Here is a 449281-nt window from a genome sequence, read left to right on the forward strand (position 1 = left end):
TCGTCATGATCTCGCTTCGGTGCAGCGGATGGGCACAGAATCGCATGGGTGGGGAGTGGGGGGATAGATCGGCGCAAGATTCTCGCAACGCCTTGCCCAGCCTCGTGATTGTGGCTCCGCTCACCCCCACCCATCCCCCCGTCAGAGGGAGAGGTGCCGCATCGAGTTCGTGGCGCGATCGAGTTCCAACTCACCGGCCGTCATCCCGGTGGGAAGGCGAGGTCGAGACGAAACCGGTGCGGGTGCGTGGGAGCGGGAATTGCCCACGACGGCCCCGCTCTTGGAATTCTCCCCCGCAAGGGGAGAGATGGGGCCGGTGGGTGGGCTGGCGGCTCTAGTTCGGCATCTCCGGCTGCTGCCATGACAAGCCCATTTCGGCCCGCACCTCGATGCTGCCGAAGCGGGCCATGGCGTCGCGGCCGGCGATCTTCACCGCCTCCTGCAGGTCGCGGGCCTCGATCACCAGGACGCCGCCCAGGTGCTCCTTGCTCTCGATATAGGGACCATCGGTGGTCGAGACGTTGCCGCCGCGGGAACGGACGATCCTAGCGGTCTCCGGCTCCTTGAGGGCAAGATCGATAACGAAGTGGCCGCTGGCCTTCAGCGCGACGTTGGTTTCCTGGTTCTGCCGATCCATGGCGGCAAGTTCCTCGGGTGTCGCGGCGTCGATCAGCGATCGGTCGATGTGGACGAGGCAGACGTAGCGCATTGGGTTCTCCTTCCAGCGTTCCCGGTTGGTCGACGGGGCCGCAGCAGAATCGACATGAGGCGCGCAAAAGAGCCCGGCTCGGTCAGGGCTTGTTTTGCCGGGCGATCAGTTCGGTCTCCATTGCCTCCTGGATGGCGACGGCATCGGTCAGGATGGCACGTACCGCCTCGAGCTCGGCCAGCGAGTATTTGGCGAGGTTCTTCGCACCGGCTTCGCCCAGCGGCAGGTAGGCTTCGCGGGTCACTCGGTGCGCCTCTTCAGCCGCCTCGATCCAGACCTTGCGGCGATCGGTGGGGTCGGGGATGCGGCGGACGAAGCCGCGCTTTTCCAGCCGGTCGATCAGCGAGGTCACCGCCGCCGGGGTCAGCCGGATCTCGCGGGCGATGGCGCTTGCCGTCTGCCGCCCGAGCCAGAGGAAGCTGAGGCACAGGCGTTCCGAGGTGTTCAGCCCGTAAATCTCGCCCACCGTCTCATCATATTTCTGCGTCGCATCCTGCCAGCGCATGACGATGCGGCCGATGGCGTCGATGAGGGCGCCCTTGTCCTGGGTTGACATATTTTGTTCGATCATCTAATTGTTAGATTGTCTAATCATACGACGGATGTAGCAAATGTCCATGATCACGCATCGCGCTGCAAGCGCAAATACGAACCGGCTCAGCGTAGCGATCGCCGGGGCCGGGATTGGCGGGCTGGCCTTGGCGCTGGCCCTCGAGCGGGCCGGCTTGGACCCGGTGGTGTTCGAGAAGAAATCCGAGCAGCAGCTGCGCACCGAGGGCGTGTTTCTTACCCTCGCACCCAACGGCATCAATGCGCTGCGCGTGCTCGGTTTCGCCGGGGAGATCGCGAAGCAGGGGCTGGTGACCCAGGGGCTCGCCATCTTCAACGAGCGCGGCAAGCAGCTGGGGCTGATGGATTACCGGTGCCACAACCGGGATTTCGGTGCGCCGTCGATCACCATTTCCCGCGGCGCGCTGAGCAGCGTGCTGCTCGACGCGGTGCAGCGGGCCGGGATCGAGCTCAGGCTCGAGCAGGGCATCGAGGAAGTCGCCGAAAGCGCCGACATGGTGTCGGTGCGCGCGACCGGGGGCGTCGAGGCCTTCGACGTTCTGGTCGCCTGCGATGGTTTGCGCTCGCGGGTGCGGCGGGTGGTTTTCCCGGATATGCCGGCGCCGCGCTATAGCGGGCTGATTGGCACCGGTGGCGTGATCGACGTGCCCGATGTGCCTGATACGGGCGGGCTGATGAACATGACGTTCGGCAAGCGCGCGTTCTTCGGCTACCTCAAGCTTCCCGGCGAGCCGGTGCTGTGGTTCAACACCTATCCCGCGCCCGAAAGCGAAGTCGGGCCGATTGCCGACCCGGTGGCCTATGCAAGGCTTGTCGCGGCGATGCACGCGGACGATCCGCTCGACAACCGGCGGATCCTCGAGGCGGTGGGCGCGATCGAGCGGAACTACCCGATCTACGACATGCCAGAGCTCGACCGCTGGTCGACCAACCGCGTGGTGCTGATGGGCGATGCGGCCCATGCGGTGGCGCCGCATTCCGGCCAGGGCGCTTCGATGGCGATCGAGGATGCACTGGTGCTGGCGGCTTGCCTCGAGAAGGCCGGCGAGCCCGCCGCCGCGTTCCGCCGGTTCCACGATCTGAGGCATGACCGCACCCAGACGGCGATCGACATCGGACGACAGACTGGCTCGCAGAAGCACGCGCAGAGCTGGCTGGCGCTTCGCATCCGCGACCTCGTGCTGCCGATCCTGCTGCCGCTCGGGGTCAAGGCGCAGGAGCGGATGTTCCGCTTCCGCATCGACCGCGATCCGCTCGCCCAACCCGCTCAATAGGAGAACATCATGGCCAACCGTCCACCGCTCACGCCCGAAGAAGAATGGCGCTACGCGCAGACTGCGCTCAGCTGGCATGGCTGGGGCTCGCCGATCGGGCTCGGCATCGGGCTCGTCTGCCTCGGCATCGCGACACTGCTCGGGCGCTTCGCGATCCTAGGCTTCTAGCGAACGGGGCGCCTCGATGGGGCGCCCCGCTTGTCTTCACGCTTCGACCGCGACGGGCGCCGGAGCAGGCGCCCTGCCCTCGCCCGGCTGCTGCGGCGGCTTGATCCTGAGGAACGGCACGAGGATCACCACCAGGGAGAACGATACGATCTGATAGACGATGGCCGGCCCTGCAGCTTCGGCGAAGGCGGCGTGCGGGGGGAGCCCGGCGGCGAAGCCCAGCGAGAGCTGCGAGAAGAAGATCTGCCCGACCAGCGCCACACCGATGGCGCCGCCGACCTGCTGGAAGGCCTGCAGCGCGCCCGAGCCGGCACCGGCATCGCGCGGCGGCACGCCCGATAGCACCGACTGGAACAGGCCGGAGAAGCCGAGGCCGAGACCGAGGCCGGCCAGCAGCAGCGGCGGAAGGAAGGTCCAGTGGTCGACCGAGTCGCCAAGGCCGCGGATGATTAAGTCGAGCCAACCGATCCCGAGCACCAGCATCGCCGCGCCGAGGGCCAGCCGGGTGCGCAGGTAGCGCTGGCCGAGGCGGCCGATAAACAGCGAGATGGCAAGCACGCCGACCGAGAACGGGGTGTTGGTGAGGCCGGACATCAGGGGGGTGAAGTTGTAGCCGGATTGCAGCAGCAGCGAGATCACCATGAACATCGCCGGGATGCCCGAGGCGAAGATGGTGGTGATGAGCAGGCCCAGCAGATAGTTGGGATTGCTGATCAGGCTGAAATTCAGCAGCTGCGGCAGATCGAGGCTAGCCCGGTGGCGCTCCCAGATGACGAAGAGGCCGGTGAACAACAGGCCAACGCCCATCAGCCCCCACAGCCATGTCGGCCAGCCGAGGGTGTGGCCCTCGACCAGCGCATAGACTATGGCGACGGTGGCCGCGCCGAACAGCGCAATGCCGACGAAATCGTTCTTCAGCGTCGGATGGCCTGGCGTGCGCGGGATGAGGTACCAGCCGGCGACGACGGCGAGGATGCCGAACGGGATGTTGACGAGGAAGATCGGCCGCCAGTCTAGGCCAGCAAAATTGGCGCCGATCAGCAGCCCACCGACGATCGGGCCGGCGACGGCGGCAAGGCCGGCGCTGAGGCCGAACAGGGAGAAGGCCTGGCCCTTCTCCTCGGGCGGGAAGGTGACCTGGGCGATGGCGAGGACCTGCGGGGTCATCGCTGCGCCGGCGAGGCCCTGCAGCACGCGGGCAACGATCAGCCACTCGATCGACGGCGCAAGGCCGCAGAAGGCGGAGGCCAGCGTGAAGGCGGCGACGCCGATGAGGAACATGCGGGTGCGGCCGACGATGTCGCCGAGCCGCCCGAACGGCAGGAGGCCCAGCGCGAAGGCGAGCACATAGGCGGCGATGACCCATTCGATCTGGCTGGGATCGGCGCCGAGGTTCTGCTGCAGGCTGGGCAGCGCGACGTTCACTATGGTGACGTCGATGAGATTCATGAAGCTGGCGAGCAGCAGGACGGCAAGCGCCACCCAGCGGCGCGGGTCGGCATCGGCCTTGGATTGCGGCACGTGGAATTGCGAAGACATGGCTAGTTCCTGGTCTCTGGCGTTTGGTGGCGAACGGCACGGCGCAACTCGGCGCATAGCCGTTCGAAATACTGGGGGGTGGTATCGGGGCCGCGGCCGAAGCCGACCAATGCTCCGATGAACATGCTCGAGGCCGCCTCGGGGTCGAGGTCGGGCCGGAAGGTGCCGTCGGCGAGGCCGGCGACGAAAATGGCGGCAACCATCTGGTGCCATTTGTAGAGGATCGGCTGCATGGCGGCGTGGATCACGGCGTCGCGCCGGGCCCGCTCCATCAGTTCCGACATCACCGCGAGCGTCTCGCGCTGCTCGTAGAACATCTCGCGGAAGTCGAAGAATTCGTGCTCCAATCGCTCGCCAGGCGACAGGTGGGCACGCGGACGGAGCAACGACTGGGCCCGGAAATCGTCGCGCATGGTGTCGGCGACGAGCCCGATCAGCGCCTCCTTGGTGGGCACATGATAGTGCAGGGTCGCGACATTGATGCCGACACGCGCGGCGATATCGCGGGTCCTGAGGCCCTCGAAGCCTTTCTCGACGATGAGATCGCGCGCCGCTGCCGCGATGGCGCGGCGGCGATCGTCGGTGGTCTCGCGCTTGCTGGTCGGGCTGGTGAGGGTCATCGGATTTCCTGGATCGCCGACAATGTCGCGCCAAACGTCGGTATTTCGACACTTGGCTTCCGGCGAGGCCAGGCACATACACCCCGGAAATCTTTCAATCAAGTGATTGATTGATCAAATCTGGAAGACCGGGGCCGTGGCGGTGCACAGCCCTGCAATCAGCGCGGGGTGAAAGTTCGCGGCTTATCTGCCATATTGGTGGGATGAACGATCTTACTCCTCCGCCCCGTTCGCTCTCCCACGTCACCGACTGGGTGTTCGACCTCGACAACACGCTCTACCCGCGCGAGTGCAACCTGTTCGCGCAGATCGACATGCTGATCTCCCACTATATGGTCGGGGTGACGCAGCTGCCGTTCGAGGAGGCGCGGGCGCTGCAGAAGGCCTACTACCGCGACTACGGCACGACGCTTAACGGGCTGATGCAGCTGCACGAGGTCGACCCGGACCACTTCCTCAACACGGTGCATGCGATCGACTATTCGCCGGTCGCGGCGCACCCCGACCTCGTTGACGCGATCCGTGCGCTGCCGGGGCGGAAGTTCATTCTCACCAATGGCGATGTCGGGCACGCGAGGGCGGTGCTGAACCGGCTGGGCAATGCCGACGGGCTGTTCGAGGACATCTTCGACATCCGCGCCATGAGCTACCGGCCGAAGCCGCTGCCCGAGGCCTATGACGCGTTCTTCCGCAAGCATGGGATCGACGCGCGGCGGGCGGCGATGTTCGACGATCTCGAGAAGAACCTCGTGGTGCCGCACGATACCGGCATGACGACAGTGCAGGTGATCGCCGGCGAGGCGTTTGCGCATGAGCAGGTGGAGGCGTGGGAGCTGGAACGCACCGGCGGGGCGCATGTGCACCATATGACGGCGGATCTGGCCGGATTCCTCAGAAAGCTGCCATGAGCTGGTACGAGCAAGCCGGCGTCATCCTCTTCACCGAGGATTTCGAGCGCTGCCTCGCCTTCTATCGCGACCTCCTCGAGCTGCCGGTGATGTTCACCACGGCGAGCGTGGCGGCGCTGAAGTTCGGCGATGGCTACATCATGGTCGAGGGCGGCGGGGTAGCTGCAGCGACGGGAAAGTCACGCGCCCAGAGCCCGGTGACGCTACGCTTCAACGTCGCCGACGTGGATGCGGCGGCCGATCAGCTGCGCGCCAAGGGCATCGCGGTCGAGGTGAGCCACTGGGACTGGGGCATCATCGGCGGCTTCGTCGATCCGGACGGCAACCGGTGCGAGTTGCGCAACCACTTCGACGGCACGTTCGCACCGAAGCGCTAGCCGGTCGCCAGCGTCACTTCGGGCAGATTGTAGTGCTCGCGGATGACGTTCCAGCCGTCCTCGGCACTATCGACGACGGTGAAGAGCTTCGGGTCGTCGGGGGCGATGGTGCCGGCTTCTGCGAGCGCCTCGAAGTTGATCACCTTGTTCCAGAACTCCTTGCCGAACAGCAGTAGCGGGATCCGGTCCATGCGGCCGGTCTGGATCAGGGTGAGCGTCTCGAAGAACTCATCGAGCGTGCCGAAGCCGCCGGGGAAGATGGCGACGGCGCGGGCGCGCAGCAGGAAGTGGATCTTGCGGGTCGCGAAATAGTGGAAATTGAAGCAGAGGTCGGGGGTGATGTAGGCGTTCGGCGCCTGCTCGTGCGGCAAGACGATGTTGAGGCCGATGGTCGGCGCGCCGACATCGCCGGCGCCGCGATTGCCGGCCTCCATGACGCCAGGGCCGCCGCCGGTCACCACCACGTAATCGCGGAAGTTCAGCGCGCGCGAGGTGAGCGAAGCGTATTGGGCGAAACGCCGCGCCTCGTCGTAGTAGCGCGAGGCAATCTCGAGGTTCTTTTTCTGGGTCTCGTTGCGGGCGGCCCAGGCGGGCTTGCCCGGCTCGGGGATGCGGGCGCCGCCGAACAGCACGACGGTCGAGCGGATGCCGTGCTCGCGCAGGCGGAACTCGGTCTTCAAGTACTCCAACTGGAAGCGGATGCCGCGGGTATCCTCCGAGGTCATGAACTCGTCGTCGGAGAAGGCAAGGCGGAAGGCGGCGGATTCGGTTTGCGGCGTCGACGGCGCGCGTTTGGCCGCATCCAGGTCTTCGACCGAGGTGCGAAGCGGGGTGTGAGCGCGTGTGGCCATTCTGGCAGTCTCCGAAACTAGGCGATGACCTTGTCATGGCCGGGGTTAAGGATCGTTGACAGGCGAACCGAGCCGGATAATGTCCGGCGCGCCTTCCTGCCACCCGATCCGAAAGCCCTTTCCATGTCGCATGCCGATCTCGCCCAGACCATCGATGCCGCCTGGGAGGCGCGCACCGAGATCAGCTCCAGCACGCAGGGCGCCGTCCGCGAGGCCGTGGAGACTGCCCTCGAGCTGCTCGACAGCGGCAAAGCGCGCGTCGCCGAGAAGTCTGCTGACGGCTGGACGGTGAACCAGTGGCTGAAGAAGGCGGTGCTCTTGAGCTTCCGGCTCAACGACAACGCCGTGATCCAGGGCCCCGGCGGCACCACCTGGTGGGACAAGGTGCCATCGAAGTTCGAGGGCTGGGGCGAGAACCGCTTCCGGGAGGCCGGCTTCCGTGCCGTGCCTGGCTCGATCGTGCGGCGCGGCTCGCATATCGGACGCGGCGTCGTGCTGATGCCGAGCTTCGTCAATATCGGCGCGTTCGTCGACGAGAACTCGATGGTTGATGGCTGGGCCACGGTCGGCTCGTGCGCGCAGATCGGCAAGAACGTGCACCTCAGCGGCGGCGTCGGCATTGGCGGCGTGCTCGAGCCGATGCAGGCCGGCCCGACCATCATCGAGGACAACTGCTTCATCGGCGCCCGCTCCGAGGTGGTCGAGGGCGTCGTGGTCGGCGAGGGCTCAGTGCTGTCGATGGGCGTCTATATCGGCTCCTCGACCAAGATCGTCGACCGGGCGACCGGCGAAATCCATGTCGGCAAGGTACCGCCCTACTCCGTGGTGGTGTCGGGCAACTTGCCCGGCAAGCCGCTGCCCAACGGCAACCCCGGCCCCAGCCTCTATTGCGCGGTGATCGTGAAGACAGTGGACGCACAGACGCGGTCGAAGACCGGCATCAACGAGCTGCTCAGGGACTGAGGTGTTGCTGGCTAGTCCGCACCGACTCTACTAGGCTCGCGCCTGCGGCATGAGGGCGCCGCGGGAAGCCATAGAGGGAATAATGGACTTTCAGTATCTCTACACCAAGACCGAGGGTCGGATTTCGCGCAAGAGCTGGTGGATCGGCGCGATCGTGCTGGCGGTTGCCAACATCGTCATCTCGATGCTCATCCTGCCGCTGGTGGGCCTGGGCGGCCCCAACATGGCCGCGATCATGGCCAACACCACCGATCCCGCGCAGATCGCGACCATTGCCACCGGAGTGATCCAGGCCTCGGCATGGGGCAGCCTCGTGGTGTTCCTGATCTTCGCCTATCCGGCCTATTGCCTGTCGGTGAAGCGCCGGCACGACAAGAACAATGCCGGGCGCGACGTACTGATCTACTTCGGCGTCACGGTCGTGCTGCTGCTGATCCAGGCACTGGGTCTCGGTTACACGATGACCGATATCCAGGGCGTGGCGGTACCGATGCCCAGCATGCTGTTTTCGGTGATCGGCGCGGCGGTTGGCATTTTCGGCATCTACATGCTGGTTGTCCTCGGGTTCCTCAAGGGCACCGACGGCAGCAATGACTACGGCCCCGATCCGCTGACCAGCGGCGCGGCTGCAACCGCGTAACCAGAACGACGGACGGGACATGCCCGCATCACTCGGGATCGATCCCGTCCAACTTCTCGCCGAGCTGATCCGGCAACCTTCGGTCACCCCAGAGCTTGCCGGGGCATTCGATGTGCTTGAGGCGGCCCTGACGCCGCTCGGGTTCAGCTGCCAGCGCCTGCGTTTCGAGGGTGATGGCTCATATCCGGTCGACAACCTGTTCGCGACGCGCGGCAGCGGCGGCAGGCACCTGCTGTTCGCCGGGCACACTGACGTGGTGCCGCCGGGTGATACTGCGGCGTGGCGGCATCCTCCGTTTGCTGCCGAGATCATCGACGGAACGATCTACGGCCGCGGCTCGGCGGACATGAAGTCGGGGATCGCGGCGTTCGTTGCTGCGCTGTCCCGCGTGCCCGAAGCGGGCCACATCTCGCTCGCCATCACCAATGACGAGGAAGCCGACTCGGTCAACGGCACCGACAAGCTGATGGCCTGGGCGGAGGCACAGGGCCACCGGTTCGATTTCGCCATTGTCGGCGAGCCGAGCGCTACCGCGCGGGTGGGCGACAGCATCAAGGTGGGGCGGCGCGGGTCGCTCAACGGACAAATCCGGGTGACCGGGACGCAGGGGCATGTTGCCTACCCGGACAAGGCCAACAATCCGCTGCCGGTGGCGGCGCTGCTGATCGGCGCGCTGACCGGCAAGCTCGATGACGGCACCGAGCATTTTCCGCCGTCGAACCTCGAATTCACCTCGGCCGACGTGGGCAACGAGACGACCAACGTCATCCCGGCTTCGGTGCTGCTGCGCTTCAACGTGCGCTACAACGACCGCTGGACGCCCGAGAGCCTGATCGAGGCGATCAACGAGGTGATCGGCAACCAGGATGCGCGCGGCTGCGCGGTGGAATTCACCGTGGCAGGGCGGCCATCGCGCTCGTTCCTGTCGCCGCTCGGGGGTGGGGTGGAGACGCTGATCGAGACGATTGCGCGGCGCACCGGCATCCCGCCGGAGCTCTCGACCGGGGGCGGCACATCGGACGCGCGGTTCATCGCCGAATACTGCCCGGTCGTGGAGTTCGGGCTGCCCGGTCCGACCATGCATAAGGTGGACGAGAACGTGCGGGTCGCCGATGTCGAGGAGCTGACGGCGGTCTACGCCGCGTTCATTGCCGACTATCTGGGAGCCAAGTGATGGCCAACGGTTTCTACCGCGCCATCGACGTGGTGAGCCGGGCAGTGTTCGGTAAGGCCCCAGCCCCTGGCGACGCTGCGGCGAGCGTGACCTGGACGCATGCGGTGACCGGCATCGTCGTGCTGGCGGTCCTGCAGGCCGCGATCCTCGTGGTTCCCTTTGCCGGCATGCTACCTGAGGCGCTGCGGGTCGTAGTCGACTTCGCTGCCGTGGCGCTGATCATGCTGGCGGTGCCGTTCGTGGTGCTCGGCGGAGCGGCGCTGCTGCTGAACAAGCGCGAGAAGCTGCCGGCGCTCTTCCTGTTCCTCGCACTGGTGCTGGCGATAAGCCAGATCGTCGGGCTGGTGCTCGGCGCGCTCGGCGTCAGCTCGGGCACGGCGCTGATCGGCATCCTCGCCTTCTTCACCGCACGGGCGTCGAAAAGCCTGCTCGGGGTCGGCTGGGGTGGGGCGATCTTGATCGGCGCGCTGGTCGCGGTCGGCACATTCGCCGCGAGCTTCCTGTTCCTGGCCTTGCCGACCGGGCAGGCGATGCTGGCGGCGCCATGAACGCTTTCGGCGAGCTGTGGCGCGCCATCATCGGCTGGCTCGACCTGCTGACGGCGCGTCCGGGGGCGGCGGAGAAGTTCAATCTTACGGGCCTCGGCCTCGTCAACGCGGCCGGCTGCTATTTCGCGGTGGTGATGCTGCTGATTGCCGCCGAGAGTACGCTGAGCGGCTTTCCCGGTTGGGGGCTGATCGCCATCAGCCTCGCGGTGAATGCGGGGCGGCTCGCGACCGTCTGGGCGGTCATCTGGATCACTGCGCGGCTGCTCTCGGCGCCGGCCGTCGCCATGGCGGTGCCGAGCACCTATGCGATGGCGTTCATCCTGGCGCTGTCGCTGCCCCTCGCCTATTTCGGCGGGCCGAACCTGATCGTTGCGACGCTCGGGGTCACCGGCTTCATGCAGTATCGGGTGGCGCGCGAAATCGGCAAACTGCGGATCGGCATTTCCGTGGCGTTTGCCATTCTTTCGGTCGCCGCGCTTGTCGCCGTCCGAGTCGGGCTCTACATGCTGACCTCCGGTATGCAGGGAATTGGCTAGTGCCCGAACGCAACAACGAGATCTGGGATGAGGTGAGCTCGGCCGCGCGCGGCGTCGCGGGGCTGGTCATCGGCAATCGCCAGTCGGGCAGGTATTTCGATTTCTCGACGCGCGGCCTGGTCGGCAGCTTCATTGCCTTCCTCACCGTCACGCTGATTACCGCTGCGCTGCCGCTGCTGCTGGGGGTGCCAGGCGCCAAGGGATCGGTGTTCCGGGCAGTGATGACGGTCATCATCCTGTTCGGCTTCCAGATTGCCTTCTCGGCCATCTTGCTGCGCCAGCTGAGGCGCCTCGATGGCCTTGTGCCTTATCTGGTTGCCGACAACTGGGCGTCGTTCTTCCTCACGCTCGCCAGCACGCTGCTCAGCCTGTTCGGCATCGGCGGCGAGTTCCTGCTGATTGCCGTCGGCATCGTGGTGATCGTCATCGAGATCAACATCGCGCGCCTGATCGTCACGCTGTCGGCGTGGCAGATTGCCATGTTCCTCGTGGCGCAGCTGGTCGGGGTCAGCATCGCACTGCTGATCGTCGGCGTGGTGTTCCCGCTGTCGCCGGAACAGCTGGCCGAACTCAACGCCGCGGCGGCTAGTAGTCGACCCTAGTGAGATAGAGCCCGTCGGGCGGGGCCAGCGGGCCGCAGCGGGCGCGATCGCGGGCGTCGAGCGCGGCGCGAAAATCGCGCGGGCTCCACTTGCCGTCGCCCACCAGCTTCAACGAACCCACCATCGAGCGCACCTGGCTGTGGAGGAAGCTCCGCGCCTTGGCGGTGACGACGATCGTGTCGGACTGGCGCGACACGGTGAAGATATCGAGGGTGCGATCGGGCGACTTCGCCTGGCACTCGGCGGCGCGGAAGGTGGTGAAGTCGTGCTTGCCGAGGATCAGTTGGGCGGCCTCGTGCATACGGTCGGCATCGAGCTGCACGGGCACGTGCCAGACACGGCCGGCACCGAGGCCGGGGCGGGCGCGGCGGTTGAGGATGCGGTACTCGTAGTGCCGGGCGATGGCGGAGAAGCGGGCCTCGAAGCTCTCGTCGACGAGATCAGCGGTGAGGATCGCCACCGGGTGCGGCTTGGTGTGGTAGTTCAGGGCTTCGCGGACCTTGAACGGGTCCCAGTCGCGCTCGAGGTCGAAATGCACGACCTGGCCGAGGGCATGGACGCCGGCATCGGTGCGGCCGGCAGCCTGGGTGACGACGCTCTCGCCGGAAAAGCGCTCGATGGCTTCTTCGAGCAGTTGCTGCACCGACAGATCGTGCGCCTGCCGCTGCCAGCCGCAGAAGGGGCGGCCGTCATATTCGATGCTGAGGCGGTAGCGGGGCATTAGCCCGCCCGTTCCGGCAGCGCCCCGGCTCCGCGCAGGAACGTGGCGGCATCCATCGCGCCCTTGCCCTCGCGCTGCACCGCGGTCAGCTTCACGGCACCGCTGCCACAGGCGATGGTAAGATCGGGAAGGATTGTGCCGGGCGCGCCGAAGCCTGGGATCAGGGTCGAGCGCAGCGCCTTGATGCGGGTCGGCGTGCCGTTGAGCTCGAGTTCGAACCAGGCGCCGGGGAATGGCGAGAGGCCGCGGATCAGGTTGTGGACCTCAGCCGCCGGCTTGCCCCAATCGATGCGGGCTTCGGCCTTGTCGATCTTGGCGGCGTAGGTGACGCCTTCTTCGGGCTGCGGGGTGAAGTGCAGGCTGCCGCGTTCGAGTGCCGCCAGCGCCCGGCCCATCAGGTCGGCGCCGACCAGCATCATCTTGTCGTGCAGCTCGCCCGAGGTCATGTCGGGGCCGATGGGCATTTCCTCGATCAGGCCGACGGCGCCGGTATCGAGGCCCTCGTCCATCTGCATCACCATGATGCCGGTGCGCGGGTCGCCGGCCATCACGGCACGCTGGATCGGCGCGGCGCCGCGCCAGCGCGGCAAGAGCGAGCCGTGGAGGTTGAGGCAGCCGAGACGCGGCGCTTCGAGGATCGGCTTGGGCAGGATCAGGCCGTACGCGACGACCACCGCGACATCGGCATCGAGCGAGGCAAACACCTCCTGCTCGGGCGCCTGCTTGAGGCTGCGCGGGGTGAAGACCGGGATACCGAAACCCTCCGCCGCCTCGTGCACCGGCGACTTGCGTTCGGCCTGGCCGCGACCGGCGGGTTTTGGCGCGCGGGTGTAGACCGCGACGACTTCGTGGCCGGTCGAGACGATCTCGGTGAGGGTAGGCACGGCGAATTCCGGCGTGCCCATGAAGATGATTTTCATATGTTCCGGTCTCTCGGTGGTCGCCTTCTCCCCTTGCGGGAGAAGGTGGCGCGCAGCGCCGGATGAGGGGTCCCGCGAAACGAAGTGTAGCGCGATCCGAGCGAAGCGAGGAGCGACCCAGCGCGCGGAGAGAGACCCCTCATCCGCCCTTCGGGCACCTTCTCCCACAAGGGGAGAAGGCGATCGCCTCACGTAAGGTGCTAACCGGCCTTCTTGGCCAGGCGCTCGGCTTTCTGGAACTTCTTCAGCACGCGGTCGCGCTTCAGGCGGCTGAGGTAATCGATGTAGAGCACGCCATCGAGGTGATCGAGCTCGTGCTGCACGCAGATCGCGAGGCGGTCCTTGGCGTCGAGTTCAACCTCCTTGCCGTCGAGATCGGTGTAGCGAACGGTGACCTCGGCCGGGCGCTCGACGTCGTAGTAGAGCTCGGGGATGGACAGGCACCCCTCCTCCGTCGTCACGGTCTCGTCCGAGTATTTCAGGATCTCGGGGTTGATCATGACCAGCGGGGCCGGCGTCTCGTCTTCCTTGGCGAGGTCCATCACCACGATGCGCTTCAGCTCGCCGATCTGCGGCGCGGCGAGGCCGATGCCCGGCGCGTCGTACATGGTGTCGAGCATGTCCTTGGCGAGTTGCTTGATGCCATCGTCGATCTTCTCGATCGGCTCTGCAATGGCGCGCAGGCGCTCGTCGGGCAGGATCAGGATGGGGCGCTTGGCCATGAACGTTCGGTCCTTCATCGGGGGTTGCCGCTGAATATGGTATTTCCCGGGCGCCGGTCAACGGCCAGCCGGTTTACGCTTCGTCAACGATAATTGGGGCGAACGTGAACAATGCGGGAACAACTCGGTCGAATCGTGTAGGCTGCCGCGATGGATCGTGTGCTCTTCGTCATCGCCGACTATCCCGTCACGCTCGAGATCGCCGCGTTTGCGGCGGCAGGACTGTTCGCGGCGCTATTGATCGCCCTCCTGGTGGTGATGGTGCGGCAGTCGCGCATCCGCACCGAGGAAGCGCAGCAGCGGGCCGATGAGGCGGCCGCGGCGCAGCTCAAGGCGCAGGAGACCGAGCGTTATATCGCCGACATGCTGCGGGTACAGTCGGAGATGACCGGCCGGATGCAGACGATGAGCGAGATCTTCGGCTCGCGCACCTCCGACCTCGCCCGCCTCGTCAATGATCGACTCGACAGCCAGGGCCAGCGCATCGGCGCGGCAATGCAGGAAGGCAACGCGAAGACCAACGAGAGCCTTGCAAAGCTCCAGGAGCGGCTGGCGGTGATCGACCGGGCGCAATCCAACATCACGCAGCTCAGCCAGAACGTGGTGTCGCTGCAGTCGATCCTCGCCAACAAGCAGACGCGCGGGGCGTTCGGCCAGGGCCGGATGGAAGCGATCATCGGGGATGGGCTGGCCCAGAATGCATATGCGTTCCAGGCGACGCTCTCGAACGGCAGCCGGCCGGACGCACTGGTCTACATGCCCAACGGTGCGCCATCGCTGGTGATCGACGCCAAGTTTCCGCTCGAGAGCTGGCAAGGCTTTTCAGGCGCCGGTGAAGGCGAGGACCCGCGGTTTGCGGCGAGCCGGTTCCGCAACGACATGGGCGTCCACATCAAGGCGATCTCTGAGAAGTACCTGATCGCCGGGGAGACCGCCGACACGGCGTTCCTGTTCGTGCCGTCGGAATCGATCTTCGCGGACCTGCACGAGCATTTCGAGGATGTGGTGCAGCGCGCGCTCAAGGCCCGCATCGTCATCGTCTCGCCGTCGATCCTGATGCTGTCGATCCAGGTGGTGCAGGCGCTGCTGCGCGACGTGAAGATGCGCGAAGAGGCGTATCGCATCCAGACCGAGGTGCGGGCGCTGCTCACCGATGTCGGCCGGCTGGACGAGCGGGTGCGGAAGCTGCAGACGCATTTCACCCAGGCCGCCGGGGATATCGGCGACATCGTTACGTCGTCGTCGAAGATCGTGAAGCGCGGCGAGCGCATCGAGGCGATGGAGTTCGACGAGGCGCGGCCGGAGCAGCGTCTCGCTGGAGAGTAGTGAATCACTCGGGCAGGTGGGGGTCAGCCGGCCCTGATGCTGAAAGACTAGCTGGCGAGCACGTGCATCGGCGCCGGCAGGATGCTGTCGAGCAGCTTGGTGCGCCCCTCGGTGACGGCTGCAAAGGTGCGGATGTCCTCGGGTCGGCTCAAGAGGTAGCCCTGCGCGGTCTGGCAGACCTCACCCCTGAGGAAGGCCAGTTCCTCGGCCCGTTCGACGCCCTCGGCGACCACCGGAACGTTGAGCCCGCTGCCGAGCCCCAGCACGGCGCGCACGATGGCGGCCGACTGGTGGTTGTTGTCGACCGAGCGGATGAACGACTGATCGACCTTGATCTTCGAGAACGGGAAGGCGCGGAGGTTGGCCAGCGAGGAGTAGCCGGTGCCGAAATCGTCCATGGCGATGCGGACGCCGAGCGCCCGGATCTGCCGGAGCGTAGTCACCGCCCGCATCATATCGCGGATCAGCGCCGTCTCGGTGATCTCGATCTCGAGCCGCGAGGGCGGGAGGCCGGTCTGGATCAGCACCTCGTGCATGGTCTGCGCGAAGCTGGCCGAATGCACCTGCACCGCCGAGACATTGACGGCAATCGACAGCGGTGACTTCCAGCGTGCAGCCTCGTTGCAGGCGGTGCGGAGCACCCATTCGCCGATCTGCAGGATCAACCCGCTCTCCTCGGCGACCGGCACGAACACCGACGGCGGGATCTCGCCGCGTTCGGGGTGCTGCCAGCGCACCAGCGCCTCGAAGCCGGTAACTTCGCCGGACTGGATATCGACCTGCGGCTGATAGACGAGGCGCAGCTGGTTGCGCGACACGGCGTGGCGCAGGTCGTGCTCCAGCAGCCGGCGATCGCGCACTTCGGCGCCCATGGCATTTTCGAAGAAGCGGTAGATACCGCGACCGTCCTGCTTGGCGCGATAGAGCGCGGTGTCGGCGTGCGTCATCAGCTGTTCGGCGGTATCGGCGTTGTCGGGGAACAGCGCGATGCCGACCGAGGCCGAAATCAGTGCCCCGCTCGACGACTGATCGTTGGTCCGGCGGAACGCATCGAGCATCTGCTCGGCGATGCGGCCGGCGCGGGCCGGCGTGCCGATATCGCCCAACAGCACGGCGAACTCGTCGCCACCGAGCCGCGCCGCGTCGCCCTGGCCCTCGATGGCCCCGAGCAAGGCCTGGCCGACGCGCTGCAGCAGCGAGTCGCCTGCGGCGTGGCCGAAGAGGTCATTGACCTCCTTGAAGCGGTCGAGATCGAGGCACAGCACGGCAAACGTCTGGCCGTGGCGGCGGGCGTGGCTGATCTCGTCCTCGAGCTTGCGCGAGAAGCTCACGCGGTTGGGCAGCCCGGTCAGCGGGTCGTTGTGGGCGAGGAAACGGATATGCTGCTCGGCCTGCTTGCGGGCCGACAGATCGCGGATGGCGATCGCCTGGTGCGGCTGGCCGGCGAAATCGACCTGCCGCAGGATCACCTCCGCAGGCACGACTCCGAAGCCGGTCTTGAGATCGGTCTCGATGGCGATATTGGGGCGCTCGAGCAGCATGGAGCAGACGGCGGAGCCGAGGAACTCCGACAGTTGCCGGCCGCTCACGTCCACCTGCGGCAGGTCGACCAGGGCCAGGAAGCTCTGGTTGGCAGTGACGATCTCGCCGTCGCGGGCCACCAGCAGGCCCTCCACCGCGGCGTCGGCAAGGCCACGCATTCGATCGCTTTCGGCAGCGGTGCGGCGACGATCGAGCAGATCGAGATAGGTCCCGCCCAATGCGAACAGCAGGATCATCACCGAGACCACCGCGACCACCAGCGAGAGCCATTGCGGCGTCTGGTCGGCGGCGGAAACCACGGGGAAGCAGTTCTCTAGGCCCGCGGCGCCCATGGCGGTGAAGTGCATGGCGCAGATTGCCACCGTCATCAACCCGGTCGAGCCGAGCCGCCAGCGCAGCGTGTCGCGCTCGGTGCCGACCCACAACGAGGCCGCGCCCAGGCTCATGCCGAGGAGCAGCGACGTGGTGACCAGCGTCGGATCCCAGACGATGTGGCCGCCCAGCAGCACGGACGCCATGCCGACATAGTGCATGCCGGCGATGCCGATGCCGACGATGGCGCCACCCAGTATGGTATCGGAGCGGCGCGTGCCGATGGTTGCGAACCATAGGCCACCACCGACGATGGTGATGGCGCAGAGCAGCGAAACCAGCGTCAGCGGCAGGTCGTAGCCCACCGGCATGCCGGCCGAGAACGACAGCATGGCGACGAAGTGCGTCGCCCAGACGCCGAAGCCCACCGATACGGCGGCAACGGCAAGCCATGCCTTCTGCATCGGACCGACGGTGCGCCGGGCGTGATTGAGCAGCGTGATACCGGCAAAAGCGGAGAGAGCACATACGAGTGCCGCCAGGGCCACCAGGCGGAGGTCGTGATGCTCGAAAAGCGTAGACAATATGATCTGCAAGATGGCGCGTCCTTCTGGAGGCAGTGCCACTGCTTTCGGCCCGCGGTGGTGAAGAGAGTATTGCCCCGCTCGATACGACTTGTGCTTAACCGCCTGCCCTCTCGATACGGCGTAAATGGAGGCTTAAGATGTTCGGCTGAACCCGCCAGTGGGTGCGTGCGTTAAGGTCCAAAGGGAGTATGACCGATGAGCGCCAACAACCACTTCCGCGGCCTGATCGCGGAGGACACACCAGCCGGCAATGACGGCGATACCCCAGGATTCGCCCAGCCGGTGAGCCAGGCCGAGCTCGAGGAACTGCTCTATGGCGACGATTGGCCCGCGGTCGAACGGCTGGCGCGGCTGAGATCGATCCGGGCCGAGCTCGCCGATCTCGAAGCCCCTGATTTCGGCGACGACGACCCGCGCAGCATGATCGGCGCCATCGACGAGGCGATCGCCCAGCTCAGCAGCCTCGATGGGGAGGGCATGGACCCTACCTCGATCGATCACGACGCGACGGCGCATCGCGAGACCCTGTCACCCGATTCAGACGAACTCGACGCGATCGAGGCGGCCGACGAGGCGTCGTTCTCGGAAGACGAGGAGGGGCCGATCGACAAGAACGAGTGGATCGACGGCGACGGACTGGATACCGACAAGAAGCACTAGAGCGCAGTACGCGCCTTCAGCGCCTGGCTGAGCGTGCCCTCATCGAGATAATCGAGCTCGCCGCCGACCGGCACGCCATGGGCCAGCCGGGTGATCTTCACGCCGCTAGGGGCGAGGCGATCGGTGATGTAGTGCGCGGTGGTCTGGCCTTCGACCGTGGCATTCACCGCCAGCACGATTTCACTGAATTCAGGGGCACGGCGGAGCAGCGCATCGATCGATAGGTCGTCCGGCCCGACGCCATCGAGCGGCGAGAGCACGCCGCCAAGGACATGGTATTTCACCTGCCCTACCCCGGCGCGCTCCAGCGCCCAGAGGTCAGCGACGTCCTCGACCACGATCAGCAGCCCGCTGTCGCGGCGCGGGTCGGCACAGATGTGGCAGGGCGAGCGGGTATCGACATTGCCGCAGACCTCGCAGACGGTCACCGCCTGGACGGCGCGATCGAGCGCCGCCGACAGCGGGATCATCAGCTGTTCCTTCTTCTTGATCAGTTGCAGCACCGCGCGCCGGGCCGAGCGCGGCCCAAGCCCCGGCAGGCGCGCCAGCAGCAGGATCAGCTGTTCGATTTCGGGTCCGCCGTTGGCCATGTCTATTCGGATTCCTGCAATCGCTGCTGGCGAAGCTTGTTCAACTTGTGCAGCCGGCTTTCGTAGGTCCGGCGGAAGTATGCATTGTCGGGAGCGGTGCTCTGGCGAGACTTGACGCGCAGAATCTCATCGTCGAGTTCCTTTAGCGCGAGCTGCTCAAAGTCCTCTTCCTTGGGAAAGTCCGCCCGCCGCACCACCCTGGACTCAGAACGGGAACTTCATGCCCGGAGGCAGCGGCAAACCGGCCGTCATCTCCTGCATCTTGGCGTTCATTTCGGTCTCGGCCTTGGACTTCGCATCATTGTGGGCGGCAAGGATCAGGTCCTCGAGCACCGAGACGTCGTCTTCCTTGAACAGGCTGGGGTCGATCTTCAGGCCGCGCATCTCGCCTTTGCCGGTGAGCGTCACGGTGACCAGACCGCCGCCGGAGCGGCCTTCGATGGTCATCTCGGCGACCTTGTTCTGGAACTCCTCCATCCGTCCCTTCATCTCCTGGGCGGCCTTCATCATTCCCATCAGGTCTTTCATTCGTCGTCTTCCTCATCGCTGTCGCGGATGGCATCCGCGTAGGCTTCGATCGGTACCTGTTCCTGCTTGACGGTGACCCGCACGGTGGCGCCCGGGAACGTCTCGAGGATGGCCTGCACCAAGGGATCCTGGTGGGCCTCCTGGCGCACAGCTTCCTGCCGCTCCTCGCGCTGCTCGCGCAGGGTGGGCACGTGCTGTGCGTCGGTCTTCAGCGTGATCATCCACTGCCGGTTGGTCCACAGCTTCAGCTTGGCGGACAGCAACTGGATGATGCCGGGATCGGCATTGGGGACGAGCGCCACCTCGAGCCGCGCATCGCCGATGGACACCGGGCGCAGCGAGCTTTCGAGCGCGTGCTTGACGATCAGGTCGCGCTTCTCGCCTGCGAGCGCCACGAGATCGGCATAGCTGCGCGGATTGGCGAAGACCTGGGCCTGCGGCGTGGATTGCGGGATGGACTGCTGCGGCGGCGCGGCTTCGAAGCGCGGCSCCACTTCCGGCTGGTACTGTCGGGCCGCCGACGGGCCACCACCGCTGCCGCCATTGCCACGGGCCACTGGGGCGGTCTGCGGCTGGCTGGGTGTGGGCAGGTTGCCGAGCTTGGCGATCAACTCGTCCGGCGTCGGCAGGTCGGAGGCATAGGCGAGGCGGACCAGCACCATTTCGGCGGCCTGCAGGGCGTTGCCGGCCTGCTGCACCTCGTCGTAGCCCTTGAACAGGATCTGCCAGGTGCGCGACAGCGCCCGCATGCCGAGCTTTGTCGCCAGCTGCGCGCCGCGAGTGCGCTCGTCCGGGGTCAGCGACACGTCGTCGGCGGCGGCCGGGACGATCTTGATGCGGGTGACGAGGTGGGTGAAGTCGCAGAGGTCGGCGACAATGGTCTGCGGGTCAGCGCCGGCATCGTAGAGCTCGCGCAGGTTACCCAGCGCATCGCCGATGCGACCGGCCATCAGCGCCTCGAACAGATCGATGGTGCGGGCGCGGTCGCCCAGCCCGAGCATGGCCTTGACCGTCGCGGTGGTGACCTTGCCGTCGCCGTGGCTGATCGCCTGGTCGAGCAGAGACTGGTTGTCGCGCACCGAGCCTTCGCCGGCGCGGACGATCATCGCCAGCGCCTCGGGCTCGTAGTCGATCTTTTCGCGAGCGAGGAGGTCGATGAGGTGCGCGGTCATCGTCTCGGGCGGCACGCGGCGAAGGTCGAAGCGCATGCAGCGCGAGAGGATGGTCACCGGGACTTTCCGGATCTCGGTGGTGGCGAAGATGAACTTCACATAGGGCGGCGGCTCTTCGAGCGTTTTCAGCAGGCCGTTGAAGGCCGCGGTCGAGAGCATGTGCACTTCGTCGATGATGTAGACCTTGTAGGGCGCCGAAACCGGGCCGTACTTCACCGAGTCGATGATCTCGCGGATGTCGTTGATGCCGGTGTTCGAGGCGGCGTCCATCTCCACCACGTCGACATGGCGGCCTTCGATGATGGCGCGGTCGTGGATGCCTTCCTTCTCGAAATCCAGGGTTGGATGGCGGCCGGTCTCGTCCTCGTAGTTGAAGGCGCGGGCGAGGATGCGGGCGGTGGTGGTTTTGCCCACGCCGCGGACGCCGGTGAGGATGAAGGCGTGGTGGATGCGGCCGGACTTGAAGGCGTTCCTGAGGGTCTGGACCATGGCGTCCTGACCGATCAGCCCGGCAAAGCTCAGCGGCCGGTACTTTCGTGCCAGCACCAGATAGGGCGACTTCGCCGCGTTGGCGGCGGGCGCAGGTGGGTCGTCGGGGAACATTCCGTCAGCCATGGCAGAGCATATAGCGAGCGCGGGCGCGGATCGCAAAAGTTCATGCCGCGAAAGCGGAGCGGCCGGTCAGAAAGATGTGGGAAGTAGGAGGCTGGCAACGACCCGTGAAGGTCTCGTTGGGGCTGCTACCTTCCGGTCCTGACCCGGTTGGCGAGGAACACGTCCGCGCCAACCTCCCGATCCGCTATATGGCGCGACATTGCGGCGATGGCAAGATGCAACTCCCCGGCGCTCGGCGGCGTTAGTTGGGCGAGTTTGAGAGCTTGGAGGCGGCCATGATCGCCCGAGGGAGTAGTGACGAAGCCGAGGCCCGGCACCACATCGCGCTGTGGCAGGGGATGATCGGGCACTGGAACACCATTGCCGACGAGTATCGCGACGCGGCACGCGGCAGGGCGCAGGCCAGTCCGCACCTGCTTCGCGAAGCCGATCGCACGCGCCGGCGCATCCGCGATGCGCTCGATCACTGCGAGCGGCTGATCGACAACCTGGCTCCCGGCCACGAGATGCGGCCCGACCTGTTTCAGATCGAAGGAGCGCTGGAAGCGCTGAGCGAGAGCATCGCGATCTCGGCCGAGCAGATGGGGCCGAGGATCGAGGCGAGCAAGAACATCGCTGGGCTGAAGTACCTGCTGAGCGAGTTGAAGCGGGATGCGGGGCTGGGGGCTTAGGCTTGGCCCTCGACTTGGCCCTGCCTCTCACCTACCCCATCGGCCGTCATCCCGGCCCGTGGGTTGGATGATCACGTGCAGGCAACCGTCCCACCCTGAACGCATCCCTCAGACCTTGTTAACAAACTGGGGCGCATTCTAATGACTTCACGAGCCCCAAGGAGGCTTGTCATGTTGAAGTCAGTCCGCGTTCCACACGAACTTATCGCGCTCAGCCAGATGCAGCGCGCCGCTACCCGCGAAATTGGTGCCCCGCTCTACCTGCCGGCGTTCCAGCACCAGATCCTCGAGGCCGAAGCCCGTCGCGAGGAAGATAAGTCCGACGATCTCGACTGGGGTGTCGAGGCTGGCGGCCTCACCATCGGCGCCGACGAGGACGACGACTTCTACTGAGCCGACAAGCTCGAGGCGAGCTTGCTAGGTCGCGGACGCGGCCTTGTAGACGCCCAGTACGTGGAAGTGGTCGGTGAAGAACCGCAGCTCCTCGAAGGCGAGCTGCACCGAACGATCCGACGGATGTCCCTCGATATCGGCGTAGAACTGCGTGGCAGTGAACGAGCCGTCGAGCATGTAGCTTTCGAGCTTAGTCATGTTGACGCCGTTGGTGGCAAAGCCGCCCATCGCCTTGTAAAGCGCTGCCGGCACGTTGCGGACGCGGAACACGAAGGTGGTCTTCACCTTACCCGCTTCGGGCGCCGGCTCCTCGGCCTTTTTCGAAATCACTAGGAAACGCGTCGTGTTGTGAGCGGCATCCTCGATGTTCTGTGCCAGCACGTCGAGCCCATAAACCTCGGCAGCGAACAGCGAAGCGATGGCGCCCACCGACTTGTCGCCCCTTTCGGCGATTTCGCGCGCGGAACCGGCGGTATCGACGCCGTTGATGGTCTTCAGCTTGTGCTTGGCTATGAACTTCCGGCACTGGCCGAGCGCCACCGAGAGCGACTGCACCGACTTGATGTCGGCGAGAGTCGAACCGGGCACGCCGAGCAGGTTCATCTCGACGCGGAGGAAATGCTCGCCGGTAATGAACAGCCCGCTCTTGGGGAGCAGGTGATAGATGTCGGTGATGCGGCCGTAGAGCGAGTTTTCCACGGGCACCACGCCGAAATCTGCGTCGCCGTTCTGCACGGCAGAGATGGTGTCCTCGAAGGTGGTGCAGGGCAGCGCTTCGTCGCTCGGAAACAGCGCATGTGCCGCCGCGTGGCTGAAGGCGCCGGGCTCACCCTGGAACGCGATCTTTCTGGACATGTACTGGAACTCCCAAACGAACGGCGCGCCTTAATGCGACCCGGTGCGAGCCAAGTCAATGTTGAGGAGAGCCCTCCTCTTTCCACTATTGTCGCAGTGCGTGTTACCCCGTTGCGCCATGGGGAGGGACAGACTATCTTCCGCCCGCGTCGGGACAGGGCTTGAAGCGCCGGGGTTGGCTAGCTATGGCCTATCGCTGTTCCGCCGTTCATCAAACCGGCGTCAAAGGCTAAAGATACCCCCGATGGATTCGTTCGAACTCAACAAGATCATTGGCGCCATTCTCGGCACCCTGCTGTTCGTCATGGGCGTAGGGTTCCTGGCCGAGGCCGTTTATCACCCGATCGAAGATCGTGGGCCGGGCCTCACGCTAGCCGAGGCGGAAGTCGCCGGCGAGCATGGTGGCGGCGCCGCCGAGCCGGCTGCTCCGGAAGTGCCGCTCGGCACGCTGCTGGCCAGCGCGGATGCCGCTGCGGGCCAGGCGTCCACGAAGAAGTGCGCCAGCTGCCACAACTTCGGCGAAGGCGAATCGAACAAGACCGGCCCGCTGCTCTACGGTGTCGTCGGTCGCCCGATCGGCAGCCACGAGGGCTTTGCCTATTCGGCCGGTATGGAAGAGCACAAGGCCAAGGGCGACGTGTGGTCGTACGAGAACCTCAACGCCTTCATCACCTCGCCAAAGACCTTCACGCCCGGCACGAAGATGAGCTTCGCCGGCGTCAAGGATCCGGCCGAGCGCGCCAATATCCTCGCCTACCTGCAGACGTTGTCGCCGTCGCCCGTGCCGTTCCCGGTCGCCGAAGCCGCTCCGGCTGCGGCTCCGGCCGATGCCGCCGCTGCTCCCGCCGCGGAAGCTGCTCCTGCCGATGCCGCTGCTGCGCCGGCCGCGGAAGCTGCACCGGCCGCTGAGGCTCCGGCCGCGACGACCGAACCGGCAGCGCCGGCCGCTCAGTGAGCCTGGCTCACGGCAACTGATTTTCCGAGCCGCGCCCCTGGTGCGGCTCGTTCGTTTTGGGGAGACCACCGATGACCTTGCTGCTGCACCTCGCCGATTTCAACGAGCGGCGCTGGGCCGATGGCTTTGCCGCCGCCCTGCCCGGCCGCAAGGTGGTGACCCGGGCCGACAGCTATGACCCCGATGAGATCGAGTACATCTTCATTTGGAAGCCGAAGCCTGATGCGTTCGAAGGGCTGCACAAGCTCAAGGCCATCCTGTCGCTGGGCGCCGGCGTCGATGCGCTGCTACGCAATCCGTCGCGGCCCAAGGACGTGCCGATCGCCCGGTTCATGGACGAAGACCTGACGCAGCGAATGAGCGACTATGTCGTCTCGCAGGTCACCATGCACCAGAGGCTGATGACCCGCTTCAAGCGCGACCAGGCGGCCCGGCAGTGGCGCCAGCTCTATCCGGCGCCGGCCTGGGACGCGACGGTCGGCGTCATGGGGCTGGGCCAGCTCGGGCTCGACGCGATCCGGCACCTCAAGGTGTTCGGCTACAAGCTGCGCGGCTGGAGCCGGTCGCCCAAGCAGGTCGAGGGCGTCGAGGCGTTCTCCGGGCCGGGGCAGTTCGAGGCGTTCCTCTCGGGCACCGATATTCTCGTCAACCTGCTGCCGCTGACCGCCGAGACGCAGGGCATCCTCAACTATGAGACGTTCTCGAAGCTGAAGCGCGGCGGCATCGACAACGAGGGGCCGGTGGTGATCAACGCGGCGCGCGGTGGGCACCAGAGGGAAGCCGATATCGTCAGGGCGCTCAACGATGGCACGCTGAAGGCGGCGAGCCTCGACGTGTTCGAGGTGGAGCCGCTGCCGCAGGACAGCCCGTTGTGGGGGATGGACAATGTCTACATCACCCCGCACATCGCCGCCGCCTCGAGCGAGCGCACGGGTGTCGCGTATTTCTCGAAGGTGATCCGGGATCACGAGGCGGGGTTGCCGCTGCCGAACGTGATCGACTTCAGCCGGGGATACTAGAGCTTCAGCTCCCAGTACTCGCCGACGAGGTCCTTGCCGAAGCTGTGGTGGGGCTTGCTCTCGGTGAGGGTGAAGCCAGCGGCAGTGTAGAGCTTGCGGGCCGCAGCGAGGTTCGACTGGGTCCAGAGCCGGATTTTCGAATAGCGCTTGTCGCGGGCGAAGCGGACCACCTGGTCGACCAGCAGCTTGCCGACGCCGAGGCCGCGGGCTTCGGGTTCGACATAGAGCAGGCGCAGTTGAGCCGCGCCCTGCCCGGCATCGACGACGAACACCGAGCCGATGACCCTGCCATCGCGCTCGGCGATCCAGCAGCCTTCGGTCGTCGGATCGAAGTCCTGCAGGAACTTGCCGCCGATCTCCGCCGCCAGCGCCTCGTAGCTGCCGTCCCAGCCGAACTCCTCGGCATAGAGACGCGACTGGCGGGCGACGACGTGGGCGACGTCGCCGATATGGTGGGGCCTGAGGACGATGGAGGCAGCGCCGTCCTCCTGATCGAGAATGCGAACGATGGTCTGCATGGCGGAGACCAGTTCCTGCCGCTCGGCCTCCGACAGCGGCGCGACCAAGTCAGCGATGGCGCGATCGGCGGCGGCTTCGACATCGGCCGCGGCCCGGTCGCCTTCGGCAGTCAACGCGAGTTCACTGCGGCGCCGGTCCCGGGTGCCGGGTGAGCTGGCAATCAGCCCGGCGGCGACGAACTTGTAGACCATGCGGCTCATGTAGGCCGGATCGACGCCCATAGCCCGGGCCAGCGTGGCACTGTTCGAATGGCCCGCCGCGTCGAGCTCGTAGAGGAGGCGGCTCTCCGCCGGGCTGTAGTCGGTCTTCGAATAGTGCTCGTCGAACAGCCCCAGCCAGCGCGCAAAGGCGCGGTTGAAGCGGCGAATCTCGGCGATCTGCGTCTCATCCATGATGGATGAGATTGGCGCCGATATCGTTGATCTTGTCAACTATACCGTTGTTTCAGGTAACCGTACACGGCGCGGATGCCCTGGTCGGTGCCGCCGAACGGGCGACCCGGTTTGGCTTCGGGCGCCCAGCCGTAGATGTCGAGATGCGCCCAGGCCTTGGCTTGTTTGACGAAGCGCTTGAGGAACAGCGCGGCGGTGATCGAGCCGGCGAAGGCGCTGGCACCGGCATTGTTCACGTCGGCGATCTTGGAGCTGATCATCGTATCGTAGGCGGCCCAGAGCGGCATCTGCCACAGCGGGTCGTCGGATGTGGCACCGGCGGCGATGATGTCGCGGGCCAGCACGTCGTCGGTGGCATAGAGCGGCGGCAGGTCGGGGCCGAGGGCGCTGCGGGCAGCGCCGGTGAGGGTCGCCATGTCGACGATCAGATCGGGTGCCTCCTCGTCGGCGAGCGCCAATGCGTCGCCGAGAATGAGCCGGCCCTCGGCATCGGTGTTGCCGATCTCGACGGTTGAACCGTTGCGGGCGCGCAGCACGTCGCCGGGGCGGAAGGCCGGACCGGAGATGGCGTTCTCGACGATCGGGATCAGCACGCGCAGCCGGACGCGGAGCCCGGCGTCGATGATGGCGTGAGCGAGGCCCAGCACGTTGGCCGCGCCGCCCATGTCCTTCTTCATCAGCAGCATGCCGGCCGATGGCTTGATGTCGAGCCCGCCGGTATCGAAGGTGACGCCCTTGCCCACCAGCGTGATCTTGGGGTCCTTGGCCTTACCCCAGGTGAACTCGACCAGCCGTGGCGCCTCGGCGGCGGCGCGGCCGACGGCGTGGATCATCGGAAAGTTCTGCTTCAGCAGATCGTCGCCGGCGATCACCTTGATGTCGAGCTTTTGCCGCTTGCAGAAGGCGCGGATTTCCTTCTCGAACGCGTCAGGGCCGAGATCATTGGCCGGCGCGTTGATCAGGTCGCGGGCCAGATAAGCCGCATCCGCCAGCCGTGCCACCTCGGCTGCATCGGCGCCCTCGACGGCATCGAGCGACACGGGGTCGCGCGCCTTGCGGTAGCGCTCGAAGCGATAGGCGCCGAGGCGAAACGCCAGGGCGGCGAGGGTGGGATCGCCGAAGTTGCCGGCGAGCCGGTAATGGCCGGGCTCGAGCGCCGCCGCGGCCAGCCCCAGGGTCAGCGCCGGGCGGCCGGTGGCTTCACCGAGGCCGAAGAGATGGCCGGCAAGCGCGCCGTCACTGCCCGGAAGCGCCAGCAGGCGGCCGCGCTGGCCGGTGAAGCCATTTGCCTTGGCCCATTTGGCCTCGGCGGGCGTCAGGCTCGGGGGGAGCGCGCCCTGCTCCACGGCAATGAGCGGCAGCGACTTCGACTTGGCCATTGGGCAATCCGTTGCAAGAGGCGGGACAGGGTGGATTTACGCCCCGCCAAAGAGCGTGGCAACGGTTCGAAAGCGTACCTTAACCCCGTATTAGGGTTAATCAATTATTGCTGCTCTGGGGCTCGGGAACTGCAAATCGCATGGCCCAGAGGAAGTGTTTCGTGTTGTTGCGTCTTGTCCGGACTGATCTGAAACCGTTGCGCGCCCTGCTCCTCGTGAGCGTGGCTGCCCTGGCGCTCTCCGCCTGCGCCACCAACCCCATGACCACCGGCAGCATCGGCGACGCCGATTTCACCGGCCAACCGATGGACCAGAAGCAGGCCGCGCTGGCGCAGTTAGCCGCGCATTACAAGAAATCGCCCAACGACAAGGCGACGATCGTCTATTACGCGGCCGCGTTGCGCGCCAATGGCCAGAACGACCAGGCCGTGGCGGTGCTCGAGACCGGTGTCGCCCGCTTCAAGGACGATCCGGATGTCCTGATCGGATATGGCAAGGCGCTATCGGCGGCCGGCCGGTTCGACCAGGCGCTCAACGTCATCGACCGGGCGATCAACCCGACCTCGCCGGATTGGAATGCGCTGTTGGTCAAGGGCGCCATCCTCGACCAGAGCGGGCGCAACAACGAAGCGCGGGTGGCCTATGGCCAAGCGCTGAAGATCGCCCCCGACCAGGCGTCGCTGCATGCCAATCTCGGGCTCTCCTACGCCATGACCAACGAGCTCGACAAAGCCGAGTCGGAACTGCGCATGGCGGTGAAGATGCGCGGCGCCAACAGCCAGGTGCGACAGAACCTGGCGCTGGTGGTCGGGCTGCAGGGGCGGTTCGACGAGAGCCGCGCGCTGTTCTCGGCGGAACTCCCTGCGGATCAGGTCGAGGCCAATATGGAGTACATCCGGGCCCTGCTGACGCAGCAGAACCGCTGGGACCTGATCAAGGGCGCCGGCTGACGCCACGCCCGCTATCGTCGGAAATGACAAAGGGCGCCGCTGGGGCGCCCTTTGTCATTGTGGCTGCTGACCGAGATCAGTTGCCGCCGCTGATGTAGCTGTTGGAGAAGACGCGGATCATGGCCGGCGACAGGATGACGATGAACAGCACCGGCAGGAAGAACACGATCAGCGGCACGGTAAGCTTGGGCGGCAGGGCGGCGGCTTTCTTTTCCGCCTCCATCATACGGGTCTCGCGGCCTTCTTCGGCCATGACGCGCAGCGCCGAGCCGACCGAGGTACCATGGCGCTCGGCCTGGATCAGCGCCTGCATCACCGATTTCACGTTGTCGAGCCCGGTACGGCGACCGAGATTCTCGTAGGCGCGGGTGCGATCCTCTAGAAAGGCGAGTTCGGCGGTGGTCAGCGTCATCTCTTCGGCAAGCTCGATGCTCTGGGCACCGATTTCCTTGGCGACGCGCTTGAGCGAATGCTCCACCGACATGCCGGCCTCGACGCAGAGCAACACCAGATCGAGCGCATCCGGCCACGAGCGCCTGATCGATTGCTGCCGCTTGATGGTCTTGTTCTTGAGCAGGAGGCTTGGCAGGTAGGCGCCGATCAGGGCGACGAACAGCGCGTAGACCGCGTTCATCCACAGCGGCTTGTCGGCGAAGACCGTCAGCGCCATGTAGGCGAAGGCAAGGACGAACAGCACCACCGGCGTGACGAAGCGCAGGAACAGGAAGGTGGTCATCGCCGACTGGCCGCGATAGCCGGCGCGCGCCAGCTGCTCGGCAGTGTTCTCGTTCATGAACGCCTTCTCGAGGGAGAAGCGCTCGACGATGTTCTTCATGTAGTCGCGGCCAGCGGCCTGGCGGATGGTGCGGGTCTGCGGGTCGCTGCCAGCGCCGGTGCCGCGCAGGCGGGCCATTTCCTCGGCCCGCATCTTCTCGCGCTCAAGCGCGACACGCTTGATGCGCTGGCGCATCTGCGAGTTGCCACCGAAGAAGGTGGCGCCGACGGAAAAGACCACCGCGGCGGCAGCGACTGCGGCGAGCACTGCCACCAGGAACTGGGTGTTGGTCAGCGTTGCGACGAGGTTGTCCATCGCTGGCCCCTAGATATCGAACTGGATCATACGGTTCATGATGAACCCGCCAAGGAACATCATGACCGCGGCGATGCCGAGCATCACGTTGCCGATCGGCGTCTGGATCAGCGGCAACAGGTAGCTGGGCGTAGTCAGCGAAACGAGGACCGCGACGATGATCGGCAGCGAGCCGATGATGCCGGCGGAAGCCTTGGCTTCCGAGGACATGGCCTTGACCTTCTGCTTCATCTTCTTGCGGTTGCGCAGCACGCGCGCCAGGTTGCCCAACGCTTCCGACAGGTTGCCGCCGGCCTGGGCCTGAACCGTGATGACGACCACGAAGAAGTTGACCTCTGGCAGCGGCACGCGATCGTAAAGCGTGACGACAGCTTCCTGGATGGTCTTGCCGAGCGACTGCTGATCCAGCACCCGCTGGAAGTCCGACTTGATCGGCTCCTTGGCTTCCTTGGCCACGAGCCGCATCGAGTCATTGAGCGGCAGACCGGATTTCACGCCGCGGACGATGGCTTCCACGGCGTTGGGCAGCTCATCGAGAAAGGCGTTCTGGTACTTCTTGCGTCGCCGCCCCAGGTACATCCGCGGCAGCAGGTAGCCCGCGGCAATGGAGAATATGACGCAGTAGATCAGCTCGAGCTGCAGCACGAAGCAGAGCACGAAGATGATCACGCCGAAGATCACCGAATTGCGGATGAAGGCGCCGCGCTTGAGCTTCATGCCGGCCTGATAAAGGCGATCCTGAAGCGGTATGCGCTTCTTGCGCTTTTCCAGCACCGCGGTCTGCGCCCGCAGCGTCTGCTGGATTTCCTTGCGGCGCGTGTCGCGGTTGCGCGCCACGTCGGCGTTGCGCCGGTTGGCCTGGATGTCGCCCTGCATCGCCTTGATGCGTTTTCCCGCCCGCCCGCTGTTGCCGAACAGGGCCGGCGCCAGCGCAAAGCCGGCAGCGCCTACGCAGACGGCAGCGAGAAGGGCGAGAATGATCGGAGTCATCGTTGGGCCTTATGCACCGAGGATCTCGTGCTGTTCGACGTTGGATTTCTCCAGCGCTTCGACCAGGTTGGCTTCCTCGTTGAAGTAGCGGGCGCGTTCGGTGAACTGCGGCTTGGTGATGCCGGTCGAGCGGTGGCGACCCATCAGGTTGCCGTTCGAGTCTTCGCCCAGGATGTCGTAGAGGAACACGTCCTGGGTGACGATGACGTCGCCTTCCATGCCCAACACCTCGGAGATGTGGGTGATGCGGCGCGAGCCGTCGCGAAGACGGGCAGCCTGCACCACGACGTCAATCGAGGAGACGATCATCTCGCGAATGGTGCGGCTGGGCAGCGAGTAGCCGCCCATGGTGATCATCGATTCGAGACGCGAGAGGGCCTCGCGCGGGCTGTTGGAGTGGAGCGTGCCCATCGAGCCGTCGTGGCCGGTGTTCATCGCCTGCAGCAGGTCGAACGCCTCGGGTCCGCGCACTTCACCCACGATGATGCGCTCGGGGCGCATACGCAGGCAGTTCTTGACCAGATCACGCATGGTGATCTCGCCCTCGCCCTCGAGGTTGGGCGGGCGGGTTTCGAGGCGCACCACGTGCGGCTGCTGCAGCTGCAGTTCGGCCGAGTCCTCGCAGGTGATGACGCGCTCGTCCTTCTCGATGAAGCCGGTGAGGCAGTTGAGCAGCGTCGTCTTGCCCGAACCGGTACCGCCGGAGATCAGGATGTTGGCGCGCACGCGGCCGAGGATGCGCAGTACCTCGGCGCCCTCGGGCGAGATCGAGCCGTATTTGACCAGCTGCTGGAGGGTCAGCTTGTCCTTCTTGAACTTACGAATGGTGAGCGCGGCGCCGTCGATGGCGAGCGGCGGGGCGATGACGTTGACGCGCGAGCCGTCGGGCAAGCGCGCGTCGCAGATCGGCGAGCTTTCATCGACGCGGCGGCCGACCTGGCTGACGATACGCTGGCAGACGTTCATCAGGTGGGCGTCGTCGCGGAAGCGCACGTTGGTGAGCTTCACCTTGCCGGCGACCTCAATGTAGCACTTCTGGCTGCCGTTCACCATGATGTCGGCGATGTCGTCGCGGGCCAGCAGCGGCTCGAGCGGGCCGTAGCCGAGCACGTCGTTACAGATGTCCTCGAGCAGGTCTTCCTGCTCGGAGATCGACATGATGATCGACTTGAGCGCGATGATTTCGGCGACGATGTCGCGAATTTCCTCGCGCGCCGACTCCTGCTCCATGGTGGCGAGCTGGCTGAGGTCGATCGAGTCGATCAGCGCGTTGAAGATCGCCGACTTGGTCTGGAAGTACTCCTTGTCGCGCGCCACGGCCTCGGGGCTACGAACATCGAGCACGCCGCCATCGTCCCCGCCGCCGCCACGCTTGGCGGTGTCGGCCGGGCGTGCGACTTCCTGTCTCTGCGCTGCCGGAACAAGCGGAGCTATCGCCGGGCGCGGCGGCTGCGCGGCGCCGGGAGTGTTGCCACCGAAACTGGTACGCTTGCCGAACATCTAGACTGCCTCTCAGGCGCGCTTCTTCATAAAGGACGGGAGCTTAATGCCCGGCTTCTTCGAGGCACTTTTTTCGGGAGCGTTGCGACCGGTGACGTGCATCCCGATGAAGCGGAACACCTCGTTGGCGCGGTTGTTGGCTGACACTTCGGCGATCATCTGGCCGTTGTTGGCAGCCGTGCCGAAGGTTGCCGCATCGAAGGCGAGCTGGCCGAGCAACCGACATTCCACCGACGCCGCAAACTCGTTCGCCGCGATCTCCGGACGCCGCGGCATGCCCACCTTGTTGATGACGAGCAGGGGTTCGCTCTCGGCGGGGCGCAGCGCCTTGATGGTGTCTGAAAGGTTCTTGGCGTTGCGGAGGTTAGCCAGATCGGGCTCGGCGACGATGATCACCTCATCGATGGTGGCGATGGTGTGCCGAACCCAGGCGCTCCAGATATGGGGGATGTCGAGCACCACGATGGGCGTCGACTTCTGACTCAGCTCGATGACCTGCTCGAACTCGCGCTCGTCGAAGTCGAACACGCGGTCGAGCACCACCGGAGCGGTGAGCAGATTGACGTGGTTGGCCGCCTTGCTGGAGAGCCGGTCCAGCATCGTCTGGTCCATCTTCTGGTTGTTGCCGATGGCGTCGGCGATGCCGTGCGGCGGATCCTGGTTGAAGTTCAACCCGGCGGTGCCGAAGGCGAAGTCCATATCGAGGATCAGCGTGTCCTGCCGCAGGGCCTGGCTAATGGCCCAGGCCACGTTGTGCGAGACGGTAGAGCCGCCGGCGCCGCCCTTGGCGGAGATGAAGCCGATGGTCCGGCCGATCGGCGCGGCGCCTTCGGCCGCAAACAGCTCGCTGATCGCCGAGACGATCGACTGCGCCGAAGCGGGGAGCACGATGTACTCCGATACGCCCGAGCGGATCAGCTCGCGGTAGAGCAGCACGTCGTTGACGTGGCCCAGGACGATGAGCCGGGTGGACGCGTCGCAAACTTCTGCAAGGCGCTCGAGGGCACCGGGAATCTCGTCGGGCTGCAGCGAGGTCTCGACGATGATCAGGTTCGGCGTCGGGTTCGACTTGTAGGTCTCGATCGCACCCTCGAGGCCGCCATTATGCGTGGTCAGCGCCACCTTCGACATACGGCGATCATGCACAGCCGACTCGACCAGCTGGGCGGTCTGGGAGTGTTCGCAGAAGGCCTGGATGGTGATGCGCGGGATCAGCCGCGCGCCCGTTGCCACCTCGAGGGCGGGCTCATCGGCCGACTTGGCGTTATCGCGGGAGAGGAAACTCATGACTACAGCACTCCATCAATCCAGCAGGAAACCGACGGACCCGTCGTAGCTGCCGCGGGTGCCCGCGGGGCCGACGCCGTACATCGTTTCGATATGTCCGAGGAAGATCGCCTCGGCGTCGTTGGCAAACTCCAGCCGGTCGGTCGGCAACACCGGCTTATGGTCGCTGCCCTTGGCGAGATAGGGGGTCACGAGGATCACCAGTTCGCTCTGCGAGCGGATGAAATCGCGCGACCGGAACAAGGCGCCGAGGATCGGTATGTCTCCGAGGCCGGGCAGCCGGTGGATCTGGGTGCGGGTCTGGTCCTGGATCAGGCCGCCGATCGCCAGCGTCTGGCCGGCACCGATCTCGACGGTGGTCTTGGCCTGGCGCTTCTTGATGCCGGGAAGCGACGAGCTGCCGACGGTGATGCTGCCCTCGGCGCTCAGTTCGCTGCTCGAGGTATCGACCACGAGGCCGATATTGCCGTTGGATTTGATGGTCGGCGTGAAGCTGAGACTGATACCGAAGTCCTTGTAGCCAATCGAGACCTCGCCGTCCGAGACGCTGGTCGGGATGGGGAACTCGCCGCCCGCGGTAAAGTCGGCCTGCTGGCCGGAGATGGCGGTGAGCAGAGGTTCGGCGAGGGTACGGGCCGCGCCGCGCTGCTCCATTGCACGGATCTGCGCGTCGATGCTGAAGCCGCCTGCCTTGACGCCGAGTTCGACGCCGTTGTCGCTGAACAGGTTCGAGGCGCCGCCGAGCGGCTGTTCGCTGACGAAGCTGGTGGTCAACCCGCCGCTCGAAAAGCTGCCGGACAGATCGATGCCGAACTGCTTGGCAAGGCTGCGGTTCACTTCGGCAACCGTGACCTTCAGCATGACCTGCTGCGGACCATCGATGGTGATGACGCTGGTGACATTTTCCGGGGCGCCGGCAAACTGCGCCGCGATCGCCAGCGCCTTGTCGGCGTCGTCGGCACTGCCAGCGGTACCGGACAGAACAATGCGGTTGGTGGTGTTGCCGTCGCCGTCGATGAGAGCCACCGACTCCACCTGAATGTCCGAATTGGGCATGACGTTGGTGTAGGTCGCCCGCAGCGCCGCGGCGACGTTGGAGCCACCGGCGCTATTGTTGCTGCCCGTCGTGCTCACGTCGAGGACCACGATGGTCCGGCCTGCGGCATCGAGGAAGAAGATGTTGGTATCGCCCGAACCAACCGCCTGCAGCACCGCCCTGCGCTTCGAACGCAGGAGCGCGTTGGCGACGCTGGGCTGCGAGACGATGACTTCCTGCACGTCGACCGGCAGGTCGATGATCATCGACTTGTTCAGGTTCATGCTGACCGGCTGGGTGGAGCCGAAGGAGTTGGCACTGACCCGAAGATGGGTGGCGTCGGCGGCGTGGGCCTGTCCGAAGCCGAGCGGGGCGAGACCCAGGGCGGCGCCGACAACGGCCGCCGCCGCCATCATGCGCAGCGTGTTGGCCAGGAGGCCGCGAGGTTGGCGGGCAGTGATAGCCGGAGACATCACGTAATCCTCACGCATCATTGGGCCTGCTCTTCTGAGTTGACCTGTGTCTCGTCGAAGGCGGCATCGGCAACCACGCCTGGGCTGGAACTGCTTGGCATGACGTCCGTGCCGACGCCAAAGCGGATCATGCGGATGGCGCGGCTGGTCTCGTTGCCGGTCGTGTCATCCTGCGTCTGGGCGAAATCTGCGATCGAGCGCAGGACCACCGACAGGGAACCGATCTTGGCGGCATTGATGATCAGCTCGCCCTGCGCCGGAGTGAGTTCGAGGGTCGCGATGGTACCGCCCTGGAACACGTCGGCGCGCGGATTCTCGGGGTCGGCCTTCTCGCCGGTCGTGCCGGCCTCGCCGAGGCGGGTGCCGATGGCGAGGACTTTCACGTTGGCGAGAATGGTCTGGCTGATGCTGCCGCGGCTCATCACGACATCGACGCGATCGTTGGGAAGCACGAAACCGCCGGCGGCCGCGTCGGCGCTGACTGGTACCGACACTCCTCGCATGCCCTTAGTCAGGACGGCGGAGAGGTAGCCCTGGTTGGAATGGACAAGCTTCTTTTCGATGATGGGCTCGCCGGGGAAGAACTCGAACCGGGCCACCGCATCCAGCATCTTGGTCGGCGCATCGGGCAGCACGGCCTCGCTGATGTACTCGGGGCGAACCGCGAATTCCGGCCAGGCCTGCCATTCGATGGTTTCGGCGGTGAGGCGCTGCCCGACGCCGATTGGCGCCTTGGCGACGAGAACCTTGGCCTTCTTTTCTTCGATGACCTGGGTGGGGCCCTCCACAACAACCTGCTGCGGGGCCGTGCCGCGCGTGGCGAGGAAGGCGGCAAGGCCTCCTGCCAAGAGGGCCACCACCAGCAGGATGATACGCGAGACTCCCATTGCCCAAACTCCACGCGACTGGGCCCGAAAGAGCCCGGCTACACTTGCACTCGACTATCGGGCCAAAGGGTCAAAGTTTGGTTAATCGATGCTTGTCAATTACGGTTAACAGCCCGTATCTCAAAGACTTCAGCCGAGAAGGTGCAGAAAGATCGCGCTGCTCGGAAAGACCAGAAGGCCAGCAGCAGCGAGCGCTATGCCGTAGGGCACCCCGGTCTTGCTGTCATGCAGCCGATCGATCCACGCCACCTGCTTCAGTTGCGGCGGCAGCGGCCAGCGGCGCACGCTGAGCAACAACAGGGTCAAGGCGCCGCCGAGAAGCGAGGCATAGACGAGGTAGGGCAGTATGGAGCCGAAGCCGAACCACAGCGTGGTTGCCGCGATCAGCTTGGCGTCGCCTCCGCCGATCCATCCCAGCGCGAAAAAGCCGAACGAGAATGCCAATACCGCGATGGCGGCCACCACGTGCATGCCGATCGTCTGCAGCGAGAAACCGGCCAGCAGGGCCAGGACGAAGAACCCGCCTACCAGCAGCAGCACCAGGCGATTGGAGATCCGCATCGTCAACAGATCCGAGGAGGCCGCATAGGCCATCAGCAGCGGAAACACGAGCATGGCGGGGAAGGCGATGAATGTGGGCATGAGGGCCGGCTGTTGCGGTGGGCCGGGGCTTCGGTCCTGACCGCAGTCTTGGCGCATCGTGGTTAAGAAAGCTGAAATGCAAAGGGGACCCTGTCGGGTCCCCTCCGAACTCGTAGCCCCCGGGAGGCTATTATTCCGGGATTTCGACCGTATCCAGCTTGCTGGAGATGCCGGTGAACAGAGTGGAAAGGCTACCGCCGAGGGCGGTGGCAGCAACGATGATACCGACGGCGATGAGCGCGGCAATCAGGCCGTATTCGATCGCGGTAGCGCCGGACTCGTCATTCACGAAACGAGCGACAGTGTTCATTTTTTGGCTCCTTGCACACGTCATTCAGTGACAGCATCAAGTGATGCGTCAGCACCGTTCGACACGTCACACATCGAACATGGCCTTAGGCTATGTCGCCACGTCTTGAAATTGAGTTAATAGCGAGGCCCCAAGAGGCCCGGATTGCAAGGGTTTCCAGCATACTAAGCAGATCGTTAAAGCAGTCGCGGCAATTGTTCCAATCATCCACACAGTAATGACCGCACAAGCACGTCGACCCCTGGCCCCGACAATTGCCGCCGAGGCGTCCTGCGCAGGCCCGGCGCCGCATTTGCGAATTGTTCACCATTCCGCGCAACACTCTGTTTGCGTTCTAGTACCGTTTCCCAAGGGTCCGCCATGTCGTTTCGTTCCAGCTTTGCCGCCCTTGTCATTGCCACAGGGCTGTTGGCGCCCGCGGTCGCCGTGGCGGAGAGCGCGCCGGTGAGCGTCAAGGTGAACATGGCCCGGATCCTCAGGATCAACGCGCCTGCCGCCACGGTGATCATCGGCAACCCAGCCATTGCAGACGCAGCGATCCAGGATTCACAGACGCTGGTGCTGACCGGCAAGAGCTACGGGCAGACCAATCTCATCGTGCTCGACGCGCAGGGCAACCCGATTGCCGACACGATGATCGAAGTGGTGCAGGAGCAGGCGGGCCTCGTTACCGTGTACCTCGGCGACAAGCGGACCAGCCTCGCTTGCGAGCCGGTGTGCCAGCCGATCATCATGCTGGGCGACGACTCCAGCTTCACCGGCGAGACCATTGGCGCGGCCAACGCGATCGAGTCCGCGGCGAACTAACCGGCGGTTAACCACGCCACCGCATCGCAAGCAAATGCGAGCCAGACACTAACCAATCACTAGGTACGAACCGCTAGGTTCCGGTCGCGAACGGAATCCAGTGGCCGAATGTCCAAACGCTCCAGATGGCTGAGAAAGCTCATGTCGCCGGCGATCCGCCGGGGGCGTGCGTTCGGCCGCGACGAGCGCGGCGTGACGGCGATCGAGTTCGCATTCCTCGCCCTGCCCTTCTTCACCATCGTCGCCGCAATCCTCGAGAGCTCGCTGATCTTTCTTGCCGGGCAGATCCTCGATAGCGCCGTGCAGGACTCCTCGAGGCTGATCCGGACCGGCCAGGCGCAAAACAGTACGCCGGCCTATAACAGGGAGGCGTTCCGGGAAGCGATCTGCGATGGGCTGTACGAGATGTTCGATTGCGCCGAGGCGGACGGCAAGCTGCGCATCAACGTCACCGTGATCGACGACTTTTCGGACGTTACGATCGGCTATCCGCTCAAGACCGGCGAGGACTGCGACGAGGACGAGTGCGACTGGACCCTCGCCGACGACTACGACCCCGGCGAAGGCGGGTCGGTGGTGCTGGTGCGGGCCTACTACAAGTGGCCCACCGTCGTTCGCCTGCCTGGATTCAACTGGCAGACCCTGCCGGACGGTACGCGTCTGCTTGGTGCGTCACGCGTGTTCCGCAATGAGCCGTTCGTATGCGGCACCTGCACGTGACCCTGGGCCTCATTGCGAGATTTCGTCGGGACGTCGAGGGGATCGCGGCCGTCGAGTTCGCGCTGATCCTGCCGCTACTGCTTGGCCTCTACCTTGGGGCGATTGAGACAGCGACGCTTTATACTGTCGACCATAAGGTCGCCACAGTCGCCAGCACCGTTGCGGACCTGGTGTCTCGAGAGAAAGCCGACATCAAGGAATCGACGCTGGACAACTATTTCGAGGCCGCGGCGAGTATCATGCAGCCCTATTCGACCACCGGCCTCGTGCAGACGGTTTCACTGCTGAACATCGACGCGGACGGCGTTGCCAAGGTCTCATGGAGCGCCGCCAGCGGCACCGCGGAAGGACGCGAGGTGGACAGCGTCTATCCGCTTGATGCCACTGCAAAAATCAACATTCTGGCGCGCGAGGCGAGCGGCTGGCTGGTGGTGTCCGAGATCGAGTACCCGCACCAGCCGATCGTGGGGCTCGTGATCACCGATACGATCGACATTCGGCATGTCGAGTACTTCCTGCCCCGTTTCGGCACCGAGATCGAGTTCGAGGCCGGCCTGTAGCTTGCCGCCGGTCAGCGGGCGTGGCATAGGCCGGGCACGTTCCATGACGAGGCCAGCCGATGCAAGATACCCTGATCCCCGTGTTCGACCTCGGCGGGGTGTTCGTCGACTGGAACCCCATGTACCTGTTCCGCAAGCTCTTTCCGACCGAGGAAGAGGCGCAGTGGTTCTGGGACAACATCTGCACCAAGGACTGGAACCTAGAGTTCGACGCCGGCGATATCTTCGCCGAGGGCGTCGCCGAGCTGATCACCCGCTACCCGCGCTACTGGCGCGAGATCCAGGCGTTCGACCTGCGCTGGAAAGAGACCGTCGGGGAATTCATCCAGGGCACGATCGACATCCATGACGAGCTGATCGCAGCGGAGATCCCCACCTTCGCCATCACCAACTTCTCGTGGGAGAAGTGGGTGAGTTGCCTCGGCGAATGGCCGTTCCTCGAAAAGTTCGACGGCGTCGTGGTCTCCGGCCTCGAAGGGCTGGTGAAGCCCGACCCCCGCCTCTACCGCGTGTTCTGCGAACGCTACGGCATGGCGCCCGAGATGTGCGTCTTCATCGACGACAGCGAGCCCAATGTGGTCTCGGCCCGCAAGTTCGGGATGAACGCCATCCACTTCACCGGCGACACGAAGGCGCTGCGGAAAGAACTGATCGGGCTCGGCCTGCCGCTGAAGAAGAGCTGAGGCTCGCACAAGCGGCCGACCGGCAGAAGTTCACGAGCTAGCGCCGGACTCTTACCAGCCTAGCGGGCGTCTAAGGCATCGATTTCCAAGCGATTTCGTCGGCGTAGCACGGGTGATTTTGTGCCGTCCCGGACGAGCGCAGCTAGGACGCCGCGCGTCGCGCGCCCCGTCCGGAGCGCGACCAGCGCGTGAGGATCTACTTCGTGCCGTACATGCGGTCGCCGGCGTCGCCGAGGCCGGGGATGATGTAGCCCTTCTCGTTGAGATGGCTGTCGATGGCGGCCGTGAAGATCGGCACGTCCGGGTGGGCGGTGGAGAACTTCTCGATGCCTTCGGGGGCGGCCAGCAGGCAGAGGAAGCGGATGTTGTTGGCGCCGCGCTCTTTCAGCTTATCGACTGCAGCAATTGACGAATTGGCGGTGGCCAGCATCGGATCGACGACAATGATCAGGCGGTTGTCGAGCTCCGACGGAGCCTTGAAGTAGTACTCGACCGGCTGCAGCGTCTCGTGGTCGCGGTAGATGCCGATATGGGCGACGCGGGCGGCGGGCACGAGGTCCAGCATGCCATCGAGCAAGCCGTTGCCGGCGCGCAAAATCGAAGCGAAAACAAGCTTCTTGCCCTTGATGGTGGGGGCATCCATCTTGGTCATCGGCGTCTCGATCTCGACCATTTCGAGTTCGAGATCGCGCGTCACCTCGTAGCACATGAGGTGAGCTATCTCCCTCAACAGCCGGCGGAACCCCGCGATCGAGGTATCCTTGTCGCGCATGATCGTGAGCTTGTGCTGGATCAGCGGGTGATCGACGACCGTTACGCCACGCATGGAGGCCTCGTGAGCTAGAGGAAGGATTTGCCGTGCGGTCCGGGCACGAGGCCGAGCCAGCGGGCGATGCTTTCTCCTATATCCGCGAAGGTCGGCCGAATGCCAATGGTTCCGGGAGGAAAGTCTCGGGAAAAGCACAGGATTGGCACCTGCTCGCGAGTGTGGTCTGAACCACGCCAAGTGGGATCGTTTCCGTGGTCAGCCGTGAGTATCAGTAGATCATCCTGCCGGAGCTCGGAAATGAGTTCGGGCAGCCTTTGGTCAAAGGCTTCAAGGGCTTGCGCATAGCCGGGGACATCGCGGCGGTGGCCGAAATCCTGGTCGAAGTCGACGAAGTTGACCATGATGAATGCGCCGTTCTCGGCCATCTCCATGGCCTCGAGGGTGCGGTCGAACAGGGCCATGTTGCCGGTGGCCTTGATCTTGTGGCTGACGCCGTGGCCGGCGTAGATGTCGGAGATCTTGCCGATGGCGAAGACCTGCCGGCCGGCCTCCTTGGCGCGATCGAGCAGAGTCGGCTCGGGCGGGGCGATGGCGAAGTCGCGGCGGTTGCCGGTGCGCTTGAAATCATTGGCATTTTCGCCGACGAACGGCCTGGCGATGACCCGGCCGATGTTCAATGGCGCGGTGAGCTCGAACGCGGTCTTGCAGAGCTCGTAGAGCCGCTCGAGGCCGAAATGGGTCTCGTGCGCAGCGATCTGGAAGACGCTGTCGATCGAGGTGTAGCAGATCGGCTTGCCGGTGCGGATCGACTCCTCGCCGAGTTCGGCGATGATGGTGGTGCCGGAGGCGTGCTTGTTGCCTAGGATGCCGGGAATACCTGATTTTTCAATCAGTTGCGCAATCAGCTCGGGGGGAAAAGTCGGCTCGGTGAGGGGGAAGTAACCCCACTCGAACGGCACCGGCACGCCGGCGATCTCCCAGTGTCCGGACGGGGTGTCCTTGCCCTTGCTGACCTCGCGGCCAACACCCCAGCGGCCGCCCTTGGGCTGGTCGGTGAGGCCACGCGGGATCTCGCCGGTGGAGAGCTTTGCCGCGGCTCCGAGGCCGAGGGCGTCCAGATTCGGCAGCGATATCTGATAGTTGGCGGCGATGTGGCCGAGCGTGTTGGAGCCGACGTCGCCGTAATCGGCTGCGTCGGGGGCGCCGCCGATGCCGAAACTGTCGAGGATGCAGAGGATGGCGCGGGGCATGGATCAGGCCTCCGTAGGCGGGACGTAGTCGGCGATCAGCGGGTGATTTGGGGCCGGCCCGTCACTGATGGCGTAGGCGGCGAGGAAGCGTTGGGTCGCATCTACTGCCATATCTTCGGTGCGTGCATGAACGCGGCACAACACAGTATGAACGTCAATTTTGGCCCCAAGACCAAGGATTTGGTCGAAACCGACGGCAAAATCGATGCTGTCGGTGGGGAGCCGGCGACCACCGCCGAGGGCGACGACACCCATGCCGACACTCCGGGTGTCGATGCCGGTGATGGTGCCGGCGGCGGGAGCGAAGATATCACGCACGATGGGCGCCGGGGACAGATGCGCATCCATCCGTTCGACAAAGTCGGCGGGGCCGCCGAGCAGCGTTACCATGCGCGAGAAGTGTTCGGTTGCCTTGCCGCTGGTGAGCGCGGTTTCGACCGCTGCTGCCGTATCGCCGGCGTAGCCGCTGAGCTGCAGGGCGGCGGCGCAAAGATCGAGGGTGACTTCGCGGAGGCGGGCGTCCTGATGCTTGCCGGTAAGGAAGTCGACGGCGTTGCGGATTTCCAGCGCGTTACCGGCGGCGGAGGCGAGCGGCTCGTTCATGTCGGTGATCAGGGCCGCAGTACGAAGGCCGGCGCCGTTGGCAACCGAGACCAGGCTTTCGGCAAGGGCGCGGGATTTCTCCAGCGTCGACATGAAGGCGCCGGAGCCGGTCTTGACGTCGAGGATCAGGGCGCTGAGGCCGGCCGCGAGCTTCTTCGACAGGATCGAGGCGGTGATCAGCGGGATCGATTCGACGGTGCCGGTGACGTCGCGGATGGCGTAGAGCACCTTGTCGGCTGGGGCGAGATCGGCGGTCTGGCCGATGATGGCGCAGCCGGCTTCGCGCACAACTTTGCGGAACAGGTCGTTGTCCGGGCTGGTGGTGTAACCGGGGATGGAATCGAACTTGTCGAGCGTGCCGCCGGTATGGCCGAGGCCGCGGCCGGAGATCATCGGCACGTAGACGCCGCAGGCGGCGAGGATCGGCGCCAGCATCAGCGAGGTGTTGTCCCCTACCCCGCCGGTCGAGTGCTTATCGACCGCCGGGCCATCGAGATCGGACCAATCGAGCACGGTGCCGCTGTCGCGCATCGCCTCGGTGAGCGCGACACGCTCCGAAGTGGCCATGTCGCGGAAGAACACCGCCATGGCGAAGGCGGCGGCCTGGGCGTGGGATACGGTGCCGTTGGTGAGGCCGGCGATGAAGCTGGAGATCTCGCCGGCAGTGAGGGCGAGACCATCACGCTTGCGGATAATGGTTTCTTGCGGGAGCACGGTCATGGCCGCTTTCTTGCGCTCTGGCCGCCGGAAACTCAAGCGACGACAGGCACATCGCTACCGGGTGAGGCCCTTGTGGTACTGCACTGGCGTCGCCCCCAGCACGGTGCGGAAATCGGTGATGAAATGCTGCTGGCTGCTATAGCCGAGATCGTAGGCGATGCCGACCCAATCGGGTTCGTCGCTGGCGCGGATCTCAGCTGCGGCGGCCAGCAGGCGTTTGCGCTGCAGCAGCCATTTGAGGCCGATGCCGAGATGGTCGCGGAAGGCCTGCTGTAGCCAGCGCTCGCTGCGGCCGAAGGCTTCGGCTACCGCTGCGACGGTGGTGAGGGTGCCGTTGGTTTCGACGGCGGCAATGATGGCATTGATCTCCTCTAGCGCCTCGTCGGCGGTGGGGGCGGCGGCACGAATGCGCTCGAGCAGCGCGGCGACAGCCTTGTCGTCATCGTGGGCGAGGATGGCGGCGACGCCTCTGGCATCGGCCCAGGGGAAGACCGAGGTCAGCGGCACCACCTTGTCCTGGAGGTCAGCCATTTCGCCTGCCCAGAACGCGTGGAAGCCACCGGGGCGGAAGCGGACGCCGATGATGCGGCCGCTGCCGGCGGCGGAATAGGTGCGCTTGCCGCGGAAGGTGCCCTGGATGCCGGATTCCTGCGCCGAGAAGAATAGATCGACATAGGGCCGGTGCATCACCTCGTCGGAATCGTAGGGGCCGAGCGCGCTGTCCCAGCGGATGATCCAGAAATGCTCGATGAAGCGGGCGAGATCGGGGGGCGGCGGCACAGTGCGGAATTTGACGTGCCGATCGAAGCCCGCCGGATCGAGGCGGCCGCGCGGATCGTATGGAGGTTCCCCGGGCTCGCGCGGCTCGCTGGGCGCTGCGGGTTTCTGAAATACAGGCCTCGGAGCATCGGTCATTGTCGGGTCATCAACTCAACGAGGAAGGTTACGACGATGAACAACAAGCACTTTCTGCGCGGCATGGCCACGGTCAGCTTCTTTGCCGACGATATGACCGCGGCCCGCGATTGGTATACCGAGCTGTTCGGCGTCGAGGCCTATTTCCAGATGCCGAGCCGCGAGGCTCCGGCCTATGTGGAGTTCCGGATCGGCGACAGCGAGGACGAATTCGGCATCATCGACCGCCGCTATGCGCCGGCAGCGATGCAGCCGGGACCGGGCGGCGCGATCCTCCTGTGGCATGTCGACGACATCGAGGCGGCGTTCGCGCGGCTGAAGGAGATGGGCGCCAAAGAGTACGACCCGATCACCAAGCGCGGCGAGACCGGGTTCGTGACGGCGTCGGTGGTCGACCCGTTCGGCAACGTACTGGGGATCATGTACAACCCGCACTACGTAGAGACGGTGGCCGGGCACGCGGCCTGACGCCGCGATGCCGGCGGCGTCAACGCGGCATTCATCCGGAAGGGATTACGGTGTAGCATGCGGCCAGTTAGGCGGCCGTGGTAGACGCCATGCTAGAGCCCCATCCGATCGAGACGTATATCGAGAAGCCGGTCACCGAGGTCTATCGGTTCCTGGCTGCGCCGCGGAACTATCCGCGCTGGGCGGCGGTAGAGGAGGCGTCGTTCAAGCAGATCGGGCCGCTCGAATGGTCTGGTGAGACCGAGTTCGGGCCCCGCATCGTGCGGTTCAGCCCACCCAATGGCGAGGGCATCCTCGACCATGCCGTCTACAAGGCGGGCGAGGAGCCGGTGATGATGCCGATGCGAGTTGTCGCCGATGGCAACCGGACGCTGGTGACCTTCACGTTCTACCGGCGGCCGGGAATGGATGACGAGCAACTGGCATCGGCGCTGGAGTGGATCCGAGCGGACTTTACAGCGCTCAAGTCGATGCTCGAGGTTTGAGGGGGCGGGCGGGTACTTCCGCTGGGTGTAGTCTGACCCCCACCCCTGTCCCCTCCCCCTAAGAATGGGGAGGGAGACGCTGTGGCACCCTTACGCCCCGTACGGGATCCAGACGTTCTTCACTTGCGTGGCCCGCCTCAGGAAGTAGTCGCCTTCGAACTTCGCCTTGTCGCTCAGGTCGTAGTAGAGGCCGCGGCTGGTCCAGGTTTGTTTGACGTTGCCGGCGCTGGCCTTTTCAACCATGGCGGAGGTTTCGGCGTCGCCGGCGAACCAGATGGCGTCGATGCCGTCGTGTTCGGCGAGGGTCTTGGCCAGGACCTTGCTCTCGCCGGTGACGATGTTGATGACGCCCGAGGGAACATCAGAGGTTTCGATGACCTGGTAGAGATCGGTGACCGAGAGCGGCGAGCGTTCCGAGGGGACCAGCACTACGGTATTGCCCATGGCGAGGGCCGGGGCGATGAGCGCGATGGAGCCGAGCAGCGGTCGCGACGGCGGGGCGAGGATGGCCATGGCGCCGATGGCTTCGACCATGGCGGTGGCGATCATGCGCTGCGGCGGGTTGTGCACGGCGCCGTCGTATTTGTCGGCCCAGCCGGCGAAGGCGAAGAGGCGCTCGACGCTGGCCTCGACCTCGGCGGTGCCGTCCTCGCCGGTCTGCGCCTTGATGCGGGCGGCGAATTCCTCGGCGCGGTATTCGAGGTTTTCGGCGAGGAAATAGAGGATCTGGGCGCGGGTGTGGGCGGCCGTGGTGGACCAGCCGAGGGCGGCGCGGGCGGCTTCGACGGCGTTGCGGATGTCCTTGCGGTTGCCGTCGCCGACTTCGCCGACGAGGGTGCCGGTGGGGCCGTAGACGGGGCGGGAGTAGCCGGAATCCGGGCGAGCCTGCTTGCCGCCGATGTACATCTTGGCGGTCTGGTCAATGTCGGCGCTGTCGTCGAGCGGGTTGGCGGCCTTGGCGGGCGCTGCCTTGGCTGCGGCGAAGGGCTTGAGCTCCTTCTCCCAGGCCGGCTTCAGGTACGAGGCCATGCCTTCCTTGCCGCCTTCGCGGCCGAAGCCGGATTCCTTGTAGCCGCCGAAGCCGACGGCGGCGTCGAAATTATTGGTGCCGTTGATCCAGATGACACCGGCCTTGAGCTTGGGCGCGATATCGAGGGCGAGGTTGATGTTCTCGCTCCAGATGGTGGCGGCGAGGCCGTATTTGGTGTTGTTGGCGAGCGCCACGGCCTCTTCCGGGGTGCGGAAGCTCATGGCGACCAGCACCGGGCCGAAGATTTCCTCGGCGGCGACGGTGTTGGCGGGCGAGACGTTGGTGATCAGCGCAGGGCGGAGGAAGCAGCCGCCGCCGGGGGGCAGATCGATATCCGGCTCGTAGAGCTGGCCGCCTTCGGCGACGCCCTTCTTCACCAGGTCGCGGACGCGTTCGACCTGCACCTGGGCGACCAGCGCGCCGATGTCGACGGCCTTGTCGAGCGGGTCGCCGACGCGGAGGGTCGACATGCGCTTCTTCAGCTTGTCGATGAAGCGCTCTTCGATGCTCTCCTGCACGAGTAGGCGCGAGCCGGCGCAGCAGACCTGGCCCTGGTTGAACCAGATGGCGTCGACGAGGCCCTCGATGGCGCTATCGATATCGGCGTCGTCGAAGACGATGTATGGCGACTTGCCGCCGAGTTCGAGCGAGATGCCCTTGCCGGAGCCGGCGGTGGCGCGGCGGATGATCTTGCCGACCTCGGTCGAGCCGGTGAAGGCGATCTTGTCGATGTCGGGGTGGTTGGTGATGGCGGCGCCGGTGTCGCCCTCACCGGTGACGATGTTGACAACGCCCTTGGGGAGCTTGGCCTTCTCGCAGATCTCGGCGAACAGCAGCGCGGTGAGCGAGGTGAACTCGGCGGGCTTGAGGATGACCGTGTTACCGGCAGCGAGCGCCGGGGCGATCTTCCAGGCGAGCATCAGCAGCGGGAAGTTCCACGGGATGATCTGGCCGCAGACGCCATAGGGGACGTGATCTGGGAACTCGCGCTCGAGGTGCTGGGCCCAGCCGGCGTGATGGTAGAAATGGCGGGCTACGAGCGGGATATCGACGTCGCGGCTCTCGCGGATCGGCTTGCCGTTGTCCATGGTTTCGAGCACGGCGAAGAGGCGGGAGTGCTTCTGGATCAGCCGGGCGATGGCATAGAGGTACTTGCCGCGCTGGTAGCCCGAGAGGGCGGCCCAGGGTTTTGCGGCGGCCCGGGCGGCTTTCACCGCGGCGTTGACATCCTCGGCGGTGCCGTCGGTGATCTGGGCGAGGACCTTGCCGTTGGCGGGATTTTCGCTGGCAAAAGTCTTGCCGGGCTTGGTCCAGGCGCCGTTGATGAAATGGCCGAACTTGTTGTCGTGGGCGGCGAGCCAGGCGAGGGCGACATCCGGGGATTCCGGCGCGGGGCCGTAGTCGAGGGAGGTGAAGATTTCGGCGATTTTGTTCATTTTGTTGTTCCCTCGGGAGCGTTCGCGGCCATCTCGAGCATATGTTTCAGGTGGCCCAATTTCATCTTCTGGTCTCTCGTAAGTGGATCAGACAGAAACACTGTGGGGTCCGTTATGAAGTCCCCGGCGAAGATGACCCAATCCCCTACTTCAAACCCAATGCCGCAATCTCCACCACTGCCCTGCATGGCCTCGTAGGTCTGACCGAGTTGACCTTTGATCGGCGTTTCAACACTGAGAAAGACCCGATCTTCCCACCCGGGCTTTCTATTTGGCATTATCGCCGTCACGTGTCCGATGAAGACGACAGGCGCCACGTCGATTTGCGATTCCCAAGTCGGGTCTGGAAACGGCGAGTCCATCTGGCATGCCAGAGGGTTGCCTAGTAGAGCCAGCCAAAGCGCTGCCCCGAGTCCTATGGTGCGTATCATCTTGTCCCTACCCCGCGAAGGGAACGGTCACACCATCGGCATGCGGTAGTCAGCGGCGTAGTGGCCGGTGAGTGTGTGTTCGAGCTGGCGCTCGATGTCGGTGAGCAGCGAGCTGGCGCCGAAGCGGAACAGGTGGGGCTGGAGCCAGTGGGTGCCGAGCTCTTCCTTCATCAGGGCCATGTAGTCGAGCGAGAGCTTCGCCGTGGCGATGCCGCCGGCGGGCTTGTAGCCGATCTCGATGCCGGTTTCCTCGTGGAACCAGCGGATCATGCGGACCATGCTGAGCGAGGTCGGGAGGTTGGCGTTGACCTTTTCCTTGCCGGTCGAGGTCTTGATGAAATCGGCGCCGGCCAGCATGCAGACCAGCGAGGCCTTGGCGACATTAGTCTGCGTCGCCAGTTCGCCGGTGCCGAGGATGGTCTTGATGTGGGCGTCGCCGCAGGCTTTGCGCATGGCGCGGATTTCGTCGTAGAGCGCCTGCCAGTCGCCGCGCAACACCATGCCGCGCTCGATGACGATGTCGATTTCCTTGGCTCCATCGGCGACCGAGGCCTCGATCTCCGCGAGGCGAGTCGAGAGCGGGGCGAGGCCGTGCGGGAAGGCGGTGGAGACCGCCGCGACGTTGATGTTGGTGCCTTCCAGCGCGGCGACGGCGGTCTTGACGAAGCTGTGGTAGACGCAGACGGCGGCGGGCTGGACGTTGAGGTCGCTAACGCCGAAGCCATCGAGGATATCCTGGCGCACCGGGTGGCGGGCCTTGGCGCAGAGGCGCTCGACGCGGCCGGGCGTGTCGTCGGAATTGAGCGTCGTCAGGTCCATCAGGGTGATGGCCTTGAGCAGCCAGGCGGCCTGCCAGTCCTTCTTCACGGTCCGGCGGGCGGGCAGCGTCGACGCGCGGCGTTCGAGTGCCGAGCGGTTCATGCGGACGCGTTCGACCCAGTCGAGATCGAGCGGAAAGCCGGGATTGCGGCGATGGGTGCCAACAGGCGAGACAGTGAGGTCTTTCGACTTGGCCGCGGCAGGCTTCGTTCCGGCTGGCTGATCGACGACGCGAAGTTCCATGAGGTGGCCTCCTTGCCGCATCGGGTTAGCCCCTTTTTGCGGCACTTTGCTGACTGCCATTATCGGCCCAAAAACTCGGGGCCGAAAGAGTGCGGGAGCAGTTGGGCGATGGTCTGCTCGAGCGGGGCGCCGTCTATGCCGTGAGAGACGACGACCACATCTAGATCGGCGAACTCGCGGATGCGCTGGCGGCAGCCGCCGCAGGGGGTCACGGGGGTTGCGCCTGGGCCGGTGACGTAGACGCGCTTGATGCGGTGCGCACCGCCGGCGATCATGGCCGCGATGGCGGAGGCCTCGGCACAATTACCGATGGGGTAAGCGGCGTTCTCGACGTTGCAGCCGGAATAGATTTTGCCGTCGTCAGCAAGGATGGCGACCCCGACCTGGAATTTCGAGTACGGCGCGTAGGCCTTGGCACGAATGGCCACGGCGGCGGCGAAAAGCTCGGCGTCGGTGACGGCCATGCTAGCGCTCCTTGGTGTAGGCGACGCCGCCGGCCTTGGGACCGACCGCCTTGCCGATGAAGCCGGCGAGGACGACGACGGTCAGCACGTAGGGCAGCGCCTGGATGGCCTGCACCGGGATGTGGATGCCGAACAGCTCGGCGTTCTGCAGGCGTATCTGCAGCGCATCGAGGAAGCCGAAGAGCAGGCAGGTGAACATGGCGGGCACCGGCTTCCACTTGGCGAAGATCAGCGCGGCGAGTGCGATGAAGCCCTTGCCGGCAGTCATGTTGTTGCCGAAGCCGGAGCCTTGCGCGATCGAGAAGAAGGCACCAGCAAAGCCGCAGAGCAGCCCGGTGATCAGCACGGCCTGGTAGCGGAGCTTCACCACCGAGATGCCGGCGGTGTCGACCGCCTTGGGGTTCTCGCCGACGGCGCGGAGGCGCAGGCCGAAACGGGTGCGGTAAAGCACGAACCAGGTGATCGGTACGGCGAGGAAGGCGATGTAGACGAGGAGGTTATGGCCCGAGATCAGCTCGGAATAGATCTGGCCGATGACCGGGACGTTGGCGAGTTCGGCGGCAAACGGCAGATCGATATTGCCGAAGCGGCCGCCGGGCGACAGCGGCGGGGTGCGGCCGCCCTGGGCAAACCACTGGATGCCGAGGAAGGTGGTGAGGCCGGCGGCCAGCATGTTGATGGCGACGCCGGCGATGAGCTGGTTGCCTTTGAGCGTGATGGCCGCGAGACCCTGAAGGGCGGCGGTGGTGAGCGAAACGGCAAGGCCGGCGAGGAGGCCGAGCCAGACATTGCCGGTGACGGCGGCCACGGCGGCGGCACCGAAGGCGGCGGCGAGCATCTTGCCCTCAAGCCCGATATCGAAAATGCCGGCGCGCTCGGAATAGAGCCCGGCAAGACAGGCGAGCAGTAGCGGCGTCGACAGGCGGATGGTGGCGTCGAGCGTCGAGAGGACGAGTGCGAGATCCATCTCAGCTCTCCTTGCCGACGGTGTTGCGCACCACAGCCTCGGCCTTCTGTGCCGGCGTGAACAGCGCGAAGACGCGCTGCAGGCCGGGGCGGAACATGCCCTCCATGGCGCCGGTGAAGAGGATCACCAAGGCCTGGATGACGACCACCATTTCCTTGGACAGGCCGGGGATGACGTATTGCAACTCGTTGCCGCCCTGGTAGAGGGCGCCGAACAGCAGGGCGGCGAAGGCGATGCCGACTGGGTGATTGCGACCCATCAGCGCCACGGCGATGCCGACGAAACCGGCGTCGGCGACATAGTCGAGCACGAGCCGGTACTGCACGCCAACCACCTGGTTGACCGCCACCATGCCGGCGAGCGCGCCCGACAGCGTCATGACGATCATGATGATGCGCGAGTTGGAGATGCCGGCGTAGGTCGAGGCGGTGGGGTTGTGGCCGAGTGCGCGCATGGCGAAGCCGAAGCGCGTGTGCCAGATCAGCACGTAGACACCGATGAGGCAGAGAACGGCCAGCACCAGGGTGAAATTGACGTCGGTGTTCTTGAACCACGGGATGAAGGTGCCGAACTTCGGCATGCGCCCTTCGACGGCGATCATCGCCGATTCCGGCGCCATGATGCCGGCGGGCTTCAGCACGTTGACCACCATGTAGACCATGATCGCCGAGGCGATGAAGTTGAACATGATGGTGGTGATGACGACGTGACTGCCGCGCTTGGCCTGCAGGTAGCCTGGAATGAAGGCCCAGAGGCCGCCGACGGCGCCGCCTGCGAGGATGGCGGCCGGGAAGGTCAGCCACCAAGGCAGCGCCTGCATGGCGAGCGCCACGACGATAACGCCGAGGCCGGCGATATAGGCCTGGCCGTTACCGCCGATGTTGAACAGGCCGGCATGGGCGGCGACCGCCACGGCAAGGCCGGTGAAGATGAAGTTGGTCGAGTAGTAGAGCGTGTAGCCGAAATTGTAGCCGTTGCCGAAGGCACCGTTGACGATGGCCTCCAGCGCCGCCAGCGGATTCTGGCCGATGGCAAACACGACTATGCCGGAGACGATGAAGGCCAGCGCCAGGTTGATCACCGGCAGCAGGAGGATATCGGCCCAGCGGGGCAAGGGTTTCAGAACCGCGCTCATGAAGTCGATCCCTCGCCCGCTGCGCGCGGAGTCGAATCGTCGGCCGCGGCGCGCGCCTGGGGGGCGGCCGCCTGCTTGTCGCCGATGCCGGCCATCATCAGGCCGAGTTCGCGTTCGGTGGCGGTGGCCGGGTCAGCTTCGCCCACAATGTGGCCGTCAAACATCACGAGGATGCGGTCGGATAGCGAGCGGATCTCGTCGAGTTCGACCGAGACGAGGAGGATCGCCTTGCCGGCATCGCGCATCTTGATGATCTGGTTGTGGATGAACTCGATGGCGCCGATGTCGACGCCGCGGGTCGGCTGGCCGACGATGAGCACATCCGGGTTGCGCTCCATCTCGCGGGCGAGGACGATCTTCTGCTGGTTGCCGCCGGAGAAGTTGGCGGTCTTCAGCCGCTCGTTGGCCGGGCGGATATCGAACTTCTTGATGCGCTCGCGCGATTGGGCGCGGGCGGCATCGAGGTCGAGGATGAAGCCTTTGCCGTAGGCCTTGTCGTCCTGGTAGCCGAGGATGGCGTTCTCCCATTCCTCGAAGGCAGTGATCAGGCCCATGCGCTGCCGGTCTTCCGGCACGTGGGCAAGGCCGGCCTGGCGCGCGCGATGCGCACCGTCATCGCCCTCGAGCGACAGCGGCGTGCCCTTGAGGCGCACGATGCCGGCGGTCTGGTCGCGCATGCCGGAGACCGACTCGAGCAATTCGGACTGGCCATTGCCGGCGACGCCGGCGATGCCGACGATCTCGCCGGCGCGGACGGTGAAGCTCACATCCTTGACGCGGGTGACGCCGAGGTCGTCCTTGACCACGAGGTGCTCGACGCCGAGCAGCACTTCACCCGGATTGGCGGGGCCCTTTTCGACGCGCAGCAGCACGCGGCGGCCGACCATCAGCTCGGCGAGTTGTTCGGGATTGGTATCGGAGGTCTTGAGCGTCTCGACGATGGCGCCCTGGCGCATGACCGAGACATAGTCGGTGATGGCCATGATCTCGCGCAGCTTGTGCGTGATCAGGATGATGGTCTTGCCCTGGTCGCGCAGCTCGCGCAGCACGCGGAACAGGTCGTCGGCCTCGGACGGGGTGAGCACGCCCGTCGGCTCGTCGAGGATCAGCACGTCGGCGCCGCGATAGAGGGCCTTCAGGATTTCGACGCGCTGCTGGGTGCCCACCGAGACATCCTCGATGATCGCATCAGGATTGACGTCGAGGCGGTACTCCTTGGCGAGGCGGGTCAGTTCCTTGCGGGCGCGCTCGAGGCTGGGGCCGAGCAGCGCATTGTCCTCGGCGCCGAGCACGACGTTTTCGAGGATGGAGAAATTGTCGACCAGCATGAAGTGCTGGTGGACCATGCCGATGCCGAGCGCCAAAGCGTGGCGGCTGTCGGTGATGGCGTGGGGGGTGCCGTTGACGCGGATCTCGCCGCTATCGGCGTGGTAGAAGCCGTAGAGGATCGACATCAGCGTCGACTTGCCGGCGCCGTTTTCGCCGACGATGCCGTGGACCGAGCCGCGGCGGATCGACAGGTCGATGTCCTTGTTGGCGTGGACCGGCCCGAACCGCTTGTTGATCTTGATCAGCTCGATGGCGAAATCGGAGGCGGCCAAAGACGCAACGGCCCTTTCGGGCCGCTGCGCTGATTGATCACCCATGGGGGTGCCAGGTTCGACCAAGGGTCAGACGCCCGGGCAGGTCGAGTCAGTGGTGTAGTCGTGCACCTTGATCTCGCCCGACTGGATCTTGGCCGAGAAGTCGTCGACCTTGGTCTTGATGTCGTCGGTGATCAGCGCCTTGTTGTTGTCGTCGAGCGCATAACCGACGCCGTTCTGGGCGAGGCCCATGACGGTGATGCCGGGCTTGAAGGTAGCATCGTCGCCGGCTTCCTTCATCGCGGTGGTGACGGCGACGTCGACGCGCTTCAGCATCGAGGTCAGGACCGAACCGGGGTGCAGGTAGTTCTGGTTGCTGTCGACGCCGATCGAGAGCTTGCCCGCGTCGGCTGCAGCCTGCAGCACGCCGAGGCCTGAACCGCCGGCGGCGGCGAAGACGACGTCGGCACCGGCATCGAACTGGGCCTTGGTCAGTTCACCGGCGGTGACCGGATCGTTCCAGGCGGCCGGGGTGGTGCCGGTGTAGTTTTCGATCAGCTTGACGTCGGCCTTGGCGGCCTTCGCGCCCTGAGCATAGCCGCAGTAGAACTTGTGGATGATCGGCACGTCCATGCCGCCCACGAAGCCCACGGTGCCGGTGGTCGACTTCAGCGCCGCGATGGCGCCGACGAGGAACGAGCCGGTGTGCTCGTCGAAGATGATCGACTGCACGTTCGGCGCATCGACGACGGCATCGATCACGACGAAATTTGTGTCGGGGAATTCAGCGGCGACGGTGCCAAGCGCGGTGCCCCACGAGAAGCCGGCCATGACGATCGGGTTGGCACCCTGCGAAGCGAAGCGGCGGAGAGCCTGCTCGCGCTGCGCGTCGTCCTTCAGCTCGAGATCGACGTAAGAACCACCGGTTTCCTTCTTCCAGGCTTCGGCGCCGTTGAAGGCCGCTTCGTTGAAGGATTTGTCGAACTTACCACCCAGATCGTAGATGATCGCCGGATCGGCAAGGGCAGCACCGGCTGCGAGAACCGACATCGCCACGCCCGCGGCGAGCGCACTGATGCGCTTCGAAAAAAAGTTCATGGATCAGTCTCCCTGTGTCGCGTCCGGCAACGGCACATGCCGCCCTGACAGCCCGGCGCGTTGGGAAGGAATACAATCCTGCAAACCGACGCTCTGCAAGAGGGGGCTGTGCAGATTTTGACCAAGTGGGCAAAATTCGTGATGCGAGGGTTTACGCGCGGGCCCGACGGCGGCTGTGCGGCTCTGTGTTGGGCCAATAACATCCCACCGACGTCATTCCCGCGAAGGCGGGAACCTAGTGAGATGCTGCAACGCCACCGGAAGTTGAAAGACCGCACCGGGTCCCCGCCTTCGCGGGGATGACGCCGGTGGGTGGGGAGCTCAGGGGAGCATCACGCGGTGATCGGCTTTACCTCTACCCCCATCGCCTCGCCAAACCGTTCGAAGAAGCCGTCGATGACTTTTTGGGCGGAGGAGCCGATGAGGGCCTTGCCGAACTTCATGATGCCGCCGTCGGCGCCGCCATTGGCGACAAAGACCAGCTGGGTGTCGTGGCCGGCGTCGGTGAGGACGATGTCGGCGGCGGCTTCGGCCTTGCCGAGGAGGCCGCCGCGGCCCTTGCCGGCGAGGGTGTAGCGTTCGGCCGGGATGATGTCGCGGAGTTCCAGGTCGCCAGAAAAGACGGGCTGCATGAGGCCGAGATTGACCTCGATCTCGAGCTCCAGCGTGGTCTCGCCGGTCCAGTCGATGCGGCGGCAGCCGGGGATAGTGGCCTTCAGCACCTGGGTGTCGTTCAGCGCCTTCCAGACGGCCTGCCGTGGCGCCGAAACGAGGTACTTGCCGCCGAATTCCATGCCGTCATTCCCTCGTACCGATGCTGTAATACTTAGCTAGCGCGCGATGCCTGAAGCCACAACCGCGGCACCACTGCAACGGTTGCCGCAATCTTGGTGCAAGGCCCTTTTCGTGAGGCTTTTAAGCACCATATCGCGCAAAATAGGCGGTGCCGATATAAGCAACATTGGCAACTGACGCCGGGAACGTGAATCATGTCACCTCAAGGTGACCGATAGAGGGAACGCATCCAAATGGCCACTGAAGTGATGGAAAAGCCCCTGCAGTATCTCGACAAGGCGATGGGAGCGATCAAGCAGCTCGGCATTTGGCCTGAGCAGTCCGCCGAACAGCCGATCACCGGGCTGTTGAACGAGATTACCGACCTCGACGAGAACAAGGTCATCCTCATCGGCCGCACGCTGACGCAGGCGAGCGCCTTCAACGAGGTGGTGCGCAGCCAAGTCGCGGCGATGAATGTCGGCGAGCGCTACGAGGACATCACCAACGGCTTCAACTCCATCCGCGACGACGCCAAGGGGCTGGTGGACCAGCTCGACGACGGCAAGCTCGACCTGATGGAGCGCGTTTCCAACGTCTGGATGAAGGTCAGCCGTGGCGATATCGCCACCCGTTTCGACAAGATCCGCGACACCTATCTCGACGTCTCCAAGGAGACCAAGAACCAGGTCGACCGCGAGCACACCATTCTCGAGGCGTATCGCGATTTCCGCGGCGCGCTGAAGCAGGCCGAAGTGATGGCGCTCGAACTGCTCGATATCGCCACCAAGAAGCTCGACGAGAGGAAAGCTACGCTGAGCGCCTCGAGCGATGCACTCGCAGCGTTCACCACCGGTACGCCGGCGGACCGGGCGAAGCTCGAAATGGACCGCGACGAGAAGCTGCGCGACCTGCAGAATGAGGAGCGCCGCTACCAGATCGCCAAGGACCTCTCGGACAACCTCACCATCTCCTACTCGACGTCGGAAGTGGTGATGGCGCGGCTGATGCAGACGACGCAGGCCAAGGAGCGGGTATACCAGCAGGCGATTTCGTTCTTTTCGACCAACGAGACGGTGTTCACGGCGCTGTCGGCCTCGTTCACGGGCCTGTTCGGCTTGCATGAATCGACCGAAACGCTGAACGCCATGAAGGAAGGCATGTCCAAGAGCCTCGAGACGCTCTCGGAGATCGGCGACCGGGTTGGCGAGGCGGCGGTGAAGGCCGGCTACGGCCCGACGATCCGCGCCGATGCGGTCAAGAAGCTGGTCGACTCGGTGGTGACGTTCCAGGAGAAATCGCGGGTCATCATCAACGAGATGCGCGACCAGGCAACCAAGAATTCGGCCGAAATCCGCGATGCCGTGGAAGACGGCAAACGCCGCCTGGCGCAACTCGCGGCCGACGGCAACGCGCTGTTGCTCGAAACCAAGAACTAGGTCGGGGAACCGCAGGCTCGCAGCAGATGAGCACGACTACGGCGACCGCCGAGAAGGCCCCGCTCGACGAAGTGATGCTGGCGATGGACGTGGTCGACACGCTCCGTCACCGACAGGACCTCGTCGAGCGCGAACTCGCGGGCGATGCCCGCGAGAAGCAACTGATCGAGAAGCTGCGCGAGATCTATCACCAGCAGGGCATCGAGGTGACCGACGCGGTGCTCGCCGAGGGGGTGAAGGCGCTCGACGAGAGCCGCTTCGTCTACACGCCGCCCAAGCCGAGCCTCGGGGTGAGCCTCGCCAAGCTCTATGTCGGGCGGAAGAAATGGGGGCCGGCGGCGCTGGCCATCACGCTGATCCTGGTGATCGGGCTCGGCGGCTATTTCTTCGCCTACAAGCCCTACCAGCAGGCGCAGATCGAGGGTGCGCGGATCGAGCTCAGCGAGAAGCTGCCGGCTGAGATGGATGTGCTGTACCAGGCGATCTTCGACGAGACCAAGGTGCAGCAGGCGGTCGGCGAGGCCGAGGAGATGCGCGCCCGCGGCAAGACCGCGGCGGCCGAGGGCAACCGGACCGGCGCCGAGCAGGCGATCGCCTCGCTCACCGGGCTGCGCGACCAAATCCGGCAGGCATACCAGCTCAAGATCGTCAACCGGCCCGACCAGAAGACCGGGTTCTGGACCTTCCCCGAGATCAACACGGCGGCGACCAACTACTATGTGGTGGTCGAGGCGATCGGCGATGACGGCAAGCCGCTGACGCTGCCGATCACCAACGAGGAGAACGGCCAGACCGAGAATGTCGCAATCTGGGGCGTGCGGGTGCCGGAGAGCACCTATCGCGCGGTGGAGAGCGACAAGAAGGATGACGGCATCCTGCAGCGCAACGTGCTGGGGTTGAAGGAGTATGGGTTCTTGGAGCCGGATTACGTGATGCCGGTTCTGGGCGGGGCAGTAACGCGGTGGTAGCGCCATGAGCCTTTCCGGACCCGAGGCCCTGCGTTCGCTGGACGAGGCGCTGCGCGACATCCGCCGCGAGGAGGATGAGATCGCCAAGCGCCTGGCGCGCTCGGCCGAACTCGTCACCAAGTTCAAGGAAACCGAGAGCGAACTGCTCAGGCAGCTGGCCGAGGTGCGGCTCGACCCGTCGGTGCAGGCGGCGCTGACCGGGCGGCTGAGCCAGGCCGAGGTGAAGGCACGTGAATTGCTGAGCAAGCACGGCGCCGACCTCGATGCGGCGGAGGGCGAACTCAAGGGGCTCGATGCGCAGATCGCGGCGCTGGCCAAAGAACGCACCGAGCAGGCCGCGGCGGCCGAGAAGGCGCAGGGCGAGTTGAAGGTGCTGGCCGACAAGGTGTCGGTCGAGGCCGTGAAGAACCCTGAATATGCCGAGAAGCGCAAGGCGGCCGAGCAACTGGCGCAGGTGGCCGGCGAGAGCATCCGCAAGACGGAGCAGGCGGAAGCCGATCGCGAGCAGAAGGGGCGACCGTATCGCGACGACCCTCTGTTCATGTACCTGTGGGAACGCGGCTTCGGCACCAAGAACTACCGCGAGAACAACCTCATCCAGTATTTCGATAGCCTGATCGCGCGGCTGGTCGGGTTCCCCGAGGCGCGGGTGAACTTCGCCATGCTGAACGAAATCCCGCTGCGGCTGCGCGAGCATGCCGAGCGGCAGCAGCAGATCGCGCAGGCGGCAGTGGACGAGGTCACCCGGCTCGAGAAGGCGGCGGTGGATGCGGCCGGCGGCAAGCCGACGCGCGAGCTGCTGGAGAAGGCACAAGCGCGGATCGCGGCCATCGACCAGGAGATGGTGGCGGCCGAGGACAAGCGCGACGAACAGGCGCGCGAGCAGCGCGAACTGGCGCAGGGGAGCGACCCGGCGTTCAGCTCGGCAGTGAGCGGGCTGGCGGAGGCGCTGGGCCGCGAGGACATCAAGACGCTGCTGGCGGAGGCGCGCGCCACCGAGACCGGGCAGGACGACACGATCGTCAAGCAGATCGACGAGACCCGGCAGCGCGCCAGCGAGGAAGACGGCGACAGCCGCGAGCAGAAGAGCCGGCTGAAGACGCTGGCGGCGCGGCGGCGCGAGCTCGAGGACATCCAGTACGAGTTCAAGAAGCAGAATTTCGACAACCCACGCTCGACCTTCCGCGAGGACAAGCTGGTCGGGGACCTGCTCAACGATTTCCTGCGCGGCGGCATTACTGCCGCAGACTACTGGGGCCAGTGGCGGCGGAGCCAGAACTGGACGGGCGGCGTCGAGCCACGGCAACAGCAGCAGGACTCGCCGTGGGGCGGCAATAGCGGCGGCTTCCAGTGGCCGGATTCGAGCTTTGGCGGCGGGCCTTCGGGCGGACGCCGGGATGGTGGGTTCGGTGGGGGCTGGGGTCGCCTGCCAACGGGCGGTGGCGGGTTTGGCGGCGGCGGCTCGAGCGGTGGCGGCGGCGGGTTCTCGCGGCCGCGCACGGGCTCCAGCGGCAACCGGACGACCGGCGGGTTCAAGACCGGCGGCGGGTTTTAGGCGGGCTGGAGACGTCCGCTCGTGGCCAGATGGCGAGCGCTTTGTCGCGCCCTGGGTTTCACATCTCGTGCTGACCGACACGCACAACCAGCATAGCGATCACCTGCTGCCGTTTGCCCTACCCCGAGTGACCGGCGCAGGCTGGGATGTCCTTGATAGGGGCGCCGGTGAGAACCGTGGACAGGGGCTGGTTGCTGAGGAGCGGGGCGAGGCCGGTGGCGCCAGGGAGGGCGATGAGGGCGGAGACGGTGGTCTTGGCGGGATCGATCGCTTCGGTTCGGCAGAACTTTGGCGACAGCGAAACGGAGAGGGTGTTGTTGCCCTGTGGCAGGGTTTTTGCCCAGGCCTGGGCTTCGCGGATCGCCTGCTTGTCGGGGTCAGAAAAGCCGAACAGGTAGTAGTTGCGCTCGCCGCTGGGGGGCGGCAGCGTGCCGGCGAGTTCGGCGGCGTCGGCGGCGACCAGGGTCGCCTTGATGTGGCGCTCACCGCTGGCCTGGGTGGTGATGTCGAAGCTGAGCGTGGAGCCGCCCGGGACCGGCTCGAGGGCCGGGGGCAGATCGAAGGCGAGGAGCAGGGTGGCGACGTCGTCGTTGAGATAGTCGAGGCCGCGGAGCTTGCTGGCGGTGCCGATGGGGATGGAGGAGCAGGCGGCGAGTGCGGTGGCGGCCAGGATGACGGCGATGCGGGTGGTCCGGCGGATCAAGTTCCCCTCCCCTGCCCCAGTGAAGGAGCGTCGACCGATGCGTACGAGATTCCCGGGCTTGGGGGAATGGCGGAGACGGGTTCCCGCCCTGCATCATGGCTCCCCCATTCTTCCGGCCGGAGAGGCCGCTTCCTGCGTGGTGGTACTTAAGGGCGCCGACTAATCCCCGCGATTTCGGCCAGCCCTATCCTCTCCCTCGAACAGGGCAAGGGACAGGTTCATGGAAGACAGCAAGCGTCGGGCGCGAAACGTCGAGCGGCTCAAGCAGCTTTATCCGGCATTCGCGGCTCGCCTGCAGCGGGTGATCGAGACGCTGGAGGCGGCAGGACTCCGGCCGCGCATCCAGGACGCGTGGCGTTCGCAGGAGGATCAGCTCAAGGCGTTCAACGCGGGCCACTCGAAGCTGAAATACGGGTTCCACAATGTCACCGGCAAGGACGGGACGCCCGAGGCGCTGGCGGTGGACCTGCTCGATGACGACAACCCGCTCAACTCGCGCAAATCCTACCTGCTGCAGCTGGCAGCGGCGGCGCGGGCGGCCGGCGTAACGACCGGCGTCCGCTGGGGCGTGCCCCAGCATCTGCTCGGAGGACTGGAACAGGCGATCGAAAACGCCGACTGGGATGCCAACGTGAAGATCGGCTGGGACCCGACACATGTCGAGCCCGTGGGGATCAGGGTTTCCGAGGCGCGCGCCGGCAAGCGGCCGAACTAGCCGAAGACGCTGGCGCCGCGATCCGCCGTGCCCACCAGGGCGCGGAAGCCGGCGAAGAGTTCGCGGCCCATGCCATAGTGCTCGCGGCGGAGATCCTCGGTCGCGGGGGTGCGGGAGAGGAATTCGCGTTCGTCGCCGATGAAGGTCAACGTGCCTTCGTTGGCGTCGAGGCGGATCAGGTCGCCGTCGCGGATCTTGGCGATGGCGCCGCCGTCGCTGGCTTCGGGCGTCATGTGGATGGCAGCGGGGATCTTGCCGGAGGCACCGGACATGCGGCCGTCGGTGACCAGCGCAACCTTGTGGCCGCGGTCCTGCAGGATGCCGAGCTGCGGGGTGAGCTTGTGGAGCTCGGGCATGCCGACGGACTTGGGGCCTTGGAACCGAACCACGGCGATGACGTCGCCGTTGAGCTCGCCGTTCTTGAAGGCGGCCTGCATGCCCTCCTGGGTGTGGAAGACGCGGGCCTTCGCTTCGACGACGCGGTTCTCGGGCTTCACGGCCGAGACCTTGATCACCGACTTGCCGAGGTTGCCCGAGAGCACCTTGAGGCCGCCATTGGCGGAGAAGGCGTCCTTCACCGGCGCGAGCACCTTGGGGTCGCCGGAGACGGCCGGCGAGGGCTCGAAGGCGAGCTTGTCCTCGATCAGCTTGGCTTCGACGGTGTAACCCGAGAGGCCCTGGCCCCACACGGTCTTGACGTCTTCGTGCAGGTACCCGGCTTCGAGCAGTTCGCGGATCAAAAAGCCCATGCCGCCGGCGGCGTGGAAGTGGTTCACGTCGGCGATGCCGTTGGGATAGACGCGGGCGAGTAGCGGGACGGCGCCGGAAAGCTCCGACATATCCTCCCAGGTCACCTTGAGGCCGGCCGCGGCGGCGATGGCGACGAGGTGCATGGTGTGGTTGGTGGAACCACCTGTCGCAAGCAGCCCGACGAGGCCGTTGACAATGGCCTTCTCGTCGACGACGTGGCCGATCGGGGTGTAGTCGTTGCCCTCGGCGGTGAGCGACAGGGCGCGCTTGGTGGCTTCGCGGGTCAGCGCATCGCGCAACGGAGTGTTGGGATTGACGAAGCTGGCGCCCGGCAAATGCAGGCCCATGATCTCCATCAGCATCTGGTTGGAGTTGGCGGTGCCGTAGAAGGTGCAGGTGCCGGGCGAGTGGTAGGACTTGGCCTCGCTCTCGAGCAGTTCGGCGCGGCCGACCTTGCCCTCGGCATAGAGCTGGCGGACCTTGGCCTTCTCGTCGTTGGAGATGCCGGTGGGCATCGGGCCGGCGGGGACGAACACGGCGGGGAGGTGCCCGAAGGTCAGCGCGCCGATCATCAGGCCGGGGACGATCTTGTCGCAGATGCCGAGATAGACGGCGGCATCGAACATGTTGTGGCTGAGCGCGATGGCGGTCGACATGGCGATGACGTCGCGGCTGAACAGGCTGAGGTCCATGCCCGCCTGGCCCTGGGTGACGCCGTCGCACATGGCGGGGACGCCGCCGGCGACCTGCGCGGTCTGGCCGATGGAGCGGGCTGCGTCCTTGATGATGTCGGGATAGGTTGCGTAGGGCTGATGGGCGCTCAGCATGTCGTTGTAGGAGGTGACGATGCCGAGGTTCAGCGCCTTCGACCCGGCGAGCTTTGCCTTGTCCGACGGCGAGCAGGCGGCGAAGCCGTGGGCGAGGTTGCCGCACGCGAGCACCGAGCGGTTGACGCCCTGGCCGCGCGCGGCGTCGATGCGCTCGAGATATTCGCGGCGTGAGCCGGCACTCCGGGCCGCGATGCGGTCGGTGACTTCCTGGACGATCTTGACGACGGACATCTCATGCTCCTTGGGGGAGCCCTAGCAGTCTCTAGGGGCTCCAGAAGATAGTCAGCGGTGTCTGGCTTTGTCTGAGAATAGACCTGATCGGCATGTCCTCAACGGGACCTTCCGCCGCAGCCTGCTCCAGCGTCGCCAGCTTTTCCTCCCCCTCGATATGCAGATAGAGCCCCGACGCGTCGAGAAGGCGCTTCAGGACCAGCGTCACCCGGGGCTCCCCTGCCCCAGGCGCCCGGATGGCGAGGGCCGGCCCCTCGCCGGTCAGCGCCGCAGCGAGGTTGTCGCCGCCGGGAAAGAACGATGCAGTGTGGCCGTCATTGCCCATGCCGAGGATCACCGCGTCGAACGGCGTCGGCAGGGCGTTGATGGCGATGTTGGTGCGGGCGATGGCCGGGCCGTCCGGCTCGTCGCCGCCGGAATAGAGCGGCACGAAATGCGCCGACGCGGCCGGCCCCTGCAGCAGCTTCTCGTTGACCAAGAGCGCGTTGGAGCGGTTGCTGGTCTCGTCCACCCAGCGCTCATCGACCAGGGTGACGGTGACCCTCGACCAGTCGATGTCCTTCCGCCGCCCGAGCACCGAGAAGAACCGCGCCGGGGTCGAGCCGCCGGAGACGGCGAGCACGGCCTGCCCGCGCGCCTCGATGCCGTCGTTCAGGTGCTCAGCGACGGTTTCGGCAAGCGCCAGCGCCAGGTCTTCCTTGGTGCCGAAGCTGCGCCGGGTTGCGTTCAATGGCCTTCCTCGTGCCAGGTGCGGCCGTCACGTTCGATCAGTGCGATCGCGCCGGTGGGGCCCCAGGTGCCGGCAGTATAGGTCTGCGGAGCGTCGCTTGCGAGGTCCCAGCCATTGCGGATCGGATCAATCCAGCTCCAGGCCGCCTCGAGCTCGTCGCGGCGCATGAACAGCGTCTGCGACCCGCGGATGACGTCGAGCAGCAGGCGTTCGTAGGCCTCGGGCGTGCGCTCCTGGAAGGCCTCGGCGAAGCTCAGGTTGAGCGGCACCTCCCGCAGGCGCATGCCGCCCGGGCCGGGATCCTTGATCATCAGGAACAGTTTTACGCCTTCATCGGGCTGGATGCGGATCACGAGCCGGTTGGGCTTGGGTGCGCCCTGGGCGTGATCGAACATCGAGTGCGGAATGTTGCGGAACTGGATGACGATCTCGGACGCGCGCGAGACCAGCCGCTTGCCGGTGCGGATGTAGAACGGCACGCCGGACCAGCGCCAGTTCTCGATCTCGGCCTTGATGGCAACGAAGGTCTCGGTGCGCGAGCCCTTCTTCTCCTCGGGCAGTTCGTCCTGGTAGCTGGCGACGGCGGAGCCGTCGACGCTGCCGCCACGATACTGCCCGCGCACGGTGACGCGGCCGACATCGGCGCCGGCAACCGGCTTCAGCGAGCGCAGCACCTTCAGCTTTTCGTCGCGCAGCGCGTTGGCGGCGTCGGAGGCCGGGGGCTCCATGGCGACGAGGCAGAGCAGCTGGATGATGTGGTTCTGCACCATGTCACGCAGCGCGCCGGACTCGTCGTAGTAGCCGCGGGTGCCCGCGCCAACCGACTCGGCGACGGTGATCTGCACGTGGTCGATGTGGGCGGAGTTCCAGATCGGCTCGAACAGGATGTTGGCGAAGCGCAGCGCCAAGAGGTTCTGCACCGTCTCTTTGCCGAGGTAGTGGTCGATCCGGTAGACCTGATCTTCCTTGAAGATCTTGGACACTTCGTCGTTGATCTCGATCGACGAGTCGAGGTCGTGGCCGAGGGGCTTTTCGATCACCACGCGAGCGTCGCGGCGGTAATAGCCCTTCTTGAGGATGTACTCGCAGGTCGGCCCGAACAAGTCTGGTGCGATGGCGAGGTAGAAGGCACGGACGACCTTCGGGTCGTCACGCAGGTTCTTCGACAGATCGCCCCAGTGGGCTTCGTCGGTGACGTCGTTGGGGACGTAGGAGAAGGCACCGATGAAGCGATCGATGGTCTTCTTGTCCTGGTAGTCCTTCTCGACGAAGGCTTCGATGGACTCGCGGGCGAGCTTCTGGAACTCGGCATCGGTCAGCTTGGTGCGCGACACGCCGATGATGCGGCTGTGTTCGTCGAACTGGCCATCCTTGAAGCGATGGTAGAGCGCCGGGATGAGCTTGCGCTTGGTGAGGTCGCCCGTTGCGCCGAACACCACATAATCGAAGGGCTGGACCGGGATGATACGGCTGGACACGCTCTTCAGGCTCCTATCGAGATAGTTCATGGCAACTCAGGCGAAGTTCTGCTTGGCAAGGATGACGGCGCCGTGAAGCGGCTCGTCGACGGGGCGGACGATGAAATCGCCGTGGCGCTCGATCATCAGCGGATAGAGCCGGGTACCGAAGCCACCGACGGCGGCCATCCGGGTGACGCCGCGCGCCTTGAACCAGCGGACATAGGTGTCGATGTAGCTCAGCTCGAGCTCCATCAGCTCCTTGGCCACCGGGTCGCCCTGCTCATAGTAGTCGAAAAACATCGGGATCAATGCCCCGAATTCGGCCGGGGCGCGGCCTAGCAGCGTCGAGGGCGCACCGTCGCCGGCGGGCATGGGGCCGCGCGGATCCTGCGGGAACGACCAATCCATCACCGCGTCGATACTACCGCCGAGCTTCGCAATCACGGCTTCGGTGAGCGGTGACCCGGAGACGAGGCCATCGGTGGCTTCCACGGCGCGCCGCACCAGTTCGCGGCCGAGGATGGCGCCGGACATCTGATCGCCGATCTGGAAGCCCCAGCCGCCGCATTGGTGGCGCTGGCCATTGACGATGGCCATAGCGGCGGAGCCGGTGCCGACGATGATCACCGCGCCATCGGCGCCGCCATGGGCGCCGGCACGGGCGATATCGATGTCGTCGTAAACCTTGACGTTGGCGAAGGGCCACGGGCGCTGCTCGAAGGCCTCGCGCGCCGACGGCAGGCGGCCACCCGCCATGCCGAAGCAGGCATAGGTGTTGGCGGCTTCGGCAATGTCGACGCCGGCCTTCTTGAACACCTCTTTGGTGCCGTCGGTGATGGAGCGGAAAGCCGGCTCGCCGGCTTCGATCTGCAGGTTCGAACGACCACCGGCGGCGTCGGCGAGGGTCTCGAGATTCTCGTTGGCGAGGCGAATACGGCAGTTGGTGCCACCACCATCCACCCCGAGATAGTACCTAGGCACCGAACGCGCACTCCCTGCCACGATTGTTGGCTTGCCGACCCAGGAGCCCCCCGAGTCCGGCGCGGACCTTAATGCCAAAGGTTTTCAGACGAAAGTAGAATAAGCATGGGAGCGCGACTGGAAAGGCCGCTTGCCGCATGGCTCGCATGCGGACAAAAGTCCGGCGCTGATGGATCGAAGCGTCGGAAACGCGCATTCCTTCATGCGGCGCGAAGGTCGAGGAGGCGAGAAATGGGTCATGTGCTGGTGCTGGGCGGGGCGCGCTCGGGCAAGACCGGATTTGCCGAACGGCTGGCGATGCGGGTGGGAGAGCGGCCAGCCTATCTCGCTACGGCCGAGGCGCTGGACGCAGAGATGCGCGACCGGGTGCAGAGCCACCAGCAGCAGCGCGCGCAGGCGTTTGCCACGATCGAGGAGCCGTTGCGGCTCAGCGCTGCTATCGCCAGTGCGGCCAAGGTGCACGACGTGATCCTCGTCGACTGCCTGACGCTGTGGATCACCAACCTGATCGTCGCCAACGAGAACGTGGCGGCGGCAGTGGACGAGTTGCTGGCGACACTGGCGGCGACGACGAGTGCCCGGGTGATCCTCGTGTCGAACGAGGTGGGGCTGGGGATCGTGCCGGACAACGCGATGGCGCGGATGTTCAGGGATCTAGCGGGTTCGGCGCACCAGCGATTGGCCGAGATCTGCGACGATGCGTATTTCGTGGTGGCCGGGTTGCCGATGGTGCTGAAGGGAGTGGCACCGCAGGCGGAAGTGATGGCGCGGCGGGGGTACGAGGCTTGAAGTAGCCAGCGGATGCTGCCCCCACACTCGGTGTCATTCCCGCGAAGGCGGGAACCTAGTGGGATGCTTCCGAGCTCAGTCGACGATGAGATATCCCACTGCGTTCCCGCCTTCGCGGGAATGACGCCGGAGGGTGGGGACGAAAAGCAGGTCGCGTCCGCTAAGCTAGTCGCCACAGGACCAAGGCAATCAGCACCGTCACAACCAGCGTCAGGTTCAGCGTCATCGCGTAGAGCTTCAGCGAGCGATCGACATCAGCAGCATTCAGTTCCGCCCGGCCATCGCCGAAACTCGGGAGTTCCACAACCTCGCCGTCATAGCTGCGCGGCCCACCGAGCCGAAAGCCCAGCGCTCCGGCCATGGCGGCTTCGGGCCAGCCGGCGTTGGGGCTTTCGTGCTTCTTCGCATCGCGGAGGGCAGTGGACCAGGCGAGCTCCGGGTGTGCCCCTTTGATGAAGTAGCTCGCGCCGGCGATCAGCAGGGCGGTGAGCCGTGCGGGGATCAGGTTCAAGAGATCATCGAAGCGGGCGCTGGCCCAGCCGAACGCGAGGTGGCGCTCGGTCTTGTGGCCAATCATCGAGTCGGCGGTGTTCACCGCTTTGTAGAGCGCGATGCCGGGCAGCCCGAGCAGCAGCAGCCAGAACAGCGGGGCGACGACAGCATCGGACGTGGATTCGGCGAGCGACTCGATGGCGGCGCGGGCGACGCCGGCCTCATCGAGGGATTGCGGATCGCGGCCGACAATGTGGCTGACGGCGGTGCGGCCTTCGGGGAGGCTGCGGCGGAGCGCGGTGGCGACGGTGCGCACGGCATCGCCAAGGGCTTTTTGGGCGAGGAAGGTCGAAGCAAGGATGGCTTCGAGGATGAAGCTGAAGGGGATGAGGCGGCAGAGCCAGGCGACGAGGCCGGCGAGGATGCCGCTGACCGCCAGCAGGATGATGAGTGCGAGGACGCCCTTGCCGCGGCGGTTGGCGTCGCGATTGAGGCGGAGATCGAGCAGCGAGATCAGCTTGCCGATCCAGATCACCGGGTGGCCAATGCGGGCGACGAGGCTGTTGGGGTAGCCGGCGAGACGCTCGATCAGCAGCGCGAGGGGGGCGAGGAGCGCCTGCATCAGCGGGCGAGCCTCAGCAGGGCGTCGAGATCGAGATGGCGTTCGAGGTGCGCGGCGAGGGCATCGAGGGTGGTGTCGATGGTGGCCTCGTAGGCGAGGCTCGAGGTGGCGGTTGCGGCCGGGCCGAGGAAGTTGCGGCGGAAGGCATCGGCGGCAAAGAGGCCGTGGAGGTAGGTACCCATCACTGTGCCGTCGGAACTGACCGCGCCATCGGCGGCGTCGCCGATGCGGGCAAAGGGGACTTCGAGGCCGCGGCCGCGGGTGACGCCCATGTGCATGTGGTAGCCGACGAGCGGATCGCCGGTCAGAGCCGAGGCGGCTTGCTCGACGCGGAGTTCCTTGGTGGGGCCGAGGACGGTGTCGATATCGAGGAGGTTCAGGCCGGCCGAGGTACCGATGGTGCCTTCGATGCCTTCCGGATCGAACACGGTGTGGCCAAGCATCTGGAAGCCGCCACAGAGGCCGAGGACGCGCGCACCGGCGCGGTGATGGGCGAGGATATCGATGTCCCAGCCGTATTCGCGGAGCGCGGCGAGATCGCTGCGGGTGGCCTTCGAACCGGGGATGATGATCAGGTCGGCATAGGGCAGCGGACGGTCGGGCTCGATGATTTCGAGGCTGACGCCGGGCTCGAGGCGGAGTGGATCGAGGTCATCGAAGTTGGCGATGCGCGGCAGGCGGGGCACGACGATGCGGTAGGCACCCTGCCCCGGCGTCTGCTGTTCCTCGAGCGCGAGTGCATCTTCGGCCGGGAGTTTTTGCGCGTCGGCGAAGAACGGGATCGGCCCGAGACAGGGCACATTGGTGCGATCCGCAATGAATTGCTTGCCACCGTCAAACAATTCTGGATCGCCTTGGAATTTGTTGACCAGCGTCGCGGCGATCAGCGCGGCATCTGCCCGATCGATCACCGCGAAGGTGCCGACCAGGGCGGCGATGACGCCGCCACGCTGGATGTCGCCGATCAGCACCACCGGCTTGTCGGCGGCGCGGGCGAAACCGAAATTGGCGATGTCACCTGGCCGAAGATTGACCTCGGAGGCACTGCCGGCGCCTTCGACCAGGATCAGGTCGGCAGTGGCGGCGAGTTCGTGGTGCGCGGCGAGCACAGCTGGCAGAAGTTCATGTCTTTTCGACCAATAATCCCGTGCCTTGTATGATCCAACACGCTGCCCACGCACGATAAGCTGTGACCCAGTTTCATGCTCCGGCTTCAGCAGAACGGGGTTCATAGCGGTCACCGGATCCCGACGGGCAGCGCGAGCCTGCAGCGCCTGAGCGCGACCAATCTCGCCGCCATCGGTGGTGACGGCGGCGTTGTTCGACATGTTCTGGGGCTTGAACGGCGCGACCCGCAAGCCGCGATTTGTGTAGGCACGACAAAGCCCTGCGACCAGCAGCGACTTGCCGACATCGGACCCGGTGCCCATGAACATGAGGGATTTCGCCATGCCGCCGTTCTAGCCCGTGACGTTGCGATCCGATAGGGAGGAAGGATGCGCACCATCCTCGTCATCGGCATCGGGGCCGGCAACCCGGACTACCTCACGCTCCAGGCCATCAAGGCGATGAACCGCGCCGAGGTGTTCTTCATGCCTGACAAGGGTGAGGAGAAGGCGGGGCTTAACGCGATCCGCCTGCAAATGCTGCAGAAATTCGTGACCGACCCGCGCTACCGGCTGGTCGAATTCGCTATTCCAGCGAGGCGGCGGGCGGAGACGCCGGATTATCGCGAGAGCGTGCAGGAGTGGCGGGACAAGCTCGAGGCGGCCTACCAGCGGATGTTCGTGGAGCTGCCGGAGGACGGGATCGGCGCATTCCTCGTCTGGGGCGACCCGGCGCTCTACGACGGAACACTGAGGATTCTCAGGGACATGCAGGCGGCCGGCTGCCCAATCGCCATCGAGGTGATCCCCGGGATTTCGGCGCCGCAGGCGCTGGCGGCGCAACATCAGGTGACGCTGAACCGGGTGGGCGAGGCGGTGACCATCACCACCGGCCGCCGGGTGGGCGAAGGCGAGGCGGACGGGCTCACCAGCGCCGTGGTGATGCTGGACAATCACCAGGTATTCCGGCGGTTTGCCGGGGGTGAGGCGGAGATTTTCTGGGGGGCCTACCTGGGGACGGCGGACGAAATCCTCGTCGCGGGGAAGGTGTCCGAGGTGATGGACGAGATCGATGTAAAGCGACGCGAGGCGCAGGCGCGGAACGGGTGGATCATGGATACGTACATGATCCGGAAGCCTCAGGCGGACTGATCGACGTCGATGACGTGGGCGTAGGAGCCCATGATGCGGCCCGAGACAAGGCCCATCGGAGGGAGTTCCTCGCCTAGCGCATCGGTGGCGCGGAAGAGCGGGGTGCCGTGGGTTTTGCGGGCGGACGAGTAGTGGAACTCGTGACCGATGAGGTCTCGCGGGAACGGCAGCGGGCTTCGGTGGCTCAGGCGGCGGTAGCCGAGGACGCGTTTTGGGCGGTCGATGCGGGTCTCGTGCGGGAGCAGGCCGGACATCGGGTGGGTCACGCCGGATTTGTCGGTGAGGGTGGCGCCGAGCACCATGAAGCCCCCGCATTCTCCATAAATGAGCGCTGAGTTTTCAGCACTTGCACGCAGGCCGCGCATGAAATTCTGCGCGGCGGCTAGGCGGGCGGCGTGGAGTTCGGGGTAGCCGCCGGGGAGGAAGACGGCATCGGCGGTCGGATCGGGGGCTTCGTCGACTAGCGGGGAGAAGAGGCTGAGGGTGGCGCCGGCGGCGAGCCAGTCGGCAAGCCAGTGGGGATAGAGGAAGGCGAAGGCGTCGTCGCGGGCGATGGCGATGTGTTGGCCGAGAGGTGGGAGGCTGGTGCGTGTGGCCGCCCCCTCTACCAGCCTCGCCGGTCCCCCTCCCCCGCTTTGCAGGGGAGGATACCCCTCATCCGCCCTTCGGGCACCTTCTCCCACAAGGGGAGAAGGCAATGGAGCCGAGAGGGCAAGGAGCAGGTTGAGATCGAGGTAGTCCTCCATCGCTGCAGCGGCGGTGGCGACGACGTTGTCGAACTGGGCGATCTCGTCGGGGAGGACGAGGCCTAGGTGGCGGTCGGGGAGGCCGAGGGCTTCGCGCTTGGGGATGACGCCGAGGAGCGGGATATCAATGGCGCTGAGCGCAGCGCGGACCATGGCTTCGTGGCGGGTGGACGCGGCGCGGTTGACGATGAGGCCGGCGACTTTCACGTCGGGACGCCAGGTGGCGAAGCCGTGGGCGAGCGCGGCGATCGACTGGGATTGGCGCTCAGCATCGAGGACGAGGATCACGGGCAAGCCGAGGGTGGCGGCGAGATCGGCTGTGGAGCCGCGGCCATCGGCTGCACCGTCGAACAGGCCCATGACGCCCTCGACGAGGAGGAGATCGGCATCGGCGGCGTGGGTGCTGGCGAGGTGGCGCAGGCGGGCGGGCGACATGGCCCAGGGATCGAGATTGATGGCGGCGCGACGGGCGGCACGGCTGAGGATGGTGGTGTCGATATAGTCGGGGCCGGTCTTCGCCGGGGCGATGCCCAGTCCGCGCGCCCTGAGGGCGGCGAGGAGGCCGAGCGTGATGGTGGTCTTGCCGGAGCCGGAGCGCGGGGCAGCGATGACGAGGCCGTTCATCTGGCCACCCGAAGATTGTGCTGCAAAATCTTGGGGCTAGCAGTTATGGTGGGGACGGCGCCGTGAGACCGGGGGGTACTAGCGGCGCCACGGCGGGCCGTGAGGGCGCCGGACTTGGGGAAAGCGACCAGACGATGAAGATCCTGATCCTTGGGGGGACAGAGGAAGCGCGGCAGCTTGCCGGGCAACTGACCAAGATGGGCCACGACGTCACCACGTCGCTCGCCGGCCGGACCAGCGATCCGCTGCTGCCCGCAGGCGCGGTGAGGGTGGGCGGCTTTGGCGGTGGCGACGGGATGGGCAATTACATCATCACCGAGCGGTTCGACCGGCTGGTGGATGCAACGCATCCCTATGCCGAGGAGATCAAGCGCAACGCGGTGAGGGCGGCCGAGCTTGCCGCGCTGAAGCTGGTGCGGCTGACCCGGCCGGCCTGGAGCGAGCCGCAATATGCGTTCTGGAAGCACGTCGCATCGGCAGAGGAAGCGGCGGCGAGCCTGCCCAAGGGGGCTCGGGCGCTGCTGACGGTGGGGCACACACATCTCGATGCGTACCTCAAGCGCACCGATTGCAGCTTCGTGGTGCGCTCGATCGAGCCGCCGGAAAAGGAACTGCCTGTCAATGCCACCTCGCTCCTGGCGCGGCCGCCGTTCTTCTTCAACGGCGAGTTCCAGATGATGCAGGAACAGGGGATCACCCACCTGGTCTGCAAGAACTCGGGCGGGGCGCAGACGGAGGCCAAGCTGCAGGCAGCGCTCAGGCTGCGGCTGCCGGTGTTCATGATCGACCGGCCGGCACTGCCGCCAGCGCATGAGGTGCCGACGGTCGGGCAGGCGATTGCGGCGCTGAAGCTGGGGTAGGTTGGTCGAGGGGCTGGTGCGGGAAACGTACCCCCCACCCTGTCCCTCCCCCGCAAGGGGGGAGGAGACGCTTACACTTGCACCGCGCGTGAGGCTGCGACGGCTGACAGGGAGGGTCTGCCTCCCCCTTGCGGGGAGGGGACAGGGGTGGGGGTGCTCTTCCCGCACGGCCCTATCGGCGGTCATGCCCCTGCCCGCGACTTCTTCTTTCCCGCGTTCCGCAGCACGTGGGCGAAGCTCTCGTCGTAGAGCTTTGACTCGCGGAAGCGGGTTTCGCCCAGGACGCGGCCGACGAGGATCAGGGCGGTGCGGGTGATCTTTTCCTCGCGGACGCGGGCCTTCATCTCGGAGAGCGTGGTGAAAATCACTTCCTCGTCCGGCCAGGTGGCGCGGTAGATGATAACCACCGGACAATCGGCGCCGTAGTTCGGGGTGAGCGCGGTTTCGACGTAGCCGAGATTGCGGATCGACAGGTGGATGCAGAGTGTCGCCTTCGACAGCCCGAGGATTTCGAGACTTTCCGACTCCGGCATGGCGGAGGCCTTGCCGGAGGTGCGGGTGAGGATGATGGTCTGACTGATTTCCGGCAGGGTCAGTTCGGCGGCGATGCGGGCGGCGGCGCCGGCGAAGGCGGGAACGCCGGGGACGACCTCGTAGGGGATGCCGAGGGCGTCGAGGCGGCGCATCTGCTCGGCGACGGCGCCATAGATCGACGGATCGCCGGAGTGGACGCGCGACACATCCTTGCCGACGTCATTGGCTTTGATGATCTCGTCAATGATCTCGTCGAGATGCATGGGGGCGGTGTCGCGGACCAGCGCGCCAGCGGGAGCGGCGGCGACGATTTCGGCGGGGACGAGCGAGCCGGCATAGAGGCAGACTTCGCAGCGCTCGATCAGGCGCTGGCCACGCAGCGTAATGAGGTCGGGCGCGCCGGGGCCGGCGCCTATGAAGTAGACGGTCATTTGCTGCTTTCGACGGACTTGGCCGCGTAGCCGCGCGGCGTGTAGGCGACGGTACCCGAGCCGCGCTGAAAGGTGCGGGAGGTGCTGGCGCCGATGATGACGATGGTGAGCATGTCGATCTCGGTTGGATCGAACTCGCTGAGTTCGACGACGCGGACGCGCTCGGTGGGGCGGCCGAGGTTGGAGCCGATGATGACCGGGGTCGAGGGCGGACGGTATTCGAGGAAGATACGCTTGGTCTCCTCGATCAGGTCTGTGCGGCGCTGCGAGCGCGGGTTGTAGAGCGCGGTGACGAAATCGGCGCGGGCGGCGCCATCGAGGCGTTTCAGGATGTCGTCGCGGGGGGTGAGGAGGTCCGAGAGCGAGATGCAGCAGAAGTCGTGGCCGATCAGCGCGCCGGCGGCGGCGGAGGCGGCCTGGAAGGCGGAGACGCCGGGGTGGGTTTCGAGATTGACGCGGCGGGCGACGTCGGAGACGGCTCGCGGGCCGGTGGCGTCGAGCAGCTCGTAGGCGAGCGCGGCCATGGCGTAGATCTGCGCGTCGCCAGAGCAGATGAGCGACACGACCTTGCCTTCGGCAGCGAGTTCGAGGGCGTGGCGGACGCGGGTTTCTTCCTCGCCGAGCCCGTAACGGTGTTCGACCTGGCCGCGGCGGAGATCGGCGACGAGATCGAGATACAGGTCGTAGCCGACCCAGTCGGTGCTCTGCTCGAGTGCGTTGACGGAAGCGGCGGTCCGAGAGATGGCTTCGCCCGGGCCAATGCCGACGAGATGAAGCACGCCGGGGCGGCGACCGAAGGTTGCGGGGTCGATGGGGTGTAGCGCCTTGCCGATGGCGCAGGTGGCGCGCTCGGATTTCAGCTTTTCGACCACCAGCGGGCCGGCCTTCAAGGCCGAGGCTTCGGCGACGCTGGGGGTGCCGACGGTTTCCTCGACGTAGTCGGAGGGAGACTTGAGGCGGTAGCGCTCCTGCAGGAGTTCGGCGGCGGAGAACAGGCGCAGCGGCACCCTAAAGTGGCGGGCGGCTTCGAGCAGCGCCGGCTCGTCGGCCTTGATGTCGATCGAGGCGAGGGCGGCGAGGCTTTCGGGGGCGAGGTTCTGCTTGGCGAGGGCGAAATCGATGAGGGCGATGACCTCCTCGGCTTCCGCCCCGCGCTCGCAGCCGACACCGGCGACGAGAGTCTTCGGGTGATAGACGACGCCGCGCTCGATGCGCAGCTTCTGTTCGGTGACCAGCACTTTGACCGCGCCCATCGAGGAGACCGGATAGCCGGCCTCGGCGAGGAACGGCGCCTCGCCTTCGATCTGGAGCTTCGCGCCCAGCAGCAGCGCCATCATGGCGGGCTTGGCATCCTGCGGGGTGCCGAGCACCCACCCGGCGGGCGGCTCGTCGAGGCTGTGGAGGAACTTGCTGTCCGACGCCGTGGTGATGGCGGGGTGGCCGCCGAGTTCATCGGCGAGCTCGCGCGCCAGTCGGTTGGCGCCGCGGTGGCCACCGAGCAGCGGCACGATGCTGCCGCCGCCGAGCGAGACGGCGAGGACCGGCGGTTCCTTCTGCTTGTTCTCAAGGCTGGCGGCGAGCAGGCGGATCAGGATGCCGGCCGCGCAGACGCCGATGATGGGGCGACCTTCGGAAAACAGACGCGGCAGCAGCTTCAGCGCATCGGCACCGCCCTGCCCGCAGGTGTAGATCTCGCCGCCGGTCGCCTCGGCGATGCGCGTGGCGGTATCGAGCCCGGTGTCGGCGAAGATGATGATGGCGGGGGTGGTCATGCCGCGTTCTCCCCGCTGCCCCAGGCTTCGGCGCCGCGATAGCAGAGGATGGTGGAGAAGTAGGGCCGCTCGTCATGGGCGAAATCGGCGAGGCGGGTGATGCGCTGGCGATCCATGGTGGCGTGTTCAACGACGATGGCGCCAGCGGCATGGCCGGTTTCGGCGAGCAGCGCGCGGACGCGATCGAAATGGCGGCCGACCTTGATAATGGCGGCGGCAGGGGTGACGGCGAGTTCGGCGCGGAGGGTGGCGTCGTCGAGGGGGGCGGGCAGGATCTTCAGCATTTCGTTGCGGGCAGCGAGCGGGCGGCCGATGGCGGCGGCGGCGGCGGTGAGCGAGGTGACGCCGGGGACGATGGCAACCGGGGCATGGGCGCCGACGCGGGTGACCAGGTACATGGCGGAGCCGTAAAACAGCGGGTCGCCCTCGCAGAGCCAGGCGACATCGCGGCCGGCGCAGAGGTGGGCGAGGATAGCTTCGGCAGCGGCGTCATAGGCGGCCTGGGCCGGGCCGCGCTCGACCGACATCGGGATGCTGATGGGGAGACGCTCGGCGGCGGGATTGAGGTGCGGGCCGGCAATTTCGAGCGCGAGCGCGGCGTCCTCGCCGGTGGTGGGGTAGGCAACGACCGGGATGGAGGCGAGCAGGCGGGCGGCCTTCAGCGTCAGCAATTCGGGATCGCCGGGGCCGACGCCGACGAGATGGAGGGTGCCGGTCACGGTGTCACCACGAGGCCGTGCAGCGCCTTGGTGACGGACCACTGAGTGACCGCCATGCGCGGTTTGAAAGCGCGGTGGCCGCCGACGCGATCGAGCGCGGAGATTTCGATGCGGGTGAGTTCGCCGCCGAGCTGCAGGTGGCGCGAGTAGAGCGCATGCTCGGCATCGAGGGTGACGGCATTGGCGACAAGGCGGCCGCCGGGCTTCAGCGCGTTCCAGCAGGCATCGAACAGATCATCATTGCCGACATCGCCGCCCATGAAGATGGCGTCGGGCGGGGCCGTGCGCCCGAACGTGCCGGGCGCCTCGCCGCTGACGATCTCGAGGTGCGGGACGCCGAGGGCGGCGGCGTTCAGCGCGATCATCTGCAGGCGCTCGCCTTCGCGCTCGAAGGCGATGGCCTTGGCGTCGCGGGCGGCGCGCATCCACTCGATGGCGATGGAGCCCGAGCCGGCGCCGACATCCCACAGCAGCGCGCCGGGGAACGGGCCGAGCTTGGCGAGGGTGGCGGCGCGGATCTCGCGCTTGGTCAGCTGGCCATCGTTGACGAAGACTTCGTCGGGCAGGCCGGGGACCGGGGGCAGCAGTGGGGCAGTGAAATCGGGGACGCAATCAATGGCGAGGACGTAGAAATCATCGACTTCGCGGGTGTTGAAGGCCTCGGCCTCGTCGGAGGTGATCTTCTCCTCAGGGCCGCCGAGGTTTTCGAGCGTGGTGACGAGGCTGCGGCCATAGCCACGATCGACCAGGAGCTCGATGGCGAGATCGACGGTGGTGTGATCGGCGGTGAGCGCGAGGATGCGGTTGCCGGGGACGAGGTGCGGATGCAGCGTTTCGACGGCGCGGCCATGCAGCGAGATGGCCGAGACCGATTGCAGCGGCCAGTGGAGGCGCGCCGCGGCGAGCTGGAAGGCCGAGGGGTGGGCGTGGATGACGAACTCGGACGGCAGCAGGTAGCGCGTCAGCGTCGCGCCGATGCCGAACCACATCGGATCGCCGGAGGCGAGGATGACGGTCGGGGTTTCGCGCAGCGCCATCACTTGCTCGATCATGGTTTCGAGCGGCGGCTCCCATTCGATCAGGGTGCGGCCATCGGCATAGGAAGAGGCAGGCGAGTGATCGGGTTCCTCGCCGGAGAGCGCGCGGGCCACAGCCTCGAAGCTGCGCTTGGTGACGAACTCGGGATTGAACAGATCGGCGCTGGCATTGGGACGGGTGATCGGCTCGAGATCGGCCAGGAAGCGGGCGGGGCCGATGACGGTGTCGGCGTAGTTGAGCAGCAGCTTGTAGGACGCCGGCAGCTCGCCCGGGCCGCGCTCCCCTACCCCGATGATGTGCAGCCAGGCGGTCATGCGAGGTCTTTCGAAATGGCGTTGAAGGCGGCGCTGGCGATGGCCGAGCCACCGCGGCGACCGCGCACCGTGAGGAATGGAATAGAAAGCGCGCTGGTCGCGAGCAAGGCCTTGCTTTCAGCCGCCCCCACGAAACCGACCGGCGCGGCGATGATGGCGGCGGGGCGCGGGCCGCCTGCTTCGATCAGTCCGATGAGGTGGAACAGGGCGGTGGGGGCGTTGCCGATGAGGACGACGGCGCCTTCGAGACGGGGGCGCCAGAGTTCGACGGCGGCAGCGGACCGGGTGGTGCCGAGGGATTTGGCGAGAGCCGGGACGGACGGATCGTTGAGGGTGAGGACGAGCTCGGTGGTCTCCGCAAGGTGGCGGCGGATGATGCCGGAGCGAACCATTTCGCAGTCGCAGAGGACTGGGGCGGCGGAGTTGAGGGCGTGGCGCGCGGCAGCGACGACGGAGGGATCGCCGACGATGTCGGCGGCGAGGTCGACCATGCCGCAGGCGTGGATCATGCGGATGGCGGCGGGGTGGAGTTCGGGCGGCAGCGAGGAGAGGTCGGCTTCGGCTGCGATGGTGGCGAAGCTCTTGATGTAGATGGCGTCGGGGTCGCGGAGGTAGCTCATGCGGCGCTCCGCAGCTCGGCGAGCAGCGCTTCGTGGCCAGCGCCGGCGATCCAGCCTTCCTCGGCGAGGAGGATGGCGCGCTCATCGGCGGCCAGCACGGGTGGCGGGCTGAGGACCGTGGCGAGGAGGCCGGCGCGGTCGAGTTCGGCGAAGCGGCTGGTGGTGACTTCGACCTGGGCGCGGTCGCGCGGCAGGCCGTCGGCATCGGTGACCGGGAACAGCGAGGGGTAGATTTCGACGATGGTGATGGGCTTGGCTAGATTGTCGGCGAAGGCGGTTTCGAATGGCCAGACGGCGATGTCGGCGGCGAAGCGCGGGTCGGTGCGGAGGGCTTCGAGGCGGGCGATGCCGAGCATGGCCTGGCTGCCGACGGAGCCGACGCCGGTAAGTTTCCAGACCGGCTGGGCGCTGCGGACATAGCGCTCGGCGAGGCGGCGTTCGGGGATGTTGGCGTAGGCGGTGGCGGGGCGCCTGGGGGTTAGGCCGGGGTAGCTGTGCTGGTGCGGGTGGCCCCAGAAGTGCGGGCCGTCGGCGAGGCGGAGGTTGATGGCTTCGGCGAGGTGGAAGCGGTTGGAGCGGTTGTCAGGGGCGTCCACCACAAGGCGGTGGAGCGTTGACCACAACTGCAGCCATCGGGGCTCATCGCCCCCCCACCCATCCTCCCTCGCAAGGGGGGAGGTGTCTGAGAGGCTGGTGGCTCGCGCGATGGCTGCCGCAGCGCCGCGGGGGTAGCCGAAGACGAAGTCGAGGCCGAGCATGATGCGCTGGCCGCGCTGGCGGGCGCTGAGCAGACGGCTGGCGATGGTGACCATCGCGTCGTGACGGGTTGGCGGATTCTCGCTCGGTACCCTGCCCTCAGAGCCGAGTTCACCGATCCAGATTGAGTCCTTGCCGCGCTTCGGGGTGTTCGCCGCCGACCAATCCACCGCGATGTAGCGATCGAAGAGCGGCATTAGCTCTCCTGGTCCTCGCGGGCGAGGCGGCCGGGGATCTTGGGGAGGGTCAGCGGGCCAAGCGGATGGTCGGCGTGGGGATAGGGGTGGTGGTGATGATCGGCGTGATCGTGGTGGTGATGGGGGCCGTCGCCGTGGTGATGGCCGTGATCCTCCGGGTAGCCGTGATCGTGGCTGCCGCCCAGGCGGATCACCGGGAAAGCAGGGCTGGCGACGAGGGCGTGTTGGGCCGGCGCGTGGGTGTGTGGGTGCGCATGCGGGTGGGCGTGATCGTGGTTGTGGTCATGCCCATGATCATGGCTGGGGAGCGGTGTCCACGGCAGGCCGTGCTTGAGGCAGAAGGCTTCGTCGCGGCAGGAGCTGTCGCAATCGCCCTTGCAGGGGCAGTTCTCGAGGCCGCCGCCGATGCCTTCGACGTGGTGGTGGTGGCTTTCCTGCGCGAGGCCGACTTCGGCTTCGAAGCCCAGCACCTGCTCGCGGTATTTGCACATGGCGCAGTTCATCAGGTTCTGCCCGACCAGCATCTCCTGGATGCGATCGACGAAGGTCTCGACCACCAACGGGTGATCGTTGAGGTAGGGCGCGTTGAGGAATTCGATGTGCGGGTATTTGGCGGCGGCTTCGTTGGCCGCGTCGTAGATGCGCTTGACCAGCACGCCGGTGAACAGGAAGTACGGGAAGACGATGATGCGGCGGTAGCCGAGCTTCACCGCATGATCGAGGGCCGGGGCGACGAGCGGGAACGTGACGCCGGAATAGGCGATCTCGCCCCAGCCGAAGCCCATGCCTTCCCAGAGCAGGCGCATGACCTTGGCGACGTTGGAATTGGCATCGGGATCGGAAGCGCCGCGGCCGACGACGACCAGCAGGGTTTCGTGGCGCGGGACGTCGTTGGGGGAAGCGTCGATGGCTTCCTGGATGCGATCGCCGGCGGCGCGCAGCATCTTGAGATCGACGCCGAGCTCGCGGCCGTAAGTGATCTCAACCGGTTTGCCGGCGGCATAGGTGTTGAGCACCGAGGGGATATCGTTCTTGGCGTGGCCAGCGGCGAACAGCATGCCTGGGACGGCGAGGACCCGCTTGACGCCGGCGGCGCGGAGCTTGTCGAGGCCCTGGTGGATCACCGGGTTGGCGAATTCGAGGTAGCCGTATTCGACCGGGACGCCCGGTAGCCGCTCGCGCAGGCGCTCGGCCAGCACGGCGAACTCGCCGACGGCGAGCTGGTTGCGGCTGCCATGGCCGCACAGCATGATTCCGGTCTCAGCCGGCAGGATCAGGGATTTTTCCATTCTCGCCTCTGTTTATCACAAAGGCAGAGTTCGCTTTCGACCAACCAGCAGCCCCGGATTTGGTCCCCGATTTGGGTCGACCGCACCGAGCGTGAGTTTCAGTCCATCAAGGAACGCTGCGCTATCAAGGGGTTGTAGTGAGGGGGCCATGAGGGGTCAAACGATTCCCCCATCACCCGCGAACGCTTCTGAAAATCACTTGCAAATACAGCAGCTTGTCAGGGCGAGGCGGCTCGTCTATTGGCCGTTGATGGCCAACAGCTCTTCCAACCTCGCCGTCCGTGTCGCCTATGGCAGCCTCGCCATCGGCATCCTGGTGCTGGCGTTGAAGGGCTTTGCGGCATGGTCAACCGGCTCGATCGCGCTCTATTCGGATGCGCTCGAGAGCGTGGTCAACCTCGTCACTTCGGTGGTGGCGCTGATCGCGGTACGGCTGTCGGCACGTCCGGCGGATGCGTCGCTGCCCTATGGGTACTACAAGGCCGAGTACTTCTCGGCCGTGGTGATCGGCATCTTCATCGCGGTCGCGGCGCTGCTGATTTTCCGCGAGGCGTATTTCGGCTTCATCCATCCGCGCCCGTTCGAGCTCGATCCGCTGGGGCTGAGCATGAGCCTGCTGGCCACGGCGATCAATGCCGGGTGGGCGTTCTGGCTGATGCGATGGGGGCGGCAGGAAGGCTCGCCGGCCCTGGTGGCGGATGGACGGCACCTGTGGACCGACGTGGTGTCGACGCTGGGCGTGCTGATCGGCGTGGCGCTGGCGGCGGCGACCGGCTGGGTGCAGCTCGACGCTATCCTCGCGGCGCTGGTCGGCGTCGCGATCCTTTGGTCGGGCTGGGAGCTGATCAAGCAGAGCGTCATCGGGCTGATGGACGTGGCGGTGGAGCCCAAGCTACTCAACCAGATCCGCGAGATCATTTCCGCCAATGCCGAGGGGGCGATCGAGGCGCATGACATCCGCACCCGGCAGGCGGGAAAGATGACGTTCATCGATTTCCACCTCGTGGTGCCCGGCGCGATGAGCGTCGAGGCGGCGCACTCGATCTGCGACGGAATCGAGGCGAAGCTGCGCGAGACCGTGGAGCGGGCGCAGATCACCATCCATGTCGAGCCGGAGAACAAGGCGAAGCACTCGGGGATCGTGGTGGTCTGAGGGGGCGCACCGATGAGCTGGTGCGAGCCGCCCCCACCCCCTGTCCAAGCCATTCGAGCATAGCTCTCATGGCCTTCTCCCCTAAAATCGCTCCACTGGAGCGATTTTACCTTCGGCCGGCTCGAAGCCCGCAAGGGGGAGGGAGACCAAAACACCTGCGTCAGGAAGGAGGCGCTACCGTCGGCGCTTCGCACCAGCAGAGCCCGTGAAAGCCTAAGTACTTCAAACTATTGCAGCCGGTTGGGCGCATTCCTACATATTCAGCAGCCGATGCGGGCTCGATCCGCGGGCTCTGCATCTTGGCACATGGAGGCTAAGATGGCTCTCAATGCTCCCAACATGGTGATGTACCTGCTGGCGCTGCTCCTCGCGATTGTCGGCGTGCTCGCCTATTTCGGCGTGCTCGGCGCGATCGTGGGTTGGGCATTCTGGCTGATGGTGATCGCGTTCGTCGTGCTCGCCGTCGCAGTGCTGGTGAAAACCGCCTGATACGCTGGTGCAACGGCGCGCAACCATGGCGGCTGCGCGCCGCACAACTTGTGCAAAGCCGCCTTCGCGGCATGGCTGCGATTCAGCGGCGCGCCTAAGCTTCTGCTCGTGTGCATGACCCAGGAGGTCTTCTATGACTCTCAATGCGCCTAGCCAGACCATGTTCATCGTCGCCGTCGTCATCGCGGTTATCGCGTTGCTGGGGGCAATCGTCGCGATACCTTTCGTCAGTGCCTACGCGTTCTGGATTCTGATCGTTGCCTTCATCATTCTCGCCGCAGCGGTGATGATGAAGGGGGCCTGACGCCCCGGCATTTCGCCGTTTCATCAAACGGCGAAAGCACTTGGGGTTTGAAGTTGCAGGCAAGCGCATGGCGGGCAATCCTCGCCGCCATGCGCGCTCTGATTTGTTTCATACTTATCGCCCTCGCTGCCCCGGCGCTTGCCGCTGGGTGGGAGACCTATGGCAACGCCCGCTTCGGCTACGCGATCGACGTGCCGCCGGGGTTCGAGTGGGGCAAGGAGGCGGACAACGGTGATGGCCGCGCCTTCCGCGATGGCGCCAGAAAGCTGCTGGTGTGGGGTGGCAATATCACCGAGGACAGTTTTGAAAGCGCGGTCGCTGCAGCGAAGGCGTTCGCGATCGGGGATGGCTGGACCATCACATATGAGGCGGTGACGCCGAGCTGGGCCAGTTACTCCGGCACGCAGGGCCAGCGCGTGCTGTACCAGCGGATGATCGCGTTGTGCGACGGGCAATATGCGGCGTTTCGGCTGGAATACTCGGCGGTCGACATCGGTGCGCTCGGTCCGGTGGTGGATCGGTTGGTGCAGAGCCTTGAGGGAGGGTGCTGATGGTGCGGGTTTACCAGCGCGAGGACTGGGCGGTGCATCCGACGCGCCGCTCCGGCGAGTGGGAAGGGGGCGACGCCAATGTGACGCTGATCCTTCACGACAGCGTCGAGGCGGGCAACGGTCCGCGGCTGCATACGCATCCCTACCCCGAGACGTTCATCATCGAGGAGGGGCGCGCGGTGTTCACGGTGGGGGACGAGGAGATCGAGGCCGGGCCGGGGCAGATTCTGGTGGTGCCGGCGAACACCCCGCACAAGTTCCGGACGCTCGGGCCGATGAAGAGCCTGCACATTCATGCGAGCCCGAAGTTTGAGACGCGGTGGCTGGAGTGAGCGGGCTGGTTTGCCCATCCACCGGGGTGGACGTTTCGGAGCTTAGGGCGCGCCTCCTAAAACTCGATCCCCGCCTGTGCCTTCACGCCCGCACGGAACGGGTGCTTGATCTCCGTCATTTCGGTGACAAGGTCAGCTAATTCGATGATTTCGTCCTTGGCATTGCGGCCGGTGACGATGACGTGGGTGTCGCGCGGCTTGTTGCGCAGGACCTCGAGCACTTCGTCGAGCGGCACATAATCGTAGCGCAGCACGATGTTGAGCTCGTCGAGCAGGATGAGCTTGTAGCTCTCGTCGGCAATGAGTTCCTTGGCCATCTCCCAGGCGCCGCGGGCGGCGGCGAGGTCGCGCTGGCGGTCCTGGGTGTCCCAGGTGAAGCCCTCGCCCATCGCCCTGATGGTGACCTGGTCGGGGAACTTATCGAGCACGTCGCGCTCGCCGGTGGACCAGGCACCCTTGACGAACTGCACCACCCCGACCTTGAAGCCGTGGCCGATGGCGCGGAACACCATGCCGAAGGCGGCGGTGGATTTGCCCTTGCCCTTGCCGGTGTGGACGATGAGCAGGCCGCGCTCCTCGGTCTTGGTGGCGAGGATCTTGTTCCGGGCCTCCTTCTTCTTGCGCATCTTTTCGGCGTGATAGGCGTCGCGCTCGGCTTCGCTCATCAGGTCGGTCTTCTTGGGGGCGCGGTCGGTCATTTGGACTCCTCGAGGAAGGCGTAGGCGGAATTGGACCTGGGTGTCCAGAAGCCGCGGCGGCGGGCTTCGTTGAACTTTTCGATCAACTCGTCATAGCCGAAGCGGTTGTTCTGCTGGATGAAAGTACGCGTCGCGTCGTCTTCGACGAAGGCTTCGAACGCGAGGTCGAAATGGTGGGTCTTCACCGCACCGGTGGTGGCGGCGAAGGCGAACATGTAGTCGACCGTGGCGATGATCTCGAAGGCGCCCTTGTAGCCGTGGCGTTTCACGCCATCGATCCATTTGGGGTTCACGACGCGGGAGCGGACGACCTTCGAAATCTCCTCGGACAGCGTGCGGGCCAACGGGCGGTCGGGACGGGAGTGGTCGTTGTGGTAGGCGGCGGGGGCGCGGCCGGTGAGGGTTTCGGCGGTGACGGCGAGGCCGCCCTCGAACTGGTAGTAGTCGTCGCTGTCGAGCAGGTCATGCTCGCGGTTATCCTGGTTGTGGACCACGGCTTCGATGTCGGAGAGGCGAGCAGAGAAGCGGTCGCGCTCCGGGGTGCCATCGGCGTTGGCGCCGTAGGCGTACTGGCCCCAATTGAGGAAGGCCTCGGCGAGGTTGGCCTTGGTCTCCCAGTTGCCGGAATCCATCAGGCCCTGAAGCCCCGCGCCATAGGCGCCGGGTTTCGAACCGAAGATGCGGTGGCCAGCGCCGAGGGCGGCGGCGCGATCGTCGGCGCCGGCGCTCATCAGGGCCAACGCATCGGTGCGCATGCGGGCGGCGATGGGGTTCTGGTCCTCGGGCTCGTCGAGGGCACCGATGGCGCGGACGGCCTTGTCGAACAGCGCGATCTGGGCTGGGAAGGCATCGCGGAAGAAGCCGGAGATGCGGAGGGTGACATCGACGCGGGGGCGGCCGAGCCTTGCCAGCGGGATGATTTCGTAGCCGGAGATGCGGAGCGAGGACGGGTCCCATACGGGTCTCGCGCCGATGAAGGCGAGGGCTTGGGCGATATCGTCGCCGCCGGTGCGCATGTTGGCGGTGCCCCAGACCGAGAGGGCGAGGGAGCGGAGCGGGTGGCCGTGGTCCTGGAAGTGGCGGGTGAGTAGGTTCTCCGCGGATTTGCGGCCGAGTTCCCAGGCGGTGGGGGTGGGCACGGCGCGGATATCGACGGAGTAGAAATTGCGGCCGGTGGGGAGCACGTCGAGGCGGCCGCGCGAGGGGGCGCCAGACGGGCCGGGGGCGATGAATTTGCCGTCGAGGCCGAGGAGGAGGGAGGCGAGTTCGTTCGGGCCGGAGGCGGCGAGGCGGGGGCGGATGGTGTGCTCCACCGTTTCCAGAACGGCCTTTGTCGCTTGCCAATCGGCGTCAGGGGCCCTGCCCTCGACCAACTCTGCCGCTAGCGCTTCCAGGTATTCGACGACGTCGCCGACCGTGCGTGGGGTCGCCCCCTCCACCAGCTTCGCTGGTCCCCCTCCCCCGCCCCGCGGGGGAGGATCAAGGAGAGATCGGGGGCCGGTCCAGGGGGCGCCAAGATCGGCGGTTAGCGGATCGAAGGCGAGTTTGAGGTCGTCGGCCAAGGCTCGGATGAGGGAGGCTTCGCCGGGGGTGTCGCCGCGGGGGACGCGGGCGAGGGCGACGATGAGGTCGCGCTCGAGGCGGCCGGTGGGGGACTGGCCGAAGATGTGGAGGCCGTCGCGGATCTGGGCTTCCTTCAGGTCGCAGAGGAAGGTGTCGATGCGTTTGAGCGTTTCGAACTCGTCGGGGACGAGGCCGATGTCGCGATCGAGGCGGGCATCACGCGTGAAGTCGAGGATGCGTTTGCGCAGGCCGGCGAGGCGGCGGCGGTCGATGCCGGAGGCGGCGTAGTACTCGTCCAGCAGGGCTTCGAGGTCCTTGAGGGGACCGTAGGTTTCGGCGCGGGTGAGCGGCGGGACCAGGTGATCGATGATCACGGCGCCGGTGCGGCGCTTGGCCTGCGTGCCCTCGCCGGGGTCGTTGACGATGAACGGATAGAGCTGTGGGAGTTCGGCCCAGAGGGCGGCGGGATAGCTCGCCGCATCGAGGGCGGTGGCCTTGCCGGGGAGCCACTCGAGGTTGCCGTGCTTGCCATTGTGGAGAAGCGCGTGGGCGGCGAACTCGTGGCGCAGCCAGAGATAGGCGGCAAGGTAGCCGTGCGGCGGTACGAGATCGGGATCGTGGTAGCTGGCGGTTTCGTCGAGGTGGTAGCCGCGGGCGGGCTGGACGAGGATGGCGACGCTGCCGAAGCGGAGGGCGGGGAGGTGGAAATTGTCACCGCGGACGAAGGGATCGGCTTCGGGATTACCCCAGCGGGCGGTGACCTCGGACTGGATCTTGGCGGGGAGCGTGGCGAAGAGCTCGCGGTAGCGATTCACGGGAAACGGGATGCCGGTGCCGCGGTCGGGGTGGGCGTTGGTGGGCCCGGATTGGAGGAGGTCGATGAGGGTGTTACCGTCGGCCGGGAGATCGAGCGTGGGGCTCCCCCCCACCCTGTCCCTCCCCCGCGAGGGGGGAGGTGACCCGACTGAGAAGCCGGCGGCTTCCAGCGCCTTCAAGATCTCCACCGTCGACTGAGGGGCGTCGTAGCCGACGCCGTTGGCGAGGCGGCCGTCGCGGATGGGGTAGTTGGCGAGGACCAGGGCGACGCGGCGATCGGGGCGCGGGGTGGCGCGGAGGGTGGTCCAGTTCTTCGCCAGCGTGACGGCGCGGCGGATGCCGTCGGGGTCGGGGGCGTAGGCGGAAAGGGGGCACTGGGTGCGCTCGTGCCAGACGGCGTCGTGCTTGTGGCCGACGAGCGGCATGCCGATACGGCCGTCGAGTTCGGGCAGGACGACCTGCATGGCGAGGTCTTTCGCTGTTAGGCCCTGGATATCGGCGGCCCATTGGGGTTCCGGACGGCCGCCCTGCAGCAGCTGGATCACGGGGGCGTCGATGCCGGCGAAGGGGTTCTGCTTGTCGTCGAGGCCATCGAGCCCGAGGGCGAAGCCGGTGAGGTTGAGGATGGCGCTGGGTGGGTAGGCCGCGAAGGCCGACTGAACGAAGCGGATGCAGGCGGCTTCCTTCAGCGTCGAGACGACGATGGGGACGGGGTTGAGCGATTGGGCTCCGAGTTCTGCGATCAGGGCTTCGAGGGTGGCGGTGCCGGCGCCTTCGAGGGCGGCGCGGTAGAAGAGGATGGGGATGTTCGGGTTGGCCGAGGCGAGGAGCGCGTCGACCATGCCATGGGCGGGGTGCCAGAGGCCGAAGCGGTGGAAGGGTTTGGGGGTGACATTAGCGTCGAGCGCCGGGCGCCCCCCACCCTTGATCCCTCCCCGCGAGGGGGAGGGAGACGACTGCGCTAGCTGTGCGAAAGCCGCGAGGAGTGCGTCGGCGTTTTCGGGGCCGCCGGCGGTGAAGAGGGTGTGGAGTCTGGTCCAGTCATCGGGGTGGATGGTGGAGCGCTGCTGCAGGATCGGGTCGGGGTTGGCGTCGCCGGGGAGGAGGGCCAGCTGGATCTTGCCGCTGAGGGCGAGGGCGGTGAGTTCGTCGACGCCGTATTGCCAGTAGGCCGGGCCGCCGAGGAGGCGGACGACGACCAGTTTGGCGTGCTGCACCGTCTGGTCGAGCCACAGGTCGACGGAGAGGTTGTGGCTGAGGCGCAGGAGGTTGGCGAGGCGCAGGTCTGCGGTGCCGGAGCGATCGGCCGCGGCGGCAAGCATCATCAGCTCGCTGTCGGCGGCCGAGGCGAAGATGAGCGCAGCGGGCGTTTGGGCGAGGTCGATGGCCTCGCCCTCCTGCTGCAATGCCCCGGCTTGCGCCGCGAGGAGGTGCATCAGGCGGCGGCCGCCACCGCCTGCTGGAGGCTTGCGGTGATGGCGGCGTGATCGAGCGGCGACTCGCCGATCACCACCAGCGCGGTCTGGCGGGCCTCGTCGGGCTTCCACGGCCGGTCGAAATAGGCCGTGACGCGGGGGCCGACCGCCTGGATGGCGAGGCGGGCCGCGGCGCCGGGGAGTGCGGCGAAGCCCTTGAGGCGGAGGACGTCGTGGGTGCGGATGGTCTGCTCGATGGTTTCGAGCAAGTGGTCCTTGCTGGTGACGCCGTCGAGGGTGACCGAGAACGAGTCGAAGTCGTCGTGCTCGTGGCCCTCGCCGCCGTGCTCGAGCTCGTGGTGGCTCTCGCGGCCGGCGAGATTGTCCTCGGTCGAAAGACCCATGCCGAGCAGGGCCGCGACATCGACATGGCCGTTGCGGGCACGGACGATGCCGGTGCCCGGGCGCATTTCGGCGCGGAGGTGGGTCTCGATGGTGTCGAGATTGGCGTCGGTGACGAGATCGGCCTTGTTGAGGATGATCAGGTCGGCGGCGACAAGCTGATCCTCGAACAATTCGCCGAGCGGGGTTTCATGGTCGAGCATGGCGTCGGCGGAGCGGAGCGCATCGACGGCGGCTTCGTCGTTGGCGAAGCGGCCTTCGGCGAGCGCCGCGGCGTCGGCGACCGTGACGATGCCATCGATGGTGACCTCGGACTTGATCTCGGGCCAGTTGAAGGCGCGGATCAGCGGCTGCGGCAGCGCGAGGCCGGAGGTCTCGATGACGATATGGTCGGGGCGATCCTCGCGCTCGAGCAGCGCCTGCATGGTGGGGATAAACTCGTCGGCGACGGTGCAGCAGATGCAGCCATTGCTGAGCTCGATCATGTCCTCCTCGCGGCAGGTCTCGTCGCCGCAACCGGCGAGGATTTCCTTATCGACGCCGAGTTCGCCGAACTCGTTGATGATCAACGCGATGCGCTTGCCCTTGGCGTGGGCGAGCAGGTGCCGGACGAGCGTGGTCTTGCCGGCGCCGAGGAAGCCAGTGATGACGGTGACGGGAATCTTGCTCATGCGTGGGCACCCTTCAGGGCAAAGGCGGGGGACTTGGCGAAGCGCTCGTTGAGCCAGCCGTGCAGCGGGCCGACGGTCAGCCAGAACAGCGCGCCGGTGGCGAGGGTGGTGGCGGCGAAGCTGGTCGCGAGGTTGGCGGGCACGGTGGTGGCGTGTTCGCCGGCGAGCTGGGGGGCGCCGATGACGTGCGGGGCGAGGATCAGCGCGGCGGCGATGACGATGCCGGTCCAGTTGCGGAGCTTGGCGATGGCCAGCATGCCGGCGCCGGTGGCGATGGCGGTGCCGACCCACCAGACCTGGCGGGCGACGAGATCGGCGGCGGGCATGCCAGGGAGTTCGGGCGGCAGGCCGAAGGCCGGGGCGAGCTGCAGCGCGACGAAGCCGCCGAGGCCCCAGATCACGCCGTTGCGGGCGGTGATCTCGATGCCGGAGAGGACAGAGACGGCAGCGAGGAGGAAGGCGAAGCCGATGCAGCCGAGGAGGTTGGCGAGCACTGTGTAAAAGATGCGCTCAGCCCCACCCTGAGGAGCCCAGGCGTCTTCGTCGTGCTCGTGGGCGGGGGCGGCTTCCTCGTGCGAGTGCGCCGGGGTGGCGGCGTCGTGGGTGTGTTCGGCGGCAGCCTCGGCAGGAGCGGCGTTTTCATAGACCTCGGCGGCGAGGATCAGCGGCACGACGCGCCACTGCTGCACGGCGCTCATGGCCAAGCCGGCTGCGAGTCCAGCAAGGACCGCAGCGAAGAAGATTCGCTGGAAGAGTTTCATCGATGTCTCGTTTGCTTGACGGCGTCAGTGGCAGGGGAAGCCGAGCGAATGACGCGTGTCGTGCGCACCATTGTGGATGGCCATGTCGCTGGCAAAGCCGACGCCGCCGACGAGGACGAAGCCGATAAACAATGCCAGCACACCTGCGATGACGCGCTGCGAGACAGAGAGACTGGCGACGGACGCCGTCTGGACCTGAGTATTCATATGCCTGCACCCTCCGTGCGGATGAAAAGGGGGGAGTCCCCGGTTGCACGCTGGCAGGTCTCCTGGCTCACGGGTCGTCGTGTTCTCCGGCCTTCCCGACACCTCGTGGCATCAGTGGCACAGTCGGAGGGCACTCGCCGCTTACAGTTGCGGGGGCAGCCACGGATTTGGTCCCTGATGGGTACGCCGCACCGTGTTCCCTTTTGATCCCCTCGCCCGAACGGGTCCGAGGAACCAACGTGGGGCTATCGTTACGCCGCGGGAGGGGTCGCGGTCAATCTTCGGCCGCGGCGGAATCGGGATAGCCGACGGTGACCGTGTCGACGCGCGCATCGACCTTTTCGAGCAGCGGCTCGGTGGACGAGATCTGCATATCGCCGGAGATGGCATCGACGTTGAGGTCGGCCGGGTAGTCGCCGACGGCGAAGCGGGCCGAGACAATGCAGCCACCTGCAGGAGGTGCGAGCTTGCCGCCCTCGAAGATGGCAGCGCCGCCGTAATCCCAGAAGAAGCCGAACATCTGGAACGGCCCGCCATTCAGCGCTTCGACTTCCTTGACCGTGAGGCCCTGCTTCAGGCCGCCCGGCGCAGTGTCACCGGGCGGGACGGTGAAATAGGCGACGCGCTCGTGCTTTTCCTCGTCCCACCAGCCGAACTCGATGGTCTTGGCGGGATCGTTCGGAAAGACCGTGGTGGCGAGTACGGTGGAGCCTTCGGGACCGGGGACGTCGCCGGTCACTACGTTATCCTTGCCGAAGGTCTCGATCAGACGTGCTTCGGAGCTGTCGCCGGCGAATGGGCCGTCGCAGGCGATGTCGGCGGCCATGGCTGGAGCGGCGAGCAGCAGCAGCGGGAACAGCATGAGGGAGCGCATGGTCGACCTCCGTTTGATCCGTCGATTCTAGCGGACCGCGTTGAGTCTGGGCAGGCCTTGCGGCGGAAGCTGGGCGCGGCGATCAATGGGCTGACCCCAATTGATTCGCGCAGGTGCCCGATGCCCTTCACCTTCCAGACGGTGATGCCGATCCTGTTACTGATCGGCTCCAACGTTTTCATGACCGTCGCCTGGTACGGGCACCTGAAATTCCCCAGCATGGCGATGTGGGTCGCCGTGATGGTGAGCTGGGGTATCGCACTGGTCGAATACTGGCTGGCCGTCCCCGCCAACCGTATCGGCTATGGCGCCTATACGGCGGCGGAGCTGAAGACCATCCAGGAGGTGATCAGCCTCACGGTGTTCGCCGGCTTTGCGGTGTTCGTGCTTGGTGAGAAGCTGACCTGGAATCACGCCGTCGGATTTCTGCTGATCTTTGCCGGGGCGTTCTTCATTTTCCGGGGACCGTTGAAGTAGCCAGCAGCGACTGGTGGGCGAAAGCGCCCGCCCCTGCCCCATCAGCGACGGCGAAGCTGATGTTGTGCATCGGGCGCGCGGCGTCGCCTGCGGCATAGACGCCTGGGATCGAGGTCTGCTGGGTGTGATCGACGACGAAGAAATCGCCGACTGCGCCGGCCTTGGTCTCGCAGCCGAGCTCGACGCCGAGATTGGTGGAGAAGCTGATCGGGGCGTGGACGAAGATCGCCGCAAGCGGCACTGGCTCCGCAGTGGTAACCACCGAGTTCAGCATGCCGTCGTCGTGGTCGAAACGGACCACCGCTTCCTCCACCAGTTTCACCCGCATATCGGCCAATGCGGCCTGTACCGTCGGATCGACGGGGGTGCCGTTGGCGAACAGCGTCAGATCGTTGGTCCACTCGGAGAAGAAGCGGGCGAGGTGCAGGATGTCGCCTTCGCGGAGCAGTAGTCCGAGCGGCCGGTCGGCGACTTCGTAGCCGTGGCAATAGGGGCAATGCAGCGCGCTCTTGCCCCAGCATGCGGCCATGCCGGGGATCGTATCGACGCTGTCGGTAACACCGTGGGCGAGGATCAGGCGGCGGGCCGTGAGCTGTTCGCCGGAGGCGAGCTCAAGCGAAAAGCCGTCGTCGACGGCGCTTGCCGAGATCGCCTCGGCGGTGCGGCGTTCGATGGTCTTGTAGGTGTCGAGCTGGCGGCGGGCCTCGGCGAGCAGTTCACCAGGAGCGGCGCCATCGCGCGACAGGAAGCCGTGCGAGTGGGCGGCGAAACGGTTGCGCGGCTTGCCAGTATCGAGCACCAACACCCTGCGGCGGGCGCGACCGAGCTGCGTGGCGGCGGCAAGGCCGGCAAAGCCGCCGCCGATGATGATGACGTCGTACATGGGACGATCCTGTTGGTACGGAGAATGGCAGCGGCGGCGAGACGTTCCCCGCCGGTGCTTCTTCGGCGCTACTGCGCGAGGCAGGACTTGAGGTTGGTGGCGAGGTTCTCGATCAATTGGCGGTAGAGGCCGGGGCCCTCGTCGAGATTGGCGCCCTCGGGGTCGAGCACGCCCTGCTTGGCGGTGGTGCCTTCGGTAAGGACGTTGACGATCCGCGGGTCGAACTGCGGCTCGGCGAAGACGCAGGCGGCGTCGAGGGTCTTGAGCTTGTTGCGGATCTCATTGATGCGATCGGCGCCGGGAGAGACCTCGGGGCTGACTGTGATCGAGCCCGCGACGTTGAGGCCAAAGCGGTTCTCGAAATACTGGTAGGCGTCATGGAAGACGACGAAGGGCCGGTCCTTGATGGGCGCGAGGCGGGCCTCGGTTTCGGCGATCAGTGCATCGAGATCCGCGGTCTCTTTCGCGGCATTGGCGCGGTATGTGTCGGCATGCTCGGGATCGGCGGCGACGAGGCTGTCGGCGATGGCGGTGACCATCACCTTGGCGTTGGCCGGATCGAGGAAGAAGTGCATGTCGGCTTCTTCGCCGTGACCATGATCCTGGGCCGCGTGCGCATGATCGCCGTCGGCATGCTCCTCGAATGTGCCGCTCTCGCGGGGCGGCAGCAGCTCGATGCCGGGGGCTTGGCTGAGCTCGACGCTGGTGGCGTGGGGGGCGAGCGTGGCGATCGAGTCCTCGAGGAAAAGCTCGAGGCCATGGCCGGTCCAGAACACCAGGCTGGCCGATTGCAGGGCCTGCGCGTCGGAAGGCTTGAGGCTGTAGGTGTGGGGCGAGGCGGCCCCCTTGACGATCAGCGCGGGGGTGCCGAGATCACCCATTACCGCCGCGACGAGCGCGTGAAGCGGCTTCACCGTGGCCACCACGTTCGGCACTTCGGCGAGTGCCATGGGTGACCAGCTGAGCGCCGCGACGAGCGCCAGGAGGAACGGTTTCTGCATCGGAAGACCCCTGTTGGATACGCAGTTCAGAGACGCGATATGTTATGACATTACGCTTTCGATGTGTTACGCTATAACGTAATGGTAGAACGTCAGCAAGAGACGGAAACGTGAATTTCATGGATGCGCGGAGCGGGCACGAGGTGCTGGTGGATGTGGCCGGTGCCGGGGTCAGGCGCGACGGGCGCTGGCTGGTCGAGGGCGTGGACCTGACGATCCGGCGGCGCGAGATCGTGACGCTGATCGGGCCCAACGGCTCGGGCAAATCGACGACGGCGAAGCTGGTCACCGGGGTGTTGAAGGCGGATGCCGGGACGGTGTCGCGGCAGTCGGGACTGCGGATCGGCTACGTGCCGCAGAAGCTCTCGATCGACTGGACCATGCCGCTGACGGTGCGGCGGCTGATGACGCTGACCGGGAGCTATCCCCGCGAGGAGATCGACGCGGCGCTCAAGGCGACGGGGGTGGCGCATCTTGCCAATGCCGAGGTGCAGCATCTGTCCGGCGGCGAGTTCCAGCGCACGTTGCTGGCGCGGGCGATGATCCGCAAGCCCGACCTGCTGGTGCTCGACGAGCCGGTGCAGGGGGTGGATTTCTCGGGCGAGGCGGCGATCTACGACCTGATCGGGCAGATCCGCGACCAGACCGGCTGCGGCATCCTGCTGATCAGCCACGACCTGCATGTGGTGATGGCGGCGACCGATACGGTGATCTGCCTCAATGGCCATGTGTGCTGCCGCGGTACACCGGAATCGGTGGCCAACAGCCCGGAATATCTCAGCCTGTTCGGGGCTCGCGCTGCGACGGCGCTGGCGGTGTATCAGCACCATCACGACCATACGCACCTGCCGGACGGGCGGGTACAGGAGGCGGATGGGCGGATCGTCGAGGCGCATGAGCATGTGCACGAGCATGAGGGGCACGAGGGGCATTCACATGGGTAAGCGCGTGTGGACCCCCACCCCTGTCCCCTCCCCGCAAGGGGGAGGGAGACCCTCCCGATCGATCTTCGTTGCTGCAAGCGCTGAGCAAGCGGGAGGCGTCGATGCTTGACGATTTCTTCACCCGCGCGCTGGTTGCCGGCATAGCGCTGTCGCTGGTGACGGGGCCGCTAGGCTGCTTCATCGTTTGGCGGCGGATGTCATATTTTGGCGATACCATGGCGCACTCGGCACTGCTGGGTGTGGCGCTGAGCTTCCTGTTCGACATCAACCTGACGTTGGGGGTGTTCGTGGTGGCGGTGGCAGTGGCGGCGGCTCTGCTGCTGCTGCAGCGGCGCAACGCGCTTTCCACCGATGCGCTGCTCGGCATTCTCAGCCATTCGACGCTGGCCATCGGGCTGGTGATGGTGGCGTTCATGAGCTGGATCCGGGTCGACCTGATGGGCTTCCTGTTCGGCGATATCCTCGCCGTGTCGGTGACCGACATCGCGGTGATCACCATTGGTGGCGTGGTGATCCTGGCGTTGCTGGTGGGCATGTGGCGGCCGCTGCTGGCGGCGACGGTGAATGCCGAAGTGGCGGAGGCCGAAGGCATGCGGCCCGAAGTGACGCGGGTGATCCTAATGCTGCTGCTGGCGTGCGTCATCGCCATTGCGATGAAGATCGTCGGCGTGCTGCTGATCACGGCGCTGCTGATCATTCCGGCGGCGACGGCGCGCCGGTTGAGCTCGACGCCGGAGCAGATGGCGGTGATCTCGGCGGTGATCGGGGCGCTGGCGGTGGCGGGCGGGCTGTTCGGCTCGCTGCGTTTCGATACGCCGAGCGGACCGTCGATCGTCGTCGCGGCGCTTTGCCTGTTCCTCATTTCCATCGCGCTGCCGGTGCAGCTCTGGCGCGCCAGACGGGAGGCCTGAGCCATGGCCCATAGCCACGAAGCCCACCACCACGAACGGCCGCGCGACCTGACGCGCAACCAGGAATTGGTGCTGACGACACTCAACCATGCCGACGCGCCGCTCTCGGCCTATGACATTCTCGACCGGCTGCGCGACGACGGACTGCGGGCCCCGCTGCAGGTGTACCGGGCGCTGGAGAAGCTGATCGAGCACGGGCTGGCGCACCGGCTGGAGTCGCTCAATGCGTTCGTGTGCTGTGCGGATGCCAATTGCCACGGGCGCAGCAGCGGCACGGCGGCGTTTGCCATCTGCTCGAATTGCGGACGGGTGGACGAGTTCGCGGATCCGGAGGTAACGGCGCGGCTCGCGGCTTGGGCCGGAGAAACCGGGTTTGCGCTGGAGCGGACGACGATCGAGCTGCGCGGTCGCTGCGCCGATTGCCGGAAAGCAGCTGCCTGAAGACTAGCTCGCCTCGCGTAGGGCCTGCTCACCCTGCAGCAGCCGCTCGAGCTGTGCCAGACGCAGCGGGCGGGCGAACAGGTAGCCCTGGAACTCGCGGCAGCCGAGGCGCGACAGCAGCGCGGCCTCTTCGCGCCGCTCGACGCCTTCCGCAGTGACGGCGAGGTTCATGGCGAAGGCGTAGATCATGGTGGACTCGACCAGGGCGGCTTGCACCGGATCGCTGTCGATGTCGGCAACCAGAGAGCGGTCGAGCTTCACGCGATCGAAGCGGAACTGCTTCAGGTAGCCGATCGAGGAGTAGCCGGTACCGAAATCGTCGAGGGCAATGATGATGCCTGAGCCGCGCAGCTGCTCGATGAGCTGGATGGCGCGGTCGGGGTGGGAGACGAGGAAGGACTCGGTCACTTCGAGCTGCAGGCGAGTTGCGGCGACGCCCCACTCCTCCAGCGCCGAAAAGACGATCTGTGGCAGCGTCGGGTTACGAAGCTGCGCCGGCGAGACGTTGACCGAGATTTTGAGATCACCGAGCGGGCCGATCTCCTCGATGGCGCGGCGCAGGGCGAACATGCCGAGATCATCGATCAGGCCCGATGCTTCTGCGGCCGGAATGAACTCGCCCGGCCCCATCGGGCCGGCGGCGCGACGGTTCCAGCGCATCAGCGCTTCGACGCCGAGTATGGTCTGGGTCCGGAAATCGATGATCGGCTGGTACTCGAGGTCGAACTCGCCGGCCTCGAGGCCACGCCGGATATCGGCCTGCAGCTCGATGCGGCGGCGGCGTTGGTCCTCGATGGCCGGATCGTATTCGACGGTGTGGTTGCCGCCGGTTTCGCGGGCCCGCACCATGGCCGTCTCGGCCATCCGGATCACCGAGCCAACGTTGTCACGTGTAGTGGGCGCCGCGACGATGCCGATGCTGAGGCCGATCTTCAGCTTCAGATCGCCGACCGGCACGGGGTCGCCGGCCTTGGCCAGGATGCTCTCGGCAAAGCTGCGGATGAGGGGGAGCGCGTCGTCGCCGAAACGGGCGAGCGTTATCTCAGCCGGGCCGGTCCGGGCCATGATCGCCTGACCGCCGCTGACGGCCTCGAAGCGCTTGGCGAGCGCGAGCAGCAGTTGGTTGGAGGCTTCGCGACCATAGAGACCGACCACGTCGATGAGCCCCTCGACATAGATCTGGGCGATGGCCAAAGGCAGCTCGCCGCGCTTTTTGGGGATGAGGCTGGCGAGATACTCTTCGGCTCCGAACCAGTTACGCAGCCTTGTGGTGCTGTCGTAGCGCGCGTTGTACCAGTCGCGCTCATCGGACACGGCGCGCTGCTTGATCGAATGGCGGAAGGCGGCAAGCACCACGAAGATCAGGACGCCGATGATCAGCATCACCAGCACGGCCACCGTCGCGGTGTGGGCGAAGGCCGGATCGCCCGGGCGGCGGGGCGGCCAATCGATCGTCGCGATGGCGGCACCGGCAGCATCGGTGAGGGCCATCGAGTCGTGGCCGGGCTGCGGCACTTCGACGAGGCGCGGCAGCGGTAGCTGGAAGCGGGTGGCAACGTCGCGCAGCATGATGTCGTCGAGCTGGCGGGCGAGCCACAATACCCGCCGCTGATCGCGCGGGATGCTCGCCTGGCCCGAATTGCCGTGCACCACGGCACCGGCCAGCGCCACCGCTCCCCGCTCGTTGCGCGACAGGTGGGCGACGGTAGCGTCGTCGCCGGATTTGGCGATGCCCGATTCGAGCTGTTCGATCAGTTGTGGAGCGCCGCTGAATAGGTCGCTCAGCTTGCCTTTGACCGGGCCGCGACTAGTCTCCCCGAAGACGATGTTGCCGCCGACATCGGTGAGGATGGCGGTGTCGTAGGTGTCGGAAATCCGGGCTGTGGCGCCCCACACAGAGTCGAGCCAGGCCGGATTGGGCTCGATGTAGGTGTTGATGTACGCCTCGGTCCACGTCGCCTCGTCGGCAGTGCTTTCGGCAAGGCCCACCACCAGGGACTCGACGGCCGCGGCGATGGCGCTGTTGCCGCGATCGGAGTCGATGGCGTTCATCTCCTCGCTCATCAGGTGCATGGCGACGAAGACGAGGGCGCAGACGCCGAAATAGACGGCGACCGCGGGGAGCGCGATCCAGAGCGTGAAATTGAGCAGCGGCGATTTCGATCGCGCAGGTTTCTTGGCGCCGCGGGCGCTAGCGGCCAGTGCCAGGGTCCTTGTGGCAGCTTTCGGCAAGTAGAAACACCGGCGTAGGAAGCATCTCCGAAAACTAAGGGTCGCCACTTAACAGCGGCTTAAGCCGGCGCTGCGGGTACGCCTGTGTCCCTCCTGCTGCTGGTGGGGCCTGAGGCGCGGTGCTAGGCTCCGCCTGCGGCGCCACGTGAGGGGGCGCGTGGCGTTCACCCAGAACAGGGAGGATGCCATGACCAAGGACGAACTGAAACGGATCGACGACCAGGGCCTCGCGGCTTGGGACAAGCACGACGGCGCTGCCTTCGTGAACATGCTGGCGGACGACTTCGTCTGGTACGACTGGGCGACGCCCCAGCCAATCCGCGACAAACAGGCGGCCAAGGCCTTCTTCGACGCCTGGATGACCGCGTTTCCCGACCTGCACACGAGGCGCATCAACCAGGTCGTTGGCGACGACGCCGTGGCGAGCGAACTCGAGTTTGTCGGTACCAATACCGGCCCGATGAACATGGGTGGCCAATCGATCCCGCCGACGCAGAAGAAGGTCACCGGGCGCGGCGACTATTTCGCTCGCATCCGCGATGGCAAGATCGTCGAGTTCCGCACCCACTCGGACGTCGCTGGCTTGATGATGCAGATGGGCATGATGCCCAGCACGGCGACGCACTGAGGCGGTCCCTCAGCCGTCGCCTCCCTCCCCCTTGAGGGTAGGGAGCGAGGGAGGGAGCCGTTCCGTGATCCCCGATGGCCCCCGCCCCACCCCTCCCCTCAACGGGGAGGGGTGCAAGCTACGCCGTAGCGAGGGCGGCCTTCTTGGCGAGCCTTGCCTTGATGCTCTCGACGTCGGCGCGTGGCGTCGCGGCGAACAGGGCCTTGGTGTAGGGGTGCTCGGGATTGGCGAACAGTTTTTCGCGCGTGCCGGTTTCCACTGCCTCGCCGAGATACATCACCATCACCTCGTCGGCGATGTAGCGCACCACCGACAGATCGTGGCTGATGAACACGTAGGTGAGGCCGAACTCATCCTGCAGGTCGGCGAGCAGGTTGAGGATTTGCGCCTGCACCGAGAGATCGAGCGCCGAAACCGGCTCGTCGAGCACCAGCAGCGAAGGCCGCATGATAATGGCGCGGGCGATGGCGATGCGCTGCCGCTGGCCGCCGGAGAACATGTGCGGATAGCGGTTGAAGTGCTCGGGGAGGAGGCCGACCTTGGTCAGCATCTCGAGCGCGAGGTCGCGGCGCTCGGCTGCCGGCATCTTGGTGTTGAGGAGCAAGGGCTCCATCAGCACGTTGCCGATCTTCTGGCGCGGGTTCAGCGACCCATAGGGGTTCTGGAAGACGATCTGCACCTTGCGGCGCATGGCGGCGGTGACGCCGGTCTTGCCGATATCGATGGTTTCACCGTCGATCAGCAGCTCGCCGGCGGTCTGGCGGTCGATCAGGGTGAGGATGCGCGCCAGCGTCGACTTGCCCGAGCCGGATTCGCCGACAATGGCGAGGGTCTTGCCCTGCTCGAGCTTGAAGCTGACGCCCTTCACCGCGTGGACCGTGCGGCTACCGCCGAACAGCGTGCCGCCGATGTGGTAGTCGCGAACGAGGTTGCGGGCTTCGAGGACGGTGGCCATCAGACCGTCTCCTCGAAATTGACGCCTGAGATGGTGGGCAGGCGATCGCCGGTGGCGTTCTCGGGCAGCGCGGCGAGCAGCGCCCGCGTGTAGGCGCTCTTGGGCGCGGTGAAGAGTTCGAGCACGCCCGCCTCCTCCATCTTCTTGCCCTTATACTGCACCACGACGCGATCGGCGGTTTCGGCGACGACGCCGATATTGTGGGTGATCATGATCAGGCCCATGCCGTGCTCGGCCTGGAGGCGCACCAACAGGTCGAGGATCTGCTTCTGGATGGTGACGTCGAGCGCAGTGGTCGGCTCGTCGGCGATCAGCAGCTTGGGGTTACAGGCGATGGCCATGGCGATCATGACGCGCTGGTTCTGGCCGCCCGACATCTGATGCGGGTAGGACTTCAGCCGCTCCGCCGGGTTGGGGATGCCGACCTGGGCAAGCAGTTCGACGGCACGGGCGCGGCGTTGTGCCTTGTCCATGCCGAGGTGGAAGCGCAGTACTTCCTCGATCTGGAAGCCGACCGTGAAGCAGGGGTTCAGGCTGGTCATCGGCTCCTGGAAGATCATGGCAACGTCCTTGCCGATGATCTTGCGCCGGTCGGCCGGCGACATGGCGAGGAGGTCCTTGCCGTCGAAGGTCATCTTGTCGGCGGCGACGGTCGCGGTGGGCGGCAGGAGGCCCATGACTGCGAGCATGGCGACGGACTTGCCGGAACCGGACTCGCCGACGATAGCCAGCACTTCGCGCGCGTCGACATGCAGGTCGATGCCTTTGACGGCGTTGAACACGCCGACCGAGGTGTCGAAACTGACGGTGAGGTTTTTGACTTCGAGTAGGTGCATCGCCTCAGCTCCGCTTGAGCTTGGGATCGAGCGCATCGCGCAGGCCGTCGCCGACGAGGTTGATGGCGAGAACCGTGATCAGAATGGCGAGGCCGGGCATGGTGACGATCCACCAGGCGCTGGTGATGAACTCACGAGCACGCGCGAGCATGGTGCCCCATTCCGGCGTCGGCGGCTGGGCGCCCATACCGAGGAAGCCGAGCGCCGCCGCCTCGAGGATGGCGTTGGAGAAGCTCAGCGTCGCCTGGACGATCAGCGGCCCGAGGCAGTTGGGCAGGATGGTGATGAACATCAGCCGCAGGTGCCCTGCCCCGGCGACCTTGGCCGAGGTGACGTATTCGCGGCTCTTCTCCGAGAGCACGGCAGCGCGGGTCAGGCGGGCAAAGTGCGGCTGCAGCACCAATGCGATGGCAAGCATGGCGTTGAACAGGCCGGGGCCGAGGATGGCGACCAGCACGAGGGCCAGGAGGAGCGAGGGAAACGCGAGGATGATGTCCATCACCCGCATGATCCCGGCATCGACCCAGCCGCGGAAATAGCCGGCGAGTAGGCCGAAGGTCACGCCGGTGAACATGGCCAGGCTGACCACGAAGAAGCCGATGAACAGCGAGTAGCGGGAGCCGTGGATCAGGCGCGAGAGGATGTCGCGACCAACTTCGTCGGTGCCGAGGAAGAACTGCGGCTGCGTGCCGCCGGCCCAAGGCGGAGCCATGCGGATGAACTCACGGAACTGCTGGTCGGGCGTGAACGGCGCCAGGAGGGGCGCGAAGACGGCGACGAGGATCAGCAGCACGAAGACCAGGAGGCCGAGAACGGCGCCGTGGTTCATCGAGAAATAGTACCAGAACTCGCGCAGGCCGCTCATGCGGCGGACGGTGGCTGGAGCGACGGTGGTTTCAGCGGCCATCACTGCACCCTGATGCGTGGGTTGATGACAGCATAGAGGATGTCGACGATGAGGTTCACCGCCATGACGATCAACGCGATGAGCAACAGGCCCGACTGCACCGAGACGTAGTCGCGCTTAGAAATCGAGTCGATCATCCACTTGCCGATGCCCGGCCAGGAAAAGATCGTCTCGGTGAGGATGGCGCCGCCCATCAGCAGCCCGACCTGGAGGCCAATGGTGGTGACCACCGGGATCAGCGCGTTGCGGAAGGCATGGACCCCGACGACACGGCCGGGCTCGAGCCCCTTGGCGCGCGCGGTGCGCACATAGTCCTCGCCCAGCACTTCGAGCATGGCCGAACGCGTTTGGCGCGCGATGACGGCGAGCGGGATGGTGCCGAGGACGATGGCTGGCAGGATGAGGTGCCGAAGCGCGGAGACGAAGCCGGCGGGTTTACCGGCGATGAGGCTGTCGATCAGCATGAAGCCGGTGACGCGCGGGAAGAAGAAGCTGACGGCGATGCGGCCCGAAACCGGGGTCCAGCCGAGATAGCCGGAAAAGAAGATGATGAGCAGCAGGCCCCACCAGAAGATCGGCATCGAATAGCCGGTTAGCGCCACGCCCATGGTGATCTGGTCGAACCATGAGCCGCGCTTGATGGCGGCGAAGATGCCGGCGGGGATGCCGAGCGCGACGGCGATCAGCATGGCGAACAGCGCCAGCTCGACCGTTGCCGGGAAAAGCGTCATGAACTCTTCGATCACCGGGCGTTTGGTGGCGAGCGAGATGCCGAAATTGCCCTGCAGGATGCCGCCCACGTAGTTGAAATACTGCTGCCAGATCGGCAGGTCATAGCCGTACTGGTGCTTGAGGATCTCGTAGCGTTCGGGGGTGACGCCGTACTGGCTGGCCATCGCAAGGATGGGGTCGCCGGGCAGCAGGCGGATGAAGGCAAACGACGCAATGGTGATGCCGATGATGGTCGGCACGATCAGGGCGAGTTTCTGAAGGATGAATCGCAGCATTGGGTACGCCAAGGGGCGGCGCCGGTGATGGCGCCGCCCCTCGAACTCTATCTCTAATTATTCGGTTACGTCGACATTGTCGAAGCGGTGAATGCCAAGCGGATCCATGGTGTAGCCCAGGACGCGCTTGTTCATCGGCATGAAGACCTTGGAGTGGGCGATGGTCATCGCCGGCTCTTCGGCTTTGAAGATCTCCTGGGCCTTGGTGTAGAGCGCGGTGCGCTCGGCCTGGTCGGAAACCTTCTTGGCGTCCTGGATGGCCTTCTCGAAGTCGTCGTTGCACCAGCTCGAGTAGTTGGACACGCCAATGGCCGAGCAGGAGAACAGGGTCGCGAAGAAGTTGTCCGGATCGCCGTTGTCGCCGGTCCAGCCGATCTGGAACGCACCCGGGCGGTCCGGCTTCTTGCCGCGCTCGCGATACTCGGTCCACTCATAGGTGACGATGTTGGCAGTGACGCCGACAGCGGCCCAGTCAGCCTGGATCAGTTCAGCAACGCGCTGCGCGTTCGGGTTGTACGGACGCGACACCGGCATGGCCCAGAGGTCCAGGGTCAGACCCGACACCCCGGCATCAGCCAGCATCTTCTTGGCCGCTTCCGGATCGTAGGCTGTGTCGACGATCTTGTCGTCATAGGACCACATGGTCGGCGGGATCAGGTTCTTGGCCACCTGGCCAGCGCCTTCATAGACCGCGTCGACGATCGCCGTCTTGTTGATGGCCATCGACAGCGCCTTGCGGACGTTGGCGTTGTCCATCGGGGCAATCGTCGTGTTGTACGACATGTAGCCGATGTTGAGGCCTTCCTGCTCCAGCACCTGGAGGTTGGCATCATCCTGCAGACCAGCCACGTCGGCCGGGGCGGGATAGCTCATGATGTCGCATTCACCGGCCTTGAGCTTCTGCGCACGCACCGCGGGATCCGTAGTGATGGCGAAGATCAGGTCGTCGATCGCCACCTTGCCGCGCCAGTAGTCGGCGAAGGCCTGGTAACGGATGACAGCGTCGGTCTGGTAGTCGACGAACACGAAGGCGCCTGTGCCCACCGGCTTGTTGGAGAAGTCGGCGAGAGCGGCCGGGTCATTCTTGGCCAGCAGCTGGTCAGCGTACTCCTTCGACACGATCGAGGCGAAGTCCATGCCGAGGTTCGCGATCATGGGAGCGTTCGGCTCGTTGAGCGTGATCACGACGGTAAGGTCGTCAGCGCCCTTCTCGACCGACTTCAGGAACTTGGGCATGTCCATGCCCTGGAAATAGTCCCACGAGATGCCCTCGAGGTACTTGTTCCACGGATTGTCTTCCTTCCACTGGCGCTCGAGCGAGAAGATCACGTCGTCGGCAGTGAGGTCGCGGGTGGGGGTGAAGTAGGACGTGGTGTGGAACTTCACACCGGGACGCAGCTTGAAGGTGTAGACGAGCCCGTCATCGGACACGGTCCAGCTCTCGGCGAGACCCGGGATGACGGCGGTGCCGCCATGCTCGAACTCGACAAGGCGGTCATAGATGGCGCGCGACGAGGCGTCGAAGTCGTTACCACCGGTGGTCGGACCGGGGTCGAAGTGCGCCGGCGAAGCTTCCGAGCAGAATACGAGCTGCTTGGCATACACGCTGCCGCCCATCACAGCGACGAGCGCAGTGGCGGCGAGCAGGGTTTTCATCAATTGCATGATGGTTGTCTCCCGAAAAGCATTGCGCCCCGGCGTTCAACGGCAAGGAGTCCCTCGTGCCGGCCGGAGCTTGGCGCGCAACAAAGCGCTTTTTCTTCCGCCACGCAATGGCCCAGTTTGACCGGTTGGTCAAAGCACCGTCATGGAGAAAGCGATTCCGCAAACTGCGCGATCGCCGCAAACCTGAGTTTCTCGGCAGGTAAATCGGTTGCGCGGCGGAGATCGATCCCACAGCCGGGCGATTGACGATTGTGGCGAGGTGCCGCAAATGATCGTCGCATGACTCAATCGATCGCCACAATCGCCCTCGTCGTCGCGGACTACGACGATGCCATCGCCTTCTACTGCGGGAAGCTGGGATTCGCGCTGCTCGCCGATACCGACATGGGCGGTGGCAAGCGGTGGGTGGCGGTGGCGCCGGCCGGTGGTGGGGCGAAGCTGCTGTTGGCCAAGGCCGATGGCGTGGAGCAGGCCGCCCATGTCGGCAACCAGACCGGCGGGCGGGTGGGCTTCTTTCTCGAGACGGACGACTTTGCGCGCGACCATGCGGCGTATGTCGAGCACGGGGTAAAATTCCACGAGGCGCCGCGACATGAGGTCTATGGCTCGGTGGCGGTGTTCGAGGATCTCTACGGAAACAAGTGGGACCTGATCCAGCCGAAGGGCTGAGCCGGATCGGCGTTCCATCGCTTGTCGCCGATGGATGGCGGGGCTAGGCTCGCGCTCCTTCCTGCCTGTCCTTCGCACATATTGGAGATCATCATGAGCAAGCGCCGCCTTGGCCGCACAGAGCTTTTCATCGACCCGCTGGTTTTCGGCTGCAATGTGCTGGGCTGGACGCTGGAGGAGCAGGCCGCTTATCCGGTGCTGGATGCATTCCTCGATGGCGGCTTTTCTGCGCTCGATACCGCCGACAGCTATGGCAAGGGCAAGTCCGAGACCATCATTGGCAACTGGATGAAGGCGCGCGGCAATCGCGACAAGGTGCTGGTGTTCACCAAGGTGGGTTCGGACATGGGCCAGGGGCACCGCGACCTCAGCGCCAAATGGATCGAGGAAGAGGTGGATGCTTCGCTGAGGCGCCTGCAGACCGACTATATCGATCTCTACCAGACGCACTGGCCGGACCCGGAGACGCCGCAGGAAGAGACGCTGGCGGCGCTCGACAGGATCGTGAAGGCCGGGAAAGTCCGCTATATCGGCTCGTCCAACCAGGACACGACGCTGCTGACGGAGTCGCTCGGCATCTCGAAGGCCAAGGGCTACGCGCGCTACGAAACCATCCAGAACGAGTTCAACCTCTACGATCGGGCGAAGTTCGAAGAGGTGCAGGCGACCTGCGTAGCCGAGGAGGTGTCGGGGATTGGCTATTTCAGCCTGGCTCGCGGGTTCCTCGCCGGCAAGTACCGCAGCGCCGCCGACGCGCAGAAGAGCCCGCGCGGCGCGACGGTGGTGGAGAAGTACCTGAACCCCAAGGGCTTCCGAATCCTTGAGGCACTCGACGCGGTCAGCAAGCGGACCGGGGCGCTGCCGGCCGAGGTGACGCTGGCCTGGATTGCAGCGCAGCCGGGCGTCGGAGCACCGATCGCATCGGCGACTTCGGTGGAGCAGGTGCAAAGCCTGATGCGCGGCGCCAACCTGTCGTTGAGCGCAGCGGACATCAAGGAATTGACGGACGCCGGGAAGTGAAGATCAGCCTCATCTCGCTTTTGATCGCGGCAGCGCTGCTGGCCTCCCCTGCCCTGGCGCAGGAGGCCGGTTGGCATTACTCGCCGCTCGAGGGCGAGGGCGACCGGGCGGCGCTCGGTTGCGGGTTTGGGTCGACGCCGGCTGAATTCGCCTGCCTCGCGGTGCGCTGCGAGGCCGATTTCGGGGTGGGGCTGCACATCTATACCAGTCGGCCGGGCGGCGACGCGGGGCGCTGGCGGATCGAGTTCGACAAGGAGAACAGCTACGAACTCGATGCCAAGCCGGATGCCTCGCCATACCATGCGCGCGTCGAAGGCGACGTGGCACCGGTGCTCGACGCGCTGAAAAATGGCGCGATCGCCTATCTCGATCCGAAAGCCGGACCTGAGGTGCCCAAGAATGGCATCTCGCTGGATGGTTCGCTCTACGTGATCAACCAGGCGCTGTATTTCTGCGCGCCGAAGGTGCCGGTGGAGGCATCAGCCGATCAGGCGACCAAGTAGCCGCCGTCGATCGGCAGGATCGCGCCGGTGATATAGCCAGCGAGCGGCGAGCAGAGGAACAGGGCGGCGGGCGCCAAGTCCGCCGGAGTGCCCCAGCGGCCGAGCGGGGTACGGCCCATCAGTTCGGCATTGCGGGCCTCGTTGGCCCGGGGAACGGCGGTCATCGCCGTTTCGATCCAGCCGGGGGCGAGGGCGTTGACGCGGATCGCCTCCTTGGCGAAAGCGGTGGCCAGCGACTTGGTGAGACCGGCGACGGCGTGCTTCGAAGCGGCGTAGGCCGGGGCGTGCGGCGCGCCGAAGAACGAGAACATCGAGCCGATGTTGAGAATGGCGCCGCCGGCGAGCTTTTCGCGGAAGGCGTAGGCGGTGCGCATCGAGCCGTTGAGGTTGATGTCGATGACGGTTTCGAAGCCTTCGACGGTGTGCTCGGCGGCGCGGAGGTTGACGCCGGCGCAGTTGATGAGGGCGGCCACGCTGCCGAAGGTGGCGGCGTATTCGGCGACCTGTTCGGTATTGCGGACGTCAAGCTGGGTGTAGCGGAAGCGCGGTTCGGCGGCGGCACCGGACTCGACCTCAGCCTGGGTGGCGCCGGTGACGTGGACGATGGCGCCGGCATCGGCGAAGGCGCGGCCGATGCCCTGGCCGATGCCGGAGGTGCCGCCGGTGATGACCACGGTCTTGTTGGCGTAGAACTCGCTGGCCCAGTGGCTCATCGCACGAACTGGTCCACGTAGTCGGCGCCGAGGCCCACCTTGTCGTAGTGCTTCTTGCACATGTCGATCTTGGTGAAGACGTCCTCGAAGCCGATCTGCTTGTTGTCCTTGTCGAGGTAGACCATGCACCCGGAGATGTTGAAGAAGGTGATCATCTCGGGGGTGTCCTCGGGGACAGTCAGAGTGTGGATCTCGCCGGGCGGCTCGAACACGTAGGAGCCGGTTTCGGCGACCCAGTCGTGCTCGAGATAGTGCCAGCGGCCCTTGATGACGTAGCCATGCACGGGCTGCGGGTGGAGGTGGCGGCTGAGGATGCCGGCGCGGCGGACGCGCAGCAGGTTGCACCACTGGCCCTGCAGGGTGTTGAGGAACAGCGGCCGGAACCACACGCCTTCGGCCTGCGGCACCCAGACCCGCTCATCCTCAGGGACGGCGGTGATGGCGATTTCCCTGGGCGCCATCGGGTGCGCCGAGCCGTTGAAGGTCTCGTACATGGGCGGGTCTCCTCCCCAACTGGTATGGTAGCTTAGGCGGCGCCAGCTAACCCTGCCAGTCGACCTACGTCTAGGCCAGCCGAGTCCTTACCAGTGGAACTCCTCGACGTTCTCGCGGGCACCGAGCAGGAAGGCGTCGCCGAGCAGGCGCAGGGGCGAGCCGTCCATCTCGGACTTGCCCTTCTTCAGGAGCTTGGCGAAGCGCTCGTAGATCGCCTCGTACTCCTCGGACGGGTTGGCGACGGTTTCCTTGCCGTCGACCTTGAGCACGGTACCGCCCCTTTCGAGCTTCAGCTGTGTGCCCTTGCGGGTCTCGATGGCGACGGTCCAGATCTCGCCGGATTCCTCGAGCCAGTTGAAGCCGGCGCTGAGCTTGGGCTGGTGCTTTTCGGCCGACTTGAAGACGATCTCGGCATCGACCGGAGTCTGGCGGTTGGCGGGGAATTTCAGCTTCGCACTTTCGACGAAAACCGGGAACGGCATGATCTTGGTGAAGATCGACATAGCGTTGATGCCGGGATCGCAGACGCCGAAGCCGCCGGGCTCCCACACCCATTCCTGGCCCGGGTGCCACTTGCGGACGCTCTCGCGCCAATCGATGCGGACCGAGGCAACGCCTTCATCCTTGAGGATGAGCTTCGCGGCATCGACGGCGGCGTTGTAGCGGGAGTGCCAGGTCTGGAAGAGCACCTTGCCCTTCTTCTCGCCATAGGTGACGAGGTCCTCGAACTCGGTGATGGTGGGGGTCGGCGGCTTTTCGAGCAGCACATCCATGCCGGCGTCGATCGCCTCGCGGACCATGCCGTGGCGGACGCCCGGCGGGGTGCAGATGGCGACGAGCTTGACCTCGGGCATGGCCTTGTAGAACTCGGCGGGAGTCTTGAACACCGGCACATCGCGGTGGCCGAGGCCACGTGTCGAGACGCAGGCCGCGAGCTCGAAATCCGGGCTCTTGTCGATCACCGGCAGGTGCTGATCCTGCGCGATCTTGCCGACACCGATGACGGCGATCTTCTTTTTGGCCATTGCCGAAATGCTCCCTGAAACCGGCGCGCACTTAAGAGGAAGCGGTGGCCGATGTGAAGTTGCTAACTCACAAAAATCGTCCGGCTGCCTAAGACGGCGTATGATGGCCTGCGGAACGGGAGAAATGCGATGTCACGGGCATTCGTCAGCGAAGGCAACAGCGTGCCGCAAGTGTTCGCCTCGGCGGAAAGTGCTGAGAGCGCCGCCAACCTGCAGCGGGCGATGGACGGCAAGGACTTCGACTATGAGGTGCGGCCCCGCGGTCGTGGCGGCTACATGGTGGCGCGGCTCACCAAGGACGGTGAGTTCGACAGTTGGGTCGAGGAATAACCTCTCCTCGGGGTCGAAGAGTAGCTAGCGCACGATGATGGCGCGGAAGTCGTTGACGTTGGTGCCAGTGGGGCCGGTGACGAGCAGGCCGCCGATGGAGCGGAAGGCGTTGTAGGCGTCGTTGTCGGCAAGCGCCCGGCGCGGATCGATGCCGGCGGCGCGCATGCGGCCGGCGGTGTGGCCGTCGCATATGGCGCCGGCATTGTCCCCTGCCCCATCGATGCCGTCGGTATCGGCGGCGAGGGCGGTGATGCCATCTACGCCGTCGATGGCGAGGGCGAAGGCGAGCAGGAACTCGGCGTTGCGGCCGCCGCGGCCATCGCCGCGGATGGTGACGGTGGTCTCGCCGCCGGACAGCAGCAGCGTCGGCCGGGTGAACGGGCGGTTGCGCGTCCGAATCTCGCGGGCCAGGGCAGCATGGACCCCGGCGACGTCGCGCGCCTCGCCCTCGATGGCATCGGAGAGGATATGCGGCTCGAGCCCCGCCTGCTGCGCTTCGGCGGCGGCCGCTTCGAGCGACAGGGCGGTGGAGGCGATGATGCGGACGGTGTTGTGCTGGAAGCGGGCATCGCCGACGGCGGGTGTCGGGTTGAGGTCGGAGGCCAGCAGTTCCTCGGCGGCCGGCGGCAGTTTCAGCCGATAGAGCGAGGCGAGGTGACGGGCTTCTGCGCGGCCGGCGGCCAGCGGGACGGTGGGGCCGGAGGCGACGAGCGAGGGATCGTCACCAGGAATATCGGAGACGATGAGTGTTGCGACACGCGCCGGCGATGCGAGTGCCGCAAGGCGGCCGCCCTTGATGGCGCTGAGCTCGTTGCGGATGACGTTCATCACCGAGATCGGGGCGCCGGAGGCGAGCAGCATTTCGTTGACCGCCTGCTCGTCCTCGAAGCTGAGGCCGGGCGCCGGCTGCGGCAGCAGCGCCGAGCCGCCGCCGGAGATCAGCGCCACCACCAGATCGTCATGACTGAGGCCGGAGACCTTCTCCATCAGCCGGCGGGCGGCGAGATAGCCGGCGACATCGGGTACCGGGTGGGCGGCCTCGACGATTTCGATGCGCTCGCAGGGCGTGCCGTAGCCGTAGCGGGTCACCACCAGGCCGGCATGGATCGGGCCGGGCCAGGCCAGTTCGAACGCCCGCGCCATCTGCGCCGAGGCTTTGCCGGCGCCGATGACGATGGTCCGCCCCCGGGGCGGCGGCGGCAGGTTGGCGGCGATGGCGTGCTGCGGCTGGGCGGCATCGACGGCGCGGTGGAACAGCCGTTCGAGAAGGTCGCGATCCATGGCGTTCCAAGGTGCTGATTTGGCGGCATATTGTCGGCGACGAGAGGTGAGCGCAAGCCGCACCACCGAAGGCACCTCGCAGTACACGGTTCGTTTATTTGGCGACAAAATAGCCGTTCAGCCGCCATTCAGGCGGAAATTGCGATCATTGCCACCACCAAATCGCGACAACGTTCGCGAGCACCAACATCTTCGAGGCAGAAAGAATGAACGCCAAAACCATTATCCTCGCGGGCCTGCTGATTACGGCTACTTCGGCGGCCCTGGCGGGCAATATCTATATCCCCATCGACATCGACCCGCCGCACAAGGACGAAGTGCACCTAGGCGATGACACCCCGTCGAAGGGCGGCGGGAAGCCTGAACCGGCAACGAACCACTTTTCCGACATCGAACTGACGAGCCATATCGTCGAGGCTATTGGGCCGATCGGCCCCGGCCCTGCCACGCCGAAGGCGCCCGGCGGCATCCTCGTGGTCGACGACAACCCGCCGATCGTCATCCTCGATGACGGCGTCGGCAGCGGTGGTCCCGGAGCGTTCGGCGTGAACGGCAAGGCGGGCGGCGCCCTCGTGATCCGGCTGGCCTGCATCGTCAAGGCCCAGGGATTGGTGCTGAGCAATGTCGGCGAGACGGATGCGCCCCAGGGCCTCAAGCTGCGTTGGCGAGTGGGCGCGGACAAGGGTTCGCTGCAACTCGACAAGCGGCTCGACGCCGGGCACGCGGCCCTCCTGCCGGGTATCGAGGCGACGGCAGGCGAGGCCTGCGGCATCAAGTTGCTCTCCTAGGCAGGCCTGCCTGCTTCAAGGCCAGCGAGACACCGGATGCAGGCTTCGGCCTGTGTCCGGCAGGCAACTCTCGCGCATCGTTGTGATGAACCGCGGCTAAATGGCCCCCTCACGGTGAGTTCAACAGGCGGACCATAGTTGCCGTGGTAACAAACCAACGACATAGTCGGGCATCGATCGTGGACGCGATCGATGGGCCTGCGCAGGAAACAACAATGAACCGAATTCGTCCTATCGCGGGCGTCTTGCTCGCGACACTGATGCTGCCGCTCTTTGGTATGGCAGCTTATGCCGGGGAAGTCCTCCCACTCGACCCGGGTGGCGGCCTGCCCCCCATCGATGGAACCGGTCCGGCCGACGAGCATGGACTCCCGCCGCCCGATCCCTCGGGTACGGGCCCGGCAGGTCCGAAGGACAGTGGTGGGGATGATGGCAGCTCGTCCGACTATGTCGAGGAGCCGACACTGCAGACGCGGCACTTCGGCTTCAATGTGGAATTGAGCTGTGCCGTTGCGGGAACGCCGCGCGCGATCGTCGTGGTCAACCACAGCGCGGAAGACCTGCCGCCGGGTACCCGGATCAAGTGGCAGCTGAAGAGCGAGGGCAAGCGCGGCTTCTTTGCGCTGCTGAGCCCGCTGCCAGGCGGCGATACGCTGGTTGCCGACAACGTGCTCGATGGCGGGGCCGACCAGGCCGCGGCTTGCGTGGCGCGGGTCATCTGATCCACGCTGCCACGCGCGGTGGACGCCTTGCGGGACTGACAAAAAACTGACATCGAACGGGGCTAGTCACCCCCGTTCCTTGCCTGTCCCTCGCCGAGCCGCGACCCGATGCCCGAACGCTTTGCCATCTATTATGCGCCCGGAGCGGATGAGCCGCTGTGGCTGAAAGCTGCCGAGTGGCTGGGGCGCGATCCGCTCACCGGTGCGACGCTTGATGGGCCGCTGGCCGGCACGACGCGCGATGCGCTGTTCGACCGGAGCGTTTCGGCGCGGCGCTACGGCTTCCATGCGACGATCAAGGCGCCGATGCTGCTGCGCGAAGGAAAGTCGCGAGCGGAACTCGAGCATGCGCTCGCGGCGTTTGCCGAGGAAAGCGAGCCGGTGGCGATCGGGCGGCTGAAGCTGGCGCTGATCGACGGCTTCCTGGCGCTGATCCCGGCGAACCAGACTGCCGAGTTGACCGACTTCGCCGGCGAGGTAGTGGAGGCGTTCGAGCCGTTCCGCGCCCTGCCGTCGGCGGCTGAGCGCGAGCGGCGGCTGAAGGGCGGGAACCTGAGCGAGCGGCAGATCGAACTGATGGACCGGTTCGGCTACCCCTACGTGTTCGAGCAGTTTCGCCTGCACATGACGCTCACCGACCGGCTGCCGGAGGCCGAGCGCGAGGCCTATACGCGCGCCGCCGCAGCGCATTTCGGGGCGTTGGCGGAGGCGGAGACGGTGCTGGACAGGCTCGTGCTATTCCACGAACCAGAGGCAGGGGCGCCGTTCATGCGCCTCGGTGATTTCATGCTCAGTGGGGAGGCCGTCGATGAGCGAGTTCGCGCTCGGTAACGCCAGGATCGTACTCGGCGACGAGGTGATCGAGGGTTCGGTGCTGGTCCGCGACGGAGTGATCGCGGCGATCGAGCCGGGCCCGGCGCGGAACGCCGAGGACATTGGCGGCGACTATGTCATCCCCGGGCTGGTTGAGCTCCATACCGATCATTTCGAGAACCACTACCGGCCGCGGCCGGGGGTGACCTGGAACGCCATCGCGGCGCTGCAGAGCCATGATGCGCAGGTGGCGGGCGCCGGCATCACCACGGTGTTCGACGCCGTGCGCATCGGCTCGGACCCCGAAGTTGGCGACATCACCGCGGACGTGCGCGCAATGGTCGAGGCGGTGGCCGAGGCAGATGCGAGCGACCGGCTCAGGGCAGACCACCACATTCACCTCCGCTGCGAGCTCGCAACGCCCGACGTGGCGCAGCACTTCGAGGACAATTGCAGCAACCCGATCGTGGGGCTGGCCTCGCTGATGGACCACACTCCGGGCGCTCGGCAGTACACGACGCTCGAACACTACATCGCCTATTACCAGAAGAAGATGCGCTTCTCGGACGACGAGATGGCGCAGTACATCGCCGACCGGCAGGCCGAGCGCGACAAGTATGCCGACAAGAACCGCGCAGCGATCCTGAAGCGCGGTCGCGAGATCGGGCTGGCTTTCGCGAGCCATGACGACGCGACAGTCGAACACGTCGACGAGGCGGTGCGCGACGGGATGGCGATTGCCGAGTTTCCGACCACCATGGAAGCGGCGCGCGCCTGCCACGAGGCCGGCATGGCCGTGCTGATGGGTGCGCCCAACGTGGTGCGCGGCAAATCGCACAACGGCAATATCTCGGCGGCGGAACTGGCGCGGGCCGGCGTGCTCGACGTGCTGAGCTCGGACTACGTGCCGTTCTCGCTGATGTACGCGGCGTTCCTGCTGCCGGAAGTGGCCGACAATATCACCCTGCCGGAATCGGTGGGCATGGTGACGGCACGGCCCGCGGCGGCAGCGCATCTCAGCGATCGCGGCGAGATCGCCATCGGCAAGCGCGCCGACCTGGTGCGGGTGCGGCGGACCGATCCGGTGCCGGTGGTGCGCTCGGTGTGGCGCCAGGGCAAGCGGGTGAGCTGATGAGCCACGGCGCCCTCGTCCTTGTGGTCGGACCGTCGGGCGCGGGCAAGGACACGCTGATCGGCGCGGCCAAGTCCGCGCTGGCCGACGATGTCCGCTTCAGCTTTCCGCGCCGGGTGGTGACCCGGACAGCGATGGTGGAACTCGAGGATCACGACAGCATCGACGTCAACGAATTCGGCTGGCAGAAGCTGCGCGGCGCCTATGCGCTCGACTGGGAGGCGCACGGGCTTTGCTACGGGGTGCCGGCGGCGATCGACGCGGCAATGGTGGCGGGACGGATCGTGGTGGTGAACACCTCGCGCAAGGTGATCGAGCGGGCGATCGAGAAGTACCCGGCCTGCCACGTGCTGCTGGTGACGGCGCGGCCCGAGGTGCGAGCAGCCCGGCTCGCCGGACGCGGGCGAGAGACTGCAGAGGAGGTGGCGGCACGGCTGCAGCGCGAGGGCGCACCGGTGCCCGAGGGCGTCGTGCCGACGATCATTGACAATTCGGAGGGGTTGGACGAGGGGATCGCGGGGTTCGTCGCGGCGCTCAAATCCATCGCCGATTGAACCACAGCCGGGACTGGCGCGTTGCCTTTAGCAACAGCGTCACGGGGACCGGCATGACCAGAAGTTCGCTCTACACCGTTATCGCAGTGCTGGCGGCGATCGCCGTCGGCTTTGGCATCTACATCGCCTACCAGGAATCGCAGAAGCCGGCGCTCGAGATTCGCGTCGACGAAGGAGGGATCAAGATCGATGGCAACGGTGGTTGACGAGGCCCAGCGCACACAGCTGATCGAGGAAGCGCTGAAGCATGCGCTGGCGCGCCAGCCGGTGCAGACAGTGGCGGAACTCGACCTCACCAAGCTCGCTGTCGATATCGAGGCGGTGATCGGCGCCGGGGGACCGCATCCGCTCGACCCGGAAGGTGACGGACTGACCACCGACGAACTCAATGCGGCGAACGATCTGTAAGCCGCAAAAGACAAGGGGCCGCCCGTCTCACCCGGGCGACCCCTGATTTTGTATCTAGCCGGCCCATCCGGACCGCACACTCGAAGCGGAGAAGTCTTCACCTTCTCCTGAGCGCGAATTGGCTAGAGCTTGGCGACACACACCTTGCCGACACCGGCGTTCTTGGTGCCGAGCTGGGCGGCGGCGGCCTTGCTGAGGTCGATGATGCGGCCCTTTGCATAGGGACCGCGGTCGTTGATCGTGACCTTGATCGACTTGCCCGTGCGCTGGTTCGTGACCTTCACGACCGTGCCGAGGGGGAGAGTCTTGTGGGCCGCGGTCATGGCATTCTCGTTGAACCGCTCGCCCGAGGCCGTCTTCTTGCCGTGGAAACCTGGTCCATACCAGGACGCCCCACCGCACTGATCTGCCATGGCACCTGTGACTGAGGTCATGAGGCCCGTCACGAGGGCTGCTGCGGCGACCAGAACGATTTTCCTATTCAACCTTGGACTACTCACGCTTGTTTACGATGGTCGGACAAGGCTTTGCCGGTGTGGCGACAATATGAACCGAATCTGAACGGAGCGCTTCCAAGTGCAACCGTTGCTGAAATGCATCAGTAGCACTACCGCTGGCCGTTCTATTTTAGCGCGAGATTCCAGAAACTTGTCGGCTCGTCGCCAAGACTCCGGAAGGCATAGCGGGTGCGACGATTTTTCGACTCTGGGCACGTACATCAGTGACGGGAAGGGTTGGCGGAGCGGCAATTGTGGCGCGATCGGGTCCGGAATGGCCGGTTCAGGGGCTCCCCGCTGCGCTGGAATGATCCTGAAACGAGCCGAAAGCGCCGACCGCAGCGTCCCTCCCGGTGCATGCGATTTCTCAATTTTGACCAATTGATAAAATTTCGGAGCTGCGTTAGCGTCCTAGTCTGGAATGGCTCTAAAGGAGAGGGAGCTGCCGATGAGCGGGGGAATGCTCAAGCAAGGCATCGCACCGGGACGTCTTGAACCCGGCCAGTACACACGCAACTTTTCCGACCTGCATCCGGCGCTCGACCGGCACGAGGCTTTCGTCGAAGCCGACAGGTGCTACTTCTGTTTCGATGCGCCGTGCATGAACGCCTGCCCGACCGAGATCGATATCCCGATGTTCATCCGGGAGATCTCGACGGACAATCCGCTGGGCGCGGCCGAGACCATCTTCGAGCAGAACATCCTGGGCGGCATGTGCGCCCGGGTTTGTCCGACCGAGCAGCTCTGCGAGGACGCCTGCGTCCGCATGGAGGCCGAGGGCAAGCCGGTGAAGATCGGCCACCTGCAGCGTTACGCCACCGATATCGCGATGGCGGAGAACGCGCAGTTCTTCGAGCGCGCCGAGGCGACCGGCAAGAAGGTCGCCGTAGTTGGCGCTGGTCCGTCGGGTTTGGCGGCGGCACACCGGCTCGCGGTGCATGGGCACGACGTGACGGTCTACGACGCGCGCCCCAAGGCGGGCGGGCTCAATGAATACGGTATCGCTTCCTACAAGACGCCGGATGGGTTCGCGCAGGCGGAGGTGGAGTATGTCACCGCCATCGGCGGCATCGATATCGAACTAGGCCAGGCGCTGGGGCGCGAACTGTCGCTGGATGGGCTGCTGAAAACCCATGACGCGGTGTTCCTCGGCGTCGGCCTGGGCGGCGTCAACGCGCTGCGGGCCGAGGGCGAGACTGATGGACCCGATGGGCTGGCCGATGCGGTGGATTTCATCGCTGAGCTGCGCCAAAGCACTGACCTGTCGTCGCTCCCGGTGGGACGGCGCGTGGTGGTGATCGGCGGCGGCATGACGGCGATCGACGCCGCCGTGCAATCGAAGCTGCTGGGCGCCGAAGAGGTGACCATCTGCTACCGGCGCGGACAGGAGCATATGAACGCTTCGAGCTTCGAGCAGGATCTCGCGGCCTCGAAGGGCGTCACTATCCGGCACTGGCTGCAGCCCAAGCGGGTGCTGAGCGAGAATGGCAAGGTGACCGGGATCGAGCTTGAGTACACCGAGTTGAAGGACGGCCGCCTCGTTGGCATGGGCCATACGCTGACATTGCCGGCCGACCAGGTGTTCAAGGCGATCGGCCAGACGCTCGAAGATGAAACAGCGGCAGGGCTGACGCTCAGTGCTGGGCGGCTCGAGACCGACGCCGAAGGCCGCACGTCCCGGCCGGGCGTGTGGGCCGGCGGCGACTGCATCGCGGCCGGCGACGATCTGACCGTCACCGCAGTGGCGCAGGGGCGCGACGCGGCCGAGAGCATCAACCGCTATCTCGCTGGAAACTGAGGGAGTTAAGCCATGGCTGACATCCGCAACAATTTCGTCGGGATCAAATCGCCCAACCCGTTCTGGCTGGCTTCGGCACCGCCGACCGACAAGGCGTACAATGTCGAGCGCGCCTTCAAGGCGGGCTGGGGCGGCGTGGTGTGGAAGACGCTGGGCGAGGAAGGCCCGCCGGTGGTCAACGTCAACGGACCGCGCTACGGCGCGATCTGGGGCGCCGACCGGCGACTGCTCGGCTTCAACAATATCGAGCTGATCACCGATCGCGACCTGCAGAAGAACCTGCAGGAGATCAAGCAGGTCAAGAAGAACTGGCCCGACCGCGCGGTGGTCGTCTCGCTGATGGTGCCGCTGGCCGAGGAGAGCTGGAAGTCGATCCTCGCCGTGGTCGAGGAGACCGAGGCCGACGGCGTCGAGCTCAATTTCGGCTGCCCGCACGGCATGAGCGAGCGCGGCATGGGTGCCGCGGTGGGCCAGGTGCCCGAATACATCGAAATGATCGTGCGCTGGTGCAAGGCACACACTCGCATGCCTGTGATCACCAAGCTGACGCCGAACGTCACCGATGTGCGCCGTCCGGCGCGTGCGGCGAAGAGCGGCGGCACCGATGCGGTGTCGCTGATCAACACCATCAACTCGATCACCGGCGTCGATCTCGACAATTTCGCGCCGATGCCGACGATCGACGGCAAGGGCACGCATGGCGGCTATTGCGGCCCGGCGGCCAAGCCCATTGCGCTGCACATGGTGGCCGACATCGCCCGCGACCCGGAGACGTATGGGCTGCCGATCTCGGGCATTGGCGGAGTGACCACCTGGCGCGACGCAGCGGAGTTCATGGCGCTGGGTGCCGGCAACGTGCAGGTTTGTACGGCAGCGATGGTCTATGGCTTCAAGATCGTCGAGGAGATGATCTCGGGGCTATCGAACTGGATGGACGAGAAGGGCCACCGGACGCTCGAGGACTTCACCGGTCGCGCGACCCGCAACGTCACCGACTGGCAGTACCTGAACCTCAACTACGTCACCAAGGCGCGGATCGACCAGGAGAAGTGCATCAGCTGCGGCCGCTGCCACATCGCCTGCGAAGACACGTCGCACCAGGCGATCACCAAGGAGAAGGACGGCAAGCGCCACTTCGAGGTGATGGACGACGAGTGCGTGGGCTGTAACCTGTGCGTCAATGTCTGCCCGGTGGAAGACTGCATCACCATGATCCAGCTCGAGCCGGGGATGCTCGACGCGCGGACCAAGAAGGTGGTGGAGCCGACCTACGCCAACTGGACGACGCACCCGAACAATCCGATGCGCAAGTCGGTGGAGCCGGCCGAGTAAAGCAGTTCCTGCGAACGTGCCGAAGCACCCGACGGCCGTGGGCCTCGGGGTTTCCTGTCAGTCTTGCCGTTTCTTGCGAAAGCGGCACGGGCGGGACTTCGTCCCTGTGGCGGTCGTCCGCCGAACTGTACAAGGTTGGGACTTTCGCCCCGCCCATTGCGAACGGTCTTTTGGCTCGATGGTGCGCAAAGCGGACGCTTCCACCAAACCCTAGAAGCGGCGCCCCGCCCCTAGCCCGAACCCTCCCCGCGGCGCCGCGTAGCGCCTCGCATCGGAGAGGTGGGGGGAGGATAGGAGACGGGCGGAGTGCGGGGATAAGTTTTGCGGAATACCAACTGTCCGAGCAGCGGGTCCCGGCTTTCGCCGGGATGACGGCCGGTGGGTGTGGCATCCTCGTTGCTGAGGCTGCGAGGGGATTAACCGTTCGCTAACCATGCGCCGATGACCGCCTTCATCGCTAAGGATTGGTGAACGGGCAGCCCTCTAGCGTGCGCCAAACGTAGGAGAGGCGCATGGGGCAGAGGGTTCGAGACCTGGTTCGGCCGGTCCGGTCATCGGATGGCGGAGCGCCCCAGGCGGACCTGGCTTTGCCGAACCCGCGACGGCTGCTGATCGTCGGCATTATTTCAACCGTGGTCCTCGCGCTGACGGTGATCGGCGCGGTGTGGTTCGCGGTGGCGTCGATCGATCAAGCCTCGGTATCCGCCGAAACCGAGCGGGCGCAGGTGGCGCTGCGGGTGGTGCTGGCGGACGGAGCGCTGCCGGATGTGGCGACGGCCGAGCGGCTCGCCGAGGATTTCGGTTTCACCGGCGCGCATTTCGTCAGCGGTGGCGCTCGCCCGGGCGAGATCTCGACGACGGTTCCGGGCTCCGATGCCCGGCTTTCGTGGCAGCCGCGACGGTTCGGGACAGAGATGTTCTACAAGCTGGCGCCGATCCGGCTGTTTGCCTGCGGACTGTTCCTGGCGGGCGTGGTGTTTGTGCTGAACCGGCTTTACCGGATCTCGCGAGACCTGGAGAAACGCCGGCAGGCTGCCCAGGAGCTGGCGTCGCGCGACGCGCTGACCGGCCTCTACAACCGGCTCGGCTTCGACCAGCAGCTGGCGCGCTCGGCCAGCAACCCGGCCCTGCTCTATCTCGACCTCGATGGCTTCAAGCAGGTCAATGACAGCTTCGGCCACAATGCCGGCGACGACCTGCTGCGCATCGTGGCGCAGCGGCTGACAGGCATCGCGCGCGACGGCGATATGGTGGCGCGCATTGGTGGCGACGAGTTTGCCATCCTGCGCGGTCCGCCGACATCACGCGCGGCCCTCGCGGAACTTGCCTCCGATATCGGCCTCGCCCTGAGCGAGCCGGTGAAGCTCGGGCTGTCGCAGATCCAGGTCGGTGCAAGCATAGGCATTGCCATGGGCAGCGCCTATGGCAATGACAACGGCCGGCTGGTCGGCGCGGCCGATGCGGCGCTCTATCGCGCCAAGGCCTTGCCCGGCCACGCTTTCGTCTTCGCAGACACCTCCATGGCCGACGCCGCCTGACTGTCCGGACTCGTGCCGGAACAGCGGACTCGACACCGACACTAATCGTGGATATGTCTTGTCCACGATTGGAGTCTGACGATGAAGCTTGGCGATGGTGTGGAACAGGCGATCCACTGCATATTGGTGCTGGCGGGGTTGCAGCCTGACGGCGCACTGCCGGCCGCGGCGCTGGCCGAGTATCACGGCGTGTCGACCAGCTATTTGCTGAAGCACCTGCAGGCGCTGGCGGGCGCCGGCCTGCTTACGTCCGTGCCCGGGCCGCGTGGCGGCTATCGGCTGGGGCGACCGGCCGACAAGATCAACCTGCTCGATGTGGTGCTCGCCGTTGAAGGTGCGGGGCCGGCGTTCCGTTGTGCCGAAATCCGGCAGCGCGGGCCGGATCCCCTGCCCTCGAAATTCTACGCCAAGCCGTGCGCGGTCAGCGCGGCGATGCTGAAGGCGGAGCGCGCCTATCGCGACGAGTTGCGCAAGGTCAGCATCGCCGAACTGAACAGCAACCCGGGCACCCCGCTCGGCGACGCCATCGACAAGCGCAGTTGCGCCTTTCTCGAACTGCATGAGCGGCGCCCAGCCGCCGGCTGACCATTTCCCACCAAGCAAAGGACTGATCCCATGCGAGCTCGACTCGACATCTCCAAGGCTGCGCCGGACGCCTACCGCGCAGTGGCAGCACTCGATCGCTTCGTGGTCCGCGAAAGCGGGCTCGAGGCCCGCTACATCCACCTGATCAAGCTGCTGGCCTCGCACATCAATGGCTGCGCCTATTGCGTCGACATGCACACCAGGGAGGCCCGGCACGATGGCCTATCCGAACAGTGGATCGCGCTGGTGAACGTGTGGCGCGAGTCGCCGGTCTACAGCGATGCCGAACGGGCGGTGCTGGGCTGGACCGATGCGCTGACCCGGCTTGCCGAAACGCGTGCACCGGACGAAGCGTTCGAACCGCTGCGCCTCCACTTCACTGACGAGCAGATCGGCAATATCACCATCGCCATCGGCACGATCAACGTCTGGAACCGGGTAGCGGTCGGATCTCGGATGGTGCACGCCATCGCGCCGGTGAGCCAGGCGGCCTGACGGCACAATTATTCGGTGGGCCGGTGTCGATTCCGGCCTGCCCCGCGCGTCGTTGTCCTGTAACTGGAGCATTCACCGTTTCGGTGAAGCGAGGAAGTGCACCAGGTTCTTGATTGGTCGCGCTTTCGAGGCGGAAAAGCCTGCACCTTTTCCTGAAAGCGCTCTAGCGGCGCATCCGAGGGAGTTTTTTTGCATGTTCTCGACGTTACTCATTCTCGCCCATCTCTTGCTGGGCGGCGCCTTCATCGTCTTCGGCGTCCGCAACATCCAGGCCATTCCGGGCCTTGCGACGTTCCTCGCCGGACGCAAGATCACGCAGCCGGACACGGCCGCGAAGTTCGGTGTCGCCTTGCAGATCGTAGGTGGAGCGCTGACGGTGCTGTCGCCGTTCGTGCCGTTTGCCGGTGTGCTCGGCGGGCTGGCACTGATCGTATTCCTGGTCCTCGCCACGGTGCTGTTCCATCCGTTCTGGGAATTCACGGGCGAGGAGCAGAAGCCGCATGTCCAGTCGTTCATCATGAACACCGGCCTGACCGGGGCCTTCCTGCTCGTCGTCGCCTATTCGCTCTAGCCGTCCGTGAGCGTTGCCGGCACGACCATCGACGCCAGCAGCGAGATGCGACAGCGCCTGCTGTCGCATCTCGCCATGCTGCTGTTTGCGGGGCTGATCGCCGGCTCGTTCACGTTCGGCGCGCTGACGGTGCCCTACATCCACGCAGTGCCGCTGAACGCGCTGCGGTTCGTATTGGCTGCGGCGCTGATGGGGGCGTTTGCGTTTGGGGTGGCGCGGCAGAAGTTCGTGTTCCCGGCGGCGCCCTGGCGCTTCGGGATCAACGGCTTCCTGACTGCCGTCTACTTCGTCACCATGTTCATCGCGCTGACGATGACCAAGCCGGTGGCGACAAGTGCGGTCTATACGCTGGTGCCGCTGATGACCGCGGTGACGGCGTATTTCATCGTCGGGCAGCGGTCGGGCTTCGCGGTGCTGATCAGCCTGGTGCTCGCCGGGCTGGGCGCCATCTGGGTGATCTTTCGCGGCGACATCGACGCGTTGCTGCGCTTCGATGTCGGCCAGGGCGAGCTGATCTACTTCGTCGGCTGCGTCGCCTACGCGATCTACACGCCGCTGCTGCGCCGCTTCAACCGAGGCGAGTCCGCGCTAGTGCTAAGCTTCTGGACCATGGTGGCGACGGCGGTGTGGATCACCGGCTACGGGCTGCCTGAGATCCTCGCGACCGACTGGGTGCACCTGCCGCCACTGGTGTGGTGGGTGGTGCTCTATCTCGCCATCGGCCCGACGGCAGTGTGCTTTTTCCTGATCCAGTACGCCTCGGCGCGCCTGCCGGCCGCCAAGGTGATTGCCTATGGCTACCTGGTGCCGGCCTTCGTGATCGTGTTCGAGGGACTGGCCGGACATGGCTGGGCGAGCCTCAGCGTCGCCGCCGGGGCGATGGTCACGGTGCTGGGGCTGGTGGTGCTGGCGCTGCTGCGGGAGCGCTGAGCGGCTACTTCGGCAAGAGGCCGTGCAGGAAGAGGTTTTCGAGGAAGCGCGCGGCGTCTTCGAAGCGGCCTTCGCCGCCGCGGTCCTTGCCGAGGACGGCACGGACCTGCACGTCGAAATCGGCGTAATGCTGGGTGGTGGCCCAGATCGAGAAGATCAGGTGGTACGGGTCGGTGCGGACGATCTTGCCCGCCGCCATCCAACCTTCCATTACCTTGGCCTTCTCGTCGACCAGCGCCTTGAGGTCGGTCTCCAGCATTTCGAGCACGCGGGGGGCGCCCTGCAGCATCTCATTGGCGAAGAGCCGGCTTTGGCGCGGGTAGTCGCGGCTCATCTCGAGCTTGCGGCGGAGGTAGGAGCGGAGCTCGGGGACCGGGTCGCCGACCGAATCGATCTCGCGCAAGGGGGCCAGCCAGACGTCCAGCATCTCGGCGAGCAGGCGCTGGTAGATCTCTTCCTTGCGCGGGAAATAGTAGAGCAGGTTGGGCTTACTCATCCCCGCCGCCTCGGCGATCTGGTCGATGGTGGCGCCGCGGAAACCCTCGCGGCTGAACACGTCGAGCGCCGCTTCGAGGATGACTTCCTGCTTCTCGCGCTGGATGCGCGTCTGCGCCCTGGGACGCTTCGACGAGGGTGCCTTTGCGCCCCCTTTGCCGCCTTCCGTCTCCAGCATTTTCACCTTGATCGGCGGCATGGGAGTGATAACGTTTTTTCCAACTGGTCAAATTTCTGGATAACACATCCAAAGGTCAAGCTCCAAATATACTTGACCCATAAACTCAACAAATAGCCTCCGGGGGAGTCCAAGGTGTCCGACCGTCGCAATGTCACGCCGAACGATCTGAGCGCGTTCTGGATGCCGTTCACGGCCAACCGGCAGTTCAAGAAGGCGCCCCGCATGTTCGTCGGCGCCAAGGACATGCACTATACGACTTCCGACGGACGCCAGGTGCTCGACGGCACGGCGGGCCTGTGGTGCGTCAACGCCGGCCACTGCCGCCCCAAGATCGTCGAGGCGATCCAGGAGCAGGCGGCTGAACTCGACTATGCGCCGGCCTTCCAGATGGGGCATCCCAAGGCGTTCGAGCTGGCCAACGCACTGGTGTCGATCGCGCCGGAGGGGCTCAACCATGTGCTCTATACCAACTCGGGTTCGGAATCGGTCGAGACGGCGCTGAAGGTGGCGCTGGCCTATCACCGGACCAAGGGTGACGGTTCGCGGTTCCGGCTGATCGGGCGCGAGCGCGGCTATCACGGCGTCAATTTCGGCGGCATTTCGGTGGGCGGCATCGTCACCAATAGGAAGATGTTCGGCACGCTTCTCACCGGCGTCGACCATATGCCGCACACCCATACGCCGGGGAAGAACCAGTTCACCCGCGGCGAGCGCGAAGGCGGCGGCGAGGACTTAGCGTCGGAACTCGAGCGTATCGTGACGCTGCATGATGCTTCGACCATCGCGGCTGTCATCGTCGAGCCGGTGGCCGGGTCGACCGGCGTGCTGATCCCGCCCAAGGGCTATCTGCAGAAGCTGCGCGAGATCACCAAGAAGCACGGCATCCTGTTGATCTTCGATGAGGTGATCACCGGTTTCGGTCGCCTCGGCACGCCGTTCGCGGCGGACTATTTCGGCGTGACGCCGGACATTCTCGTTACCGCCAAGGGCCTGACCAACGGCGTGATCCCGATGGGCGCGGTGCTGGTCAGCTCGGAAATCCACGACGCGTTCATGCAAGGGCCTGAGCACGTCATCGAGTTCATGCACGGCTATACCTATTCGGGGAACCCGATTGCCTCGGCGGCGGGTCTTGCAACGCTCGAGACCTACAAGGACGAGGGGCTGCTGACCCGTGGGGCGGAAATCGCGCCGTACTGGGAAGATGCGCTACACTCGCTGAAGGGGCTGCCGCATGTCATCGACATCCGCAACCTCGGGCTGATCGGCGCGATCGAACTCGAGCCGATTGCCGGTTCGCCGACCAAGCGCGCCTTCTCGGCTTTCGTCAAAGCGTTCGAGACGGGCATCCTGATCCGCACCACCGGCGACATCATCGCCATGTCGCCGCCGCTGATCATCTCGAAGGCGCAGATCGACGAGCTGATCGGAACGCTCGCCGGTATCCTCAAGACGCTTGAGTAGAATGGAACGAATGTTCTATATCGGCACCGATAGAACGAACGTTCTACATTCAACGAGCGGAGGTCTGTGATGCAGACGATACAGAATGCCATTGGCGGGAAGCTGGTCACCAGCACCAGCACGCGCACCCAGCCGGTGTTCAACCCGGCCACCGGCGAGGCGATCGCCACGCTGCCGTTGTCGACGCTCGACGAGATCAACGCCGCCGTTGCAGCGGCCAAGAAGGCCCTGCCCGCCTGGGCCAACACCACGCCGATGAAGCGGGCGCGGGTGATGTTCAAGTTCAAGGAGCTGCTCGAAAAGCACGCCGACGAGCTGGCCGAGCACATCTCTCGCGAGCACGGTAAGGTGCATGACGACGCTCTGGGTGAACTGGCCCGCGGCATCGACTGCGTTGACTTCGCCTGCGGTATCCCGCAGCTGCTGAAGGGCGAGTTCAGCCGCAATGTCGGGCCGAACATCGACACCTATTCGGACAGGCAGCCGCTGGGCGTGGTCGCCGGCATCACGCCGTTCAACTTCCCGGCCATGGTGCCGATGTGGATGTATCCGCTGGCGATTGCCTGCGGCAATACCTTCATCCTGAAGCCGTCGGAGCGCGACCCGTCGGCGCCGATGTTCGCCTGGCAGCTGCTGATGGATGCCGGGCTGCCGGAGGGCGTGATGAACGTCATCCATGGCGACAAGGAAGCGGTCGACGCCATTCTCGACCATCCCGACATCAAGGCGGTGAGCTTCGTCGGCTCGACCCCGATTGCCGAGTACGTCTACCGGCGCGGCACGCAGGCCGGCAAGCGCATCCAGGCGCTGGGCGGCGCCAAGAACCACATGATCATCCTGCCCGACGCCGACATGGACCAGGCCGCCGACGCGCTGATGGGCGCCGGCTACGGTTCGGCCGGCGAGCGCTGCATGGCGATCTCGGTGGCGGTGCCGGTGGGCGACAAGACCGCCGATGCGCTGGTGGCGAAGCTGAAGCCGCGCGTCGAGGCGCTGAAGATCGGCCCGGCGACGGACCGCGACTCGCAGATGGGCCCGATCGTCTCCAAGGTGCAGCGCGACAAGATCGTCGGCTATATCGATGCGGGCGTCGAAGCCGGCGCCGAGCTGGTGGTCGATGGCCGCGGCTTCAAGCTGCAGGGCTATGAGGACGGTTTCTTCGTCGGCGGCACGCTGTTCGACCATGTAAAGCCGGACATGAAGATCTACCGCGAGGAGATCTTCGGGCCAGTACTGTCAGTGGTTCGCGCCGGCACCTACCAGGATGCGGTGGACCTGATCCACGGGCACGAATATGCCAACGGCACGGCGATCTTCACCCGCGACGGCGATGCGGCGCGCGACTTCGCCGACAAGATCGAAGTGGGCATGGTGGGCATCAACGTGCCGATCCCGGTGCCGGTGGCCTACCACTCGTTCGGCGGCTGGAAGCGGAGCATTTTCGGCGACCACTCGATCTATGGGCCGGAAGGCGTGCACTTCTACACGCGGCTCAAAACCGTCACGACGCGCTGGCCGGCGGGCATCAAATCCGGCGCGGAATTCAGCTTCCCGAGCCAGAAATAGGACCACCAATGGCAGCTCCCGGCGAAAACCTTCGTATCGACCCCGAACGCCTTTGGAGCTCCATTCACGAGTTGGCCGAGATCGGGCCAGGGGTTGCCGGAGGCAATAACCGGCAGACGGTCACCGATGACGATGCCAAAGGCCGCGCGCTGTTCAAGCGATGGTGCGAGGCCGCCGGCATGGAGATGGGGCTCGACCAGATGGGCACTATGTTCGCGCGGCGCGAAGGTGCCGAGCCCGGGCTCGATCCGGTCTATGTGGGTAGCCACCTCGACACCCAGCCGACCGGTGGCCGCTATGACGGCGTGCTCGGGGTGCTGGGCGGGCTCGAGGTGATCCGCACGCTTAACGATCTCGATATTCGCACGAAACGCCCGATCGTCGTGGTCAACTGGACCAACGAGGAAGGGGCGCGGTTTGCCCCGGCGATGATGGCCTCGGGCGTGTTCGCCGGGGTGCTGGAGCAGGCGGACGTCTACACGCACAAGGACAAGGACGGGAAGACGTTCGGCGAGGAGCTGGAGCGGATCGGCTGGAAGGGCGACGAGGTGGTCGGGGCCCGTAAAATCCACGCCTACTACGAGCTGCATATCGAGCAGGGTCCGATCCTCGAGGACGAGAACATCGACATCGGCGTCGTAACGCACGGCCAGGGGCTGAAGTGGCTGCAGGTGACGCTCACCGGCAAGGAAGCGCATACCGGCTCGACCCCGATGCCGAAGCGGCGCAACGCCAGCCTTGGCATGGCGCGGGTGATCGAGCTGGTGCACGAAGTGGCGATGGACTACCAGCCGAGCGCCGTGGGCGCCGTGGGACACATCGAGGTCTATCCGAACTCGCGCAACATCATCGCCGGCAAGGCGGTGTTCACCATCGACATTCGCTCGCCGGACAAGGCGGTGCTCGACGAGATGGACGAGCGCATCCGCGGCGGCATCGAGAACATCGCCGAGGGGTTGGATATCGGCTTCGAGGTCGAGCAGGTCGGGCATTTCGACCCGGTGACGTTCGACAAGACGCTGGTGGGGAATGTGCGCGCGGCGGCCAAGGAGCTTGGGTACTCGCACCGCGACATCGTCTCGGGTGCGGGGCATGACGCGTGCTGGATCAACCGGGTGGCGCCATCGGCGATGATCATGTGCCCGTGCGTGGATGGGCTTTCGCACAATGAGGCCGAGAACATCAGCAAGGAATGGGCGGCGGCTGGGACCGACGTGCTGCTGCGCGCGGTGCTGGAGACGGCGGAGATTGTGGGGTGACGGCAAGCGACGAGGTCGATCCGTTGTCGGTGATGCCGCGTCGATATGCCGATGCGACAGCGGAAGACCTTGCCGCATTGTCCAAAGCCCTTGCTGACCAGCGGGCCAACGACGAGGCCTTTGCGCGAGCCAACGACGCGATAGTGACGGAGGGCCCGTGGGACGGCGTGCCTGCGCAGTTGGTGGCGTATATCGGCATCGCCGAGGATGGCGAGCTTGTTCGCCTGTCCGCCATCGCAAAGTCATGGCACTATTCTCCTTTCATGGATAGCTATCGGCCAGACGAGGCGAGTCAGCCGCTGAAGATCACTCGCATAGCGGCCGCCGGAAGCGTGCTGGTTAAGCGTATTCTACTCGGGCGGCCCATACCTGGGATGGTGGTCGGTCGCGCTGGTGGCAGCGCGCCAGTGCAATCGCATGGCGTCATCGACGGCAAAGACTACTATTTCCGCTCACGCGGCGAGCACTGGTCGATGAGCATTGGCGGGCAGACCCATGCCAGTCCCGACTGGTACCACGAAGAACGATATGGAACCTGGCCGGATGCGGGCAGCATCAGCAGCGAGCAGGCCTATGACTTCATCGCCAAGGCGGCAGAGAAGTTCAGGTCGGGAGTTCCGACGATGACCACACGCACGATCGACAGGGGCGTGCAATCGATTTTGGACGCGATCAGCAACTGAAGCCCGAATGATCGAGGGCTTGCTGGCGAAGTGACTAGAGAAGGGACGCAACCGTGACGAGCAAGATCATCAAGAACGGCACCGTGGTCACTGCTGACCTGACCTACGCGGCCGACGTCCGCGTCGAGGGCGGCAAGATTACCGACATCGGGCAGAACCTGACAGGCGGTGAAGTCCTCGATGCCACCGGCTGCTACGTGATGCCGGGCGGGATTGATCCGCATACGCATCTCGAAATGCCGTTCATGGGGACCTACTCGTCCGATGATTTCGAGTCCGGGACGCGGGCGGCGCTGTCGGGTGGGACGACCATGGTGGTGGATTTCTGCCTGCCCTCGCCCAACCAGTCGCTGCTCGAGGCGCTGCAGATGTGGGACAACAAGACCTCGAAAGCTTCGTGCGACTACTCGTTCCACATGGCGATCACCTGGTGGGGCGAGCAGGTGTTCAACGAGATGGCCGACGTCGTCGATCGCGGCATCACTTCGTTCAAGCACTTCATGGCCTACAAGGGCGCGCTGATGGTGGATGATGACGAGATGTTCTCGTCATTCCAGCGTTGCGCCGACCTTGGGGCGCTGCCCCTCGTTCATGCCGAGAACGGTGACGTGGTGGCGCAGATGACGGCGAAGCTGCTTGCGGAAGGCAACAATGGCCCGGAGGCGCATGCCTATTCGCGGCCGCCGGAAGTCGAGGGCGAGGCGACCAACCGGGCGATCATGATCGCCGATATGGCGGGGGTGCCGGTCTACATCGTCCACACCTCATGCGAGCAGGCACATGAGGCGATCCGCCGGGCGCGCGCCAAGGGGATGCGCGTCTATGGCGAGCCGCTGATCCAGCACCTGGTGCTCGATGAGACCGAGTATTTCAACAAGGACTGGGACTATGCGGCGCGTCGGGTGATGAGCCCGCCGTTCCGTTCGAAGCAGCACCAGGACTCGCTGTGGGCTGGGCTGCAGTCAGGCTCGCTGCAGGTGGTGGCGACCGATCACTGCGCCTTCACCACAGCACAGAAGCGCAACGGCATCGGCAACTTCGCCAAGATCCCGAACGGGACGGGCGGGTTGGAGGACCGGCTGCCGGTGCTGTGGACCAAAGGCGTGAAGACCGGGCGGCTGACGATGAACGAGTTCGTCGCGGTGACCTCGACCAACATCGCCAAGATCCTCAACCTCTACCCCAAGAAGGGTGCGATCCTAGTCGGGGCCGATGCGGACCTGGTGGTGTGGGATCCGAAGCGCAAGAAGACGATCACGGCAGCGAAGCAGCAGTCGGCGATCGACTACAACGTGTTCGAGGGCATCGAGGTCGAGGGGCTGCCGCGCTTTACGCTGACCCGTGGGCAGGTGGCGGTGACCGAGGACACGATCAGCGCCGAACAGGGCCACGGCCAGTTCGTGGCGCGCGAGGCGAAGAACCCGGTGAACCGGGCGCTGTCGACCTGGAAGGACATCACCGCGCCGCGCAAGGTAGAGCGCACCGGCATTCCGGCGACGGGGGTTTGAGGGTTTGACGACGGACGGGGGCAAATCGCAGAGCGTGGTCGAGGCCAAGGGTCTCGGCCTGACTTTCAAGACAGCGGACGGCGACGTGGTGGCGCTGTCGGACGTCAATCTCGACATCAAGCGGGGCGAGTTCGTCTCGTTTATCGGCCCATCGGGCTGCGGCAAGACGACGTTCCTGCGCGTCATCGCCGATCTGGAGCAGCCGACGTCAGGGACGATCACGGTAAATGGTACTTCGCCCGCCGATGCGCGGGTCAACCGCTCGTATGGCTATGTGTTCCAGGCGCCGGCACTGTTTCCGTGGCGGACCATCGAGAAGAACGTGGCGCTCCCGCTCGAAATCATGGGCTATGGCGAGGCGGATCGTAAGGCGCGCATCAGCAAGACCATGGAACTGGTGAACCTCGAGGGTTTCGAGAAGAAGTTTCCGTGGCAGCTCTCCGGCGGAATGCAACAGCGCGCCTCGATCGCCCGTGCGCTGGCGTTCGATGCCGACCTGCTGCTGATGGACGAGCCGTTCGGAGCGCTCGACGAGATCGTCCGCGACCACCTCAACTCGGAGTTGCTGAAGCTCTGGGCGGCGACGCAGAAGAGTATCGCGTTCGTCACTCACTCGATCCCCGAGGCGGTGTATCTCTCGACCAAGATCGTGGTGATGAGCCCGCGGCCGGGGCGGGTGACGGACATCATTCAGAGCACCCTGCCCGCCGAGCGGCCGCTGGAGATTCGCGAAACGCCGGAGTTCCTTGCCATCGCCCACCGCGTCCGTGACGGCCTGAGGGCCGGCCACTCGTACGAGGTCTAGGCGATGAAGACCTCGTGGCGCGACGGCAGCCTGTTCCCGATCCTGATCGTCGTCGCCGCGCTGATCGTCGTCTGGTATGTCGCGGCGGTGCTGATGAACTGGCAAGGGATGTCGGATTTCTACCAGCGCACCGACGTGACCAATGTTGGCTTCGGGCAGCAGCTCAATGACGTGCTGAACGCCGAGAAGCCGTTGCTGCCGGCGCCGCATCAGATCGTTGGGGAGTTCTGGAAGACCACGGTCGAGCAGGCCATCACGTCGAAGCGCAGCCTCGTCTACCATGGCTGGATCACGCTCTCGGCGACGCTCCTGGGCTTTGCCATGGGTACGGTGTTCGGCATCGGGCTCGCGGCGTTCATCGTCCACAACCAGGCGATGGACCGGTCGCTAATGCCGTGGATCATTGCCAGCCAGACGATCCCGATCCTCGCGATCGCGCCGATGGTGATCGTGGTGCTGAACGCGGTGGGGATTTCGGGACTGGTCCCTAAGGCGCTGATCTCGACCTATCTCAGTTTCTTCCCAGTGGTGGTGGGGATGGTGAAGGGCTTCCGCAGCCCCGAGCAGATCCAGCTCGACCTGATGCGCACCTACAACGCGTCGCGCTTCCATGTGTTCACCAAGCTGCGCTGGCCGATTGCCCTGCCCTATCTGTTTACCTCGATGAAGGTGGGGGTGGCGGCGAGCCTCGTCGGCGCCATCGTCGGCGAGTTGCCGGCCGGCACCAGCAACGGGATTGGTGCGCGGCTGCTGGCGGGCTCGTACTACGGGCAGACGATCCAGATCTGGTCGGCGCTGCTAGCTGCGGCGTTGCTGGCCGGGGCGCTGATTGCGCTGGTGGGGCTGGCCGAGCGGGTCACCAACAAGCAACTCGGAGCGCGGGCATGACGGCGCTGCAACGGGTTCTCGCTGCCTTCGCGTCTGGTTTCGCGCTGCTGGCGCTGATCTTCGATTTCGCGTCGACTGAAGGGGCGCCGCTGCCGGTGTGGGAGTTTCCCGCGGTCGGGGTGTTCCTGGTGCTCGGCATCTTCAGCCTCATCCGTTTCCGTATTCCGTTGAGCTACTGGGTCGACGGCGTCCTCGCGGCGCTCGGCGCGGTGGGGCTGATGCTGGCGCTCGAAACGCTGCAGCAGGCCGAGCCGGGCTACTGGTTCGCGCTGGTTGCTGCCTGGCTATTTGCCTGGCTGTTTGCGGAGCGATTGTCGCGGGCCATCGTGCGGGGCGAGGCGGCCGAACTGGTTGGGGTGCTGATCCCGGCGATCTTCGGTGTGGCGATCCTCGTCGCGTGGGAAGCGATCACCCGGGGCGGCAATGTGCCCAAGGTGCTGCTGCCGTCGCCATCGGGGATCTGGGAGACGCTGATTGGCAATATCCCGAGGATCGCGGCGGATTTCCAGCAGACCTTCCTCAAGGCGGTGCTAGCCGGCTACGTCCTCGGGTGCGGCGCAGGGTTCCTCGTTGCCATCGCGGTCGACCGCTCGCCGTTCCTGAAGCGCGGGTTATTGCCGCTGGGCAATTTCATCTCGGCGTTGCCGCTGATCGGCATCGCGCCGATCATGGTGATGTGGTTCGGCTTCGACTGGCCGAGCAAGGCTGCCGTCGTCGTCATCATGACGTTCTTCCCGATGCTGGTGAACACCGTGGCCGGGCTGAACGCGGCGGGGCACATGGAGCGCGACCTGATGCGCACCTATGCCTCGGGTTACTGGTCGACGCTGTTCAAGCTCAGGCTGCCGGCAGCGGCGCCGTTCATTTTCAACGCATTGAAGATCAACTCGACTCTGGCGCTGATCGGCGCAATCGTGGCTGAATTCTTCGGAACACCCATCGTTGGCATGGGCTTTCGCATCTCGAGTGAGATCGGCAAGCTCAATGTCGAGATGGTCTGGGCAGAGATCGCCGTGGCGGCGCTAGCGGGCTCTGTTTTCTACTGGCTGGTGGCGCTCATCGAGAGGGCAGTCACCTTCTGGCATCCGTCCGTCCGCGGTGGTCGGGCGTAATCAGGGGAAAAGGGAAACGTCAAAAATGAAAAAGCTTCTCGTTGGTCTGGTAGCGGGCGCGCTGGCGCTCGGTGCTACCGCGAGCTGGGCGGCCGATCCGGTCACCTTGCAGCTCAAGTGGGTTACGCAGGCGCAGTTCGCAGGCTATTTCGTCGCCAAGGACAAGGGCTTCTACACTGACGAAGGCATCGACATCACGATCAAGCCGGGTGGCCCGGATATCGCCCCTGAGCAGGTGATCGCGGGTGGCGGCGCCGACGTGATCGTCGACTGGATGGGCGGTGCGCTGGCGGCCCGCGAGCAGGGCGTCGGCCTCGTCAACATCGCGCAGCCGTTCAAGAAGTCCGGCCTGCTGATGATCTGCCCGAAGGATGGCCCGGTGCAGACCGAAGCCGACTTCAAGGGTCACACGCTTGGCGTCTGGTTCTTCGGCAACGAGTATCCGTTCTACGCCTGGATGAACAAGCTGGGCATCCCGACGGAAGGCGGCGCCGATGGCGTCAACGTTCTGAAGCAGTCGTTCGACGTGCAGCCGCTGGTGCAGAAGCAGGCGGACTGTATTTCGGTGATGACCTACAACGAACTGGGCCAGGCGATCGACGCGGGCTTCACCACCGACAAGCTGGTGATCTTCAACTACACCGACCTCGGCAACGACCTGCTCGAGGACGGCCTCTATGCGATGGAAGACAAGCTCGCCGACCCGGCTTTCGCCGACAAGATGGTCCGCTTCGTCCGCGCTTCGCAGAAGGGCTGGGAGTATGCGATCGCCAACCCCGATGAGGCGGCGCAGATCGTGCTCGACAACGACGAGTCCGGTGCCCAGACCCTCGACCATCAGAAGTACATGATGGGCGAAGTGGCCAAGCTCGTCGACGCCAAGGACTTCAAGCTCGACGCGGCCGCCTATGACCGCACCGAGAAGGCCCTGCTCGACCAGAAGATCATCAAGAACAAGCCGTCGGGCGCCTTCACCACGGCGATCACCGACAAGCTCTGAAACTTGGGGTTTCAGGAGTGAACGAGGCGGGGAGCGATCCCCGCCTTTTTTGTTTGGGCTACACACCGGCGTCATTTCCGCGCAGGCGGGAACCTAGTGGATGCTGCAACACCCGTGGAGGTTGAGAGATCGCGCCGGGCCCCGCCTTCGCGGGGATGACGTTGGTGGGGAGGAGAGTGGCTCCGATGAGAAAGCTGCTCTCCCGGACTCCTCAGCTGCCGACCACGCCTCCGTCGTCCTTGGTGATCACTACCAGCGAGGGACGAGGGCCCTGGCCAGCAATGAAGTCGGGCCAGTTGGTGCCGGCGTCGGCGATGGAGGTGGAGTCCTCGCCGTCTTCGAGGCGGAGTTCGCCGGGGTGCTGGATGGAGAGGAACATGGTCTTGCCGTCGGGGGTGAAGGCAGGCGAGCAGACTTCGGAGCCGACGGGGGGCGAGTAGAACAGTTTCGGCAGTGCTTTGCCCGGGCCCTCGGTGTCGGCGACATAGAGCGCATCGTTGAAGCCGGCATCGGGCGGGCCGTCGGTGGTGACCCAGAGGCGGCCGGCGGGATCGACCGAGAGGTTGTCCGGATCGGTGAACCAGCCGTCGTCCGAGGTCTCGGGGTGGCAGAGGGCGTGCGAGGCCGGATCCTTGGGGTCGCCGCAGAGGATGAAGGCATCCCAGGTGTAGTCGGTCGCGGCATGGTCGGGCGCGTCGGGAGCGCCTGGCGGGGTGAGCTCGAGGATGTGGCCGTCCGGGTTCGGGGCGCGGGTGTTGGCGACGTTGACCTGTTCGCCCTCGTCTCCTTCGCCGGCCGGCAGGCGATCCTCGTTCTCGGTCATGGCGATGTAGACGCGGCCGGTCTTCGGATGCGGCACGAAGCCTTCGGGCGCGTCCATCGGGGTGGCGCCGAGCAGGTCGGCGGCCATGCGGGTGCGCAGCACCACGTCAGCCTGGGTGTGGAAACCGTTCTCGGGGGTGAGCGGCCCCTGCCCCTGTACCAACGGCAGCCAGGTCATCTTGCCATCAGCATCGAAGCGGGCGGTGTAGAGGGTGCCCTCGTCGAGCAGGTCCTTGTTGGCGGCCCGGTCGGTGGGGTTCCAGGGCTTGGAGGTGACGAACTTGTAGAGGTACTCGAAGTCGTCATCGTCACCCATGTAGAGGACGACGCGGCCATCGGGGGCCATAGCAACCTGCGCGCCTTCGTGGGTGAAGCGGCCGAGGGCGGTTCGCTTAACCGGCTTGGCCGTCGGATCGAACGGATCGATCTCGACCACCCAGTCGAACTTCAGCCACTCGTTCGGCTCGTTCTCGAACTTCAGGCGGGCGTCGACGCGGCTCAGGGCGTAGCCGTCATTCTCATCCTCGTCCCAGCCCTGGCGCTCGACCAGTTCCTGGTCGGGGAGCGTGGTGTAGTCGCCGGCGAAGACGTCCATGCCGCCTTCCTCGCCCGAGAGCATCGTGCCCCACGGGGTGATGCCGCCCGAGCAGTTGGAGATGGAGCCGAAGACGATGGTGCCGGTGGGGTCGATCGAGGTCTTCAGCCTGCCGTCGCCTGCGGCGGGGCCGGAGAGGCGCATCTCGGTGCCCATGTGGACGCGGCGATTGTACTGGCCGTCAGTGACCACCTGCCACTCATTGCCAGTCTTCTTGACCTCGACCACGGAGATGCCGGTGGAGGCGGCGACGGCACGGATTTGGTCGTCGGTCAGCTTTTCTTTGTAGTCCTCATCGGTCGTGCCGGGGAACATCAGGTAGGGCGCGGCGTACTCGTGGTTGACGACGAGCAGGCCGTGATCGTTTGACTGGCTGCCCTGCGGCAGCGGCAGGAAGGCGGTGAAATCGTTGTTGTAGCCGAACTGCTTTTCGGCGGCGGCGCCGTCGAGGGTCGCGAGGTCGAACTCGGGGCTGTCAGCGAACAGCTTGTCGCCCCAGCGCAGCAGGATCTGGCGCGAGTAGCCCTCCGGCCAGTGGTCGTTCTTGTCGGTGACGCGGGTCAGTTCGGGGAACGTGAGGCTGGAGACGGAGTTGGCCTGGGCGAAGGCGGCGCCGACGCCGAAGCTGGCGCCGGATGCGGCCACGGCGGTGCCGGCGAGCAGACCCTTCAGCACAGAGCGGCGCGAATAACCTTCGGCCATCAGGTCGGAAAATTTGGTGGTGAATGACTGGCGGCGCGTCGGGCGCGCGCGCGTCTTCAAACGGTCGGTCATTGTGACGCTCCTGAAAGTATTCAGGATGGGTGCACCCGGCAAAAGACGCTGCTGTGACGAAGCGATGACGCTGGAATGACTAGCCGGCAGCCTTCTGCGCCAGGGGCGCTTCGGGCATGGCGTCGGAGGTGCCGAGGACCAGCCGCCGCACCGCTTCGCGCGTCATCGGGTGCGAGATCAGGTAGCCCTGGGCCTCGGTGTAGCCGGCGGCGTGAACGCCGCGCAGCTGCTCGGGAGTCTCGATACCCTCGGCGGTTGTCTCCATCTCGAGGCGCGCGCCGATATCGGCAACCGCGCTGACGATGGTCTTGGCGCCCTCGGTGCTTTCGAGCGCGCGGACGAAGGTGCCGTCGATCTTGATCTTGTCGAAGGGGAAGGCCAGCAGGTAGCCGAGCGCCGAGAAGCCGGTGCCGAAATCGTCGAGCGCGATGCGGACGCCGAGGGCGCGGAGCTGGCGGAGGGTGTCGAGGCTCTGCTCGGAATTCTCGAGGAAAACGGACTCGGTGATCTCGATCTCGACCCGCTCATGGGCGATGCCGGAGGCGGCAAGGGCTTGAACGAGCGTGGTGATCAGGCTGCCGCGCACCAGTTGGACGGACGAGACGTTGACGGCGATCTTGAGGCCGTCGGGCCAGCGCGCCGCCTCGGCCAGGGCCTCGCGGATGACCCAATCGCCGATCGGGACGATCAGGCCCGTGTCTTCGGCGACGGGGATGAAATCGCAAGGCGGGACGAGGCCGCGGTCGGGATGCTGCCAGCGCAGCAGGGCCTCGAAGCCCGAGAATCTGTGCGTCCGGAGGTTGAGAATTGGCTGAAAGTGCAGCTCGAACTCGCCAAATTCCAGTGCCCGCTTGAGGTCCACCTCAAGGCGGCGGCGATCGACGGTGACGCGGTTCAGTTCGGGCTCGAAGAAGCGGACGCTGCCCCGGCCGTCGCGCTTGGCGGCGTAAAGCGCCACGTCGGCATTGTGCAGCAGCTGATCGGTGTCGATCCCGTCCTCGCCGGCGATGGCGATGCCGATGCCGACCGCGATGGTGAGCACCTGGCCGTCGAGGTCGTAGGGCGCGAGCGTCGCTTCGCAGAGGCGCTGCGCGAGGTCCTGGGCGCTCTCGGCGGTGCCGCCGCGGTGCAGCACGGCGAACTCGTCGCCGCCCATGCGGGCCGCGGAGTCCATGGGGCCGAGGCAACTGCCAAGCCGGGCCGCGAACTGGCGCAGCAGGGCGTCGCCGGCGGCGTGGCCGAGCGTGTCGTTGATCGGCTTGAAGCCATCGAGATCGAGGCAGAGCACGGCGAAGCCGGTGCCAGCGAGGTTTTCGAAGGAATTGCCGATGCGGCGGTAGAACAGGGTGCGATTGGGCAGGCCCGTCAGAGCATCGTGGTAGGCGAGGTGGGTGAGCTCGGCCTGCATGTTGTGCAGCTCGGTCACGTCCTTATGGGTCGAGATCCAGCCGCCATCGTCCATTGGCTGGTGGGTCATCGAGATGACCTGGCCGGAGTTCAGCCGGTGGATGCCGCCGAGGGTGCGTTGCTCGTGCACGGCGCTCAGGCGATCGGCGACATAGTCGTCGGCGTCGTCGCCGACATGGGTGTTGCCGGCGACACGGGCTTCGAGGATCTGGCGGAAGCTGGTGCCGCGTTTCCCCAGGGCGGGCGGCAGGCGATAGATGTCGAGGAACTGGCGGTTGCAGAGCACCAGCCGGCCGTGGCGATCGTAGAGGGAGATGCCGTGGGCCAGGTTTTCGAGGATGGCGCGGAGGCGCAGGTCCTGGGCATGGAGCTTGCCGCGGGCCAGCGACAACTGGCGCCCGAGCTTCAGCAGCGCGGCTGCATCACCTTCTGGTGGTGCGGCGTCCGGCGGTGGCGCGGGAGTGTTCCCGGTCTTGGACAAGGCGCTGGAGACCCAGAGATTCCAGGGAAATCGAGGCTGTGAGCCTAGCGCGGCCGAGTAAAGACTAGGTTAGTTCGCCTGCTGCATTCAGCTCGACTGAGCCGGACGCAGCATCCCCTTGTAAAGGCCAGGTTTCGAGTCGGGGATCAGCAGCGCGTCGAGCCGCTTCTGGTAGAACTCGACCGGGCCGGGGGCGCCGATGACGGCGTAGGCATAGCCCGCTTCGCGCATGCCGCGCAGGGTGACGATCAGCAGGGCTTCGCCGATCCCCTGCCCACGCGCCGCCTCGTCGACGCCGGTGGGGCCGAAGAAGCCCTTGGCGGTCGCGTCGTGGCAGGCGAAGCCGAGCAACTGGTTGTCGCGGACAGCGAGCCAGCAGGTGACGGGGTGCTGGCTCATCGCCATTTCCACCTCGGACACCCAATAGGGGCTGAAATGCCGGCCCACCCACTCGGTGACCAAGTGCCGCTCGGGGGGAAGCGCCCGGCGCAGGGTAACGCCGGCGGCGATCACCTTTGCTTCGGATGCGATTTCCGGCAGGTCATACAGCCGGACCAAGAGGTCGCCCATCTATGCTATCGCCCACTGCCTGTGCCGGAAGGATACCTAGTCGACTCGTCCGCGCGCCGCAACGGGCACCACTTCCTTGACCTCGTCGCCGGAGATCAGGGTGACGGTGTCGAACAGGTTGGAGATGACGCAGGCGTGGTTGGGGACGATGCGCAGGCGCTCGCCGACGCGCGGCCAATCGGAGGCGACGGGCAGCTCGATGACGCCGTGCTCCTCGGAGAGGCCCTTGACGGTCAGGTCGGTGCCCATGACGAGGCCGTAGCCCTCCATGTTGAGGAGGTCCGAGGTGAGCGACTTAGAGCCGGCATCGATGACAATGCGGGTGGCGGTGGGGCGGCTGACGACCGTGGCGAGGACAGTGAGCGCGCAGTCGTCGAGGCTGGCGACCTTCTCCCGCACCTGGAAGCGATCGTAATAGATGTAGGTGCCGGGGCGGCGCTCGGTGACCGGCGCGGCGGCCGGCGCCCACATGTCGGGGCTGTTGCCGGAAGAGACGCGCGGCACGGCGATGCCGGCCTGCTGGAACAGCGCGACGGCTTCGCTGAGCCAGGCATTGGATTTGTCGACACCATGTAGCGACGGATAGGTCATCAGGCCGCCGAAGCGGAGGCCGGGGGCGAGGGCGATCTGGCGGGCGAGCGCCAGCGCCTGGGCCGGCGTCTGGACGCCGCAGCGACCGCCGCCGGAGTCGCACTCGATCAGCACGGTGAGCGGCTTGCCCTCGGTGAAGGTCGCGGCATAGCCGGCGAGCGTATCGGGGCTGTCGGCGGTGACCGACAGGGTGATGCGCTCGTTCAGTGCCTTGAGCCGGGCCAGCTTTTTGGGACCGAGGATGTTGTAGGGGAGGAAGATGTCGGTGAGGCCGGCATCGGCCATCACCTCGGCTTCGCCCAGCTTCTGCACGGTGATGCCGACGGCGCCGAGCTCGACCTGGCGCTTGGCGAAACGGGGCAGCTTGTGCGTCTTGATGTGGGGACGGAGCGCGTAGCCCTGCTTGTCGGCATGCGCCTGGGCCCGCTGCAGATTGGCCTCGACGCGATCGATATCGATCAGGACGGTGGGCGTATCGAGGTCGGCAATGTTGGGCATGACGCGGGCTCCGGAAAGTTGGCGCGTCACTTCGCCCGGACGGGGGGCGGAATGCAAGCTAGAGGCGCGCGTGGCTGGCGCGGAGGATGAAGCCGATGATTTCGGCCACTGCCTCGTAGAGCTCGATGGGGATCTGCTCGTCGAGCTCGACGCCGGCCAGGGCCTCGGCCAGGGGGCCGTTGGAGTCGATGACGACGCCGTGCTCCTCGGCCGTTTCGACGATGCGCCGGGCGAGTTCGCCGCGGCCCTTGGCGATGACGCGGGGCGCATCGCGGGTGCCGCGTTCGTATTCGAGGGCAACGGCGAGGCTGATGGGCTTTTCGGCTTCGCTCATCGGGCGCTATCCAGCAATTGGCCCGGGGCGCGGGCGGCGGGTTGCGGGACGCCGCGGCGGACGCGGACGGCGCCGAGATCGAGGCCGTGACGGGCCAGCGCCGGAGCGAGCTCGGGAAGCATGGCCTCGAGGGCGTCGGCGGTGGCCGGTTCGGCGGCCCAGAGCGCGATGCTGGCAGTACGGCCGAGCAGCGCGAGCTCGGCCCCGACTTCGCCGGTGACGGTGAAGTTGAGGGCGAAGCGCATGCGCCAGCCACGTTCGGCCGGGGTGCGCTTGTGCTTGCCGTCACGCTCGACCAGCAGCTGAAGGATGCCGGTCTCGGCGCCGAGCTGCATGGGGACTTCGACGCGGAACTCGGCGGCGGGGGCCGGCGTGTTGAGGCGGGCGGCGTCGGGCGGGTTGGAGGCGAGCTGCAGGAGCTTCAGGCGGGAGAGCGACGCGTCAGTGTGGCCAAGCAGTTGGCGGGCGGTTTCGAGAGGTTCCTCCGAGGCTGGAACCGCCGGCTGGGGCGACGGCGCGCGGACGGGCTCGCCTTTCAGCGGAGGCGGCGGGCGGCGGGTGACCGGGGCGACGGCTTCGGTCTCGCTGCCGAGGAAGGCGGCCAGCGCTGAACGCAGCTGGAGCAGCGCGGACTTGGCATCGATCGGGATGCGGGCACTCGGCTCGGTGATAACGCCGGCGCGGAGGACGGCATCGCGGATGGATCTACCGTCGGGCGGAGCGCGGTTGAGATCGAGGCGACCGGCGAGGATGCGGGCGATGGCCTCGAGGGCCGGGCGCGGCAGCGCAGAGGCGGCGGGAGCGGAGAGAGACGCGAGGCGGGCGAGGAGCGGCAGGACTGTGTCCTGGCGGGCGGCGGCTTGAACCGGATCGGCGAGAATCTGGGTGAGCGAAGGTGAGGTGGCGGGCGGGGTTGGGCGTGGGACCGGTTGGGTTGCGACGGACGGTGCGGGCGACTGCGGCAGGGCCTGTGGGGCGGCGGGTGGCACGGGTGCCGGGGCGGTTTGCGCCGCGGGAGCTGGAGCGGGAGCCGATGCCGGCGGAGGGACGGATGGCGGCGCAGCGAGATTGGTCCTGATCGGCTGCGACGGCAGGGCGGCGAGCGCGGGAGTGGTGAGAAGTGGTGCGGGTGCTGCGGGGGTGGTCGACGCGGTCTGGGCGGCCAGGAGGGATGGCCCGGGTTGCACGGTTGCCCCAGGAGTTACCGGCGGAGGCGTTGGGATCGCGGACGTCGCGACTGGAGCAGGCGTGGGGCTTACGCTGCCTGTCGGCGGAGATGGCGCTGGTGCGGCGAGCGTTGGGGGCGGTGGTGGTGTCGCTGTGGTGGTGGCCGGGGTCGCTGTGGGAGGTGATGGCAGGGCGAGAGGGGCCGGTTGAGCGGCGACCTGTTGGGCTGTTGGCGGCGTGCTGACTTGCGACCCTGCCTGCGTGACTTGAGGCGCTGGCGCCGAGGGTAGTGCGACCTGAGACGTCGACGCCTGTGGTATTGTCGCCTGCGGCGGGGTGGTCGGGGGTGACGGCGGGGTTGCGGCCGGCTGCGGCGGAAGGGTCGCCGTGGGACTGGGTGCAATCGGCGTCTGGCCGGGCACTGGCAGCGGGATGGTCGCTGACGGAGATACGGGACTCGATGTGCTCGGCGGGAGCGGCGTCGGTGCGGCGGGTAGCGGCTGGGTTGGCGGTGGCGCGGGTGGCGCCGGTTGGGCGGCGGGTGGCTGGGGCTGGACCGCGACAGTCACAGCGGGTTGGCCGTTCGGGGTGGCGGCGATCCTGAGTGCCACGGCCGTGTTGACCGGCAGCGGCGTCTCGAGCTTCAGCACGAAGGTTTCGGTGCCGGCGGTGAGCTGGGTGAGGCCGCCGGCGAGCTGGGCGGTGACTTTGGCGTCAATCGTCTGGCCGAGGCGGAGGACCAGGGCGTCTATCGTGGCGCGGGCCAGCTTCACCGCCGCCAGCGCCGGATCGGCGGTGGGTTCGGTACGGCCGGTCAGCTGGAGGAGCGCGGTGGCGACATCGGACATGCCCCACCATGCAGGGAGTCGGGTTAACGGGAGTTAACTTGTGGGACCGCACAGTCCGCGCACGCGGCTCCCCCCACCCCTTGATCCCTCCCCGCAAAGGGGGAGGGAGACGACTGGGAGACCGATGGCTAGTGATGGGCGCCCTTCATTTCGCGCAGTTCTTCGACCGAGCGGACGACCTTGCGGGCGGCGCCGGCCCAGTCCTTGGTCTTCACCGTGCCCTTGGCCAGCCGCTCCTTGGCGGCGGGGATGGCGTCGGCATATTGCGGTAGCCACTGGGCCTGGGCGACTACCATTTCGTCGACCATCTGCCAGACTTCGTCCGGGGTGCAGATGGCGCCGACCAGCGGGTCGTGCAGCACGGCGAGCTTGAGCATGTCGATATTGCCGGTCATTGCTGCCTCGACGCTCATACGCTGCACGGAGATCGACACCGAGCAGGTGGCGGCGCAGGCGATCGGCAGTTCGATGCCCTCGACCATGTTGATGCCGAAGCGATCGACGAAGCCGGGGCTTTCGATGATGGCGTCGGCCGGCAGGTTCTTGATGATGCCGTTGTTGCGGACGTTGAAGTGACCGCGATAAGTGCGGCCGGTCTCGCGCGCCTCGATGATGTAGCTGGCGTGCTCGCTGGTACGCTTGTGCTCCGACAGCGGCTTGGTGGCTTCGGCCTTGAACTTCGGGAAATCGGTTTCGAACCAGTTTCGGCGTTCGGTCGAGTGGCGGAGGTAGCCGCCGGTTTCGCCGTGAATCCAGTCGCTCATGTCGATCCAGCGCGAAATTTCCTCGGGGCGCTTGCGGTACCAGGGCAGGTATTCCGAGAGGTGGCCGTTGGACTCGGTCGAATAGACGCCGAAGCGCTTCAGGACGTCGATGCGGACCTTTTCCTGCTTGGAATAGACCGGGTGATTTTCGAAGCCGGCGATCAGCTCGTCGGCCTCGATCTTCCGGCCGTTGGCGCGGATGTCGATGTACCAGGTCTGGTGGTTGATGCCCGAGCAGACATAGTCGAGCTCATCGTCGCGGACGCCCAGCACCTGGGCGATCTGATGGGCGCCGTGCTGGACGCCGTGGCAGAGGCCGACCACGTCGACGCCGCCATAGAGGTCGGCAGCCCAGGTGTTCATGGCCATCGGGTTGGCATAGTTCAGGAACAGCGCGCCGGGCTCGGCGACCTCGCGGATGTCCTTGCAGAACTCGAGGATCACCGGGATGTTGCGCTGGCCGTAGAGGATGCCGCCGGCGCAGATGGTGTCGCCGACGCACTGGTCGACGCCGTATTTCAGCGGGATGTTGACATCGGTGGCGAAGGCCTCTAGCCCGCCGACGCGGACGCAGCTCATGATGTAGCGCGCCCCGGTGATGGCCTCGCGGCGGTTGGTGGTGGCGGTGACCTTGGCCGGCAGGTTGTTGACCGCAACGATCGACGAGATGATCTGCTGGATCATGTCTAGGTTGTGCGCATTGATATCGGTCAGCGCGAACTCGACATCGGCGAATTCGGGCACTTTCAACAGGTCAGAAATGAGGGTCTTGGTGAACCCGACCGACCCCGCCCCGATGACCGCGACTTTGAACGACATGCCGTTCCTCCCTTTTCTGTTGGGCTCCATCTAGCGGCAGAGGGGTCGGCAGGTGTAGAGGAAAGTCATGCGCTAGCGGGTAATTTCATGCTGTCCGATCTCATTGCCTACGGGCACAAGGTGCAGGCGATCGCGCCGCCGCGCGGCCCGCTGGGCTTTCATGTGATGGCTACGGGCGCCGGGTTCGAAAAGCGCGCCAACGAGGTCTACAACTGGGAGGGACTGAAGCGCGGCGACGCGCCGTTCGTGATCATCCAGCACACCATCGCGGGGCGCGGCGAGCTTGATTATGCCGGAGCGCGGCACGTACTACTGCCGGGCTCGACGATGGTCCTGAGCTTTCCGCATGCCAACCGCTACTGGCTCGATCGCGGGCAGACCTGGGAGTATTTCTGGATCGGCGCGAACGGACGCGAGGCGCTGCGGCTGATGCGGACCATCATCGACCTCAAGGGTCCGGTGGTGACGCCGTCGGCGGCTACGGTGGACCGGATGGCGGATGCGTGCCTGAGGCTGATGGGAGCGCCGGAGCTGCTCAGCGGCGACATTTCGGCCGCCGCCTATGCAGCGATGATGGCGCTGCATGACGGGCTGTTCGGCGCGACGCCCGCGACAACGACGGTCGCGCCGCCGATTGCGAGGGCGCAGAGCTTCATCGCGGCTCATCTAGGCGAGCCGCTGGGGGTGGACCGGCTGGCGCGGGTGGCTGGGCTTAGCCGGGCGCATTTCGTGCGGCGCTTTGGCAACGAAGCGGGGAAAAGCCCGGCGGATTTCGTGTTCTCGGCGCGGATGGAGCGGGCGACGCGGCTGCTGATCGCCACCGACCAGCCAGTCGGCGCAATTGCCGCGGCGACCGGATTTGCCAATGGCAACTACTTTGCCAAGGCGTTTCGGCGGCTCAATGGCATCTCGCCCAGCGAGTACCGCGCTGCTGCTGCGGCGGGGCGCTGACGACATTGACAATCAGCCAAATCAGCCGTTCCTACTTACTGGTCATTTAGGAGTTGCTTATCCAATGACTGCCTAGCATGGCAGCCGCCCGAACTGCCCCACGTTCCGAGGGCCCCAATGGTCGTGAAGCGGTCTCCCGTCCACCACTTCGCTCGCGCCGAGCCGCCGGAGTCGCTTGCCGCATTGGTGGCGGCCAACGAGCGGCTGCAGGAGTTTGCGGCGGAACTGGCCGGCGAGCAGGCGCGGGCCCGAGTGGAGCGCACGTGGTTGCGCACCATGATCGACCAGGTGCCGGACTATCTCTACATCAAGGACAAGGACTGCCGGTTCGTCATCGCCAACCGCGCGGTAGCGGCTGACCTCGGGCATGGCGACCCGAACATGCTGATCGGCAAATCCGACCTCGAGCTGCATCCGATGCCGCTGGCGCGGCGCTATTACGAGGATGACCTGAGCGTCATACGCGACGGCAGGTCGCTGATCGACCACGAGGAATATGTGGTGCGGCCGGATGGCTCGCAGATCTGGCTCTCCACCTCGAAGCTGCCGCTGCGCGGGCCTGACGGCTCGATCATCGGGCTGGTATGCAGCGCGCGCGACATCACCGAGCGTCGCCGCACCGAGGCGCATATCCATTTCCTCGCCTATCACGACTCGCTCACGGGGCTCGCCAACCGGGCGCAATTCGAGCGCGACCTGGAATCGTTGACCGCTCGAGCGGCGCTGGGCACGCCGGCGACGCTGGTGCTGATCGATATCGACCGCTTCAAGCACATCAACGACACGCTCGGGCATGTGGCCGGCGACGACCTGCTGCGGCAGCTGGCGAACCGGCTGTTCCAGCTGGTGGGGCCGGCGGGCGTGTTGGCCCGGCTCGGCGGCGACGAGTTCGCCATCCTATTGTCCGGTCCGGCGGCGGGGGCGGCGGAATCGATCTGCGCAGCGATCCTGCTGCAGTTCGGCCAGCCCTTCGTGCTGTTCGACGATCCGGCATTCATCACCGCCAGCTTCGGTATCGCGCAGTGGCGGAAAGGGTCGGATGCACTGGGCATGCTGCGCGAGGCCGACATTGCGCTCTATGAGGCCAAGTCGCGTGGGCGAGCCCGCTGGCAAGTGTTTGCCGAGCAGATGGCGGAGAGCGTCGAAGAGAAGCGGCGGATCGAACAGGACCTGCGGCGAGCCCTGACTGAGGGGGGCGAACTGCAGCTCGAGTATCAGCCGATCATGGCTGCCGACAGCCGGACGATCGTCGGTGCCGAGGCGCTGGTGCGCTGGCAGCACCCGGAACGCGGCCGGCTGGGCCCGGATACGTTCATCGGCGTGGCCGAGGAACGCGGACTGATCGAGAAGCTGGGCGAATGGGTGTTCGAGGAAGCCTGCCGGATGCTGGCTCAGACTCCGATCCCGTGGGTGGCGGTCAATGTGTCGCCGCTGGAGCTGAGAAGCCGGCGCTTTGTCGACCGGGTGATCGAGTCGCTGGCGGCCCGGCGCATCGATCCGCGGCGGCTGCAGCTGGAGATCACCGAAGGGGTGCTGCTGGACAACTCCGAGGCGACCGTGGCGGGGCTGACACGGCTGCGAGAGGCCGGGATCCGGCTGGCGCTCGATGATTTCGGCACCGGCTATTCGTCGCTGAACTACCTCCGCCGCTATAATGTCGACAAGCTGAAGATCGACCGCTCGTTCGTGGGGCAGCTGGGGAAATCGGGCGATGCCGAGGTGATCGTGCGCACCATCATCGACCTGGCGCGGTCGCTGAACATGAAGGTGACCGCCGAGGGCGTCGCCACCGAGCAGCAGCGCGACTATCTGGTGGCGCGGGGCTGCCATGAGTTGCAGGGCTTCCTGCTGTCGCAGCCGCTGCCGCTCGAGGAGTTCCTCGAGTTTACGGGGATCGCCGCCTAACTCTCCAGGATTTTCCGGGCACGGGCAACGATCGGAGCGTCGACCATCTTGCCGTCGAGCTGGAAGGCGCCGGGTTGCTCGGCCGCGGCGGCAACGACACGGTGGGCCCAGTCGCGCTCGGCCTCGCKGGGGGAGAAGCCGGCGTTCAGCCCGGCGACGGCGGAGGGGTGGACGCAGGTGGCGCCATCGAAGCCGTGGGCCTTGGCTTCCGCCGCGGCGACTGCGAGGGCGGCGAGATCGGTGTAGTCGGCACTCGACTGCAGCAGGCCGAAGCTGAGCTTGCCCTCGGCCTTGGCGGCGTAGTGCAGCAGTAGCTTGGGGTGGCGCAGCACATCGGGGGTCGGAGTGGCGCCGAGTTCGGTGGCGAGGTCCTCGCTGCCGAGCAACAGGCCGATGACACGGTGATTGGCGGCGATGGAGCGGGCGTCGAGCAGTGGGGCGGCGCCTTCGATCAGCGCAAGGAACGACATCGCAGTGCGGCTCAGCTTCGCCTCTTCGGCGCGGAGCGTGCCCGCGAGGGCATCGAGCGCGGCGGATGAACCGGCCTTGGCCACCATCACGCCGGCAGCACCGGCGCGGCAGGCGGCGAGGGCGTCCTCGCGCTGGCGGAGGCCGGAGTTGATGCGGACGAAGACGGCGGCGCCGTTGCGTCCGACCGAGGGGACCGTCGTCGCCAGGTTGACGCGTGCGGGCTCCTTATCGACTTCGGGCACCGCGTCCTCGAGATCGAGCACGATGGCGTCGGCGCCGCGTTCATGCGCCTTGGCGATGAAGCGTTCGGAGTGGGCGGGGACGTAGAGCAGAGAGCGGAGGGGCATGGTCAGGCTCCGACGGTGGTTGGATCGATACCAGCTTCGCGGAGGACTTCGGCGGTGTGTTGACCGAGATCGGGTGCGGGACGGCGGAACGTGCCGGGAGTTTCGGAAAGACGCGGCAGAATGTTGTGCATCGGCAGCGAGCCGAAATCCTTGTCCTCGACATCGATAATGATGCCACGGTCATGGAAATGGGCGTCGGCGGCGATGTCGGCGATGGAATAGATCGGGCCGACGGTGGCGCCCGCCTCGCGCATGATGCGGAGGGCTTCGTCGTGGGTGTGGTGGCTGAACCATTCGCCGACTGCTGCGTCGACGAGGTCGCGGTGCTTCACGCGATCGGAATTGGTGGCGAAGCGCGGGTCGGTGTTCATCTCGGGCTTGCCGATGACCTCGAAGATGCGGCGGGCGACTTGCGGGGTTGAGCCGGAGAGCGCGACGTACTGGCCGTCGGCGCACTTGTAGACGTTGCGCGGGGACGCGGTGTTGGAGGCGGAGCCGGAGCGCTCCTTGACCTTGCCGGTGACCTGATAGATGGCCGCCTCGGGGCCGAGGACGGAGTACATCGGCTCGAGCAAGCTGAGGTCGATGACCTGGCCCTTGGCACGCCCACGGAATCGAGCGAAGAGCGCGGTGACGGTGGCGTTGGCGCCGTAGACGCCGGCGATCATATCGGCGAGGGCGAGCGGCGGGAGGATCGGTTCGCGGTCTGGGAAGCCGGTGCGGTAGGCAAAGCCGGACATGCCTTCGACGATGGTGCCGAAGCCGGGGAACTGGGCGTAGGGTCCGGTCTGACCGAAGCCGGAGATGCGGACGATGATCAGGTTGGGGTTGGCGGCGAGGAGGGCGTCGGGTGCTAGACCCATTTCCTCGAGCGTGCCAGGACGAAAGTTCTCGATGAACACGTCGGCGGTGGTGAGCAGCGCCTTCAGCGCGTCCATATCCGGCGCCTGGCGCAGGTTGAGGACGACCGAGCGTTTGTTGCGGCCGTAGGTCTTCCAGTAGAGCGAGTGACCATCATCACGCCACTCGCGCAGCGGATCGCCTTGCGGCGGCTCGATCTTGATGACGTCGGCGCCGAAGTCGGCGAGTTGCAGGGACAGCATGTTGCCGGCGACGAGGCGCGAGAGATCGATGACGCGGATGCCGTCGAGAGGGCCGGTGGCGGTGGGGTTGAAGGGGATGGTCATGGTGCGATGCCCATAAATCCAGCGTGTGGCGCCCCCCCTTCCAACCTCCCCCGCAAGGGGGGAGGTGCCCATCGAGTTTGAGGCCGCATGGTGCCACAACCACCGGCAGACACCCTCCCCCTTGCGGGGAGGGTTGGGGTGGGGGGTGCCATACGCTCGAGCATCACAGTTCGACCACTTCCAACCGGGCAACGGTCATGCGACCAGCCGATGCCATGCGGAGACCGGCCTGGCCGTAGCGGTAGGTGCCGTCGGTGGCAGTGACGACTTCTTTGCCGTCGACGCTGAGGCTGAGGGCGTCGCCTTTCACTGTCAGCGCCAGCTTGTGGGCCTCACCCGGCTTCACCGCGAAGGGCGCATGAGCCAGGACGGTGGTGCCGTGGTCCTGCTTTACGATCACGGCCTCGCCGTTCTCGAAGCCGGCCGCATAGAACCGGGACGTGCCCTGTACGCGGGCGGCGACGAGGTGGGACTTACCGGCGAGCGGGGTGAGGTCGGCGGTGACGGTCACGTCGCGGAGGTAGCCGTTGCCGGTCCAGGCGTCGGCGTCTTCGGCGGTGTGGGCGTGGATGACGTCATCCTGCAGGGACCAGTGGCCGCGGTTCCAGGTGAAGCGGGTGATGCCGCCCCATTCCTGCTTTTCGGTCCTGGGGTCGATGGCGAGCTTGCCCTTGCCGCTCACCGAGAAGTCGGAGAGGAACAGGCGGCCGAGGAACTTGAGGCGGCCAAAGTACTCGACCAGCACGCCGATCTCGTCGATGGCTTCGTCGCCCTCGGGGATGGTAAACTCGTAGTCCTGCCAGCCTTCCGAACTCGGGACGTGCCAAGCGCCGGTTTCGACGATCTCGCCGGAGATGGCGCGGCGAACATAGGGCGCGACCCGAAGGTTGCCGTCGCCGTTCCACGGGTCGAGCTGCAGCTTGAACTTTACCGTCTGGCCGGCGTCGGCGAGCGGGGTGAACATTGGGCGATAGCGCTCGTCGTCGAAATCGGCGCGGCGGTAGAAGGGCTTCCAGAACACACGACCGCCCTGCCCGCGTTCGAGCCGGTCGAGCAGCACTTCGAGGCTACCGCGGGAGTTCGGGCCGGCCTTGGTGGTCGAGGCTTTGACCTCGATCTGGTTGAAGGGCTCGGTGCGGAAGGCGTGGGTGGCGCCGGGGGCGTCGAAATCGAAGCGGACGCCGCGGCGCTCGAAATCCTCGCCCCACTGTGCCGGCGGTTCCTTGCCGTCGAGGCGGAGGGCGAGGACGGTGAGTTCGCGGGCGAAGCTCGGGATATCGACGACGTTGAGCGTGCCGATGACGCCCGACGCGATGACGAAGTCGTTGATCGGCTTGCGGTATTTGTCCCAGCTCGGCTGCACGCCCTGGAAGGTGCCGACGATGGCGCAGGCGTTGCCGGCGTTGCAATCGGTGTCCCAGCCGGCCATGGTCGCGATCTCGGCGGTGCGGGTCAGCTCGCCCTCGCCGTAGAGGATGGCCATCACCGTGACGCCGGCGTTGGGGATGATGTGGCAGACGCCGGGGTAGCGGTCATAGCCCCAATCGGCGGTGAGCATGTCGCGGCAGAGGCGCCAATCGGACGGGTTGGCCTTGTGGAAGTCGATCACGGCGCGGGCGACGCGGGCGTAGGTCGAGTTGGCGTCGATGGTCGAGAGGCCGGTTTCAACGATCTCGTCGATGGATTTCGCGACGAAGGCTTGGGCGATGGCGGCGGCGCAGAAGCGGGCGCCGTTGAGGCCGTCGCCATCATGGGCGACCGAGGCGGCCATGGCTGACATTTCGGCGGCGCGTCTGGGATTGCCGGGGTTCACCCAGCCCCAGCTGTCGATGAAGATCTGGCCGCCAATCTGCTCGGCGACAGTGGTGCCGTTGGTGGCGATGGAACCGGACTCCGGTGCTTCCATCCCGGACTTGAGGTTCTTGTAGGCGGTGTGCTCGGTGGAGTTGCCGAAGCCGCCCCACCAGTACATGCCGTGCTCCTCGGCGGCGTAGTTGAGCCAGGTGCGACCGACATCGGCGGCGGTGGCCTTGAGCCCGTAATCGCGCAGGGCGCGGATGAAATAGACCGGGCCGTTGGTGTCGTCGTCGGCGGCGAAGTTCTTGAAATCGCGGAGGTACTGGGTGACCTCGCCATAGGTGTCGCGGATCCGCTCATAGCTCCAGATGGTCGGCTCTACCGGCGCGCCGAGGCGGACGCCGATGGCCTTGCCGATGAAGCCGGCATAGATGCGGTCGAAAATCTGGGTGGTCGAGAGCATGGGGATTCCGATGGTCAGATGAAAACGACGTCGCCGGCGGTGACTTCGGCAAACAGGCTATCGCGGCCGCGTTCGACAGCTTCGCGCGCCCGCCGGTCGGCGAGGAGGATATCGGTGGTGGTGGCGGCGAAGCGATCGGCCGCGGCGATGAGGTCGAAGCGGTTGGCGCTATCGAGCGTGGCACGGTCGGCGGCGTCGATGATGCTCTCGCCGTGCAACGCGCCGAGGATGGCGCCGGCCATGACGCCGATGGAGTCGGTGTCGCGGCCGGAATTGATGCCGTCCTCGATGCTGGTGCGAAAGGCGCCGTTGTTAACGAGGGCGAAGCCCAGCGCCAGCGGCAGCTCTTCGATGGCGCCGAGGCGGGAGGGCTGGTAGGCGGTGGAGAGACGGCCGACTTTGGCAACGGAATGGTTGACGTCGTCACCCATCGGCGAGAACGGGGCGATCGCAGAATGGAATGCGGCGACGACCTCGGCGTGGTCACTGCCCTTCAGCTTCATCGCGATGTCGGCGATCTCGGCGATGGCGTTGCGGGTGCCGTCCTTGGCGAGGCCGAGGACGGTTTCGACGATCGTCTCGATATTGGTGCCGGGGACGAATGCGGCGGCGACGGCGGCGGCGAAGACGCCGGCGGCTTCGAGGCCGTAGCTCTCCTGGTGGCCGGCGGCGAAGGCGATTGCCTCGTCATAGGCGGCGCGCGGATCGCAGGCGTTCACCACGCCGATCGGCGCCACGTACATAGCGGCGCCGCAGTTGACCATGTTGCCGATGCCGCCCTGGCGGGGGTCGCAATTGGCCAACTGGTGGCGCTGGAAGATCCATTTCTCGGGGTAGAACAGGCGGTCGATCAGGTTGGCCTCGCGCTGCATCTCGGGGATCCAGCGCGGTGTCCAGGCGATCTGGCGCACCATGCCGTCGGCCATGTCCCAGGCGTCGAGGTGGCGGTTGGTCTCGGCGTAAATATCCATCAGTGCCAGCGTCATCAGCGTATCGTCGGTGACGATGCCGTTGCCGCGGATGCGGTGGTTCCGCTGCTCGGGCGGCAGGTCCATCTTGTGCCAGCGCGCCTCGAGCGAGGTCACCCGGCCATAGCGGGCGCGGATATCGGCGGCCGAGAGCTTCTCGACCGGAGCGCCGAGCGCGTCGCCGAGGGCGATGCCGTGGAGCATGGCGCGGACGCGGCCGCGGAGGGAATTGGGCATGGTGGTCTACTTCCGCTTGTCTAGGATCACCGCTCCGCCCGCGGTCGTGGGAGGACGCCGCGGGCGGTAGCGATGGCCGGGCCTTAGCCGTTCAGCTTGGTCCGGGCATACTCGTTGAGACGGTCGCCACCGGCCGCCTTCCACTCGGCGACGAAGGCATCCCACTGGTCCATCGAGGCTTCGCCCGAGATGAACTTGTAGACCCAGGCGCGGTAGACGTTCTCGGTCGCATCGAGGTCAGCGGCGTAGTCGGCGGGCCAGACGAAGGCGTTGTCCGGCTTGAACCACGTCGTGATGTTCTTCAGCGACTCCTGAGCGGCGGCCGACTTCCACTCCACCGGCGGCACGAAGTTGGCGGCCGCGAAGAAGCGGGCGTACCAGGTGCTCATCTTGTCGGTGATGGTGTAGGTGTCGCCGGACTTGGTGTATTCCTCACCCTCGAAGCCCATCCGGTCCATCATCTGGCCTTCGGTCGATGCCATGAAGTCGAGGAGCTTGGCGACTTCTTCCTTGTGCTGCGACGTGGTCGAGATGGCGAAGCCGCGGCTTTCCTTCGACACGTCGGTCGCCGAGAGGCCCTGGCCGCCGGGGCCCGTCGGGATCGGCAGCAGCGTCAGTTCGATCGGTGTCTCAGGATGCGCCTGGCGCATCTTGCCGCCGTAGATGTCGATGACTTCCGCCGAGGAGCCGAAGATCACGCCGGCCTTGCCGGTGTAGAACTTGTCTTCCTTCACATCGAACTTCGACGTGACGTATTCCTTGTCGTAGAGGCCCTCGGCGCCGAGCTTGGCGTACCAGGTCAGTTTGGCCTTCTCAGCATCGGTGATGCGCGAGCTCACCCACTCGCCGGCTGCGTCCTTCATCCAGGTGCCGGTGATGCCGAAGGCCTGGTTGAAGATCGAGTCGAGCTCGTTGGTGTTGTCGGCGGTGGTCACGCCGAAGGTGTTGCCCGGGGTGCCGTCGCCGTCGAGATCGGCGTCGTGGATGGCCTTGAAGAAGGCCTCGTACTCATCGACCGTGGTCGGAGCCGCGATGCCGAGCTTGTCCAGCCAATCCTTGCGGATCACCGGCTGCGGGGCGCGCGGCGGGTAGACGTAGAGCAGGTAGGGGTAGTTCTTCAGGCGCTCGATGTTGTGGGGCCAGAGCGCTGCCTTGAGGTTGGGCGACTTCTCGATCCAGGGGGTGAGGTCTTCGAGGATGCCCTGGTCGGCCATCTTGGCATCGCCGCCCTGGAAGTAGATCAGGTCGGGGATATCGCCCGAGAGCAGCATGACGCCCAGAGCGTCGGCATAGCCGGACGACGGCAGGTCGACGATCTGGATGTCGAGATCGGTGCCCTGGGCCTTTAGCGCCGCTTCGATGCGCTCGATATGGGCGACGTCGGGCGGGTTGGTCGAGAGCAGGTCCTTCGAGACCAGGCGGATCACCGTCTGCGCGCTGGCCGGCATGGCCAGCGACAGGCCGAGCGCCAGCGCTGTGGTTGTCAGAAGCAAGGTCTTAAGCATGGATTCTCCTCCGTTATGCTTGTTTTCGTTGAGATTTTCGCGGCGAGCGCACGGTGGCGCGTCGCGACTTGCCCGCTGCGGCGAGAGCCTGAGCGGAATGGGGGGAAGGCCGGCCATTCCGGCCACGGCTGAACGACAGCTTGACGATCGCCATCATGGCCTCGCTCCTGTGGTGAGAGCAGCGGAAGCGCACGGAGGCGGGCTGGCTAGCGGACGATGGCGAGGTAGGCCCCGATCAGCGGCGGCGGGATCGACTAAGTGAAGCGGCTGAGCAACACGGGCGCTGCCACGGCGAGAATTGCCAGGATCAGCGCCGTCTTGAGCCAACGCCCCCGAATGCCAAGGATGAGCGCCGGCAGCGTGAAGAGCACAAAGAGGCCAGCGGCCATAGCCACGATCGCCCAGCCGATCGACCGGCTGAGTTGCTCGTTCGAAAACAGCGCCTGGCTGAGGACGAAGAATACGACGACGACGAACAGTGCCGTCTCGATCCCGGCCAACGTGAGAACCGCGATCTGCAGGCCGCGATTGGGGGGATTTGCCGTGCGCTCGGTCATGACGCTCTCCCGTGCCGCATGGCGGGAGTTTGCCTACATGTCGGGCGATAATGACAGCGGAAATTGTCATCCCTTCAGCGCTCCCGACATTGTCCCCTTGGTGAAGAACTTCAGGATCAGCGGGTAGATGGCGAGGATGGGGAGGATCGTGATGATGATCATCCCGGCCTTCAGCGCCTTCAGGTTGATCTGCGCCACGCCGATGTTGTTGGCGGCGTTGTCGGCGCCGACGATGGCGAGCTTGTCGCCTTCGACCACGAACTGGCGCAGCACCACCTGTAGCGGGTACTTGGTCTGGTCGTTCAGGTAGATCATCGCCCGGAAGAACTCGTTCCAGTGGAAGACGAGGTAGAACAGGGCGATGGTTGCGAGCGCGGGCTTGGCCAGCGGCAGCACGACCTGGAAGAAGATCTGGAAGGCGTTGGCGCCATCGAGCTCGGCTGCTTCGAGCAGCTCCTCGGGGATCTCCTCGAAGAAGCGGACCAGGATGATCAGGTACCAGGCGTTCACCGCCTTGTAGAGGATGACGCTCCAGTAGCTGTCGAGCAGGCCCATCCGCTTCATCAGGAAGTAGTCGGGGATGATGCCCGGCTCGAAGACGATGGTGACGAGGACGAGCAGGAAGATGATCCGGCGGCCCGGCAGGTTGGGCCGGCTCAATCCCCAGGCCATCAGCGCAGTGCCGACAACGCCGATGAACGTCGCGGTGCCGGTGATGAAGATCGAGTTGAGGATGCCGCGCTGCACATTGGGGTGCTGGAGCAGCAGCATCCAGACGTCGAGCGAGAAGCCGGAGGGCCAGATATCGAGGCCGCTCTTGCCCGCAACCCTGCTCGGATCGGAGAAGGAGACGGCGAGCAGGTTGAGGATCGGCTGCAGCATCAGCACCACCATCGCGAGGAGCGTCGTGACGATGATGGCGTACTCGATGCGCTCGAGCGGCGTGCGGCGGATTGCGGCACCACGGGGCGCGGCCATCACCAGACTCCCTTGCCGGTGAGGCGCTTCGAGACGAAGTGCGCGCTCAGGATCAGGATCATGCCGAACACGGCCTTGAACAGGCCCGCGGCAGTGGCCAGCGAGTACTCCCCGGTGCGGAGCCCAATCCGGTAAACGTAGGTATCGAGGATATCGATCTGGCCGCGGTTCACGTCGTTGAGGAAGTTGATGACCTGGTTGAGGTCGGCGCTGAGGAACATCCCCATGTTGAGGATGAACAGCGTCGCGATGGTCGGCACTATGCCGGGAATGGTGACGTGCCAGACCTTCTGCCAGCGGTTGGCGCCGTCGAGTTCGGCTGCCTCGTAGAGCGACTGGTCGATGCCGATGATGGCAGCGAGGTAGAGCAGGCTGTCCCAGCCGGCCGAACGCCAGATCTCGGAGAAGACCAGCACCCAGCGGCTGGAGTTACCGTCGGTCATGAAGGCCACCGGCTTGGCGCCGAAGAAGCCGGTGACCTGGTTAACGGCGCCGTCCGAGGGCGACAGGATGGCGATGAACACGCCGGCGATCACCACCCAACTCAGGAAGTGCGGCAGGTAGATCGCCGACTGCACGAACTTGCGCAGCTTGCCACTCCGCACCTCGTTCAGCAGCAGCGCGACGATGATCGGCACCGGGAAGACGAAGATGATCTTCAGCGTCGAGATGATCAGGGTGTTGGCCAGCACCTGGTAGAACACCGGCGAGGCGAACAGCGTCTGGAAGTGCTTTAGTCCCACCCAGACATTGGGCGGTATGATGCGGACCTGTTCGAACGCCATCTTGGCTTCCCAGATGGGGAAATAGTGCCAGATGAGGAAGAAGATCAGGCCGGGAGCGAGCATGACGTAGTAGGGCCACCAGCGGCGGAAGCCGGTGGTGAAACTCCCCGATCTGGGAACGTTCCCAATCCTCGGCGCAATGGACGTCGCGTTTTGCTCTACGCTCGACATGGTCTAGTTCCTCCCCGCTCCTGCGACGCGCAGGGGCGTGTGGGCCGACAGGTCGGCGAGTGAGCCTCGCTCTATCAGGCGGCACGGCAGATAGGTGCGGCCATCCTGCGGACGGCCGGCGATTTCATCGAACAGGGCCTGGGCGGCGCGGCGACCCATCTCGCGCGCCGGCTTCTCGATGGTGGTGAGGCCGGGCCAGGTGAAGGCGCCGGCGGGCACACCGTCGAAGCCGAGAATGGAGACGTCGCGCGGGCACTCGCGGCCGGCTTCGCGGGCGGCAAGCATGGCGCCGAGTGCGATCAGGTCGTTGGCGCAGAACACAGCGAGATGGCCGATCGGGCGGCGCGCCATCAGGCGCTGCATGGCGGCATAGCCGCCCTCGAAGGTGTAGTCGCTGTCCTCGGTGAGGAGGACAGCCGGATCCACGTCGCGCTCGAGGCAGTGCTCGTGCACGGAACGGAGGAATCGGGCGCGAGCCAGGCGGGACTTTGGGCCAAGGATCAGCGCAGGGGCGCTGTGGCCAAGGGCATGGAGGTGATCGAGACCGAGGCGCACCGCCTGGGCGATGTCGGAGCCGATCGAGGGTGTATCGGGGAAGCGCTCGGCGCTCGAGCCGATCAGCACGAAGGGCAGGCCGAAGCGGCCAAAATCGTCGACATTGTCGGAGACCGGGTTGACGATGGCACCTTCGACCCGGGCCTGGCGCAGGGCGCGCAGGTGGTTGGCTTCGCGAGCGTGATCCCAGTCGGAAGAGAACACCAGCAGCGAGGCGCCGTTCTGCTCGACGACATCCTGCGCACCGCGCGCCACTTCGGCCCAGAACGGGTTGGTGATATCGGGGATGACGAGGCCGAAGAGGCCGGAGCGGCCGGAGCGCATGCCGACCGCCAGGTGGTTGCGCTCGTACCCGGCAGCGACAGCGGCCTTGCGGACCTTGTCGCGCGTCGCCTCGTTGACGTCCTGGGAATCGGTGAGGGCGCGGGCGGCGGTGCTTTTGGACACCCCGGCGAGCTTGGCCACATCGATGATGGTGGGCCGTCTGCCCATGCAACCTCCCGTGCCGTTTCCGGCATCTGCTGGGAACGTTACCGGAAGTTAGCGCGCGAGTCTAGGTCAGGAGAGCTGCCGTGAGTTTGGCGGCAGATACGCCCCAGATGACCGCATCCTGAACGGCATTTTCGGTGTGATGCGGCGGGAGCGCGGGAGCTAGTGCTCTTTGGGCAGCAGGCCGCGGCGACGCAGTTCCTCGCGCACGGCGACGAAGCTTGGAACGTTGGTGATCAGTTGCGCATCGCCCAGCGGCACGAGCAGCCGCAACAGGGTGGCGTCGGAGAAGGTGCTGAGACGATGACTGTCGAACTGCTCGTCGCTGTCGCGCAGCATGGCAAGCAATTCCGCAAGTTCGCGGTCTTCCTGGTCGCTCATCGGATGCCCCGTAGCCTGACCTATAGAGGAAGCGGATTCTGCTCTCGTATATACGCATTAACACCTAACCGGGATGCGCTGCGCCGGCAAGGGACCGGCGACGGTCTCTTGCAAGCGCAAGCTGTTTGGGATCGTGGCTGGCGGGGCTCGGAGCCTGGCGCGAAGCCAGCCCCCGCCCGGCGGAAAGCCGTTTGCCGAAGGCCGGGCTCCGGTGCGCGTCAGTCGCGGGCCGCGCCGGTGCGGTAGGTCAAGGCGTTGTCGGTGGAGGCATCGGCCTGGGCCTCAAGCTGACGCAGCTCGGCGACGATCCGCGCGATGCGCTCGCGCCACTCGGTGTTGCGGCGGATGGTTTCGGCTATGTCGGGACGCCGCGGGTCGAACAGGCCCAGCGTCGCCAACTCGTTGTCGATGAGATCGAGCGAACATTCCGCCTCGGCCAGGGCCCATGGATCGGGCATGCCGTCGGCTTCGGCGGCGGCGACGTGACGCTCCAGACGCTCCACGTCGGACTGCCAGTCAAACAGAGTGATCAATTCCGTGTCCGCGCGGGCGCGGCTGTATTCCTGGTGCATGGGCATCTCCCCGTTGTGTCGTTCGTGTTGCACATCGATCGGATGCCGATGGATTTAGTCGGGCGGAACGACAGTTCAAGAGGATCGGGGGGCAGCGGACGCGAGCTACGTACCACCGTTAAACGGCCCGCTGCCTTAGTCCCGAAACGAAGACAGACTAGCGGGCCGTTGGGGCCGCCGCATTTCAGTTTGACATAGAGGGGCGCGGAAGGGGGACGGGGGTCGCTTGCGTCGGTGGCTCCGCAGCTCACCCTTCATCCCGTTCCCGCGACGGGGAGGGAGAGGCAAGAGCTGCCACTTGGGGAGCGGTTAGAAGAAGAGGTCGTCCAGGGCGTCGCCGGTGCCCTCTGCTGGTGCGTCTTCCACCTCGGTGCCGGTGAAGGCGTCGTGGAGGCGGCGCTCGGCATCCATGGTGTAGCGCTTGCGGAGGGTAGCGAGGAAGGTATCGAGGGTGTGGTCGCCCCCTCCACCATGCCCCGCATGGTCCCCCTCCCCCGCCGCGCGGGGGAGGATCACAGCCGCGATGTTCAGTTCGACGTCGCTTAGGGCTTCGGAGATGGCGCTGTGGTTGGCGAGGCTGTCGACGGCGCCGCCGAGGCGTTCGGCGACGCGGGGACCGTCGGCGTAGAGCTCGACCAGGGCCTTTTTCATCCGCATGCCGACGGTTTCGAGCTGGGTGAGGGCGGCGGTGGCCTCGCGTTCGAGATCGCCGACGCGGCCGGCGCCGGCGCCCGTGGCATTGGTGAAGGCGGCAGAGAACTGAGCCGCTTCGTTGAGGCGCTCGACCGCTTCGTGGGCGGAGACGACGGTTTCTCCGGTGAGCGTCCGGAGCTGCTGTGCGATGACATCGAGGGCACGGCCGCGGGGGCCGAGCTGGGCACATTTGACGGCGGCATTGAGGGAGACGAGGCGCATCTTGTACTCGATGTCCTGCACGGCCTCGACGTGATCGAGCAGCACCTTGACCGTTTCGGAGACGGCGCCGGCGACGCGATCGAGCTTCTCGCGCTCGCCTTCGCAATCGCGCAGCACGGTGACGGCGCGGCGGACAGCCCCGTGGAGCTCGGAGAGGGCGGAGCGGTTCTCCGCCGAGCCGTAGACCTGGCGGGCGTGCTCGAGCACAGCTTCGACATCGGCGGCGAGCTGGGTGAGGGCGTCGGCGCCGGAGGCCATTTCGACGGTGAGGGTTTCGCGGGCGGCGGCGAGCTGCTGGCGCTGGAGTTCGGTGATAGGGGCGGCGAGGGACGTATCGAGCGTGGGGTCGCCCCCTCCACCAAGCTGCGCTTGGTCCCCCTCCCCCGCCGCGCGGGGGAGGGTCAAGGCGGAGAGATCGCGCAAGGCGGCTTCTACGTGTTCGACGCGTTGGCGGGTGGCGTCGCCGACTTGCAGGGCCACGACGGTGGTGGCGACCTTGTCCGCGATGGCGCGGGACATCTGGCCGGTGATGGCGCTGGAGCGGACCGAGGTGAGCCGCTGTTCGGTGACTTCGGCGAGATCGGCCTCAAGTTCGGTCGCGAGGGCCGAAAGGGTGTCGCGATGGCCCTGCTCGAAGGTGGCGCGGGCGGCCGCGGCTTCGCCGACGACGATGGTGAGCGCCTCGTAGGTGCGCGAGAAGCGCTGGATGGTGGTGGCGGCAGACTCGGAGAGCTGCGCGATATCGGTGGTGAAGACGCCGAAGTCTTCGAGCTCGTTGACGACGCTCGCGGCGACCACACGGGCGTTGATGGCGACGATGCCCATCATCTTCACGGTGCGGCGCAACTCGGCGATTGGGTGCGCGGCGCCCCGGAGAGCCTCGACCAGCCGGTTGAGGTCGGCCTGTTCGGCGCCGAGCGCTATGGAGATTTCGCCGGCGCGGCGGCCGACGATGCCGAGACGATCGGTGGCCTGGCTGAGGTCGGGGCCCTCGAGGTCGATGGGGAGCGCCTCGAAGGTCTCGGTGAGGCGGGAGAGGATCTCGGCACACTCGGAGAGGCGGCTGCCGACGGAGAGGAAGGCGCCGTCGATGGCATCGCGCGGGGCGGCGAGGTCTGAAGCGATGGCGAGAATGCGGTGCGGGAGGTCGCCCGTGTCGTGGAGGTTATGTCCGAGGGACTGGTCGCCCCCTCCACCACCCTCCGGGTGGTCGCCCTCCCCCGCCGCGCGGGAGAGGATCATGGAGAGATCGGTGGCTGAGGACGAGGTCATGCGGTGTCCTTTTGCGGGGCACGGGCGGCGTAGGTGGTGATTTCGGTGGCGACGCGCTTGAGGGCGACGATCTTGCCGGCGGCGCCGAGCGCGATGGCTTCCTTGGGCATGCCGAAGACGACGGAGCTTTCCTCGTCCTGGGCGAGCGTGGCGGCGCCGGCATCCTTCATTTCGAGCAGGCCCTTGGCGCCGTCGTCGCCCATGCCGGTGAGGAGGATGCCCAGCGCGTTGCGGCCGGCGACGTAGGCGGCGGAGCGGAACAGCACGTCGACCGAGGGGCGGTGGCGCGACACATGCGGGCCATCGATGATGTTGACGGTGTAGCGCGAGCCGGCCCGATGCAGCGCCATGTGGCGGTTGCCCGGCGCGATCAGCACGCGGCCGGCCTCAACCACGTCGCCATCCTCGGCTTCCTTCACCTCCATCTGGCAGAGGCCATCGAGGCGACGGGCAAAGGCGGCGGTGAAGCGCTCGGGCATGTGCTGGACGATGACGATGCCGGGGGTGCCAGCAGGGAGCGCGACGAGCACGTCGCGCAGCGCTTCGGTGCCGCCGGTGGAGGCGCCGATGCAGATCACCGGATCGGTGGTGGGCATCGAGGCGGCGGCAGAGGCGGCGCGGGCGGCCGAGCGCTGCGCGATCACCACGTCGGCGGTGAGCTTGGCCTCAACCTGGAGTTTTGGCGCCGGGGGGCGGACGCGCCCCTTCAGCCGGGCATGGGCAGCGGATTTCGCGGCCTCGCAGATGCGTGTGCGGGACTCGTGGAGGAACTGCGCGGTATCGATGCGCGGCTTCTGCACCACATCGACGGCGCCGGCTTCAAGCGCCTCGATCAGGGTGTCGCTGCCCTCGCCGGCGTGGGAGGAGCAGATCACGACCGGGATGGGGCGCTGCGACATGAGCTTCCTGAGGAACGTGATGCCATCCATGCGCGGCAGCTCGATATCGAGGAAGATCACGTCGGGCACTTCGGCGCGGATGCGCTCGACGGCGATATAGGGATCGGCGGCGGTGGCCATGACTTCGAGATCGGGGTCGGAGGCGATGATGTCCGAGAGCGTGGTGCGCACGGCGGCGGAATCGTCGACGATGAGCACGCGGATCTTGCGGTCGGGTTCGGCGGACAGCGGCATTTGACTCAGAGCTTCTGGAACACGGCGGGAGCGACCTGGCGGACGGCGAGCGAGGTGCCGATCATCGACTCGGAATGGCCGAGGACGATGTAGCCCCCTGGCCGCAGATGGCCGACGAGGCGGGCGACCACTGCATCCTGGTCGGCCTTCTCGAAATAGATCAGCACGTTGCGGAGGAAGATGACGTCGACGTCGCGATCGAACGGATAGGTCTGGTCCATCAGGTTGAGATGGGCGAAGCGGACGAGGCGCCGCAGCTCGGGGACGATGCGGACCTCGCGGCGGGCACCGGGGCGGCGGGCATGCATAACGTAGCGCGCCTGCAGCTCGGGTGGCACCGGGGCGATCATTTCGGCGGAATAGACGGCGCGGCGGCCCTGGGCCAGCACGGCGGTGGAGATGTCGGTGCCGAGAATGGCGAAGCGGAAATCGCTGCGCTCGGCGGCGAGTTCGTCGAGCACCATGGCGAGGGTGTAGGCCTCGGCGCCGGTGGAGCTGGCGGCGCTCCAGACCTTGAGCAGCGGGTTGCGCTCGCGCGCCTTGAGCAGCGAGGGCACCATCTCAGCGACGAGGAAATCGAAATGCTCGGCCTCGCGGAAGAAGTCGGTCTTGTTGGTGGTGACGGCGTTGATCAGGTGGGTGAGTTCGCGCTCGAGCCCGCCCTGCTTGAACAGCATGTCGCAATAGGCGGCGAAATCGGCCTGGCCGAGGGCGCGCATGCGCTTGCGCAGCCGACCTTCGACCATCAGCCGCTTGCCGGGCGGCAGCTTGATGCCGGCCTCGCCCTCGATGAGCTTGGCGATGCGGGAGAAATCGAGGGCGGAGAGGTGGTCTTCGCCGTCGTCGCTGGGGGCGGGTTTGAGGGCGAGGCTAGGCATGGGAGTGCTCCGCGGCGACGGAGGGGCCGGTGTCAGCTGACCCCCACCCGTGTCCCCTCCCCCTAAGAATGGGGAGGGAGACCCTCATAAGGAGGCCGGTGGCGAACGTCTCCCTCCCCCTGTTCGGGGGGAGGGGGCAGGGGTGGGGATCAGCGCGCGCCGGCGTCGCAGTCAGGTTGCACATCACGCCGCTTCCGCCACGCTGCCGAGGAGGCGATCGAGGTCCAATACCGTAACGAAGCTGCCGTTGCGGCGGCCGATGCCGGCCACCGAGTGGTCGCGCCAATTGCCGGAGATGGACGGGGGCGGATCGAGCTGGTCGGCGTCGAGCACGGTGACCTCGAAGACCCGGTCGGTGCGGAGGCCGACGGTCATGGTGCCGGCGCCCGCATCGACGTTGAGCACGACGATGCGGGTGTTCTCGGTGTCGTCGGCTTCGGGCAGGCCGAGGGTGAGGCGCAGGTCGAGCACCGGGATGCCCTGGCCGCGCACATCGGTCATGCCGAGCAGGTTCGGCGGGGCCTGCGGCAGGCGCGCCACCGGCCGCATCTCGAGGATCTCCTGCACCTTTTCGACCGGGGCGGCGAACAGCTCGCCGTTGACGCCGAGGGTCACGTATTGCGCACGTTCGGCCATCTCCGCTCTCCTCAGGCCGCGCCGCGACGGGTGAACTCGCCGTCGAGTTCGTCGCCGGCGTCATCGATATCGAGATCGAAGCCACCATTGCCGCCAGCACGGGCGGCCGGGCGCAAGCGCGGGGCCATGTGCGGAGACTTGGCCATGATCTCGCTGCGGAGCGCGGTGGTGCGCTTGGCCGCCGGCTTCTTCGGCGCCTCGACGGCGGCGTCGCGGCCGGTCTCGATGCGGAAGTAGCTGATGGCATTCTGCAGCTGCTCGGCCTGGCTCGCGAGTTCCTCGGAGGTGGCCGACATTTCTTCGGCCGCCGAGGTGTTCTGCTGGGTGACCTTGTCGAGCTGCTGGATGGCGGTGTTGATCTGGGCGGCGCCGGCGTTCTGCTCGCGGGCGCCGGCTGTGATCTCTTCCACCAGTTCGGCGGTGCGCTGGATGTCGGGCACCAGGCGGGTCAGCATTTCGCCGGCCGACTGGGCGGTCTTCACCGTGGTGTCGGACAGGGTGGAGATCTCGGCGGCGGCAGCCTGGCTGCGTTCGGCGAGTTTTCTGACCTCGGACGCGACCACGGCGAAGCCGCGGCCGTGTTCGCCGGCCCGGGCGGCTTCGACGGCGGCGTTGAGCGCCAGCAGGTCTGTCTGGCGGGCGATCTCCTGCACCACCATGATCTTCTGGGCGATGGTCTGCATGGCGGTGACGGCATTGTTGACCGCCTCGCCGGAGGCGATGGCATCGGCGGCCGACTGGCGGGCGATCTTTTCGGTCTGGAGCGCGTTGTCGGCGGACTGCTTGATGGTGGCGGCCATTTCTTCCATCGAGGCGGATGCCTCCTCGGTGGAGGAGGCCTGCTCGGTGGCGCCCTGGCTCAGCTGCTCGGCGGTGGCCGAGAGCTCCTGCGAACCGGCCGAGACGTTGTTGGCCGAGGTGATGGCTTCGGCGATGACGTCGCGGAGCTTTTCGACCATGCGCTGCAGGGCGAGGCCAAGCGTGTCACGGTCGGAGAGCGGCTTGGGCTCGACGGTGAGATCGCCATCGGCGATGCGGTCGGCGATGGCAGCGGTGACCCGAAGGTTGCCGGTCATCACGTTGACGGTATCAACCAGATCCTTGATCTCGTCATTGGACCTGATCTCGATGTCCTGGTTGAGATCGCCGATGGCGACGGCGCTCACCACTTGCTTGATCTTGCCGAGGCCGCGGCTGATGCCGAGGATGATCACTGCCGCGGCGGTGATGGCGATCAGGGTGGAGCCGACGAGGAGCGCGGTCAGCAGCAGCGAGGAGGAGCCGTAGAGGTTCTCGGCGCCGGTGATGGCCTCGTCGAGCTGGGAGTTGTTGAGGGCAACGATCGAGTCGAGCGCGTCGACCGACTGGGCGCGCACTTCGGCGGCCTTGCCGGCGGCGAGCGCAAATGCCTCGGCGTCCTGGTTCAGCAGGGCCAGGCGGCGGACCTCGGCGTGCTGCACGAGATAGGCGTCGTAGGCGGCGGTGAAGGTCTCGACCAGCGGCTTGCCCTTTTCGCTCGACAGCTCATGCAGCGCGGCGGCGTCGGTCTTCACCGCGGCGATGCGGGTGTCCATCGAGGCGATCAGCTCGTTGAGGCGGGCAAGGTCCTGCGCAAGGATCAGGTTCTTCTCATCGCGGGCCACGGTGAGGGTCGAGACCTCGAGCCCCGAGGCGAGCTGGATGCGCTTGACGTTGCCTTCCATGGCGGCGCTGAACGAGGCGTTGAGCTGGCCCAGGTTCATCAGCGCGATGCCCATGCTGACGGCGCTGAGGACGATAACGGCGGCGAAAGCTGCGATCAGCTTGGCCTTGATGGTAATTCTCATGGCGTGGCCCCCTTAGCCCACGGACACGCATTCTGCGGTCCCTGCCCAAAATAATGCAGTCAGTACTCGGCGTTCTGCGGATAGAACCGGGGCGGCTGAGGCTGCCCCGGCAGTGGAGTCGTGGACGTCAGGCGGCGCCGCGGCGGGTGAACTCGCTATCGAGGTCGTCGCCCATGTCGTCGAGTTCGAGATCGAAGCCGCCACCGGATGCGGCGCGCGATGGCGCCTTCTTCCGTGCCAGGTGCGGAGCCTTCTGCAGGATCTCATCCTGCAGCTGGGCGGCGCGCCGGGTACGCTGCGGGGCGCGATCGTTGGCGGGCGCCGCGACGCGGGCCGGCTGCTGACCCTGATCGATGCGGAAGTAGCTGATGGCGCTCTGCAGCTGTTCGGCCTGGCTCGCCAGCTCCTCGGAGGTGGCCGACATTTCTTCGGCTGCCGAAGTGTTCTGCTGGGTCACCTTGTCGAGCTGCTGGATGGCGGTGTTGATCTGCGCGGCGCCGGCATTCTGCTCGCGCGAGCCGGCGGAGATTTCTTCTACCAGTTCGGCGGTGCGACGGATGTCGGGGACGAGCTTCGACAGCATGTCACCAGCGGAGCGGGCGGCCTTGACCGTGTCGGTCGAGAGGGTGGAGATCTCGGCGGCGGCAGCCTGGCTGCGTTCGGCGAGTTTCCGCACTTCGGACGCCACCACCGCGAAGCCGCGGCCATGTTCGCCGGCACGAGCGGCTTCGACGGCGGCGTTGAGCGCCAGCAGGTCGGTCTGGCGGGCGATCTCCTGCACGACCATGATCTTTTCGGCGATGGTCTGCATGGCGGTCACCGCATTGCCGACGGCTTCGCCGGAGGCATTGGCATCGGCCGCCGACTGGCGGGCGATCTTTTCGGTCTGCGATGCGTTGTCGGCCGACTGCTTGATGGTCGAAGCCATCTCTTCCATCGAGGCAGATGCCTCTTCGGTGGAGGAGGCCTGCTCTGTGGCGCCCTGGCTCAGCTGCTCGGCGGTGGCCGAGAGTTCCTGGCTGCCGGAGGCGACGTTGCGGGCGGCGGCGGTGACTTCCGACACCACTTCGCGGAGCTTCTGCGTCATCAGGTTGAGCGCGTCGATGACATCCTTGATCTCGTCGTTCGACTTGACCTTGGCCACAGCGCCGAGATCGCCGGAGGCGACGGCATTGGCGAGTCCGAGGGCGGCGGCGAGCGACTTCGAGATCGAGACGACGATCCACAGTGCGGCGAGGACGGCGACGACAATCGAGCCGATGAGCAGGCCGATCAGTAGCGTCATGGCGCTGTCGTAAAGCTGCTTGGCCTCATCGTCGGCGGCGTTCAGCAGCTCCTTGAGGCGATCGATCATGCCGGTGAGCACTTTGTTGACGTCGCGGCGGAGTACCGCGGCGGCATCGGCCGTCTGCTGCGCGTTGTAATCGCCGCGCTGGATCGAGATGCCGACGGCCTTGTCCATGGCAACGACGAGTGCGGCGTAGGCGTCGCTCGCGGCACTGAGCAGCGGCGCTTCGGTGGCCGGAACGATGCGCTGCAGTGTCGGAAACAGTTCGGCGAGGCTTTCGAGGCCGGCCTTGTAATCGGCGTACCACTCGTCCTGCTTGGCTGGCAGGGACGAGGCGAGCAGCACGTTGCGCTGCTGGCGGAAAGAATCGGTGATGGTCATGAAGGCTTCGGAGGCGGCCTTGAACGCCGGGAAGGCGCTGAGATCGCCGGCCGAAACGCGCGACGAGAGCGCGTTGACGAGGGCGCCCATGGTCTCCTCGACGGTACCCAGGGCGCTGCTGCCATCGGTGGTGGTGACTGCCAGAGCGGCGGTATCGGTGTTCAGCTTGGCGAGGTCCGTGGCCTTGGTCGTTTCGGCCCGATAGGCGAGCATCTTGGCCGCGAAATCCGGCAGCATGGCGCGGACCTGCTCGTCCTTGACGTTGCCATCGAGCTTGGTGAAGAGGCTGTCCATCTCACCGAACTCGCCGGTGATCTTCGTGGCATAGTCCTCGATCACTACCGGATCATCGGTGATGATCATGGCGCGGATGCGCGAGCCCAGGCTTTCGAGATGCGTCTGCATCTCCTGCATGGTGAGCGTGTTGGCGACGCGGACGTTGACGATGGTGTTCAGCGACTGGTTGAGCTTGTCGAGGTTCTGTAGCGCGATGCCCATGCTGACGCCGGACATGACCACGACGGCGCCGAAGACGGCGGCCAGTTTTGCCTTGATGGTAAGCCTCATGATGCGGCCCTTTCTTCTGACGCTGCAGGCGAGCCGCTTCTGCGACCCTCAAGTTCGAAAATGCGGTGGATGTCGGGGATGATGATGAAATCGCCCCGGCGCTTGCCGATGCCGCGCACGTAGTCGGGCCGCCAGCGCATGCCGACACGCGGCGCCTCCTCGATGGCGGCAGGTTCGATGTCGGTGACGTCGTAGACCTTGTCGGCAAGGATGCCGACAATGCTCGGCTCGCCGTCGATCTCGGTCTCGATGACGACGATGCGGGTGTCCTGGTCGGGTGCGGCGCTGCGCATGCCGAAGGCCACCTTGAGGTTGGTGAGCGGCACGACACGACCGCGCACATTGATGAGTCCGGCGGCGAAGGCCGAGGCGTTGGGCACCTCGGTGACCGGCACCAGATCGAGGATCTCGCGCACGCTCTGGGCTTCGATGGCGAAGAGCTCGTCATCAAGCCGAAGGGTCAGCGCACGCATCGGTTGGGTGAACGCGGTCATGCGGCGGCCCTCCCCTCGGCGCTTCTGAAGCGCTCCTCGTGGGCCTGGCCGTAGGAGACCAGCCGCGAGGTATCGAGGATCAGCGCCACAGTGCCGTCACCCAGGATGGTGGCGCCCGAGAAGGTCTCGAGGTCGGTGTGGAGCTTACTGAGCTGCTTGATGACGGTCTGGTTGTTGCCGATGATCTGATCGACCACGAGACCTGCCCTGCCCTCGCCCGAGGAGATTATCACCACCTTCTGGTGGGTTTCCGGCTCGCCCGGGGTGTTGAACATGTCGCGGAGGCGGAGGAACGGCACCAGGCTGCCGCGGATATCGAGGAAGTTGCGGCCGCGCGACTGGGTGCCAGCGGTGAGCGGCAGCTCGACGCACTCTTCGACCGCCGAGAGCGGGATCGAGTAGCGGCCATTGCCGACGCGGACCAGCATGCCCTCGATGATGGCGAGGGTAAGCGGCAGACGAAGCGTGGCGGTCGTGCCCTCACCCGGCCTGGTGGAAAGCTCGATCTTGCCGCGGAGGCCATCGATGGTGCGCTTGACCACATCCATGCCAACGCCGCGGCCAGAGAGCGAGGTGACTTCCTTCGCGGTCGAGAAGCCGGGGGCGAAGATCAGCTGGAACAGGTCGTGGTCGGCGATCCGGGCTTCCGGCGTCAGCAGCCCCTGCTCTTCCGCCTTGGCGCGGATGCGGGCGGCGTTGAGGCCGGCGCCATCGTCGGTGACCGAGATCGCGACCTCGGCGCCGGCATAGACGGCCGAGAGGCGGACGGTGCCCTTGATCGGCTTGCCAGCCTTGATGCGCTGCTCGGCGGTTTCGAGCCCGTGGTCGACGGAGTTGCGGATGAGGTGGACCAGCGGATCGGCGAGCCGCTCGATCATGGTCTTGTCGAGCTCAGTGTCCTCGCCGGTGGTGATGAACTCGATCTCCTTGTCGAGATCGCGGGAGAGGTCGTGCACGAGGCGGCGGAAGCGCGAGAACAGCGAACCGATCGGCACCATGCGGATGCCCATGGTGGTATCTCGCAGGCCGGAGCTGAGGCGCTCCAGTTCCTCGGCGATGGTCTTCAAGTTGCCGTCGGAACTCTGGGCGGCCATCTGCGAAAGGCGGGCCTGGGCGATCACCAACTCACCGACGCGATCCATCAGTTCGTCGAGCCGTTCGGCCGGGACGCGGAGCGAGGTGGAGCCGCGTTCGACGGTTTCGGATTTCTGTTCCTTTGGCTCCCGGGCGGCGCGAACCGGGAGCGCCTCGGCAACCGGCTCGTCGGGTTCCGCGACGGGGTCGTCCTCGGCGAGGATCGCCAGCACCGGCGAAGGCGCCACTTCAGCGGCGGCAGCGAGCGGCTCGATCGACAGTTCCATCCCGTCCTTCAGGAACAGGAAGACGTCGTCGAGCGCTTCGGTGGGGTCGGGGTGGGTGAGATCGACCTGCCAGGCGAGGTGGCAGGCTTCGGGGTCGAGGGCGTCGAGGATCGGCACGCTGTCGAGCAGCGCCGTCACTTCGCACGGGCCGAGGTCGGCGATCTCGCCGAGCAGCAGCAGCGGGTTGGTGCCGTGGAGCAGCGCGTCTTCGGGCAGCTTGAAGCGGATGCGCCAGCGGCCGGTCGGTTCGGGGGCGACATTGGCGGCGACGGTCGCGCTCTTCGCCATGGGCGCCGCGGGGAAGCGGTCGGGCTCGACGATGTCGCGCAACGCGGCGAGGATGGCCTCTCCGGCGTCGGTCGCGGCGTCCGGTGTCTCGATCAGGTGGTGGACATGGTCCTTGGCGTCGAGCGCCACACCGACCAGATCCGGGGTGATCGGCGACAGACCCTTGCGGACCCGGTCGAAGGCGGTTTCGAACTCGTGGACGAATGCCGCGACGTCGGTGAAGCCGAACATCGCGCCACTGCCCTTGATGGTGTGGAGCGCCCGGAAGACGGAGTTGACCAGGTCGGCGTCGGCGGGGTTCTGCTCGAGATCGAGCAGGCCCTGCTCCAGCTGCTCGAGCAGCTCGCGGGCTTCCTGACGGAAGGTTTCGGTCGGATCGGAACTCATGCGCCGGTCACCTTCTTGATGACGGCCAGCAGTTGGTCCTGCTTGAAGGGCTTCACGATCCAGCCGGTGGCGCCGGACTCGCGGGCCTGGCGCTTCAGTTCCTCGTCGGACTCTGTGGTGAGGAGGATCACCGGGATGCCCTTGCCGGCGGGGTGCTGGCGGAACTTCTTGAGGAATTCCAGCCCGTTCATGACAGGCATGTTGAGATCGGTGATGACGGCGTGGACGGTCTCGGTGGTGGCCTTGTTGTAGCCCTCGAGCCCGTTGCCGGCCTCGAGCACGGTGAGGCCGGCGCTTTTCAGCGTCATGGCGACCATCTGCCGGATGGAGGCGGAATCGTCGATGGTGAGGATAGTCTTGCTCATGCCGCCTCGCGGGTGGTGATGGTCCAGGACAGGGTGGGCACCAGCGGCCGGCCGGCCTCGGTGAAGAAGCCAGCGCGGACCAGGGCGCTCGCCATCGGCGTCGCGGCTTCGGCAGCGAGGCTGAGGCTGCGGCCGGAGGCGGCGGCGGTCTTGGCGGCGGCAACCAGCAGCTGCAGCGTGCCGGCGTCGACGCTCTCGACGTCACTAGTGTCGATGACGATCGACTCGTGCTCAGCCAGCGCCTTGGCGAGGCGCTGGTGCAGCTCGGAAATGTTGCGCAAGGAAAGGTCGCCGCTCAAATGGAGCGGGTGCGGAGGTGGTCGCGACATGGGTTCTTCTGGCCCCGGATGAGTATGCTTCTGCGATACGAAACGTCTTGCGGTAGGCGCAAAGCGACAGCCTGCGGCGAAGCGACGTGTTCTGTCGCACCGGCCGAAAACAGTCCCCGCGTCCACGGAATTGCTGTTTGCCCCTGATGACAACGATGATCGGCGGTATGTGTTAAGTCTCAATTACCGCTAAGCAGTATTTGGTAGAATTATGCAGATGAAGTAATCGCAAGTATTATTGCAGCTGATATGAATCCTACACATCACGCCGCATCGGCTGCGGGAATCGTTGCGTGACTCCGGGCGAGTCGTCGAATGCTTGCCGGGAGTCACCGCGAGCACCATTCGGGCGACCAATACTGCGGATACTGCCGTCGCGAGATCACGGCGCAGACGAGCGCGCGGCATAGTGCCGGGCCTCGTCCAGCGAGTGTCGTGGCGGCGTGATGACGAGGACTTTGCGGAACAGGAAACCGGTTTCACCCGGCGAGGCGGACGTTCTCTGGGACGGCCGACATCAGCGCGACGATTTCGGGCCAGCGGAGTTCGAAGGCGGCCACACAGGCCGGGTCGAAATGGGTGCCGGAGAGCGAGACGATCTCGCGGCGGGCCTCCTCGATGGGCCAGGCGCGCTTGTAGGGACGCTCGGAACAGAGGGCGTCGAAAACGTCGGCGATGGCGACGACGCGGGCTTCGACCGGGATATCGGTGCCGGAAAGGCGATCCGGGTAGCCGGCACCGTCCCAGCGCTCGTGGTGGCTCTGGGCGATCAGTTCGGCGGTGCGGATGACTTCGGAGGAGCCATGCTCGAGGATGCGCGCGCCGATCGAGACATGGGTGCGCATGATCTTGAGCTCGTCCGGCGTGAGCTTGCCGGGCTTCGAAAGGATGGCGTCGGCGATGCCGATCTTGCCGATGTCGTGCAGCGGCGCCGCGAGATAGATGACCCGGCAGCGCTCGGGGCTGAGCCCGATGGCGGCGGCGATCAGCGAAGAGACCTGGGCGACGCGCGAGACATGCTCGCCGGTGTCGCCGTCGCGGTATTCGATGGCGCGTGCGAGGCGCCAGATGATCTCTTCCTCACGCTCGACCAGGTGGCGAGTGGCGCTTTCGACTTCGCGGGCGAGCCAGGCGGCGCGGTCAGCGAGCTCGATCTGCGACTGGCGCAGCGCGAGGAGATTGCGCACGCGGGCCTGCAACTCGGTGGAATCGAACGGCTTGTTGACGAAATCGGTGGCGCCGGCGGCGATGGCGCGGACGCGCAAGGCCGGGGCGTTGTCGGAGGTGACCATGACGATGGGCACCAGCCGATAGGCTTCCTGGGCGCGGAGGCGGCGGGTGAGCTCGACGCCATCCATTTCGGGCATGACGTGGTCGACAAGGACGAGATCGAACTGGGTGGTGGCGGCGAGCGCCAAGGCCTTGGAGGGCAGCAGGCAGGAGGCGATCTCGATGCCTTCGAGCGCACCGATCACATGGCCGAGGAAGGCCAGGCTCGATCGCGAGTCATCGATAATTAGCACACGCACCGGCTGAGCCCCTACAAGCCGCTGTTGACCGCTGCAGCTAAGCAGGGGCGAGTTAACAATATCAAAAACTGCGTTGTTGCCTGAGGACGACGTTACGGGTGGTTACTGATTTGTATTTGTATAATTTAAGGTCAGCCTCAATCAGGTCTGTGGAACGGCAGTTGACCAGGCGGTCAAAAGCTAGCGGGCAGTCCAGCCGCCATCGATCAACAGGGTCTGGCCAGTAATCAGGCTGGCGGCGGGGGACGCGAGGAAGGCGACGGCGCCGGAGACCTCCTTGGGCTGGCCGACGCGGTGCAGCGCGGCGATGCGCTCGACCACGTCGTCGCGGAAGCCGGGGCGGCCGAGGGCTTCGGCGGTGCCGTCGGTTTCGATGAAGGTGGGGGCGACGGCGTTGACGGTGATCCGGTGCTTGCCCCACTCGACCGCCATGCACTTGGTCATGTGGGCAACCGCGGCCTTCGACAGGCAGTAGATGCCCTCGCCGGGGAGCGCGATGAAGCCGGCCTGCGAGCTCATGTTGACGATGGCGCCGCCCCTGCCGCGGGCGATCATGTGGCGGGCGACGCGTTGGGCGATGAAGAAGCTCGCCTTGACGTTGAGATTGATGGTGAGGTCGAACTCGTCCTCGGTGAAATCCTCGATCGGCCCCTCGGTGCCGCCGCCGACATTGTTGACGAGGATATCGAGGTGGCCGAGCGCGGCGATGGCGGCATCGACTGCGGTGTAGGCCTGGGGCAGGTCCATCACATCCATCTGCAGCGGCACGGCGCGGCGGCCCAGCGCTTCGATCTCGGCTTTCACCTCGCCCCCAGAAGCGATGTCGCGGAGGCCCAGCGCGATGTCCGCGCCGGCATTGGCGAGGGCCAGCGCGATGGCGCGGCCGAGGCCACGGGCGGCGCCGGTGACGAGCGCAGTCTTGCCGGTGAGGTCGTAGCTGGGCAGGTCGGTCATGTGGTTCCCCCTCGTTCGTGCGATGACACAGATAGTGGCATGCACCGCGCCGGTGCGGCAGGTAAAACCGCCTCGACGCATCCGGCGACGCTCGCTAGAAAGCTCGCACCGCTGCAACGTTGCAGCGCAACGAGGATCGCATTCGCCCGGGCCAGTTCCCCGGGGGCGACCAAGAGGGAGCTGAAGCATGCCGGCCACGACCACCCAACCCTGGCGCAACCGTCCGTATCACCGGCGGTGGCTGCTGGAGCAGGCGGATGCGCTGTTCGGGTTCTTCCAGAACCGCGCCTTCAACCCCAAGGGCGGCTTCTTCGAGCTCGATCCGACCGGCAAGCCGGCCAACCCGGACAATCCGGTGCGCGGCATCCACTCGACGGCGCGCATGGTGCACTGCTTCGCCATCGGCAGCCTGTTGGGACGACCGGGCTCGGACCTGATCGTCGACCACGGCATGAAGTTCCTGTGGGAGCGGCATCGCGACAGCAAGGCCGGCGGCTATTTCTGGACTGTGGACGACAACGGGCCGCGCGATGGGCGGAAGCAGGGCTACGGCCACGCCTTCGTGCTGCTCGCCTCATCGAGCGCCAAGCTGGTGGGACATCCGCTGGCCGACAAGATGCTGGCGGATGTGACCGAGATCCTCGAGACCAAGTTCTGGGAAGAGCAGCACGGCGCTATTGCCGAGGAGTTCAACGCCGACTGGTCGGTGATCGCGCCGTATCACGGGCAGAACTCCAACATGCACCTCACCGAGGCGCTGATGGCGGCGTTCGAGGCGACCGGCGAGCGCAGCTATCTCGACAAGGCCGAGCGCATCGCCGACCTGATCATCCGGCGCAAGGCGGGCGAGAACGGGTTCCGCGTGGCCGAGCATTTCGACGGCAACTGGGTGGTGGACAAGAGCTATCTCGGCGACCAGATGTTCCGGCCGCCCGGCACCACGCCGGGGCACTGGCTCGAGTGGTCGCGCCTCGTGCTGCAGCTCTGGGCGCTGGGCGGCAAGCAGCACGCCTGGATGCCGGACGCGGCCGAAGCGCTGTTCGCGCAGTCGATCGCGCTGGGCTGGGACAAGGCGAGGGGCGGGTTCTTCTACAACCTCGACTGGAACGACAAGCCCGACATGCGCGACAAGCTGTGGTGGCCGGCCTCCGAAGCGATCGGCGCCGCGGCGTTCCTCTGCGAACACCGGCCGAGCGCCTTCCACGAGGAGTGGTACCGCCACATCTGGGACGTCATCGCCAGCTCGTTCATCGACGAGACCAATGGCGGCTGGCACGAGCAGCTAACGGAGGACCTGAAGCCGAGCTACACGCTGTTCGGCGGCAAGGGCGACATCTACCACGCGCTGCAGGCCTGTTTGATCCCGCTCTATCCGGCGACGGGGAGTTTGACGAAGGGCTTGCTGGCGGAGATTTCATCGCAGTAGCCGCCGTCGCGGAGCCGGGTGGACAAGCGGCCTGCCGACGATAGTGTTCCCCCGGTGGCAAGGGGGGAGCGGCTATGAGTGGGGAGGAAACTGGACCGGCGAGCGAAGCAGCGGGCGGCGGCTTGCGGTCTCGCGCCTATCGTGCGCTGACCGGGGGGCTGTCGGGCGAAGGTCGGCTGTCGCGGACGAACATCGTCCTGATCGTCTTGATCATCGCCTCGATCCTGTTTGCCATTGCCGACAGCGAAGAGACGATCGCGGGACCCTACACGCAGGTATTCGGGGTTATCGAAGCCGGCTTCGGCATTATCTTTCTCGGCGAGTATCTGCTGCGGGTGTGGGCCAGCGCCGAAGATCCGCGCTATGGCGGCGGCATCAGGGGCATGCTGCGGTTTGCGCTCACGCCGGCGGCGATCATCGACCTGCTGGCGCTGTCGCCCCTGTTCTTCGCAGCCATCGGCAGCGAAGCCTATGTCCTGCGACTGCTGCGGCTGTTGCGGATACTTCGGTTGACCAAGATCGGCCGCTATTCCAGCGCCGCCGCCGACATCTGGCAGGCGGTGCGGCTGCGGCGCTACGAGCTCGGCATCAGCCTCGCCGCCGGGCTGTTCCTGATGCTGGTGTCGTCGGCCTGCCTCTATGCACTGGAGGGAGCCGACCAGCCCGAGAAATTCGGCAGCATTCTGCGCGCCATGTGGTGGTCGATTTCGACGCTGACTGTCGGCTACGGCGACGTCTATCCCATCACGGTGGCCGGCAAGGTGTTCGCCAGCATCACCGCGCTGATCGGTATCGGACTGGTCGCGGTGCCTACGGGCATCATCGCAGCAGCCTTCGGCGAGGTGCTGAGCTCACGGGCGAAAGACGATGATGCGGGTGCACCCGCCACCGTCGATCGCGCTGCGTTCGACCAGGCGATCGAAGCGCAGGTGGCCCGCGCGGAGGAGCAGGGGCGGCCGCATGTCGAGATCAATGCCGGAGAGCTGCATCGCCAGCTCGGTGGGTATCCGGGGACGTTGCACCGAATGCCGGTCGCCTGCGCCGCACTGCGGGCGGCCATGAAGGAAGGCGACATAGTGACCTTCGAGCCACCGAAGGGAAACGGCGCCGCCTTCACAGTGCGCTATGAATTGAGGCGCTGAGCTCACGCGGGTGCCCTCCCGCGGGGTGAGGCCGCTGCCGGTTTAGGGGCGGCCGACGAAACCATGTGCAGGTCGGTGCGTTCTCTCAGCGAACCCCGCATCACCGATCTGAGGTCAGGCCATGAAAATCGCCCAGGTTGCCCCGCTATTCGAGAGCGTTCCGCCGAAGCTCTACGGGGGCACCGAGCGCGTCGCGTCCTATCTCACCGAGGAACTGGTGCAGCGCGGGCACGAGGTGACGCTGTTCGCTAGCGGCGACTCGGTGACCTCGGCGGAGCTGGTGGCGTGTTCGCGGGCCGCTTTGCGGCTCGATCCCAGTATCGAGAACCCCCTGCCCTATCACATTGCCATGCTCGACCGGGTGATGCAGCGGGCGGACGAGTTCGACATCGTGCACTTTCATACCGAGCTGATGCACTACCCGATGATCCGGGCGTTCCAGGGGCGCACCCTGACCACCCAGCATGGGCGGATGGATCACCGGGATCTCGAGCCGTTCTACAGGCACTTTTCCGATGCGCCGCTGGCCGCCATCTCGCGCGACCAGCGCGAGGCGCTGCCCCAGGGCAACTGGGCGGGCACGGTCTATAACGGCCTGCCGCGCGACATGCTGCAGTTCGGGGACGGCGAAGAGGGGTACCTGGCCTTCCTTGGGCGCATCTCGCCGGAAAAAGGGCCAGATACCGCGATCGAGATCGCGACCCGGGCCGGCCTGCCGTTGAGGATTGCAGCCAAGATCGACGCCGTCGACAAGCCCTATTGGGACCAGGTGATCGAGCCGCTGGTTCGGAGCCATCCCAATGTCGAATATGTCGGCGAAGTCACCGAGCGGCAGAAGTCCGCGTTCCTGAGGAAGGCGCTGGGCGTGCTGTTCCCGATCACCTGGCGCGAGCCGTTTGGCCTCGTGATGATCGAAGCCATGGCCTGCGGCACACCGGTGATCGCGTTCCGCAAGGGCGCAGTTCCCGAAGTGATCGACGAGGGTGTGTCGGGTTTCGTCGTGCGCACGGCCGCCGAGGCGCTCGCCGCCATACCGCGACTGGCGGAGCTGGACCGCAAGGCCGTCCGCGCGGCGTTCGACCGGCGATTCACCGCCGGGCACATGGCGGATGGCTACCTGGAGATCTACGAGGAACTGCTGGCCGCCGAGGAGCATGGCGCGCCGGCACCGCGTCGTAGCGACCCGGACCTCAGGATCGTCACCTCGCACTAGGAGGCACGGCATGGAGCAGGCAGCTCCCGAGAGCGCGCCGGAAGGCGGCGCGGGCATCATCCCCGCTTCGGTATCCCTGCCGGAACGCCGCACCCGCACGCTCAAGCACGACGACAGCTTTGCCGTGTTCGACCACAATGGCGACGCGCTGGCGGGGCCGGGGCGGCCGGAGGGCATCTTCCATCACGATACGCGATACCTGTCGCAGCTCTACCTGACCATCGGCGGGCAGCGCCCGTTGCTGCTGAGCTCGAGCATGCGGGCCGACAACGCCATGCTAACCTGCGACCTGACCAATCCCGACTTCTTCGACGCGCCGGGCAAGGTAGGGTTACAGCACGATCTCATCCATATCCGGCGTTCGCGCTTCCTGTGGCAGGGGAGTTGCTTTGAGCGGCTGGCGGTTCGCAACTTCGACCAGACGCCGCATCGGGTGTCGCTGTCGGTGTGGTTTGCCGCCGACTTCGCCGACCTGTTCGAGGTGCGCGGCAGCCACCGCCCGCAGCGCGGTACGCTGAACCCGCCGACCGTCAAGGACGCAGCGGTTCATCTCTCCTACACCGGGCTCGATGCCGAACGGCGCGAGACGGTGCTGCGGTTCGATCCGCAACCGACGCGGCTCATGGCCAACCAGGCGGTGTTCGAGATCGATCTGGAGGCCGCCGAAACGTTCGCCGTGTTCATCGAGGTGCGCTGCGGCTCCGACGACGATCGGCCGACCGGCCGCATGGGGTTTTTGCGGGCGCTGCGCGACTCGCGCCGGGCGCTGCGGCTGGGCACCTCGCGCGCCGTCGAGATCGAGAGTTCGAACGACGTGTTCGACGAGACGACAAGCCGTGCCGTCGCCGATCTCTACATGCTCGTGACGTCGACCAGCGACGGCCCCTATCCGTATGCCGGCATTCCCTGGTTCAGCACGGTGTTTGGCCGCGATGCGCTGATCACCGCGATGGAGATGCTGTGGATCGATCCGGCGCTCGCGCTCGGCGTGCTGCGGCACCTGGCGGCGCTGCAGGCCCGCGAAACGGACCCGCTCAGCGAGGCGCAGCCGGGCAAGATCCTGCATGAAGCGCGTGGTGGCGAGATGGCCATACTGGGCGAGGTGCCGTTCCGCCGGTATTACGGCAGCGTCGACTCGACGCCGCTCTTCGTGGTGCTGGCCGGCGCCTATCTCGAGCGCACCGGCGATCTGGAAGCCATCCGTTCCCTGTGGCCCCATATCGAGGCGGCGCTCGGCTGGATCGATCAGTACGGCGATCTCGATGGCGATGGTTTCGTCGAGTATGGCGGCGGGCGACCGGGCGGGCTGGCCAACCAGGGCTGGAAGGATAGCCACGACTCGGTGTTCCACGCAGATGGCAAGCTGGCCGGCGGGCCGATCGCGCTCGTAGAGGTGCAGGCCTATGTCTATGGCGCGCAACTCGCGGCGAGCCAGATGGCGCGGCGGCTGGGCCGGGACGAATTGTCGGTCGACCTGCGGCATCGGGCGGAGGGGCTGCGCGAGCGGTTCGATGCGGCCTTCTTCGATGCCGAACTCGGCACCTACGTGCTGGCGCTCGATGGCGAGAAGCGCCCGTGCCGGGTGAAGAGCTCCAATGCCGGGCACGCGCTCTATACCGGCATCGCCTATCCCGAACGGGCGGCTCCGGTGGTTGCGACGCTAATGGCGCCTACGTCCTACAGCGGGTGGGGCGTTCGGACGCTGGCCTCGACCGAGGCGCGCTACAATCCGATGAGCTACCATAACGGCTCCGTGTGGCCGCACGACAATGCGATGATCGCTGCCGGCTTCGCGCGGTATGGCTTCCGGCGCCATGCCGCTCGCATCTTCGAGGGGCTGTTCGCCGCGTCGTCGCAGACCGACCTGCGCCGGCTGCCGGAGCTGTTCTGCGGCTTTCCGCGGAAGAGCGGGCAGAGCCCTACTTCGTACCCCGTCGCCTGCTCGCCGCAAGCCTGGGCCGCCGCGACGCCGTTCTCGCTGCTGCGGTCCTGCCTGGGGCTGGTGTTCGACCCGGCCAATGCCGAGATCACCTTCGATCACGCGGTGCTACCGGGCTTTCTCGACGAACTGGTGCTGCGCAAGCTCAGGGTCGGCGCGGGGCAGCTCGACGTGGCCATCCGCCGCGCCGGGGCAGAGACCGCGATCAATGTGATGGAGCGGCGCGGGCCTGCGCGCATCTTGATCCGAGGCTAGCAGCGGGGAAGGCTTTGCCACCGGTGGCGGCAAAGCCTGTTGGCGTCAGTGCAGCTCGGTGCTGCGGGGCGCCGGCTCCTCGAGCAGGTCGTCGTAGACCTGGGCGGCGCTTTCCTTACCCTTCTCGTAGAGCTCGGCGGCACGCGCCTTGCCTTCCTCGTAGATGCCGGAGGCAGCTTCGGCTGCGGCCCGGCGGGCGTCATCTGCGGCCTTGCCGACGAGGCGATCCTCTTCGGCGGTGTGCGGCAACGCTGCGCCGACCGCCGCACCGGCGGCGAAGGCGAGTGCGCCGGCGATTAGCGGCTGGTTCTGGAACGTGTCGACCACCATCCGGCTGGCCCGATCCATCTGATGCTGAGCCGCGCCACCGAGCACCTGCGCCTGGTGGCCAACTTCGCCCATGGCGGCGCCGACGCCGTGCCGCATGTCGTGCCAGCGGTGCGATGCCCAGCCGGCGGCCTCGTCGAAACGGTTGCCCGCTTCATCCTGGAAGTCCCGCACGCGATGGCCGGCGTCGTCGATGAAGCCGCCGAACTTGCGTCCGGCACCATCGACGAATGCGCCGAGCCGATGGCCGAGTTCATTGGACTCCGCCTTGTAGCGCCTGCCGCTTATGTCCTCGAACTCGCTGTACCACTTGCCAGCCTGATCTTCCTGGTGGCTGATCCGCCGCATGCCACCCGATACGGTGGCGTAGGGGTACTCGGGCTCATCCTGTGGCCGGACCTTCGGCGTGTCGCGGTTGCCCAGGCTGGGTCCCTGCCCCGACATCAGCCAGATCAGGCTAATACCCAGCAGCGCTGCTGGCAGCGGGTTGTTGGTGATCGTGGCGCCTAGATTGGAGACCAGCTGCTGGCCGCCGCCCTTGGTGTAGGCCAATGCCTCGTCCACCAGCTGCCCAGGGGTCAGGCGCTGCCGGATCTCGCCGATGCGGTCTTCGACCCGGCGACGCTGCTCTTCGACCTCGCGTTCCAGCTGGGCCGAGTCTTTGTCAAAGCTGCTCATCAGAAACTCTCCTTTACGACCTCAGCGTCGCGCGCCAGCGAGTGGGTCGTGCGCTTGAGGTTGAGCCGCGAAGCCTTCCAGGCGTCGAGGCTGCGGGAAATGAAGGACCACGCGATGCCGCCCACGACGAGCGCCACCACCAGTGAGGCAACGAAGCCGGCGGCGTCATCGGACATGCCGAAGGCGACCAGCACCCATGAGAACCCGGTGACCAGCGCGGCGAGAAACACACCCACCGCACCGATGGCCAGGACTGCTCCGACGGCGAAGCCCTTGGACGCGTCCAAGGCGACGTCCAGCTTCTCACCAGCCTCGCTTTTCGCGAGCTCGATCTCCTTGCGGAACAGACCCGAGACGTCGTTGGCCAGCGAACCGAAGAGATCCGTCAAGGACCGGTGTTGCTCATATTCCGTCATCTGGACCTCCCATCACCTGCCCGTCACCGGCGTTCGGCGTAGCGGCCGGCGCGTAGGAGGGCCGCGGAACGGGGGACAGGCGATTGTCCGATGCGTCGCGCCGCGAGGCGCTGGCGCGGACAAAGCGGCTCGCTGCAAAGCCTAGCAACGCCGCTGCGCCGATGAAGGCGGCCGGTTGCTTCCGGCCGAAATCCTGCACCATGGCGAGGATGTCGTCGACATCGTGGTCGCGCACCGTGGAGGTGAGCCGCTGGGCGCCATCGGCGATCATGCGGACGTAGTGCGCGCTGCTGTCGTCCTGGCTCTCCAGTTCGCCGGCGACCTTGTCGAAGGCCCGGGAAACGCCATCGAGCTGGCCGGCCAGCAGCTGCTTCTGCTCGCTCGCCATGCCCTTGGTCTTTGCGGCGACTTCATCGAACTGGGCCTTTGCCTCCTCGCCGAGCAAGGCGGCCTGCTCCTTCACCTCCTCGCCGAGGTCGGCAAGGTCCTTCTGCGCGGTCTGCGCCAGATCCGCGGTATCGTCGCGCACGCGTTCGGGCATCGAGCCCGGTAGTCCTGAACTCGAGGGATAGTCTGGGGTGCTCATCGCACTGCTCCTGTTTGGGATCAGATGCGGCTCGCTGACGGACGCTTCGCCTAAGCCGATGCAAGACCAATGAGCAGGAAGCGCCGAAGTTCCGGAGGTTTGCGCGAAAACGCGCAGAGAGTGGTCGGGAGCCCAGGTTGCGCGGCAAAGCTGCGGAACCGGGGTTTCCTCCCGGGAGTTAACCTGCAACTGCCCGATCCCAGGAGAGTGCGATGACCATCTATCGTCTGGTGCCCGCGGCCGCCCCCGACGATCCGGGTTGGGACCGCGCCCTGAACCAGGGCGAGGTCGTGGTTCTGGCCCATTCCTCTGGCGAGGCCCGCGCGATTGCTGCGCTCGAGGAGGCCAGCCAACTGGTCGGCCGCGTGCCGCTGTCGATCACTCAGGTCATCGCCAGCGCCTTCCGCGACGAGAAGCTCTATTCCGTGCACGAGACGTCCGGCACGGGTTTCGAGGACACCGGGCCGGCTCGGGTGCTGCGCGGTGAATTCAGCTTTCCCGACAACTTCGTCGTCCACGTCGATTGAGCAGAACATCACGAAACAAGCTGGCCTGAGGCGCGGAACTCGAACGGTCACTTCGCTGGAGGGGAAATGTCGGATTCCGTCGCCTATTTCGGCTTCACCGGGTTGATCGAGCCGAGCGGTGTCGGGCGCATCGCGGCCGCCTTGAACTCGGCCGCCAATGCCGAGGTGGGGACCGTTCACCTCGCCTTCTCGTCCAACGGTGGCTATGTCGCGGATGGCATCTACCTGTTCAACCACATCCGGGCGCTGCCGCTGCACCTGGTGGTCTACAATACCGGGAGCGTCAGTTCGATCGCGGTGTCGGTGTTCCTCGCGGCAAGCGAGCGATACTGCTCGAGCCACGCGATGTTCATGATCCACCCGACGACGATGGGGGGCGCCGAGATGACCGCGCGCCGGCTGCAATCAACGCTGGATGCGGCACTGGCGGACGATGATCGCACGGACAATATCCTGCGTCAGCGCTCCACCATCCCCGAGGAGGTGCTCGCCGCGCGACGCCACAGCGAGATCCATATCTCGCCCGCGCAGGCTCTCGAGTTCGGGCTGGTCCAGGCGGTGCGCGAGTTTACGCTGCCAGGCGGGCAGCAGATCGTTCAGATCTAAGGGGGTCGCACTCATTGTCTACACTCGTGCGGCCGGTGGTTTCCCACCGGCCGGGCTGGTCGTTTCAGTGCTTGTCGGGGTTGGGGCGGTTGCTGGAATCGCGCTTCATGTCGTCATCCATCTGCCGCTGGCCCTGGCGATTCTGGTCGCCCTGCTGGCGGCCCTGATCGGCACCGCCAGACTGCTGACCACCCTTGCCGCCCTGCCGTCCGGCCTGGCCGGACTGCTTATTGCGGTTCGCATCCTTGTTCTGATTGGGCATGGTACTCCTCCAATTGATGCCGGACGCTGCGGCAGACGTAGAACTTCCGCTGACAGCGATTGTTCCGCGGAAATGCGAAATTCCGAACCCGACGCGTCGGGTCTGCTGGAGGCCGGCGGAAGGTCGGTCAGCCGTGATGAAAGCGAACGGCAATCGCACCCCGGGAGCGGCGAACCACCGAGCACCGGACATTGCCGCCATTGGGCACGACCAGGTCGAAGCTCGAGGGTGGCTGCGAGTTGGGCGAGAGGTGGAGGAGAGCCCCGGTTCGCGAGGCATTATGGATGGCGCAGGTCGCCACCTCATCGCCCATCTGGATCAAGCCCTGCAGTATCCGCTGTCGCGGCGAGTTCCAAATGTCCGGCATGCAGTCCCCGTGAGAAGCGTCAAGGCGATCTAACTTGGGCCGCTGGCGAGTGGTTCCGGCAGAGCTGGTATGCTGGGTGCGCTTGGCCGACCGATGGACCATCCTGGGTCCAATCAGGGTCCGGTCCGGTTCGGCACTTAGCCACCGAAATCAGGCCCCCAAACCGACACTGTAGGCAACCACCAGCATCGAGATCGAGAAGGCATAGAGGGTGATCAGCGCCAGGGATCGCAGCATGGTTCGGGCTCCGGATTTTGGTGGGGAATGGCCAGCGGCAGTGGGCTGCCAGCCGGCCATCTGCAGCGGGCTATTCAGACGGCGTCACTGGCCATCAGGCTTGACGTCGACAGTCACGGCCGGAACATCGATATCGACGGTCTTCGAGCCGAAGGTGCCGTTGAAGTAGAGAAACAGTCCGACAGCGATGACGATGACGAGCAGGATGCCAGCGACGACACCCACCCCTCCGCCACTCGAAGTAACAATGGTTTCACGATCGGCCATTTGATTTCTCCATACATGTGGACCTGTCCAAACAACGTCCAGGGGTCGTGCTCGTTCCGAAAACTGCTGTGATTTCAGTGTGATAGTCGACTTGTACGCGCGCATGCCGAACGACGCCGAGAGGTATCGACGTCGGCGGCCGGCTACCCTGAGGCCCCGATGGCCTCGACTTGCGAGCCTGCTAGTGGAGTTCCGCCACCTGACCCAGGGGACTGAGAAACTTGCCGTAAACCCAGCCTGCCCGGCCATCCTCGGCAGTGATCATCACCCAGCCGCGTTCGGTCCTGCCGACCGTGACCTTGGTGCCGCCGCCGAGCAGAAAGACTTGCCGGCTGGTCTTGACCGGCGCTTCACGGACCCGGAGCGACTCCACGGCGACGGAATGGGAAAAAGTCGATGCCGGCGACGTAGCCGTTGGACCTGGCGGGTTGGGGGCTTTGATCGTCACCGGCACCGATTTCGCGATGTTCAAGTCGTCGGCTTTCGCCGTCGGCAGATAGGCCACGTAGCTAGGCTTCAGGTTGAAGGTCTTGACCGGAGCTATCGAGGCAACCCTGGCAACCGTATCCGCGGTAAAGCTGAGGCCGGATACAGTAAGCGCTCCCGCAAGGAGCGCCGCGCCACAGAACAGAGCGATAGAAACAATTGGTCGACGCATTCTTTGTGTCAGATCCTTGTGTCCAGATCCTTGGGGAGCGGCGACCGCCGTGTGGGGCACCGAGAGGGAACTCGCGGCCGCCGCTCCTGGAGAAACAAGCTCGCTGAGGGCGCCTGGTTCCTGACCCCAGACTTGAGGCCCACTGGGCATGGCGACCTAAGTCGCTATGACATCTCAAAGAAAATGCGGAACCGGTCACAAGTATTCGAGTTAGTTTACCGTCCGATACATGCCGCCGCTTGTGTCGAACGCCCCGCACAGCGGGGTCCACACTGATGGTCAAACCCCCGTTGCTCAACCAACGGGGGTTTGATCGTCTTTGGACAAGAATAACGAGGCTACGGAGAGGCGATCTACAGGCGTCAGAGGGCGTTCGTCTGGGAAGGGTGCCTGCCGGCCCTGCTCGCGGCATCCGGGGATACAAATAACGGCGGGCGCCCTGGTTGGGGGCGCCCGCTGCCTGATGCCCTAAGTTGCGGCGGAGCTGGGCATCATGCGGACCTCTCAACAGGCCCGTTACTCGAGCTGCGCTTGCAGCTGTCCGGGGGCAGCAGGGTGCTGGCCGGGGGCAGCAGGGCGCAGGAACTTTCCGTAGACCCAGCCGGTTCGGCCGCCTTCGGCGGTGATCAGCATCCAGCCGCGTTCGGTGCCGGAGACGGTCACCATGGCGCCGTTGTGCAAGCCGAACACCTGCGGGCTGTCTTTGGCTGGGCTCGACCGAACGCGGAGCGAGTCGACGGCCACGGTGAATGCAGGCGCGCTGGCCGGAGGCGGTTCGGTCGTCATGGATACCGGCACGGCAGGGACGGACCTGGCGACGTTGAGATCGTCCGCCGTAGTGACGACGGTCGAAGCCACATAGCTGGGTCGGATATTCGCCCTGACAGGCGAGAGGCTCGCCATCCGCGCGACAGTGCCGGCCGTGAACGTCAATGAACTCACGGTTAGCGCTGCAGACATGAGGAAGGCGGCACACAGCACAAAGAATGCGGCGATCGTTCGGGCCATCTTCAGCTCCGTTGTCGCTCAGGCCACCGCATTCTGGAGACTAAAATCTCGATCGGAACAAAAGGTTCCGGAACCATGTGAGGTCGGGAGGGATATGAGGACTGTGATGAGGAAAGCCGCGCCGCCAGCAGGAGCGGRCCGCCTTGCGGTCCGCCCGTCTCGTGTCAGATCTGGAAGTAGCCGCGGGCCTGGTCTTCGGTGGGCATCTGTCCGCCCGGGGTCATCTTGTCGACGGTTTCCGGTATCGCCGTAGCCAGTCGCCGGAGCAGCTCGTCGCGGGAGAGGCCAGTGCGCTTCGAGAGTTCGGACAGGTTCTCGTCGCCGATGGCCCGTGCCACCTCGTCGGGGCCAAGGCCGCGGGTGGGGACATCGGGGTTCACCCAGGAGTCGGCCGTTTCGGACTGGCCGGAGGACTTGAAGCGGTCGAGAAGATCGCCGAGCCCACCTGTCAGCACGTTGCCCGATCCATTGCCGCCGCCGAGCAGGTCGCCAAGACCGCCGAGCATGCCCCCCAGGCCGCCTTGTGCATTTGGATCGCTGCCGGGCTTCTGCAGTCCCTTGAGTGCTTCACCGATCTTGTCGCGATTCTGGTAGCCGGCGACGGCCAGCAGGCCGAGCAGCGCCAGCATTGAAGGCAGGCGGTTTGCCATGAGGTCCTCCTATGCCCGGCGGCGCGCAACGGCGCCCCAGACGAAAAGTACGATGACGGCGCCGACAACAGCGCCGATGAGGCCAGCGCCTTCGCCTGCCGAGTACCAGCCCAGCGCCTGGCCAAGAAAGGTTGCGACGAAGGCTCCAACGATCCCGAGGATCGTCGTCAAGACGAAGCCTGACGGGCCTCCCGATCCGGGCACGATGAACTTGGCGATAACGCCTGCCACGAACCCGATGAGGATTGTCCAAAGGATACCCATGCTTCACTCCCTGTGGTTGATCGCCAACCAACCAGCAGGGGGTCAAAGGGTTCCGTTGCTCCGCCGCTCTCGCCTGCTGGAACCTCCTGCCCCCAGCGGAGTTGGATGAGGCTGTCAGATAGGACCGAAGTGACGAAATCCGAGAACTATGCCGATTCACTTTCGATCGATGGGCGCTACCGCCTACTGGTAGAGGCCATTACCGATTACGCCATCTACATGCTCGATCCGACCGGCCGGGTCGCCAACTGGAACGCCGGCGCCCAACGATTCAAAGGGTACACCGCGGACGAAATCATCGGCACAAACTTCGAGGTGTTTTACGTCGATGAGGACAGGCAGAATGGCCTGCCGGCGCAGAACCTCAGACGCGCGCGTGAAGAAGGCCGTATCGAGCAGGAGGGATGGCGGCTCCGAAAGGACGGAACACGCTTCTGGGCCCACGTCGTTATTGACCGGATCATGGATCCGAGCGGCCAGCTTGTCGGCTTCGCCAAGATAACGCGCGACCTCACTGAGCGGCGCAACACGCAAGCGGAGCTGGAAGCGGCCCGCGAAGCTCTCTTCCAGGCGCAAAAGATGGAGGCGATCGGGCAGCTGACGGGCGGGATCGCCCACGATTTCAATAACCTGCTGATGGCGGTGCAAGGCAGCCTCGAAACCGTGATGAGACGGCTGCCGGCCGACAACCCTCATCTGCCATTTATCGAGAACGCCTTGAAGGGCGCGAGGCGCGGAACGGCGCTCACGCAGCGGATGCTGGCATTTGCGCGGCGCCGGGAGCTGACGATGGTTGCGATCGACATCGGCGCGCTGGTGCTGGGCATGCGCGACATGCTGGAGCGCTCGCTGGGCCCGTCCATACTCGTCGGCCTGCGGCTGCCCGCCAACGCCCCCAAGGCACGCTCGGATCCTGCCCAGCTGGAAAACGCCATCCTCAACCTGGCGCTCAACGCGCGGGACGCGATGCCCAATGGCGGATCCATTACCCTCTCCACCGCGGTGCGAAAAGCATCTCAGGGGTCGGAACCGCGTCCCAGCCACTATCTGGTGCTGGCCGTCGAGGATGATGGCGAAGGCATGGATGAGGTCACCCTTTCACGTGCTACCGAACCGTTCTTCACGACGAAGGAAGTGGGACAGGGGACCGGCCTGGGCCTGGCGATGGTCCACGGCCTCGCCATGCAGTCGGGCGGTCGCCTGCACCTGGAGAGCAAAAAGGGACAGGGAACCCGGGCGGAGATCTGGCTGCCCCTGGCCGAGGGTCAAAGCGAGGTGATGGTGGAAGCAGAAGCAAGAGCGCCACATGGCGGGCGCGCGCTCAGCATATTGGCGGTGGATGATGACCCGCTGGTGCTGATCAACACCGTGGCCATGCTCGAAGATCTTGGTCACCAGGTCACCAGCGCCGGATCCGCACGAGAGGCTCTGGAACTCATCGAGGGTAACCGGTTCGACCTGGTCGTCTCCGACCAGGGCATGCCGCACATGACCGGGCTGCAGATGATGGACGCCATGCGTCTAAAGGGGCACTTGATGCCGACGATCGTCACGACGGGCTATGCCAGTTTGCCGAAGACGGATGTGGCCGTGACCACGGTGTCCAAGCCGTTCGGACTCGATGAGCTGGAAACGGCCATCGCGGAGACGATGGTTGAGCCGGTGCACTAACCGTCCGGCCTCGAGATCGCGCAGAAGGATCGGCGGCTCAACGGGATAGAGCCTGACGGGGTCAGTGCCGGCGCGATGGAACACATATTCGGGAGACTCGTTGCAAGCCAGGGTGTGCGTTCGACGCGCACGCAGTGATCTGCCCTCCGGTAGATCTCCAGCAGCGGCAGGGCGGGACATGAAGTTCTATTTCGACATCCGAGACGGCGCGGAGTTGACGCGCGATGACGTCGGCGTGGAGTTGCCGGATGCAAACGCCGCCCGGCTGCAGGCCACCATCGCACTGACCGAGATGGCGCGTGACTATCTGCCTCGGGACGGCGACGAGCGGCGGCTCTCGATCCATGTGCGCGACGCCGATAGCCCGCAGTTCGACGTCACGCTCGACTATGAACTCGAGGACCTTCGCGAGAAGGACGGCAGCTAGCATGGCGAAGCCGGCACTCGAGGAGTTCGATCCGTTCTTTGCCATGGTTTCGGTGCGGGACGAGCTGTCGGATGAAGAGCGGGCGATCGTCCTGGCATCGGCAGGCGACGCCCAATCGTTCGCCGCCGGCGAGGATATCGTTAGCCAGGGCGATCGGCCTTCCAACAGCACTCTGGTGGTGAAGGGGATGACCGGCCGGTATTCCACCGTCGAGGATGGCGGGCGGCAGATCACGGGGCTCCACGTTGCCGGAGATTTTGTCGACCTCCACTCTTTCCCGTTGCAGCTGATGGACCACTCGGTCACGGCGATCACCCCGTGCCGCGTCGTGAGCTTTCCGCATACGGGCCTCCTCAAGATCACCGAGCGATTTCCTCACCTCACGCGGGTGCTGTGGCTGCTGACGCTGCTCGATGGGTCGATCCATCGGCAGTGGATGGTCACGAAGGGGCGGCTGACCGCGGACGAGCAGATGGCGCATCTGTTTTGCGAGCAGTTCGTCCGGGCGCAGACGGCAGGGCTCGCCACGGGAACCCGGTACCCATTTCCGCTGACCCAGACGCAGTTCGGCGACGCCCTCGGTCTGTCGATCGTTCACACCAACCGGACGCTGCAGCGCCTCAGGCGAACGGGGACGATCGAGTGGCAGGACGGCGTGGTGAAGATCAACGACTGGCCGTTGCTGCAGGAGTTGGGGCAGTTCGATCCAACCTACCTCCACCTGGAAAAGCACCGTCGCTAGCACTGATTAACTTAGTGAAATGCGCGACGACTGCCCGCTGTCTAGATTCGGCGGATGACCGACAGCAGCCGTGAACGAAGCCCAAATCCAGACGTGATCGCCCACCGACGGGCAAGCGCGCTGGTCGCGCCATTTCTTCCCAAGCTGCAGCAATGGAACCTGTACGCGGCCAGTTCGTCGGCCAGGGAAGCCTCCCGCCTTACCACCGAGAAAGAGCGGGATACGCTGCGCGGTCGGCGCCTGGAGGTGATCGCCGAGGTGCACAGCGAGTTCGTTCGGTTTAGCGAAGCCATCGCCGCGGAGCCTGCCCATCCCCGCATCGCAGACGTGGACGCGGCATTTCGGCGGCTGTTGAGGACCCTCGATTTCTAGTCTCGATGCCTCGGCCGTTCCCACCTCGGGTGGGATTCGCTGTGGCCGAGCCGCAGTTTCACCGGCGGGCGGCAACTTTTCGGGGCGCCGAAGATTGTCTTTGGAGCCCCATGAAGGAGCCGCGAGAAATGACCTTTCCCATCGACCCCGCCCAGCGCCAGCCCAAGGGTGATCACAACCGGCGCCTCTCGCTTGGACTCGATCCAGAGCAGTTCGCCTTGGCAGCCGGGATTACCGTTGACGAGCTGCGCGACTACGAGAACACCTGGCCGGACCACGAATTCAGCCCGATGATCGCGCAGCGCGTCGGCGAGGCCCTCGAACGTCTCGAATTGGAACTGCCGAACTCCGAAGCCGCTGGCATCCAGCAACTGCAGGACAGAGCGGCCCACGGCCATGAGCCGATTTCCCTCATCGTTGACCCGTCCATCGACCAGTCGATCCGCGATACCGCGTATTATCTCTGGGAGTACGATGGCCGTCCCGAGGGACGCGACGAGGAATACTGGCACCGAGCCCGGGAAGTCTGGATGGGGCAACAGGCCTTGGATCAGGGCTTCGACTCCTCGATTGCGGAAACCGATCCCGAGATCGTCGACCGAGCGGTCGAGACGAGCCGGCAGATCGAGCTGCAGCGCCCGTTCAACAAGGACCCGGAAGACAACACCAGCGGCGGGTTCAACCAGAAGCGCTAGCCGGCAACAAGGTTTCGGCCATACCGTCAGAACCAGCCCGGACGCGGATGATTCAAGAAGGGCTGACCTGACCTTCAGACGGCATCGCTTCGGACGAGGCGGAGGCTGTTTCTCTCGTCACCCAGCCGGCGGTGCTCCAGTCACGCACCGTTACAGTTATGCGGCCCCGCTCGATGTCGATGAGGTTGTAACCGTTGGGCTCACCGCGAAGGCGGGTTGAAATCGTGGATGATGCCTGGGCTACGAGAATGGGAGCGAGTGCGGCGCGCCGCAGGCCCGAGGGTGCGCCTTGGACGATCGATCCCGGATGCTCGTGCTTACGCACGTAGGACAGGTGAAAGTGTCCCGATAGCACCAAACGGATACCGAGCCGGGTGAAGGTTTCGAGGGCCAGGTCGGCGCGCTTGACCAACCTCATGGGCTTTTCGGCGACCGTCTCCGGCTGCATCAGCGGGTGATGCGCGACGACGATCCGGAGCGCGCCCGGTGATGCACCCTCAAACTGCCGCTCCACCGCATCCAGTTGCTCCCGGTTGATGGATCCGTGGGCCCAGTTCAACCCGGCCCTGAGGCGCCTCGAGGTCTTGATCCCGGCGATCGCCACGCCTCCCATCTCGGTGAAGGGTTCGAGGTCATTCGCGATGTACTTTCGATAGAGACCATATGGGTCGAGGAAGCGGCGGACGAGGTTGCGCGCCGGGACATCGTGGTTGCCGGGGACGGCAAACACGGGTGTGCTCAAGGTATCGAGAAACGCTTTGGCAACCTGAAACTCCTCCTCGGACCCCAATTGGGTAAAGTCCCCGCTGACCACGACAAGGTCGGGGTGCTGGCTGGTCAGGTCGTCGGCCAACCCCTCGGCGAGCCGCGTATCGTGGTGGCCGAAATGCAAGTCGGAGAGATGACAGATCCGCATAGGTCAGGATGCCTCTAGGGGAGTTGCAGCTTCGGCTGGTTCCGGGGGCGCCAGAATCGTCAGCGCCAGGGGCAGGACGCGAAACCTCAGAGGGCTGGAGAGGGTGACTATCTCACCGTCGACCATGGCGCGTATGCGCAGCCATCGCGTCCGCACGACCACGGCGCGGACATTCTCAATCGTGAGGACATCGTCGTTCCGCCAGGTCCCCAGAGCCATCTCCGCGGCGAGCCGCAGCGCGTCGCGAACGGTGAGGTGTCGCAGCAGGTAAATGCTCAGGGTCCCGCCATCCAGCCGTTGGCGCTGAAACAGCTGGCCCAGCCCCTCGGCGTAGTCGTTGTTGGCAACCGCGATGGACTGCACGCGCTCGATACGCGGCTCGCCGTCCCTTGTGGTTATTTCGGCGGCGAAGCGGCGTACGCGCGACAGCCGACGGATCAGGTGACCAAGGAAGCCGAGCCTTGCGGCCAAGTCCCCTCGGCCACGCAGTTTTTCTCGTGCGGCGGCTATGCCGGGCACGGCGCCGATGACAACCTTGTGGAGGAAGATGCGGCCGTTGATTTCGCCGACGTCCATGCGGCGCGGCACCATCGCATCAAAGGCGCCGAACCAACCCTCAAGGGTTGAGGGAATCGACAAATCCCGGGCCAGCAGATTGGCCGTTCCCAACGGCAACACTGCCAGGGGTCGCCCGGTCTCGATGGCGACGCCCGCCATGCCCGTCGCCGTTCCGTCGCCACCTGCCGCCAGGAGAATGTCCGCCGTGCTGTTTCGAGCGAGGCGCAGCCGATCCTCGAATGATCGGTTCGGGTCAGCGTCGAGGCTGATCGGGTCCCCGCGCTCTGCGAACAGCGCGAGCAGCCGGTCGGCTGTAATGCCCTGCCGCATCGCGCCGCCAGAGTTTGGATTCAGGAGCACGTGGTATTTGGTGCGCATCCGTTACCTTTGGTTCGCCCGGTGTCACCGCACGGGAGGCCCCTCAGCCAAACTGTGGTTCGGCATCTTCCGACGCAGGTCCTTCAGCAGCTCGACCACCTGGTCCATTGACCTTCGCATATCCTCAACTCGGCTCAGCGCCGGCAGGTTGCCGGTTCGCGCAGAAAAGTCGCGGCGCGTGCCCTCGATTTCTTCGACCAGCTCGTCGATGACCCGACCGAGCGCACGAGAGGCATTGCCGTCGAGCCGTCCGGATGTCGCCTGGCGCGTGATGAAGGCGGCTTTGCGGTGGTAAGTCGCGAGCAGCGGGCTGAATGGAGCAATGACGTGTTCTTCATGCTCGCGCTCGACCGCGCGCGATGAACGTGCCCTGCGCTTAATGGCAAGATTGCTGTCGCCCATGGCGAACTCCCTGAGGCGGCGAGCCGCCCCCGTTGATGCGATTGAAAACTATGCCAGCAGCCACACCAGGGCTATGGACAGAGCCATCGCACCGGTGATCACGACCAAGGCGCCGAGCCACCAGGCCCAATTCAAGGCCAATGGTCGCTTTAGTGAAGGGTTGCCCATCCGGGCCTCTTTCCGAGCTCCAGCGACAGGATACGGCGCAGCATCTCCAGGCGCGTCACTCCTGCATGGCGGGCCAGATAGTCAAGGCGTTCGACCTGCCCTGGGACCAGGGCTACGGAAACGCGCTTGCGTGAGGTGTGGCTGGCTCGATTGCTCATGCAAGTACAAGACGCCTCTGGGGCATGGGAGTCAAAGTATTACCGAGTGAGGCCATTACTCACTGTCGTAATTCAGCGGTAGCCGCCGAGGCGCATGCTGTTGATCCTCCAGCACTCAGCGCCACGAGGGCTGGAGGCATTCTTCGAGGACTTCCGTCCGTCTATATAGATGGCGCCCTAGGCGGCGGCCGGGGTGGGCTCGCCGATCGAAAGCATCAGCCGATTGGCCCAGTTGAAGAAGGCGGCGGCCTGGATCAGGTCGGCGATGGCGAAATCGTCGAGGCCCTGCTCGCGCAGCGACGCGATCTCGGCGGGGCCGAACTCGGAGGGAGTGGCGGTGAGCTTGACCGAGGCATCGACGAGCTCGTTCCAGCGCGGGCCGAGGTCGACGTTCACGCCGTCGGCGAGGAGCTTGTCCAAGTCCTCGCTGCGCTTCGAATAGGTCGAGGCGAAGCGGGCGTGGACCGAGGCGCAGAAGATGCAGCCATTGTAGCGCGAGGTCGCGGCGGCCGCGAGTTCGCGCTCGGCGCGAGGCAGGCCGGCATCGGGGTTGTAGAAGATGTCCTGGTCGGTGCGGGTGCGCGCGCCGAGGATGTCGGGATCGCGGGCCAGCAGCATGAAATAGGGCGACTTGGCACGGCTCGCCTCGGTGAGCCCGTCCCAGTGGCGCTGGGTCAGTTCCTCTTCCTTCAGCGGCTCGAGCCAAGGGGCCCAGCCGATATTAGCCTGGGTGAAGGCGACGGGGCGGTTGGGGTCGTTGTAGGTGATGGCCTGGGTCATGTTGCTCACTCGGCGGCGATGGACTGGGTGTCGGCGGCGGCTAGCGCCCGCAACCCGGTGACGACACGGATCTGGAAGGAGAGGAAGGCGACGAGCTGGCTGAGCGTGACGATGTCGTCGGTCGACCAGCCGGCATTGAGCAGCGCCTGGAGGGCGGCAGAGCTGGCGTCGCGGGGGCGGAAGACCAGCAGGTGGGCATGGACGAGCGCCGCTTCGAGGCGGCCGAGCACGGCGCGGTTGGTTGGATCGGGGGCGTACAGCAGGCCGGGCGTGTCCTCGGCCGTCAGCGGGCCGGAGGGATAGGTGCCGTAGGGACCGGTAGTTTCACCGCGGCGGATTTCGGCGCTGATGGCGCCGAGCAGGCCGGCGCGGTCGTGGTGGCCGAGGGCCTCGCGGTAGAAGGCGGCGACCCCCTCATTGCGATGGAGGCCGGCAACGAAATAGGCGACGGCGAAGCGCTCCTCGATCAGCACGGTGCCGGGCGTCGCGGGCGAAAACAGCGCGTCATAGCTCGCTTGCGCGTTGTCGCGGGCCTGCACGCGGTTGCGGCGGACGGTGTCCAGCCTCGAACCGGGGACGATGCCGACCAGCCGGTCGATAATGTCGATCTGGGTGTGGCTCATGGGATTCCTCCTTCTGAAATTAGCGGACGACGCTGAGGCGCGGGGCCGGCTTGTCGGCCTTCTGCCAGCCGAGCTGGGGCGCGACATGGGCGGCGATCAGTTCGATCGAGCGCGGCACCAGTTCGTGCGGCGGATCGACCGAGTGCACCTGGAAGACGATGTCGGTGACGCGCGACAGCGTCGTGTCGCGATGGAGGCTCGCCAGAACATCCTCGATGGTGCCGACATGGGTGTCGGTGGCGGCGATCAGGTGGTCGAGATCGTCGCTCTCGAAGCGATGGCCGCTCTTGGCGAGTCCTGCAGCGGCCTTCCTGAGCCCGATCTCGGCATAGTGCCGGGCTTCGTCGCGGTTGTCGGCGACGAACAGGGTGCGCGAGGCGACGATGCGCGGCGCAATCTCGCGCGGCAGGTGCTCGTAATAGGCGTCGACGATCGGACGTTGCAGATCGGCGAGGCTGGCCTTGGGGTTGTCGGCCGGCCGTGGCTGGGTCCGCGACAGCATCAGCCCGTCGCCGGCCTTACCGGCCCGGGTACCACCGGCGACCGAAAACGTCGCCTGCCAGAAGCGTTCGAGCAGATGCGGCGCGGGGGGATAGAGCTTGGTGTCGCCGGTGATTGGCGAGCCGGAGAGCGCGGTGCGGAACGTGGCGAGGTGCTTGTCGTAGATGGCGTTCTTGTCAGCCACGTCGAAGCCGAAGGCCGTGAACGAGGACGGCGTGCCGCCCGAGCCGAGGCCCAGCTCCAGCCGGCCGCCCGAGAGCAGGTCGAGGACGGCGGCGTCCTCGGCGGCGCGGATCGGCTGTTCGAGCGGCAGCGTGATGATGCCGGTGCCGAGGCGGATACGCGAGGTGCGCGCCGCGACATAGGACAGGAACACCAGCGGCGCCGGCAGGCCGCCCTCGTCGCGATGGAAATGGTGCTGCGCCACCCAGGCGGTGTCGAAGCCGTGCTGCTCGGCGTGGACGATCTGGTCGGCGGCGTTGTGGTAGCGCTCGCCGGGGCCGGTGTCATCGAGCAGCCGGGTGAAGAAGCCGAGGCGCTTCGGGATGGTGTCAGGCATTGGCGTGGCTCCGCTTTCCGGGAATGGCGTCGATGAGTTCGCGGGTGTAGGCACTTTGCGGGCGAAGGAAGACCTCCTCCACCCGGCCGGCTTCGACCTGCCGGCCATTGTGGAGGACCGACACGGTGTCCGAGATCTGCCGCACCACGGCGAGATCGTGCGAGACGAAGAGGTAGGTGAGGCCGCGCTCGCGCTGCAGCTCGTCGAGGAGCTTCAGGATCTGGGCCTGCACGGTGACGTCGAGGGCGGAGACCGCCTCGTCGAGCACCAGCACTTTGGGGTCGAGGATCAGCGCGCGGGCGATGGCGACACGCTGACGCTGGCCGCCGGAGAGGGCGCGCGGGCGGCGGCCGCGGAGCGGTTCGGGCAGGCCGACGCGCTCGAGCAGGGCGTTGACCTTCCTAGCCCGGGCGGCGGCGTCTCGCTCGCCGAAATTGATCAGCGGCTCCTCGACGATCGAGAAGACGGTCTGGCGCGGATCGAGCGAGGAGAAGGGGTTCTGGTAGACCAGCTGGATGGTCTGCCGGAACTTGCGCAGCGCCTCGCCCTTCAGCGAGGCAATATCGGTGCCCTCGATGCGGATGGCGCCGGCGGTGGGCCGGCCAAAGCCGACGACGTCGCGAACGGTGGTGGTCTTGCCCGAGCCGCTCTCGCCGACGATGGCATGGGTGGTGCCGCGGCGGACGGTGAAGGAGACGCCGTCGACAGCGCGAAAACCCTTCCGGCCATCGGCGTGATAATCGTGGACGAGGCTATCGACGATGATGGCGTCGTCGCCGTCGAGCGGTGGGGTACGGAAACTGCCGGTGGCGAGCGAAGGGGCGTCGGCGAGCAGCCGCTGCGCGTAGGGGCTGCGTGGGTTGGCCAGCAGCGCCTGGGTCTCGCCGGTCTCCTGGATGCGGCCGCCCTGCAGCACCACGATGCGGTCGGCACGGTCGGCAGCGACGCCCAGGTCGTGGGTCACCAGCAGCATGGCCGTGCCGTTCTCGCGGCGCAGTTCGTCGATCAGATCGAGGATGCGGCGCTGCACGGTGACGTCGAGCGCCGAGGTTGGCTCGTCGGCGATGATCAGCTGCGGCTTCAGCGCGATGGCAATGGAGATCAGCACGCGCTGCCTCATGCCGCCCGAGAGCTCATGCGGGTATTGCTTAGCCCGAAGCGCGGGCTCGGAAAGGCCGACGCGGCCGAGGAGCTCGATGACACGGGCCGCGATGATCTTGCTGTCGCGCTCGCCGTGGATGCGGAGGATTTCGCCGACCTGCGCGCCGACGGTCTTCACCGGGTTGAGCGAGCTGGTGGGGTCCTGCGGGATGAGGCTGATCTGCTTGCCGCGGATAGCATCGAAGCGCTTGCCGGACCAGCGCGAGATGTCCTCGCTGTTGAGCCGGATGCTGCCGGTTTCGATGCGGCCGTTCTCGGGCAGGAGCCCGATCACCGCCTGGGCGGTGGTGGTCTTGCCCGAGCCGGATTCGCCGACCAGCGCCACCACTTCGCCGGGAGCGATGGTGAAGCTCACATCGTGGGTGACGCGGGTGGCGTGGTCGCGCTCGTCGTAGGCGACGGAGAGGTTTTCGACGGCGAGAAGGGGCGTCGTCATCTCAGCGGCCCCTCGCCAGCGACTGGCTGATGCGGTTGGCCGAGAGCACCACCAGCACGACGACGATGCCGGGCGCGGTGGTCAGCCACCAGGCCGTCGAGATGTAGTTGCGGCCCTCCGCGATCAGCAGACCCCATTCGGGCGTCGGCGGCGGCGCGCCATAGCCGAGAAAGCCGAGGGTCGAGATGGCAAGAATGGCGCTGCCGAACTGCAGCGCGGCAAAGGCCAGCACCGAGACCAGCGAGTTGGGCAGCACGTGGCGCCAGAGTACGGCAACGAAGGTGCCGCCCGAGCCGAAGGCGGCCTCGACATAATCGGAGCGGCGAATGCGCACGACTTCGGAGCGCGACAGGCGGGCAAAGCTCGCGACCGATGTGATGCCGACGGCGATCGCAGCGTTCACCGTGCCGAAGCCGAGAAGGATGATGATCGAGAGCATCAGCAGCAGGCCGGGGATCGACAGCAGCACGTCGACGAGCCGCATGATCGCCTCTTCCACGAGGCCGCCGGTCGAGCCGGCGACGACGCCGAGCGCGGTGCCAAGAACCAGCCCCACCGCCACGGCGACGAACGCGCCGGTGAGCGAGTGCACTGCACCGTAGACGATGCGGGCAAAGAGGTCGCGGCCGAGCGCATCGGTGCCCAGGATGTGCAGCGCACTCGGGGCCTTCAGTTTTTCGGCCGGCAGGCCCTGCACCGGGTTGAAGCTGGTGAAGAGCTGTGGGAACAGCGCGAAGAGCACGACGACGGCAACGACGATCCAGGCAACGACTAGGGCGGGCTGGACGTGCCTGAGGCGGGCGACGAGGCTCGAACGTTCGCGGTACCGGCTCGTAGCAACGAAGCCGTCCACGGTACCGATGCTGCTCATGCTGTTGCTCTCCTGGCCTTCCTGAGGCGCGGATCGAAGACGGGATAGAGAAGGTCGACGGCGAGATTGACGATCACGAAGGCAGCGGCCGAGAACACGACGACTGCCTGGATCACCGAGGAATCCTGGAAGCGCACTGAGCGTTCGGTGAGCCCGCCGATGCCGTTGAGGCCGAAGACGGTTTCGGTGATCACCGCGCCGGCGAGCAGCTCGCCAAAGAGGATGCCGGCGATAGTCAGTGTCGGCAGCAGGGCGTTCTTGGCCACGTGCTTCCACAGCACCCAGCTGGGCGAAGCGCCCTTGGCGCGGGCCACGGCGACGAAGGGCTGCGTCGAGGCTTCATCGATATTGCGCATCAGGATCTGCGCCAGCGGTGCCGAGATCGGGATGGCGAGAGTGATCACCGGCAGGATCAGCCCTTCGATCTCGCCGGGGTTGATCACCGAGATCCACTTCAAGCGGAACGAGAAGATCTGGATCAGCATAATGCCCAGCCAGAACACCGGAACGGAGATGAACAGCGCCGGGATCGCCTGGATGGCGCCGCGCAGCCACTTGAAGGGCGCGAGCGTCGCGAGGAACGCGAGGGTGAAGGCGAGGAGCACGGCGAGGGTGAAGCCAAGGCTCGCGAGGCGGGCGGTGGCCGGGAGGTTAGCCAGCAGCTCCTGCGCCACCGGGATCGAGCCGACCACCGAGTAGCCGAACTGGCCGGTGAGGAAATTGCCGAGCGTCTGCAGGTACTGCGCCCAGAGCGGGCTATCGACGCCGTACGCCTCGCGCAGAGCGGCGATCTGCTCGGGACCGAGGCCAAGGTCGGGGCTCTGGAACTTGATCAGGATGGCGTCGCCGGGCAGCGCCTGCAGCAGCAGGAAGGCGGCGGTAAAGGCGACCCAGAGGACGAAGAGGGCCTGTCCGATCCGGCTCAGGATGTAGCGCGACATTGGCGGCGCTCCGAAAACAAGGGGGTGGCCCCGGGCGTTGCAGCCCGGGACTTGGGGGGAGATCAGTGGGCAGCGAGCCACACGTTGTAGAAGCTCGGCCGGCCGACGGCCTCGAAGGCCAGCCCGTTCACGTAGGGGGCCGTGGCGAAGGCCTGCGGCTCCTCGAAGAACGGGATGATGTAGGCCTGGTCGAGCACGTAGCCCTGGATTTCGCCGGCGATGGCGAGGCGCTTGGCACGGTCGGTCTCGGAGGCGAGGCCCTCGAGCAGGCCGTTCAACTTGTCGTCGACGAAGCTCTGGACCTTGTCGCTCGAGCCACCCTTCTGCAGCAGCCAGTCACGGTTCTTGGGATAGAAACCGGACTTGATCACGTCAGGGTCGGCGCGGCCGACCATCGCCACGGTGACCGGCGTCTTCAGCGGATCGAGCTGGTCGAGCGTACGGCTGCCGGCGTCACCGGCCAGCACATTGAGCTTCACGCCGATCTGCGCCCACTGCTGGGCCACCAGCTGCAGCACGCGCTCGTTCTGCGGCTGCGGCAGCGACACGTAGATGGTCAGCTCGAACTTCTTGCCGTCCTTCTCGAGAATGCCATCAGCGCCCGGCGTCCAGCCCGCTTCGGCGAACAGCGCCTTGGCCTTCTCCTGGTCGAAGACGAGCTTACTGGACTCATCGACATAGCCGGCGGCGTGCTGCGAGATCACCGAGGTGGCCAGCGGATAGTTGGCCGAAAACAGCGTATCGACGATCTCCTGGCGGTTGGTGGCCAGCGTCAGCGCCTGCCGCACCTTCAGGTCGGCGACCAGCGGGTTGTCCGGACGGAAGGCAATCGAGTTGTTCACGCCGCGGGTGTTGGGCGCAAAGATCTCGAAGCCGGCGTCGTTCACCTGCGGCTCGTCATAGGCCTGGATCTGGCGGATGACGTCGGCCTGGCCGGCAAGCAGGGCGCCGATGCGGACGCTGTCCTCGGGGGTGATGATGTACTTGATGGCATCGAGATAGGCGCGGCCCTGGTGCTCGAACTTTGCCGGGCCCCAGTTGTAGTCGGCGCGTGCCCTAAGGTTCAGCTCCTTGCCCAGGGTCTCGCTCTCGACCACGAACGGGCCGGAGCCGACGATCTTGGCGGCGTCGCCAAGCGCATCATACGGCTGAGCCAGCGTCGCGACCGAGACGATGCCCGAGCCGATCACCGCGGTGCCCTGGAGGAAGCCCGGCGAGGGCTTCTTGAAATGGAACTTGATCGTCAGGTCGTCGACCACCTCGGAGTGGTCGTAGTTGTTGATGACCTCGGAGACCGGATATTTCAGCTCTTTGTTGCCCAGCCCGAAGATGTCGAAATTGGCGGCCACCGCCTTGGCGTCGAGCGGGGTGCCATCGGAGAAGGTGATGCCGGGGCGGAGCTTGAACGTGTACTCGGTGGCAGTGTCGTTCACCTGCCAGCTTTCGGCCAGCCACGGCTCGATCTCGAGCGTCTGCGGGTTCTGGTAGGTCAGCTTGTCGGTGATCTGGTTGAGCACGCCACCGTTCGGATAGAAGCCGCCAGCGGGGGGATAGAGGTTCGTGTGGGCCTGCTGCTCCAGGTAGATCAACGTGCCGCCGGTGACTGGCGCCGCCTCCTGTGCGAGGGCCGGAAAAGCCACCATGCCGGCCAGCAGCGTCCCCATGACGCCTTTCAGAGCCGAGCGGCGGGTGAGGTTGAGAACGGTGCGTGACAATGTTGCCTCCTTGTGAGCGTGCTCACCCGGCGGACCGGATGACACGCAGAAGGGTAGCGCCAATTCCTAGTTTCGCAATAAACTCTATCGAAAAAGTAGTCTATGTCAGGTGCCGGGCCCGGAAGAAGTATCCCTCGATCCCAGCCCGGGGAGCACGCGTACGCAAACCGGCGCTGCGGGGCGTCCGCTCTGGGTGCGCCTCCGGTGACTGCTTGTGGCCCGAAGCGGACATCGAGCGACGCCAGTCGGGGGCCGCTCCCCGTCGCGTCAGCGCGGTGGGATCTTATTAACAAATGATTGAGACACTGGCCTCTGCGCTGTGGCTACTGGAGATCAGGCTGTGAAGCTCGACCTTTCCGCAACGGGTTGGACCAAGGTCATCCTTGGCACCTCGGCCGGCACGATCCTGTGCATCGCAGCTGCGCTCATCGTGGATGCACCCAACTTTCCGACGCTGTCCCACGATGCTCTCACACGGTCGGTTCTTGTCGACTTGCTGCTGCCAGCGTTCCTCGCGGGGCCATTGCTGTTCTTGCTGCTCTCCAAGATGCGGCAGCTCGCAATTGCACATAAGAACCTGACCGTCATTGCCTCTACCGATAGCCTCACCCGGGTGCTGAACCGCGGCGCCTTCACGATGATGGTGGACGCCTACCTGACGGAAGCCAAGAAAGAGGCGAGCCTAAGGTCCGGCTCGCTGCTAGTGGTCGACGCCGACCACTTTAAGCGCATCAACGACACGCTGGGACACCAGCAGGGCGATGCGGCTTTGCAGATCATAGCCGACACCATACAGGGCGCGGTGCGCTCAACAGACCTGGTCGGTCGGATCGGTGGCGAAGAGTTCGGGATCTTTCTTCCAGGCGCAAATCCGCAGCAGGCGGCGGCAGTGGCGGAGAAGATACGGGCCTCAATTGAGCAGATCGATTTCCCAGTCGGCGGCGCGAGCAGAAGCCTCTCGGTCAGCGTTGGAGGCGCAATTTTCGTTCACGAGACAAGTTTCGACGAGTTGTTCTTGGCTGCGGACAAATGCCTCTACGCGGCGAAAACCAGTGGTCGAAACCGGATCGATATTCGACAGGTCGCCTGAGCGCCGGTGGGTTCACTGCTAATGTCCGCCTCTGGCCCTAAGCGGACCCAAGGGAATAGGTGCACGTCTCCCCGGGTCGCGCGTTAGTGGTCGACGTAAAAGGTCCGGCTAGCGTCAGCGATCGGGCAGGCCGAGCAGGACCATCGTGCGCCAGATCTCGGTACTTGCGGCGATAAAGGCCGGGCTCGCATTGTCCATCGGAATCCGGACGTTGGCAGCAGTCGAGCCGGGCCTGAGGCGCAGGCCCTCCGCCATGCTGGCCTTCGCCTCCTCCAGCCGACCGAGACGCTGATAGGCCACGGCCAGTGTCATCTGTGTCCGCCCGGAACCGGGAGTGACGGCGATCGAGCGCTCCAGCCACGGCACCGCCTCAGCGTTGCGTCCGAGCAGCAGGTTTGCCCAGCCGACCCCGAGCAGCCAGGTCCAGCGCGAGACCGAGGGCGTGTCGTAGCGGTCGGCGGTTTCGAACGTCGCCAGCGCGTCCTCGAACCGTCCGAGATACAACTGGCCAAGCCCGATGAGGTAGAGGGCCGAGCCGTCCCAGGGATCGAAGCGCGCAACCTGTCCGCAGGCGACGAGGCTCTCGATGAAGGCGTTGGTCGCGCTCAGGAGCCGGCACTGCGCCTCGAGTACGGCGATCGAGCGGGGCCGGGCGATCATCGCCTGCTGCAGCAGCGCCCGCGCGCTGCTCTCTGCCGCGGCGCGCTCGGCCGGGCCGTACCAGGCCATCTGAATGCCGCGCAGCTGCAGCCCGGCGAGCGCGACCTGCAGGTCCGTGCTGCGGGGTTCTGTCGCGAGGGCCTTCTCGAGCATCGCCTCGGCCGCCGCGAAGCGCTCGGGTGTGGTCTGGGTGATCGAGGCCGCAGCCTGCTCGATGGCAACCTTTCCACTGGTCGTGGCCGGGGCCCCGTCGCCGCGCGAATCGTCCTCGAGCAGCGCGTTGAGGCGCCGGGCGAAGATATCGCCGACGCCGGCGACGAGCCGGGATTGCTGAAGCAGCGGGCTAAGCGCGGAGCTATCGACCGACACGGTGGCGACGGACCGGACCTCGCCCGTGGCCCGCTCGATCAGCCGGGCCTTGAGGGTCCATAGCTGCTGCTGCTTGCTGAGCTCGCCGTCGATGGCGAAGGTCGACTCCCCTCCCGAGGCAGCCGACTCTGGGTCGATGACGCGGAGGTTGTCGATCCGCCCCAGCCCGTCGACCAACTGGCTGCTCACTGCGGCCGCCATGGTGCTGCCGCGTGTATCCCCGCTCACATCGAGCATTGCGGTCACGGCGATGCTGGCCGGGCCCGGCGGGGACAGCAATGCGAGCACCGCGACGGTCAATCCGATGACGGCCGCGAGCCCGGCGACGATCCCGATCATCCAACGCCGCCGCAATCCGAAGCCGAGTTGCGCTCCGCCGACCCGCTTTTCGCCGTTGGGCTCAGCCGATGCCGCAAATGCCTCAGGCGCGCCGACCGGGTCGCTCGAAACCTTGGCTTCGAACAGGTAGCCGCGCCCCGCGACGCCCCTGATCAATTGCCGCTCGTCGTCGCTCAATGCGGCCCTGAGCTGACGGATGCACTGGAACAGGCTGTCGTCGCTCACGTGGACATTGGGCCAGACGGCTTCCATCAGCTCCTGCTTGCTGACCACTCGTCCCGCATTGGCGGCCAGCAACCGCAGCAGGTCGAAGGCCTTCGGCCTGAGCTTTATCGGCGCGCCGCCGGGCCCGCGAAGCTCGGCACGCGGCTCATCGAGCTCGAATCCAGCAAAGCGGAACACGCGCATCCCCAAGATCCCCCGATCGGTCCCACGCGACAGCATCTACCGAGTTTCAATCCTATAGGGCGAAGCGAAAAGCAGATTTCAGAAAAAAATCAGGCGGCGGTCGCCGCCGCTTCAGGACGGCAGGCGCACCCGGGTGTGAGGAGGATATAGCCCGAAGTTCGGGCACGGGGGCATGAACGTTGTTGAACCATCTGTCACACGGGCCGGAAACGGCGAGCGCGCCGCGCCGCGCATCGGTCGCCCCGCGTCTACGGGCGCTGCTGCTGATCACGACGGCGTTGAGCGCCGCGACCACGGCACCGGCCTGGGCCGCTGAATGGATCAATCCTGGCGCAGGCGACTGGTTCGACCCGGCGAACTGGGACGGCCACCTCGTTCCTGGACCCTTCACGCTGTTCGCGATCGACAATGGCGGCACCGCGCAGGTGACGAATGGCGGCCATGCCACACCCGACCCTGGCATCCTCGGCACGTCTTCCGGTGACAGTGGCGCCATCGAGGTCACCGGTCCTGGCTCGACCTGGGACAGCGGTCTCACGGTAGGATACGGTGGCCGCGGTACGCTCACTGTCAGCAACGGCGGCACCGCCGTGGATAGCCGCAGCGGCTACTCCATTGGCACCCTATCCGGCGGTACCGGCCTGGTGATCGTCACCGGGGCCGGGTCGAGCCTGTCGACGACCGGTGGGCTCTCGGTAGGATTTCTCGGCGCCGGGACGCTGGACATCAGCAACGGCGGCAGCGTGAGTGCGGGCTACGCTGTCATCGGCGAGAACGCCGGGGGTGTTGGCTTCGTCACCGTGGATGGCGCGGGGTCGAGCCTGTCGACCGCCGGCTTGTTTGGCCATCTTATCGTGGGAAACGGTGGCACCGGCACACTGACAGTCAGCAACGGCGGCACGGTCACTACGGGGGGTACCGCGTTCATCGGCGAGAACGCCGGAGGTGTCGGCATCGCCACGGTGGACGGCGCGGGCTCGAGCTGGACGGCCGGTGAACTCAGGGTCGGCGACAGCGGCGACGGCACGCTCACCATCAGCAACGGTGGCGCGGTGACCAGCGACGACAGCGCCATCGGCTACTATTTGAGGAGCACCGGCGTCGTCACCGTGAGCGGCGCGGGCTCGACCTGGACGAATGGCAACGACCTTGCCGTGGGCCTAGAAGGCCACGGCACGCTCACGATCGCGGACGGTGGCGCTGTGCACACGACCGTGGATGGGTATATCGGCGGCGAGCCAGGCAGTACTGGTGTTGTCACCGCGGACGGGGCGGGGTCGAGCTGGACCGTCGGCCGTAACCTTTTGGTAGGATCGTATGGCAGCGGCGCGCTGACGATCACCAATGGTGGCCACGTCACGAGCCTCGAGGCCCGCATCGGTGACGTTGACAGCGGTGGAACCGGTACAGTCGTCGTGGACGGCGTCGGCTCGACCTGGACGAATTACGACCACATGCATCTCGGTACCCTCGCGACTGGCACGCTCACCATTAGCAACGGCGCGACGGTCAACAATGACGACGACCTCGATATCGGTGCCTACGGCAGGCTGAACATTGGCGCCGCGTTGGGCCAGACGGCGGTGGCGGCGGGCACGCTCGACGCCGACAAGATCAACTTCCAAAGCGGCAGCGCGCTGGTCTTCAACCACACCGACGCCGAGTATGACTTCTCGCTCCCGATGAGCGGCCGGGGCACGATCCTGCAGATGGGACCCGGCACGACGGTGCTGACCGGCGATGCCAGTGGCTTTAGCGGCCTTACTTACGTTGCCGCCGGCACTCTGCTCGTCGACGGCACGCTAGCCGGCACCACCTATGTCGCCGGCACATTGGGCGGCACCGGCACCGTCGGCGAAACGCACTTGGGTGGCATCATCGCGCCCGGACATGATTCGGCCGGCACGCTGACGGTCGACGGTGGCCTGTTTGTCGATGCGCCTTCGACTTACGTGGCCGACATCGGCGACGGCGTCAACGATCTCATTCACGTCACCGGAGACGCATACCTCGGCAATGCTCACCTCACCGTGGTGCGGCACGGGAGCGCGCTTGGCACCTACACCATCCTCGAGACGGATGGCGCGCTCTACGACAGCTTCGACACCAGCGGCCTTGACTACGCGTTCATCACGCCGACGCTTGACTACACCAACTCCCGCGTCAATCTCGAGCTCGCACGCAATGCCGTGGCGTTTGCCGACGTCGCCGCCACGCCGAACGAGGCAAATGTCGCCAGCGCGGTGGAGGCGCTGGGGGCCGGCAACACCATCTACGACGCGATCCTCGGGCTCAACCAGACGGAGGCCCAGGCCGCCTATGAGGCGCTCTCCGGCGAGGGGCACGCGACCATCAGGGGCATGTTGGTGGAAAACTCGAACCTCGTGCGCGACGCGCTGCTCGGCCGGCTGCAGACACTTCGCTCCGCGCCCGAAATGACCGGGGCGGCGAGCGGCTATGCCAGCGAGCCCATGCTTTCGGGTGAGAGGGCCTATGCGGGGAAACTCTGGGGACAGCTGTATGGCGGCCTGGGCGACCGCGCCGGCGACGGCAACGCGGCGGCGTCCTCGTTCGGTGGCGGGGGGCTGGTGCTGGGCACCGAGACCGAGATCGGCGACTGGCAGCTCGGCTTCTCGGCGCAGGCGGGCAGTTCGGACTTCTCGATCCCGGATCGCGCCACGACGGGCTCGAGCACCGATGTGGGCCTCGGCGTCTATGGTGGCACGCAATGGGGCGATACCGGGTTCGGCTTGGGCGCCTCGTTCACGCGGCACGCGGTCGCCACCACGCGGCAGGTGCAGTTCCCGGGCTTCGCCGAAACCCTCACCGCCAGCTATGGCGCGACGACTGGGCAAGTGTTCGCCGAGATCGACCGCGAGTTCGACCTGGGTGATGTGAGCCTCACGCCGTTCGCCCAACTGGCCTATAGCGGCACGGCGACGGACGCCTTCACCGAACAGGGCGGCGCGTCGGCTCTGTCGAGCAGTGCAAACTTCATCAGCTCCACCTTCGCGACGCTCGGGCTGCGCGCCGAGCACCAGTTCCTCGTGGGAGAGGACGGACTGGCAGGCGTGAGCGGTGGTCTCGCCTGGCGGCATGGCTTTGCCAGCTCCCCGGTGGCCAGCAACGCCTTTGCCGGCGGCGGAGCTTTTGCCGTCTCCGGGGCGCCCGCCGGGTCGGATGCGCTGGTGCTCGAGACGGGGTTCAACCTCGACCTCGCCAATGGCCTCGATGTATCGCTGGACTATGCGGGCCAGATCTCAACGCAGGGGCAGTCGCACGGCATCAGCGCTCGTCTCGGCGGCCAGTTCTGATATCGACGACACGCGACCGCGTCCCCTTGCGGTCGCCGTTGCGGCGATACCCGACGTCCGCTTCTGGCACGAAGCGGACGTTCAGGCGGCTACTTCGCGTCGAGAACCATCTGACAGGCCTTTGGCAAGTCGGCCAGCGTGAGCGGTGGGGACGGTGTGGTGGGCTTGTAGGGCTCTTCGGTGAACCAGTAGTCGAGCTCCTCGCCGCAGCCATCGCCTGAGGGTACCGGGTCCTGATTGAGACAGTTCGTGGCGCCTGCCGGGCAGGCGAGGCGGACGTGGAAATGGTCGTCATGACCGTACCAGGGACGCACCTTGTTGAGGAAGCTCGGGTCGCGCCACTTGGTCGCGCACAGCGACTTCTTGATGCCGGGGGCGACGAAGATGCGCGCGACGCCCGGCAACTGCGCAGCGCGATAGATAAGCAGCCGCTCCGCTTCGCCGAACAGCTTGGGGTCGACGTTGCGCGTGCCCTTCCGCAGCACCGATACGGCGGAGAGGTCCTCGCGCTCCGCGGCGCTGAGCGTGTGATCGGGCATCGGTTGCAGCCAGATATCGACATCGAGGCCGATCTGGTGCGAGGCGTGTCCGCTTTTCATCGGCCCTCCCCGCGCCTGCCCCATATCGCCCACCAGGATACCCGGCCAGCCATCCTGCGCGGAGGATCGGGCGAGCGCCGCGATGTAGTCGACGAGGTCCGGCGTCCCCCATCGGCGATCGCGCGACAGCCGCATCGCCTGCCAGCCCGGGCCATCCGTGGGCAGTTGCACCGCCCCTGCGATGCAGCCCTTGGCATAGCCGCCGACCGGGATGGAGGGACCTGTGGTAGGGCCGGTTACGGCGCCGAAGAGGTCACGGGCAGGCTGCTGGGCGAGTGCTGGTGAGCCCAGCAGGAGGATGCCGAGTAGGCAGCAAAGGAGGCGGAGCATGATCGGGCCATCGCCGTTGTGAATCACCGTGATCATAGCAGCGTATGTGGCCCGCGGCTGCCAGCGCACACCGTCTCAGCTATTGCCACCCCAGTAGCGCCGCCGGTGATGGCGGCCCGGCAAAAGGTGTGGCCGATCAACCCGGCAGATGCGATACGCTGGAAAGTGGGCTTGGGTCGGTGCCGAGGCCCATACTCCGTCAGGAAACCACCATGTCCACGATCGACGAAACGAGGCTCGCCGCCAGCAGACACCAGGTCCTGAGGGAGGCGATCGACCCGCGCCTGCCCGGCCTCTACCGCGGCAAGGTGCGCGACAATTACGACCTGCCGGACGGGCGGCGCATCCTCGTCACCTCCGACCGCCTGTCGGCGTTCGACCGGGTGCTGTGCTGCGTTCCGTTCAAGGGCCAGGTGCTGAATGGCATAGCCCGCTGGGCCTTCGAAGAGACCGCCGACATCTGCCCCAACCACGTGCTGGACACCCCCGACCCGAACATCGTCGTCGGCCGGCGCCTCGAGATCCTGCCGGTGGAGGTTGTCGTGCGCGGGTACCTGGCGGGCACCACCAGCACCTCGATCCTGACCATGTATCGGGCTGGCCGCCGGCAGATGTACGGGCAGTCGCTGCCCGACGGCCTCGTCGCCAACCAGGCGCTCGCGATGCCGATCATCACACCCACCAGCAAGGCCGCCGACGGTGCTCATGACGAGCCGCTGACCGAACGCGAGATCCTGGCGCGCGGTCTGCTTAGCGAAGCCCAGTGGCGGCAGGTGAGCGAAGCCGCCCTCGCGCTGTTCGCCCGGGGCCAGGCGCTGGCCGCCGAACGCGGCCTGATCCTCGCCGACACCAAGTATGAGTTCGGGCTCGATGCCGAGGGAACCCTCCGCCTCGCCGACGAGATCCACACCCCCGATTCCAGCCGCTACTGGCGAGCCGACACCTATCCCCAGCGCCTCGCCGCCGGGGAGCGCCCGGACAGCTTCGACAAGGACGTGATCCGCGAGTGGGTCGCCGCGCGATGTGATCCGTACAAGGATGATGTCCCGGAAATCCCCCCGGAGCTGATCTGGAAGACCGCACTGACCTACGTCGAGGCCTACGAGCGGATCACCGGGCGCACATTCGAGCCGCCTCCGCCGACTCCGTCGGTGCACGAACGCGTGCTGACGGCCCTGGGGCTTTTCACGGGCGTTGAGAGCCATCCTGAATAGGTGGCGAGTAGCGGACGTGCGTGTGGGAAGCCGGAATGCACAAAGGGCGAAGGAGCCGATCCCTTCTGGCGCAAAGCAGACGACCGCTGCGGCCTTGCCTTCACGGTTGGCCAAGCCGCCGACGTATATGCCCCACTATCGCGCGCGATTCCTCAGTGCTCACCAGGATCGTTCCCGACTTGCGGGTCGAAGCGAAGTCGAGGCCGGCGAAATAGATCCCGCTTGCGGCGCCGATGCCGTCGACGTGCGCCGGCTGCTGGTCCGCGCCGACAGCGCCGGGAATTTTGAGCCAGCTGAAATCGCCGTCAAAGCCGGTGCACCAGACAATAGTGCTGATGCCCCTCGCCTCGAGATCGAGCGAGGTGATCGGCGGGGACGGAATCTTCGGTGGCACGACGTCGGCCGGATCGTCGCTCGCGGGTGGCGCCGCGATGCCGTGTCGCGCGATATGGTCATCGATCCGTTGGCGCAACGCCGCCGAATTCTCGTCGGCAAACCGGATATTCTCGGCGACGTCGCCCGCGAAGGTCACCGCTCCACTGTCCATGCTCACCAGCCTGCCGAGCAGTACCACGCCCTGGGCGCTGAGCGACTGCAGGCTGATGGTTTCGAGTGCACCCTGCAGCGGCCGGGCGGGGATTGCGCCGGACGGCAGGACGATGTCTTCCCGCCGCGTGTCCAGCAGGCCGAACTCCACCAGCCACAGGGTAACGTCCCGACCCCGATGGCGCCGCGGGATCCGGCCGATCCTGCTGGTCGCGAGGAAGACCTGGCGGCCGGCGTCCGCAAGGTCCTTGGCGATCTGACCGCCAGACTGGCCGCTGCCCACCACCAGCACGGCCCCGGTCCCGAGAGCCGCAGTTGAGCGGTACTCGGAAGCATCTATCTGGCGGATGAATGAGGGGATCTGCTGCGACACCGCGGGCCTCCTTGGTCGGTTGAGGCTGCCGCTGGCGACGACCACGTTTCGGGCCGTCAGCGTCCGGCTCGGCGTCCGCACGAGGTAGCCGTCGGCGCCGTCGGGCGCCACTTCGGTCACCGGCTCCCCGACATGTACGGGCAGGCTGTTCCGTGACACGTAGCCCTCCAGCATGCTGACAAACTCGTCGCGGGTCATCGCTCCTTCTGGATCGGTGCCGTCATAGCGGTCACCGGGCATTACGGTCAGTACTCGGGGAATGTTGAAGTGAAAGGAGTCCCAGCGCTGCGACCGCCAGGTTTCGGCTATTCGACCGCGCTCCAGAACGACATGAGGGATACGGGAGAGCCTAAGGCCATGACTGATGCCGAGCCCCGCCCAGCCGGCCCCAATGACCACCACGTCGAGGACATCGCTCATTGGCACCCCCCAAGCCCCGAGCTGCAACTCTAGCAGCCCCGGCGCCCTGGGGCGAGACGCAGTGCCCTGTTCGACCGATAGCTGCTCAGACAACCGCTCGACCACCACACGGTCCGGCGCCAACCCCTCCACACCCGAGGCGAACACCCCGCCGGAATAGTCGACGAGCCAAGGTCGGCGCGCCGGGAGCAAAGCCGTGCCCTGTGCGGAGTTGGATGCAGTCGCATCTGCCCCGGCGACGCCGACGCATGGTACTGATCGCTTCCTTTAGATCACCTGGCCTCCTATTTCGCCAAACGCACCAGCTACGGGTAGATACCGAATGCAGAACGCCGTCTTGTCCCCGGACGAACTGGGTCCGACCGCCTGCGTCGGTGAGATCCTGGTCGAGATCGTTGCGACGACCGTCGGCGAGGGGTTCCTGGCAGCACAGCCACTGGTAGGTCCCTATCCAAGCGGAGCACCGGCGATCTTCATTGATCAGTGCGGGCGCCTCGGGGGCCGCGCCGCCATGATTGGCGCTGTCGGCGACGACGACTTCGGTCGAGTTAACCTGGATCGGCTGCGGATGGACGGAGTTGATGTGTCCGCGGTAGCCATCGATCACGAGTACCCGACGGGCAGTGCGTTTGTTCGCTACCGTGCGAGCGGCGAGCGGGATTTTGTCTACAACATCGCCAACTCGGCTGCGTCCAGGTTCGGCTGGGATGACGCGGTCGATGCCCTTGTCCGCCGCGCTGGCCACATTCACGTCATGGGCACAGCCCTCTCGATGCCGAGCGCCTGCAGCGTCATTGACCGAGCTGTCGAGATCATCAAGGCGAGGGGTGGAACGCTCTCGGTCGACCCCAATCTTCGCAAGGAACTGCGGCCAGACGCGCGGATTGAACGCCAGTTCGCCGAACTCGTGGCAAAAGCGGACCTCCTCCTGCCGAGCGGTGACGAACTCGAGCGCGCGGCCGGTGTCGTTGGCGAAGCGGCGGCACTGCAGCGACTGTTCGACCTCGGTGTTGGAGAGGTTGTGCTGAAGCGTGGGGTGGACGGCGCCACCTGCTTCAGCCGGGACGGATCCCGCCTAGACGCTGCGGCATTCATGGTGACCGAGGTCGACGCCACCGGTGCTGGCGACTGCTTCGGCGGTGCCTATGTGGCCTGCCGCCGCCTGGGTATGGGGCCTGAGAAAGCCCTGACCTATGCCTGCGCGGCCGGGGCTCGCAATGTGACCGTTCGGGGGCCGATGGAAGGCGCTGGGACGCGGGCCGAACTCGACGCGTTTATCGCTGCCACCCCAAGGGGATCGTGACGCCGACTGAGCTTACCAGCGTCAAGTCATGCGGGTCGCTCCACGGCTCCCTCAGATAACCCGCTCAACCACCACATCGTCCAGCGACAACCCGTCCACCCCCGAAGCGAACACCCCAGGCAAACCGCCGGGGTAGTCGACGAGGCCGATCACCACGCCGTCCGCGCCCTTGGTCCAGGCATTGGCGCGGCCCGAGGCGGTGGCTGATGGGGCGAGGTCGGCCGGGGTGGGCCTCAGGTCGTAGCGGCGGGCGGTGCCGAGCGTGCCGAGGCGTTGGGCAATGGCGATGCGGCTGAGCCGCACGCCGTTGATCCCGCCGGCAACCGTCGAGACGAGGTTGATCGCCCCTTCCATCGTGCCCGAAATGTCCTCGGCGACGAGACCGGAAACCGCGCCCGCTGGCAGTTCCGGCCGGCGGGTGACCACGGTGACGGTCAGCGCCTCCCCTGAGCCCCAGAAGCCGTCCGGCGTCTCGTGGCACTCGAGCGCGATGCGCGAGAAGCGCACGTCGCTGATCCAGCCGCCGTCGCGCGAGAAGATCCCTAGCGCCCGGTTGGAATCGACCACCGTGCAGTCCTCGAACACGATGCCGGTGACATCGCCGAAACTCTCGGTGCCGATCTTGAGGGCGCAGCTCTGGCTCGAGACCCGGCAATTGCGCACAGTGACGTTGCTGCAGGTGCCGATGCCTGCCGCGCGGCGGGTGGTCTTCAGGCACACGCCGTCATCGGCGGTGGAAATCTCTACCCCCTCGACCAGCACGTCATGGCAGCTGTCGATGACCAGCCCGTCGGTGTTGGGCAGGCGCCGATCGTTCTCGACCCGCACGCGCGTCACCCGCACATCGCGGCAGGCGACGAGGTGCATCGTCCACATCGGCGAATCCGTGATCGTGACGCCGGAGATCTCGACGTCGCTGCAGTCCTCCAGCACCAGCACGCGCGGCCGGAGTTTGGCCGGGATCCAGGTGCCCACCTCCGGGTCGTCACCCGCGATATAGGCCCGCCCGGGCGCCGCGATTTCGCCCTCGCCGGTGATCGCGATGCCGGTGGCGCCCTGGGCGACGATCAGCCCGCGATCCGAACCCTCGGCGATGACGCTCACCACGTTGCCTGCCATCGCGTCGTAGTCCGGCGCCAACCGCAATACCGATCCTGCTTCGAGGTGCAGGCCGATCCGGTCACGCAGCCGCAGCGCCCCGCACGAATGCTCCCCCGCCTCGAGCACCACCCTGCCCCCGCCCTCCGCGGCGAGTGCGTCGATGGCGGACTGGATGAGCACGGTCTGGTCGGAGGTGGAGGCGGGGATGAGGGTCATACGACTGTCCAGAGATAAGTATGTATTTTCAGCTACTTATAAGATTTCCTCACCCACTGGCCTGCCTTCTCCCCTTGTGGGAGAAGGTGCCCGAAGGGCGGATGAGGGGTGTCTCTCCGCGAACTCTGTCGCTCGTCGCGTCGCTCCGATCGCGCAACGCAAGCGTTGCGGGACCCCTCATCCGGCGCTTCGCGCCATCTTCTCCCACAAGGGGAGAAGGCAAGCCGCGGCATCGCGCCCTCACTCCAGCGGCTTAAGCACCAGCCCAGTCGCCCCATCGAACACATGCACGAACTCGGCCGGCGCCTTGAGCGGTACCCGCTGTCCCGGCTCGAACGCCTTGTGCTCGGGCACGTGGAAGATCGTCTCCGTCTCGGTGCCTTCGAGCTTGCCGTACACATAGGTCTCGGTGCCGATGCTCTCGGCGTAGTCGACGACGAAGGTCACATGCGCGCCCTCGCCCACGAACCGCAGATGCTGGGGGCGAATCCCAAGCTCGATCGCCGCCCCCGGCGCCAGCGTGCCGGCATCGACCGGCAGTTCCACCGCCCCGAAACCGGGTACCGTCACCACGGCGCCGCGTTCGTTCCGGCTGGTCAGCACGCCCGGATAGACGTTCATCCGCGGCGAGCCGATAAAGGTGGCGACGAACTTGTTTGCCGGCCGGCGGAACAGCTCGACCGGGTTGCCGAACTGTTCGAGTTTGCCGCCATTCAGCACCGCGATGCGGTCCGCCATGGTCATCGCTTCGATCTGGTCGTGCGTCACGTAGATCATGGTGGCGCCCAGCCGCTTGTGCAGGCGGCTGATCTCGGCGCGGGTCTGAACGCGCAGCGCTGCGTCGAGATTGCTCAGCGGCTCATCGAACAGGAACACGTCGGGGTCGCGCACAATGGCGCGGCCGATGGCGACGCGCTGTCGCTGGCCGCCCGACAGCTCCTTCGGCCGCCGATCGAGGTAAGGCTCCATCGCGAGAATGCGCGCCGCCTCGAGCACCTTGGCGTCGATCTCGGCCTTGGGCAGCCTTTCGTTCTCGAGCCCGAAGCTCAGGTTCTTGGCCACCGTCATGTGCGGGTACAGCGCATAGGACTGGAACACCATGGCGATGCCACGCTCGGCCGGCGACAGCGCGGCGACATCGCGCCCGCCGATGACAATCTGCCCGCCAGTGGTCTTTTCGAGACCCGAAATCATCCGCAGCAGCGTCGATTTCCCGCAACCCGACGGCCCCACGAAAACGACAAACTCGCCGTCCGCCACATCGAGGTCGACGCCCTTGATGACCTTGGCGTCGCCGAAATCCTTGGTCACGCCCACCAGTTGCAGTGATGCCATCTACCCGCTCCGTCTCTCCCGTGAAGCTTCACGGCTGCTGGGAACCCATACTGCGGACGATTGCTTCATTCGTCAATATGACGAACAAACTCCGTCGATCGTGTGCCGCGCATCGACCACATTGGCAGAAGTTCATGGCCTAGCGCTGTACTTTGGCGCTGTTCCGACCGGTCGAAGGCACGGATTTCCAGTCAGCGGCGGCCGGCGGGGACGTCGCGCTTGTTGGGGAGCTCGCGGGGGCTGAAGAGGGAGTTGTGGAGTTCGCCGAGCGCGATTGCGGCAGCGCCGACTACCGTGGCGCGGGGACCGAGGCGGCCGCATTCGATGGGGACCGGGTGGCGCGTGCAGGTGGGGAGGATCTTGCGGATCAGCTCGACCAGCTCGTGCCGGCCGCCGATATTGCCGCCCATGACGATCTTGGCCGGGTCGATCACAGCCGTCACCGTGGCGACCAGTAATGCCGCGAGGCGGGCCGACTCCTCGACGGTGACGATCGCGGCGCGCTGGCCCTCGTTGTAGCGGTCGAAGATGTCGCGAACCGGGGTGCCGGCCGGGCCGCCGGCGAGGTGGTAGCGCCCGGAAATACCGGCGGCGCCGAGCGCATTCTCGAGCGCCCCGCGCTCGACGCTGAGCGGCGCGAAGGGGTCGGAGCCGAGCGGCAGGTAGCCTACTTCGCCCGCCGCCTGGGCGGCGCCGCGCAGCAGCTTGCCGTCCACCAGGATGCCCAGGCCGACGCCGGTGCCGATCGAGATGAAGCCGAAATAGCCCTCGCTCGGCTGGTGCGTTTCCCAGTACTCGCCGATCGCGCCGGCATTCACGTCGTTCTCGAATGTAACTTTACAATCAAGCACTTGTCGGATCGAAGAGGCGACGTCGATGGTGCCCATGTCATCGAGATTGGGCGCGAGACTCAGCCGCCCCGAGGCCGGATCCATGACGCCGGGAATGGCGACCGTGGCGTGCAGCAGCTTGCTCGCCGGCAGCCCGGCCTGCGCAAGAATCGAGGTCTTGAGCGCGCCGATCTGTTCGATTAGCCGCATGCCGCCGGCCGGGTCGGCCGGGGTTTCGCTGTCGAGGACGATGGCGCCCGCGATGTTGGCGACCGTGGCGCGGATGGTGCTCGAGCCGAGGTCTATGCCGAGGACACACCCGGCCGCCGCATCGACCTCGTAGCGCACCGCCGAGCGGCCGACGCCGCCCGAGATCATGCCGCTCTCGCGGACCCAGCCACGCTCGGTGAGCACGCGGATCACTTCCGACATGGTCTGCTTGGAGAGGCCCGTGGTGCGTGACAGTCCGGCCCGCGAGGCGGAGCCCTCGCGCAACAGCACGTCCATCACCGCCTGTACCGATAACTGCCGAAGCACCCGGGTTGGCGCGACCAGATCGTCCACCGGAAAGCCCGTCCAAATTTGTTAAGTCACCGACCTAACTGCGGATATTCGCCCAACCTGTCAAGTCAGCACCGCACCACTCCCACGCTCTCCAGCGCAAGCCGCGCACACGCTTGGAAATCTATGCCTTCGACGCGCCCAAATCCGGCAAAAGTCCAGCGCTAGATCATGAACTTCTGCCAGTCTTTCGCATGAACGCGCAGTTCCGACCGTAGAATGAACGTTCCACCCGCTTGACAAACAGAACGTATCGTCATTCATTCGTCATGTTAACGAACAATTGGCGCCTGTATGTCCGACCAGCAGCTCATGGACGCTATCGATGCGGTGGCCGCTCGGCTCAGGGCCGGCGCGCCCCAGGCGTCGGTGCTGGATGGGATCGCCACTGGAGCCGACGCGCTGCGCCTGATGCGCGCCGCGGGCTGGATCGAAACGCGGGGCAGCGAGCTTGCCGTGTCCGGCCGGCGGGGTGCGGTGATCGGCCTGGACCTCGGCGGCACCAAGCTCAGAGGCGCGATCGGCAACGCCGCAGGCGAAATCCTCGCTGAATTCGACGAGCCTACCGCCAACCACGCCAAGGACAGCACGCTCGCCCAGATGGCGGACATGGTCCGCGGCCTTGCAGCGCGCGCAGGTATCGCGCTCGAGACAGTCGAGCACGTCGCCGTCGGCGTACCGGGGATCGTCGCCCCGGATGGCGGCGTCGCGCTGTCACCCAATGTCAGTTTCGACCGCAACACGCCGCTCGCCGAGACGCTCGGCAAGATGCTCGGCGTGCCGGTCAGCGTGGACAATGACGGGAACCTCTCAGCCTTCGGCGAGTATACGGCGGGCCGTGGGCGGGATCGGGGGACGCACTCCCTGGCGTTCCTCGCGCTCGGCACCGGTATCGGCATGGGCCTGATCGTCGATGGCCACTTGCTGCACGGCAACTCGGGCGGCGCCGGAGAAATCGCTCTCCTCCCCTTCGGCGCCGACCCATTTTCAGCAGCCCGCCTGCATCCTGGCGGCGCCTATGAGGCCGCGGTTGACACGGACGGTATCCGCAATGCCTACGCCAATGCCACGGGTAGCGACCTCGAGGTACGCGACATCTTCGATCGTGCCGAGCGGGGCGACGAAGCCGCATCGGCAGTCGTCGCCGACACTATCCGCAACATCGCGCTGGGTGTCGCGACGGTGATCGCTTTGCTCGACCCCGGTATTGTGGTCGTCGGCGGCGGCATCGGCGCCCGTCCAGGCCTCGCCGAGGCAATCGGTAAACTCACTGCGCAACTGGTACCGACGGCGTGCGCGGTCGTCGCAAGTGCATTGGGCGACCGGGCCGGCGTTGTCGGAGCCCTCCAGTTCGCCAGCCGCCAGGCGCGGCTCAGCCTCATCGAAGGCACTACCAGTACGACCCGGGGAGCGGCGGCATGACCATCTCGGCCCGCTATCAGCACGGCAACAACGTGATGACGGCGCGGCCGGATGGCCTGATCGATTCCGCCGAGCCGGTGCTGCTGCCGATCATGGCGCCGCGGCTGCAGGGCGATTGCGAACCGGACGGGAAGATCACCCTAGCGTTGTGGGGCGCGGGCACGCTGGGCACCGTGAGCTTCACAGCCATTTCCGGGCCCTTCGTCTACGGACCGAACCGCGTCACCGGTAGATCGGGCGGCGTGTATGTTGCGCAATCCGCCCCGGTGATGGTGATCCGGGGCGTGACAGTTGTCCGGGCGGCCCCGTCCAGACGGGCGGCCTGGTGGCATACGGTCGACCCCAAGGACGTCGCCACCCGGACAAGCCGCAAAGGCTCCCTGCGGATCACCGAGCTTGCCTGGGGCGCGTTCATCCTCGATCAGCGCGGCAACGATCTGGTGCTGAGCGTCGGCGCTTCCCGCGACGAAGCCGAGGCTGCCCTGCGGCTGACAATCGAAACCGTCGTTGCCGAAGCCGAAGCCTATGTGCGGCGTTGCGATCGCTTGCCCGAGGCCGATCCCGTACTGCGCTCGATGGTCAGCCAAGGCACGCACGCGGCCCTCTCCAGCATCCGGCAGGACGAGCGCGGGCGCTTCGCCGGCCTCGCCGCCGGACAGGCTTACAGCGCCCCTGCCCGCACGTACTACCGCGACGGCTATTGGACGCTGCAGCCGCTGTTGACGCTGGCGCCGGAAGCGGTGCGCGACCAGCTCCGCCTGCTGGCGGTCGGCGTCCAGCCCGATGGCGAGGCGCCGAGCGGCGTCATTCTCTCGGGGCAGGCACAAGCCGCCGCGTGGGACAAATTCCGTCGCGGCGACAAGGTCTATGCGGGCGAGCACCTCCGCCAGGGCGACTGGTGGAGCGACCACTTCGACAGCCCACTGTTCTTCATCCTGGCGCTAGGCGACTACGTCGCAGCGACCGGCGATATAGAGGAGGCCCGACGCCACTGGACCACCGTTCGATCCATCGTCGACCGCTATATCCGCGCCGCGGGAGCGGACGGACTCCCCAAGAAGCCCAACCACGACCGCGACTGGGCCGACAACGTCTATCGCGAAGGGTACGTCTCCTACGACATCGGCCTGTGGGTCGGAGCGCTCGACGCCGTGGTTCGGCTGGGCAAGACGGTCGATCCGGTGCTCGCCGAAACGGCGCGGTTCCAGGCCGAGCTGGCGCGGCTCAACATCGATAGTGCCCTCTGGGTGAAGGCGACCGGCAACTACGCCGATTTCGTCAACTCCGACGGCTTCGCCGAAGACCACCTGACCCTCGATTCACTGACCCTGCTGCGCTACCGCGCGGTGTCAGATGCGCAGGCGAGGACGGTGGTTGCCGATGTCGCCAAGCGCCTCGAGAGCCGCCACAACACCGAGCAGCCCTATGGCGACTGGGGCATGCTCTGCGCCTATCCCCCGTTCAAGCGGGCAAAGGACGTGCGCGCCAAATCCGCTTTCGCCTTCCGCTATCACAACGGTTCGGACTGGCCCTACCTCGACGGTCTCTACGCCGAGCAGCGCCTACGCCTCGGTCTGAAGGGCGCGCGATACGCCCTCACCCGCTGGTGGGAGGCCTGCCTCGCGAGCGGCTGGGCGGGGGCCATTGAATACTATTCGCCGCCTTTCGGGCGGGGATCGCTGCTCCAGGGCTGGAGCGGACTGCCAGCGCACATCGCTGTACAATACCGCGATGAGCTCCTGGCAGAAGGGGACGAGCCCGCGTCAATCGCTCCCGTCATGGACGGAGTAATAGGAGGACCATCATGAGCTTCATCAGGAATGCCGCATTTGCCCTAGTGGCGGCGACGGCGATCGCAACGCCGGTCGTCGCTTCAGAACTGCAGTTGGGCTGGTATGTCGACGGCGACGAGCAGGAGCAGGCGCTCCGCGGACTGCTGGACGAATACACCAAGCTGCACCCCGAAACGACTTTCGACCTGCAGATCACCCCCTACGACGGCATGTCGGAGAAGTTCCGGCAGTATGCCGCTTCGGGCATCATGCCGGACGTGTCGCTGACCTCGTCGATGGAACCGGTGGTTCGCCCGTTCCTCGTCGACTGGGCCGAAGTGAACGGCAAGGAATGGATCGACCAGTTCGTCAAGGGCTGGGCCGACGGCGCCAAGCTCGGCGACAAGGTGATCGCTGCGCCGCTCGACGTCACCGCGGTTGGCATCTTCTACAATGTCGATGCCTTCACTAAGGCCGGCATCCCGCTGCCGGCGCAGGGCGCCACCTGGGATGAGGTGCTTCCGGTGCTGAAGCAGGTCTCCGAAAAGGCCGGCGTCCGCTTCCCGCTGGTCTGGGACGTGTCGGCGCACCGCTACCTCACGTACCAGTTCCAGTACGGCAACCACATCTATTCGGAAGACGCCCCGGTCAAGGTGGCGATGGATGATGCGAGCTGGGTCACCGTGCTCAAGCAGTTCGTCAAGATCACCGAGGACTACATGCCGCCGGGGCTCTGGTCGGGTTCGAGCTCGGACAAGCCCTACGACATGTTCGTGAACCAGCAGGCCGTCGCCTATATGTCGGGTAGCTGGCAGATCGGCAGCTTCAATGACAACGCCAGCTTCAAGTGGCAGGCTGGCCCGACGCCCAAGGGCACCGTGTCGTCGTCCAACGTGGGCGGCAACTACCTCGTCGCCTTCAACACCTCCAAGCACCTCGACGAAGCCACGGCTTTCGTGACCTGGATCACCTCTCCGGACGTCCAGGCAGAATACGCCAAGATCTTCGGCCTGCTCCCGGCCAACAAGCTGGCGCCGGCCGTTGCCTATTCGAGCGAAGATGCCGCCGCGGCCGTGAAGAACTTCCAGGTGGAGCTCGACAGCTCGCCGCGCTATGCCGCGACGGACCAGGCCTGGCCTGAAATGCAGGCCGGTGTCTGGGACGCCGTCAAGAACAGCGTCACCCAGGTGGTCGCTGGCCAGGTGACCCCAGAGGAAGCCGTTGCCAGCCTCCACGCAGCAGCTGAAGCTGCCATCACGGCGGGGAAGTAACGACATGAGCACGGGCGACCTGACGCAGCTCAACAGACCGGCAATGTCGATGTCGACGAGGCTGCTTCGCCTCGCTGGCCGCACGAGCTGGCCCTACCTGCTGCTGCTGCCGACGGTCGCCTTGCTTTTCGCCTTTACGCTCTATCCGCTGGTGCAGGGCCTGTGGATGAGCCTGTTCCGGCGCGGCTTGGTGGTCGTGGAACAAGTGCCGGAATCGATCCCCGTCTTCGTGGGGTTCGACAACTACCTGCAACTGATGACCGACAAGGACTTCGTCCTGTCGCTGGTGCGCACCGTGGTCTTCGTCGTCGTCGCCGTGCCGCTGCAACTGGCGGCGGCGCTCGCGCTGGCGATGCTGCTCGCACCGCAGTCGCGGTTCAATTCGGTGGTTCGCACCATCGTGTTCTTCCCCTCGATGATCTCGGGCCTGATCATCGGCGTCATCTGGGCCTGGCTGTTCGCGCGCAATAGCGGCCTCGTCAATTATGGGCTCTCGCTCGTCGGCGTCCCGGCCGTGCCGTGGCTGGAACAGGACCAACTGGCCCAGGCAGCGGTCGTCGTGGCCTGGATTTGGGGCGGCGCCGGCTTCAACATGATGATCCTGATCGCTGGCCTGACCTCGATCCCCCGGGATCTCTACGAGGCCGCCGCGATCGACGGCACCAGCCGCTGGCGGATCTTCACCCACATCACGCTGCCGCTGCTCCAGCCCTCCGTCGTCGTTGTGGTGGTGCTGGGCGTCATCGGAGCCTTCCAAGTCTACGAGATCGTGGTCTCGCTGACGACTGGGGGACCGGGTCGCGCCACGGTGTTCCTGGTCCAGAACATCTACGAGACGGCTTTCAAGAAGCCCAATCAGGCCGGCATCGCGGCGGCCCAGTCGGGCGTGCTGTTCCTCATCCTGATGGTGCTGACCATCATCCAACTGCGCGTGGCGCGGAGACGCTGATGACCCTGCTTCGCTCACCCGGACGGATCGCCGCCTTCGCCGTCGTGCTGGTCCTGTTCATCCTGCCGCCGCTCTGGCTGCTGTTGTCGGCGCTCAAGCCGCAGGCCGAGATCTTCCAGTGGCCGCCTTCGCTGTGGCCCGAGAACTTCACGCTCGAGAACTTCCAGAAGACGGTCAGCCGGGCCAATTTCGGCACCTATTTCCTCAACTCGGCGATCGTCTCGATCAGCTCGGCTTTACTCTCGGTGACGATGAGCGTGATGGCCGGCTATGCGCTCGCCAAATTCCGCTTCAAGGGTGACACGGTCATCTTCCTCGTGATCATGTCGGCCGTGATGGTGCCACTGCAGATCGTGCTGATCCCGGTGTTCCTGGTGCTGCGCGACCTGGGGCTGCTCAACACCCTGTGGGGCCTGATCATTGCGCCGGCCGCGACGCCGACCGGCGTGTTCCTGATGCGGCAGTACATCACCGGCATTCCGGACAACCTGCTCGAGGCGGCGCGCATCGAGGGCACGCCGGAATGGCGGATCCTCTTACGCATCGTCGTGCCGCTGTGCCTTCCGGCGATCGGTACCTTGCTCGCGTTCAACCTGGTGTGGCGCTGGAACGACTACCTCTGGCCGTTCCTGATCGTCGCGAAGCAGGAGCAATGGACGGTGCAACTCGCGATCGCCAATTCCATCGGGCGGTTCTCCATCAACTGGCCGCGCCTCTTGTCGATGACCGTGCTATCGATCCTGCCGATGCTGGTGATTTTCATCGCGCTGCAGAAGACACTGATGAACGGGCTGATGTCCGGCGCCACCAAGGAATAGCTCGTCTCCATATGCGCTCGATCGCGACCTACGACCGCCTGCTCGCCGTGCTGCGCGAGCGCATCTTCACGCCGCTTGATGCCGAGGTGCCGCTGCGGTTTCGCCGCGCCGAGAACGGTGACCGGGCCCGCGCTCTGACGGAGCCTCGTGACGGCTGGACGCCGGTCGACCGCGATCTCGTTTGGGGGGAGCCCGACGGCTACTACTGGTTTGCGGGGACGGCCACGATCCCCGCCGAGGCGGCGGGGCAACGCGTGTTCTGCCGCATCGAGGCGCAGTTCGGCTCGGTGATGGGGCGATCCGACCCGCAGTGCCTGGTGCGGGTGAATGGGCAGATCGCGCAGGGGGCCGATGGAAACCACCGCGAGTTCCGGCTGGCCGATGTGGCGGTGCCGGGCGAGAGGTTCGAGATCGTCATCGAGGCGGGGACGATCGAGGACCGGCGGCAACTGGGGTTCGCGTGCCGGCTGCTGACGCATGATCCGCTGGCCGAGAAGCTCTACTTCGACCTCAAGGTACCGCTCGATGTGGCGCGGCTGCTGAAGCATGACGATGCGCGGCGGACGCGGATACTGAACCACATCGACGAAGCGCTGAAGGCGATCGACCTGCGGCCGGGGGATGCGCCGCGCTTTGCCGCGAGCCTGGGGGCCGCGGAGGTCATTGCCGATCGCATCTATGCCGACGCGGACGCGGACGCGATGCCGACCATCGTCGCGACCGGGCACACGCATATCGACGTCGCCTGGTTGTGGCGGGTGCGCGAGACGCGGCAGAAGATGGCGCGGAGCTTTGCCACGGCGCTGAGCCTGATGGACGAGTATCCGGACTACCGGTTCATGTACAATCAGGGGCTGCTGCTCGACTACCTTGAACAGGACTATCCTGAGCTGTTCGAGCGCATGCGCGGCAAGATCGACGGTGGTCAGTTCGAGATCGAGGGCGCGCTGTGGCTCGAGCCGGACGTCAACATCACCGGCGGCGAGGCGCTGGTGCGGCATATCCTCCATGGCGTGCGGTATCATTGGCAGAAGTTCGGGGTGACGCCGCGCATTGTGTGGCTGCCGGACACCTTTGGCTACAGCGCGGCCCTGCCGCAGCTGATGGCGCTCAGCGGGCTCGACATGTTCGTGACCCACAAGCTCAGCTGGAACGACACCAACCGCATGCCCTATGAGGCGTTCCACTGGCAGGGCATCGACGGCACCAGGGTGCCGGCCTATTTCCTCACGACGCAGAAATACGAATACGACGGCATCAACACGACGTACTGCCCGGACCTCGTGCCGAGCCATGTGCTGGGGACGTGGAAGCGGTTCAGCCAGAAGGAGACGCTGGACGAGCTGTTCCTCGTCTATGGCCACGGCGATGGCGGCGGCGGGCCGACAAGGGCGATGCTGGAGAATGTGCGGCGCATGGAGCGCGGCATCCCCGGCTGCCCGCGGCTCAAGCACGACAAGATGGGGCCGTTCTTCGCCCGGCTGAGCGACAAGTTCAGCGCCGATCCCTCAGCGTTCCCGACCTGGGTGGGTGAGCTCTATCTCGAGTATCACCGCGGCACGCTCACCTCGGTGGCCAAGAACAAGCGCAACAATCGGCTGGCGGAGACGACGCTGCGCGAGCTCGAGCTGCTGGCGGTGCTGGCGATGGAGCGCGACGTGCCCTACCCCACGGCCAAGCTGTGGGAGCTGTGGCAGATCGTGCTGCTGAACCAGTTCCACGACATCCTGCCCGGCTCCTCGATCGGCGCCGTGTATGAGGACAGCCACCGCGACTATGCCCGGTTCTTCGCCGAGACCGAGAGGTTGAAGCGCGAGCTGGCGGCGCCGCTCGCGGGTGAGAGCGAACATCTGCTGCTCAACCTGCTGGCGCGGCGGCGTGCGGGCTATGTGACGCTTCCCGAGGGGATGCGGAGTGTCGTCGAAAACGGAACCGCTATCCCGGCGCAGCGGATCGTGCTGGCCGACGGCTCGGCCGCCCACATAGCACCCGTCGACGCTGTGCCCCCGCTCGGCGGGCGAGCCGCCGCGCTGAGCCCCGCTACCGTCGAGCTGCCCAAGACCACCGGCCTCTCAGTGTCGCCAACCTCGCTCGAAAACGCCCGCCTTCGGGTCGAACTCGACGCGCAGGGCCGCGTTGTTTCGCTGTTCGACAAGCAGAGTGGCCGGGAGACCATTGAGGCCGGAACTGCGGCGAACGCGCTTTTCGCCCACCAGGACATCCCGGTGGATTTCGACGCCTGGGATATCGATGCCTCGTTTGAGGACAAGGTCTGGCCGGTCGACCGGCTCGTCTCCTCCGAAGTGGTCGAGACCGGCCCCTATCGCGCCGCCATCCGCCTCGAGTGGCGCTACGAGAACTCGACCATCGTCCAGATCGTGGCGCTCGAACGCGATGCCTCCCGGCTCGACGTCGACTGCTTGGTCGATTGGCACGAGCACCAGACCCTGCTCAAGGCTACCTTCCCGCTCGCCGTGCGAACCGACAGCGTCGCCGCCGAAATCCAGTTCGGGCACGTGACCCGCCCCACGCATCGCAACACCAGCTGGGACGTCGCCCGCTTCGAGACCAGCATGCAGCGCTGGGTGGATATGTCGGAGCCCGGCTTCGGCGTCGCACTCCTCAACGACTGCAAGTACGGCTACGACGCCAAGGGCAACGTGGTGAGGCTGACGCTGGTGAAGTCGCCGGTCTTCCCGTGGCCCGATGCCGACCAGGGCCTCCACCGCTTCCGCTACGCCCTATTCGTCCACGACGGCGACCGCGGCGCAGTCCACGATGAGGCCGAGGCCTTCAACCTGCCGCTGCAACTGATCGCAGGAGCCGCCGCGGGACCATCGCGGGATTCGGTCAGTCTGTTCGAAGTCCTAGGCGACGGGGTCTCTGTCGAAGCGGTGAAGAAAGCCGAGGACGGCGATGCGTTGGTGGTCCGGTTGTGCGAAACGCGCGGCCGCAGGCAAACCGTGACCCTCGACTTCGGCGCCACCGGTCGAAAGGTTCGCGAGGCGAACCTGCTTGAAGCGCCCGGCGCGCAGCTGGCGGACAACCTCCACACGCTGTCGCTCACCTTCGCACCTTTCGAGATTCGCACGCTGCTGCTCGGCTAGCGGTGGAACTGGAGCACGGCACGCCACCTACTGCCTGAAGCTGTGGTCCAGCGATGCCGTGATCGGGGCAACGAGGTAGTCGAACAAGGTCTGCTCGTCGCCCATCAGCATGATTTCGGCCGGCATGCCGGGGAGCATCTTGATGCCCGCGCCCAAGGCCTCGAGGCTGGCGCGATCGACTTCGACCTTGGCGAGGAAGTACGAGCCGCCGGACCGTTCATCGATCAGGCTATCGGCGGAGATCGAACGCAGCACGCCGTGAATCTGGGGCAGATTGCGCTGCCGGTAGGCAGTCAGGACCACGCGCGCCGACATGCCGGGATGGACCGCGTCAATATCGATGGGCCGAAGCCGCGCGTCGATCACGAGCTTGGAGCCTTCGGGCACGATTTCGAGGATCGGCTCGCCCGATTTGACGACGCCGGACACCGTCGTGACCCGCACATGCATGACCGTGCCCGATATCGGAGCGACGATGACGGTTCGCGCCAGGATGTCCTCGCGGGAGGCAAGCTGGCTCGAGAGCTCCGCCAGTTCGCCGCGGACCGTGCTGAGGTCTTCGCTGGCCTTTTCGACAATGTCGTCACGCAGCGCCAGGAGCTGCATCTGGGTTTCGCCGATGAGCTGCCGGTTCTGGGCGATCGCCGCACGGTTGGCGGCGCGCTGAGCTTCGACATTGGCCGCTTCCCGCTGCAACTCGAGCAGGCGGGGCAAGCGCTCGAGGCCCTTGTCGTAAAGCTTCTTTACGCTCTGGGCCTCCTGCTCCAGCAAGCTGATCTGCTCTTCTTCGGCGGCGATCATTTCGGTGAGCCCGGCGATCTGCTCGTCGACCTGCTTGGTGCGCTGGCCGAGGATTTGCTCGCGGCCGGTCTGGGAGGTGCGACGGCTCAGGAACAGGGCTTTCTGGTCGTCGATGGCCCGCGCGTAATCGGCCTCGGGCATGGCGAGGAGTTCGGGCGGAACGACGATAGCCTCGCGCCCCAGCGTCTCGGCGAGAAGGCGCGCCTCCAGCGCGCGCAGGTCGATATATCTGGCCCTTAGTTCCTGTCGGCGTGCCAGGGCCTGCGTATCGTCGAGGGTCACCAGTGGATCGCCGGCGTTGACGATGTCGCCTTCCCTGACGTGGATGGTGCGGACGATCCCGCCTTCGAGGTGCTGGATGGTCTTTCGGTAGCCGTCGGGACTGACCACGCCGGGGGCGATGGCCGCGCTGGCGAGACGGGCGCCATAGGCCCAGGTGCCGAACCCGCCGATCAGCGCCACGGCCGCGATGTAGCCGAGGAGCCGGGGACCACGCGTCACGCGGGCCAGCTCGACCCGAGGCTTGGGTCGGCGGTGGCGGGTGCCGAGCATCAGGAGCAGCAAGCCGAGGACGCCGAGCGTCACTCCTGCGGTGGCGACGCCCTCGGGGGAGAGGCCCAGGTCCCGCACGGCTGCCCAGCTCTGGTCGATGAAGGGCACGGCCTGGCGCTGCCACCATTCGAGGGTCAGCTGCCAGATCCTGGTTGGACTTTCAAACATTGCAGCACCTCCTACGGAGAGGCTTGAGGCAGCTTCCGCGTCGGCTCGGTGAGCCGCCGCGCACCTTCAGCCTCGGCGGGAACGGCGGCGGGCCGCAGCACCTCATCGCGATCGGCGAAGCGGACGACGCTGCCATTGCGCATGATGAGGATCCGGTCGACGGCCTGCAGGTCGACCGGCCGGTGGGTGACAATCACCACCGTGCGACGTCGGCGCTTCAGCTCGGCCAGCGCCTTGGTCAGCGCGAGGTCGCCGTCGCTGTCGAGGTTGGAATTGGGCTCGTCGAGCACCAGCACGGCAGGATCGCCGTAGACGGCGCGGGCAAGTGCGATGCGTTGGCGCTGGCCCTGCGAAATCCGGCTGCCCTGCGTCCCGATATCGGTCTCGTAGCCGCCCGGCAGCCCCAGGATCAACTGGTGCACGCCGGCCAACTGTGCCGCCTCGACCAGCTTGTCGCTATCGAGCAGATGGAAGCGGGCGATGTTCTGGCCGATGGTGCCTGGGAACAGCTCGACCTGCTGCGGCAGGTAGCCGATGTGGCGGCCCAGGTCGTCCGAGTTCCAGCCGAACACATCCGCGCCGTCGATGCGGACATGACCGTAGCTCGGCCGTGCCGCGCCGACCAGCAGGCGGCAGAGCGTCGATTTGCCGGCGCCGGACGGGCCGACAATGGCGCAACTGGTGCCCGGCTCGAGGGTGAAGTTGATGTTGTTGAGGATTGGCTCGTGCCGCAACTGCGCTGCCGCATAGCTCACCGTCTCGACGGCGAGGCGGCCGAGCGGCCGGGGCAGTTGAACCGCCTCGAGGTCTCCGGCCGATCCTTCGAACAACGCCTTGAGGTTGCGATGCGCGGTCAAGGCGGCGAGCAACCGGCGCCAGGCGCTGATCGAGCGCTCGATCGGCGAGAGGGCTCGGGCGAGGACGATCGAGGCGGCGATCATGGCGCCACCGGTCAGCTGTCCCTGGATCACATAGTAGGCGCCGGTGCCGAGGATCAGCACCTGCAGCGACATGCGAATGGCGCGCGAGATGCTGACCACTGTCGCGGTGCCCTCAGCCAGATGCTGCTGGCGATCGCTGGCGGCGGCCTCGCGCTCCTGCCAGCGTTCGATGATCGGCTGGGCCATGCCGAGCGGCCCGAGCGTCTCGCCGCCGTCGATATAGCGGAGCGCGGCGTCGTGGTTGGCGCGCAGCTCGGCGGTGGTACGCTTCTGCGCCGGCCGCGTGGCGATGTCGTTGCCGACGGCGAGGCCGAACAGCACCAGCGCGCCGCCGATGGCGATGAGGCCCAGTGCCGGATGGAGCTGCCAGATGAAGGCAATGAAGATAAGCGCCCAAGGCGTGTCGAGCAGCGCCAGCGGTCCATCGCCCTCTAAGAAGGAGCGGAGGTCCGTGACGTCGCGTGGTCCCGCTTCGAGCCCGGCGCCGGCGAGGCGCGCCTCCATCGCCCGGCGGATCACCGCGCCGGACAGCTCGAGATTGATCCAGGCCCCGGTGCGAGTGAGCATCAGCCGCCGCGCATGTTCTATGAGGCCGTAGACAATGATGGCCCCGAGGGTGCCGAGCGTCAGCCAGATCAGGGTATCGAGCGAGTCCGTCGACAGCACCCGGTCATAGACCTGGAGCATGTAGAAGACGGTGACGAGAAGCAGGAGATTGGCGAGGCAACTGAAGAGGATGAGCGCGGGAAGCTGGCGCCTCACCCGCTCGATGATGGTCTGATAGAGGGTCTTGTGCATCGTACAACCGCCTTGGCAGGACTCTTGCCGCAAAAGGCGCCGGCCGGATTACGTCCCGGCCGGCGAGGCTTGGTTGTCGTCAGACTATGACGTTGCCGTCGTGGTCGCCGTCGATGCCGATGGTGAAATCGTCCACCGCGGTATCGCCGTTGGTGTCGAAGTCCTCGATCGTGACTTCGAAGTTGAGTTCCGCATCAGGAACGGTCGTCGACTCGGAGATGGCGAACTTGCCAACGTCGAACTTGCCCGCCGTTGCCTCGATCAAGGCCCGGTTGTGGAAATCGTCCGTCGTCCACTCGACCGTGTAGCCATTCTTGAGGCCAGTCACGGTCACGGTCGCGGTACCCAGGCCAGAAACATCGATGCCCATCACGGCCGGATCGGCATCCGCGTCGAACACGACGGGGTTGGCCTGGCCCGGCACGAAGACGCGGACCAGGACGATGTCAGGCGAAGGACCACCGCTCGTGGGATCGCTCAGCAGGTCGCGGCCCTGGTCGGGATCACCCAGCCATGTCGTGATCTTCATCCCGGCCAGGACCTTGGGGCCGGCCTGGGTCTGCGAGACTGTGATCGATGCGGTGTGCACGTCCACGGTGCCACCCGTGTACTGGACGTTGTCCGCATCGTCCGCCTCGGTCGAGGTCAGGCCTCCCGGTGCGCCGGAGAGGTAGTTGGCCACCGGATCGTCCACGTAGACGAAGTACGCGGCTTCCTTGGCGTCGAACATCTGGTTGTTCACACCGATGGTCGCTCCGGTACCGCCCTGCGACGTGTGGATCACATCGCTCTTGTTGGTGTAGTTGCCGTCGGAGTTAAAGACCGGAGTCTTGCCGAACACGATGATCGCCGGATCGGTCGCGGATTCGCCTACGACACCAAAGAGGTTGGCGCCGGAAGGCAGGTTGTCGAAGTCGAAGTCGATGTTGACCACGTTCGGGTCGTGCAACACGTCGAAGACATAGTTCCAGTTGGCGGGGTCGGTATCGCTGTCATCCAGAGCCAGCTGGAAGTATGCGGTGTCCCCGGCGTCACCGATGGTCCCGTTGCCGTTCGTGTTCTCGTAGTAGACGACCGTCTGGTCGTCCTCCTGCACGCCGACCACCGTGGTGAAACCGAGATCGAAGCTCGCGGTGAAATTGGTGATCTTGACGCTCGCGCCGTCATTACCGGGCACGGCGCCGAGCAGGTTGCTGACGGAGCTGCCGAGGGAGAAATCGACGGTGTCGCTGCTGATATCGCCGATAGCCGGACCGTCGTCCTCGAAGCTGAAGGTGTCACCGATGCCGACTGCGTGGTCGTCGGTGTCGCCGTCATCATCGGTGGCCGTGGCGGTCAGCGTGATGAGGTCGGCGGAAGCGAGCTTGGAGGGCTCGCCGACTCCGTCCTCCTCAGGGTCGTCCGGGTCGTCGTGGGCGACTGCACGGCTCTGGTCGAGAGTGACCTCGCCGGTGTTGAGGTCGACAGAGATACGGAACACCTCGAGGCCGTCGGTTGCGGTGGTGCCGACTACGTCGCCGCTATCCTCGTGGAGAAGGACTGCGTCGCCGGTCACCGAGTCGACGAGACCACTGTCATCGCCGTCCCCGCTGATGCCCAGCGCGTAGGTGACGGCGTCCTCGTCGACAGTGCCGTCGTTGTCGCTGTCCTTGCCGCCGTCAGTGCCGAAATCGACATCGAAGAGGTTGGCATAGCCTAGGGAGTTGTCGGTGGCGAAGTCGCTGTCATCGACTGTAAGGGCAGGAGTGCCTTGGCCGGCACCAACGGAGGGGCCGTCATCCTCGAACACGATCCGGTCGCCGACCGGCACGTGGCTGCTGGTGCCTTCGGTGATCGTAAAGCCGCCGATGTCGAACTTGCCGGCGGTACCTTCGATTTTGACGCGGTTGTGATCGGTGTTGGTTACGAACTCGATGGCGTAGCCATCATCGACGCCGGTGAGCGTGACCGTGGGCGTGCCCAGGCCCGAAACGTCAAAGCCGCTTACGGCAGGATCGGAGTCACTGTCGAATGATGTGGTGACGCCGGCGATGGTGACGTTGACCATGATGATGTTCGGCGAAGTGGCGCCATCCGTCGGACCGGTCAGCAGATCGCGCGCCGTGTCGGCGGCGCCGAGATAGGTCGTGAGCTTCATGCTGCCAGTGGTGTTGCCCTGGATCTGGGCAATCGTGAACTTGGCCGACTTCACGTCCAGGGTGCCGCCGGTATAGAGGGCGTTGTCGGCATCATCGGCCTCGGTTCCGGTGAGGCCGTTGGGCTCCCAGCCCGACAGATAATCCGCGTTGACGTCGTTGACGTAAGCGAAGAACGCCGCGTCCCCGGGATTGAACATCTGGTTGTTCATGCCGATGGTGGCATGGGGGCCGGCCTGCGACATGAACATCATGTCGCTGGTGTTGGTCGGCGCTCCGGTGCCCTTCAGATGAATATCGGCGCCGAAAATGATGATCGCCGGACCGTCGGGGGATGGCCCCAGGGTCGCAAACAGGTTGCTGCTGGATGGCAGGTCGTCGAAATCGAAGTCGATCGTGCCGCTGCCGGCTACGTCAAGCAACCCGGATAGATCGACCGGATCATCGTGGTTGCCGTTATCCGGGTTGGTGATGGCCTCGAACTGGACCGTCGAGATCGTTCCGTCCGACTCGAGGTAGCCGGCGAGCACGATGTCGCCGTTCTCGTCGACGCCGAGGAACATGAAGGCGCCGAGGCCGGAGGCAACGTCGGCGAAGAGGTAGATCGCCTCGCCATCGACGGTGGTAAAGCTTGCCAGGACGCCGGTGGTGGGGTCGGTCGGTGCGCCGGCATCGTAGGCCAGCAACGGGTCGCCATTGCTCATGACGAACCCTGTCAGGGTCGAGCCGTCGGTGAGTGAAATGAAGTCGTTCCGCGCCGCGCCGTTGGCCTGGGCAAATGCGTTGCTCAGGTTGAGCTGGCCGGCATCGAAGAGGCGCGTGGAAAAGGCTGCCGGCAGGTCGGTGTATACAATGTCGCTGTCGTTATTGTCCTCATTGGCTACTGGTGTTCCGCTGTTTTGTAGCCCGGACGACTCGTCGAGTGTGACGTATTGGTCGTCTGTAAGAACGATTGCCATGATGACTGCTCCCTAAAGCGTTAGTGTGATTGCTCCCCGTTCCTGTGTTGACGCTTGGTAGTCGATGCGAGACATTGGGTATTCAACAGCCACCACCAAATAAAACATCGCCCGGCGCCGATATCATCGGCACCGGAACTACACTTACGTTGTGGCCTCTGGATTGTTTCGGAATACATCCGGCGTAGATCGGATGGTGCGGCCGGGAGATGTGGTCTCGCGTCTTGTGCTCGTTCCGCGATGCGGGCGCAGACGCTCTCTCGGTATTCTTGGTTCACGCCGGAATACACGTACCTGTGTCAGATATACGAAAAATTAACCACGATTGCAATGGTGGCCGCATTTGGGCAGCCGCTTGGGTCGCGCGGCGGCTGGGAGCGGGGCTGGTTCGGCGGCCGGTGAGACCCGGGCCCGGGGCTGCGGATCGGTAAGGCGTCAGGGCGCTATTCAAGCCCGCCCGCACACTCCTACCCCTTCACCGCGCCTGCAGTCATGCCCGCGATGATCTGCCGGTTGAAGAACAGGAAGACGACGAGCGGCGGAATGGTGATCAAGAGGATGTTGGTGAAGAGCAGGTTGTAGGACGTCTCGAACTGGCTCTGGAAGTTGTAGAGGGTCAGCTGCACCGTCGCGAACTGGTTACCCGGCAGGTAGTAGAGCGGATTGGTGAAGTCGTTGAAGATGGTGACGGTCTGCACCACGATGATCGTCACAGTCACCGGCCAGAGCAGCGGCAGGATCACCCGGAAGAAGACATCGAGCGGCCGCGCGCCGTCGATGATGGCAGCCTCATCGAGTTCGCGCGGGATCGTGGCGATGAAGGCTTTGTAGAGCAGCACACAGAACGAAAGGTGATAGGCGACCTCGATCAGGATGAGCCCGTGCAGCTTGCCGAACAGGCCCAGCCCCTGAAGCACCCAGATGGTGGGGACGACCGCCGGCGGGATCATCAGGCCGGCAAGGATGAGGAACTCCACCAGCTTGTTGAAGCGGCTCCTCCTGCGGGAAAGCACAAAGCCGACCATGGCCGAGAAGATCACCAGCAGCGTCACGCCGGCGACCGTCAGGATCGTCGAGTTGAGGAAGGCGGTGATGAGCATCCAGTTACGCGTCGACGCGACCTCGACAATGTTCGCCCACAGGTTGTTCACCTGAGGCCAGGAGAAATCGAGAAGCGACGATTGCTGCTGGCCCTTGAAGGCCATCAGCACGATGAAGGCGAAGGGCACCAGGAACACCGCCGTCGTCACGATGATGGCGAGGACGCCGAGCCAATATTCCTTGATCAGCTTCATTCGTGGCCCTCCCGCCGGTTGAAGTATGCCGTCAGCGGGACGACCAGCAGTACGATGAACAGGAACAGGACCACGTTGCCCGCGGTGGAGAGCCCGTAGAAGCCCGACTGGTACTGTTTGTAGATGACCGAGGCGATGACGTCGGACGAAAAGCCCGGACCGCCTCGTGTCATCGTCCACACCAGCTCGAAGGTTCTGAGCCCGCCGATGAGGCTGAGCGTGACGATCGTCACTGTGGCCGGGCGGCAGAGCGGCAGCGTCACGTAGAGGAAGTTCTGGAGCTTCGACGCCCCGTCGATGCGGGCGGCCTCGAAGTAGTCCTTGGGGATCGAGACGATCCCCGCGATGTAGATCACGGTCGCCATGCCGACGCCCTTCCACACATCGACCAACGCGACGGAGATGAGCGCCAGGCGGGGATTGGTCAGCCAGTCGGGGCCCACGATGCCGATCGCCGCCAGGGCTTGGTTGATGGCGCCCTCAGTGGGGTGCATGAGCACGGTGAAGGTGATGCCGACGCCCACCGTCGACACGACCACCGGAAAGAAGATCACTGCCCGCAGATAGCCCCTGGCGATGATCTGCGAGGTCAGCAGCACCGCACAGCCGAGGCCGAGTACGACCTTCAGGCTGGCGCTGACCGCCGCGAAGACCAGCGTGTTGACGAGGCCCTGCAGCAGGAAGGGCTCGCGCAGGAACTGCGCGAAGTTGTCGAGACCGATGAAGGTGGCGTCGAACAGTGACCACCGCATCAGGCTGAAATAGAAGGACGAGGCGGTCGGCAGCAGGAACAGGATCACGTAGATCGCCGCCGCGGGCGCATAGAACCAATAGGGGTACAGCCCACCGGACTTGAATCGCCGCCTGGGCGTCGAACGTTGCGCCGCAAGGCCTGTCATCGACAAATCACTCATCGTCCACCAACTGCTTCACAAGGAGCAGCTCCGGACGGGTCCGGAGCTGCTGTCAGGCGGGATGATCACCAGCCGGCGAGACCGAGCTGCTGAGCCTGCTTACGGACGTCTTCGTCGTAGAGCTTGGCCCCCTCTTCGGCCGTCATGATGCCGGAGCCGACCGAGACAGTGATCTGCTCGAGCGCCGGCCCCTTGATGGGCGAGAGGAACTCGAGGGCCGGGGAGTTGTTGCCGCTGTCCCAGAACGGAAGCATGTCGGAGACGGCCGGCGCCGCGCCCTCGAGCACGCAGCCCTTGACCAGGAAGGGACCAGTGCCGCCGCCGGTGTTCTTGAGAATCTCGCAGCCTTCGGGGCTGACAACGAAGGCCAGGAATTTCTTGGCAGCATCGAGATTGGGCGTGTTCTTCGACACATAGAGCGCCTGCGGCATCCACGCTGTAAGGCCGTTGTGCGAGGCATCATCGCTCGGCACGGGGAAGTAGCCGACGTCCTTCAACTGATCCGGATAGGTCGCTCCCATGGCACGCAGCGCACCGCTGATGATCGGGTAGTGCGCTCCCTCTCCAGTCGCCAGCATGCGGATGCCATCCTGGTAACCGGCCGAGGCGAAGTCCTTGTTGAACAGGCCGGCCTTGAAGACCTGCTGCAGCTTCTGGAAGCTGCGCAGCGCTGCCGGGTCCGTCGCGAACTTTGCCTTGCCCTCAGTGTAGAGTGTGGCGAAATCCGGCTCGGCAGCCTGGACGTTGTAGAAGTCGGCGAGGATCAGGATCTGGCTGGTCCAGCTGTCCTTGTAGGTCTGGATGATCGGGGCGACCTTGCCGTCCTTGAGGATCGCCTCATTGTTCGCGATGAACTCGTCCCAGGTCTTGGGAACCGACAGGCCAAGACGCTCATAGATCGGCTTGTTGTAGAGGATGCCGCCAGCCGAGGCCGTGCTGAACGGCGCTCCCACGATGGCGCCCTCCGGCGTCGAGACAACGCGCTTGAACGTCTCCTGCACATCGGCCTGCCAGGGCTCGTTGCTGAGATCGGCCATGAACTGCCCGGGATTGAGCGCCCTCAGCAGCGAGCCCGAGTTGTAGGTGAACAGGTCGGTGATCGTGCCGGTCGCGAGGCGGGTCTTCACCAGGTTACCCCCTTCCTCGCCGCCTGGCCTCGTTTCGATCTCGACATTGACGTCGGGGTTCGCGGCTTCAAAGCCGGCCACCAAGGCCTCGAACCTCGTCAGCACCTCGGGTGAGTTGTCGACGAGCAGCGATACGGTCACCTGCTGCGCGTGCGCACCTCCCGCGATCAGCGTCATCGCCAACAAACTGGCGCCTGCCAGCATGTTGCGGATCAGTGGTCTAGCCATTCAATTCCTCCGTTGTCTCCTCGCGCCCCCGTTCGGCCCAGGGTCGGTCGCAGTTGCGGTTGCCGCGGGCGCACCGAGGCGCCCATCCCTGCTCCACCCCACGCTTCTTATCGAGCGCATACCTGCTTGGCTTAGCCTACAAACTCAAAGTGTGCAAGGTTGCACATTCAACGTTGCACGTGATTTGCGTCAGGGCATGTTGGCGGCAAGCAGGGACTCACCGACCAGTTGCCTGCCAGGTATGGCGTATTTGAACACGGCAACATGCTTGCCCGGTCCGACGATGGCGTCGACGCCCGCCATGATCGGCGTGCCATCGAGTTCGGCATCGCGGTATTCGAGCGATAGCCGCAGCGTGCCGCGCGCCCCTTCGGGCACGACGAACTCGTAACGGACCTCGTCGCCAACCAGCGTCCAGGATGCCGAAATCCGGCCCCGCACCGAGTCGTAATGGGCAGTAACCGGGGACAATCCATCCACGATGGTCGGAGAAAAGACGATGCTCTCAAAGCCCGGCGCAGTCTCGTCGGGGCGGAACCCGGCGACGCCCTCGAGAAGCCACTCGCACACCGCCCCGAAGGCGTAGTGGTTGAACGAGTTCATCTGCGGATCGTAGATCGTGCCGTCGGCGCGGATGGCATCCCAACGCTCCCAGACGGTCGTTGCCCCCATGCGCACCTGATAGAGCCAGCCGGGCACGTCCTCCTGCAGGAACACCTCACCGGCAAGGGCGCCCTCCCCTACCTTTACCAAGGCCGGAAGGAGGGCCGGCGTGCCGATGAACCCGGTTCCGAGCCGGCCGCCGGTCCGCATGATGGCGCTCCGGAAATATCCCGTCGCCGCGGCGATCTTGTCGCTTGGGACCAAGCCATGGAGCAGCGCCAGCGCGTAGGACGTCTGGTCGTCGTAGGCGAGTCGGCCGGATGGCGTGACGAACTCGTCGCGGAAGGCGGTTTCGACCTCCGAACGCAGCGTCGTCAACCGCGAGGCGATACTGGGTTCGCCGACGAGCTCGGCCGCGCGAACGGCAATACCGAGGCTGATGTAGAGATAGAGCGTTGCAGCTGCATCATCGCCGATGGTCGGCAGCGGCTTGGAGCTGGGTCCCTTGGGCTGCAGCCAATCGCCGAGGCAGAAGCCCCGTGCTCCCGGGGTCGCAGGCGGCCGCACGATCCCGTCGCGGGTCAGCGACCAGACGAAATCGATCCACTTGACCATGGCAGGCAGCGTTTCGGCGAGGATGTCCCTGTCGCCATACTGGAGGTAGAGCCGCCACGGGATGACGGTGATGGCGTCGCCCCAGCCGGTCGAGCCGTACTGCATGCGCTTGCCCGGCTTCACGCGCACAATGTGTGGGGACGTGTGCGAGATGGCGCCATCCGGCGCTTGGTCGATCATCAACTCGCGCACATACTTGACGAGGAAGTCGTGGCTGTCCGCGAGATAGCAGGCGGTGCCCGCGAACACCTGCGCGTCGCCGCTAAAGCCCAGCCGCTCGTCGCGTTGCGGGCAGTCGGTCGGCACGTCGATGAAGTTGGAGCGGTGCGACCAGATGGCGTTTTGGAAGAAGCGGTTCACCAATGGGTTGCCGCTCGAAAAAGAGGCGGTTGCCTGGGGGACCGAAGATATCGGCACGGACTGGATGCGCGTGATGCGCGCGGAGCCTTTGATCGTGACGCGGGCGTAGCGAAAGCCCTGATAGGTGAAGTGCGGGCTATAGCCAGCGAGCCCGCGCTCATCGACCTGCAGCCTGATGATGGCCTCGGCGCTCCGGTAGTTGCCATTGTAGAACTGCCCGTGCTTGTCGAGCACTTCGGCGTGCTCAATCAGGACCTCGGACGGCCCATCGGCCGCGAGCGTAAGGCGGACATATCCGGCCGTGTTCTGCCCGAAGTCGTAGAGGGTGCGGCCCTCGCGATCCTGCCATTCCTTAACCGGATCGAGCGGCTCAAGCTCTCGCACCGGCTCGCATTCATGCGTGATGAGCTTGCCGGGATCGAAATCGACAACTTCGACGCCTTGCTTCGCCTTCGGCGTCAGCGTCGCATCGAAGATCTCGCCGAAATAGATCTGGGACTTGCGGATGGGCGTCTCTCCGCTCGTCCACTGCCCGTCCGTGCACATCACTACGTCGGCGAGACCTGTTCCGCCCCTGATCTCGGCGATCGCTGAAACCCTGGTGCCCCAGATGTTCTTGCGCCGCTCCTCGATCCACATCAGCGGGGATCGATACCAACCGTCGCCGATCCAGATCGTGATGGTATTGGCGCCCTCCTTGAGCAGGTGGGCGACATCGTAGACCTGGTAGGAGAGCCTCGCGTCGTAGTTCGTCCAGCCGGGCGTCAGCGCATCCTCGCCCACCCGTTGGCCATTGATGAATGCCCGGTAGAGTCCCAGCGCCGAGATGCGGAGCACCTCGTTTCCGTTGAGCCGAGAGACGCTGAACTCGCGCGCGACCTGGCTCGCCGGGGTGCCCTCTCCGCCATCGGCCAGGGGGCGGATCATCCTGGCTGCCCAACCTATGGCCTCAATGCCCTTCGCCCCTCTGATCAACTCGACCTCCCAACCACTCAAAATGAGAAAACGTGCAAGGTTGCACATTTGGTCGTGTAACGTCGTTCGGGTGGGATTACAACGGGTCCAGTCCCTGGGACGGCAACGGACGCCGTCAGGGCTCGCCATTTGCTGAGAATCCACCGGGTCTGCTATCGACAGCGGAGGGGACCCGAGATGAACAAGATCGAGCAGAAGCGAGGCGGCCCGGCAAAGAGCAAGCCGAAGCGTGTCACCATTCTTCAGGTGGCCGCCGATGCCGGCGTGTCGTTTGCCGCCGTATCCAAGGTTCTGCGCAATGCCTATGGCGTGAGCGACTCGCTTCGCGAGCGGGTGAACGCTTCGATCAAGAAGCTGGGCTACACCCCCAACACCGCTGCCCGCGGGCTGCGCGGACGATCCTTCGTCGTCGGTGTTGTCTTTCCCGACATGCGCAACCCCTTCCTCGCCGATATCTTCGCCGGCATCAGCGCGGGCTTCGAGCGTACGCCCTACCAGACGGTGCAAGGCATCGCCTCGCAGTCGAGCGAAAGCGACCTTACGCAGGCAATGATCGACATGCAGATGGACGGGCTCATACTCGTTTCGAGCAGCCTGTCGTCCGAGCAACTCACCGAGCTTGGGAGCCGTATCCCCGTGGTGGCCATCGGCAATCGTCCGCTCGCCGCGACGACGTTCGACACGGTGAACAATAACGACGAGCAAAGCGGACGATTGGTGGTGCAGCATCTCGTAAAGCAGGGTGCTGACCGCATCGCCATGCTGAGCCTTGAACACCCCACGGCCATGCGGATGCGAGAAAGCGGCTACCGGCACGAGATGGAGGCCCAGGGGCTCGCCGCCCGCATCAACACTGTCCGCACCGACCAGACCCCCAGGGGGATCTATGGCGGCATGGAAAAACTGCTGGAGAGTGCACCGCAGGCGATCTTCTGCTGGTGCGACGCAGTGGCCTTCGAAGCGATCAGCCATGCGCGCTCAAGTGGACTCCGTGTTCCAGAGGACCTGGCCATCGTCGGCCACGACAACACCGTGTACTGCGCACTCGATCAGAACAGCCTGACGAGCGTCGACCAGTCGGGCGAACAGATCGGCACACACGCTGCGAGGTTGCTCGTCGAGAGATTCGAGGGGCGCACCGAAACCGAACAGATCCTGCTGCAGCCGAGGTTGGTGGTGCGCCGGAGCAGCACGCTGGGCGGATGAACAGGACTGCAGGCCGGCCACAACAGTGCGGTCTCGTCGCGGCGTCCCGAATGGGCCGGGCCCACGATCCTGACACCTGGCGCGCCGGAGGAGCGAGCCGACTAGAGGTCGGATCCCCCTCTTTCATCGACCAGCCTGATCTTGCGCTGGTTGATCTCCCGGACGGCAGAGATGACCCGCGTGCGGGTTTCATCGCTCACGCTGGTGCCCTTGAGGGCACGATGCACCGTGCTCTCGGCGACGCCGACGAGTTGAGCGATTTCCTTGATCGTCCCAAGGCGCTCGATGCCCAGCGCGGGTTCGAACATGGCCCCCTCCGCCTACTTCTTCCGGCGCTGCCGGTACTGGTCGACGATGACCGCACCCACGATGATCACGCCCTTGATCATCTCCTGGTAGAACGCGTCGACCCTTAAGAACGTGAAGCCTGATATCATCGTGCCGAGGATGATCATGCCGATCACCGTGCCGAGGATGGAACCGCGCCCGCCGGCCAGCGACGTGCCGCCGATCACCGCCATGGTGATGGCGTCGAGCTCGTTCATCACCCCCATGCCGGCCTGGCCGCTTTGGGCACGGGCCGCGGTCATCACGCCGGCGAGCCCCGCCAGCAGCCCGGCGATGGCGTAGACCTTGACCAGGTGCCGCTCGATGCTGATGCCCGAGACGCGCGCCGCCTGCGGGTTGGCGCCGATGGCATAGGTGAACTTGCCGTAGCGGGTATAGCGCAGCGCCACGTGGAAGATGGCCGCGACGACAAGCAGCACGACGACCGGCCAGATCCAGGTACCGATGAAGGTGAACTGCTCGGTGAGACCCGAAACCGGCTTGCCGGTGGTGTACCACTTGGCGACGCCGCGAGCCGACACCATCATGCCCAGCGTGGCGATGAATGGCGGTATCCTGGTGTAGGCGATGAGGGCGCCGTTGATGACGCCGGCGAGGAGCCCGAACAGCAGCCCTGCCCCGATCGGGATGACGAACGGCAGGTCCACCAGCCCGGGGTAGACCGGTGTCGGCCACGTCGACGACTGCGCAAGGCTGGCTGCGACCATGGCGGTGGCGCCGACCACCGACCCGGAACTGAGGTCGATGCCGCCGGCAATGATCACCTGCGTCACACCGACGGCGATGATGCCGAGCACCGAGACCTGCAGGATCATGATCTGCAGCCGGGCGGGGTTACCGAGGAAGCTCTGGTGGACGAAGATCCAGCCCAGCGCTTCGAAGATCAGCGCGATGCCGACCAGCACCAGGAAGATGCTCAGTTCGGTGGGCAGCCGCCGCCTGCGCTGCGCCGTTGGCCTTGTGGCGGCTATCGCACTCGCGTTCTCAATGCTCATCGTTTTCCTCCCTCTCGAGCGCCCGCCTCAGCGCGACGCGAGATCCATGACCTTGACCTGGTCGGCGTCGGCCCGATCGACGAAGCCGGTGACCCGCCCCTCATGCATCACCATGACGCGGTCGCTCATCCCCAGCACCTCCGGCATTTCGGACGAGATCATCAGCACCGCCACGCCCTGCCGGACGAGGCCGGAGACCAGCCGATGGATTTCCGCCTTGGCCCCGACGTCGATGCCGCGCGTCGGCTCGTCGAGGATGAGGATCTTGGGATTGGTGAGCAGCCAGCGGCCGATCAGCACCTTCTGCTGGTTGCCGCCCGACAGGTTCTCGACCGTCTCGTTGAGGCTCGGGGTCTTGACCCTGAGCATCTCGGCCATCTTCTCGCAGGCGTCGGTCACGCCCCGTTCGTCGACGAAGCCGAGCCTGACGAAACGATCCTGCAGCACGGCGACCTGCATGTTCTCGAGCACGTCAAGAATGAGCAGGCACCCGGTCTCCTTGCGGTCCTCGGTGAGGAAGGCCATGCCGTGCCGGATCGCTTCATTGGGCGAGGCGACCGACACCTCAGTGCCGTTGATCGCAATCGTGCCAGCGCTGGCGGGCGTGACGCCGAACAGCGTTTCGGCAACGTTCGAGCGGCCCGACCCGACGAGGCCGGCGAGGCCGAGAATTTCGCCCGAGCGGATGTCGAAGCTCACGTCGGAGAAGACGCCGTTGAGCGTGAGGCCCTTGACCGAGAGCACGACGTCCCCGATCGGCACCTCTTCCTTGGGGAACATCTGGGTGATCTCGCGCCCCACCATCATGCGGATGATGTCGTCGCGGGTGATCTCGCCCGAGGCGTGCGTGCCGATGTAGCGGCCGTCGCGGAACACCGACACCTCGTCGGCGATCTCGAACAGCTCGTTCATCTTGTGCGTGATGTAGACGATGCCCTTACCCTCTGACCGCAGCGCGCGGATGATCTCGAACAGGTGCTCCACCTCGCGCTCAGTGAGCGCCGAAGTCGGCTCGTCCATGATCAGCACATCGGATTGGTAGGAGACGGCCTTGGCGATCTCGACCATCTGGCGGCTCGCGACCGAGAGCTCCTGCACCTTGATCTCGGGATCGATCGGGATGCGGAGCCGCTCCAGCAGCTCGCGCGTCATGTCGCGCATCTTCTTGTGGTCGACCATGCCGAAGGCGCCGAGCGGCTCGCGGCGGATCCAGATGTTCTCCGCCACCGTCATGTAGGCCATCAGGTTGAGCTCCTGATGGATCATGGCAATGCCGTTCTCGAGCGCATCGAGCGGGGATACGAGCCGGATGTCCTGGCCCTTGAGCCGCACCTCGCCCGTATCGGGCTGATAGATGCCGGCGAGGATCTTCATCAGCGTCGACTTGCCCGCGCCGTTCTCGCCCATCAGTGCATGCACCGTGCCGCGCTTCAGTTTGAACTGGACGTCGTCGAGGGCCAGCACACCCGGGAATTCCTTGCGGATCCCGCTCACCTCCAGCAGGAACTCGGATTGCGGAACCGCGCCGCTCTCGCGGACCGCGCGCATGGTCGTCGGACTGAGCATGGAATTTCCTTTCCATCCAGGCGGGGAAAGAAGGGACGCATGCGGCTCGCACGCGTCCCCAGTGCGGGAGGAGAGATCCCGTTAGTTCTTGGCCTGGTAGTCCGCGAGATTGGCGGGGGTCACGAGCTCGAAGGGGATCCAGACTTTCTGGTCCACGGCTTCGCCACGCGCCAGCTTGAGGGCGGCGTCGACCGAGCCCTGGCCCTGGCCGGCCGCGTTCTGGAACACGGTGACATCGAGGTCGCCCGCCGCCATGGCCGCCAGCGCGTCCTGCGTGGCATCGACGCCGCCGATCACCACCGAGTCCATGGCACGACCGGAGGCCTTGAGGGCCTGGATGGCGCCGATCGCCATCTCGTCATTGTTGGCGACGACAGCATCGAACTGCAGGCCGGCGGAGAGCCAGTTGGTCATCAGGTCGGAGCCCTGCGTACGCGACCAGTTGGCGGTCTGCTCCTCCACGATCTTGAGACCGGAGCACTCCGGCGTTGCCAGCACGTCGTGCACGTCGGCGGTCCGCTGCACGGCTGCCTGGTTGGAGAGCTCGCCCATCATCACGACGATGTTGCCCTTGCCGCCCAAGAGCTTGCAGACCTCCTTGGTCTCGAGCGTGCCGCTATCGACTTCGTTCGACGCGACGAACGCGGCGTTGTCGGGCAGCGCGTCGACGTCGATCGGTTGGCGGTTCACATAGACCAGCGGGATCTTGGCGTCGGCGGCAAGCTTGGTCATCGCCGCGGTGGCCGAAGTATCCACCGGGTTGACGATGATGGCGTCGACGCCGGAGGCGATGAAGTTCTGGATCTGGCTCAACTGCTTGGCCACATCGTTCTGCGCGTCCTCGACCTGCAGGTTCACCCCGTCGAGCGTTTTCGCATAGTCGATCATGCCGTTGCGCAGCACGGTGAGGAAGTTGTCGTCGAACAGAGCCATGCTGACGCCGACATTCTCGGCCATCGCGGTTCCGGTCATCAGTGCCAGCGCGAGGCCGGCCAGAATGGTCTTCTTCAATTCGATATCCTCCACTTTGCGGCGTCCGGCGGCGCCTGAACATGCCGGAGGCCCCCTCCCTGAGGGCCCGGTCGTGAGGCAGCTAGGCCGCCTGGGCGGCGAGTTGCCCCCTGACGAACTCGATGCTCTTGCTGATGGCAGCGGCCGGATCGGTCAGCGTTCTCAGCTCGTCGGCGAACGGCTCGAACGAGAAGGGACCGCGATAGCCGGCGGCGGTGAGGGCAGCGATCTGCTCGACGTTGCCAATGCGATCGCGTGCATCGACGAGGACGCGGTGAGCATCGCGCATGTTGCGGATCGCGACGTTCGGATCATCGACGCCGGAGATGTGGACGAGGCCGGTGAATTCCGGGAACAGGTCCGGCTCACCCGCCAGATGGTGGTGGAACGTGTCGTGAGTGACGCGGAATACGTTCTCGCCCAGCACTGTCCGGATGGCTTGCACCGCCTCGCGCTTCGAACGCAGGCTGCAAATCTCGAAGCCCAGCGGCTCGACGAGCCCGATGATCCCGGCATCTTCCAGCATCGGCTTCAGCGTGATCAGTGCGGTGCGGACATTGGCCTGGCGCTCGCCGTCACCGCGGCCAGAGCCATCGTTCACGGGCACAAGGATCAGCGCCGCCGCGCCGCAATCCCGAGCGTATTGGATGAGAGCCCGCGCCTCGCGCTCACGCTCCGAGGTCCAGTCGTTGAAGCGTTGCAGCGCGTTGATGGTGAGGATCGAGACGCCAGCCGCTTCAGCCTTTGCCCGCACGGTCGCAGCCGAGGCGCCGTCGAGGATCGCCTGGCCGGCGATGTCGTTGCGGATTTCGACGCCAGTCAGGCCCAGCGATCGCGCCAGCCTGAAGAAAGAGACCAGGTCGAGCTGCGGCGCGACCATATGATTGAGGGCGAAGTCGATCGTTGACGACATGGCGGCAGTCCTCCCCTCCGGCTGCGCGTTCTTGTGCGCGTTCTGCCGGCCAAGATGGAACGTTTGTAACATTCCAATTGGTGTTTAGACTGCCCGTTCCATTCCGGAAGTGTCAAACCGGAAGATTGTTTCCTATCACGAACCTATCATTGCCCATCATTTTGGCGATGATAGGCGATGACGGAAACTTCAGGGTTCAGATGTTCTCGCTGATATAGAGGTCTGCCGGTAGCAGGACCTGGGTCATGCCGCGCTGCGGCTCGGACACGGCCTGCGCCATGACCTCGACCGTTCGCTGGGCCAGCGCCGGAACCGGCGTTCCCAGGACCAGGTCGATAACGCCATCGATGAGCGCCTGCCGGGTTACCGGCGTGAGCTCGTTGCAGACCGTGACGATGCGCCGTCCCCTGGCCTCTTCGCGCAGGGCCCGCACCAGCCCCTCCTCGCCGCCGCCACAGCAGTAGATCCCGACGAGATCCGGATGCGAGGTCACGAGGTCGATGACCGCCTCGTAGCAGAGCTGGTGGTCATCGAGGTTCACCACCGGCTCGAGCAGAGTGAATTGCGGCGCATTCTCCCGCATGTAGCTGCGAAAGCTGATCTCCGACGTCTCCTGGCTGAGATAGCGATGACTGCCGATCACGATGCCGACCTTGCCTGCCTCCGGCGACAGCCGGGAGATCGCCCAGGCGGCAGTGCGCCCCGACTTATGCCGATCGGCCATCAGGCAGCCGGCCCGGTTGGGCGCCGTCACGTCGGTGATCAGCGTCACCACCGGCTTGCCACTGGCAGCGAGTTCGCCGATCGCCTCGTTGATGATCGGATGGTCGACGGCAACGACAGCGACGGCATCCACACGTGGCGCGATCTCGCGCAGGCGTGCGGCGATGCTCGACGGCACGATCTCGTCTATATGCTCGACGATGGCGCGGCCCTGGATAAAGCTGGCGCTGCGCGTCGCCTCGATGAGAGCCTCCGCAAGCGCTGTATAGTAGGCGTTGCGGCGCTGCAGCAGGAACCCGAACGTGCGCTGCGGCACCTCGTTCAGCCGCTGCTTCAACAGGCCCGTTGCGTGATAGCCGATCGCTTCAGCCGCCTCGACCACGCGCAGCGCTGTCGCCTCGCGGACGGGTAGGCGCCGGTTCAGCACACGGTCCACTGTGGCCACGCTCACGCCGGCGACATCGGCGAGATCGGCAATGGTTGGTCGCTTCATCGTGGCACGTTCCGCTCATTGGCTGATGGGGCAGATGATTGTTTCTGATAGAATACATCATGGCGGCGTTGCGCCACAACGACTATTGCGGGTAGCCGTTGCTCGACGTTGCCGGTCCATCCGGCAGTGTGGAGGAGACGATGACGAACCCAACAACGACCAGGCGCGACTACAGCCTGTTCGGGCCTGACGCCCAACGCGCCGTGGAAAGCGGCCTCGCTGCCGCCGAGTGGTACCACACCGATGTGCCGCGCAAGCAGATGAAGGAGCTGATGCAGCGCTCGGATGCGCCCGCCATCCGCGACACCATCATATGGCTGGGCCTGATGGCTATCTTTGCGGCCGGCGGCATCTACTTCTGGGGCTCGTGGTGGGCCGTGCCGCTCTTCCTCGCCTATGGCGTGCTCTACGGCTCAGCCACAGACTCGCGCTGGCACGAATGCGGCCACGGCACAGCGTTCAAGACGCAGTGGATGAACCGCGCCGTCTATCAGCTCGCGTGCTTCATGATCATGCGCAACCCGGTGACCTGGCGCTGGAGCCACGCCCGGCACCACACCGACACGGTTATCGTCGGGCGCGATCCCGAGATCGCGGTGATGCGGCCGCCGGACCTGTTGCGGCTCATCGCCAACTTCGTCGGCCTCTACGACGCCTGGTTCGCGATCGGCGACATGCTGCGCAACGCCGCCGGCAACCTCAGCTCGGCCGAAAAGAGCTTCATCCCTGAGATGGAGCAGCACAAGGTGATCCGCGTCGCCCGGATCTGGCTCGCGATCTACGCTGTGGTGATCGGCCTCGCCCTGTACATGCAGTCGATCCTGCCGCTGATGCTCGTCGGGCTGCCCCGGCTCTACGGCGCCTGGCACCACGTGATGACCGGGCTGTTGCAGCATGGCGGGCTGGCCGAGAACGTCACCGACCACCGGCTCAATTCCCGCAGCGTCCTGATGAACCCGATCAGCCGGTTCATCTACTGGAATATGAACTACCACGTGGAGCACCACATGTTCCCGATGGTGCCGTATCACGCGCTGCCGAAGCTGCATGAGGCGATAAAGCACGACCTGCCGGCGCCGACGCCCTCGATCCTCGCGGGCTATCGCGAGATGATCCCGGCCTTCCTGCGCCAGCTGAAATACGAGGACTATTTCCTCAAGCGCGAGCTGCCGCCGACCGCCAAGCCCTACCGCGAAGAGTTGCACGCCGCGCAAGTGCCGGCCGCAGCCGAATAGAAACTGACTGGGAGGAGAGCCCGATGGGCCAGTGGGTACAAGCCTGCAGCGTGGACGATGTCGACGAGGAGGATCTGATCCGCTTCGATCACGCCGGCCGGGTCTTCGCCATCTACAAGAGCCCCGACGGCGAATTCTACGCCACGGACGGCATCTGCACCCATGAGCACGCCTTCCTGTCGGACGGTCTTGTCATGGGCGATGTGATCGAATGCCCCAAGCATAATGGCCGCTTCAACTACAAGACCGGGGTCGCCAAAAGCGCCCCGGCCTGCGTCAACCTCGTGACTTATCCGGTGAAGGTCGAGGACGACGCGGTCCTCGTGGAGATCGGTTGAGCCATGCGCGCCGCCATGGTCATCGTTGGAGCGGGCGAATGCGGATTGCGCGCTGCCCTTGCCCTGCGCAGCAAGGGCTATGACGGCCCCATCGACCTGATCGGCTCCGAGCCGCATCTCCCCTACGAGCGCCCGCCGCTGTCGAAGGCCGTCCTCGCCACAGACGATGCGCCGGCGCGGTTCGTGACGCATCGCGACCAACTGGCTGAGGCGCGGATCACGCATCGGGTAAGCCTCGTCACCGCCATCGACCGACACCGCAAACGGATCAGCCTCGGCGACGGCGACAGCCTTGCATACGATCGGCTGCTGCTTGCCACCGGAGCGCGACCGCGCAAGCTCATGCACGAAGGGATCTACATCCCCGGCATCGCCTATCTGCGCACGATCGACGACTGCGTCTCGCTACGCGATCGCCTGCCGCAAGGCGCGGAGCTCCTTGTCCTCGGCGGCGGCTTTCTCGGTCTCGAGATCGCTGCGACGGCCCGCGACCGCGGTGCGAAAGTGACCGTTATCGAGACGCAGCCGCGCATCCTCATGCGCGGCGTCCCCGAGGCGATCGCTGAAGTGGTTGCGGCGCGGCACGCCATGGCCGGCGTCGAGATCCATTGCGGCACGCCCGTCGAGCGCATCGATACCAACGCCACCGACGCAGCGGTCACGCTCGCCGACGGCCGCACCTTCCTCGGCGACCTGCTGGTCGCGAGTATCGGTGCAGTCCCCAATGCCGAGCTTGCGGCGGCGGCAGGCCTCACCGTCGATAACGGCATCGTCGTCGATACCCGGCTTGCGACGACCGACCCCGACATCTTTGCCGCCGGCGATTGCTGCGCCTTTCCGCTCGCGAGCCGCGATGGCCGCATCGTGCGCCTCGAATCCTGGCGCAACGCCACCGACCAGGCCGAAATCGCCGCCGCCAACATGCTGGGCGAGGCGACACAGCATTCGGCCGTGCCCTGGTTCTGGTCCGATCAGTACGACCTTACGCTGCAGGTCGCGGGCCTCGCCGATCCACTTCTTCAAACCGTCCGCCGCGATCTCGGCGATGGCGCGTTCATCCTCTTCCATCTCGACGAAGGCGGGCGCCTGCTTGCCGCGAGCGGTATCGGGGTGGGCGGCGCCGTTGCGCGCGATATCCGGCTCGCGGAAATGCTGATCGCACGCGGTGCGCGGCCGGATCCGCTGCTGCTGGCCCGAGCCGACGCGAAACTGAAAACGATGCTCGCCGCCTGACGAAGATCAGCGAGGTGTCCACAAACGGGGGAGTTGGCCATGGAGTTCGCCAGGTTCAGGGATGACGCCACCCGCGTCAGCCGGCTGGGGTTCGGCGCAATGGGCTTTGCGGGCTGGTTCGGCGCGCAAAGCGACAGAGAACACGTGCACGCCCTGCACCTCGCCATGGAGCGCGGAGTGAACTTCATCGACACGGCACGTGCCTACGGTGAATCCGAGCGCATCGTCGGTGTCGCCATCAAGGAGTGGAGCGGCCTCCGACCGTTCGTCGCCACCAAGGTCGCGGGCTTGGCCGGACAGCGCCAATGGGGCACGCCGGTCGACGTGAACGCGGCTTATCCAAAAGGTCACTGCACCGCCGATTGCGAGCGGTCGCTCAGGACGCTGGGGCTCGAGCAGATCGACCTCCTGCAGCTGCACACCTATTGGGCCTCCTGGGGCACTTCCGGTCATTGGCTGGACGAGCTGCAGAGGCTCAAGGAGCAGGGCAAGGTGCGCTATATCGGGGTATCGATCCCCGATCACCGCTCCGACATGGCGCTGGCACTGGCGCAAAACGGCGCGATCGACAGCATCCAGACCATCATCAACATCTTCGATCCGCTGGCGCTCGAGATGCTGGTGCCGGCCTGTGCCGCCAACTCCGTGGCAGTGATTGCGCGCTGCGTCCTCGATGAGGGCGGGCTCACGGGCTATCTGCAGCGCGACACCCGGTTCGAGCCGGGCGATTTCCGCGATGGCTATTTCGATCTATCGGTGCCGCGAGAGGCCTACATTGCCAAGGTCGATCGCCTGCGCCGCTACATCCCGAAATACGCCTCTTCTCTTGCCGCCCTCGCTCTACGCTTCGTGCTGCAGCACCCCGGCGTCACCACCGCCATTTCCTCGATGCATGTGCCGCAGCATGCGCAGATGAATATCGACGCGGTCGCCGAGGGCCCGCTACCCGACGAGGTCTTCACCGAGCTGTTCGAAAAGCACCGCTGGACGAAGAACTTCGCCGACTTCAAGAACTTCGGCTTGCTCGAGGACGCCTGACGGATTGTCCCGTCGACCGAGGGCTAGCTCAGCGGGCCGCCTTGTTCCTTGACCATCTGGACCAGTCGCTTGAAGACACTGGCGCTCTGACGGATGCCGTCGTGCTCGAACTCGTTGGTGATCCACGGCGTGAGGTTGCCGACCTCCGAAGCGGTCTCGAGCGACAGCCCAGCATCGACATAGAGATCGTCGTGATAGACGACCGCTGCGACGGGAACGTCGTTCGCCGTGAGGCGAGCGGCGTCGTAGAGCGGTGGATATGTCTCTCGTTTTGCGAGGGCCTCGGTGGCAGCGCGGAAGGGACGGAGAGAGCGGATTTCCTCGAACATCCACGGGAACATCATCTCACCGGTGAACAGCAGCGGCCGGGCCGCCGGCGAGAACTCGGGATGGTTGAGGCGTTCGCGTTCGGCGGCCCAATTGGTGGCGCCGGCGTTGTGGCCGTAGATGCTTTCCTGCAAGGCGGCGAAGAGCGGGCCACCGTCGTAGCTGGTCTCGCCCATGATCGTCGCAAGGAAATGGTCGGAGAGATGCTCGGGTGAAGAGAATGCCTCGTCGATCAACCAATGGATGTTCTCGAGCCCGGGCCCCATGCCCAGGTCGATGCCGACGATCTGGAGGCGCCTGACCGTCAGCCGGTCGCCGTCCGGCAACCGCACATCATTGGCATCGATGAAATCGGCCAGAGCGGCAACGCGGGCCACATCGTCGGGGTAGCGCTTGTAGAAGCGCGCCGATTTGGCCGCGGCGCGTGGGTAGGTGCGGCGATAGACTTCGTCGGCCGATGGCCTGAGGCTCCCGAGACCGCCGGCGACGTAGCAGGCGCCAAGGGCGTCGGGGTAGCGCGACAGGTAGGTGAGGGTCAGAAAGCCGCCATAGCTTTGCCCGAGCGACTCCCAGCGCTTGCCGGCGAAAAGCGTCTTCCGCACATGCTCGAAGTCATCGACGATCGAGTCGGCGCGGAACTTGACGAGATGGTCCGCACCGGCTGCGCCATCGGCGAACTGCGCCATCGTCGCAGCTTCGATGCGGCTCGAGCGGCCGGTGCCGCGCTGATCGGGCAGGATGACGCGATGGGTCTTCAGCGCTTCGGCGAGCCACGATGGGCTGCCGGCGGTGGGACGTGGCGACTTGCCCCCGGGGCCACCCTGGAGAAACACCAGCAGCGGCAGATTGTCAGCCTTCTTGGTCGGGTCGACGACTTCGCGCACGAACACTTCGATCATGGGCGAGCTGGTCGGATCGGCCCAGTCGAGCGGCACCGGAACCAGATGGTCGCGAATGTGCATGCCGGGAATGGTGCATTCGGCGACGGGCATGTCGGTCTTTCCTAGCGGACGCGTGGGTCGAGCAAAACGTAGATGATGTCGACGACGATGTTGGCAATGACGATGAAGAAGCCGCCCAGGAGGACGACGCCGATAATGATGGGCCGATCGAGATTGGCCACGGCCTGCACGGCCAGCGCGCCCACGCCCTGAAGGCCATAGACCTGCTCGATGACGATGGCACCGCCCAGCAGCAGGGCGACGTCGGCGCCGAGCTGGCTGACGAGCGGCGTCAGCGTCGCGCGCATGGCGTGCTTCCAGACGACCTTGCGCTCACTGAGGCCCTTGGCACGGGCGGTGCGGATGTAGTCCTCGCCCATCACCTCGAGCATCTGCCCGCGCGTCAATCGCGCATAGACGGCCGAGGTAGTGAGAGCGAGTGTCGACCATGGCAGGATCAGGTGCCAGGCCCAGATTGCAGGGTTGGGCAGGAATGGCTTGAAACCGCCCGCAGGGAGCAAACTGAAGCCCGCCTGTCGGGGCAGGAAATAGAACAGGTAGAGCGACATCATGCCGAGGACGAAGGTTGGAAAGCTCAGCCCGATGAGGATGAAGCCCTGCCCCACCCGATCGCGCAGACCTCCCGCATGCCGCGCCGACATGATGCCGACGGGAATGCCGACTGCAAGCCAGACGATGACGCCGCCGATGACCAGCGAAAGGGTCGCCGGCAGCCGGTTGATGATCAGTTTCGCGACCGGCTGCTGGTTGCGATACGAGAAGCCGAGATCGCCGTGGAGCGCGTTGCCGACGAAGCGGAAGTACTGCTCGGTGATCGGGCGATCGAGGCCGAGATTGGTGCGGATCTGGATGAGCTGCGTTTCGGTCGCCTTGTCGCCGGCGATCATGCGGGCGGGATCGCCGGGCGCGATGAAGAACAGGAAGAAGACGAAGACGCTGAGCGCGAACAGCACCAGTGCGCCGAACAGGACACGGCCGGCGAGGAAGCGGATCATGGCTTCGTCCTCACCTGGCCTAACACCCGCCTGCCCTTCGGATCGAGCGCATCGCGGAGCCCATCGCCGAGGATGTTGAAGGCCAGCGTGGTGAGGAGCAGGGCCAGACCGGGAATCAGCACCAGCCACCAGGCGACGAGATAGATCGAGTTCGCGGCGGCATCGGCGAGCATCCCGCCCCAGCTTGGCGCCGGAGGCACGATACCCATGCCGAGGAAGGACAGCGTGGCCTCGAAGACGATCGAGCCGGGGATCATCATGGTCGTGTAGACGATGATGGGCACGCTGAGATTGGGCAGGATGTCGACGAACATGATCGACAGCGGCCCTGCCCCCAGCGAGCGGCTCGCTTCCACGAACTCCTGCCGGCGCAGCGAGATCACCTGGCCGCGGATGACGCGGCCCATCGTGGTCCAGCTGAAAAAGACGATAACGCCGATGCTGAGAGAGAGGCTGGGCCCGAAGACGGAAACCAGCGCGAGGGCGCAGAGCAGGAACGGCACGCTCATCACGAGGTCCATGGCGCGGCTCAGCACCGTGTCGACCCAGCCACCGAAGAAGCCGGCGACCATGCCGACCGTGACGCCAACGACGGCGGCGGCAAGTGCCGCGAGAATGCCGACGGTCAGCGATACGCTCGCCCCATACGCGAGGCGCACCAGCACGTCGCGGCCGAGATGATCGGTACCGAAGACGAACTCGCTGTTGGGCGCGACCGGCAGGCCCATGGGTGACAGGCCGGTGTCGCGATACTGCTCGATCGGCGAGTGGCCGGTGGCAGAAGCGATCAGCGGCGCGGAGAAGGCGAAGATCACCGTGAGGATGATGAAGCAGAAGGCGGCAACGCTCGCCGGATCGCGCAAGAGGCGGCGCAGGGTGAGCGCGAGCGAGCTGCGCTGGACAACGGGGGAGGCCGCGCCGACGCTCATGCCAGCTCCGTGGCGACGGAGGTGACGAGGCGGCGACCGGCAACCGGATGGCGCGGCGGCGGTGAGACCGATGCGGCAAGCAGCGTGCGCGTATAAGGATGCTGGGGCGCGGCGTAGAGCGTTTCGGTGTCCGCCATCTCGACGATCCGGCCCGCCTCCATCACCGCGACACGGTCGCAGACATGCCGCACCACAGCGAGGTCGTGCGAGATGAAGAGGTAAGTCAGCCCCAGCTGTTCTTGCAGTGAGCGCATGAGGTTGAGGATCTGCGCCTGGATGGAGACATCGAGCGCGGAGACCGGCTCGTCATAGATGATCAGGGCGGGGTTGAGCGCCAAAGCCCGGGCGATGCCGATACGCTGCCGCTGGCCGCCGGAGAATTCGGATGGGAAGCGGTTGTAGTGCTCCGGATTGAGGCCGACCAGTTCCATCAGTCGCTGTACTTCGGCCTTGCGCACGGGACCCGAGGCGATGCCGTGGATACGGAAGGGATCGCCGATGATGGCACCGATGCGCCGGCGTGGATTGAGGGCGCCGTAGGGGTTCTGGAACACGAGCTGGACTTGCCGCCGCAGCGCCTGCCAGGCGGCGGTATCGAGCGTTGAGATGTCCTGTCCGAGCAGTGTGACGCGACCGGCGGTCATCGGGATGAGCCCCGCGATGACGCGCGCCAGCGTGGACTTGCCGCAGCCGCTCTCGCCCACCAGTCCCAGGGTTGCCCCGCGCCGCAGTTCGAGGTCGATGCCCTTGAGGACTTCGACCTCCTGCCCCCGCCAGAGCGGCCCGCCGCCCCCGAAGCTCAGGCGCACCTCTTCCACGGTGACGACGGCATCGGAAGATTCGACTTTGCCTTGGCTTGCCGACGCTGGGCCGGCGGCGGGCACGGGCGTGGTTTCGAGCCAGCATAAGGCTTCGAGGCCGTCGCTATAGACGCGAAGCGGCGGCGGTATGCTGCAGGCCGGCATCGCGCTCGAGCAGCGCGGCGCGAATACGCAGCCGGTCGGGTTCTGCAGCAGGCTCGGTGGGCGGCCCGGGATCGGCACCAGCTCGGCACCGGCCGCGTAGTTGGATGGCGACGAGGCAAGCAGGCCCGCCGTGTAGGGATGGCTTGGTGCCGCAAAGAGCGGCGCACTCGGCCCGATCTCCATGCGGCGCCCGGCATACATCACCATGATGTGGTCGGCGACACTCGACAGCAGCCCGAGATCGTGGGTGATCATGATCACCGTGGTACCCAGTTCGCGGCGCATCTCGTCGAGCAGGGCCACGACCTGTGCCTGTACGGTAACGTCGAGCGCCGTGGTCGGTTCGTCGGCGATCACCAGCGGCGGCCGCAGCACCAGCGCCATGGCGATCATCACGCGCTGCCGCATGCCGCCGGAGAACTGATGCGGAAAATGATCGTACCGCTCGTCGGGCGAAGTGATGCCGACGCGCGCAAGGATATCGACGACGCGCCGGCGCGCCGCTTCGCGCGACACCTTCTCATGGGCGTGGATCATCTCGGCGACCTGGCTGCCCACCGAGTAGTAGGGATGAAGGCTCGACATCGGATCCTGAAAGATCATGCCGATGCGGGAGCCTCGTATCGATTGCTGCTCACGCTGCGACAGATCGAGGAGACTTCGACCTTCGAACAGCACCTCGCCGCTGACGCGCGCCATGGGCAACAGGCCGAGGATCGACTGGGCCAGAACGCTCTTTCCGGAGCCGGACTCGCCGGCGATACCGAACAGCTCGCCAGCCTCGATCGAGAACGAGACATCGCGGACCGCGTGGATGATGCCGTCTTCGGTTGGGATATCGACGCTGAGATGCCGCGCTTCCAGAACAGCCAAGCCACGCACTCCGCTAGCGAGGAGAGACCCGCGCACCTCATGGGCGCGCGGGCGTGCCTTCAGATCAGAGCCTAGCGTTGCAGCCAGACATTGGTCCAGTCACCCTGGACGCCCAACGAGTAGGGCTCGAAGCCCTGCACCGCGGCTCCATGATAGAGCACGATGAGGTTGGCGATGAGCGGAACTACGGGCGCGTCGGCCATGACCAGTTCGTCGACCTGCCCCCAGAGCTTGCCGACTTCTTCGGCGGTCGGCGCATTGATGGCCTGGTCGGCCAGCGCGTTCGCCTTGTCGTTGTTGTAGTCGGTGTAGTTGTAGGTCTGGTGCGTGCCGTCGTAGCTGAACTGGGGCTGGAACACGGAGCGGGCGGCGCCACCGGCCCAGTCGGGCGTCCAGCCCACGGGCGCGATGTCCCAGGTGCCGTCCTTGGTGTTCACCGGGTTGGTCATGAACTTCGAATAATAGTCGGAAGCGGTGACCGGGGTGAGCTCGAGGGTGATGCCCGCACGTGCCATCGAGGCCTGGATGGTCTGGGCGATGTTGGGCTCGATGCCCTTGTTGCGGTACGGCATCTTGAGGGTGATGCCGTTGGGGAAGCCGGCCTCGGCGAGCAGCGCCTTGGCCTTTTCCGGATCACCCTTGTCGCCATCGGACGGATAGAGGTTGAACTCGTGATAGCCCAGCACACCGACACCGAAGATGCCGTTGACCGGCTTGGCGATCTCGGGGCCGCCCTGCTGTTGCACCACCGCCGCCTTGTCGACGGCATGGTTCAGCGCTTGGCGGACGCGCAGGTCCTTGAGCGCGCCATTGTTGTTGCCCGAGACGGTGTTGATGAAGATGAAATTGGTGTTGCCTGACGACACCGTCACCAGCTTGTCGTCGCCTGCAGCGATCAGCGTCTGCAGCACGGCCGGCGGAATGGTGACGTCATAGGTCATGTCGCCATCGCCCGACTGCAATTGCTGCATGATGGCATCGACGGTGAGCCCAAAGGTGAGTTGGATCTCATCGACATAGGCTTTGCGCAGCGGATCGCTGTCGGCTTTCCAGGATGGATTGCGCACCAGCTGCATCGAGCTGTCCGGCGTGTATTCGGCCGGGGTATAGGGGCCGCTGGCGATGAAGTTGGCGCGGTAGTCCGGGCCATCCGGCATGTAGTCGAGAACTTCGACCGGAGCCGGCGCGGAAGTGGGCAGCGACAGCATGAAGATGAAGTCGCCGGCACGCTGCTTGAGCTTGATGACGATGGTTTCGTCGTCCGGCGTCTCGATGCCGGGGATGTCGTTGCCTTCGATATAGGCCTTCATGGCCTCGACGGTCGGCTCGACCTTGGCAAACCCGTCGCAGAACTCGGCGAGGCCCGCGATCAGACCCGTATAGTAGGTCAGCGCCGCCGAGCCCAGGGCCGGGTTGCACATGCGTTTGAGGCCACGCTCGAAATCGGCCGAGGTGATCTGGCGGGCGCCGGACGCCGCATTCCACATCGCGCCCTGGCGCAGCTTGAACGTGTAGGTCAGCCCATCGTCGGTCGGCTGCGGGACTTCCGTCGCGAGGTCACCCTCGGGCGTCACGCGGACCAGCTCGTCATTGGACGATTTGTAGGAGATCAGCTGGCGCGTCGTGGCGCGCAGGAAGTTATTCGACGTGACGAGAGCCGCCGAGGTTGGATCGAAATGGTCAATATCCTCGGTGCCCAGAATGCGCAGTACCCCACCCGCTTCCTGTGCGGAGGCCGTTAGCGCCGGGATTGAACAGGCGCCAGCCAGCAGCCCTACGAGCGCCAGCCGCGACAACAGTCTCGAACGTCCCATGAAGACCCTCCTGTGTTTTTCGGCGCGATCGTCCCTGCTGGGCCGTCGCTGCCGGTCGCATACTTGTCCGCTCCCAAATTCACGTCAAGCGTATTGTCGACATCTTGCCGACAGAAGATCACGGCCCTATGAGTGGGGGCTCGTGACCGTTGTCGAACGGTGCCTTCACAGTCCCGAGGTTCAGATGAACAAGAGCGATTTTCGCGGCGTACTTCCCGCCCTCACCACCAAGCTCAAGGCCGATCAGGAGGTGGATTATGCGGGCGTGAGAGCCGACGTCGCCTTCCAGATCGAGGCGGGCGTCGACGGCGTCATCATGTGCGGATCGCTCGGCGAAGCGAGCAGCCTCGTGCGCGAAGAAAAGCTGGCGATCGCGCGGGCGGCGATCGAGCAAGCGGCCGGTCGGGTCCCGGTACTGCTGACCATTGCCGAGGACTCGACGCGCGCCGGCGCCGAACTCGCCGCCGAGGCAGCCAAGGCCGGCATCGAGGGTCTGATGGTGCTGCCCGCCATGCGCTACCTCGCCGATGACCGCGAGGTGGTCACCCATTACCGCGCCATCGCCGCGGCCTCGCCATTGCCCATCATCATCTACAACAACCCTCTCGCCTACGGCATCGATATCAATGCTGCGATGCTGCAGGAGATGTCGGATGAACCCAAATTCGTCGCCATCAAAGAGTCGACCGGTGACACGCGGCGCATCAACGAAACACTCAACGCCGTCGGCGATCGCTACCAACTTCTCACAGGCGTCGATGACCTTGCGCTCGAGAGTCTTATCCTCGGCTGCAGCGGGTGGATTGCCGGCCTCGTCGTCGCTTTCCCGCGTGAGACCGTCGCGATCTACAAGCTCGTGCAACAGGGCCGGATCGCCGAGGCGCTAGCAATCTACCGCTGGTTCCTGCCGCTCCTGCACATGGATATCGGCCCGAAATTCGTCCAGAACATCAAGCTGGTCGAGCACATCGTCCGCGGCACCTCGCCCCTTGTGCGCCAGCCTCGCCTGCCGTTGATCGGTGCCGAGGAGGCGCATGTACGCAAGGTCACGGAAACCGGCCTCAAGAACCGACCGAACCTCGCCAAATACGGCTTCTGACGATGGTCAAGAATGACGTTCTCCCGCTCCTCCGGCACCATCTATCCTCGGTCGGCCTCGATGGCCTGGTGGTTCCTCGTTTTGACGCGCATCAGGGCGAGAGCGTTGCGCCGCACGACGATCGCCTGCGCCATGTGACCGGCTTCAGTGGTTCAGCCGGCATCGCATTGGTGCTCGCCAACCGGGCGGTGATCTTCGTCGATGGCCGCTACCAGGTTCAGGTGCGCAAGGAGATCGATCTGGGGGCCATCGAGATCGCGCATTTCTACGATTTCCCCCTCGAGCGCTGGATCGCTGAGAATTTGCCGCGCGGCAGCCGCATTGGCGTCAACGCGATGCTGGTGCCATCGGAACTCTACGGGAAGCTCGAGCGCGCCGTAACGGAGGCCGGCGGCTCGCTGGTCCTCGTCGACGGCGATCCTGTCGATACGATCTGGGCCGACCAACCGCCACCGCCGATGGGCCGCATCTCGAACTTCCCGGTGGGCTTTGCGGGTGAAACTTCGCAGAGTAAGCGCCGGCGGATCGGCGAGCGACTGGCCGAACTGGGCGCCGACCTCATGGTCGAGACCCAGCCGGACAATATTGCGTGGCTGCTCAACGTGCGAGGCAGCGATATCGCCCACATGCCGATGCCGCATTCCTTCGTGCTGCTCGGCCGCACCGGCAACACCGAGTGGTTCGTCGCCGAGGGCAAGCTGCCCAATGATCGGAGCGAATACGAGCTTGATGGCGTCGATATCCGCGACCCGGCGGCACTGCTGCCCACACTGGAGAAGCGCTCCGATGGTCAGGCCGTGCTGGTCGACCCGACCTTCGCATCCGCGGCGGCGGGGCTGTCGGTCACCCGCGGCAATGGTCGCATCGTCGGCGCAATCAGCCCGATCACGGTTGCCAAAGCGCTCAAGAACCCTGTCGAGTTGCAGGGCTTCCGCGATTCCCACGTGGCGGACGGAATTGCCTGGACGGAATTCATGACCTGGCTTCACGACAATGTCGCGGGGCGTCATGCATCAGGCCGGCCCATCACTGAACTCGAGGCGGAAGACAAGATCCTCGAGTTCCGCCAGCAGGGCGCGAACTTCGTTGAGGCGAGCTTCCATACCATCGCGGCGTCCGCCGCGAATGCCGCCATGTGCCACTACAGTTCGAGCGAAGCGACCAACACGGCGATCACTTCGGCAGCGCCCTTCCTGCTCGATTCCGGCGGGCAGTATCTCGGGGGCACCACCGATGCGACGCGCACCACCGCTTTCGGTCCGGTCGCCGATGACGTGCGCAGCGCCTACACGGCGGTGCTGAAGGGCTTCATCGCGCTCATGACCGCGCAATTCCCCAAGGGCACGACGGGCCATCAGCTCGATGCGCTGGCGCGCCGCCCACTATGGGACCTGGGGCTCGATTTCGATCATGGGACCGGGCACGGCGTCGGCCACTACCTTGCCGTACATGAGCATCCCCATCGCTTCGGCAAGACACACAACCCCCATGCCCTCGAAGCGGGCGTGATCATGACGATCGAGCCGGGCTATTATCGCGAGGATGCGTTCGGCCTCAGGATCGAGAACCAGGTGGAAACGGTGGCCGGCAGCAACGGCTTCCTCCGCTTCGAGACATTGACGCTGGTGCCGATCGACCTGTCGCTGGCCGATCTCGATGCACTGACGCGCGACGAGATCACCTTTCTCGACGCGTACCATTCGCGTGTGCGCAGCGTGCTGTGGGATGGCCTGTCCGAGGCCGCGCGACGGCGGGTCGAACGCTGGACCGCATCGGTCGCCGAGCAGCGCGCCTAACGAACCATGTCTTCGAGCGGCACCTGCGTCACCGTCTCGCGCGCAAGGTAACTGCGGATCTGCTGCACGATCTGGGCCGCATGCGCGCTTGCCAGCCGGTCGCAGAGCTCGGCGTCGCCTGCTTCGATTGCGCCGACGATGGCGTCGTGCTCGGCGACATATTGCTGGGGCAGCTTGTCGCCGAACGATTGGTAATAGAGCCGCAGGATGCGCCTGCCCTCATCCAGCAGCCGCGTGAACAGCGCGGTGAAGTAGTCATTGCCGCCGGCCTCGGCGATGGCGACGTGGAAGTCGCGGTTCGACACAATCATGGCGACGGCGTCACGACGATTGACCGCCTCGGCGAAAGCCGCCTGGTATCCACGGATCGCGACCATGTGCTGCTCGCCATGGTGCACCGCGGCTGAGCGCGTGGTCACACGATACATCAGCGTCAGCGCCTCGAAGTAGATCGGCAGGCGGACGAAATCGATGACCGACACGATGGTGCTGCGGTTGGGCAAGGTGGTCACGAGGCCGTCGGCCGCAAGGCGAACCAGCGCCTCCCGGATTGGGCTGCGCGACATGTCGAACTGCGTCGACAGGCTCACCTCGTCCAGCGGACTGCCGGGCTCCAGCTCAAGGTCGAGAATGGCGTGCCGGAGCGTCTCGTAGACGATGCGCGAGCCGTGGCCACGCGAGCGAGCGGGTTTCTCCGCCCCTGTCTCGGACGCTCTGGCCTTACCCACCTGTGTGGCTGGCACGTTCAACTCCCTGCCTCATGCGACTCCTCTATGCCGAAGGCACTCGTCTCACAACTACCTCGGCACGTGCGAAAATATGCGAAATATCGAGAAATCAATTTCTCAAATGCGCGAAAATAGTGACGCGTGTTCATCGACTCTCGGTTCGACCCATTGCTAGCGTCTTGGTAGCCAGGCGCCACATGGGGCGCCGGTCTACGGAGGGAGTGCGAAATGAGAAAAAGGTATCTTGCCAGCTTTTCGCTAGGCTTGCTGCTGGCGGGGGCCGCGATCGGCCAATCCGCAGCCGAAGAAATCAACCTATGGGTGCGTACGTCGTCGGGAGCCGTGCTTCAGGCCCTGGCCGACCAGTTCAATGCCAGCCATGACGACAAGGTGGTCATCACGCAGATCACCGCCGAGCAGATGGTGACCAAGCTCGGCGCCTCGATCGCCGCCGGCGCACCGCCGGACGGTGCAGTGCTCGACCTGATCTATCTGCCGACCTTCGCGGCCACCGACAGCCTCGAGGACATCACCGACTTCATCGACGGCCTGCCCTACGCCAAGAACATGAGCCCGTCGCACTTGCGTCTTGGCACCTTTGACGGCCGCAAATACGCCGTGCCGACGCTGCCGGATGCCTCGGTCATCGCCTACAACAAGGACCTATTCGCCAAGGCCGGCCTCGATCCAGAGAAGGGACCGACCTCGCTCAAGGAAGTTGCTGCCGATGCAGCCAAGGTCCGCGCCCTCGGCGACGACATCTACGGCTTCTTCTTCGTCGCCCCGTCGGGCAGCTGGCAGGTCTACACCTTCACGCCGCACGTGTGGGCGGCCGGTGCGGACATCCTCTCCGCCGACGGCCGTTCTGCCACGATCGACACGCCGGAACTGCGCAGCGTCCTCGGCCTCTACAACCAGATGTGGAAGGATGGCTCCATCCACCCGACCTCGCGTTCGGGCAATGGCAGCGACGCCGTCGCGGCCTTTGCTTCGGGCAAGGTCGGCGTGCTGATGACCGGCTCGTACATCGTCAACCTCCTCACCAGCCAGTATCCGGACGTGAACTTCGGCATCGTGCCGATCTCGGGTCCGGATGGCGGCCAGTCGAGCTTTGCCGGCGGTGATGCCCTTACGCTGATGAAGGGTATCTCGGCGGAGAAGAAGGCGGTCGCCGAAGCTTTCGTCGACTTCTACATGCAGCCCGCCCAGCAGGTGTTCATCACCAAGGAATCGGGCATGCCGCCGCGCACCGACGTGGCCGACGAAGCCTATGCACAGTTCGACCCGCGCAACCTCATCGCCTACAACATGCTGGCCAATGCCAAGACCCCCTACACCTTCGCGTCGGACGAGCTTTTCGTCAGCCGCACGGGTCCGTGGCTCAACCTGCTCAATCGCGCGATCTTCGATGGCGACATCGATGGGGCGATCGCGGCTGGCCAGGCCGAGTTCACCAAGATCCTCGACCGGACCAACCCCGAGTAAGTCCTCCCGGACGGGGTCGGCGCTTCGGCGTCGGCCCTCCGTTTGTCACCACCGAGCCCCGCGATGACCGACACCACCGCCTCCAAGACCATCCCGCACGTCGCACGCAAGACCATCTCGCGCGTCGGGCGCGAGCCCAAGCAATGGCTCGGCCTCGCCTTCATCTCGCCAAGCATCTTGATGATTGCGGTGTTCTTCCTGCTGCCGCTGGGCATGACGGTGTGGATGAGCTTCTACAACTGGCCACTGCTGGGCAAGGCCAGCTTCATCGGCCGCGACAACTATCTCGAGCTTATCGGCGACCAGCAGCTCTGGCGCAGCCTGGGCTTCACCGCGCTCTACACCGTCCTCGTCACCGTTGCGCTGTTCGTCGTGGCGATGCCGCTGGCGCTGCTGGTGGACAGGCCCCTGCGCGCTGCCGGCCTGTTCCGCACCATCTATTTCATGCCCGTCGTCATCGGCTTCGGCGCTGCCTCAACTCTCTGGATCTGGCTGCTCAACCCCGATAGCGGCGTGTTTGCAAAACTCTTGCTCGGCCTCGGACTCATCGACTCCGCGCCGCGGCCACTGGAACAGTTCTGGCCTGCGATGGGGGTCATCATCCTGATGGTCGTGTGGAAGAGCGCAGGCTTCTCCATGGTGATCCTGCTGACCGGCCTTCAAAGCGTTCCCAACGAACTCATCGAAGCTGCCAAGATCGATGGTGCCAGCCCATGGAGCAGGTTCCGCCTCATTACGCTGCCGCTGATCCGCAATTCGATTCTCCTGGTCCTCGTGCTCAACATCACCTCATCCATGCTGGCGTTCGACCAGTTCTTCATCATCACGCAAGGCGGGCCGCAGAACTCGACCATCTCGGCGGTGTTCTCGATCTTCCTCGCGTCCTTCACCTCGTACCGGCTGGGCTATGGATCGGCATTGTCGCTGGTGCTCCTGGTCGTGCTCGTCGCCATCAGTTCCATCCAGCTTGCTTTCCTGCGCAGCCGGCCGGAGGAAAGCTGATGCCCATGACGCCTTTGCAGCGCACCGGGCTCTACCTCGCCTGGGTCCTCCTCGCGGTCTTCTTTCTGGGGCCGATGGTCTGGTCGGTTGCCAATTCCTTCAAGCCCGCCGCGGCGGCGCTCGCCGACCCCGTGTCACTCTTTTCGAACCGCTTTTCGCTTGAGAATTACGGGCGGCTCCAGACTGTCGGCGCGGGCTGGCACGTCTACGCCGCCAATTCCGTGCTCATTGCCGCCGGTACGGTGGCGCTGACGCTCCTCGTAGCTGTGCCGGCGGGGTACGGCTTCTCCAAGTTCAAGTTTCCGGGGCAGCTCGCGCTCTTCGTCGTCGTGATGGCGACGCTGATGATCCCCTTCCAGTCGATCCTGACGCCGCTCTTCCTCGTGCTGAAGTTCCTGAGGCTCCAGAACAGCCAGCTCGGCCTCGTGCTGATCTACACAACCTTCCAGCTGCCCTTCTCGATCTTCATGATGCGCAACGCGTTCGACGCCGTGCCCAAGGCGCTGGTCGAAGCCGCGAGGATCGATGGCGCATCGCAATGGACGCTGCTGATGGGCATCATGGTGCCAATCGCTTTCCCCGGCGTCGCGACCGTTGCCCTGTTCGCCTTCCTCAATTCCTGGAACGAGTTTCTGGCCGCGTTGATTTTCCTCTCCGATCAGAACAAGTTCACGCTCCCCATCATGCTGGTGAACGTCTCGTCGGGCCTCTACGGCATCATCGACTGGGGCGCCCTGCAGGCGGGCGTCACCCTCACCATGCTTCCCTGTCTCGTCCTCTTCCTGCTGCTGCAGCGCTACTACGTGCGCGGCATGACGGCAGGCGCCGTGAAATAACCCAGAGCCAACATGTCAGACCTTTCCAATCCGCCTCGTATCGAACGCTATTTGCCGGCCGACCACACCAAGGTCGACTTTGCCGGCGGCTTTTGGGAAAGCTGGTCCGAAACTGTGCGCAAGGTCACGGTACCTTCCCAGCACAGGCGGCTCGACGAGGAAGGCTTCCTCGAGGTCCTCAATTTCCGCAATCCTCCCGCTCCGCTGGTCCGTCCGATCCAGCCGAGCGGCCTGTCGATGCAGCACTTCTTCGACAGCGACTTCGGCAAGTGGATCGAGGCATCGAGCTACACGCTGCGCGCCCACCCCAACCCCGAGCTTGAAGCCAAGATCGACGACATCGTCGACAAGCTCGCCGGCGGACAGCTGCCGGATGGCTATCTCAACTCCTGGTTCATTCGCCGTGAGCCCGACAAGCGCTGGACCAACCTACGCGACCTGCACGAAATGTATTCGATGGGCCATCTGCTCGAAGGCGCGGTGGCGTATTTCGAGGCAACGGGGAAGCGGCGCTTCCTCGACGTCATGCTGAAGCTTGTCGATCACATCATCGACACGTTCGGCCCCGAGCCCGGCAAGAAGCAGGGCTACGATGCGCATGAAGAAATGGAAATCGCGCTCATCAAGCTCTACCGCGTGACCAAGGATCCGCGGCATCTCGAACTGGCGAAGTTCTTCATCGATGCCCGCGGCCAGATGCCGTCATACTACGACGACGAAGCGCGGCGCCGCGGCGACGATCCCGCCAGGTACATCTTCAAGGATTATTCCTACAGCCAGGCCCACATGCCGGTGCGCGAGCAGACGCAGGTCGTCGGTCACGCCGTTCGGGCAATGTATCTGTTCTCGGCGATGGCCGATGTCGCGGTCGAGACCGGCGATATGTCGCTGCTGGCGGCCTGCAACCGGCTCTTCGACAACCTGACCACTCGCCAGCTCTACGTAACGGGCGGCCTTGGTCCGGCGCATTCGAACGAGGGCTTCACCCGCGAATACGACCTGCCCAACGACACGGCTTACGCCGAAACTTGCGCCGCGGTTGCGCTCGCCTTCTGGGGTCACCGCATGGCGCAGATCGATCTCGATGCGCGCTTCACCGATCACGTCGAGCTCGTGTTGTTCAACGGCGCGCTCTCGGGCATCTCCCGCGATGGCGAGCACTACTTCTACGACAACGTTCTCGAGAGCCACGGCGAAAACCGACGCTGGAAGTGGCACTACTGCCCGTGCTGCCCGACCAACATCGCCCGCCTGCTGGCGTCGCTGGGCAGCTATTTCTACACGACGCGCGGCGCTGATCTGGCAGTCCACCTCTATGGCGCCAATACTGCCGAGCTGACCGTCGACGGCCAGCGCGTCACCGTCGCCCAGACCACACATTACCCCTGGGACGGAGACGTCCGGATCAGCGTGTCGCCGGAGGTACCACGGCGCATGGCGCTCAAGCTTCGGGTGCCGGGCTGGTGCCGCGGCGCAAGATTTTCGGTGAATGGCGACGCGGTGCAGCCGCCGATCGCCAAAGGCTACGCGACGATCGACCGAGAATGGCGGGCAGGCGACGAGATCAGGATGCACCTCGATATGCCGGTCGAGCGCCTGAGCGCCCACCCGGCGGTGAGCCAGGATACGGGTCGTATCGCGCTGAAGCGCGGACCTGTCGTCTATTGCCTCGAAGAGGTCGACAATGCGATGGCGCCGCAACGCTTCGTGCTGAAGGACGGTCCCATCGAGAGCCAGTTCGTACCGAGCCTGCTTGGTGGCGCGGTCGTTCTCACCGGGGAGGCCGAGGTGACATCAGAAGACGGTTGGACCGGTGCGCTGTACCGTTCGGAACCGCCATTGCGAGAGCCCCGGCGCTTCCGCGCGATTCCCTATCACTTGTGGGCCAACCGCGAGGCGGGAGGCATGCAGGTCTGGATACGCGCGGAAGGTGCGTAGCGGCGATGCCGGAGCGGTGAACCACGTGGATAAGTCAGCCATGCACGCCCAGCGCGAGAATCCGTTTCCCTGCTGAAGCTCGGCTCGGATAGACAACGATGGCCGGGTTGGCGCGGCGACGTTCAGGCGACGACAATGAACAGTTCGGACAGTTCCAAGACAGTCAAATCGCCGACGCTGGCCGACGTCTCGCAGCGCGCCGGGGTCTCGATGGCGACTGCCTCGAAGGCCCTCAACGGCCGCGAACGGGTGAGCGAGGCAACCCGTCGACGCGTCGAGCAGGCGGCGCGTGACCTGACCTATCTCCATGCGGGCAGCGTCCGCCCGTTTCACGGCAAATCGGGAACGGTTGGCCTGCTGACTTCCGATCTCGAAGGGCGCTTCAGCCTCCCCATCCTCATGGCGGCCGAGGACACGTTCGGAGCCGGACAAGTCTCGGTCTTCCTCTGCGACGCGCGTGGGGACGTCATCCGGGAGAAGCACTACATCAACGAACTGCTCAACCGGAACGTCGACGCCATCATGGTCGTGGGCAGCCGAACCGACCACAGGTTGCCGATCGCGCCCGATCTGCCGGTGCCGGTCGTCTACGTCTACACGCCTTCAGCCGACCCTCGTGATCTCTCGATCACGCCCGACAATATCGGCGGTGGTCGTCTCGCCATTCAGCATTTGCTGGAGACGGGCCGCAAGCGGATCGCCCACATCACCGGCCCGCAAAACGAGCGCGCCAGCATCGACCGGGCCGAAGGCATTCGCAGTGTGCTCGAAGCCCAAGGGACGAACCTCGTCTACGAGACCTCGCATGGCGAGTGGACGGAACGCTGGGGCCGCTCGGCTTGTGCCATGATCCTTGATCAGGGGCTCGAGATCGATGCGATTGTCTGCGACTCCGACCAGATCGCGCGGGGCGCTATCGACGCCCTGCGCGAACGCGGAAAGTCGATCCCGCGCGACGTCGCCATCATGGGCTTCGACAATTGGGACGTGATCGTCGACGGCACGCACCCCACACTCACCAGCATCGACATGAACCTGACGCTGCTCGGTCAGCTGGCGGCGACGCACCTGTACGAAGCCATCGACGGCAAGCCGCTGCCGACCGGCATCGACTACCAGCCGTGTCGACTCACCATCCGCGCCTCGACGGTGGGCTAGGCGACCTCGTCTGTCGCGGCCTCGAACTCAGCTCGACGGTGGCGCGGCGACGGAGCTTCGCAGGACCAGCTCGCACTCGAGCTTGACCACGCGGTAGCTGTCCGCCCTGGCCGTTGCCAGGTCGAGCGCCAGCTCGACGGCCCGAGCGCCCATCAAATGGCGGGGAAACTTGAGGGTCGTAAGCTCGGGCATGAGGTGGCTGGCGATCTCGTCGTCATCGAACCCGACAACGGAAACATCGTCGGGGATGCGATAGCCGAGCTCCTTGAGCGCCTCGTAGCAGCCTATGGCCATGCGGTCGTTGCCGCAGAAGATCGCCGTGGGTGGCCGGGAGAGCGTCATCAGTTCCTTGGTGGCGGCATAGCCGGAACTGAGCTGCCAGTTGCCTTCGCGGACCAGCGCAGGATCGAATGGAATGTCGGCCGTTGCCAGGGCATCGCGATAGCCGCGCAGGCGATCCTTCGACACCTCCATCCAGGCTTCGCCGGTTATGTGGGCGATGCGCTTGTGCCCGGCCTCGACAAGGGTCGTCGTCGCGGTGTTGCCGCCGGCCACGTCGCCGGGGACAACCGCCGGGAACGCCCGATCCTTGGAATAGCAATTGAGCAGCACAACCGGCACTTCAGTGGCACGAAGCTGCGCCGGCACGTCCACCTCGCGGGTCCGCACGGTTGCGTAGATGACGGCTTCCATCTTGCTGCGCAGTACCGCCGCGAGGGTGCGCTGCTCCATTTCGGCGTCGCCATGGCTGTTGTAGACGCTGACGATGTCGCCGGTCTCCCAGGTCGCTTCGCGCACGCCGTCGGCGGCAATCACTGCCTCAGGGCACACCGTGAGGTCGTCGAACACGACGGCGATGCGGCGCAGCGGCTGCAGGCGTGGCGGCAGCACGGTCTCGGCGCGATAGCCCAGGGTCTCGGCCGCCTGCAGGATGCGATTGCGCATCGAGGGCGAGATCTTCACCTTGGAGTCGGGATTGAGCACGACCGACACCGTGGACTGCGAGCATTGTGCGAGCTGCGCAATGTCCGCCATGGTCACGCGCTTCTTCTCAACGAATTGCGAGTCGGTCATTTGAACAGTCCAGTCCAGATCGTGGGGATCATAGCGAGGAGCGACGGTCCTCGTCATCATTCCTGAGCTGGCGGCGGCGCAGCCGTTCGAGGCGGCCGATCCTCAGGGCATCGACGAACACCGCCAGGAAGATGATCGCGGCGAGAACGATCGGCTGCAGGTAGAGGTTGACCTTGATGAAGATCATCCCGGACTGCACCATCTGCACCAGTGTCGAACCAAGGACTGCCCCGAAGGCGGAGCCGACGCCGCCGAAGAGGCTGGTGCCTCCGAGCACGGCGGCGGTGATCACGTCGAACTCGCGGCCGACGCCGAAGGTCTGGTTGAGGCGACCGATCAGGGCAATCAGCGTCACGCCTCCAATGGCGGCGCAGAAGCCGCAGATCACATAGACCGCGAACGTGATGCGATCGACATCGAGGCCAGCCTTGCGTGCCGCTTCGACGTCGTTGCCAACGGCGTAGATCTGGCGGCCGAACTGAGTGCGCGTGAGCACGAAGTGGGCGATGAAGACAACAATGGCGAAGACCCAGATCGGCATCGGTATGCCCAGGATCTGCAACGCCCCGAAGGCCAGGTAGGCCGCCGGATACTCGATGCCGTAGGACTCGGTGATGGCCGTGCCCAGCCCCCGTCCAGCCACCAGCGTCGCGAGGGTGACCAGGAACGGCGTGATCCTCAGGACCACGACGCAGAACGCATTGAGTGCGCCGAACAGCGTGCCGGCGACAAGACCGGCGAGAATGGCGACCACCACGCCGCCAGGGGTCTGCAGAGCGGGGACCTGCAGGACATAGCCCGTCGCCATAGCGGAAAGGTACATGTTCGAGCCGACGCTCAGGTCGATACCGGCCGTCAACAGCACGAAGGTCATACCGACCGCGATGATGCCGGTGAAGCTTGCCTGCTTAAGGATGTTGGCAAGCGAGTCGATGCCCAGGAAGCGCGGTGCCTGCGAACCGAAATAGATGAGGATGATCGCAAAGACGATGAGCGTCGCGTAGCGAAGCAGCAGTTCGTTCAGCTGCCGGGCGGTCATGCGGCCCGCTCCGTCTCGCGGAAGGCGGCGCGAAGGATCACGTCCTTGGACATGTCCGGCCGTGCGAACTCGTCGACGATCTTGCCGCGGCTCATCACCAGCACGCGGTCGCTCATGGCGATCACTTCCTCGATCTCGGAGGAGATCAGCAGCAGGCCACACCCCTCGGCCGCCAGTTGGTCGATCATCCCGTAGATCTCCAGACGGGCGGCGACGTCGATGCCGCGCGTCGGCTCATCGAGGATGATGAGGCGGGGACCGGCCATCAGCCACTTGCCGAGCACCACCTTCTGCTGGTTGCCACCCGACAGGTTCTTGACCGGCTGGCTGACAATGGCCCCGGACTTGAGCTTGAGCCTCGCGGCCATTTCTTCAGCGGCACCAAGCAGCGCAACCTCGTCGACGAACTGCAACGGCGGAGCAGCGAAACGATGAAGCGCGGCCAGCGCCAGGTTGCCGGCGACCGGGACATTCAGCAGCAGCCCCTCCTCCCGCCGGTTCTCGGTGACGAAGGCAACGCGTGAACGGATGGCATCGAGCGGCGACATTCGGGTACGGACGGTCCCGGCAATGGCAACGGTGCCGGCATCGGAACTGTCGAGGCCGAAGATCATCCGCGCCAGCTCGGTGCGCCCCGATCCCATCAGGCCGAACAGCCCGACGATCTCGCCCTTGTGTACGGTCAGCGAGATGTCGCGCACCACGCCGCGGGCGGAAAGGCCACGCGTTTCGAGCAGCACCTCGTCCTGCTGCGAGGCGCCGCGCGGTGGATAGAGCTGGTTGATGTCGCGACCGAGCATGAGATTGATCATCCGCGCAATGTCGAAATCTGCGGCCGGTCCGGCGGCGGCGAGGCGGCCGTCGCGGAGCACAGCGATGTCATCGGCCAGGGCCTGCACGTCGGCCAGGATGTGCGAGATGTAGATGATGGTCTTGCCGTCGGATCTCAGCCGGCCGATGAGTTCGAAGAGCCGGGCCGTCTCGCGCGCCGTGAGTGACGTCGTCGGCTCATCGAAAATGATGAGGCGGGCATCGGCCTCGAGCGCCTTGGCGACCTCCGCCAGTTGCCGCTCGCCCGGCGACAACCGCTCGACCAGGGTCGTCGGCGCAATGTCGAGATCGACTGCCGCGAGCAGCTCCGCTGTCCGCTGCCGCATCCCGTACCGATCGATCATGCCACTTCGCTTCGGAAAGCCTGCAATGAAGATGTTCTCGGCGACCGAGAGGTTGGCGAACAGGTTGAGCTCCTGGTGGATGAAGGCGATGCCGGCGGCCTTGGCGTCAGCAGGTCGTTTCGGCGCGTAGGCCACGCCCTCGATCGTCATGGCGCCGCTATCAGCCAGGTGCACGCCACCGAGAATGTTCATCAGCGTCGACTTGCCGGCGCCGTTCTGGCCGATGAGGCCAAGCAGGCGGCCATGGCCGAGTTCGAGCGTGACGTCTCGGACGGCGGGGACGCCGAAGAAGCTCTTGCCGATCCCGTTCAGCGATAGCATCGGGCCGGTCACCGTCCCTGCTCCGCGACGAGCCGCATCCGCAGCACATCGAGCAGCGCTGCCGCGAGGATGATGGCGCCTTTCACCACGTCGATGTGGAAGGCGGAAAGGCGCATGTAATTGAGCGTGTTGGAGAGCAGTACGAAGAACAGCACGCCGATCAGCGTCCAGGCGATCTTGCCCCTGCCGCCGCTCAGCGACGTTCCGCCGATCACCGTTGCGCCGATGATATCGAGCAGCGCCGAGCCGCCGCCTATCGTGGGCCGGCCGCCTTCGAGGCGGGCCGAGTAGAGCACCGCCGCGACGGCCGCGCAGAAGCCGGCGATCATGAACACGATGACGATGACGCGCCGCACCGGGATACCTGAGATGGCCGCCGCCCTGGCGTTGTTGCCGACTGCGTAGACCTGCCGACCGAGGACGGTCCGGCTCAGCACCAAATGCGCCACGACGGCGAGCGCCAGCGTGATCAGCATCGGATAGGTGACGAACGGCAGGACATCGCGGCGCTTGATCTCGGGCGTCAGCTTCTCGCCGAAATACACCGAGACGAGGTCGCCCGAGCCGAGCTGATTGAAGCTATCGGGCAGGTTGACGATGTTCTGGCTCTGCGTGATCCAGATCGCTGCCGACGAGAAGAGCATCAGCGTCACCAGCGTCATCATGAAAGCCGGCAGCCGGAACCGGGCGATGAAGAACCCGTTGATGAAGCCGATCAGCAGCCCCGCGGCCAGCATGACGGCGATGGCGGCGACTGCGCCGAGCGGGTGTGCCGCAAGGATGCCGCCCTGTTCCGCCAGCAGCGTGCCCCATACCGGGCTGTTGCCGAGCAGGAGCCTGTCCGCAGCGGTGGTCATGACAATGGCGCCGGCAACACTCGCGAAGCCCATCGTGGCACCGAGCGAGAGATCGATGCCGGCAATGATGATCACGAACGTCTGCCCGATCGCTACCGCGGCAAGCGGCCAGACATTGGAGAGCTGGTTGGAGAGGTTGCGCGGTTCGACCAGCGCCGGGAAGAACAGGGCGACGGCGAGGAAGTACGCGATCGTCAGGTAGAGAACGAAGTACTCCGAGACGAGCAGGCGCCGCAGGACCCGGGAGAATGAGGAGAGCGGGTCCCGCCGTATATCCGTATGCAACCCCTCGTCAGATGTCGATGCCGTCACCGTTCACCCCGTCACCCTGAGTTAGGGCGTTGGCAGAGGAGGACCGTCTCCGCCAACGCCAGGCTCGCGCGCGCCACCGCGCGGCCGTTCCTTGCTACATGCCCTTGAGGACCTGGCAGCCCCAGGTCTTGTCGCCCATTTCGGCGAAGTTGGCCTGGCTGAGGGCGAACCCCGGATCGAGCTTGACCGCGTTGGGCTGGGTTTCCCCCGCCGTGATTGCGTCCATGATGCCATTCAGTGCCAGTTCGGCCTCGAGATAGACGTCCTGGACGCCGGTCGAGTCGACATAGCCTTCCTGGATCAGCTTGCAGGCGCCGTCGTCACCATCGAGACCTCCCAGGATCATGTGACCGTCCTCACCGGCCTTCTTCCACCGGCCCAGCGGTTCGAGAACCGACTGGATCGTGGGGAACAGGAAGTCCGAAGAGGTGAAGAGGAAATCGATCGCAGGATCGGCAGTCATCGCAGCCTCGAGGCCGGCCAGTGCCACCTGCGAGTTCCACTTGGTCGCGACCTCGACGGGCGCCTCGAAAAGCTCGGGATGGGCACCGACCGAGTTCATGAACCCGGCACGGCGCTGCACGGCATTGGGATCGGCGAGATCGCCCATCAAGATCAGCGGCCTCAGCTTCTTGCCGGTGGCGTCGAACTTTTTCTGCGCTTCCGCGACCATGGCGTCGACTGCCGCACGCGCCACCGCCTCGTTGTCGGCGACCACGATGATGCCCTTGGTCATGTCGGATGGCGGGCGGTTGAAGGTTGCGATCGGCACGTCCGATTCCTGCGCCTCGGCCACGACGACCGTCCCGGAGTCGCCATCGTCGGCGGTCAGGATGATGCCGTCGCCGCCTTGCGCGATGCAGTCCTTGACCTGCTCGAGCTGGCGGTTGGCATCGTGCCCGCCGTTCAATTCGATGACTTGCACGCCCGCGGCTTCGAGCGTGGTGACGATGGCCTTGTGGCCGGCGACCCAGAACCCGGTCGACAGGTCCTGGAACGCGTAACACACGGTCTTGTCATCGGCGGAGGCCGCCCCACCGCTCATGGCAAGCAAAAGACCGACCGCTCCCGCGGCCGCCAGCAAAGATTTCATTGACCCCTCCCTCAGGGCGTTTTGCCCGTTTGCCCGGTCGATCGACCGGCAGGAACAGGTCTCCACCCAAGTCGGAAAACCTTTTCCCATTGCATTAATGCATGGACTCGATATCGTGACAATCGAAATCGACTAATAGTCGACAACGCATCGATCATCGATCGACTCGAAGGGAGGAACTCCGACTTGCCGTCTTCGACCACACTTGCCGTCCCAACTCTTGCAGGTGGCGTCGCCAACATCCCGCGCCTTGGTTTCGGCACCTGGCAACTCAGGGGCGAGGCCTGTGCCGAAATCGTCTCTGCAGCGCTGCAGCTCGGTTACACGCATGTCGACACAGCGCAGGGCTACGGCAACGAAGCAGCCGTCGGAGAGGGCCTCGTCGCATCCGGCATCGACCGCAACACGGTCTTCGTCACCACCAAGGTCCAGCCGCAATACATGGCCCCGGCTGACCTCGAGCGTTCGGTGGATGCCAGCCTCGAGAAGCTTCGCGTCGACCGGATCGATCTGCTGCTGCTCCATTGGCCCAATCCGGAAGTTGCCCTTGCCGGGACGATCCGCGCCCTCAATGCCGTAAAGCGCGACGGCCGTGCTGCCCATATCGGGCTGTCGAACTTTCCCACCGCATTGCTCGACGAAGCCTGGCGCCTTACCACCGAGCCATTCGCGGCCGAGCAGTTCGAATACCACCCTTATCTCGACCAGCGCGTGATGCTGAAGGCGCTGCGCAACCGCGGCATGGCGGCGATCGCCTATTGCCCGCTGGCGCTCGGGAAGATTGTCGGCGATCCGGTCATCGAGGAAATCGCCCGGGCGCGCGGCCGGACCGCCGCGCAGGTGACCCTGCGCTGGCTGCTGCAGCAGGACGGGGTTGCCGCGATCCCCAAGACCGCCAGGATCGAGCGGCTGCGCGAGAACCTCGCCGCACTCGAGTTCACGCTGACGGCCGAGGAGATGCAGCGAATGGGCACGCTGGCCCGCCCGGGCTCGCGGCTGATCAACGAGCCACAATGGGTGGCCGACTGGGACTAACCGGCCCCGAAAACAGGGAGGGAAGTCACGACACCAACTCGCTCAGGCCCGCGCCGGCCTAGAACCCGCCGCTGACTCCCGCATTGAGCGACCATGTCCGCTGCGGTGAGAACAGCCCGCCCAGTTCGCCACCAACTTACCTTCAAGACCGGTCACGCTAACGACCACCGGCTGGCCCGGCTTCACCAGTGCACCAGTAGCAAGCGAACCGGATGCCTCGAACTCAATCGTGCCGAGGTCGACGACGCTGAACGCGACCGTCCCGATATTGACCGATTGACCCTTCTCGATGTTCCGGGCCGAGACGACCCCGTCCATCGGGGCGACGAGAGTGGCGTTGGCCAGGGAGAGTTCCGCGGCCTTCACCGCGTTCTCGAGGGCAACCAGATTGGCGCGCAACGCAGCCGCGGAAGACCGCGCCTCCTCGAGCGATTGCGGCGTACTCAGGCCCTGATCGGCGAGCCCCTCCGTGCGGCTCAGTTGCTGCTCCGACGAGACCAACTGCGCCTTGGTTGCCTCTGCGGTCGCCCGCTGCTGATCCACCTGTATCTGAAGGTTGCCCACATCAAGCTGCGCAAGCTTTTGGCCGGCCTTCACCGTCTCGCCAGGCTTGGCCGATACCTCGATGATCTGGCCAGCAACCTGCGCTGCGACATCCGCTGCGAAGCCGGCTTTAGGTTGCCGGTCACCTTCACGGTTTCACGCAAGTCGGCAGGCGTTATGGAGAGCGTCTCCGAACGCCTGATCTGCTTGACGATATCGGAGATCATCGCGGTATCGATGGCCTCCGGCGGCCGACTAAGTGCCGCGCCGATGACTCCGATCGCCACAGCTGCGACCAGGCCCAGGGCGATGAGAGATGTGGCTGGGCGTGACCTCGCGCCCTCAGACACATCCAGACAAACAATGCCAATCAGAAGTACAAGTCGCGGTGGCGCGGAGAGTAGGCACCGAGGGTTGGTGGGGAGAGAGCCGCCCCCCGGCGAGGAAGGCGGGGGCCGCTTCGGGCCAGAAGCGGTCGTTGAACTCCCAGGCCGACGCTGGCGGTCTGCGGACCTTGACCGATCGGCGGCCGCGAAATGCAAGTTCAGCCGAAGTCGTCCGTGTCGGATCGGTCAGCGGCCCAGAAGGCGCGTCTGGCCGATGCTGCCTAACAAAACCAAAAACGCCATAAACGCCACAGAGTTAGTAGCGGTTGAACGGCGCGGAGCTACGAAGCCCAGAGGTAATGGCTGCAAGCTGATCTAGGCGGCAGCAGCTGTCCGAAGTCTGCGATCGGTGCCCAAGTGGCTGGCATCCTCAATCACGAAGATATCGACGATACGGTCGAGCTCGCTGGCTTGCGCTTCGGTCTGCTCGATCGCGGCATTGGTCTGTTCAACTAGCGCGGCGTTATGTTGGGTCATTTCGTCCATCTGCCGTACCGCCGTCGTCACCTCCGAGATGGCACTCGCCTGCTCGCGGCCGGCCTTAGCGATCTCGTCAATCAGGGCGGCGTTGTCCCTCACCCCTTCGAGCATGGAGGCAAGCCGGTCCGCCGCTTCGCTGACCAGCCGAGACCCGCCGCTGACCTCGGTGGCCGACTGTTCGATTAGCGCCTTGACCTCCGAGGAAGCGCTGGCCGCCGACTGCGCTAGCCGGCGCACTTCCACTGCGACCACGGCAAATCCCTTGCCCGCATCGCCGGCACGCGCCGCCTCGACCGATGCGTTGAGCGCCAGCAGGTTGGTTTGGAACGCGATGTCGTCGATGAGCCCGATGATGTTGGAAATCTTGCCCGACGAAGAGGATATCCGCTCCATCGCCGCATTGGCGTGGCGCATTACATCGCCAGTCTTCTCAGCCGTCTGCGACACCTCTCGAGCTTTGGTGCGCGCCGAGTCTGCCCGCTGCGCGTTATCAGTGACGGTCTGGGCCAGTTGCTCCATGGCTGCAGAGGTCTCTTCGATCGCTGCTGCCTGCTTAGTGGTGCGTTCGGCTAGATCGTTGGCTCCCGACAGGATCTCGCCAGTCGCCGATTTCACCGCGCCGGAGGTGGTCCGCAGCTGGCCGATGATGTCGGTCAGCTTCTCGCCGACCGCGTTGGTGTCCATCTTGAGGCGGGCGAAGGCGCCCTTGTAGTCACCACGCACCCGGTGCGTGAGGTCGGTCTGGGCCAGCGCCGAAAGCACGCTGCCGGTCTCGGTGATGCCCCGATCGACGGTGGCGACAAGATTGTTGACCCCGGTCATGACGCCTCGAAGGTCGTCGTCGCGCAGGGTCAGCGCGATGCGTCGCGAGAATTCCCCGTCGGCGGCAGCATCCACTACGTCAGCAAGTCCGGCGACCAGCGCATTCATCGCCTCGGTGCGTTCCCGCGTCTGCCCGGCACGCAGCTGCTCTGCCAGGTCGAGTTCGCGCACCTTGATGCCGTTCTGCTTGAACACCTCGACCGCCGCCGCCATGGCACCGATCTCATCGCCCCGTTCCTTGCCCGGTACATCCGTCTCGAACTTGCTCTCGGCCAATTCTGCCATCGCCGCAGTCATGGCGACCAACGGCCTCGAAATGGCACGGGCGGTCAACAGAGAGGTGGTCGCGCCAAACACTACGCCCAGCGCCAGCATCACCCATTCGGTGATCAGCAGCGTAGTTGTCGCCGCCGAAGAGGCAGCCGCATCTGCCCGAAGCATGCCGGTCTGGTTGTCGACCATGCCGCCGGCCCGCGTGCCGTCGGCCTGCACCGGTCCGAGCAGGATGGTGAGCAACTGGTTGGCCCGGGGCGCCGCTTCCGCCACAAGCATGGTGATCGCTGGCTTGGTGTCGGCAGGATCGGTGATGGCTTCGACACCGGCTTGCGCTGCCTTGAACTCGTCGCGGATGGTTTTGAAGTTGGCCCAGGCGTCGATGTTCTCTTGGTTGGTCCAGCGCGCCGACAGCGCGTCCATCTCGACGCCTGCCCGGTCGATGTCGGCCCAGCTCACGGCGCGATCCGCCTTGAAGCTGTCCTTGCCGGTGAGGATGTAGCCGCGCAGCGCCGCCAGCGAACCCTGGAGGCTCGCGGTGAGGCGCTCCGCAGTCAGCGCCGTCGGCGTTCGCAAGGTGGCGATGCGGGCGCTGATGGTCTCGATATCGCTGACCTGCCACAGCGCGACGGAAACCGCCCCCACCAGCAGCAGCACGATAACTGCGAAACCGGCATAGAGGCGATGCGAGATCTTCAGGCTGCGGAAAAATAGGTGCACCGTTTACCCCCTGCGGTAAATGGCGACGGACGTGTTCGTCCCTCGGCCGGTGCTCGCACTCCCCGTGCAAGCTCCAGCCACTCAGTATTACCGCGTATGCAATAACTTAAGGTTAAGCATTTATTCGCGCATCGGCCAAAAGCCGCGGCCGACATTGCCAGTTTGCCTCGTCCGGCTCATGCGGCAGCGGCAGGAAATCGACGCCGTCGTCGATCAGTCCGCTTTGCGCCAAAAGCGGTCCCCCACGCCCCAACACTATTGGTGGTATCCGCAACTCGATGCGGGTCGGGGCTCGCCAGTCGACCAAATTTGCGGCACGGTTAGCGTTGATTGATTAGTCGGGCTGAAGCTGATGTCGCTAGGAAACGATGCCATCGAAGGTTCATGTCACTGTGGGGCGGTAAAAATCCGTGTCGCCTCGATGCCCACTGAACTTAACGACTGCCAGTGTGAACACTGCCAGAAGCGGGGGGCCCTTTGGGCGTACTACTCGCCCGATCAGGTCAATATCAGCGGACCGACATCGGTCTATGTTTGGAACAAGCGCCTTCTCGAATTTCACTTCTGCCCGACCTGCGGGATGACCACGCATTGGTGGCCCGTCGATGCCAAGAGTGTGCCATGGATGGGGCTTAACGCCCGCGTTCTCGGCCGGGATGTCTTCCAGCAAATTCAAGTGACCAAGGGCGCAAACGACTAGTGGAGCATGCAGCGCTACACTTCGTTGCAAGCCCCCACCCCAACCTCATCCGTGGGGCCTCATGGGTAAGCGTGCCTACCGTCGAACCGCCGAATGTTCAGGGTCGCGACGTCTACTCCCTCTGTTTGGGGCGAGCGTAAGAAGTCCCGCGATGTCCCAGACTTCACCCAGGTCCGACCAACGGCCGTCGGAGCTGAGTGTGAAAAGATGGTCCACATCATCGTGGCCAAGCGCCTGCTCAGATTACCAACCGCCCTGTTGAAGACATGGCCTTCTCCATTGGTTTCACGGACCCGGCCTACTCCTCAAGCTTCTTTCGCCTGCATGTCGGCCAGTCCCCCTCAAAATTGACGGACGACTGGGAGGACAAGGGCCGCAGCTGAGGCCGCGAGCCAACTTCTACAGACCTTTTGGCCGGTTGTGTCCCCGGGTGAGCCGCTTACTCGACCGACCGCGAGGAGCCTCCGGGGCGGTTCGTTTCGCACCCTTGTCGCCCATCATCCAGACGAAACCGCCTTGACATTTTCTGATCGCACTCATATTTGAGCGTCATCATCATTGACTTGACCCAGCTTTCGCCACTCATCGATCAGGGAGCAGACCATGAGCACGCACCACCCCTCCAACGACACCATCATTACCGAATACAAGAACGCCCCAGCGCGGACGATCACGGCAGGCGGAATAACCTACGCCTATCGGGAACTCGGCCCGAAAGGCGGGATTCCCGTCATCTTCTTCGTTCACCTGGCCGCTAATCTGGACAACTGGGATCCGCGCATCGTCGACCCGGTCGCCCGGGGCCACCACGTCATCACCTTCGACAATCGCGGCGTCGGCGGCTCCAGCGGCCAGGTCCGCGACAGCGTCGAGGCGATGGCCGATGACGCCTTCACCTTCATCAAGGCGCTCGGCTTCGAAAAGATCGACATCTTCGCGTTCTCGCTTGGCGGTTTCGTCGCCCAGGCGCTGGTGGTGAGGCACCCGGACCTCGTGCGCAAGCTGATCCTCACCGGCACCGGCCCGGCGGGCGGCAAGGACATCGACAAGGTCGCGGGCGTCACCTATCTCGACATCCTTCGCGCCACCCTGACAGGGTCCGATCCCAAGGAGTTCCTGTTTTTCAACCGGAACGCCAGCGGCAAGCCGGCAGCCCGGGCCTTCGTCAACCGGCTGAAGGAGCGTACGGCCAACCGCGATGTGCCGGTGACGATCAAGACGTTGCAGACCCAGCTCAAGGCGATCAAGAAGTGGGGACGCTCGGCTCCCCAGGACCTGTCGAAGATTACCCAGCCCACCCTGATCGCCAATGGCGACAATGACCGGATGGTGCCCTCGCCGCTCTCGGCCGATATGCACCGCCGGATCAAGGGCTCCGAACTGATCATCTATCCCGACTCCGGTCACGGCGGCATCTTCCAGTTCCACGAGAAGTTCGCCCCTGTCGCCGTCCAGTTCCTCGATCGCTGAAGGAAGTGAGATGGGCACGACATCGCCGACGTTCAGGAAGCGCTTCTCGTCATCGATCCTCTTGTGGATGCGCACCGACAAGCCCCGGGAAGCCGGAATGAACTACTGGAAGGGGCCGCATTCCAAGATCATCTCGGCCAGCCCAGGCCTCGATGAATACCGGCAGACTCACCTTGCCGAGACAAACTCCGGGCTGTGGCCGGCGACCCCCGGCGTCGAGACGACTATACCGGCCGGGCGCAAGATCGACGGCGTCGCCCAGGTCGCGTTCCAGTCGGTGTTCTCGGTGCTGGCCGGGCGCGAGCAGAACAAGCTGGCGTTCAAGGACGAGATCAACGTGTTCAGGCGCACGCTACTCTATCTGGGCCTGCCAAACTGGTCCCGCTGGTACGACGTGGCGCGACCCGGCGAGGGGGTCGGCACCCGGGTGCTCGTCTATCTCAGGCGACGGGATGGAGTGGGCGCCGGCGCGTTTCGCAAGTTCATCAACGATGATCTGGCCCCCGCCCTTGCTGGCACCGGTGTCTTGAAGGAACTGCGGACCGAGACCTTCCTGCCCTGGAGCAAGGGCCTGTGGAACACGCCCAATGTCGCGCACGACAATACGGCCGACCAGCGGTTCCACGCCTCGCTGATGCTCGGCTTTGCCGACGCGGCGGCACAGGCGGCATTCTTCGAGAGCCGGAAGATCGCAAGCCTCTCGGGCGAGCTGGCCCGGTACGCCTCGGCCGTCCACGCCTACGACGTGTCAGAGGCACTGACCTATGTGGAGGACGGCGCCATCCTTCCGCACTACCGGACGTAGCTCGGGAGTCATCGCGCCCATCACGCTAAGCGGGTGTCAGCCTCACCCATTTTTGTCCCCTCCGATGCCGGCAACCCTTCTCAAAAGAGAGAACCATGACCGAACAAAGCACCATCCACTACGAACGCACGTCGCCACAGGTAGCGAAGATCACCTTCGCGAATCCTCCCGTGAACCTCATTGTCGGCGAGTCGGTTATCCGTCTCACCGAGATCGTCGCCGAGTTGGCGGTCGACCGCGACATCCAGGTCGTCGTGTTTGACAGTGGCGTGCAGGACTTCTTCTACAATCACTTCGATCTCGCCGCTGCTGCGGATTTCCCCGCCCCCGAAGGCGAGGATGCGGTGCCAATATGGACTGACCTGGTCGTGAAGCTGTCCAAGGCTCCGTACATCACGATTGCCGCTATCCGCGGCCGCACCCGCGGCGGCGGCAATGAGCTCGCCCTTGCCCTCGACCTGCGGTACGCCAGCCGTGAACACGCGATCTTCGGGCAGCCCGAGGTTGGAGGCGGCCTGCTCCCCGGCGGCGGCGGCACCGAGCGGCTTCCGCGCACGATCGGCCGTGACCGGGCACTGGAGGCCATCCTGACAAGCGACGACTACGACGCTGACACGGCCGAGCGGTGGGGCTGGGTCACACGCGCCCTCCCGGACGGCGAGCTCGATGCCTTCGTGAATGCCATTGTGGCGCGTCTCGCATCCTTCGACCGCACATCGCTGGCGTCCGCGAAAGCGATGATCAACAGGGCGGTGTTGCCGCCGGACGCGGATCTTGTCAAAGCTTACGGCGAGTTTGCGCGCTCGCTCGCCTTGCCCGGCTTTCTCTCCCGTGCCGCAGGCTTTCAAGCGCTTGCAGCCAAGGCTGGCCTCGACGTCGAGTACCGGCTCGGCGAGTATCTGGGCATCGCCAACCAACGGCGCTAAAGGCCATGCAATGGCGGGGGAGCAGCGTTTGCTCCCTCTTGCTTTTCTTCCATAAGGACAACTGTCATGCCAAACGGCCCGCAGCCGGTCGGACGCCGCGAGCGAAACAAGCGCGATAAGCTGGAACGCATCATCGCTGCTGCCCGCGAACTCTTCGACACATACGGCGTCGATGCGGTCACTACCCAGCAGATCGCCGACAAGGCCGATATCGGCACCGGCACGCTCTTCCTCTATGCCAAGAGCAAGAGCGAGTTGCTTCTGCTGGTGCAGAACTCGAGCTATGTCGCCGCCCTCGAGGAAGGCAAGGCGGCCGCCGCGAACAAACCCCAGGTGCTCGATGCCGTGCTGGCGATCATCCGCCCGATTGTGGAATGCAACCGCGTGCATGTCGACAACGGGCGGAGCTACCTGCGAGAACTCGTCTTCGGCGACCCCGAAGAGCCGCATCACCGGGACGCGCTTGTTCTTACCCTTCAGACTGAACAGGAGGTGGCGGCGATCCTGCGTCGTGACGGGCGCATCAGTTCTGAGGACGCGGCCACGCTTGCACAAATCGTCTCGGCCGTCGTGTTCCTCAGCATGGCGGCAACGATCAATGCTGACCGGACCGTCGACGACATCATCGCTGAGATCGCCAACCGCTTGCGGGTCATACTGCCCCACTAGCTCGCGACGCTGCCTACCGACCGAGCACTATGGCAGCGCGGCTGCAATCGGGCCGGAGCAATGCACTTCCAACCTTCGCTCCGGGCCGGGGCGGAGACCATCCTCGCCCCGCTCTCACTCCACGATTTCAAGGAACTACCATGACTTTCAAAGCAGTCTTGGTCCGCAAGACGGATGCCGGGCAGACGACCGAACTGGCGCGAACCTGACGGATGCAGATCTGTCGGAAGGTGATGAACGGTCCTCTGCTTTCGATGGCCGTAGATTGCCTGCCGAACTACTGGAATGGAACGCATAGCTGGTCAACGAATGAACGGCAGCTATCCCGTTCTTCGATACCAAAAGCAGACAGACTGCTATCGGCCCCATTCGGGTCAGTTTTGACTAGGGCTTCAACGGCAGCCTCGGCCAAAAGCGACCGCCGGTCGCCATACGGATCAGGCGGACAATAGTTGACACAATTCAACCCGATCAGCCCGCCCCGTTCGGCTCCAAGTGTCCGCTTTGCGCCAAAAGCGGCCATGGATGTTGGTTCCGCGCCAAGGGGACGAGCTCGTAACCGATTCAAGGAGCCGGAGTCAGTTATTTGCACGAGTAGGCGCAGTGACTCGGAGGGCTTGAGCGCCCACCCAGGATCGCCGAAATCGTCGAACGAGCTACCGCGGTAGTTTTCACTGCAGAGCGACAACTGACGTTCGGCGTCTTCAGAAAAAGGCGGACTCTGGGACGGTTCTGGTCTATGCCGACCTCTTTGCCGGTCCACCGGCCTTTTGCAACTGGTCCATGAATGAAGCGCCAGCCCACGACGTCGAGCCTGTTACGCCGACTCAATCGTTCGGCAGTGGTGGATTTGATCCGCACCGAAGGAGTGGCATCACCTTCGAGCCTCGCTGAGCGACTGAACATCAGCATCCCGACGGTGATGCGGGTGATCGACGATCTGATTGCCGAGGATTTGGTGGCGTATGACGGGTTTGACGAGGCCAATGTGCGGGGCCGGCCGCGTGCGCGCATCAAGTTTCGCGGTGCGGCGCATGCGATCATCGGCATCGAGGCCGGCAAGGGCGAGTTTTACGGCGCCGTGGCCAATCTCGAAGGCGTCGTGCAGACAGAAATGCACGAGACGGCCGACGATGATGGCGAGCGCAATTTCGAGAAGCTGGTCGGCCTGATCCGCCGGTTGATGACGGCTCCCCGCCCACGCGGCCAAACCATTCGCGGCATCGGCATTGGCCTGCCCTCGATCGTCAGGCAGCCAGCGGGCGAAGTGGTGCTGACGCTCGGGCTCGGCTGGCGCGACATGCCATTGCGGGCGCGGCTCGGCGAACATTTTCAGATGCCCATCGTTGTCGAGAACGGGCGCAACCTCGCCGCCGTGGGCGAATGGGGATTCGGGGCCGGGCGTGGCGCCGACAGCGTCGTGAGCCTCTCGATCGGGCCCGGTGCCGGCGCGGGCGTCGTCATCGACGGCAAGCTCTATGGCGGGCACTCGCATGCGGCGGGCGAGCTCGGCTGGTATCTCGATGACCCCCTCCTCACCGGGCGGCCGTTCGAACATCTAGGCGACAAGCAATCGCTGCGCTTTTTCGGCATCCCTGAACAGGCGACCAAGATGCTCGAAGAGGCCAACACGCAGTATGCGGCGGGGAAGCTCACCCTGGCTGACGTCACCGACCGGCAGCCGGGCAAAATCGCGCCAGTCGTGACCGAACTGCTCGACTATACGACGATGGCGGTGGGCAGTGTTGCTGCCTTCATGAACCCCGAAATCATCGTACTGGCGGGCCGGGTCGTTGGCGGCGGTGATCTGGTGCTCGATGTGCTGCGGCATCGCCTCAAAGGCAATGTGTACGACCCGCCGCGCCTCGTGATAGGCGCGCTGGGGCACCGCGACATCGTGCTTGGAGCGGTGCGCCTAGTGCTCGATGCGACCACGCTCAACCCTGCCAACAGCCTCGCGATGGCCGACTGAAGATCAATCGTTCGCGATTGACACCGACTGAATCTCGGCATTAAGTTTCTAACTGAAAGAAAAAATGCGCCCTGCGTCGTGCAGGAGCGTATCTTTCGTGGGAGGACTTCAATGACGAAGATTTTCAATCCGCTCGGGCGGACGATGCAACGTCGTGACTTCTTGAAAGTTGCGGGTGCGAGCGTTGCGGTGGCCGCCCTGCCAGCGGCAGTTCGTGGTGCCGATCCCGTAAAGGTGGTGCTGTGGTCGTGGGTGCCGGATCTCCAGCTTCAGGTCGACATGTTCAACGCCGCGCATCCGGGCATCCAGGTCGAACTCGTCAATGCCGGCCAGGGCGACCCGGAGTATCAGGCGGTCCGTGCGGGCCTGCAGGGAGGCAGCGGCCTGCCCGACGTCGTCCAAATCGAATTCCAGCACCTCGAGAGCTTCCGCCAGTTGGACGCTTTCGCCGACATCGGCCAGTGGGCAAACCCGCACAAGGCGGAGTTCCCAGAAGGCACGTGGAGCCAGCTCGGCAAGGGCGATGTGGTCAACGCCATGCCGCAGGATACCGGTCCGATGGCGATGCTCTATCGCAAGGACGTCTTCGACAAGCATGGGATCACGCCGCCCACGACCTGGGCCGAGTTTGCCGATGCGGCCAAGAAGCTGCATGCGGCGGATCCCAATGTCTACCTGACGGACGCGCTGTTCAGCTCAGGCGACTGGGTCAATGCTCTGCTGTGGCCGATGGGCTGGAAGCCGGTCAGCCGCGATGGCGACAAGCTCGTGATCAACATCAACGACAAGATTTCTAAGGACTTCGCCGCCTATTGGCAGGACCTTATTTCCGCCGGTGTCATCGAGACCAAGCCGGGCTTCAACAATGAGTGGTACACCGGCCTCGACTCGGGCCGCTATGCCACCTGGCTCACTGCGGGCTGGGGTCCGGTGTTCCTGACCTCGTTCGCCAAGACCAGCGCGGGCCAGTGGCGTGCCGCCGATCTGCCGCAGTGGGACGCGAGCAAGTTCGCGACCGGCGCCTGGGGTGGCTCATCACTGGCCGTGCTGAAAGCGACCCAGCATCTGCCTGAGGCCGCCGAAGTCGCGATCTGGCTGTGCAGGGATACCGAAGCCACAAAGCTCTATACCACCAAGCAATTCTTCTTCCCCACCACCAACGCGCTGCTGTCGAGCCCGGAATGGGCGGGCAACAAGATGGATTTCTACGGCGGACAGGAAGTGAACAAGGTGTTCGCCAAGTCGTCGAATGCTGTGACGCCGTTTGAATGGAGCCCGTTCCAGAGCTTCTTGTACCAGTCGATGTCTGATGAATTCGGCGCCTCGCTCAGCGGTAACGGCACTCTGTCGGATGCGTTCGACCGTATCCAGGACGCCGTGGTCACCTACGCGAAGGAACAAGGCTTTACCGTAGCCTAAGTTCTCCCGGGCAACGGCCGGGCGCGCCTGATCGGCGCGCCCGATCTCTTCATCTTGCCGGACGGGGGACCATGGCAATGTCGAATAGGCCAGCCGCTACGACGCACCCAGCGCGATCCGGCGGTTTTACGTCACGAACGCTCGCGCCCTATCTCTTCTTGGCGCCATTCTTGCTGCTGTTCATCGCATTCATCGTCGCGCCACTTGTGTATGCGTTCTACATGAGCCTGTTCCGCGACACGCTTGTCGGTGGCCGACAGTTTGCCGCTACCGCGGCCTATATCAAGGTGGCGGGCGACGCGAAGTTCTGGGGCGGCGTCTGGAACCTCGTTATCTTCGGGATCGTCCAGGTGCCGATCATGCTGGGTCTCGCTCTGCTGTTCGCCATCGTGCTCGATCGTGGCCAGATCTATGCCAAGGGCGTCTTCCGGCTCGGCTTCTTCCTCCCCTACGCCGTGCCGAGCGTAATCGCGACGATCATCTGGGGTTATCTTTACGGCCCTACCTTCGGCCCGTTCACGCAGATGGCCAAGGCGTTCAACCTGCCACCGCCGGACTTCCTGTCGCCGGGCGCGATGATCTTCTCGTTGGCCAATATCGCGACGTGGGAATATGTCGGCTATAATATGGTGATCTATTACGCCGCGCTGAAGGCGATCCCGTCGGACCTCGCCGAGGCCTCGCGGATAGATGGCGCCTCGCCCTGGCAATTTGCGCGGCTGATCCAGCTGCCGCTGCTGTGGCCGGCGATCCTGCTCACCATCATCTTTTCGATCAACGGCACACTGCAGCTGTTCAATGAGCCATATTTGATGCGCGCGCTCGCCAGAAACACCATCAATTCGAGCTACACGCCGAACCTCTATGCCTATTCGCTGGCGACTCAGAACCAGCAGTATGGCTATGCAGCCGCCGTCTCGTTCGTGCTTGGCATCGTGATCGCCGGTGCCTCCTACATCTTCACCCTGATCACCAACCGCCGGCGGCCGGAGCAATGATGACTGCGACCACCGACATCGCCACTTTCGAAGCTGCCAGGCGCCTGCCCGGCGAACGGCAGCGCTCGCGGATCATGCTCACGCTGCTGTTGTCACTGTTCCTCGTCTACAGCCTCGCGCCGCTGCTCTATCTGGTCCTATCGGCAACCAAAACAAATGGCGACCTGTTCGCCACGTTCGGCTTCGGCTTCGGCACCGAGTTCAACCTCTGGCAGAATCTGGTCGATCTGTTCTCGCGCGACAATGGCATGTTCCTGCGTTGGATGGTCAACAGCGTGCTCTACTCGACCATTTCGGGGGCAGGTGCGGCGCTGCTGGCAACAGCGGCGGGCTACGCGTTCGCGAAGTTCAAGTTCCGCGGCCGAAATCTGACCTTTGGGCTCGTGCTGGGCGCGGTGTTTGTCCCGCAGACGGCCCTAGTGGTGCCGATCTTCCTGCTGCTGGCGCTTTCGGGTCTCAGCGACAATCCCCTGGGCGTGATCCTGCCCTCGATGATCTCGCCGATCGGTGTCTATCTGATGCGCGTCTATATCGAACAGGGCGTCGATGACGAACTGCTCGACGCCGCGCGTATCGATGGCGCCGGCGAGTTCATGATCTTCCGCGCCATCGTGCTGCGGCTGGTGGCGCCGGGCATGGTGACCGTAGCGCTGCTCTCGTTCGTCGGGACCTGGAACAACTACTTCCTGCCGCTGATCGTCCTGCGCTCGCAGGAGTATCAGCCGATCACGGTGGGCCTTGCGACCTGGTATCAACTCGCGCAGCAGGGCGGTGGCGGCGGACAGGTGCTGTTCTCGATCGTCATCACCGGCGCGCTGGTCAGCATCATCCCGGTCATCGTGGTGTTCCTGCTGCTGCAGCGGTTCTGGCAGGGCGGCCTCACCGCCGGCGCCATCAAATAGACTATCGCCTGGAGTTTTCCGACTATGACGACTGCCTCGAAATCCGCGCCGTTCTCTGTCTGGCGGCCGATCGCGACCGACACTTTCCTCGTCGGTGCCCCACATTACCCGGAGCATATCGATGAGAGCTATTGGCAGCGCGACGCCGACCGCATGGCAGCCGCGGGCTTCAACGCGGTGCGACTTGCGGAATTCGCCTGGCACATTCTAGAGCCGCATGAGGGGACGTTCGACTTCGATTTGTTCGACCGGGCCATCGATGTGCTAGGCAAAGCCGGCGTCAAGACCATCATGTGCACGCCGACGGCGACGCCCCCGCGGTGGCTGACGGCGCGTTATCCCGAAGTGTTGCGCGTCGATGCCAATGGCCGCGCCATGAGCCATGGCTCGCGCCAGCACGCCAATCTTGCGAGCGGAGTGTTCCGCGAGCATTCGAAGCGCATCACTAAGGCGATGGCCGAGCATTATCGCGGCAATTCGCACATCATCGGCTGGCAGACGGACAACGAGCTCAACACTTCCGGGTCGCTGTCCTACGGACCGGTAACGCTGCTCGAGTTCCAGGCCTTCCTTAAGGACAAGTACAAGACCATCGCCGCGCTCAACGATGCGTGGGGCGGGCATTTCTGGGCCACCGCCTACGACGATTTCGATCAGGTGGTGCTGCCCCTCGACTACGCCCCGGCCCCGGTCGGGCCGACCCATGTGGTCGACTATCACCGCTTCCTCGCCTTCGTCACGGCGCGGTTCCAGCACGATCAGGTGCTGATCCTGCGCGCCACCAATCCGGACTGGTTTGTTTTCCACAATCTGGGCCGCATCGACGACATCGACTTCCGTGGCGAGTTCTCGACCGATCTCGATTTCCTCGGCTTCGACATCTACCCGTATCTTGATGACGAGAAGCAGCGTGTCGGCGGCGTCGGCGAAGCGCAGGCGCTTCAACTCGATATCTGCCGCGGCTTCACCGGCAATTTCATTGTGCCCGAGCAGCAATCTGGCTTCGGCGCACAGCCGAACTTTTCGACGCTGACGCCCGAACCCGGCGAGATGCGACGCATGGCCTACACCTCGGTGGCGCGCGGCGCCGATGGCGTGATGTTCTTCCGCTGGCGGCCGGCACATTTCGGCGCCGAGATCTACTGGATGGGCATCATCGATCACGACGACATCCCGCGCCGCCGCTATGACGAGGCCAAGCAGTTTGCGGGTGAGGTCACGGCGCTCAAGGACAAGATCCTTGGCACGCATGTGCGCATGGATTTGGGCATCGCCGGATCAGATTTCGACAATCAGGAGATGCACCGCTCCTACCCCATCGGCCTGCCGAGCCCGCAGGACGATGCGACGCTTCTGCATCGCTATTGCTATCGCCGCAACATCGCCTGCGGCTTCATCCATCCTGAGGACGATCTATCGAAGCTCAAGGCACTCTATGTGCCGCATTGGCTGAAATGGACCGATGCGTGGACGGCGCGCATCGAGGCCTTCGCCAAGGCCGGTGGAACGGTGATCCTCAGCGGTCGCACCGGATCGCGCGACGTCAACAACCACGTCATCCGCGAGACCTCGCCGGGCAAGACGCTCTCTGCGCTGGCCGGTATCACGGTCGAGGAGTTCGGACGTTTGACGCCGGTCGGCGGCGATGGCCTGTTCGCGCATGGCGGCCGGTTCGGCGCCAACACGGTCCGCGAGAAGCTGCCGGCGACGTCGGCGAGCCGCCAATACGAGCTCAAGATCGGCAATGCACAGGTGAAGGCGGCGCATCTTTACGAGCTGCTTAATGTCGCCCCCGGCACCAGGGTAATCGGCCGCTGGGCGAACCGCTTCGCCGAGGGCGTGGCCGCAATGACCTCCCGCACGGTCGGCAAGGGCCAGGTGATCTACCTAGGCACGTACCTCAGCGATGCTCTGGTCGAGGTGCTGGCCGATCAAGTGCTGGCGCCCGCCGGTATCGTGCCGCTCATCGCCGACATGCCGGCCGGCGTCGAAGCGACCATCCGCGAGAGCAAGGACCGCCGCCTGCTTTTCATCCTCAATACGATGGGTGAGCTGGCAAGCATCGGTAATGTGCCTGCGGGCAAGAACTTGCTCGGCGACGGCAAAGTACGCGGCGGTAAGCTGTCGCTACCGGCCTATGGATGCAGCATCATCGAACTCGACTAGGATGCTTGGGCGCCACTGACCGAAGTAGGGCGACACGACGGAGTTGGATCGGAGTGCCTCGTACGGGACAGAGTTGCCCAGTTCTCGACGGCCGCTTTGGGCCACAAGCGGCCATTCCAGGTCGACTGTATCTGGCAGCGAGTTGTGTGCCGGGCTCCAATTTGCGCCGTTACCGTTCGGAAGCCGGTTGAGCGCGAGGCGAGCCGTTGGTGTAGCTTGCCCGGTCGATGCCGTGGCGTTGCAGCTTGTCGTAGAAGGTCTTGCGCGGGATGCCGAGGCTCTGGATTGTGGCCCGCACGTCGCCCTGATGGGCGGCCAGGGCCTGCCGGATCAGGTGGCCCTCGTGTTGTTCCATCTGTTCGGGAAGCGTTCGCAGCGCTCGTCCGGGGGCAGGCTCGGGCACGGCATCTTCCGCATCGAGGCCGAGCGCGATCCGATCGGCGAAGTGCGAGAGTTCGCGCACATTGCCGGGCCAGTCGTGATCGAGCAGGAACCCGCGGAGGAGCGGCGAGACCTGAGGGGCCTCGACCTTGAAGCGGGCCGCCGCGCGATTGAGGAAATGCGCGAAGAGCAGCGGGATGTCGTCGCGCCGGTCGCGCAGCGGCGGGATCGAGACGGTGACCACGTGCAGGCGGTAGTAGAGGTCCTCCCGGAAGCTGCCGCGCTGGGCCGGATCGCCGAGATCCACCTTGGCAGCGGCGACGACCCGCAGGTCCACGGGCCGGATCGCATTGGAGCCGAGCGGCGTCACCTCGCGCATCTCCAGCACCCGCAACAGCTTCACCTGCGCCGAAAGCGGCATGCTTTCGATCTCGTCGAGGAACAGCGTGCCGCCGGAGGAGTGTTCGATGAGCCCGATCCGCTTCTTCAGCGCTCCGGTGAAGGCGCCCGGCTCGTGCCCGAACAGCTCCGCCTCGATGACGGTGTCGGGCAAGGCGCCGCAATTGAGCGCCACGAAGTTGCCGGCGCTACGCCGGCTCCAGCGGTGGAGGAGGCTAGCAACCACCTCCTTGCCGCTGCCGGTTTCCCCGGCGACGAGCACATCGACATCGGCGGCCGCCACCTGCCGCAGTGTCTTGCGCAGTCGCTCCATGACCGGGGTCTGGCCGATCAGCGGCAGGCTGTCCGCAGCGCCCTCGAGGGCCGCTTGCAGGTTGCGGTTGTCGATGACCAGGTGGCGCTTCTCGATGGCGCGGCGGGCACTCTGTACCAGCCGATCGGCGGCATAGGGCTTGGCGATGAAGTCATAGGCCCCCTCTTGCACTGCATCGACGGCCATCTCGATATCGCCGTGGCCGGTGATCAGGATCACCGGCAGCTCGGGATCGCGTTCGCGCAGCATCCGGTAGAGCTGCAGCCCGTCGATCTGCGGCATGCGGATATCGCTGATGACGATGCCCTCAAAACTCTCGTCGACAACCTGCAGTGCCTCTGCGGCCGAGGCGAACTGGCGCACCTCGAACCCCGCCAGCTCGAGCGTCTGGGCGGCAGCAGCCCGAAAATCGCGGTCGTCATCGACCAGCGCGACCGTTCTCGATTGCACCCCAGTCATTCGGCCCGCCTCAGCGTGACAGTGAACGATGCGCCGCCGCCGGCCTTGTTGATCGCGGTCAACTTACCCCCGAACTCGGTTACGATGTCGTTTGAGATGACGAGGCCGAGCCCGAGGCCACGCGCCTTTCCCGTGGTGAACGGCACGAACAGCCGCGCCATGATCTCGGGCGGAATACCCGGCCCGTTGTCCTCGATGGTGATCCGCACCTCCTCGTCATCGGCCTCGCAGCGAATCCCGATCTCGCCCGACGGCCGACCGCTCACCGCCTCCAGCGCGTTCTGCACCAGGTTGACCAGCACCTGCTCGAGCCGAATGCGCTGCGCCAGTGCCTCGAGGCCCGCAGGCGGCATCTGTGTGACGAGGCTCACCCCCTGGGCCCGGATGCGGTGGCCGAGCAGCAGGAGCGTCCCCTCGATCGCCGCTGCGACGCCGGTCGGCTCGGCCGTGCCGGTGCCCTTGCGCGAGAACGCCCGCAATTCGTCGGTGATGGCGCCGATCCGTTCCGTCAGCCCGGTGATCGAGCCGAGATTGTCCTTCACCTGCGCAATGTCCTGCCGCTCGGCGAACACCTGGGCATTCTCGGCATAGGCGCGAATGGCGCCGACCGGCTGGTTGATCTCGTGCGCAACGCCCGCGGCAATCTGGCCGAGAGAGGCGAGCCGGTTGGCCTGCATCAGCTCCTCGCGAATAGTCCGCTCCCGGCCCTCGGCCTGCTGCCGCTCGTCCATCTCGGCCTTGAGCCGCTGGTTGGCCTGGCTGAGCTCCAGGGTACGCGCCGCGATCCGGCGCGCCAGCTCGCGCTGCACCGCCGCGTTGTTGGCGGCAAGCCGCGCCGCCGCCCCGCTGCGCCAGATGAGATAGGCGGCGAGTGCGAGCACGGGCACAACGATCAGCAGCGCCCAGGCCCGGGCGCCGGCCTCGCCCGCAGCAGCCGCTGCAGTAACCGGTACCAACTGGTGCAGCGTCCAATCCGTCGATGGTACCGGCGAAGCAATCTGCAGATACGGCTCCGGCCGCCCATTATCCGGCAGGGTGACCCGAACCGGCTGCAACGGCCCGTCCGTTTGCAACGGCTCGATCGGCAGCGGCAGCAGCGAGGCATTGCCGAACAGCAGGCTCTCCCTGATCTGCTGCGCCTCCGGGTCACCGATCGGCGTGTCCGTGCGGAACCGCCATTCAGGCACCCCGGTCACCAGGACGATGCCTCGAGCATCCGTCACATAGATCGGCTCGCCCGCGCTCGCCCACGCCGCCTCCACCGCATCGAACTCGACCTTCACCACCGCCACCCCGATCGGCCCCGTGGGTGTGTCGATGCGGCGGGCAATGTAGAGCCCCGGCCGGCGGCTGACCGTTCCCAGTGCGTAGTGCTCAGCGCTCCCCGCGGCCATCGCATCGCGGTAGTAAGGCCTGAACTGATAGGTGTTGCCCACGAAGCTGTCGGCGCTCCGCCAGTTGCTCGCCGCCAGCGTCAGCCCGTCTCTGTCGAGCACGTAGATGACGCTCGCCCGGGCCCCGGCGTTCAGCGCCTCTAGCTTCTGGTTGAGCGCCGTCAGCGCTGCCTCATCCTTCGATAGCACCGCCTGCACGACGTCGCCTGCGAGTGACACGACCAGCGGCATCGACCGCTGCTTGTCGAGTTCTGCCCGCAGCACGGTCGTATTGAGGCTGGCGGATGCAATAGCCCGCTGCCGCAGCGCCTCGAGGCTTTGCGTCCGGCCGAAATCGCCGGCCACCCACAGGGTGGCAAAGATGGTCGCCGCGGCGAGCGCCAGATAGATCAGCCACGCGCGCCGCCGAAGGGCGGGCGCCGGCAGCTCCAGCGTTTGAGCCGAGGCAGGTGCGGACATGATCCTGATTGTGCGTAATTTCGCACACGGCGCAAGCCGAACTGTGCGACCATCCGCACACACCGATCTCCGGGCTCCACGCTGATCCTGATTTCTCTTGCCCGTGCAATCGCTTAGCCGGCATCACCCTGGTTGGCACACCGGTTGCAATCTCCATCGGCACCACGGCACGCGCCGTGCACTGATCAGCGTGGAGGAGAGACCATGATCATCGAAGACACGGGGGCAGCAGCCCTGCCCCGCAAGCTACCCTTCTACCGGCACCTCTATTTCCAGGTGCTCGTCGCCATCGCCATCGGCATCGCACTCGGGCACTTCTATCCCGATATCGGCGCCAGCCTGAAACCGTTGGGCGATGCCTTCATCAAGCTGGTGAAGATGATCATCGCGCCGGTCATCTTCCTCACCGTCACAACCGGCATTGCCGGGATGAGCGACCTCAAGAAAGTGGGCAAGGTCGCCGGCAAGGCGATGCTCTACTTCCTCGTCTTCTCCACCCTGGCGCTGATCATCGGCCTCATCGTCGGCAACGTCGTCCAGCCCGGCGCCGGCTTCAACATCGATCCAGCCACGCTCGACGCCACCGCGGTGGCCGACTATGCCGAGAAGGCCCATGAGCAGACCATCGTCGGCTTCCTCCAGGGCATCATCCCGACCACCGTCGTCGGCGCCTTTGCGGATGGCAACATCCTCCAGGTCCTGTTCTTCTCGGTGCTGTTCGGCGTCGCGCTGGCGCTGGTCGGCAAGAAGGGCGAGCCGGTCCTCAACATCCTGCAGTCGCTCACCACGCCGATCTTCAAGCTGGTTGCGATCCTGATGAAGGCCGCCCCGATCGGTGCCTTCGGCGCGATGGCCTTCACCATCGGCAAATACGGCCTCGGCTCGGTCGCCAACCTTGCCATGCTGGTTGGCACCTTCTACCTGACGGCCTTCCTCTTCGTCGCCGTCATCCTCGGCGCCGTCGCCCGCTTCAACGGTTTCTCGATCCTCGCGCTCATCCGCTACATCAAGGAAGAGCTGCTGCTGGTGCTCGGGACCAGTTCCTCCGAGGCCGCGTTGCCGAGCCTGATGGAGAAGATGGAGAAGGCGGGCTGCAAGAAGTCCGTTGTCGGCCTCGTCATCCCGACCGGCTATTCGTTCAACCTCGACGGCACCAACATCTACATGACGCTGGCAGCGCTGTTCATCGCGCAGGCGACCAATATTGATCTGTCGCTGGGTGATCAGATCATCCTGCTGCTGGTCGCCATGCTGAGCTCGAAGGGTGCGGCGGGGATCACCGGGGCGGGCTTCATCACGCTTGCGGCCACGCTTTCGGTCGTCCCGGCTGTGCCGGTCGCCGGTATGGCACTGATCCTGGGGATCGATCGCTTCATGTCGGAATGCCGGGCGCTGACCAACCTGATCGGCAACGCCGTCGCCACCATCGTCGTCGCCCGCTGGGAGAACGAACTCGACAAGGAGCAACTCGCAGCAGCCCTGTCAGGCAGGCGTGAGCCCAACTACGCGACTGTGCCGAGTGCGGTGCCGGCGGAATAGCGCGCAACTGACATTCGAGGTCGCGGCTAGCCCGCGGCCTCTAAAATTCTGTCGCGCTCCGGCGACCGTCGGATACCGGGAGATCGGCGCGATATATTCGGCGTACTTCCGCTTTGGGGAGTAGTTCGTAACGTCCGCTTTGGGCCAGAAGCGGACATATCCCTAGCCCTTCCAGGGAGACGGGCACATCGGCCCGGGCGTTGCTACCGTTTCCTGGTAATGAAGCGCGCCCGTTCGAGGAGCTCATCAAATGTGATGATGTCGATGCCTCGCGGCTCCCGTCGAAACAGCTCGAACGTGTCCGTTGACCTATGCGTCGATGGCGAGCGAACTCGATAGTTCGCGGTAGGCATCGATCTGCTGCTGCAGGACGGCGATCTTCTGCTCGGCAGCCCCGACAGCATCGGCGCCCGCGAGGAAGCGACGGGGCAGCTCGTCCTGCGCGGCCAGCGTAATGAGCGCTCGCGCCAGCTTTGCAGGGTCACCTCCCTGCTTGCCATTGTGGGAGGTGTAGAACTGCTCGATCGTGGCCCGGCGCGTCGTGTAGTCAGCAATCGAAAGGGCCGCAAACTGCGTCGACTCCTGGGTGAGCAGTTCGGTCCGGAAGAAACCCGGATTGACGATCATCGTCTCGATGCCGAACGGCGCGACTTCGATCTGCAGGGACTCCATGAAGCCATCGAGGCCGAACTTGGAGGCGGCGTAGGCCGTGCCGAACTCGAAACCCCGGATGCCCGCAGTAGACGAAATCGCGATGATTTTGCCGGACTGCTGCTTCCGCATGGCCGGCAGGAAGGCGCGGGTAACGTTCATCGGACCGACAAGGCTGGTCGCCAGCTGAAGGTCCATCTGCTCGGGCGACAGCTCTTCAAAGTACCCCGCGAGGAAGTTCGCGGCATTGTTGACGAGCACATCGATGCGGCCGAACCGATCGATCGTCGCCTTCACGGCGGCTTCGGCATCGGCTGGCTTGGTCACATCGAGCTTGACGACCAAGAGGTTTGCCGCAGCGCCGACGGCCTTGGCGACCTTGTCGATGTTGCGGCCTGTGGCGACGACCTGGTGGCCGGCAGCCAGGGCTTCTTTCGCGATGTCGACACCCATGCCACGACCGGCACCTGTAATGAACCAAACGCTCATTTTCTAACTCCAGTTCTGATGCCGCCGATGTATGCCGGTGCCCGGCATCCGATTAGTGGCTGTTATCCGCATGGGCTAAGTGATCCCATGCATAAGTTGGTCACAGCCGAGGTAGCGGCACGGTCGGGATCACGCTCACGCTGTCGGGCCCGACCGCGCCGATTGGTCACTGCTGCGGCAGGCCTTCGGTGATGATCAGCGTTCCCTCCGCCGATGCGAGGCGGTACTGCCTGGCCGCAGTGTACTCGGGCGAATTGTAGAACGCCTGCGCGTCGGCGAGGCTCGGGAACTCGGCGATGGCGATAACCGAGTGCGGCTTGCCCTCGACGGCAGTCGAGTCGAGATTGAACACGATCACCTTGCCGCCGAACTTGGCCAGCAGCTCGGGGGTCGCGGCCGCCAGGTACTGCTGATAGCCCGCCTGATCGTGGACGTCATAGTTGGCGATCATGTAGCCGTGTGCCTGGGTGGGCGAGGCATCCTGGGCATGGGCGGCCGAGCCGAGGGCGACGGCAAGGGCGGCGACAGCGCCCATCACGAGGTTCTTCATTTTGGTCTCCTTCTGTCGAGCCGATTGGACCTGTTGCATGCTCGGAGGTTGCTCCGGCAGGGGTGGCGGTCTCGATGACGGGAAGGTAGTCCGGCCGGTAATCAGAGATAATCGTGCATTATTCTCTGAGGTCTAGTGATGCTGCGCATGAATAGGCGCCGGTGCCTACCTAGGCGTGGTGTTGGCGAAGCGCAGCGATCAGCGCGGCAAGCGCAGGCGGGCTTTGCCGCCGGCTTGGATGGTACAGGTAGTACCCAGGGAAGGACGGGCACCACTTGTCCAGGGTCCTTACCAGCCGGCCCGCCTTGAGATCGGCGGCGACGTCGTCCTCATAGACAAATGCAAGCCCCTGGCCCGCCAGCGCGGCCTCACGGATGAGGTCGACATTGTTGAACACCAGAGGACCGCTGACCCGGACCTGGAAGGGGCGGCCGTCCTCGACGAAATCCCACGCATAAAGCCCGCCGGACCGCATGAGGCGATAGGTGATGCAGCGATGCTGCGCCAGATCGCGCGGCGTATCGAGAGGTGGGCTGTTCTCGAAATAGGTGGGGGCAGCGACCACGGCCAAGCGGACGTCGGGCCCGATGCGCACTGCAACCATGTCCTTTTCGACGATATCGCCGAACCGGATCCCAGCGTCGATCCGCTCCGCCACGATGTCCATCAAGCGATCGTCGACGATCACCTCCAGCTGGATGTCGGGGTTCGCCTCCAGAAAGCTCGGCAGGGCGGGCATTAACACCGTCGAGGCCGCATGCTTGGTAGCCGTGATGCGCAACGAGCCCGAAACCTTCCCCCGCATCGCACCGACCGCGTCAACGGCGTGGGAGATCTCGCCGAGGGCCGGCGACAGCGACCGCAAGAGCCTTTCGCCCGCATCGGTGACCGAAACCGATCGGGTGGTTCGCGACAATAGCCGCACGCCCATGCGCTCTTCGAGCGACTTGATGGCGTGGCTCAACGCCGACTGAGACATCCCAAGCTCGGCCGCGGCGCGAGTGAAACTGGCCTTCTCTGCGACCACGGCGAAGGCCGCCAGATCGTACAGGTCGTCCCGTTTCATTGATGCACCCCGCACATAGGCTCAAGCAAATTGTATGCCCTAATCGCAAAGCGGGACAAGGGCTACTTGTTACCGGCAAGAGAGCCGCGACGGCGAAAGAGGCCAGCGAACAAGCTGGCGGCACCTCTGGAGTAACCCGTCGTGCGGCGCCTCACCAAACCGAGGACACCCCAACATGGGCAATCGAAGCACCAACAGCACTGCTCAGGACGACGACACCCTACGCGGCCGCCGGGAAATCCTGAAGGCCGGCGTGGCCCTCACCGCTCTCCCCATCTTGGTCGCCACTTCTGCAGGCGCTGACGCTGCAGAGCCTCAAACCGGAACGGATACGATCATGAACGACGCTGAAGCCAAGACCTTTATCGACAACATGGCGGAGATGATGTCCCACTCCAGCCGGTCCCCCATCCTCCGCCGGCCGGACGAATACGGCCTCGCTTATGAGGACGTCTTCTTTCCCTCTCTCGACGGCGTCCCCCTCGAGGGCTGGTTCATCCCGGCCGACTCCGACCGCCTCATCATCGCCAACCACCCGATGCCCTGCAATCGCTATGGCTTCCCGGGCCACCTGCCGCAGTGGGGCTATTTCGGTGGCTTCGAGGTGAACTTCCTGCCGCAGTACAAGGCGCTGCATGACGCCGGCTACAACGTCATCGCCTACGATCTGCGCAACCACGGCCGCAGCGGCACGGGTAGCGGCGGCATCAACGGCCACGGCTCCCTGGAATACCGGGACGTCATCGGTTCGCTGCGCTACGCCAAGTCCCGCCTCGACACCAAGGACATGAAGACGGCGCTGCTCAGCCGGTGCCTCGGCGCCAATTCGACCATCGTCGGCATGAAGCGGCACCCCAACGAGTTCTCGCACATCAAGTCGATGATCGCGGTGCAGCCGGTTTCGCCCAAGGTGTTCGTCGAGAAGGCGGTCGAGAACGAAGGAATCGCAGGCGGGCTCGAGATGTTCAGCGCGGCCTTCCACGACCTCACCGGCCAGAATCTCGACGAAACCTGGCCGATCGAGGACTCCAAGGCGGTGTCGGTGCCGACGCTGCTGACGCAGGTCCGCAACGACTTCCGGACCAAGCCTTCGAACGTGCAGCAGATCTTCGACCTCATCTCCGCAGAGGACAAGACGCTGTACTGGATCGAAGGCACCGACGAGCGCTTCCAGGGCTACAACCACTTCAACGAGCATCCCGAGATGATGCTGGAGTGGTTCGACCGTCACATGTGAGGTCGCACGACGCGACGTCCATGGGGCCGCCGGCATCGACCGTTGCGCCGCAAAGCCACCCTCCGCGGTCGAGCCGGCGGCCTTCCCCTCCAAACCCGATTTCATGAGGCCATTCGATGAAAACGATCTCGAACCGCTTTGCCATGATCGCGGCAGTATTCAGCTTCGTTGCTCTCGTCGCCCTGCAGGCCAGCGCGCAGGAGAACCGCGTTACCTTCCCCGAGGACTTCGACAGGTATGTCCGCTATGGCATCTACGATCGAGGCTCGTCCGGCGAAGAGGCGTTCGCACTGCCCGACACGATCGCTATTTCGAAGAACGGTCTGCCGCTGCCGAACGGCACGACGCTGGTGCTGCGCATCCTCAAGAATGGCGAGCTGACGTCCTACTTCGTCATGCAGAAGGGTGAAGGGTGGGGCCTCGATTTCGACGAGGGGATCCAGTCACTGGCGCCGCCGTTGCCAGCCTGACGATCGGTGGTTCCTGCCTCGGGTCGCCCACGGCAGAGGCGCTCTGCCCATGAGGGGAAAGCGTGACGAATGCGGCCGCCCCAAGCATCGCAAGCAGTACGCCCCCACCACGATAGCGGGTCTTCTCTTCATGCCCATCTCGGTCTTCCAAGAAAAAACAGATTGCATTCGAACGCTATACCTCCGCGACGCCTTTACGCTCGGCGCTGTCGGCTGAGCCCATTCGGGCGAGCAAGCGATCACACAGAATGAACAGGATGTTCGTCGTCGTCAGACCGGCAATCCGTTCTGCTTCCGCAGACTCTTGTCGAACGCCGATTCAGGAACGAAACGGCGCAGGAGACGGACCTGTCGGGCCATCTTTCCTGCCGCGTAGCGCAACTTCGGAACGATCGTGGTCGCCGCTTCGACAACCGTCCTGGCGACGACTTCCGGCGGGTCGCCAGCTTCTATCGCTTTCTTCATAACCGCATTGATGCCGGCTCGCGCGGTGTCATAGATGGCAAGCAGTCGGTCTGGCTTGGCCTGGTTTTCTTCAAATGCCGTCCTTGTGTAGGCGGGTTCGACCAACGCAACGCGAATGCCAAAGGTGCGAAGCTCGTGGTCGAGCGATTCGGAGTAGCCTTCGATGGCATGCTTGGTGGACGCATAAACGGCGGAATAGGGCGCCGGGATCAGGCCCAGCATCGAACTCACATTGACGATCCTGCCTTTCCCCTGATGGCGCATGGTCGGCAGCACCGCCCTGGTCATGCGTAGGACGCCGAAGACATTCACATCGAACAGCGCCTGCGCCTGAAGCGTCGAGGACTCCTCCGCGGCGCCGAGCAGGCCCATGCCGGCATTGTTGACGAGCAGGTCGATGCGGCCGGCGTCGGCCAGCACCCGCTCGACCAGTTTCGCTACCGATTCATCGTCGGTAACGTCACAAACGAGCATGGTAATGCCGTCGGCCTTCTCCGCCGTGGCGCGACGGCTGGTCCCGAACACGCGAAAGCCCGCGTCCCGTAGAGCTCTGGCGGTGGCAAGACCGATGCCGGAGGATGCGCCGGTCACCAGGGCGACGCCTAGATTGGTCGTTTTCATGAGGATCAGTTTCCTTTGCTGTCTTAAAGTGGAGCTTGGAGGAGCAGCGCTGCGACAGGAGTGACGTGCTGCCTCCGCGGCGCCCTTACGCGCCGATCTGTCGGCCGAGTCCCATTCGGGCGAGCAAGCGATCACGCAGGATGAATTGATGGTAGAGAGCTGCGCCAATGTGCATCGCGAGAAGCACGAGCATGAGGCGCGGCATGAGACCGTGCATATCGACGATCTTTACTCTTCAGAGGCATGGGCGTTCCTTTCGTGCCGACGTGCGCCAGTCCGGCTATTCCCCGTCGTTAAGACCGCGCGCTCGAGGTCTTTTGGTAGGGCGAAGAGGAAGCTTCCCGGGCCCATGCCACGATCCGTTCCGCGATCGCCTCGGGGGCCTCGATGTGCAGGAAATGGCCGACGTCGGGAATGACCTCCATCGCGTGCGGGGCGGCGAACCGATGTCGGTCGTCGACTCGCGGAGGGAGGATGCAATCGTCGTCGGCACCATGAAGGTGCAGCAGGGGTACCGTGATCGGCTGGGACATGCGGCGCGTTGCCCCCAGCATGCCGGGGCGCATCATCGCCCGGTAGTACTTTAGCGGCGCGGGCATGCTCGCCCGCAGGTGCTCGTGTAGCTCTTCCTTGAGGGCCGGATCGAGCGAGAGGCCGGGCGACCATTGACGCCAGAGGCGGTCGATGAGGGCGAGATCGCGGGCGGTGGCTATCCAGCCGCTTCCCGGCAGTTGAAAGAGCCCCATGTACCAGCTCCGGCGTAGCTGAGCGGGGCGCGTCAGCTGTCTCATGAACGTGAGTGGATGAGGGATTGCGAGCGTGACCGCGCGTTCGATCCGCTCCGGCGCGGTAACGCAGGTGTCATATGTGATCAGCGCGCCCCAGTCGTGGCCGATCAACTCCACGGGTCGCCCCGGAGACCAGCGGTCGATCAGGGCGACCACGTCGCCGGTGAGGGCTGCGAAGTCGAACGGCCCCGCAGTCGGGGACGGCGCGTAACCGCGAAGCCAGGGTGCTAGGACATGACGTCCACGGCGGCCGAGCTCGGCAAGGAATGGCTTGGCGGTCGGCGGGTGGTCTGGGAAGCCGTGCAGGACCACCGTCGGTTGACCGTCGGGGTCACCACCCTGCAGCGCGTGAAAGGTGCCGTGTGGCAGGTCGAAGGTGACGTGTTCGAAATTCATCGGTGTCAGGCTTTTTTCGAGAGTGGTCGGACGAGAATGTTGGTGTTGGTTTTGGCGCCCCGCGCGGCAGCGGTGGAATAGTCAGAGCCAGCGGCGAACCTCGGCCTTGTAGCGCCGGTAGTCGTCGCCGAACTTCGTTTCGAGATAGCGCTCCTCGCGGGCGATCACCTGCGTCTGGATCGCGATCAGCACCAACGGAAGCAAGGCGAAGGCGATCGGCCCGTCGAGGCCGATCGCGAGGCCGGCATAGATGAGCGCCATTCCGAGATACATGGGATTGCGGGTCCACCGGTACGGACCGGTCGTTGCGATAGCGGTCGTTGGCTGCGACAGCCGAACGTTGGTGCCCAGCCGCCGGAACTGCCCTGCCGCCGCAAGCATCACCGCCGCCCCAGCAACGAACAGCGGCGCACCAGTTGCGACCAGCAACCACCAGTCGATGCCGAAAGAGCGGAAGGTGACGAACCACTCCGCCGCCAGCCCCAACAGCAGCGCTCCCAGATAGATGAACGGCGGAGGGAAGCGCTCACCCACGCTGTCTTTTTCGGCAGCCATGCTCATCCCCATCTGTGCTGTCAAACCAGCATCGACTGCTGCGCAGAGATACCCGCCAGCGCGCCCTGCGATACTGCCGTGGTGACCGAGGGCATGGCCGGGTTGGCGAGGTCGCCCGCAGCATAGACGCCGGGCACGCTGGTTTCGCGGCGCTCGTCTACCTTGAGGGCGATGCCGGTGGGCGTATTGACCGTGGCGAGACCCAGCGATTCATGCAGGCTGGTGGACGGCTTGTTGCGCGGATGGGCGAACAGGATGTCGACTTCGACATTGGGGGCGGTATCAAGCTTTACGGTGGCGCTATGGTCCCCATGGCGGGCGATCTCGGTGATCCGGCCATCGACGAGAGGTATGTTGCGGCGCGCCAGATCGGCCCGGATATCGGGGGCAATGTCGTGACCATCGGCGAAGACCGTCAACGTGTCCGTCCAGTCGTGGAACAGCCTGACCTGATTGTGGGATTGCGGGCCGGACCAGACGAGACCCCAGTGCTGGCCGGCGACCTCAAAGCCGTCGCAATATGGGCAGGGCACGATGGATGTGCCCCAGCTTTCGGCAAAGCCCGGAACATCGGGCATCTGGTCGGTTACGCCATAGCTCAGGATCAGGCGGCGCGCCCGAAGGCTTTCGCCATCGTCAGTGACGACGGAGAAATCGTCGATGGCGCCGGAGACGCTTTCGGCCCGGGCCTTGATCAGCCTGATCGTGGGATAGCGCGCCAGCTGCTGCCGGGCCTCGGCCAGGATGTCCAGCGGTGGCTTGTGATCGTGGCCGAGCAGGCCATGCGAGTGGCCTGCGAAGCGATTGCGCGGCAGGCCGGTATCGAGAACGGTGACCTTGCGGCGGGCACGGCCGAGCTGCAGGGCGGCGGCGAGGCCGGCAAAGCTGCCGCCGATGATGATGACGTCATCCATGATGATGGACTCCACGTTGCGGATTGAGGGGGTTGGGTTGGGCCTGCCGTTCGGCCTTCAGGTGCGTGGGGACGTCTGCAGGAACAGGTCGAGCAGTGCCAGCAGCGTCTCGGGAGCGTCCTCGGTCGGGAAGTGGCCAGCGCCCGGGATCTCAACGACAGGTGCGTCGGGGTAGCTGAGCTTGAACGCCGGGATCACATACTGGGGCAGCAGTGCGGTGTCGCGCATCCCGACCGCCAGCATTGCTGGCAGGCCTCGCAGCGCGGCGACAGCTTCCATGGGCGGCGGACCGGGCGGCGGGTCCTTAGGGCCCTCCAGGACCTGCCGGGGGAACGCGATGACACCGCGGGACTGCGCCGGGGTTGGGAAGGGGCTGGAGTACGCCCGAATCCAGGTCGGCGTGACGATCTCCGGTCGGGCGACATGTTGCAGGTCGATCATCAGTTGGGCGATGGTGTGACCCGCGTGTCCGAGGATTTGCTCGAACGAACCGTCCGCGAGCGCCGACTGTGCCCACTGGAACCACCGGCTCTCGGCGCCATTCGCCCTCATCAAATCTTCGATGCCCGCGGCGAGAGGCAGCACGGTGTTCACCGCGAAGATCCGGGAGATCCGGCTAGGGTTGCTTAGTGCGAACCCGGTACCGATGGGGCCGCCCCAGTCACGCACCACCAGGGTGATGTCCGTGAGGTCGAGCGTGTCCACGAGCAACGATTCGAGGTTCAGGATGTGTTCGCTCGCGTCGTATGTGCGATCCTGGGGTGTCTCGCTCTTGCCGAAGCCCATGTGGTCGGGAACGACCACCCGATGGTGACGTGACAGCGGCCCGATTAAGTGGCGCCACTCGTAGCCCCAGGTGGGCTCACCGTGCAGCATGACAATCGTCTGACCGCCCCGCTCAGGGCCTTCGTCGACATAGTGCTGACGGAAGCCGGCAGCCTCGTTGAAACGGGCGGGATACGGCCACGTGCCGTCGAACGTCTCGTCAGCTGCAATCATGACTTTTCGTGCCTTCGGTATGGTTTGTCTGTGCGGACCCCGGTCGTGAGGTCCCGCGAGCTGTCAGAAATGGGCCCTGTTGGCTTGCACATTTTAGACACTGCGTGGTATCGTAATTACGCATGACTTACGATACTGTCAAGGACTATAATTGTCGTGACCGAAAATAGCCAGAGCCGGCGCGGCCGGCCCGCCAACGAGGCGCTTGGCCAAACGATCGTCGACGCCGCGTACGAGCTCTTTGTGGAATTGGGTTTTCAAGCGACGACACTGGACAAGGTGGTTCAGCGAGCGAAGATCTCAAAGCTCAGCATCTATCGGCATTTTGAGAACAAGGAGGCGCTGTTCAGCGCCGCTATGGTGGCGCGCTGTCATCAGTCTGCATCGCTGGCCCTTTTTGAAGGCGCCGACGGTTCGGCCGAAGATCAGCTCATGGCGGCGGGATCATCCCTGCTTCGCACGCTGCTCAGCCCGGACGTCCGCAGTGTCGAAGCCATGATCATGGCCGACAACACCAACCAAAAGTCGCTGAGCAAGCTCCACTACGAAGCCGGCACCGCGCATGTCATCGCCCAAATAGAGGCTTTGCTGCGTCAGTTGCACGCGAAAGGGGCCCTGAATGTGCCCGACCCGCGCCAATCCGCCCGGCTGTTTGCCGCGCTTTTCAAAGGATCCGACCTTCTGATTGTCGCACGCTTCGATGATGCGAGAGCAGAGAACGACACCGAAATCGAATCTTACTGCCGGTCGGCCGTCGCCATGTTCATCGCGGGGCACGGTGGCAACGACCACGCGGGCAGGAAGCCGACCATGAGCCGTCAAACGTTAGAGTCTTGATTTCAAAGGGCGGCCGGGATGTGGCTTGAGCGCTCACGGCGAATACGTTCGTGGAGGGCGCTCATGAGCACGAAATACAGCGCGCCGGTTGGGGCATAAGGCACAGCCCGGCAATCCTCGGCTAGCGGACTTGCTGCCCGCACACCTTGCCGCCGAAGAGAACAGACATGAGCATTCCAGTTTGGGCACTGCTGGCGTTCGCGATGTGAACGCTCGCGATCTGAATGCTCGTGGTGGGCGTGTATCGGTGGTTTCTCATTCTGGGCGGGAAGGCCGAGTTGAATAGCTTCCCGGGCGATGAGCTGCACGGTTCGCCGTTGCCCCGGCGCGCCATGCGCGCCCACCTCAATTGCGTCGAGAACCTGCCAGTGTTCGCCGCGATCGTGCTCGCCACAGAGGCATCTGGTCTTCACTCAGCCATGCTTGACGTATTGTCGGTAGGGGTCGTCGCCGCCCGCGTCGTGCAGACGAGCGCGCATCTCGCTTCCGGCTCCAACGCGGCCATTGCCGTGCGCTCCACCTTCTTTACAGTTCAACTCGTCGCATTCGTGGGGATGGCGGCACTCGTTGTGTTTCACGCGGCCACGCGATGAAACGGAGGAGCCATACAAGCTTGCTGGCAGCGTAACGATCTCGATCTGCGATGTGGGACGAATTCCGCTGTGGGCATCGACCTACCGGGCGTTCACGGAGCACGCCCTGGAGGAAGTCGGGTGAGGCCCGCTGCAATGACGATGTCGTCTTTCATGATGTTTGGCCCCTCGTTGTGAATCGAGGGTACCATCCACTGGCTTGCATTTCAAATACTACGTGGTACCGTAATGCAGGGATTAGGAATTGTCGTGACCAGAAAAAGCCAAGCCCGACGCGGCCGACCCGCCAACGAGGCGCTTAGCCAAACGATTGTCGACGCCGCGGGCGAACTCTTTGCGGAACTGGGTTTTCAAGCGACGACATTGGACATGGTCGCCCAGCGAGCGAAGGTATCCAAGCTCAGCATCTACAGGCACTTCGAGAACAAGGAGGCGCTGTTCGGCGCGGCCTTTACAGCCCGCTGCCAGCAGTTTGTACCACTAGCCCTTTTTGAAGGTGTCGACGGTTCGGCCGAAGATCAGCTCATGGCTGTGGGATCATCCCTGCTTCGCACGCTGCTCAGCCCGGACGTCCGCAACGTCGAAGCCATGGTCACGGCCGACACGCCGAATCAAAAGTCATTGAGCAAGGTCCATTATGAAGCCGGCCCCGCCCATATCATCGCCCAAATCGAGGCCCTGTTGCGTGAGTTGCACGCGAAGGCGCTTCTGAACGTGCCCGATCCTCTGCGGTCGGCCCGCTTGTTTGCAGCGCTTTTCAAAGGATCCGATCTCCTGCTTATCGCACGCTTCGATGAGGCGAGAGCAGAGGACGACAACGAAATCGAATCCTACTGCCGGTCGGCCGTCGCCATGTTCATCGCCGCGCACGGTGGCAACGACCGCGCGGGCGGATAGCCTAGCCCTCAGAACCGGCTCGCAAAGCGAGGGACCGCTTTGGGCCAGAAGCGGTCGTTTCCCCGTCGTAGGCGGCCGCGTGGCGAGCTCAACTTTTCTCAAGCGCGACAGCGAGCAACCGAGCCGCTACGACGACAACGGATACTCGCGCGCGTCAAACACGTGATGGTGCACGGTACCGGTGAACATCTTGAGCAGGTCGCCGGTGACGGCGCGGCTCTGAAAGCGCACATCGGACTCGAGCGCCTTCTTGCAGGTCGCGAGATCGGGATAGCGGATGGAGAGGACCATGGCATAGGTCGGCGCGCCCTCGTCCCGTTCGACACCGTCAAGCACGCGGACTTCCTCGGCGCCCGGGAACTTTGTCCAGAGCGGCACGAGCCGCTCCTTCACGAAGCTGCGGAATGCGCCCTCCATGCCATCGTGGATTTTGCCTTCGAACAGTGCGTAGCGGATAATCATGGTCTGGCCTCTGGGGGGTCAAAAAACGTGCCGGCAGCAAACGCGCCGCCGGCACCAGTTGGGAGAGAGCTATTTGCCCCAGATCGCCTTGTAGGCGTCACGGTAGCCGTTATCGGGGTCGAACGTGTTCTTGGGTCCGCCATCGAACTCGACATTGTCGCTCGTGACGACGTGGAGCGGCGAAACGTAGCCGGACCACTGCTCGCCAGCGAAGGCGCGGTTGAGCTCATCGACGAGCTGCCAGCCCTGAAGATTGAGCGGCTCGGCGACCGTCACTTTCTGGTATTGCCCGGCGCGAATGCGCTGGTAGGCAGATTCCGAACCGTCGCCCGCCGCGACATTGATCGGCGCGTCGGTGCCGCCCTTGCCCGCGGCGGCAAGCGAGGGCCCCATGAAGTCGAAATAGAGATCGTTGATGGCCAGCGAGTGCGTCCACGCATCGCCGTATTTCTGCAGCAGCGAGGTCGTCAACTGCGGCATGCGCTGGCTGGTTTCGGCAATCGGGGTGTCGACATATTCGAGCACCGTGCCACCCAGCGCCTCGATCTCGGCCTTCATCCAATCGGCCTTGGCGATGGCGATTGCATAGGTGGAGTCGGTGAAGATGATGACGCCCGGCTTGCCCTTGGCATCGACATAGGCGTAGTCGGCCGCCGCCTTGGAGACCTGCTGCGGATCAGTGGTGACGTTGGCAAAGACGCCGACATCGGCGACGGGGCCGACGGCGGGAGCTGCATGCCAGGAGACCATCGGGATGCCGGCGGCCTTGGCCGCTTCCATCGCCGGGCCCTGCTCGACCGCGTCGAAGCCGTTGATGATGATACCGGCCGGATTGAGCGCCATGGCCTGGCCGAAGGCCGCCGTGCGGCCATTGATCGAACCGGCGCCGTCCAGGACCTTGACCTCCCAGCCGATCGCCGCGGCAGCTTCCTGCACACCGGTGGTCACGCCTAGAATGCCGCCGTTCTTGAGATCGCCGGCGAGCACGACGATGACCTTGCCCTCGGCGGCCTTGGGGCCGGTGGTCGGGCCGTCCCAGGTTTTGGCCGGGCTGGCATATTTGTCGACCACGGCCTGAGCGTCGGCCATGGGGTCGGCGAAGGCAGCGCCAGTCATCAACAGGATGGCCGAGGCGGCGGACGCGTAAAGGAGTCCTCTACGAAGCATGCTTTCCTCCCTTTGGATAAGCGGTTTACGACAGGTGGCGGTCTACTTGCCGTCGCCTGTGGTTGGTTTGGGCGCCGGAGCGACGGCGCCGCGTTTGCGCTGCGCGTAGCCGGCGATACCGATGGCGACGAGCAGGGTGACCCCATTGAACAGCGGCTCAACGAAGAACGAGCCACCGAACTGCTGGATGCCTGATATGCCCACGGCGAGGATGATCACCCCGACCATGGTGCCCCAGACATTCACGCGGCCGGGCTTGATGGTGGTCGAGCCGAGAAAGGCGCCGACCAGCGCCGGCAGCAGATATTCGAGCCCGACGCTCGCCTGGCCGATACGGAGTTTTGAGGCGAGCAGCACACCGGTGAGTGCCGCCAGCAGGCCGGACGAGACGAAGGCGCCGATGACGAACTTGCGCACCGGGATGCCGTTGAGCGCGGCCGCCTTGGGGCTGGCACCGATGGCATAGACATAGCGGCCGACTGGCGTGTACTCGAGCACCAGCCACATGAAGATGGCGATGGCCAGGACGTAATAGCCGGTGATCGGCAGGCCGAAGACCATGGTGCCGTTGAGTGCGTAAAAGCCATCCGGCAGCACGCCGACGACCTGGCGCCCACCGGTATGCCAGAGCGCGATCGAATAGAGCACGGTGCCGGTGCCAAGCGTGGCAATGAAGCTGTCGATCCGCGCCACTTCCACCAGCCAGCCGTTGAGGAAGCCCGTGATCCCGCCCAAGGCGAGAACGATCAACACGACCAGCGGCCAGGGCAGCCCGAAGATGGTCTGGAGGCTGATGGCGAGGATGTGCCAGAGCACGATGCCGTAGCCCACAGTCAAATCGATGCGGCCGGCAGCCATCGGGATCATCGCGGCCAGCGACAGCAGCGCAATGATCGCCTTGTCGGAGGTGATCGAACGGAGGTTCAGAAGCGTCGGGAACGTCGCCGGCAACATCACCGAGAAGACGACGATCAAGAGCACCGTGAGGATCACGAGACCATAGACCGGCACCAGCCGCCCAAGCTTCTGGACCCGGCCAAGCCCGGCCATTTCGCTCTTGGTGGGCTCGAGCGCGCTCGATTCAATCCCGGCCATCGTTCTCTCCTGTTCTAAGCGGCTTCGGACGCGGAGGCGGCGTGGATCACGGCCGCATTGGTGAGCGCGTCGCCCGCCAGTTCCTTGACGATCACCCCGCGCGAAAACACCAGCGTGCGGTGGCAGATATGGGCGACTTCCTCGAAGTCCGTGCTGACCACGATGACGGCCAACCCCTCCTCCAGCGCCGAGGCGATGAGCCGGTAAATCTCGGCCTTGGCACCGACATCGACGCCGGCGGTCGGGTCTTCGGCAATCAGCAGCGTGCGGTTGGTGGCCAGCCAGCGGCCGACGACGACCTTCTGCTGGTTGCCACCAGACAGCGCCTCGATGGCAAGGTCCTGATCGTTGGGCCGGAGCCCGACACGCTCGCCTATGGCATGGGCCGACGCGGCCTCGCGGCGCGGCGAGAGGACTGAAAACAGCGAACGGCCCGAGGCCGAGGGATTGAGGAACGTATTCTCGCGCAGGCTCAGCGCCATCGCGACGGATTCCTCGGTGCGATCACGGGCGATGAGCCCGATCCCCGACTGCATGGCCGCCTGCGGGTTGCTGAGATCGGGCGGCGCGTCGTTGAGCAAGACGGTGCCGCCGAACGGCTCGGCGCCGAACAGGGCACGACCGACATTCTCCTGGCCGGCGCCACGCAATCCGACGAGGCCAAGCAACTCGCCCTGCCGCAGTTCGAACGTCACCGGTCCGGCGCCGGCGCAAACGAGATCACGAACCTCGAGCACGGTCTTGCCCGGCTTCAGGTGGGCCTTCTTGAACATTTGCGCCGCCGGACGCCCTACGATCATCTGCACGAGCTGGTCCGGCGTGGTATCGCTCACCGCCTGCTGTCCGACCAGCCGCCCATCCCGCAGGACCGCTACGCGGTCGGCAATGCGGAAGATCTCGTCCAGGCGGTGCGACACATAGATGATCCCAACACCGCGCGACTTGAGCGGACGCAGCGCTTCGAACAGCCGCTCGACCTCGTCGGCGGGCAGGCTCGCCGTGGGTTCGTCGAGCACCAGCACGTCGGCCTCGACAGCCAAGGCGCGCGCAATGGCGACGAGAGATTTCTCTGTTCGCGTCAAATTCTGCACGCGGGTGGTCGGATCGAAGTCGATACCGACCAGCCTCAGTGCCTCAAGACTCCGCGCCTCCGTCTGCCGCCAGTCGATAAGCCCGCCTCGCCGCGAAAAGCCTTGTGCCAGACCGACATTCTCGGCGACCGTCATCCACTCGATAAGCCCTAGATCCTGATGGATGAAGGCGACCGATTGGCGCGTATTGGGACGCGGCGGACGATGCGCATAGGGGGAACCACGGAACAATATCTCGCCCGACGTCGGCTTGAAGATGCCGGCAAGAGTCTTGATGAGCGTCGACTTTCCTGCGCCGTTCTCGCCGAGCAGGGCCAGGATCTCGCCGGCCTTGAGGTCGAACGAGACGTCCCGCAAGGCGTGCGTGCCGCCGAAGCGTTTGGAGATATTGCGGAACTCGATGAGCGTCTCATCCAACACGACAATCCCCTCCCCGAGATTTCACTGCTGTCAAACTGTTATCGATAACATATGGGGTGGTGTCAAGTGGCAATGAGGCCATCGCCACTTCCAACGATCGAAGGGCTAAGCGCTGAAGCCGTCGAGCAACCGCATCATCTCTGCCGAATCCTTGGGCCCCAGGCCCGCAGCGCAGAGCAGCCGGTGAATCTCGACCACCTGCCCGGTCATCGGCAACGGCGTTTTGGTCTTGAGCGCGAAGGCCTGCAGTGAGTCGAGGTCCTTGAGCATGTTGTCGATGCGTCCGGTCGGCGAGAAGTCGCGCCGCGCGAACTTACCCATGAACTCCTGCAGGATGCGCGAGTCCGCCCGACCACCGGCCAACGCTGCGGGAACGAGTTGCGGATCGACGCCGCCCGCCTCGGCCAGTTTCACCGCTTCGGCCACCGCCTGGAAGGCCACCGCGCAGAACAGCTGATTGATCAGCTTGGTCGTCTGCCCAGCGCCGCTCGGTCCCATCAATGTGTAGTTGGCGCAAAGATGCTGCATCACGTCGCGGGCCCGCTCAAAATCCGCCACATCGCCGCCCGCCATCACAGTCAGCTTGCCGGCGAGCGCCCCAGGTACACCGCCCGAAAGTGGACAATCGACCCAGGCCATGCCCGTCTCGTCGTGCAGCCTCACTGCCATTTCCGCGGTGTCCTTGGGGTCGATCGAGGACATGTCGATGAGGAGCTTGTCAGCGCTTGCGCCTTCCGCAACGCCGCCCGCTCCGAACACGACGGAGCGCACGATGCTCGCATGATTGAGGCTCAGGATGATAAACCGGCTACGTCGCGCCGCGTCCGCAACCGAAGCTGCCGCAGTGGCGCCTATCGCCACCAGCGCCGCGACTTTCACCGGATCGAGATCGTAGATCGTGACCGCATTTCCGGTCTCGATCAGCCGCGTCGCGATCGCGCTGCCCATGATTCCGGCGCCGATAACGGCAACGTCCTGCCCCATTGCATCGCTCACGACTCGTCTCCTCCTGATGGGCGCAGCCATTGGGCCGCCGAATTCACAATATGATCGAGTACCGCCGCGCCATCGACTGCAAGGACACCCGCCTCGCCGGTCGGCGGCTCCAGCGTCGCCAACTGACTATCGAGCAACGCCGCAGGCATGAAGTGTCCCTGCCTAAGGCGCATACGCCGCTCCAGTTCGTCGCGCGAAAGGTCGAGAAACACAAAGCGAATATCCTGGCCGGCCGCTGCCCTGAGACGGTCACGATACACACGCTTCAGCGCCGAACACGAGGCGACCGCACCGTTCGTATCTGAGGCGATTGCGCGGCCGATCTCGTCAAGCCACGGCCAGCGATCGGCATCCCCCAGCGCAATACCCGCCGACATCTTCGCAATGTTCGCCGCTGGATGCAGCTTGTCGCCCTCGATGAAGGGGACCCCCAGTCGTTCGGCCAAAGCCGCGCCGACACTGGTCTTGCCGCAACCGCTGACGCCCATGACGATTACCGGACCCATCGCGCTCACAGCGAAACAGTAATGCCGCCATCGACGTAAAGCGTGTGGCCATTGACGAAGGACGACGCGTCGGACGCGAGAAACACCGCAGCGCCGACCAGCTCCTCGACATTGCCCCAGCGCCGCGCCGGCGTACGCTTTTCGAGCCAGGCCGAGAAGTCCGGATTGTCGACCAGCGCCTGGTTGAGCGGCGTCTTGAAATAGCCCGGCGCGATGGCATTGACCTGGATGCCGTGTTGCGCCCAATCGGTGCACATGCCGCGGGTGAGGTTCTTCACCGCCCCCTTGGTTGCCGTGTAGGGCGCGATGCCGGGCCGCGCTAACTCGCTCTGCACCGAGGCGACATTGATGATCTTGCCCCTACCCCGCGCGATCATGAATTTGGCCACCGCCTGCCCGACGTAAAACACACTCGAGACGTTGGTTTCGAAGAGCTGCCTCCATTTGTCGTGGGGAAAGTTCTCGAGCGGCGTCCGGAACTGCATACCGGCATTGTTAACGAGGATGTCGATGGGCCCGAGATCCCGTTCGATACCCGCGATACCCGCTTGCACCGAAACAGCGTCGGTCACGTCGAATATCGCCGTCTCGGCGTCATGCCCCGCCTCTGCCAACACCGCCACGGCGTCGGCGAGTCTGTCCGCGGTCCGTCCATTGAGAACGACGCTGGCGCCCTGCGTTGCAAGGCCTTTCGCCAAGGCAAGGCCGATGCCCTGGCTCGACCCAGTGATCAGAGCACGCCGCCCCGCCAAGCTGAACAACGACACTCCGCCCTCCTCATCTCAAGCCGGACTTGACATAATTGTTATCGATAACATATGCAAGTCCCAATCGCAGCGTTGGAGGATGACATGGCAGCGGAGCATGTGTTGATGATCGGGCCCTATCCCGAGTGGGATCTGGTGGACCTCGAGTCCCGCTACACCATCCACAAGCTGTGGGAGACGACGGACAAAGCCGCCTTCCTCGCCAAACACGCAGGCTCGATCCGCGCCATCGCCACCCGCGGCGAACTGGGAGCCAGCGCCGAGCTCATGGCGGGCCTGCCCAAACTCGAGATCGTCTCCTGCTATGGTGTGGGGACCGATGCAATCGACCTGGGGCATGCACGCGCCAACGGTATCCGCGTCACCAATACGCCCGACGTTCTGACTGAGGATGTCGCCGATATCGGGATCGGCCTGCTCCTCGCCGCTGCCCGAAAGATCCCGCAGGCCGAGGCCCATGTCCGCTCCGGCGCCTGGGCGCAGGGCAACATGCCGCTCGTTACCCGCGTCCACGGCAAGAAGCTCGGCATCGCCGGCATGGGCCGCGTTGGCGCCGCCGTAGCAAAGCGCGCCGCGGCTTTTGACTGCGAAATCTCCTATTTCGATATCAACCGCCGTGCCGATCTCCCCTACGGCTACGTGGACAGCCTCGTCACCCTCGCCCGGCAAAATGAATTCCTCATAGTCACCATGGCCGGCGGCGAGGGCACCAAGGCCATCGTCAATGCCGAGGTCCTCGCGGCGCTCGGTCCCGACGGCATTCTCCTCAACATCTCGCGCGGCTCCACCGTCGACGAGCCGGCACTGCTCGCGGCGTTGGAGAGCGGCGGCATCAAGGCTGCCGGTCTCGACGTGTTCTGGAACGAGCCGCGCATCGACCCTCGCTTCCTCGCCCTCGACAATGTCGTCTTGCAGCCTCATCACGCCAGCGGCACCATCGAGACCCGAAAGGCCATGGGCAAGCTGGTGCGCGACAACCTCGCCGCCCACTTCGCCGGACAATCGCTCCTGACCCCTGTGGTCTGAAAGGCACGCCATGAAAGCCGTCGTCATCCATGCCGCCAAGGACCTGCGCGTCGAAGACCGCGTCGCCGGTGAAATCGGCCCCGGGCAGGTTGGCATCGCCATCGCCGCCGGCGGGATCTGCGGGTCCGACCTGCATTACTTTCAACACGGTGGCTTCGGCGCGATCCGTCTGCGCGAGCCGATGGTGCTCGGTCATGAAGTCTCCGGCACGGTCACCGCATTGGGCGCTGGCGTCACCACCGTTGCCGTTGGCGACCGGGTTGCCGTGTCCCCATCGCTGCCCTGCAACGCCTGCGAGTACTGCCTCAAGGGGCAGCAGAACCAGTGCCTCGAGATGCGCTTTTACGGCAGTGCCATGCGCTTTCCGCATGTGCAGGGCGCCTTCCGCCAGCAGCTGGTCGCCGAAGCATCGCAATGCCACAAGCTGGCGGACGACACCTCCTTCGCAGAGGGCGCATTTGCCGAGCCATTTGCGGTGACGCTCCACGCGGTCAATCGCGCCGGCTCGCTGCTGGGCAAGCGCGTGCTGGTGACCGGCAGCGGCCCCATCGGCGCCCTCTGCGTGCTTGCCGCCCGCGCTCACGGGGCCCGCGAAATCGTGGCGACGGACGTCGTGGACGCCCCCCTCGCCTATGCCCGCGCGGTCGGCGCCGATCAGACCATCAACGTCGCGACCGAGCCGGAACGCCTCGCCGCCTTCGGCGCCAATAAGGGCAGTTTCGATGTGATGTTCGAAGCCTCCGGGAATGCCGCGGCATTGGCAGCTGGCCTCGGAATCCTGCGGCCACGCAGCGTGCTGATCCAGCTCGGGCTCGGCGGCGACATGGCTGTCCCCCAAAACGTGGTGGTGGCCAAGGAAATCGAGATACGCGGTTCCTTCCGGTTCCACGAGGAATTCGCCCTCGCAGTCGACCTGATCAACCGCCGCCACGCCGACGTCCGGCCGCTGCTAAGCTCAACCTATCCGATCGAGGATGCGCTCGCCGCCTTCGAGGCGGCCGGCGACCGCTCACGGTCGATGAAGGTGCAGCTCAGCTTCGCCTAGGATCAACGAACGCGAAGACACAGCCTGGTAACTATTCGTTAGGCCTCATCCGGAATACTGTTATCGATAACAGATTGGGAGGTTGGCCGTGCTGCGTGCCTTGCTGCGTCCGTTCGACCGAATGAGGCTGACAACCCGTGTCACGCTGTTGAGCGTCGTGGGTATTGCGGGCTCGGTAGCCGGCGTCGGCATCGCCCTCTATCTCAACCTCGCAGCCGGCATCGCCGAGATCGTCGTCGAGCAACAGGGCAACGACGTTCGGGCGACGGCCAACATCGTCCGCGAGGTTCTCAAGAACTACGGAACACAGGTTCAGTGGGACGACGACGGTGCCATCCGCGCCGTTTCGATGTGGGTTATTCCAGAGTTCCCGGACACCTCATTGGCCGACACCCTCAGCCAGGTCATAGGCTCGCGGGTGGCCATCCTCAGACAGGATCCGGTGTCTGGCGGCTTCGTTGTCGCCACGACGAATATTGTCGACGCGGCCGGCGACCGGCTTACTGACTGGGCGCTCGAGCCTGGAGCGCCAGGCTTCGACAACCTCCTTGCCGGAAAGGCGACCGGTCTCGATGTGAATATCGGCGGAACTCCGTACTCGGCCCGCTACCTGCCAATCGTCGATGCAAAAGGCACTGTGCTGGGCACTCTGCTCGTCGCGCAAAGCCAGCTCAAGACGGGCAGGTTGCTGCAAGGTACGCTCCTCCTGATCGGGATCACCTCGGCGTTGGGATTGCTGATCTTTGGGATGCTGGCATCCCTGGTATCGCGCCGCCTGTTACGTCCGGTTCCCGCACTTTCGACGGTGATGTCGCGCATCGTCGGCGGTGAATTGCAGCTCGAAGTACCGCATCGCGCGTCCCAGAACGAGATCGGCGATATCGCGAGATCGATCGAGGTATTCCGGGACAACGCCAGGCAAATCACCGAGCTCACCGACGCCGAACGGCGCGGCTCGGCAAGTCGCGCCGAGGAACGTGCCCGCACGATGCGAGAACTCCAGGAATCGTTCGGCGAAGTAATGGACGCCGCAAGTGCGGGTGATTTCGACCGCCGCGTCCGGACAGACTTCGCCAGCCCCGAACTCTGTTCCCTCGCCACGAGTGCGAACCTGTTGCTCGATACGGTGAAGCGTGGCCTCTCGGAGACCGGAGAAGTGCTGGCCGCGCTCGCGAAAGCAGATCTGACCAAACAGGTGACAGGTGACTATCAGGGCGCATTCCTGCAGCTTCGCGACAGCACGAACGCCGTGCGAACCACGCTCTCCGATATCCTCCTCCGCCTGCGGGACAATTCCGGCTCCCTGAAGGTCGCGACCAGCGAACTCGCCTCAGGTTCAGAGGACCTGGCCGGCCGCACCGAGAAGCAGTCGGCCATGGTGCAGGAAACGTCGTCCGCGGTAGGGCGCATATCGCTTGCAGTCACCGAAATGATCGACGAGGCGAAGCAGGCGAGCGCGAAATCGAGCGATGCCACCAGACTGGCAGCGAGCGGGGACGAGGCAATGTCCGAAGCGAACGCCGCCATGACACGCATCAGCGGTGCGTCCGAGAAGATCTCCAACATCATTGGGATGATCGACGATATCGCCTTCCAGACCAACCTGCTGGCGCTCAATGCGTCCGTCGAGGCCGCGCGGGCCGGCGATTCCGGTCGCGGTTTTGCTGTCGTCGCGTCGGAAGTGAGGCGCCTTGCCCAGATCGCCGCTGCGGCATCGCTCGACGTCAAAGTACTGGTGGAAAGCAGCAGCGCCGAAGTCGAGGTCGGATCGAGGATGGTCGCCGCCGCAGCTGAGCGGTTGAAGGCAATGCGGGAGGCCGTGGACGAGACCGGTCGCGTAATGCGGGTCATCACGTCCTCAAACGAGCGTTTGGCCTCGTCGTTCAGTCAGGTGACCAGCGCCGTCCGGTCACTCGACGAGTCGACCAACCACAATGCCGCTCTGGTCGAACAGACCAATGCTGCGATCGAGCAGACCCGGGCCCAAGCGACCGATATAGATCAGATCGTCAGTGTCTTCCGGCTCTCCGCGCTGGGATAGCTAGGCGCTCTCGCGCTCGACCACCCGGATGCGAGTGAGCACGATCCCGCCGGCCGCCGGATCGGTCTCGCCCTGGATCGCCTGCCGCAACCGGCCCGCTGCCTGCCGGCCGATATTGTAGCAATCGACGTCGACCGTGGTGATGCGCGGGTGGGAGCACGCGGCGACTTCGTAATTGCCGAAGCCGGCGATGGCGATATCGCTCGGCACTTTCATGCCGCGCCGTTGGCACTCCATCAGAGCACCGAACGCCGAGAGATCGGAGACGCAGATCACCACTTCCGTGTCGGGCCAGCGCTCGAGCATGCTGACCACCGCCTGGCCGCCCTGCTCCATCGAAATGGGCGGCACGCCGAAGGAGATCACCCGGTTCGAAGCCAGTCCGAGTTCGGTGAGCGCCCGCTGGAACCCGGCGCGCCGCTGGCTGCCACGCGTGTCCCGTTCCGTCGTGCCGCCGACGTAGCCGAACCGCTTGTAGCCTTTTTCGGCCAGCCGCCGCACGAGCAACGCCATCGCGTCAGCGTTGGAAAACCCGACCACCTGATCGATCGGGTCAGCCGGCACGTCCCAGGTCTCGACCACGGGGATGGCCGCATTGACCAGCATTTTGCGCGCCCGCGCCGTGTGCGAACCGCCGGTCAGGATGATGCCCTCCGGCCGCCGACGCAGCATGGCCTCGACGAGCTTTTCCTCCTGCTGCACCGAATAGTCGGTATAGCCGAGAATGAGCTGCAGGCCGGTCCCCTCCAACTCATCGGTGATGCCGCGCGCGGTATCGGAAAAGTTCGAATTGTTGATGGAGGGGATGATCGCAGCGACGAATCCGGTCTTCTTCGACGAGAGCCCGCCCGCCGACAGGTCCAGCACATAACCCAACTCTTCGATTGCCGAGAGTATGCGTTCGCGCGTCGCCTTGGAAACGACGCCATCATCCTTGAGCGCTCGCGAGACCGTCATGGTGGAGACGCCGGCATGCCGCGCGACATCGGCCATCGTCGGCTGCTGCGCCTCTTCCCGCTTGCCCGCAACATTCTTCGCCATCACTTCAATCCCGCTCTGAAATATCCGCCGCAATATGCGTCTGCTGAGAGCCTGATGCGGCAAGCGCTAGCAGACGGCCGGTCCCGCCCACGAGTGTCGATAACGACTTGTTCTGCTGATATCGATAACATAAATACACACACGCGCCAGAGTTTTTCGGCGAAGCGAGAAGGGAGGCTCTCATGTTCGGCGAGATCGAGGGAACCGGTTTCCAGGTGCTGGATCCGCGTTTCAACAGCTGTTTCGTCGGCCATGCCCGTGTCGAGCGGCTCTGGACGGGGGCACGCTGGTCCGAAGGTCCGGCCTGGTTCGCCGCTGGTCGCTATCTGGTTTGGTCCGACATCCCCAATAACCGCATGTTGCGGTGGGACGAAACCGACGGCTCGGTCTCGGTGTTCCGCCAGCCCTCAAACCACTCGAACGGCAACGCCACAGACCTCCAAGGGCGCCTCGTCACCTGCGAACACCTCACCCGTCGCGTTACGCGCACCGAGCACGACGGCACCGTCACAGTCATCGCCGACCGCTTCGCCGGCAAGCGCTTCAATTCACCTAACGACGTCGTGGTCAAATCCGACGGCTCGATCTGGTTCTCCGACCCCACTTACGGCATCGGCCATGACTACGAAGGCGACTATGGCGACGAGGAGATCGGCGGCTCGCATGTCTATCGCGTCGACCCCGCCACCGGCGGCGTCTCGCAAATGACCACCGATATAGAAAAGCCCAACGGTCTCGCCTTCTCCCCGGATGAAAAGGTCCTCTATGTTGCCGACACCGGCGCATCGCATCGTGCGGACGGTCCACGCCATATCCGCAAGTTCTGGGTCGCCGATGACGGGCAGCTTTCCGGTGGCGGGATCTTCGCCACTTGCACCGCCGGCCTGTTCGACGGCTTCCGCGTCGACACCAACGGGCGCCTGTGGACCAGCGCCGCCGACGGGGTCCATTGCTACGATCCCGACGGCACGCTCCTCGGCAAAATCCTGATCCCCGAATTGGTAGCCAACCTGACTTTTGGAGGGCCCAAACGCAACCGGCTACTGATCTGCGGAACCACGTCGCTCTATTCCGTCTTCGTTACAGCGAACGGTGTGTTGCGGATTTGAGGAGCGATCTCCAGGGACTGAGGCGTCCAGATAGCCGAGCCAGCGTCGCCGCAAATCAGCCTCGACTTCGGGTGTGTCGCCGAGCGTGTTCTTGAAGAACCGGAAGAGTTCACCAGCCAACGCCACGCATTGCATGCTCGACAGGCGGACGGGCGCATCGGCAAGGCGCGCCCAGACCAGGTCGAACTGGGCTTGAACCTCTGGCACCAGTGCCTTGGCTTCGGCAGCTGGAGAGCGGGTCGGGCTCTCGCAACCGGCTGTCTCGTCATCGCTCAATCGGTTGCGTGCGTCGCTGGGTGATCCCCTGTCCGTCCGCAAAGAGCAGAGAATTGTGCCAACGGACTATGCGAAGAGCCTGGAAGTGCCGTTGGTGCGCTTTCGACCCAGGCGGGAAACTGCTGTGTTTTGGGCAGGAGCACCAAGTCTACGCCGATCAAGCGTTGCGATATGATCGCGCGCCACCGGCTCGACAAGCTGCGCCTTTACGTTCGAAGGCCGCTTCGTCGTCATTGCCAGGCAGGGACATCCACGCCTCATGCGCAATGGCATAGTGCCTGGAGACACAATACCGATAGACCTCTTCTGCGATCTTGGGCATGCGGTCTTCTCGCCCGAGGGCAACCTCAAGGCAATGACGTACGCACCGCTGACGCAACTAGGCCGCGAACGGAACGTGGTGGTCACGCTGTCGACCATGGGCGGGGTTTGCAGCGTGATGATCGACAGCAATCCGGTCGGGATTCTTCCCGAGCCGCTTGCACAGCGGATGGCTCCGTGGCTCGGGCTCGACATTTACCGGGCCCCTGTTCCGTTAGGGTCGGGGCGAATCTTTCTCATATGGCACAAGCGCAACGCTGCTGATGCAGCACACGTATGGTTCCGCAATCTGGTACTTGATGTGCTGAGACCGCTCGGCCGAGACGAATAGGCTAGGCGAGGGGCTGAACTGGGCGCACATCAAGCAGCTTAATGTCCGTTGGGCCAGAAGCGGACGCGCGAGACCTGTGAAAGTGCGTGCCGGTGTTACCCCGGTGTTACCCTGCCCTCGAAAGAGGCAATCAGCATCACCTCATGAAGGGTATTAATAAAGCAATTTCAAACAGTTGATTGGCGCACCCGACGAGATTCGAACTCATGACCTCTGCCTTCGGAGGGCAGCGCTCTATCCAGCTGAGCTACGGGTGCAGCGGAGAAGGCAATAGGCGATTGGTGCGACGAGTGCAAGACGGGTTGGCTCGGCCCGCTGGTGACGGGCCGAGGCAGCGGTGCGGGTTGCGATCAGGCGGCGCGGTGCCAGAGGCGGTCGAGTTCGCCGAGCAGGCGGAAGGTGACGCCGTCGGCGGCTTCCAGATCGCCTAGCGGCTCGATCGGCTCGGCGTCCTGCCGGGCAGCGTGCAACGCCGCAAAGACCGAGGCGATGCCGTCCTCGAGGTCGCCATCCAGCAGCGGGCCGTCGTCGTCGGCATCAGCATCGAGGTCGCTGACCGACGATTCGAGTTCGACAACGGTATCCGCGTAGGCGGCCGTGTTGGGCTCGGCGGTGCCGGCGAGAACGGGCTCGGTTGGTCCGGCCTCCATGACCTCAACCTCCGCTTCCTCGAGCTCCTCAGCCGCGGCGTCGAACTGGGCTGCGAGGTCGGCCTCGGTTTCGAGGACGCCGCCCATGTCGGCGACAGCTTCGCCGTCCGCAGCGGCGCTGGCGGCAACGTCGGTGTCGGCGTCGGTATCCGGGAGGTCGCCGGTCACGGCTGCCGTTGCGGGTTCGACCGGTTCACCGGCTTCGGTAAAGCCTTCGACGGCCGCGGCGGCGGACGTGTCGTCTGCCAGGGCGGCGACGATCGGGTCGATATCGGAGACGGCGTCCTGCCGGTCCTTGATCTCGCTCATCGTTCTCTCCGAGCTCGGGTTGAGACAATGGCGACGCTAAAAGGCGCAAATGGCCCGTTTCGGACCGGATTCTGGCACTCCCGTGACGATTTCGTGACGACGGAACTGACCGGAATCGCTCAGAACGGCGCCGGAACGCGGAAGCTGACCCAGTGGCCCTGGGGGTGGTTGAAGGCCAGTTCCTCGGCGTGGAGCTGCAGCCGGTCGGCGGCGGCGAGAGCGTCGCCGGTCGCGTAGAACGGGTCGCCGAGGATCGGATGGCCGAGTTCGAGCATGTGGACGCGCAGCTGGTGGGTGCGCCCGGTGAGCGGGTAGAGCCGCACCCGGGTAATGCCGCCTTCGCGGGTCTCGACCTTCCAGTCGGTGACGCTCGGCCGGCCGCGCTCGTAGTCGACGCGCTGGCGCGGCTTATGCTCCCAATCGGTGGCGAGCGGCAGGTCGACGCGGCCCTCGTCGGCTTCGACGTCGCCCCAGACCCTTGCCACGTATGACTTTTTCGCCCGGCGCTGCTCGAATTCCTGGCCGACATGGCCGAGCGCCTTCTTGTTGAGGCACATCACCAGGACGCCGGAAGTGTCCTTGTCGAGCCGGTGCGCCATGGCGGCAGTGGGCCAGCGGCCCTTGACCCGCGCCTCGAGGCAATCGGCCAGCGCCGGGTCCTTGCCGGCGACCGAAAGCAGGCCCGAGGGCTTGTTGAGCACCACGATATCGTCGTCGGCGTGGATCACGTCGAGCCACGGCTCGGTGGGCGGGCGATAGTCGTAGCTGGTGGGGACGGGATTGAGCATCGCGCCGCTCATAGCAGGATCGGGCGGCGGTGAGAAACCTTGCGTTACGTACCTCATGCCCACTGGAAATCGACGCCGATTGCGGCGATGCTGGCGCCAAGATCGAGCGGCGCCCCATTTCTGGCGGGTCGGCCGACTTACCGGCAAGGGATGGAGATTGTGACTATGGACGGCAAGCGTCGCGTTGGCGTGGGCATTATCGGGTGCGGCAATATTTCGAGCCAGTACCTCAAGGCGATGCGGGATTTCCCGGTGCTCGAGGTAATCGCCATCGCCGACATGAAGGCAGAGGTGGCGGAAAAGAAGGCCGCCGAGTTTGGGCTGAAGGCGGTATCGGTGGAGGCACTGCTGGCCGATCCCAAGGTCGAGATCATCGTCAACCTCACCATCCCGCGGGCCCATGTCGAGGTCGGCCTCCGCGCTATCGCGGCGGGTAAGCACGTTTATAGCGAGAAGCCATTGGGCATCACCTATGCCGAGGGCAAGAAGCTGGCGGATGCGGCGTCACGGGCTGGGCTGCGGGTCGGCTCGGCGCCGGACACGTTCCTCGGCGGGGCGCACCAGGAGGCGCGGGCGCTGCTCGATAGCGGCGCGGTGGGCGACATTGTCGGCGGCTCGGCGTTCTTCGCCTGCCCGGGGCACGAGCGCTGGCACCCCGATCCGGCGTTCTACTACGATGTCGGCGGCGGCCCGGTGCTCGACATGGGGCCGTATTACATTACCGACCTCATCAACCTGCTGGGCCCGGTGGCGAGCGTCCAGGCGATGAGCGCCACGCCGCAGAAGGAGCGGCCGATCTATTCGGAGCCCAAGAAGGGCCAGTTGATGCCGGTCAAGGTATCGACGCATGTGGCGGGGCTGCTGCAGTTCAAATCCGGCGCCATCATCCAGGTGACGCTGAGCTTCGACGTGCCCGGCCATGCGCACCTGCCGTTCGAGCTTTATGGGACCAAGCAGAGCGTCTTGGTGCCCGACCCGAACATGTTCGGCGGCGAAGTGAAGACGCGGGCGGCGACCGAGAAGGAATGGACGGTGGTGCCATACACCCTGCCCTATGCCGACGCGAACTATCGCTCGTTGGGTGTCGCCGACATGGCGCATGCGATCATCGAAGGCCGGCCGCACCGCGCCTCGGGCGACCTGGCACTGCATGTGCTCGAGGTGATGGAAGCGTTCGAGACGGCGAGCCGGGAGCGGCGGGCGGTGGACATCACGACGCCGGTGGAACGGCCGGCGCCGCTCATGGAGTCGGTGATCGCTTAGCCGCCGGCAGCGTCCATCATCGGTTTGCCTTCTCCCCTTGTGGGAGAAGGTGGCGCGCAGCGCCGGATGAGGGGTCCCGCAACCCAGGGTTGCGCGATCGGAGCGAAGCGACGAGCGATAGCATGCGCGGAGAGAACCCCTCATCCGCCCTTCGGGCACCTTCTCCCACAAGGGGAGAAGGCGCGTTTCTGCAGGGCCGGTGATCCCTCAAATACAGTGAAAACGCCCCGGGTTCCCCCCGCCAAAAGCTTCTGTTAATAGAAACTTATGTTCAGGGGCCCTGCTCTTTCTCGCGCCATGCGCATCGTGCTTGCCGTGCCCGCTGTCGCGGCGCTTGTGGCTGGCTGTTCGATGGCGAGCCTGCCGGCGTTCAAGCCGGCGAGGCCCGCGGCGGTTGCTGCCGTGGCGCCGGTGCCGGAAACTCGGCCCGAGGACGAGGCTTTCCTGCCGATGGCATTCGCCGAAGCGCCGGTCCGCACCTCGTCGTCCGGGGTCGACGGGCTGATTTCCAAATATGCCAGCGTCTACGACGTGCCGGAATCGCTGGTGCGGCGGGTGGTGCAGCGCGAGAGCGGGTTCAACCCCGGCGCCCGCAACGGGCCGTATTACGGGCTGATGCAGATCCGGCATGAGACGGCCAAGACGATGGGCTATCGCGGCAGCGCGTCGGGCCTACTCGATGCCGAGACCAACCTCAAATATGCGGTGAAGTACCTGCGCGGCGCCTATGTCACCGCCGGCTACAATTCCGACGGCGCGGTGCGGTATTACGCGCGCGGCTATTATTACGATGCCAAGCGGCTTGGGCTGCTGGACGCAGCCGGGCTGCGCTGACCGCTCGATCCAGCGCGAGCACTCGCCGTGACAGGCCCCTCATCCGCCCTTTGGGCAGAGAGATGCCCGCAAGAAGAGCGGCACCACCGGCATCATTGTCCGCAAAGCGTCAGGCCTGTTCGGGAGCCATCGCGAGCAGTTGTGCCGCATCGAGGCGGAGCATGATGCCGGTGGAGCCGGGCGGCGTCGGAGGGGGCGCCGCGTGTACCCCCCGAGATGCCCCCGGGAGGTATTTTGCTGTCGAGCTCAGCTTTCGATGGCGAGCCGCACCAGTTCGGCAGTGTTCCGGGCGCCGATCTTTTCCATGATATGGCGGCGGTGCACTTCGACGGTGCGATAGGAGAGGCCGAGGTCGACGGCGATCTCCTTGTTGGTGCGGCCGTCGACGACATATTGCAGGATCTGCCGCTCGCGGTAGGTGAGCGTGCCGAAGCCTTTCACCGTGACGGTGGATGGGCCGTCCTTGGATTGCTCGACATGGATGTCGCCCCGGAAAATCTCCTGCGCCGCCACGGCAACTTCGACCGGGGGATAAGGCGGGGAGAATACCGAGCTCGCGCCGTGCTTCATTGCAGCCACGACCATCTCGGCCCGCACATCGGGCGGAGCCAGCAGGAAGGCATGGATGCCAAGATGCTGTCCGCGGATGGCGGCCAGCGCGTCCAGTGCATCGCCCATGTCGCGCTCGTCGTTGCACAGCGGCATGATCACCAGATCCGGGCGCCGCAGCGCCATCAGCCGGGTGAGGCCAAGAACATCGGGCACCATTGACACCTGAAAGCCCTGTGCGATGAACTCGTCGCACAGTCCTTTTGATATCCGTGGATCCGGATGCGTCAAATAGATCAGCCGATCTCTGTTGAGATAGGGCCTGTAGGGTATCGAGTCCGCAAGTCTATCCACTTTGCCACCTGGGTTCAGGTCAAAGCTGCTGCCGGTCAGTGCCGACACCAGTAGGTAACGAGGCTCACCCCCGTACCCTCGAATCGCGTCCACATAAGTATTAGAACACGACTTACAGCAGGCTGACAATGCACAGTAACCGTCCCGTTACCTAATCGCGCAGTGTTCGACGCATTTTGCTGGGGTGATAACGATCATCAAAGGTTGTCTTATTTTAATCAAATAGGAAGTCCCTCTGTGTGGCATTTGAAATGCTGAACATCGGAGTCTGCATTTGCAGTGCAGCTAAAACCGGATGCCAGCCGAACACGGCCCGCAAGAGGCGCGGCGCGCGCGGAACCTTATGTCGGCTGGCCCGGCGCGACGACAACAACGGTGCAAAACCCGGGCGCGGCGATTCACGATCGGCGCGAGTGCGCCTAACAGTCGCTGAGTGGGAACGTCTCCAAAAGGGCTAGCGTCATGTTTAGAAAACTATCGGCCGAAGCATTCGGCACATTCTGGCTTGTATTCGGCGGTTGCGGCAGCGCGATCCTCGCGGCAGGCGTGCCGGAGGTCGGCATCGGCTTTGTCGGCGTGTCGCTGGCGTTCGGCCTCACCGTGCTGACGATGGCCTATGCCGTGGGCGGCATCTCGGGCGGCCACTTCAACCCGGCGGTGTCGCTCGGCCTCGCGATCGCCGGCCGCTTCGCCTACAAGGACCTGGTGCCGTACTGGGTGGCACAGCTGATCGGCGGCATTGCCGGCGCGGCAGTGCTGTTCATCATCGCCTCGGGCACTGCCGGCTACACGCCGGGCGGCTTTGCCTCGAACGGCTATGATGCGCTGTCGCCGGGCGGCTACGGGCTCACCGCGGTACTGGTTGCCGAAGTGGTGCTCACGGCGTTCTTCCTGATCGTCATCCTCGGCTCGACCGCCAAGGCGGTGCCGGCCGGCTTCGCGCCGATCGCCATCGGCCTCAGCCTGACGCTGATCCACCTGATCTCGATCCCGGTGTCGAACACCTCGGTCAACCCGGCCCGGTCGATCGCCGCAGCGATCTTCTCCCAGCAGGGGCACCTCTCGCAGGTCTGGCTGTTCATCGTGGCGCCGCTGATCGGTGCGGCAATCGGCGCCGCGATCTGGAAGTACGTGCTGTCGCCCGGCGAGTCGCCGGCCGGTATCGGCCAGGTCGAGTAAGGCTCCGCTATTGTCGACGAGATCAACGGGGGGCCGGGAGACCGGCCATTTTCTATTGCTGTTGCAGTCGGTGCCGAGCCGGCCGTTGTAGGCCACGGGTGAAACCCGCCGCCACCCCTCTGCGTTACCCCCTCGATCCACTCCGGCTGGATGCGCGGCGATGTTTTCGCAGAACGGCATCGAACCCAGTTTCACCGATCGGCATGAGGCCGGCCAGGCCTTGGCCGCCGAGCTTTCGGCGCTGCATCTCGACAATCCGCTGATCCTGGCGCTGCCCCGCGGCGGCGTGCCGGTGGCGCGGGAGGTGGCGACGGCGCTCGGGGCCGAGCTCGACCTGCTGCTGGTCCGCAAGATCGGCGCGCCGGGGCACGAGGAATACGGTATCGGCGCCGTGGCCGAAGGCGCGCAGCCGCAGCTGGTGGTCAGCGAGGCCATGATGCATCTCACCGATGCACCGCCCGGCTATCTCGAAGCCGAGCAGGCGCGGCAACTGGCAGAGATCGAGCGCCGCCGCCTGACCTGGCGCGGCGGACGGCAGCCGATCCCGGTCAAGGACCGGATCTGCGTGGTGGTGGATGACGGTGTCGCCACCGGCAACACCGCCCGCGCCGCCATCCGCGCTCTGCGCTTTTCGGGCGCGCAGAAGATCATCCTCGCCGTGCCGGTGGGGCCGCCAGACGCTATCGAGCAATTAGCGCAGGAAGCCGACATGCTGATCTGCCTCAAGACCCCCGAGCCCTTCCTCGCGGTCAGCCTGCACTACCGGCATTTCGGCCAGCTCGGCGACGAGGATGTGGCGGGGCTCCTGGGCTAGCTGACCATCGCCACGCGACCGTCACTCATCTGTCTTCTCCAATGGAGGTGGGAACGCGCCGCTGCACATGCAGCAGGTACTCCTTGCGGTTCAACGGGTTGTTGTCGGAACGCCGGCGCGTCGGCGGCGGCCCGGCTATGGGGCGATAGCCGGCAAAGGCGGTTTCGAGCGCACCCTCGCCGTGGGTCAGCCCCGGCAACAGCTGCTGCAGCTCGTGCACCCGTGCCGCCGCGATCTCGCCCTCGACGACATAGCTCGTCCCTTCAAGTATGGGCTGGCCCGGCAATGCATCGAGCCGCGCCAACACTGACAATGCCGAAGCCAGCACATCGGACGGCACATCCACGCGGAAGTGGTGGATCGGCTCGCACACCGCGGTGCCGCCCAGGCGCAGCGCTTCCATCAGCACCAGCGGCGTCAGGTTGCGGAAATCGCCCGCCGCTGTCATCGGCGCCTTCTGGCCGGCATGGGTGACGCCGACGACCGCGTCGGTCACCTGCCAGCCATTGAGGCCCTGCCGCAGCGTCTCGCTGATCGACTGTTCTATGACCTCATAGAATGCCACCGGCATCGCCCCGAAGATGGCCTCGAGCCGGATGTCGATGCCCGAGCCGATCGGACCCGGCTCGACCCGGATACCGACCGTGGCGAGGAACGGGTTGGGCGGTTTGAAGATGGTCTCGAGCGCGGCCCCCGTGCCAAGCGGGCGTTCGACGCAGATCATGGTGGTCTCGCGGAACGCCACGGCGAGGCCGTACTCGTCGCGCAGCGTGGCCTCGATCACTTCCTTCTGCACCTCGCCATAAAGCGAGACGAACACCTCCTGGCGGAGGTCATCCTTGCGCAGGTTGATCAGCGGGTCCTGCTCGGCCAGTTGGCCAAGCGCGGCCCAGAGCGCGGCGCGATCGGCCGGGCGGGACGGCACCACCAGCGTTTCGAGCGTCGGCGGCGCGAAATGCTGCGCCAGCGCCCGTGGGACGCTGCCGATGCTGTCGCCGATGCGCACCCCGGCAAGGCCGCGCAGCCGGGCGATTTCGCCGGCCACCACCGCATCGCGCCGCACCGCGCCGCCGCGGTCGAACACCTCGATGGCCGTGACCTTGGCCTCGCCGCCGCGCAGGGGCAGCCTGTCGCGGGTATGGATGGCGCCGCCAAACATCCGCACATAGGCGATCTTCTCCCCCGCCGGCCCGCGCTCGACCTTGAACACGGTGCCTGAGGGCGGGCCGTCGGCAGGGCGTCCCGCCGCTGGCAGCAGGTCGGTGAGGCCGGCGAGCAGGCCGTCCACCCCTGCTCCGGTGATGGCCGAGCCGGCGAAGACCGGATGCAGCTCGGCCTTGCGGCTCTGCTGCACCAGGACCTGCCACAGGCGTTCGGACGGGAGAGCGCGGCCGTCGACATAGTCGGCGAGCAGCGCCTCGTCATGTTCGGCGAGCTGCTCGGCGAGGTTCCGCCGGAAGCCGCGCTCGAAGCTAGCGGCCGCCGTGCCGAGGTCCCGCGCCTCGCCCATCGGCACGATGTCGGCGGTCAACCGTCGGGCAATGGTGGCAAGGGTGCGCTCGAGGTCGGCGCCGGCGCGGTCGAGCTTGTTGATGAAGATCAGCGTGGGGATGCCGAGCCGTTGCAGCGCCCGCATCAGCACGCGGGTCTGGCCCTGCACGCCCTCGACCGCCGAGATCACCAGCACGGCGCCATCGAGCACGTTCAGCACCCGCTCCACCTCGGCGATGAAATCGGGGTGGCCGGGAGTGTCGATCAGGTTGATCTTGGTGTCGCCGACGACGAACGACACCACCGCGGCCTTGATGGTGATGCCGCGCTGGCGCTCCAGCGCCATCGTATCGGTTTGGGTATTGCCGTCATCGACGCTTCCGATGCGGTCGATGACACCGGCTGCGTAAAGCAGCCGTTCAGTCAGAGATGTCTTACCGGCGTCGACATGCGCCAGAATCCCAAGGTTCAGTGTTCGCATTGCGCGTCACGTTCTCAAGTTGGGGAAGGGCTCCTTTCTCGATGAACATGACTCGGGGCATTGCGATCTCCATGGGCTTCACGTGCGGGTGTTAGAGCACGGGGCGGAGGGGGTGGGCAAGCTGCCGGCAGACGGCCCCCTCCCGGCCTCCCCCATGTGAAGCGTCGGGGCTGTGGCTCGATGGTGCCAGGGCGCGGCGCGCTAGTTCAGGTAGTCCTTGTAGACCCAGCCGGTGCGGCCCTGGTCGTCGGTGATCTTCAGCCAGCCGCGCTGGTTTTCACCGACCATGACCTTCTCGCCACCGGCGAGGCCGAACACCTTGCCGTTCGACTTGCCCGGGCCGGAACGCACGTTGACGCCGGCGCCCGCCACCGTGCGGGTGTCGCCTGCCGCCGCAACCTCGACCTTCTTGGGCTCAGGCTCGGGCTCCGCTACAGGCTCCGGCTCGGCAACCGGCTCGGCTTTCTTGGTCGGCTCGGGCTCAGGCTCGGCCTTCGGAGCGGACTTCGCCACCTCGGCGAGCTTCTGCTGCGCCTCGGCCTTCACATTCGCGGCGGTTTCGGCAGAGTTCTCGGCAAAGGCGGCAACGTCGAGCGGGGTCGGACGCTCGAGCGGCTGCACCGGCGTTTCGCCGGCGGCGATGGCGCTCGCGGCTTCCGCGGCGGTTTCGTCGTCCTCGGGCACCGGTGGTCCGGCGCCGTCGCCCTCGGCGTAGGTTTCGGCATCGGCTGCAGCGTTGGCCGCAGCACCGGCGAGCCAGCCGGCATCGTCGGAGGCAAGCGCCACGAAGGTGTTACCGATCATCTGGTCGACCCGCTGCGCCTTCACGACGCCTTCCGCCACCTCGGGCGTCTTGTTCATCGGAACCTTGGTAACGGGCACCTCAGCGACCTCGGGCTCTGTCATGGCGACCTCGGTCACCGCGGCCGCCGGCGTTGCCGCCAGGGCGGTTTCGACGGCAGCCGGAGCCGCCTCCGGCGCGAGGCTGGCGACGGCCGCCGGCGCGTTGCCGGCAAAGCATCGGTCCAGTCCACCGCATTGCAGGCCAAACAGAATCGCAGCAATGGCGCCCACGCCGACGATCGCCATGGCCGGCACGCCCACGCGGCCCAGTACCTGCTGAGATGTCGCCCAACGCGGAAGGTTCGCGACGAGCTTAAGCTTATCGAATGCCCCGTTCATGCCGGCACTATGATTAAGAAGCTTGTGGAAACTTCGTCCCGAAAGCGACTCAAATTGGGCAATGCCTTGACGGGCCCGGGATTGCCATGATTGCTGGCACGAAGCACCTCAGGCTGCTGCCAGCCTGAGGACGACGCTGCCGCGCTTGCGCCCCGTGTCCACATAGCTGTGCGCCTCAGCCACCTGATCGAGCTCGTAGGTCCGGTCAATCACCGGCTGCATGGCGCCGATTTCCGCCAGCTCCATCTCGAAGGAGACATCCTCGGGCTTGGGCTTGAAGCTGATCGGGATTACGCGCTTGCCGCTCCTGCGGCTGTTCTTGCCGGCCTGCAGCATGCTTTTGAGGTCGGCAATGACCAACAGCAGCGCCCCGCCGGGCTTCAGCGACTTCTCCGCCCGCTCAAACGGCGCGTTGCCGACGCAGTCGAAGATCACGTCGTACTGCTTGCCGTTGGCGGCGAAATCCTCGGTCTTGTAGTCGATGACGTGGTCGGCCCCGAGCGAGCGCACCAGCTCGGCATTGCCGCCGCTGGTCACCGCCGTCACCGTGGCGCCGAAATACTTGGCCACCTGCACGGCGGCCGTGCCGACGGCGCCCGACGCGCCATTCACCAGCACTTCGTCGCCCGGCTTGATGGTGCAGCGCCGGATGCACTCGGCGACGGTGTGGCCGCCGAAGACCAGCGCCACGGCGTTCTCGAAGCTCCAGCCCTCAGGCTTGAGCACCATCGCCTCAGTCTCTTTCAGCGTCACATATTCTGCGTGCCCGCCAAACTTCATGCCCGTCAGGCCCACGACCTCGTCGCCCACCTTGAAGCGCGTCACGCCCTCGCCCACCGCCTCGATGGTGCCGGCGAAGTCCATGCCGAGGATCTTCTTCCGCGGCGAAAAGATGCCGATGGTCAGCGGACCGAAGAACTCGAGCCCCTTGGGCAGATCGCGGGTGCGCATCCGGTAGTCGCCGACGCTCACCGTCGCGGCATGCACCCGCACCAGCACTTCGCCGGCCTTCGGCAGCGGCTTGGGCAGTTCCTCCACCCGCACCACTTCCGGCCCGCCAAACGATCGATAGACAGCTGCTCGCATCCCAAGCCCCCAGCATCGCGATGACGAAGAGATGGGGAGGCGCAGATGAAATGCAATCTGTGGCGCGCAGGCCGGACTAGCGCCGCGGTCTGCTGCCGAGGCGGTGTTGCAGCCGGGCCAGCCCGGCGAACGGACTTGGCCGGCCGTCGAGCTCGAACACCAGATACCTGGCCGGTTCGGTTCCGATCGCGCGGATGCCGTGCGGCTTGCCGGCCGGATGATAGAGCAGCGCCGGGGCCGACACTGGGCGCCCCAGCGTCTCGACGCTGCCCGAGAGCAGCACGATTGCCACGTCATAGCGATCGGCATGCGGCTCATAGCCTTCGCCCGGCCCGATCATACTGGCATGTGCCTGCAGCCGCCTGAGCCAGCGAGTGCGCACCTGCCACAGTGGCCTACCAATCCCCGGCTCGGCGGAGCGGATCGCGTCGCCGGCCTTGACGAAGGCGCGTGGCGCGGCGCGAGGGCCCCGCGGCTTGCCGTAGTTGACCCACTTCAGCATCGTATACAGCAGCGGGCCATCACCGACGTTGGCCAGCGTGTGATGCACATGGGCTGGATAATAGGCGAAGTCACCCGGCCCCATCTGCACGCGCTCGGCGTTCCTGGTTTCCGCCTCATCGTCAGCAACGTGCAGTTCCGCCTCGCCGGCCACGACGACGAGGATCTCCTCCTCGATGTGCTGGTGCGGCGGATGCGGGCTGGCGCCGGGCGCAAGGATCGAGCTGTGGCATTCGATGTCGCTGACCGCCGGGGTCCCGCCCCAGAAGTGCGGGAACGAGGCAAAGTGCTTGCCACCGGCTGCCGAGACGCCCGGCAACAGGTGTGTACCATTGCCGATAGCCTTGGAACGTCGCGGGGCGCGGACGATCCGGTTGATCCCCGGCTGACCTTTGCCGCTGACCACCACCACTGGCGGCTTGCGGAACCGATGGAACGCCACCGGCCAGTTGAAGCCCTTCGGGATCCGTACCGGGCGATCGGCCCGCGCATACTGGATCAGCAGCGCCGTACGCACAGATTTTGTCTTGTTGTGCGAGCCGTGCCAGATGCGGCCATCGAACACCAGCGCTTGCCCGTCATGCACCTCCGGCTGGACGATCTCGGCCGCCGCGTCGTGCTGGCGTGCCGCGGCGAGCGTCGTCTCGTCGGTGCTGTGCTCCCGCTTGATGCCGGCGCGGTGGTTCAGCTGCTGGATGGTGACGCCATAGCGGTGCGAGCGGGGCACGAACTTGAGGCCCGACGAGCGGTCAGTGTTCTCGAGCCCGATCCACACTGTGACGAAGCCGCCTTCGGGCGCCATCGACTCGACGTCGGTGTGGAACGGGTGGACGTCGCTCTCGGCCTTGACGATCAGCGAAGCGCCCCAGAGCACGATGTCATCGCCGAGGGCGGGCCGGATCAGCTCGAGGATGCGCGGGTCGGTCGCCACCCGGTGGAAGGCCGGGCTCGCGGCAGCCCAACCCTTCATCCAGGTCTTCGGCCTGCCCACCTCGGCGCGAAAACCCGACAATATCCGCGCGCACTCCTCGGCGTCGAACACTCCAACCGGCCCGGCATACCCCGCTTCTTCCAGCGCTTGTTTAGTCACGGCAACTCCCAGACTCCTGGCCGGACCATGCCCTCGCTCGCCGCGGCGGTGCAAGTCTCGTGTCAGCGTTCGTCAGGGTTCATCCCCGGCGGCTTCTCGGCTAAGGTCCGGCCCCGAACATCCGGAATCGTTTCATGCATCTCGTTCTCGTCGACGGCTCAGGCTTCATCTTCCGGGCCTTTCACGCGCTGCCGCAGCTTACGCGCAAGAGCGACAAGCTGCCGGTGGGGTCGGTGATCGGCTTCTGCAACATGATCTGGAAGCTCACCGAGGACCTGTCGGGCGAGGACAAGCCGACGCATATGGCGGTGATCTTCGACTATTCGTCGAAGACTTTCCGCGATGAGATTTATGCCGAGTACAAGCAGCAGCGGCCGCCGGCGCCGGAGGAACTCGTCCCGCAGTTTCCGCTTACGCGTGCTGCGACAAGGGCTTACGGGCTGCCCTCGATCGAGATGGAGGGGTATGAGGCCGACGACATCATTGCCACCTACACCGCGATGGCGCGCGACATCGGCGGCAAGGTGACGATCGTTTCGTCGGACAAGGACTTGATGCAGCTGGTGGAGCCGGATGGCTCGGTGCGGCTGCTCGACACGATTCCGCGCCCCGGACAGCCGCCTTTGCGCTGGATTGGCTCGGATGAAGTGTTCGCAAAGTTCGGCGTTGGACCGGAGAAGGTCATAGAAGTCCAGGCGCTTTGCGGCGATGCGGTGGACAATGTCCCCGGCGTCCCCGGCATCGGGGTGAAGACCGCGGCCGAGCTGATCAACACCTATGGCGACATCGAGACGCTGCTCGCCAACACGGCGCAGATCAAGCAGCCGAAGCGCCGCGAGGCGCTGGAGCAGAACGCCGATCTCGCCCGCATCTCGAAGCGCCTCGTCACGCTCAACCGCGAGACCCCGGTTGAGCTGCCGCTCGAGGACCTGGTGCGCCAGCCGGTCGAGCCCGGAAAACTCTTCCCGTTCCTCAAGGCGATGGAGTTCTTCGCCATCTCGAAGCGCCTCGGAGTGCTGCTCGATGCCGATCCCGAGGCCTGGCCGGCCGACCCGGAGCTGGCGGCCAAGCCCGCCGAGCCGGTGGGCTTCGACAACACCGCCCGGGCCGAAGCGCGCGCCGCGCGGCAATCGGCCGAGGGCCGCGCCGATTCCGCCCCGGTGCTGCATGCCAAGCTCGAGCACGAAAAGATCAAGGCGATCCCGCTCGATCATTCGAAATACGAGATCATCCGCGACGCCGCGCACCTCTCGCGCTGGATCGATGACGCCTATGCCACCGGCATCGTCGCCACTGACACCGAGACCACCGGGCTCGACAACCAGACCGCCGATCTCGTCGGCATCTCGTTCTCCACCGCCCCTGGCAACGGCGCCTACCTGCCGCTAGGCCACACCGAAGGCCACGGCGACATTTTCGGCGGCGGCATGGCCGAGGGGCAGATGGACCTCCGCGCCGCGCTCGAGCAGCTGAAGCCGCTCTTCGCCGATCGCTCGATCCTCAAGCTCTTTCACAACGTCAAATACGACCTCGGCATCCTCAATCGCTACGGCATCGAGGTGCGCTCGTTCGACGACAACCTGCTGCTCAGCTATTCGCTCGATGGCCCGCAGTTCAACACCATGGGCGAGCTCAGCGATCACTGGCTCGGCCTCGCCGGCATGTCGATCAAGGAGCTGCTCGGCACCGGCAAGACGCAGAAGACCTTCGCGCAGGTGTCGATCGAGGACGCGGCGAAATATGCCGCCGAGGATGCCGATCTCACCTTCCGGCTGTGGAAGGTTCTGAAGCCGCGCCTCGTCGCCGAGAACATGACCAGCCTCTACGAGACCATCGAGCGGCCGCTGGCGCCGGTGCTGGCCCGCATGGAAGGCCGCGGCATCACCGTCGACCGGCAGATCCTTTCCCGCCTCTCCGGCGATTTCGCCCAGCGCGCCGCGGCGCTAGAAGCCGAGGCCTATGAGCTGGCCGGTTCCAACTTCAACCTCGGCTCCCCCAAGCAGCTCGGCGAAATCCTGTTCGACCGCATGGGCCTGCCCGGGGGCACCAAGACCAAGACCGGCGCCTGGTCGACCGGCGCTGATGTCCTCGAGGAGTTGGCGACGCAGGGCATTCCGCTCGCCCGCACCATCGTCGACTGGCGCCAGCTGACCAAGCTGATGGGCACCTATACCGATGCGCTGCCCACCTACATCAACCCGCGCACCGGCCGCGTCCACACCACCTATTCGCAGCACTCGGTGCTCACCGGGCGGCTCAGCTCGAACGATCCGAACCTGCAGAACATCCCGGTGCGTACCGAGGATGGCCGGAAGATCCGCACCGCCTTCGTCGCGCCCAAGGGCAAGATCCTGATCAGCGCCGACTATTCGCAGATCGAGCTGCGCGTCCTCGCCCACATCGCAGATATCCAGGCGCTCAAGGATGCGTTCGAGGAGGGCCTCGACATTCACGCCATGACGGCGTCCGAAATGTTCGGCGTGCCGGTCGAGGGCATGCCGAGCGAAATCCGCCGCCGCGCCAAGGCGATCAATTTCGGCATCATCTACGGCATCTCGGCCTTCGGCCTTGCCAACCAGCTGGGCATCGAGCGCTCCGAGGCCGGCGAGTACATCAAGACCTATTTCGCCCGCTTCCCCGGCATCCAGGACTACATGGCCGAGCAGCGCCGCAAGGTGAAAGCCGACGGCTATGTGGAGACCATCTTCGGGCGCAAGGTGAACTTCCCCAACGCCAACTCATCGCACCCGGCCGAGCGCAGTTTCGTCGAGCGCGCCTCGATCAACGCCCCGATCCAGGGCTCCGCCGCCGATATCATCCGCCGCGCCATGATCCGCATGGAACCGGCGCTGCTGGCCGCCGGCGTCGACGCCACCATGCTGCTGCAGGTCCACGACGAACTGATCTTCGAGGTGGACGAGGGCAAAGAGGACGGCGCCATCCCGGTGATCGTCAAGACGATGGAAATGGCGAGCGAACCGGCGGTGCGGCTGAGCGTGCCCATCAAGGTGGACGCGGCTGCGGCACGGGATTGGGACGGGGCGCATTAGATGGAGATAGCGACACTGATACCCGCTGCAATCGGCGCGGTGTTCGGGTCGCTGGGCTGGCTGTTCGTCGGCCTCTATATCCAGCGCGCGCAGTTCCGCCGCAGCGCCCGCAACGCCACGCGGGCGGTCACCATCGAGCTCGAGATGAACCGGCTCAACATCGCCATGGCGCGCGACTATGGTGCCTACCAGCCGCTGAGCCGCAGCACGTTCGAGCGGCTCCTCCCCGAGCTCGCCACCTGGCTCAGCGCCACCGACCTGCGCCTCGTCGCCGCCGCCTATATGGGCCATGCCGGGTACGAGCAGGCCCGGTCCGCGCCAGACCTGCCCGCCCCGATGCGGCACGAGGCGCTTTCTGCTATCCTTGGGGCGCAGGATGCCGCGCTTGCCCGGCTCGGGCAGCTCGCCTTCAGCCGGGCCGAACGGCAGACCACTGCGCCACTCGCCGCCAGCGAAAGCGGCGGGACCGAGGAGCGCTGACAGGGTCAGGGGAGCCCGCCATGACCGTTTTCGACCACGAAGCCCTGGTGCGGCGCTTCGCCAAGGCGATGAACACCGCCGACCGGGAGCTGATGGCCACGGCCATCACCCCCGACTACGTCACCGACTGGCCGCAATCGGGCGAGCGCGTGCACGGCTTCGACAATCTGTGGGCCATCGTTACGAACTACCCCGACGCCGGCGGCCGGGTCGCCAACGATCTCGACAGCGTCCGCACGCATCCCGCCTCGGGCATGAAGCTGATGGCCCCCAGCTTCACCTTCGTCGCCGTCGAGGGCGCCGGCAACACCGGCACCTTCACGCTGAAAGTGCGCTACCCCGACGGCTCCGACTGGTGGGTGGTCTCGCTCTACCGCCTCCGGGACGAGCGCATGGCCTCAGCCACGACATTCTTCGCGCCGGTATTCCCGGCGCCGGAATGGCGGGCAAAGTGGGTGGAGCGGGTGTGAGGCGGGCGGCCAGGTCCCGCGCCTAGCGTGCCTTCTTCGCCTTGGGCTTCGGCATCGGCAGGGCACCGGTGGTCACGCGCACCAGTTCGGCCATCCAGTCCGCATCGTCCCAGCGCTCCCCGGCAATCCGGAAGCTTGGCCTGGCGCCGGCATAGGCCGGCTGCTCGTCCACCGCGTCAAGGAGGAAGGCCCGGCCCTCCGGCGTCGGCTTGAGGTAGAACTGGTCGTCACAGACCAGCGCAACGATCTTGCCGTCGCAGTAGAGCCCGTATTCACCGAACATCTTGCGGGCCGAGACGGAGCCGGCGTCGGCGATCTGCTCGAGGATGTAGTCGATGGTGGATTGCTGCGATGACATTGTCCCTACCCAGTACAATCTTCCCTGCTAGCGGTAGTCTAATGTGGTGGGTACGCGGATTGCATGGCTACCAGCCCACCTCTACACTGACTTGAAAAGGGGTGGGCACCATGAGCGAGTCCTCATACTTATCCGTGCTAGATGAGTTTGTTGACCTCGCGGCCGTTGGTGACATCGCCACGATTGAACAGCAACTGGCCAGCCATAGCAGCACAAAATTAGGTGAAATGTGCGTGGCGTTATGGGCCTCGCTACCCCGACCCATTAAGAGCGATGCTCCGCACAGATTTGTCGCCAACTCTGCGTTGTCCGGCCTACCATACCCCTGCAGTGGCTTTGACTGCCGTGCCGAAAATCTCTCCCAAGCGGCTGCGTTTGCCGCCATCTACGCGTCTGAGATTGTTCTGTTTAATCCATTCCGACGACTTGTCAGCTCGCCACCAAATAAATCGGGACAAGCCTCGCGCCGGATGTACCTCCGGGAGGTGTCGTTTCATGTCGCCGAACTGCTATTGTTGCGGCCTCTTATAGATAGAGGCATGTGCACGTTCGTCGACGAGCAAACTCATAATTTCTGCCGCGATTGCTTTAACAGAGCTTTGGACATCTTGATCTCTGGGCAATCTGATGGAATTCCACGTCGCGACATGTATTTTGATCTGATGTCGCACTACGCCGACAGCGTTCAGGTGCATTTTAGTTCATACATGCGTAGCCGCGGTCATTTCGTTTTGAGAGGTCCGATCGACCTCATTCCTCACGAGGAGACGAATTTCTACATCGCCAAGAAGCACGTGCCATTCGAGCTCGAGAGCGACCGGGTACTTTCGCGTGATGAGGTTTTGACCCTAGGAATAGCTGGGCCGTTCTCGCACTACACAACAAGTGACCTGGTTAAGTCGAGCTCCGTGACGTCAGAGTTTGGGGTTGGAAATGTGATCGCGTCAACGCAACACATGAGCATACTTCGTCGCCATTTTGGAGACAGCACGTTCAGCAAGTCCGTAGATGTGGAGTACCCCCTCATTTCTGGGGCAAAACTGGATGACGTTATCTCATTTCGCGAGGAAGAGTGGCATCACCTCCACGACTTTAGAACAACTGTTGAGGAAGGTCTGAAGTCGGGACTTAATGTGAACGACGCCCTAATGGCCTCTAGTGCTAATATCAGTCGGATATTGGCCAAAAGTGCTCGTACATTCAAGATTGATCTGGTCAAAGAAGTAGCGCTAGCAGCCGTTGGGATAACGGCCACAATAGCAACATCCGGCGTCTCCAACCTAGTAGCACTAGCGTTTGGAGCCCTTAGTGGCGGCCATTTGGCAACGAACGTAGTACCAAAGCTTGTTGAACGGGCGACTGAGCCTGAAGATATCAGAGCGGAGAAGAGTTACTATGCCTGGAAGGTCTCGCGCAAACTGAGCCACTAACCTCGGTCCGTCACTTCATAACTGATGGGGGGGGTCGCTCACCGCTCTGACGGCATCCATCCCCGCCCCCCACACGTTACCCCTGCTCCAACAACCAAGGAGCAAACCCATGTCGAACCTTTCCGGTATTCGCGAGCACATGGAAGTCATCGGCGCCGATGGGGTACATGTGGGGATTGTCGACCGGGTCGTGGATGGGCGGATCAAGCTCACCAAGGCCGAGGCGCCCGGCGGCAGCCATGAGGGGCATCACCACTATGTGCCCGGCATCCTCGTCGCCGCCATCGAGGGCGACAAGGTGCGGCTATCGGCCGATGCGTCGAATGCCGAGCTGTTCGAGGAAGAAGAGGACGGCAAGACGCGGCACTGAGGCGCTGCCGGACTAATCCCACCCACCGGCCGTCACCCCGGCGAAAAGCCGGGGCCCACTGCTCGGAACGTCAGGCCGGTGCGCGCCATCCGGTCTTTCGCTGCTAGGTGCGGCAGTTCCAGTGCGTGGACGGTTCAGTGCACTGGGTCCCGGCTTTCGCCGGGATGACGGCCGGTGTTGATGGCCCACCAATCCCCCCACCCAAAGCCTCCATTATCCTCCGTGGTCCCCATCACCGAGGATAAGCCATGCCTGAAACCACGCCGTTCCCCCCACCGTACCGCCGGCGCCGGCCGCGTCGGGCGCAGCGTCTCGCGCCCTCCCCGCGGCTGCGCCGGCGCCTCGACTTTGCCATCAAGGAACTCGAGCACTGGATCGTGGAGCTCTACGCCCCGGACCGCCGGCGCAAGCTGCTCGAACTGGAAGACCCGGCCAAGATCGCCGCCGCCCTCCAACTCGCCCGCCGCGCCGCCACCCGCGAAACCCGCACCGACTGGTTTCCGTCCTGGCCGACGGACACGCAGATCAGCAACCACGACGCCGAGCCAGTGGTGAAGCGGGCCTACAAGACGCTGCAGGTGATCAAGGAGATGTACGAGATGCGCGGGGCGAAGTGAGGCAGGCGGCCCAAACTCGATCCCATCTCCCCCCTTGCAGGGGAGAATGGAATTTCTCGGGCTTAGCCCTTCGCTAAGCCTTAGAAATTCCAAGAGGGGGTGCGCGGAGCCAGGGTGTCGAGGATGCCCCGCCTTCCAGCCCCACCTCCAGAGCGTGTGGCCACCCCCACCCTTGATCCCTCCCCACAAGGGGGAGGGAGACGACTGAGCCATCGGCTCTCGCACCTCCCTCCCCCTTGTGGGGAGGGTAGCGCAGCTAGGCGAAGCCGTAGCGAAGCTGGGTGGGGGTGGCCACAACCACAACAGCAATGTCTTCAATGCACTGTGAGAAATCCGTCGAAACTAATCCCCGCCCTCTCCACCCATGCGATCCTCCCCTCCGTCACCCACACGGGCGCGGTCGCGTACGGACGGTCGGTGGGGCGATTTCGGTGCTGGGGAAGCCGTTCCCTGGCGGCCGCGGCTACGGGCACCCGTCCACCGTTTCCGGGCTAGCACCCGGCGTGCGAACGCTTCCTCATGGCCCCCGCAAAAACTCCGAACAGTTCCGGCGTGGCGACGGCCTTCATATTGCGGACTACCCGCGTGGTCGAAGCCACGCCGGAACCGCCCGACTACCCGAGCACCCCGGAGCCGAGAGGCGGTCGGGCGCTTCGGTTCGCCGTGATCGTCTCGTTACGAACGCTTCCGTAGGTGGATTTTCCCTCGAACCCCGCTTCCGTTCGGCGATCGGCCATGCCATTGCAATCGCATACTGAATTCTGTTTTCCTGGGGCTTCAATGAACACCATCATCCGGCTTTTCGCCGTCGGCGCGTCGGCGCTGGCCATCACCTCGGCCGCCTCCGCTGCCGATCTCATCATCGATACCCCGGTGGAAGCCGGCGTGGTCCAGGCCAGCGGCAACTGGGACGGCGCCTTCATCGGCGTGTTCGGTGGCTATGCCTGGGGCGAGCTTGATGCCGGTCCGGCTCCCTTCTCGTTTCCCGAGCCGGCCGGCTCGCTGCTCGGCGTCAACGCCGGCGCCAACTTCACGCTGGAGAACGGTATCGTGCTGGGCGTCGTTGGCGATATCGCCTGGGCCGACATCACCGATACGGTCATGCCCTTTCCGCCGTTTACCCTCAGCTCGACCATCGACTGGGTTGGTTCTGTTCGCGGCCGGGTCGGCTTCGATGGCGGCGCCTTCCTGCCCTACCTGACGGCGGGCGTGGCCTTCGCTCACAATACCTTGGCTGCCACGAGCCTAATTGGGCCGTCGGAGGTTGACGCCACCCATGTCGGCTGGACCGTCGGCGCCGGCGTCGAGTTCGCCGCCACCGAGAACCTCTCGGTCGACCTGCTCTACCGCTACAGCGACTACGGCGACGCCAGCTATGAGGCCGGCCCTGAGATAGGCCTAACCGCCCATCAAGTCACCGTCGGGCTCAACTGGGGCTTCTGATCCCCGGCCAGCAACGGGCATTCGCGGGCGGCTTCGGCCGCCCGCTGTCGTTTCCGGCTACCAAAGGTTCCGGCCGTCGATCACCGAAACCGGCAGCGACGTCATGAGCTCGTAGTCGTCGAGGATCTTGAGGTTGATGGCGAACTTGCGCCCGGTGGGCATCTGGTCGGAGTTCAGCGACTCCATCGTGTAGTCGGGCGAGATGCCGTGCGTGGTGCAGCCGCAATTGCTGCAGAAGAAATGCTCGTTGAAGCCGTTCGGGGCATAGCGGCCGGGGTGGTTGGCGTGGACGATCCTGATGTCCTCGGGCCGGTAATATGCCCAGAGCCCGCCCGATTTGGTGCACCAGCTGCAGGTGCACTGGGTGGCCTCGGTCGGCGGGTGGGGCAGCTCGATCCGGGTGGCGCCGCAGTGGCAGGTGGCTTGGGTGGTCATCGGGGTCTCCTTGGTTGGTGACCCCGATGTGGCTGACGGATGCTGACAGAGCGTGTCAGGAGTGGGTTCAGCACCACTCGCGCTGCGCCCCGCCCCAGCGATGCGCCAGGCCCTCGGTCACCAGCTGCGCGCCGAGCGAGGCGCCGTTGCGGGTGACGATGCGGAGCTTGCGGCCATATTTGTCCTCGTCGCGATCGGCGGGCTCGAGCGCGAACGGGCCGGCATTGAGCAGCGCCGCCAGCCGCGCCGTCGCCCGGTCCCCCAGTGCCTTCTCGGCCGGGCAGGCGAAATCGCGCACCTCGGGCGTATCGATGTCGGCGATGCGGTACTTCGTGCCCTCGAGCCAGAACGTGTCGCCGTCGACCACGCAGGTGCTGCGATGGCCGCTGCCGCAGACCGAGAAGCTGGCGGCGACGGCGGGGAGCGAGATCGCCGGAGCGGGAGCGAGGCGCGGCAGTTGCAGCGGCACGCTCCCCAGCACCAGGCTCGCCAGCGCGGCGCTGGTGGCGAAGGCCAGCAGCATCAGCCACAGCGTGGTCCAGCGGGCATTGCTGCGGCGCCGCGTGGGCAATGCCACCACTCGCCGCCCGAACCGCTCGACCCGCGCCATCGCCGCCCCCTGGGAATCACTGGCGGCGACGCTTCCATGTCCGCCCGACCAGCGCGGCAAGGAAACCCCGTAAGGATGAATGCGAGGTTCACGGCAAGGCAAAGGGCCGGCAGGAGAACTGCCGGCCCCTCGTGGTGGGATCCGTTGTCGGTCAGGAGGCCGGCATCTGCTGCGGCGGCTGCGGCAACTGCTGGTTGAGGAACACCGGCACCACGGCCTTCATGATCTCGACATTGGCCGGGTTGAAGAACACGCTGATGTGGCTGGTGCCGGGGAGAACCAGCAGCTGGGTCTTGGGCAGGCCCGCCATGTCGCCGTTGACGATGCCGCCCGCCGCGTTGTGGTGCTTGGCGATGTAGTCGAGCCCGACGATATCGGCGTCGCCGTAGATATAGAGCGAGGGCACGCTGATCTTGGCGAACTCAGCCGACCAGTCGAACGGGGTGAGGTCGAGCTGCTTCAGCTTCTCGACCAGGGTGGGGAAGTTCTCCGGGTGCGGGTTCAGCCGCTTGTACTCGGCCTCGAACGGGGTGCCGGCGAACATCTCGGGGGTGATCCCCTCTATCATCTTCATGAAGTCGGGGCCCATCGTTGTCTCGTCGTACTTGTAGCCGGCGGAGGCGGCGACGATGCGGGTGACCTTTTCGGGGTGATCGATGGCGAAGCGGATGGCGACCCCGCCGCCCATCGAGAAGCCGAACACGGCCGTCTTGTCGATCTTGAGCTCGTCAAGCAGCGCGGCCACGTCATCGGACATGCCTTCGTAGGTGATCGGGGTGTCGCGATCGCTGGTGTGGCCGTGGCTCTGCAGCTCGACAGCGATCACCTTGTGGTCCTTGGCGAGGGTGGGGATCATCCCGGCCCAGTTGCTGTCGATCGACATATAGGCGCCGTGCAGCAGCACGATCGGCTCACCTTCGCCATGCACCTCGTAGTACATGTCGAGGCCGTTGATCTTGGCGGTTTCGGCCCGTGCGGCGGGGCTGATGGCGGCAAAGCCAAGGGCAAGGGCGGCGGCAAGAAGGGCGGTCTTCATCATCTCTCTCCTGTTGTCGTCGGCGCGTCCACTGCGCCTTCTGACTTCACGACGAGCGGCAAAATCCGGAATCGACACGGCCGGGGAAAAAACTTCAGCGGGCGATCGAGGTTCCTCAATCCCCGCGCTTTCGGGGCGTGGTAATCTCGCCCGATGCTCGAGCACTTCGTCACAGCACAGGATCCGATCTACCCCGACGTACTGGCCGAGCTGCGTGCCGGGCGGAAGACCACGCATTGGATGTGGTTCATCTTCCCGCAGCTCCGCGTCCTCGGCCGCAGCCCGACGGCGCTGCGGTTCGGCATTGCGGATCTGGATGAGGCGTGGGCTTTTCTGGCGCACCCGGTTCTGGGTACGCGGCTGATCGAGTGCACCGAAGCGGTCAATGGCGTCAGCGGGCGGACGGCGCACGAGATCTTCGCCTCGCCGGACGACATGAAGTTCCGCTCGTCGATGACGCTGTTCGCCCATGCGGCGGACGAGGCGACGCCGTTCCGGCGGGCGCTGGCGAAGTACTATGAGGGAATAGAGGACCCGCTGACGCTGGCCGAGCTTTAGCCCTCGGCTTCGAGCGCGGCGATCAGCTCGGTCTCGCTCTCGTAGTTGCCGAGTTCGGCGAGCGCCGTTTCCAGCATGGCGACGCGGCGCTTGATGGTGCGGTGCTGCTCGGCTTTGGCCGCCACCTGGGCGTCGAGCCGCTCGACGAAGATGTTGCGGTCCTCATCGGTGCGGCGGATGCGGCTGCGCAGGGTCTGCAGCGCGCCGATCTCGACATCGACGCGGGCCAGGGCCCGGCGAGAGTCGCCGAGGCCGGTTTCCACCGCCGCCGCCATCTGGGCAATGAAATCGACGCGCTCGAGCTTCAGGCCGGTGACGATGGCAGTGCTGACGGCGGCGTCGAACATGTCGGCGAGGATTGCCGCCACCTCGCGGCGATAGCTGGTCACCGCCTCGTCGTCGATGATGCCGGTCTCGTCGAACAGGCGGCGCGAGTCGGGATCGGAGAGCAGCCCGAAGGCTCGAACGACGATGACAAAATGCTCGGGATCGCCGCCGCGGTCGGGGTGGGCGACCTGCACCTTGCGGCGGTAGGCCTGCTTGATGTCGGCGGCGCGAGCGGCTCTGCCGACGCCCAGCACGTCATAGGGATCGAACGCGGTCATCGCTGGGCTCATAGCAGGTCGGCGGCGGCGGTTGAAGCCAAGGGTAGCGGTCCGGGTGAAATCTGCCTATATCCCCCGATATGTCTCCCACCGTTCCGATTTCGCCGCTCAAGCCCTTCTCCGCCATCGTATTCGACATGGATGGCACGTTGCTCGACACCGAAATGGTGTTCAAGCAGATCGTCTGGGATGTCAGCGCCGATCTCGGCTTCGAAATGACCGACGGCATCCATCATGCGATGGTCGGCTCGAGCCACGAGACCACCAATCGCCTGCTCGTCGAAGCCTATGGCGTCAGCTTCCCCTACTCGATCTTCGATGAGAAGTGCCGGGTGTTGATGAAGCAGAAGATGAGCGAAGTGGTGCCGGTGAAGGCCGGGGTGCACGAACTGCTCGCCGAGCTCAAGGCGCGGCGCATTCCCGCCGCGGTCGCCACCTCCTCGCGGGCACCGCATGCGCTCGGGCACCTGGGCGGCGCCGGCATTCTCTCGATGTTCGAGGCGGTGGTGACGCGCGACGACGTGATCAACCCCAAGCCGCACCCCGAGCCTTACCTCCTGGCGGCGGGACGGCTTAGCGTCGATCCGTCGCTCTGCATCGCGGTCGAAGACTCGCATACGGGGGTACGCGCGGCACACGCCGCCGGCATGCAGACCATCATGGTGCCCGACATCGTCGCGCCGTCCGACGAGATCAGCGCGCTCTGCGTCGCAGTGATGCACAGTCTTCACGAGTTGCGCGCCGCCGCCTTCACGGCAGCCTGACCGGCCTCCAAAGTCCAGCTGGAATCGATCGACTAATCCTCGCGCCCCGCAGGGCGTGAGAGACTGTGTCGTTCGGGCAACGATTCGGATCGATTAACTTTTATCGACTTCCGCAAGCCTGGCTTAGCCGTCTCCAAAACCCATTAAAATCAGGGCTTTCGCCCCTGTCCGAGAGGCATTAACCTCAAATTAGGAACCTAAGATTCATGGTTAAGTAACTGTAAATTCTGGGTTCCATCGTTGTCCAAGCTCGGCTAGGGTCCGGGCTTGGGTAACTAACCAAGCTGGGCTGCCTCGGGGGCGGCATCGGGGGAAGGTAGGCGGATTGCGAGCAGGGTCGATCGCACCAGCGATGCGTGCAATTACGCATGCATTGGCGTTCGCCGCAGCAGCACTCGTGCTGCTCGTGACTTTTGCTCCGTCGTCTGCTGAAGAACTCTCCATCGACACTGTGGTTCCCGCTGCTTTCACCCAGGCAGTGTCCCTGAAGCGCGAAGAATTCCAGGCCAGCACCCAGCCGCAGCTCACCAACGAAGTGCTGCAGGCTTATGTTTCCCGCAAACAGCAGCTCGACAATTTCGAAGGCTTCGACGTTCCGGCCCCGAAGGCGGAACTGACCGAAGCCATGCTGATGGGCTACATCGCCAAGCGGCAGAACCAGGCGCTCGATGCGATCGAGAGCGTCGATTTCTCGAACAAGCCGGCCCTCACCGCTTCGGTACTCACCAACTACGTGCAGGCCGATTTCGTGCCGACTACTAAACGGGTGAAACTGGCCGAGGGCGAAAAGCTCTGCCTCGCCCAGGCGATCTATCACGAGGCGCGCGGCGAGAGCCGTGATGGGCAGCTTGCGGTCGCCAACGTCATCATCAACCGGGCGATGAGCAAGAAGTACCCATCGACGATCTGTGGCGTGGTGTTCCAGAACGCCGACAAGGGTCGCTACAAGTGCCAGTTCACTTTCGCCTGCGACGGCCGCTCCGACATGGGCCGTGAGCGCTCGGCATGGAACCGCTCGATCAAGATGGCCGAGGACGCGTTCTACGAATTCCAGCGCGGCGAGCGCCCGGGCGTGGTGCCGAACTCGGCGCTGTTCTACCACACCAAGGCAGTGGCCCCGAACTGGTCCCACACCTTCCACCGCGTCGCCGCCATCGGCTCGCACGTGTTTTATTCGAAGAACTGAAACCTAGCGGTTTCCGGATGAATGGCCCCTGAACGGGGCCTTTTTCATTTGTGGGGGTGCGATCAACGCGCCACCCTGGCGGTCACTTCGAGCCGTGCGATCCATCCCGACCACCGCCGTCGTCCCCGCGAAGGCGGGGATCCAGTGGGATGCTGCAACGCAGGCGGTTGCTGAGATTTCCCACTGGGTTCCCGCCTTCGCGGGAATGACGCCGTGGGTTGGGAACAGTGCGGCGCGTATCGCCGCCCCCAAAAAACATCCCCGCTTACGCGGGGACCGTCATGCTCAGCCGACTCGTACCGCCCTACTCCGCCGCGACCTGCACCGTCTCGAACTTCCGATAGTTCGTCGCGAACAGGTCCTGCAGCTTGGTCGCCGCCGCGTCGTACGCCGCCACGTCGGCCCAGTTGGCGCGGGGGTCCAGCGCCCTTGGCGTGACGCCGTCGACGCGCAGCGGGACCTGCATGCCGAACAGCGGTTCCACCCGCATCTCGGCGCTCTCGAGTTCACCCAACAGCGCCGCATCCAGCAGCCGGCGGGTGGTGGCGATGTCGATGCGCTTGCCGACGCCATAGCCACCGCCGGTCCAGCCGGTGTTGAGCAGGTAGATGCGGGCGCCGGTGGCCTCGAGCCGCTGCTCCAGCAGGCGGCCGTAGACCGTGGGGTGGAGCGGCATGAACGGCGCGCCGAAGCAGGCGGAGAAGGTCGCGACCGGCTCCGTGACGCCACGCTCGGTGCCGGCGACCTTGGCCGTGTAGCCCGAGAGGAAGTGGAATACCGCCTGCTCGGGCGTGAGTTTGGCAATCGGCGGCAGCACGCCGAAGGCGTCGGCGGTAAGGAACACCACGGTGCGCGGTTTGCCGCCGACGCCGCCTTTGGCGACGGCCGGGAGGGTCTCCAGCGGATAGGCGGCGCGGGTATTTTCGGTCAGCGAGATGTCGTCGTAGAGCGGCACTAGCGCGTCATCGAGCTTCAAATTCTCGAGCACGGTGCCGAAGCGCTGCGTTGCCATGTGGATCTGCGGCTCGGCCGTTGGGCTGAGCTTGACAGTCTTGGCGTAGCAGCCGCCCTCGAGGTTGAACACGCCATCGGGGGTCCAGCCGTGCTCGTCGTCGCCGATGAGCAGGCGCTCGCGGTCGTTCGAGAGCGTCGTCTTGCCGGTGCCCGAGAGGCCGAAGAACAGCGCCACGTCGCCATCGGGACCGATATTGGCCGAGCAGTGCATCGGCATCGTATCGGCGAACGGTGCGTGGAAGTTGAACAGGGAGAACACCGACTTCTTGATCTCGCCGGCATAGGCGGTGCCGGCGATCAGGACGAGCTTGCGCGCCATGTCCAGCGCAATCACCGTGCCGGTGCGACTGCCGTGGCGGGCCGGATCGGCGGTGAAGCTGGGGAGATGGAGGATGGTGACATCGGTCACTCCGCCCGCCGTTTCCGGGCGGATCAGCAGGTTGCGGATGAACAGCGCGTGCCAGGCCGTCTCGGTGACGACGCTGATGCGCATCTGGTGGCGCTCGTCGGCGCCGGCGAGCAGGTGCTGGCCGTGGAGGGTCCGCCCGTCGGTCGCGGCGATCATATCGGCGAGCAACCGCTCGAAGTGCTCGGGCGCCATCGGCTGGTTGTTGTCCCACCAGACCTGATGCTCGGTCGCGGCGTCGCGGACGATGAACTTGTCCTTCACCGAACGGCCGGTGAAGACACCTGTGGTGACGGCGAGCGCACCGCCGGCAGCGAGCCGCCCTTCGCCACTGGCAAGCGCGGTTTCCACCAAAGTGGGGGGCAGTTCGTCCCACCGGACATGCGCCAAGGCGCCGATCCGGGTTGCGAGCTCTACGTGAATTTGATGGCCCATGGCCGTTACCCTCGGTCTGGAATGACCATGAGTTACGGCCTTGTAGACCCCGCCGCCCATCCGGAAATCCGGCTTAAGACGGAAGTCCTGCGACTTCGGTTGAGTGCGGCATGCTGGCATTCATTGGCTGAACGCCTTATTTATGCGCAATTGTGGCAGTCAATGCTCGCCACAATTCGGGGTGCGAGAGCCACTCGCCCGCCGTGATTTGGATGAAAGGGAGCTCAATGCCCAAGATCGCACTGGTGGACGACGACCGTAACATTCTGACTTCGGTGTCGCTGACGCTCGAGGCCGAAGGCTATCAGGTCGCCACCTATACCGATGGGGCTTCGGGTCTCGAGGGATTGACGGCCGACCGGCCCGACCTCGCCATCCTCGATATCAAGATGCCTCGCATGGACGGCATGGAGCTGCTGCGCCGGCTGCGCCAGAAGTCCGATGTGCCGGTGATCTTCCTCACCTCGAAGGACGAGGAGATCGACGAACTGTTCGGCCTCAAGATGGGCGCCGACGACTTCATCACCAAGCCGTTCAGCCAGCGCCTGCTGGTTGAGCGGGTCAAATCGGTGCTCCGCCGGGCCGCGCCGCGCGACCCCTCTGCAGCGCCGGGCACTCCGGGCAGCGAGGCGGCACCCAGCAAGGCGCTTATCGAGCGCGGTTCGCTGGTAATGGACGAAGAGCGCCATACCTGCACCTGGAAGGGCCAGCGCGTGACGCTGACCGTCACCGAGTTTCTCATCCTCCAGGCCCTGGCGCTGCGCCCCGGCGTGGTCAAGTCGCGCAACGCGCTGATGGATGCGGCCTATGACGACCAGGTCTATGTCGACGATCGCACCATCGACAGCCACATCAAGCGGCTGAGGAAGAAGTTCAAGGCGGTTGACGACGATTTCGAGATGATCGAAACCCTCTACGGCGTAGGCTACCGCTTCAAGGAGCAGTAAGAGGACAATTGGCCGTCACCGAAGAGGAGTTGCCGGGTCCGAGGCCCGCATCCGCGGAGGTCGGCATCATGCCGAAGCTCAACCGGATCGCCGGAGCCGTCGGTACGTTCGTGCTCGCTGCGATCAAGCAGATCCAGCGCCTGTTGGCGCTGACGATCTTTTCGAGCCTCGCCCGCCGCATCATCGTGCTCAATCTCGCCGGCCTCGCCGTGCTGGTGATCGGCATCCTGTTCCTCAACCAATGGCGCACCGGGCTGATCGAAGCGCGGGTGCAGAGCCTGCGCGTCCAGGGCGAAATCATCGCCGCGGCGATCGCGGCTTCGGCTACCGTCGATAGCGACGTCATCACCGTCAATCCGGACCGGCTGATCGAGCTGCAGGGCAGCGAGGTAGTCTCGCCGCTGAGCTTCTTCGACCCCAGCCTCGAATTCCCGGTCAATCCCGAGCGCGTTGCGCCGCTGCTCCGTAACCTCGTCACCCCGACCCGGACGCGGGCCCGCATCTACGACCAGCAGGGCCTGTTGATCCTCGACAGCGCCAATCTCTATGCGCGCGGCGAAGTGCTGCGGCAGATCAAGCCGGCGGATAGCGGCACGTTCTTCCTGCTCGACTGGTGGAACGCGCTGGTCGACTGGCTGCCGGGCGACGACTATCCGCAATACCAGGAGTTCGGGGCCGACGAAGGCACCCGCTATCCCGAGGTTTCGGCAGCGCTCGGCGGCGCCGCGACCGCGATCGTCCGCGTCGATGCCAAGCGCCAGCTGGTGGTGTCGGTGGCGGTGCCGATCCAGCGGGTGCGCGCCAATGTCGGCGTGCTGCTGCTCTCCACCCAGCCCGGCGACATCGACCAGATCGCCACGGCGGAACGCTGGGGGATCCTGCGCATCGCGCTGGTCGCCGGTGGCGTGACCATCATCCTGTCGCTGCTGCTCGCAGGCACCATTGCCGGGCCGCTGCGCCGGCTGGCCGGAGCCGCCGAACAGGTGCACTCGACGGTCACCAGCCGCACCGAGATCCCGGATTTCTCCGACCGTACCGACGAGGTCGGGCACCTCAGCAAGGCGCTGCGCTCGATGACTTCGGCGCTCTATAACCGCATCGAGGCGATCGAACGCTTCGCCGCCGACGTGGCGCATGAGCTGAAGAACCCGCTGACGTCGCTGCGCTCCGCGGTCGAAACCCTGCCGCGAGCCCGCCGCGCCGAGGATCGCGAACGGCTCAACGCCATCATCCAGCACGACGTGCGCCGCCTCGACCGGCTGATCTCCGATATCTCCAACGCCAGCCGGCTCGATGCCGAACTGGCGCGGCAGAGCGCCGAGCGGGTGGATGTCGCCCAGTTGGCCGACGCCATGGTGTCGATCCAGAAGGACGTGGCGGCCAACCGCAAGGTTGATGTCGTGCTGGAAAAGCATGTCAGCCGCTACGTGCCGGTGGTGCTCGGCCATGACAGCCGGCTGGCCCAGGTAATCAACAACCTGATCGACAACGCCGTGTCGTTCTCGCCCGAGGGCGGCAAGGTGCTGGTGAACGTGTCGACCAACGAGGACACCATCACCATCGTCGTCACCGACGAGGGGCCGGGCATCCGCGGCGATATCAGCCGGATCTTCCAGCGGTTCTACACCGACCGCCCGGACGGCGAGCATTTCGGCGATCACTCCGGGCTCGGCCTCGCCATCTCCAAGCAGATCGTCGAGGCGCATGCCGGCAGCATTACCGCGGCCAATCGCGACGATCGCAGCGGCGCCAAGTTCACCGTCAAGCTGAGGCGCGCAGCGGCCGAGAAGCGCCGGTGACTGCCACCCACAATATCCACGCGACCGGACTGGTGCTGGGTGGCATCGGCCTGATCCTTCGCGGCCCGCCCGGCGCCGGCAAGTCACTGCTGGCACTCGCCTTGCTCGACCAGTGGGACGCCCGAGGACTCGAAGCGACACTGGTGTCGGACGACCGCGTCGAGATCGTTACCGGCAATGACCGGCTTCGCATGCGACCGGCGCCGAACATCGAAGGGCTGATCGAGCTGCGCGGCCGCGGCATCGTCAAGCGCCCCTTCGTCGAAGAGGCGCCGCTGCACCTTGTCATCGACCTGGTCGAGACGCTGGAACGCATGCTCGAGGACGATGCGCTGGTCACCGAGCTGTTCGGCGTCACCCTGCCCCGGGCACCGGTTCCACGGGCCGGCGTGATCGATACGTGGCACCAGTTGCTGCTGATCGGGGAGGCAATCCGGGAGCTCGGTTCACAGCCGCGAGTGGCGCGACAAAAAACCACTTGAATCAGGCTCGCCATGGGGCAAGACTCCCGCTTCCTCTGGGAGCCCTAGTTGCCCGGCCGGAACCTGCGAGACTTTGGGGATATTGCATGATCGGCATGGTTCTGGTGACGCACGGGGCGCTCGCCGTTGAGTTCAAGTCCGCCCTCGAGCACGTCGTCGGCCCGCAGGAGATGGTGGAAACCATCGCCATCGGCCCCGATGACGACATGGAAGAGCGGCGCAACGACATTCTCAGATGCGTCGATGCCGCCGACCAGGGCCAGGGCGTCGTGATCCTCACCGACATGTTCGGCGGCACCCCATCCAACCTCGCCATCTCGATCATGCAGCAGCGCGAAGTCGAGGTGATCGCCGGGGTCAACCTGCCCATGCTGGTAAAGCTCGCCCGCGTCCGCGCCGACCTCGAAATCAAGCAGGCGGTAAAGGAAGCCGCAGAAGCGGGCCGGAAATACATCAACGTGGCCAGCGAGACGCTTGGCGGTTAAGCCGAAATCCGGCATCTTAGCGTCATGGATACCGCAGCTGGTTCGGATCGGGCACTCGCGCAGCAATTGACCATCGTCAATCGCAAGGGCCTGCATGCGCGGGCGTCGGCCCGGTTCGTACGCACCGCCGAGTGCTTCGATGCCGAGATAAAGGTGGTTCGCGACGGGCAGGCGGTTTCGGGCAACTCGATCATGGGCCTGATGATGCTGGGCGCCGGGCCCGGTTCCACCATCCTCGTGCAAGCCACCGGCAAGCAGGCCCGCGAGGCGCTCGATGCCATCACCACGCTGGTGAACAACGGCTTCGACGAAGATTCGGACGGCGCCGCGGCGTAAAGGCCGGTTTATCCCCCTGATACCATCTCGCCCTATGGTGGGAACGCCCGGGCAGATCGGCCCGTTGCGCAGTCGTGTCGAGACCGGTCGGAGAACCAGATGCGCAGAACGCTTGCCCTGCTCGGCGGCCTCGTGGTTGGGGCCGGGCTCAGCCAGTTCCCCGAGTATGCCCAGCAATACACGCAGCGTCTCGGCGGGGCGGTCGATGAACTGAGGATCATCACCGAGGATTTCGACAAGGCTGCAAAGGAAGCAGGCCTTGGTCGCGACGAGGCGATCGATAGGTTCTCGAAGACCGGCGACGGCTTTATCGCGGCACGCGGCGAGTCGATGGCGCGCACCTTCAAGCGCTACGAGGAGCTGTCCGCCACCCTCGCCGAGGTGCGCGGCGCGGCCGGCTGGGAGCGCTTCACCAAGCTGCCCGAGTATCTCGACAGCGAGATCGGCGGCCGTGCGCTCAGGGACTACAAGCCCGCGGTGCCGGTGACGATCGAAGGTTTCGCCTATGCCGGCGCCGGCTTTCTAATCGGCTATGCCGCGCTTTCGGCTTTGGTCGGCTTCCTGATGCTGCCGTTCAGGCGGCGGCGCATCCGCTATGTCGAACGGCGAGGGACATAAAGCTTTCTTTATATCCCGGTTGATAGCGCCCGCTGCCTTCAGTATAAGGCCCCAACACCAGCGATAAGACGGAGAGGGCCGATGGCCAGCAACAACGACTACGTGGTCACCGACATCGGCCTCGCCGACTACGGCCGCAAGGAAATCGGCATGGCCGAGATCGAAATGCCCGGCCTGATGGCGATCCGCGAGGAATATGCCGCGAAGCAGCCGCTGAAGGGCGCCCGCATCGCCGGCTCGCTCCACATGACGATCCAGACCGCGGTGCTGATCGAGACGCTGAAGGCGCTCGGCGCCGACGTGCGCTGGGTCAGCTGCAACATCTTTTCGACCCAGGATCACGCCGCCGCGGCGATTGCCGCCGCCGGCATCTCGGTGTTCGCCAAGAAGGGCGAGAGCCTCGAGGAATACTGGGACTACACGGACCGCATGATGGAATGGCCGGGCGGCCAGACCCCCAACATGATCCTCGACGATGGCGGCGATGCCACCATGCTGGTGCTGACCGGCGCCAAGGCCGAGACCGATCCGTCGGTGCTGAACAATCCGCATTCCGAGGAAGAGGAAATCTTCTTCGCGCTGATCAAGAAGCGCCTGGCCCAGGATCCGAAGTTCTACTCGAAGATCCGCGCCAACATCCGCGGCGTTTCCGAGGAGACCACCACGGGCGTGATGCGGCTCTACCAGCTACAGCAGAAGGGCGAGCTGCCGTTCCCGGCGATCAACGTCAACGACAGCGTCACCAAGTCGAAGTTCGACAACAAGTACGGCACCCGTGAATCGCTGGTCGACGCGATCCGTCGCGGCACCGACGTGATGCTCGCCGGCAAGGTTGCGATCGTTTGCGGCTATGGCGATGTGGGCAAGGGCTCGGCGCAGTCGCTGCGCGGCGCCGGCGCTCGTGTTCTGGTCACCGAAGTCGATCCGATCTGCGCGCTGCAGGCGGCGATGGACGGCTACGAAGTCGTGACGCTCGAGGATGCGGCTCACCGCGCCGACATCGTCGTCACCGCCACGGGGAACAAGGACGTCGTCAGCCTCGACGACATCCGCAACCTCAAGGACATGGCGATCGTCTGCAACATCGGCCACTTCGACAACGAGATCCAGGTTGCAGAGCTGCGCAACTTCAAGTGGACCAACGTGAAGCCGCAGGTCGACATCGTCGAGCTCGCGCCCGGCAAGCGCATCGTGCTGCTGTCGGAAGGCCGGCTGGTCAATCTCGGCAATGCCACCGGCCACCCGAGCTTCGTGATGAGCGCCTCGTTCGCCAACCAGACGCTGGCGCAGATCGAGCTGTGGACCAATGGCGACAAGCTGACCAAGGCCGTGCACGTCTTGCCTAAGCATCTCGACGAGAAAGTCGCGGAGCTGCACCTCGCCAAGCTCGGCGCCAAGCTGACCAAGCTGTCGAAGCCGCAGGCGGAGTATATTGGCGTCAGCCCGACCGGCCCGTTCAAGTCCGAGCAGTACCGCTACTGATCCGCGGCATCATTGCTGACCTTCCAAAGGGCGCCCTCGTGGCGCCCTTTTCGTTACCCGGCAAAATAATCCGCCCAAATCACCGCCGCGTTAACGAAGCGTTCACTGTTCGGACTCGGGTCAACTCCCAATCTCGGGGCATTCCCCGCTGTTCACATACAATTAGACTCTTTTTGCGCGATTCCGACCCCGGTAAGGTCTGGTGATTCGGCGGTTACGCGTTTTTGACCAGCCGGACACGCGGCGAATCAGTGGGGCTCGGCGCGGCAAGCAAGTGCGGTGTTCGCCGTCCGCTTCGGACGGCGATGAGCAGCAAATCGGTTAGGGGCAGTATATGGCGCCGGATAGGGTCCGGAACGATTGGGGATTCGCAGGTCTATCAGCGAGTCTGGTAACCCTTTTGAGCGCGTCGCCTGCCCTTGCCCAGGGCATTTCCGCCAACAACGTGATGGGCGCTGCGCCCGTCGCCATCGCACTCGGGGCCGGCGCCTTCGCGCTGATCGCCATGGCGCTGGTGCGCCGCATGCTGCACGACAACCGCTCGGCCCGGCACCGCGCCGCCGAACAGATCGCCAGCCTTCGCGCCCGGGTGGACGAATACGAGGCGCTGCTCTCCGGCGGCCGCGAGATCATCGTGTTGTGGGCCAGCGCCGGCGAGGGTCCGCGCTTCCTCGGCCAGGCTTCGGCCCTGCTGCCGCCCGGCCGCCGCGCCGAAGCTGTGCTCGATTTCGGCTCCTGGCTCGGCGAGGCCGATGCCGAGCGGGTGGCCCGCTCGATCGAGAACCTGCGGGTTGGCGGTCGCGGGTTCGAACTGACACTGAAGGCGCATGATGGCCGCACCGTCCGCGCCTCCGGCTCGCTGCTCGGCAACGGCGCTGCGCTGCGGCTGCGGCCAGCGGTGACGCAGCCCTCCGGTGAACTCATCCCGGCTGCCGCTCCCGCCGTGGCGCAGACGACTACCGATTACGCCACTGCCCGCACCGTCCTCGCCAGCCTCGGCAAGCCGGCGTTCCTCCGCGACGGGACCGGTCGCCTGGTGTTCGCCAATGCCGCCTATCACGACCTCGCCCGGGCCCTCGGTCGCAAGACCAGCGAGAGCCAGCCGGCCGAGCTGGTCGATTACGGCCTGCTGCAGCGCAACCGCGCGGTGCTGGGCGATGCCCGCAAGCCGCAGAGCACCATGGTGACGCTGGGCGAGATCGGCGATTTCGAGGTCGTCGACTTCCCGGTCAATGGCGGCTCCGCCGGGTACCTGCATGCCCGGCAGGACAGTGCGCCGCGCGATGCGGGGCTGTCGCACCTTTCGGCAATCATCGACGCGCTGGCGACGCCGATCGCGATCTTCAACACCAATCGCGAACTGGTGCAGTTCAACCGCGCCTATTGCACGCTGTGGGACATCGACCCCACTTGGCTAAAGCTCGGCATGGACGAGCGCGCCATCCTCGACAAGCTGCGCACCGACGGCAAACTGCCGAACGAGCCGGACTACCAGGGCTGGCGGGCACGGCACCTGGCGTCGTACCAGCTGCGGGTCCCGAAAGAGCTTGAGGCCTGGCACCTGCCCGATGGCCGCACCGTACAGGTGATCGCCGCGCCGGCCGGCCCGAAGGGCGGGGTGATCTATGTCTTCGAGGACATCACCGACCAGCTGAACCTGAAGAGCCAGCACAAGGTGGTGCTGGATGTGCAGCGCTCGACGCTGAATGCGCTGAGCGAGGCAGTGGCGGTGTTCGGCACCAATGGCCGGCTGACACTCAGCAACCCGAAGCTGTCGACGTTGTGGAAGCTGCCAGCGAACCTGCTCAGCGAGACGCCGCATATCGACCAGATCGCCGAAGCCGCGTCGCGGGCGCTGCCGGATGACGGAGCGACGATCTGGCGCGACCTGAAGCGCTCGATCATCGACCTCAACCCGACCCGGTCGGACCGGCAGGGCCGGATCACCCGGGCCGACGGCAAGCTGATCGATTACGCCGTGGTGCGGCTGCCCGACGGGCAGACGATGATGACCTTCCTCGATGTGACCGAGAGCGCCAACTACCAGCGGGTGCTGAAGGAGCGCAACGACGCGCTGATCACGGCCGACCGACTGAAGGACGCGTTCGTGCAGAACGTCTCGTACGAACTGCGCTCGCCGCTGACCAACATCATTGGTTTTGCGGACCTGCTCGCCTCCGGTACGGCCGGTGAGCTCAACGACAAGCAGCGCAGCTACACCGATTTCATTCGTGCCTCGAGCGCGACGCTGGGCGTCTTGATCGACAATATCCTCGATCTCGCGACGGTCGATGCCGGCATCGCCCAGCTGCAACCCGAGCTGCAGGAAGTCGCCCTGCTGGTCGACAAGGCGCGCGCTGGTCTTGCCGCCACCTTCCCCGATATCGATGGCGAGCCGTCGCTCAACCTCAAGGTGGTGATCGAGCCCGACCTGCCGCCGTTCAACGCCGACGGCACGCGCATCGTCAACGTGCTCTACAACCTCTTATCGAACGCGGCCCGCTTCTCCGAGCCGGGCGGCGAGGTAAAGCTCACGGTCAGCGGCCGCACCGGGCGCATCCAGTTCATCGTCGAGGATGAAGGTGCGCCGATGAGCGAGGAAATGCGCCTGGCGCTGCTCGATCGCAACGACGCACTCGCGGGTGCGGCGCGGCAGCGCGGGGCTGGGCTGGGGCTCTCGATCGTCCGCGCCTTCGTCAACCTCCATGGCGGCACCATCAATGTCGAGCGGCGTGAGCCGCGCGGCACAAGAGTGGTGGTCAGCCTCCCGAGCGACGCGGCGATGGTCGGCGCGGCCGAGTAGGCCTTTACGTCCGGCGCCATCCTCGGCTATCGGACACCGATGAGCGCCACGCCGCAAACCCTGTTCCTCGCCGATGACGATGCGACCGCCGACCTCGGCCGCCGCCTCGCTAGTGTTCTGCGGCCCGGCGACCTGGTGCTGCTCGAGGGCGATCTCGGTGCAGGCAAGACGGCGCTGGCGCGGACGGTGGTTCGCACGCTGGTCGGCGACAGCGGGCTCGACGTCCCCTCCCCCAGCTTCGCGCTGGTGCAGCCCTACGAGGCGAACGGCACGCCGGTGCTGCATGCCGACCTCTACCGGCTCGGCGGTCCGCGCGAGGTCGACGAGCTGGGGCTGTTCGACCGGGCCGATGCGATCGTCCTGGTCGAGTGGCCCGAGCGTTCGGACGAGGTGGTGGAGCGGGCGACCGTGGCTATCAACCTCGCCATTCCGCCGGGCGGCGAGGGTCGGAGCGCGACGATCCGCTTCGCCGACGGGCGTGCCGTCTAGCGCGCTGGACTTCATCGGCCTCAACAAGTCAAATCGCCCACCATGCGCCGCGACTCGCTCTTCACCATCGCGCCCCACGCGCCTTTCCTCGCGACGCTCGCCGAGCGGGTGCTCGATGGCACGTTGCTGGGCGACTGGTCGCGCGAAGGCCCGTTCTGGCTGAGCGACGTCACCATCATCCTCCCCACGCGCCGCGCCCGGTTCGGGCTGGCGGAGGAGTTCGCCAAGCGCCTCGGCGGCACGGTGCTGCTACCCGATATCCGCACCTTCGGCGGCGAGGTGGCCGATGAGGAGCCATTCCTGCCGCCCACCGACGCGCCCGCCAGCAGGCCGGCCGCCTCACTGCTCGAACGGCGGCTGACGCTGTCGCACCTGGTGCGGCTGTTCGCCGAGCGGGCCGAGAGCTTTGCCACGCCGCCCAACCCGGCGGAGATCTTCTGGCTCGCCGACTCGCTGGGCGAGGTGATCGACGACTTCACCATCGAGGACGTGTCGCCCGACAAGCTTAGGGATCTGGTGCCGGAAGAGCTGGCGGGGAACTGGCAGAAGGTGCTGGAATTCCTCGACGTGGCGCTGAAAGCCTGGCCGGCGATCCTCGCGGAGCGCGGCCGGATCGATGCAGCCGCAGCGCGGAACGACCGGCTGTTGCGGCAGGCGGCGACAGCCGAGTTCGCATATGGCGAGCGGCCGGTCATCGCCGCTGGCTCGACGGGCTCGATTCCGGCAACCGCCGCACTGCTCAAGGCCATCGCCAAGCTGCGGCGCGGCGTGCTGGTGCTGCCGGGGCTCGACACGTCGTTCACCCCTGATCGGCATGAGCGGATGCTCGGCGGCGAGACAACACAGGGTCATCCGCAATATGGCCTGATGAAGCTCCTGCGAGGCCTCGACGCCGGTGTCGGCGAAGTCGAGGAGCTGGCGGGGGAAGCACATCGCACGGCGCTGGTGCGGGCGGCGCTGGCGCCGGCCAGCGAGACGCCGGCCTGGCCGATCCTCCGCTCGGACATTCCGGTGAGCAGAGCGCTCGAAGGCGTCAGCATCCTGGCAGCGCGCAATGCCGATGTCGAAGCGCGGGCAATTGCCCTCGCGGCGCGCTCCGCCCTCGCCGAACTCAAGACCGTCGGCATTGTGGCGCGCGATCAGACGCTGGCCCGGCGTATCGCGGCGGAACTCAAGCGCCACGGCGTCGAAGTCGATGACGCCGCAGGTACGCCTCTGTTCCAGTCCGGCGCCGGGCGGCTGGCGCGGCAGGTGCTCGCGGTCGCGACGGACAATTATGCGCCGGTCGACATCATCGCCCTGCTTCGCAACGCGGCGGTCTCGCTCGATCTCGACCGCTACGCGGTGCGACGTCTCGCCGACATCATCGACTTGAAGTTGCGCGCGGTACGCCCGGCGGCCGGGATTGCCGGACTGCGAGAACTCTCGGATCACGAGGACCTGCCGCAGTTGCTCGACAAGCTCGACGCGGCGATGCAGCCGGTGTTTGCGCTGGGACAGCGCGAGCGGATAACGGCGCCTGATCTCGCATCGGCGCTGCTCACCACCATGGACGCGCTGATCGGCGATGCCGAATTGCCGGGCATGCCGGAGTTCCGCCGCTGGGCTGGGGAACTGACCTCGCTCGACCAGGGCGGCACTGCCTTTGCGCCGTTCGACCTGGAGGCTGTGCTCGAGGCGCTGCTGGCCGGCACCAAGACGCAGGATCCGGTACCGACGCGCGACGACATCCACATCTGGGGCGAGCTCGAAGCACGGCTGCAGAACCCGGACCTGATGATCCTCGCCGGGATGAACGAGGACATCTGGCCTGGTGTCGCCGATCCCGGCCCATGGCTCAGCCGCGGCATGCGGATCGGCATCGGGCTCGAGCCGCCTGAGCGGCGGCAGGGTCAGGCGGCGCACGATTTCGCCATGGCCGCTGGCAATGCCGAGGTGCTGATCGCCTATGCCGAGCGGATCGGCACGTCGCCGGCGCTACCCTCGCCGCTGCTGCAGCGGCTCTATGCCTTCATCGGCGAGGCGGATGCCGAGGTGGTGCGGACCCGCGGCGCGCGCTGGCTCTCCCAGGCCGAGGCGATCGACTTTGCCGGCGTGCCGCGTCCGGCGGACCGGCCGGCGCCCAACCCGCCGGCCAGCATACGCCCGCGACGGCTGTCGATCACCGAGATCGAGCCGCTGATGCGCTCGCCCTACGATATCTACGCCAAGCATGTGCTGGCGCTGAAGCGCCTCGAACCACTGGGCACCGAGCCGAGCGCCCGCGAGCGCGGCACGATGATCCACGGCGTGTTCGAGAAGTTCATCGCGGCCGGGCTCGACCTCGACCTGCCGGAGGCGTTGCCCGAGATGGTGGGCATGGCGCGCGATGCCTTTTCCGGGCTCGACGCGATCAAGGAGCGCCGCGACATCTGGCTGAAGCGCTTCGAGCGCGCCGCCCGGCAGTTCCTCGACTATGAGCGGCGGCGCGACAACGAGATCGTCGAGCGGCATGCCGAGACCAAGGGCGAGTGGAAGTTCCCGGCGCTCGACAACTTCACCCTTGTCGGCAAGGCTGACCGGCTGGACGTGAAGCGCGACGGCACGCTCGAGATCATCGACTTCAAGACCGGCGGCGTGCCGCAGCCCAAGGACATGACAGCGTTCGATGCGCCGCAGCTGCTGCTGGAAGCGGCGATGGCCCGAGCTGGGGTGTTCCCGAGCATCGTGCCGCGCGACAGCTCGGCGCTGACCTACATCAAGATCGGCCTCGGGCCGGCGGCGTTCCAGATCAAGCCGTTCAAGCTGCCAAAGGGCATGAGCCTGATGGACGCAGTGGGCGAGATCGAGCGCCGCATGCAGCGGCATGTCGATGCGTTCCTGCTGCATGACGGGCTGCCGATGGCGGCGCGGATCCGGCCGCGGGTGGAGACCGGCCGCAAATCCTACCCGGGCGACTACGATCACCTCGCCCGCACCGACGAGTGGACACTGACCGCCGGAGTGGACGACCCATGAGCCGGCGACTTCTCAACCCGATGCCGCAGCAGATCGTTGCGGCGCAACGCGATGCCTCGGATCCCGAACGCAGCGTCTGGGTGACGGCCAATGCCGGCTCGGGCAAGACCTATGTGCTGACCGCCCGCGTGCTGCGGCTGCTGCTGAGCGGCGCCAAGCCCGAGGAGATCCTCTGCCTGACCTACACAAAGGCGGCTGCGGCGGAGATGCGCGGCCGCGTCGCCGAGCGGCTCGGGCAATGGGCCCTCGAAAGCGAAGACGAACTGATCAAGGATCTGACGGCGCTCAGTGGCGTGCCGCCGACACCGGGGATGCGCCTGCGTGCCCGGTCGCTGTTCGCACGCGCCCTCGAAGCGCCCGGCGGCTTGCGCATCCAGACCATCCACGCCTTCTGCGAGAGCGTGCTGCACCGCTTCCCGCGCGAGGCGGGCGTGCCGTTCGATTTCAGCGTGCTGGAGGAGCACCAGCGCGACAGCATGCTGCTCGAAGCGCGGGAGACGGTGATCGCCGCGGGCCTGCGCGGCAGTGGCGAAGCCACGGCGGTGGAGACACTGTTCGGCCTGCTCAGCGATTTCCAGATCGAGACCGCGATCCTCGAAGCATTGAACCAGCAGCGGACGCTGCGGCGGGTGCTGGCGCAGCCGCGCGTCGCCAAGCGCGAGTTGCGGAAGCTCGTCGGCGACGTCGGCTCGATCGACGAGGTGATGGACGAGATCAGCTCGGGCTACGGGCTCAGCCGCGATGACCACGCGACGATCTTCTCGCTGATCGTGCCCGATCCTTACGGCACCGATTTCGTCGACCGGCTGAGCCAGATCGACCCGGAGCGGCCCGATGCCGACGACCTGCTCGATGCGTTCCTGACTCAGGCGGATCGCACAGCGCGGAAGACGCTGATCAAGAAGGCGACGGCGGTGCTGATCCCCGATGTGGCGGCGCGTGTGGTGGCGGAGGGGCAGCGGATCGAGCGGCTGTACCAGAAGCTGGTGACGGCGGAGCTAGTGGCGCGCAGCGAGGCGATGCTCGACGTGGTGGCGGCGATTTCGGCGCATTACGAGAAGGCGAAGCGGGCCCGCTCGCTGCTCGATTTCGACGACCTGATCGAGAAACTCGCAGCGCTGCTGCGCGACGAGGCACAGGGCACGTGGGTGCGCTACAAGCTCGACGCCGGTCTCAGCCATATCCTCGTCGACGAGGGGCAGGACACCAACCCGCTGCAATGGCAGGTGGTGGGCGCGCTGATCGACGATTTCTTCTTCGGCGACAGCGCCGCCGCCGACCGGCCGCGCACGCTATTCGCGGTGGGCGACCAGAAGCAGTCGATCTTCTCGTTCCAGGGCGCCGACCCCGAGGTGTTCGTCGAAGCCGGGCGCCAGTATGCGTTCAGCGCCAAGGCGGCGCATTTCGAGATCACCCCGGTGCCGCTGCGCTACAGCTTCCGCACCCTGCCCAACGTGCTGAACGCCGTGGACGAGGTGTTCAAGCGAGGCGATCTGCGCGATGGCGCGCTGGAGGAGAGCGGCGTCGCGCATAGCACGGCGCGCGCCGACGCCGGCGGGATGGTGACGCTGTGGCCGCCGATCAAGGACCAGGCGGAGGAGACCGACCCCGAGAACTGGCCGACCGAGCCGCCGCTGATCCAGACGCAGAGCGCACAGCGGCAGGTGGCAGAGCGGATCGCCCGCGAGATCAAGGGCTGGATCGACGCCAAGCGTCCGCTGGGACCGCGCGGCCGCGCGGTCAGCGCCGATGACGTGCTGATCCTCGTGCAGGTGCGCAGCATCCTGTTCCACGAAATCATCCGCGCGCTGATCCGCGCCGGAGTGCCAACGCCGGGGGCGGACCGGCTGGCGGTCACCACCCATATCGGCGTGCTCGACATGATGGCGCTGGGCGATGTGCTCAGCAATCCGGCCGACGACCTGCAACTGGCGGCGCTGCTGCGCTCGCCGCTGTTCGAGGTCAGCGAGGATGAGCTGCTGGCCGTGGCGCAGCCGCGCGGCGACAAGCGGCTGTGGCGGGCGATCGAGGGCTCCGACATCCCATCGGTGAAGGCGGCCTACGACCAGCTCTATCGCTGGCGCAACCGGCTCGATTTCGAGCGGCCGTTCAACTTCTACGCCGACGTGCTCTATGCCGGTGGCGGGCTGAGGCGGATGCGCGGCCGCTTCGGCAGCGAGATCGACGACGTGATGGCCGAGTTCCTCGATCTGGCCTTGTCGCACGAGCAATCGACGCAGCCCTCGCTGCTCGGCTTCCTCGCCGAACTCAGGTCGCGCGAAGTGACGATCAAGCGCGAGCTGGCCGAAGGCGGCGCCGGGGTGCGGGTGATGACCGTGCACGGGGCGAAGGGACTCGAGGCGCCGATCGTGATCCTCGCCGATGCTGCGATCACCGAGCGCGGCCGCGACCGGCGGAGCATCTACCTGAGGGCCGTACCGCCGCTGTTCATTCACGCCTCTTCGTCCGCCACCCATGCGCCGCAGACCAGCGAATTCAAGGACGACGCGGACAGCGACCAGCTGAAGGAATATTGGCGCAAGCTCTATGTCGCGATGACCCGGGCCGAGGACGAGCTCTATGTCACCGGTTACCTGACCAAGCAGGGCAAGGTCGATGGCAGCTGGTACGAGGCCATCGAGCAGGGCTTGGGGCCGCTGAGCGAGAGCGTGGTCGATGCCGACGGCAATACCAGCGCGTTGGTCTATCCGAAGGAGCGGCCGGCACCTGCGAAGCTGAAGCCAAGCGAGGCCCTGGTGGGTACCGCTGCCGCCCTGCTCGACCTCACGCCGTTGCCACCCCATCGGGCCCGCAAGGTGTTGCGGCCGTCGAGCCTCGAGGTGCCATCCGATCCGGCTCGCTCGCTGGCGACACGACTGGAAGAGGGGCTCGACCCCGAGACGGCCCGCCTCTCCGGCACCGCACTGCATGCCCTGTTGCAGCACCTCGCGAAAGTGGATCCGGCCGACCGGGCAGCGGTCGCGGCGCGGGCTTTGCCGCTGCTGTTGCCGCAAGCGCCAGATCAGCATGCGTCGCTCGCCGCCAAGGCCATTTCGATCCTTTCCCGTCCGGAGCTCGCGCACCTGTTCACCGAGGGCAGCCGAGCGGAAGTGCCGTTCCTCGCGACGGCCGAGCGGAAGGGCGAGACGGTGACCATCGCGGGCCGCATCGACCGCATCGTCACCACCTCGGGCGGCGTACTGCTGGTCGATTTCAAGTCCGATGCCGACCCGGTGATGGAACCCGGGCGGGTGAAACCCGGTTATCTGACGCAACTCGGGCTCTATGCGCTTGTTGCAAAGCAGCTTTTCCCGGGGCAGAGGATAGAAGCCGGGATTCTCTGGACTGAGTTGGAATCGCTGCTAAAATTGCCCAACGCTGCTTTGGCGGAAGCGGCGCGGGGGTTCACCATCCGGTGACGTTCGTTGAAGTCACACTGGACTCTACCTAGCTTTTGGATCAAACAGACCGCCGCTTTCAACCCAAAAGGCAATCCCAATGACAACCCACGTTTCCGACGCCAATTTTGGCGAGGAAGTCCTGTCCTCGAAAGAGCCCGTGCTGGTAGATTTCTGGGCAGAATGGTGTGGCCCGTGTCGCGCCATCTCGCCGGTTCTGGAAGAGCTCTCCACTGAGCTCCAGGGCAAGGTGAAGATCGTCAAGCTAAACGTCGACGACAACCCGAATACCACCGTCAAGTACGGCGTGCGTTCGATCCCGACGATGATCCTGTTCAAGGGCGGCGAAGCCGCCGACATGAAGATCGGCGCGGGCACCCCGAAGGCCGGCCTTGCGAAGTGGCTCGAGAGCCACGCTGCCTGATACGGGCGCGACACTCGCCGCTTTGATAGAAAACGCCGCTGGTTCACGCCGGCGGCGTTTCTCTTTCCGGCAAAGGCGTGGAATGACATGCCTTTCTTTCCCCGCCGACTCCCTGTAGCTTTCATCGGTAATCGACGATGGAGACGATCATGGGTACGCGCGTCAACGACCAGAACTTCGAAGCCGAAGTGCTGAATTCCAGCAAGCCAGTCCTCGTCGATTTCTGGGCCGAATGGTGCCCGCCGTGCAAGGCGATGGATCCGATCCTCGACGACCTCACCACTGAACTCGCCGCCAAGGTGAAGATCGTCAAGCTCGACGTCGATAGCAATCCGTCGACAGTGGTGAAATATAACGTGCGCGCCATGCCGACGCTGATCGTGTTCAAGGACGGCGAGCCGGTGGATTTCAAGGTCGGCGCCGGGCAGTCGCGCGTGCAGCTGATCAAGTGGCTGGATCAGTTCGCCGCATAATTTCGAGCAGGATTTTCCGGTGCGATGGGGCATAGTCCCCGCCCTGCACCGGAGGACTGCATGACTTTCGACCACCTCGCCAAAGCCCCGTTCAACCTCGACGCCCAGGCGCTTGCCTGGGTGCGGGAGCGCTTCACGGCGCTGACCCCGGACGAGAAGTTGCGGCAGCTGTTCAACCTCCTGTCGCGGGGGCAGAACCCGGACGAGGTCGCCCGGATTCGAGCCTTCCGGCCTGGTGGAATAACCCGGCATGCCGGCGCCGATGTCGCGGCGGAACGGGCGTTGTTCGCCGATCTCAATGCCGCCGCACCGGTGCCGCTGCTGGTTTCGGCCGACCTCGAGGGCAGCCGGATGAGCCTCGCCGCGGGGGCGGAAATGCCCAACCCGCTAGCGCTCGCGGCGATTGACGATATCGAGGTCACCGCCGAGGTCAGCCGGATCATGGCCGAAGAGGCCCGGACGATCGGCATCAACTGGAGTTTCACCCCGGTCCTCGACATCAACGCGGCGTTCCGCAGTGCCATCGTCGCGACGCGCGGCTTCGGTTCGGACGTGGCGACGGTCGAGAAGCACGCACTGACCCAGATGCGGGTGTTCCAGGAGCATGGGGTCGCCTCGGCGATCAAGCACTGGCCCGGCGAGGGTTTTGACGATCGCGACCAGCACCTCGTCACGACGATCAACCCGCTGTCGCTGGACGAGTGGGAGGCCAATTTCGGCCGGCTCTATCGCGGGGCGATTGCGGCCGGCGCGCTGTCGGTGATGTCGGCGCATATCGCGCTACCGGCCTTCGTGCGGTCGCTGGATCCCAACGCCGGGATCGAGGCGTTCCGGCCGGCCTCGATCAGCCGCCTGCTAAATGAGGAGCTGCTGCGCAAGCGCCTCGGCTTCAACGGGTTGATTGTTTCCGATGCGACACCGATGGCCGGGCTGGGGGCGTGGGCGAAGCGTAGCGAGCATCTGCCGGAGATCATCTCCTCGGGTTGCGATGTGATCCTGTTCTCGGACGATTACGACCAGGACCTCGCCTATCTCCAGGCGGCGCTGGCCGATGGTCGGTTGAGCTGGGCCCGGGTTGACGAAGCGGTGATCCGCCAACTCGGGCTGAAGGCGGCGGTTGGACTGCACAAACCGGCGGTGGCGGGGACACTGGCGAGCAGCGAGACGCGCGCCTATGCCGACGCGGTGGCAAAGCGGGCGCCGACGCTGGTGAAAGACGTCCAGAACCTGCTGCCGCTCGATCCTGCAAAGCACAAGCGCGTGCTGGTGATTTCCGGCGGCATCGTGTTTCCGTTCCTGCCGCATCCGCTTCCGTTCTCAGTGCCAGACCTCCTGCGTGAGAAGGGCTTCGAGGTGACGGTGCATGATGCCACCACTGAGGTGGACGCGGATAAGTTCGACCTGGTGCTCTACCTGTTCGGCGATGAGACGCTGCTGACGCGGGGGCGGATCTTCCTCGACTGGCTGCGGCTCACCGGCAGTTTCGGCAAGGCAATGCAGCGCCACTGGCACGACATCCCGACGCTGATGATCTCGTTCGGCTACCCCTACATGCTCTACGACGCGCCGCGGGTGCCCACCTACATCAACGCCTATTCGACCACCGAGACGATGCAGCGGGCCGTGGTCGAGGCTTTGCTCGGCAACATCGAGTGGAACCGGCACTCGCCGGTCGACCCGTTCTGCGGGCTGGAGGATGCGCGGTATTAAGGGGCCGGTGGCTCCTTCGCCCGCACGCGTTATTACTTCGGCGGGGTGCCGTTCTGGTGGAGGACGTGGCCGGCGAGGTAAAGCGAGCCGGCGAAGACCACGCGGGCCGGATGGCCGAGCCGGGCCGCATCGGCGAGGGCGTTGAGGATCGAGGTCGACTCCTCGGCGTCGAAGCCGCCGGCCTTGGCCTGTTCGACGATGGCCGATGCCGGATGGGCGTTGGGCTCGCCCGGAATGGTCAGCGCGAACACCTTTTCCAACATGCTGCTGAACGGCGCGAGGAAATCGGCGGGCTTGCGGGTGTTCATCAGCCCCATGATCAGCACCAGCGGGAGCGGACGCCGGACCTGCATCTGCTGCAGGGCCAGCGAGAGCGCGGCCGCGCCGTGCGCGTTATGGCCGCCGTCGATCCAGAGCTCCGAGCCCTCCGGCAGCATTTGCAGCAGCGTGCCGTGCACCGGCTGTAGGCGCGCCGGCCAGACCACTTCGCGGAGGCCGCGGGCAATGTCGGCCTCGGTGACCGGTAGCTCGAAATGCCGGGCGGCAGCGATGGCAAGCGCTGCATTGTCGAACTGGTGCGGCCCGGCGAGCGCCGGTGGGGGCAGATCGAGCAGGCCATGCTCATCCTGATAGACCAGCCGGCCATCTTCGGCCCGGCCGTCGAAATCCTCGCCGGCGATCAACGGCGTCACGCCAAGCCGCGCGGCTTCGCGCACCAGCATTGCCCTGCCCTCGTCGCGCTGCCGGCCGAACACGGCCTTTGAGCCGCGCTTCATGATGCCGGCTTTCTCCCAGGCGATCTTCGACAGGCTGTCGCCGAGGAAGTTCTGGTGGTCGTAGTCGACCGGAGCGATGACGGTGCCCAGCGGGTGCGCGACCACGTTGGAGGCGTCGAAGCGCCCACCCATGCCGGTTTCGAGCAGCAGGTAATCGGCCTTCACTTCCGAGAACAGCTTGAACGCAGCCGCAGTAGTGATCTCGAAGAAGGTAATTGGCTCGCCGCCATTGGCCTCTTCGCAGGACTCCAGCGCCTGGTTGAGCTTGCGGGATGACACCAGCTTGCCGGCCAACCGGATGCGCTCGTTGAAGCGCACCAGGTGCGGCGAGGTCATCACGTGCACCTTCTTGCCCGACGCTTCGAGGAAGGCGCGGAGATAGGCGATCGTCGAACCCTTGCCGTTGGTGCCGGCGACATGGATCACCGGCGGCAAATGGTCCTGCGGATTGCCGATCCGCTCGAGCAGGCGCAGCTCGCGGTCGAGCTTCAGGTCAATAAGCTTCGGATGCAGCTTGAGCAGCCGCTTCAGGATAGCGTCGGTGCGGGACACGGGAACGAGATTCTCGAACAGGAGCATGGCGCGCTTTTAGCACCCGGTTCTCGCGTGATGAAGAGGCGGCCTACTCGGCGTGGGCGGCTTCCGGCATGCCGACGAGATCATCACCCGCGTTGGCCGAAACCGGCGTCGCGAGGCGGGCCGGAGCGGTTTCGCTCAGCTCCTCGCGCTGCGGCGACTTGGTGAGGATGCCGACCAGCGAACCAATGGTTTCGCGCAGGTTATGGCGGTGCACCACCATGTCGATCATGCCGTGCTCGTAGAGATATTCCGAGCGCTGGAAGCCCTTGGGGAGCTTTTCGCGGATGGTCTGCTCGATGACGCGAGGGCCGGCAAAGCCGATCAGCGCGCCGGGCTCGGCGAGGTGCACATCGCCCAGCATGGCATAGGAGGCGGTGACGCCGCCGGTGGTGGGGTTGGTGAACACCACGATGAACGGCAGCCCGGCCTCGCGCAGGCGCAGCACTGCGACGGTGGTGCGCGGCATCTGCATCAGCGACAGCACGCCTTCCTGCATGCGGGCACCGCCCGACGAGACGAACAGCACGAACGGAGTGCGCTTGCTCGCGGCAGTCTCGAGCCCGGTGACGATGGCCGAACCCGCGGCCATGCCGAGCGAGCCGCCCATGAAATCGAAATCCTGCACGCCGACCGTCACCGGCTGGCCGAACAGCTCGCCGACGCCGACGGTGACCGCATCCTCGGTACCGGTCTTCAGCCGGCTTTCCTTCAGGCGGTCTGCATAGCGCTTGGAATCACGGAACTTCAGCGGATCATGCGGCACGGCAGGCAGCGCCACGGTGTCGTACTTGCCCTCATCGAGGAAGGTCGACAGCCGGTCGGAGGCCTTGATCTTCGTGTGGTAGCCGGAATTGGGCACCACCCACATGTTGGCTTCGAGATCGCGGTAGAACACCATCTCGCCCGACTCCGGATCCTTGACCCAGAGGTTCTCCGAGCCGGTATCCTTCGGTTTGAGGAAGGAGCGGATGCGGGGGCGGACGACGTTGTTGATCCAGTTCATTGCCTAAGCCTGTTCGCGGTCCATGTGCGCGCCAAGCGGCGCTGCCATGGGCCTATATGGTGATTGTGGCAGATATTATCAGGATCGGCTCTCGTGGTTAAGCCACGGTACCGTCATTGGTAACCGGATTTGGTGGTTCAGGCTGCCGCCTTGGCCCGCTTCACGCCGCTGGCGAGACCTGCGACCATGGTGGTCACCGCCGCAACGGTACCCGCCGTGGCCTTGCCGTTATCGAGCGAGCCGAGCACCGCGTTGCAGATTGCCGTGCCCACCGCGACGCCGTCGGACTCGCGGCCGAAAGTTGCCGCATCATCGGCGGTCTTGATGCCGAAGCCCACGACAACCGGCAGGTCCGTATGGCCCTTGATGCGCTGCACGGCGGTGCCGACCGCGGCCGTCGCCTTGATCGTGCCGCCGGTAATGCCGTTCATCGAGACATAGTAGACGAAGCCAGAGGTGTTGTTCAGCACTGCCGGGAGACGCGCGTCGTCGGTGGTCGGCGTAGCCAGCCGGATGAAGTTGAGGCCTGCCTTCAGGGCCGGGATGCAGAGCTCGTCGTCCTCTTCGGGCGGCAGATCGACAACGATCAGCCCGTCGATGCCCGCCGCCTTGGCGGCCGTGAGGAAGGCATCGACGCCGAAGATGTAGATGGGGTTGTAGTAGCCCATCAGCACGATCGGGGTCTCCTGGTCCTTCTTGCGGAAGGCTTCGACCATGCCCAGCGTCTTCTTCATGGTCTGGCCCGCGGCCAGCGCGCGCTGGCCTGCCGCCTGGACGCCGGGGCCATCGGCCATCGGGTCGGAGAAGGGCATGCCGAGTTCGATGATATCAGCGCCCGCAGCTGGCAGCGCATCGAGGATGGCCTGGGCGGTGGTGAGGTCCGGGTCGCCGGCCATGGTGTAGGTGACGAGAGCCGGGCGGCCTTCGGCGGCGCACTTGGCAAAGCGGGCGGGGATACGGGTGGTCATTACGAGTTCATCCCCAGGTAGCGGCCGACGCTCTCGACGTCCTTGTCGCCGCGGCCCGAGAGGCACAGGACGATAGTCTCGTTCTTGCCCATGGTCGGGGCGACCTTCATCAGCTGTGCCAGCCCGTGCGCGCTTTCCAGCGCGGGAATGATGCCCTCGAGGCGGGTGCAGAGCTGGAACGCGTCGAGCGCTTCCTTGTCGGTGATCGGCGCGTAGGTGACGCGCTTGGTATCGTGCAGATAGGAGTGCTCGGGGCCGACGCCGGGGTAATCGAGGCCGGCGGAAATCGAGTGGCCTTCGAGGATCTGGCCGTCGGCATCCTGCAGCAGGTAGGTGCGGTTGCCGTGCAGCACGCCGGGGCGGCCGCCGGTCATCGAGGCGGCATGGCCGTTCTCAACCTCGATGCCATGGCCGCCGGCTTCGGCGCCATAGAGTTTCACCGAAGGGTCATCGAGGAAGGCGTGGAAGGTGCCGATGGCGTTGGAGCCGCCGCCGACGCAAGCGACCAGCGCGTCGGGGAGCTTGCCGGTCTCGGCCTGCATCTGCGCCTTGATCTCTTCGCCGATCACCGACTGGAAGTTGCGCACCATCTCCGGATAGGGGTGCGGGCCGGCGGCGGTGCCGATCAGGTAGTAGGTGGTCTCGACGTTGGTCACCCAGTCGCGCAGCGCCTCGTTCATGGCGTCCTTGAGGGTGCCGGCGCCGGCGGTGACCGGGCGGACTTCGGCGCCAAGCATCTTCATGCGTAAGACGTTGGGATACTGCCGCTCCACGTCGGTGGCGCCCATGAACACGACGCAGGGCAGGTCGAACTTGGCGCAGACCGTCGCCGTCGCCACGCCATGCTGGCCGGCGCCGGTTTCGGCGATGATGCGGGTCTTGCCCATGCGCTTGGCGAGCAGAATCTGGCCGAGCGTGTTGTTGATCTTGTGCGAGCCGGTGTGGTTCAGCTCTTCGCGCTTGAAGTAGACCTTGGCGCCGCCCAGGTGCTCGGTCATCCGCTCGGCGAAGTACAGTGGCGACGGGCGGCCCACATAGTGGGTGGCGAGGTGCTTGATCTCGGCCTGGAACTCAGGGTCGGCCTGCGCGGCCCGATAGGCCTTCTCGAGATCGAGGATCAGCGGCATCAGCGTCTCGGCGACGAAACGGCCGCCATAGAGACCGAAACGACCCTGGTCATCGGGGCCGTTGCGAAGGGAATTGGCCCCAGTCACGGTCACTTCAGCAGACTCCTATCCGTGCGCGGCTCGCGCCTGGTCGATAAAGGCCCGGATCAGCGCCGCGTCCTTGACGCCGGGCGCGGTTTCGACGCCGGAGGAGACATCGACGCCAAACGGCCGAACGGCCTTGATCGCGTCCCCCACCGTCTCAGGCGTGAGGCCTCCCGAAAGCATGAATGGAAGGCTGGGGTCAAGCGCCTTGAGCAGGGCCCAGTCGAACGGCACGCCGAGCCCGCCGGGGCGGTCGGCGCCCTTGGGCGGCTTGGCGTCGAGCAGGATGCGATCGGCCACATCGGCGAAGTCGGTGACGTGCGCAACATCCTCGGCAGTGCTGATGCCAACTGCCTTCATGATGGCGATGCCGGCTTCATCGCGGATGGCCTCGACGCGATGCGGCGTCTCGGGGCCATGCAGCTGAATCCAGTCGGGGCTCAGCGCCGCGACTTCCATGACGAGTGAGTTGTCCGGGTTCACCAGCAGCACGCAGGTCTCGACCCGACCGCGGGCCTCCGAGATGAGGAGCTGCAGGTTCTCGATATCGACGTAGCGCGGGCTGCGCTCGAAATGCGTGAAGCCAACGATGTCAGCGCCGGCATCGATCGCCGCTTCCAGCAGCGCGGGGGTCCTGATGCCGCAGATCTTGACGATGAGGGGGTCGGGCATGAGCTCGGGTCAGTTAAGGGAAGCGAATTCTTGAGCCCCGAGCTGCGTCGGGGGTTCGGGCGAGCGGCGGGCAACCTCGAGCTCGCGGTGGAGCCGCTCGGTCTCGCGCTTGAAATGCCGTTCGTCGCGCCGATGCGGGCCCTGGGCGAACCAGGTGGCGACACCGCCGAGCAGCACGCCGACCAGGAGCACGGCAAAAATCACCAGGAATAGCGGCACGCCGACGCCGGGCGAGGTCAATGCATCGACCGGGGCGAAGGGGTTGAAATTGACCACCACGAGCTGGCGGTTGGCCAAGGCAAACACGATCAGCACCGCGCAAAGCGGCACCAGCACGAACCAGCCGACTATGCGCCTAATCATCGGTAGAGCCCGGCATCATCCCGCGCGATTGATCCGCTCACGGATTTCCTTGCCGGCCTTGAACTGGGGCACATATTTCTCGCCCACATCGACAGTCTCGCCGGTCCTTGGATTGCGGCCGACACGTGCCGGCCGGTTCTTCACCGAGAAGGCGCCGAAGCCGCGCAACTCAACCCGGTCGCCCCGGGCCATGGCGTCGCCCACCTCGTCGAGGATGGCGTTCACGATGTTCTCTATATCACGCTGAAACAGATGCGGATTTTCTTCGGACAGTCGCTGCACGAGTTCGGACTTGATCATACCGCCCCCCGGCGCTCCTCCACGGGTCGATGGGTTGTCACATCGATGGGGTAGCCTGCCAAAGCGAGACCAAACCGTCAAGGGACATCGCCCCGTCGACGCCCGAGCGTACCATCTCGGCAGCGCTCTGGCCGAGCCAACGGCCGACGCCGAACCAGCCTTCGGCTGGCAACGGGAAGTAATCGACCACCGGCAGATCGGCTGCAACGGACTTGTCGGCCTCGAGCCAAGTAATGGCTTCGGACTCGCCGCCGATGGCGTCGATAAGCTTGGCGTCGACGCCCTGCCGCCCGGTGATGATGCGGCCGTCGGCCAGAGCGAGGGTTTCAGGGCGCGGGATACCGCGACGCTCGGCGACGATGTCGACGAACCACTCGAACGAATCGTTGACCAGCGCTTGCAGCGAGGCGCGCACCTCGCCCTCCATCGGCTCGTCGAAATCCGGCTCGGCCTTCAGCGGTCCGGTCTGCACCTTGTCGAAATCGACGCCGATGGTGTCGAGGAGCTTGCCGGCGTTGACGTGCTGGAACAGCACGCCGATCGAGCCGACGATCGACAGCCGGCGGGCAAAGATGCGGTCGGCGCCGATGGCGGTCATGTAGGCGGCGGAAGCGCCGAGCTCGCTGATCACCGCGACGACCGGCTTCTTGGCGCGCAGCACGGCCAGCGCTTCATACAGTTCCTCGCCGCCGGCGGTGGTGCCACCGGGCGAGTTGATGGCGACGATCACCGCCTTCACCGCGTCGTCCTCGGCGAGCTTGTCGAGGATCTTCAGCCGCGCCGGATCGGTCATGATGGTGCCAGTGATGCTGACCCGCGCGATGCGATCGCCGGGGCCACCCTGTTCCATGGCGAAGCGGCCGACGACGGCGAGCACGGTGACGGCCAGTGCGAGGAAGAACAGCACGCGCCACAGCCGGCGCGAGCGGCGCAGCCTGGCGTTGGCGGGGATCAGGTGCGCGGGGTCGCCGGACGTGTCGGTCATTTGGGCCTCGTTGAGGATTGGTGCGAGGTAACCCGCGGGCCGCGGCAAATGCAAGGCAGGGCTAGAGTTTCAGCCGCGGCCGTTCGGTTTTGATGAAGCCGGCGAGGTGATCGGCCTCGAACAGGGTGAGCGCCCGGCCCTGCTGCATCAGCCGATCGCGCTCGCGCCGGGACAGTGCGGCCTCGAGCGTCGCGGCCAGCCGGTTGCGCTGCATCTCTTCGGTCGCCTGCCGGCCGTCGATCCAGCTCTCGAAGCTCTTGTCGGCAAAGCCGAGCAGCAGCGCCGCAACGTCGTAGGCACCGCGTGTCGCTAGCAGTTCCGCGGCATTCTGCAACAGGCACCAGTGCCACTGGCCGCCGTCCCGCGGCACGATCTCGGCGGCCTCGAAGAGCGGCGCCGCGGCCCCTTCGGCATCACCGAGGGAGAGGCGGTAGGCGGCGATATTATTGAGCTGGAAGCCGAGCTGCAGGCTGCGGCCGGCAGCCCGGAGCTCGGGCAGTATCTGCTCGGACAGCGACAGGGGGCGCTCGGTGTCGCCGCCTTTGTGCAGCATCTCGGCAAGGTTCATCACCGAGCGAAAGCGGCCCTTGGGGTTGCCGGTATCGAGGTGCATGGCGAGGCCGGCTTCGGCGCGGGCGAGGCCTGCCGTGACGTCGCCGCGCGTCCACATCTGCGTGCCGATGGCAACCAGCGCCCAGGATTTCACCTTACTGGGCGGCATGTCGGCGATCAGCGTCTCGAGCTCGGCGACCAGCGGCTCGGCATCGCCCTGGTGATGGAAGAAGATGGTGATCCAGGCGGTGAGGACCAGCGCCTGGGTGTAGCGCAGCCGGTCATCGCTGCTGCGAAAGTAAGCCAGCGCCGGTTCGAGCCCTTGGTAGGCCCGGACGTCCATGGCGTTGTAGCGGCCCATTTCACCGAGCGCCAACTGCAGGCGGGCCGCCGTCTCGGGCGGGACGGCACCGACCAGCGACATGCCGGCTTCGATGGTCGCGAGCCCCTCTGCGCCGAGCTGTTCTTCCATGAAGTAGCGGTAGGAGCCCGCGGCGATCTCGACATAGGTGGGCCAGTCGGCGCGGGTTTTGGTCCAGGCCAGCGCGGCGCGCAGGTTGTCGCCGTCCGGCCGGTAGATCTGGTCCCAGCGCTCGTCGGGCAGCGCTTCCCAGCGCAGCACGCTGTCGGCGAAGAGGTCGCGGATATAGGCCGCGTGGCGGTCGCGGGTGGCGACGTCCTCGCCCGCCTCTGCCAGCTTGTCGAGGGCGAAGTGACGGGTGGAATCGAGCAGGCGACAGCGCGCCCGATCCTGCCCGTCGCGCACGACCAGCGAGCGGCGGACAAGTTCGGCGACGCGGGTCTCGGCGCCTTCACCCGCAACCGCATTGGCGGCCGAGATCGAGAAGCTGCCCTGGAAAACGCCGAGGGCCCGCAGCGTGCGCTGGTCATCCGCCTCCAGCAGGTCGTAGCTCCAGGCCAGCGACGCGGCGAGCGAGCGATGGCGCGGCAGCGCCGGGTCCCAATCGGCTTCGAGGCTCGCCAATCGCTGCTCCAGCTGGCGATCGACCGTCTCGATGCCGACCGTCGCGGCGCGCGCGGCGGCCATCTTCAGCGCCAGCGCCACGCCATCGAGCCGACGGCAGAGGCGAGCGACGATCGGCAGCTCAGCCGGCGAAAGCCGTTCGCCGAAGGCTTCGTAGCAATAGGCGAGGAACTTGGCCGATGCGGCGTCGGCCAGTTCGCCCTCCGCGGTGACGGCAAAAGGCAGCAGCTTGAACACATGCTCCTCAGGCAAGGCGAGCGGCACCTGCGAGGTGGCGAGAATGCGGATGTTCGGGACCTCGGCGAGCAGCGTGCGGATGACGCGGGCGGCGGCGCCGCGCACATGCTCGCAATTGTCGAAGATCAGCACCGCCTCGTTCGGCCGCAGGTATTCGACGATCGACTCGAGCGAGCGGCTGCCGGCGCGGAACGGTACGGCAAGGGTCTGGATGAGGACGCTTTCGATGAACTCACCGCTGCTGAGCGAGGCGAGATCGACCATCCACACGCCGCCCTCGACAGTGCCCAGCGTTTCGGCCACGGCAACGGCGAGTGTGGTTTTGCCGACACCGCCGGGGCCCAGGATGCTGACCAGCCGGTACTGGTCCAGCAGCCGCGCCACGGCCTCGATCTCCCCCTCGCGCGCCACGCAATCAGCGCGATAGCGGCCGATATTCCCGGCGGTGCCGGCCGGACGGCGGCGCAGCGTATCCTCGTCCTCAACCGGCTCGGGACCGACATATTTATAGCCGCGGCCGTGCACTGTGGCGACGAAGCCCGGGCCCAGCGCCTTGCGCAGCGCCGACATGTGGACCTGCAGCGTATTCTCCTCGACCACCACCCCGGGCCACACCGCATCGAACAGCGCCGCCTTGTCGAGCAACTGGTTGGGCTGGCCCAGCAGCACCTCGAGCAGGTCGAACGAACGGCTCGACAGCTCGATCACGCCCTCGGGGCCGACGAGCTCGCGTTCACGCGGCCTGATCCTGTAGTCGCCAAAGCGTTTTTCCATTGTGGCAGCATAGCCTAGCCGTCTGAGTCCCGTCGATCAGGACCGCTTCAGAACTCTTCAGGATTGCCCCAAGGACTGCCGCGGCGGCTCGGGCGATGATCATTGCATCAGATCCGAGGAGACGGAAAATGCTTTACCAGCCCAAGTCCCGCACCACCGCCGCAAGGCTAGCCCGCGCCGTCTTCGGCGCCATTACCGGCATGTTCGCCGGCATCGCCCGCACCCACTCGGACGGAGCCTATCTCGACGGCATGCGCAGCACCGAACTCGAAGATCTCGGCCTGCGCCGCAGCGAGGACGGCGGGTATCGGTCGTTCCAGTAACGGCGTCAGCCGGCCTTCTTGGAGTGCGCTGTCATGTACTCGCGTAGGGCGCGGTTTATGTCGGTCTGGTAGCCCTTGCCTTCCGGCACCTGCCGCTTGAACCAGTCGATCACATCGCCATCGATCCGCAACGTCACCTGATGCTTCACCGCCCGATACATGGTGCCACGCTTGGCATTGGCGAAGAACTCGTCGCCTGCCTCGGGGATGTCTGAGAAGTCGATCTCGTCGTCTGGTCGCTCCGCCAGAGCCCTGAGTTCGGCAATCTGCTCCTCGGTCAGAGGCTTGGGGACATACCTAACGATCTTGGGGGTTCTGGCGGTCATAGCGTGCCCGTTCCTTTCGTGACGCGCGCCGAGCGGAGATCAGTCGGACGACCGGTTCTCCGTCGTAGCTCCTGCGATCCGTATGGACGACAAACAGCATCTCGATCCCGGCAACAAAACCCATGGTTTGCGTGCGGGCCTCGCCATCCACGTCATGCGCCGGCTCACTCAATTCTGCCGGATCATCGAAGACGGCTACTGCAGTCTCGAACCGTACACCGTGCTTCTTGAAATTCGCACGGTTCTTGTTCTCGTCCCATTCGAATTCCACGCGCCAGGCCCCCTCTGCGCCATCCAAATGTAACTACAAATCTGTAACTACACAAGCCGCCTGACCATATACCGCGCCTCCGCCTCGTAGCTCAGTAGCTTGCCGTAGAGTTCGTCGACTTCGGTCACCTCGAAGCCGTGGCGTTGCCAGAACGGGAGCGAGCCGTTGACGGCGACGAGGGTCATCGTGGGGTAGCCCTCGACGCTGGCGTGTTTCACCAGTGCATCGACGATCTTCGACGCGGCGCCGACGCGGCGGCTGACCGGTAGCAGGCAGAGGTCGTGGAGATAGTAGGTGTCGGGTTCGGTTGGCAGCTGACCCAGCAGCGTGTTGAGCGGCGGCAGGGTGCCGTAGAGCCAGGGGTGGCTCAGCACATAGCCGGCCGGCTTGTCGCCGATTTCGAGCAGGTAGCAGCCGTTGCGGTAGAGCTTCAGCCGCTCGGCCAGCACCTCGGGGGTCTCGAAGAAATCGACATGCACGGTGTCGGCGATGCCCTGCACGGCCGGCAGGTCATAGGCGGTCATGGCGCGCCAGGCGACATCCTTCAGAACCATCCGAGTTCCCCAAAACTCTCATGAAAAGGGCCCGCACCTGATGGTGCGAGCCCCGTATGCGCAGACCCGCGAGCGCTGGAGCACTCGCGGAAAAGCTTACTTCTCGTCGCGGCCCTTGAGCGCGGCGCCCAGGATGTCGCCGAGCGAAGCGCCCGAGTCCGACGAACCGTAGGCAGCGACAGCTTCCTTTTCCTCGGCGATTTCGAGCGCCTTGATGGAAAGCTGGATGCGCTGGGTCTTGCGATCGTACTGGGTGACGCGCGCGTCGACCTTCTCGCCCTTGGAGAAACGCTCCGGACGCTGGTCGTTGCGGTCACGCGACAGATCGGCGCGACGGATGAACGCGGTCATCTCGGTGTCGGCGATGCGGACTTCGATGCCGCCGTCGTTCACTTCGGTCACGGTGCCGGTCACCACGGAACCCTTGCGGATGCCGTCGCCGCCGGTATCGGCCACTTCGCCGACTGCCAGTTGCTTGATGCCAAGCGAGATACGCTCCTTGTCGACATCGACGTCGAGCACCTTGGCCTGCACCATGTCGCCACGGTTGTAGGCCTCGAGAGCCTGCTCACCCGGCTTCTGCCAATCGAGGTCGGAGAGGTGGACCATGCCGTCGACATCGCCATCGAGACCGATGAACAGACCGAACTCGGTCTTGTTCTTGACCTCGCCCTCGACAACGGTACCCGACGGGTACTTCTCGGCGAAGGTTTCCCACGGGTTCGCAAGCGTCTGCTTGAGGCCCAGCGAGATGCGGCGCTTCTCGGGATCGACCTCGAGCACCATCACTTCCACTTCCTGCGAAGTGGAGACGATCTTGCCCGGGTGGACGTTCTTCTTGGTCCAGCTCATCTCGGAAACGTGGATCAGGCCTTCGATGCCCGGCTCCAGTTCGACGAACGCGCCGTAGTCGGTGATGTTGGTGACGCGACCGGTGAACTTGGCACCGACCGGGTACTTCACCGCAATGCCATCCCACGGGTCGGCCTGTAGCTGCTTCATGCCCAGCGAGATACGATGGCTCTCGTGGTTGATGCGGACGATCTGCACCTTGATGGTCTCGCCGATGGCAAGAACTTCCGATGGGTGATTGACCCGGCGCCAGGCGATATCGGTGACGTGCAGCAGGCCGTCGATGCCGCCGAGGTCCACGAACGCACCGTAATCGGTGATGTTCTTGACCACGCCGTCAACGACCTGGCCTTCCTCGAGCTGCTGGACGATCTCGGAGCGCTGCTCAGCGCGGCTCTCTTCGAGGATCGCACGACGCGACACGACGATATTGCCGCGGCGCTTGTCCATCTTCAGGATCTGGAACGGCTGCGGCACATTCATCAGCGGGCCGATGTCGCGGATCGGACGGATGTCCACCTGCGAACGCGGCAAGAAGGCAACGGCGCCTTCGAGGTCGACGGTGAAGCCGCCCTTGACCTGGTTGAAGATGATGCCTTCAACGCGCTGGTTGGCGTTGTACATCTCTTCGAGCTTGACCCAGCTCTCTTCGCGGCGAGCCTTCTCGCGGCTGAGGACAGCCTCGCCGACAGCGTTCTCGACGCGATCGACATAGACTTCGACGGTCGAGCCGACCTTGATGGTGCCGTCACGGCCGGCGGCGCCGAATTCCTTGAGCGCGATGCGCCCTTCGGTCTTCAGGCCGACGTCGATGATGGCGAGATCCTTCTCAATCGCCACGACGGTGCCCTTGACCACGGTCCCTTCCAGCGGCTCGTTCTCGAGGAACGAGTCCAGCAGCAGGGATTCGAAATCTTCCTTGGTAACAGTTTGAACTGCCAAACGACTTCTCCAATGCGCCCGGTGGCTTGAGTGAAAGGCCCGGTTGCCAATCGCCATTCAAAGGCGATCCGGTGCGCTGGCGCGCGAGCCATATGGGTTTAGGATTGTTTTCCGCTGCCGGCTCTTGGAACATGCCGGGGGACGAAAGCCGCAAGGTTTGGTTTAGCAGCTCTAGAAGCTACGCCTTGCGCGCCATGACCCCGTCGACAATGGCGACGGCTGCGCGGAGTGCGGCCTCTATATCCAAGAGCGTGGTGTCCAGCAAGTGGGCATCAGCAGCGGGATAGAAGCCGCCATTGGGATTGGCGCTGTCCCGCGCGTCCCGCTCTTCTATCTGGTGATAGAGGGCGTAGCGATCAACCACCTCGCCGCGCGCTTCCAGCTGACGGGCCCGGCGCTCCATCCGCGACTTGCTGTCGGCGACGATGAACAGCTTCACATCGGCATCGGGGCAGACGACGGTGCCGATGTCGCGGCCATCGAGCACGGCACCGGCGGGGCCATGGGCGAAATCGCGCTGGTACTGGCGCATGGCGATGCGCACCTCGTTGATCACGGCGACGTGCGAGGCAAGAACTCCGGCCTCGGCGCTGGTCAACTTGTCGATATCGGTGAGGTGCGCGGCATCGAGCGCCCGGGCGGCGGCAATGGCCCTCGCCTCGAAATCGGGCTGCCCCAGATGTGCGCCGACGGCGATCCCGACCGCGCGGTAGAGCAAGCCGGTGTCGAGCTGCGGCAGGCCGTAGTGCCGCGCCAGGCCCGCGGCGAGCGTCCCCTTTCCGGATGCTGCCGGTCCATCCACCGCGATGATCATTGCCCCTCCGCGCCCGCACTGCAGCCGCCCTCCCTATCATGGCGCCGCGACCGGCTGCCAGCACGCCACCGATCAACCCCCAGGGATCACGGACCGAGGGCTCCATTTTCGGTTTGACAGGGGGCAGCTTTCACCCTAACCGGACGTTTCCCAGCGGGTGGCCCCGCCTTTCTAATGAGGAAGCAATTGGCCAACGACGAACGCGGTACAAAACGGGAAGATCCCGATACCGGCAAGAAGTTCTATGATCTGAACAAGGATCCGATCGTCTCGCCCTATACCGGCAAATCCTATCCGCGCTCTTTCTTCGAGCAGAACGCAGTCGCCGCGGTTCGCGCCAAGGCGGCTGTGGTGAGCGCGGCAGAGGATGACGAGGAAGAGGTCGAAGTCGAGGAGGTCGCCGAACCCGGCGCTCCCGAGATCGTCTCCCTCGAGGATGCCGATGCCGAAGAGGCAGGTGTCGAAGGCGAGGATATCCCTGATGTCGAGGACGTCGAAGACGTCGAGGACATTGGCGAAGACGACAGCGACGTGTTCCTCGAAGAGGACGAAGACGAGGACGAGAACCTCGATTTCGACGTCGGCGGCGGCGACGAGCGCTAAGCTCCGAACCAGCCGAGCGCGTGGTCGGATAGCGAAAGTCGCCAACTTTCGCTGACCGCGCGATGCCCGCGAAATACCCCTTGCATGCGAGAGGTGACGTGGGTAGATAGCACCGCGCTTCGACGGGAGACCGCCGCGGCGCACACCCAAGACACGATCCGTTCGTGTCACCGGAAGTGATCCAGCGGATCGTTGATGGGGCCATAGCTCAGTTGGGAGAGCGCTTGCATGGCATGCAAGAGGTCGTCGGTTCGATTCCGATTGGCTCCACCAAGTCCCCCCGGCAGGCAGGTCGCCTGACCCATGATGATGAGCCGCCTTCGGGCGGCTTTTTGTTTCAGCGCCGGAGGCGAAGATGACGCGAACCCATTGCGGCATGGATTTCGGCACCTCCAACTCCACCCTCGCGGCAGCCGGCGGCAACCAGCCGCCCCGACTGCTGCCGCTCGAGGACGGCAAGCCCACCATCCCCTCGGCGATCTTCTTCTCGTTCGAGGAAGACCGGACGTTCTTCGGCCGGCAGGCAGTGAGCGAATACGTCACCGGCGCCGATGGCCGGTTGATGCGCTCGATCAAGAGCGTGCTCGGCACCTCCCTGTTCAACGACACGACTCGAGTGAAGCGCGACGCACTCAAGTTCTCCGATATCCTCGGCAGGTTCGTCGGCGAACTGAAGCGCCGGTCCGAAGCTTCGCTCGGGCACGACATCGAGGATATCGTCTGCGGCCGGCCGGTGCGCTTCGTCGACGATGACGACAAGGCCGATGCCGAAGCGCAGCGCCAGCTCGAAGGCGCGGTGAAAGCCCAGGGTTTCAGGCACATCGAGTTCCAGTTCGAGCCGATCGCCGCGGCGCTCGACTACGAGCAGCAGGTGACGCACGAGGAACTCGGGCTGGTGGCCGATATCGGCGGCGGCACTTCGGACTTCACGGTGATCCGGCTGTCGCCGGAGCGCGCGACGCGGGCTGACCGCAAGGCCGACATCCTCGCCACGGCAGGCGTGCATGTCGGCGGCACCGATTTCGACCGGTTGCTGTCGCTGAAGAAGGTGATGCCGCTGATGGGCTATGGCACCGAGACGGCGGACGGCAAGCGCCCCCTGCCCTCGGCGCCGTACTATGACCTTGCCACCTGGCACCGGATCAACCGGCTCTACAATCAGAAGACGTTGCTGGAGCTGCGCTCGACCTACCAGGAGGCGCAGTTCCCCGACCTGGTCAGCATGCTGATCGCACTGGTCGAGGACCGGCAGGGGCACCGGCTGGCGGGGCGGGTGGAAGAAGCCAAGATCGCGCTCAGCGAAGCGCCGCAGACCGAGTTTCGCTTCGTGACGCGCGACGTGAAGCTGGAGACGCCGATCGCTCTCGCGGAGTTGGAGGCAGCGCTGCAAGGCGCCACGGCTGCTATTGCCACTGCGATCGGGCGCACCCTTGCGGCCGCAGGGGTCAAAGGCAGCCAGATCGACACATTGATCCTCACCGGCGGCTCGACCCGCGTGCCGGCGGTGGGCGACATGCTGCGCGCGCTGTTCCCCGAGGCCAAGGCGGTCGAGACCGACGCTTTCGGCAGCGTCGGGCTCGGCCTCGCGCTCGATGCATCGCGGCGGTTCGGCTAGCGAGCGATCACGCGGCGCGGGAGACCCGGGCGGCTTCGGCATTGGCGTAGAGGTCGACGAGGGCTCGGGCGCGGACGATTGCGACCTCGCGGCCTTCGCGCAGCAGCGAAGTGGCCTTGGTCGGCATGATCAGTCCGGTTGCGGTTTCGACCAGCACCGCGTCCCAGCGTGTGGTGCGGGTGATGCGGATCGTGTAGCCGCGATAGCTATCGTCCAATAGGTGGTCCCCGCCGAATGGTGCGGTGTGCAAATGCAACGCTGCACCCGGCGTTCCACTCGCTCAACGACACCGCGATCACAACTGGCGCGCGGTGTGGATTGTGGGGAGAACGGGAAACGTGATCGGCGGCGTCACGCTTCAGAGGAAATCGTCGCGCCGCGGGGTGAAGCTGTCGATCAGCTTGCCCGCTTCCAGCGCCTTGACGCCATGCACCAGGCCCGACGGCACGATATAGGCGCCGCCCTTGCCGATGGTTTCGGTGATGCCGTCGATGGTCACCTCGAATACGCCTTCGGCCACATAGCTGGTCTGCAAATGCGGGTGCGAGTGCAGCGCGCCGACTCCGCCCTTGTCGAAGGTGAACTCCACCAGCATCAGCTCTGGCAGATCGAGAATCACCCGGCGGCTGGAGCCATCAAGCTGGGTCTGCTTGCCGTCGCCGGGCTGCGCGAAGAGAGGAGACATTCTGTCACTCACAGCTTGTAGGCCTTCTTCACCAGATTGTAGGCGAGGTCTTTGGCGACTTCGTGAGCTTCGTCCTCGTCGAGCCGGTGCTCGGTGACGAGGCGGGCAAGGAAGGCGCAATCGACGCGGCGGGCGACGTCGTGGCGGGCGGGAATCGAAGGGAAGGCACGGGTGTCGTCGTTGAAGCCGACGGTGTTGTAGAAGCCGGCCGTCTCGGTCGCCATCTCACGGAAACGGCGCATGCCCTCGGGACTATCGTGGAACCACCAGGGCGGCCCCAGCTTCAGCGACGGATAAACACCGGCCAGCGGCGCCAGTTCGCGCGCATAGACGCTTTCGTCGAGGGTGAAGAGGATGATCGAGAGCTTCGGATCGGTCCCCACCGCGTCGAGCAGCGGCTTCAGCGCGCCGACATAATCGGTGCGCGATGGGATATCGAAGCCCTTGTCGCGGCCGAACTTCGCCAGCATCGAGGGCGAGTGGTTGCGCCAGGCGCCGGGGTGGATCTGCAGCACCAGCCCGTCATCGATCGACATACGGGCCATTTCGGTCAGCATCTGGGCGCGGAACAGGGCGCGCTCACGGGCATCAGCCTTGCCGGTGCGGACCTTGTCGTAGAGCTGGCCCGCCTCCTTGGGCAGGAGGTTTGCGGTCTCGGCGGTCGGGTGGCCGTGGTCGGACGAGGTGGCGCCGAACTGCTTGAAATAGGCGCGGCGCTTGCGATGCGCTTCGAGATAGCCGTTCCAGTGGCCGGTATCCTCGCCGCTGATCTCGCCCAGCTTGTCGAGATTGTCAGCGAAGCCGGCGAAATCCGGATCGACTACCGAATCGGGACGATAGGCGGGGACCACCCGGCCTTTCCAGCCGCTATCGTGGATCATCTTGTGCCACTTGAGATCGTCGAGCGCCGCGTCGGTGGTGGAGATCACCTCGAGGTTGAAGCGTTCAAACAGGGCGCGCGGGCGGTAGTCGTCGCGCTCAAGCAGTTGGGCGATCTGGTCGTAGATCGCATCGGCGTTCTTCTCGCTGAGCCGCTCGGTGACACCGAACAGTGTCGCCAAGGTATGGTCTAGCCACGAGCGCGTCGGGGTGCCGCGGAACAGATAGTAGTTCTTCGCGAACAGCCGCCAGATCTTCCGCCCATCGGTCTCCACCGCCGAGCCATCGGTGGTCGGCACACCCAGGTCCTCGAGCCGGATGCCCTGTGAAAACAGCATGCGGAAGACGTAGTGATCGGGGACGATCAACAGGCGCGCCGGATCGGGGAACTTGTCGTTCTCGGCATACCAGCGCGGCTCGGTATGGCCGTGCGGCGAGACCAGCGGCAGGTCCTTGATGCCGGCATAGAGCGCTTGCGCCATGCCGCGGGCCTTGGGTTCGGCATCGAACAGCCGGTTGTCGTCGAGCAAAGTCATGGTCCGTAGTCCTCCGAACCACTTGGTTACTTAGCGGGGACGAGGATGTCAAAGCCACGTGTCCAGGCGGAGGCTACTTGCCAGCGATCCCATAAAGCGTCGCGAGCTTCAGGGCAGCGGCCATTACCCGTTCGCGCAGTTCGGGCGGCGCAAGCACCTCGACTTCGGCGCCCATGCGGATCATTTCGCGGGCGGCCCAGCCGATCTCCTCGATCGGCACCTCCAACTCCGCCCAGCCATCGGCATCGGGGGTGATGATTGCCGCTTCGACGGCCAGCTTCACCGTTTCGCTCAGGTCCTTCAACCTCCGGCGGCCAAGGTCGGAGGCGCGGACGCGGGCCTTGTCTACATAGATGTCGCGCTCGAATTGCTTGGTGGCTTCCAGCCAGTGCGACGGGAGGTCGAAATCCTTGGGCCGGGTGAAGGTTTCGCCGGTGGGACCCAGCGCCTGGATCTGCGACAGCCGGTAGGTGCGGGCATTGCCGTCGCGCTGCGCCACGACGTACCAGACGCCGCCCTTCAGGACGAGGCCGAGCGGCTCGATCACCCGGTCCTGCACATCCTTCCAGCTCTCGTAGCGGATGGCGATGCGGGTCTCGCTCCACACAGCCTCCGCCACCAGCTTCAGGAACTCCGGCTTGTAGCCGGGCTGGAACCAGCCGCGCGGATCGAGATGAAAGCGCGAGCTCATCCGCCGCGCCTCCGCCTGCCAGTCGGCGGGCAGCGCCGCCAGCAGCTTCAGTTCGGCCTGCGCCGCCTCGTCGCCGAGGCCGAGCTCACCAGCCGGACCGGGCAGGCCCGAGAAGAACAGCGCCCGGGCTTCCGGGGCGGTGAGGCCGTTGAGCCGGGTCTTCCAGCCGTCGAGCAGAGCGAAACCGCCATTGCGACCGGTCTCGGCATAGACCGGAACGCCCGCGGCGCTCAGCTGGTCGATGTCTCGGTAGACGGTGCGAACGGAGACCTCGAGTTCTTCAGCCAGTGACTCGGCACTAGTCCGCCCCCGGGTCTGGAGGATCATCAGGATGGTGAGGAGGCGGCTTGCACGCATAAATCTTCTCTACACCAGCAACCCTGACAGCGGGTGTCAGTGTTACCGGCATAGAGTCGTTTCGTGAAGAGATGAGGAGAAGCGAGATGGCCTTCGATCAGGTGAACAGCGGTCGAGTAGCTGGCGGCAAGGAGCGGACCCGCGTTGCGACGGACCTACGTCAGGCCGTCGCCATCATCAACGTTTCGCGCGCGGACCTGCCGGCGCATCGGCTTGGGCAGTGGGTCCGGTTGCTGGTGCTGCGCCGCTACGCCAACGCCATGCTGAAGCGGGCACTGCCCCGTCCCCAGCGCATGAACCTCGACGAACTCTCGCCGTACCTGCTCAAGGATATCGGCCTGCCACCGGACACCCGGTGAGATATCAGGCAGTCTGGCGGTCGAACTGGCCGTTCTTCATGAAGCGCCACAGATAGCTCGGCAGGATCGCGTCCATCGCGGTGGGCGCGATGTCGAATGCCGCGAGCGTGCGCTTTTCGCGCTTGGCTTCTTCGGAGACCATGTTGTCGGCCTGCAGCAGGTCGACCTGGTCGCCGGTGATAAGCGGCGAGGGCAGCAGCGACAGCGGGAAAGCCACCAGCTTCGCCAGCCCGGCCGGCAGCGGCAGCGTGAGGTTGCTGCGGCCGGTATCGGTGAGGACGCGCGCCACCAGCTCCTTGTGGGTCGCGACTTCCGGGCCGCCGATCTCGTAGATCTTGCCGCCCTTTACCTGACCTTCCGCCGCGCGGCAGATTGCCTCGGCGACGTCGCCGACATAGATCGGCTGGAAGCGCGACTTGCCGCCGATCACCGGCAGCACCGGCAGCATGCGAGCCAGCATGCCGTAGCGATTGAAGAAGCCATCGCCCGGGCCGAACACGATCGAGGGCCGGATCACCACCGCCGACGGGAAGGCCGTCAGCACTTCGGTTTCGCCCAGCGCCTTGGAACGGGCATAGCCGCTGACGCTCTGCGGATCGGCACCCAGCGCCGAGACATGCACCAGTTCGTCGACGCCAAGCGCCCGGGCTGCCTCGGCGATATTCTTCGCGCCCATCGTGTTGACGGCGCGGAAGCGCTGCTTGCCGCCTTCGACACCGATGCCCACCAGGTTGATGACGATCGAGGCGCCCTTGATGGCGCGCTCGACCGAATCGCGGTTGCGGACATTGGCCTGGATCGGCATCACCTGGCCCACGGCGCCGAGCGGGCGCAGATGGCCGGCGAGATCGGGGCGGCGCACCGCGACGCGGATGCGATAACCGCGCCGGGCGAGCAATTGCACCACCTGGGTCCCGATAAAGCCGGCGCCACCGAAGATAGTGACCAGGTTTGTGGTGGAATCCATGGCTCGGGCAGCTCCGCGGCAAGGCAAGTGGGCTAGGGTTTCGCCGCTTCTAGCGTGCGGGTCACGACGTGTCGAGTGGACGAGGCGCGCTCAGAGCGCAAAGCCCGTTGACAGCCCCCGCCCCTTCCCCTAGTGAACGGCGCCCATCGGTTTGCCCTGGTGGCGGAATTGGTAGACGCGCACGGTTCAGGTCCGTGTGTCGAAAGACGTGGAAGTTCGAGTCTTCTCCAGGGCACCAATGGTTCAACAAAAGCCTCCCTCACGGGAGGCTTTTTGCTTTGCTTGAGGAGTCGATCGTGACTCAACCGGAAGGCCCGCGCCTCCACCCCACCGGGCGGCTGATCCCGCCAGGGCTCGATGACGCCATGGTCACTGCCGTGGTGGAGCACTTCTATGGCCGGGCGCGGCAGGACGAAGTGATCGGGCCGGTGTTCAACCGGGTGATCCCCGAGGCCGAATGGCCGGCGCATCTCGAGACCATCGCCGATTTCTGGAGCTCGATGCTGCTCGGCACCGGGCGCTATTACGGCCGGCCGATGCCCAAGCACATCGCCATTCCCGAGCTCTCCGACCGGCATTTCGCCCGCTGGCTCAAGCTGTTCCGGGAGACGGTGGAGGAGCTTTGCCCGCCTGAGGTCGCGGCACTGTTCGTCGAGCGGGCCGAGCGCATCGGCTACAATTTCCGCCTGCGCATCGCGCAGTTTCGTGGGCAGGACCCCGAGCAGGTGCGACCGATCAGGGCCGGCGACGAAGGCCCGGACCAACCCTGACGCCTGCCAGTTTGTTGGCAAGGTGGGCAGCCTGGTCGGCGCCGCAACCGCCGAACAGAAGGCGGCGCTCGGCGGCCTCGCTGCTCCGCTCATTGCCTCGCTGACGCCGCTGTTCGACAAGGTGCTCGCCATCCCCGGCGTCGGTGAGGTGCTGAAGCCGACGATCGATGGGCTGAAGAGCAAGCTCGCGAGCCTCGCGGGCTAGAAGAACGGCAGCGGCCCCTCGCCCGGCTCGATCGGTACGTGGTGGGTGACGAGGCCTGTATCTGGCCGCCAGTGGTGCAGCAGCAGGGCCGGCGGCTCGATGTAGGACGCCGGCTCGTCGTCGGGCGCGAGCCGCAGCGCTATGGCCGTGGTGGTGCTGGGAGCAGTCAGCAGCAGCGTGCCGCCGAAGCGCAGCATCATATGGCGGTGGACGTGGCCGCAGAGCACGCGCTCGACCGCCGGATAACGAGCGACGATCGCCGCCAGCCGCCCGCCGTTGAAGCAGCGATAGGTGTCGATGAAACCGATGCCGGTCGAGATCGGCGGCTGGTGCAGCATGATGATGGTGGGGCGATCCGGTTCGGCGGCCAGTGCGGCTTCGAGCCAAGCGGCCGCGGCGTCGTCGAAATCGCCGTGGTGGTCGCCCGGCACGCTGATATCGAGCCCAAGCACGCGGACCGGGCCGTGAGCGCCGCTGCTGTAGTGCAACGGACCGTCGGGCGGCAGGAAGCCGAGATCGGCGAAGGCAGTGCGGAAGGCCTCGCGCTCGTCGTGGTTACCGGGAATGGCGAGGACCGGTGGCGCGATGGCGGCCATCAGCCGGCGCGCGTGGCGGTACTCTTCCGCCGTCGCGTGCTCGGTCACGTCACCGGAGATCAGCACCAGGTCGGGCACCGGATCGAGCGCCGCGAGGCGGCTGATGGCAGCCTCGAACATGGCGTTCGAATCGACCAGCCCCTGGTAGAGCGTGCCCAGCGCGCAGACATGTGGGTCGGACAACTGGGCGATCAGCACCGGCCTCAGACCTTCACATAGTCGAACAGCACCCGCCGCAACTCTGCCTCGTCCTCTGCCTCGAGCGCCGTGGTGAGGGCGGCGAGGGCGGCCGGCAGATCGTTGGTCTGACGCGCGCTGGGGGGCGAGCGGAGGATCTTCTGCTGGGTGGTGCGGAGCGCGTTTGCCGGATCGAAGAACAGCTCCTCGGTGAGCTTTTCGCCCGGCCGGGCGCCGGTTTCGACGATAGCGATGTCGCCGGTCGGGTTGTCCGCCGATTTCACCGAGAGGCCGGCGAGGCGGATCATGTTCTCCGCCAGGTCGCTGATGGAGACCGGTTCGCCCATTTCGAGCAGGAAGATGTCGCCGCCCTCGGCCAGGGCGCCCGCCTGGACGATCAGTTCGGCCGCCTCGTGGATCGACATGAAGTAGCGCGTCATGCGGCTGTCGGTGAGGGTCACCGGGCCGCCGGCGGCGATCTGCTCGCGGAACAGCGGCACCACCGAGCCGTTGGAGCCCAGCACATTGCCGAAGCGCACCGAACAGAAGCGCTTGCCCCTGCCCTTGCCGTAGTGGCGGACGATCAGTTCGGCCCAGCGCTTGGTGGCCCCCATGACGCTGGACGGCCGCACGGCCTTGTCGGTGGAGATGAGGACGAAGCGCTGCACCTTGGCCTCGACCGCCGCCTGCACCAGGGTCTGCGTGCCGATGACGTTGTTGCGCACGCCTTCGAACGGGTTCGCTTCCACCAGCGGCACATGCTTGTGCGCCGCGGCGTGGAAGATCACCTCGACTCCCTGCTCGCCGAGGGTGCGGCGCACCAGGCGGGCGTCGGCGACCGAGCCGAGGATCGGCACGATCGGCACATTGGCGAGTGCGCGGAGCTGCCGATCGATCTCGTAGAGCGCGAACTCGTTGGCCTCGAGCAGCACCAGCTTCCTCGGCGTCTGCTGGACGATCTGCCGGGTCAGCTCGGAGCCGATGGAGCCGCCGGCGCCGGTCACGAGGATGACGCGGTCGGCGAGGATCTCCCGCATCAGGTCGGGGTTCGCGGGCACGGCGGAGCGGCCGAGCAGGTCGTCGATATCGATCTCGCGCAGCTGGCTGATCAGGTATTTGCCCGACACCAGGTCGGCGATGGCCGGCAGGGCGCGGATCTTGATCGGATGATGGCTGAGTTCGGTAACGATCTGGGCGCGGCGGGTGGCATCGGCGGAAGGCACCGAGAGAATCACTTCGTTGACGCCACGATTGCGGATCAGCTCGCCGAGCTTGCCAGGCGGATCGACGCGGACGCCCGCGACATCGCGACCCCAGAGGCTCGGATCGTCATCGAGAAAGGAAACGACATAGCTGGCGTGGTGGGCTCGCAGCGCTTCGGCGAGTTGGGTGCCGGCGGAGCCAGCGCCGTAGATCACCACGCCACCGCCACGGCCGACGCCGCGCTCGGGCAGCCAGAGCAATGCCTTGGCGATGAAGCGCGAGCCGGCGACGACCACCGTGCCGAAGATGAAATAGAACAGCGGCACGGTGCGCGGGAAGATCGCCAGCCGGGTGGCTTCGGCGAGGAACAGCGCGAACACCCAAAACAGCGTCGCCAGCATCATCGCCTGGATGATGGTCCACAGCGCGCGCTCCGGCAGGTAGCGGATCACGGCGCGATAGAGCCCCAGCCGGATGAACACCGGGATGGCGACGACCGGCGCCAGCAGCATCAGCATGAGGTGCGCGAGGGTCGGCGTGAAGGTGCCGCCCAGCCGAATGGTGAAGCTCAACCACAGCACGCCAAGCAGCGCGAGAGTATCGAAGCCAATGAGGATGGCCTGTTTCCAGCGGCGCGGCAGACCGCTCAGCCCGTCGCGGACTTTGTTCAACGTCATAGAGAAAAACCCACCCGCCGCGAGCCGCGTGGCCTGCAGCCCCGGTTTTTGTAGCGGTGCCGCCCGGTCTTTCCAACGCCTTTATGCTATGGCATCACAGCCCATTCGCCGAGTTAGGACATCGACATGACCATCAGACTGCACCGGGGCGACCTGCCCGACCTTTCGCGCTATGGCCGGGAGGTGGCGATCGACACCGAAACGATGGGGCTCGATCCGCGGCGCGACCGGCTCTGCGTGGTGCAGCTTTCCCCCGGCGACGGCAGTGCCGACGTGGTGCAGATTCCGCAGGATCTGACCGAGGCGCCGAACCTGGTGAAGCTCTTGAGCGACCCGGGCGTCACCAAGATCTTCCATTACGCCCGCTTCGATATGGCCGTGCTGAGGCACCGCTTCGGCATCGTCACCGGGCCGGTCTACTGCACCAAGATCGCTTCCAAGCTGGTGCGCACCTACACCGATCGCCACGGGCTCAAGGACCTGGCGCGCGAACTGCTCAACATCGACATGTCCAAGCAGCAGCAGAGCTCTGACTGGGGCGCGGAAAAGATCAGCGAGGCGCAGCTCGATTACGCCGCCTCGGACGTGCTGTACCTGCACGACCTGAAGCGCCATCTCGACCGCATGCTGAAGCGTGAAGGCCGAGTGGAGCTCGCCGCGGCGTGCTTCGAGTTCCTCAAGCACCGGATCGACCTCGACCTGATGGGCTGGGACGAGACGGATATTTTCGCGCATAGCTGATGGCGTCGCTGGCCGCCCCGATCGATACGCGTGAGGCGCTCTACACGCGGCTGACGCGGCGCAACCGGCTGGTCGGGCTGCTGCGCTGGCTGGTGCCGGCGGCGGGGGTGCTGACCTTCGCCGTGGTCTTGGGGATGATCGTCATCGACAATCTCGGCCAGCGCTTCGGCTTTTCCAACATCCGGATCGACCGTGACAACCTGGTGGTCGAAACGCCCAAGCTCACCTCCACCGGCGACGACGGCACGCTCTATGCGCTGTCGGCGCGGGCGGCGCGGGTCAGGCCGACGCAGACCGACCTGGTCGACATGGAGGATGCGGTGTTCGCCATGACCCCGCCGACCGGCGCAGCGCTGGAAGCGGTCGCCGAGGCGGGGCAGTTCCAGATCAACGACCAGCTACTGACCGTGCCGGGCGTCACCCACATCTCCAGCACCGAGGGGCTCAAGGGCACGCTCGAAGCGGTGTTCGCCGACCTGATGAACTGGAAGATGGTGGCGAGCGGCACGGTCGACATCACCATGCCGAACGGCTCGCACCTCGTTTCGGACGGCATGACCTACGATCGTGCGACCGGCATCTACACCTTCAAGCGGGCCAACCTGACGCTGGTCTCCACCCCGGGAGAGACCCCATGAAGCAGCTCGCCGCGCTCGTTCTCGCGCTGCTCTTCGCCCTGCCCGCCATGGCGGCCGAGCCGGTGAACGTCACGGCCGACAACTTCACGGTCGACCAGAACAACAACAATGCCGTCTTCACCGGCAACGTGGTGATCACCCGCACCGGTCTGAAGCTCTGGGCCGACAAGGTGGTGGTGCTCTATGGCAGCGGCGGGCCGAGCGATATCGACAAGCTCACCGCCACCGGCAGCGTACGGATCAAGACCACCAGCCAGGAGGCCACCGGCGACAAGGCGACCTTCGACCCGGATACGCAGGTGCTCAAACTCACCGAGAACGTCACCGTCAGCAATGCCCAGGGCAAGGTCAGCGGACCGGCGCTCACCATCGACCTCGCCACCAACAAATCGGTGTTCCAGGGCACCGAAGGGAGCCGGGTGACCGGCGTCTTCACCCCGCAATGAACGAGCAGCCGACAGCAACGCCAAAGCCCCGGGTCGACCAGACCGGATGGCTCGTGGCGCATGGGCTGAACAAGAGTTTCGGCAAGCGCACCGTGGTGGAGAATGTCAGCCTTGCCGTGCGGCGCGGCGAGGCGGTCGGCCTGCTCGGCCCGAACGGCGCCGGCAAGACGACGGTTTTCACCATGATCATGGGGCTGGTGAAGCCCGACAAGGGCAAGATCCTCCTCGATGGCCGGCCGATCACCAACCTGCCGCTGTTCCAGCGTGGCCGGCTCGGCATCGGCTACCTGCCGCAGGAGAGCTCGATCTTTCGCGGCCTCAGCGTCGAGGGCAACATCCTTGCCGTGCTCGAAGGGCACGTGCCGCGGAAAGCCGACCGCCTGGCCCGGCTGCGCGAGCTGCTCGACGAGTTCGGCATCGCCCATATCGCCAAGTCCAACGCCATGTCGCTCTCGGGCGGTGAACGCCGGCGCGTGGAAATCGCGCGAGCGGTCGCTACCGACCCTCTGTTCATGCTGCTCGACGAGCCGTTCGCCGGCGTCGATCCGATCGCGGTGAGCGAGGTGAAGATGCTGGTCAAGCACCTGACCCGCCGCGGCATCGGGGTGCTGATCACCGATCACTCGGTGCGCGAAACCCTGTCGCTGGTCGACCGGGCCTACCTGATCCACGAGGGCCACGTGATGATCCAGGGCAAGCCCGACGTCATCGTCGCCGACCCGGAAGCACGCCGGGTGTACCTGGGCGATACGTTCGAGGTTTAGCTCGATCTCGATTCCTCAGTCGGAACCTTCTCCCACAAGGGGAGAAGGCGAGAACGCTAAGCACAACTACGCGCCCCCAACCTTAACCAATCTTGGCACGGTTCTTGCCCTAGCGCTGCCAATCATGCATGGATGTCACCCGGAAGCCTTAAGTGCCTCGGGGAGTTTCGCGGGATGGCCTTGACGCCGCGGCTTGAGGTTCGTCAGAGCCAGGGCCTGACGCTCACGCCGCAATTGATGCAGTCGATCCGGCTGTTGCAGCTCAGTCACCTGGAGCTCAACACCTTTGTCGAGGCGGAATTGCTGCGCAATCCGCTGCTTGAGCGCGAGGACGGCGCCGAGCCGGCCGAGGACGCGGCCAATGAGCTGCCGGAACGGCCGGCCGAGCTCAACGCTGCCGAAGACACCGTGGATTTTTCCGAACGCATCCAGTCGGCCGACAGCATCGCCAACGGCTACGACACCGAGGTCGAGAACGTCTTTCCGGACCAGTCCACACCCGACCGCCAGACCGATTCCACCCAGTGGAATGAGCGCAGCGGCTCGGGCGATGGCGAGGCCGCCGATATCGACCAGTTCGTCGCCTCCCGCCCGACGCTGGGCGATCACCTCGCGGCGCAGGCCGGCCTGATCATCTCCGATCCGGCCGAGCGGCTGATCGCGCAGTTCCTGATCGATAGCCTCAGCGAGGCGGGCTACCTCGCGGTCGAGCTCGAAACCGTTGCCGAGCAACTCGGTGCGCCGGTCGAGGCCATCGAGGCCGTCCTGTTCAAGCTGCAAGGGTGCGATCCCGTCGGGGTATTTGCCCGTGACGTGCGCGAGTGCCTGGCGCTGCAGTTGAGGGAAAAGGACCGGCTCGACCCGATGATGCTGCGGCTGCTCGACAATCTCGAGCTGATCGCCCAGCACGATCTCGGCGCCCTCGCCCGCGCCGTAGGCTCCGATCGCGAAGACCTGCTCGACATGCTTGCCGAGCTCCGCCAGCTCGACCCCAAGCCGGGCCGGGCATTCGAGGCCGGGCCGGTGGAATCGGTGGTGCCCGACGTGTTCGTGCGGCCGGGCTCGGGCGGCGAGTGGCAGATCGAGCTCAATCCCGACGTGCTGCCGCGCGTGCTTGTCAACCGTATCTATTATGCCTCGGTGACCAAGAAGACCCGCGACACGGCGGAAAAGAGCTTCCTCACCGATTGCCTCGCCACCGCCAACTGGCTGGCCAAAAGCCTCGACCAGCGGGCGCAGACCATCCTCAAGGTCACCGCCGAGATCGTGAAGCAGCAGGACGGCTTCCTCGTCCACGGCATCACGCACCTGAAGCCGATGACGTTGAAAGCCGTGGCCGACGCCATCGAGATGCACGAGTCGACGGTGAGCCGCGTTACCTCGAACAAATACGTGTCGACGCCGCGCGGGCTGTTCGAAATGAAGTACTTCTTCACCACCGCGCTGGGCTCCTCGACCGGCGAGGGCGACCATTCGGCCGAGGCGGTGCGTCACCGTATCAAGCAGATCATCGAGGCCGAGCAGCCGGCCGATATCCTCTCGGACGACACCATCGCCGAGATGCTGCAGAAAGAGCGTGGGATCGAAGTGGCTCGCCGCACCGTCGCGAAATATCGCGAGGGAATGAACATCCCGAGCTCGGTGATCCGACGTCGGCAGAAGCGCGCTTTGGTGGCGGCGGGACGATAGCGCGCTGCCGAGGCGGCTGTCGACACCTCGCATTTGAACCCAATGTCGATCCGCGCATTGCCCCTCCCGTAGGGGCGGTCTAGACTCCGCCTCCCGGGGTGACCACATCTCATGGTGGCGGCTGCTCCGGCCGGCTGTACCAAAGAGAAAGAGGACCTCCATGACACTGCGCGTCTCAGGAAAAAACATGGATGTCGGCGATGCGCTGCGGATCAAGGCGCAGGGCCATTTCGACACGGTGGTGAAGAAGTATTTCGACGGCAACTACACCGGCCACCTCACCCTCGAACCGGAAGGCTCGGGGTTCAATGCCCAGTGCATGGTGCACCTCGATTCCGGCGCCGTGCTGCAATCGAGTTCATACGGCGGCGATGCGCTTTCGGCCTACCAGGTCATGGCCGACACCATCGAAAAGCGGCTCAGGCGCTATAACCGCAAGCTCAAGGCCCACCGCCGCCATGCCAATGGCGCCGATGAGGAGGCGCCATCCTACGTGCTCGCCGCGCCCAGCGACGAGGATGAGCTGCTGGAGGACTACTCGCCGCCGGTGATCGCCGAGGCGACCTCGAGCCTCAGGCAGATGTCTGTGGGCGAAGCGGTGATGCAGCTTGATCTTACCCAGGCGGAAGTGGTCGTATTCCGGCATGCTGGACATGGTGGCCTAAATGTGGTCTACCGCCGCGCCGACGGCAATATTGGCTGGATCGATCCAGCCCTCAGGCCGAACTAGGGCTCCGGAAAAGCTTGCACTTTCCGCATCCACGATGGGAAATTCTTGATGGAATTGGCTGACATCCTCTCCGAGGAGTCCGTGATTGTTTGCTCTGGGATCAAGACCAAGCTGGACGTGTTGCAAAGGCTTTCCGAGCGCGCCGCCAAGATCACTGGCCAGGACGCCGCGACCATCTTCGAAGCAGTGAACGATCGTGAGCAGCTGGGCTCGACCGGGCTCGGCAACGGCATTGCGATTCCGCACGGCAAGTTCCCCGGGCTTGGCGCGGTGACGGCCGTGTTCGCCCGTCTCGAAGCGCCGGTCGAATTCGAGTCGGTCGACGACCAGCCGGTCGATCTCGTCATGCTCCTGCTCGCCCCCATGGGGGCGGGCGCCGACCACCTGAAGGCCCTGGCGCGCGTTGCCCGGATCCTCCGCACCGATTCCGTGGTGGCCCGCCTGCGCCGCTGCCACGACGCGGGCGAACTGCACGGGATCTTGACCCAGCCCCTGGAAGCGACCCGGGCGGCCTAGCGGCACGGCGATGTTCCCCTCGGTGATCGACTGGCTGCTCGACACCGATCCAGCGATCCGCTGGCAGGCGATGCGCGATCTCCTTGATGCCCCCTCGGCCGCCTGCCAGGCCGAGCGCCGCAGGGTGGAGACGGAGGGCTGGGGCGCGCGGCTTCTCTCGCACCAGGACGCGGACGGCCAGTGGGCGGGTGGCGCGTTCGTTCCCGCCGGCTTCGATTGGGCCGAGTGGCGGGAGCGCGGGCAACCCTTCACCGCGACATGTTTCGCGCTGACCCAGCTCAGGGAGTTCGGCCTCGATCCACGATCCGAGCGCGCACGCCGGACGGTGGAACTGGTGGGCCGCAACGCCCGCTGGGACGAAGGCGGCCAGCCGTTCTGGGAAGGCGAGGTCGAGGAGTGCATCAACGGCCGCACGCTGGCGGACGGCGCATATTTTGGGGTCGACGTATCAGGTATCGTCGAACGGCTGCTGGGCCAGCGCCTCGACGACGGCGGCTGGAACTGCGAGCGGGCTAATGGCTCGCGCCGGTCGTCCTTTGCGACGACCATCAACGTGCTCGAGGGCTTGCTCGAGTACGAACGAGCGACCGGTGGCTCGGCTGAGGTACGCGCGGCGCGCAGGTCGGGCGAAGCATACCTGCTGGAGCGTCACCTGTTCCGGCAGCTCAGCACCTGGGAGCCTGCGGACGAGCAGTTCCTGCGTCTCACCTACCCCAACCGCTGGCGCTACGACATCCTCAGGGCGCTCGATTACTTCCGCTCGGCCGGAATCCTGGACGGCACCCGTCCCGATGCCCGCCTCGCGGAAGCGACCGAGCACTTGCGTAGCCGGCAACTCGCAGACGGCAGCTGGCCGCTCGACTGGAAGCCGGGGGGGCGGGTGTGGTTCGACATGGATGAAGGAGCAGGCCGGCCGTCGGCCTGGATCACGCTCAGGGCGCTGCGCGTGCTCAGGTGGTGGCAGGCCTGACGGCGAGGCCGGATGCTTCGCCGGAGCCCGCCCGCCTGTCACATGAGTTTCACCGACGGCGCATAGCGTCACGTTCGGTTGCGCCGCCGTAAGTGCGCCACCCCTAGCCGTTCAGGAGAATGAGATGTTTGCCAGATTGTCGCTGGCGGCAACGCTTGTTGTCGCCCTAAATTGCGTTGCGCCGGCCCTCGCCGAAGAGCCGGTGGCGATGACCTCGAGCGTGCTCGACAGCTTCGAGATCCCCGAGATCAACCAGGCCATCGGCGTCGATGCCGAGCATTTCTATGCGATCGACAACACCTCGATCGCCAAATACGCCAAGGACACCAAGAAGCTCGTGCTGAGCCGCGACTACGAGGATCTCGGCGCCATCCACTTCGACAGCGCCGTGGTGGTCGACGGCAAGATCTACATCGCCCATTCCAACTACCCGGTCTGGCCGATGACCTCGTCGCTCGAAATCTTCGATGCCGTGACGCTCGATCATCTCGAAAGCCACAGCTTTGGCATCCAGATCGGTTCGTTCACCTGGGTCGACCAGGCGGCTGACGGTACCTGGTGGGGCGGCTTTGCCAATTACAACCGGGTGTTCGACAAGAGCCCGGTCGCCTACGGCAACAAGTACAACACCCAGATCGTGCGTTTCACCCCCGATTGGCAGGTGGCGCAGGCTTACGTGATTCCGGATGTAGTGGTGGAAAAGTTCGACGACATGTCGAACTCGGGCGGCTCGTGGGGCCCGGACGGCAACCTCTATCTCAGCGGCCACGACCCAGCGGAAGCCTATGTGATGCAGGTCCCCAAGATCGGATCGACGCTCAGTTGGATCGGCACCGTGCCGCTGGCGATTGCCGGCCAGGGCATCGCATGGGACCGCTCGCAGCCCGGCGTGCTCTACGGCTTCGTGCGCAAGAGCAAGACGGTCAGCGTCAACAAGGTCGATCTCACGAGCCTTGGGGACTGATTGCCGATCCATTCTGAGGGTGTTTCGGCTCCCGCTCCTTGCCTTCTCCCCTTGCGGGAGAAGGTGGCGCGTGATCGCCGGATGGGCATCGCCTTGCGATGCACGGTGGGAACGAAGCGACGAACGACTGGAATATGGCGGAGAAATACCTCATCCGCCCTTCGGGCACCTTCTCCCACAAAGGGAGAAGGCTATCGTCTCAAACACGTGCGTCTCAGTGCAGCGTCACAATCCCGAAGGAGCGGTCGGCCAGCCACTCTTCCACGGCTTCCTCGCTGTCGCCCACCATCAACGGCGAGCCGTCGGCGGAGACCACGATATGGAAGTCGGACTCTTCGCTGAATTCGCTGTCGGGCAGGATCGGACCCATATCCGCGCCCTTGACGTGCTTGACGTAGACCACTGCATTGCCGCCGAGCGCCATGAACTGGGCTGGGGTCAGGTTCCGCAGGGGGTTATCTAGCTGCTGTTCTCTGTTCTCTTGCATGCGTGTTCCCCTTTCTTAGGCAGAACGTATCTCGATACGGCGGGCGATTTTTTCGGCTCTTGGACGAACAACTGCGATCATCAGCATGCCGTTCCTCAAAATCGCGTCTTTGACCACCATGCCGTCGGCGAGGAGGAAGTTTCGCTGGAACTGCCGCGCGGCAATGCCGCGATGCAGGTACTCCCGGCTGGCGTCGTCCTTCTGGCGGCCTCGTACCAGCAACTGGTTGTCTTCCACCGTCACCTCGAGGTCGGGCTGGCCGAACCCCGCGACGGCAATGGAAATCATAAACGTCTCCGCCCCCTCCGCATCGAGCGAACGCTCGATATTATAAGGCGGGTAGCCATCGGCGGCTTTGCTCATTCGATCGATGCGTTCTTCGAAGGCATCGAAGCCGAGCAAAAACGGCGCCGAAAACATGGAGACGCGCGACATCCGGATCGTCCTTGTTCCAAGCAACGGTGTGGAGCGGCCCTAGTTTCAGTGGCACCGTTCCATGCCCGTGATATGGGTCTCGGGACTTTCTCAATCAAGACCGCGAGCGGCGGGGAGCCTGGGCTTTGACGGACAGTACTGTGGCGGTGGTGATCCCCGCCTACAAGGCCGAAACCCTTATCGAAGAAGCGGTGCGCAGCGTGCTCGCGCAGACCCATGCCGATTGGGAAGCCTGGATCGTCACCGATGACGGCGAGGACTACGAAGAACTGCTCGGCCGCGCCGGCCTCGTCGACAGACGCTTCCATTTCCTCAGTTCCGGCCGCGTCGGCGCCGGTGCCTCACGGGCCCGCAACCTGGCGCTCGACCGCATCCAGACGCCTTACGTGGCTATCCTCGACGCCGACGACCGGATGAAGCCACGCAAGCTCGAACTGGCGGTCGCGGCGCTGGCTGAACAGCCGATCGTCGCATCGGCGCTCGACGTAATGGACCAGAACTACAACCGGCTGCGCCTGGTCGGCGACGGGCCGGACCAGGTGCTGACACCCGGCGCCTACAAGTTCGTCAACTTGTCGATGGATTCGATGATCGTCTGGGACCGCCGCCGCTGCGACGCGCGCTACGATCTCGAGCTCACCAACATGACCGATCTCGAACTATTGATGCAGCTATGGCGCACTGCCGGGAGCGTCCACCACCTCGGCACGCCGCAGCACGACTACATCAAGCTCGCGACCTCGATGAGCAACGGCATCGGCGTCACGGAAAAGATGATCGCCGCGAAAAAGACGCTCCTGTCGCGCCTCGAAACCAACCAATACCGCTTCGCCGCGCCCGGCACAGCGGAAGGGATCATCGCCTTTCTCGGCATCTCGCTGGCGGCAGAGGCGGCATATCCCATGGCCCTGGAAGAGCGGCCGGGCCTGCTGTTCGAGGATCACCTCGAGCCTATGCTACGGGCCTATGAGGCGCAGGTTCGGCGAGACTGACTACTTCAGCGCCGCTTCGACGTCCCTCAGATACGGCACCGCCGGCTGCGCCCCCGGCTTCAGCACAGCAAGGCTCGCCGCCACCGCCGCCCGACGCATCGCGGCCTCGAGGTCCAGTCCGCGGTCCAGCCCAGCGGCGAGGTAACCGCAGAACGTATCCCCTGCCCCGACCGTATCGACCGGGTCGACCTTCATCGCCGGCACCGCAAAACTGCCGGTCGGCGTCGCGGCCCGTGCGCCGTCCGGCCCAAGCGTCACGATCACCGTCTGGTTCTGCGATTTGGCCCAGTCGGTCATCGCCGCATCGAGCTTGTCCATGCCGGCGCCGGTCAGAAGCTCGAACTCGGTTTCGTTGGCGATGACGATCGAGGCCTGCTCGGCCACCGCCTTGGTGGTCTTCAGGAACGGCGCGGTGTTGAGGATCGAGACGACGCCCTGCGCCTTGGCCAGTTCCAGCGCCCGCACGGTCGCCACCTGTGGGATTTCCTGCTGCAGCATCAGCACCGAGCCGATGCCGAGGCCCGCGAGCGCCGCATCGGCATCAGCGGCGCTCATGGTGCCATTGGCGCCGGGGAGGATGGCGATGACGTTTTCGCCCGCCTCGTCCACAAAGATCATGGCGATGCCGGTGGCGCCGTCGACGATGCGCACGTGGCTCAGATCGACGCCGTCGGCGCGCAGAAGTTTGAGGGCTTCGTCCGCAAAACTGTCGGAACCTGCCGCGGCGAACATGCGGACTTCGGCCCCCGCACGTCGCGCCGCCAGCGCCTGGTTGGCGCCCTTGCCGCCGGCAGCCATCGAGAACTCGTTGCCCGGCACGGTCTCGCCGGGCTTGGGGATGCGGCTGACGGTGCCGATGAGATCAAGGTTGGTGGAGCCGAGGACAGTGATCAATTGAGGACCTTGGGGATGGTGTTCCAGTTGCGCATGGTCGCGATTGCGTCCTTCTCCAACTGCCGGTCGAACTTGTCCAGCCCCGGCCCGTGCCGGCCATCGGGCTGCCTGTAGCCGACGAGGTAGATATCGCGCGCATCGGCACGCACGACGTCGTAGTTGTCGGGGATGCCGGTGTACGTCGCGCCTGTCGGCAGCGGCTTGTCGAACAGCATGACGTAGCGATGGAAGTGGCCTTGTTCCGGGTAGGCGGCGAACGGCTTCGACGCCAGCATCGCCTCGATCTCGTCGCCCGACCGCATCACCGCCTCGCTGAACCAGCCCCAGCGCTTCTCGATCGCGGCTTCCAGCTCGGCCTTGGGATCATGCGCACATTCGAAGCGCACGTTGCCGCTGGCGAGGATGGTCTTGATGTTGCCGTAGCCGAGTTCCTCGCAGAGCGCCTTCAGCTCGGCCATCTTCATCTGGCGCTTGCCGACATTGACGGCGCGGAGGAACGCCACCCAAACCGTCACTTCCGCTTGCCCTGCGGGTAGATTGTCTCGCCGCGCTTCAGCATCTCGACGAAGCTCGCGATCTTCTTCTGCCGGCCGGCCTCGGTCTTCATGTTGTGGGTGCGGAAGGCGATGGCGAAGCGGTTCTGCTCGCTGAGCCTGCCCAGCATTTCCTTTGCCGCTGGTTCGGCGTCGATCGCTACCTGCAGGTCGTCGGGGATCTTCAGGTCCTTGCCGGCGCCGTAGGCCTTGTCCCAGCGGCCATCGGCCTTGGCCGCCTCGACATGCTTCAGTCCGTGCTCGGTCATCCGCCCGGATTCGACCAGCCGGGCGACGTTGTCGACGTTGATCTTGCTCCAGATGCTCTTCCGGCCGCGCTTGGTGTAGCGCTGCAGGAAGCTCTTGTCGTCGAGCCCCTTGCGCACCGCGTCGATCCAGCCCCAACACAGCACCACATCTATCGCCTGCTTGGCGGTGATCGAGGGTAGGCCGGAACCCACCTTGTGGATCTTGATCCAGACCTCGTCCCAGCTGTCGTGGTGCTGCGCCAGCCAATCGTAGAAGGCCTGCTCGTCCTTGAACTCGCGGACTTTTTCGGGGTCGACATAGACCGGCGCCATCAGGTGGGCTCGCGATCGATGATCTTCTGCAGCGCTGGGTCCAGCCGCTCGTCATGGGGCAACTGGATGCCAAGCGGACCCGCCAGCAGTTCGCGCATCTCGGCAACCGAGTTCAGCAGCCGCGCCTCGCTCGGCGCGCCGACGGTGTGGATGTTGAGCTTGCGGTTGAACAGCGCCAGGCGCCGGCCCTTTTCGACACGGGCGACCAGCAGGTTCTGCGTGAAGAACGGCGACGAGGCGGCTTCCTCGCTCAGCCGGACCAGTTCCTCCTCACTGCGCTCGGTTCGCTCGAAGCTGTAGAGCGCCCGCCACTCGCCCTCGATTTCGATATCCACCTGCCAGGTGCCATCGGTTTCGAGGAGGCGGAAGGTGTCGAGCGGGGTCTCCTGGGGAACATCTGCGCGCAGCCGGAGCGGCGCCGTCGCAGTCTGGCCGCCGAAGCCAACATCGGCAAGGTAGGTGACGCCGGCCACCTCGACGGTGAGCACCAGGTGGCGCAGCGGCGGCTCCTCGCCCTCGGCTAGGCCCCAGAGCACCCGGGCGCCGTGCATCTTCACCTCGAAATCCAGCTCGGCGAGCATCGCCTTGAACAGGAGGTTGTGCTCGAAGCAGTAGCCGCCCCGCCGGTCGAACAGCAGCTTCTGTTGCAGGTTGGCGAGGTCGAGCCGGACGGGGGCGCCCATCAGCGGATCGAGGTTCTCGTAAGGGATCGCCGCCGGATGCAGCTGATGCAATTGGCTCAGCGTCTCCAGCGAGGGAGCGATCGAGCCGGCAAAGCCGATGCGCTCGAACCAGGCATCGATATTGGCCTTTGATGCCACGGACGTCCCCGCCGCTGATTCCGGGAGCGCCATAATGATGAGCGGAACGGGATTTGTCACCCCGCCCCTCACGGCCCTGCCCGGATGGGCAGGTCAGCCGGTGACGACCACCTTCGTGCCGGTGGGAACGCGGCTATAGAGGTCGATGATGTCCTGGTTGATCAGACGGATGCAGCCCGACGAGACAGACTGGCCAATGGTGTAGGGCTCGAGCGTGCCATGCAGGCGGAAGTGCGTGTCCTTGCCGTTGCGGTAGAGATAGAGCGCGCGCGGGCCGAGCGGGTTCCTGATGCCGGGCTCGAGGCCGGCGGCGACGGGCCCGTAGCGTTCGGGCTGGGTCTTGACCATGTTGGCGGTGGGGGTCCAGCGCGGCCACTCGGCCTTGCGCGAAATCACCGCGGTGCCGCGGAAGTTCAGCCCCTCCTCGCGCCCGACGCCGACGCCATAGCGCATGGCGCGGCCACCCGGCTCGACCAGGTAGAGGAAGCGCTCGGTGGTGTTGACGACGATGGTGCCGGGCTTCTCCTTGCCGGCATAGTCGACTTCCTGGCGCCAGAACTGTTGCGGGATCTTGCGGATGTCGATGCCGGGCACCGGGAACGGCTCGTTGGTCTTCATCGAGTAATAGCTGGCCCAGGGTTCGTCGACCTGGATGACATTGCTCCTCGAGGCGAGCTCGCGCTTACCGGTGGAGGAGCAGGCACTGAGCGCCAGCGCGGCGCTCCCGATCATAAAAAGGCGGCGGGTGGTCAAAACAGGTCTCGCAACAAGGGTGGCCAATAACAGCCCGCTACCCAGCAAGAATGAGCCGTGATTGTCGAGTGCTAGCCGGCCACACCTCCGGATGAATGCCGTTCACGCCGACGTGTGTGCGGTTACGCACTCGCCACGCCATCAAGGAAAAGAGCAGCCTCGCTGCTTGACAATGCGGAACCGTCACATAAAGTGAAACCGGTTTCACTCGGCGGGAGGGCACGTGCGGCTCGATCTCACCATTCTCGTTCCGCATCTCGGCTTCCTGGCCGAAGGGGCGCTATTGACGCTCGAAGCATGCGCCCTGGCGCTCTGCGGCAGCGTCATCCTCGGCATGCTGGTGGCCATCGCGCGCACCTCGGCGAGCCAATGGATCAGCCGGCTGGCCTTCCTCTATGTCGACCTGTTCCGCAACATCCCGTTCATCGTGCAGCTGTTCTTCTTCTATTACGGACTGCCCGAGATCGGCATCTACATCGACGCCTTCACCACCGGGGTGGTGGCGCTGTCGATCGCCGGCGGCGCCTATGCGTCGGACGCGATCCGGGCGGGTATCCTCGCCATCGACAACGGCATCCTCGAAGCGGCGGAAGTCAGCGGGCTGTCGAAGCGCGTTACCTTCACCCGCATCGTGCTGCCGATCGCGCTGCGCACCTCGGTGCGGCCACTCGGCTCGGTGCTGATCAACATGATCCTCACCTCGTCGATCCTTTCGACCATCACCCTCAACGAGCTGACCGGACAAGCAAAGATCGTCGCCTCCGACACGTTCCGGCCGTTCGAGGTCTACGTCGTGCTGCTGGTGGTCTACGCGGCGCTGACCTACCTCGTCTCGCTCGGCATCACGCTGTTGCACCGCCGCCTCAACCGCGACCTCCAGGAACAGGTGAGCTGATGCGTTTCGCCGAGTTCACCCCCTACGACATCATCCTCCTGCTGCAGGGCCTAGGCGTCACCGTCGGGCTGTTCCTCATCACCTCGCTGATCGGCGTGTTCGTCGGCGTCCTGTGGGGCGTGGTGCGGTTCTACCGCGTGCCGGTGCTGACGCAGGTCATCACCTTCGTCTCCGAGATCCTCAAGAACTCACCGGTGCTGGTGCAGCTGTTCCTGGTGTTCTTCGGCTTTCCGGCGTTCTTCCACGTCAACGTGACGCCGGTGCAGGCGGCCGTGGTGACGCTCTCGGCCAACACCGCAGCCTTCGTTTACGTCATCGCGGTGTCGTCGATCGAATCCATCGGCCGCGACCAGATCGAGGCGGCGCGGGTGTTCGGGCTCAGCCGCTGGCAGGTGCTGCGCCACGTGATCGCGCCGCAGGCCGCCGCCTTCTCCATCGGGCCGCTGACGGCACTGCTGGTCAACCAGCTGCAGGTCACCTCGCTGATCTCGGTGATCGGCGTGCTCGACCTCGCCAAGATCGGTGCCACGCTGAACCTCAGGACGCTGAAACCGTTCATCGTGTGGACCGCGGTCGGCATCCTCTACTACCTCGCCGCCAAGGCGGTCGCCTCGCTGGGCGCCTGGGCCGAAAAACGTCTGCGGGCGCATAGCGCCTTCCGGGGCCTCTGAAGCATGCTGAAAGTCGAAAACGTCAAAAAGGCCTTTGGCCCGGCGGTTGTCCTCGATGGAGTGAACCTCACGGTGAACCCCGGCGAGGTGGTGTCGATCCTCGGCTCCTCCGGCTCGGGCAAGTCGACGCTGATCCGCTGCATCAACGGGCTCGAGAAGCTCAATGCCGGCAAGATCACCGTCGACGATTTCGATGTATCGAAGCCCAAGGAATTGGCCGAGGCGCGGAAGCGCTCCGGCACGGTGTTCCAGCTGTTCAACCTCTACCCGCACATGACGGCGCTGCAGAACATCACGCTGGCGCCGATCGAAGTGCTGAAGCGGCCCAAAGTCGAGGCGGAAGCCGAGGGCCGGGCGCTGCTCGCCTCTGTTGGTTTGGGCGATCGCGCCGATGCCTATCCGGCGCAACTCTCGGGCGGCCAGCGGCAGCGCGTCGGCATCTGCCGCGCCCTGGCGATGCAGCCGCGCTACCTGCTGCTCGACGAGGTCACCAGCGCGCTCGACCCCGAGATGACCTCGGAAGTGCTGGATATTCTCGCCAAGCTCGCGACCAGCGGCACCACCATGGTGTTCGTCACCCACGAGATCGAATTTGCCCGGCAGATCTCCAACCGCATCGTCTTTCTCGAGAAGGGCGTGCTGCTGGTCGACCTGCCGACCAAGGAATTCTTTGCAGCCGATGGCGGCCTCGCACAGCTGCGCGTCGCGCAGTTTCTCTCCAAGATGCGGAAAGACTGACCACCATGTTGTTCATCGCCAATGCGGAAGGCTGGCCAGGCGTCCCCACGACCGTCGAGATGCTGCGCTCGGGCACCGATAGTCTGACCGCCCTGGTCGCCGGTATCAGCAAGGTCGAGGCCGAGACCAAGGTGCGCAGCGTCGGCCACGGCGGCTGGCCCAACATGCTCGGCGAGATGGAATGCGATGCCGCCGTGATGGATGGCACCACCCGCGAAGTCGGCAGCGTCGGTGCGGTGCCCAACACCATCCCGGTCGCTCGCCTCGCCCACGAGGTGATGAAGAAGCTGCCGCATGTGATGCTGACCGGCGACGGCGCGCGCCGCTTTGCTACTGAAACCGGTTTCTCTGTCGATGACGTGCTGCTCGAGGATAGCAAGCGCGTCTGGTGGGAGCGGCTCGAGAAGGAGATGACGCCGGAGCAGAAGGCGGCCTTCCCCAACACCCCGCTGGCGCCGCTCTTGAAGACCATCACCGACCCGGAGCGGGTGCGCGACACCACTGTGTACCTGAGTGCTGATCCGGCACGTGGCATCCACACCGCGACATCGACCTCCGGCTGGGCCTGGAAATATCCGGGCCGGCTCGGCGACAGCCCGATCCCCGGCGCCGGCTTTTACGCCGATAGCCGCTACGGCGCCGCCGCCTGCACCCATACCGGCGAAATGACGATGCGCTGCGCCACCAGCCGCACGATCGTCCTCGCCATGAAGCTCGGCTACTCGCTGAGCGACGCCATCAAGCTCGCGGTCGACGAGCTCGGCGAATTGACCGAGGGGTTCCTCGGCGGGGTGGTGATCCACGCCGTCGACGCCAAGGGGAACCACGAGGTGTTCAATTTCAGGTGCCAGGGCGAGATTCGCTACTGGCTCTGGGACGACTCGATGCCGGAGCCGGAACTCCGGGCAGCGAAGACTATCTGATCCAGGAGAGGAACAACCCATGAAGCGTATTCTGACCACTATTGCCGCGCTGGCGCTCGTCGCCACCACGGCCGTCCCGGCCATGGCCGGCATGCTCGACGACATCCGCGGCCGCAACGTCGTGCGCATCGGCGTGTCGCTCGGCGGCGAGCCGATCGGTTTCCGCGATGCCCAGAACAACCCGGTCGGCTATGACGTCGACGTCGCCAACATGATCGCCACGAAGCTGGGCGTGCCGGTGGAATTCACCGACGTCTCGGGTGACGCCCGCATCTCGATGCTGGTCTCGGGCCAGCTCGATATCGTCGTCGCCAACACCTCGGCGACGCTCGAGCGCGCCAAGTCGGTCAACTTCACGATCCCCTACAACCGTGCCGGCCTCCGCGTCATCGTCCAGGCCGACTCGGGCATCACCGACCTCGCCGGCCTCGCCGGCAAGAAGATCGTCGTCGGCCGTGGCACCACGGGCGAGACCTTCATCAAGACCGCCGTGCCGACCGCCGAGCTGGTCTATGTCGACCAGTTCGCGCCCGATGGCGTGCTGCAGCTGCAGCAGAAGCGGGTCGACGCCGCGATCGAAGACTCCTCGCTCCTCGACTACCTCGCCACCAAGAACCCGACCCTCGTGACGCTTGCGGGCCTCTACTCGAACGACCCGATCAGCATCGCCGTCGCCAAGGGTGACACCGAGTTCGTGCGCTGGCTCGACATGTTCGTGTCCGATTACATCCAGTCGGGCGCTTATGCCGCCAACTACAAGAAGTGGTGGGGCGAGACCGCCAACCCGCCCGAGCTGATCGCGCTCTGGTAAGAACGGGCTGGGGCGGCGCCATCTCCCTTCGCCGCCGTCCAAGCCGACTGCCGGGCCGTCCCCCAAGGCGGCCCGGAACCCTTTTTGGGGTGTTGGTGGCACAGGGCTATGGCGCGCGGCTTCGACATCGCCCACCCACGGCGTCATCCCGGCGCAGGCCGGGACCCATCCTGAGATGTCTCGGCTCCAGCGCCAACCTCGCCACCTCAGGATGGGCCCCGGCCTTCGCCGGGGTGACACCGAGTTGTGGGAGACGCCGGAGGATAAGCCCCCTAGCTGGTCTTCCGCGGCACAAACCGCGTCGGGATCAGCACCGGTGGCTGGCCCGGAACGAACGCCGTGGGGTCGGCGAGAAACCGCACCATCTGGCGCACGTAGTCAGCCTTGTCGTAGCCGATGGACGAGATCGGGTAGGCATCGAAATCGGTCAGCGACAGGTTGTCGAAGCCGTAGAGCCGGAAGCGGGTCGGGCGGTTGCCGGGGAAATCCTCACGGCAGACATCGAGAATGCCCATCGCCATGGCGTCGGAGGTGCAGAACACTGCATCGGGGCACTCGAAGCCGACCACCGCGGGCGCCGCCGCGTGCCCGCTCTGATAGGAATAATCGCCCTGGACGGTCTGCACGAGTTCGATGCCATGCTTCTGGAACGCCGCGAGATAGGACGCGATGCGTGCCTGTTCGACCAGCGAGGAGGCACGGCCGGTGACCAGCGCCGCGGTCTTCACCCGATTGCGGGCCGCGTCCGCGATGGCCTGCTCGATGCCGACCGCTTCATCGGGGATGATAGCTGGCGACAGCTTGTCGTGGCGGCCGTTGAGCATCACCACCTGGTCGGAGCGGAACATCTTCCGCACCGTCTCGGCATCGGCGAAATCGGAAAACACCAGCGCCGCATCGACATGATAGGCAACGCCCTGGCGCAGGAACTCCTCGACCTTGTCGACCGAGCCGACGCGAATGAGGATCACCTGCTTGCCGATGGCCTGGGTCTCGGCCAGCAACAGGTCGAACAGGTCGAGATCGGAGAGATCGTGGATGTGATTGACCACCACCGCGATCAGGTTGACCGTCTTGGTGGTGAGGCTCTGCGCCAGGAGGTTCACCCGGTAGCCGAGTTCGGCCGCCGCCTGCAGCACCCGCTCGCGCTTTTCCGCGGAGACCGGGCGCTTCTCGGTCGACAGGGCGCGCGAGGCGACAGCGCGCGATACACCCGCCAGCGCTGCGACATCGTCGATCGTAGGGTTCGCCGGGCGGCTCTGTTCAACCATTGCGCGTCATCGCACCTTTCACGCTGGCCGAGTCGGCCGGGTACTACGAAGGTAGATGCCTGCTCCTTAGAAAGCACTCAACCCCGATGATTATCTGCTTCGATATTGGCGGCTCCGGCATCAAGGGCGCCGTCGCTACCAGTCCGTCCGAGTTGACCCCGCTCGGCCGCGTGCCGACACCGCTCGACGACTTCGGCGCCTTCGCCACCGCGATCCGCGGCGTCGCCAACAGTTCGGGGGCGCCGACCGATGCGCCGGTGGCAATTTCGATCACCGGCGTGGTCGATCCGGCCGATGGTGTCATCACCTGCGCCAACATCCCCTGCATCGATGGCCGGCGGTTCGCAGCCGAACTCAGCGAGCAGCTCGGCCGCCCGGTGTTCGTCGCCAATGACGCCGATTGCTTCGCGCTGGCCGAAGCCATCGAAGGCGCCGGCCGCGGCCTCCGCATCGTCTTCGGCGCCATCCTCGGTACCGGAGTCGGCGGCGGCATCGTCATCGATGGACGCATCGTCAACGGTGCGGGTGGCTTTGCCGGCGAATGGGGGCACGGCCCGGTGGCCGCCACCTCGGCGGGCAACCCGCCTGTCGACATCCCGCGCTTCCCCTGCGGCTGCGGCCAGGCCGGCTGCGTCGACACGATCGGCGCGGCGCGCGGTATGGAACGGCTGCACAAGCAACTCCACGGCATCGAGCTCCCGAGCACCGCAATCGTCGAAGCCTGGCGCACCGGCGACGCCAATGCCGCTCGCACCATCGAGGTGCAGGTCGATCTGCTCGCCGGTCCGCTGGCTTTGGTGATCAACGTGATCGGCGCCGGCATCGTCCCGGTGGGTGGTGGGCTCGGCAAGGTGCCGGAGTTCATCGCGCTTCTCGACACCGCAGTGCGCCAGCGCATCCTGCGCCGGCTCAGCGAACCGCTGGTGGTGCCCTCGCGACTCACGGTAGAGCCCGGCCTCGTCGGTGCCGCCATCCTCGGTTTCACGGAGAACGCCTCGTGAGCGCCCGCCTGCTCGAAGTCTGTGTCGCCGACCCGCAAAGCCTGATCGCGGCAGTCGCCGGCGGTGGCGATCGGATCGAACTCTGCTCTGCCCTCGAACTGGGCGGGCTCACGCCGTCCCCCGGCCTGATGCGGCTCGCCGCCGACGCGCCGATCCCGGTCTACGCCATCGTCCGCCCCCGCAGCGGCGATTTCGTCTGCGACGATGCCGATGTCGACGCCATGCTGGCCGACATCGACGCCATCCGCGCCGCTGGCCTCGCCGGCGTGGTGCTGGGCGCCTCGCGTCCCAATGGCGAGCTCGACGTAACAGTGCTGGCGCGGCTGATGGACCAGGCCGAGGGCCTCGGCTCCACGCTGCACCGCGCCATCGACCTAGTACCGGACTTCGCCGAGGCGACCGAAGCAGCGGTGGCTCTGAAGTTCGAGCGCATCCTCACCTCCGGCGGCGTGCACGTCGCGCTCGACGGCATCGACAACATCGCAATCGCCCACGCCACCGCCCGTGGCCGCATCCACATCATGGCCGGCTCAGGCCTCACCCCCGCCAATGTCGGCGCGCTACTGGCCGCGGTCCCGGTCGACGAAGTCCACAGCTCCTGCGCCTCACCGGGCCCGGCATCCAGCGCTCCGGCCGTGCGCCTGGGCTTCGCCGCGGAGACGCGCCGGCGCACCGATCCGGCAGTGGTCAGGGCATTCAAGGCGGCGATGTCGGCCTAGCCGAACAGCAAAATCCCCCACAGCCCAATCGCGCCGACGAATATCCGCCAGTAGGCGAAGATCGCGAAGCCGTGCCGCGAGATGTAGTCGAGCAAATACCGCACCACGAAGAACGCCACGATGAACGCCGCGGCAAAACCGATGATCACCGCCGCGCCGAGTTCGGCCGTGATGAACTCGCGGCTCTTATAGAGGTCGTAGAGAAACGCCCCGCCCATGATCGGCATGGCGATGAAGAAGGTGAACTCCGCCGCCGAGCGCTTGTCGGTGCCGAGCAGCAGCGCGCCGACGATGGTCGAACCGGAGCGCGATACGCCTGGGATCAGCGCCAGCATCTGGAACAGCCCGATATAGAGGCAGAGCAGCGGCGGGTAGTTGTAGATATCTGTGTACTTCGGCGTCAGCTTCAGCTGGTCGACATAGAGCAGCACGATGCCGCCGACGATCAACGACACGCAGAACACCACCGGCGTCTCGTAGATCACCGTCTTGATGAAATCGTGCAGCAGCACGCCGGCAATCGCCGCCGGGAACGAGGCGAGGATCACACCGAGGATAAAGCGCAGAGCCCCGGGTTTCCGGGCGATTGCGTCCTTGGCGATCTGCAGAAGGCGCTGGAAATACACCACGACGATCGCGAGGATCGCGCCGAGCTGGATCAGCACCTCGAACACCCGCCCCGGACTCTGGAAGCCGAGGAAGTGTCCGGCGAGCAGGATGTGGGCGGTCGATGAGACCGGTAGGAATTCGGTAAGGCCCTCGATAATCCCTAGGATCAGCGGCACAAAAAGACCTTGATCGGCGTTCATCTGATCCCCTAACTCATCCCACCCGGCGGGGCGGCGCGGGCGGCATCTAGCCCGATTTGCCCGGCCCCGCCAAGGATCGGCAAGGACCCTTTTCCCGCATGCCAAGGTTGCTGCAGCACAGGCTCGACCCCTCCTCCCGCCTCGCCCGGCTGATGTTCGCCGAATACGGCGTCGGCATCGACCTGGAGGACATCAAGCCGTGGACACGCGAGCCCGCGCTGCTCGAGCTCAACCCCGCGGCAACCGTGCCGATCCTCGCCGAGAACGGCGAGCCGCCGGTGGTGGGGACACTCGCAGTGGTCCACGCCATCGAGGAGCGCTACGCGCCGACTGCGGTCGCGGGGCTGTTCCCCTCACAGCCGGCGCTACGCAACGAGATGTGGCGGCTGCTCGAATGGGTGCTGGTCAAGCTCAACGACGAAGTGACCCGCTACGTGCTTGAGGAAAAGATCGTCAAACGCGACCAGCGCGGCATGACGCCCGAGCCGGGCGTGCTGCGCGTCGCGAAGGCCAACCTCGCCGAGCATCTGCACTACTTCAACTGGCTGTTCGCCACCCGCCACTGGATCGCCGGCGACACCATGACCCTCGCCGATTTCGCGCTGGCCGCCCACCTCTCCAGCCTCGACTATCTGGGCGACGTACAGTGGGACACCTCGGCCGAAACCCGGCAATGGTACGCCCGCATCAAGTCGCGGCCAGCGTTCCGGACGCTACTCAACGACCGTGTGGCCGGCATGCCGGCGGCGACCGGGTATGCGGATCTCGATTTCTGACGCTGCCTCTGACTGTGCTACACCGCGCAGCGTGACAGACACAAAGCTCCTCGCCGAACTCCGCGACCGCGCCAAGGCCCTGGGCTTCGATGCGTTCGGCGTGGCGCGTGCCGATGCGCGGCCGGATTTGCCGGGAAAGCTCGACACCGCCCTCGCCCGCGAGTGGCACGGCGAGATGGCGTGGATGGCCGAGACTGCCGAACGCCGCGGCGCGCCGGAAGCGCTGTGGCCCGAGGCGCGGTCGGTGGTGATGCTGGGCATGAACTACGGGCCGGACAGCGACCCGATGGCCGACCTCAAGCACCGTTCGCTGGGCAACATCTCGGTCTACGCCCGCAATCGCGATTACCACGACATCATCAAGGGCAAGCTCAAGGAGCTTGCGGGGCTGCTTAATCGGCGAACCGGGGCCGAGGTGAAGGTGTTCGTCGATACCGCGCCGGTGATGGAGAAGCCGCTTGGGGAGGCCGCGGGGATCGGCTGGCAGGGCAAGCACACCGTGCTGGTCAGCCGCGAGTACGGCTCGTGGCTGTTCCTCGGCGCCATCTTCACCAGCGCCGAACTCCCCGCCGACGCGCCGCACCCCGAAAGCTGCGGCAATTGCCGGCGCTGCCTCGATGTCTGCCCTACCAACGCCTTCCCCGCGCCGTTCCAGCTCGATGCGCGCCGCTGCCTCAGCTACCTCAACATCGAGCATCCGGGCCCGATCCCGCTCGAGTTCCGCGCCCCGATGGGCAACCGCATCTATGGCTGCGACGATTGTCTCGCCGTCTGCCCGTGGAACAAGTTCGCGTCCGAAACGCACGAGATGAAGCTCCGCGCTCGCTACGAGCTCAAATCCCCCGCGCTCGCGGACCTCGTGCAACTCGACGATCCCGGCTTCCGCGCCCTGTTCGCCGGCTCCCCCGTCAAGCGCATCGGCCACGCGCGGTTCCTCCGCAACGTACTCATCGCCGTCGGCAATTCCGGCGACCCCACACTCATCCCGCTGGCCGAAGCCCGCCTTGCCGATCCCGAGCCGCTGATCCGTGGCGCGGCCGTTTGGGCGGTGCGCCGGCTTGTGGCGAAAGATCGCGCGGATGCTCTGGCGCTTGCGTTTTTGCCCGATGAAGGCGACACCACCGTTCAGGCAGAGTGGAGCGCGGTCGTCCAGCCGGCGCGTGCGAATTAGAGTTCTGAGAGAATGCGCCTGTTCTTTTTTGGCATGGGTTATTCGTCGCGCGCCACGGCGCGGGCATTGCACCTGCTGGCTGACCCCGCAATCCCGGTCGCCGGCACGACGCGCAGCACCGAAGCCGCCGAGTCGATGGCCGACTCGGCCTATCGCATCCACGTGTTCGACGGCGAAGTGCCCGGCACGACGCTCAGCGAGGATCTGCGCCAGGCGACGCACGTCATCCTGTCGATCCCGCCCGACGAGCGCGGCGATCCGGCGCTGAACCTCCATCGCGCCGATCTCGATGCGGCACCCAACCTCGAGTGGATCGGCTATTTCTCCACCGTCGGTGTCTATGGCGATTTCGGCGGCGAATGGATCGACGAGGACGCGCCGACCCGGCCGCAGAACGTCCGCTCGAAGCAGCGCGTCGAGGCCGAGGAGGCCTGGCGCGCCTACGCCAAAGAGCGCGGCGTGCCGCTGTTCATAGAGCGGCTGGCCGGCATCTATGGCCCCGGCCGGTCGGCCTTCGACAAGCTGCGTGAGGGGACCGCGCGGCGCATCGTCAAGCGGGGCCAGGTGTTCAACCGCATCCACGTCGCCGATATCGGACGGATCACCGCGCGGGCCGCGCTGAGCGACCTCGACGGCACCTTCAATCTCGCCGATACCGAGCCCGCCCCGCCGCAGGATCTCGTCACCTACGCCGCCCACGTAATGGGCATCGAGCCACCGGCCGAAGTCCCATACGAGACCGCCGAGATGACGCCGATGGCGCGGAGCTTCTACTCCGACAACAAGCGCGTCTCGTCGAAGCGGGTGCTCGAAGCGCTGGGCGCCGATCTCCTCTATCCGACCTACCGCGAAGGTCTCGACGCCATCTGGAAGGGCCGCGCATGAGTGCTCCAAAGCCTGCCGCCCCGCCGCAGCCGATCGTCCTCGACGGCCGCTACACGCGGCTCGAACCGCTGGGCCTCGCGCACGCCGCCGATCTGTTCGTCGCCTCGAACGTCCCCGATGCGGACGAGCGCTTCGCCTACCTATCCGAGCCGCCGCCGAAATCCCTCGCCGATACCGAAGCCTACATCACCAGCGTCGCCAACAAGGCCGACCCGATGCGCTTCGCCATCATCGACAAGGCGACCGGCAAGACCGGCGGCCGGCAATCGCTGATGCGCATCACGCCCGAGCACGGCGTCATCGAGATCGGCGGCATCTACTGGGGCCCGGGTATCGCCCGCACGCAGCGCGCCACCGAGGCGCTTTACTTGTTCGCCCGCCACATCTTCGAAGAGCTCGGCTATCGCCGGTTCGAGTGGAAATGCAACGACCGGAACGACCCTTCGAAGCGCGCCGCCCTGCGCTTCGGCTTCACTTACGAAGGCCTGTTCCGCCAGCACATGATCATGAAGGGCGAGAACCGCGACACCGCCTGGTTCTCGATGATCGACACCGAGTGGCCGGCCCGCAAGGCCGAGTTCGACCGCTGGCTTGACCCGGCGAACTTCGATGCGGATGGCCAACAGAAAACGGCGCTGCGGTTCTAGCCCGGCAGGCTGTCGCCCGGGAAACTGCGCCCCGAATACACCTCGAACGTCAGCCAGCCGGCTTTCACCGCGGGATCGTCGGCCATCAGCGCCTGCGTCTCCTCGATGCTGGTGGTGAACAGCCCCAGGCCGGCCATGTCCGTCTCACTGGCCAGCGGCACGACGATGGCGAGCTGCCCGGCGGCGCGCATGGCGAAGTTTCGGCGGGCGTGCTCCCAGACGATGCTGCGGTCGCCGTCCGCCTGATAGTTCGGCCCCTTCTTCAGGACCAGCACGCTGTAGGCGTGCGATTTGGCCAGCATCTCGCGCATGTAGTCGTCGGTGATCTCGGTCATGGTCCCCTCCTAAAGCTCCAGTTCCAATTGCTCCGGCGGCGCCGTGAGTTCGCGCTCCACCGCCGCACGCAGCAGTTCCAGATCCGCTTCGCGGCTCAGCCGATGGTCGCCATCCGGCACCAGCGTGAAGGTCACCGGGTCGGTCAGCAAGTGCTGCACCAGCCGCATCGCGTGCTCGCGCGGCACGTCGGGGTCCTTGCCGCCCTGGAGGATCGTCACGGGGGCGCCGACATCGATGCCGCGTCCGAACATCAGGTGATGCTGGTTGCCGTCCTCGATCAGCTTGGCCGTATAGGGATAGGGCTCGTCCGAGTATTTCGACGGACGCTGCACGATGCCGGCGCGCTTCAGCGCCGCCAGCTCGGCCTTGCTCATCCGCTTGGTCATCAGCTCGGCCGTCGCGTCCACCGCCGGCGCGATGAGGATCAGCGCCTTGACCCGGTCGCCCCCGCCCCGCCGGCGCAGTTCGCGCGCCATCAGCAGCGCCAGCCAGCCGCCGAGCGATGAGCCGACGATCACCTGCGGTCCGGTCGTGGTCGCGAACACCGCGAGCGACTCCTCGAGCCAGCGCGTGATCGTGCCATCGAGGAAATTCCCGCCCGACTGGCCGTTGCCGGAATGGTCGAAACGGGTCACCGCGATGCCGCGCTCGGCGCCGAAGGCATCGAGCATCGAGGCCTTGGTGCCGGTCATTTCCGAGCGGTAGCCATTGAGCCAGAAGATGCCCGGCGTGCTGCCCGGCCGTCTCAGGACAGCGATGTGGCGCAAGTCCGTGCCCTCACCGACCTCGACAAACTCCACCGATTCCACCTATGAGCCTTCCAGCAACCGATATTTCGCTGCTGCCTTTTGCCTGCCAGTTCACCTTGCGGCAACAGTTTGTCGCGAAAGCACGCCCGGCGCATGTTTCTTGTCCGGCGCGGTGTTGACTTATGCCTGTCCCGGCACGATTTTAGCGGTGATTTCCCGCCGCTCCGGTAACAATCGAAGGAACGCCTGCCATTCGTCGTCCCATGAGACCCGTTGCGCCCCAGAAAGATGGGCCGCAGTCTAACGAAGATATCTCCTCCCCCGACGTTCAGCTGATCGATGGCGAGGGCGCCAACCGCGGCGTCGTACGCACTCGCGAAGCTTTGACCGAAGCGCAGGAGCAGGGGCTCGATCTCGTCATCATTTCCCCGAACTCGGTCCCCCCCGTCGCCAAGATGCTTGATCTCGGCCGCTTCAAATATGCTGCCCAGAAAAAGGCCGCGGAAGCGCGCAAGAAGCAGAAGGTGATCGAGGTCAAGGAAATCCAGCTGCGTCCGAATATCGATACGCACGATTACGAGACCAAGATGAAGGCGGTGCACCGGTTCCTCGAAGAGGGTGACCGGGTGAAGGTGACGATGCGCTTCCGCGGTCGCGAAATGGCGCACCAGGAACTGGGCATGCAGCTCTTGGTCAAGGTGCAGGCCGAACTCGAAGCCAAGGCGAAGGTCGAGTCCTCGCCCCGCTCCGAAGGCCGCCAGATGGTCATGGTGCTGGCGCCGAAGTAACGGCAACAGCGATAGGGTTTGAAAGGGCGGTCCTCGGGCCGCCCTTTTCATTTCTTAGATTTCCGGAATTCTTTCCTGCTTTCCCGAAAGCTGTTTCCCTGGCGGGCGCGGCGGATTTCCCGGTCCGTTAAGCGTTTTCACCTAGCATCTTGCTCCGGCTGGTCGAGGGATGGACCGGGTGGGGGGATCGATAGATGCTGCAGCGGCTGAGCATTACGCAGAAGATTTATGGCGCATTCGGCGCGCTGGTGTTGCTCCTGGGCTTCCTGAGCGTTGCCGGCTATTTTGGGGTCCAGGCCGTGGCCGGGATCTTTGCCGACTATCGCCTCGCGGCGCACCAGTCGCTGGCCACCGGCCAGATCGTCAAGGAGATCGAGGCGCTGCGCATGGCGGCACTCCGCTACCGCGCCGACCGCACCACCGACACCGCCGCCGCGTTCGACGCGCGGCTGGGCAAGCTCAGCATCGACAAGGACGAGACAGCCGCCGAGTTCGCCGGCGACGAAGCGGCCAGTGCGCTGATCGCCAATGTGCGCTCGGTGGTCGGCTCCTACGGCAAGGCGTTCACGGCGGTGGTCACGCTCGACACCAGCCGGCAGTCCATCGTGGCCGAGATGACCGAAAAGGCGAAGGCCGCACGCGGGCTGCTCGACGAGCTCACCGCCTACGCATCCTCCACCAACGACCTCAGCTCGGTGAAACAGACAGCCGATATCGGCGCCAACGTCCTGGGCATGCTGGGTGCAGTGGATCGCTACATGCTGGGCGGCAACGACACCGACTTCGCACAGATCGGCGAAGCCGGCACCAAGGCCGCCGACCTCGCCAACGAGCTCGCGGTTTTCATCTTCACGCCCGAGCCGCAGGCCAAGGCCTATGCCACCGCAACGGCAATCACCGACTATCTGGCGTTGGCCGAAAAGGTGAAGGCCGCAACCGATGAACGCAAGGACGTGGAAGCCACGCAGCTCGATGCGACGGGGCTCCGGCTCGGCGCCGAACTCGAAAATCTGCAGGCCGGCATCGTGGCGCGACAGGACAAGCTCGGCGAAACCAGCACCAGCAGCACCGGCGTTACCCAGACCGTCCTCATGGCGGTCGGTGCGGCTGCCGTGCTGCTCGGCATCGCCATGGCGGTACTGATCGGCCGCTGGCTCTCGGGCACCATCCGGCTGATGGCCGAGGACATGCAGCGCATCGCCAATGGCGACCTCGACACCGAGATCGCGGCCGGTGGGCAGCGGCATGAGCTGGGCCGCATGGCACAGGCGCTGCAGGTGTTCCGCACCAATGGCCTCGCCATCCGCAGCATGGACGAGCAGAAGGCGCTGAAGGCCCTGCACGACGACGAACAGCGGGCGGCGAGCGCGGTGCTGCAGGCCGAAGTCGAGCGCGTCGTCGCCTCGGCGCTGGCCGGCGATTTCTCCGACCGGGTGGACGATGCCGCCACGGCCGCCGATACATCCGGTATCGCCAGCAGCCTCAACCAGGTGATGGCAACGGTGGAGCGCGGCGTCGGCGAGACGGCCGAAGTGCTCGATGCCTTCGCCCATGCCGATCTCAGCCGCCGGATGACCGGCGAGTTCGCTGGCGCCTTCGGGCGGCTCAAGGCCAGCGCCAACGTCGCAGCCGAAAAGTTCTCGGACGTGGTCCGCCAGCTGCAGGGCGCCTCGCGCAACCTCCGCAACGCCACCGGCGAGATTCTGGCCGGCGCCAACGACCTGTCGCAGCGCACCAGTAGCCAGGCCTCGACCATCCAGGAGACCTCGGCGGCGATCAGCCAGCTGCAGGGCGCCGTGGCGGACAATGCCAAGAAGGCCGATCAGGTGGCGAGCCAGACCCAGACGGCGTCGCGCATGGCCGACGAGGGCGGCAAGGTGATGACCGAGGCGACCGGCGCCATGGAGCGGATCACCCAGTCCTCGGCCAAGATCTCCAACATCATCGGGCTGATCGACGACATCGCCTTCCAGACCAACCTCCTCGCGCTCAACGCCTCGGTGGAGGCAGCGCGTGCCGGTGAAGCCGGCAAGGGTTTTGCCGTGGTGGCCATCGAGGTGCGGCGCCTGGCGCAATCGGCGGCGCAGGCTTCGTCCGACGTGAAGCAACTGGTGGACGAAAGCGCCCAGCAGGTACGGGGCGGCACGCGTCTCGTCGAGGAGGCGTCGGCGAAGCTCTCGGCCATCCTCGCCGCAGTGCGTGAAAACAGCACGCTGGTGACCAGCATCTCGGAAGCGACGCGCGACCAGGCGACGGCCATCACCGATGTCAGCTCCGCCATCCGCAAGATGGACGAGATGACCCAGCACAATGCCGCCCTGGTCGAAGAGACCAATGCGGCGATCGAACAGACCGAGGCGCAGGCGGTCGAGCTCGACCACATCGTCGAGAGTTTTACGCTGAGCGGGGCGACGCGAATGCGGCAGGCGGCTTAGGGCCGACTTCCCCAAACCCCAGCCGCCGCGACCAGCACCCAGCCCAAGATCAGCCCACCGCCCCCGATCGGGGCGGCCATCGGAAACAGCGCGCCGCCCAGCATCGACCGCGCCGCCAGATCCCCGGCGAACACCGCCAGCCCGATCAGCAGCACCACCCCGGCGGCTACCGCCACGCGGTTGAATGCCATCAGGCTCAGCCCAATCAGCACCGGCGCATGAAGCAGCAGGAAGTTCGCCGCGATACCCAGATTGTCGTCGGCCGAGTGGCTAGCACGCGCCGCCGCGGCGACACCGAGCGCTCCGCACAGCCCCGCGGCAACCAGCAGCAGGCGCGACGCCATCCCGTTCCCAGCCATCGAAAATCTCCCCGCACGCGAGACTCACAGCCCGCATCCGCGCCAGAGTACCTGCCCTCGCGCACAAACAGAAAGGCCGGGATCGCTCCCGGCCTTCTTCGTCTGCTGCACTAGATCCGATGTCAGGCGGCCAGCTTGAGCCAAGTCGGCGCGATGCCGGTGCCCTGGCCGAGGCCGTAGCCGAAACGGATGTTCAGCATGCCGACCGGCTCGACCAGCCGGGCGCCATCGAGGCCGCCAACCTTCTCGACAGCAAAGCCCGCGGCCTTGACCAGTTCGGCAACGGCATCGACTGCTGCCGCGTCATTGCCGGCGAGGAACACCGGAACGCTCGCAGTCGACGTCGCCGGGGTGTCGAAGACGCTGGCGAAGATGGTGTTGAAGCCCTTCACCACCTTGGCGCCGGGGACGGCGGCCTGGATCTCTTCGGCGGCCGACGTGGTGTGGCCGATCGAGAGGCCCGAGAAGTCGGCTTTCACCGGGTTGGAGATGTCGATGATGGTCTTGCCGTTGAGCGGCAGGGTCTTCACCAGTTCGAGCGCCACGCCATAGGGCAGCGCGAGGATCACGGTGTCGGCGGCGAGCACGGCGCTCTTGTAGTCGGTGACGCTGGCGCCGACCGACTTGGCGAACTCAGCGGCGGCCGCCTGGTTGGAAACGCCGAGCACGAGGTCGGTCTTGCCGCTCAGGCGCTTGGCAAGGCCCTTGCCCATATTGCCGAGGCCGAGAATTGCGGTGGTCATTTGAGGCACTCCATCTGCTGCGATTGCGATGACCTCTATCTACGGGCTCGCCTCCCAGTATAGAATTGACCTGATCCGCGCTTCACTCTTGCATCGAGGTATCGAATGGCCGAGCTCACCAACCTCGAAACCTTCGTCGCGGCGGTGAAGTCGGGCAGCTTCGCCGGCGCGGCGCGGCGGCTGTCGATCTCCCCGGCCATGGTCGGTCGCCGCATCCAGGCGCTGGAGGAACATCACGGCGCCCGGCTGATCGAGCGCACCACCCGGGCTCAACGGCTGACCGAACTGGGCGAGAGCTTCTTCGCCCAGGCCGAGGCGGTGCTCGAAGCCGTCGCGGAACTCGAAGACCTCACCCGCACCGAGCCGGGCAAGCTCTCGGGCCGCATCCGCGCCACCGGGCCCGCGACGCTCGGCATCCACCGGCTGGCCGGCATCATTGCCAAGTTCTGCGACGACAACCCGGCGGTGACCGTGGAGCTCAGCCTCAACGACCGCCGCGCCGACCTCATCGCCGAGGGGTATGACGTGGCGATCCGCGTGGGCGAGTTGCAGGCCTCGGCGATGATCGCGCGCCGCATCGGCACCTACCGTTTCCGCTGCGTCGCCTCCCCCGCCTACACCACGGCGTTCGGCCTGCCGGCGACGCCGGAGGAACTGCGGCACCACCGCTGCATCCTCAATCTCAACATGAGCCCGCGCAATCGCTGGCCCTTCATCGGACCGGGCGGCGCTTCGGTCATCGCCGAGGTCGAGGGCGGGCTGCAGATCGACAATGGCGAGGCACAGCTTGCTGCCGCACTCGAGGGCGCCGGCATCGTCTACCTGCCGGTCGATCTGGTCACCGAGCCGCTCCAAACCGGCCGGCTGGTGGAGATCCTGCCGCACTGGCAGCGGATGACCCTGCCAATCCATCTGATCTATCCATCGCGCCGCCTGGTGCCGCGCCGATTGAGCACCTTCATGGAAGCAGTCGCCAACGGCCTCAAGGGCTAAGCGATCCACGATATACAGACGTCACACAACGATTAACTTTACGAGCTAACCACTTGCGCATCCGGGTTTTCCCAATACTGGCGCGATGGACGGCATTATCGTAAAATGCCCGCATGAGTGTGGCAGTGAGTACCGTTTCGGCGTCCGAATACCTGCGCGACATCCTTTCGCGCGAGGCGGTCGATCGGCAACCGGGGTCGCCCCTGGTGCGGATCGACGCCAAGATCGCGGCCCTCTGCAATGCCTGGGGCAGCCGCCACATCGCCGACGTGGCGCCGGGCGGCGGCTTCGCCAGGTCCACCGCCAATCGCAGCGGCATCAGTGTCGATTACGTGGTGTGGATCCACACCCAGTCTGAACGCCGCATCGCCGAAATCTACGAGTCGATGTTCTCGGCCTTCCAGCGGCTCGGCCTCTCCCCGATCCGCCGCAACGTCACCATTGCGCTCAATGTCGGCAATGTCGTCGTCGACCTGCTGCCAGCCAAGCGCCTGTCGATGATCTCGGAAATCCACGAGATCTATTCGGCTCGTCGCAACGCAGCGATCACCACCAATCTCCACCAGCACGCGCTCGATAGCCGCGATGCCGAGCGCGAAGAAGAAGTGCGGATCCTCAAGCTCTGGCGCGACCAGAACGGCCTCGATTTCCCGTCCTACTATCTCGAACTCGCCACCTACGCGGCGCTCCGCCGTCGACCCGTGGGGGCACTGGCCGACAATGTCTGGGCCGTGCTGGGCTTTCTCGAACGGCTGCTGGTGCCGCGCGCCATGCTCGACCCGGCGAATGCCGCCAATATCGTCTCGGACGAACTCACCGCTCCGCAGAAGCGCACCGTCGCACTCGCCGCCGCAGCAGCCCGCAGCGGCCGCCCATGGTCGGAGATCGTGCGGTAGCACCACCGGCGTCATTCCCGCAGTGGATATCTCAACCGCGGCATCGCACTAGGTTCCCGCCTGCGCGGGAATGACAGCGGCGAGGGGGCCAGCAACCCTGCCTTAAGTCACAACACGCTATGATAGTGCCTCACCCCTCGGGGAGGAGGCCGTGTTCGACCACAAGGAAACTCTATTTCACGTCGCCAGCCAGCTGGCCCGCCGTCTCGCCAACCACCTGCGCGAGACGCTGGAGCCGTTCGGCCTCCACCCGGCGCAGTTCACGGCGCTCAGCGAGATCGCCGGGCGTGAAGGGCTGACCCAGGCGGAACTGGTCTTTCGGCTCGATCTCGAGCAGCCCGGCGTCGCCCGCACCCTCACCGGGCTCGAAGCCGAAGGCTGGATCGAGAAAGCCTCGATCGGCAAGGGCCGCGCCCAGGGCCTCTACCTCAGCGAGAAGGCCAAGACCGTGCTGCCGCAAGCCGCCGCTGCGGCCGCGGTGGCCGACCGGCAGGCCCTCAAGAGCCTCAGCAAGACCGAAGCCGCGCACCTGATCGACGGGTTGAGCGAACTCGCCGCAGCCAACCGCGGCTAGTTCTGCACCGCAACGACGAGCGGCTTCGGCGCGTCGACTGCATCGGGCCGCGGCAGCAGCACCAGCACCGCCAGCGCGGCCAGCCAGATGGCACCGCGCAGGTGCGCCTTGGTGATCGGCAATCGCTGTGGCTCCGCGGACTTTACCGCGAACAGATCGGTCATGAGACGCTCCTTGGGAACGCGCCTCTCGCCGGCGCTTGCCAGCGATCACTGCAAACCGATATTACGCGCTGATGACGTCCGGCCCGGACTCCCCTTGCGTGTCCACCGGTTTCCCCCTATACACCCGCCTTCTCGACGGGCCGCCCGGCCAAAAGGCATGCCGTGGCGATCCCGAATGCAGGCTCCCAGAGCCGCCTCTAACCAGGACAGCAAAATGCCAAAGATGAAGACTAAATCGGGCGCCAAGAAGCGCTTCAAGATGACTGCGACCGGCCGCGTCAAGGCAGGCGTCGCAGGCAAGCGGCACCGGCTCATGAGCCACGACGCCGACTACATTCGCTCGCATCGGGGGACGAAGATCCTCAAGAAGGGCGATGAAAGTCTGGTCAAGTGGTACATGCCGTATAACCGTTAAGGAGCGCCGATAGATGTCACGCGTTAAAAGAGGCGTTACCGCCCACGCCCGCCACAAGAAGGTTCTTAAGGCCGCTTCCGGTTTTTACGGTCGCCGCAAGAACACCATCCGCACCGCGAAGGCCGCCGTCGACAAGGCCGGCCAGTACGCGTACCGCGATCGCCGCGTCAAGAAGCGCAACTTCCGCGCTCTCTGGATCCAGCGCATCAACGCTGCCGTGCGCGATCACGGGCTGACCTACGGTCGATTTATCGACGGCCTCAGCAAGGCTGAGATCGCCGTCGACCGCAAAGTGCTCTCCGATCTCGCGATCACCGAGCCCGCAGCGTTCGCCGTGCTGGTTGAGCAGGCCAAGAAGGCTCTGGGGTATCTCGGCAAGATCGAGACGACCACCCACGAGCGTATTTCGGCCTAATCACCTCGCCTTTTCTGAGGCCCTAAGCTAAGCCTTGCGCCGCCCCGTAACCGGGGATGGCGCGGGGCTTTTTCATTTGGCCCCTGAAACACAACCTGGAAATTCCCCGATGTCTCTCGACGCTCAGATCGCCACCCTCCGCGCCGAAATCGCCGCCGCTACCGCTGCGGCCAGCGACGAAACCCAGATCGAAGCCGTGCGCGTCGGCGCCCTGGGCAAGAAGGGCTCCGTCTCGGCCCTCCTCGCCACCCTCGGCGGCATCGCGCCGGAAGAGCGCAAGTCTGCCGGCGCCGCCATCAACGGGCTGAAGACCGAGGTCACCGCGCTGATCGAAGCGCGTGCCGCGGATCTCGCCAAAGCCGCGCTCGATGCGCGCCTCGCTTCCGAGCGTGTCGACGTCACCCTGCCGGTTCGCGCCGCGCCGACCACCGAAGGCCGCATCCATCCGGTCAGCCAGGTGATCGACGAGATCACCGCGATCTTCTCGGACATGGGTTTCTCGATCGCCGAAGGTCCCGATATCGAGACCGACTGGTACAACTTCACCGCGCTCAACTTCCCCGAGGGGCATCCGGCGCGCGAGATGCACGACACCTTCTTCATGGCGCCGTCGCCGGATGGAGTGAAGCGCGTGCTGCGCACCCACACCTCGCCGGTGCAGATCCGCACCATGCTCAAGGGCAACGAGAAGCCCGCCGCGCCTTACCTCACCCCCGCGATCGATCCGCCGATCCGCGTGGTGATGCCCGGCCGCACCTATCGGCATGACTCGGACCAGACCCACACCCCGATGTTCCATCAGGTCGAAGGCCTCGTCATCGACAAGTCGAGCCATATCGGCCAGCTGCGCTGGGTGCTCGAGGAATTCCTCAAGGCGTTCTTCGAGGTCGACAACGTCACCCTCCGCTTCCGGCCGAGCTTCTTCCCCTTCACCGAGCCGTCGATGGAAGTCGACGTGCAGTGCGACCGCTCGGGCGCCGAGGTGAAGATCGGCGAAGGCAAGGATTGGCTGGAAATCCTCGGTTGCGGCATGGTGCACCCGAACGTGCTGCGCAATTGCGGGCTCGATCCCGATGTCTACCAGGGCTTCGCCTGGGGCATGGGCATCGATCGCATCGCCATGCTGAAATACGGCATGAACGACCTCCGAGCCTTCTTCGACGCCGACAAGCGCTGGCTCGACCACTACGGCTTCCGCCCGCTCGACCTGCCGACGCTGTTCGGGGGGCTGAGCAGCTGATGTCTGCCAACCCCGCGGCATCGTTGCGCGAGCGCGTGGTGCGCGTCCTGCACCGCGAGATCGATGCGATCCTTGCCCCCGCTGGCTATATCCGGGCCGGCGGGAGCTGGAACCGCACGACAGCGTTCGCCCGCACCTGGGTCGAGATCCAGCGCAGCAGCTCGGGCCTCGCCTGCTACATCAACCTCGGCCGCTTCCAGCGCCTGCTCAAATGGGAGTGGGTGCCGGCAGGCTACTACTCTTCCGGCTGGCGCATCGGCGATTTCACCGACAGCACCGAGGAGCACAATGGCCTCGATGCCCTGCCCTATGCCGAACTCGACGGCGACAGCCCGCTGCGCAAGAAGGTGATGACGCTGCTCGCCGGGCGGGCACTGCCCTTCCTCAAGGCGTCGCACAGCCCGTTCGGCTCTTCGATGCTCCCGCCGCGCCGCGCCGCACTCCGGAAGGGTCGATCGTGAGGTGGGTCAAACGATCGCTGCTCGCCCTCGCGGCCATGATGATCTGCTCCCCGGTTCTGGCCGAGGAGGTGGTCGTCTGCACGCCGGAGTACTATTACAATTCCAGCGAAACCCCACCGGTCATCGTCCCGATCGACGCGCCGCGGGCGGCTGGATCGCGGGTCACGCGCATCGATCTCGAGACCGGCGATTACGCGGAGCATTTCATCGGCTCCGACAGCGATATCCTTCGGACCGGCAGCCTCACGGTCGTCAATCCGGGCTCATTGCGGGAGCGGATCGATTTCGTGGCGCTCGACCCCGCTACGGCGCTCCTCCTCCACATCAGCCTGATCGACGAGGGCCTGCCCTTCGTTCGCGTCGACGAGGAGGGCACGGTGGCCTCGGGCCACTGCAGGTACGCATCCGATATGGTGCAGAAGTGAGCCTCCAGCCCCCCATAGCGCCCGGTCAGTCGGACCTCTGCACGTTCGTCGTTACCGACATCGAGTCCGACGGGCACAACCCGCTCGAAAGCTCGATGCTGAGCTTTGCCTCGGTGGCGGTCGATATCTCGGGCAAGGTGCTGTCGGAGTTCGAGGCGGTGCTCGCCCCGCGCGCCGACCGCAAACCCGACCCCAACACCATGGCGTGGTGGGAGACGCAGCCCGAGGCGTGGAAGCACGCCACCGAGAACCCGGAAGACCCCGCGTCGGTGATGCCGCGCTACGCGAACTGGGTGGAGACGCTGCCCGGCTTCCGCGTCTTCGCGGCCGCACCGATGATCTTCGACGGGCTGTGGATGGACCACTACCTGTCGGTCTTCGCCGGCACCCGCGTGCTTGGCGGACCCTACAAGAGCCGACAGATCTTTCGCGGCGGTGGGGTCTGCCTCTACACCATGGCAGGCACGCTGCGCGGCGCCGAATACACCAAATGGGGCATGCAGCGCGTGCCGCCCGCCTGGTACGGCCACATCGAGCACACCCACCGCGCCATCGACGATGCGCGCGGCTTCGCCAACGTCCTCGCCAAACTTTTCGAGATCAGCGGGTCCCTGCCCAAGATCGAAGCGACCGAAAGCATCTACAAATGAAGTTCACCCTCGACTGGCTGAAAGATCACCTCGACACCGATGCGACTGCCGACGATATCGGCAAGGCGCTGACCATGATCGGGCTCGAGGTCGAAGAGATCGTCGACCCCTCGGAAAAGCTCCGGCCCTTCGTCGTCGCACATGTGGTCGAGGCCAAGCCGCACCCGAACTCGGACCACCTCAAGGTCTGCAAGGTCGATGCCGGCACCGGTGAGCTGATCGATGTCGTCTGCGGCGCGCCCAATGCTGTCACCGGCATGAAGTCGGTGTTCGCCTTCCCCGAGACCTACATCCCGGGCAAGGACTTCACCCTGAAGGCGGGGGTCGTCATCCGGGGCGAGAAGTCGAACGGCATGCTGTGCTCGGCGGCCGAACTCGAGCTTTCCAACGACCACGACGGCATCATCCGGTTGCCGGACGATGCGCCGATCGGTGTCGCCTATGTCGATTACGCCAAGCTCGGCGGCGCGGTGATCGACATCTCGATCACCCCCAACCGCGGCGACGCCACCGGCGTCTACGGCATTGCCCGCGACCTCGCCGCGTTCGGCGCTGGCACGCTCAAATCCACCGACATGTCGCCGGTGCCGTCGAAGGGCCCGAGCCCGATCCCGCCGCTGCCGCATCAGTTCTCGGCTGATGAGCCCAAGGCGATCCGCAAGTTCGCCGGCCGCTACTTCAAGGGCATCAAGAACGGTCCGTCGCCCGATTGGCTGCAGCAGCGCCTGCGCGCCGTCGGCCTCCGGCCGATCAATACCGTGGTCGATATCACCAACCTAGTGTCGCTCGGCTGGGGCCGGCCGCTTCACGCCTATGACGCCGACAAGGTCACCGGCGAGATGGTGCTGCGCAACGCCCGTTCCGGCGAAGTGCTCGATGCGCTCGACAACAAGCACTACACGCTCGATGAGACCATGACGGTGATCGCCGACGATCTCGGCCCGCTTTGCCTCGGCGGCGTCATCGGCGGCTACCGCTCCGGCTGCACCGACGAGACGGTCAACGTCTTCATGGAATGCGCCAGCTGGGACCCAGACCTTATCGCCCAGACCGGCCGCAAGACCGGCGTCGTGTCGGACGCCCGCTACCGCCTCGAACGCTCCGTCGATCCGGCGCTCACCGAGCCCGGCCTCGAACTCGCCACCCGGCTGATGCTGGAGCTGGTCGGCGGCGAAGCCATGGAGCCGGCGATCTCGGGCGAAGACGTGTTCCCCAACACCGTCGTCGAGTTCCCACTCAGCGAAGTCGAGCGCCTCACCGGCCTCGAGACTTCGGCCAGCGAGATCGAAGCCATACTCACGCGCCTCGGCTTCAGGCTCGACGGGGCCGGCCTCACCCGTAAGGTGCATGTGCCGTCCTGGCGTCCCGACGTCACCATGAAGGCCGACCTCGCCGAGGAAGTGATGCGCATGGTGGGCGTCGACAACGTCCCCACCGATCCGTTGCCGCGGCTCAACCACGTGGCGCCGCGCATGCTGACGACGCTGCAGAACCGTCGCCGCCTCGCCCGCCGCACCCTCGCGGCCCGTGGCCTCGACGAAGCAGTGACCTGGAGCTTCATCCCGGAAGCGGAGGCCGTTCGCTTCGGCGGCGGCGCGGCCGAGCTGAAGCTCGCCAACCCGATCGCGTCCGAACTCACCGACATGCGGCCGTCTCTGCTGCCGGGTCTCCTCGGCGCGGCCCAGCGCAACACCAATCGCGGCTCCAGCGAGCTGAAACTGTTCGAAGTCGGCCAGGTGTTCCACTCGGTGCAGCCAGAAGGTCAGCGCACCTATGCCTCGGGCATCCGGCTCGGCGGCTCGCGCCATTGGCAGTCGGCGAACGGCAAGGTTTCGGTATTCGACGCCAAGTCGGACATCGCAGCGCTGCTCGACGCCATGGGCCATGACATCGACAAGCTGCAGCTAGTGGCCGAGCCTGCATCCTGGAGCCATCCGGGCCGCGGCGGCCGCGTCCAGCTCGGGCCGAAACTCACCATCGGCTGGTTCGGCGAGGTCCACCCGACCGAGCTCGAAAAGTTCGACCTCACCGGCCCGATCGCTGCGTTCGAGCTCGACCTCGACGCGATCCCCGAACCTCGCAAGAAGCCGACCCGCTCCAAGCCAGCGCTGAAGCTCAGCGACCTGATGCCGCTCAGCCGCGATTTCGCCTTCCTCGTCGACCGTACTGTCCCAGCTGCAACGATCCTCCGCGCCGCCAAGAACGCCGACAAAACGCTGATCACTGAAGTCTCGGTGTTCGACGTGTTCGAGGGCAAGGGCATCTCCGACGACAAGAAGTCGGTCGGCATTGCGGTGACGCTGCAGCCCACCGACAAGACGCTGACCGACGAAGAGATCGAAAAGGTCGCGGCCAATGTCGTCGCGGCGGTGACCAAGGCAACGGGCGGCGTACTCCGCACCTAGGAAATGCAATGACGGCTGACGGCAAACGCGAAACGATCGGCGACACAGCCCCGCAAGGGCTTGATGTCGCCGACTTGCCGCTGGCGCCGCTCAGCCCGGCCGCGGCCAGCGAAGCGCTACTGCGCCGGGCCATGCTGGTGGTCGCCATCGGCGTCTCCTGCATCCTCGGCTACTTCACCACCTTCGCGCTGCTGGCCATCGCGCTCGCGGTGTTCGCCTACTTCGCTGCGCGGCAAAAGACGCTGCAGATCCCCTTCGACCTGCCGGCCAAGCTGTTCCTCGGCGCCTTCACGCTGCTGTTCATCAGCGCCGTGGTGACCATGCGGCAGCCGTCCGACCTCTTACAGACGCTCAACTTCTCGGCCATGCTGCTCTATGCGCCGCTGGCACTGCTGTTCCGCCGCGCCGCGGGGCCGGCCAATAGCCGCAAGCTCGCCGATTTTGCGCTGTTCGGCACGGCCGCCGGACTGCTGATGGCGCTCTACTTCAACTATGTGGAGGGGATGGAGCGGGCTGGGCTCGGCTCGCCGATCACCGATCCGATCCGGCTCTCCAACACCGCGCTGCTGCTCGGCTTCTTCGCCATGATCGGCGCCGCGGCCGCCACCGGCCGGCAGCGCTTCATCTACCTGCTGGGCCCGTTGATGGCGCTGGCGGTGATCTTCGCCTCGGGCTCGCGTGCCGCGCTCGTCGCCTTCCCGGTGCTGCTGTTCGTCGCAGCGCTGCTGCTCGTGCGGCATAAGCTGCTGGCTGCGGTAGTCAGCGTCGCCGTGCTCTCCGGGTTCGGCCTCATCGCCTATTTCGCCGATCTTGCCGGCGCCCGCTCATCGTCGATGTTCGATATCCTCGGCCGGCTGGCGGGCGGCGACAATCCCGCCGATCTGGGCACGGCCATCCGCTTCGTCCTCTACCGGGCCGGCACGTCGGCCTTCCTCGATGCCCCGCTTTTCGGCCATGGCTGGGGCCAGCTGATGACGGCGATCGTCCCCTACCTGGCGGTCTACGAGCTGGTGCATGCCCAGCTGCCACACCTTCATAACGATGCGCTGAACTTCGCCGTCGCCTCGGGGCTGTTCGGGCTCGCGGTCTACCTGCTGCTGTTGGTGCTGCCGATTATCAGCTGCCTCTTCAGCCCGCACGACAGCCAGTATCGCACCCGCCTCTACGGCTGCAGCCTGCTCTCGGTCAGCTACCTGGTGCTGGGCCTCCCCGACACCATGCTGAGCTTCCCGCTGCACAACACGCTGTATGTCGTGCTGACGGCCGTGCTGCTGAACTACTGCAGGGACGAGCGGGCTTAGCTGCTGCCAGCCACAACCACCGGGCTCATCTCCCCCTAGGCGGGGGAGAAAGCGGAGAGATCGAGTTCCAGGCCTTGGTCGACCTCTCCCCCCAAGGGAGAGGTAATCAGCGCCCCGGACGACTATCGATCATCCCGCCCTTGGCGGCCGCGTCGATCGCTGCGATCTCCTCGGCCGACAGCTCCAGGTTGTCGATCACACCGAGACAATCCTTGAGCTGCTCGAGCGTCCGCACCCCGATCAGCGCCGAGGTCACTTCCTTCTTCCGCAGCACCCAGGCCAGCGCCAGCTGCACCATGGTTTGCTTCCGCGCCTTGGCGATCTCGCCGAGCTTGTCGACGGCCTCGAGAATGCGCGGCTCCAGCCGGTTGGCCGAGAGCGAGTAGTTCTCCGAAGCGCGAGTGCCGCTCAGATTGCCCTTCAGGTTGTTGTACTTGCCCGACAGGATGCCCTGCTGCAGCGGCGAGAAGGCGATGATGCCGACGCCCTCGTCGGCGCAGGCGGCCATCGTCCCGTCTTCCTCGATCCAGCGGTTGAGGATCGAATAGTTCGGCTGATGGATCAGGCAGGGCACGCCCATATCCCCAAGGATCCGCACCGCCTCGCGCGTCTGCTTCTCGGGGTACATCGAGATACCGACATAGAGCGTCTTGCCCTGCCGATGGAGCTGCGCCAGCGCGCCCATCGTCTCCTCGAGCGGCGTCTCGGAATCGTAGCGGTGCGAGTAGAAGATGTCGAAGTAGTCGAGCCCCATGCGCTTGAGGCTCTGGTCGGCGGACGCGATGACGTACTTGCGCGAACCGCGGTCGCCATAGGGGCCTTCCCACATGGTCCAGCCGGCCTTGGACGAAATGATCATCTCATCGCGATAGGGGCGGAAATCGCGCGCCATCACGTCGCCGAACAGCTCTTCGGCGGCACCCGGCGGGGGCCCGTAATTGTTGGCGAGGTCGAAATGGGTGATGCCCTTGTCGAAGGCATAGCTCAGGATCTCGAAGGCGCTGGGATAGTCGCGCGTGCCCCCGAAATTCTGCCACAGCCCCAGGCTGATCACCGGCAGCTTCAGGCCCGAGCGTCCGGTGTAACGATATTGCATGTCGCCATAGCGAGCGTCGCTGGCCCGATAGGTCATCTCATCCTCCGAATTTAGCCGATTTGCTCGTTGCAGCCGCCGGATGCTACACCCGCCGCGATGTCCGAGCTTTTAGAAACCGCCGCCAATCTGTCCGAACGCCTGAACCGTTTCAAGGTGCTGGCGCTGTACAAGTTTGCTGATTTCAAAGATTGCGCCGAGCTGAAGCCGGAGCTGGCGCTGTTCTGCTGTGCGCGCGGCATCCGGGGCACCTTTATCCTCGCCCCCGAGGGCATCAACGGCACCGTCGCCGGCACACCCGCCGCAATCGACGAGCTGACGGCCTGGTTCGAAACAGCCCCGCGGTGGCGCGGCCGCCTCGCCGGCGCTGAGGCGAAATTCTCCGCTGCCGGCGAGATGCCGTTCCTCCGCATGAAGGTCCGGCTGAAGTCCGAGATCGTCACCCTGCGCGCCCCCGAGGCAGATCCGAGCCAGCAGGTCGGCACCTATGTCGAGGCGCGCGACTGGAACAGCCTGATCAGCCGTAACGACGTGACCCTGATCGACACCCGCAACGACTACGAAGTGAAGCTCGGCACCTTCGCCAACGCCCGCGATCCCAAGACGCAGAGCTTCACCGAGTTCAAGGACTACGTCGCAAAACTCGATCCGGCGCAGCACCCGAAAGTCGCGATGTTCTGCACCGGCGGCATCCGCTGCGAGAAGGCCTCGAGCTACCTGATGTCGAAGGGGTTCAAGGAGGTGTTTCACCTCAAGGGCGGCATCCTCAAGTACCTCGAAACCGTCCCCGAAACCGAAAGCCGGTTCAACGGCGAGTGCTTCGTGTTCGACGAGCGCGTCTCAGTGGTGCACGGCCTCAAGGAAGGCGAAGCCCTCCTCTGCCGCGCCTGCCGCAACCCGATGATGCCCCACGAGGCCGTCGGCTCGCTCTGCCGCGAATGCGCGGAAGCCGCCCCCGCCGGAGCGACGGAACGCGAGCGGCAGATGGAACTGGCCCGGGCGAGGGGAGAGGCGCATCTCGGCGATGACGCGGCGGCCACCGCGGCGCGGAACAAAGCGGCAAAGCTGGCGCGACGGAAGCAGTCGGCCGACTGAGAAATAGGGGCTCCGCTCACCCCACCCATCCTCCCCCGTCAGAGGGGGAGGTGCCGCATCCAGTTTGACACGCTATCCAGCCAATATCACCGGCCAGCACCCTGCCCTTGACGGGGAGGGCTGGGGCGGGGTGCGAGGAGCCAGGATGCGCGAGGCGCACGACCGTTGGCTCATATTGGTCAGTCACACTGACATATTCTTATTGACAAGCGCCCTCACCACTATCAGCATATCCAATGTGAAAGCCTCATCCGAGGCCGCAGGGCACAGTTCTCATAAGCCGAGCCGATCCATGGACCTCGACCAGATCAAGACGTTTGACCGGATCGCGCAGGACCTGAGCTTCACCAAAGCCGCGGCCAAGCTCAACGTCACCCAGGCCACGGTGTCGATGCGCATGCGGGCACTCGAGGACCTGCTCGGCGTTCCGCTGTTCCATCGCGGCCGCAACATCGCGCTCACCGACCAGGGCATGACGTTCCTTCCCTATGCCCGCCGCATCCTCCAGGCCGCACAGGAGGCGAAGGAAGCGCTGCGCCGGGTCGAGCGCGGCCGCGTTTCCATCGGTTCGCTGCGCAGTCTCGTCTCACCGCTGGTCACCGAATCACTGCTGCGCTTCCAGCAGAAATACCCCTCGGTCGACGTAGTGATCCACGAGGGCCGCCAGAGCCAGATCGCCGCCATGCTGCGCGAGCGCGACATCGAACTCGGCATCCTCTGCTGGCCCAATCTCGATCCGCTGATCACCGATCTGGTGCCGCTGCTGGTCATGCGCGAACGCGTGCCGATGGTGACGACGCCGCAGATCGCCGCCGAACTGGGGCTCGAACCCAAGATCGAGGACGTGCTGAAGCGCGTGCCGCGGCTCATTTCGATCAACTGGTGGCAGGTCTTCCCCGACGCCGCGCTGGCGCTGTTCCGCCGCGCCCCGGTGTCGGTGGAACTGCCCACGGGCCCCGCCCGCCGCATCGCCATCCGTGGCGAGGGCGTCGGCTTCTTCGTCTACTCGGCCGTGGCCGACGACATCGCCGCCGGCCGCCTCACCGAAATCACGCCATCCGACGTCGACCCGGTCCACCGCGACATCGCCATGGTGGTCCGCAACGCCTCGGTGCTCGACCGCGAGATGCTGCGCGACTTCGCGGTGGAGATCGCCGCCGAATGCACCAGGAACGGCACGATCCTCGAATCGACGCTGCTGCCGCCAGAGGCGGCAAACGCGGCCTGACGGCTTGCCGGCAGCGAGGTCGGCACTACCCCACGCTCGGTCCCTCCCCGCAAGGGTGGGACGTGCGCAGCAAGGCTCGGCATGGTCCGACTTGCACCCGCCGCAAGCCTCCGCTCTAGTGACGTCATGACCGAGGCGCGCGACTTACAGCATGAGCTGTTCGATATGTTGATGGAGAGCCAGTATTGGTCCCCATCGCAGATGCAGGCGTATCAGCGTGGCCAGATCGAGCAGTTGCTCAGGCACGCCAAGACCCAGGTGCCATTTTACGAGAATCGGCTCGATGCAGTGTTTGCGCGAGACGGCTCCATCGACTGGGACAAATGGACCGAGTTGCCGATCGTCAAGCGCTCGGATCTGATCGATCATCGTGACGCCATGCAGGCCAAGTTGTTGCCGCGAGGACATGGTCCCGTCGGGACCATCCAATCGTCGGGATCGACAGGTCATCCGGTCACGACCACCCTCACCAAACTCACCAAGATAAGTTCAGATGCAGCGCGCTGGCGGGCCAATGTCTGGGCTGGGCTCGACTTCAGCCAAGTGATGTGCCTCCGCAATGGCGTCGAGACAGACGTCGTGCCGCCGTACGGAGTCGAAGAAGGGTTTTGGGGGCCGTCTTGGGATCCAGCGGCCAGGCGTGGACGCATCTTCCGCATGACCAGGAAGTGGTCCAGTGCGGATCAGCTCGACTTCGTTATCCGCACCGGTGCACCCTATGTTGCGATCGGCAGCACGAAGGTTGGTCGTATCCTTGGCCTCGAGGCCCTACAGCGCGGCCTACGTCCAGCGGTTTCACATATACTCGTCAACGGTGAACCCGTTGATAGTGAGGATCGCGACGTGTGTCGCCGCGCCTTCGGGGCCGAGATCGTTGACCTCTACAGTTCGAAGGAGGGGGCGCACATGGCGCACCCCTGCCCCGTCGGCCATGGCTACCATGTGTGCGCGGAGCGCGTTCTGATCGAGATCGTGGACGCAGTGGGACGACCGGTCCCACCAGGCGTGAGCGGACGCGTCGTCATCACACCGTTCTACAACACCGCCCAGCCGCTGATCCGTTACGATCAGGGCGACATGGCTACATTTGGGCCGCCATGCGACTGCGGTCGCAACCTGCCGGTGTTGCATTCGCTGGATGGAAGGGTGGTCCACATGTTCAGGCACCCAGACGGCCGCAGGCGCACCCGCGGCTTCCCCGAGAAATACCATCAGACACTGGACGCCCGGATGTGGCAGTTCGCCCAGGTTGGCCCGCTGGACTTCGAAATCCGCTACGTCCCTGTCGATCCCGATCGGCGCGGAGACGAAGCCGAAGTGGCCACTGCCTTCCGGGAGTGGTTCTTCGACGACGCCAGGATCGTGTTCAAGCGCCTCGACGCCATCCCATTGACAGCGTCGGGGAAATACATGGAGTACGTCTACGAGGCAGACGAGACGCTAGCGCGCTAGCTAAGCTCAGGCGGGAGGCATCTCGCGGCACACAGATGCCTCGAAGTCCCACCAGAAGCCGGCGTTCTGGCATGCCACTTCTGTGTCGAAGTCCTCGGGCACTGGATCGTGCTCCGCCGTAACCAAATCCCCCGCCGCATTGAACAAATCCAGCGCGCGGTTTGGCGGGTCGTCCTGGCGGTGGCGGTCGATGAGACTCTTGTCCGGGTCGCCGAGGTAGCCCTTGATGCCAACGCGGAAGCTGTAGGCGCCGGTGTCGTAGGCGCGCACTTCGCCCACGCCCGAGAGCGGCAGACCGAAACCGGTGAACTGGTATTCCGTCGCGAGCTTCAGCGACTCGCGGCCGAGGATCGAGGCGGCGCCGAGGCTGACGCGCCAATCGTCGGTCGGGTAATAGGCAATGTCGCCGATGGCGAAGAAGCCGTTCTCATCCGGCATCAGCACGTCGTCATAGTCGATCGCTGCCCAGCCGGCCCAGCCTTCGAGGCTGATGCGGTCGAGATAGAGTTCAGCCTCCGGGCCGATTGCCGCGAGGCGCGAGCCATCGGCCACTACCACGCCGGCGGTGACGCCGAGCAGGTAGGACGAAGGATCGCGGGTGAAGGCGTGGAGCGCACCGCCTGCCAGCCACTCACCGTCGATGTTGCCGACGGCGACGTCGCCCTGCACGCCGAAGCGCTCGCCGATCGGCACCGATACCGACGCGGCCGCGCGGAACGTAGCGCTCGCCGGGTCGCTGATGCCGCCGAAATCAATTTCCAGCTTGCCGTTGATGTCTGAAACCGCCGGCAGCACCAGATCGACATACTGGTCCGCAATTGGTTCAGGCGAGAGGATCAGGTCTGCGGCAGTCGCCGCGAAGCCGAATGGAATCGAAAACACGCTGGCCAGCAGCGCTGCTTTGGTAGCCCGTACAATTGACATGGTCCGCCCTCAATGCCCGGGCCAAAGATTTGCATCGAAGTCGAACACTGGCAAGACGGCTGTCGTTTTTACTACGAGATTTCATCGAGGCCGTTGCCGAATTGCTGCAGACCGAACAACGAAGGTGGACTGTTCAACACCGCGCCGGGTCGCTAGAACGGGCGCCGTGCAGGGTGGTGCGCATGGTTAAACGCAGTTTCGAATTCGTCATCTGTGGTGGCGGGTCGGCAGCATCGGTTGCGGCGATGCGGCTGGTGCGCGACTTTGATCTCTCGGTCCTGGTGCTCGAGCGCGGGCCGCGTTCGACCAACCGGATCATGGCGATGCCGGCCGGCTACATGAAGTACCTGGCGCAGGACACGTTCCTCGAGATGCACAAGACGGTGCCGCAGCCACAGCTCGGCGGGCGGGCGCCGATCGTGCCGGTGGCCAAGGCGCTCGGCGGCGGCAGCTCGGTCAATGCCATGGTCTATATGCGCGGCCAGAAGGAAGACTATGACGGCTGGGCGGCCGGGCTCGGCAACGCGACCGAGTGGTCGTACTCGGACATGCTCGGGCACTTCAAAAGCCTCGAGCGCAATGCCCGCTTCAATGACCACTATCACGGCATCTCGGGGGGCCTCCGCGTCTCAGACCCGGGCCACATCTCCGACACCACCGAGGATTTCCTGCTCGCCGTGCAGGGGCTCGGCCACCGCTACAACCCCGACTTCAACGGCGAGCGGCAGAACGGGGTGGGCATCATGCAGCACACCTACGGGCAATGGGGGCGCTACAAGGAGCGCTCGGACGGCAAGAAAGCGTTCCTCGATCCGCTGACGCACGACAAGCGGCTGACCATTGTCACCGACGCCCAGGTCGATCGCATCCTCATCAAGAACGGTCGCGCCGTCGGCGTCGCCTATACCCACGATGGCGATGCGCACGAGGCGCATGCGGCGCGCGAGGTGCTGGTCGCCTCCGGCACCTACAACTCGGCCAAGCTGATGATGCTGAGTGGCATCGGGCCGGCCGATCACCTCGCCGATTTCCAGATCCCGGTGGTCGCCGACCTGCCGGGCGTCGGTTCGAACCTGCAGGATCACCACGAGGTGCCGGTGATCGCGACGACCAAGGGCAAGTCGGGCTATTTCGGCGAGGACAAGGGCTGGCCGATGGTTCGCAACGGCCTGCAATACATGCTGTTCAACTCGGGGCCAGTCACCACCACCGGCATCGAGTCCTGTCTGTTCTACGATCCGGACGGCGGCGAGCGCCCCACCATCCAGCTCTATTGCGCGCCGATCGTCTATCAGGATCGCGACGTGGTGAAGGCCAAGCCCACCTGGGGCGTCACCTTCACCTCGTGCCTCTTGCGCCCCAAGGCCCGCGGCAGCGTACGCCTGCGATCGGCCGATCCCGGCGCCCAGCCGCTGGTCAACTGTAACTTCTTCGGCGATCCCGATGATCTGCGCCTGACGCTCAAATCGATGCGTTTCGCGCGCAATATCCTCGAGACCGAGCCGTTCCTGTCGAAGATCAAGGAAGAGATCCTGCCTGGGCCCGGCGTCACCGACGACGACGGCCTGACCCGCTTCGCGCAGGAAACGGTGAAGACCAACTACCACCCGTCGGGCTCGCTGAAGATGGGGCGCGACGACGATCCGATGGCCGTGGTAGATGCCCGGCTCAAGGTCCGCGGCATCGAGGGCCTCAGGGTCATCGATTGCTCGATCATCCCCGCCATCCCTTCGGCCAATACCAATGCCATTGCCATGGCGATCGGCTCGAAGGCCGCCACCCTGATCGCAGAGGACTACGGCCATTGATCGAGACGGTTGAACTGCCCGAGATGGTCGCCATCGGCATCCTGGTCGAGGCGCACTGGAACGACCTGCCCCGCGCGATCCCCGCCGCGTGGACCCGATTGTTCGAGACCGATACTGGCGCCACCTCGTTCCTCGAAGTGTCGATCTCGCGTGAGCATGGCGTCTATCGCGAGCTGGTCGGCTATCTCGCAGCCAAGAAGACCGAGGTGCCCGAGGGCATGACGCGCCTCGTCATCCCGGCGCAGCGGTACCTCCGCATCGAGCATGACGGCCCGCTGGTCGATATCGCCGCCGGGTTCGAAAAGCTCTATGCCCATGCTGCCGTCGCGGGCCTCAACGCGACTGACTACAAGCTCGATTTCGGCTATGCGCCCGGCCTGCCGCCGGGCCGGCACGAGCTGCACGTGGCGCTCGCCCCGGAGCCGCTGCGGATCGCTTAAGCTTCGGTTCAGCCACCATTGCGTAACAAGGCCATCCAGCAGCGTTTCGAGGCACCCGATGTACCAGCCACCAGCCTTCCGCGAGACCGACGTTCCCACCCAGCACGCCTTCATCGCGGCGCACCCCCTCGGGCTGCTGATTTCGAACGGCGACGGCCTCCTCGCCAACCCGATCCCGTTCCTGCTCTATCCGGAGGAAGGGCCGTTCGGCACGCTGCGCTGCCACATGTCGCGCGGCAACGCGCAATGGAAAGCACTGCTCGACACGCCGCAGGCGCTGGTCGTGTTCCAGGGCGCCGAGCACTACATCACCCCCAGCTGGTATCCGCAGAAGGCCGTGGACGGCAAAGTCGTGCCGACCTGGAACTACGCCATCGTGCAGGCTCGCGGCGCCGCCCGGGTGATCGAGGATGCGGCATGGCTCCACGCCAACGTCTCCGCTCTCACCAATCAGCACGAGGGCCGTCGCGCCAAGCCCTGGGCGGTTAGTGATGCACCGGACGCCTTCATTGCCGGCCAGCTCAAGGGCATCGTCGGCATCGAGATCGAGATTTCGGCCATCGAGGCCAAGTTCAAGGCCAGCCAGAACCGGCCGGAACTCGACCGGCTCGGCGTCGCGCATGGGCTTGAATCGGAAGCCGATGCACAGGCACCGGCGATGCGCGAGCTGGTGAAGGCGCGCGGCGGCGTCTGAGCCGACCTGCCGCACTTGCGCTTCGGCATCGCGGCCTCCACCTAGGGCCTTTCCATAGCGAAAGCCCCCGCACGATGACGAGTTTACCCGCGCGCCGCAGGGCCCTGATGCTGGTCAATCCCAATGCCCGGCGCGGCACCGAATCCCTCGATGCCGTGGCGGCGCGGCTCGAGGCCGGCGGCATCGACGTGGCGATCGAGCGGTTCAGCTCGCCGGGCGAGGTTGCGGCCGATATCGTCCGGCGCCGGCACGAGGCCGACCTCGCCATCGTCTGCGGCGGCGATGGCACCATCAACGCCGCGGCCAATGGCGTCGTCGCGGCGGGGTTGCCGATGGGCATCTTGCCGATGGGCACCGCCAACGACCTCGCCCGCACGCTAGAAATCCCGACCCAGCTCGACCTCGCCGCCGATATCATCATCGCCGGCAACCAGCGCCGGGTGGACCTCGGCGACGTCAACGGCCATCCGTTCTTCAACGTCGCGACCATCGGGCTCGGCGCCGATCTCGCCATGGGGCTCAGTGCGGAGACCAAGCGCCGCTGGGGTCGGCTCGGCTATGCCATCGGCGCGCTCAAGGTGCTGATGCAGGCCCGCCCGTTCAGCGCCACCATCATCAACCGCGAAGGCACCTCGCAGGTCAAAACCTACCAGATCGCCGTCGGCAACGGCCGGCACTATGGGGGCGGCACTGTGATCGAGCAGGATGCCAGCATCGAGGACGGCACACTCGACCTCTACAGCCTCGAGATCGACAATGTCTGGAAGCTGGCGCTGATGCTCCGCGCCTTCCGCTCCGGCACGCATGGCGCGTGGGAGGAAGTGCGCACGGCCCGCTGCATCGAGTTTGATATCCGCACCAAAAAGCCGCGGCCGGTCAATCTCGACGGCGATATCGTCACCCAGACCCCGGCGCATTTCCGCATCCGCCCAGGCGCCATCACGGTGTTCGCGCCGCCGGCCTAGGGTGTTTGTCGCGCGCGCGGGCGGTGCTATTATCGCCGCAGCCGGAGCCTCCGATGGCCCCGGCGCTGATGACGGGAGGCCTCGTATGCAAGGTATCCGCCACGAAAATCTCGACCACGGGCTCGAGACCCAGCACGAGCTGCATCTGCTGCCATGGCCGTTCCTGGTCGCGCTGTTTGCCGTGCTGTTCTTTGTGGTTTTCTTCGTCGTCGCCAACTGAGCGACGCGTATAGCCGGCGGCCCGGGCTCCGAGGCCGCCGCCGGACTCAAGCGCTGCCGATGATAATTCCGGCGGCAAAGACCAGTGCGCCACCCACCACCACCTGCAATGCCGCGCGCCAGAACGGGGTCTGCATGTAGCGGTTCTGGATGAAAGCGATGGCCCAGAGTTCGATCACCACCACTGCCGCCGCTACGCCAGTCGCGGTCCAGAAATGCGGGATCAGGTAGGGCATCGCGTGCCCCAGCCCGCCCAGCGTCGTCATCGCCCCGGTGACCACGCCGCGCGTCACCGGCGAGCCGCGCCCGGTGAGCTTGCCGTCATCGGCCGCCGCCTCGGTAAAGCCCATTGAGATGCCGGCGCCCACCGCTGCCGCGAGGCCGACGAGGAAGGTGGCCCAGGTGTTGCCGGTGGCGAAGGCCGCGGCGAACACCGGCGCCAGGGTCGACACCGAGCCGTCCATCAGCCCGGCCAGCCCGGGCTGCACATAGGTCAGGAGGAACTGCCGGTGCTCTTCGCTCTTTTCCGCCGCCCGCTCCTCGGCCCCGAGCGCCTGCTCCTCCAGCTTTCCGGCGAGGTTGGCATGCTCGCGTTCCTCGACCGCGAGGTCGCCGAGGAGTTTTCGCACCTCGACATCGGTCGTCCGTCCGGCCGCCTCGGTGTAGAAGCGCGATGCCGCCGCCTCCATCTCGAACGCCATCTGGCGCACCGCCTCCAGGCTCATGGTCTCCATCAGCCAGACGGGCTTGCGCTCGATGAAGCCGCGCACATGCTCGCGCCGGATCGGCACGAGGCGCGAGCCGAACTTTTGCACGTAGAGGTCGAGCAGCCGGCGCCGGTGCCCGTCCTCCTCCACCGCCATGCCTTCGAACACCTTGGCGGTGGCGGGATAGCGCGAGGCGAAGCGCTCGGCGATCTCGGCATAGATCGCCCCATCCTCCTCCTCGGCGGCAACCGCCAACGAGAGGATCTCGCGTTCGTCCAGCGAGCTGAAGTCACGCCGGTTGGGATGCAGAAGTCGTGCAAACATAATGCTCTAGCCGTTTAGTTTAGAACTATTCTAATGCCTGATCACTGGCCGGACAAGCCTGGTTCATTCCCTTCGCTGATGTCGAGCAAAGGCGTATCCTTGGTTGCCGCGGTCTAACGTCGCGCGCCGGACCGCGAAGCGGCGAAGTCCGGCCAACACGTGATAGCGGAGGAATGATCATGCTCCTGAAATTGAGCCTCGCACTCGGCCTCTCACTTGGCTTCTTGGTCGCCGGCACGCTCTCTGCCTCAGCCCAGACCGCCACCGAAGCCTGGCGGCTGGGTGGCTTCAAGACGCCGGAATCAGTGATCTTCGACAAAGCCAACAACCGCCTGATCATCGACAATATCGGGGCCTTCGGGCCGGATGGCGGCACCGACGGCTATCTCTCCATCGTTTCGCCGGAGGGCAAGCTGGTGACCGAGCAATGGGTCACCGGGCTTTCCGATCCCAAGGGCATGGCGATCATCGGCGACAGCCTGTTCGTCGCCGACACCACCGGCCTCGTCGAGGTCAAGCTCTCGGACGGCTCGATCGTCGCCACGCACCCGCTCGAGGGGGCGATGATGGCCAACGACGTCGCCACCGACGGCACCGTCATCTATGTCAGCGACACCTTCGGGCAGGCCATCTACAGGGTGGAAGGCGGCAAGGCCGAGAAATGGCTCGCCGACGAGAAACTGATGTCGCCCAACGGGCTGTTCATCGATGGCGGCCAGTTGCTGGTCGGCGGCCTCGGCTCCGGCCTCAAGGAGGACTTCTCGGTCACCACCAAGGGCGGGCTGCTCTCGGTGGACCCGGCCACCAAGGCCCTCACGCCTTCCGCCGGCGCCACCGAGCTCAGCATGACGGACGGCGTTGCCAAGGTCGGCGACGCCATCATCTTCGACGACAACCCGTCGGGCACCATCTACCGCTACGCCGACGGCAAGGCGACGCCGATCGCCACCCTTGTTGCCGGAGCCGCCGACCTCTGGGCCGAAGGCAACATGCTCTACGTGCCGCTGATGCAGACGGGCGAACTGGTGGCGCTGAAGCTGGAATAGGCCGAGCTCGACGCTCCCCCTCCCCAACCCTCCCCGCAAGGGGAGGGTGCCTGCATGGTGGGGGCGCGATAGAGCCAAACACTGGATGCGGCACCTCCCCCTTGACGGGGGAGGATGGGTGGGGGTGTGCGGAGCCACGAGGCGGACGGTGCATCGTGCGCCCCTCATCCCTCCCGCCGCTTCACCTGCGCCACATATCCCTCCGCCGAATCTGGCACCTCGGCCCGCAGCCACTCCCTGAACAGCCGCACCTTCTTCGGCTCGCGCCGCCCCTCGGCGACGATCAGCCAATAGCCCAGTTCGCTCTCCACCGACACATCGAACGGCCGCACCAGCCGCCCGTCGCTCACTGCGTCGACCGACATCATGTCGACCGCCATCAGCACGCCCTGCTCCGATATCGCCGCATCGAACGCCAGCGCCGGATCGTCATAGCGCGGTCCCGCCAGTTCGATCGGCGGCGTGCCGGCAGCCGCGAACCACGGCTCCCAGGGCAGCATCGAGGCGTTGTCGCGGATCAGCGGCACCTTCGCCAGATCGGCCGGCGAGCGCAGCAGCTTCGCCAAAGGCGGCGCCGCCACCGGGCTGTATCGCGCGCCGCCCACCAGCTCCGCCTTCAGCCCCGCCCATTTCCCGCGACCGAAGCGAATGCCGACGTCGATGTCGGAGTGCACCAGGTCGATCATGTTGCCGGTCACCACCAGCCGTATCTCGATCTCCGGGTGCAGCTTGTTGAACTTGGCGATCCGCCAGATCAGCCAGCGCGACGCGAACACGCTGCCCACGGTCAGCGTCAGCACGTTCTCGTTGCCGGCCCTGAGGCTGCCGACCGCATCGGCCAGCGCCGTGAAGCCGCTCGACAGCTGCGGCAGGATCTGGCGCAGCGCGGCGGTCGGCTTCAGCCCCTGCGGCGTCCGCTCGAACAGCTCGAGCCCCAGCCGCTCCTCGGCCCGCCGCAAGTGCTGGCTCACCGCACCGGGGGTGACGCCGAGCTCCTCGGCAGCGGGCGCCAATGCCCCGCGCCGCGCCACGATCTCAATGGCACGGACGGCGTTGAGCGGAATCGGGAAGGGATTTGCCATATAGTTTTTCTACACCCACGACCAGGTCTTGTCGATTGGCGCGGGCCGCTCCATGGCTCATAACACGGTCACACCCTCAGGAAAGGAGGCTTGGAAATGTACAAAATGTTCATCAGCATGCGTATCTGGCTGGCGCGCTTCTTCGAGGTGGAGGCCGTCGCCGATCAGCGCAGCGACCCGCTCAGCAGCATGAGCCCGACCGAACTGGCCGACTTGCCGGTGTATCATCCAAGGCTCGACGACTGCATCGGCGCCTGAGGCGCCCCGAAGCCTGACAACCCAGTTCATGACGCGTTCAGCGGCCGGTCACTAGATCGGCCGCCCTAGCCGTTTCCGACAACGGCAATTCCCGATCCGGGAGAGAAGAGATGAAGATGAAAGACCTGTTTTCGAAGCTGCGTCGCCGTTCGCCCAACAAGCCCAAGACCCGCGACTGGTCCAATAGCTGGACGCCGCGCGACTGGGCCGACCTGCCCACGCACCATCCCCGCCGCGAAGACGACGCGCTCTAGGCTGTGCGATGAGCGCCGCCCCGCCCATCCTCATCCGACCGGCGCGGCTGGCCGACGCGCTGGCGATCGCCGCGCTGCACCACGTCTCGGTGCACGCGCTGGCCGCGCCGTTCTATCCGCGCGAAGTGCTGGAGCGCTGGAGTCCGCCGGTAACGCTGGCGAGCGCCGAACAGCGCTATCGCGAGAGCCAGGAAGATGGCGGCCTGACACTGCTGGCCGAGCGCGGCGGCGAGCTGGTCGGCTTCGGCATCGTCATGCCGGAAACGGGTGAAATCCTCGCCTGCTACGTGGCGCCCGACGCGGCGCGGCAAGGCATCGGCCGAAAGCTGCTCACCGCCATGGAAGCGGCGGCCGCGGCGCAGGGCGTGCATGAGCTGCGCATCCGCGCCTCGCTCAATGCCAAGAGCTTCTACTCGGCCTTCGGCTACCACGTCAGCGGCCGCGCCGAATACCAGTTCGAAGACGGCACGCCGATGGTGGTGGCCTACATGCGCAAGGACAACTCGCCGCTGGTGTGAGGCTAATCCGGGAGCAGCAATTGCCCCAGCGTGTACTCGATCCAGTCTGCGTATTGCTCCGGCGTAAGGCCCTCTATCCCAGTCAGCATCAGGAACAACTCCGGGCTCGCCAGGCGCCAGATCTGCGCCAGGGCCGGCAAAGGCCTACGCCTATCCTCAGGTCTCTCCCCGTTCAGTCAGGAGGGCTGTGTCTCAGGCTGGTTCCCGCCCTTCGTCGCGATGACACCCTGGGTGACGAAGGTTCACTCGCACATCCGCGCCGTGCAGGTCTTGCCGTGGCACCCGAGATCCACATGCAGGTGGTCGTGATGCTCTGCGTTGGCCTCCGGCCCGAGTACCGTGGTGAAGTGCGCGCAGGCGGAATCGTGGGCGAAGCGCAGTAGCCGGCCTTCCGATGACAGCGCATCGGTCCAACCGCCCTCGACGGTGACGAAGCGGCCGTCCTCCAGCTTGAAGCCGACGACATCGAGCGCATCGGCGAGGGCGTGGAAACTGAGGTTGCCGCCGCTACCATTGTTGACGTTGCGGCACATATACGACGTGCCGACCACCACTTCGGCGATCCGCGTATTCTCCTTGGCGAGCGCGTAGCTGTCGATCTGTTCGATCCAGCCCGATAGCGCCGACGCGACGCCGCAATCGGTCTGGACGCCGCCCGACACCGGCACCATCCGTCCATTCGCCAGCACCCCCGTGACCGAGAGGGGCGACTGCATCCCACACTGCGCTTCCGAGATCGGCGGCAACGCCTTGGCCTCGACCCGGCCGAGCAGCACCGCCGGACAGGCGGTCTGGTAGACGCGCGGCGGGGCGACGGGGTCCGCAGGCACGTTCGCCTTGGTGATATGGATATCGGGGTCGATCGGCGGCCCGACGACCACGGCGGCGGGCCCTTTCGCCGGCTGATCCGGCTTGTCGGCCGGCGCCGCGGGGCGGTGCCGCGGCAACTTCACGGCCGGCTTGGCGGAGAACTCGGCGGGCCGCGGCTTGGGCAGGGGAACGGCCGTGCCGGCCCCTTCTTGGGCCAGGGCGGCAAAGCACGAGGTCGCGAGGAGGATGGCAAGGATGAACCGCATGAAGCCCGAACGCGGCGACCCCGCATCAGGTTGCGCGGTCGATCCGTAGGGTGAAGCAGTTATTGGTGGCCGAGCGCATGTGGACATAGGCGACATCGGGCCGTTCGAGGATCGCCTGCGCCTCAGCCTCAATGCGATCACTCCCCACCACGATACCGGTTCCGTAGACGATCCTGTCGTCTCTGCCATAGCCGCGCAAGATGCGTCCGCTCCTGCCATGCCTCTCGCGCTCAGGCAGCCCCTCGGCCGGCGAGTAGGCTGGGCATTCCTCGGCATGGATGAACACCGGTCCCACCTCGGCATAGGGCTGCGGCCCCGGAAACGGCCGATAGCCCAGAACCAGATACGCCTCGCCGGCCCCGACATTTTCGAGGCAATGCCGGCAGGGCACCCCATCACCATCCGAAACCCGCCGCTCCGGCACCTGCCCATTGGCATCCGGAGCCCCGGCCCGATAGGCGGCAGCGAGGTGAGAGGGCATTCCTGAAAACAACAGCGTCATGGTGGTTCTCCTCGGCTCTGATGGCCGGAAAGAACCATGCGCCCGGGCCACGACGCGACCCGGATTTGACGGTCTCAGGTCCGCGAACTAGCGCAGGCTGAACGGCGGATAGACATCCGTGACGAGCAGGAAGGCATAGGCCCAGACCCGCGCTGCCCACCTGCCGACGCCGACGACGAAGTCGAACATGCCGCGCGGGTAGTTTCCGGTGAACAGGATCGCGAACCACGCCACGATCGTCGCCAGCAGCACGACGACACCGAGCACCGCCAGCACGATGTAGTGGGGGATGGCCAGCAGCCATTTGACCAGCGGCAACCACCGGTTGAGCTGTTCCGCCTCGGGATAGTCGACCTCGAGGTGAACGGACTGGGCATCGACGGTAGAGGGGTACTTGTCGGTCAGGAGGAACAGATAGGCGCCGACCCGCGAGCTGAAGCGCGCCAGTTCCACCGCAAAATCGAACCACCAGCGCGGATATCGCTGCCGGAACACCAGCATCAGCACAGTGGCAAGGAACAAGCCGGCAGTGATGCCGCCGCCCGCCGATCGCACCGCCTGGCCGGCCGCGTCATAGTAGTAGTAGCCGCCGCTGTCGGAGAGGAGGCCGAGGACGATCGCGATCGGGATCGCCCAGATCAACCGGAAGAACGTGGTCAGCCGGTCCATTGGACCGGGGTAATCGACCTCCAAACGTGCCGCGTAGTCGCTGCCATCTGCCATTGTCCGTCCCTCGCCTGATGATGCCCCGCGCCAACGGGGACCACCGCATGGTCTGGAGCGAATGGACGCGCCCCCGCGCCGCACGGACATCGTAGCACGCCCAAGCGGAGCACGGTGACATCATCTCCGGTCTTAAGCGGGCTGCGACCTAGCCCGAGCGCCGGAACTCCATGATCCAGTTGGTCTCCCAGGTCGCACCGTCATCATACGAAAACGCCTGGCTCCAGCGCGGCGTCTCGGTATCGGTGCCGCTCCAGTCGAACAGCACCTTCACCGGCCGGCCGTCATCCATGTCGTCGCCGGCAAAGCTGCCGCGACCACCCTCGAAGCGGCCGAACACCGGCGGCTCCAGCACGCCCTTGGCCGAGTTGATCCAGTAGATCGCCCACTCGTCCTTTTCGGGGTTGTAGATGCGCAGCGTCATCCCCTTAAAGCCCTTGGTCGGGAAGTCGCTCTCGTCCACCGACACCATGCCACCGAGCATCAGCTGCGCTGTCTCGTAGGAGGTGAAGACGTCCCAATCGGTGCTCCCGACGCCCCGCTGCTTCAGCCGCCGGTTGGTGACCACCCAGTCGCCATGGTTGAACGCAAACCCGCGCCGCGTCTCGCTACCCATTCGTCAGCCTCCCGCCGCCGCCCGATCGGCGACCTCGCGGGGACAGTCATACCCGAGACTCCCGCCACCCGATGTCAGGCTTTGGCCGTCAGCCGCAGTTGTCGAGCACCTTGGTGATCGCCGCCGACGAGCCCGCTGCCCCGAAATCGTTGCTGTCGAAGAATGCGTGCTTCCCCTGCGCATCGGTCCGCACATAGGCGACGCGGATGTTGCCCTTGGCGCGCTGCGCGATCCGAGCCCACTGCCGCGCAACCGGACCACGGACGATCACCGAGCTGCCGTCGCTGTGGATCAGCGGCATGTCTTGGGCAAAACTGGTGGCCCCGGCTGGCGGATCGGGGGTGATCGCGAGGCTGATCGCACGCGCCCCGCTCACCTGCTTATGCGGGGCCCGCACCCAGAATCCCATCGCCAGGTCGCCGCCGCGGCAGGCGAACTGAAACTGCGCGTCGCCATTGTCGAAATAGGCGATCGGGGTGCCGCCGTCCTCGTAGGCCCACTCCGCGGCACCGGCAGCCGTCGCCAGCAGCAGCACCAGCGCCGTCGAAAACACTCTGAGCATACGCATCCCCTGAAACACCGGCGATGTGTAGTCGACTCGCCGCGCGCCTCGCAAGCGCGACGCCCCCGCGTTAACCCTGCGCCTCCCGCACTGTTAACCCCCGATAAACCATCTTTGCCCGGGCCTGCGGCTCTGCTATCAGCCGGACATGTCCGTGCCCCTCGACCATATTCGCAATTTCTCCATCGTCGCCCATATCGACCATGGCAAGTCCACGCTGGCCGACCGGCTGATCCAGCTCACGGGCGGCCTCGAGCTGCGCGAGATGAAGGAGCAGGTGCTCGACTCGATGGATATCGAGCGCGAGCGCGGCATCACCATCAAGGCGCAGACCGTCCGGCTGAGCTACAAGCACACCGACGGCGAGACCTACGTCCTCAACCTGATCGATACCCCCGGCCACGTCGACTTCGCCTACGAAGTGTCGCGCTCGCTGGCCGCCGTCGAGGGCTCGCTCCTGGTCGTCGATGCCTCGCAAGGCGTCGAGGCACAGACCCTCGCCAATGTCTACCACGCCATGGATGCCAACCATGAGCTGGTGGTGGTGCTGAACAAGATCGACCTGCCCGCCGCCGAGCCCGAGCGCATCAAGCAGCAGATCGAGGACGTCATCGGCATCGATGCCTCGGATGCGGTGGAGATTTCCGCCAAATCCGGGCTCAACATCGACAAGGTGCTCGCCGCCATCGTCGAGCGCCTGCCGGCGCCGAAGGGCGACATCAACGCGCCGCTGAAGGCGCTCTTGGTCGACAGCTGGTACGACACCTATCTCGGCGTCGTGGTGCTGATCCGCGTCATCGACGGCACGGTGAAGAAGGGCCAGAAGATCCGCATGATGAATGCGAACGCGGCCTATGAGCTCGACCGCGTCGGCGTGTTCACCCCCAAGCTCGTCGATATCGGCGAACTCGGCCCCGGGGAGATCGGCTTTTTCACCGCCTCGATCAAGGAAGTGGCCGATACCAATGTCGGCGACACCATCACCGACGATCGCCGCCCCACCGCCTCCGCCTTCCCCGGCTTCCGCCCGGCCCAGCCGGTGGTGTTCTGCGGCCTCTTCCCGGTCGACGCCTCGGATTTCGAGGAACTGCGCGCCGCTATGGGCAAGCTCCGGCTCAACGACGCCAGCTTCAGCTACGAGATGGAAACCTCCGCCGCGCTCGGCTTCGGCTTCCGCTGCGGCTTCCTCGGCCTCTTGCACCTCGAAATCATCCAGGAGCGCCTCAGCCGCGAGTTCAACCTCGATCTCATCGCCACCGCCCCGTCGGTGGTCTACGAGGTGCACCTCACCAATGGCGAAACGCTGATGCTGCACAACCCGGCCGACCTGCCGGACGTGGTGCGCATCGATCACATCAGCGAGCCGTGGATCAAGGCCACCATCCTCACCCCCGACGAGTATCTCGGCTCGATCCTCAAGCTCTGCCAGGACCGGCGCGGCATCCAGCGCAACATGACCTATGTCGGCAACCGCGCCATGGTCGAATACGACCTGCCGCTCAACGAGGTGGTGTTCGATTTCTACGACCGGCTGAAGTCGATCTCGAAGGGCTATGCCAGCTTCGACTACACCCTCGCCGATTACCGCGAGGGCGACCTGGTGAAGCTCTCGATCCTCGTCAATTCCGAGCCGGTCGACGCGCTCAGTATGCTCGTCCACCGCAACGTCGCCGAAACGCGCGGCCGCATCATGTGCGAAAAGCTCAAGGACCTGATCCCGCCGCATCTGTTCGTGATCCCGATCCAGGCCGCCATCGGCGGCAAGATCATCGCCCGCGAAACCGTCCGCGCCATGCGCAAGGACGTGACGGCCAAGTGCTACGGCGGCGACGCCACCCGTAAACGAAAACTGCTCGAGAAGCAGAAGGCGGGCAAGAAGAAGATGCGCCAGTTCGGCAGCGTCGAAATCCCGCAGGAAGCCTTCATCAAGGCCCTCAAGATGGGCGACGAGTAGCGCTCGACGCCCATCCTATCCTCGGTGTCATTCCGGCGAAGGCCGGAACCCATCCTGAGATATCTCCACCCCCACAGCGCGCTGAGCCACCCCAGGCTGGGCCCCGGCCTTCGCCGGGGTGACACCGCGCTTGCGACTTAGAACGCCTCAGCCAGCTTCAGCTGACACGCCTGCGCCAGGTCGGTGTTCGGCTTTTCCGCGCCCATCGGCGTCGCCCAGCCGGCCTTCTCGACAATCCCCTTACGCGAATAGGTGGTGGCCGCCTTGAGCTCGGTCATCGTCGTTGCGGTGGCCGCGTCCATGCCGCCGGCGCGCTCGACGCAATAGGGCGTCAGCGCCGCCGCCACGGCGGTGTTCGCCTGCTTGGTCGCCATGTCCTTGGCCGATCCGCCGGTCACCCAGCCGCCCCAGCTGAACCCCACGATCGCGAGGGCAATCGCGCCTACACCCGCGCCCATAAGGCCGGGTTTCAACCAAGTCGGGAGTTGCATGAAAGTGTCCGATCATCTGTCAGACGAGCGCGCCCATTGCGCGCAAGTGGTCGAGGCTAGCACACAAAGCCGGCGCGCCAGCGACAAAACCCGGCCCCCTCGATTTCATCCCCGGTTCACGTATCCTCGGCGAAACCTGATGCCCCCGCCCCCGGATCCGAACCCGATGACCACGCTCGCCGCCCTCGCCGTCTCGCTCCCCCTCGAAACCCTGCCGCCCGGCGCCCAGCTCACCAGCGAGGGCAGCTATTCGGGCCGGCTCTATCTGCTCGAGTCCGGCCGCCTCGCCGTGTCGCGCGAAGGCGTGGCGCTCGCCACCATCGACGAGCCCGGCGCCATCATCGGCGAAATGGCGGTGCTCTTGGGCATCCCGCACAGCGCCACCGTCACGGCGGAAGTCACGACGCAGGTCCGCGTCATCGACGAAGCGCTCGACATCCTCGGCCAGAACCCCGATTTCGCCCTCCACCTCGCCACCCTCGCCTGCGCCAGGCTCAACGCCACGTCGGCGTTGTTGGTCGAGCTCCGGCAAGCCGCCAAAGGCAAGAAGCAGGAACAGGCGCTGATGAGCCGGATATTGGGGGCGATGATGGCGACGCCGACGCAAGTGCGCGGCGGCCGGCGGTGGGGGGATCATGAGTAAGGGGTGTGAATACGGCTGCTTTGCGCCAGAAGCGGACATTCGTGGGGTAACTGGTCGATTCCGAGGGGACCACGCCAAGCGGCCGTTGTTGTGAGACCGGCCATGGACCCAGCTAAACAAAAACTGCCCTGTCTCGGTCCACTATGCGAGACACGTAGCCGGCGACTATCGCTACTCGATGCACCGCCCGTAAGCTCTCGTGAACAACGATCCAGTAGGACCGGCCAATCGTCCGGTGAGACAATACCGGAACCAGCTCCTGATGATGTGACATGAATGCATGGAGGATGCAGCTTGACGCGTGTCGCGGTACCGATGTTGCCTGGATTGCGTCGAATCTGGCCCTCTGCCCTGCTGCGCAACCTCGCCGACTGGCATCGTCGGCTCGACTATCGGTCTTGCCTCAGCAGCTCGCGCCTGGCCGTGGCCGCAACACTCTGCGTCAAATCAGTGAGCCGATCAGCAGCAAGGCGGCTCACTTGCCAGAAGAGCTGCACATCGAGCGTCGAGCCTGGGATGAGCTCGACCAGTCGGCCGGAAGCCAAATGATCGCCCACCAGTCCGGACGGGTTCAGCGCCCACCCCATGCCCCCAACACAAGCATCGACAAAGCTCTGCGTCGAAGGCAACCAATGTGTGGGATAGGTCACGAGTCGACCAAAGGACCGTTGCACCCATTCGTTTTGCAACCGGTCCTTCTGATTGAACGTCAGCGCTGGTGCTTGACCAATCGTTTCCGTCGTTACTCCGGTTGGAAAGTATCGCTCAATGAAGTCCGGACTGGCCGTCGCGTGATATCGGAGCGCTCCCAGGGGCGTTACGCGACACCCCTGGATCGGCTTGCCGAGCGACGTAACGGCAGCGACTACCCGGCCGCGCTGCAGCCACTCTGCGGTATGGCCCTCGTCGTCGACCGCGACGCTCAGCAGATAGTCCGTTCGCCGGCTGAACGCGGTGATCGCCTTAAGGAACCACGTTCCGAGGCTGTCGGCGTTTGTCGCGATATTGAGGGTCACTCTCTGGCTGGGGGATAGGGGGTCCATGAGTCCTGGAAGCTGCTCCAGGAGCTCACCCTCGAGCATCCCTACATGCTCCATGTGTCGACAAAGCCATGCTCCCTTCTCGGTCGCAGTGCATGGGCTGCCTCTTTCGACCAGCACCACGCCGAGACGCTCTTCAAGCAGTTTTACCCGCTGTGAAATGGCCGAAGGCGTTACATTCAAGGCCTTGGCAGCCCTGCCGAAGCTCCCCGTCTGCACGACCATCGCAACAGCCCGCGCGGCATGATAATCAATCATTAGATGTGCTAAATCGCAGTTAGCCAGATTAAGTAGCCTAATCTCCGTTCTGGGCATATCGCAAGCTTGGATATGGAGCGAAGCGGTCCCCAGTGAATTTCTCGGTCTACCTTGCCGGCATGACGATGGGCTTGAGCCTGATCGTCGCCATCGGAGCGCAGAACGCCTTCGTGCTGCGCCAGGGGCTGCGCAACGAGCACGTATTCGCGGTTTCCCTGACTTGCGCGTTGTCCGACGCGGTCTTGATCGTGCTGGGTGTCACCGGCTTCGGAAAGGTGGCCAGCTGGCTGCCGTGGCTCGACCCCGTCATGCGCTACGGTGGAGCCGCCTTCCTGGTCTGGTATGGCGCAAGAAGCCTGCGCTCGGCCCTTCGTTCAAGCGAGGCTTTGACAGTAGCCGCCTTCAGCGAGCAGAGGCGTCTTTCGGCAACGCTGGCAACCTGCCTGGCCCTGACCTGGCTGAACCCGCATGTCTATCTCGATACCGTCGTCTTGCTCGGAACCATCTCCACCCAGTTTCCGGGCGCCGAGGGCTGGTTTGCCACGGGCGCCCTTTCGGGCTCGTTTCTGTTCTTTTTCGCGCTTGGCTATGCAGCGATCTGGCTCCGGCCTCTCTTTGCCAAACCTCAAGCGTGGCGCGTCCTCGAAGGAGTCATAGCTCTGGTCATGTGGGCGATCGCCCTCAAGCTCTTTGTTCACTGACGTTGCAGGACTCGGAAAGGTAACGCGATGTACACGCCGCCGAAATTCAAGGAAAACGATCCAGGTACCATCCGGGCCGTGATCCGTGGAGCCGGGCTGGCGACGCTCGTCACGGCCACGACCGACGGCATTCAGGCCACGCCGCTCCCGCTGCTCTTTGACGAGGGAGAAGGTCCTCACGGGGTTCTCCTCGGGCACGTCTCCAAGGCAAATCGGCAGTGGAGGCTCGCCCCTATGGGCGATGGGCTTGCAATGTTCTCAGGTCCCGACGCCTACGTGACGCCCTCCTGGTATTCGACGAAGGAGGAGACGGGCAAGGTGGTGCCGACGTGGAACTATGTGGCCGTCCACGCTTACGGCCCGGTTGAGTTCTTCGACGAGGAAGGCCGCGTCCGCGACGTAGTTTCGCGGCTGACTTCGTTACACGAGAGCGGACGCGCAGAGCCTTGGAGTGTTGCAGACGCCCCGGAAGCGTACATCCGCTCACAGCTCAAGGGCATCGTCGGCGTGAAGCTGACCATCACACGCCTGGAGGGCAAGCGTAAGATGGGTCAGGACGAAAGCGCCGAGGATCGCATGGGCGCAGCAAGGGGTCTCGCCGCGAGCGACAAGGCGACCGATAGAGCGGTTGCACCGCTGATTCCGACGAACCGACGGTAGTCGCCGCGGCGGCACCCCCTGGACTATCTGCCAGCAACTTCGTTCCTGGAGGACGAAATGTGTCGAACGTCCGCTGTGGGCCAATAGCAGACCTTATCCCCGCCCCCCTCCACGCCTCGTATCCTCCTCGCAAACCCATGCGCGAAAGGACACGGCATGCCGAAACCCACCTCCACCCTCACCCCCGAGATCATTGTCGCCCATGAACGGCTCTACCCGCGCCTTGCGAGCCTGTTGAAGCACGTCGAGCGCGTGGCGGCGCAGCGGCCGATGCAGCCGGTGCCGATCGAGAGCGTGAAGCTGGCGCGGGAGCTTTGCCAGGAGGCGGGGCTGCTGCTCGGCAAGCACGGGCGGGGAATCGCGGTGCCGCGCGGCGCCGCCGCCGTGGCGCTCGATCATGCGAGCCTCGCCGTGGCGCTCGGGCAGGCGGTGGCCGGGCTCGAGGCGTTCGAGGGCGAGCATGCGCAGTTGAGCGCCCGGCATCAGGCGATCTGCTGGACGCTGCCCGATGGCAAGCGCCAGCCCGTCGCTCGCCTTTTGCCGCTGACGCCGCCCAAGGGCGCGACCATATGGGACGAGGAGGAGCGGGAGTTCACCAAGGAGCGGCACGCCGCCGTCGTCCGCCGGCTCATCCATCGCGAGAACCAGACCTACCTGGTCGGCTACCGCGACGGCCGCGCCGGCAGGCCGCCACGCAAGCCACTCGAGAAGATGGCGACCGTGAACTGACGGCGCTTTGGCGCTGAGCCGCTCAAAGCCGGTGGCCGTGAGGGCACGCCCCAAAATCGGGGCGCCTCACCCCCACCCTATCCCTCCCCGCAAGGGGGAGGGTGCCGCATCGTGCTTGTGGCACCTTCGGGCGCCACCCCAACGATGTCACCCCGGCGCAGGCCGGGGCCCATCCCGAGGTGCCCAAGCTCGAGCGCAGGATCCGACACATCTCAGGATGGATCCCGGCCTCCGCCGGGATGACATCAAAAACTCAGTCATTTCAGCCACTTAGCCGAAATCTGAAAAATCCTCTCCCCGCGTCTTCCACGCCCCTTACCCTCTCCGCATCTCTCCACACGGGGACGGGGTCGCGACGAACGGTCCGTGGGGAGGGGTCGGGTGGTGGGGGAGTCGTTCTCCACCAGGCGGAAAGCATGACGGCCTGGGCCGGTTCGCCGGCCAAGCCGCTAGCAACGCGAAGTGGCGCAGATGCATGCGCTGCACGGGGTGAAGGCCGCCAGGCATAAGGTGGCCGGGGCAAAGGGCGGGGCGGTGCTGGCATTCCGGCCGCCCTCCGGCGCTCCATCGCTCTCGCGATGCGGCAGGGGATGCGCCCCAGCCCTCGTGCCATAGGCCCAAAGATCCCGATCGGCCGGCGAGGCAGCGCTTCGCCACTCACTGCGGACTACCCGCTCGAGGCAATGCCTCGCCGGCCAGTTCCCGCCCAGCATCTTCCGGAGCCCCGTGGGCTGCCGGACGCTTCGGCACGCCCCGGCGCGCCCTTGCGCTGCCCCACTGCCAGGGGAGTGACCGCCTCGCTTCCGTCCGGTACTCTGGGCCTCGACTGAGCGAGAGGAAGCGGGTCCGTGATGCGGACGTTCCGCGCAACGATGGCGGCGCTGCTGGCGCTGGGCGTCATGGCCACAGCGCCAATGCCCGCGAGCGCCGATGCGCTCACCTATGGCGGCGACCTGCTGCGCACCGGCTGGTACGCCGACCAGCCCGGGCTCGGTCCGACTGCGGTATCGGCGGCCGATTTCGGCCAGCTCTGGTCGGCCGAAGTCACCGGCCAGGTCTACGCCCAACCGCTCGTCAGCCATGGCACGGTGCTGATCGCCACCGAAACGAACGACATCTACGGGCTCGACGTGCGGGACGGCTCGCAGAAGTGGACCCGCAAGCTCCACGCCCCCTGGAAGGCGATCGACATCGGCTGCCCGGACCTGGTCCCGGACGTGGGCATCACTGGCACCCCGGTGATCGATCCCGCCACCAACACCGCCTACTTCCTCGCCAAGACCTACGCCAGCGGCACGAGTGGTCCGGCCGCGTGGTACGCACACGCCATCGACGTGGCTACCGGAGCGGAGCGTGACGGCTTTCCGGTGGCGATCGTAGGCACCGCTGCCAATGCGCCGGGCACGCAGTTCAACCCGACGACCCAGGGCCAGCGCGCCGGCCTGCTGCTGATGGACGGCGTAGTCTACGCCGCGTTCGCCGGCTACTGCGACGCGCCGCCATTCCAGGGCTGGGTGGTGGGCATCTCCACGCTGGGCGCGGTGCCGACGCTGTGGTCGGCCGTCGCCCATGAGGCTGGCGGCGAAGGCGCGGGCATCTGGCAGTCGGGCGGCGGGCTGGTCAGCGACAAGCCCGGCTCGATCGTGTTCGCCACCGGCAACGGCACCACGCTCACGGCGCCC

Annotated in this window: 439 protein-coding genes, 3 tRNA genes, 1 other RNA gene, 3 pseudogenes and 1 riboswitch (1 of these 447 cut by a window edge); of the genes and pseudogenes, 213 read left to right on the forward strand and 233 right to left on the reverse strand. The window is 65.5% G+C overall.

The window, feature by feature from the left end; all coding sequences use genetic code 11:
* Positions 1-334: 334 nt before the first annotated feature.
* Positions 335-709, reverse strand: a complete 375-nt coding sequence (locus AC1DYL_RS06100; RefSeq protein WP_477172426.1) for a YciI family protein — start codon at positions 707-709, stop codon at positions 335-337.
* 82 nt (positions 710-791) lie between these two features.
* Positions 792-1265, reverse strand: coding sequence for a MarR family winged helix-turn-helix transcriptional regulator (locus AC1DYL_RS06105; RefSeq protein WP_477172427.1), 474 nt, complete (start codon positions 1263-1265; stop codon positions 792-794).
* A gap of 55 nt (positions 1266-1320) precedes the next feature.
* Between AC1DYL_RS06105 and AC1DYL_RS06110 the strand changes: the two genes are divergently transcribed.
* Positions 1321-2553, forward strand: a complete 1233-nt coding sequence (locus tag AC1DYL_RS06110) for an FAD-dependent monooxygenase (RefSeq protein ID WP_477172428.1) — start codon at positions 1321-1323, stop codon at positions 2551-2553.
* Positions 2554-2562: 9 nt separating this feature from the next.
* On the forward strand, positions 2563-2721 hold the full coding sequence (locus tag AC1DYL_RS06115; RefSeq protein ID WP_477172429.1) for a hypothetical protein: 159 nt from the start codon (positions 2563-2565) through the stop codon (positions 2719-2721).
* Positions 2722-2757: 36 nt separating this feature from the next.
* On the opposite strand, the gene AC1DYL_RS06120 is transcribed toward AC1DYL_RS06115, so the two are convergent.
* Both AC1DYL_RS06120 and AC1DYL_RS06125 read right to left on the reverse strand, forming a co-directional pair.
* The gene (locus tag AC1DYL_RS06120) at positions 2758-4260 is read right to left on the reverse strand and encodes an MFS transporter (RefSeq protein WP_477172430.1); all 1503 of its coding nucleotides are present in this window, start codon (positions 4258-4260) and stop codon (positions 2758-2760) included.
* A gap of 2 nt (positions 4261-4262) precedes the next feature.
* Positions 4263-4880 (reverse strand): TetR/AcrR family transcriptional regulator, encoded by a 618-nt coding sequence (locus AC1DYL_RS06125; RefSeq protein WP_477172431.1) that lies wholly within the window; start codon positions 4878-4880, stop codon positions 4263-4265.
* 203 nt (positions 4881-5083) lie between these two features.
* Here AC1DYL_RS06125 and AC1DYL_RS06130 point away from each other — a divergent pair, with 203 nt between their 5' ends.
* Complete coding sequence (locus tag AC1DYL_RS06130; RefSeq protein WP_477172432.1) at positions 5084-5788, forward strand: pyrimidine 5'-nucleotidase; 705 nt, start codon at positions 5084-5086, stop codon at positions 5786-5788.
* Complete coding sequence (locus AC1DYL_RS06135) at positions 5785-6165, forward strand: VOC family protein (RefSeq protein ID WP_477172433.1); 381 nt, start codon at positions 5785-5787, stop codon at positions 6163-6165. Before AC1DYL_RS06130 ends, AC1DYL_RS06135 begins: the two co-directional genes overlap by 4 nt.
* Here AC1DYL_RS06135 and AC1DYL_RS06140 read toward each other — a convergent pair.
* Positions 6162-7016: an LOG family protein gene (locus tag AC1DYL_RS06140; protein ID WP_477172434.1), complete on the reverse strand. Its 855-nt coding sequence runs from the start codon at positions 7014-7016 to the stop codon at positions 6162-6164. The genes AC1DYL_RS06135 and AC1DYL_RS06140 overlap by 4 nt on opposite strands.
* A 123-nt stretch (positions 7017-7139) precedes the next feature.
* Between AC1DYL_RS06140 and dapD the strand changes: the two genes are divergently transcribed.
* From dapD to AC1DYL_RS06170, 6 genes are all read left to right on the forward strand, one after another.
* Positions 7140-7979, forward strand: a complete 840-nt coding sequence (dapD, locus tag AC1DYL_RS06145) for a 2,3,4,5-tetrahydropyridine-2,6-dicarboxylate N-succinyltransferase (RefSeq protein WP_477172435.1) — start codon at positions 7140-7142, stop codon at positions 7977-7979.
* Positions 7980-8061: 82 nt separating this feature from the next.
* Positions 8062-8619, forward strand: a complete 558-nt coding sequence (locus AC1DYL_RS06150; RefSeq protein WP_477172436.1) for a DUF805 domain-containing protein — start codon at positions 8062-8064, stop codon at positions 8617-8619.
* 19 nt (positions 8620-8638) lie between these two features.
* Positions 8639-9793, forward strand: a complete 1155-nt coding sequence (gene dapE, locus AC1DYL_RS06155; RefSeq protein ID WP_477172437.1) for a succinyl-diaminopimelate desuccinylase — start codon at positions 8639-8641, stop codon at positions 9791-9793.
* Positions 9793-10341, forward strand: coding sequence for a hypothetical protein (locus AC1DYL_RS06160; RefSeq protein WP_477172438.1), 549 nt, complete (start codon positions 9793-9795; stop codon positions 10339-10341). The genes dapE and AC1DYL_RS06160 overlap by 1 nt, the downstream gene beginning before the upstream one ends.
* The gene (locus AC1DYL_RS06165; protein ID WP_477157749.1) at positions 10338-10877 is read left to right on the forward strand and encodes a hypothetical protein; all 540 of its coding nucleotides are present in this window, start codon (positions 10338-10340) and stop codon (positions 10875-10877) included. The genes AC1DYL_RS06160 and AC1DYL_RS06165 overlap by 4 nt, the downstream gene beginning before the upstream one ends.
* The gene (locus tag AC1DYL_RS06170; RefSeq protein WP_477172439.1) at positions 10877-11479 is read left to right on the forward strand and encodes a hypothetical protein; all 603 of its coding nucleotides are present in this window, start codon (positions 10877-10879) and stop codon (positions 11477-11479) included. Before AC1DYL_RS06165 ends, AC1DYL_RS06170 begins: the two co-directional genes overlap by 1 nt.
* Here the strand turns inward: AC1DYL_RS06170 and truA are convergent.
* From truA to def, 3 genes are all read right to left on the reverse strand, one after another.
* Positions 11463-12200 carry a tRNA pseudouridine(38-40) synthase TruA gene (gene truA, locus AC1DYL_RS06175; RefSeq protein ID WP_477172440.1) on the reverse strand — a complete coding sequence of 246 codons (738 nt, stop codon included), beginning with the start codon at positions 12198-12200 and terminating at the stop codon, positions 11463-11465. The genes AC1DYL_RS06170 and truA overlap by 17 nt on opposite strands.
* Positions 12200-13120, reverse strand: a complete 921-nt coding sequence (gene fmt, locus AC1DYL_RS06180; protein ID WP_477172441.1) for a methionyl-tRNA formyltransferase — start codon at positions 13118-13120, stop codon at positions 12200-12202. Before fmt ends, truA begins: the two co-directional genes overlap by 1 nt.
* A 200-nt stretch (positions 13121-13320) precedes the next feature.
* A complete protein-coding gene (def, locus tag AC1DYL_RS06185; RefSeq protein ID WP_477172442.1) occupies positions 13321-13842 on the reverse strand; it encodes a peptide deformylase in 522 nt (173 codons plus the stop codon).
* Positions 13843-13992: 150 nt separating this feature from the next.
* Between def and AC1DYL_RS06190 the strand changes: the two genes are divergently transcribed.
* Positions 13993-15168 carry a DNA recombination protein RmuC gene (locus tag AC1DYL_RS06190; RefSeq protein ID WP_477157746.1) on the forward strand — a complete coding sequence of 392 codons (1176 nt, stop codon included), beginning with the start codon at positions 13993-13995 and terminating at the stop codon, positions 15166-15168.
* Positions 15169-15215: 47 nt separating this feature from the next.
* On the opposite strand, the gene AC1DYL_RS06195 is transcribed toward AC1DYL_RS06190, so the two are convergent.
* Positions 15216-17606 carry a bifunctional diguanylate cyclase/phosphodiesterase gene (locus tag AC1DYL_RS06195; RefSeq protein WP_477172443.1) on the reverse strand — a complete coding sequence of 797 codons (2391 nt, stop codon included), beginning with the start codon at positions 17604-17606 and terminating at the stop codon, positions 15216-15218.
* Positions 17607-17804: 198 nt separating this feature from the next.
* On the opposite strand from AC1DYL_RS06195, the gene AC1DYL_RS06200 reads away from it, so the two are divergent.
* Entirely contained in the window at positions 17805-18269 is a 465-nt protein-coding gene (locus AC1DYL_RS06200; RefSeq protein ID WP_477150753.1) for a hypothetical protein, read from the forward strand.
* On the opposite strand, the gene recR is transcribed toward AC1DYL_RS06200, so the two are convergent.
* The 5 genes from recR to ffs form a co-directional block, all read right to left on the reverse strand.
* The gene (recR, locus tag AC1DYL_RS06205) at positions 18266-18865 is read right to left on the reverse strand and encodes a recombination mediator RecR (RefSeq protein WP_477172788.1); all 600 of its coding nucleotides are present in this window, start codon (positions 18863-18865) and stop codon (positions 18266-18268) included. The two genes, AC1DYL_RS06200 and recR, sit on opposite strands and share 4 nt — an antisense overlap.
* Positions 18862-19056 (reverse strand): hypothetical protein, encoded by a 195-nt coding sequence (locus AC1DYL_RS06210; RefSeq protein ID WP_477172444.1) that lies wholly within the window; start codon positions 19054-19056, stop codon positions 18862-18864. Before AC1DYL_RS06210 ends, recR begins: the two co-directional genes overlap by 4 nt.
* A 7-nt stretch (positions 19057-19063) precedes the next feature.
* Positions 19064-19387 carry a YbaB/EbfC family nucleoid-associated protein gene (locus tag AC1DYL_RS06215; RefSeq protein ID WP_477172445.1) on the reverse strand — a complete coding sequence of 108 codons (324 nt, stop codon included), beginning with the start codon at positions 19385-19387 and terminating at the stop codon, positions 19064-19066.
* Positions 19384-21174 carry a DNA polymerase III subunit gamma/tau gene (locus tag AC1DYL_RS06220; protein WP_477172446.1) on the reverse strand — a complete coding sequence of 597 codons (1791 nt, stop codon included), beginning with the start codon at positions 21172-21174 and terminating at the stop codon, positions 19384-19386. The genes AC1DYL_RS06215 and AC1DYL_RS06220 overlap by 4 nt, the downstream gene beginning before the upstream one ends.
* 82 nt (positions 21175-21256) lie before the next feature.
* An RNA gene (gene ffs / locus AC1DYL_RS06225) (signal recognition particle sRNA small type) lies at positions 21257-21352 on the reverse strand.
* Positions 21353-21449: 97 nt separating this feature from the next.
* On the opposite strand from ffs, the gene AC1DYL_RS06230 reads away from it, so the two are divergent.
* Both AC1DYL_RS06230 and AC1DYL_RS06235 read left to right on the forward strand, forming a co-directional pair.
* Positions 21450-21845, forward strand: coding sequence for a hypothetical protein (locus AC1DYL_RS06230; protein ID WP_477172447.1), 396 nt, complete (start codon positions 21450-21452; stop codon positions 21843-21845).
* Positions 21846-22016: 171 nt separating this feature from the next.
* Positions 22017-22238 (forward strand): hypothetical protein, encoded by a 222-nt coding sequence (locus tag AC1DYL_RS06235; RefSeq protein WP_477150758.1) that lies wholly within the window; start codon positions 22017-22019, stop codon positions 22236-22238.
* Positions 22239-22262: 24 nt separating this feature from the next.
* On the opposite strand, the gene AC1DYL_RS06240 is transcribed toward AC1DYL_RS06235, so the two are convergent.
* Complete coding sequence (locus tag AC1DYL_RS06240) at positions 22263-23093, reverse strand: prephenate dehydratase (RefSeq protein WP_477172448.1); 831 nt, start codon at positions 23091-23093, stop codon at positions 22263-22265.
* 244 nt (positions 23094-23337) lie between these two features.
* On the opposite strand from AC1DYL_RS06240, the gene AC1DYL_RS06245 reads away from it, so the two are divergent.
* Both AC1DYL_RS06245 and AC1DYL_RS06250 read left to right on the forward strand, forming a co-directional pair.
* On the forward strand, positions 23338-24048 hold the full coding sequence (locus tag AC1DYL_RS06245; RefSeq protein ID WP_477150760.1) for a c-type cytochrome: 711 nt from the start codon (positions 23338-23340) through the stop codon (positions 24046-24048).
* A 71-nt stretch (positions 24049-24119) separates the two neighbouring features.
* The gene (locus tag AC1DYL_RS06250; RefSeq protein ID WP_477172449.1) at positions 24120-25067 is read left to right on the forward strand and encodes a 2-hydroxyacid dehydrogenase; all 948 of its coding nucleotides are present in this window, start codon (positions 24120-24122) and stop codon (positions 25065-25067) included.
* On the opposite strand, the gene AC1DYL_RS06255 is transcribed toward AC1DYL_RS06250, so the two are convergent.
* Both AC1DYL_RS06255 and AC1DYL_RS06260 read right to left on the reverse strand, forming a co-directional pair.
* The gene (locus AC1DYL_RS06255; RefSeq protein WP_477172450.1) at positions 25064-25978 is read right to left on the reverse strand and encodes a GNAT family N-acetyltransferase; all 915 of its coding nucleotides are present in this window, start codon (positions 25976-25978) and stop codon (positions 25064-25066) included. The two genes, AC1DYL_RS06250 and AC1DYL_RS06255, sit on opposite strands and share 4 nt — an antisense overlap.
* 35 nt (positions 25979-26013) lie before the next feature.
* A complete protein-coding gene (locus tag AC1DYL_RS06260) occupies positions 26014-27357 on the reverse strand; it encodes a leucyl aminopeptidase family protein (protein WP_477172451.1) in 1344 nt (447 codons plus the stop codon).
* A gap of 197 nt (positions 27358-27554) precedes the next feature.
* Here AC1DYL_RS06260 and AC1DYL_RS06265 point away from each other — a divergent pair, with 197 nt between their 5' ends.
* Positions 27555-28307: a tetratricopeptide repeat protein gene (locus AC1DYL_RS06265; protein ID WP_477172452.1), complete on the forward strand. Its 753-nt coding sequence runs from the start codon at positions 27555-27557 to the stop codon at positions 28305-28307.
* A gap of 76 nt (positions 28308-28383) precedes the next feature.
* On the opposite strand, the gene AC1DYL_RS06270 is transcribed toward AC1DYL_RS06265, so the two are convergent.
* The 8 genes from AC1DYL_RS06270 to AC1DYL_RS06305 form a co-directional block, all read right to left on the reverse strand.
* The gene (locus tag AC1DYL_RS06270) at positions 28384-29397 is read right to left on the reverse strand and encodes a type II secretion system F family protein (RefSeq protein WP_477172453.1); all 1014 of its coding nucleotides are present in this window, start codon (positions 29395-29397) and stop codon (positions 28384-28386) included.
* A 9-nt stretch (positions 29398-29406) separates the two neighbouring features.
* Positions 29407-30387 carry a type II secretion system F family protein gene (locus tag AC1DYL_RS06275; RefSeq protein ID WP_477172454.1) on the reverse strand — a complete coding sequence of 327 codons (981 nt, stop codon included), beginning with the start codon at positions 30385-30387 and terminating at the stop codon, positions 29407-29409.
* Between the two features lie 9 nt (positions 30388-30396).
* A complete protein-coding gene (locus tag AC1DYL_RS06280) occupies positions 30397-31887 on the reverse strand; it encodes a CpaF family protein (RefSeq protein WP_477172455.1) in 1491 nt (496 codons plus the stop codon).
* Between the two features lie 12 nt (positions 31888-31899).
* Positions 31900-33174 (reverse strand): CpaE/TadZ family protein, encoded by a 1275-nt coding sequence (locus AC1DYL_RS06285; protein ID WP_477172456.1) that lies wholly within the window; start codon positions 33172-33174, stop codon positions 31900-31902.
* Between the two features lie 15 nt (positions 33175-33189).
* Positions 33190-34704 carry a type II and III secretion system protein family protein gene (locus AC1DYL_RS06290; RefSeq protein WP_477172457.1) on the reverse strand — a complete coding sequence of 505 codons (1515 nt, stop codon included), beginning with the start codon at positions 34702-34704 and terminating at the stop codon, positions 33190-33192.
* Positions 34701-35570 carry a Flp pilus assembly protein CpaB gene (gene cpaB, locus AC1DYL_RS06295; RefSeq protein WP_477172458.1) on the reverse strand — a complete coding sequence of 290 codons (870 nt, stop codon included), beginning with the start codon at positions 35568-35570 and terminating at the stop codon, positions 34701-34703. The genes AC1DYL_RS06290 and cpaB overlap by 4 nt, the downstream gene beginning before the upstream one ends.
* A gap of 129 nt (positions 35571-35699) precedes the next feature.
* Complete coding sequence (locus AC1DYL_RS06300) at positions 35700-36212, reverse strand: A24 family peptidase (protein ID WP_477172459.1); 513 nt, start codon at positions 36210-36212, stop codon at positions 35700-35702.
* 130 nt (positions 36213-36342) lie between these two features.
* Positions 36343-36522, reverse strand: coding sequence for a Flp family type IVb pilin (locus AC1DYL_RS06305; protein ID WP_477150771.1), 180 nt, complete (start codon positions 36520-36522; stop codon positions 36343-36345).
* Positions 36523-36882: 360 nt separating this feature from the next.
* Between AC1DYL_RS06305 and AC1DYL_RS06310 the strand changes: the two genes are divergently transcribed.
* From AC1DYL_RS06310 to AC1DYL_RS06325, 4 genes are all read left to right on the forward strand, one after another.
* Positions 36883-37329 carry a pilus assembly protein N-terminal domain-containing protein gene (locus AC1DYL_RS06310; protein WP_477172460.1) on the forward strand — a complete coding sequence of 149 codons (447 nt, stop codon included), beginning with the start codon at positions 36883-36885 and terminating at the stop codon, positions 37327-37329.
* A gap of 141 nt (positions 37330-37470) precedes the next feature.
* A complete protein-coding gene (locus tag AC1DYL_RS06315; protein ID WP_477172461.1) occupies positions 37471-38049 on the forward strand; it encodes a TadE/TadG family type IV pilus assembly protein in 579 nt (192 codons plus the stop codon).
* On the forward strand, positions 38031-38609 hold the full coding sequence (locus AC1DYL_RS06320) for a TadE/TadG family type IV pilus assembly protein (protein WP_477172462.1): 579 nt from the start codon (positions 38031-38033) through the stop codon (positions 38607-38609). Before AC1DYL_RS06315 ends, AC1DYL_RS06320 begins: the two co-directional genes overlap by 19 nt.
* Before the next feature lie 59 nt (positions 38610-38668).
* Positions 38669-39292: an HAD family hydrolase gene (locus tag AC1DYL_RS06325; RefSeq protein WP_477172463.1), complete on the forward strand. Its 624-nt coding sequence runs from the start codon at positions 38669-38671 to the stop codon at positions 39290-39292.
* 196 nt (positions 39293-39488) lie between these two features.
* Here AC1DYL_RS06325 and upp read toward each other — a convergent pair whose 3' ends face one another.
* Genes upp through AC1DYL_RS06345 form a run of 4 tightly spaced genes read right to left on the reverse strand, consistent with a single transcriptional unit; the run spans position 39489 to position 43549 of the window.
* Positions 39489-40118 carry a uracil phosphoribosyltransferase gene (upp, locus tag AC1DYL_RS06330; RefSeq protein ID WP_477150776.1) on the reverse strand — a complete coding sequence of 210 codons (630 nt, stop codon included), beginning with the start codon at positions 40116-40118 and terminating at the stop codon, positions 39489-39491.
* 14 nt (positions 40119-40132) lie between these two features.
* Positions 40133-41311, reverse strand: coding sequence for a phosphopentomutase (locus AC1DYL_RS06335; protein ID WP_477172464.1), 1179 nt, complete (start codon positions 41309-41311; stop codon positions 40133-40135).
* A 3-nt stretch (positions 41312-41314) separates the two neighbouring features.
* A complete protein-coding gene (deoA, locus tag AC1DYL_RS06340) occupies positions 41315-42628 on the reverse strand; it encodes a thymidine phosphorylase (RefSeq protein WP_477172789.1) in 1314 nt (437 codons plus the stop codon).
* A 60-nt stretch (positions 42629-42688) separates the two neighbouring features.
* Positions 42689-43549: a helix-turn-helix domain-containing protein gene (locus AC1DYL_RS06345; RefSeq protein WP_477172465.1), complete on the reverse strand. Its 861-nt coding sequence runs from the start codon at positions 43547-43549 to the stop codon at positions 42689-42691.
* A gap of 36 nt (positions 43550-43585) precedes the next feature.
* On the opposite strand from AC1DYL_RS06345, the gene AC1DYL_RS06350 reads away from it, so the two are divergent.
* The gene (locus tag AC1DYL_RS06350) at positions 43586-44017 is read left to right on the forward strand and encodes a VOC family protein (RefSeq protein ID WP_477150779.1); all 432 of its coding nucleotides are present in this window, start codon (positions 43586-43588) and stop codon (positions 44015-44017) included.
* Positions 44018-44106: 89 nt separating this feature from the next.
* Positions 44107-44502, forward strand: a complete 396-nt coding sequence (locus AC1DYL_RS06355; RefSeq protein ID WP_477150780.1) for an SRPBCC family protein — start codon at positions 44107-44109, stop codon at positions 44500-44502.
* A gap of 90 nt (positions 44503-44592) precedes the next feature.
* Here AC1DYL_RS06355 and AC1DYL_RS06360 read toward each other — a convergent pair whose 3' ends face one another.
* From AC1DYL_RS06360 to AC1DYL_RS06400, 9 genes are all read right to left on the reverse strand, one after another.
* Positions 44593-46968 (reverse strand): aldehyde dehydrogenase family protein, encoded by a 2376-nt coding sequence (locus AC1DYL_RS06360; RefSeq protein ID WP_477172466.1) that lies wholly within the window; start codon positions 46966-46968, stop codon positions 44593-44595.
* Positions 46965-47330, reverse strand: coding sequence for a hypothetical protein (locus tag AC1DYL_RS06365; RefSeq protein ID WP_477172467.1), 366 nt, complete (start codon positions 47328-47330; stop codon positions 46965-46967). Before AC1DYL_RS06365 ends, AC1DYL_RS06360 begins: the two co-directional genes overlap by 4 nt.
* 96 nt (positions 47331-47426) lie before the next feature.
* A complete protein-coding gene (deoC, locus tag AC1DYL_RS06370; protein WP_477172468.1) occupies positions 47427-48461 on the reverse strand; it encodes a deoxyribose-phosphate aldolase in 1035 nt (344 codons plus the stop codon).
* A 59-nt stretch (positions 48462-48520) separates the two neighbouring features.
* Positions 48521-48925 carry a cytidine deaminase gene (locus AC1DYL_RS06375; RefSeq protein ID WP_477172469.1) on the reverse strand — a complete coding sequence of 135 codons (405 nt, stop codon included), beginning with the start codon at positions 48923-48925 and terminating at the stop codon, positions 48521-48523.
* A gap of 1 nt (position 48926) precedes the next feature.
* Positions 48927-49892 (reverse strand): ABC transporter permease, encoded by a 966-nt coding sequence (locus tag AC1DYL_RS06380; protein ID WP_477172470.1) that lies wholly within the window; start codon positions 49890-49892, stop codon positions 48927-48929.
* Between the two features lies 1 nt (position 49893).
* Positions 49894-51027, reverse strand: coding sequence for an ABC transporter permease (locus AC1DYL_RS06385; RefSeq protein ID WP_477172471.1), 1134 nt, complete (start codon positions 51025-51027; stop codon positions 49894-49896).
* A complete protein-coding gene (locus tag AC1DYL_RS06390) occupies positions 51024-52673 on the reverse strand; it encodes an ABC transporter ATP-binding protein (RefSeq protein ID WP_477172472.1) in 1650 nt (549 codons plus the stop codon). Before AC1DYL_RS06390 ends, AC1DYL_RS06385 begins: the two co-directional genes overlap by 4 nt.
* 24 nt (positions 52674-52697) lie before the next feature.
* On the reverse strand, positions 52698-53708 hold the full coding sequence (locus AC1DYL_RS06395; protein ID WP_477150787.1) for a BMP family lipoprotein: 1011 nt from the start codon (positions 53706-53708) through the stop codon (positions 52698-52700).
* Positions 53709-54040: 332 nt separating this feature from the next.
* Complete coding sequence (locus AC1DYL_RS06400; protein WP_477150788.1) at positions 54041-54502, reverse strand: CoxG family protein; 462 nt, start codon at positions 54500-54502, stop codon at positions 54041-54043.
* Positions 54503-54736: 234 nt separating this feature from the next.
* On the opposite strand from AC1DYL_RS06400, the gene AC1DYL_RS06405 reads away from it, so the two are divergent.
* From AC1DYL_RS06405 to AC1DYL_RS06415, 3 genes are read left to right on the forward strand one after another with little or no spacing between them, the layout of a single operon-like run.
* Entirely contained in the window at positions 54737-55921 is a 1185-nt protein-coding gene (locus tag AC1DYL_RS06405; protein ID WP_477150789.1) for a cell surface protein, read from the forward strand.
* A 26-nt stretch (positions 55922-55947) separates the two neighbouring features.
* Entirely contained in the window at positions 55948-56889 is a 942-nt protein-coding gene (locus tag AC1DYL_RS06410; RefSeq protein ID WP_477172473.1) for a DUF6384 family protein, read from the forward strand.
* 4 nt (positions 56890-56893) lie between these two features.
* Entirely contained in the window at positions 56894-58444 is a 1551-nt protein-coding gene (locus tag AC1DYL_RS06415) for a hypothetical protein (protein WP_477172474.1), read from the forward strand.
* A gap of 118 nt (positions 58445-58562) precedes the next feature.
* Here the strand turns inward: AC1DYL_RS06415 and AC1DYL_RS06420 are convergent, their stop codons facing one another.
* Entirely contained in the window at positions 58563-59147 is a 585-nt protein-coding gene (locus tag AC1DYL_RS06420; RefSeq protein ID WP_477172475.1) for a hypothetical protein, read from the reverse strand.
* Between the two features lie 220 nt (positions 59148-59367).
* Here AC1DYL_RS06420 and AC1DYL_RS06425 point away from each other — a divergent pair, with 220 nt between their 5' ends.
* Entirely contained in the window at positions 59368-59862 is a 495-nt protein-coding gene (locus AC1DYL_RS06425) for a hypothetical protein (RefSeq protein WP_477172476.1), read from the forward strand.
* On the opposite strand, the gene edd is transcribed toward AC1DYL_RS06425, so the two are convergent.
* Genes edd through AC1DYL_RS06445 form a run of 4 tightly spaced genes read right to left on the reverse strand, consistent with a single transcriptional unit; the run spans position 59859 to position 64844 of the window.
* Positions 59859-61673: a phosphogluconate dehydratase gene (gene edd / locus AC1DYL_RS06430; RefSeq protein WP_477172477.1), complete on the reverse strand. Its 1815-nt coding sequence runs from the start codon at positions 61671-61673 to the stop codon at positions 59859-59861. The two genes, AC1DYL_RS06425 and edd, sit on opposite strands and share 4 nt — an antisense overlap.
* Before the next feature lie 31 nt (positions 61674-61704).
* Positions 61705-62403 (reverse strand): 6-phosphogluconolactonase, encoded by a 699-nt coding sequence (gene pgl, locus AC1DYL_RS06435; RefSeq protein WP_477150795.1) that lies wholly within the window; start codon positions 62401-62403, stop codon positions 61705-61707.
* Complete coding sequence (gene zwf, locus AC1DYL_RS06440) at positions 62400-63881, reverse strand: glucose-6-phosphate dehydrogenase (protein ID WP_477172478.1); 1482 nt, start codon at positions 63879-63881, stop codon at positions 62400-62402. The genes pgl and zwf overlap by 4 nt, the downstream gene beginning before the upstream one ends.
* 36 nt (positions 63882-63917) lie before the next feature.
* Entirely contained in the window at positions 63918-64844 is a 927-nt protein-coding gene (locus AC1DYL_RS06445) for a glucosamine kinase nucleotide-binding domain-containing protein (protein ID WP_477172479.1), read from the reverse strand.
* Between the two features lie 231 nt (positions 64845-65075).
* On the opposite strand from AC1DYL_RS06445, the gene cobU reads away from it, so the two are divergent.
* A complete protein-coding gene (cobU, locus tag AC1DYL_RS06450; protein WP_477172480.1) occupies positions 65076-65633 on the forward strand; it encodes a bifunctional adenosylcobinamide kinase/adenosylcobinamide-phosphate guanylyltransferase in 558 nt (185 codons plus the stop codon).
* A gap of 160 nt (positions 65634-65793) precedes the next feature.
* Here the strand turns inward: cobU and cbiB are convergent, their stop codons facing one another.
* Together cbiB and AC1DYL_RS06460 are read right to left on the reverse strand one after the other, a co-directional pair.
* Positions 65794-66747, reverse strand: coding sequence for an adenosylcobinamide-phosphate synthase CbiB (gene cbiB, locus AC1DYL_RS06455; RefSeq protein ID WP_477172481.1), 954 nt, complete (start codon positions 66745-66747; stop codon positions 65794-65796).
* Positions 66747-68198: a cobyric acid synthase gene (locus AC1DYL_RS06460; protein ID WP_477172482.1), complete on the reverse strand. Its 1452-nt coding sequence runs from the start codon at positions 68196-68198 to the stop codon at positions 66747-66749. Before AC1DYL_RS06460 ends, cbiB begins: the two co-directional genes overlap by 1 nt.
* Positions 68199-68243: 45 nt before the next feature.
* Here AC1DYL_RS06460 and cobF point away from each other — a divergent pair, with 45 nt between their 5' ends.
* Positions 68244-69005, forward strand: a complete 762-nt coding sequence (cobF, locus tag AC1DYL_RS06465; RefSeq protein ID WP_477172483.1) for a precorrin-6A synthase (deacetylating) — start codon at positions 68244-68246, stop codon at positions 69003-69005.
* On the opposite strand, the gene AC1DYL_RS06470 is transcribed toward cobF, so the two are convergent.
* Positions 68993-70375 carry a cobyrinate a,c-diamide synthase gene (locus tag AC1DYL_RS06470; protein WP_477172484.1) on the reverse strand — a complete coding sequence of 461 codons (1383 nt, stop codon included), beginning with the start codon at positions 70373-70375 and terminating at the stop codon, positions 68993-68995. The genes cobF and AC1DYL_RS06470 overlap by 13 nt on opposite strands.
* Before the next feature lie 134 nt (positions 70376-70509).
* On the opposite strand from AC1DYL_RS06470, the gene AC1DYL_RS06475 reads away from it, so the two are divergent.
* Positions 70510-71235 carry a cobalt-precorrin-6A reductase gene (locus AC1DYL_RS06475; RefSeq protein ID WP_477172485.1) on the forward strand — a complete coding sequence of 242 codons (726 nt, stop codon included), beginning with the start codon at positions 70510-70512 and terminating at the stop codon, positions 71233-71235.
* Between the two features lie 182 nt (positions 71236-71417).
* On the opposite strand, the gene cobM is transcribed toward AC1DYL_RS06475, so the two are convergent.
* From cobM to AC1DYL_RS06510, 7 genes are read right to left on the reverse strand one after another with little or no spacing between them, the layout of a single operon-like run.
* Positions 71418-72200 carry a precorrin-4 C(11)-methyltransferase gene (cobM, locus tag AC1DYL_RS06480; RefSeq protein ID WP_477172486.1) on the reverse strand — a complete coding sequence of 261 codons (783 nt, stop codon included), beginning with the start codon at positions 72198-72200 and terminating at the stop codon, positions 71418-71420.
* Positions 72197-73972, reverse strand: a complete 1776-nt coding sequence (locus tag AC1DYL_RS06485; protein ID WP_477172487.1) for a cobalamin biosynthesis protein — start codon at positions 73970-73972, stop codon at positions 72197-72199. The genes cobM and AC1DYL_RS06485 overlap by 4 nt, the downstream gene beginning before the upstream one ends.
* Entirely contained in the window at positions 73969-74691 is a 723-nt protein-coding gene (gene cobI / locus AC1DYL_RS06490; protein ID WP_477172488.1) for a precorrin-2 C(20)-methyltransferase, read from the reverse strand. The genes AC1DYL_RS06485 and cobI overlap by 4 nt, the downstream gene beginning before the upstream one ends.
* Positions 74688-76043, reverse strand: a complete 1356-nt coding sequence (gene cbiE / locus AC1DYL_RS06495) for a precorrin-6y C5,15-methyltransferase (decarboxylating) subunit CbiE (RefSeq protein WP_477172489.1) — start codon at positions 76041-76043, stop codon at positions 74688-74690. The genes cobI and cbiE overlap by 4 nt, the downstream gene beginning before the upstream one ends.
* Positions 76040-76663 carry a precorrin-8X methylmutase gene (locus AC1DYL_RS06500; RefSeq protein ID WP_477172490.1) on the reverse strand — a complete coding sequence of 208 codons (624 nt, stop codon included), beginning with the start codon at positions 76661-76663 and terminating at the stop codon, positions 76040-76042. The genes cbiE and AC1DYL_RS06500 overlap by 4 nt, the downstream gene beginning before the upstream one ends.
* Entirely contained in the window at positions 76660-77616 is a 957-nt protein-coding gene (locus tag AC1DYL_RS06505) for a hypothetical protein (RefSeq protein WP_477172491.1), read from the reverse strand. Before AC1DYL_RS06505 ends, AC1DYL_RS06500 begins: the two co-directional genes overlap by 4 nt.
* Entirely contained in the window at positions 77616-78905 is a 1290-nt protein-coding gene (locus AC1DYL_RS06510) for a sirohydrochlorin chelatase (RefSeq protein WP_477172492.1), read from the reverse strand. The genes AC1DYL_RS06505 and AC1DYL_RS06510 overlap by 1 nt, the downstream gene beginning before the upstream one ends.
* Before the next feature lie 250 nt (positions 78906-79155).
* Between AC1DYL_RS06510 and AC1DYL_RS06515 the strand changes: the two genes are divergently transcribed.
* The 5 genes from AC1DYL_RS06515 (at position 79156) to AC1DYL_RS06535 (ending at position 81734) form a co-directional block, all read left to right on the forward strand.
* Positions 79156-80058, forward strand: a complete 903-nt coding sequence (locus tag AC1DYL_RS06515) for a cation diffusion facilitator family transporter (RefSeq protein ID WP_477172493.1) — start codon at positions 79156-79158, stop codon at positions 80056-80058.
* 318 nt (positions 80059-80376) lie between these two features.
* A complete protein-coding gene (locus AC1DYL_RS06520; RefSeq protein WP_477150812.1) occupies positions 80377-80547 on the forward strand; it encodes a hypothetical protein in 171 nt (56 codons plus the stop codon).
* Between the two features lie 133 nt (positions 80548-80680).
* A complete protein-coding gene (locus tag AC1DYL_RS06525; RefSeq protein WP_477150813.1) occupies positions 80681-80851 on the forward strand; it encodes a hypothetical protein in 171 nt (56 codons plus the stop codon).
* Positions 80852-80904: 53 nt separating this feature from the next.
* Positions 80905-81402 (forward strand): hypothetical protein, encoded by a 498-nt coding sequence (locus AC1DYL_RS06530; protein ID WP_477172494.1) that lies wholly within the window; start codon positions 80905-80907, stop codon positions 81400-81402.
* Positions 81402-81734 carry a cupin domain-containing protein gene (locus tag AC1DYL_RS06535; RefSeq protein ID WP_477150815.1) on the forward strand — a complete coding sequence of 111 codons (333 nt, stop codon included), beginning with the start codon at positions 81402-81404 and terminating at the stop codon, positions 81732-81734. The genes AC1DYL_RS06530 and AC1DYL_RS06535 overlap by 1 nt, the downstream gene beginning before the upstream one ends.
* Positions 81735-81790: 56 nt before the next feature.
* Here AC1DYL_RS06535 and cobO read toward each other — a convergent pair whose 3' ends face one another.
* The 6 genes from cobO to AC1DYL_RS06565 all read right to left on the reverse strand — a co-directional run bounded on the left by cobO (position 81791) and on the right by AC1DYL_RS06565 (position 89141).
* Positions 81791-82432: a cob(I)yrinic acid a,c-diamide adenosyltransferase gene (cobO, locus tag AC1DYL_RS06540; protein WP_477172495.1), complete on the reverse strand. Its 642-nt coding sequence runs from the start codon at positions 82430-82432 to the stop codon at positions 81791-81793.
* A complete protein-coding gene (cobN, locus tag AC1DYL_RS06545; protein WP_477172496.1) occupies positions 82429-86247 on the reverse strand; it encodes a cobaltochelatase subunit CobN in 3819 nt (1272 codons plus the stop codon). The genes cobO and cobN overlap by 4 nt, the downstream gene beginning before the upstream one ends.
* Positions 86247-87299 (reverse strand): cobalamin biosynthesis protein CobW, encoded by a 1053-nt coding sequence (cobW, locus tag AC1DYL_RS06550; protein ID WP_477172497.1) that lies wholly within the window; start codon positions 87297-87299, stop codon positions 86247-86249. Before cobW ends, cobN begins: the two co-directional genes overlap by 1 nt.
* Positions 87296-88060, reverse strand: a complete 765-nt coding sequence (locus tag AC1DYL_RS06555; RefSeq protein WP_477172498.1) for a CbtA family protein — start codon at positions 88058-88060, stop codon at positions 87296-87298. Before AC1DYL_RS06555 ends, cobW begins: the two co-directional genes overlap by 4 nt.
* Before the next feature lie 24 nt (positions 88061-88084).
* Positions 88085-88267, reverse strand: a complete 183-nt coding sequence (locus tag AC1DYL_RS06560; protein ID WP_477151010.1) for a CbtB domain-containing protein — start codon at positions 88265-88267, stop codon at positions 88085-88087.
* 35 nt (positions 88268-88302) lie between these two features.
* Positions 88303-88521: riboswitch (cobalamin riboswitch) on the reverse strand.
* Positions 88522-88541: 20 nt separating this feature from the next.
* Positions 88542-89141, reverse strand: coding sequence for a hypothetical protein (locus AC1DYL_RS06565; RefSeq protein WP_477172499.1), 600 nt, complete (start codon positions 89139-89141; stop codon positions 88542-88544).
* Positions 89142-89261: 120 nt separating this feature from the next.
* On the opposite strand from AC1DYL_RS06565, the gene AC1DYL_RS06570 reads away from it, so the two are divergent.
* Complete coding sequence (locus tag AC1DYL_RS06570) at positions 89262-89618, forward strand: DMT family protein (RefSeq protein WP_477151008.1); 357 nt, start codon at positions 89262-89264, stop codon at positions 89616-89618.
* Here the strand turns inward: AC1DYL_RS06570 and AC1DYL_RS06575 are convergent.
* Both AC1DYL_RS06575 and AC1DYL_RS06580 read right to left on the reverse strand, forming a co-directional pair.
* A complete protein-coding gene (locus tag AC1DYL_RS06575; RefSeq protein WP_477172500.1) occupies positions 89593-90501 on the reverse strand; it encodes an NAD(P)/FAD-dependent oxidoreductase in 909 nt (302 codons plus the stop codon). The genes AC1DYL_RS06570 and AC1DYL_RS06575 overlap by 26 nt on opposite strands.
* 68 nt (positions 90502-90569) lie before the next feature.
* Positions 90570-91502, reverse strand: a complete 933-nt coding sequence (locus AC1DYL_RS06580; protein ID WP_477172501.1) for a zinc ABC transporter substrate-binding protein — start codon at positions 91500-91502, stop codon at positions 90570-90572.
* 119 nt (positions 91503-91621) lie between these two features.
* Here AC1DYL_RS06580 and AC1DYL_RS06585 point away from each other — a divergent pair, with 119 nt between their 5' ends.
* From AC1DYL_RS06585 to AC1DYL_RS06595, 3 genes are all read left to right on the forward strand, one after another.
* Positions 91622-92446 carry an ATP-binding cassette domain-containing protein gene (locus AC1DYL_RS06585; protein WP_477172790.1) on the forward strand — a complete coding sequence of 275 codons (825 nt, stop codon included), beginning with the start codon at positions 91622-91624 and terminating at the stop codon, positions 92444-92446.
* 101 nt (positions 92447-92547) lie between these two features.
* The gene (locus AC1DYL_RS06590) at positions 92548-93357 is read left to right on the forward strand and encodes a metal ABC transporter permease (protein WP_477172502.1); all 810 of its coding nucleotides are present in this window, start codon (positions 92548-92550) and stop codon (positions 93355-93357) included.
* Between the two features lie 3 nt (positions 93358-93360).
* Positions 93361-93798 carry a Fur family transcriptional regulator gene (locus tag AC1DYL_RS06595; protein ID WP_477151004.1) on the forward strand — a complete coding sequence of 146 codons (438 nt, stop codon included), beginning with the start codon at positions 93361-93363 and terminating at the stop codon, positions 93796-93798.
* A gap of 3 nt (positions 93799-93801) precedes the next feature.
* Here the strand turns inward: AC1DYL_RS06595 and AC1DYL_RS06600 are convergent, their stop codons facing one another.
* Positions 93802-96030 (reverse strand): putative bifunctional diguanylate cyclase/phosphodiesterase, encoded by a 2229-nt coding sequence (locus AC1DYL_RS06600; RefSeq protein WP_477172503.1) that lies wholly within the window; start codon positions 96028-96030, stop codon positions 93802-93804.
* Between the two features lie 187 nt (positions 96031-96217).
* On the opposite strand from AC1DYL_RS06600, the gene AC1DYL_RS06605 reads away from it, so the two are divergent.
* The gene (locus AC1DYL_RS06605; RefSeq protein ID WP_477151002.1) at positions 96218-96658 is read left to right on the forward strand and encodes an ester cyclase; all 441 of its coding nucleotides are present in this window, start codon (positions 96218-96220) and stop codon (positions 96656-96658) included.
* Positions 96659-96776: 118 nt separating this feature from the next.
* Here the strand turns inward: AC1DYL_RS06605 and AC1DYL_RS06610 are convergent, their stop codons facing one another.
* The 5 genes from AC1DYL_RS06610 to AC1DYL_RS06630 are packed head-to-tail and all read right to left on the reverse strand — an operon-like array spanning position 96777 to position 102028.
* A complete protein-coding gene (locus AC1DYL_RS06610; RefSeq protein WP_477172504.1) occupies positions 96777-97613 on the reverse strand; it encodes a dipeptide ABC transporter ATP-binding protein in 837 nt (278 codons plus the stop codon).
* Positions 97613-98449 (reverse strand): ABC transporter ATP-binding protein, encoded by an 837-nt coding sequence (locus AC1DYL_RS06615; protein ID WP_477172505.1) that lies wholly within the window; start codon positions 98447-98449, stop codon positions 97613-97615. The genes AC1DYL_RS06610 and AC1DYL_RS06615 overlap by 1 nt, the downstream gene beginning before the upstream one ends.
* Positions 98450-98453: 4 nt before the next feature.
* Entirely contained in the window at positions 98454-99356 is a 903-nt protein-coding gene (locus AC1DYL_RS06620) for an ABC transporter permease subunit (RefSeq protein ID WP_477150999.1), read from the reverse strand.
* The gene (locus AC1DYL_RS06625; protein WP_477150998.1) at positions 99356-100363 is read right to left on the reverse strand and encodes an ABC transporter permease subunit; all 1008 of its coding nucleotides are present in this window, start codon (positions 100361-100363) and stop codon (positions 99356-99358) included. The genes AC1DYL_RS06620 and AC1DYL_RS06625 overlap by 1 nt, the downstream gene beginning before the upstream one ends.
* Positions 100364-100420: 57 nt before the next feature.
* Positions 100421-102028 (reverse strand): ABC transporter substrate-binding protein, encoded by a 1608-nt coding sequence (locus tag AC1DYL_RS06630; RefSeq protein ID WP_477172506.1) that lies wholly within the window; start codon positions 102026-102028, stop codon positions 100421-100423.
* Between the two features lie 279 nt (positions 102029-102307).
* On the opposite strand from AC1DYL_RS06630, the gene AC1DYL_RS06635 reads away from it, so the two are divergent.
* The 3 genes from AC1DYL_RS06635 (at position 102308) to AC1DYL_RS06645 (ending at position 104220) form a co-directional block, all read left to right on the forward strand.
* Entirely contained in the window at positions 102308-102697 is a 390-nt protein-coding gene (locus AC1DYL_RS06635) for a VOC family protein (RefSeq protein ID WP_477172507.1), read from the forward strand.
* A 93-nt stretch (positions 102698-102790) separates the two neighbouring features.
* Positions 102791-103717: an aldo/keto reductase gene (locus AC1DYL_RS06640; protein ID WP_477172508.1), complete on the forward strand. Its 927-nt coding sequence runs from the start codon at positions 102791-102793 to the stop codon at positions 103715-103717.
* Positions 103714-104220: a hypothetical protein gene (locus AC1DYL_RS06645; RefSeq protein ID WP_477172509.1), complete on the forward strand. Its 507-nt coding sequence runs from the start codon at positions 103714-103716 to the stop codon at positions 104218-104220. The genes AC1DYL_RS06640 and AC1DYL_RS06645 overlap by 4 nt, the downstream gene beginning before the upstream one ends.
* Here the strand turns inward: AC1DYL_RS06645 and AC1DYL_RS06650 are convergent.
* From AC1DYL_RS06650 to AC1DYL_RS06660, 3 genes are all read right to left on the reverse strand, one after another.
* On the reverse strand, positions 104205-104933 hold the full coding sequence (locus AC1DYL_RS06650) for an SDR family NAD(P)-dependent oxidoreductase (RefSeq protein WP_477172510.1): 729 nt from the start codon (positions 104931-104933) through the stop codon (positions 104205-104207). The two genes, AC1DYL_RS06645 and AC1DYL_RS06650, sit on opposite strands and share 16 nt — an antisense overlap.
* Positions 104930-105427 carry a 2,4'-dihydroxyacetophenone dioxygenase family protein gene (locus tag AC1DYL_RS06655; protein ID WP_477172511.1) on the reverse strand — a complete coding sequence of 166 codons (498 nt, stop codon included), beginning with the start codon at positions 105425-105427 and terminating at the stop codon, positions 104930-104932. Before AC1DYL_RS06655 ends, AC1DYL_RS06650 begins: the two co-directional genes overlap by 4 nt.
* A gap of 87 nt (positions 105428-105514) precedes the next feature.
* Positions 105515-106453, reverse strand: a complete 939-nt coding sequence (locus AC1DYL_RS06660) for a Gfo/Idh/MocA family protein (RefSeq protein WP_477172512.1) — start codon at positions 106451-106453, stop codon at positions 105515-105517.
* A gap of 129 nt (positions 106454-106582) precedes the next feature.
* On the opposite strand from AC1DYL_RS06660, the gene AC1DYL_RS06665 reads away from it, so the two are divergent.
* Positions 106583-106783: a hypothetical protein gene (locus AC1DYL_RS06665; protein ID WP_477150990.1), complete on the forward strand. Its 201-nt coding sequence runs from the start codon at positions 106583-106585 to the stop codon at positions 106781-106783.
* Positions 106784-106807: 24 nt separating this feature from the next.
* Here the strand turns inward: AC1DYL_RS06665 and AC1DYL_RS06670 are convergent, their stop codons facing one another.
* Complete coding sequence (locus tag AC1DYL_RS06670) at positions 106808-108064, reverse strand: glycerate kinase type-2 family protein (protein ID WP_477172513.1); 1257 nt, start codon at positions 108062-108064, stop codon at positions 106808-106810.
* Positions 108065-108270: 206 nt separating this feature from the next.
* Between AC1DYL_RS06670 and AC1DYL_RS06675 the strand changes: the two genes are divergently transcribed.
* From AC1DYL_RS06675 to AC1DYL_RS06705, 7 genes are all read left to right on the forward strand, one after another.
* A complete protein-coding gene (locus tag AC1DYL_RS06675) occupies positions 108271-108852 on the forward strand; it encodes a hypothetical protein (RefSeq protein ID WP_477172514.1) in 582 nt (193 codons plus the stop codon).
* Positions 108853-109067: 215 nt separating this feature from the next.
* Complete coding sequence (locus AC1DYL_RS06680) at positions 109068-109574, forward strand: hypothetical protein (RefSeq protein WP_477150987.1); 507 nt, start codon at positions 109068-109070, stop codon at positions 109572-109574.
* A 108-nt stretch (positions 109575-109682) separates the two neighbouring features.
* Positions 109683-110405 carry a DUF1045 domain-containing protein gene (locus AC1DYL_RS06685; RefSeq protein WP_477172515.1) on the forward strand — a complete coding sequence of 241 codons (723 nt, stop codon included), beginning with the start codon at positions 109683-109685 and terminating at the stop codon, positions 110403-110405.
* Positions 110383-111519 (forward strand): alpha-D-ribose 1-methylphosphonate 5-triphosphate diphosphatase, encoded by a 1137-nt coding sequence (locus AC1DYL_RS06690; RefSeq protein ID WP_477156785.1) that lies wholly within the window; start codon positions 110383-110385, stop codon positions 111517-111519. The genes AC1DYL_RS06685 and AC1DYL_RS06690 overlap by 23 nt, the downstream gene beginning before the upstream one ends.
* On the forward strand, positions 111519-112073 hold the full coding sequence (phnN, locus tag AC1DYL_RS06695; RefSeq protein ID WP_477172516.1) for a phosphonate metabolism protein/1,5-bisphosphokinase (PRPP-forming) PhnN: 555 nt from the start codon (positions 111519-111521) through the stop codon (positions 112071-112073). Before AC1DYL_RS06690 ends, phnN begins: the two co-directional genes overlap by 1 nt.
* A gap of 53 nt (positions 112074-112126) precedes the next feature.
* The gene (locus AC1DYL_RS06700; RefSeq protein WP_477150983.1) at positions 112127-112279 is read left to right on the forward strand and encodes a hypothetical protein; all 153 of its coding nucleotides are present in this window, start codon (positions 112127-112129) and stop codon (positions 112277-112279) included.
* Positions 112263-112481, forward strand: a complete 219-nt coding sequence (locus AC1DYL_RS06705) for a hypothetical protein (protein WP_477150982.1) — start codon at positions 112263-112265, stop codon at positions 112479-112481. The genes AC1DYL_RS06700 and AC1DYL_RS06705 overlap by 17 nt, the downstream gene beginning before the upstream one ends.
* A gap of 122 nt (positions 112482-112603) precedes the next feature.
* Here AC1DYL_RS06705 and AC1DYL_RS06710 read toward each other — a convergent pair whose 3' ends face one another.
* Positions 112604-112966: a septal ring lytic transglycosylase RlpA family protein gene (locus AC1DYL_RS06710; protein ID WP_477150981.1), complete on the reverse strand. Its 363-nt coding sequence runs from the start codon at positions 112964-112966 to the stop codon at positions 112604-112606.
* A 460-nt stretch (positions 112967-113426) separates the two neighbouring features.
* Between AC1DYL_RS06710 and AC1DYL_RS06715 the strand changes: the two genes are divergently transcribed.
* The 7 genes from AC1DYL_RS06715 to AC1DYL_RS06745 all read left to right on the forward strand — a co-directional run bounded on the left by AC1DYL_RS06715 (position 113427) and on the right by AC1DYL_RS06745 (position 120227).
* Entirely contained in the window at positions 113427-114776 is a 1350-nt protein-coding gene (locus AC1DYL_RS06715) for an NAD(P)-dependent oxidoreductase (RefSeq protein ID WP_477172517.1), read from the forward strand.
* Positions 114777-114788: 12 nt separating this feature from the next.
* The gene (preA, locus tag AC1DYL_RS06720; RefSeq protein ID WP_477150979.1) at positions 114789-116108 is read left to right on the forward strand and encodes an NAD-dependent dihydropyrimidine dehydrogenase subunit PreA; all 1320 of its coding nucleotides are present in this window, start codon (positions 114789-114791) and stop codon (positions 116106-116108) included.
* Positions 116109-116620: 512 nt separating this feature from the next.
* Positions 116621-117646, forward strand: a complete 1026-nt coding sequence (locus AC1DYL_RS06725) for a diguanylate cyclase domain-containing protein (protein WP_477172518.1) — start codon at positions 116621-116623, stop codon at positions 117644-117646.
* Between the two features lie 81 nt (positions 117647-117727).
* A complete protein-coding gene (locus AC1DYL_RS06730) occupies positions 117728-118231 on the forward strand; it encodes an RrF2 family transcriptional regulator (protein ID WP_477172519.1) in 504 nt (167 codons plus the stop codon).
* A 30-nt stretch (positions 118232-118261) separates the two neighbouring features.
* Entirely contained in the window at positions 118262-118726 is a 465-nt protein-coding gene (locus AC1DYL_RS06735) for a carboxymuconolactone decarboxylase family protein (RefSeq protein ID WP_477150976.1), read from the forward strand.
* 193 nt (positions 118727-118919) lie between these two features.
* Positions 118920-119297, forward strand: a complete 378-nt coding sequence (locus tag AC1DYL_RS06740) for a hypothetical protein (protein ID WP_477150975.1) — start codon at positions 118920-118922, stop codon at positions 119295-119297.
* Positions 119298-119303: 6 nt separating this feature from the next.
* Positions 119304-120227 carry a DMT family transporter gene (locus AC1DYL_RS06745; RefSeq protein WP_477172520.1) on the forward strand — a complete coding sequence of 308 codons (924 nt, stop codon included), beginning with the start codon at positions 119304-119306 and terminating at the stop codon, positions 120225-120227.
* 4 nt (positions 120228-120231) lie between these two features.
* Here the strand turns inward: AC1DYL_RS06745 and AC1DYL_RS06750 are convergent, their stop codons facing one another.
* A complete protein-coding gene (locus tag AC1DYL_RS06750; protein ID WP_477172791.1) occupies positions 120232-120900 on the reverse strand; it encodes a TetR family transcriptional regulator C-terminal domain-containing protein in 669 nt (222 codons plus the stop codon).
* A 135-nt stretch (positions 120901-121035) separates the two neighbouring features.
* Between AC1DYL_RS06750 and aptA the strand changes: the two genes are divergently transcribed.
* The 9 genes from aptA (at position 121036) to AC1DYL_RS06795 (ending at position 131188) form a co-directional block, all read left to right on the forward strand.
* Complete coding sequence (gene aptA, locus AC1DYL_RS06755; protein WP_477172521.1) at positions 121036-122367, forward strand: omega-aminotransferase AptA; 1332 nt, start codon at positions 121036-121038, stop codon at positions 122365-122367.
* A gap of 69 nt (positions 122368-122436) precedes the next feature.
* Entirely contained in the window at positions 122437-123933 is a 1497-nt protein-coding gene (locus tag AC1DYL_RS06760; protein WP_477150971.1) for a CoA-acylating methylmalonate-semialdehyde dehydrogenase, read from the forward strand.
* Between the two features lie 8 nt (positions 123934-123941).
* Positions 123942-125192, forward strand: coding sequence for a Zn-dependent hydrolase (locus AC1DYL_RS06765; protein WP_477172522.1), 1251 nt, complete (start codon positions 123942-123944; stop codon positions 125190-125192).
* Positions 125189-125875 carry a hypothetical protein gene (locus AC1DYL_RS06770; protein ID WP_477172523.1) on the forward strand — a complete coding sequence of 229 codons (687 nt, stop codon included), beginning with the start codon at positions 125189-125191 and terminating at the stop codon, positions 125873-125875. Before AC1DYL_RS06765 ends, AC1DYL_RS06770 begins: the two co-directional genes overlap by 4 nt.
* A 53-nt stretch (positions 125876-125928) precedes the next feature.
* Positions 125929-127383, forward strand: coding sequence for a dihydropyrimidinase (hydA, locus tag AC1DYL_RS06775; protein WP_477172524.1), 1455 nt, complete (start codon positions 125929-125931; stop codon positions 127381-127383).
* Between the two features lie 4 nt (positions 127384-127387).
* On the forward strand, positions 127388-128188 hold the full coding sequence (locus tag AC1DYL_RS06780; RefSeq protein WP_477172525.1) for an ABC transporter ATP-binding protein: 801 nt from the start codon (positions 127388-127390) through the stop codon (positions 128186-128188).
* Positions 128189-128191: 3 nt separating this feature from the next.
* On the forward strand, positions 128192-129076 hold the full coding sequence (locus AC1DYL_RS06785; protein ID WP_477172526.1) for an ABC transporter permease: 885 nt from the start codon (positions 128192-128194) through the stop codon (positions 129074-129076).
* Positions 129073-130188: an ABC transporter permease gene (locus AC1DYL_RS06790; protein ID WP_477172527.1), complete on the forward strand. Its 1116-nt coding sequence runs from the start codon at positions 129073-129075 to the stop codon at positions 130186-130188. The genes AC1DYL_RS06785 and AC1DYL_RS06790 overlap by 4 nt, the downstream gene beginning before the upstream one ends.
* A 25-nt stretch (positions 130189-130213) precedes the next feature.
* On the forward strand, positions 130214-131188 hold the full coding sequence (locus AC1DYL_RS06795) for an ABC transporter substrate-binding protein (RefSeq protein ID WP_477172528.1): 975 nt from the start codon (positions 130214-130216) through the stop codon (positions 131186-131188).
* A 211-nt stretch (positions 131189-131399) separates the two neighbouring features.
* Here AC1DYL_RS06795 and AC1DYL_RS06800 read toward each other — a convergent pair whose 3' ends face one another.
* The 7 genes from AC1DYL_RS06800 to melA all read right to left on the reverse strand — a co-directional run bounded on the left by AC1DYL_RS06800 (position 131400) and on the right by melA (position 140858).
* Positions 131400-133379, reverse strand: coding sequence for a PhoX family protein (locus AC1DYL_RS06800; protein ID WP_477172529.1), 1980 nt, complete (start codon positions 133377-133379; stop codon positions 131400-131402).
* Positions 133380-133458: 79 nt separating this feature from the next.
* Positions 133459-135267 carry a putative bifunctional diguanylate cyclase/phosphodiesterase gene (locus tag AC1DYL_RS06805; protein WP_477172530.1) on the reverse strand — a complete coding sequence of 603 codons (1809 nt, stop codon included), beginning with the start codon at positions 135265-135267 and terminating at the stop codon, positions 133459-133461.
* A gap of 87 nt (positions 135268-135354) precedes the next feature.
* The gene (locus AC1DYL_RS06810) at positions 135355-135837 is read right to left on the reverse strand and encodes a GNAT family N-acetyltransferase (RefSeq protein ID WP_477150961.1); all 483 of its coding nucleotides are present in this window, start codon (positions 135835-135837) and stop codon (positions 135355-135357) included.
* Positions 135838-135873: 36 nt separating this feature from the next.
* Complete coding sequence (locus tag AC1DYL_RS06815) at positions 135874-136926, reverse strand: D-TA family PLP-dependent enzyme (protein ID WP_477172531.1); 1053 nt, start codon at positions 136924-136926, stop codon at positions 135874-135876.
* A gap of 58 nt (positions 136927-136984) precedes the next feature.
* A complete protein-coding gene (locus AC1DYL_RS06820; RefSeq protein WP_477150959.1) occupies positions 136985-137260 on the reverse strand; it encodes an EscU/YscU/HrcU family type III secretion system export apparatus switch protein in 276 nt (91 codons plus the stop codon).
* Positions 137257-138249 (reverse strand): flagellar hook-length control protein FliK, encoded by a 993-nt coding sequence (gene fliK / locus AC1DYL_RS06825; protein WP_477172532.1) that lies wholly within the window; start codon positions 138247-138249, stop codon positions 137257-137259. The genes AC1DYL_RS06820 and fliK overlap by 4 nt, the downstream gene beginning before the upstream one ends.
* Before the next feature lie 1154 nt (positions 138250-139403).
* Complete coding sequence (gene melA, locus AC1DYL_RS06830) at positions 139404-140858, reverse strand: alpha-galactosidase (RefSeq protein WP_477172533.1); 1455 nt, start codon at positions 140856-140858, stop codon at positions 139404-139406.
* 87 nt (positions 140859-140945) lie between these two features.
* Here melA and AC1DYL_RS06835 point away from each other — a divergent pair, with 87 nt between their 5' ends.
* Entirely contained in the window at positions 140946-141809 is an 864-nt protein-coding gene (locus AC1DYL_RS06835) for a helix-turn-helix domain-containing protein (protein ID WP_477156803.1), read from the forward strand.
* A gap of 117 nt (positions 141810-141926) precedes the next feature.
* Positions 141927-143714 carry a putative bifunctional diguanylate cyclase/phosphodiesterase gene (locus tag AC1DYL_RS06840; RefSeq protein WP_477150954.1) on the forward strand — a complete coding sequence of 596 codons (1788 nt, stop codon included), beginning with the start codon at positions 141927-141929 and terminating at the stop codon, positions 143712-143714.
* Here the strand turns inward: AC1DYL_RS06840 and AC1DYL_RS06845 are convergent.
* From AC1DYL_RS06845 to AC1DYL_RS06955, 23 genes are all read right to left on the reverse strand, one after another.
* Entirely contained in the window at positions 143711-144532 is an 822-nt protein-coding gene (locus AC1DYL_RS06845) for an HpcH/HpaI aldolase/citrate lyase family protein (RefSeq protein ID WP_477172534.1), read from the reverse strand. The genes AC1DYL_RS06840 and AC1DYL_RS06845 overlap by 4 nt on opposite strands.
* Before the next feature lie 2 nt (positions 144533-144534).
* Positions 144535-145719, reverse strand: coding sequence for a CaiB/BaiF CoA transferase family protein (locus tag AC1DYL_RS06850; protein WP_477172535.1), 1185 nt, complete (start codon positions 145717-145719; stop codon positions 144535-144537).
* A gap of 163 nt (positions 145720-145882) precedes the next feature.
* Positions 145883-147979, reverse strand: coding sequence for an ADP-ribosylglycohydrolase family protein (locus AC1DYL_RS06855; protein ID WP_477172536.1), 2097 nt, complete (start codon positions 147977-147979; stop codon positions 145883-145885).
* Positions 147980-147993: 14 nt separating this feature from the next.
* Positions 147994-149184 carry an ADP-ribosylglycohydrolase family protein gene (locus AC1DYL_RS06860; RefSeq protein ID WP_477172537.1) on the reverse strand — a complete coding sequence of 397 codons (1191 nt, stop codon included), beginning with the start codon at positions 149182-149184 and terminating at the stop codon, positions 147994-147996.
* A gap of 83 nt (positions 149185-149267) precedes the next feature.
* The gene (locus AC1DYL_RS06865) at positions 149268-150689 is read right to left on the reverse strand and encodes an extracellular solute-binding protein (protein ID WP_477172538.1); all 1422 of its coding nucleotides are present in this window, start codon (positions 150687-150689) and stop codon (positions 149268-149270) included.
* Between the two features lie 254 nt (positions 150690-150943).
* Positions 150944-151246, reverse strand: coding sequence for a hypothetical protein (locus AC1DYL_RS06870; RefSeq protein WP_477172539.1), 303 nt, complete (start codon positions 151244-151246; stop codon positions 150944-150946).
* Positions 151247-151312: 66 nt separating this feature from the next.
* Positions 151313-152224: a carbohydrate ABC transporter permease gene (locus AC1DYL_RS06875; protein WP_477172540.1), complete on the reverse strand. Its 912-nt coding sequence runs from the start codon at positions 152222-152224 to the stop codon at positions 151313-151315.
* Complete coding sequence (locus AC1DYL_RS06880; RefSeq protein ID WP_477172541.1) at positions 152224-153180, reverse strand: ABC transporter permease; 957 nt, start codon at positions 153178-153180, stop codon at positions 152224-152226. Before AC1DYL_RS06880 ends, AC1DYL_RS06875 begins: the two co-directional genes overlap by 1 nt.
* Positions 153181-153183: 3 nt before the next feature.
* Positions 153184-154227, reverse strand: a complete 1044-nt coding sequence (locus AC1DYL_RS06885; RefSeq protein WP_477172542.1) for a LacI family DNA-binding transcriptional regulator — start codon at positions 154225-154227, stop codon at positions 153184-153186.
* Positions 154228-154386: 159 nt separating this feature from the next.
* Complete coding sequence (locus AC1DYL_RS06890; protein WP_477172543.1) at positions 154387-154605, reverse strand: hypothetical protein; 219 nt, start codon at positions 154603-154605, stop codon at positions 154387-154389.
* Positions 154606-154823: 218 nt separating this feature from the next.
* Positions 154824-155177, reverse strand: coding sequence for a hypothetical protein (locus tag AC1DYL_RS06895; RefSeq protein WP_477150944.1), 354 nt, complete (start codon positions 155175-155177; stop codon positions 154824-154826).
* A 309-nt stretch (positions 155178-155486) separates the two neighbouring features.
* Positions 155487-157364 carry a hypothetical protein gene (locus tag AC1DYL_RS06900; RefSeq protein WP_477172544.1) on the reverse strand — a complete coding sequence of 626 codons (1878 nt, stop codon included), beginning with the start codon at positions 157362-157364 and terminating at the stop codon, positions 155487-155489.
* Positions 157361-158497: a protein-glutamate methylesterase/protein-glutamine glutaminase gene (locus AC1DYL_RS06905; RefSeq protein WP_477172545.1), complete on the reverse strand. Its 1137-nt coding sequence runs from the start codon at positions 158495-158497 to the stop codon at positions 157361-157363. Before AC1DYL_RS06905 ends, AC1DYL_RS06900 begins: the two co-directional genes overlap by 4 nt.
* A 5-nt stretch (positions 158498-158502) precedes the next feature.
* Positions 158503-159375 carry a CheR family methyltransferase gene (locus AC1DYL_RS06910; RefSeq protein WP_477172546.1) on the reverse strand — a complete coding sequence of 291 codons (873 nt, stop codon included), beginning with the start codon at positions 159373-159375 and terminating at the stop codon, positions 158503-158505.
* 183 nt (positions 159376-159558) lie between these two features.
* The gene (locus AC1DYL_RS06915; RefSeq protein WP_477150940.1) at positions 159559-160011 is read right to left on the reverse strand and encodes a chemotaxis protein CheW; all 453 of its coding nucleotides are present in this window, start codon (positions 160009-160011) and stop codon (positions 159559-159561) included.
* 11 nt (positions 160012-160022) lie between these two features.
* A complete protein-coding gene (locus tag AC1DYL_RS06920; RefSeq protein ID WP_477172547.1) occupies positions 160023-161837 on the reverse strand; it encodes a methyl-accepting chemotaxis protein in 1815 nt (604 codons plus the stop codon).
* 127 nt (positions 161838-161964) lie between these two features.
* Positions 161965-164073, reverse strand: coding sequence for a HAMP domain-containing methyl-accepting chemotaxis protein (locus AC1DYL_RS06925; protein ID WP_477172548.1), 2109 nt, complete (start codon positions 164071-164073; stop codon positions 161965-161967).
* Positions 164070-164567, reverse strand: coding sequence for a chemotaxis protein CheW (locus tag AC1DYL_RS06930; RefSeq protein WP_477172549.1), 498 nt, complete (start codon positions 164565-164567; stop codon positions 164070-164072). Before AC1DYL_RS06930 ends, AC1DYL_RS06925 begins: the two co-directional genes overlap by 4 nt.
* Positions 164564-166603 (reverse strand): chemotaxis protein CheA, encoded by a 2040-nt coding sequence (locus tag AC1DYL_RS06935; protein ID WP_477172550.1) that lies wholly within the window; start codon positions 166601-166603, stop codon positions 164564-164566. The genes AC1DYL_RS06930 and AC1DYL_RS06935 overlap by 4 nt, the downstream gene beginning before the upstream one ends.
* A complete protein-coding gene (locus tag AC1DYL_RS06940) occupies positions 166600-166968 on the reverse strand; it encodes a response regulator (RefSeq protein ID WP_477150935.1) in 369 nt (122 codons plus the stop codon). Before AC1DYL_RS06940 ends, AC1DYL_RS06935 begins: the two co-directional genes overlap by 4 nt.
* Positions 166965-167297: an STAS domain-containing protein gene (locus AC1DYL_RS06945; RefSeq protein WP_477172551.1), complete on the reverse strand. Its 333-nt coding sequence runs from the start codon at positions 167295-167297 to the stop codon at positions 166965-166967. The genes AC1DYL_RS06940 and AC1DYL_RS06945 overlap by 4 nt, the downstream gene beginning before the upstream one ends.
* A 479-nt stretch (positions 167298-167776) precedes the next feature.
* The gene (locus AC1DYL_RS06950) at positions 167777-168826 is read right to left on the reverse strand and encodes an HD domain-containing phosphohydrolase (protein ID WP_477172552.1); all 1050 of its coding nucleotides are present in this window, start codon (positions 168824-168826) and stop codon (positions 167777-167779) included.
* Positions 168827-169006: 180 nt separating this feature from the next.
* A complete protein-coding gene (locus tag AC1DYL_RS06955; RefSeq protein ID WP_477172553.1) occupies positions 169007-169780 on the reverse strand; it encodes an SDR family NAD(P)-dependent oxidoreductase in 774 nt (257 codons plus the stop codon).
* A 187-nt stretch (positions 169781-169967) separates the two neighbouring features.
* On the opposite strand from AC1DYL_RS06955, the gene AC1DYL_RS06960 reads away from it, so the two are divergent.
* From AC1DYL_RS06960 to AC1DYL_RS06975, 4 genes are all read left to right on the forward strand, one after another.
* The gene (locus AC1DYL_RS06960) at positions 169968-171206 is read left to right on the forward strand and encodes an AGE family epimerase/isomerase (RefSeq protein ID WP_477172554.1); all 1239 of its coding nucleotides are present in this window, start codon (positions 169968-169970) and stop codon (positions 171204-171206) included.
* 74 nt (positions 171207-171280) lie between these two features.
* Positions 171281-172348, forward strand: a complete 1068-nt coding sequence (locus AC1DYL_RS06965; RefSeq protein WP_477172555.1) for an ion transporter — start codon at positions 171281-171283, stop codon at positions 172346-172348.
* A gap of 121 nt (positions 172349-172469) precedes the next feature.
* Entirely contained in the window at positions 172470-173561 is a 1092-nt protein-coding gene (locus AC1DYL_RS06970; RefSeq protein WP_477172556.1) for a glycosyltransferase family 4 protein, read from the forward strand.
* Between the two features lie 10 nt (positions 173562-173571).
* Positions 173572-175755 carry an amylo-alpha-1,6-glucosidase gene (locus AC1DYL_RS06975; protein WP_477172557.1) on the forward strand — a complete coding sequence of 728 codons (2184 nt, stop codon included), beginning with the start codon at positions 173572-173574 and terminating at the stop codon, positions 175753-175755.
* Positions 175756-175800: 45 nt separating this feature from the next.
* Here AC1DYL_RS06975 and AC1DYL_RS06980 read toward each other — a convergent pair whose 3' ends face one another.
* The 3 genes from AC1DYL_RS06980 to AC1DYL_RS06990 are packed head-to-tail and all read right to left on the reverse strand — an operon-like array spanning position 175801 to position 177762.
* Positions 175801-176760 (reverse strand): DUF3618 domain-containing protein, encoded by a 960-nt coding sequence (locus tag AC1DYL_RS06980; protein WP_477172558.1) that lies wholly within the window; start codon positions 176758-176760, stop codon positions 175801-175803.
* The gene (locus AC1DYL_RS06985) at positions 176760-177176 is read right to left on the reverse strand and encodes a phage holin family protein (RefSeq protein ID WP_477172559.1); all 417 of its coding nucleotides are present in this window, start codon (positions 177174-177176) and stop codon (positions 176760-176762) included. Before AC1DYL_RS06985 ends, AC1DYL_RS06980 begins: the two co-directional genes overlap by 1 nt.
* Complete coding sequence (locus AC1DYL_RS06990; protein WP_477150926.1) at positions 177163-177762, reverse strand: hypothetical protein; 600 nt, start codon at positions 177760-177762, stop codon at positions 177163-177165. The genes AC1DYL_RS06985 and AC1DYL_RS06990 overlap by 14 nt, the downstream gene beginning before the upstream one ends.
* Before the next feature lie 212 nt (positions 177763-177974).
* Between AC1DYL_RS06990 and AC1DYL_RS06995 the strand changes: the two genes are divergently transcribed.
* Together AC1DYL_RS06995 and AC1DYL_RS07000 are read left to right on the forward strand one after the other, a co-directional pair.
* Positions 177975-178289 carry a hypothetical protein gene (locus tag AC1DYL_RS06995; protein ID WP_477150925.1) on the forward strand — a complete coding sequence of 105 codons (315 nt, stop codon included), beginning with the start codon at positions 177975-177977 and terminating at the stop codon, positions 178287-178289.
* Positions 178290-178355: 66 nt separating this feature from the next.
* Positions 178356-178895 carry an ATP-dependent Clp protease proteolytic subunit gene (locus AC1DYL_RS07000; protein ID WP_477172560.1) on the forward strand — a complete coding sequence of 180 codons (540 nt, stop codon included), beginning with the start codon at positions 178356-178358 and terminating at the stop codon, positions 178893-178895.
* A gap of 64 nt (positions 178896-178959) precedes the next feature.
* On the opposite strand, the gene AC1DYL_RS07005 is transcribed toward AC1DYL_RS07000, so the two are convergent.
* The 7 genes from AC1DYL_RS07005 to AC1DYL_RS07035 all read right to left on the reverse strand — a co-directional run bounded on the left by AC1DYL_RS07005 (position 178960) and on the right by AC1DYL_RS07035 (position 182608).
* Entirely contained in the window at positions 178960-179157 is a 198-nt protein-coding gene (locus AC1DYL_RS07005; protein ID WP_477150923.1) for a hypothetical protein, read from the reverse strand.
* A gap of 127 nt (positions 179158-179284) precedes the next feature.
* Entirely contained in the window at positions 179285-179524 is a 240-nt protein-coding gene (locus tag AC1DYL_RS07010; RefSeq protein ID WP_477172561.1) for a PilZ domain-containing protein, read from the reverse strand.
* Between the two features lie 321 nt (positions 179525-179845).
* A complete protein-coding gene (locus tag AC1DYL_RS07015; RefSeq protein ID WP_477172562.1) occupies positions 179846-180028 on the reverse strand; it encodes a hypothetical protein in 183 nt (60 codons plus the stop codon).
* A 181-nt stretch (positions 180029-180209) separates the two neighbouring features.
* Entirely contained in the window at positions 180210-180686 is a 477-nt protein-coding gene (locus tag AC1DYL_RS07020; RefSeq protein ID WP_477172563.1) for an SH3 domain-containing protein, read from the reverse strand.
* Positions 180687-181202: 516 nt separating this feature from the next.
* The gene (locus AC1DYL_RS07025) at positions 181203-181694 is read right to left on the reverse strand and encodes an SH3 domain-containing protein (RefSeq protein WP_477172564.1); all 492 of its coding nucleotides are present in this window, start codon (positions 181692-181694) and stop codon (positions 181203-181205) included.
* 164 nt (positions 181695-181858) lie between these two features.
* The gene (locus tag AC1DYL_RS07030) at positions 181859-182344 is read right to left on the reverse strand and encodes a YidB family protein (protein ID WP_477172565.1); all 486 of its coding nucleotides are present in this window, start codon (positions 182342-182344) and stop codon (positions 181859-181861) included.
* Between the two features lie 9 nt (positions 182345-182353).
* Positions 182354-182608 (reverse strand): GlsB/YeaQ/YmgE family stress response membrane protein, encoded by a 255-nt coding sequence (locus tag AC1DYL_RS07035; protein WP_477172566.1) that lies wholly within the window; start codon positions 182606-182608, stop codon positions 182354-182356.
* Positions 182609-182737: 129 nt separating this feature from the next.
* On the opposite strand from AC1DYL_RS07035, the gene AC1DYL_RS07040 reads away from it, so the two are divergent.
* The 5 genes from AC1DYL_RS07040 to AC1DYL_RS07060 all read left to right on the forward strand — a co-directional run bounded on the left by AC1DYL_RS07040 (position 182738) and on the right by AC1DYL_RS07060 (position 186515).
* Positions 182738-184279, forward strand: a complete 1542-nt coding sequence (locus tag AC1DYL_RS07040) for a PAS domain S-box protein (RefSeq protein ID WP_477172567.1) — start codon at positions 182738-182740, stop codon at positions 184277-184279.
* A gap of 178 nt (positions 184280-184457) precedes the next feature.
* Positions 184458-184706, forward strand: a complete 249-nt coding sequence (locus tag AC1DYL_RS07045) for a DUF6894 family protein (protein ID WP_477172568.1) — start codon at positions 184458-184460, stop codon at positions 184704-184706.
* 1 nt (position 184707) lies between these two features.
* On the forward strand, positions 184708-185448 hold the full coding sequence (locus AC1DYL_RS07050; RefSeq protein WP_477172569.1) for a Crp/Fnr family transcriptional regulator: 741 nt from the start codon (positions 184708-184710) through the stop codon (positions 185446-185448).
* 54 nt (positions 185449-185502) lie between these two features.
* Entirely contained in the window at positions 185503-185820 is a 318-nt protein-coding gene (locus AC1DYL_RS07055; protein WP_477172570.1) for a hypothetical protein, read from the forward strand.
* A gap of 128 nt (positions 185821-185948) precedes the next feature.
* Entirely contained in the window at positions 185949-186515 is a 567-nt protein-coding gene (locus AC1DYL_RS07060) for a DUF2934 domain-containing protein (RefSeq protein WP_477172571.1), read from the forward strand.
* 52 nt (positions 186516-186567) lie between these two features.
* Here AC1DYL_RS07060 and AC1DYL_RS07065 read toward each other — a convergent pair whose 3' ends face one another.
* From AC1DYL_RS07065 to AC1DYL_RS07110, 10 genes are all read right to left on the reverse strand, one after another.
* Positions 186568-187431 (reverse strand): metallophosphoesterase family protein, encoded by an 864-nt coding sequence (locus tag AC1DYL_RS07065; protein ID WP_477172572.1) that lies wholly within the window; start codon positions 187429-187431, stop codon positions 186568-186570.
* Positions 187432-187434: 3 nt separating this feature from the next.
* The gene (locus AC1DYL_RS07070; protein ID WP_477172573.1) at positions 187435-188367 is read right to left on the reverse strand and encodes a diacylglycerol/lipid kinase family protein; all 933 of its coding nucleotides are present in this window, start codon (positions 188365-188367) and stop codon (positions 187435-187437) included.
* 24 nt (positions 188368-188391) lie between these two features.
* Positions 188392-188769, reverse strand: coding sequence for a hypothetical protein (locus AC1DYL_RS07075; protein ID WP_477172574.1), 378 nt, complete (start codon positions 188767-188769; stop codon positions 188392-188394).
* A gap of 503 nt (positions 188770-189272) precedes the next feature.
* Entirely contained in the window at positions 189273-189875 is a 603-nt protein-coding gene (locus tag AC1DYL_RS07080; protein WP_477172575.1) for an alkylhydroperoxidase domain protein, read from the reverse strand.
* Positions 189876-189880: 5 nt separating this feature from the next.
* Entirely contained in the window at positions 189881-190498 is a 618-nt protein-coding gene (locus AC1DYL_RS07085; RefSeq protein ID WP_477172576.1) for a CMD domain protein, read from the reverse strand.
* 19 nt (positions 190499-190517) lie between these two features.
* The gene (locus tag AC1DYL_RS07090) at positions 190518-191558 is read right to left on the reverse strand and encodes a putative FMN-dependent luciferase-like monooxygenase (RefSeq protein WP_477172577.1); all 1041 of its coding nucleotides are present in this window, start codon (positions 191556-191558) and stop codon (positions 190518-190520) included.
* Positions 191551-193155: a dipeptide ABC transporter ATP-binding protein gene (locus AC1DYL_RS07095; RefSeq protein ID WP_477172578.1), complete on the reverse strand. Its 1605-nt coding sequence runs from the start codon at positions 193153-193155 to the stop codon at positions 191551-191553. The genes AC1DYL_RS07090 and AC1DYL_RS07095 overlap by 8 nt, the downstream gene beginning before the upstream one ends.
* Position 193156: 1 nt before the next feature.
* On the reverse strand, positions 193157-194026 hold the full coding sequence (locus AC1DYL_RS07100) for an ABC transporter permease (RefSeq protein WP_477172579.1): 870 nt from the start codon (positions 194024-194026) through the stop codon (positions 193157-193159).
* Entirely contained in the window at positions 194023-194967 is a 945-nt protein-coding gene (locus tag AC1DYL_RS07105; RefSeq protein ID WP_477172580.1) for an ABC transporter permease, read from the reverse strand. Before AC1DYL_RS07105 ends, AC1DYL_RS07100 begins: the two co-directional genes overlap by 4 nt.
* A 62-nt stretch (positions 194968-195029) precedes the next feature.
* Complete coding sequence (locus AC1DYL_RS07110) at positions 195030-196631, reverse strand: TIGR04028 family ABC transporter substrate-binding protein (RefSeq protein ID WP_477172792.1); 1602 nt, start codon at positions 196629-196631, stop codon at positions 195030-195032.
* Between the two features lie 391 nt (positions 196632-197022).
* Between AC1DYL_RS07110 and AC1DYL_RS07115 the strand changes: the two genes are divergently transcribed.
* A complete protein-coding gene (locus tag AC1DYL_RS07115) occupies positions 197023-197772 on the forward strand; it encodes a GGDEF domain-containing protein (RefSeq protein ID WP_477172581.1) in 750 nt (249 codons plus the stop codon).
* Between the two features lie 114 nt (positions 197773-197886).
* Here AC1DYL_RS07115 and AC1DYL_RS07120 read toward each other — a convergent pair whose 3' ends face one another.
* On the reverse strand, positions 197887-199548 hold the full coding sequence (locus tag AC1DYL_RS07120) for a winged helix-turn-helix domain-containing protein (RefSeq protein ID WP_477172582.1): 1662 nt from the start codon (positions 199546-199548) through the stop codon (positions 197887-197889).
* 182 nt (positions 199549-199730) lie between these two features.
* On the opposite strand from AC1DYL_RS07120, the gene AC1DYL_RS07125 reads away from it, so the two are divergent.
* Positions 199731-202862 carry an autotransporter domain-containing protein gene (locus tag AC1DYL_RS07125; RefSeq protein WP_477172583.1) on the forward strand — a complete coding sequence of 1044 codons (3132 nt, stop codon included), beginning with the start codon at positions 199731-199733 and terminating at the stop codon, positions 202860-202862.
* A gap of 89 nt (positions 202863-202951) precedes the next feature.
* Here the strand turns inward: AC1DYL_RS07125 and mepA are convergent, their stop codons facing one another.
* Positions 202952-203791, reverse strand: a complete 840-nt coding sequence (gene mepA, locus AC1DYL_RS07130) for a penicillin-insensitive murein endopeptidase (protein WP_477172584.1) — start codon at positions 203789-203791, stop codon at positions 202952-202954.
* 212 nt (positions 203792-204003) lie between these two features.
* On the opposite strand from mepA, the gene AC1DYL_RS07135 reads away from it, so the two are divergent.
* Positions 204004-205005: a phosphoribosylaminoimidazolesuccinocarboxamide synthase gene (locus AC1DYL_RS07135; RefSeq protein ID WP_477172585.1), complete on the forward strand. Its 1002-nt coding sequence runs from the start codon at positions 204004-204006 to the stop codon at positions 205003-205005.
* 100 nt (positions 205006-205105) lie between these two features.
* Here the strand turns inward: AC1DYL_RS07135 and AC1DYL_RS07140 are convergent, their stop codons facing one another.
* Positions 205106-206344 (reverse strand): flavin-containing monooxygenase, encoded by a 1239-nt coding sequence (locus AC1DYL_RS07140; RefSeq protein WP_477172586.1) that lies wholly within the window; start codon positions 206342-206344, stop codon positions 205106-205108.
* Positions 206345-206666: 322 nt separating this feature from the next.
* Between AC1DYL_RS07140 and AC1DYL_RS07145 the strand changes: the two genes are divergently transcribed.
* On the forward strand, positions 206667-207647 hold the full coding sequence (locus AC1DYL_RS07145; protein ID WP_477172587.1) for a tagatose kinase: 981 nt from the start codon (positions 206667-206669) through the stop codon (positions 207645-207647).
* 51 nt (positions 207648-207698) lie between these two features.
* Here the strand turns inward: AC1DYL_RS07145 and pglB are convergent, their stop codons facing one another.
* The 3 genes from pglB to AC1DYL_RS07160 form a co-directional block, all read right to left on the reverse strand.
* Positions 207699-208964 carry a polygalacturonase PglB gene (pglB, locus tag AC1DYL_RS07150; protein WP_477172588.1) on the reverse strand — a complete coding sequence of 422 codons (1266 nt, stop codon included), beginning with the start codon at positions 208962-208964 and terminating at the stop codon, positions 207699-207701.
* Between the two features lie 240 nt (positions 208965-209204).
* The gene (locus tag AC1DYL_RS07155) at positions 209205-210299 is read right to left on the reverse strand and encodes an ABC transporter ATP-binding protein (RefSeq protein WP_477172589.1); all 1095 of its coding nucleotides are present in this window, start codon (positions 210297-210299) and stop codon (positions 209205-209207) included.
* Between the two features lie 191 nt (positions 210300-210490).
* Positions 210491-211693 (reverse strand): ROK family transcriptional regulator, encoded by a 1203-nt coding sequence (locus tag AC1DYL_RS07160; protein ID WP_477172590.1) that lies wholly within the window; start codon positions 211691-211693, stop codon positions 210491-210493.
* A gap of 291 nt (positions 211694-211984) precedes the next feature.
* Here AC1DYL_RS07160 and AC1DYL_RS07165 point away from each other — a divergent pair, with 291 nt between their 5' ends.
* Genes AC1DYL_RS07165 through AC1DYL_RS07190 form a run of 6 tightly spaced genes read left to right on the forward strand, consistent with a single transcriptional unit; the run spans position 211985 to position 221029 of the window.
* Entirely contained in the window at positions 211985-213112 is a 1128-nt protein-coding gene (locus AC1DYL_RS07165; protein WP_477172591.1) for an ROK family protein, read from the forward strand.
* The gene (locus AC1DYL_RS07170; protein ID WP_477172592.1) at positions 213109-214920 is read left to right on the forward strand and encodes an amylo-alpha-1,6-glucosidase; all 1812 of its coding nucleotides are present in this window, start codon (positions 213109-213111) and stop codon (positions 214918-214920) included. Before AC1DYL_RS07165 ends, AC1DYL_RS07170 begins: the two co-directional genes overlap by 4 nt.
* Positions 214917-216155, forward strand: coding sequence for an ABC transporter substrate-binding protein (locus AC1DYL_RS07175; RefSeq protein WP_477172593.1), 1239 nt, complete (start codon positions 214917-214919; stop codon positions 216153-216155). Before AC1DYL_RS07170 ends, AC1DYL_RS07175 begins: the two co-directional genes overlap by 4 nt.
* Positions 216156-216159: 4 nt before the next feature.
* Entirely contained in the window at positions 216160-217104 is a 945-nt protein-coding gene (locus AC1DYL_RS07180; RefSeq protein WP_477150887.1) for a carbohydrate ABC transporter permease, read from the forward strand.
* Positions 217104-217922, forward strand: coding sequence for a carbohydrate ABC transporter permease (locus AC1DYL_RS07185; protein ID WP_477150886.1), 819 nt, complete (start codon positions 217104-217106; stop codon positions 217920-217922). The genes AC1DYL_RS07180 and AC1DYL_RS07185 overlap by 1 nt, the downstream gene beginning before the upstream one ends.
* Positions 217923-217933: 11 nt before the next feature.
* Entirely contained in the window at positions 217934-221029 is a 3096-nt protein-coding gene (locus tag AC1DYL_RS07190; RefSeq protein WP_477172594.1) for an alpha-mannosidase, read from the forward strand.
* 27 nt (positions 221030-221056) lie between these two features.
* Here AC1DYL_RS07190 and AC1DYL_RS07195 read toward each other — a convergent pair whose 3' ends face one another.
* From AC1DYL_RS07195 to AC1DYL_RS07225, 7 genes are all read right to left on the reverse strand, one after another.
* A complete protein-coding gene (locus AC1DYL_RS07195) occupies positions 221057-222550 on the reverse strand; it encodes an HlyD family type I secretion periplasmic adaptor subunit (protein WP_477172595.1) in 1494 nt (497 codons plus the stop codon).
* 11 nt (positions 222551-222561) lie between these two features.
* Entirely contained in the window at positions 222562-224289 is a 1728-nt protein-coding gene (locus AC1DYL_RS07200) for a type I secretion system permease/ATPase (RefSeq protein ID WP_477172596.1), read from the reverse strand.
* A gap of 79 nt (positions 224290-224368) precedes the next feature.
* Positions 224369-227383 carry a DUF5801 repeats-in-toxin domain-containing protein gene (locus AC1DYL_RS07205; protein ID WP_477172597.1) on the reverse strand — a complete coding sequence of 1005 codons (3015 nt, stop codon included), beginning with the start codon at positions 227381-227383 and terminating at the stop codon, positions 224369-224371.
* Between the two features lie 467 nt (positions 227384-227850).
* On the reverse strand, positions 227851-228678 hold the full coding sequence (locus AC1DYL_RS07210) for a carbohydrate ABC transporter permease (protein WP_477172598.1): 828 nt from the start codon (positions 228676-228678) through the stop codon (positions 227851-227853).
* A complete protein-coding gene (locus AC1DYL_RS07215) occupies positions 228675-229577 on the reverse strand; it encodes a carbohydrate ABC transporter permease (protein WP_477150880.1) in 903 nt (300 codons plus the stop codon). Before AC1DYL_RS07215 ends, AC1DYL_RS07210 begins: the two co-directional genes overlap by 4 nt.
* Before the next feature lie 80 nt (positions 229578-229657).
* Positions 229658-230947, reverse strand: coding sequence for an ABC transporter substrate-binding protein (locus tag AC1DYL_RS07220; protein WP_477172599.1), 1290 nt, complete (start codon positions 230945-230947; stop codon positions 229658-229660).
* A 189-nt stretch (positions 230948-231136) separates the two neighbouring features.
* Positions 231137-233452: a family 78 glycoside hydrolase catalytic domain gene (locus AC1DYL_RS07225; protein WP_477172600.1), complete on the reverse strand. Its 2316-nt coding sequence runs from the start codon at positions 233450-233452 to the stop codon at positions 231137-231139.
* Between the two features lie 225 nt (positions 233453-233677).
* Between AC1DYL_RS07225 and AC1DYL_RS07230 the strand changes: the two genes are divergently transcribed.
* Complete coding sequence (locus AC1DYL_RS07230) at positions 233678-234706, forward strand: LacI family DNA-binding transcriptional regulator (RefSeq protein ID WP_477172601.1); 1029 nt, start codon at positions 233678-233680, stop codon at positions 234704-234706.
* A 101-nt stretch (positions 234707-234807) separates the two neighbouring features.
* On the opposite strand, the gene AC1DYL_RS07235 is transcribed toward AC1DYL_RS07230, so the two are convergent.
* The 6 genes from AC1DYL_RS07235 to AC1DYL_RS07260 all read right to left on the reverse strand — a co-directional run bounded on the left by AC1DYL_RS07235 (position 234808) and on the right by AC1DYL_RS07260 (position 240755).
* Positions 234808-235014, reverse strand: a complete 207-nt coding sequence (locus AC1DYL_RS07235; protein WP_477172602.1) for a LacI family DNA-binding transcriptional regulator — start codon at positions 235012-235014, stop codon at positions 234808-234810.
* Positions 235015-235026: 12 nt separating this feature from the next.
* Positions 235027-236049, reverse strand: coding sequence for an ABC transporter permease (locus AC1DYL_RS07240; RefSeq protein WP_477172603.1), 1023 nt, complete (start codon positions 236047-236049; stop codon positions 235027-235029).
* 27 nt (positions 236050-236076) lie between these two features.
* The gene (locus AC1DYL_RS07245; RefSeq protein WP_477172604.1) at positions 236077-237615 is read right to left on the reverse strand and encodes a sugar ABC transporter ATP-binding protein; all 1539 of its coding nucleotides are present in this window, start codon (positions 237613-237615) and stop codon (positions 236077-236079) included.
* An 81-nt stretch (positions 237616-237696) separates the two neighbouring features.
* Complete coding sequence (locus tag AC1DYL_RS07250) at positions 237697-238626, reverse strand: sugar ABC transporter substrate-binding protein (protein WP_477150873.1); 930 nt, start codon at positions 238624-238626, stop codon at positions 237697-237699.
* 82 nt (positions 238627-238708) lie between these two features.
* Positions 238709-239539: a TIM barrel protein gene (locus AC1DYL_RS07255; protein WP_477172605.1), complete on the reverse strand. Its 831-nt coding sequence runs from the start codon at positions 239537-239539 to the stop codon at positions 238709-238711.
* Between the two features lie 196 nt (positions 239540-239735).
* The gene (locus tag AC1DYL_RS07260) at positions 239736-240755 is read right to left on the reverse strand and encodes a LacI family DNA-binding transcriptional regulator (RefSeq protein WP_477156862.1); all 1020 of its coding nucleotides are present in this window, start codon (positions 240753-240755) and stop codon (positions 239736-239738) included.
* A 140-nt stretch (positions 240756-240895) separates the two neighbouring features.
* Between AC1DYL_RS07260 and AC1DYL_RS07265 the strand changes: the two genes are divergently transcribed.
* From AC1DYL_RS07265 to AC1DYL_RS07280, 4 genes are read left to right on the forward strand one after another with little or no spacing between them, the layout of a single operon-like run.
* Positions 240896-241990, forward strand: a complete 1095-nt coding sequence (locus tag AC1DYL_RS07265; protein ID WP_477172606.1) for a fatty acid desaturase family protein — start codon at positions 240896-240898, stop codon at positions 241988-241990.
* A gap of 23 nt (positions 241991-242013) precedes the next feature.
* The gene (locus AC1DYL_RS07270; RefSeq protein ID WP_477172607.1) at positions 242014-242328 is read left to right on the forward strand and encodes a MocE family 2Fe-2S type ferredoxin; all 315 of its coding nucleotides are present in this window, start codon (positions 242014-242016) and stop codon (positions 242326-242328) included.
* 3 nt (positions 242329-242331) lie between these two features.
* Positions 242332-243561 (forward strand): NAD(P)/FAD-dependent oxidoreductase, encoded by a 1230-nt coding sequence (locus AC1DYL_RS07275; RefSeq protein ID WP_477172608.1) that lies wholly within the window; start codon positions 242332-242334, stop codon positions 243559-243561.
* Positions 243562-243600: 39 nt separating this feature from the next.
* Entirely contained in the window at positions 243601-244599 is a 999-nt protein-coding gene (locus AC1DYL_RS07280) for an aldo/keto reductase (protein WP_477172609.1), read from the forward strand.
* Between the two features lie 23 nt (positions 244600-244622).
* Here the strand turns inward: AC1DYL_RS07280 and AC1DYL_RS07285 are convergent, their stop codons facing one another.
* The 5 genes from AC1DYL_RS07285 to AC1DYL_RS07305 all read right to left on the reverse strand — a co-directional run bounded on the left by AC1DYL_RS07285 (position 244623) and on the right by AC1DYL_RS07305 (position 251464).
* A complete protein-coding gene (locus tag AC1DYL_RS07285; protein WP_477172610.1) occupies positions 244623-245918 on the reverse strand; it encodes an alpha/beta fold hydrolase in 1296 nt (431 codons plus the stop codon).
* 11 nt (positions 245919-245929) lie between these two features.
* A complete protein-coding gene (locus AC1DYL_RS07290; RefSeq protein WP_477172611.1) occupies positions 245930-246883 on the reverse strand; it encodes an ABC transporter permease in 954 nt (317 codons plus the stop codon).
* Positions 246880-247812 (reverse strand): ABC transporter permease, encoded by a 933-nt coding sequence (locus AC1DYL_RS07295; protein WP_477172612.1) that lies wholly within the window; start codon positions 247810-247812, stop codon positions 246880-246882. Before AC1DYL_RS07295 ends, AC1DYL_RS07290 begins: the two co-directional genes overlap by 4 nt.
* Entirely contained in the window at positions 247809-249650 is a 1842-nt protein-coding gene (locus tag AC1DYL_RS07300) for an ABC transporter ATP-binding protein (RefSeq protein WP_477172613.1), read from the reverse strand. The genes AC1DYL_RS07295 and AC1DYL_RS07300 overlap by 4 nt, the downstream gene beginning before the upstream one ends.
* 71 nt (positions 249651-249721) lie before the next feature.
* Positions 249722-251464 (reverse strand): ABC transporter substrate-binding protein, encoded by a 1743-nt coding sequence (locus AC1DYL_RS07305; protein ID WP_477172614.1) that lies wholly within the window; start codon positions 251462-251464, stop codon positions 249722-249724.
* A gap of 184 nt (positions 251465-251648) precedes the next feature.
* Here AC1DYL_RS07305 and AC1DYL_RS07310 point away from each other — a divergent pair, with 184 nt between their 5' ends.
* Positions 251649-252563 (forward strand): dihydrodipicolinate synthase family protein, encoded by a 915-nt coding sequence (locus AC1DYL_RS07310; protein WP_477172615.1) that lies wholly within the window; start codon positions 251649-251651, stop codon positions 252561-252563.
* Positions 252564-252565: 2 nt separating this feature from the next.
* Entirely contained in the window at positions 252566-254359 is a 1794-nt protein-coding gene (locus AC1DYL_RS07315) for an aminopeptidase P family protein (RefSeq protein WP_477172616.1), read from the forward strand.
* Here the strand turns inward: AC1DYL_RS07315 and AC1DYL_RS07320 are convergent.
* The gene (locus tag AC1DYL_RS07320) at positions 254356-255102 is read right to left on the reverse strand and encodes a GntR family transcriptional regulator (RefSeq protein ID WP_477172617.1); all 747 of its coding nucleotides are present in this window, start codon (positions 255100-255102) and stop codon (positions 254356-254358) included. The genes AC1DYL_RS07315 and AC1DYL_RS07320 overlap by 4 nt on opposite strands.
* Before the next feature lie 213 nt (positions 255103-255315).
* On the opposite strand from AC1DYL_RS07320, the gene AC1DYL_RS07325 reads away from it, so the two are divergent.
* The 5 genes from AC1DYL_RS07325 (at position 255316) to AC1DYL_RS07345 (ending at position 261506) form a co-directional block, all read left to right on the forward strand.
* The gene (locus AC1DYL_RS07325; RefSeq protein ID WP_477172618.1) at positions 255316-256572 is read left to right on the forward strand and encodes an ABC transporter substrate-binding protein; all 1257 of its coding nucleotides are present in this window, start codon (positions 255316-255318) and stop codon (positions 256570-256572) included.
* Between the two features lie 63 nt (positions 256573-256635).
* A complete protein-coding gene (locus tag AC1DYL_RS07330; RefSeq protein WP_477172619.1) occupies positions 256636-257574 on the forward strand; it encodes a carbohydrate ABC transporter permease in 939 nt (312 codons plus the stop codon).
* On the forward strand, positions 257574-258410 hold the full coding sequence (locus AC1DYL_RS07335; RefSeq protein ID WP_477172620.1) for a carbohydrate ABC transporter permease: 837 nt from the start codon (positions 257574-257576) through the stop codon (positions 258408-258410). The genes AC1DYL_RS07330 and AC1DYL_RS07335 overlap by 1 nt, the downstream gene beginning before the upstream one ends.
* Before the next feature lie 12 nt (positions 258411-258422).
* Positions 258423-260348 (forward strand): glycoside hydrolase family 127 protein, encoded by a 1926-nt coding sequence (locus AC1DYL_RS07340; protein ID WP_477172621.1) that lies wholly within the window; start codon positions 258423-258425, stop codon positions 260346-260348.
* A gap of 135 nt (positions 260349-260483) precedes the next feature.
* Positions 260484-261506: a LacI family DNA-binding transcriptional regulator gene (locus AC1DYL_RS07345; RefSeq protein ID WP_477172622.1), complete on the forward strand. Its 1023-nt coding sequence runs from the start codon at positions 260484-260486 to the stop codon at positions 261504-261506.
* 27 nt (positions 261507-261533) lie between these two features.
* Here AC1DYL_RS07345 and AC1DYL_RS07350 read toward each other — a convergent pair whose 3' ends face one another.
* From AC1DYL_RS07350 to AC1DYL_RS07370, 5 genes are all read right to left on the reverse strand, one after another.
* Positions 261534-262580: a LacI family DNA-binding transcriptional regulator gene (locus AC1DYL_RS07350; protein ID WP_477172623.1), complete on the reverse strand. Its 1047-nt coding sequence runs from the start codon at positions 262578-262580 to the stop codon at positions 261534-261536.
* A 28-nt stretch (positions 262581-262608) separates the two neighbouring features.
* Positions 262609-263619 carry an ABC transporter permease gene (locus AC1DYL_RS07355; protein ID WP_477172624.1) on the reverse strand — a complete coding sequence of 337 codons (1011 nt, stop codon included), beginning with the start codon at positions 263617-263619 and terminating at the stop codon, positions 262609-262611.
* Positions 263616-265127 (reverse strand): sugar ABC transporter ATP-binding protein, encoded by a 1512-nt coding sequence (locus AC1DYL_RS07360; RefSeq protein WP_477172625.1) that lies wholly within the window; start codon positions 265125-265127, stop codon positions 263616-263618. Before AC1DYL_RS07360 ends, AC1DYL_RS07355 begins: the two co-directional genes overlap by 4 nt.
* On the reverse strand, positions 265124-266257 hold the full coding sequence (locus AC1DYL_RS07365; RefSeq protein WP_477172626.1) for an ABC transporter permease: 1134 nt from the start codon (positions 266255-266257) through the stop codon (positions 265124-265126). Before AC1DYL_RS07365 ends, AC1DYL_RS07360 begins: the two co-directional genes overlap by 4 nt.
* Positions 266258-266378: 121 nt before the next feature.
* A complete protein-coding gene (locus AC1DYL_RS07370) occupies positions 266379-267377 on the reverse strand; it encodes a sugar ABC transporter substrate-binding protein (protein ID WP_477172627.1) in 999 nt (332 codons plus the stop codon).
* A gap of 186 nt (positions 267378-267563) precedes the next feature.
* Here AC1DYL_RS07370 and AC1DYL_RS07375 point away from each other — a divergent pair, with 186 nt between their 5' ends.
* Entirely contained in the window at positions 267564-268412 is an 849-nt protein-coding gene (locus AC1DYL_RS07375) for an aldo/keto reductase (RefSeq protein WP_477172628.1), read from the forward strand.
* A gap of 42 nt (positions 268413-268454) precedes the next feature.
* Here AC1DYL_RS07375 and AC1DYL_RS07380 read toward each other — a convergent pair.
* Positions 268455-269069: pseudogene (locus AC1DYL_RS07380) on the reverse strand (efflux RND transporter periplasmic adaptor subunit); the annotation flags it as partial.
* Positions 269070-269656: 587 nt separating this feature from the next.
* Positions 269657-271636 carry a methyl-accepting chemotaxis protein gene (locus AC1DYL_RS07385; RefSeq protein ID WP_477172629.1) on the reverse strand — a complete coding sequence of 660 codons (1980 nt, stop codon included), beginning with the start codon at positions 271634-271636 and terminating at the stop codon, positions 269657-269659.
* Between the two features lie 352 nt (positions 271637-271988).
* On the opposite strand from AC1DYL_RS07385, the gene AC1DYL_RS07390 reads away from it, so the two are divergent.
* The 10 genes from AC1DYL_RS07390 to AC1DYL_RS07435 all read left to right on the forward strand — a co-directional run bounded on the left by AC1DYL_RS07390 (position 271989) and on the right by AC1DYL_RS07435 (position 283663).
* Positions 271989-272336 carry a GFA family protein gene (locus AC1DYL_RS07390; protein ID WP_477172630.1) on the forward strand — a complete coding sequence of 116 codons (348 nt, stop codon included), beginning with the start codon at positions 271989-271991 and terminating at the stop codon, positions 272334-272336.
* Between the two features lie 603 nt (positions 272337-272939).
* Positions 272940-273806 (forward strand): alpha/beta fold hydrolase, encoded by an 867-nt coding sequence (locus AC1DYL_RS07395; RefSeq protein WP_477172631.1) that lies wholly within the window; start codon positions 272940-272942, stop codon positions 273804-273806.
* 10 nt (positions 273807-273816) lie between these two features.
* Complete coding sequence (locus tag AC1DYL_RS07400) at positions 273817-274611, forward strand: hypothetical protein (protein WP_477172632.1); 795 nt, start codon at positions 273817-273819, stop codon at positions 274609-274611.
* Positions 274612-274706: 95 nt separating this feature from the next.
* Positions 274707-275537 (forward strand): enoyl-CoA hydratase/isomerase family protein, encoded by an 831-nt coding sequence (locus tag AC1DYL_RS07405; RefSeq protein ID WP_477172633.1) that lies wholly within the window; start codon positions 274707-274709, stop codon positions 275535-275537.
* A 66-nt stretch (positions 275538-275603) separates the two neighbouring features.
* Positions 275604-276206: a TetR/AcrR family transcriptional regulator gene (locus AC1DYL_RS07410; RefSeq protein WP_477172634.1), complete on the forward strand. Its 603-nt coding sequence runs from the start codon at positions 275604-275606 to the stop codon at positions 276204-276206.
* A gap of 787 nt (positions 276207-276993) precedes the next feature.
* Positions 276994-278178 carry an ROK family protein gene (locus AC1DYL_RS07415; RefSeq protein ID WP_477172635.1) on the forward strand — a complete coding sequence of 395 codons (1185 nt, stop codon included), beginning with the start codon at positions 276994-276996 and terminating at the stop codon, positions 278176-278178.
* A 111-nt stretch (positions 278179-278289) separates the two neighbouring features.
* Positions 278290-279597, forward strand: coding sequence for an ABC transporter substrate-binding protein (locus AC1DYL_RS07420; protein WP_477172636.1), 1308 nt, complete (start codon positions 278290-278292; stop codon positions 279595-279597).
* Between the two features lie 170 nt (positions 279598-279767).
* Positions 279768-280595, forward strand: a complete 828-nt coding sequence (locus AC1DYL_RS07425) for a carbohydrate ABC transporter permease (protein ID WP_477149082.1) — start codon at positions 279768-279770, stop codon at positions 280593-280595.
* Entirely contained in the window at positions 280595-281497 is a 903-nt protein-coding gene (locus tag AC1DYL_RS07430; RefSeq protein WP_477172637.1) for a carbohydrate ABC transporter permease, read from the forward strand. The genes AC1DYL_RS07425 and AC1DYL_RS07430 overlap by 1 nt, the downstream gene beginning before the upstream one ends.
* A 24-nt stretch (positions 281498-281521) precedes the next feature.
* Entirely contained in the window at positions 281522-283663 is a 2142-nt protein-coding gene (locus AC1DYL_RS07435; protein WP_477172638.1) for a beta-galactosidase, read from the forward strand.
* A gap of 169 nt (positions 283664-283832) precedes the next feature.
* Here AC1DYL_RS07435 and AC1DYL_RS07440 read toward each other — a convergent pair whose 3' ends face one another.
* Complete coding sequence (locus AC1DYL_RS07440) at positions 283833-285215, reverse strand: sigma-54-dependent transcriptional regulator (RefSeq protein ID WP_477156296.1); 1383 nt, start codon at positions 285213-285215, stop codon at positions 283833-283835.
* A complete protein-coding gene (locus AC1DYL_RS07445; RefSeq protein ID WP_477172639.1) occupies positions 285212-287068 on the reverse strand; it encodes a sensor histidine kinase in 1857 nt (618 codons plus the stop codon). Before AC1DYL_RS07445 ends, AC1DYL_RS07440 begins: the two co-directional genes overlap by 4 nt.
* A gap of 204 nt (positions 287069-287272) precedes the next feature.
* On the opposite strand from AC1DYL_RS07445, the gene AC1DYL_RS07450 reads away from it, so the two are divergent.
* A complete protein-coding gene (locus AC1DYL_RS07450; protein ID WP_477172640.1) occupies positions 287273-288607 on the forward strand; it encodes a dicarboxylate/amino acid:cation symporter in 1335 nt (444 codons plus the stop codon).
* A 309-nt stretch (positions 288608-288916) separates the two neighbouring features.
* Here AC1DYL_RS07450 and AC1DYL_RS07455 read toward each other — a convergent pair whose 3' ends face one another.
* From AC1DYL_RS07455 to AC1DYL_RS07465, 3 genes are all read right to left on the reverse strand, one after another.
* Complete coding sequence (locus AC1DYL_RS07455; protein WP_477172641.1) at positions 288917-289747, reverse strand: SDR family oxidoreductase; 831 nt, start codon at positions 289745-289747, stop codon at positions 288917-288919.
* A 166-nt stretch (positions 289748-289913) separates the two neighbouring features.
* A complete protein-coding gene (locus tag AC1DYL_RS07460) occupies positions 289914-290297 on the reverse strand; it encodes a DUF1330 domain-containing protein (protein WP_477172642.1) in 384 nt (127 codons plus the stop codon).
* Between the two features lie 169 nt (positions 290298-290466).
* Entirely contained in the window at positions 290467-291363 is an 897-nt protein-coding gene (locus AC1DYL_RS07465; RefSeq protein WP_477172643.1) for a LysR family transcriptional regulator, read from the reverse strand.
* A gap of 337 nt (positions 291364-291700) precedes the next feature.
* On the opposite strand from AC1DYL_RS07465, the gene AC1DYL_RS07470 reads away from it, so the two are divergent.
* Together AC1DYL_RS07470 and AC1DYL_RS07475 are read left to right on the forward strand one after the other, a co-directional pair.
* On the forward strand, positions 291701-292600 hold the full coding sequence (locus AC1DYL_RS07470; protein ID WP_477172644.1) for an alpha/beta hydrolase family protein: 900 nt from the start codon (positions 291701-291703) through the stop codon (positions 292598-292600).
* A gap of 116 nt (positions 292601-292716) precedes the next feature.
* The gene (locus AC1DYL_RS07475) at positions 292717-293070 is read left to right on the forward strand and encodes a hypothetical protein (RefSeq protein ID WP_477172645.1); all 354 of its coding nucleotides are present in this window, start codon (positions 292717-292719) and stop codon (positions 293068-293070) included.
* Between the two features lie 270 nt (positions 293071-293340).
* Here AC1DYL_RS07475 and AC1DYL_RS07480 read toward each other — a convergent pair whose 3' ends face one another.
* The 5 genes from AC1DYL_RS07480 to AC1DYL_RS07500 all read right to left on the reverse strand — a co-directional run bounded on the left by AC1DYL_RS07480 (position 293341) and on the right by AC1DYL_RS07500 (position 297808).
* The gene (locus AC1DYL_RS07480; RefSeq protein ID WP_477172646.1) at positions 293341-294156 is read right to left on the reverse strand and encodes an oxidoreductase; all 816 of its coding nucleotides are present in this window, start codon (positions 294154-294156) and stop codon (positions 293341-293343) included.
* Positions 294157-294449: 293 nt separating this feature from the next.
* On the reverse strand, positions 294450-295340 hold the full coding sequence (locus tag AC1DYL_RS07485) for an alpha/beta fold hydrolase (RefSeq protein ID WP_477172647.1): 891 nt from the start codon (positions 295338-295340) through the stop codon (positions 294450-294452).
* A gap of 81 nt (positions 295341-295421) precedes the next feature.
* Positions 295422-295895, reverse strand: coding sequence for a methyltransferase family protein (locus tag AC1DYL_RS07490; protein ID WP_477172648.1), 474 nt, complete (start codon positions 295893-295895; stop codon positions 295422-295424).
* Between the two features lie 20 nt (positions 295896-295915).
* A complete protein-coding gene (locus AC1DYL_RS07495; RefSeq protein WP_477172649.1) occupies positions 295916-296809 on the reverse strand; it encodes an NAD(P)/FAD-dependent oxidoreductase in 894 nt (297 codons plus the stop codon).
* A gap of 57 nt (positions 296810-296866) precedes the next feature.
* Positions 296867-297808 (reverse strand): alpha/beta fold hydrolase, encoded by a 942-nt coding sequence (locus AC1DYL_RS07500; RefSeq protein ID WP_477172650.1) that lies wholly within the window; start codon positions 297806-297808, stop codon positions 296867-296869.
* A 156-nt stretch (positions 297809-297964) separates the two neighbouring features.
* Here AC1DYL_RS07500 and AC1DYL_RS07505 point away from each other — a divergent pair, with 156 nt between their 5' ends.
* The 3 genes from AC1DYL_RS07505 to AC1DYL_RS07515 all read left to right on the forward strand — a co-directional run bounded on the left by AC1DYL_RS07505 (position 297965) and on the right by AC1DYL_RS07515 (position 300135).
* Positions 297965-298645 (forward strand): TetR/AcrR family transcriptional regulator, encoded by a 681-nt coding sequence (locus AC1DYL_RS07505; protein ID WP_477172651.1) that lies wholly within the window; start codon positions 297965-297967, stop codon positions 298643-298645.
* A 224-nt stretch (positions 298646-298869) separates the two neighbouring features.
* Entirely contained in the window at positions 298870-299238 is a 369-nt protein-coding gene (locus AC1DYL_RS07510) for an MAPEG family protein (protein ID WP_477172652.1), read from the forward strand.
* A 228-nt stretch (positions 299239-299466) separates the two neighbouring features.
* Positions 299467-300135 carry a TetR/AcrR family transcriptional regulator gene (locus AC1DYL_RS07515; RefSeq protein WP_477172653.1) on the forward strand — a complete coding sequence of 223 codons (669 nt, stop codon included), beginning with the start codon at positions 299467-299469 and terminating at the stop codon, positions 300133-300135.
* Positions 300136-300261: 126 nt separating this feature from the next.
* On the opposite strand, the gene AC1DYL_RS07520 is transcribed toward AC1DYL_RS07515, so the two are convergent.
* The 7 genes from AC1DYL_RS07520 to AC1DYL_RS07550 all read right to left on the reverse strand — a co-directional run bounded on the left by AC1DYL_RS07520 (position 300262) and on the right by AC1DYL_RS07550 (position 306639).
* Positions 300262-300597 (reverse strand): hypothetical protein, encoded by a 336-nt coding sequence (locus AC1DYL_RS07520; RefSeq protein ID WP_477172654.1) that lies wholly within the window; start codon positions 300595-300597, stop codon positions 300262-300264.
* 69 nt (positions 300598-300666) lie between these two features.
* Complete coding sequence (locus AC1DYL_RS07525) at positions 300667-301764, reverse strand: ABC transporter substrate-binding protein (RefSeq protein ID WP_477172655.1); 1098 nt, start codon at positions 301762-301764, stop codon at positions 300667-300669.
* 42 nt (positions 301765-301806) lie between these two features.
* Entirely contained in the window at positions 301807-302859 is a 1053-nt protein-coding gene (locus AC1DYL_RS07530) for an ABC transporter permease (protein WP_477172656.1), read from the reverse strand.
* A 14-nt stretch (positions 302860-302873) separates the two neighbouring features.
* Positions 302874-304370, reverse strand: coding sequence for a sugar ABC transporter ATP-binding protein (locus AC1DYL_RS07535; RefSeq protein ID WP_477172657.1), 1497 nt, complete (start codon positions 304368-304370; stop codon positions 302874-302876).
* 105 nt (positions 304371-304475) lie between these two features.
* Positions 304476-305396 carry an NAD(P)-dependent oxidoreductase gene (locus AC1DYL_RS07540; protein ID WP_477172658.1) on the reverse strand — a complete coding sequence of 307 codons (921 nt, stop codon included), beginning with the start codon at positions 305394-305396 and terminating at the stop codon, positions 304476-304478.
* Positions 305363-305872: a gluconokinase gene (locus AC1DYL_RS07545; RefSeq protein WP_477172659.1), complete on the reverse strand. Its 510-nt coding sequence runs from the start codon at positions 305870-305872 to the stop codon at positions 305363-305365. Before AC1DYL_RS07545 ends, AC1DYL_RS07540 begins: the two co-directional genes overlap by 34 nt.
* A 5-nt stretch (positions 305873-305877) precedes the next feature.
* Positions 305878-306639: an SDR family oxidoreductase gene (locus tag AC1DYL_RS07550; protein ID WP_477172660.1), complete on the reverse strand. Its 762-nt coding sequence runs from the start codon at positions 306637-306639 to the stop codon at positions 305878-305880.
* Positions 306640-306723: 84 nt separating this feature from the next.
* Here AC1DYL_RS07550 and AC1DYL_RS07555 point away from each other — a divergent pair, with 84 nt between their 5' ends.
* From AC1DYL_RS07555 to AC1DYL_RS07565, 3 genes are all read left to right on the forward strand, one after another.
* A complete protein-coding gene (locus AC1DYL_RS07555) occupies positions 306724-307665 on the forward strand; it encodes a 2-hydroxyacid dehydrogenase (RefSeq protein WP_477172661.1) in 942 nt (313 codons plus the stop codon).
* A gap of 10 nt (positions 307666-307675) precedes the next feature.
* The gene (locus tag AC1DYL_RS07560; RefSeq protein ID WP_477172662.1) at positions 307676-308710 is read left to right on the forward strand and encodes an L-idonate 5-dehydrogenase; all 1035 of its coding nucleotides are present in this window, start codon (positions 307676-307678) and stop codon (positions 308708-308710) included.
* Between the two features lie 88 nt (positions 308711-308798).
* Positions 308799-310751: a methyl-accepting chemotaxis protein gene (locus AC1DYL_RS07565; RefSeq protein ID WP_477172663.1), complete on the forward strand. Its 1953-nt coding sequence runs from the start codon at positions 308799-308801 to the stop codon at positions 310749-310751.
* On the opposite strand, the gene AC1DYL_RS07570 is transcribed toward AC1DYL_RS07565, so the two are convergent.
* Positions 310752-311792, reverse strand: coding sequence for a LacI family DNA-binding transcriptional regulator (locus AC1DYL_RS07570; RefSeq protein WP_477172664.1), 1041 nt, complete (start codon positions 311790-311792; stop codon positions 310752-310754). It abuts the gene before it with no gap.
* 182 nt (positions 311793-311974) lie between these two features.
* Between AC1DYL_RS07570 and AC1DYL_RS07575 the strand changes: the two genes are divergently transcribed.
* From AC1DYL_RS07575 to AC1DYL_RS07585, 3 genes and pseudogenes are all read left to right on the forward strand, one after another.
* Positions 311975-312901 carry an SMP-30/gluconolactonase/LRE family protein gene (locus AC1DYL_RS07575; protein WP_477172665.1) on the forward strand — a complete coding sequence of 309 codons (927 nt, stop codon included), beginning with the start codon at positions 311975-311977 and terminating at the stop codon, positions 312899-312901.
* 280 nt (positions 312902-313181) lie between these two features.
* On the forward strand, positions 313182-313352 hold the full coding sequence (locus AC1DYL_RS07580; protein WP_477172793.1) for a hypothetical protein: 171 nt from the start codon (positions 313182-313184) through the stop codon (positions 313350-313352).
* Between the two features lie 48 nt (positions 313353-313400).
* Positions 313401-313829, forward strand: a pseudogene (locus AC1DYL_RS07585) (type 2 periplasmic-binding domain-containing protein); the annotation flags it as partial.
* Between the two features lie 180 nt (positions 313830-314009).
* On the opposite strand, the gene AC1DYL_RS07590 reads toward AC1DYL_RS07585, so the two are convergent.
* The 3 genes from AC1DYL_RS07590 to AC1DYL_RS07600 all read right to left on the reverse strand — a co-directional run bounded on the left by AC1DYL_RS07590 (position 314010) and on the right by AC1DYL_RS07600 (position 315588).
* Positions 314010-314086: transfer RNA gene (locus AC1DYL_RS07590), tRNA-Arg, on the reverse strand.
* A 93-nt stretch (positions 314087-314179) separates the two neighbouring features.
* Positions 314180-314788 (reverse strand): hypothetical protein, encoded by a 609-nt coding sequence (locus AC1DYL_RS07595; RefSeq protein ID WP_477172666.1) that lies wholly within the window; start codon positions 314786-314788, stop codon positions 314180-314182.
* A 119-nt stretch (positions 314789-314907) separates the two neighbouring features.
* Positions 314908-315588 (reverse strand): pseudouridine synthase, encoded by a 681-nt coding sequence (locus tag AC1DYL_RS07600; RefSeq protein WP_477152262.1) that lies wholly within the window; start codon positions 315586-315588, stop codon positions 314908-314910.
* A 153-nt stretch (positions 315589-315741) separates the two neighbouring features.
* Between AC1DYL_RS07600 and AC1DYL_RS07605 the strand changes: the two genes are divergently transcribed.
* Both AC1DYL_RS07605 and AC1DYL_RS07610 read left to right on the forward strand, forming a co-directional pair.
* Positions 315742-316839: a Gfo/Idh/MocA family protein gene (locus AC1DYL_RS07605; RefSeq protein ID WP_477172667.1), complete on the forward strand. Its 1098-nt coding sequence runs from the start codon at positions 315742-315744 to the stop codon at positions 316837-316839.
* A 402-nt stretch (positions 316840-317241) separates the two neighbouring features.
* Positions 317242-317673, forward strand: a pseudogene (locus tag AC1DYL_RS07610) (transglycosylase SLT domain-containing protein); the annotation flags it as partial.
* A gap of 246 nt (positions 317674-317919) precedes the next feature.
* Here AC1DYL_RS07610 and AC1DYL_RS07615 read toward each other — a convergent pair.
* On the reverse strand, positions 317920-318624 hold the full coding sequence (locus tag AC1DYL_RS07615; protein WP_477172668.1) for a response regulator transcription factor: 705 nt from the start codon (positions 318622-318624) through the stop codon (positions 317920-317922).
* A gap of 414 nt (positions 318625-319038) precedes the next feature.
* Here AC1DYL_RS07615 and aqpZ point away from each other — a divergent pair, with 414 nt between their 5' ends.
* Together aqpZ and AC1DYL_RS07625 are read left to right on the forward strand one after the other, a co-directional pair.
* Positions 319039-319755, forward strand: coding sequence for an aquaporin Z (gene aqpZ / locus AC1DYL_RS07620; protein WP_477172669.1), 717 nt, complete (start codon positions 319039-319041; stop codon positions 319753-319755).
* Positions 319756-319915: 160 nt separating this feature from the next.
* Entirely contained in the window at positions 319916-320569 is a 654-nt protein-coding gene (locus AC1DYL_RS07625; RefSeq protein ID WP_477156889.1) for a phosphoribosyltransferase, read from the forward strand.
* Between the two features lie 25 nt (positions 320570-320594).
* Here the strand turns inward: AC1DYL_RS07625 and AC1DYL_RS07630 are convergent, their stop codons facing one another.
* From AC1DYL_RS07630 to AC1DYL_RS07645, 4 genes are all read right to left on the reverse strand, one after another.
* A complete protein-coding gene (locus AC1DYL_RS07630) occupies positions 320595-322541 on the reverse strand; it encodes a GTP-binding protein (RefSeq protein WP_477172670.1) in 1947 nt (648 codons plus the stop codon).
* A gap of 201 nt (positions 322542-322742) precedes the next feature.
* Positions 322743-323630, reverse strand: coding sequence for an SH3 domain-containing protein (locus tag AC1DYL_RS07635; protein ID WP_477172671.1), 888 nt, complete (start codon positions 323628-323630; stop codon positions 322743-322745).
* 201 nt (positions 323631-323831) lie between these two features.
* Positions 323832-324809, reverse strand: coding sequence for an NAD(P)-dependent alcohol dehydrogenase (locus AC1DYL_RS07640; protein WP_477156892.1), 978 nt, complete (start codon positions 324807-324809; stop codon positions 323832-323834).
* 76 nt (positions 324810-324885) lie between these two features.
* Complete coding sequence (locus tag AC1DYL_RS07645) at positions 324886-326400, reverse strand: cupin domain-containing protein (RefSeq protein ID WP_477172672.1); 1515 nt, start codon at positions 326398-326400, stop codon at positions 324886-324888.
* A 134-nt stretch (positions 326401-326534) separates the two neighbouring features.
* Between AC1DYL_RS07645 and polA the strand changes: the two genes are divergently transcribed.
* From polA to AC1DYL_RS07660, 3 genes are read left to right on the forward strand one after another with little or no spacing between them, the layout of a single operon-like run.
* The gene (gene polA, locus AC1DYL_RS07650; protein ID WP_477172673.1) at positions 326535-329450 is read left to right on the forward strand and encodes a DNA polymerase I; all 2916 of its coding nucleotides are present in this window, start codon (positions 326535-326537) and stop codon (positions 329448-329450) included.
* Positions 329451-329930: a hypothetical protein gene (locus AC1DYL_RS07655; RefSeq protein WP_477172674.1), complete on the forward strand. Its 480-nt coding sequence runs from the start codon at positions 329451-329453 to the stop codon at positions 329928-329930. It abuts the gene before it with no gap.
* Between the two features lie 20 nt (positions 329931-329950).
* Positions 329951-330400 carry a nuclear transport factor 2 family protein gene (locus AC1DYL_RS07660; protein WP_477172675.1) on the forward strand — a complete coding sequence of 150 codons (450 nt, stop codon included), beginning with the start codon at positions 329951-329953 and terminating at the stop codon, positions 330398-330400.
* 22 nt (positions 330401-330422) lie between these two features.
* Here AC1DYL_RS07660 and AC1DYL_RS07665 read toward each other — a convergent pair whose 3' ends face one another.
* Positions 330423-330758 (reverse strand): TfoX/Sxy family protein, encoded by a 336-nt coding sequence (locus tag AC1DYL_RS07665; protein WP_477172676.1) that lies wholly within the window; start codon positions 330756-330758, stop codon positions 330423-330425.
* A 110-nt stretch (positions 330759-330868) separates the two neighbouring features.
* On the opposite strand from AC1DYL_RS07665, the gene AC1DYL_RS07670 reads away from it, so the two are divergent.
* The 4 genes from AC1DYL_RS07670 to AC1DYL_RS07685 all read left to right on the forward strand — a co-directional run bounded on the left by AC1DYL_RS07670 (position 330869) and on the right by AC1DYL_RS07685 (position 334618).
* Positions 330869-332188, forward strand: a complete 1320-nt coding sequence (locus tag AC1DYL_RS07670) for a hypothetical protein (protein WP_477172677.1) — start codon at positions 330869-330871, stop codon at positions 332186-332188.
* A gap of 109 nt (positions 332189-332297) precedes the next feature.
* Positions 332298-332558: a DUF2171 domain-containing protein gene (locus AC1DYL_RS07675; RefSeq protein WP_477172678.1), complete on the forward strand. Its 261-nt coding sequence runs from the start codon at positions 332298-332300 to the stop codon at positions 332556-332558.
* 248 nt (positions 332559-332806) lie between these two features.
* The gene (locus AC1DYL_RS07680; protein WP_477172679.1) at positions 332807-333175 is read left to right on the forward strand and encodes a hypothetical protein; all 369 of its coding nucleotides are present in this window, start codon (positions 332807-332809) and stop codon (positions 333173-333175) included.
* Positions 333176-333955: 780 nt separating this feature from the next.
* On the forward strand, positions 333956-334618 hold the full coding sequence (locus AC1DYL_RS07685) for an outer membrane protein (RefSeq protein WP_477172680.1): 663 nt from the start codon (positions 333956-333958) through the stop codon (positions 334616-334618).
* A gap of 57 nt (positions 334619-334675) precedes the next feature.
* Here AC1DYL_RS07685 and AC1DYL_RS07690 read toward each other — a convergent pair whose 3' ends face one another.
* The 3 genes from AC1DYL_RS07690 to AC1DYL_RS07700 form a co-directional block, all read right to left on the reverse strand.
* Positions 334676-335053, reverse strand: coding sequence for a GFA family protein (locus AC1DYL_RS07690; protein ID WP_477172681.1), 378 nt, complete (start codon positions 335051-335053; stop codon positions 334676-334678).
* Between the two features lie 67 nt (positions 335054-335120).
* Complete coding sequence (locus AC1DYL_RS07695; RefSeq protein WP_477172682.1) at positions 335121-335663, reverse strand: thermonuclease family protein; 543 nt, start codon at positions 335661-335663, stop codon at positions 335121-335123.
* Between the two features lie 151 nt (positions 335664-335814).
* A complete protein-coding gene (locus AC1DYL_RS07700; protein ID WP_477172683.1) occupies positions 335815-336699 on the reverse strand; it encodes an alpha/beta fold hydrolase in 885 nt (294 codons plus the stop codon).
* Between the two features lie 153 nt (positions 336700-336852).
* Here AC1DYL_RS07700 and AC1DYL_RS07705 point away from each other — a divergent pair, with 153 nt between their 5' ends.
* Positions 336853-337257, forward strand: coding sequence for a DUF1810 domain-containing protein (locus tag AC1DYL_RS07705; protein ID WP_477172684.1), 405 nt, complete (start codon positions 336853-336855; stop codon positions 337255-337257).
* Here the strand turns inward: AC1DYL_RS07705 and AC1DYL_RS07710 are convergent.
* Positions 337254-337862: a J domain-containing protein gene (locus AC1DYL_RS07710; RefSeq protein ID WP_477172685.1), complete on the reverse strand. Its 609-nt coding sequence runs from the start codon at positions 337860-337862 to the stop codon at positions 337254-337256. The genes AC1DYL_RS07705 and AC1DYL_RS07710 overlap by 4 nt on opposite strands.
* A gap of 80 nt (positions 337863-337942) precedes the next feature.
* Here AC1DYL_RS07710 and AC1DYL_RS07715 point away from each other — a divergent pair, with 80 nt between their 5' ends.
* Positions 337943-338626, forward strand: coding sequence for an HAD family hydrolase (locus AC1DYL_RS07715; protein ID WP_477172686.1), 684 nt, complete (start codon positions 337943-337945; stop codon positions 338624-338626).
* A 352-nt stretch (positions 338627-338978) separates the two neighbouring features.
* Complete coding sequence (locus AC1DYL_RS07720; RefSeq protein WP_477172687.1) at positions 338979-339812, forward strand: cell wall hydrolase; 834 nt, start codon at positions 338979-338981, stop codon at positions 339810-339812.
* 304 nt (positions 339813-340116) lie between these two features.
* On the opposite strand, the gene pckA is transcribed toward AC1DYL_RS07720, so the two are convergent.
* Positions 340117-341667: a phosphoenolpyruvate carboxykinase (ATP) gene (gene pckA, locus AC1DYL_RS07725; protein ID WP_477172688.1), complete on the reverse strand. Its 1551-nt coding sequence runs from the start codon at positions 341665-341667 to the stop codon at positions 340117-340119.
* Positions 341668-341894: 227 nt separating this feature from the next.
* On the opposite strand from pckA, the gene AC1DYL_RS07730 reads away from it, so the two are divergent.
* From AC1DYL_RS07730 to AC1DYL_RS07795, 14 genes are all read left to right on the forward strand, one after another.
* Positions 341895-342614 carry a response regulator transcription factor gene (locus tag AC1DYL_RS07730; RefSeq protein ID WP_423065225.1) on the forward strand — a complete coding sequence of 240 codons (720 nt, stop codon included), beginning with the start codon at positions 341895-341897 and terminating at the stop codon, positions 342612-342614.
* Positions 342615-342682: 68 nt separating this feature from the next.
* Entirely contained in the window at positions 342683-344413 is a 1731-nt protein-coding gene (locus AC1DYL_RS07735) for a stimulus-sensing domain-containing protein (protein WP_477151550.1), read from the forward strand.
* Positions 344410-344895, forward strand: coding sequence for an HPr kinase/phosphorylase (locus tag AC1DYL_RS07740; RefSeq protein ID WP_477172689.1), 486 nt, complete (start codon positions 344410-344412; stop codon positions 344893-344895). The genes AC1DYL_RS07735 and AC1DYL_RS07740 overlap by 4 nt, the downstream gene beginning before the upstream one ends.
* Positions 344896-344981: 86 nt before the next feature.
* The gene (locus tag AC1DYL_RS07745; RefSeq protein ID WP_477151548.1) at positions 344982-345380 is read left to right on the forward strand and encodes a PTS sugar transporter subunit IIA; all 399 of its coding nucleotides are present in this window, start codon (positions 344982-344984) and stop codon (positions 345378-345380) included.
* A 24-nt stretch (positions 345381-345404) separates the two neighbouring features.
* Positions 345405-345716, forward strand: a complete 312-nt coding sequence (locus tag AC1DYL_RS07750; protein WP_477151547.1) for an HPr family phosphocarrier protein — start codon at positions 345405-345407, stop codon at positions 345714-345716.
* Positions 345717-345815: 99 nt separating this feature from the next.
* Positions 345816-346334: a DUF2937 family protein gene (locus tag AC1DYL_RS07755; protein ID WP_477172690.1), complete on the forward strand. Its 519-nt coding sequence runs from the start codon at positions 345816-345818 to the stop codon at positions 346332-346334.
* Between the two features lie 81 nt (positions 346335-346415).
* Positions 346416-347816: an adenosylhomocysteinase gene (gene ahcY / locus AC1DYL_RS07760; protein ID WP_477172691.1), complete on the forward strand. Its 1401-nt coding sequence runs from the start codon at positions 346416-346418 to the stop codon at positions 347814-347816.
* A gap of 400 nt (positions 347817-348216) precedes the next feature.
* Entirely contained in the window at positions 348217-350619 is a 2403-nt protein-coding gene (locus AC1DYL_RS07765; protein WP_477172692.1) for a PAS-domain containing protein, read from the forward strand.
* A gap of 39 nt (positions 350620-350658) precedes the next feature.
* A complete protein-coding gene (gene tsaE / locus AC1DYL_RS07770) occupies positions 350659-351108 on the forward strand; it encodes a tRNA (adenosine(37)-N6)-threonylcarbamoyltransferase complex ATPase subunit type 1 TsaE (protein WP_477172693.1) in 450 nt (149 codons plus the stop codon).
* Positions 351109-351150: 42 nt separating this feature from the next.
* A complete protein-coding gene (gene addB / locus AC1DYL_RS07775) occupies positions 351151-354105 on the forward strand; it encodes a double-strand break repair protein AddB (protein WP_477172694.1) in 2955 nt (984 codons plus the stop codon).
* Positions 354102-357524 (forward strand): double-strand break repair helicase AddA, encoded by a 3423-nt coding sequence (gene addA / locus AC1DYL_RS07780; protein ID WP_477172695.1) that lies wholly within the window; start codon positions 354102-354104, stop codon positions 357522-357524. Before addB ends, addA begins: the two co-directional genes overlap by 4 nt.
* Positions 357525-357603: 79 nt before the next feature.
* Complete coding sequence (gene trxA, locus AC1DYL_RS07785; protein ID WP_055047562.1) at positions 357604-357927, forward strand: thioredoxin; 324 nt, start codon at positions 357604-357606, stop codon at positions 357925-357927.
* Positions 357928-358076: 149 nt separating this feature from the next.
* Positions 358077-358400 (forward strand): thioredoxin, encoded by a 324-nt coding sequence (trxA, locus tag AC1DYL_RS07790; protein ID WP_477151540.1) that lies wholly within the window; start codon positions 358077-358079, stop codon positions 358398-358400.
* Positions 358401-358460: 60 nt separating this feature from the next.
* The gene (locus AC1DYL_RS07795) at positions 358461-360110 is read left to right on the forward strand and encodes a glycoside hydrolase family 3 protein (RefSeq protein WP_477172696.1); all 1650 of its coding nucleotides are present in this window, start codon (positions 358461-358463) and stop codon (positions 360108-360110) included.
* A gap of 32 nt (positions 360111-360142) precedes the next feature.
* Here AC1DYL_RS07795 and AC1DYL_RS07800 read toward each other — a convergent pair whose 3' ends face one another.
* The 9 genes from AC1DYL_RS07800 to AC1DYL_RS07840 form a co-directional block, all read right to left on the reverse strand.
* Positions 360143-361465, reverse strand: coding sequence for a bifunctional folylpolyglutamate synthase/dihydrofolate synthase (locus AC1DYL_RS07800; protein WP_477172697.1), 1323 nt, complete (start codon positions 361463-361465; stop codon positions 360143-360145).
* Positions 361466-361508: 43 nt separating this feature from the next.
* The gene (accD, locus tag AC1DYL_RS07805; protein WP_477172698.1) at positions 361509-362468 is read right to left on the reverse strand and encodes an acetyl-CoA carboxylase, carboxyltransferase subunit beta; all 960 of its coding nucleotides are present in this window, start codon (positions 362466-362468) and stop codon (positions 361509-361511) included.
* Positions 362469-362605: 137 nt separating this feature from the next.
* Complete coding sequence (trpA, locus tag AC1DYL_RS07810; RefSeq protein ID WP_477172699.1) at positions 362606-363436, reverse strand: tryptophan synthase subunit alpha; 831 nt, start codon at positions 363434-363436, stop codon at positions 362606-362608.
* On the reverse strand, positions 363436-364656 hold the full coding sequence (trpB, locus tag AC1DYL_RS07815) for a tryptophan synthase subunit beta (RefSeq protein ID WP_477172700.1): 1221 nt from the start codon (positions 364654-364656) through the stop codon (positions 363436-363438). Before trpB ends, trpA begins: the two co-directional genes overlap by 1 nt.
* 12 nt (positions 364657-364668) lie before the next feature.
* Positions 364669-365319 (reverse strand): phosphoribosylanthranilate isomerase, encoded by a 651-nt coding sequence (locus tag AC1DYL_RS07820; RefSeq protein WP_477151534.1) that lies wholly within the window; start codon positions 365317-365319, stop codon positions 364669-364671.
* A 9-nt stretch (positions 365320-365328) separates the two neighbouring features.
* Complete coding sequence (locus tag AC1DYL_RS07825; protein ID WP_477151533.1) at positions 365329-365682, reverse strand: lipopolysaccharide assembly protein LapA domain-containing protein; 354 nt, start codon at positions 365680-365682, stop codon at positions 365329-365331.
* Between the two features lie 15 nt (positions 365683-365697).
* Positions 365698-365982, reverse strand: a complete 285-nt coding sequence (locus AC1DYL_RS07830; RefSeq protein WP_055047553.1) for an integration host factor subunit beta — start codon at positions 365980-365982, stop codon at positions 365698-365700.
* A gap of 37 nt (positions 365983-366019) precedes the next feature.
* Positions 366020-366967: a signal peptide peptidase SppA gene (gene sppA, locus AC1DYL_RS07835; protein ID WP_477172701.1), complete on the reverse strand. Its 948-nt coding sequence runs from the start codon at positions 366965-366967 to the stop codon at positions 366020-366022.
* Positions 366968-367028: 61 nt separating this feature from the next.
* Complete coding sequence (locus tag AC1DYL_RS07840) at positions 367029-369515, reverse strand: ATP-binding protein (protein WP_477172702.1); 2487 nt, start codon at positions 369513-369515, stop codon at positions 367029-367031.
* Between the two features lie 128 nt (positions 369516-369643).
* Here AC1DYL_RS07840 and AC1DYL_RS07845 point away from each other — a divergent pair, with 128 nt between their 5' ends.
* Positions 369644-369838, forward strand: coding sequence for a hypothetical protein (locus AC1DYL_RS07845; RefSeq protein WP_477172703.1), 195 nt, complete (start codon positions 369644-369646; stop codon positions 369836-369838).
* 5 nt (positions 369839-369843) lie between these two features.
* Here AC1DYL_RS07845 and AC1DYL_RS07850 read toward each other — a convergent pair whose 3' ends face one another.
* The 5 genes from AC1DYL_RS07850 to AC1DYL_RS07870 form a co-directional block, all read right to left on the reverse strand.
* Positions 369844-370164, reverse strand: a complete 321-nt coding sequence (locus AC1DYL_RS07850) for a BrnA antitoxin family protein (protein WP_477172704.1) — start codon at positions 370162-370164, stop codon at positions 369844-369846.
* Complete coding sequence (locus AC1DYL_RS07855; RefSeq protein ID WP_477172705.1) at positions 370136-370435, reverse strand: BrnT family toxin; 300 nt, start codon at positions 370433-370435, stop codon at positions 370136-370138. Before AC1DYL_RS07855 ends, AC1DYL_RS07850 begins: the two co-directional genes overlap by 29 nt.
* Before the next feature lie 47 nt (positions 370436-370482).
* On the reverse strand, positions 370483-370989 hold the full coding sequence (locus tag AC1DYL_RS07860) for a GNAT family N-acetyltransferase (RefSeq protein ID WP_477172706.1): 507 nt from the start codon (positions 370987-370989) through the stop codon (positions 370483-370485).
* A gap of 96 nt (positions 370990-371085) precedes the next feature.
* Positions 371086-372783, reverse strand: coding sequence for a 30S ribosomal protein S1 (rpsA, locus tag AC1DYL_RS07865; protein ID WP_477151528.1), 1698 nt, complete (start codon positions 372781-372783; stop codon positions 371086-371088).
* Between the two features lie 178 nt (positions 372784-372961).
* On the reverse strand, positions 372962-373597 hold the full coding sequence (locus AC1DYL_RS07870) for a (d)CMP kinase (RefSeq protein ID WP_477151527.1): 636 nt from the start codon (positions 373595-373597) through the stop codon (positions 372962-372964).
* A gap of 186 nt (positions 373598-373783) precedes the next feature.
* On the opposite strand from AC1DYL_RS07870, the gene AC1DYL_RS07875 reads away from it, so the two are divergent.
* The 3 genes from AC1DYL_RS07875 (at position 373784) to AC1DYL_RS07885 (ending at position 375815) form a co-directional block, all read left to right on the forward strand.
* Complete coding sequence (locus AC1DYL_RS07875; RefSeq protein WP_477151526.1) at positions 373784-374200, forward strand: TIGR02300 family protein; 417 nt, start codon at positions 373784-373786, stop codon at positions 374198-374200.
* Between the two features lie 197 nt (positions 374201-374397).
* A tRNA-Ala gene (locus AC1DYL_RS07880) sits at positions 374398-374473 on the forward strand.
* Positions 374474-374555: 82 nt separating this feature from the next.
* A complete protein-coding gene (locus AC1DYL_RS07885) occupies positions 374556-375815 on the forward strand; it encodes an Hsp70 family protein (protein ID WP_477172707.1) in 1260 nt (419 codons plus the stop codon).
* A gap of 7 nt (positions 375816-375822) precedes the next feature.
* On the opposite strand, the gene AC1DYL_RS07890 is transcribed toward AC1DYL_RS07885, so the two are convergent.
* The 4 genes from AC1DYL_RS07890 to AC1DYL_RS07905 all read right to left on the reverse strand — a co-directional run bounded on the left by AC1DYL_RS07890 (position 375823) and on the right by AC1DYL_RS07905 (position 378963).
* A complete protein-coding gene (locus AC1DYL_RS07890) occupies positions 375823-376032 on the reverse strand; it encodes a hypothetical protein (protein WP_477151524.1) in 210 nt (69 codons plus the stop codon).
* 141 nt (positions 376033-376173) lie between these two features.
* Entirely contained in the window at positions 376174-376500 is a 327-nt protein-coding gene (locus AC1DYL_RS07895) for a cupin domain-containing protein (protein WP_477151523.1), read from the reverse strand.
* 8 nt (positions 376501-376508) lie between these two features.
* Positions 376509-377915: a glucuronate isomerase gene (gene uxaC, locus AC1DYL_RS07900; protein ID WP_477172708.1), complete on the reverse strand. Its 1407-nt coding sequence runs from the start codon at positions 377913-377915 to the stop codon at positions 376509-376511.
* Positions 377916-377988: 73 nt separating this feature from the next.
* On the reverse strand, positions 377989-378963 hold the full coding sequence (locus tag AC1DYL_RS07905; RefSeq protein WP_477172709.1) for a helix-turn-helix transcriptional regulator: 975 nt from the start codon (positions 378961-378963) through the stop codon (positions 377989-377991).
* Between the two features lie 86 nt (positions 378964-379049).
* Between AC1DYL_RS07905 and AC1DYL_RS07910 the strand changes: the two genes are divergently transcribed.
* Complete coding sequence (locus tag AC1DYL_RS07910; protein WP_477172710.1) at positions 379050-379322, forward strand: hypothetical protein; 273 nt, start codon at positions 379050-379052, stop codon at positions 379320-379322.
* Between the two features lie 4 nt (positions 379323-379326).
* Here AC1DYL_RS07910 and AC1DYL_RS07915 read toward each other — a convergent pair whose 3' ends face one another.
* Positions 379327-380289 carry a complex I NDUFA9 subunit family protein gene (locus AC1DYL_RS07915; protein WP_477172711.1) on the reverse strand — a complete coding sequence of 321 codons (963 nt, stop codon included), beginning with the start codon at positions 380287-380289 and terminating at the stop codon, positions 379327-379329.
* A gap of 153 nt (positions 380290-380442) precedes the next feature.
* Here AC1DYL_RS07915 and AC1DYL_RS07920 point away from each other — a divergent pair.
* The 3 genes from AC1DYL_RS07920 (at position 380443) to AC1DYL_RS07930 (ending at position 381264) form a co-directional block, all read left to right on the forward strand.
* Positions 380443-380527, forward strand: a tRNA-Leu gene (locus AC1DYL_RS07920).
* A gap of 127 nt (positions 380528-380654) precedes the next feature.
* The gene (locus AC1DYL_RS07925) at positions 380655-381059 is read left to right on the forward strand and encodes a group III truncated hemoglobin (protein ID WP_477172794.1); all 405 of its coding nucleotides are present in this window, start codon (positions 380655-380657) and stop codon (positions 381057-381059) included.
* 22 nt (positions 381060-381081) lie between these two features.
* Positions 381082-381264 (forward strand): hypothetical protein, encoded by a 183-nt coding sequence (locus AC1DYL_RS07930; RefSeq protein WP_477172712.1) that lies wholly within the window; start codon positions 381082-381084, stop codon positions 381262-381264.
* On the opposite strand, the gene AC1DYL_RS07935 is transcribed toward AC1DYL_RS07930, so the two are convergent.
* Both AC1DYL_RS07935 and AC1DYL_RS07940 read right to left on the reverse strand, forming a co-directional pair.
* Positions 381261-382058, reverse strand: coding sequence for a phosphodiesterase (locus tag AC1DYL_RS07935; RefSeq protein WP_477172713.1), 798 nt, complete (start codon positions 382056-382058; stop codon positions 381261-381263). The two genes, AC1DYL_RS07930 and AC1DYL_RS07935, sit on opposite strands and share 4 nt — an antisense overlap.
* Before the next feature lie 5 nt (positions 382059-382063).
* Complete coding sequence (locus AC1DYL_RS07940; RefSeq protein ID WP_477172714.1) at positions 382064-383917, reverse strand: polysaccharide biosynthesis protein; 1854 nt, start codon at positions 383915-383917, stop codon at positions 382064-382066.
* A 126-nt stretch (positions 383918-384043) separates the two neighbouring features.
* Here AC1DYL_RS07940 and AC1DYL_RS07945 point away from each other — a divergent pair, with 126 nt between their 5' ends.
* From AC1DYL_RS07945 to AC1DYL_RS07985, 9 genes are all read left to right on the forward strand, one after another.
* Positions 384044-384658, forward strand: a complete 615-nt coding sequence (locus AC1DYL_RS07945) for a ribonuclease D (protein ID WP_477172715.1) — start codon at positions 384044-384046, stop codon at positions 384656-384658.
* On the forward strand, positions 384658-385296 hold the full coding sequence (locus AC1DYL_RS07950) for a hypothetical protein (protein ID WP_477172716.1): 639 nt from the start codon (positions 384658-384660) through the stop codon (positions 385294-385296). The genes AC1DYL_RS07945 and AC1DYL_RS07950 overlap by 1 nt, the downstream gene beginning before the upstream one ends.
* The gene (gene lptA, locus AC1DYL_RS07955) at positions 385293-385742 is read left to right on the forward strand and encodes a lipopolysaccharide transport periplasmic protein LptA (protein WP_477151514.1); all 450 of its coding nucleotides are present in this window, start codon (positions 385293-385295) and stop codon (positions 385740-385742) included. Before AC1DYL_RS07950 ends, lptA begins: the two co-directional genes overlap by 4 nt.
* Positions 385739-386506 carry an LPS export ABC transporter ATP-binding protein gene (gene lptB / locus AC1DYL_RS07960; protein WP_477151513.1) on the forward strand — a complete coding sequence of 256 codons (768 nt, stop codon included), beginning with the start codon at positions 385739-385741 and terminating at the stop codon, positions 386504-386506. Before lptA ends, lptB begins: the two co-directional genes overlap by 4 nt.
* Positions 386507-386680: 174 nt before the next feature.
* On the forward strand, positions 386681-388195 hold the full coding sequence (gene rpoN, locus AC1DYL_RS07965) for an RNA polymerase factor sigma-54 (protein WP_477156927.1): 1515 nt from the start codon (positions 386681-386683) through the stop codon (positions 388193-388195).
* 160 nt (positions 388196-388355) lie between these two features.
* Positions 388356-388925, forward strand: a complete 570-nt coding sequence (locus AC1DYL_RS07970) for a ribosome hibernation promotion factor (RefSeq protein WP_477151511.1) — start codon at positions 388356-388358, stop codon at positions 388923-388925.
* A 48-nt stretch (positions 388926-388973) separates the two neighbouring features.
* A complete protein-coding gene (locus AC1DYL_RS07975; RefSeq protein ID WP_477172717.1) occupies positions 388974-389441 on the forward strand; it encodes a PTS sugar transporter subunit IIA in 468 nt (155 codons plus the stop codon).
* A 10-nt stretch (positions 389442-389451) separates the two neighbouring features.
* Positions 389452-390411: a squalene cyclase gene (locus tag AC1DYL_RS07980; RefSeq protein WP_477172718.1), complete on the forward strand. Its 960-nt coding sequence runs from the start codon at positions 389452-389454 to the stop codon at positions 390409-390411.
* Between the two features lie 124 nt (positions 390412-390535).
* The gene (locus AC1DYL_RS07985; protein ID WP_477172719.1) at positions 390536-391375 is read left to right on the forward strand and encodes a cycloisomerase; all 840 of its coding nucleotides are present in this window, start codon (positions 390536-390538) and stop codon (positions 391373-391375) included.
* A 214-nt stretch (positions 391376-391589) separates the two neighbouring features.
* Here AC1DYL_RS07985 and AC1DYL_RS07990 read toward each other — a convergent pair whose 3' ends face one another.
* Positions 391590-391862, reverse strand: a complete 273-nt coding sequence (locus AC1DYL_RS07990) for a DUF1150 family protein (RefSeq protein ID WP_477172720.1) — start codon at positions 391860-391862, stop codon at positions 391590-391592.
* A 15-nt stretch (positions 391863-391877) separates the two neighbouring features.
* Positions 391878-392297, reverse strand: coding sequence for an Hsp20 family protein (locus tag AC1DYL_RS07995; RefSeq protein ID WP_477172721.1), 420 nt, complete (start codon positions 392295-392297; stop codon positions 391878-391880).
* Positions 392298-392422: 125 nt separating this feature from the next.
* On the opposite strand from AC1DYL_RS07995, the gene AC1DYL_RS08000 reads away from it, so the two are divergent.
* The gene (locus AC1DYL_RS08000; protein WP_477156929.1) at positions 392423-393289 is read left to right on the forward strand and encodes a glycosyltransferase family 2 protein; all 867 of its coding nucleotides are present in this window, start codon (positions 392423-392425) and stop codon (positions 393287-393289) included.
* Here AC1DYL_RS08000 and AC1DYL_RS08005 read toward each other — a convergent pair whose 3' ends face one another.
* The 5 genes from AC1DYL_RS08005 to AC1DYL_RS08025 form a co-directional block, all read right to left on the reverse strand.
* A complete protein-coding gene (locus AC1DYL_RS08005) occupies positions 393290-394183 on the reverse strand; it encodes a ribokinase (protein ID WP_477172722.1) in 894 nt (297 codons plus the stop codon).
* The gene (locus AC1DYL_RS08010) at positions 394180-394698 is read right to left on the reverse strand and encodes a DUF1697 domain-containing protein (protein ID WP_477172723.1); all 519 of its coding nucleotides are present in this window, start codon (positions 394696-394698) and stop codon (positions 394180-394182) included. Before AC1DYL_RS08010 ends, AC1DYL_RS08005 begins: the two co-directional genes overlap by 4 nt.
* Positions 394695-395297 carry a YdeI/OmpD-associated family protein gene (locus tag AC1DYL_RS08015; protein ID WP_477172724.1) on the reverse strand — a complete coding sequence of 201 codons (603 nt, stop codon included), beginning with the start codon at positions 395295-395297 and terminating at the stop codon, positions 394695-394697. The genes AC1DYL_RS08010 and AC1DYL_RS08015 overlap by 4 nt, the downstream gene beginning before the upstream one ends.
* Positions 395297-396118, reverse strand: coding sequence for an arylamine N-acetyltransferase family protein (locus AC1DYL_RS08020; RefSeq protein WP_477172725.1), 822 nt, complete (start codon positions 396116-396118; stop codon positions 395297-395299). Before AC1DYL_RS08020 ends, AC1DYL_RS08015 begins: the two co-directional genes overlap by 1 nt.
* A gap of 93 nt (positions 396119-396211) precedes the next feature.
* On the reverse strand, positions 396212-396871 hold the full coding sequence (locus AC1DYL_RS08025; protein ID WP_477172726.1) for a L,D-transpeptidase: 660 nt from the start codon (positions 396869-396871) through the stop codon (positions 396212-396214).
* Between the two features lie 223 nt (positions 396872-397094).
* Between AC1DYL_RS08025 and AC1DYL_RS08030 the strand changes: the two genes are divergently transcribed.
* From AC1DYL_RS08030 to AC1DYL_RS08050, 5 genes are read left to right on the forward strand one after another with little or no spacing between them, the layout of a single operon-like run.
* Positions 397095-397766 (forward strand): amino acid ABC transporter permease, encoded by a 672-nt coding sequence (locus tag AC1DYL_RS08030; RefSeq protein ID WP_477172727.1) that lies wholly within the window; start codon positions 397095-397097, stop codon positions 397764-397766.
* Positions 397766-398437: an amino acid ABC transporter permease gene (locus AC1DYL_RS08035; protein ID WP_477172728.1), complete on the forward strand. Its 672-nt coding sequence runs from the start codon at positions 397766-397768 to the stop codon at positions 398435-398437. The genes AC1DYL_RS08030 and AC1DYL_RS08035 overlap by 1 nt, the downstream gene beginning before the upstream one ends.
* A gap of 3 nt (positions 398438-398440) precedes the next feature.
* Entirely contained in the window at positions 398441-399175 is a 735-nt protein-coding gene (locus AC1DYL_RS08040) for an amino acid ABC transporter ATP-binding protein (RefSeq protein ID WP_477172729.1), read from the forward strand.
* A gap of 5 nt (positions 399176-399180) precedes the next feature.
* The gene (locus AC1DYL_RS08045) at positions 399181-400098 is read left to right on the forward strand and encodes a glycosylasparaginase (RefSeq protein WP_477172730.1); all 918 of its coding nucleotides are present in this window, start codon (positions 399181-399183) and stop codon (positions 400096-400098) included.
* A 19-nt stretch (positions 400099-400117) separates the two neighbouring features.
* Positions 400118-400909, forward strand: a complete 792-nt coding sequence (locus AC1DYL_RS08050) for a transporter substrate-binding domain-containing protein (protein ID WP_477172731.1) — start codon at positions 400118-400120, stop codon at positions 400907-400909.
* A gap of 272 nt (positions 400910-401181) precedes the next feature.
* Here the strand turns inward: AC1DYL_RS08050 and AC1DYL_RS08055 are convergent, their stop codons facing one another.
* Positions 401182-402180: a LacI family DNA-binding transcriptional regulator gene (locus AC1DYL_RS08055; protein WP_477156940.1), complete on the reverse strand. Its 999-nt coding sequence runs from the start codon at positions 402178-402180 to the stop codon at positions 401182-401184.
* A gap of 86 nt (positions 402181-402266) precedes the next feature.
* On the opposite strand from AC1DYL_RS08055, the gene AC1DYL_RS08060 reads away from it, so the two are divergent.
* Together AC1DYL_RS08060 and AC1DYL_RS08065 are read left to right on the forward strand one after the other, a co-directional pair.
* Positions 402267-403181: an ROK family protein gene (locus AC1DYL_RS08060; RefSeq protein ID WP_477172732.1), complete on the forward strand. Its 915-nt coding sequence runs from the start codon at positions 402267-402269 to the stop codon at positions 403179-403181.
* Positions 403178-403900, forward strand: coding sequence for a copper homeostasis protein CutC (locus tag AC1DYL_RS08065; protein ID WP_477156942.1), 723 nt, complete (start codon positions 403178-403180; stop codon positions 403898-403900). Before AC1DYL_RS08060 ends, AC1DYL_RS08065 begins: the two co-directional genes overlap by 4 nt.
* Here AC1DYL_RS08065 and AC1DYL_RS08070 read toward each other — a convergent pair.
* Positions 403897-404709, reverse strand: a complete 813-nt coding sequence (locus AC1DYL_RS08070) for an undecaprenyl-diphosphate phosphatase (RefSeq protein WP_477151493.1) — start codon at positions 404707-404709, stop codon at positions 403897-403899. The two genes, AC1DYL_RS08065 and AC1DYL_RS08070, sit on opposite strands and share 4 nt — an antisense overlap.
* A 98-nt stretch (positions 404710-404807) precedes the next feature.
* On the opposite strand from AC1DYL_RS08070, the gene AC1DYL_RS08075 reads away from it, so the two are divergent.
* From AC1DYL_RS08075 to AC1DYL_RS08090, 4 genes are read left to right on the forward strand one after another with little or no spacing between them, the layout of a single operon-like run.
* Positions 404808-405485 carry a glutathione S-transferase family protein gene (locus AC1DYL_RS08075; protein ID WP_477172733.1) on the forward strand — a complete coding sequence of 226 codons (678 nt, stop codon included), beginning with the start codon at positions 404808-404810 and terminating at the stop codon, positions 405483-405485.
* Positions 405466-406656, forward strand: coding sequence for a tRNA epoxyqueuosine(34) reductase QueG (gene queG / locus AC1DYL_RS08080; protein WP_477172734.1), 1191 nt, complete (start codon positions 405466-405468; stop codon positions 406654-406656). The genes AC1DYL_RS08075 and queG overlap by 20 nt, the downstream gene beginning before the upstream one ends.
* Positions 406657-406668: 12 nt before the next feature.
* The gene (locus tag AC1DYL_RS08085; protein ID WP_477151490.1) at positions 406669-407541 is read left to right on the forward strand and encodes an NAD-dependent epimerase/dehydratase family protein; all 873 of its coding nucleotides are present in this window, start codon (positions 406669-406671) and stop codon (positions 407539-407541) included.
* A complete protein-coding gene (locus AC1DYL_RS08090; RefSeq protein WP_477172735.1) occupies positions 407538-408188 on the forward strand; it encodes a GNAT family N-acetyltransferase in 651 nt (216 codons plus the stop codon). Before AC1DYL_RS08085 ends, AC1DYL_RS08090 begins: the two co-directional genes overlap by 4 nt.
* Here the strand turns inward: AC1DYL_RS08090 and AC1DYL_RS08095 are convergent.
* Both AC1DYL_RS08095 and AC1DYL_RS08100 read right to left on the reverse strand, forming a co-directional pair.
* The gene (locus tag AC1DYL_RS08095; RefSeq protein ID WP_477151488.1) at positions 408185-408523 is read right to left on the reverse strand and encodes a YciI family protein; all 339 of its coding nucleotides are present in this window, start codon (positions 408521-408523) and stop codon (positions 408185-408187) included. The two genes, AC1DYL_RS08090 and AC1DYL_RS08095, sit on opposite strands and share 4 nt — an antisense overlap.
* 9 nt (positions 408524-408532) lie before the next feature.
* Positions 408533-409333 carry an alpha/beta hydrolase gene (locus AC1DYL_RS08100; RefSeq protein WP_477172736.1) on the reverse strand — a complete coding sequence of 267 codons (801 nt, stop codon included), beginning with the start codon at positions 409331-409333 and terminating at the stop codon, positions 408533-408535.
* 191 nt (positions 409334-409524) lie between these two features.
* Between AC1DYL_RS08100 and infC the strand changes: the two genes are divergently transcribed.
* Both infC and AC1DYL_RS08110 read left to right on the forward strand, forming a co-directional pair.
* On the forward strand, positions 409525-410061 hold the full coding sequence (gene infC, locus AC1DYL_RS08105) for a translation initiation factor IF-3 (protein ID WP_477151560.1): 537 nt from the start codon (positions 409525-409527) through the stop codon (positions 410059-410061).
* A 194-nt stretch (positions 410062-410255) separates the two neighbouring features.
* On the forward strand, positions 410256-412496 hold the full coding sequence (locus tag AC1DYL_RS08110; protein WP_477172737.1) for a methyl-accepting chemotaxis protein: 2241 nt from the start codon (positions 410256-410258) through the stop codon (positions 412494-412496).
* Here the strand turns inward: AC1DYL_RS08110 and AC1DYL_RS08115 are convergent.
* Together AC1DYL_RS08115 and AC1DYL_RS08120 are read right to left on the reverse strand one after the other, a co-directional pair.
* Complete coding sequence (locus AC1DYL_RS08115) at positions 412493-412855, reverse strand: DUF423 domain-containing protein (protein WP_477172738.1); 363 nt, start codon at positions 412853-412855, stop codon at positions 412493-412495. The genes AC1DYL_RS08110 and AC1DYL_RS08115 overlap by 4 nt on opposite strands.
* 122 nt (positions 412856-412977) lie before the next feature.
* Positions 412978-413598 (reverse strand): NADPH-dependent F420 reductase, encoded by a 621-nt coding sequence (locus AC1DYL_RS08120; RefSeq protein WP_477172739.1) that lies wholly within the window; start codon positions 413596-413598, stop codon positions 412978-412980.
* A 105-nt stretch (positions 413599-413703) separates the two neighbouring features.
* On the opposite strand from AC1DYL_RS08120, the gene AC1DYL_RS08125 reads away from it, so the two are divergent.
* The 3 genes from AC1DYL_RS08125 to AC1DYL_RS08135 all read left to right on the forward strand — a co-directional run bounded on the left by AC1DYL_RS08125 (position 413704) and on the right by AC1DYL_RS08135 (position 416061).
* The gene (locus tag AC1DYL_RS08125; protein WP_477172740.1) at positions 413704-414591 is read left to right on the forward strand and encodes a LysR family transcriptional regulator; all 888 of its coding nucleotides are present in this window, start codon (positions 413704-413706) and stop codon (positions 414589-414591) included.
* A 125-nt stretch (positions 414592-414716) separates the two neighbouring features.
* Positions 414717-415487, forward strand: coding sequence for a hypothetical protein (locus tag AC1DYL_RS08130; protein WP_477172741.1), 771 nt, complete (start codon positions 414717-414719; stop codon positions 415485-415487).
* Positions 415488-415638: 151 nt separating this feature from the next.
* Positions 415639-416061, forward strand: coding sequence for a MarR family winged helix-turn-helix transcriptional regulator (locus tag AC1DYL_RS08135; protein WP_477172742.1), 423 nt, complete (start codon positions 415639-415641; stop codon positions 416059-416061).
* On the opposite strand, the gene AC1DYL_RS08140 is transcribed toward AC1DYL_RS08135, so the two are convergent.
* Complete coding sequence (locus tag AC1DYL_RS08140; protein WP_477172743.1) at positions 416058-416225, reverse strand: hypothetical protein; 168 nt, start codon at positions 416223-416225, stop codon at positions 416058-416060. The two genes, AC1DYL_RS08135 and AC1DYL_RS08140, sit on opposite strands and share 4 nt — an antisense overlap.
* A gap of 214 nt (positions 416226-416439) precedes the next feature.
* Between AC1DYL_RS08140 and rpmI the strand changes: the two genes are divergently transcribed.
* The 8 genes from rpmI to AC1DYL_RS08180 all read left to right on the forward strand — a co-directional run bounded on the left by rpmI (position 416440) and on the right by AC1DYL_RS08180 (position 423537).
* On the forward strand, positions 416440-416640 hold the full coding sequence (rpmI, locus tag AC1DYL_RS08145) for a 50S ribosomal protein L35 (protein WP_069908210.1): 201 nt from the start codon (positions 416440-416442) through the stop codon (positions 416638-416640).
* Positions 416641-416653: 13 nt separating this feature from the next.
* Entirely contained in the window at positions 416654-417055 is a 402-nt protein-coding gene (rplT, locus tag AC1DYL_RS08150) for a 50S ribosomal protein L20 (RefSeq protein WP_055873058.1), read from the forward strand.
* Positions 417056-417164: 109 nt separating this feature from the next.
* Positions 417165-418295: a phenylalanine--tRNA ligase subunit alpha gene (pheS, locus tag AC1DYL_RS08155; protein ID WP_477151479.1), complete on the forward strand. Its 1131-nt coding sequence runs from the start codon at positions 417165-417167 to the stop codon at positions 418293-418295.
* Positions 418295-418756: a hypothetical protein gene (locus tag AC1DYL_RS08160; protein ID WP_477172744.1), complete on the forward strand. Its 462-nt coding sequence runs from the start codon at positions 418295-418297 to the stop codon at positions 418754-418756. The genes pheS and AC1DYL_RS08160 overlap by 1 nt, the downstream gene beginning before the upstream one ends.
* Positions 418753-419181: a hypothetical protein gene (locus AC1DYL_RS08165; RefSeq protein WP_477172745.1), complete on the forward strand. Its 429-nt coding sequence runs from the start codon at positions 418753-418755 to the stop codon at positions 419179-419181. Before AC1DYL_RS08160 ends, AC1DYL_RS08165 begins: the two co-directional genes overlap by 4 nt.
* Positions 419178-419831 carry a DNA polymerase III subunit epsilon gene (locus tag AC1DYL_RS08170; protein ID WP_477172746.1) on the forward strand — a complete coding sequence of 218 codons (654 nt, stop codon included), beginning with the start codon at positions 419178-419180 and terminating at the stop codon, positions 419829-419831. The genes AC1DYL_RS08165 and AC1DYL_RS08170 overlap by 4 nt, the downstream gene beginning before the upstream one ends.
* Positions 419828-422236 carry a phenylalanine--tRNA ligase subunit beta gene (gene pheT / locus AC1DYL_RS08175; protein WP_477172747.1) on the forward strand — a complete coding sequence of 803 codons (2409 nt, stop codon included), beginning with the start codon at positions 419828-419830 and terminating at the stop codon, positions 422234-422236. The genes AC1DYL_RS08170 and pheT overlap by 4 nt, the downstream gene beginning before the upstream one ends.
* Before the next feature lie 8 nt (positions 422237-422244).
* Positions 422245-423537, forward strand: coding sequence for an O-antigen ligase family protein (locus AC1DYL_RS08180; RefSeq protein ID WP_477151474.1), 1293 nt, complete (start codon positions 422245-422247; stop codon positions 423535-423537).
* Positions 423538-423643: 106 nt separating this feature from the next.
* On the opposite strand, the gene AC1DYL_RS08185 is transcribed toward AC1DYL_RS08180, so the two are convergent.
* Positions 423644-424669, reverse strand: a complete 1026-nt coding sequence (locus AC1DYL_RS08185; protein ID WP_477172748.1) for an aldo/keto reductase — start codon at positions 424667-424669, stop codon at positions 423644-423646.
* Between the two features lie 60 nt (positions 424670-424729).
* Here AC1DYL_RS08185 and trhO point away from each other — a divergent pair, with 60 nt between their 5' ends.
* The 3 genes from trhO to AC1DYL_RS08200 all read left to right on the forward strand — a co-directional run bounded on the left by trhO (position 424730) and on the right by AC1DYL_RS08200 (position 428405).
* Complete coding sequence (gene trhO, locus AC1DYL_RS08190) at positions 424730-425725, forward strand: oxygen-dependent tRNA uridine(34) hydroxylase TrhO (RefSeq protein WP_477172749.1); 996 nt, start codon at positions 424730-424732, stop codon at positions 425723-425725.
* 292 nt (positions 425726-426017) lie between these two features.
* Positions 426018-426953 (forward strand): LysR family transcriptional regulator, encoded by a 936-nt coding sequence (locus AC1DYL_RS08195; protein ID WP_477151471.1) that lies wholly within the window; start codon positions 426018-426020, stop codon positions 426951-426953.
* A gap of 126 nt (positions 426954-427079) precedes the next feature.
* Entirely contained in the window at positions 427080-428405 is a 1326-nt protein-coding gene (locus AC1DYL_RS08200) for a phenylacetate--CoA ligase family protein (protein WP_477172750.1), read from the forward strand.
* Between the two features lie 6 nt (positions 428406-428411).
* Here AC1DYL_RS08200 and AC1DYL_RS08205 read toward each other — a convergent pair whose 3' ends face one another.
* A complete protein-coding gene (locus tag AC1DYL_RS08205) occupies positions 428412-429329 on the reverse strand; it encodes a hypothetical protein (RefSeq protein WP_477172751.1) in 918 nt (305 codons plus the stop codon).
* A 182-nt stretch (positions 429330-429511) separates the two neighbouring features.
* Between AC1DYL_RS08205 and AC1DYL_RS08210 the strand changes: the two genes are divergently transcribed.
* The 5 genes from AC1DYL_RS08210 (at position 429512) to AC1DYL_RS08230 (ending at position 433456) form a co-directional block, all read left to right on the forward strand.
* On the forward strand, positions 429512-431137 hold the full coding sequence (locus tag AC1DYL_RS08210; RefSeq protein WP_477172752.1) for a GMC family oxidoreductase: 1626 nt from the start codon (positions 429512-429514) through the stop codon (positions 431135-431137).
* Positions 431134-431577 (forward strand): GyrI-like domain-containing protein, encoded by a 444-nt coding sequence (locus AC1DYL_RS08215; RefSeq protein WP_477172753.1) that lies wholly within the window; start codon positions 431134-431136, stop codon positions 431575-431577. Before AC1DYL_RS08210 ends, AC1DYL_RS08215 begins: the two co-directional genes overlap by 4 nt.
* 58 nt (positions 431578-431635) lie before the next feature.
* Positions 431636-432271 carry an FMN-binding negative transcriptional regulator gene (locus AC1DYL_RS08220; protein WP_477172754.1) on the forward strand — a complete coding sequence of 212 codons (636 nt, stop codon included), beginning with the start codon at positions 431636-431638 and terminating at the stop codon, positions 432269-432271.
* 74 nt (positions 432272-432345) lie between these two features.
* A complete protein-coding gene (locus AC1DYL_RS08225; RefSeq protein ID WP_477172755.1) occupies positions 432346-433236 on the forward strand; it encodes a lipid kinase in 891 nt (296 codons plus the stop codon).
* Between the two features lie 85 nt (positions 433237-433321).
* Positions 433322-433456: a hypothetical protein gene (locus AC1DYL_RS08230; protein WP_477151464.1), complete on the forward strand. Its 135-nt coding sequence runs from the start codon at positions 433322-433324 to the stop codon at positions 433454-433456.
* A 46-nt stretch (positions 433457-433502) separates the two neighbouring features.
* Here AC1DYL_RS08230 and mbfA read toward each other — a convergent pair whose 3' ends face one another.
* A complete protein-coding gene (gene mbfA / locus AC1DYL_RS08235) occupies positions 433503-434486 on the reverse strand; it encodes an iron exporter MbfA (protein WP_477172756.1) in 984 nt (327 codons plus the stop codon).
* A gap of 179 nt (positions 434487-434665) precedes the next feature.
* Here mbfA and AC1DYL_RS08240 point away from each other — a divergent pair, with 179 nt between their 5' ends.
* Positions 434666-435532: an SMP-30/gluconolactonase/LRE family protein gene (locus tag AC1DYL_RS08240; protein ID WP_477172757.1), complete on the forward strand. Its 867-nt coding sequence runs from the start codon at positions 434666-434668 to the stop codon at positions 435530-435532.
* Positions 435533-435696: 164 nt separating this feature from the next.
* On the opposite strand, the gene AC1DYL_RS08245 is transcribed toward AC1DYL_RS08240, so the two are convergent.
* The gene (locus tag AC1DYL_RS08245; protein WP_477172758.1) at positions 435697-436614 is read right to left on the reverse strand and encodes a LysR substrate-binding domain-containing protein; all 918 of its coding nucleotides are present in this window, start codon (positions 436612-436614) and stop codon (positions 435697-435699) included.
* 96 nt (positions 436615-436710) lie between these two features.
* Between AC1DYL_RS08245 and AC1DYL_RS08250 the strand changes: the two genes are divergently transcribed.
* The 3 genes from AC1DYL_RS08250 (at position 436711) to AC1DYL_RS08260 (ending at position 437644) form a co-directional block, all read left to right on the forward strand.
* Positions 436711-436872, forward strand: a complete 162-nt coding sequence (locus AC1DYL_RS08250) for a hypothetical protein (RefSeq protein ID WP_477151460.1) — start codon at positions 436711-436713, stop codon at positions 436870-436872.
* Positions 436873-436982: 110 nt separating this feature from the next.
* Positions 436983-437126 carry a hypothetical protein gene (locus AC1DYL_RS08255; protein ID WP_477172759.1) on the forward strand — a complete coding sequence of 48 codons (144 nt, stop codon included), beginning with the start codon at positions 436983-436985 and terminating at the stop codon, positions 437124-437126.
* Between the two features lie 8 nt (positions 437127-437134).
* Complete coding sequence (locus AC1DYL_RS08260) at positions 437135-437644, forward strand: GNAT family N-acetyltransferase (RefSeq protein ID WP_477172760.1); 510 nt, start codon at positions 437135-437137, stop codon at positions 437642-437644.
* Between the two features lie 242 nt (positions 437645-437886).
* Here the strand turns inward: AC1DYL_RS08260 and AC1DYL_RS08265 are convergent, their stop codons facing one another.
* The 5 genes from AC1DYL_RS08265 to AC1DYL_RS08285 form a co-directional block, all read right to left on the reverse strand.
* On the reverse strand, positions 437887-438720 hold the full coding sequence (locus AC1DYL_RS08265; RefSeq protein ID WP_477151455.1) for an extensin-like domain-containing protein: 834 nt from the start codon (positions 438718-438720) through the stop codon (positions 437887-437889).
* Positions 438721-438745: 25 nt separating this feature from the next.
* The gene (locus AC1DYL_RS08270) at positions 438746-439222 is read right to left on the reverse strand and encodes a DUF1203 domain-containing protein (protein WP_477156968.1); all 477 of its coding nucleotides are present in this window, start codon (positions 439220-439222) and stop codon (positions 438746-438748) included.
* 87 nt (positions 439223-439309) lie between these two features.
* On the reverse strand, positions 439310-439945 hold the full coding sequence (locus AC1DYL_RS08275) for a DUF4389 domain-containing protein (RefSeq protein WP_477172761.1): 636 nt from the start codon (positions 439943-439945) through the stop codon (positions 439310-439312).
* A gap of 148 nt (positions 439946-440093) precedes the next feature.
* On the reverse strand, positions 440094-440561 hold the full coding sequence (locus AC1DYL_RS08280; protein WP_477172762.1) for a DUF1579 domain-containing protein: 468 nt from the start codon (positions 440559-440561) through the stop codon (positions 440094-440096).
* Positions 440562-440649: 88 nt separating this feature from the next.
* Positions 440650-441123, reverse strand: a complete 474-nt coding sequence (locus tag AC1DYL_RS08285; RefSeq protein ID WP_477172763.1) for a hypothetical protein — start codon at positions 441121-441123, stop codon at positions 440650-440652.
* 148 nt (positions 441124-441271) lie between these two features.
* Between AC1DYL_RS08285 and lepA the strand changes: the two genes are divergently transcribed.
* The gene (gene lepA, locus AC1DYL_RS08290; RefSeq protein WP_477151450.1) at positions 441272-443077 is read left to right on the forward strand and encodes a translation elongation factor 4; all 1806 of its coding nucleotides are present in this window, start codon (positions 441272-441274) and stop codon (positions 443075-443077) included.
* A 137-nt stretch (positions 443078-443214) separates the two neighbouring features.
* Here lepA and AC1DYL_RS08295 read toward each other — a convergent pair whose 3' ends face one another.
* A complete protein-coding gene (locus AC1DYL_RS08295) occupies positions 443215-443568 on the reverse strand; it encodes a hypothetical protein (protein ID WP_477172764.1) in 354 nt (117 codons plus the stop codon).
* Between the two features lie 139 nt (positions 443569-443707).
* Between AC1DYL_RS08295 and AC1DYL_RS08300 the strand changes: the two genes are divergently transcribed.
* Positions 443708-444211, forward strand: coding sequence for a Crp/Fnr family transcriptional regulator (locus tag AC1DYL_RS08300; protein WP_477172765.1), 504 nt, complete (start codon positions 443708-443710; stop codon positions 444209-444211).
* 389 nt (positions 444212-444600) lie between these two features.
* Here AC1DYL_RS08300 and AC1DYL_RS08305 read toward each other — a convergent pair whose 3' ends face one another.
* A complete protein-coding gene (locus AC1DYL_RS08305; RefSeq protein ID WP_477172766.1) occupies positions 444601-445509 on the reverse strand; it encodes a LysR family transcriptional regulator ArgP in 909 nt (302 codons plus the stop codon).
* Between the two features lie 92 nt (positions 445510-445601).
* Between AC1DYL_RS08305 and AC1DYL_RS08310 the strand changes: the two genes are divergently transcribed.
* The 4 genes from AC1DYL_RS08310 to AC1DYL_RS08325 all read left to right on the forward strand — a co-directional run.
* On the forward strand, positions 445602-446210 hold the full coding sequence (locus AC1DYL_RS08310) for a LysE/ArgO family amino acid transporter (protein WP_477172767.1): 609 nt from the start codon (positions 445602-445604) through the stop codon (positions 446208-446210).
* 27 nt (positions 446211-446237) lie between these two features.
* Entirely contained in the window at positions 446238-446870 is a 633-nt protein-coding gene (locus tag AC1DYL_RS08315) for an FMN-binding negative transcriptional regulator (protein ID WP_477172768.1), read from the forward strand.
* Between the two features lie 156 nt (positions 446871-447026).
* Positions 447027-447599, forward strand: coding sequence for a hypothetical protein (locus AC1DYL_RS08320; protein WP_477172769.1), 573 nt, complete (start codon positions 447027-447029; stop codon positions 447597-447599).
* 851 nt (positions 447600-448450) lie between these two features.
* Positions 448451-449281, forward strand: the beginning of a protein-coding gene (locus tag AC1DYL_RS08325) for a choice-of-anchor D domain-containing protein (protein ID WP_477172770.1). Its footprint extends 2316 nt past the window's final position; 831 of the gene's 3147 nt are visible here — the first part of the coding sequence; its start codon is at positions 448451-448453; its stop codon lies off the right edge, out of view.

The organism is Devosia sp. P1_H9 (assembly GCF_056405135.1).

Coding starts and splice junctions, on each gene's coding strand:
- AC1DYL_RS06100 (WP_477172426.1), bottom strand. CDS start 709: ATGCGCTACGTCTGCCTCGTCCACATCGACCGATCGCTGATCGACGCC.
- AC1DYL_RS06105 (WP_477172427.1), bottom strand. CDS start 1,265: ATGTCAACCCAGGACAAGGGCGCCCTCATCGACGCCATCGGCCGCATC.
- AC1DYL_RS06110 (WP_477172428.1), top strand. CDS start 1,321: ATGTCCATGATCACGCATCGCGCTGCAAGCGCAAATACGAACCGGCTC.
- AC1DYL_RS06115 (WP_477172429.1), top strand. CDS start 2,563: ATGGCCAACCGTCCACCGCTCACGCCCGAAGAAGAATGGCGCTACGCG.
- AC1DYL_RS06120 (WP_477172430.1), bottom strand. CDS start 4,260: ATGTCTTCGCAATTCCACGTGCCGCAATCCAAGGCCGATGCCGACCCG.
- AC1DYL_RS06125 (WP_477172431.1), bottom strand. CDS start 4,880: ATGACCCTCACCAGCCCGACCAGCAAGCGCGAGACCACCGACGATCGC.
- AC1DYL_RS06130 (WP_477172432.1), top strand. CDS start 5,084: ATGAACGATCTTACTCCTCCGCCCCGTTCGCTCTCCCACGTCACCGAC.
- AC1DYL_RS06135 (WP_477172433.1), top strand. CDS start 5,785: ATGAGCTGGTACGAGCAAGCCGGCGTCATCCTCTTCACCGAGGATTTC.
- AC1DYL_RS06140 (WP_477172434.1), bottom strand. CDS start 7,016: ATGGCCACACGCGCTCACACCCCGCTTCGCACCTCGGTCGAAGACCTG.
- dapD (WP_477172435.1), top strand. CDS start 7,140: ATGTCGCATGCCGATCTCGCCCAGACCATCGATGCCGCCTGGGAGGCG.
- AC1DYL_RS06150 (WP_477172436.1), top strand. CDS start 8,062: ATGGACTTTCAGTATCTCTACACCAAGACCGAGGGTCGGATTTCGCGC.
- dapE (WP_477172437.1), top strand. CDS start 8,639: ATGCCCGCATCACTCGGGATCGATCCCGTCCAACTTCTCGCCGAGCTG.
- AC1DYL_RS06160 (WP_477172438.1), top strand. CDS start 9,793: ATGGCCAACGGTTTCTACCGCGCCATCGACGTGGTGAGCCGGGCAGTG.
- AC1DYL_RS06165 (WP_477157749.1), top strand. CDS start 10,338: ATGAACGCTTTCGGCGAGCTGTGGCGCGCCATCATCGGCTGGCTCGAC.
- truA (WP_477172440.1), bottom strand. CDS start 12,200: ATGCCCCGCTACCGCCTCAGCATCGAATATGACGGCCGCCCCTTCTGC.
- fmt (WP_477172441.1), bottom strand. CDS start 13,120: ATGAAAATCATCTTCATGGGCACGCCGGAATTCGCCGTGCCTACCCTC.
- def (WP_477172442.1), bottom strand. CDS start 13,842: ATGGCCAAGCGCCCCATCCTGATCCTGCCCGACGAGCGCCTGCGCGCC.
- AC1DYL_RS06190 (WP_477157746.1), top strand. CDS start 13,993: ATGGATCGTGTGCTCTTCGTCATCGCCGACTATCCCGTCACGCTCGAG.
- AC1DYL_RS06200 (WP_477150753.1), top strand. CDS start 17,805: ATGAGCGCCAACAACCACTTCCGCGGCCTGATCGCGGAGGACACACCA.
- AC1DYL_RS06215 (WP_477172445.1), bottom strand. CDS start 19,387: ATGAAAGACCTGATGGGAATGATGAAGGCCGCCCAGGAGATGAAGGGA.
- AC1DYL_RS06230 (WP_477172447.1), top strand. CDS start 21,450: ATGATCGCCCGAGGGAGTAGTGACGAAGCCGAGGCCCGGCACCACATC.
- AC1DYL_RS06235 (WP_477150758.1), top strand. CDS start 22,017: ATGTTGAAGTCAGTCCGCGTTCCACACGAACTTATCGCGCTCAGCCAG.
- AC1DYL_RS06240 (WP_477172448.1), bottom strand. CDS start 23,093: ATGTCCAGAAAGATCGCGTTCCAGGGTGAGCCCGGCGCCTTCAGCCAC.
- AC1DYL_RS06245 (WP_477150760.1), top strand. CDS start 23,338: ATGGATTCGTTCGAACTCAACAAGATCATTGGCGCCATTCTCGGCACC.
- AC1DYL_RS06250 (WP_477172449.1), top strand. CDS start 24,120: ATGACCTTGCTGCTGCACCTCGCCGATTTCAACGAGCGGCGCTGGGCC.
- AC1DYL_RS06255 (WP_477172450.1), bottom strand. CDS start 25,978: ATGGATGAGACGCAGATCGCCGAGATTCGCCGCTTCAACCGCGCCTTT.
- AC1DYL_RS06260 (WP_477172451.1), bottom strand. CDS start 27,357: ATGGCCAAGTCGAAGTCGCTGCCGCTCATTGCCGTGGAGCAGGGCGCG.
- AC1DYL_RS06270 (WP_477172453.1), bottom strand. CDS start 29,397: ATGGACAACCTCGTCGCAACGCTGACCAACACCCAGTTCCTGGTGGCA.
- AC1DYL_RS06275 (WP_477172454.1), bottom strand. CDS start 30,387: ATGACTCCGATCATTCTCGCCCTTCTCGCTGCCGTCTGCGTAGGCGCT.
- AC1DYL_RS06280 (WP_477172455.1), bottom strand. CDS start 31,887: ATGTTCGGCAAGCGTACCAGTTTCGGTGGCAACACTCCCGGCGCCGCG.
- AC1DYL_RS06285 (WP_477172456.1), bottom strand. CDS start 33,174: ATGAGTTTCCTCTCCCGCGATAACGCCAAGTCGGCCGATGAGCCCGCC.
- AC1DYL_RS06290 (WP_477172457.1), bottom strand. CDS start 34,704: ATGATGCGTGAGGATTACGTGATGTCTCCGGCTATCACTGCCCGCCAA.
- cpaB (WP_477172458.1), bottom strand. CDS start 35,570: ATGGGAGTCTCGCGTATCATCCTGCTGGTGGTGGCCCTCTTGGCAGGA.
- AC1DYL_RS06300 (WP_477172459.1), bottom strand. CDS start 36,212: ATGCCCACATTCATCGCCTTCCCCGCCATGCTCGTGTTTCCGCTGCTG.
- AC1DYL_RS06305 (WP_477150771.1), bottom strand. CDS start 36,522: ATGAACACTGTCGCTCGTTTCGTGAATGACGAGTCCGGCGCTACCGCG.
- AC1DYL_RS06310 (WP_477172460.1), top strand. CDS start 36,883: ATGTCGTTTCGTTCCAGCTTTGCCGCCCTTGTCATTGCCACAGGGCTG.
- AC1DYL_RS06315 (WP_477172461.1), top strand. CDS start 37,471: ATGTCGCCGGCGATCCGCCGGGGGCGTGCGTTCGGCCGCGACGAGCGC.
- AC1DYL_RS06320 (WP_477172462.1), top strand. CDS start 38,031: ATGCGGCACCTGCACGTGACCCTGGGCCTCATTGCGAGATTTCGTCGG.
- AC1DYL_RS06325 (WP_477172463.1), top strand. CDS start 38,669: ATGCAAGATACCCTGATCCCCGTGTTCGACCTCGGCGGGGTGTTCGTC.
- upp (WP_477150776.1), bottom strand. CDS start 40,118: ATGCGTGGCGTAACGGTCGTCGATCACCCGCTGATCCAGCACAAGCTC.
- AC1DYL_RS06335 (WP_477172464.1), bottom strand. CDS start 41,311: ATGCCCCGCGCCATCCTCTGCATCCTCGACAGTTTCGGCATCGGCGGC.
- AC1DYL_RS06345 (WP_477172465.1), bottom strand. CDS start 43,549: ATGACCGATGCTCCGAGGCCTGTATTTCAGAAACCCGCAGCGCCCAGC.
- AC1DYL_RS06350 (WP_477150779.1), top strand. CDS start 43,586: ATGAACAACAAGCACTTTCTGCGCGGCATGGCCACGGTCAGCTTCTTT.
- AC1DYL_RS06355 (WP_477150780.1), top strand. CDS start 44,107: ATGCTAGAGCCCCATCCGATCGAGACGTATATCGAGAAGCCGGTCACC.
- AC1DYL_RS06360 (WP_477172466.1), bottom strand. CDS start 46,968: ATGAACAAAATCGCCGAAATCTTCACCTCCCTCGACTACGGCCCCGCG.
- AC1DYL_RS06365 (WP_477172467.1), bottom strand. CDS start 47,330: ATGGACTCGCCGTTTCCAGACCCGACTTGGGAATCGCAAATCGACGTG.
- deoC (WP_477172468.1), bottom strand. CDS start 48,461: ATGGAACTTCGCGTCGTCGATCAGCCAGCCGGAACGAAGCCTGCCGCG.
- AC1DYL_RS06375 (WP_477172469.1), bottom strand. CDS start 48,925: ATGGCCGTCACCGACGCCGAGCTTTTCGCCGCCGCCGTGGCCATTCGT.
- AC1DYL_RS06380 (WP_477172470.1), bottom strand. CDS start 49,892: ATGGATCTCGCACTCGTCCTCTCGACGCTCGACGCCACCATCCGCCTG.
- AC1DYL_RS06385 (WP_477172471.1), bottom strand. CDS start 51,027: ATGAGCGCGGTTCTGAAACCCTTGCCCCGCTGGGCCGATATCCTCCTG.
- AC1DYL_RS06390 (WP_477172472.1), bottom strand. CDS start 52,673: ATGGGTGATCAATCAGCGCAGCGGCCCGAAAGGGCCGTTGCGTCTTTG.
- AC1DYL_RS06395 (WP_477150787.1), bottom strand. CDS start 53,708: ATGAACTTTTTTTCGAAGCGCATCAGTGCGCTCGCCGCGGGCGTGGCG.
- AC1DYL_RS06400 (WP_477150788.1), bottom strand. CDS start 54,502: ATGGAATTCGGCGGCAAGTACCTCGTTTCGGCGCCACGGCAGGCCGTC.
- AC1DYL_RS06405 (WP_477150789.1), top strand. CDS start 54,737: ATGGCCACTGAAGTGATGGAAAAGCCCCTGCAGTATCTCGACAAGGCG.
- AC1DYL_RS06410 (WP_477172473.1), top strand. CDS start 55,948: ATGAGCACGACTACGGCGACCGCCGAGAAGGCCCCGCTCGACGAAGTG.
- AC1DYL_RS06415 (WP_477172474.1), top strand. CDS start 56,894: ATGAGCCTTTCCGGACCCGAGGCCCTGCGTTCGCTGGACGAGGCGCTG.
- AC1DYL_RS06425 (WP_477172476.1), top strand. CDS start 59,368: ATGGAAGACAGCAAGCGTCGGGCGCGAAACGTCGAGCGGCTCAAGCAG.
- edd (WP_477172477.1), bottom strand. CDS start 61,673: ATGTCCGTCGTCAAGATCGTCCAGGAAGTCACCGACCGCATCGCGGCC.
- cobU (WP_477172480.1), top strand. CDS start 65,076: ATGGGTCATGTGCTGGTGCTGGGCGGGGCGCGCTCGGGCAAGACCGGA.
- cbiB (WP_477172481.1), bottom strand. CDS start 66,747: ATGCAGGCGCTCCTCGCCCCCCTCGCGCTGCTGATCGAGCGTCTCGCC.
- AC1DYL_RS06460 (WP_477172482.1), bottom strand. CDS start 68,198: ATGGCGAAATCCCTCATGTTCATGGGCACCGGGTCCGATGTCGGCAAG.
- cobF (WP_477172483.1), top strand. CDS start 68,244: ATGCGCACCATCCTCGTCATCGGCATCGGGGCCGGCAACCCGGACTAC.
- AC1DYL_RS06470 (WP_477172484.1), bottom strand. CDS start 70,375: ATGAACGGCCTCGTCATCGCTGCCCCGCGCTCCGGCTCCGGCAAGACC.
- AC1DYL_RS06475 (WP_477172485.1), top strand. CDS start 70,510: ATGAAGATCCTGATCCTTGGGGGGACAGAGGAAGCGCGGCAGCTTGCC.
- cobM (WP_477172486.1), bottom strand. CDS start 72,200: ATGACCGTCTACTTCATAGGCGCCGGCCCCGGCGCGCCCGACCTCATT.
- AC1DYL_RS06485 (WP_477172487.1), bottom strand. CDS start 73,972: ATGACCACCCCCGCCATCATCATCTTCGCCGACACCGGGCTCGATACC.
- cbiE (WP_477172489.1), bottom strand. CDS start 76,043: ATGACCGCCTGGCTGCACATCATCGGGGTAGGGGAGCGCGGCCCGGGC.
- AC1DYL_RS06500 (WP_477172490.1), bottom strand. CDS start 76,663: ATGAGCTACCTCCGCGACCCCGACGCCATCTACATCAAGAGCTTCGCC.
- AC1DYL_RS06505 (WP_477172491.1), bottom strand. CDS start 77,616: ATGCCGCTCTTCGATCGCTACATCGCGGTGGATTGGTCGGCGGCGAAC.
- AC1DYL_RS06510 (WP_477172492.1), bottom strand. CDS start 78,905: ATGGAAAAATCCCTGATCCTGCCGGCTGAGACCGGAATCATGCTGTGC.
- AC1DYL_RS06515 (WP_477172493.1), top strand. CDS start 79,156: ATGGCCAACAGCTCTTCCAACCTCGCCGTCCGTGTCGCCTATGGCAGC.
- AC1DYL_RS06520 (WP_477150812.1), top strand. CDS start 80,377: ATGGCTCTCAATGCTCCCAACATGGTGATGTACCTGCTGGCGCTGCTC.
- AC1DYL_RS06525 (WP_477150813.1), top strand. CDS start 80,681: ATGACTCTCAATGCGCCTAGCCAGACCATGTTCATCGTCGCCGTCGTC.
- AC1DYL_RS06535 (WP_477150815.1), top strand. CDS start 81,402: ATGGTGCGGGTTTACCAGCGCGAGGACTGGGCGGTGCATCCGACGCGC.
- cobO (WP_477172495.1), bottom strand. CDS start 82,432: ATGACCGACCGCGCCCCCAAGAAGACCGACCTGATGAGCGAAGCCGAG.
- cobN (WP_477172496.1), bottom strand. CDS start 86,247: ATGCACCTCCTCGCGGCGCAAGCCGGGGCATTGCAGCAGGAGGGCGAG.
- cobW (WP_477172497.1), bottom strand. CDS start 87,299: ATGAGCAAGATTCCCGTCACCGTCATCACTGGCTTCCTCGGCGCCGGC.
- AC1DYL_RS06555 (WP_477172498.1), bottom strand. CDS start 88,060: ATGAAACTCTTCCAGCGAATCTTCTTCGCTGCGGTCCTTGCTGGACTC.
- AC1DYL_RS06560 (WP_477151010.1), bottom strand. CDS start 88,267: ATGAATACTCAGGTCCAGACGGCGTCCGTCGCCAGTCTCTCTGTCTCG.
- AC1DYL_RS06565 (WP_477172499.1), bottom strand. CDS start 89,141: ATGCGCTCCCTCATGCTGTTCCCGCTGCTGCTGCTCGCCGCTCCAGCC.
- AC1DYL_RS06570 (WP_477151008.1), top strand. CDS start 89,262: ATGCCCTTCACCTTCCAGACGGTGATGCCGATCCTGTTACTGATCGGC.
- AC1DYL_RS06575 (WP_477172500.1), bottom strand. CDS start 90,501: ATGTACGACGTCATCATCATCGGCGGCGGCTTTGCCGGCCTTGCCGCC.
- AC1DYL_RS06580 (WP_477172501.1), bottom strand. CDS start 91,502: ATGCAGAAACCGTTCCTCCTGGCGCTCGTCGCGGCGCTCAGCTGGTCA.
- AC1DYL_RS06585 (WP_477172790.1), top strand. CDS start 91,622: ATGGATGCGCGGAGCGGGCACGAGGTGCTGGTGGATGTGGCCGGTGCC.
- AC1DYL_RS06590 (WP_477172502.1), top strand. CDS start 92,548: ATGCTTGACGATTTCTTCACCCGCGCGCTGGTTGCCGGCATAGCGCTG.
- AC1DYL_RS06595 (WP_477151004.1), top strand. CDS start 93,361: ATGGCCCATAGCCACGAAGCCCACCACCACGAACGGCCGCGCGACCTG.
- AC1DYL_RS06605 (WP_477151002.1), top strand. CDS start 96,218: ATGACCAAGGACGAACTGAAACGGATCGACGACCAGGGCCTCGCGGCT.
- AC1DYL_RS06610 (WP_477172504.1), bottom strand. CDS start 97,613: ATGGCCACCGTCCTCGAAGCCCGCAACCTCGTTCGCGACTACCACATC.
- AC1DYL_RS06615 (WP_477172505.1), bottom strand. CDS start 98,449: ATGCACCTACTCGAAGTCAAAAACCTCACCGTCAGTTTCGACACCTCG.
- AC1DYL_RS06620 (WP_477150999.1), bottom strand. CDS start 99,356: ATGGCCGCTGAAACCACCGTCGCTCCAGCCACCGTCCGCCGCATGAGC.
- AC1DYL_RS06625 (WP_477150998.1), bottom strand. CDS start 100,363: ATGCTGCGATTCATCCTTCAGAAACTCGCCCTGATCGTGCCGACCATC.
- AC1DYL_RS06630 (WP_477172506.1), bottom strand. CDS start 102,028: ATGCAATTGATGAAAACCCTGCTCGCCGCCACTGCGCTCGTCGCTGTG.
- AC1DYL_RS06635 (WP_477172507.1), top strand. CDS start 102,308: ATGACTCAATCGATCGCCACAATCGCCCTCGTCGTCGCGGACTACGAC.
- AC1DYL_RS06640 (WP_477172508.1), top strand. CDS start 102,791: ATGAGCAAGCGCCGCCTTGGCCGCACAGAGCTTTTCATCGACCCGCTG.
- AC1DYL_RS06650 (WP_477172510.1), bottom strand. CDS start 104,933: ATGAGCCACTGGGCCAGCGAGTTCTACGCCAACAAGACCGTGGTCATC.
- AC1DYL_RS06655 (WP_477172511.1), bottom strand. CDS start 105,427: ATGTACGAGACCTTCAACGGCTCGGCGCACCCGATGGCGCCCAGGGAA.
- AC1DYL_RS06660 (WP_477172512.1), bottom strand. CDS start 106,453: ATGGCCAAAAAGAAGATCGCCGTCATCGGTGTCGGCAAGATCGCGCAG.
- AC1DYL_RS06665 (WP_477150990.1), top strand. CDS start 106,583: ATGTCACGGGCATTCGTCAGCGAAGGCAACAGCGTGCCGCAAGTGTTC.
- AC1DYL_RS06670 (WP_477172513.1), bottom strand. CDS start 108,064: ATGGATCGCGACCTTCTCGAACGGCTGTTCCACCGCGCCGTCGATGCC.
- AC1DYL_RS06675 (WP_477172514.1), top strand. CDS start 108,271: ATGAACGCCAAAACCATTATCCTCGCGGGCCTGCTGATTACGGCTACT.
- AC1DYL_RS06680 (WP_477150987.1), top strand. CDS start 109,068: ATGAACCGAATTCGTCCTATCGCGGGCGTCTTGCTCGCGACACTGATG.
- AC1DYL_RS06685 (WP_477172515.1), top strand. CDS start 109,683: ATGCCCGAACGCTTTGCCATCTATTATGCGCCCGGAGCGGATGAGCCG.
- AC1DYL_RS06690 (WP_477156785.1), top strand. CDS start 110,383: ATGAGCGAGTTCGCGCTCGGTAACGCCAGGATCGTACTCGGCGACGAG.
- phnN (WP_477172516.1), top strand. CDS start 111,519: ATGAGCCACGGCGCCCTCGTCCTTGTGGTCGGACCGTCGGGCGCGGGC.
- AC1DYL_RS06700 (WP_477150983.1), top strand. CDS start 112,127: ATGACCAGAAGTTCGCTCTACACCGTTATCGCAGTGCTGGCGGCGATC.
- AC1DYL_RS06705 (WP_477150982.1), top strand. CDS start 112,263: ATGGCAACGGTGGTTGACGAGGCCCAGCGCACACAGCTGATCGAGGAA.
- AC1DYL_RS06715 (WP_477172517.1), top strand. CDS start 113,427: ATGAGCGGGGGAATGCTCAAGCAAGGCATCGCACCGGGACGTCTTGAA.
- preA (WP_477150979.1), top strand. CDS start 114,789: ATGGCTGACATCCGCAACAATTTCGTCGGGATCAAATCGCCCAACCCG.
- AC1DYL_RS06725 (WP_477172518.1), top strand. CDS start 116,621: ATGGGGCAGAGGGTTCGAGACCTGGTTCGGCCGGTCCGGTCATCGGAT.
- AC1DYL_RS06730 (WP_477172519.1), top strand. CDS start 117,728: ATGAAGCTTGGCGATGGTGTGGAACAGGCGATCCACTGCATATTGGTG.
- AC1DYL_RS06735 (WP_477150976.1), top strand. CDS start 118,262: ATGCGAGCTCGACTCGACATCTCCAAGGCTGCGCCGGACGCCTACCGC.
- AC1DYL_RS06740 (WP_477150975.1), top strand. CDS start 118,920: ATGTTCTCGACGTTACTCATTCTCGCCCATCTCTTGCTGGGCGGCGCC.
- AC1DYL_RS06750 (WP_477172791.1), bottom strand. CDS start 120,900: ATGCTGGAGACGGAAGGCGGCAAAGGGGGCGCAAAGGCACCCTCGTCG.
- AC1DYL_RS06760 (WP_477150971.1), top strand. CDS start 122,437: ATGCAGACGATACAGAATGCCATTGGCGGGAAGCTGGTCACCAGCACC.
- AC1DYL_RS06765 (WP_477172522.1), top strand. CDS start 123,942: ATGGCAGCTCCCGGCGAAAACCTTCGTATCGACCCCGAACGCCTTTGG.
- AC1DYL_RS06785 (WP_477172526.1), top strand. CDS start 128,192: ATGAAGACCTCGTGGCGCGACGGCAGCCTGTTCCCGATCCTGATCGTC.
- AC1DYL_RS06790 (WP_477172527.1), top strand. CDS start 129,073: ATGACGGCGCTGCAACGGGTTCTCGCTGCCTTCGCGTCTGGTTTCGCG.
- AC1DYL_RS06795 (WP_477172528.1), top strand. CDS start 130,214: ATGAAAAAGCTTCTCGTTGGTCTGGTAGCGGGCGCGCTGGCGCTCGGT.
- AC1DYL_RS06800 (WP_477172529.1), bottom strand. CDS start 133,379: ATGACCGACCGTTTGAAGACGCGCGCGCGCCCGACGCGCCGCCAGTCA.
- AC1DYL_RS06810 (WP_477150961.1), bottom strand. CDS start 135,837: ATGGGCGACCTCTTGGTCCGGCTGTATGACCTGCCGGAAATCGCATCC.
- AC1DYL_RS06815 (WP_477172531.1), bottom strand. CDS start 136,926: ATGCCCAACATTGCCGACCTCGATACGCCCACCGTCCTGATCGATATC.
- AC1DYL_RS06820 (WP_477150959.1), bottom strand. CDS start 137,260: ATGAGCGAAGCCGAAAAGCCCATCAGCCTCGCCGTTGCCCTCGAATAC.
- melA (WP_477172533.1), bottom strand. CDS start 140,858: ATGTCGTTCAAAGTCGCGGTCATCGGGGCGGGGTCGGTCGGGTTCACC.
- AC1DYL_RS06835 (WP_477156803.1), top strand. CDS start 140,946: ATGCTGTCCGATCTCATTGCCTACGGGCACAAGGTGCAGGCGATCGCG.
- AC1DYL_RS06840 (WP_477150954.1), top strand. CDS start 141,927: ATGGTCGTGAAGCGGTCTCCCGTCCACCACTTCGCTCGCGCCGAGCCG.
- AC1DYL_RS06850 (WP_477172535.1), bottom strand. CDS start 145,719: ATGACCATCCCCTTCAACCCCACCGCCACCGGCCCTCTCGACGGCATC.
- AC1DYL_RS06855 (WP_477172536.1), bottom strand. CDS start 147,979: ATGCTCTCGACCACCCAGATTTTCGACCGCATCTATGCCGGCTTCATC.
- AC1DYL_RS06860 (WP_477172537.1), bottom strand. CDS start 149,184: ATGCCCAATTCCCTCCGCGGCCGCGTCCGCGCCATGCTCCACGGCATC.
- AC1DYL_RS06865 (WP_477172538.1), bottom strand. CDS start 150,689: ATGCTTAAGACCTTGCTTCTGACAACCACAGCGCTGGCGCTCGGCCTG.
- AC1DYL_RS06870 (WP_477172539.1), bottom strand. CDS start 151,246: ATGACCGAGCGCACGGCAAATCCCCCCAATCGCGGCCTGCAGATCGCG.
- AC1DYL_RS06875 (WP_477172540.1), bottom strand. CDS start 152,224: ATGGCCGCGCCCCGTGGTGCCGCAATCCGCCGCACGCCGCTCGAGCGC.
- AC1DYL_RS06880 (WP_477172541.1), bottom strand. CDS start 153,180: ATGTCGAGCGTAGAGCAAAACGCGACGTCCATTGCGCCGAGGATTGGG.
- AC1DYL_RS06885 (WP_477172542.1), bottom strand. CDS start 154,227: ATGGGCAGACGGCCCACCATCATCGATGTGGCCAAGCTCGCCGGGGTG.
- AC1DYL_RS06890 (WP_477172543.1), bottom strand. CDS start 154,605: ATGAGCGACCAGGAAGACCGCGAACTTGCGGAATTGCTTGCCATGCTG.
- AC1DYL_RS06895 (WP_477150944.1), bottom strand. CDS start 155,177: ATGCACCAGGAATACAGCCGCGCCCGCGCGGACACGGAATTGATCACT.
- AC1DYL_RS06900 (WP_477172544.1), bottom strand. CDS start 157,364: ATGACCTCGTCCTCAGCCACCGATCTCTCCATGATCCTCTCCCGCGCG.
- AC1DYL_RS06905 (WP_477172545.1), bottom strand. CDS start 158,497: ATGCCGCTGTCCGCCGAACCCGACCGCAAGATCCGCGTGCTCATCGTC.
- AC1DYL_RS06910 (WP_477172546.1), bottom strand. CDS start 159,375: ATGCCTAGCCTCGCCCTCAAACCCGCCCCCAGCGACGACGGCGAAGAC.
- AC1DYL_RS06915 (WP_477150940.1), bottom strand. CDS start 160,011: ATGGCCGAACGTGCGCAATACGTGACCCTCGGCGTCAACGGCGAGCTG.
- AC1DYL_RS06920 (WP_477172547.1), bottom strand. CDS start 161,837: ATGAGAATTACCATCAAGGCCAAGCTGATCGCAGCTTTCGCCGCCGTT.
- AC1DYL_RS06925 (WP_477172548.1), bottom strand. CDS start 164,073: ATGAGGCTTACCATCAAGGCAAAACTGGCCGCCGTCTTCGGCGCCGTC.
- AC1DYL_RS06930 (WP_477172549.1), bottom strand. CDS start 164,567: ATGACCGCGTTCACCCAACCGATGCGTGCGCTGACCCTTCGGCTTGAT.
- AC1DYL_RS06935 (WP_477172550.1), bottom strand. CDS start 166,603: ATGAGTTCCGATCCGACCGAAACCTTCCGTCAGGAAGCCCGCGAGCTG.
- AC1DYL_RS06940 (WP_477150935.1), bottom strand. CDS start 166,968: ATGAGCAAGACTATCCTCACCATCGACGATTCCGCCTCCATCCGGCAG.
- AC1DYL_RS06945 (WP_477172551.1), bottom strand. CDS start 167,297: ATGTCGCGACCACCTCCGCACCCGCTCCATTTGAGCGGCGACCTTTCC.
- AC1DYL_RS06955 (WP_477172553.1), bottom strand. CDS start 169,780: ATGACCGACCTGCCCAGCTACGACCTCACCGGCAAGACTGCGCTCGTC.
- AC1DYL_RS06960 (WP_477172554.1), top strand. CDS start 169,968: ATGCCGGCCACGACCACCCAACCCTGGCGCAACCGTCCGTATCACCGG.
- AC1DYL_RS06965 (WP_477172555.1), top strand. CDS start 171,281: ATGAGTGGGGAGGAAACTGGACCGGCGAGCGAAGCAGCGGGCGGCGGC.
- AC1DYL_RS06970 (WP_477172556.1), top strand. CDS start 172,470: ATGAAAATCGCCCAGGTTGCCCCGCTATTCGAGAGCGTTCCGCCGAAG.
- AC1DYL_RS06975 (WP_477172557.1), top strand. CDS start 173,572: ATGGAGCAGGCAGCTCCCGAGAGCGCGCCGGAAGGCGGCGCGGGCATC.
- AC1DYL_RS06980 (WP_477172558.1), bottom strand. CDS start 176,760: ATGAGCAGCTTTGACAAAGACTCGGCCCAGCTGGAACGCGAGGTCGAA.
- AC1DYL_RS06985 (WP_477172559.1), bottom strand. CDS start 177,176: ATGACGGAATATGAGCAACACCGGTCCTTGACGGATCTCTTCGGTTCG.
- AC1DYL_RS06990 (WP_477150926.1), bottom strand. CDS start 177,762: ATGAGCACCCCAGACTATCCCTCGAGTTCAGGACTACCGGGCTCGATG.
- AC1DYL_RS06995 (WP_477150925.1), top strand. CDS start 177,975: ATGACCATCTATCGTCTGGTGCCCGCGGCCGCCCCCGACGATCCGGGT.
- AC1DYL_RS07000 (WP_477172560.1), top strand. CDS start 178,356: ATGTCGGATTCCGTCGCCTATTTCGGCTTCACCGGGTTGATCGAGCCG.
- AC1DYL_RS07005 (WP_477150923.1), bottom strand. CDS start 179,157: ATGCCCAATCAGAACAAGGATGCGAACCGCAATAAGCAGTCCGGCCAG.
- AC1DYL_RS07010 (WP_477172561.1), bottom strand. CDS start 179,524: ATGCCGGACATTTGGAACTCGCCGCGACAGCGGATACTGCAGGGCTTG.
- AC1DYL_RS07015 (WP_477172562.1), bottom strand. CDS start 180,028: ATGGCCGATCGTGAAACCATTGTTACTTCGAGTGGCGGAGGGGTGGGT.
- AC1DYL_RS07020 (WP_477172563.1), bottom strand. CDS start 180,686: ATGCGTCGACCAATTGTTTCTATCGCTCTGTTCTGTGGCGCGGCGCTC.
- AC1DYL_RS07025 (WP_477172564.1), bottom strand. CDS start 181,694: ATGGCCCGAACGATCGCCGCATTCTTTGTGCTGTGTGCCGCCTTCCTC.
- AC1DYL_RS07030 (WP_477172565.1), bottom strand. CDS start 182,344: ATGGCAAACCGCCTGCCTTCAATGCTGGCGCTGCTCGGCCTGCTGGCC.
- AC1DYL_RS07035 (WP_477172566.1), bottom strand. CDS start 182,608: ATGGGTATCCTTTGGACAATCCTCATCGGGTTCGTGGCAGGCGTTATC.
- AC1DYL_RS07045 (WP_477172568.1), top strand. CDS start 184,458: ATGAAGTTCTATTTCGACATCCGAGACGGCGCGGAGTTGACGCGCGAT.
- AC1DYL_RS07050 (WP_477172569.1), top strand. CDS start 184,708: ATGGCGAAGCCGGCACTCGAGGAGTTCGATCCGTTCTTTGCCATGGTT.
- AC1DYL_RS07055 (WP_477172570.1), top strand. CDS start 185,503: ATGACCGACAGCAGCCGTGAACGAAGCCCAAATCCAGACGTGATCGCC.
- AC1DYL_RS07060 (WP_477172571.1), top strand. CDS start 185,949: ATGACCTTTCCCATCGACCCCGCCCAGCGCCAGCCCAAGGGTGATCAC.
- AC1DYL_RS07065 (WP_477172572.1), bottom strand. CDS start 187,431: ATGCGGATCTGTCATCTCTCCGACTTGCATTTCGGCCACCACGATACG.
- AC1DYL_RS07070 (WP_477172573.1), bottom strand. CDS start 188,367: ATGCGCACCAAATACCACGTGCTCCTGAATCCAAACTCTGGCGGCGCG.
- AC1DYL_RS07075 (WP_477172574.1), bottom strand. CDS start 188,769: ATGGGCGACAGCAATCTTGCCATTAAGCGCAGGGCACGTTCATCGCGC.
- AC1DYL_RS07080 (WP_477172575.1), bottom strand. CDS start 189,875: ATGACCCAGGCCATCACCTACAACGACCCCAACCGCCCCGTCGCCTTC.
- AC1DYL_RS07085 (WP_477172576.1), bottom strand. CDS start 190,498: ATGAGCCACACCCAGATCGACATTATCGACCGGCTGGTCGGCATCGTC.
- AC1DYL_RS07090 (WP_477172577.1), bottom strand. CDS start 191,558: ATGCCTGACACCATCCCGAAGCGCCTCGGCTTCTTCACCCGGCTGCTC.
- AC1DYL_RS07095 (WP_477172578.1), bottom strand. CDS start 193,155: ATGACGACGCCCCTTCTCGCCGTCGAAAACCTCTCCGTCGCCTACGAC.
- AC1DYL_RS07100 (WP_477172579.1), bottom strand. CDS start 194,026: ATGAGCAGCATCGGTACCGTGGACGGCTTCGTTGCTACGAGCCGGTAC.
- AC1DYL_RS07105 (WP_477172580.1), bottom strand. CDS start 194,967: ATGTCGCGCTACATCCTGAGCCGGATCGGACAGGCCCTCTTCGTCCTC.
- AC1DYL_RS07110 (WP_477172792.1), bottom strand. CDS start 196,631: ATGGGGACGCTGCTGGCCGGCATGGTGGCTTTTCCGGCCCTCGCACAG.
- AC1DYL_RS07120 (WP_477172582.1), bottom strand. CDS start 199,548: ATGCGCGTGTTCCGCTTTGCTGGATTCGAGCTCGATGAGCCGCGTGCC.
- mepA (WP_477172584.1), bottom strand. CDS start 203,791: ATGCTCCGCCTCCTTTGCTGCCTACTCGGCATCCTCCTGCTGGGCTCA.
- AC1DYL_RS07135 (WP_477172585.1), top strand. CDS start 204,004: ATGTCCACGATCGACGAAACGAGGCTCGCCGCCAGCAGACACCAGGTC.
- AC1DYL_RS07140 (WP_477172586.1), bottom strand. CDS start 206,344: ATGAGCGATGTCCTCGACGTGGTGGTCATTGGGGCCGGCTGGGCGGGG.
- AC1DYL_RS07145 (WP_477172587.1), top strand. CDS start 206,667: ATGCAGAACGCCGTCTTGTCCCCGGACGAACTGGGTCCGACCGCCTGC.
- pglB (WP_477172588.1), bottom strand. CDS start 208,964: ATGACCCTCATCCCCGCCTCCACCTCCGACCAGACCGTGCTCATCCAG.
- AC1DYL_RS07155 (WP_477172589.1), bottom strand. CDS start 210,299: ATGGCATCACTGCAACTGGTGGGCGTGACCAAGGATTTCGGCGACGCC.
- AC1DYL_RS07165 (WP_477172591.1), top strand. CDS start 211,985: ATGTCCGACCAGCAGCTCATGGACGCTATCGATGCGGTGGCCGCTCGG.
- AC1DYL_RS07170 (WP_477172592.1), top strand. CDS start 213,109: ATGACCATCTCGGCCCGCTATCAGCACGGCAACAACGTGATGACGGCG.
- AC1DYL_RS07175 (WP_477172593.1), top strand. CDS start 214,917: ATGAGCTTCATCAGGAATGCCGCATTTGCCCTAGTGGCGGCGACGGCG.
- AC1DYL_RS07180 (WP_477150887.1), top strand. CDS start 216,160: ATGAGCACGGGCGACCTGACGCAGCTCAACAGACCGGCAATGTCGATG.
- AC1DYL_RS07185 (WP_477150886.1), top strand. CDS start 217,104: ATGACCCTGCTTCGCTCACCCGGACGGATCGCCGCCTTCGCCGTCGTG.
- AC1DYL_RS07190 (WP_477172594.1), top strand. CDS start 217,934: ATGCGCTCGATCGCGACCTACGACCGCCTGCTCGCCGTGCTGCGCGAG.
- AC1DYL_RS07195 (WP_477172595.1), bottom strand. CDS start 222,550: ATGTTTGAAAGTCCAACCAGGATCTGGCAGCTGACCCTCGAATGGTGG.
- AC1DYL_RS07200 (WP_477172596.1), bottom strand. CDS start 224,289: ATGCACAAGACCCTCTATCAGACCATCATCGAGCGGGTGAGGCGCCAG.
- AC1DYL_RS07205 (WP_477172597.1), bottom strand. CDS start 227,383: ATGGCAATCGTTCTTACAGACGACCAATACGTCACACTCGACGAGTCG.
- AC1DYL_RS07210 (WP_477172598.1), bottom strand. CDS start 228,678: ATGAAGCTGATCAAGGAATATTGGCTCGGCGTCCTCGCCATCATCGTG.
- AC1DYL_RS07215 (WP_477150880.1), bottom strand. CDS start 229,577: ATGACAGGCCTTGCGGCGCAACGTTCGACGCCCAGGCGGCGATTCAAG.
- AC1DYL_RS07220 (WP_477172599.1), bottom strand. CDS start 230,947: ATGGCTAGACCACTGATCCGCAACATGCTGGCAGGCGCCAGTTTGTTG.
- AC1DYL_RS07225 (WP_477172600.1), bottom strand. CDS start 233,452: ATGATCCGCCCCCTGGCCGATGGCGGAGAGGGCACCCCGGCGAGCCAG.
- AC1DYL_RS07230 (WP_477172601.1), top strand. CDS start 233,678: ATGAACAAGATCGAGCAGAAGCGAGGCGGCCCGGCAAAGAGCAAGCCG.
- AC1DYL_RS07235 (WP_477172602.1), bottom strand. CDS start 235,014: ATGTTCGAACCCGCGCTGGGCATCGAGCGCCTTGGGACGATCAAGGAA.
- AC1DYL_RS07240 (WP_477172603.1), bottom strand. CDS start 236,049: ATGAGCATTGAGAACGCGAGTGCGATAGCCGCCACAAGGCCAACGGCG.
- AC1DYL_RS07245 (WP_477172604.1), bottom strand. CDS start 237,615: ATGCTCAGTCCGACGACCATGCGCGCGGTCCGCGAGAGCGGCGCGGTT.
- AC1DYL_RS07255 (WP_477172605.1), bottom strand. CDS start 239,539: ATGTCGTCAACGATCGACTTCGCCCTCAATCATATGGTCGCGCCGCAG.
- AC1DYL_RS07260 (WP_477156862.1), bottom strand. CDS start 240,755: ATGAAGCGACCAACCATTGCCGATCTCGCCGATGTCGCCGGCGTGAGC.
- AC1DYL_RS07265 (WP_477172606.1), top strand. CDS start 240,896: ATGACGAACCCAACAACGACCAGGCGCGACTACAGCCTGTTCGGGCCT.
- AC1DYL_RS07270 (WP_477172607.1), top strand. CDS start 242,014: ATGGGCCAGTGGGTACAAGCCTGCAGCGTGGACGATGTCGACGAGGAG.
- AC1DYL_RS07275 (WP_477172608.1), top strand. CDS start 242,332: ATGCGCGCCGCCATGGTCATCGTTGGAGCGGGCGAATGCGGATTGCGC.
- AC1DYL_RS07280 (WP_477172609.1), top strand. CDS start 243,601: ATGGAGTTCGCCAGGTTCAGGGATGACGCCACCCGCGTCAGCCGGCTG.
- AC1DYL_RS07285 (WP_477172610.1), bottom strand. CDS start 245,918: ATGCCCGTCGCCGAATGCACCATTCCCGGCATGCACATTCGCGACCAT.
- AC1DYL_RS07290 (WP_477172611.1), bottom strand. CDS start 246,883: ATGATCCGCTTCCTCGCCGGCCGTGTCCTGTTCGGCGCACTGGTGCTG.
- AC1DYL_RS07295 (WP_477172612.1), bottom strand. CDS start 247,812: ATGAGCGTCGGCGCGGCCTCCCCCGTTGTCCAGCGCAGCTCGCTCGCG.
- AC1DYL_RS07305 (WP_477172614.1), bottom strand. CDS start 251,464: ATGGGACGTTCGAGACTGTTGTCGCGGCTGGCGCTCGTAGGGCTGCTG.
- AC1DYL_RS07310 (WP_477172615.1), top strand. CDS start 251,649: ATGAACAAGAGCGATTTTCGCGGCGTACTTCCCGCCCTCACCACCAAG.
- AC1DYL_RS07315 (WP_477172616.1), top strand. CDS start 252,566: ATGGTCAAGAATGACGTTCTCCCGCTCCTCCGGCACCATCTATCCTCG.
- AC1DYL_RS07325 (WP_477172618.1), top strand. CDS start 255,316: ATGAGAAAAAGGTATCTTGCCAGCTTTTCGCTAGGCTTGCTGCTGGCG.
- AC1DYL_RS07330 (WP_477172619.1), top strand. CDS start 256,636: ATGACCGACACCACCGCCTCCAAGACCATCCCGCACGTCGCACGCAAG.
- AC1DYL_RS07335 (WP_477172620.1), top strand. CDS start 257,574: ATGCCCATGACGCCTTTGCAGCGCACCGGGCTCTACCTCGCCTGGGTC.
- AC1DYL_RS07340 (WP_477172621.1), top strand. CDS start 258,423: ATGTCAGACCTTTCCAATCCGCCTCGTATCGAACGCTATTTGCCGGCC.
- AC1DYL_RS07345 (WP_477172622.1), top strand. CDS start 260,484: ATGAACAGTTCGGACAGTTCCAAGACAGTCAAATCGCCGACGCTGGCC.
- AC1DYL_RS07350 (WP_477172623.1), bottom strand. CDS start 262,580: ATGACCGACTCGCAATTCGTTGAGAAGAAGCGCGTGACCATGGCGGAC.
- AC1DYL_RS07355 (WP_477172624.1), bottom strand. CDS start 263,619: ATGACCGCCCGGCAGCTGAACGAACTGCTGCTTCGCTACGCGACGCTC.
- AC1DYL_RS07370 (WP_477172627.1), bottom strand. CDS start 267,377: ATGAAATCTTTGCTGGCGGCCGCGGGAGCGGTCGGTCTTTTGCTTGCC.
- AC1DYL_RS07390 (WP_477172630.1), top strand. CDS start 271,989: ATGTCGCTAGGAAACGATGCCATCGAAGGTTCATGTCACTGTGGGGCG.
- AC1DYL_RS07395 (WP_477172631.1), top strand. CDS start 272,940: ATGAGCACGCACCACCCCTCCAACGACACCATCATTACCGAATACAAG.
- AC1DYL_RS07400 (WP_477172632.1), top strand. CDS start 273,817: ATGGGCACGACATCGCCGACGTTCAGGAAGCGCTTCTCGTCATCGATC.
- AC1DYL_RS07405 (WP_477172633.1), top strand. CDS start 274,707: ATGACCGAACAAAGCACCATCCACTACGAACGCACGTCGCCACAGGTA.
- AC1DYL_RS07410 (WP_477172634.1), top strand. CDS start 275,604: ATGCCAAACGGCCCGCAGCCGGTCGGACGCCGCGAGCGAAACAAGCGC.
- AC1DYL_RS07415 (WP_477172635.1), top strand. CDS start 276,994: ATGAAGCGCCAGCCCACGACGTCGAGCCTGTTACGCCGACTCAATCGT.
- AC1DYL_RS07420 (WP_477172636.1), top strand. CDS start 278,290: ATGACGAAGATTTTCAATCCGCTCGGGCGGACGATGCAACGTCGTGAC.
- AC1DYL_RS07430 (WP_477172637.1), top strand. CDS start 280,595: ATGACTGCGACCACCGACATCGCCACTTTCGAAGCTGCCAGGCGCCTG.
- AC1DYL_RS07435 (WP_477172638.1), top strand. CDS start 281,522: ATGACGACTGCCTCGAAATCCGCGCCGTTCTCTGTCTGGCGGCCGATC.
- AC1DYL_RS07440 (WP_477156296.1), bottom strand. CDS start 285,215: ATGACTGGGGTGCAATCGAGAACGGTCGCGCTGGTCGATGACGACCGC.
- AC1DYL_RS07445 (WP_477172639.1), bottom strand. CDS start 287,068: ATGTCCGCACCTGCCTCGGCTCAAACGCTGGAGCTGCCGGCGCCCGCC.
- AC1DYL_RS07450 (WP_477172640.1), top strand. CDS start 287,273: ATGATCATCGAAGACACGGGGGCAGCAGCCCTGCCCCGCAAGCTACCC.
- AC1DYL_RS07455 (WP_477172641.1), bottom strand. CDS start 289,747: ATGAGCGTTTGGTTCATTACAGGTGCCGGTCGTGGCATGGGTGTCGAC.
- AC1DYL_RS07460 (WP_477172642.1), bottom strand. CDS start 290,297: ATGAAGAACCTCGTGATGGGCGCTGTCGCCGCCCTTGCCGTCGCCCTC.
- AC1DYL_RS07465 (WP_477172643.1), bottom strand. CDS start 291,363: ATGAAACGGGACGACCTGTACGATCTGGCGGCCTTCGCCGTGGTCGCA.
- AC1DYL_RS07470 (WP_477172644.1), top strand. CDS start 291,701: ATGAACGACGCTGAAGCCAAGACCTTTATCGACAACATGGCGGAGATG.
- AC1DYL_RS07475 (WP_477172645.1), top strand. CDS start 292,717: ATGAAAACGATCTCGAACCGCTTTGCCATGATCGCGGCAGTATTCAGC.
- AC1DYL_RS07480 (WP_477172646.1), bottom strand. CDS start 294,156: ATGAAAACGACCAATCTAGGCGTCGCCCTGGTGACCGGCGCATCCTCC.
- AC1DYL_RS07485 (WP_477172647.1), bottom strand. CDS start 295,340: ATGAATTTCGAACACGTCACCTTCGACCTGCCACACGGCACCTTTCAC.
- AC1DYL_RS07490 (WP_477172648.1), bottom strand. CDS start 295,895: ATGGCTGCCGAAAAAGACAGCGTGGGTGAGCGCTTCCCTCCGCCGTTC.
- AC1DYL_RS07495 (WP_477172649.1), bottom strand. CDS start 296,809: ATGGATGACGTCATCATCATCGGCGGCAGCTTTGCCGGCCTCGCCGCC.
- AC1DYL_RS07500 (WP_477172650.1), bottom strand. CDS start 297,808: ATGATTGCAGCTGACGAGACGTTCGACGGCACGTGGCCGTATCCCGCC.
- AC1DYL_RS07510 (WP_477172652.1), top strand. CDS start 298,870: ATGCTCGTGGTGGGCGTGTATCGGTGGTTTCTCATTCTGGGCGGGAAG.
- AC1DYL_RS07515 (WP_477172653.1), top strand. CDS start 299,467: ATGCAGGGATTAGGAATTGTCGTGACCAGAAAAAGCCAAGCCCGACGC.
- AC1DYL_RS07520 (WP_477172654.1), bottom strand. CDS start 300,597: ATGATTATCCGCTACGCACTGTTCGAAGGCAAAATCCACGATGGCATG.
- AC1DYL_RS07525 (WP_477172655.1), bottom strand. CDS start 301,764: ATGCTTCGTAGAGGACTCCTTTACGCGTCCGCCGCCTCGGCCATCCTG.
- AC1DYL_RS07530 (WP_477172656.1), bottom strand. CDS start 302,859: ATGGCCGGGATTGAATCGAGCGCGCTCGAGCCCACCAAGAGCGAAATG.
- AC1DYL_RS07540 (WP_477172658.1), bottom strand. CDS start 305,396: ATGGCTGCGCCCATCAGGAGGAGACGAGTCGTGAGCGATGCAATGGGG.
- AC1DYL_RS07545 (WP_477172659.1), bottom strand. CDS start 305,872: ATGGGTCCGGTAATCGTCATGGGCGTCAGCGGTTGCGGCAAGACCAGT.
- AC1DYL_RS07555 (WP_477172661.1), top strand. CDS start 306,724: ATGGCAGCGGAGCATGTGTTGATGATCGGGCCCTATCCCGAGTGGGAT.
- AC1DYL_RS07560 (WP_477172662.1), top strand. CDS start 307,676: ATGAAAGCCGTCGTCATCCATGCCGCCAAGGACCTGCGCGTCGAAGAC.
- AC1DYL_RS07570 (WP_477172664.1), bottom strand. CDS start 311,792: ATGGCGAAGAATGTTGCGGGCAAGCGGGAAGAGGCGCAGCAGCCGACG.
- AC1DYL_RS07575 (WP_477172665.1), top strand. CDS start 311,975: ATGTTCGGCGAGATCGAGGGAACCGGTTTCCAGGTGCTGGATCCGCGT.
- AC1DYL_RS07595 (WP_477172666.1), bottom strand. CDS start 314,788: ATGAGCGAGATCAAGGACCGGCAGGACGCCGTCTCCGATATCGACCCG.
- AC1DYL_RS07600 (WP_477152262.1), bottom strand. CDS start 315,588: ATGAGCGGCGCGATGCTCAATCCCGTCCCCACCAGCTACGACTATCGC.
- AC1DYL_RS07605 (WP_477172667.1), top strand. CDS start 315,742: ATGGACGGCAAGCGTCGCGTTGGCGTGGGCATTATCGGGTGCGGCAAT.
- aqpZ (WP_477172669.1), top strand. CDS start 319,039: ATGTTTAGAAAACTATCGGCCGAAGCATTCGGCACATTCTGGCTTGTA.
- AC1DYL_RS07625 (WP_477156889.1), top strand. CDS start 319,916: ATGTTTTCGCAGAACGGCATCGAACCCAGTTTCACCGATCGGCATGAG.
- AC1DYL_RS07630 (WP_477172670.1), bottom strand. CDS start 322,541: ATGCGAACACTGAACCTTGGGATTCTGGCGCATGTCGACGCCGGTAAG.
- AC1DYL_RS07635 (WP_477172671.1), bottom strand. CDS start 323,630: ATGGCGATCGTCGGCGTGGGCGCCATTGCTGCGATTCTGTTTGGCCTG.
- AC1DYL_RS07640 (WP_477156892.1), bottom strand. CDS start 324,809: ATGCGAGCAGCTGTCTATCGATCGTTTGGCGGGCCGGAAGTGGTGCGG.
- polA (WP_477172673.1), top strand. CDS start 326,535: ATGCATCTCGTTCTCGTCGACGGCTCAGGCTTCATCTTCCGGGCCTTT.
- AC1DYL_RS07655 (WP_477172674.1), top strand. CDS start 329,451: ATGGAGATAGCGACACTGATACCCGCTGCAATCGGCGCGGTGTTCGGG.
- AC1DYL_RS07660 (WP_477172675.1), top strand. CDS start 329,951: ATGACCGTTTTCGACCACGAAGCCCTGGTGCGGCGCTTCGCCAAGGCG.
- AC1DYL_RS07665 (WP_477172676.1), bottom strand. CDS start 330,758: ATGTCATCGCAGCAATCCACCATCGACTACATCCTCGAGCAGATCGCC.
- AC1DYL_RS07670 (WP_477172677.1), top strand. CDS start 330,869: ATGAGCGAGTCCTCATACTTATCCGTGCTAGATGAGTTTGTTGACCTC.
- AC1DYL_RS07675 (WP_477172678.1), top strand. CDS start 332,298: ATGTCGAACCTTTCCGGTATTCGCGAGCACATGGAAGTCATCGGCGCC.
- AC1DYL_RS07680 (WP_477172679.1), top strand. CDS start 332,807: ATGCCTGAAACCACGCCGTTCCCCCCACCGTACCGCCGGCGCCGGCCG.
- AC1DYL_RS07685 (WP_477172680.1), top strand. CDS start 333,956: ATGAACACCATCATCCGGCTTTTCGCCGTCGGCGCGTCGGCGCTGGCC.
- AC1DYL_RS07690 (WP_477172681.1), bottom strand. CDS start 335,053: ATGACCACCCAAGCCACCTGCCACTGCGGCGCCACCCGGATCGAGCTG.
- AC1DYL_RS07695 (WP_477172682.1), bottom strand. CDS start 335,663: ATGGCGCGGGTCGAGCGGTTCGGGCGGCGAGTGGTGGCATTGCCCACG.
- AC1DYL_RS07700 (WP_477172683.1), bottom strand. CDS start 336,699: ATGAAGACCGCCCTTCTTGCCGCCGCCCTTGCCCTTGGCTTTGCCGCC.
- AC1DYL_RS07705 (WP_477172684.1), top strand. CDS start 336,853: ATGCTCGAGCACTTCGTCACAGCACAGGATCCGATCTACCCCGACGTA.
- AC1DYL_RS07710 (WP_477172685.1), bottom strand. CDS start 337,862: ATGACCGCGTTCGATCCCTATGACGTGCTGGGCGTCGGCAGAGCCGCT.
- AC1DYL_RS07715 (WP_477172686.1), top strand. CDS start 337,943: ATGTCTCCCACCGTTCCGATTTCGCCGCTCAAGCCCTTCTCCGCCATC.
- AC1DYL_RS07720 (WP_477172687.1), top strand. CDS start 338,979: ATGCGTGCAATTACGCATGCATTGGCGTTCGCCGCAGCAGCACTCGTG.
- pckA (WP_477172688.1), bottom strand. CDS start 341,667: ATGGGCCATCAAATTCACGTAGAGCTCGCAACCCGGATCGGCGCCTTG.
- AC1DYL_RS07730 (WP_423065225.1), top strand. CDS start 341,895: ATGCCCAAGATCGCACTGGTGGACGACGACCGTAACATTCTGACTTCG.
- AC1DYL_RS07735 (WP_477151550.1), top strand. CDS start 342,683: ATGCCGAAGCTCAACCGGATCGCCGGAGCCGTCGGTACGTTCGTGCTC.
- AC1DYL_RS07745 (WP_477151548.1), top strand. CDS start 344,982: ATGATCGGCATGGTTCTGGTGACGCACGGGGCGCTCGCCGTTGAGTTC.
- AC1DYL_RS07750 (WP_477151547.1), top strand. CDS start 345,405: ATGGATACCGCAGCTGGTTCGGATCGGGCACTCGCGCAGCAATTGACC.
- AC1DYL_RS07755 (WP_477172690.1), top strand. CDS start 345,816: ATGCGCAGAACGCTTGCCCTGCTCGGCGGCCTCGTGGTTGGGGCCGGG.
- ahcY (WP_477172691.1), top strand. CDS start 346,416: ATGGCCAGCAACAACGACTACGTGGTCACCGACATCGGCCTCGCCGAC.
- tsaE (WP_477172693.1), top strand. CDS start 350,659: ATGAGCGCCACGCCGCAAACCCTGTTCCTCGCCGATGACGATGCGACC.
- addB (WP_477172694.1), top strand. CDS start 351,151: ATGCGCCGCGACTCGCTCTTCACCATCGCGCCCCACGCGCCTTTCCTC.
- addA (WP_477172695.1), top strand. CDS start 354,102: ATGAGCCGGCGACTTCTCAACCCGATGCCGCAGCAGATCGTTGCGGCG.
- trxA (WP_055047562.1), top strand. CDS start 357,604: ATGACAACCCACGTTTCCGACGCCAATTTTGGCGAGGAAGTCCTGTCC.
- trxA (WP_477151540.1), top strand. CDS start 358,077: ATGGGTACGCGCGTCAACGACCAGAACTTCGAAGCCGAAGTGCTGAAT.
- AC1DYL_RS07795 (WP_477172696.1), top strand. CDS start 358,461: ATGACTTTCGACCACCTCGCCAAAGCCCCGTTCAACCTCGACGCCCAG.
- AC1DYL_RS07800 (WP_477172697.1), bottom strand. CDS start 361,465: ATGCTCCTGTTCGAGAATCTCGTTCCCGTGTCCCGCACCGACGCTATC.
- accD (WP_477172698.1), bottom strand. CDS start 362,468: ATGAACTGGATCAACAACGTCGTCCGCCCCCGCATCCGCTCCTTCCTC.
- trpA (WP_477172699.1), bottom strand. CDS start 363,436: ATGACCACCCGTATCCCCGCCCGCTTTGCCAAGTGCGCCGCCGAAGGC.
- AC1DYL_RS07820 (WP_477151534.1), bottom strand. CDS start 365,319: ATGCCCGACCCCCTCATCGTCAAGATCTGCGGCATCAGGACCCCCGCG.
- AC1DYL_RS07825 (WP_477151533.1), bottom strand. CDS start 365,682: ATGATTAGGCGCATAGTCGGCTGGTTCGTGCTGGTGCCGCTTTGCGCG.
- AC1DYL_RS07830 (WP_055047553.1), bottom strand. CDS start 365,982: ATGATCAAGTCCGAACTCGTGCAGCGACTGTCCGAAGAAAATCCGCAT.
- sppA (WP_477172701.1), bottom strand. CDS start 366,967: ATGACCGACACGTCCGGCGACCCCGCGCACCTGATCCCCGCCAACGCC.
- AC1DYL_RS07840 (WP_477172702.1), bottom strand. CDS start 369,515: ATGGAAAAACGCTTTGGCGACTACAGGATCAGGCCGCGTGAACGCGAG.
- AC1DYL_RS07845 (WP_477172703.1), top strand. CDS start 369,644: ATGCTTTACCAGCCCAAGTCCCGCACCACCGCCGCAAGGCTAGCCCGC.
- AC1DYL_RS07850 (WP_477172704.1), bottom strand. CDS start 370,164: ATGACCGCCAGAACCCCCAAGATCGTTAGGTATGTCCCCAAGCCTCTG.
- AC1DYL_RS07860 (WP_477172706.1), bottom strand. CDS start 370,989: ATGGTTCTGAAGGATGTCGCCTGGCGCGCCATGACCGCCTATGACCTG.
- AC1DYL_RS07870 (WP_477151527.1), bottom strand. CDS start 373,597: ATGATCATCGCGGTGGATGGACCGGCAGCATCCGGAAAGGGGACGCTC.
- AC1DYL_RS07885 (WP_477172707.1), top strand. CDS start 374,556: ATGACGCGAACCCATTGCGGCATGGATTTCGGCACCTCCAACTCCACC.
- AC1DYL_RS07895 (WP_477151523.1), bottom strand. CDS start 376,500: ATGTCTCCTCTCTTCGCGCAGCCCGGCGACGGCAAGCAGACCCAGCTT.
- uxaC (WP_477172708.1), bottom strand. CDS start 377,915: ATGACTTTGCTCGACGACAACCGGCTGTTCGATGCCGAACCCAAGGCC.
- AC1DYL_RS07905 (WP_477172709.1), bottom strand. CDS start 378,963: ATGCGTGCAAGCCGCCTCCTCACCATCCTGATGATCCTCCAGACCCGG.
- AC1DYL_RS07910 (WP_477172710.1), top strand. CDS start 379,050: ATGGCCTTCGATCAGGTGAACAGCGGTCGAGTAGCTGGCGGCAAGGAG.
- AC1DYL_RS07915 (WP_477172711.1), bottom strand. CDS start 380,289: ATGGATTCCACCACAAACCTGGTCACTATCTTCGGTGGCGCCGGCTTT.
- AC1DYL_RS07925 (WP_477172794.1), top strand. CDS start 380,655: ATGGTCACTGCCGTGGTGGAGCACTTCTATGGCCGGGCGCGGCAGGAC.
- AC1DYL_RS07940 (WP_477172714.1), bottom strand. CDS start 383,917: ATGACGTTGAACAAAGTCCGCGACGGGCTGAGCGGTCTGCCGCGCCGC.
- AC1DYL_RS07945 (WP_477172715.1), top strand. CDS start 384,044: ATGACCATCAGACTGCACCGGGGCGACCTGCCCGACCTTTCGCGCTAT.
- AC1DYL_RS07950 (WP_477172716.1), top strand. CDS start 384,658: ATGGCGTCGCTGGCCGCCCCGATCGATACGCGTGAGGCGCTCTACACG.
- lptA (WP_477151514.1), top strand. CDS start 385,293: ATGAAGCAGCTCGCCGCGCTCGTTCTCGCGCTGCTCTTCGCCCTGCCC.
- lptB (WP_477151513.1), top strand. CDS start 385,739: ATGAACGAGCAGCCGACAGCAACGCCAAAGCCCCGGGTCGACCAGACC.
- rpoN (WP_477156927.1), top strand. CDS start 386,681: ATGGCCTTGACGCCGCGGCTTGAGGTTCGTCAGAGCCAGGGCCTGACG.
- AC1DYL_RS07970 (WP_477151511.1), top strand. CDS start 388,356: ATGACACTGCGCGTCTCAGGAAAAAACATGGATGTCGGCGATGCGCTG.
- AC1DYL_RS07975 (WP_477172717.1), top strand. CDS start 388,974: ATGGAATTGGCTGACATCCTCTCCGAGGAGTCCGTGATTGTTTGCTCT.
- AC1DYL_RS07980 (WP_477172718.1), top strand. CDS start 389,452: ATGTTCCCCTCGGTGATCGACTGGCTGCTCGACACCGATCCAGCGATC.
- AC1DYL_RS07985 (WP_477172719.1), top strand. CDS start 390,536: ATGTTTGCCAGATTGTCGCTGGCGGCAACGCTTGTTGTCGCCCTAAAT.
- AC1DYL_RS07990 (WP_477172720.1), bottom strand. CDS start 391,862: ATGCAAGAGAACAGAGAACAGCAGCTAGATAACCCCCTGCGGAACCTG.
- AC1DYL_RS07995 (WP_477172721.1), bottom strand. CDS start 392,297: ATGTCGCGCGTCTCCATGTTTTCGGCGCCGTTTTTGCTCGGCTTCGAT.
- AC1DYL_RS08015 (WP_477172724.1), bottom strand. CDS start 395,297: ATGGCGCCGGTCTATGTCGACCCCGAAAAAGTCCGCGAGTTCAAGGAC.
- AC1DYL_RS08035 (WP_477172728.1), top strand. CDS start 397,766: ATGCGTTTCGCCGAGTTCACCCCCTACGACATCATCCTCCTGCTGCAG.
- AC1DYL_RS08040 (WP_477172729.1), top strand. CDS start 398,441: ATGCTGAAAGTCGAAAACGTCAAAAAGGCCTTTGGCCCGGCGGTTGTC.
- AC1DYL_RS08045 (WP_477172730.1), top strand. CDS start 399,181: ATGTTGTTCATCGCCAATGCGGAAGGCTGGCCAGGCGTCCCCACGACC.
- AC1DYL_RS08050 (WP_477172731.1), top strand. CDS start 400,118: ATGAAGCGTATTCTGACCACTATTGCCGCGCTGGCGCTCGTCGCCACC.
- AC1DYL_RS08055 (WP_477156940.1), bottom strand. CDS start 402,180: ATGGTTGAACAGAGCCGCCCGGCGAACCCTACGATCGACGATGTCGCA.
- AC1DYL_RS08060 (WP_477172732.1), top strand. CDS start 402,267: ATGATTATCTGCTTCGATATTGGCGGCTCCGGCATCAAGGGCGCCGTC.
- AC1DYL_RS08070 (WP_477151493.1), bottom strand. CDS start 404,709: ATGAACGCCGATCAAGGTCTTTTTGTGCCGCTGATCCTAGGGATTATC.
- AC1DYL_RS08075 (WP_477172733.1), top strand. CDS start 404,808: ATGCCAAGGTTGCTGCAGCACAGGCTCGACCCCTCCTCCCGCCTCGCC.
- queG (WP_477172734.1), top strand. CDS start 405,466: ATGCGGATCTCGATTTCTGACGCTGCCTCTGACTGTGCTACACCGCGC.
- AC1DYL_RS08085 (WP_477151490.1), top strand. CDS start 406,669: ATGCGCCTGTTCTTTTTTGGCATGGGTTATTCGTCGCGCGCCACGGCG.
- AC1DYL_RS08090 (WP_477172735.1), top strand. CDS start 407,538: ATGAGTGCTCCAAAGCCTGCCGCCCCGCCGCAGCCGATCGTCCTCGAC.
- AC1DYL_RS08095 (WP_477151488.1), bottom strand. CDS start 408,523: ATGACCGAGATCACCGACGACTACATGCGCGAGATGCTGGCCAAATCG.
- AC1DYL_RS08110 (WP_477172737.1), top strand. CDS start 410,256: ATGCTGCAGCGGCTGAGCATTACGCAGAAGATTTATGGCGCATTCGGC.
- AC1DYL_RS08115 (WP_477172738.1), bottom strand. CDS start 412,855: ATGGCTGGGAACGGGATGGCGTCGCGCCTGCTGCTGGTTGCCGCGGGG.
- AC1DYL_RS08120 (WP_477172739.1), bottom strand. CDS start 413,598: ATGACCACCGCAATTCTCGGCCTCGGCAATATGGGCAAGGGCCTTGCC.
- AC1DYL_RS08125 (WP_477172740.1), top strand. CDS start 413,704: ATGGCCGAGCTCACCAACCTCGAAACCTTCGTCGCGGCGGTGAAGTCG.
- AC1DYL_RS08140 (WP_477172743.1), bottom strand. CDS start 416,225: ATGACCGATCTGTTCGCGGTAAAGTCCGCGGAGCCACAGCGATTGCCG.
- rpmI (WP_069908210.1), top strand. CDS start 416,440: ATGCCAAAGATGAAGACTAAATCGGGCGCCAAGAAGCGCTTCAAGATG.
- rplT (WP_055873058.1), top strand. CDS start 416,654: ATGTCACGCGTTAAAAGAGGCGTTACCGCCCACGCCCGCCACAAGAAG.
- pheS (WP_477151479.1), top strand. CDS start 417,165: ATGTCTCTCGACGCTCAGATCGCCACCCTCCGCGCCGAAATCGCCGCC.
- AC1DYL_RS08160 (WP_477172744.1), top strand. CDS start 418,295: ATGTCTGCCAACCCCGCGGCATCGTTGCGCGAGCGCGTGGTGCGCGTC.
- pheT (WP_477172747.1), top strand. CDS start 419,828: ATGAAGTTCACCCTCGACTGGCTGAAAGATCACCTCGACACCGATGCG.
- AC1DYL_RS08180 (WP_477151474.1), top strand. CDS start 422,245: ATGACGGCTGACGGCAAACGCGAAACGATCGGCGACACAGCCCCGCAA.
- AC1DYL_RS08185 (WP_477172748.1), bottom strand. CDS start 424,669: ATGACCTATCGGGCCAGCGACGCTCGCTATGGCGACATGCAATATCGT.
- trhO (WP_477172749.1), top strand. CDS start 424,730: ATGTCCGAGCTTTTAGAAACCGCCGCCAATCTGTCCGAACGCCTGAAC.
- AC1DYL_RS08195 (WP_477151471.1), top strand. CDS start 426,018: ATGGACCTCGACCAGATCAAGACGTTTGACCGGATCGCGCAGGACCTG.
- AC1DYL_RS08200 (WP_477172750.1), top strand. CDS start 427,080: ATGACCGAGGCGCGCGACTTACAGCATGAGCTGTTCGATATGTTGATG.
- AC1DYL_RS08205 (WP_477172751.1), bottom strand. CDS start 429,329: ATGTCAATTGTACGGGCTACCAAAGCAGCGCTGCTGGCCAGCGTGTTT.
- AC1DYL_RS08210 (WP_477172752.1), top strand. CDS start 429,512: ATGGTTAAACGCAGTTTCGAATTCGTCATCTGTGGTGGCGGGTCGGCA.
- AC1DYL_RS08220 (WP_477172754.1), top strand. CDS start 431,636: ATGTACCAGCCACCAGCCTTCCGCGAGACCGACGTTCCCACCCAGCAC.
- AC1DYL_RS08225 (WP_477172755.1), top strand. CDS start 432,346: ATGACGAGTTTACCCGCGCGCCGCAGGGCCCTGATGCTGGTCAATCCC.
- AC1DYL_RS08230 (WP_477151464.1), top strand. CDS start 433,322: ATGCAAGGTATCCGCCACGAAAATCTCGACCACGGGCTCGAGACCCAG.
- mbfA (WP_477172756.1), bottom strand. CDS start 434,486: ATGTTTGCACGACTTCTGCATCCCAACCGGCGTGACTTCAGCTCGCTG.
- AC1DYL_RS08240 (WP_477172757.1), top strand. CDS start 434,666: ATGCTCCTGAAATTGAGCCTCGCACTCGGCCTCTCACTTGGCTTCTTG.
- AC1DYL_RS08245 (WP_477172758.1), bottom strand. CDS start 436,614: ATGGCAAATCCCTTCCCGATTCCGCTCAACGCCGTCCGTGCCATTGAG.
- AC1DYL_RS08250 (WP_477151460.1), top strand. CDS start 436,711: ATGTACAAAATGTTCATCAGCATGCGTATCTGGCTGGCGCGCTTCTTC.
- AC1DYL_RS08255 (WP_477172759.1), top strand. CDS start 436,983: ATGAAGATGAAAGACCTGTTTTCGAAGCTGCGTCGCCGTTCGCCCAAC.
- AC1DYL_RS08260 (WP_477172760.1), top strand. CDS start 437,135: ATGAGCGCCGCCCCGCCCATCCTCATCCGACCGGCGCGGCTGGCCGAC.
- AC1DYL_RS08265 (WP_477151455.1), bottom strand. CDS start 438,720: ATGCGGTTCATCCTTGCCATCCTCCTCGCGACCTCGTGCTTTGCCGCC.
- AC1DYL_RS08270 (WP_477156968.1), bottom strand. CDS start 439,222: ATGACGCTGTTGTTTTCAGGAATGCCCTCTCACCTCGCTGCCGCCTAT.
- AC1DYL_RS08275 (WP_477172761.1), bottom strand. CDS start 439,945: ATGGCAGATGGCAGCGACTACGCGGCACGTTTGGAGGTCGATTACCCC.
- AC1DYL_RS08280 (WP_477172762.1), bottom strand. CDS start 440,561: ATGGGTAGCGAGACGCGGCGCGGGTTTGCGTTCAACCATGGCGACTGG.
- AC1DYL_RS08285 (WP_477172763.1), bottom strand. CDS start 441,123: ATGCTCAGAGTGTTTTCGACGGCGCTGGTGCTGCTGCTGGCGACGGCT.
- lepA (WP_477151450.1), top strand. CDS start 441,272: ATGTCCGTGCCCCTCGACCATATTCGCAATTTCTCCATCGTCGCCCAT.
- AC1DYL_RS08295 (WP_477172764.1), bottom strand. CDS start 443,568: ATGCAACTCCCGACTTGGTTGAAACCCGGCCTTATGGGCGCGGGTGTA.
- AC1DYL_RS08300 (WP_477172765.1), top strand. CDS start 443,708: ATGCCCCCGCCCCCGGATCCGAACCCGATGACCACGCTCGCCGCCCTC.
- AC1DYL_RS08305 (WP_477172766.1), bottom strand. CDS start 445,509: ATGATTGATTATCATGCCGCGCGGGCTGTTGCGATGGTCGTGCAGACG.
- AC1DYL_RS08315 (WP_477172768.1), top strand. CDS start 446,238: ATGTACACGCCGCCGAAATTCAAGGAAAACGATCCAGGTACCATCCGG.
- AC1DYL_RS08320 (WP_477172769.1), top strand. CDS start 447,027: ATGCCGAAACCCACCTCCACCCTCACCCCCGAGATCATTGTCGCCCAT.